This is a genomic window from Sphingobium sp. RC1 (genome assembly GCF_059738765.1).
Window position 1 is genome coordinate 1207425 of record NZ_AP027306.1, and the last position, 452589, is coordinate 1660013.

At 61.4% G+C, this 452589-nt stretch carries 437 protein-coding genes, 16 tRNA genes, 1 other RNA gene and 4 pseudogenes (2 of these 458 running past the window's edge); 238 read left to right on the plus strand and 220 right to left on the minus strand.

Annotated features, from left to right (window positions below):
• From gspD to AC6JBC_RS05935, 12 genes are all read left to right on the plus strand, one after another.
• A protein-coding gene (gene gspD / locus AC6JBC_RS05880; RefSeq protein ID WP_498025889.1) for a type II secretion system secretin GspD crosses the window boundary here: on the plus strand, positions 1-1822 show its 3' portion. Its footprint begins 365 nt before the window's first position; the window shows 1822 of its 2187 coding nt (coding positions 366-2187); its start codon lies beyond the left edge, outside the window; the stop codon is at positions 1820-1822.
• 145 nt (positions 1823-1967) lie between these two features.
• Positions 1968-3413 carry a GspE/PulE family protein gene (locus AC6JBC_RS05885; protein ID WP_498026009.1) on the plus strand — a complete coding sequence of 482 codons (1446 nt, stop codon included), beginning with the start codon at positions 1968-1970 and terminating at the stop codon, positions 3411-3413.
• On the plus strand, positions 3406-4623 hold the full coding sequence (gene gspF / locus AC6JBC_RS05890; protein WP_498025890.1) for a type II secretion system inner membrane protein GspF: 1218 nt from the start codon (positions 3406-3408) through the stop codon (positions 4621-4623). Before AC6JBC_RS05885 ends, gspF begins: the two co-directional genes overlap by 8 nt.
• Positions 4624-4632: 9 nt before the next feature.
• Complete coding sequence (gene gspG, locus AC6JBC_RS05895; RefSeq protein ID WP_464788456.1) at positions 4633-5166, plus strand: type II secretion system major pseudopilin GspG; 534 nt, start codon at positions 4633-4635, stop codon at positions 5164-5166.
• Between the two features lie 94 nt (positions 5167-5260).
• Positions 5261-5668 carry a GspH/FimT family pseudopilin gene (locus AC6JBC_RS05900; RefSeq protein ID WP_498026010.1) on the plus strand — a complete coding sequence of 136 codons (408 nt, stop codon included), beginning with the start codon at positions 5261-5263 and terminating at the stop codon, positions 5666-5668.
• A 112-nt stretch (positions 5669-5780) separates the two neighbouring features.
• Positions 5781-6107 (plus strand): type II secretion system minor pseudopilin GspI, encoded by a 327-nt coding sequence (gene gspI, locus AC6JBC_RS05905; protein ID WP_498026011.1) that lies wholly within the window; start codon positions 5781-5783, stop codon positions 6105-6107.
• Positions 6107-6805 (plus strand): type II secretion system minor pseudopilin GspJ, encoded by a 699-nt coding sequence (gene gspJ / locus AC6JBC_RS05910; RefSeq protein ID WP_498025891.1) that lies wholly within the window; start codon positions 6107-6109, stop codon positions 6803-6805. The genes gspI and gspJ overlap by 1 nt, the downstream gene beginning before the upstream one ends.
• A complete protein-coding gene (gspK, locus tag AC6JBC_RS05915; protein ID WP_498025892.1) occupies positions 6798-7787 on the plus strand; it encodes a type II secretion system minor pseudopilin GspK in 990 nt (329 codons plus the stop codon). The genes gspJ and gspK overlap by 8 nt, the downstream gene beginning before the upstream one ends.
• Entirely contained in the window at positions 7784-8893 is a 1110-nt protein-coding gene (gene gspL, locus AC6JBC_RS05920; RefSeq protein WP_498025893.1) for a type II secretion system protein GspL, read from the plus strand. Before gspK ends, gspL begins: the two co-directional genes overlap by 4 nt.
• Complete coding sequence (locus AC6JBC_RS05925; RefSeq protein ID WP_498025894.1) at positions 8890-9375, plus strand: type II secretion system protein M; 486 nt, start codon at positions 8890-8892, stop codon at positions 9373-9375. The genes gspL and AC6JBC_RS05925 overlap by 4 nt, the downstream gene beginning before the upstream one ends.
• Entirely contained in the window at positions 9372-10094 is a 723-nt protein-coding gene (gene gspN, locus AC6JBC_RS05930) for a type II secretion system protein N (RefSeq protein WP_498025895.1), read from the plus strand. The genes AC6JBC_RS05925 and gspN overlap by 4 nt, the downstream gene beginning before the upstream one ends.
• Positions 10091-10840 (plus strand): prepilin peptidase, encoded by a 750-nt coding sequence (locus tag AC6JBC_RS05935; RefSeq protein ID WP_498025896.1) that lies wholly within the window; start codon positions 10091-10093, stop codon positions 10838-10840. Before gspN ends, AC6JBC_RS05935 begins: the two co-directional genes overlap by 4 nt.
• A 12-nt stretch (positions 10841-10852) precedes the next feature.
• On the opposite strand, the gene AC6JBC_RS05940 is transcribed toward AC6JBC_RS05935, so the two are convergent.
• The 5 genes from AC6JBC_RS05940 to AC6JBC_RS05960 form a co-directional block, all read right to left on the minus strand.
• Positions 10853-11239, minus strand: coding sequence for an energy transducer TonB (locus AC6JBC_RS05940; RefSeq protein WP_498025897.1), 387 nt, complete (start codon positions 11237-11239; stop codon positions 10853-10855).
• 407 nt (positions 11240-11646) lie between these two features.
• The gene (locus AC6JBC_RS05945; protein ID WP_449471718.1) at positions 11647-11937 is read right to left on the minus strand and encodes a YMGG-like glycine zipper-containing protein; all 291 of its coding nucleotides are present in this window, start codon (positions 11935-11937) and stop codon (positions 11647-11649) included.
• Positions 11938-12107: 170 nt separating this feature from the next.
• A tRNA-Glu gene (locus AC6JBC_RS05950) sits at positions 12108-12182 on the minus strand.
• A 287-nt stretch (positions 12183-12469) separates the two neighbouring features.
• Positions 12470-13258: a SapC family protein gene (locus tag AC6JBC_RS05955; RefSeq protein ID WP_498025898.1), complete on the minus strand. Its 789-nt coding sequence runs from the start codon at positions 13256-13258 to the stop codon at positions 12470-12472.
• A 123-nt stretch (positions 13259-13381) separates the two neighbouring features.
• On the minus strand, positions 13382-14821 hold the full coding sequence (locus AC6JBC_RS05960) for an FAD-binding oxidoreductase (RefSeq protein WP_498025899.1): 1440 nt from the start codon (positions 14819-14821) through the stop codon (positions 13382-13384).
• 77 nt (positions 14822-14898) lie between these two features.
• On the opposite strand from AC6JBC_RS05960, the gene AC6JBC_RS05965 reads away from it, so the two are divergent.
• Positions 14899-15333 carry a hypothetical protein gene (locus AC6JBC_RS05965; RefSeq protein WP_498025900.1) on the plus strand — a complete coding sequence of 145 codons (435 nt, stop codon included), beginning with the start codon at positions 14899-14901 and terminating at the stop codon, positions 15331-15333.
• 123 nt (positions 15334-15456) lie between these two features.
• Positions 15457-16803, plus strand: coding sequence for a DEAD/DEAH box helicase (locus tag AC6JBC_RS05970; RefSeq protein WP_498025901.1), 1347 nt, complete (start codon positions 15457-15459; stop codon positions 16801-16803).
• Positions 16804-16849: 46 nt separating this feature from the next.
• On the opposite strand, the gene radC is transcribed toward AC6JBC_RS05970, so the two are convergent.
• On the minus strand, positions 16850-17545 hold the full coding sequence (gene radC / locus AC6JBC_RS05975; RefSeq protein ID WP_498025902.1) for a RadC family protein: 696 nt from the start codon (positions 17543-17545) through the stop codon (positions 16850-16852).
• A 130-nt stretch (positions 17546-17675) separates the two neighbouring features.
• Here radC and AC6JBC_RS05980 point away from each other — a divergent pair, with 130 nt between their 5' ends.
• The 28 genes from AC6JBC_RS05980 (at position 17676) to AC6JBC_RS06115 (ending at position 43510) form a co-directional block, all read left to right on the plus strand.
• Positions 17676-20897: an intermembrane phospholipid transport protein YdbH family protein gene (locus tag AC6JBC_RS05980; RefSeq protein ID WP_498025903.1), complete on the plus strand. Its 3222-nt coding sequence runs from the start codon at positions 17676-17678 to the stop codon at positions 20895-20897.
• A complete protein-coding gene (locus tag AC6JBC_RS05985) occupies positions 20894-21082 on the plus strand; it encodes a YnbE family lipoprotein (RefSeq protein WP_196225806.1) in 189 nt (62 codons plus the stop codon). Before AC6JBC_RS05980 ends, AC6JBC_RS05985 begins: the two co-directional genes overlap by 4 nt.
• A complete protein-coding gene (locus tag AC6JBC_RS05990; RefSeq protein ID WP_464788507.1) occupies positions 21079-21480 on the plus strand; it encodes a DUF1318 domain-containing protein in 402 nt (133 codons plus the stop codon). The genes AC6JBC_RS05985 and AC6JBC_RS05990 overlap by 4 nt, the downstream gene beginning before the upstream one ends.
• 174 nt (positions 21481-21654) lie before the next feature.
• Positions 21655-21978, plus strand: a complete 324-nt coding sequence (locus tag AC6JBC_RS05995) for an AtpZ/AtpI family protein (RefSeq protein WP_464788508.1) — start codon at positions 21655-21657, stop codon at positions 21976-21978.
• Between the two features lie 46 nt (positions 21979-22024).
• Positions 22025-22810 (plus strand): F0F1 ATP synthase subunit A, encoded by a 786-nt coding sequence (locus tag AC6JBC_RS06000; RefSeq protein ID WP_464788509.1) that lies wholly within the window; start codon positions 22025-22027, stop codon positions 22808-22810.
• Between the two features lie 54 nt (positions 22811-22864).
• Positions 22865-23092, plus strand: coding sequence for a F0F1 ATP synthase subunit C (locus tag AC6JBC_RS06005; RefSeq protein ID WP_021240110.1), 228 nt, complete (start codon positions 22865-22867; stop codon positions 23090-23092).
• An 85-nt stretch (positions 23093-23177) separates the two neighbouring features.
• Positions 23178-23672 carry a F0F1 ATP synthase subunit B family protein gene (locus AC6JBC_RS06010; RefSeq protein WP_460986071.1) on the plus strand — a complete coding sequence of 165 codons (495 nt, stop codon included), beginning with the start codon at positions 23178-23180 and terminating at the stop codon, positions 23670-23672.
• Complete coding sequence (locus tag AC6JBC_RS06015; RefSeq protein ID WP_498025904.1) at positions 23665-24279, plus strand: F0F1 ATP synthase subunit B family protein; 615 nt, start codon at positions 23665-23667, stop codon at positions 24277-24279. Before AC6JBC_RS06010 ends, AC6JBC_RS06015 begins: the two co-directional genes overlap by 8 nt.
• 192 nt (positions 24280-24471) lie before the next feature.
• A complete protein-coding gene (locus AC6JBC_RS06020) occupies positions 24472-24675 on the plus strand; it encodes a hypothetical protein (RefSeq protein ID WP_498025905.1) in 204 nt (67 codons plus the stop codon).
• 71 nt (positions 24676-24746) lie between these two features.
• Complete coding sequence (gene uvrC / locus AC6JBC_RS06025) at positions 24747-26663, plus strand: excinuclease ABC subunit UvrC (RefSeq protein WP_498025906.1); 1917 nt, start codon at positions 24747-24749, stop codon at positions 26661-26663.
• Positions 26664-27028: 365 nt separating this feature from the next.
• On the plus strand, positions 27029-28687 hold the full coding sequence (locus tag AC6JBC_RS06030) for a sensor histidine kinase (protein WP_460989566.1): 1659 nt from the start codon (positions 27029-27031) through the stop codon (positions 28685-28687).
• Between the two features lie 129 nt (positions 28688-28816).
• Positions 28817-29599, plus strand: coding sequence for a DUF2569 domain-containing protein (locus AC6JBC_RS06035; RefSeq protein WP_498025907.1), 783 nt, complete (start codon positions 28817-28819; stop codon positions 29597-29599).
• Positions 29600-30293: 694 nt separating this feature from the next.
• Positions 30294-30491 (plus strand): Flp family type IVb pilin, encoded by a 198-nt coding sequence (locus tag AC6JBC_RS06040; protein ID WP_498025908.1) that lies wholly within the window; start codon positions 30294-30296, stop codon positions 30489-30491.
• Between the two features lie 41 nt (positions 30492-30532).
• Positions 30533-30730, plus strand: coding sequence for a Flp family type IVb pilin (locus AC6JBC_RS06045; RefSeq protein ID WP_498025909.1), 198 nt, complete (start codon positions 30533-30535; stop codon positions 30728-30730).
• A gap of 70 nt (positions 30731-30800) precedes the next feature.
• Positions 30801-31727: a Flp pilus assembly protein CpaB gene (gene cpaB, locus AC6JBC_RS06050; RefSeq protein ID WP_498025910.1), complete on the plus strand. Its 927-nt coding sequence runs from the start codon at positions 30801-30803 to the stop codon at positions 31725-31727.
• Positions 31714-33228 carry a type II and III secretion system protein family protein gene (locus AC6JBC_RS06055; RefSeq protein WP_498025911.1) on the plus strand — a complete coding sequence of 505 codons (1515 nt, stop codon included), beginning with the start codon at positions 31714-31716 and terminating at the stop codon, positions 33226-33228. Before cpaB ends, AC6JBC_RS06055 begins: the two co-directional genes overlap by 14 nt.
• Positions 33229-33242: 14 nt before the next feature.
• Entirely contained in the window at positions 33243-33521 is a 279-nt protein-coding gene (locus tag AC6JBC_RS06060) for a hypothetical protein (protein ID WP_464788516.1), read from the plus strand.
• Positions 33522-33541: 20 nt separating this feature from the next.
• On the plus strand, positions 33542-35125 hold the full coding sequence (locus tag AC6JBC_RS06065; protein ID WP_498025912.1) for a pilus assembly protein TadG-related protein: 1584 nt from the start codon (positions 33542-33544) through the stop codon (positions 35123-35125).
• Between the two features lie 58 nt (positions 35126-35183).
• Positions 35184-35675, plus strand: a complete 492-nt coding sequence (locus AC6JBC_RS06070) for a TadE family protein (protein ID WP_498025913.1) — start codon at positions 35184-35186, stop codon at positions 35673-35675.
• A complete protein-coding gene (locus AC6JBC_RS06075; RefSeq protein ID WP_498025914.1) occupies positions 35672-36295 on the plus strand; it encodes a TadE/TadG family type IV pilus assembly protein in 624 nt (207 codons plus the stop codon). The genes AC6JBC_RS06070 and AC6JBC_RS06075 overlap by 4 nt, the downstream gene beginning before the upstream one ends.
• 20 nt (positions 36296-36315) lie before the next feature.
• Positions 36316-37527 (plus strand): CpaE/TadZ family protein, encoded by a 1212-nt coding sequence (locus tag AC6JBC_RS06080; RefSeq protein WP_498026012.1) that lies wholly within the window; start codon positions 36316-36318, stop codon positions 37525-37527.
• The gene (locus tag AC6JBC_RS06085) at positions 37527-38888 is read left to right on the plus strand and encodes a TadA family conjugal transfer-associated ATPase (protein WP_498025915.1); all 1362 of its coding nucleotides are present in this window, start codon (positions 37527-37529) and stop codon (positions 38886-38888) included. The genes AC6JBC_RS06080 and AC6JBC_RS06085 overlap by 1 nt, the downstream gene beginning before the upstream one ends.
• The gene (locus tag AC6JBC_RS06090; protein ID WP_464788522.1) at positions 38885-39889 is read left to right on the plus strand and encodes a type II secretion system F family protein; all 1005 of its coding nucleotides are present in this window, start codon (positions 38885-38887) and stop codon (positions 39887-39889) included. The genes AC6JBC_RS06085 and AC6JBC_RS06090 overlap by 4 nt, the downstream gene beginning before the upstream one ends.
• A gap of 4 nt (positions 39890-39893) precedes the next feature.
• Entirely contained in the window at positions 39894-40865 is a 972-nt protein-coding gene (locus tag AC6JBC_RS06095) for a type II secretion system F family protein (RefSeq protein ID WP_498025916.1), read from the plus strand.
• A 25-nt stretch (positions 40866-40890) separates the two neighbouring features.
• Positions 40891-41721, plus strand: coding sequence for a tetratricopeptide repeat protein (locus AC6JBC_RS06100; RefSeq protein WP_498025917.1), 831 nt, complete (start codon positions 40891-40893; stop codon positions 41719-41721).
• Entirely contained in the window at positions 41718-42545 is an 828-nt protein-coding gene (locus tag AC6JBC_RS06105; RefSeq protein ID WP_498025918.1) for a tetratricopeptide repeat protein, read from the plus strand. Before AC6JBC_RS06100 ends, AC6JBC_RS06105 begins: the two co-directional genes overlap by 4 nt.
• On the plus strand, positions 42542-43066 hold the full coding sequence (locus AC6JBC_RS06110; RefSeq protein WP_498025919.1) for an A24 family peptidase: 525 nt from the start codon (positions 42542-42544) through the stop codon (positions 43064-43066). Before AC6JBC_RS06105 ends, AC6JBC_RS06110 begins: the two co-directional genes overlap by 4 nt.
• Positions 43067-43294: 228 nt before the next feature.
• Positions 43295-43510, plus strand: coding sequence for a hypothetical protein (locus tag AC6JBC_RS06115; protein WP_498025920.1), 216 nt, complete (start codon positions 43295-43297; stop codon positions 43508-43510).
• 578 nt (positions 43511-44088) lie between these two features.
• On the opposite strand, the gene purQ is transcribed toward AC6JBC_RS06115, so the two are convergent.
• Together purQ and purS are read right to left on the minus strand one after the other, a co-directional pair.
• A complete protein-coding gene (gene purQ / locus AC6JBC_RS06120) occupies positions 44089-44763 on the minus strand; it encodes a phosphoribosylformylglycinamidine synthase subunit PurQ (protein ID WP_498025921.1) in 675 nt (224 codons plus the stop codon).
• Positions 44764-44766: 3 nt separating this feature from the next.
• Entirely contained in the window at positions 44767-45000 is a 234-nt protein-coding gene (gene purS / locus AC6JBC_RS06125) for a phosphoribosylformylglycinamidine synthase subunit PurS (protein ID WP_097091917.1), read from the minus strand.
• Positions 45001-45125: 125 nt separating this feature from the next.
• Between purS and AC6JBC_RS06130 the strand changes: the two genes are divergently transcribed.
• A complete protein-coding gene (locus AC6JBC_RS06130) occupies positions 45126-45275 on the plus strand; it encodes a hypothetical protein (RefSeq protein ID WP_176502204.1) in 150 nt (49 codons plus the stop codon).
• Positions 45276-45328: 53 nt separating this feature from the next.
• A complete protein-coding gene (locus AC6JBC_RS06135) occupies positions 45329-46081 on the plus strand; it encodes a sulfite exporter TauE/SafE family protein (RefSeq protein ID WP_498025922.1) in 753 nt (250 codons plus the stop codon).
• 57 nt (positions 46082-46138) lie between these two features.
• Here the strand turns inward: AC6JBC_RS06135 and purC are convergent, their stop codons facing one another.
• The 4 genes from purC to otsB form a co-directional block, all read right to left on the minus strand.
• Entirely contained in the window at positions 46139-46921 is a 783-nt protein-coding gene (gene purC / locus AC6JBC_RS06140; RefSeq protein ID WP_449473245.1) for a phosphoribosylaminoimidazolesuccinocarboxamide synthase, read from the minus strand.
• Between the two features lie 175 nt (positions 46922-47096).
• Positions 47097-48503: an alpha,alpha-trehalose-phosphate synthase (UDP-forming) gene (gene otsA / locus AC6JBC_RS06145; protein WP_498025923.1), complete on the minus strand. Its 1407-nt coding sequence runs from the start codon at positions 48501-48503 to the stop codon at positions 47097-47099.
• Positions 48500-50350: a glycoside hydrolase family 15 protein gene (locus tag AC6JBC_RS06150; protein WP_498025924.1), complete on the minus strand. Its 1851-nt coding sequence runs from the start codon at positions 50348-50350 to the stop codon at positions 48500-48502. The genes otsA and AC6JBC_RS06150 overlap by 4 nt, the downstream gene beginning before the upstream one ends.
• Positions 50351-50377: 27 nt before the next feature.
• Positions 50378-51142, minus strand: a complete 765-nt coding sequence (gene otsB / locus AC6JBC_RS06155) for a trehalose-phosphatase (protein ID WP_498025925.1) — start codon at positions 51140-51142, stop codon at positions 50378-50380.
• A gap of 115 nt (positions 51143-51257) precedes the next feature.
• Here otsB and parC point away from each other — a divergent pair, with 115 nt between their 5' ends.
• The gene (gene parC / locus AC6JBC_RS06160; RefSeq protein WP_498025926.1) at positions 51258-53546 is read left to right on the plus strand and encodes a DNA topoisomerase IV subunit A; all 2289 of its coding nucleotides are present in this window, start codon (positions 51258-51260) and stop codon (positions 53544-53546) included.
• A gap of 85 nt (positions 53547-53631) precedes the next feature.
• Entirely contained in the window at positions 53632-55383 is a 1752-nt protein-coding gene (locus AC6JBC_RS06165) for a putative bifunctional diguanylate cyclase/phosphodiesterase (RefSeq protein ID WP_498025927.1), read from the plus strand.
• Here the strand turns inward: AC6JBC_RS06165 and AC6JBC_RS06170 are convergent.
• From AC6JBC_RS06170 to AC6JBC_RS06185, 4 genes are read right to left on the minus strand one after another with little or no spacing between them, the layout of a single operon-like run.
• Positions 55347-56558, minus strand: coding sequence for a CCA tRNA nucleotidyltransferase (locus tag AC6JBC_RS06170; RefSeq protein ID WP_498025928.1), 1212 nt, complete (start codon positions 56556-56558; stop codon positions 55347-55349). The genes AC6JBC_RS06165 and AC6JBC_RS06170 overlap by 37 nt on opposite strands.
• Positions 56539-57150 (minus strand): CoA pyrophosphatase, encoded by a 612-nt coding sequence (locus AC6JBC_RS06175; protein WP_498025929.1) that lies wholly within the window; start codon positions 57148-57150, stop codon positions 56539-56541. The genes AC6JBC_RS06170 and AC6JBC_RS06175 overlap by 20 nt, the downstream gene beginning before the upstream one ends.
• Complete coding sequence (locus tag AC6JBC_RS06180; RefSeq protein WP_498025930.1) at positions 57147-57713, minus strand: DUF1285 domain-containing protein; 567 nt, start codon at positions 57711-57713, stop codon at positions 57147-57149. The genes AC6JBC_RS06175 and AC6JBC_RS06180 overlap by 4 nt, the downstream gene beginning before the upstream one ends.
• A gap of 43 nt (positions 57714-57756) precedes the next feature.
• On the minus strand, positions 57757-58275 hold the full coding sequence (locus AC6JBC_RS06185) for a GNAT family N-acetyltransferase (protein ID WP_498025931.1): 519 nt from the start codon (positions 58273-58275) through the stop codon (positions 57757-57759).
• A 110-nt stretch (positions 58276-58385) separates the two neighbouring features.
• Between AC6JBC_RS06185 and AC6JBC_RS06190 the strand changes: the two genes are divergently transcribed.
• Positions 58386-58769: a dihydroneopterin aldolase gene (locus AC6JBC_RS06190; RefSeq protein ID WP_196225842.1), complete on the plus strand. Its 384-nt coding sequence runs from the start codon at positions 58386-58388 to the stop codon at positions 58767-58769.
• Positions 58770-58781: 12 nt separating this feature from the next.
• Here AC6JBC_RS06190 and AC6JBC_RS06195 read toward each other — a convergent pair whose 3' ends face one another.
• Positions 58782-59678, minus strand: coding sequence for an isopenicillin N synthase family dioxygenase (locus tag AC6JBC_RS06195; protein WP_498026013.1), 897 nt, complete (start codon positions 59676-59678; stop codon positions 58782-58784).
• A gap of 123 nt (positions 59679-59801) precedes the next feature.
• Here AC6JBC_RS06195 and AC6JBC_RS06200 point away from each other — a divergent pair, with 123 nt between their 5' ends.
• Positions 59802-60209 (plus strand): EVE domain-containing protein, encoded by a 408-nt coding sequence (locus tag AC6JBC_RS06200; RefSeq protein WP_498025932.1) that lies wholly within the window; start codon positions 59802-59804, stop codon positions 60207-60209.
• A gap of 134 nt (positions 60210-60343) precedes the next feature.
• The gene (locus AC6JBC_RS06205) at positions 60344-60628 is read left to right on the plus strand and encodes a hypothetical protein (RefSeq protein WP_498025933.1); all 285 of its coding nucleotides are present in this window, start codon (positions 60344-60346) and stop codon (positions 60626-60628) included.
• 67 nt (positions 60629-60695) lie between these two features.
• Here AC6JBC_RS06205 and AC6JBC_RS06210 read toward each other — a convergent pair whose 3' ends face one another.
• Positions 60696-60998: a glycine zipper 2TM domain-containing protein gene (locus AC6JBC_RS06210; RefSeq protein ID WP_498025934.1), complete on the minus strand. Its 303-nt coding sequence runs from the start codon at positions 60996-60998 to the stop codon at positions 60696-60698.
• A gap of 324 nt (positions 60999-61322) precedes the next feature.
• On the opposite strand from AC6JBC_RS06210, the gene AC6JBC_RS06215 reads away from it, so the two are divergent.
• The 3 genes from AC6JBC_RS06215 to AC6JBC_RS06225 all read left to right on the plus strand — a co-directional run bounded on the left by AC6JBC_RS06215 (position 61323) and on the right by AC6JBC_RS06225 (position 63716).
• On the plus strand, positions 61323-61952 hold the full coding sequence (locus AC6JBC_RS06215; RefSeq protein WP_498025935.1) for a class I SAM-dependent methyltransferase: 630 nt from the start codon (positions 61323-61325) through the stop codon (positions 61950-61952).
• 64 nt (positions 61953-62016) lie between these two features.
• Entirely contained in the window at positions 62017-62949 is a 933-nt protein-coding gene (locus AC6JBC_RS06220; protein ID WP_498025936.1) for an ABC transporter ATP-binding protein, read from the plus strand.
• The gene (locus AC6JBC_RS06225; RefSeq protein ID WP_464788545.1) at positions 62946-63716 is read left to right on the plus strand and encodes an ABC transporter permease; all 771 of its coding nucleotides are present in this window, start codon (positions 62946-62948) and stop codon (positions 63714-63716) included. The genes AC6JBC_RS06220 and AC6JBC_RS06225 overlap by 4 nt, the downstream gene beginning before the upstream one ends.
• Before the next feature lie 34 nt (positions 63717-63750).
• Here the strand turns inward: AC6JBC_RS06225 and AC6JBC_RS06230 are convergent, their stop codons facing one another.
• The 5 genes from AC6JBC_RS06230 to AC6JBC_RS06250 form a co-directional block, all read right to left on the minus strand.
• Positions 63751-64071 carry a hypothetical protein gene (locus tag AC6JBC_RS06230; RefSeq protein ID WP_464802783.1) on the minus strand — a complete coding sequence of 107 codons (321 nt, stop codon included), beginning with the start codon at positions 64069-64071 and terminating at the stop codon, positions 63751-63753.
• A gap of 82 nt (positions 64072-64153) precedes the next feature.
• Positions 64154-65530 carry an MATE family efflux transporter gene (locus AC6JBC_RS06235; protein ID WP_498025937.1) on the minus strand — a complete coding sequence of 459 codons (1377 nt, stop codon included), beginning with the start codon at positions 65528-65530 and terminating at the stop codon, positions 64154-64156.
• 41 nt (positions 65531-65571) lie between these two features.
• Positions 65572-66501: a DUF808 domain-containing protein gene (locus tag AC6JBC_RS06240; RefSeq protein ID WP_464788548.1), complete on the minus strand. Its 930-nt coding sequence runs from the start codon at positions 66499-66501 to the stop codon at positions 65572-65574.
• Between the two features lie 101 nt (positions 66502-66602).
• On the minus strand, positions 66603-66848 hold the full coding sequence (locus AC6JBC_RS06245; RefSeq protein ID WP_464772493.1) for a hypothetical protein: 246 nt from the start codon (positions 66846-66848) through the stop codon (positions 66603-66605).
• The gene (locus tag AC6JBC_RS06250) at positions 66845-67177 is read right to left on the minus strand and encodes a hypothetical protein (protein ID WP_449474644.1); all 333 of its coding nucleotides are present in this window, start codon (positions 67175-67177) and stop codon (positions 66845-66847) included. The genes AC6JBC_RS06245 and AC6JBC_RS06250 overlap by 4 nt, the downstream gene beginning before the upstream one ends.
• A 124-nt stretch (positions 67178-67301) precedes the next feature.
• Here AC6JBC_RS06250 and AC6JBC_RS06255 point away from each other — a divergent pair, with 124 nt between their 5' ends.
• A complete protein-coding gene (locus tag AC6JBC_RS06255; protein ID WP_498025938.1) occupies positions 67302-67607 on the plus strand; it encodes a plasmid stabilization protein in 306 nt (101 codons plus the stop codon).
• Here AC6JBC_RS06255 and AC6JBC_RS06260 read toward each other — a convergent pair.
• Both AC6JBC_RS06260 and ygfZ read right to left on the minus strand, forming a co-directional pair.
• Positions 67604-68368: a glutaminyl-peptide cyclotransferase gene (locus AC6JBC_RS06260; protein ID WP_498025939.1), complete on the minus strand. Its 765-nt coding sequence runs from the start codon at positions 68366-68368 to the stop codon at positions 67604-67606. The two genes, AC6JBC_RS06255 and AC6JBC_RS06260, sit on opposite strands and share 4 nt — an antisense overlap.
• The gene (gene ygfZ / locus AC6JBC_RS06265) at positions 68365-69102 is read right to left on the minus strand and encodes a CAF17-like 4Fe-4S cluster assembly/insertion protein YgfZ (protein WP_498025940.1); all 738 of its coding nucleotides are present in this window, start codon (positions 69100-69102) and stop codon (positions 68365-68367) included. The genes AC6JBC_RS06260 and ygfZ overlap by 4 nt, the downstream gene beginning before the upstream one ends.
• Before the next feature lie 48 nt (positions 69103-69150).
• Between ygfZ and AC6JBC_RS06270 the strand changes: the two genes are divergently transcribed.
• A complete protein-coding gene (locus AC6JBC_RS06270) occupies positions 69151-70482 on the plus strand; it encodes a dihydroorotase (protein ID WP_464802777.1) in 1332 nt (443 codons plus the stop codon).
• Between the two features lie 13 nt (positions 70483-70495).
• Here the strand turns inward: AC6JBC_RS06270 and rarD are convergent, their stop codons facing one another.
• Positions 70496-71365: an EamA family transporter RarD gene (rarD, locus tag AC6JBC_RS06275; protein ID WP_498025941.1), complete on the minus strand. Its 870-nt coding sequence runs from the start codon at positions 71363-71365 to the stop codon at positions 70496-70498.
• Positions 71366-71394: 29 nt separating this feature from the next.
• Positions 71395-71616, minus strand: a complete 222-nt coding sequence (locus AC6JBC_RS06280; RefSeq protein WP_464802775.1) for a hypothetical protein — start codon at positions 71614-71616, stop codon at positions 71395-71397.
• 152 nt (positions 71617-71768) lie between these two features.
• Between AC6JBC_RS06280 and AC6JBC_RS06285 the strand changes: the two genes are divergently transcribed.
• The 6 genes from AC6JBC_RS06285 (at position 71769) to AC6JBC_RS06310 (ending at position 75863) form a co-directional block, all read left to right on the plus strand.
• Entirely contained in the window at positions 71769-72491 is a 723-nt protein-coding gene (locus tag AC6JBC_RS06285) for a hypothetical protein (protein WP_498025942.1), read from the plus strand.
• A 61-nt stretch (positions 72492-72552) separates the two neighbouring features.
• Entirely contained in the window at positions 72553-72936 is a 384-nt protein-coding gene (gene crcB / locus AC6JBC_RS06290) for a fluoride efflux transporter CrcB (RefSeq protein WP_196225860.1), read from the plus strand.
• Complete coding sequence (locus AC6JBC_RS06295) at positions 72933-74264, plus strand: RluA family pseudouridine synthase (RefSeq protein ID WP_498025943.1); 1332 nt, start codon at positions 72933-72935, stop codon at positions 74262-74264. Before crcB ends, AC6JBC_RS06295 begins: the two co-directional genes overlap by 4 nt.
• On the plus strand, positions 74261-74920 hold the full coding sequence (locus AC6JBC_RS06300; protein WP_498025944.1) for an HAD-IA family hydrolase: 660 nt from the start codon (positions 74261-74263) through the stop codon (positions 74918-74920). The genes AC6JBC_RS06295 and AC6JBC_RS06300 overlap by 4 nt, the downstream gene beginning before the upstream one ends.
• Positions 74917-75171: a hypothetical protein gene (locus AC6JBC_RS06305; protein WP_464791976.1), complete on the plus strand. Its 255-nt coding sequence runs from the start codon at positions 74917-74919 to the stop codon at positions 75169-75171. Before AC6JBC_RS06300 ends, AC6JBC_RS06305 begins: the two co-directional genes overlap by 4 nt.
• The gene (locus tag AC6JBC_RS06310; RefSeq protein ID WP_498025945.1) at positions 75168-75863 is read left to right on the plus strand and encodes an ATP12 family chaperone protein; all 696 of its coding nucleotides are present in this window, start codon (positions 75168-75170) and stop codon (positions 75861-75863) included. The genes AC6JBC_RS06305 and AC6JBC_RS06310 overlap by 4 nt, the downstream gene beginning before the upstream one ends.
• 106 nt (positions 75864-75969) lie before the next feature.
• Here the strand turns inward: AC6JBC_RS06310 and AC6JBC_RS06315 are convergent, their stop codons facing one another.
• The 3 genes from AC6JBC_RS06315 to AC6JBC_RS06325 form a co-directional block, all read right to left on the minus strand.
• Positions 75970-76650: a murein L,D-transpeptidase catalytic domain-containing protein gene (locus tag AC6JBC_RS06315; RefSeq protein ID WP_498025946.1), complete on the minus strand. Its 681-nt coding sequence runs from the start codon at positions 76648-76650 to the stop codon at positions 75970-75972.
• Positions 76651-76740: 90 nt separating this feature from the next.
• Positions 76741-77031 (minus strand): hypothetical protein, encoded by a 291-nt coding sequence (locus AC6JBC_RS06320; RefSeq protein ID WP_464788561.1) that lies wholly within the window; start codon positions 77029-77031, stop codon positions 76741-76743.
• Positions 77032-77037: 6 nt separating this feature from the next.
• The gene (locus AC6JBC_RS06325) at positions 77038-78492 is read right to left on the minus strand and encodes a L,D-transpeptidase family protein (protein ID WP_498025947.1); all 1455 of its coding nucleotides are present in this window, start codon (positions 78490-78492) and stop codon (positions 77038-77040) included.
• Between the two features lie 59 nt (positions 78493-78551).
• Between AC6JBC_RS06325 and AC6JBC_RS06330 the strand changes: the two genes are divergently transcribed.
• Positions 78552-79469 carry a histone deacetylase family protein gene (locus AC6JBC_RS06330; RefSeq protein WP_498026014.1) on the plus strand — a complete coding sequence of 306 codons (918 nt, stop codon included), beginning with the start codon at positions 78552-78554 and terminating at the stop codon, positions 79467-79469.
• On the opposite strand, the gene AC6JBC_RS06335 is transcribed toward AC6JBC_RS06330, so the two are convergent.
• From AC6JBC_RS06335 to hisB, 6 genes are all read right to left on the minus strand, one after another.
• The gene (locus AC6JBC_RS06335) at positions 79453-80025 is read right to left on the minus strand and encodes a hypothetical protein (protein ID WP_498025948.1); all 573 of its coding nucleotides are present in this window, start codon (positions 80023-80025) and stop codon (positions 79453-79455) included. The genes AC6JBC_RS06330 and AC6JBC_RS06335 overlap by 17 nt on opposite strands.
• A 74-nt stretch (positions 80026-80099) precedes the next feature.
• Positions 80100-80420, minus strand: coding sequence for a phosphoribosyl-ATP diphosphatase (locus AC6JBC_RS06340; protein ID WP_498025949.1), 321 nt, complete (start codon positions 80418-80420; stop codon positions 80100-80102).
• A 46-nt stretch (positions 80421-80466) separates the two neighbouring features.
• Positions 80467-81231: an imidazole glycerol phosphate synthase subunit HisF gene (gene hisF / locus AC6JBC_RS06345; protein ID WP_498025950.1), complete on the minus strand. Its 765-nt coding sequence runs from the start codon at positions 81229-81231 to the stop codon at positions 80467-80469.
• Positions 81232-81328: 97 nt separating this feature from the next.
• Positions 81329-82066 carry a 1-(5-phosphoribosyl)-5-[(5-phosphoribosylamino)methylideneamino]imidazole-4-carboxamide isomerase gene (gene hisA / locus AC6JBC_RS06350; protein ID WP_196225871.1) on the minus strand — a complete coding sequence of 246 codons (738 nt, stop codon included), beginning with the start codon at positions 82064-82066 and terminating at the stop codon, positions 81329-81331.
• Positions 82067-82186: 120 nt separating this feature from the next.
• Positions 82187-82804, minus strand: coding sequence for an imidazole glycerol phosphate synthase subunit HisH (hisH, locus tag AC6JBC_RS06355; protein ID WP_498025951.1), 618 nt, complete (start codon positions 82802-82804; stop codon positions 82187-82189).
• A complete protein-coding gene (gene hisB, locus AC6JBC_RS06360) occupies positions 82801-83388 on the minus strand; it encodes an imidazoleglycerol-phosphate dehydratase HisB (RefSeq protein WP_196225873.1) in 588 nt (195 codons plus the stop codon). The genes hisH and hisB overlap by 4 nt, the downstream gene beginning before the upstream one ends.
• Positions 83389-83486: 98 nt before the next feature.
• Between hisB and AC6JBC_RS06365 the strand changes: the two genes are divergently transcribed.
• From AC6JBC_RS06365 to AC6JBC_RS06375, 3 genes are all read left to right on the plus strand, one after another.
• Complete coding sequence (locus AC6JBC_RS06365; protein ID WP_449473174.1) at positions 83487-83963, plus strand: SspB family protein; 477 nt, start codon at positions 83487-83489, stop codon at positions 83961-83963.
• A 66-nt stretch (positions 83964-84029) separates the two neighbouring features.
• Positions 84030-85412, plus strand: coding sequence for a class II fumarate hydratase (gene fumC, locus AC6JBC_RS06370; RefSeq protein WP_498025952.1), 1383 nt, complete (start codon positions 84030-84032; stop codon positions 85410-85412).
• A 40-nt stretch (positions 85413-85452) separates the two neighbouring features.
• Entirely contained in the window at positions 85453-85791 is a 339-nt protein-coding gene (locus tag AC6JBC_RS06375; RefSeq protein ID WP_449473171.1) for a hypothetical protein, read from the plus strand.
• On the opposite strand, the gene AC6JBC_RS06380 is transcribed toward AC6JBC_RS06375, so the two are convergent.
• Positions 85788-86387, minus strand: a complete 600-nt coding sequence (locus AC6JBC_RS06380) for a DUF2585 domain-containing protein (protein ID WP_498025953.1) — start codon at positions 86385-86387, stop codon at positions 85788-85790. The two genes, AC6JBC_RS06375 and AC6JBC_RS06380, sit on opposite strands and share 4 nt — an antisense overlap.
• A gap of 27 nt (positions 86388-86414) precedes the next feature.
• Between AC6JBC_RS06380 and gmk the strand changes: the two genes are divergently transcribed.
• Positions 86415-87080, plus strand: coding sequence for a guanylate kinase (gene gmk / locus AC6JBC_RS06385; RefSeq protein ID WP_498025954.1), 666 nt, complete (start codon positions 86415-86417; stop codon positions 87078-87080).
• A 53-nt stretch (positions 87081-87133) separates the two neighbouring features.
• Here the strand turns inward: gmk and AC6JBC_RS06390 are convergent, their stop codons facing one another.
• Positions 87134-88204, minus strand: a complete 1071-nt coding sequence (locus tag AC6JBC_RS06390; RefSeq protein WP_498025955.1) for a class I SAM-dependent methyltransferase — start codon at positions 88202-88204, stop codon at positions 87134-87136.
• Positions 88194-89096 (minus strand): prolipoprotein diacylglyceryl transferase, encoded by a 903-nt coding sequence (gene lgt / locus AC6JBC_RS06395; protein WP_464788570.1) that lies wholly within the window; start codon positions 89094-89096, stop codon positions 88194-88196. Before lgt ends, AC6JBC_RS06390 begins: the two co-directional genes overlap by 11 nt.
• Positions 89097-89251: 155 nt before the next feature.
• Here lgt and AC6JBC_RS06400 point away from each other — a divergent pair, with 155 nt between their 5' ends.
• The gene (locus AC6JBC_RS06400) at positions 89252-89962 is read left to right on the plus strand and encodes a helix-turn-helix domain-containing protein (protein WP_498025956.1); all 711 of its coding nucleotides are present in this window, start codon (positions 89252-89254) and stop codon (positions 89960-89962) included.
• A gap of 238 nt (positions 89963-90200) precedes the next feature.
• Here the strand turns inward: AC6JBC_RS06400 and rplI are convergent, their stop codons facing one another.
• From rplI to AC6JBC_RS06440, 8 genes are all read right to left on the minus strand, one after another.
• On the minus strand, positions 90201-90797 hold the full coding sequence (rplI, locus tag AC6JBC_RS06405) for a 50S ribosomal protein L9 (RefSeq protein WP_449473163.1): 597 nt from the start codon (positions 90795-90797) through the stop codon (positions 90201-90203).
• A 13-nt stretch (positions 90798-90810) separates the two neighbouring features.
• Positions 90811-91035, minus strand: a complete 225-nt coding sequence (gene rpsR / locus AC6JBC_RS06410) for a 30S ribosomal protein S18 (protein WP_004212076.1) — start codon at positions 91033-91035, stop codon at positions 90811-90813.
• Positions 91036-91048: 13 nt separating this feature from the next.
• On the minus strand, positions 91049-91471 hold the full coding sequence (rpsF, locus tag AC6JBC_RS06415) for a 30S ribosomal protein S6 (RefSeq protein ID WP_464788572.1): 423 nt from the start codon (positions 91469-91471) through the stop codon (positions 91049-91051).
• A 228-nt stretch (positions 91472-91699) separates the two neighbouring features.
• Positions 91700-92062: an RcnB family protein gene (locus tag AC6JBC_RS06420; protein ID WP_498025957.1), complete on the minus strand. Its 363-nt coding sequence runs from the start codon at positions 92060-92062 to the stop codon at positions 91700-91702.
• 124 nt (positions 92063-92186) lie between these two features.
• Positions 92187-93392 carry an ABC transporter permease gene (locus AC6JBC_RS06425; RefSeq protein ID WP_498025958.1) on the minus strand — a complete coding sequence of 402 codons (1206 nt, stop codon included), beginning with the start codon at positions 93390-93392 and terminating at the stop codon, positions 92187-92189.
• Positions 93393-93573: 181 nt separating this feature from the next.
• Positions 93574-94275 (minus strand): ABC transporter ATP-binding protein, encoded by a 702-nt coding sequence (locus tag AC6JBC_RS06430; protein WP_498026015.1) that lies wholly within the window; start codon positions 94273-94275, stop codon positions 93574-93576.
• 1 nt (position 94276) lies between these two features.
• Complete coding sequence (locus tag AC6JBC_RS06435) at positions 94277-95710, minus strand: efflux RND transporter periplasmic adaptor subunit (RefSeq protein WP_498025959.1); 1434 nt, start codon at positions 95708-95710, stop codon at positions 94277-94279.
• Positions 95703-97151 (minus strand): efflux transporter outer membrane subunit, encoded by a 1449-nt coding sequence (locus tag AC6JBC_RS06440; protein ID WP_498025960.1) that lies wholly within the window; start codon positions 97149-97151, stop codon positions 95703-95705. The genes AC6JBC_RS06435 and AC6JBC_RS06440 overlap by 8 nt, the downstream gene beginning before the upstream one ends.
• Positions 97152-97322: 171 nt before the next feature.
• On the opposite strand from AC6JBC_RS06440, the gene fabD reads away from it, so the two are divergent.
• From fabD to mltG, 6 genes are all read left to right on the plus strand, one after another.
• The gene (gene fabD, locus AC6JBC_RS06445) at positions 97323-98258 is read left to right on the plus strand and encodes an ACP S-malonyltransferase (RefSeq protein ID WP_498026016.1); all 936 of its coding nucleotides are present in this window, start codon (positions 97323-97325) and stop codon (positions 98256-98258) included.
• A gap of 32 nt (positions 98259-98290) precedes the next feature.
• Complete coding sequence (locus AC6JBC_RS06450) at positions 98291-98716, plus strand: GxxExxY protein (protein WP_498025961.1); 426 nt, start codon at positions 98291-98293, stop codon at positions 98714-98716.
• A gap of 1 nt (position 98717) precedes the next feature.
• Positions 98718-99458 carry a 3-oxoacyl-[acyl-carrier-protein] reductase gene (fabG, locus tag AC6JBC_RS06455; RefSeq protein ID WP_498023434.1) on the plus strand — a complete coding sequence of 247 codons (741 nt, stop codon included), beginning with the start codon at positions 98718-98720 and terminating at the stop codon, positions 99456-99458.
• A gap of 191 nt (positions 99459-99649) precedes the next feature.
• The gene (locus AC6JBC_RS06460; protein WP_006950224.1) at positions 99650-99883 is read left to right on the plus strand and encodes an acyl carrier protein; all 234 of its coding nucleotides are present in this window, start codon (positions 99650-99652) and stop codon (positions 99881-99883) included.
• Between the two features lie 175 nt (positions 99884-100058).
• Positions 100059-101318: a beta-ketoacyl-ACP synthase II gene (fabF, locus tag AC6JBC_RS06465; protein ID WP_498023437.1), complete on the plus strand. Its 1260-nt coding sequence runs from the start codon at positions 100059-100061 to the stop codon at positions 101316-101318.
• 10 nt (positions 101319-101328) lie between these two features.
• Positions 101329-102300, plus strand: coding sequence for an endolytic transglycosylase MltG (gene mltG / locus AC6JBC_RS06470; RefSeq protein WP_498023439.1), 972 nt, complete (start codon positions 101329-101331; stop codon positions 102298-102300).
• Positions 102301-102390: 90 nt separating this feature from the next.
• Here the strand turns inward: mltG and AC6JBC_RS06475 are convergent, their stop codons facing one another.
• Positions 102391-102810 (minus strand): sugar transporter, encoded by a 420-nt coding sequence (locus AC6JBC_RS06475; protein ID WP_498023441.1) that lies wholly within the window; start codon positions 102808-102810, stop codon positions 102391-102393.
• A 95-nt stretch (positions 102811-102905) separates the two neighbouring features.
• On the opposite strand from AC6JBC_RS06475, the gene AC6JBC_RS06480 reads away from it, so the two are divergent.
• The 4 genes from AC6JBC_RS06480 to AC6JBC_RS06495 are packed head-to-tail and all read left to right on the plus strand — an operon-like array spanning position 102906 to position 105620.
• Positions 102906-103445 (plus strand): peroxiredoxin, encoded by a 540-nt coding sequence (locus AC6JBC_RS06480; protein WP_498023443.1) that lies wholly within the window; start codon positions 102906-102908, stop codon positions 103443-103445.
• Positions 103446-103482: 37 nt separating this feature from the next.
• On the plus strand, positions 103483-103974 hold the full coding sequence (locus AC6JBC_RS06485) for a 2'-5' RNA ligase family protein (protein ID WP_498023445.1): 492 nt from the start codon (positions 103483-103485) through the stop codon (positions 103972-103974).
• 58 nt (positions 103975-104032) lie between these two features.
• A complete protein-coding gene (hemB, locus tag AC6JBC_RS06490) occupies positions 104033-105028 on the plus strand; it encodes a porphobilinogen synthase (protein WP_498023447.1) in 996 nt (331 codons plus the stop codon).
• A 4-nt stretch (positions 105029-105032) separates the two neighbouring features.
• A complete protein-coding gene (locus AC6JBC_RS06495; RefSeq protein ID WP_498023449.1) occupies positions 105033-105620 on the plus strand; it encodes a gamma carbonic anhydrase family protein in 588 nt (195 codons plus the stop codon).
• Between the two features lie 23 nt (positions 105621-105643).
• Here AC6JBC_RS06495 and AC6JBC_RS06500 read toward each other — a convergent pair whose 3' ends face one another.
• The 5 genes from AC6JBC_RS06500 to zwf form a co-directional block, all read right to left on the minus strand.
• Positions 105644-106156 (minus strand): hypothetical protein, encoded by a 513-nt coding sequence (locus AC6JBC_RS06500; protein WP_498023451.1) that lies wholly within the window; start codon positions 106154-106156, stop codon positions 105644-105646.
• A 53-nt stretch (positions 106157-106209) separates the two neighbouring features.
• A complete protein-coding gene (gene eda / locus AC6JBC_RS06505) occupies positions 106210-106827 on the minus strand; it encodes a bifunctional 4-hydroxy-2-oxoglutarate aldolase/2-dehydro-3-deoxy-phosphogluconate aldolase (RefSeq protein ID WP_449473134.1) in 618 nt (205 codons plus the stop codon).
• Positions 106827-107792, minus strand: coding sequence for a glucokinase (gene glk / locus AC6JBC_RS06510; RefSeq protein WP_498023454.1), 966 nt, complete (start codon positions 107790-107792; stop codon positions 106827-106829). Before glk ends, eda begins: the two co-directional genes overlap by 1 nt.
• Positions 107793-107901: 109 nt before the next feature.
• Positions 107902-109728, minus strand: coding sequence for a phosphogluconate dehydratase (gene edd, locus AC6JBC_RS06515; protein WP_498023456.1), 1827 nt, complete (start codon positions 109726-109728; stop codon positions 107902-107904).
• Positions 109721-111175 carry a glucose-6-phosphate dehydrogenase gene (gene zwf, locus AC6JBC_RS06520; protein WP_498023458.1) on the minus strand — a complete coding sequence of 485 codons (1455 nt, stop codon included), beginning with the start codon at positions 111173-111175 and terminating at the stop codon, positions 109721-109723. Before zwf ends, edd begins: the two co-directional genes overlap by 8 nt.
• Before the next feature lie 197 nt (positions 111176-111372).
• Between zwf and AC6JBC_RS06525 the strand changes: the two genes are divergently transcribed.
• A tRNA-Leu gene (locus AC6JBC_RS06525) sits at positions 111373-111457 on the plus strand.
• Positions 111458-111818: 361 nt separating this feature from the next.
• Here AC6JBC_RS06525 and AC6JBC_RS06530 read toward each other — a convergent pair.
• The 5 genes from AC6JBC_RS06530 to AC6JBC_RS06550 form a co-directional block, all read right to left on the minus strand.
• Positions 111819-112958 (minus strand): aminotransferase class I/II-fold pyridoxal phosphate-dependent enzyme, encoded by a 1140-nt coding sequence (locus AC6JBC_RS06530; RefSeq protein WP_498023460.1) that lies wholly within the window; start codon positions 112956-112958, stop codon positions 111819-111821.
• Positions 112959-112965: 7 nt separating this feature from the next.
• Positions 112966-113655 (minus strand): 6-phosphogluconolactonase, encoded by a 690-nt coding sequence (gene pgl / locus AC6JBC_RS06535; RefSeq protein ID WP_498023462.1) that lies wholly within the window; start codon positions 113653-113655, stop codon positions 112966-112968.
• The gene (gene galE, locus AC6JBC_RS06540; protein ID WP_498023464.1) at positions 113645-114661 is read right to left on the minus strand and encodes a UDP-glucose 4-epimerase GalE; all 1017 of its coding nucleotides are present in this window, start codon (positions 114659-114661) and stop codon (positions 113645-113647) included. The genes pgl and galE overlap by 11 nt, the downstream gene beginning before the upstream one ends.
• A 232-nt stretch (positions 114662-114893) precedes the next feature.
• Positions 114894-117068 carry a 3-hydroxyacyl-CoA dehydrogenase NAD-binding domain-containing protein gene (locus AC6JBC_RS06545; RefSeq protein ID WP_498023466.1) on the minus strand — a complete coding sequence of 725 codons (2175 nt, stop codon included), beginning with the start codon at positions 117066-117068 and terminating at the stop codon, positions 114894-114896.
• Between the two features lie 99 nt (positions 117069-117167).
• Complete coding sequence (locus AC6JBC_RS06550) at positions 117168-118376, minus strand: acetyl-CoA C-acetyltransferase (RefSeq protein WP_498023468.1); 1209 nt, start codon at positions 118374-118376, stop codon at positions 117168-117170.
• Positions 118377-118526: 150 nt separating this feature from the next.
• Here AC6JBC_RS06550 and AC6JBC_RS06555 point away from each other — a divergent pair, with 150 nt between their 5' ends.
• A complete protein-coding gene (locus AC6JBC_RS06555; RefSeq protein WP_498023470.1) occupies positions 118527-120188 on the plus strand; it encodes an MFS transporter in 1662 nt (553 codons plus the stop codon).
• A 4-nt stretch (positions 120189-120192) separates the two neighbouring features.
• On the opposite strand, the gene AC6JBC_RS06560 is transcribed toward AC6JBC_RS06555, so the two are convergent.
• The gene (locus tag AC6JBC_RS06560) at positions 120193-120774 is read right to left on the minus strand and encodes a nucleotidyltransferase family protein (protein ID WP_498023472.1); all 582 of its coding nucleotides are present in this window, start codon (positions 120772-120774) and stop codon (positions 120193-120195) included.
• Positions 120775-120967: 193 nt separating this feature from the next.
• Between AC6JBC_RS06560 and folE the strand changes: the two genes are divergently transcribed.
• The 4 genes from folE (at position 120968) to AC6JBC_RS06580 (ending at position 124101) form a co-directional block, all read left to right on the plus strand.
• A complete protein-coding gene (gene folE, locus AC6JBC_RS06565) occupies positions 120968-121576 on the plus strand; it encodes a GTP cyclohydrolase I FolE (protein WP_196225909.1) in 609 nt (202 codons plus the stop codon).
• Complete coding sequence (locus tag AC6JBC_RS06570; RefSeq protein WP_498023475.1) at positions 121573-122409, plus strand: SDR family oxidoreductase; 837 nt, start codon at positions 121573-121575, stop codon at positions 122407-122409. The genes folE and AC6JBC_RS06570 overlap by 4 nt, the downstream gene beginning before the upstream one ends.
• A 53-nt stretch (positions 122410-122462) precedes the next feature.
• Positions 122463-123239 (plus strand): enoyl-CoA hydratase-related protein, encoded by a 777-nt coding sequence (locus tag AC6JBC_RS06575; protein ID WP_498023477.1) that lies wholly within the window; start codon positions 122463-122465, stop codon positions 123237-123239.
• A gap of 568 nt (positions 123240-123807) precedes the next feature.
• The gene (locus AC6JBC_RS06580; RefSeq protein WP_464788601.1) at positions 123808-124101 is read left to right on the plus strand and encodes a hypothetical protein; all 294 of its coding nucleotides are present in this window, start codon (positions 123808-123810) and stop codon (positions 124099-124101) included.
• Positions 124102-124121: 20 nt separating this feature from the next.
• Here the strand turns inward: AC6JBC_RS06580 and AC6JBC_RS06585 are convergent.
• The 4 genes from AC6JBC_RS06585 to AC6JBC_RS06600 all read right to left on the minus strand — a co-directional run bounded on the left by AC6JBC_RS06585 (position 124122) and on the right by AC6JBC_RS06600 (position 127613).
• Positions 124122-124197 (minus strand) — tRNA-Thr (locus AC6JBC_RS06585).
• A 30-nt stretch (positions 124198-124227) separates the two neighbouring features.
• Positions 124228-125088, minus strand: coding sequence for a hypothetical protein (locus AC6JBC_RS06590; RefSeq protein WP_498023479.1), 861 nt, complete (start codon positions 125086-125088; stop codon positions 124228-124230).
• Positions 125085-126407, minus strand: a complete 1323-nt coding sequence (locus tag AC6JBC_RS06595) for a replication-associated recombination protein A (RefSeq protein WP_498023481.1) — start codon at positions 126405-126407, stop codon at positions 125085-125087. The genes AC6JBC_RS06590 and AC6JBC_RS06595 overlap by 4 nt, the downstream gene beginning before the upstream one ends.
• Positions 126408-126434: 27 nt before the next feature.
• Positions 126435-127613 (minus strand): glycosyltransferase family 4 protein, encoded by a 1179-nt coding sequence (locus AC6JBC_RS06600; RefSeq protein ID WP_498026017.1) that lies wholly within the window; start codon positions 127611-127613, stop codon positions 126435-126437.
• A 120-nt stretch (positions 127614-127733) separates the two neighbouring features.
• Here AC6JBC_RS06600 and AC6JBC_RS06605 point away from each other — a divergent pair, with 120 nt between their 5' ends.
• From AC6JBC_RS06605 to AC6JBC_RS06615, 3 genes are all read left to right on the plus strand, one after another.
• On the plus strand, positions 127734-127952 hold the full coding sequence (locus AC6JBC_RS06605) for a hypervirulence associated TUDOR domain-containing protein (protein WP_196225914.1): 219 nt from the start codon (positions 127734-127736) through the stop codon (positions 127950-127952).
• Between the two features lie 40 nt (positions 127953-127992).
• Positions 127993-128643: an MOSC domain-containing protein gene (locus tag AC6JBC_RS06610; RefSeq protein WP_498023483.1), complete on the plus strand. Its 651-nt coding sequence runs from the start codon at positions 127993-127995 to the stop codon at positions 128641-128643.
• 67 nt (positions 128644-128710) lie between these two features.
• A complete protein-coding gene (locus AC6JBC_RS06615; protein WP_498023485.1) occupies positions 128711-131104 on the plus strand; it encodes a ribonuclease R family protein in 2394 nt (797 codons plus the stop codon).
• Between the two features lie 118 nt (positions 131105-131222).
• Here the strand turns inward: AC6JBC_RS06615 and AC6JBC_RS06620 are convergent, their stop codons facing one another.
• The gene (locus AC6JBC_RS06620; protein WP_097092817.1) at positions 131223-131678 is read right to left on the minus strand and encodes a universal stress protein; all 456 of its coding nucleotides are present in this window, start codon (positions 131676-131678) and stop codon (positions 131223-131225) included.
• A gap of 208 nt (positions 131679-131886) precedes the next feature.
• Between AC6JBC_RS06620 and AC6JBC_RS06625 the strand changes: the two genes are divergently transcribed.
• The 4 genes from AC6JBC_RS06625 to AC6JBC_RS06640 are packed head-to-tail and all read left to right on the plus strand — an operon-like array spanning position 131887 to position 135747.
• The gene (locus AC6JBC_RS06625) at positions 131887-133167 is read left to right on the plus strand and encodes a pyruvate dehydrogenase complex dihydrolipoamide acetyltransferase (RefSeq protein ID WP_498023488.1); all 1281 of its coding nucleotides are present in this window, start codon (positions 131887-131889) and stop codon (positions 133165-133167) included.
• Positions 133167-133568, plus strand: coding sequence for an acyl-CoA thioesterase (locus AC6JBC_RS06630; RefSeq protein WP_464788607.1), 402 nt, complete (start codon positions 133167-133169; stop codon positions 133566-133568). Before AC6JBC_RS06625 ends, AC6JBC_RS06630 begins: the two co-directional genes overlap by 1 nt.
• Positions 133569-133583: 15 nt before the next feature.
• Positions 133584-134993, plus strand: coding sequence for a dihydrolipoyl dehydrogenase (gene lpdA, locus AC6JBC_RS06635; protein WP_498023490.1), 1410 nt, complete (start codon positions 133584-133586; stop codon positions 134991-134993).
• On the plus strand, positions 134971-135747 hold the full coding sequence (locus tag AC6JBC_RS06640) for a phosphatase PAP2 family protein (RefSeq protein ID WP_498023492.1): 777 nt from the start codon (positions 134971-134973) through the stop codon (positions 135745-135747). The genes lpdA and AC6JBC_RS06640 overlap by 23 nt, the downstream gene beginning before the upstream one ends.
• Here AC6JBC_RS06640 and AC6JBC_RS06645 read toward each other — a convergent pair.
• From AC6JBC_RS06645 to AC6JBC_RS06695, 11 genes are all read right to left on the minus strand, one after another.
• Positions 135709-137157 (minus strand): DUF2142 domain-containing protein, encoded by a 1449-nt coding sequence (locus AC6JBC_RS06645; protein ID WP_498023494.1) that lies wholly within the window; start codon positions 137155-137157, stop codon positions 135709-135711. The two genes, AC6JBC_RS06640 and AC6JBC_RS06645, sit on opposite strands and share 39 nt — an antisense overlap.
• Before the next feature lie 236 nt (positions 137158-137393).
• Entirely contained in the window at positions 137394-138338 is a 945-nt protein-coding gene (locus AC6JBC_RS06650; RefSeq protein WP_498023496.1) for a hemolysin family protein, read from the minus strand.
• A gap of 11 nt (positions 138339-138349) precedes the next feature.
• Positions 138350-138859, minus strand: a complete 510-nt coding sequence (ybeY, locus tag AC6JBC_RS06655) for an rRNA maturation RNase YbeY (RefSeq protein WP_498023498.1) — start codon at positions 138857-138859, stop codon at positions 138350-138352.
• Positions 138860-138881: 22 nt separating this feature from the next.
• Positions 138882-139886, minus strand: coding sequence for a PhoH family protein (locus AC6JBC_RS06660; protein WP_498023500.1), 1005 nt, complete (start codon positions 139884-139886; stop codon positions 138882-138884).
• A 122-nt stretch (positions 139887-140008) separates the two neighbouring features.
• Complete coding sequence (miaB, locus tag AC6JBC_RS06665) at positions 140009-141358, minus strand: tRNA (N6-isopentenyl adenosine(37)-C2)-methylthiotransferase MiaB (RefSeq protein WP_498023502.1); 1350 nt, start codon at positions 141356-141358, stop codon at positions 140009-140011.
• Between the two features lie 9 nt (positions 141359-141367).
• The gene (locus AC6JBC_RS06670; RefSeq protein WP_498023504.1) at positions 141368-142000 is read right to left on the minus strand and encodes a lysophospholipid acyltransferase family protein; all 633 of its coding nucleotides are present in this window, start codon (positions 141998-142000) and stop codon (positions 141368-141370) included.
• A 131-nt stretch (positions 142001-142131) separates the two neighbouring features.
• Complete coding sequence (locus AC6JBC_RS06675) at positions 142132-142554, minus strand: Fur family transcriptional regulator (protein WP_196225926.1); 423 nt, start codon at positions 142552-142554, stop codon at positions 142132-142134.
• A gap of 120 nt (positions 142555-142674) precedes the next feature.
• Positions 142675-143097 (minus strand): Ros/MucR family transcriptional regulator, encoded by a 423-nt coding sequence (locus AC6JBC_RS06680; protein WP_464772441.1) that lies wholly within the window; start codon positions 143095-143097, stop codon positions 142675-142677.
• A 112-nt stretch (positions 143098-143209) separates the two neighbouring features.
• Entirely contained in the window at positions 143210-143689 is a 480-nt protein-coding gene (gene rimI, locus AC6JBC_RS06685; protein WP_464788615.1) for a ribosomal protein S18-alanine N-acetyltransferase, read from the minus strand.
• Complete coding sequence (gene tsaB, locus AC6JBC_RS06690; protein ID WP_498023507.1) at positions 143686-144336, minus strand: tRNA (adenosine(37)-N6)-threonylcarbamoyltransferase complex dimerization subunit type 1 TsaB; 651 nt, start codon at positions 144334-144336, stop codon at positions 143686-143688. Before tsaB ends, rimI begins: the two co-directional genes overlap by 4 nt.
• A 91-nt stretch (positions 144337-144427) precedes the next feature.
• On the minus strand, positions 144428-145003 hold the full coding sequence (locus tag AC6JBC_RS06695) for a NifU family protein (protein WP_449473083.1): 576 nt from the start codon (positions 145001-145003) through the stop codon (positions 144428-144430).
• Positions 145004-145116: 113 nt separating this feature from the next.
• Here AC6JBC_RS06695 and AC6JBC_RS06700 point away from each other — a divergent pair, with 113 nt between their 5' ends.
• From AC6JBC_RS06700 to AC6JBC_RS06715, 4 genes and pseudogenes are all read left to right on the plus strand, one after another.
• Positions 145117-145587 carry a pyridoxamine 5'-phosphate oxidase family protein gene (locus AC6JBC_RS06700; RefSeq protein ID WP_498023509.1) on the plus strand — a complete coding sequence of 157 codons (471 nt, stop codon included), beginning with the start codon at positions 145117-145119 and terminating at the stop codon, positions 145585-145587.
• Positions 145588-145861: 274 nt separating this feature from the next.
• Positions 145862-147238: a DEAD/DEAH box helicase gene (locus AC6JBC_RS06705; RefSeq protein ID WP_498023511.1), complete on the plus strand. Its 1377-nt coding sequence runs from the start codon at positions 145862-145864 to the stop codon at positions 147236-147238.
• A gap of 106 nt (positions 147239-147344) precedes the next feature.
• Positions 147345-150242: a M16 family metallopeptidase gene (locus AC6JBC_RS06710; RefSeq protein WP_498023513.1), complete on the plus strand. Its 2898-nt coding sequence runs from the start codon at positions 147345-147347 to the stop codon at positions 150240-150242.
• Between the two features lie 91 nt (positions 150243-150333).
• Positions 150334-150810, plus strand: a pseudogene (locus tag AC6JBC_RS06715) (methylated-DNA--[protein]-cysteine S-methyltransferase); the annotation flags it as partial.
• Between the two features lie 21 nt (positions 150811-150831).
• Here the strand turns inward: AC6JBC_RS06715 and AC6JBC_RS06720 are convergent.
• The 4 genes from AC6JBC_RS06720 to dapB form a co-directional block, all read right to left on the minus strand.
• Positions 150832-150908, minus strand: a tRNA-Arg gene (locus AC6JBC_RS06720).
• A 73-nt stretch (positions 150909-150981) separates the two neighbouring features.
• Entirely contained in the window at positions 150982-151368 is a 387-nt protein-coding gene (locus tag AC6JBC_RS06725; protein WP_498023515.1) for a hypothetical protein, read from the minus strand.
• A gap of 103 nt (positions 151369-151471) precedes the next feature.
• Positions 151472-152131 carry an endonuclease III gene (gene nth, locus AC6JBC_RS06730; RefSeq protein WP_498023517.1) on the minus strand — a complete coding sequence of 220 codons (660 nt, stop codon included), beginning with the start codon at positions 152129-152131 and terminating at the stop codon, positions 151472-151474.
• 7 nt (positions 152132-152138) lie between these two features.
• Positions 152139-152903 carry a 4-hydroxy-tetrahydrodipicolinate reductase gene (dapB, locus tag AC6JBC_RS06735; protein WP_498023519.1) on the minus strand — a complete coding sequence of 255 codons (765 nt, stop codon included), beginning with the start codon at positions 152901-152903 and terminating at the stop codon, positions 152139-152141.
• Positions 152904-153007: 104 nt separating this feature from the next.
• Between dapB and AC6JBC_RS06740 the strand changes: the two genes are divergently transcribed.
• A complete protein-coding gene (locus tag AC6JBC_RS06740; protein WP_498023521.1) occupies positions 153008-153706 on the plus strand; it encodes an NAD-dependent deacylase in 699 nt (232 codons plus the stop codon).
• A 30-nt stretch (positions 153707-153736) separates the two neighbouring features.
• On the opposite strand, the gene AC6JBC_RS06745 is transcribed toward AC6JBC_RS06740, so the two are convergent.
• From AC6JBC_RS06745 to AC6JBC_RS06760, 4 genes and pseudogenes are all read right to left on the minus strand, one after another.
• Positions 153737-153946, minus strand: a complete 210-nt coding sequence (locus tag AC6JBC_RS06745) for a hypothetical protein (RefSeq protein ID WP_498026081.1) — start codon at positions 153944-153946, stop codon at positions 153737-153739.
• A gap of 72 nt (positions 153947-154018) precedes the next feature.
• Positions 154019-154072, minus strand: a pseudogene (locus tag AC6JBC_RS06750) (hypothetical protein); the annotation flags it as partial.
• Positions 154056-154655: a sigma-70 family RNA polymerase sigma factor gene (locus tag AC6JBC_RS06755; protein ID WP_498023523.1), complete on the minus strand. Its 600-nt coding sequence runs from the start codon at positions 154653-154655 to the stop codon at positions 154056-154058. The pseudogene AC6JBC_RS06750 and the gene AC6JBC_RS06755, both read right to left, overlap by 17 nt.
• A 140-nt stretch (positions 154656-154795) precedes the next feature.
• The gene (locus AC6JBC_RS06760) at positions 154796-154987 is read right to left on the minus strand and encodes a hypothetical protein (RefSeq protein ID WP_498023525.1); all 192 of its coding nucleotides are present in this window, start codon (positions 154985-154987) and stop codon (positions 154796-154798) included.
• A gap of 117 nt (positions 154988-155104) precedes the next feature.
• On the opposite strand from AC6JBC_RS06760, the gene AC6JBC_RS06765 reads away from it, so the two are divergent.
• The 5 genes from AC6JBC_RS06765 (at position 155105) to clpX (ending at position 160134) form a co-directional block, all read left to right on the plus strand.
• Positions 155105-155189, plus strand: a tRNA-Leu gene (locus AC6JBC_RS06765).
• 67 nt (positions 155190-155256) lie between these two features.
• A complete protein-coding gene (gene tig, locus AC6JBC_RS06770; protein ID WP_498023527.1) occupies positions 155257-156858 on the plus strand; it encodes a trigger factor in 1602 nt (533 codons plus the stop codon).
• Positions 156859-157030: 172 nt separating this feature from the next.
• Positions 157031-158008: a glycosyltransferase family 2 protein gene (locus AC6JBC_RS06775; protein WP_498023529.1), complete on the plus strand. Its 978-nt coding sequence runs from the start codon at positions 157031-157033 to the stop codon at positions 158006-158008.
• An 89-nt stretch (positions 158009-158097) separates the two neighbouring features.
• Positions 158098-158733, plus strand: coding sequence for an ATP-dependent Clp endopeptidase proteolytic subunit ClpP (gene clpP, locus AC6JBC_RS06780; protein WP_449473060.1), 636 nt, complete (start codon positions 158098-158100; stop codon positions 158731-158733).
• A gap of 132 nt (positions 158734-158865) precedes the next feature.
• Complete coding sequence (gene clpX / locus AC6JBC_RS06785) at positions 158866-160134, plus strand: ATP-dependent Clp protease ATP-binding subunit ClpX (RefSeq protein ID WP_066523548.1); 1269 nt, start codon at positions 158866-158868, stop codon at positions 160132-160134.
• A gap of 192 nt (positions 160135-160326) precedes the next feature.
• On the opposite strand, the gene AC6JBC_RS06790 is transcribed toward clpX, so the two are convergent.
• The 4 genes from AC6JBC_RS06790 to AC6JBC_RS06805 all read right to left on the minus strand — a co-directional run bounded on the left by AC6JBC_RS06790 (position 160327) and on the right by AC6JBC_RS06805 (position 164165).
• Complete coding sequence (locus AC6JBC_RS06790) at positions 160327-161181, minus strand: trypsin-like peptidase domain-containing protein (RefSeq protein WP_498023532.1); 855 nt, start codon at positions 161179-161181, stop codon at positions 160327-160329.
• 206 nt (positions 161182-161387) lie between these two features.
• Complete coding sequence (gene mtgA / locus AC6JBC_RS06795) at positions 161388-162086, minus strand: monofunctional biosynthetic peptidoglycan transglycosylase (RefSeq protein ID WP_498023534.1); 699 nt, start codon at positions 162084-162086, stop codon at positions 161388-161390.
• Positions 162087-162225: 139 nt separating this feature from the next.
• Positions 162226-163137: an RNA polymerase sigma factor RpoH gene (rpoH, locus tag AC6JBC_RS06800; protein WP_196225951.1), complete on the minus strand. Its 912-nt coding sequence runs from the start codon at positions 163135-163137 to the stop codon at positions 162226-162228.
• A gap of 77 nt (positions 163138-163214) precedes the next feature.
• Positions 163215-164165: an RluA family pseudouridine synthase gene (locus AC6JBC_RS06805; RefSeq protein ID WP_498023536.1), complete on the minus strand. Its 951-nt coding sequence runs from the start codon at positions 164163-164165 to the stop codon at positions 163215-163217.
• Between the two features lie 17 nt (positions 164166-164182).
• On the opposite strand from AC6JBC_RS06805, the gene AC6JBC_RS06810 reads away from it, so the two are divergent.
• Together AC6JBC_RS06810 and AC6JBC_RS06815 are read left to right on the plus strand one after the other, a co-directional pair.
• Entirely contained in the window at positions 164183-164584 is a 402-nt protein-coding gene (locus AC6JBC_RS06810; RefSeq protein ID WP_498023538.1) for a M67 family metallopeptidase, read from the plus strand.
• 91 nt (positions 164585-164675) lie between these two features.
• Complete coding sequence (locus AC6JBC_RS06815; RefSeq protein WP_196225954.1) at positions 164676-165320, plus strand: histidine phosphotransferase family protein; 645 nt, start codon at positions 164676-164678, stop codon at positions 165318-165320.
• 24 nt (positions 165321-165344) lie between these two features.
• On the opposite strand, the gene AC6JBC_RS06820 is transcribed toward AC6JBC_RS06815, so the two are convergent.
• From AC6JBC_RS06820 to map, 4 genes are all read right to left on the minus strand, one after another.
• Entirely contained in the window at positions 165345-166253 is a 909-nt protein-coding gene (locus tag AC6JBC_RS06820) for an FkbM family methyltransferase (protein WP_498023541.1), read from the minus strand.
• A gap of 131 nt (positions 166254-166384) precedes the next feature.
• Positions 166385-167797 (minus strand): type I glutamate--ammonia ligase, encoded by a 1413-nt coding sequence (glnA, locus tag AC6JBC_RS06825; protein ID WP_449474638.1) that lies wholly within the window; start codon positions 167795-167797, stop codon positions 166385-166387.
• Between the two features lie 103 nt (positions 167798-167900).
• Positions 167901-168239 (minus strand): P-II family nitrogen regulator, encoded by a 339-nt coding sequence (locus tag AC6JBC_RS06830; RefSeq protein WP_196225956.1) that lies wholly within the window; start codon positions 168237-168239, stop codon positions 167901-167903.
• A 234-nt stretch (positions 168240-168473) separates the two neighbouring features.
• Entirely contained in the window at positions 168474-169304 is an 831-nt protein-coding gene (map, locus tag AC6JBC_RS06835; RefSeq protein WP_498023543.1) for a type I methionyl aminopeptidase, read from the minus strand.
• 78 nt (positions 169305-169382) lie between these two features.
• Between map and AC6JBC_RS06840 the strand changes: the two genes are divergently transcribed.
• The 3 genes from AC6JBC_RS06840 (at position 169383) to AC6JBC_RS06850 (ending at position 173281) form a co-directional block, all read left to right on the plus strand.
• Positions 169383-170156: a competence/damage-inducible protein A gene (locus tag AC6JBC_RS06840; protein ID WP_498023545.1), complete on the plus strand. Its 774-nt coding sequence runs from the start codon at positions 169383-169385 to the stop codon at positions 170154-170156.
• 269 nt (positions 170157-170425) lie between these two features.
• Positions 170426-171769, plus strand: a complete 1344-nt coding sequence (locus AC6JBC_RS06845; RefSeq protein ID WP_498023547.1) for a UDP-glucose dehydrogenase family protein — start codon at positions 170426-170428, stop codon at positions 171767-171769.
• A 120-nt stretch (positions 171770-171889) separates the two neighbouring features.
• The gene (locus tag AC6JBC_RS06850; protein WP_498023549.1) at positions 171890-173281 is read left to right on the plus strand and encodes a glycoside hydrolase family 16 protein; all 1392 of its coding nucleotides are present in this window, start codon (positions 171890-171892) and stop codon (positions 173279-173281) included.
• Here the strand turns inward: AC6JBC_RS06850 and AC6JBC_RS06855 are convergent.
• The 16 genes from AC6JBC_RS06855 to AC6JBC_RS06930 form a co-directional block, all read right to left on the minus strand.
• Positions 173266-174192, minus strand: a complete 927-nt coding sequence (locus AC6JBC_RS06855; RefSeq protein ID WP_498023551.1) for a glycosyltransferase family 2 protein — start codon at positions 174190-174192, stop codon at positions 173266-173268. The genes AC6JBC_RS06850 and AC6JBC_RS06855 overlap by 16 nt on opposite strands.
• Positions 174189-175274: an acyltransferase family protein gene (locus AC6JBC_RS06860; RefSeq protein ID WP_498023553.1), complete on the minus strand. Its 1086-nt coding sequence runs from the start codon at positions 175272-175274 to the stop codon at positions 174189-174191. The genes AC6JBC_RS06855 and AC6JBC_RS06860 overlap by 4 nt, the downstream gene beginning before the upstream one ends.
• Positions 175271-176398 carry an endo-1,4-beta-xylanase gene (locus AC6JBC_RS06865; RefSeq protein WP_498023555.1) on the minus strand — a complete coding sequence of 376 codons (1128 nt, stop codon included), beginning with the start codon at positions 176396-176398 and terminating at the stop codon, positions 175271-175273. The genes AC6JBC_RS06860 and AC6JBC_RS06865 overlap by 4 nt, the downstream gene beginning before the upstream one ends.
• Entirely contained in the window at positions 176395-177363 is a 969-nt protein-coding gene (locus AC6JBC_RS06870; RefSeq protein WP_498023557.1) for a glycosyltransferase family 2 protein, read from the minus strand. Before AC6JBC_RS06870 ends, AC6JBC_RS06865 begins: the two co-directional genes overlap by 4 nt.
• Positions 177363-178307 (minus strand): glycosyltransferase family 2 protein, encoded by a 945-nt coding sequence (locus tag AC6JBC_RS06875; protein WP_498023559.1) that lies wholly within the window; start codon positions 178305-178307, stop codon positions 177363-177365. The genes AC6JBC_RS06870 and AC6JBC_RS06875 overlap by 1 nt, the downstream gene beginning before the upstream one ends.
• Positions 178304-179233: a glycosyltransferase family 2 protein gene (locus tag AC6JBC_RS06880; protein ID WP_498023561.1), complete on the minus strand. Its 930-nt coding sequence runs from the start codon at positions 179231-179233 to the stop codon at positions 178304-178306. Before AC6JBC_RS06880 ends, AC6JBC_RS06875 begins: the two co-directional genes overlap by 4 nt.
• Positions 179226-180590 carry an O-antigen ligase family protein gene (locus tag AC6JBC_RS06885; protein ID WP_498023563.1) on the minus strand — a complete coding sequence of 455 codons (1365 nt, stop codon included), beginning with the start codon at positions 180588-180590 and terminating at the stop codon, positions 179226-179228. Before AC6JBC_RS06885 ends, AC6JBC_RS06880 begins: the two co-directional genes overlap by 8 nt.
• A gap of 4 nt (positions 180591-180594) precedes the next feature.
• Positions 180595-181842, minus strand: coding sequence for a polysaccharide biosynthesis protein (locus AC6JBC_RS06890; protein ID WP_498023565.1), 1248 nt, complete (start codon positions 181840-181842; stop codon positions 180595-180597).
• A 175-nt stretch (positions 181843-182017) separates the two neighbouring features.
• Entirely contained in the window at positions 182018-182818 is an 801-nt protein-coding gene (locus tag AC6JBC_RS06895; protein WP_498023567.1) for a WecB/TagA/CpsF family glycosyltransferase, read from the minus strand.
• A complete protein-coding gene (locus tag AC6JBC_RS06900; protein ID WP_498023569.1) occupies positions 182815-183723 on the minus strand; it encodes a P-loop NTPase family protein in 909 nt (302 codons plus the stop codon). Before AC6JBC_RS06900 ends, AC6JBC_RS06895 begins: the two co-directional genes overlap by 4 nt.
• The gene (locus AC6JBC_RS06905; RefSeq protein WP_498023571.1) at positions 183720-185078 is read right to left on the minus strand and encodes a GNVR domain-containing protein; all 1359 of its coding nucleotides are present in this window, start codon (positions 185076-185078) and stop codon (positions 183720-183722) included. The genes AC6JBC_RS06900 and AC6JBC_RS06905 overlap by 4 nt, the downstream gene beginning before the upstream one ends.
• Positions 185075-186496 (minus strand): ATP-binding protein, encoded by a 1422-nt coding sequence (locus AC6JBC_RS06910; RefSeq protein WP_498023573.1) that lies wholly within the window; start codon positions 186494-186496, stop codon positions 185075-185077. Before AC6JBC_RS06910 ends, AC6JBC_RS06905 begins: the two co-directional genes overlap by 4 nt.
• The gene (locus AC6JBC_RS06915) at positions 186493-187311 is read right to left on the minus strand and encodes a polysaccharide biosynthesis/export family protein (RefSeq protein WP_498023575.1); all 819 of its coding nucleotides are present in this window, start codon (positions 187309-187311) and stop codon (positions 186493-186495) included. Before AC6JBC_RS06915 ends, AC6JBC_RS06910 begins: the two co-directional genes overlap by 4 nt.
• 25 nt (positions 187312-187336) lie before the next feature.
• Positions 187337-188494 carry a hypothetical protein gene (locus tag AC6JBC_RS06920; protein WP_498023577.1) on the minus strand — a complete coding sequence of 386 codons (1158 nt, stop codon included), beginning with the start codon at positions 188492-188494 and terminating at the stop codon, positions 187337-187339.
• 316 nt (positions 188495-188810) lie between these two features.
• On the minus strand, positions 188811-189002 hold the full coding sequence (locus AC6JBC_RS06925) for a hypothetical protein (protein WP_498023579.1): 192 nt from the start codon (positions 189000-189002) through the stop codon (positions 188811-188813).
• Positions 189003-189150: 148 nt separating this feature from the next.
• A complete protein-coding gene (locus tag AC6JBC_RS06930) occupies positions 189151-190542 on the minus strand; it encodes a sugar transferase (protein ID WP_498023581.1) in 1392 nt (463 codons plus the stop codon).
• Positions 190543-191477: 935 nt separating this feature from the next.
• On the opposite strand from AC6JBC_RS06930, the gene AC6JBC_RS06935 reads away from it, so the two are divergent.
• The 5 genes from AC6JBC_RS06935 (at position 191478) to AC6JBC_RS06955 (ending at position 196589) form a co-directional block, all read left to right on the plus strand.
• On the plus strand, positions 191478-191852 hold the full coding sequence (locus tag AC6JBC_RS06935; RefSeq protein WP_498023583.1) for a response regulator transcription factor: 375 nt from the start codon (positions 191478-191480) through the stop codon (positions 191850-191852).
• Entirely contained in the window at positions 191849-192970 is a 1122-nt protein-coding gene (locus AC6JBC_RS06940; RefSeq protein ID WP_498023585.1) for a YaiO family outer membrane beta-barrel protein, read from the plus strand. The genes AC6JBC_RS06935 and AC6JBC_RS06940 overlap by 4 nt, the downstream gene beginning before the upstream one ends.
• A gap of 2 nt (positions 192971-192972) precedes the next feature.
• The gene (locus AC6JBC_RS06945; RefSeq protein ID WP_498023587.1) at positions 192973-193944 is read left to right on the plus strand and encodes a HEAT repeat domain-containing protein; all 972 of its coding nucleotides are present in this window, start codon (positions 192973-192975) and stop codon (positions 193942-193944) included.
• A complete protein-coding gene (locus AC6JBC_RS06950) occupies positions 193944-195383 on the plus strand; it encodes a glycosyltransferase family 2 protein (RefSeq protein ID WP_498023589.1) in 1440 nt (479 codons plus the stop codon). Before AC6JBC_RS06945 ends, AC6JBC_RS06950 begins: the two co-directional genes overlap by 1 nt.
• 168 nt (positions 195384-195551) lie before the next feature.
• The gene (locus AC6JBC_RS06955) at positions 195552-196589 is read left to right on the plus strand and encodes a rod shape-determining protein (RefSeq protein ID WP_498023591.1); all 1038 of its coding nucleotides are present in this window, start codon (positions 195552-195554) and stop codon (positions 196587-196589) included.
• Between the two features lie 248 nt (positions 196590-196837).
• Here the strand turns inward: AC6JBC_RS06955 and AC6JBC_RS06960 are convergent, their stop codons facing one another.
• Positions 196838-198589 carry a chloride channel protein gene (locus AC6JBC_RS06960; RefSeq protein WP_498023592.1) on the minus strand — a complete coding sequence of 584 codons (1752 nt, stop codon included), beginning with the start codon at positions 198587-198589 and terminating at the stop codon, positions 196838-196840.
• 63 nt (positions 198590-198652) lie between these two features.
• Here AC6JBC_RS06960 and AC6JBC_RS06965 point away from each other — a divergent pair, with 63 nt between their 5' ends.
• Positions 198653-199060, plus strand: a complete 408-nt coding sequence (locus AC6JBC_RS06965; RefSeq protein ID WP_498023593.1) for a MarR family winged helix-turn-helix transcriptional regulator — start codon at positions 198653-198655, stop codon at positions 199058-199060.
• A gap of 231 nt (positions 199061-199291) precedes the next feature.
• Here the strand turns inward: AC6JBC_RS06965 and AC6JBC_RS06970 are convergent.
• The 6 genes from AC6JBC_RS06970 to AC6JBC_RS06995 form a co-directional block, all read right to left on the minus strand.
• Positions 199292-199367: transfer RNA gene (locus AC6JBC_RS06970), tRNA-Lys, on the minus strand.
• Between the two features lie 124 nt (positions 199368-199491).
• Positions 199492-200607 carry a rod shape-determining protein RodA gene (rodA, locus tag AC6JBC_RS06975; protein WP_196225981.1) on the minus strand — a complete coding sequence of 372 codons (1116 nt, stop codon included), beginning with the start codon at positions 200605-200607 and terminating at the stop codon, positions 199492-199494.
• On the minus strand, positions 200607-202670 hold the full coding sequence (mrdA, locus tag AC6JBC_RS06980) for a penicillin-binding protein 2 (protein ID WP_498026018.1): 2064 nt from the start codon (positions 202668-202670) through the stop codon (positions 200607-200609). The genes rodA and mrdA overlap by 1 nt, the downstream gene beginning before the upstream one ends.
• Positions 202667-203194, minus strand: coding sequence for a rod shape-determining protein MreD (gene mreD / locus AC6JBC_RS06985; RefSeq protein ID WP_196225982.1), 528 nt, complete (start codon positions 203192-203194; stop codon positions 202667-202669). Before mreD ends, mrdA begins: the two co-directional genes overlap by 4 nt.
• Positions 203191-204105, minus strand: coding sequence for a rod shape-determining protein MreC (gene mreC, locus AC6JBC_RS06990; RefSeq protein WP_498023594.1), 915 nt, complete (start codon positions 204103-204105; stop codon positions 203191-203193). The genes mreD and mreC overlap by 4 nt, the downstream gene beginning before the upstream one ends.
• An 18-nt stretch (positions 204106-204123) precedes the next feature.
• On the minus strand, positions 204124-205170 hold the full coding sequence (locus tag AC6JBC_RS06995) for a rod shape-determining protein (protein WP_007685698.1): 1047 nt from the start codon (positions 205168-205170) through the stop codon (positions 204124-204126).
• Between the two features lie 159 nt (positions 205171-205329).
• On the opposite strand from AC6JBC_RS06995, the gene mutL reads away from it, so the two are divergent.
• On the plus strand, positions 205330-207108 hold the full coding sequence (mutL, locus tag AC6JBC_RS07000; protein ID WP_498023595.1) for a DNA mismatch repair endonuclease MutL: 1779 nt from the start codon (positions 205330-205332) through the stop codon (positions 207106-207108).
• A gap of 2 nt (positions 207109-207110) precedes the next feature.
• Complete coding sequence (locus AC6JBC_RS07005) at positions 207111-207647, plus strand: hypothetical protein (RefSeq protein WP_498023596.1); 537 nt, start codon at positions 207111-207113, stop codon at positions 207645-207647.
• A gap of 13 nt (positions 207648-207660) precedes the next feature.
• On the opposite strand, the gene AC6JBC_RS07010 is transcribed toward AC6JBC_RS07005, so the two are convergent.
• From AC6JBC_RS07010 to AC6JBC_RS07050, 9 genes are all read right to left on the minus strand, one after another.
• The gene (locus AC6JBC_RS07010) at positions 207661-208122 is read right to left on the minus strand and encodes a MaoC family dehydratase (protein ID WP_498023597.1); all 462 of its coding nucleotides are present in this window, start codon (positions 208120-208122) and stop codon (positions 207661-207663) included.
• Positions 208123-208179: 57 nt separating this feature from the next.
• Positions 208180-208707: a DNA-deoxyinosine glycosylase gene (locus AC6JBC_RS07015; RefSeq protein ID WP_498023598.1), complete on the minus strand. Its 528-nt coding sequence runs from the start codon at positions 208705-208707 to the stop codon at positions 208180-208182.
• Between the two features lie 4 nt (positions 208708-208711).
• Positions 208712-209812: a redox-regulated ATPase YchF gene (gene ychF, locus AC6JBC_RS07020; protein ID WP_464779446.1), complete on the minus strand. Its 1101-nt coding sequence runs from the start codon at positions 209810-209812 to the stop codon at positions 208712-208714.
• 69 nt (positions 209813-209881) lie between these two features.
• Entirely contained in the window at positions 209882-210586 is a 705-nt protein-coding gene (locus AC6JBC_RS07025; RefSeq protein ID WP_498023599.1) for a DUF2490 domain-containing protein, read from the minus strand.
• Between the two features lie 61 nt (positions 210587-210647).
• Entirely contained in the window at positions 210648-212276 is a 1629-nt protein-coding gene (locus tag AC6JBC_RS07030) for an alpha-D-glucose phosphate-specific phosphoglucomutase (RefSeq protein WP_498023600.1), read from the minus strand.
• Positions 212277-212409: 133 nt separating this feature from the next.
• Complete coding sequence (pth, locus tag AC6JBC_RS07035) at positions 212410-212979, minus strand: aminoacyl-tRNA hydrolase (RefSeq protein ID WP_464794885.1); 570 nt, start codon at positions 212977-212979, stop codon at positions 212410-212412.
• A gap of 146 nt (positions 212980-213125) precedes the next feature.
• Positions 213126-213740: a 50S ribosomal protein L25/general stress protein Ctc gene (locus AC6JBC_RS07040; RefSeq protein ID WP_464794884.1), complete on the minus strand. Its 615-nt coding sequence runs from the start codon at positions 213738-213740 to the stop codon at positions 213126-213128.
• 111 nt (positions 213741-213851) lie between these two features.
• Positions 213852-214691: a TraB/GumN family protein gene (locus tag AC6JBC_RS07045; protein ID WP_498026019.1), complete on the minus strand. Its 840-nt coding sequence runs from the start codon at positions 214689-214691 to the stop codon at positions 213852-213854.
• A 35-nt stretch (positions 214692-214726) separates the two neighbouring features.
• Positions 214727-215641, minus strand: a complete 915-nt coding sequence (locus AC6JBC_RS07050) for a TraB/GumN family protein (protein ID WP_498026020.1) — start codon at positions 215639-215641, stop codon at positions 214727-214729.
• Positions 215642-215804: 163 nt separating this feature from the next.
• On the opposite strand from AC6JBC_RS07050, the gene AC6JBC_RS07055 reads away from it, so the two are divergent.
• The 3 genes from AC6JBC_RS07055 (at position 215805) to ppdK (ending at position 221917) form a co-directional block, all read left to right on the plus strand.
• On the plus strand, positions 215805-216677 hold the full coding sequence (locus tag AC6JBC_RS07055; protein ID WP_498023601.1) for a glycine--tRNA ligase subunit alpha: 873 nt from the start codon (positions 215805-215807) through the stop codon (positions 216675-216677).
• Between the two features lie 115 nt (positions 216678-216792).
• Complete coding sequence (gene glyS / locus AC6JBC_RS07060) at positions 216793-219069, plus strand: glycine--tRNA ligase subunit beta (RefSeq protein ID WP_498023602.1); 2277 nt, start codon at positions 216793-216795, stop codon at positions 219067-219069.
• Between the two features lie 148 nt (positions 219070-219217).
• On the plus strand, positions 219218-221917 hold the full coding sequence (ppdK, locus tag AC6JBC_RS07065; RefSeq protein ID WP_498023603.1) for a pyruvate, phosphate dikinase: 2700 nt from the start codon (positions 219218-219220) through the stop codon (positions 221915-221917).
• A gap of 45 nt (positions 221918-221962) precedes the next feature.
• Here ppdK and AC6JBC_RS07070 read toward each other — a convergent pair whose 3' ends face one another.
• Positions 221963-222409 (minus strand): helix-hairpin-helix domain-containing protein, encoded by a 447-nt coding sequence (locus AC6JBC_RS07070; protein ID WP_464788692.1) that lies wholly within the window; start codon positions 222407-222409, stop codon positions 221963-221965.
• Positions 222410-222550: 141 nt separating this feature from the next.
• Between AC6JBC_RS07070 and AC6JBC_RS07075 the strand changes: the two genes are divergently transcribed.
• Positions 222551-222627, plus strand: a tRNA-Arg gene (locus AC6JBC_RS07075).
• Between the two features lie 140 nt (positions 222628-222767).
• On the opposite strand, the gene AC6JBC_RS07080 is transcribed toward AC6JBC_RS07075, so the two are convergent.
• The 6 genes from AC6JBC_RS07080 to AC6JBC_RS07105 all read right to left on the minus strand — a co-directional run bounded on the left by AC6JBC_RS07080 (position 222768) and on the right by AC6JBC_RS07105 (position 228606).
• Positions 222768-224222, minus strand: coding sequence for a cobyric acid synthase (locus AC6JBC_RS07080; protein ID WP_498023604.1), 1455 nt, complete (start codon positions 224220-224222; stop codon positions 222768-222770).
• Positions 224223-224283: 61 nt separating this feature from the next.
• A complete protein-coding gene (locus AC6JBC_RS07085; RefSeq protein ID WP_449472509.1) occupies positions 224284-224505 on the minus strand; it encodes a hypothetical protein in 222 nt (73 codons plus the stop codon).
• Between the two features lie 25 nt (positions 224506-224530).
• The gene (locus tag AC6JBC_RS07090) at positions 224531-225790 is read right to left on the minus strand and encodes an N-succinylarginine dihydrolase (protein WP_498023605.1); all 1260 of its coding nucleotides are present in this window, start codon (positions 225788-225790) and stop codon (positions 224531-224533) included.
• On the minus strand, positions 225787-226803 hold the full coding sequence (locus AC6JBC_RS07095; protein ID WP_498023606.1) for an arginine N-succinyltransferase: 1017 nt from the start codon (positions 226801-226803) through the stop codon (positions 225787-225789). Before AC6JBC_RS07095 ends, AC6JBC_RS07090 begins: the two co-directional genes overlap by 4 nt.
• Positions 226800-228023 carry a hydrolase gene (locus AC6JBC_RS07100; RefSeq protein ID WP_498023607.1) on the minus strand — a complete coding sequence of 408 codons (1224 nt, stop codon included), beginning with the start codon at positions 228021-228023 and terminating at the stop codon, positions 226800-226802. Before AC6JBC_RS07100 ends, AC6JBC_RS07095 begins: the two co-directional genes overlap by 4 nt.
• Positions 228024-228120: 97 nt before the next feature.
• Positions 228121-228606 (minus strand): RNA pyrophosphohydrolase, encoded by a 486-nt coding sequence (locus AC6JBC_RS07105; protein ID WP_464792082.1) that lies wholly within the window; start codon positions 228604-228606, stop codon positions 228121-228123.
• Between the two features lie 180 nt (positions 228607-228786).
• Here AC6JBC_RS07105 and AC6JBC_RS07110 point away from each other — a divergent pair, with 180 nt between their 5' ends.
• Both AC6JBC_RS07110 and AC6JBC_RS07115 read left to right on the plus strand, forming a co-directional pair.
• Entirely contained in the window at positions 228787-230163 is a 1377-nt protein-coding gene (locus AC6JBC_RS07110; RefSeq protein WP_498023608.1) for a cryptochrome/photolyase family protein, read from the plus strand.
• Positions 230164-230199: 36 nt separating this feature from the next.
• Positions 230200-231465: a class I SAM-dependent methyltransferase gene (locus AC6JBC_RS07115; protein WP_498023609.1), complete on the plus strand. Its 1266-nt coding sequence runs from the start codon at positions 230200-230202 to the stop codon at positions 231463-231465.
• 2 nt (positions 231466-231467) lie between these two features.
• Here the strand turns inward: AC6JBC_RS07115 and AC6JBC_RS07120 are convergent, their stop codons facing one another.
• On the minus strand, positions 231468-232178 hold the full coding sequence (locus tag AC6JBC_RS07120; protein WP_498023610.1) for an SDR family NAD(P)-dependent oxidoreductase: 711 nt from the start codon (positions 232176-232178) through the stop codon (positions 231468-231470).
• A 98-nt stretch (positions 232179-232276) separates the two neighbouring features.
• Positions 232277-233755, minus strand: a complete 1479-nt coding sequence (gene purF, locus AC6JBC_RS07125) for an amidophosphoribosyltransferase (protein ID WP_464788701.1) — start codon at positions 233753-233755, stop codon at positions 232277-232279.
• Positions 233756-233937: 182 nt separating this feature from the next.
• On the opposite strand from purF, the gene ccmC reads away from it, so the two are divergent.
• The 7 genes from ccmC (at position 233938) to AC6JBC_RS07160 (ending at position 240851) form a co-directional block, all read left to right on the plus strand.
• Positions 233938-234660, plus strand: coding sequence for a heme ABC transporter permease CcmC (gene ccmC, locus AC6JBC_RS07130; protein ID WP_498023611.1), 723 nt, complete (start codon positions 233938-233940; stop codon positions 234658-234660).
• A 132-nt stretch (positions 234661-234792) separates the two neighbouring features.
• Complete coding sequence (gene ccmE, locus AC6JBC_RS07135) at positions 234793-235239, plus strand: cytochrome c maturation protein CcmE (RefSeq protein ID WP_498023612.1); 447 nt, start codon at positions 234793-234795, stop codon at positions 235237-235239.
• 46 nt (positions 235240-235285) lie between these two features.
• Positions 235286-237217 (plus strand): heme lyase CcmF/NrfE family subunit, encoded by a 1932-nt coding sequence (locus AC6JBC_RS07140; RefSeq protein WP_498026021.1) that lies wholly within the window; start codon positions 235286-235288, stop codon positions 237215-237217.
• Complete coding sequence (locus AC6JBC_RS07145) at positions 237214-237741, plus strand: DsbE family thiol:disulfide interchange protein (protein ID WP_498023613.1); 528 nt, start codon at positions 237214-237216, stop codon at positions 237739-237741. The genes AC6JBC_RS07140 and AC6JBC_RS07145 overlap by 4 nt, the downstream gene beginning before the upstream one ends.
• Positions 237738-238148 (plus strand): cytochrome c-type biogenesis protein, encoded by a 411-nt coding sequence (locus AC6JBC_RS07150; RefSeq protein ID WP_498023614.1) that lies wholly within the window; start codon positions 237738-237740, stop codon positions 238146-238148. The genes AC6JBC_RS07145 and AC6JBC_RS07150 overlap by 4 nt, the downstream gene beginning before the upstream one ends.
• Entirely contained in the window at positions 238145-238789 is a 645-nt protein-coding gene (locus tag AC6JBC_RS07155; protein WP_498023615.1) for a tetratricopeptide repeat protein, read from the plus strand. The genes AC6JBC_RS07150 and AC6JBC_RS07155 overlap by 4 nt, the downstream gene beginning before the upstream one ends.
• A gap of 133 nt (positions 238790-238922) precedes the next feature.
• Entirely contained in the window at positions 238923-240851 is a 1929-nt protein-coding gene (locus AC6JBC_RS07160; protein WP_498023616.1) for a potassium transporter Kup, read from the plus strand.
• Between the two features lie 60 nt (positions 240852-240911).
• Here AC6JBC_RS07160 and AC6JBC_RS07165 read toward each other — a convergent pair whose 3' ends face one another.
• Complete coding sequence (locus AC6JBC_RS07165; protein WP_498023617.1) at positions 240912-241376, minus strand: Hsp20 family protein; 465 nt, start codon at positions 241374-241376, stop codon at positions 240912-240914.
• Between the two features lie 459 nt (positions 241377-241835).
• On the opposite strand from AC6JBC_RS07165, the gene AC6JBC_RS07170 reads away from it, so the two are divergent.
• Both AC6JBC_RS07170 and AC6JBC_RS07175 read left to right on the plus strand, forming a co-directional pair.
• On the plus strand, positions 241836-243086 hold the full coding sequence (locus tag AC6JBC_RS07170) for a lipoprotein-releasing ABC transporter permease subunit (protein WP_498023618.1): 1251 nt from the start codon (positions 241836-241838) through the stop codon (positions 243084-243086).
• Positions 243079-243768 carry an ABC transporter ATP-binding protein gene (locus tag AC6JBC_RS07175; RefSeq protein WP_498023619.1) on the plus strand — a complete coding sequence of 230 codons (690 nt, stop codon included), beginning with the start codon at positions 243079-243081 and terminating at the stop codon, positions 243766-243768. Before AC6JBC_RS07170 ends, AC6JBC_RS07175 begins: the two co-directional genes overlap by 8 nt.
• Here the strand turns inward: AC6JBC_RS07175 and AC6JBC_RS07180 are convergent.
• A complete protein-coding gene (locus tag AC6JBC_RS07180) occupies positions 243754-245562 on the minus strand; it encodes a diguanylate cyclase (RefSeq protein WP_498023620.1) in 1809 nt (602 codons plus the stop codon). The genes AC6JBC_RS07175 and AC6JBC_RS07180 overlap by 15 nt on opposite strands.
• Before the next feature lie 169 nt (positions 245563-245731).
• Here AC6JBC_RS07180 and dnaE point away from each other — a divergent pair, with 169 nt between their 5' ends.
• On the plus strand, positions 245732-249274 hold the full coding sequence (gene dnaE, locus AC6JBC_RS07185) for a DNA polymerase III subunit alpha (RefSeq protein WP_498023621.1): 3543 nt from the start codon (positions 245732-245734) through the stop codon (positions 249272-249274).
• Here the strand turns inward: dnaE and AC6JBC_RS07190 are convergent, their stop codons facing one another.
• Genes AC6JBC_RS07190 through AC6JBC_RS07205 form a run of 4 tightly spaced genes read right to left on the minus strand, consistent with a single transcriptional unit; the run spans position 249275 to position 253409 of the window.
• On the minus strand, positions 249275-250342 hold the full coding sequence (locus AC6JBC_RS07190) for a PA0069 family radical SAM protein (protein ID WP_498023622.1): 1068 nt from the start codon (positions 250340-250342) through the stop codon (positions 249275-249277).
• A gap of 45 nt (positions 250343-250387) precedes the next feature.
• Entirely contained in the window at positions 250388-250915 is a 528-nt protein-coding gene (gene moaB / locus AC6JBC_RS07195) for a molybdenum cofactor biosynthesis protein B (RefSeq protein WP_498023623.1), read from the minus strand.
• Positions 250915-252702 carry a lytic transglycosylase domain-containing protein gene (locus tag AC6JBC_RS07200; protein ID WP_498023624.1) on the minus strand — a complete coding sequence of 596 codons (1788 nt, stop codon included), beginning with the start codon at positions 252700-252702 and terminating at the stop codon, positions 250915-250917. Before AC6JBC_RS07200 ends, moaB begins: the two co-directional genes overlap by 1 nt.
• Positions 252699-253409 (minus strand): uracil-DNA glycosylase family protein, encoded by a 711-nt coding sequence (locus AC6JBC_RS07205; RefSeq protein ID WP_498023625.1) that lies wholly within the window; start codon positions 253407-253409, stop codon positions 252699-252701. Before AC6JBC_RS07205 ends, AC6JBC_RS07200 begins: the two co-directional genes overlap by 4 nt.
• Before the next feature lie 138 nt (positions 253410-253547).
• Here AC6JBC_RS07205 and AC6JBC_RS07210 point away from each other — a divergent pair, with 138 nt between their 5' ends.
• Genes AC6JBC_RS07210 through AC6JBC_RS07245 form a run of 8 tightly spaced genes read left to right on the plus strand, consistent with a single transcriptional unit; the run spans position 253548 to position 263146 of the window.
• Complete coding sequence (locus AC6JBC_RS07210) at positions 253548-255200, plus strand: electron transfer flavoprotein-ubiquinone oxidoreductase (RefSeq protein ID WP_498023626.1); 1653 nt, start codon at positions 253548-253550, stop codon at positions 255198-255200.
• Between the two features lie 16 nt (positions 255201-255216).
• Complete coding sequence (locus tag AC6JBC_RS07215; protein ID WP_498023627.1) at positions 255217-256848, plus strand: tetratricopeptide repeat protein; 1632 nt, start codon at positions 255217-255219, stop codon at positions 256846-256848.
• Positions 256835-257704: a 4-(cytidine 5'-diphospho)-2-C-methyl-D-erythritol kinase gene (locus AC6JBC_RS07220; protein ID WP_498023628.1), complete on the plus strand. Its 870-nt coding sequence runs from the start codon at positions 256835-256837 to the stop codon at positions 257702-257704. Before AC6JBC_RS07215 ends, AC6JBC_RS07220 begins: the two co-directional genes overlap by 14 nt.
• Positions 257701-258417, plus strand: coding sequence for an N-formylglutamate amidohydrolase (locus tag AC6JBC_RS07225; protein ID WP_498023629.1), 717 nt, complete (start codon positions 257701-257703; stop codon positions 258415-258417). The genes AC6JBC_RS07220 and AC6JBC_RS07225 overlap by 4 nt, the downstream gene beginning before the upstream one ends.
• Positions 258418-258461: 44 nt before the next feature.
• On the plus strand, positions 258462-260183 hold the full coding sequence (gene ilvD, locus AC6JBC_RS07230) for a dihydroxy-acid dehydratase (protein ID WP_498023630.1): 1722 nt from the start codon (positions 258462-258464) through the stop codon (positions 260181-260183).
• A complete protein-coding gene (locus AC6JBC_RS07235; RefSeq protein WP_498023631.1) occupies positions 260164-260547 on the plus strand; it encodes a hypothetical protein in 384 nt (127 codons plus the stop codon). The genes ilvD and AC6JBC_RS07235 overlap by 20 nt, the downstream gene beginning before the upstream one ends.
• Positions 260544-261935, plus strand: coding sequence for an NAD(P)H-hydrate dehydratase (locus AC6JBC_RS07240; RefSeq protein WP_498023632.1), 1392 nt, complete (start codon positions 260544-260546; stop codon positions 261933-261935). Before AC6JBC_RS07235 ends, AC6JBC_RS07240 begins: the two co-directional genes overlap by 4 nt.
• Positions 261932-263146 carry a class I SAM-dependent RNA methyltransferase gene (locus AC6JBC_RS07245; protein WP_498023633.1) on the plus strand — a complete coding sequence of 405 codons (1215 nt, stop codon included), beginning with the start codon at positions 261932-261934 and terminating at the stop codon, positions 263144-263146. The genes AC6JBC_RS07240 and AC6JBC_RS07245 overlap by 4 nt, the downstream gene beginning before the upstream one ends.
• Positions 263147-263216: 70 nt before the next feature.
• Here the strand turns inward: AC6JBC_RS07245 and AC6JBC_RS07250 are convergent, their stop codons facing one another.
• The 4 genes from AC6JBC_RS07250 to AC6JBC_RS07265 form a co-directional block, all read right to left on the minus strand.
• The gene (locus AC6JBC_RS07250; RefSeq protein ID WP_498023634.1) at positions 263217-264407 is read right to left on the minus strand and encodes a type III PLP-dependent enzyme; all 1191 of its coding nucleotides are present in this window, start codon (positions 264405-264407) and stop codon (positions 263217-263219) included.
• Positions 264408-264555: 148 nt separating this feature from the next.
• Entirely contained in the window at positions 264556-265728 is a 1173-nt protein-coding gene (locus tag AC6JBC_RS07255) for a carboxynorspermidine decarboxylase (protein WP_498023635.1), read from the minus strand.
• 136 nt (positions 265729-265864) lie between these two features.
• Positions 265865-267070, minus strand: a complete 1206-nt coding sequence (locus AC6JBC_RS07260) for a saccharopine dehydrogenase family protein (protein WP_498023636.1) — start codon at positions 267068-267070, stop codon at positions 265865-265867.
• Between the two features lie 285 nt (positions 267071-267355).
• Entirely contained in the window at positions 267356-267703 is a 348-nt protein-coding gene (locus AC6JBC_RS07265; RefSeq protein WP_498023637.1) for a GFA family protein, read from the minus strand.
• A 112-nt stretch (positions 267704-267815) separates the two neighbouring features.
• Between AC6JBC_RS07265 and AC6JBC_RS07270 the strand changes: the two genes are divergently transcribed.
• The gene (locus AC6JBC_RS07270) at positions 267816-268196 is read left to right on the plus strand and encodes a hypothetical protein (RefSeq protein ID WP_498023638.1); all 381 of its coding nucleotides are present in this window, start codon (positions 267816-267818) and stop codon (positions 268194-268196) included.
• Positions 268197-268224: 28 nt separating this feature from the next.
• Here the strand turns inward: AC6JBC_RS07270 and AC6JBC_RS07275 are convergent, their stop codons facing one another.
• The 4 genes from AC6JBC_RS07275 to murI all read right to left on the minus strand — a co-directional run bounded on the left by AC6JBC_RS07275 (position 268225) and on the right by murI (position 273029).
• The gene (locus AC6JBC_RS07275) at positions 268225-269808 is read right to left on the minus strand and encodes a cisplatin damage response ATP-dependent DNA ligase (protein ID WP_498023639.1); all 1584 of its coding nucleotides are present in this window, start codon (positions 269806-269808) and stop codon (positions 268225-268227) included.
• A complete protein-coding gene (locus AC6JBC_RS07280; protein ID WP_498026022.1) occupies positions 269808-270800 on the minus strand; it encodes a ligase-associated DNA damage response exonuclease in 993 nt (330 codons plus the stop codon). The genes AC6JBC_RS07275 and AC6JBC_RS07280 overlap by 1 nt, the downstream gene beginning before the upstream one ends.
• A 50-nt stretch (positions 270801-270850) precedes the next feature.
• The gene (hemA, locus tag AC6JBC_RS07285; protein WP_498023640.1) at positions 270851-272071 is read right to left on the minus strand and encodes a 5-aminolevulinate synthase; all 1221 of its coding nucleotides are present in this window, start codon (positions 272069-272071) and stop codon (positions 270851-270853) included.
• A 154-nt stretch (positions 272072-272225) separates the two neighbouring features.
• Positions 272226-273029: a glutamate racemase gene (gene murI / locus AC6JBC_RS07290; protein ID WP_498023641.1), complete on the minus strand. Its 804-nt coding sequence runs from the start codon at positions 273027-273029 to the stop codon at positions 272226-272228.
• 132 nt (positions 273030-273161) lie between these two features.
• On the opposite strand from murI, the gene plsY reads away from it, so the two are divergent.
• The 3 genes from plsY (at position 273162) to topA (ending at position 277470) form a co-directional block, all read left to right on the plus strand.
• Positions 273162-273761: a glycerol-3-phosphate 1-O-acyltransferase PlsY gene (plsY, locus tag AC6JBC_RS07295; protein ID WP_498026023.1), complete on the plus strand. Its 600-nt coding sequence runs from the start codon at positions 273162-273164 to the stop codon at positions 273759-273761.
• On the plus strand, positions 273758-274840 hold the full coding sequence (dprA, locus tag AC6JBC_RS07300) for a DNA-processing protein DprA (RefSeq protein ID WP_498023642.1): 1083 nt from the start codon (positions 273758-273760) through the stop codon (positions 274838-274840). Before plsY ends, dprA begins: the two co-directional genes overlap by 4 nt.
• A gap of 74 nt (positions 274841-274914) precedes the next feature.
• Positions 274915-277470: a type I DNA topoisomerase gene (gene topA, locus AC6JBC_RS07305; protein WP_498023643.1), complete on the plus strand. Its 2556-nt coding sequence runs from the start codon at positions 274915-274917 to the stop codon at positions 277468-277470.
• A gap of 87 nt (positions 277471-277557) precedes the next feature.
• On the opposite strand, the gene era is transcribed toward topA, so the two are convergent.
• The 4 genes from era to lepB form a co-directional block, all read right to left on the minus strand.
• Positions 277558-278466, minus strand: a complete 909-nt coding sequence (era, locus tag AC6JBC_RS07310; RefSeq protein WP_498023644.1) for a GTPase Era — start codon at positions 278464-278466, stop codon at positions 277558-277560.
• Positions 278467-278503: 37 nt separating this feature from the next.
• On the minus strand, positions 278504-278788 hold the full coding sequence (locus AC6JBC_RS07315) for a GIY-YIG nuclease family protein (RefSeq protein ID WP_498023645.1): 285 nt from the start codon (positions 278786-278788) through the stop codon (positions 278504-278506).
• Positions 278789-278867: 79 nt separating this feature from the next.
• On the minus strand, positions 278868-279581 hold the full coding sequence (gene rnc, locus AC6JBC_RS07320) for a ribonuclease III (protein WP_498023646.1): 714 nt from the start codon (positions 279579-279581) through the stop codon (positions 278868-278870).
• Positions 279536-280360 carry a signal peptidase I gene (gene lepB / locus AC6JBC_RS07325; RefSeq protein WP_498023647.1) on the minus strand — a complete coding sequence of 275 codons (825 nt, stop codon included), beginning with the start codon at positions 280358-280360 and terminating at the stop codon, positions 279536-279538. Before lepB ends, rnc begins: the two co-directional genes overlap by 46 nt.
• 177 nt (positions 280361-280537) lie before the next feature.
• Here lepB and pgi point away from each other — a divergent pair, with 177 nt between their 5' ends.
• Positions 280538-282043: a glucose-6-phosphate isomerase gene (gene pgi / locus AC6JBC_RS07330; protein ID WP_498023648.1), complete on the plus strand. Its 1506-nt coding sequence runs from the start codon at positions 280538-280540 to the stop codon at positions 282041-282043.
• Positions 282044-282110: 67 nt separating this feature from the next.
• Positions 282111-283457 (plus strand): glutathione-disulfide reductase, encoded by a 1347-nt coding sequence (gene gor / locus AC6JBC_RS07335; RefSeq protein WP_498023649.1) that lies wholly within the window; start codon positions 282111-282113, stop codon positions 283455-283457.
• 1 nt (position 283458) lies between these two features.
• Here gor and AC6JBC_RS07340 read toward each other — a convergent pair whose 3' ends face one another.
• Together AC6JBC_RS07340 and AC6JBC_RS07345 are read right to left on the minus strand one after the other, a co-directional pair.
• Complete coding sequence (locus AC6JBC_RS07340) at positions 283459-284175, minus strand: 2OG-Fe dioxygenase family protein (protein WP_498023650.1); 717 nt, start codon at positions 284173-284175, stop codon at positions 283459-283461.
• A gap of 73 nt (positions 284176-284248) precedes the next feature.
• Entirely contained in the window at positions 284249-285664 is a 1416-nt protein-coding gene (locus AC6JBC_RS07345) for a helix-turn-helix domain-containing protein (protein WP_498023651.1), read from the minus strand.
• A 123-nt stretch (positions 285665-285787) separates the two neighbouring features.
• On the opposite strand from AC6JBC_RS07345, the gene AC6JBC_RS07350 reads away from it, so the two are divergent.
• From AC6JBC_RS07350 to alr, 6 genes are all read left to right on the plus strand, one after another.
• Positions 285788-287320, plus strand: coding sequence for an acyl-CoA carboxylase subunit beta (locus AC6JBC_RS07350; protein WP_498026024.1), 1533 nt, complete (start codon positions 285788-285790; stop codon positions 287318-287320).
• A gap of 111 nt (positions 287321-287431) precedes the next feature.
• The gene (mce, locus tag AC6JBC_RS07355; RefSeq protein ID WP_498023652.1) at positions 287432-287869 is read left to right on the plus strand and encodes a methylmalonyl-CoA epimerase; all 438 of its coding nucleotides are present in this window, start codon (positions 287432-287434) and stop codon (positions 287867-287869) included.
• Positions 287870-288033: 164 nt separating this feature from the next.
• Positions 288034-290187: a methylmalonyl-CoA mutase gene (scpA, locus tag AC6JBC_RS07360; protein WP_498023653.1), complete on the plus strand. Its 2154-nt coding sequence runs from the start codon at positions 288034-288036 to the stop codon at positions 290185-290187.
• Positions 290184-291185: a biotin synthase BioB gene (gene bioB, locus AC6JBC_RS07365; protein ID WP_498023654.1), complete on the plus strand. Its 1002-nt coding sequence runs from the start codon at positions 290184-290186 to the stop codon at positions 291183-291185. Before scpA ends, bioB begins: the two co-directional genes overlap by 4 nt.
• A 176-nt stretch (positions 291186-291361) precedes the next feature.
• Entirely contained in the window at positions 291362-293347 is a 1986-nt protein-coding gene (locus tag AC6JBC_RS07370) for an acetyl-CoA carboxylase biotin carboxylase subunit (RefSeq protein WP_498023655.1), read from the plus strand.
• Positions 293348-293574: 227 nt separating this feature from the next.
• Entirely contained in the window at positions 293575-294621 is a 1047-nt protein-coding gene (alr, locus tag AC6JBC_RS07375; RefSeq protein ID WP_498023656.1) for an alanine racemase, read from the plus strand.
• 47 nt (positions 294622-294668) lie between these two features.
• Here alr and AC6JBC_RS07380 read toward each other — a convergent pair whose 3' ends face one another.
• On the minus strand, positions 294669-295841 hold the full coding sequence (locus AC6JBC_RS07380; protein ID WP_498023657.1) for an acetyl-CoA C-acetyltransferase: 1173 nt from the start codon (positions 295839-295841) through the stop codon (positions 294669-294671).
• A 45-nt stretch (positions 295842-295886) separates the two neighbouring features.
• A complete protein-coding gene (locus AC6JBC_RS07385) occupies positions 295887-296975 on the minus strand; it encodes an alpha/beta fold hydrolase (protein WP_498023658.1) in 1089 nt (362 codons plus the stop codon).
• Between AC6JBC_RS07385 and phaR the strand changes: the two genes are divergently transcribed.
• Together phaR and proS are read left to right on the plus strand one after the other, a co-directional pair.
• Positions 296974-297564 carry a polyhydroxyalkanoate synthesis repressor PhaR gene (gene phaR, locus AC6JBC_RS07390; protein WP_498023659.1) on the plus strand — a complete coding sequence of 197 codons (591 nt, stop codon included), beginning with the start codon at positions 296974-296976 and terminating at the stop codon, positions 297562-297564. The two genes, AC6JBC_RS07385 and phaR, sit on opposite strands and share 2 nt — an antisense overlap.
• 81 nt (positions 297565-297645) lie before the next feature.
• Positions 297646-299172, plus strand: coding sequence for a proline--tRNA ligase (gene proS / locus AC6JBC_RS07395; RefSeq protein WP_498023660.1), 1527 nt, complete (start codon positions 297646-297648; stop codon positions 299170-299172).
• A gap of 147 nt (positions 299173-299319) precedes the next feature.
• Here the strand turns inward: proS and hslU are convergent, their stop codons facing one another.
• Together hslU and hslV are read right to left on the minus strand one after the other, a co-directional pair.
• Complete coding sequence (gene hslU, locus AC6JBC_RS07400) at positions 299320-300621, minus strand: ATP-dependent protease ATPase subunit HslU (protein WP_498023661.1); 1302 nt, start codon at positions 300619-300621, stop codon at positions 299320-299322.
• Positions 300622-300766: 145 nt separating this feature from the next.
• Positions 300767-301333 carry an ATP-dependent protease subunit HslV gene (hslV, locus tag AC6JBC_RS07405; protein WP_498023662.1) on the minus strand — a complete coding sequence of 189 codons (567 nt, stop codon included), beginning with the start codon at positions 301331-301333 and terminating at the stop codon, positions 300767-300769.
• Positions 301334-301508: 175 nt separating this feature from the next.
• On the opposite strand from hslV, the gene AC6JBC_RS07410 reads away from it, so the two are divergent.
• Positions 301509-301697, plus strand: a complete 189-nt coding sequence (locus AC6JBC_RS07410; RefSeq protein ID WP_498023663.1) for a hypothetical protein — start codon at positions 301509-301511, stop codon at positions 301695-301697.
• A 26-nt stretch (positions 301698-301723) separates the two neighbouring features.
• Here AC6JBC_RS07410 and AC6JBC_RS07415 read toward each other — a convergent pair whose 3' ends face one another.
• Complete coding sequence (locus tag AC6JBC_RS07415; protein ID WP_097091531.1) at positions 301724-301849, minus strand: entericidin A/B family lipoprotein; 126 nt, start codon at positions 301847-301849, stop codon at positions 301724-301726.
• Between the two features lie 137 nt (positions 301850-301986).
• Here AC6JBC_RS07415 and AC6JBC_RS07420 point away from each other — a divergent pair.
• The 5 genes from AC6JBC_RS07420 to AC6JBC_RS07440 all read left to right on the plus strand — a co-directional run bounded on the left by AC6JBC_RS07420 (position 301987) and on the right by AC6JBC_RS07440 (position 306996).
• Positions 301987-302061 (plus strand) — tRNA-Val (locus tag AC6JBC_RS07420).
• Between the two features lie 114 nt (positions 302062-302175).
• Positions 302176-304410, plus strand: a complete 2235-nt coding sequence (locus AC6JBC_RS07425) for a S9 family peptidase (protein ID WP_498023664.1) — start codon at positions 302176-302178, stop codon at positions 304408-304410.
• A gap of 98 nt (positions 304411-304508) precedes the next feature.
• Entirely contained in the window at positions 304509-305534 is a 1026-nt protein-coding gene (locus tag AC6JBC_RS07430) for an aspartate-semialdehyde dehydrogenase (protein ID WP_498023665.1), read from the plus strand.
• A gap of 8 nt (positions 305535-305542) precedes the next feature.
• Positions 305543-306232, plus strand: a complete 690-nt coding sequence (locus tag AC6JBC_RS07435) for a DUF2238 domain-containing protein (RefSeq protein WP_498023666.1) — start codon at positions 305543-305545, stop codon at positions 306230-306232.
• A gap of 2 nt (positions 306233-306234) precedes the next feature.
• On the plus strand, positions 306235-306996 hold the full coding sequence (locus AC6JBC_RS07440; protein WP_498023667.1) for an alpha/beta fold hydrolase: 762 nt from the start codon (positions 306235-306237) through the stop codon (positions 306994-306996).
• Positions 306997-307009: 13 nt separating this feature from the next.
• On the opposite strand, the gene AC6JBC_RS07445 is transcribed toward AC6JBC_RS07440, so the two are convergent.
• Together AC6JBC_RS07445 and AC6JBC_RS07450 are read right to left on the minus strand one after the other, a co-directional pair.
• Entirely contained in the window at positions 307010-308464 is a 1455-nt protein-coding gene (locus AC6JBC_RS07445; RefSeq protein ID WP_498023668.1) for an AMP nucleosidase, read from the minus strand.
• Positions 308465-308544: 80 nt separating this feature from the next.
• Positions 308545-309027, minus strand: a complete 483-nt coding sequence (locus AC6JBC_RS07450; RefSeq protein WP_498023669.1) for a peroxiredoxin — start codon at positions 309025-309027, stop codon at positions 308545-308547.
• Between the two features lie 137 nt (positions 309028-309164).
• Here AC6JBC_RS07450 and AC6JBC_RS07455 point away from each other — a divergent pair, with 137 nt between their 5' ends.
• From AC6JBC_RS07455 to trxA, 10 genes are all read left to right on the plus strand, one after another.
• Complete coding sequence (locus tag AC6JBC_RS07455; RefSeq protein WP_464788761.1) at positions 309165-309725, plus strand: YqgE/AlgH family protein; 561 nt, start codon at positions 309165-309167, stop codon at positions 309723-309725.
• A 184-nt stretch (positions 309726-309909) separates the two neighbouring features.
• On the plus strand, positions 309910-310461 hold the full coding sequence (locus AC6JBC_RS07460; RefSeq protein WP_498023670.1) for a hypothetical protein: 552 nt from the start codon (positions 309910-309912) through the stop codon (positions 310459-310461).
• A 120-nt stretch (positions 310462-310581) separates the two neighbouring features.
• Complete coding sequence (gene ahcY, locus AC6JBC_RS07465) at positions 310582-311991, plus strand: adenosylhomocysteinase (protein WP_498023671.1); 1410 nt, start codon at positions 310582-310584, stop codon at positions 311989-311991.
• 261 nt (positions 311992-312252) lie between these two features.
• Positions 312253-314601 carry a PAS domain-containing sensor histidine kinase gene (locus AC6JBC_RS07470; protein WP_498023672.1) on the plus strand — a complete coding sequence of 783 codons (2349 nt, stop codon included), beginning with the start codon at positions 312253-312255 and terminating at the stop codon, positions 314599-314601.
• Positions 314602-314614: 13 nt separating this feature from the next.
• Positions 314615-315052: a tRNA (adenosine(37)-N6)-threonylcarbamoyltransferase complex ATPase subunit type 1 TsaE gene (gene tsaE / locus AC6JBC_RS07475; RefSeq protein ID WP_498026025.1), complete on the plus strand. Its 438-nt coding sequence runs from the start codon at positions 314615-314617 to the stop codon at positions 315050-315052.
• Positions 315049-316035, plus strand: coding sequence for an aminoglycoside phosphotransferase family protein (locus AC6JBC_RS07480; protein ID WP_498026026.1), 987 nt, complete (start codon positions 315049-315051; stop codon positions 316033-316035). Before tsaE ends, AC6JBC_RS07480 begins: the two co-directional genes overlap by 4 nt.
• Positions 316032-316742 carry a nucleotidyltransferase family protein gene (locus tag AC6JBC_RS07485; protein ID WP_498023673.1) on the plus strand — a complete coding sequence of 237 codons (711 nt, stop codon included), beginning with the start codon at positions 316032-316034 and terminating at the stop codon, positions 316740-316742. Before AC6JBC_RS07480 ends, AC6JBC_RS07485 begins: the two co-directional genes overlap by 4 nt.
• A complete protein-coding gene (gene addB, locus AC6JBC_RS07490; RefSeq protein ID WP_498023674.1) occupies positions 316735-319710 on the plus strand; it encodes a double-strand break repair protein AddB in 2976 nt (991 codons plus the stop codon). The genes AC6JBC_RS07485 and addB overlap by 8 nt, the downstream gene beginning before the upstream one ends.
• Entirely contained in the window at positions 319691-323131 is a 3441-nt protein-coding gene (addA, locus tag AC6JBC_RS07495; protein ID WP_498023675.1) for a double-strand break repair helicase AddA, read from the plus strand. Before addB ends, addA begins: the two co-directional genes overlap by 20 nt.
• A 30-nt stretch (positions 323132-323161) precedes the next feature.
• On the plus strand, positions 323162-323482 hold the full coding sequence (trxA, locus tag AC6JBC_RS07500) for a thioredoxin TrxA (protein WP_498023676.1): 321 nt from the start codon (positions 323162-323164) through the stop codon (positions 323480-323482).
• Between the two features lie 101 nt (positions 323483-323583).
• Here trxA and AC6JBC_RS07505 read toward each other — a convergent pair whose 3' ends face one another.
• Both AC6JBC_RS07505 and argJ read right to left on the minus strand, forming a co-directional pair.
• Positions 323584-324381: an inositol monophosphatase family protein gene (locus AC6JBC_RS07505; RefSeq protein ID WP_498023677.1), complete on the minus strand. Its 798-nt coding sequence runs from the start codon at positions 324379-324381 to the stop codon at positions 323584-323586.
• Complete coding sequence (gene argJ / locus AC6JBC_RS07510) at positions 324381-325607, minus strand: bifunctional glutamate N-acetyltransferase/amino-acid acetyltransferase ArgJ (RefSeq protein ID WP_498023678.1); 1227 nt, start codon at positions 325605-325607, stop codon at positions 324381-324383. The genes AC6JBC_RS07505 and argJ overlap by 1 nt, the downstream gene beginning before the upstream one ends.
• Positions 325608-325770: 163 nt before the next feature.
• Here argJ and secA point away from each other — a divergent pair, with 163 nt between their 5' ends.
• Positions 325771-328503, plus strand: coding sequence for a preprotein translocase subunit SecA (gene secA, locus AC6JBC_RS07515; RefSeq protein WP_498023679.1), 2733 nt, complete (start codon positions 325771-325773; stop codon positions 328501-328503).
• 242 nt (positions 328504-328745) lie between these two features.
• Here secA and AC6JBC_RS07520 read toward each other — a convergent pair whose 3' ends face one another.
• Both AC6JBC_RS07520 and AC6JBC_RS07525 read right to left on the minus strand, forming a co-directional pair.
• Complete coding sequence (locus tag AC6JBC_RS07520) at positions 328746-329168, minus strand: DUF983 domain-containing protein (protein ID WP_498023680.1); 423 nt, start codon at positions 329166-329168, stop codon at positions 328746-328748.
• Positions 329169-329460: 292 nt separating this feature from the next.
• Positions 329461-329700, minus strand: coding sequence for a hypothetical protein (locus tag AC6JBC_RS07525; protein ID WP_464794818.1), 240 nt, complete (start codon positions 329698-329700; stop codon positions 329461-329463).
• Between the two features lie 207 nt (positions 329701-329907).
• On the opposite strand from AC6JBC_RS07525, the gene AC6JBC_RS07530 reads away from it, so the two are divergent.
• The 5 genes from AC6JBC_RS07530 to AC6JBC_RS07550 all read left to right on the plus strand — a co-directional run bounded on the left by AC6JBC_RS07530 (position 329908) and on the right by AC6JBC_RS07550 (position 336049).
• The gene (locus AC6JBC_RS07530) at positions 329908-330813 is read left to right on the plus strand and encodes a LysR family transcriptional regulator (protein WP_498023681.1); all 906 of its coding nucleotides are present in this window, start codon (positions 329908-329910) and stop codon (positions 330811-330813) included.
• Between the two features lie 92 nt (positions 330814-330905).
• Positions 330906-331358, plus strand: a complete 453-nt coding sequence (locus AC6JBC_RS07535) for an NAD(P)H-dependent oxidoreductase subunit E (RefSeq protein WP_498023682.1) — start codon at positions 330906-330908, stop codon at positions 331356-331358.
• On the plus strand, positions 331355-332932 hold the full coding sequence (locus AC6JBC_RS07540) for an NADH-ubiquinone oxidoreductase-F iron-sulfur binding region domain-containing protein (RefSeq protein ID WP_498023683.1): 1578 nt from the start codon (positions 331355-331357) through the stop codon (positions 332930-332932). The genes AC6JBC_RS07535 and AC6JBC_RS07540 overlap by 4 nt, the downstream gene beginning before the upstream one ends.
• The gene (fdhF, locus tag AC6JBC_RS07545; RefSeq protein WP_498023684.1) at positions 332929-335775 is read left to right on the plus strand and encodes a formate dehydrogenase subunit alpha; all 2847 of its coding nucleotides are present in this window, start codon (positions 332929-332931) and stop codon (positions 335773-335775) included. The genes AC6JBC_RS07540 and fdhF overlap by 4 nt, the downstream gene beginning before the upstream one ends.
• A 4-nt stretch (positions 335776-335779) precedes the next feature.
• Entirely contained in the window at positions 335780-336049 is a 270-nt protein-coding gene (locus AC6JBC_RS07550) for a formate dehydrogenase subunit delta (protein ID WP_498023685.1), read from the plus strand.
• A gap of 193 nt (positions 336050-336242) precedes the next feature.
• Here the strand turns inward: AC6JBC_RS07550 and AC6JBC_RS07555 are convergent, their stop codons facing one another.
• From AC6JBC_RS07555 to AC6JBC_RS07565, 3 genes are all read right to left on the minus strand, one after another.
• The gene (locus AC6JBC_RS07555; protein ID WP_498023686.1) at positions 336243-336671 is read right to left on the minus strand and encodes a hypothetical protein; all 429 of its coding nucleotides are present in this window, start codon (positions 336669-336671) and stop codon (positions 336243-336245) included.
• Positions 336671-337333 carry a trypsin-like serine peptidase gene (locus AC6JBC_RS07560; RefSeq protein ID WP_498023687.1) on the minus strand — a complete coding sequence of 221 codons (663 nt, stop codon included), beginning with the start codon at positions 337331-337333 and terminating at the stop codon, positions 336671-336673. Before AC6JBC_RS07560 ends, AC6JBC_RS07555 begins: the two co-directional genes overlap by 1 nt.
• Before the next feature lie 12 nt (positions 337334-337345).
• Positions 337346-337435 (minus strand) — tRNA-Ser (locus AC6JBC_RS07565).
• Between the two features lie 150 nt (positions 337436-337585).
• On the opposite strand from AC6JBC_RS07565, the gene AC6JBC_RS07570 reads away from it, so the two are divergent.
• The 10 genes from AC6JBC_RS07570 (at position 337586) to mazG (ending at position 347584) form a co-directional block, all read left to right on the plus strand.
• A complete protein-coding gene (locus AC6JBC_RS07570) occupies positions 337586-338632 on the plus strand; it encodes a lytic murein transglycosylase (RefSeq protein WP_498023688.1) in 1047 nt (348 codons plus the stop codon).
• Positions 338633-338746: 114 nt separating this feature from the next.
• On the plus strand, positions 338747-339910 hold the full coding sequence (locus tag AC6JBC_RS07575; protein WP_498023689.1) for a D-alanyl-D-alanine carboxypeptidase family protein: 1164 nt from the start codon (positions 338747-338749) through the stop codon (positions 339908-339910).
• Positions 339907-340533, plus strand: a complete 627-nt coding sequence (tmk, locus tag AC6JBC_RS07580; protein WP_498023690.1) for a dTMP kinase — start codon at positions 339907-339909, stop codon at positions 340531-340533. The genes AC6JBC_RS07575 and tmk overlap by 4 nt, the downstream gene beginning before the upstream one ends.
• Entirely contained in the window at positions 340530-341501 is a 972-nt protein-coding gene (locus AC6JBC_RS07585; protein WP_498023691.1) for a DNA polymerase III delta subunit-related protein, read from the plus strand. The genes tmk and AC6JBC_RS07585 overlap by 4 nt, the downstream gene beginning before the upstream one ends.
• Before the next feature lie 44 nt (positions 341502-341545).
• Positions 341546-343108 carry a methionine--tRNA ligase gene (metG, locus tag AC6JBC_RS07590; protein WP_498023692.1) on the plus strand — a complete coding sequence of 521 codons (1563 nt, stop codon included), beginning with the start codon at positions 341546-341548 and terminating at the stop codon, positions 343106-343108.
• A gap of 3 nt (positions 343109-343111) precedes the next feature.
• Entirely contained in the window at positions 343112-343900 is a 789-nt protein-coding gene (locus AC6JBC_RS07595) for a TatD family hydrolase (protein WP_498023693.1), read from the plus strand.
• Complete coding sequence (locus tag AC6JBC_RS07600) at positions 343897-344682, plus strand: MBL fold metallo-hydrolase (protein ID WP_498023694.1); 786 nt, start codon at positions 343897-343899, stop codon at positions 344680-344682. Before AC6JBC_RS07595 ends, AC6JBC_RS07600 begins: the two co-directional genes overlap by 4 nt.
• 4 nt (positions 344683-344686) lie before the next feature.
• Positions 344687-345313 carry a retropepsin-like aspartic protease family protein gene (locus AC6JBC_RS07605; protein WP_498023695.1) on the plus strand — a complete coding sequence of 209 codons (627 nt, stop codon included), beginning with the start codon at positions 344687-344689 and terminating at the stop codon, positions 345311-345313.
• Positions 345310-346611, plus strand: a complete 1302-nt coding sequence (locus AC6JBC_RS07610) for an MFS transporter (protein ID WP_498023696.1) — start codon at positions 345310-345312, stop codon at positions 346609-346611. Before AC6JBC_RS07605 ends, AC6JBC_RS07610 begins: the two co-directional genes overlap by 4 nt.
• A gap of 184 nt (positions 346612-346795) precedes the next feature.
• Positions 346796-347584: a nucleoside triphosphate pyrophosphohydrolase gene (mazG, locus tag AC6JBC_RS07615; protein ID WP_498023697.1), complete on the plus strand. Its 789-nt coding sequence runs from the start codon at positions 346796-346798 to the stop codon at positions 347582-347584.
• Positions 347585-347588: 4 nt separating this feature from the next.
• On the opposite strand, the gene hflX is transcribed toward mazG, so the two are convergent.
• The 7 genes from hflX to dusB all read right to left on the minus strand — a co-directional run bounded on the left by hflX (position 347589) and on the right by dusB (position 356895).
• Positions 347589-348920, minus strand: coding sequence for a GTPase HflX (hflX, locus tag AC6JBC_RS07620; RefSeq protein WP_498023698.1), 1332 nt, complete (start codon positions 348918-348920; stop codon positions 347589-347591).
• A 65-nt stretch (positions 348921-348985) separates the two neighbouring features.
• Positions 348986-349477: an RNA chaperone Hfq gene (hfq, locus tag AC6JBC_RS07625; RefSeq protein ID WP_498023699.1), complete on the minus strand. Its 492-nt coding sequence runs from the start codon at positions 349475-349477 to the stop codon at positions 348986-348988.
• A gap of 141 nt (positions 349478-349618) precedes the next feature.
• On the minus strand, positions 349619-350992 hold the full coding sequence (gene ntrX, locus AC6JBC_RS07630) for a nitrogen assimilation response regulator NtrX (RefSeq protein WP_196226096.1): 1374 nt from the start codon (positions 350990-350992) through the stop codon (positions 349619-349621).
• A complete protein-coding gene (locus AC6JBC_RS07635) occupies positions 350982-353234 on the minus strand; it encodes a sensor histidine kinase (protein ID WP_498023700.1) in 2253 nt (750 codons plus the stop codon). The genes ntrX and AC6JBC_RS07635 overlap by 11 nt, the downstream gene beginning before the upstream one ends.
• Before the next feature lie 93 nt (positions 353235-353327).
• Positions 353328-354770, minus strand: coding sequence for a nitrogen regulation protein NR(I) (gene ntrC, locus AC6JBC_RS07640; protein WP_498023701.1), 1443 nt, complete (start codon positions 354768-354770; stop codon positions 353328-353330).
• Positions 354767-355879 carry a two-component system sensor histidine kinase NtrB gene (locus AC6JBC_RS07645; protein WP_498023702.1) on the minus strand — a complete coding sequence of 371 codons (1113 nt, stop codon included), beginning with the start codon at positions 355877-355879 and terminating at the stop codon, positions 354767-354769. Before AC6JBC_RS07645 ends, ntrC begins: the two co-directional genes overlap by 4 nt.
• The gene (dusB, locus tag AC6JBC_RS07650) at positions 355876-356895 is read right to left on the minus strand and encodes a tRNA dihydrouridine synthase DusB (protein ID WP_464788795.1); all 1020 of its coding nucleotides are present in this window, start codon (positions 356893-356895) and stop codon (positions 355876-355878) included. Before dusB ends, AC6JBC_RS07645 begins: the two co-directional genes overlap by 4 nt.
• Before the next feature lie 102 nt (positions 356896-356997).
• On the opposite strand from dusB, the gene AC6JBC_RS07655 reads away from it, so the two are divergent.
• Together AC6JBC_RS07655 and AC6JBC_RS07660 are read left to right on the plus strand one after the other, a co-directional pair.
• The gene (locus tag AC6JBC_RS07655; RefSeq protein WP_498023703.1) at positions 356998-358173 is read left to right on the plus strand and encodes a bifunctional 2-C-methyl-D-erythritol 4-phosphate cytidylyltransferase/2-C-methyl-D-erythritol 2,4-cyclodiphosphate synthase; all 1176 of its coding nucleotides are present in this window, start codon (positions 356998-357000) and stop codon (positions 358171-358173) included.
• A gap of 4 nt (positions 358174-358177) precedes the next feature.
• On the plus strand, positions 358178-358690 hold the full coding sequence (locus tag AC6JBC_RS07660; protein WP_464788797.1) for a CinA family protein: 513 nt from the start codon (positions 358178-358180) through the stop codon (positions 358688-358690).
• On the opposite strand, the gene AC6JBC_RS07665 is transcribed toward AC6JBC_RS07660, so the two are convergent.
• Together AC6JBC_RS07665 and lipA are read right to left on the minus strand one after the other, a co-directional pair.
• A complete protein-coding gene (locus AC6JBC_RS07665; RefSeq protein WP_460988065.1) occupies positions 358642-359112 on the minus strand; it encodes a type II toxin-antitoxin system RatA family toxin in 471 nt (156 codons plus the stop codon). The genes AC6JBC_RS07660 and AC6JBC_RS07665 overlap by 49 nt on opposite strands.
• A gap of 4 nt (positions 359113-359116) precedes the next feature.
• A pseudogene (gene lipA, locus AC6JBC_RS07670) lies at positions 359117-360074 on the minus strand (lipoyl synthase).
• Between the two features lie 44 nt (positions 360075-360118).
• Here lipA and AC6JBC_RS07675 point away from each other — a divergent pair.
• The 3 genes from AC6JBC_RS07675 to AC6JBC_RS07685 are packed head-to-tail and all read left to right on the plus strand — an operon-like array spanning position 360119 to position 361820.
• Positions 360119-360772, plus strand: a complete 654-nt coding sequence (locus AC6JBC_RS07675) for a carbonic anhydrase (RefSeq protein ID WP_196226104.1) — start codon at positions 360119-360121, stop codon at positions 360770-360772.
• The gene (locus AC6JBC_RS07680) at positions 360772-361539 is read left to right on the plus strand and encodes an NYN domain-containing protein (protein ID WP_498023704.1); all 768 of its coding nucleotides are present in this window, start codon (positions 360772-360774) and stop codon (positions 361537-361539) included. Before AC6JBC_RS07675 ends, AC6JBC_RS07680 begins: the two co-directional genes overlap by 1 nt.
• Positions 361540-361541: 2 nt before the next feature.
• A complete protein-coding gene (locus tag AC6JBC_RS07685) occupies positions 361542-361820 on the plus strand; it encodes an acylphosphatase (protein WP_498023705.1) in 279 nt (92 codons plus the stop codon).
• A 226-nt stretch (positions 361821-362046) separates the two neighbouring features.
• Here the strand turns inward: AC6JBC_RS07685 and ettA are convergent, their stop codons facing one another.
• Positions 362047-363732: an energy-dependent translational throttle protein EttA gene (ettA, locus tag AC6JBC_RS07690; RefSeq protein ID WP_464788801.1), complete on the minus strand. Its 1686-nt coding sequence runs from the start codon at positions 363730-363732 to the stop codon at positions 362047-362049.
• Positions 363733-363834: 102 nt separating this feature from the next.
• On the opposite strand from ettA, the gene AC6JBC_RS07695 reads away from it, so the two are divergent.
• From AC6JBC_RS07695 to AC6JBC_RS07705, 3 genes are all read left to right on the plus strand, one after another.
• Positions 363835-365208 carry a M28 family peptidase gene (locus AC6JBC_RS07695; protein ID WP_498023706.1) on the plus strand — a complete coding sequence of 458 codons (1374 nt, stop codon included), beginning with the start codon at positions 363835-363837 and terminating at the stop codon, positions 365206-365208.
• Positions 365209-365363: 155 nt separating this feature from the next.
• The gene (locus AC6JBC_RS07700; RefSeq protein ID WP_066523849.1) at positions 365364-365576 is read left to right on the plus strand and encodes a hypothetical protein; all 213 of its coding nucleotides are present in this window, start codon (positions 365364-365366) and stop codon (positions 365574-365576) included.
• A 294-nt stretch (positions 365577-365870) separates the two neighbouring features.
• A complete protein-coding gene (locus AC6JBC_RS07705; protein WP_498023707.1) occupies positions 365871-366437 on the plus strand; it encodes a hypothetical protein in 567 nt (188 codons plus the stop codon).
• A gap of 117 nt (positions 366438-366554) precedes the next feature.
• Here the strand turns inward: AC6JBC_RS07705 and AC6JBC_RS07710 are convergent.
• The 4 genes from AC6JBC_RS07710 to AC6JBC_RS07725 all read right to left on the minus strand — a co-directional run bounded on the left by AC6JBC_RS07710 (position 366555) and on the right by AC6JBC_RS07725 (position 369798).
• Positions 366555-366631, minus strand: a tRNA-Pro gene (locus AC6JBC_RS07710).
• Positions 366632-366853: 222 nt separating this feature from the next.
• Positions 366854-366929 (minus strand) — tRNA-Ile (locus AC6JBC_RS07715).
• A gap of 25 nt (positions 366930-366954) precedes the next feature.
• Positions 366955-367992: a polysaccharide deacetylase family protein gene (locus tag AC6JBC_RS07720; RefSeq protein ID WP_498023708.1), complete on the minus strand. Its 1038-nt coding sequence runs from the start codon at positions 367990-367992 to the stop codon at positions 366955-366957.
• A 48-nt stretch (positions 367993-368040) separates the two neighbouring features.
• The gene (locus tag AC6JBC_RS07725) at positions 368041-369798 is read right to left on the minus strand and encodes a sensor histidine kinase (protein ID WP_498023709.1); all 1758 of its coding nucleotides are present in this window, start codon (positions 369796-369798) and stop codon (positions 368041-368043) included.
• 200 nt (positions 369799-369998) lie between these two features.
• Between AC6JBC_RS07725 and AC6JBC_RS07730 the strand changes: the two genes are divergently transcribed.
• The gene (locus tag AC6JBC_RS07730; protein WP_449472300.1) at positions 369999-370472 is read left to right on the plus strand and encodes an Lrp/AsnC family transcriptional regulator; all 474 of its coding nucleotides are present in this window, start codon (positions 369999-370001) and stop codon (positions 370470-370472) included.
• A gap of 178 nt (positions 370473-370650) precedes the next feature.
• Here AC6JBC_RS07730 and AC6JBC_RS07735 read toward each other — a convergent pair whose 3' ends face one another.
• Together AC6JBC_RS07735 and AC6JBC_RS07740 are read right to left on the minus strand one after the other, a co-directional pair.
• Positions 370651-371904 (minus strand): tetratricopeptide repeat protein, encoded by a 1254-nt coding sequence (locus AC6JBC_RS07735; protein ID WP_498026027.1) that lies wholly within the window; start codon positions 371902-371904, stop codon positions 370651-370653.
• 127 nt (positions 371905-372031) lie between these two features.
• Positions 372032-373312: a hypothetical protein gene (locus AC6JBC_RS07740; protein ID WP_498023710.1), complete on the minus strand. Its 1281-nt coding sequence runs from the start codon at positions 373310-373312 to the stop codon at positions 372032-372034.
• 228 nt (positions 373313-373540) lie between these two features.
• On the opposite strand from AC6JBC_RS07740, the gene gyrA reads away from it, so the two are divergent.
• The 3 genes from gyrA (at position 373541) to AC6JBC_RS07755 (ending at position 377480) form a co-directional block, all read left to right on the plus strand.
• Positions 373541-376273, plus strand: a complete 2733-nt coding sequence (gene gyrA, locus AC6JBC_RS07745) for a DNA gyrase subunit A (RefSeq protein WP_464794789.1) — start codon at positions 373541-373543, stop codon at positions 376271-376273.
• Positions 376270-376617, plus strand: coding sequence for a DUF952 domain-containing protein (locus AC6JBC_RS07750; RefSeq protein WP_498023711.1), 348 nt, complete (start codon positions 376270-376272; stop codon positions 376615-376617). The genes gyrA and AC6JBC_RS07750 overlap by 4 nt, the downstream gene beginning before the upstream one ends.
• A 197-nt stretch (positions 376618-376814) precedes the next feature.
• Positions 376815-377480, plus strand: a complete 666-nt coding sequence (locus AC6JBC_RS07755; RefSeq protein WP_498023712.1) for a DUF6680 family protein — start codon at positions 376815-376817, stop codon at positions 377478-377480.
• A 3-nt stretch (positions 377481-377483) separates the two neighbouring features.
• On the opposite strand, the gene AC6JBC_RS07760 is transcribed toward AC6JBC_RS07755, so the two are convergent.
• The gene (locus AC6JBC_RS07760; RefSeq protein ID WP_498023713.1) at positions 377484-378602 is read right to left on the minus strand and encodes a glycosyltransferase family protein; all 1119 of its coding nucleotides are present in this window, start codon (positions 378600-378602) and stop codon (positions 377484-377486) included.
• Positions 378603-378654: 52 nt separating this feature from the next.
• Between AC6JBC_RS07760 and AC6JBC_RS07765 the strand changes: the two genes are divergently transcribed.
• The 7 genes from AC6JBC_RS07765 (at position 378655) to AC6JBC_RS07795 (ending at position 385151) form a co-directional block, all read left to right on the plus strand.
• A complete protein-coding gene (locus tag AC6JBC_RS07765) occupies positions 378655-379503 on the plus strand; it encodes a lysophospholipid acyltransferase family protein (RefSeq protein WP_498026028.1) in 849 nt (282 codons plus the stop codon).
• Positions 379504-379620: 117 nt separating this feature from the next.
• Positions 379621-380265: a phosphoribosylanthranilate isomerase gene (locus AC6JBC_RS07770; RefSeq protein WP_498023714.1), complete on the plus strand. Its 645-nt coding sequence runs from the start codon at positions 379621-379623 to the stop codon at positions 380263-380265.
• Positions 380262-381491, plus strand: a complete 1230-nt coding sequence (gene trpB, locus AC6JBC_RS07775; RefSeq protein ID WP_498023715.1) for a tryptophan synthase subunit beta — start codon at positions 380262-380264, stop codon at positions 381489-381491. The genes AC6JBC_RS07770 and trpB overlap by 4 nt, the downstream gene beginning before the upstream one ends.
• A 120-nt stretch (positions 381492-381611) precedes the next feature.
• The gene (trpA, locus tag AC6JBC_RS07780) at positions 381612-382439 is read left to right on the plus strand and encodes a tryptophan synthase subunit alpha (protein ID WP_498023716.1); all 828 of its coding nucleotides are present in this window, start codon (positions 381612-381614) and stop codon (positions 382437-382439) included.
• Positions 382436-383287, plus strand: a complete 852-nt coding sequence (gene accD, locus AC6JBC_RS07785) for an acetyl-CoA carboxylase, carboxyltransferase subunit beta (RefSeq protein ID WP_449472282.1) — start codon at positions 382436-382438, stop codon at positions 383285-383287. Before trpA ends, accD begins: the two co-directional genes overlap by 4 nt.
• A 26-nt stretch (positions 383288-383313) precedes the next feature.
• Positions 383314-384639, plus strand: a complete 1326-nt coding sequence (locus tag AC6JBC_RS07790; RefSeq protein WP_498023717.1) for a bifunctional folylpolyglutamate synthase/dihydrofolate synthase — start codon at positions 383314-383316, stop codon at positions 384637-384639.
• A gap of 71 nt (positions 384640-384710) precedes the next feature.
• Positions 384711-385151, plus strand: coding sequence for a DUF6628 family protein (locus AC6JBC_RS07795; protein ID WP_498023718.1), 441 nt, complete (start codon positions 384711-384713; stop codon positions 385149-385151).
• On the opposite strand, the gene AC6JBC_RS07800 is transcribed toward AC6JBC_RS07795, so the two are convergent.
• The 4 genes from AC6JBC_RS07800 to AC6JBC_RS07815 form a co-directional block, all read right to left on the minus strand.
• Positions 385136-386461 carry an AmpG family muropeptide MFS transporter gene (locus tag AC6JBC_RS07800; RefSeq protein ID WP_498023719.1) on the minus strand — a complete coding sequence of 442 codons (1326 nt, stop codon included), beginning with the start codon at positions 386459-386461 and terminating at the stop codon, positions 385136-385138. The two genes, AC6JBC_RS07795 and AC6JBC_RS07800, sit on opposite strands and share 16 nt — an antisense overlap.
• A gap of 233 nt (positions 386462-386694) precedes the next feature.
• Complete coding sequence (locus AC6JBC_RS07805) at positions 386695-386997, minus strand: hypothetical protein (protein ID WP_498023720.1); 303 nt, start codon at positions 386995-386997, stop codon at positions 386695-386697.
• 257 nt (positions 386998-387254) lie between these two features.
• Positions 387255-387668, minus strand: a complete 414-nt coding sequence (locus tag AC6JBC_RS07810; protein WP_498023721.1) for a hypothetical protein — start codon at positions 387666-387668, stop codon at positions 387255-387257.
• A 320-nt stretch (positions 387669-387988) separates the two neighbouring features.
• Positions 387989-388447, minus strand: a complete 459-nt coding sequence (locus AC6JBC_RS07815; RefSeq protein ID WP_498023722.1) for a response regulator — start codon at positions 388445-388447, stop codon at positions 387989-387991.
• A 161-nt stretch (positions 388448-388608) separates the two neighbouring features.
• Here AC6JBC_RS07815 and AC6JBC_RS07820 point away from each other — a divergent pair, with 161 nt between their 5' ends.
• Together AC6JBC_RS07820 and rsmD are read left to right on the plus strand one after the other, a co-directional pair.
• Complete coding sequence (locus AC6JBC_RS07820; RefSeq protein ID WP_498023723.1) at positions 388609-389526, plus strand: pseudouridine synthase; 918 nt, start codon at positions 388609-388611, stop codon at positions 389524-389526.
• Positions 389527-389585: 59 nt separating this feature from the next.
• The gene (rsmD, locus tag AC6JBC_RS07825; RefSeq protein ID WP_498023724.1) at positions 389586-390125 is read left to right on the plus strand and encodes a 16S rRNA (guanine(966)-N(2))-methyltransferase RsmD; all 540 of its coding nucleotides are present in this window, start codon (positions 389586-389588) and stop codon (positions 390123-390125) included.
• A gap of 116 nt (positions 390126-390241) precedes the next feature.
• On the opposite strand, the gene AC6JBC_RS07830 is transcribed toward rsmD, so the two are convergent.
• A complete protein-coding gene (locus AC6JBC_RS07830; RefSeq protein ID WP_196226192.1) occupies positions 390242-390691 on the minus strand; it encodes a globin domain-containing protein in 450 nt (149 codons plus the stop codon).
• 115 nt (positions 390692-390806) lie between these two features.
• On the opposite strand from AC6JBC_RS07830, the gene AC6JBC_RS07835 reads away from it, so the two are divergent.
• Complete coding sequence (locus AC6JBC_RS07835; RefSeq protein ID WP_498023725.1) at positions 390807-391295, plus strand: Rrf2 family transcriptional regulator; 489 nt, start codon at positions 390807-390809, stop codon at positions 391293-391295.
• Here AC6JBC_RS07835 and AC6JBC_RS07840 read toward each other — a convergent pair.
• On the minus strand, positions 391243-391656 hold the full coding sequence (locus AC6JBC_RS07840) for a Fe-S oxidoreductase (RefSeq protein ID WP_498023726.1): 414 nt from the start codon (positions 391654-391656) through the stop codon (positions 391243-391245). The genes AC6JBC_RS07835 and AC6JBC_RS07840 overlap by 53 nt on opposite strands.
• A 337-nt stretch (positions 391657-391993) precedes the next feature.
• Here AC6JBC_RS07840 and AC6JBC_RS07845 point away from each other — a divergent pair, with 337 nt between their 5' ends.
• Positions 391994-394270: an ATP-dependent helicase gene (locus tag AC6JBC_RS07845; RefSeq protein WP_498023727.1), complete on the plus strand. Its 2277-nt coding sequence runs from the start codon at positions 391994-391996 to the stop codon at positions 394268-394270.
• Between the two features lie 381 nt (positions 394271-394651).
• Here the strand turns inward: AC6JBC_RS07845 and AC6JBC_RS07850 are convergent.
• The 3 genes from AC6JBC_RS07850 to AC6JBC_RS07860 all read right to left on the minus strand — a co-directional run bounded on the left by AC6JBC_RS07850 (position 394652) and on the right by AC6JBC_RS07860 (position 395349).
• Positions 394652-394727, minus strand: a tRNA-Ala gene (locus AC6JBC_RS07850).
• Positions 394728-394849: 122 nt separating this feature from the next.
• A tRNA-Ala gene (locus tag AC6JBC_RS07855) sits at positions 394850-394925 on the minus strand.
• Positions 394926-395013: 88 nt separating this feature from the next.
• Positions 395014-395349, minus strand: a complete 336-nt coding sequence (locus tag AC6JBC_RS07860; RefSeq protein ID WP_449472261.1) for a TIGR02300 family protein — start codon at positions 395347-395349, stop codon at positions 395014-395016.
• A 149-nt stretch (positions 395350-395498) separates the two neighbouring features.
• Here AC6JBC_RS07860 and aroA point away from each other — a divergent pair, with 149 nt between their 5' ends.
• The 7 genes from aroA (at position 395499) to AC6JBC_RS07895 (ending at position 402046) form a co-directional block, all read left to right on the plus strand.
• Positions 395499-396839 (plus strand): 3-phosphoshikimate 1-carboxyvinyltransferase, encoded by a 1341-nt coding sequence (gene aroA, locus AC6JBC_RS07865; RefSeq protein ID WP_498023728.1) that lies wholly within the window; start codon positions 395499-395501, stop codon positions 396837-396839.
• Positions 396836-397087 carry a CBU_0592 family membrane protein gene (locus AC6JBC_RS07870; protein WP_498023729.1) on the plus strand — a complete coding sequence of 84 codons (252 nt, stop codon included), beginning with the start codon at positions 396836-396838 and terminating at the stop codon, positions 397085-397087. Before aroA ends, AC6JBC_RS07870 begins: the two co-directional genes overlap by 4 nt.
• Positions 397084-397719 carry a (d)CMP kinase gene (gene cmk, locus AC6JBC_RS07875; protein ID WP_498023730.1) on the plus strand — a complete coding sequence of 212 codons (636 nt, stop codon included), beginning with the start codon at positions 397084-397086 and terminating at the stop codon, positions 397717-397719. Before AC6JBC_RS07870 ends, cmk begins: the two co-directional genes overlap by 4 nt.
• 171 nt (positions 397720-397890) lie before the next feature.
• Complete coding sequence (gene rpsA, locus AC6JBC_RS07880) at positions 397891-399603, plus strand: 30S ribosomal protein S1 (RefSeq protein ID WP_464788828.1); 1713 nt, start codon at positions 397891-397893, stop codon at positions 399601-399603.
• A 161-nt stretch (positions 399604-399764) separates the two neighbouring features.
• The gene (locus AC6JBC_RS07885) at positions 399765-400052 is read left to right on the plus strand and encodes an integration host factor subunit beta (protein WP_196226199.1); all 288 of its coding nucleotides are present in this window, start codon (positions 399765-399767) and stop codon (positions 400050-400052) included.
• Between the two features lie 51 nt (positions 400053-400103).
• Positions 400104-400189 (plus strand) — tRNA-Leu (locus tag AC6JBC_RS07890).
• A 72-nt stretch (positions 400190-400261) separates the two neighbouring features.
• Positions 400262-402046 carry a cation:proton antiporter domain-containing protein gene (locus tag AC6JBC_RS07895; protein WP_498023731.1) on the plus strand — a complete coding sequence of 595 codons (1785 nt, stop codon included), beginning with the start codon at positions 400262-400264 and terminating at the stop codon, positions 402044-402046.
• On the opposite strand, the gene AC6JBC_RS07900 is transcribed toward AC6JBC_RS07895, so the two are convergent.
• Entirely contained in the window at positions 402043-403572 is a 1530-nt protein-coding gene (locus AC6JBC_RS07900) for a hypothetical protein (protein ID WP_498023732.1), read from the minus strand. The two genes, AC6JBC_RS07895 and AC6JBC_RS07900, sit on opposite strands and share 4 nt — an antisense overlap.
• Positions 403573-403687: 115 nt before the next feature.
• Positions 403688-406342, minus strand: a complete 2655-nt coding sequence (gene alaS / locus AC6JBC_RS07905; RefSeq protein ID WP_498023733.1) for an alanine--tRNA ligase — start codon at positions 406340-406342, stop codon at positions 403688-403690.
• A 152-nt stretch (positions 406343-406494) separates the two neighbouring features.
• Between alaS and AC6JBC_RS07910 the strand changes: the two genes are divergently transcribed.
• Both AC6JBC_RS07910 and AC6JBC_RS07915 read left to right on the plus strand, forming a co-directional pair.
• Positions 406495-408762: an NADP-dependent malic enzyme gene (locus AC6JBC_RS07910; protein ID WP_498023734.1), complete on the plus strand. Its 2268-nt coding sequence runs from the start codon at positions 406495-406497 to the stop codon at positions 408760-408762.
• A 30-nt stretch (positions 408763-408792) separates the two neighbouring features.
• The gene (locus AC6JBC_RS07915) at positions 408793-409470 is read left to right on the plus strand and encodes a L,D-transpeptidase family protein (protein WP_498023735.1); all 678 of its coding nucleotides are present in this window, start codon (positions 408793-408795) and stop codon (positions 409468-409470) included.
• 523 nt (positions 409471-409993) lie between these two features.
• On the opposite strand, the gene hisI is transcribed toward AC6JBC_RS07915, so the two are convergent.
• From hisI to AC6JBC_RS07970, 11 genes are all read right to left on the minus strand, one after another.
• Positions 409994-410365 (minus strand): phosphoribosyl-AMP cyclohydrolase, encoded by a 372-nt coding sequence (gene hisI / locus AC6JBC_RS07920; protein WP_464789148.1) that lies wholly within the window; start codon positions 410363-410365, stop codon positions 409994-409996.
• A 63-nt stretch (positions 410366-410428) separates the two neighbouring features.
• Positions 410429-410505: transfer RNA gene (locus tag AC6JBC_RS07925), tRNA-His, on the minus strand.
• A gap of 255 nt (positions 410506-410760) precedes the next feature.
• Positions 410761-411033, minus strand: coding sequence for an HU family DNA-binding protein (locus AC6JBC_RS07930; protein ID WP_196226204.1), 273 nt, complete (start codon positions 411031-411033; stop codon positions 410761-410763).
• Between the two features lie 179 nt (positions 411034-411212).
• The gene (gene lon / locus AC6JBC_RS07935; protein ID WP_498023736.1) at positions 411213-413609 is read right to left on the minus strand and encodes an endopeptidase La; all 2397 of its coding nucleotides are present in this window, start codon (positions 413607-413609) and stop codon (positions 411213-411215) included.
• 121 nt (positions 413610-413730) lie between these two features.
• Positions 413731-414054, minus strand: coding sequence for a YbaB/EbfC family nucleoid-associated protein (locus AC6JBC_RS07940; protein WP_196226206.1), 324 nt, complete (start codon positions 414052-414054; stop codon positions 413731-413733).
• A complete protein-coding gene (locus AC6JBC_RS07945; RefSeq protein ID WP_498023737.1) occupies positions 414051-415658 on the minus strand; it encodes a DNA polymerase III subunit gamma/tau in 1608 nt (535 codons plus the stop codon). The genes AC6JBC_RS07940 and AC6JBC_RS07945 overlap by 4 nt, the downstream gene beginning before the upstream one ends.
• A 51-nt stretch (positions 415659-415709) precedes the next feature.
• Positions 415710-415807: signal recognition particle sRNA small type (gene ffs, locus AC6JBC_RS07950), an RNA gene on the minus strand.
• Between the two features lie 41 nt (positions 415808-415848).
• The gene (blaSGM, locus tag AC6JBC_RS07955) at positions 415849-416757 is read right to left on the minus strand and encodes an SGM family class A beta-lactamase (protein WP_498026029.1); all 909 of its coding nucleotides are present in this window, start codon (positions 416755-416757) and stop codon (positions 415849-415851) included.
• A gap of 33 nt (positions 416758-416790) precedes the next feature.
• Positions 416791-417126 (minus strand): 2Fe-2S iron-sulfur cluster-binding protein, encoded by a 336-nt coding sequence (locus AC6JBC_RS07960; RefSeq protein WP_196226209.1) that lies wholly within the window; start codon positions 417124-417126, stop codon positions 416791-416793.
• Between the two features lie 17 nt (positions 417127-417143).
• Complete coding sequence (locus AC6JBC_RS07965; protein WP_498023738.1) at positions 417144-418235, minus strand: cysteine desulfurase family protein; 1092 nt, start codon at positions 418233-418235, stop codon at positions 417144-417146.
• Positions 418232-419269: a cysteine desulfurase family protein gene (locus AC6JBC_RS07970; protein WP_498023739.1), complete on the minus strand. Its 1038-nt coding sequence runs from the start codon at positions 419267-419269 to the stop codon at positions 418232-418234. The genes AC6JBC_RS07965 and AC6JBC_RS07970 overlap by 4 nt, the downstream gene beginning before the upstream one ends.
• 146 nt (positions 419270-419415) lie before the next feature.
• Between AC6JBC_RS07970 and AC6JBC_RS07975 the strand changes: the two genes are divergently transcribed.
• Together AC6JBC_RS07975 and AC6JBC_RS07980 are read left to right on the plus strand one after the other, a co-directional pair.
• The gene (locus AC6JBC_RS07975; RefSeq protein ID WP_196226211.1) at positions 419416-420072 is read left to right on the plus strand and encodes an alpha/beta hydrolase; all 657 of its coding nucleotides are present in this window, start codon (positions 419416-419418) and stop codon (positions 420070-420072) included.
• A gap of 139 nt (positions 420073-420211) precedes the next feature.
• On the plus strand, positions 420212-421303 hold the full coding sequence (locus AC6JBC_RS07980) for an HPP family protein (RefSeq protein ID WP_498023740.1): 1092 nt from the start codon (positions 420212-420214) through the stop codon (positions 421301-421303).
• On the opposite strand, the gene AC6JBC_RS07985 is transcribed toward AC6JBC_RS07980, so the two are convergent.
• A complete protein-coding gene (locus AC6JBC_RS07985; RefSeq protein WP_460988024.1) occupies positions 421304-421501 on the minus strand; it encodes a hypothetical protein in 198 nt (65 codons plus the stop codon).
• A 103-nt stretch (positions 421502-421604) separates the two neighbouring features.
• On the opposite strand from AC6JBC_RS07985, the gene rpiB reads away from it, so the two are divergent.
• The 4 genes and pseudogenes from rpiB to AC6JBC_RS08005 all read left to right on the plus strand — a co-directional run.
• Positions 421605-422042: a ribose 5-phosphate isomerase B gene (gene rpiB, locus AC6JBC_RS07990; RefSeq protein ID WP_498023741.1), complete on the plus strand. Its 438-nt coding sequence runs from the start codon at positions 421605-421607 to the stop codon at positions 422040-422042.
• Positions 422043-422054: 12 nt separating this feature from the next.
• A complete protein-coding gene (gene glyA, locus AC6JBC_RS07995) occupies positions 422055-423374 on the plus strand; it encodes a serine hydroxymethyltransferase (RefSeq protein ID WP_498023742.1) in 1320 nt (439 codons plus the stop codon).
• An 88-nt stretch (positions 423375-423462) separates the two neighbouring features.
• Entirely contained in the window at positions 423463-423924 is a 462-nt protein-coding gene (gene nrdR, locus AC6JBC_RS08000; RefSeq protein WP_196226215.1) for a transcriptional regulator NrdR, read from the plus strand.
• A gap of 31 nt (positions 423925-423955) precedes the next feature.
• Positions 423956-424747: pseudogene (locus AC6JBC_RS08005) on the plus strand (RNA methyltransferase); the annotation flags it as partial.
• Here AC6JBC_RS08005 and AC6JBC_RS08010 read toward each other — a convergent pair.
• Positions 424744-425040, minus strand: a complete 297-nt coding sequence (locus AC6JBC_RS08010) for a chorismate mutase (protein ID WP_498026030.1) — start codon at positions 425038-425040, stop codon at positions 424744-424746. The pseudogene AC6JBC_RS08005 and the gene AC6JBC_RS08010 overlap by 4 nt on opposite strands.
• Positions 425041-425272: 232 nt before the next feature.
• Here AC6JBC_RS08010 and rpsD point away from each other — a divergent pair, with 232 nt between their 5' ends.
• On the plus strand, positions 425273-425887 hold the full coding sequence (gene rpsD, locus AC6JBC_RS08015; RefSeq protein ID WP_097091626.1) for a 30S ribosomal protein S4: 615 nt from the start codon (positions 425273-425275) through the stop codon (positions 425885-425887).
• On the opposite strand, the gene AC6JBC_RS08020 is transcribed toward rpsD, so the two are convergent.
• Complete coding sequence (locus AC6JBC_RS08020) at positions 425875-426111, minus strand: hypothetical protein (RefSeq protein ID WP_498026082.1); 237 nt, start codon at positions 426109-426111, stop codon at positions 425875-425877. The two genes, rpsD and AC6JBC_RS08020, sit on opposite strands and share 13 nt — an antisense overlap.
• On the opposite strand from AC6JBC_RS08020, the gene AC6JBC_RS08025 reads away from it, so the two are divergent.
• The 6 genes from AC6JBC_RS08025 (at position 426017) to AC6JBC_RS08050 (ending at position 430989) form a co-directional block, all read left to right on the plus strand.
• Positions 426017-427672, plus strand: a complete 1656-nt coding sequence (locus AC6JBC_RS08025) for a M28 family peptidase (RefSeq protein WP_498023743.1) — start codon at positions 426017-426019, stop codon at positions 427670-427672. The genes AC6JBC_RS08020 and AC6JBC_RS08025 overlap by 95 nt on opposite strands.
• Before the next feature lie 172 nt (positions 427673-427844).
• Positions 427845-428402, plus strand: coding sequence for a PilZ domain-containing protein (locus AC6JBC_RS08030; RefSeq protein ID WP_498023744.1), 558 nt, complete (start codon positions 427845-427847; stop codon positions 428400-428402).
• A gap of 81 nt (positions 428403-428483) precedes the next feature.
• The gene (locus AC6JBC_RS08035) at positions 428484-429470 is read left to right on the plus strand and encodes an agmatine deiminase family protein (protein WP_498023745.1); all 987 of its coding nucleotides are present in this window, start codon (positions 428484-428486) and stop codon (positions 429468-429470) included.
• On the plus strand, positions 429467-429820 hold the full coding sequence (locus tag AC6JBC_RS08040) for a DUF3147 family protein (RefSeq protein WP_498023746.1): 354 nt from the start codon (positions 429467-429469) through the stop codon (positions 429818-429820). Before AC6JBC_RS08035 ends, AC6JBC_RS08040 begins: the two co-directional genes overlap by 4 nt.
• Before the next feature lie 13 nt (positions 429821-429833).
• Positions 429834-430682: an N-carbamoylputrescine amidase gene (gene aguB / locus AC6JBC_RS08045; protein WP_498023747.1), complete on the plus strand. Its 849-nt coding sequence runs from the start codon at positions 429834-429836 to the stop codon at positions 430680-430682.
• A 16-nt stretch (positions 430683-430698) separates the two neighbouring features.
• Entirely contained in the window at positions 430699-430989 is a 291-nt protein-coding gene (locus tag AC6JBC_RS08050; protein WP_498023748.1) for a putative quinol monooxygenase, read from the plus strand.
• Between the two features lie 10 nt (positions 430990-430999).
• Here the strand turns inward: AC6JBC_RS08050 and AC6JBC_RS08055 are convergent, their stop codons facing one another.
• The gene (locus tag AC6JBC_RS08055) at positions 431000-431650 is read right to left on the minus strand and encodes a uracil-DNA glycosylase (protein WP_498023749.1); all 651 of its coding nucleotides are present in this window, start codon (positions 431648-431650) and stop codon (positions 431000-431002) included.
• Positions 431651-431673: 23 nt separating this feature from the next.
• Here AC6JBC_RS08055 and folK point away from each other — a divergent pair, with 23 nt between their 5' ends.
• From folK to AC6JBC_RS08075, 4 genes are all read left to right on the plus strand, one after another.
• Positions 431674-432162 (plus strand): 2-amino-4-hydroxy-6-hydroxymethyldihydropteridine diphosphokinase, encoded by a 489-nt coding sequence (folK, locus tag AC6JBC_RS08060; RefSeq protein ID WP_498023750.1) that lies wholly within the window; start codon positions 431674-431676, stop codon positions 432160-432162.
• A 68-nt stretch (positions 432163-432230) separates the two neighbouring features.
• Positions 432231-432306, plus strand: a tRNA-Lys gene (locus AC6JBC_RS08065).
• A gap of 208 nt (positions 432307-432514) precedes the next feature.
• Entirely contained in the window at positions 432515-433318 is an 804-nt protein-coding gene (locus tag AC6JBC_RS08070) for a hypothetical protein (RefSeq protein ID WP_498023751.1), read from the plus strand.
• Positions 433318-433944 carry a pentapeptide repeat-containing protein gene (locus tag AC6JBC_RS08075; protein WP_498023752.1) on the plus strand — a complete coding sequence of 209 codons (627 nt, stop codon included), beginning with the start codon at positions 433318-433320 and terminating at the stop codon, positions 433942-433944. Before AC6JBC_RS08070 ends, AC6JBC_RS08075 begins: the two co-directional genes overlap by 1 nt.
• A 143-nt stretch (positions 433945-434087) precedes the next feature.
• Here the strand turns inward: AC6JBC_RS08075 and AC6JBC_RS08080 are convergent, their stop codons facing one another.
• Positions 434088-434678: a recombinase family protein gene (locus AC6JBC_RS08080; protein ID WP_498023753.1), complete on the minus strand. Its 591-nt coding sequence runs from the start codon at positions 434676-434678 to the stop codon at positions 434088-434090.
• A gap of 157 nt (positions 434679-434835) precedes the next feature.
• Between AC6JBC_RS08080 and AC6JBC_RS08085 the strand changes: the two genes are divergently transcribed.
• Positions 434836-435003, plus strand: coding sequence for a hypothetical protein (locus AC6JBC_RS08085; RefSeq protein WP_498023754.1), 168 nt, complete (start codon positions 434836-434838; stop codon positions 435001-435003).
• A gap of 929 nt (positions 435004-435932) precedes the next feature.
• Here the strand turns inward: AC6JBC_RS08085 and AC6JBC_RS08090 are convergent.
• The 3 genes from AC6JBC_RS08090 to AC6JBC_RS08100 form a co-directional block, all read right to left on the minus strand.
• The gene (locus AC6JBC_RS08090) at positions 435933-436250 is read right to left on the minus strand and encodes a DUF6968 family protein (RefSeq protein ID WP_498023755.1); all 318 of its coding nucleotides are present in this window, start codon (positions 436248-436250) and stop codon (positions 435933-435935) included.
• Between the two features lie 266 nt (positions 436251-436516).
• Positions 436517-436933, minus strand: a complete 417-nt coding sequence (locus tag AC6JBC_RS08095; protein ID WP_498023756.1) for a hypothetical protein — start codon at positions 436931-436933, stop codon at positions 436517-436519.
• Between the two features lie 444 nt (positions 436934-437377).
• Positions 437378-437671, minus strand: a complete 294-nt coding sequence (locus AC6JBC_RS08100; RefSeq protein WP_498023757.1) for an HU family DNA-binding protein — start codon at positions 437669-437671, stop codon at positions 437378-437380.
• Positions 437672-438078: 407 nt separating this feature from the next.
• Between AC6JBC_RS08100 and AC6JBC_RS08105 the strand changes: the two genes are divergently transcribed.
• Positions 438079-438621: a hypothetical protein gene (locus tag AC6JBC_RS08105; protein ID WP_498023758.1), complete on the plus strand. Its 543-nt coding sequence runs from the start codon at positions 438079-438081 to the stop codon at positions 438619-438621.
• A gap of 11 nt (positions 438622-438632) precedes the next feature.
• Positions 438633-439295, plus strand: a complete 663-nt coding sequence (locus AC6JBC_RS08110) for a hypothetical protein (RefSeq protein WP_498023759.1) — start codon at positions 438633-438635, stop codon at positions 439293-439295.
• 28 nt (positions 439296-439323) lie between these two features.
• Here the strand turns inward: AC6JBC_RS08110 and AC6JBC_RS08115 are convergent, their stop codons facing one another.
• On the minus strand, positions 439324-440685 hold the full coding sequence (locus AC6JBC_RS08115; RefSeq protein WP_498023760.1) for a hypothetical protein: 1362 nt from the start codon (positions 440683-440685) through the stop codon (positions 439324-439326).
• Between the two features lie 478 nt (positions 440686-441163).
• Between AC6JBC_RS08115 and AC6JBC_RS08120 the strand changes: the two genes are divergently transcribed.
• On the plus strand, positions 441164-441460 hold the full coding sequence (locus AC6JBC_RS08120) for a hypothetical protein (protein WP_498023761.1): 297 nt from the start codon (positions 441164-441166) through the stop codon (positions 441458-441460).
• A 170-nt stretch (positions 441461-441630) separates the two neighbouring features.
• Here AC6JBC_RS08120 and AC6JBC_RS08125 read toward each other — a convergent pair whose 3' ends face one another.
• From AC6JBC_RS08125 to AC6JBC_RS08140, 4 genes are all read right to left on the minus strand, one after another.
• Positions 441631-443424 carry a tyrosine-type recombinase/integrase gene (locus AC6JBC_RS08125; protein WP_498023762.1) on the minus strand — a complete coding sequence of 598 codons (1794 nt, stop codon included), beginning with the start codon at positions 443422-443424 and terminating at the stop codon, positions 441631-441633.
• 176 nt (positions 443425-443600) lie between these two features.
• A complete protein-coding gene (gene npdG, locus AC6JBC_RS08130; RefSeq protein WP_498023763.1) occupies positions 443601-444266 on the minus strand; it encodes an NADPH-dependent F420 reductase in 666 nt (221 codons plus the stop codon).
• Between the two features lie 156 nt (positions 444267-444422).
• Positions 444423-445157, minus strand: a complete 735-nt coding sequence (locus AC6JBC_RS08135; RefSeq protein ID WP_498023764.1) for a TetR/AcrR family transcriptional regulator — start codon at positions 445155-445157, stop codon at positions 444423-444425.
• 110 nt (positions 445158-445267) lie between these two features.
• Positions 445268-446467: a serine hydrolase domain-containing protein gene (locus AC6JBC_RS08140; protein WP_498023765.1), complete on the minus strand. Its 1200-nt coding sequence runs from the start codon at positions 446465-446467 to the stop codon at positions 445268-445270.
• 145 nt (positions 446468-446612) lie between these two features.
• Between AC6JBC_RS08140 and AC6JBC_RS08145 the strand changes: the two genes are divergently transcribed.
• From AC6JBC_RS08145 to AC6JBC_RS08155, 3 genes are read left to right on the plus strand one after another with little or no spacing between them, the layout of a single operon-like run.
• Positions 446613-447125, plus strand: a complete 513-nt coding sequence (locus tag AC6JBC_RS08145) for an RNA polymerase sigma factor (RefSeq protein ID WP_498023766.1) — start codon at positions 446613-446615, stop codon at positions 447123-447125.
• 55 nt (positions 447126-447180) lie between these two features.
• Positions 447181-448107 (plus strand): FecR family protein, encoded by a 927-nt coding sequence (locus AC6JBC_RS08150; RefSeq protein WP_498026031.1) that lies wholly within the window; start codon positions 447181-447183, stop codon positions 448105-448107.
• Entirely contained in the window at positions 448091-450520 is a 2430-nt protein-coding gene (locus AC6JBC_RS08155; RefSeq protein WP_498023767.1) for a TonB-dependent receptor, read from the plus strand. The genes AC6JBC_RS08150 and AC6JBC_RS08155 overlap by 17 nt, the downstream gene beginning before the upstream one ends.
• Before the next feature lie 160 nt (positions 450521-450680).
• On the opposite strand, the gene AC6JBC_RS08160 is transcribed toward AC6JBC_RS08155, so the two are convergent.
• Positions 450681-451553: a hypothetical protein gene (locus AC6JBC_RS08160; protein ID WP_498023768.1), complete on the minus strand. Its 873-nt coding sequence runs from the start codon at positions 451551-451553 to the stop codon at positions 450681-450683.
• Positions 451554-451625: 72 nt separating this feature from the next.
• Positions 451626-452589 carry the 3' portion of an Asp-tRNA(Asn)/Glu-tRNA(Gln) amidotransferase subunit GatB gene (gatB, locus tag AC6JBC_RS08165; RefSeq protein WP_498023769.1) on the minus strand. Its footprint extends 539 nt past the window's final position, so 964 of the gene's 1503 nt are visible here — the last part of the coding sequence; the start codon falls outside the window, past its right edge; it ends in the stop codon at positions 451626-451628.

Sequence of the window (452589 nt, forward strand, 5' to 3'; positions counted from 1 at the left end):
GACTGAGGTCTTCCGGCTGCGATCGATCGATGCGGCCAGTGCGCTGGAGACATTGCGGCCACTGGTCAGCAAGGATGGATCGGTGACCGCCAACCGCGCCGGGAACAGCGTGGTCGTTGCCGACTATGCCGACAATATCGGGCGGATCCGACAAGTCCTGGCGCGGATCGATCGCGATACGGCGGCGACGCAGACGGTGATGCTGCGGAATGCCGGCGCGCGAGAAATCGCGACTTCACTTCAGGCGCTGGTGCAGAATGGTGGCGAAGGGACGCAGCGCGCGGCGACTATCGTGCCGATCGACAGCAGCAATTCGGTCGCGATCCGGGGCGATGCCGGGACGGTGACGAGATTGGCGCAGATGGCGCGCGATCTTGATCGGCAGGCGGCAAGCGGGACGGAGATTCGCGTCTATTGGCTGGAACATGCGGATGCCGAAAAGCTGCTGCCTGTGTTGCAGCAATTGGTTGGGCAATCGTCCAACTCTGCCGTGACGGCTTCGGTTCCGGCGGCGGGGAATGGTGCTGCTCCGGTTGCGGCGGCGCCTGCGGTGGTGAGTTCGGCGGGTTCTTCGGGTGGCGGCATTTCGACGCGGGGTCCCGCGATCGTTACCCGCTATGAGGGAGCCAATGCGATCATCGTAGCGGCTAATAGCGACGTGCAGCGCATGCTTGGCGAGACTGTTCGGCAACTCGATACGAGGCGGGAGCAGGTTCTGGTCGAGGCGATCATCGTCGAGATCAGCGATGCCGCCGCCAAGAAGCTGGGCGTGCAGTTCCTGATCGGCAGCACCAAGACGGGTTTTGCTGCTACCAATTATTCCAACGCTTCTCCCAACTTGCTGACACTGGCGGGGGCGATTGGCGCGAACGAGTTGGGCAAGACCACCACGACGGTCGTCAACGGCGGCGTGACCACGACGACCACCTCGACCGAGAATAGCAGCCTGTCGAACACCTTGCAGCAGGCTGCGGTCGATAGCTTGATGAACGCGACGGGCGGCTTTGGCGGGGTTGCGACGCAGATCGGGCGGAACGGGATTTTTGGGGCGATCATCAACGCAGTCAGGTCCGACACCGACAGCAATATCCTGTCTACGCCTTCGGTTATGACGCTGGACAATCAGAAGGCGTCGATATTGGTCGGGCAGCAGGTGCCGATCACGACCGGCGAGGCGCTCAGCCAGAATTTCGACAATCAGTTCCGCACTGTCCAGCGGCAGGATGTCGGCATCAAGCTGGAGGTGAAGCCGCAGATCAATACGGGCGGCGCGATCAAGCTGTTCCTGAGGCAGGAAGTGTCGAGCGTCGCCGGGCCGGTGTCCAACAATAATAGCGACCTCATCATCAACAAGCGTGAGATCGAGACGACGGTCACGGTGGATGATGGCGAGATTTTGGCACTTGGCGGCCTTTTGGACGATAATGAGCGCAAGACGATCGAGCGTATTCCACTGCTGTCGGATATTCCGGGGCTGGGCGAGCTGTTCAAGTCGCGCAGCAAGAGCCGGAGCAAGACCAACCTGATGGTCTTCATCCGGCCCACCATCCTTCGGTCGAAGGAGGATGCGCAGCGCCTGACGCAGCAACGCTATGGCTATGTGCGGGACATGCAGTTGGCGCGGAACCCCGATCAGGAACCGAGCATCGACGAACTGGTGCGCGACTATATGGGCGCGGAACCGCCAGCCGCTGCGATGCAGGCGAGTGATGCGGTGGCGCAGCCAAGTGCTGGCCCGGCGCAGGTGATTGAACCGACGGTTCGGCAATCGAGCGGCGTAGTTCGGCCGGTGGGCGGTGCGGGGAATGGAGATCGGCGGTGAACCGTTTTTCGAAGGGAGGGCTTCGACAGGCTCAGCCCGAACGGAGGTTAGGGTGAGCGAGCCCCACTCCCATCTCGACGTGCCGCACAGCGCGCCCCGCGCGGTAGATATTCCCTATGTCTTTGCGCGCAAGCATGGCGTGGTCATGCTGCCGCTGGACGGAGACCGCCTCACGATTGCAGTTCGGGAGGGGAGCGATCCGCGCATATTGCTGGAAGTGCGGCGCCATCTGGCACGCAGTTTCGATGTGCGGTTCGTTGATGGGCCACAGTTCGACCGGCACCTGTCGGATCACTATGCGATGGAGGGCAGCGCTGCCGCCATGGCCGGGTCGCTGGAGGTGGGCGCCGATGAGCTGGACATTCTTGCCGCAGACATTCCGACTGCCGACGACTTGCTCGACAGCGCCGATGACGCGCCCGCTATCCGGCTGATCAACGGGATCATCGCCGAGGCGGCGCGGCAGGGTGTGTCCGACATTCATATCGAGCCTTATGAAACCGGCCTGATCGTGCGGATGCGGATCGACGGGGTGCTGCGCGAGACCTTGCGCATGCCGCCACATGTCGCGCCGGTGGTGGTGAGCCGCATCAAGGTGATGGCGCGGCTGGACATTGCCGAGCGGCGGGTGCCGCAGGATGGGCGCATCGGGCTGACGCTTGGCGGAAAGTTGCTGGACGTGCGTGTATCGACCTTGCCGAGCCGGGCGGGCGAGCGGGTGGTGCTGCGTATTCTCGATAAGGAGAATGCGGGCATGAACCTCGACCTGCTGGGCATGGCGGGGGCGGCGGACCGGATTTTTCGTGAAGGATTGCATGAACCGAACGGGATTATTCTGGTCACGGGGCCGACCGGGTCGGGGAAGACGACGACGCTTTATGCGGGTCTGAGACAGTTGAACGATGGGACGCGCAATATTCTTACCGTGGAGGACCCGGTTGAATATGCGGTCGAGGGGGTCGGGCAGACGCAGGTTAATGCGAAAGTCGGGCTGACCTTTGCTGCGGGGTTGCGGGCGATCCTGCGGCAGGACCCTGATGTGGTGATGGTCGGCGAAATTCGTGACCGGGAGACGGCGGAGATTGCCGTTCAGGCGTCGCTGACGGGGCATCTGGTACTATCGACCGTGCATACCAATGATGCGGTGGGCGCGATCACGCGGATGCGGGATATGCGGGTGGAGCCGTTCCTGCTCGCCTCGACCCTGCGAGCGGTGATCGCGCAGCGACTGGTGCGGCGGCTTTGTCAGCATTGTCGGGAGCCGGTGCAGGCGGACAAGTCGGCGAGCGCGTTGCTTGGTTTCGATCCGGGAACGATCATTTATCGGGCGCGAGGCTGCGAGGAGTGCAATGGGACTGGTTATAAGGGCCGGATCGGCGTGTTCGAGGCGATCCGGGTGGACGATACGATCCGCCGCCTGATCAATGATGGGGGCGACGAGTCCCTGATCGCGCGGCACGCTTTCCTCAATGCGCCCAATCTGGGATCGGCGGCGCGGGCGCTGGTGCGCGATGGACAGACCACGGCGGAGGAAGCCATCCGCGTGTCGCGGCGCGATGCGGCCGAGGTGGAAACCATCGCCGATGGCTGAATATTATTATCTGGTCATCGATCCAGCGGGCAAGGAGCGCAGCGGCAAGATCAAGGCCGATACGGTCGAGGATGCGCGGGCCAAGCTGGACGCGCGCAAGCTGTTCATCGTGCGGATCGAGCCTGGCGTGGCGGAGAAGGTAGCCAGGCGAGCGGCCTTCTCACTGCGCGCCCCTCGTTTGTCCGCCAAGGAGCTGACGCTTTTTACGCGCCAGCTGTCCACGTTGATCCAGGTGAGCCCGCTGGAAGAATCGCTGCGCACTATCGGGCGGCAGAGCGAGCAGGAGCATGTGCGCGCGATCGTCAGCAAGGTGCATTCAGGCGTGCTTGAAGGGCGGCGGCTGGCCGATGCTCTGGGCGCGGAGCCGAAGAGCTTTCCAGCGCTGTATCGCGCGATGATTTCGGCGGGCGAAAGCTCAGGCAGTTTGCCGACGATCATGGAGCGGCTGTCCGACCTGATGGAGCGGCAGGCGGTGATCCGGTCGAAAGTTTTGACGGCAATCGCTTATCCGAGCGTGCTGGCCGCGTTCGCCGTCTGCGTCGTGGCGGCGCTGATGATTTTTGTCGTTCCCAAGGTTGTGGAGCAGTTCGATACGGTGGGTCAGGACCTGCCGCTGCTGACGCGGATGGTGATGGGGACTTCGGCCTTTCTGGCTGGCTATTGGTGGTTGCTGGCGATCCTGATCGGACTGGGTGCCTTTGGTTTCTGGCGGGCATTGAAGATTGAGGCGTTCCGTTATGGGTTCGATGGGCTGTTGTTGCGGTTGCCGCTGCTGGGACGGTTGATCCGCGACCTTCATGCGGCGCGGATGGCGCGGACTTTGTCCACGATGGTGGCGAGCCGCCTGCCGCTGATGGAAGGCCTGACGCTGACGACGCAGACGGTGCATAACCGAGTGTTGCGGCAGGCTTCCGAGAAGATTGTCGAGGCCATTCGTGGGGGCGGGAGCCTGTCGGCGGCGCTGCGGCGGGCTGGTGTGTTTCCGCCGTTGCTGGTCTATCTGGCGGCGAGTGGCGAAAGTGCGGGGCGGCTGGATACGATGCTGGAGCGGGCGGCCGATTATCTGGAGCAGGAGTTTGACAGCTTCACCTCCGCTGCGCTCGCCATGCTGGAGCCGGTGATCATCATATTGATGGGCGGGATCGTGGCGGTGATCATCTTGTCGATCCTGCTACCCATCCTGCAATTGCAGAGCCTTACGGGGGCTTGAGGAGTGATTATGTCTATTTCCAGAGCCATGCGCTTTTTCCAGAAAGAAGAAAGGCACTTCGACAAGCGCAGTGCGAATGGAGGTCGAAAAGCAGGCGAGGATGGCTTCACCTTTTCGAGGCGTTCCGCCGAACACGGCTTTACGCTGGTCGAGTTGATGGTGGTGATCGTCATCATCGGGCTGTTGGCGACGATCGTGGCGATCAACGTCATTCCGGCGACCGACACGGCGCGGGTGGAGAAGGCCAAGGCGGACATTGCGACGATTGAGCAGGCTCTGGAGCAGTATCGGCTCGATAATCTGAGCTACCCTTCGCAGACGGATGGGTTGCAGGCGCTGATCAATCCGCCCGCATCGCTGGCGCAGCCGCAGCGGTATCGCCGGGGTGGTTACATCAAGAAGCTGCCCGATGATCCGTGGGGCCGGGCCTATCATTATGCGGTGCCGGGGCGGAAGGGCGCGTTCGATATCAGTTCGCTGGGCGCGGATGGCCAGCCGGGCGGCGAGAGCGAGAATGCGGATATTTATTCCAGCGAGCTTTGAGGCGGCGATTCTGAGCGAAGTCGAAGGACTCAACCCGAACGGGGAGAGGTTGGTTCGTCGGCCGATCGCCAATGGCTTTACTCTGATCGAGCTGATGGTCGTGTTGACGATCGTCGGTTTCATTTCGGCTGCGGTGGTGCTTGCCATGCCCGACCCGCGCGGGCGGGTTGTCGATGATGCCGACCGCTTTGCCGCGCGCGTTGCTGCCGCGCGCGACGAAGCGGTCGTTACCGCGCGGCCGATGGGGGTGTGGGTTTCCGCGTCGGGCTATGGCTTTCAGCGGCGCGATGGCGCGCAATGGGTGCCGTTGGAGGACAAGCCGTTTGCGACGGCCAACTGGAAGGCCGGGACGCGGGCGCTGGTTGGCAAGGACGGGCGGCAGCAGATCGGCTTTGATGGGACTGGCCTGCCGACTGACGCCATGACGGTGACTTTGGCGCGGGAGGCTGAGCGGGTTTCCGTAACTGTCGATATGGCGGGGAAGGTCATGGTTGGTGGGTAGCTTTGGCATCTTCGATCGGCCTGGTGAAAAGAAGAGGGGGGCTTCGACAGGCTCAGCCCGAACGGGTGAGAGGGGGGCTCCATCGGGTGAACGAGGCTTTACCTTGCTGGAAATGCTGGTGGCGTTGGCAGTGTTCAGTCTGGCTGCCTTGGCGCTGGTGCGGTTGCAGGGGGTGACGTTGCGGACGGCGGCTGATCTCGACAGCAAGGCGCTGGGGCAGATTGTCGCGCGCAATTTGATGGTGGAGGTGCAGACCGATCCTGCGCCGCCCTCGCTGGGCAGGGAAGAGGGCGATGTCGATAATGGCGGGCGACGCTGGCATTGGGTGAGGGCGGTCAAGGCTACTAACGACAAGCGACTGTTGCAGGTTGATCTGACTGTGAATGGGCAGACGGGGTCTTCGCCGGTCGTGCTGAGCTTTGTGCGGGTGGTGCAGTGATGCGCGCCGTAGCCGGCAGGGATTTCAGTCGCGCATCAGGCTTCTCGATTTCGCTCGAAGCGAACGGAGGGCCGGGCGGGCAGGCGGGCTTTACATTGATAGAGCTGCTGGTGGCGCTGATGATCTTTGCGATGCTGGCGGCGGCGGGCGTGCTCTTGCTGGGGAATAGCGTGTCGGCGCAGGCGCAGGTCAAGGCGCGGCTGAATGACATGGCGGCCGTGCAAAGGGCAGGCGGCGCGCTGGCGGCCGATCTTGGGCAGGCGGTGCCGCGTATCAGCCGCACGGAGATGGGGACGCTGGCGCCCGCATTCTGGTCGCATGGTGAGGGCGAGGCCGTGCCGGTGATGCAGTTCGTGCGGGGCGGTTGGGACAATCTGGGCGATTTGCCCCGGCCTTCCTTACAGAAGGTGGAATATTGGGTGCGGCAAGGGCGGCTGGAGCGGCGCACTTATGCGCAGGTCGATGGCGCGGCCGGGGACGAGCCAGCTACGCTGCTGGACCATGTGGATGATGTCGCGCTGCGCTTTCGCGATGCGCAGGGGGAGTGGCGTGACGAGTGGATACCGACGCAGCCCGACCTGATGCCGCGCGCTGTTGAAATGACGGTGACGCGCATGGGTGAAGCGCCTGTCACCTTGCGCTTTCTGGTCGGGCCGGGGCCTGCGGAGAAGCTGGAAGGGGAGATGGCTGGTGCCTGATCCCGGGGAAAAGGGCGAGCGGGGAGCGGCGTTGCTGACCGTATTGCTGCTGGTCGCGGTGATGGCTGTGGTGGCCTCTACGGCGCTGGAGCGGCTGGCGCTGGCTACCCGGATGACGGGCAATAGCGGCGCGGTGGATCAGGCGCGGGCCTTTGCCAATGCGGGTGTGGAGATGGCGCGGTTGCGGATCGGTGATCTGATCGCCGCCAATCCGGGCAAGACGACGCTGGCGGGAAACTGGATGGGGACGCCGCAGCCGGTCGCTGTTCCCGGTGGTGTCGCGAGTGCTCGGGTGAGTGATGCGGGCAACTGCTTCAACCTCAACAGCGTGGTGGCTGGCGAGAATGAGTCCAATTTGAAGGTTCGGCCGGTTGGCGTGTCGCAATTTCAGGCATTGTTGCAGGCGCTGGGCGTGGATGCGCGGCAGGCGCAGGTGGCGGCGGCATCGCTCGCCGACTGGATCGACAGCGACAGCGTGCCGCAGCCCGGCGGGGCGGAGGATGAGGTCTATGCGCAGGCGGCACGGCCCTATCGCACGGCAAATCGCTTCATGGTGGATGCGAGTGAGCTGCGCGCGGTCCATGGGGTGACGTCCGCCATCTATGATCTGGCGCGGCCGTGGGTTTGCGCGTTGCCGACGGCGGATTTGTCGCCGATCAACGTCAACACGCTGCTGCCGGGGCAGGCGGTGCTGTTCGCCATGCTGTTGCAAGGGCAGGTGAGCGTGGCGCAGGCGCGCCAATATCTGGCGCAGCGGCCCGCCGAGGGTTACGGCAGCACGGTGCAATTTTGGGCGCCGCTGGCCAGCCAGGGCATCAGTCCGCTTGAGGAAGTGGCCAATCAGGTCAAGTTGACGACAGGATTTTTCGGGGTGGAAGTGACGGTGGACGTTGGGGGAACGCAGGTGGTGGAGCGGGCGATGATCGATGCCCGGCAGAGCCCGGCGAGGTTGATCCGCCGTAGCTGGGGGAGCGGCGCGTGAGCGTGCGTGACGGACTGATCGTGGCGCTGCCCGAAGCGGGCGAACCGCTGTGGATGCGCGTTGTCGATGGCGCTGTGGCGCAGGGCGGCAGGGGAGCAAACTGGCTGGCGGCTTGTGGCCTGACGGCGTTGCCTGCCGATGCGGTGGTGATGTTGGTGCCGCCTGCTTCGATGGTGACTTTGCATTGGGCGGACTATCCTGAGCTGGCGCCCCGGCAGGGGCGTGCGGCGGCGCGGTTGTCGGCGCTGGCGGGCGGGATCGTGCCTGCTGATCAGCTGTTTGCGGCGGCGGATGAGAATGATGATCCGGCGCGGCCGCATGTCGTCGCGGTCGCTGCGAGGAGCGACATGCAGCATTGGCTGCTTTGGGCGCAGCATCATGGGTTGGACCCGGACGTCATCGTGCCTGCGCCGTTGTTTTTGCCGGAACCCGTTGAGGGTTTTGTGCGTGGCGCGCTGGATGGCGAGACGGTGTTACGGGGGCGTGACGTTGCTTTTGGCGGCGATCTGGCTTCGGTGCTGGCGGCCGATGCGGCGATTGAGGATGTGCCTGCCGATCTGTTGCAGGCGCGGGCGGTCGAGGCGCTGGAGCGGCCGCCACTGGACCTGCGGCAGAGCGACTTTGCCAAGCGGGTGCGGCGGGTCGCGGACAAGGCGGCGCTTCGGCGGATATTGCTGTGGAGCGGGCTGATCCTGCTTGTCAGCCTGTTCATTTCATTGGCGGTGATGGTCCGGCAAAATGTGGCGGCGCGGGGCCTGGATGCGGAGAGCCTGGCGCTGGCGCGGCAGGTGGTGCCGGGTGCGGGTGACTTGACGCAGGCGGAGGCGGAGATTGAGCGGCAGCTGGCGGCGCGGGGGGCGGGGGCTTATGCCTTTACGGCGCCAGTTGCGGGTTTGCTCAGCGCCTTGCAGGAAGCGCCGGGCGTGTCGATGACGGCGCTGTCGCGTGACCCGGACGGGATGATCCGGGCGACGCTGGCGGCGGCGAAGGTGGAGGAGATCAACGCGGTGCTGCTGGCCTTGCAGAGCGCGGGCTTCACCATCACGGCGACGCCTTCGCAAGACCCGGGCGGGCGGGCGCTGGCCGACATTACGGTGCGATCATGATGGACGCGATGAAGACGATGTGGGGCGAGAGATCGCCGCGCGAGCAATGGATGCTGGGCGTGATGTTCGCGCTGCTGGCGGTGGTGCTGCTGTGGCTGGGCGTGGCGGGGCCGCTGGCTTCGGCGCAGCGGTCGGCGCGTGAAGGGCTGCTCGCCGCGACTGATCGCAATGCGGCGATGCGGGCGAAGGTGAAGTTGCTCAAGACATTGCCGCGAGGGGTTGCGGCGAGTTCCGGGACGGCGATCGATCAAATGGTGAGCCAGAGCGCGGGCGAGGCGGGGCTGACGCTGGAGCGGGCGGAGGCGAAGGGCGCGGCGCGGATCGAGATTGCGATGGCGTCGGTGCGGCCGGTGGCGCTGTTTTCCTGGCTTGCGGCGCTGGAGGCGCAGGGCGTGCGCGTGGAGACGATGAGCGCGCGGCCTGCCCCGACGGCGGGCAGCGTTTCGGTGCAGGCGGTGCTTGTGCGGGGGGCTGGGCAATGACGCGGCTGGGCTGGTCTGGGCGGACGCGAATTGCGATCGTCCTGCTGTTCGTCTTTGGGCTTATCCTGTTCATGCCGATGCGGATTGCGCTGGGGCTGTCCGGGCTGGAGCGACTGGGCATCGCCGCGCGGGAGGTGCGGGGGACGCTGTGGAGCGGGCGGATCGATCAGTTGATGCTTGGCACAATGCCGGTCGGGTCGGTGAATGCCGCTTTATCGCGGGTGTCTTTGCTGATGGGGCGGGCGCGGTTCGACATATGGCGGCGGCAGGGCGCGGCGGATGATCTGAGCGGCGCGCTGACCGTGGGTTTCGGGCGCACGGGCGTTGATGATGTGACGGGGACTGTGCCGCTCGGGCGAAGCTTTGCGCCGCTGCCGATCGCGAGTTTGGCGATGGAGGATGTTACGGCGTATTTTTCCGGCGATCGCTGCGGCCATGCCGAGGGTCGGGTGCGGGCACAGATGGCAGGGCAATTCCCGGGTCTCAATCTGACGCAAGGGCTGTCGGGCGTGGCGAGTTGCGATGGCGAGGCGTTGCTTCTGCCGCTGGTCAGCCAGTCTGGGCTGGAGAAGATCAACCTGCGGATATGGCGATCAGGGCGCTATGTTGCCGAGATGCGGGTGGAGACAGCGGACGCGGCGCTCGGCGATGCGCTGGCGAAGGTTGGCTTTGCCGGGACAAGCGGCGCGCGGGTGCTGAAGGTCGAAGGAACGCTGTGATCGATCCGCTGTGGGCGGGGCTGGGCGCGGTTGCTGGGGCGATCGCGGGCAGCTTTTTGGGGACGCTGATATTGCGCTGGCCCGAGGGTCGCGGCGTCATGCGTGGACGGTCGGCCTGCGATAGCTGCGGGCGGGTGCTGGGCGCAGTCGATCTTGTCCCGATGATAAGCGCGCTACTGTCGCGGGGCAGGTGTCGTACCTGCGGCGGGAAGATCGCACCGTTGCACGGGGGCATGGAGGCGGGCTGCGCAGTGATCGGGGCGCTCGCATCCGGTCTGGCGCCGGGGCTGGTGGGGGCTGGATGGGCTTTGCTTGGATGGCTGCTGCTGACATTGGCGATCCTCGACTGGCGGCATTTTTGGTTGCCGGACGCGCTGACGTTGCCGTTGGCGTTCCTTGGACTGACACTGGGCCTGTGGGTGACGGATGCGGCGCTGTCCGATCGAGTGATCGGGGCGGCAGGAGGATATGGTGTCCTGCTGGCGGTGGCGGTCGGCTATCGGATGGCGCGGGGGAGGGAAGGATTAGGCCTCGGTGACGCGAAGCTGATGGGCGGGCTAGGGGCCTGGTTCGGATGGCAGGCGCTGCCGTTCATCCTGCTGATGGCTGCGGGGATTGGCCTGGTGGCGGTGCTGGCAAGCGTCGCCTTGGGCCGGAAGGTGACGGCAGCGACGCGGGTGCCGCTGGGCACATGTCTGGCGGTCGCGGCGCTCCCGGGCTGGTGGGTGTCGATGCTGGTTGTTTAGTTGCTATCGCTTTTAACGCACACGCCAGCGGTAATCCTCTTCTCGCACCTCGGTAACGGCATATCCTTCGGGATCGCGGGCAGGGCGAAAGCGGTATCGTTCCATGATGACGCGGCAAGTCATCGCGTCAATCTCCCGATAGCCGCTTCCTTCGATGACTTCGCATCTGTCGACCTGTCCCGAAGGACCGATGGCGTATCGCACGCCGATCGTCACGCGGCCTACGCCGCGTAAGGAGCCAGGGAAATCCGAATTGCGAAAGCGGCCGCCGGTTTGGCGCGCCCGCGAGAAATCGCCTCCCTCGCCATCCTCCCGGCCAGTGCCGGTTCCAGTGCCGCCGGACCCGCTGCCAGAGCCGGGAGTAGCGCCACTACCCGCGCCGCCTGCGCCGCTCGTCATGGAGGCTGTCGGCGCGGTGGGCTGGATCGGAGCAGGGGTAGGTATTATGGGCGACGGGGCGACAACGCTGGTAGGGCGCGGCGGTTGATCTCGCACCTTCTCGGCGCGTGGAGGAGATCCGGACGCAGCGCCGCCTTCGCGTATGGGTTCGCGAGCTTTTTTAGGCGGGGGAGGTTTGGGTTGGTCCGGCGCGGGGGGCTTCAGATTGAACAACGCCAAGGGGGTGCTATCTGTCGCCGAGCGTAATAGCGAAGGCGCTCTAAGGCCGATTATCAATGCATAGCCGATGACGGCGTTGACCAAGAGCGCCGCAATAGCGGGGACGATTCTGTCCCGGCCCTGCCATCGCTGCGCCCAAGATGCTGTCATGTCTTTGCATGCCGCGTCCAGGGCGCGGCGATATGGCGTCAGCGGTAAACGCGGTTGCCGTTGCGATCGATATAATATTCGCGGCCGCGACGGTCACGTTCCCAGCGACGTTGTCCATCGGACGTGGCAGCACCTACGACAGCACCACCGGCAGCGCCGATCGCCGCGCCTTCGGCCACGCCAAGCCCGGGCACGATCGCACCTGCTACCGCACCACCGACCGCGCCGATGCCTGCACCCCGCAGTCCATCGCGCGTCGTTTCACGAGAACAGCCGCCAACGCTGGCAGCGGCTGCCAATCCTGCCATCAATAAGAATGTGTTACGCATGGTTCGTCTCCACAATTGCCCAACATCAAACGACAGAGACTCAAGTTAGTTCGATCCATATGTCACAAACCTGCCGAACGGCGCTGAAATTACGAGCGTTCGATGTGCGGGTGACGACCACAACCAGAAATCGCGCGACACATTCGCGGTGCACATTATCTATGAGAGAGTGGTGACCCCTACGGGAATCGAACCCGTGTTTCAGCCGTGAGAGGGCCGCGTCCTAACCGCTAGACGAAGGGGCCTTGGCCGCACAGGCGGCTGGCAGGCGGTGGCGTTTAGGTGGAGAGGAGTTCGCCGTCAAGCGAAACCACTTTCCCTGTTCGGGCCATAAAAAACCACCCCATGTATTACATGGGGTGGCCAAGGTTCAGGGAGGAGACGCCTCCAAAAGGGGGAGGCGCCCATACGACACACCCGAAAGGGGGGCAGGTGCGCCGTATGTTCGAAAGATAAAGGAGGGCGAGCCCAGTTTCAAGGGGCCGACAAAAAGCTTTTCTATCGCATTATTGATGCAGGTTAATTTACAGCGTCAGGCATCGGCGGTCTGGGGCGCCGCCGGGACGGGAAGGGGTCCCTTGCCCTGCGTAATCTGCGACTCGAAAACTTCCCGGATGAGCTGCAGCGAGAAAAGATGCGCGTAGATAAGGGGCAGCATGCCGTTCTGGCTGATCTTTCGCAGCTGGTCGCCACGCATGTCACGCAGCTTTTCCTCGTTCACCATGCGAAAGCCGCGATAGACGAAAGGTTGATCGTTGCCGGGCACCTGGATGGCAACTTCACCGTCCATCAGCAGGTCCAGTTCCTTCAGGTCTTTCATGAACTGGCCAGTCCGCGCGGCAGCCTGTTCGAAATCCTCGCAGAATTTGAGAACGCCCTGAGTGAGTTCGGTGGGCTTGCCATCTTCGAAAAGAGGCTGTCCTTCCTCAAACTCGCCGACCGCTTCGCTGGTCGGATCGAAGCAGAGCGACAGTTCGTCGGTGTCGGGGCGCAGCTTCGCCAGCATCCAGGGATAGCGGCGGACATAGGCGGGGACATAGGCGGGACCGCGCAGCTTGCCTTCATCGTCGAGGAAAGTGTTGACGCCTTCATTCAGGCCCATCAGCGCCAGCGGAACCGCTTCGTCACCGGCGGAGAAGATGATCGGCACGAACCGTTGGGCCGCGACGAATTCATCGACGGTCAGGGGAACGGCATGCTGTTTCGTAAGGAAAGGCGCGGACTCCACCGAGCGGCTGCGATAGCTCGCATGATCGACGCTGCTGAGCGGGAGCAGATCGTTGTAAAACACGGGGAGATTGTTGGCGGGCGCGCTAGCCATGATGCTGTTCCATCCTATCGAAGCAGCGCATGTTGGCTGCGCTGCCTTTCCTAAAAACTGGGTGTGGGCGATAAAGACCTTGTGGGTGGGAGGCAATTGCTTTGTCGAGCCGTTCCGCCGCCTCTAGCCCTCTTCGGGACGGGGGATCAGCTTGTCGGGGTTCATGAGGCCAAGGGGGTCAAGCGCAGCCTTGATCGCGCGCAGGGCATGCAGCCGGGCAGGACTGGCAAGGCGGCCGAGTTCGGCCCGTTTCATCTGGCCGATGCCATGTTCCGCCGAAATGGAGCCGCCCGCCGCGACGACGGCATCATGGACGAAGGCGTTGATCGACTTCCCTTCTGCCGCGATCCAGGCGGGGCCGTCCGCCGTTCCCTTCGGCGCGCGAACATGGAAGTGGACATTGCCATCGCCAAGATGACCGAAGGAGGAGGCGGTGGCTCCCGCGAAGGTGCGTTCGGCCGCCGCGGCCATGTCGATCATGAAGGAGGGCATGCGGGCTACGGGCACGCTGATGTCAAATTGCAGCGCCGGTCCCTGCGCGCGTTCCGCTTCGGAAAGCGATTCGCGCATGCGCCAGAACGCCGCTGCCTGAGCATCATTGGCGGCGATCGTGGCATCAACAGCGAGTCCTTGTTCGAGCGCTTGCGTCAGCGCTCCTTCAAGGCGCTCGGCCGGAGATGGGCCGGACAGGTCGGCATGATCGACTTCGATCAGCACATGCCAGGGCGTGCGCGTCTCGATCGGGCAGCGAGTGCCAGGAATGTGGGACAGGACATGGCTCAGGCCATCGTCGGCGATAATCTCGAACCCCTCGACGCTATCGCCCAATTGCCTTTCGCTCAGGCGGAGCAGGGCGAGCGCGTCGGCGGGCGATCGGACGCCGACCCAGCCGACTGCGCGGATCGCGATCGCAGGGACGAGGCGGAGCGAGGCGGCGGTGATGATGCCGAGCGTTCCTTCCGCGCCGATCAGCAATTGTTTGAGGTCATAGCCGCGATTGTCTTTTTTAAGCGCGTCGAGGCCATGCAGGATGCTGCCGTCGGGGAGGACCGCCTCCAGCCCTTCGACCAGGGCGCGCATCGTCCCATGGCGCAGCACCTGAGTGCCGCCCGCGTTGGTCGATATGAGGCCGCCGATCGTCGCCGATCCCTTCGCGCCGAGGCTGAGCGGGAAGCGGCGACCGGCTTGCTCCGCAGCATCGTGCAGGGTTTCGAGGATGACGCCTGCTTCGCATATTGCGAGATTGTCGTCGGGAGAAAGGGAGCGGATGCGGTTCATCCGGCGCAGAGACAGGATAAGTGCCGACCCGTCATCCGGAGGAGTCGCGCCGCCGACCATCGAGCTATTGCCGCCCTGAGGAACCAGGGGCACGTGAAGATCTGCTGCGAGTGTGACGGTCGCGGCAACTTCGTCCGTATTGGAGGGCTGGAGAATGGCGGCAGCGGCGCCATGAAAACGTCCCCGCCAATCGGTAAGCCAGGGAGCGATGTCGTCCGCGTCGGTCACGACGCCCTTTGGCCCCAGCAAGGCTATGAACCTGTTGATGATGTCTTGCCCTATCATACTGCAATGCTATGCCCCGGAATTCATCGACGGTTCAACCATCGGCCCATAGCGTGCCGCCCCAAAAGGGGTTCGATTTGCTTCATTCCGTCCTGTTGCTCCTTGTCGCGCCCGTGAGCGAGCCCGTGCAATTGGCGCAGATGTCGATCGAGCAACGGATCATCATTCGCGTGCCAATGGCGAAAAAGGGACGATCGCCCGCGCGCATCGCTCCGCAGGCGGGGCGTGCGTGGAAGGAAAAGAAGGGGCCGCGCTGCATCGCCTTGCGGTCGATCCGGTCAGCCAGCGTCATTGTGGATAATGGCGTCGATCTGCTGCTGGCAGATAATCATCGCTATAGGGCTCGGCTGGAGCGGGGGTGTAGTTCGACAGGCTTCTACTCGGGATTTTATGTCGAGCCGGATGAGGATGGGTCACTTTGTTCCGGGCGCGATGAATTGCAGGCGCGCAGTGGGCTTAGTTGCGTGATCGACAGTTTCCGGCGATTGGAAGAGGCGGACGGGGACGATTGACCCGCTGTGGAAACGCGCTCCGGTGCGCGATTTTCTTGACAAGATGCCAATATTTCCGCAAGGCGCGCGCGATTTCCGTGATGCATGAGCGCGTTGCGGAGAGCCTCTGTCCCGGACAATTGAATGACTTTTGCCGATCTCGGCCTTTCCGATGAACTGTTGAAGGCCGTTAACGAGGCCGGATACGATACGCCCACGCCGATTCAGGCGCAGGCTATCCCCCCTGTGTTGATGATGAAGGACATCATCGGCATCGCGCAGACGGGGACGGGCAAGACCGCAAGCTTCGTTTTGCCGATGATCGACATTCTGGCGCATGGCCGGGCTCGTGCGTTGATGCCGCGTTCGCTCATTCTGGAACCGACGCGCGAACTCGCGGCGCAGGTTGCCGAGAATTTCGAGAAGTACGGGAAATATCACAAGCTCAACATGGCGCTGCTGATTGGCGGCGTGCAGATGGGCGATCAGCTCAAAGCCCTGGAAAAGGGCGTCGATGTGCTGATCGCCACGCCGGGCCGACTGATGGACCTGTTCCAGCGCGGCAAGATATTGCTGAACGGCTGTTCGATGCTGGTCATCGATGAAGCTGACCGCATGCTGGACATGGGGTTCATCCCGGACATTGAGGAAATTTGCACCAAATTGCCCTCGCAGCGGCAGACACTGCTGTTTTCAGCGACCATGCCCGCGCCGATCAAGAAGCTGGCGGATCGGTTCCTGAGCAATCCCAAGTCGATTGAAGTGGCGCGGCCCGCCACTGCCTCCACCAACATCACCCAGAGGCTGGTGAAGGTTGATTCGCGTAAGAAGCGCGAAGCGCTACGCGCGATGCTGGAGCATGAGGAAGTGCTGAGCGCGGTGATCTTCTGCAACCGCAAGACCACGGTTCGTGAACTGAACAAGAGCCTGCAGCGCTACGGTTTCAAATCGGGCGAGATTCATGGAGACATCGATCAGTCTTCGCGAATTGCCGAACTGGAGCGGTTCCGGGCGGGGTCGGTGAATATCCTGGTAGCGTCAGATGTCGCGGCGCGCGGGCTGGATATCAAGGGTGTCAGCCACGTCTTCAATTTCGATGCGCCCTGGCATCCGGACGATTATGTTCATCGTATTGGCCGTACCGGGCGTGCGGGGGCATCGGGTGTCGCCTATACCTTTGTGACCCCGGAAGATGCCGAGGCGATCGATAATATTCAGAAGCTGATCGGGCAGAAGATCGAGACGATCGGAGCTCCTGCCGGTGCCTCTGCAAAGGTGGATTCGGCCGACGAGCCGCGCCGGGATAGCGAGCGGAAGGTGGAGCGCAAGCCCGCCAAGCGCAAGGAGGACGAACGGCGCGAAGAGCCTCGTCCTGCCCGCCAGCAAGGTAATGGTTCAAAGTCGCGTCGCGCCGATGTTCGGGACGAAGGTCCGGATGAGGGCTGGAACGGACCTGTGCCTGAATTTCTTTCGGTGGGATTCGAGGGTTAGGACGTCCGTGGAACGTCCTTCCTGCCAGTGGGTAAGAAGGACGGCCCTACAATAGCCCCATCGCGCGCAGGCTACTGTGTCCCTGCGATCCGATGATGATATGATCATGCACCGCAATGTTGAGGCGCTTGCCTGCTTCGGCGATCTGGCGCGTTATCTCGATATCCTGTCGGCTGGGTTCGGGAGAGCCGCTGGGGTGGTTGTGAACCAGAATCAGCGCTGATGAGCCAAGGTCGATGGCGCGGCGTATGACTTCACGTGTGTAGATGGCGGCCTGGTCGATCGAGCCGTCGCCCATATGTTCATCGCGGATCAGCATGTTGCGGCTGTTGAGGTGAAGCACGCGGACGCGCTCCACCGGGAGATAGGCCATGTCGGCCCGCAGATAATCGAGCAGGGCTTGCCAGCTTGCAAGGACCGGACGCTGTGACACCTCATTGCGGAGCATGCGCAGCAGGGTGGAATGCACGATCTTGACAGCGGCAATGCTGGTGTCGCCCATGCCGGGGACGCGCGCGATCGCCTGCCAATCGGCGGTCATCAAGCCACCGATGCCGCCAAATTCACGCAGCAACGCCTTGGCCAGCGGCTTAGTATCGCGGCGGGGAATGGCGAGGGCCAGCAGATATTCGATAAGCTCATGGTCGTGCAGCGCATCACCGCCGCTTTCCGCCAACTTCTGCCGAAGCCGGGCGCGATGTCCCACGCCGTCATGGCTGACCACAACTTCCCTGTCCGCCAATGCCTTATAATCCCCCGTTCAGAGAAATGGACCTATGCGTTGCGCAAATATCGGGCAAGGATATTTAGGGAGCGTCAGACGTTATGCAGGCGTTACGGATCATGTGTGAAAGCCGGGGTTTGCCATAAGCATGGAAGTTGAGGACGGCGAAGAGGGAATTCGCCGCGGCTGGTTACGCTGGCTGGGCGTAGGGACGGGGTCCCTGGCGCTGATCCTTGTTGCGTTGTGGACCCAGAGAGCGCCGATCGCGGAAAATTTCATTGGGCGGGAGATGAACCGGCGCGGCGTCCAGGCGAGCTATGACCTGAAGGACATCGGCCTGCGCACTCAGCGTATCGAGAATATCGTCCTTGGCGATCCAGCGAATCCCGATCTGACTGCCCGGTGGGTGGAAGTGGATCTGGCGTTTACTGGCCTGTCCCCCCATGTCGCGGCCGTGAGGGCCGGGGGCGTGCGGCTGCGCGGTTCCTATCGCGACGGGGTGCTTCGGCTGGGGGAATTGGACAAGTTCCGCGATCCTGCGTCTAAGACGCCGTTCAGTCTGCCGGACATCGCCCTCGCGCTGCGTGATGCGCGCATGCGGCTTGATACCGATGCCGGAGTGGTCGGCATGCAGATCGACGGCAAGGGCAATCTGAGGTCCGGCTTCGACGGCCGCCTTGCCGCTGCCATGCCACGGGCGGCGTTCGCGGGGTGCAGCATGGCCGGTATGACCGCCTTGCTGGATGTCGCCATAAGGAATGAGCGGCCGCATCTGGTTGGACCGGCACAGGCGACGGCTCTTGGATGCAGGAGCAGCGCGACTGGCGCGGCCAAGCCGAGGGCGGACATGGATGTCTGGATCGGCAAGGCGCTGGATCGGTGGAACGGCCGTGTCGTGCTGGGAGCTGAGGCGCTGAAGTCCTCTGGCATGGTGCTGGCGAAGCCCGTCGGACGGATCGACTTTGATGGCAATGCTTCGGCGACGGCTGGCCGTGCGCGGATCGGCGCGGCGGCACTGGGCATGGCGGGGCTCAAGGCAGGTCAGTCGGAGATTGTCGGCGCTTGGAGCGTCGCAAAAGGTAAGTCACAGGCCAGCGGGCGTTTGTCGGCGCATCAACTGAGCCTTCCCGGACGTGATCCTCTGGCGGGGTTGAAGCGGTCTGCGTCGGGCACGCCTCTGGCGCCGCTGGCTGAACGGCTGGCCGATGCGGTGCGCCGTGCGGGGGAGGATAATGTGCTGCGAACCAGCCTTGCCTTCGCGCAAAGCGGCCAGGGTGGAAACGTCGTGCTGACGAACAGTGGATTCGAATCACGCAGCGGCGCGCGCGTGACGATTCCCGGCGATGGCAGGGTGACGATTGCCTGGCCGGGCAAGGCGGGAGCGGCTGTCGACTGGGCGCTGGATGGCGCGCTCACGACGGATGGCGGTGGATTGCCGAAGGCTGCACTGCGGCTGGCACGGCGGCCGGGTGGCGGATTGGGTGGACAGCTTTTTATCGACCCATATGCGGCTCGTAATGCCAGGCTGGCGCTCGAGCCGGTACGTTTCACCGCCGGACCTGGGGGAGATACGCTCTTTTCAACAGCGGCAAGGCTGGACGGCCCGCTGCCCGGCGGACGGCTACGCGGCCTCGTGCTGCCGGTCGTGGGACAGCTGAATGCTGATGGGTCGATAACTATCAACCGGCGCTGCGTGCCGTTGGCGTTGGAGGAGGCGCGTTACGGCAGCTTTTCGGTCGGGCGAACCCGGCAGACGCTGTGCCCAATCGGCGGCGGTGCTCTGGTGGCGACGGGGCCGGGCGGGGTGAGAGCGGGGGCCGAGATCCGCAATCTCGACCTGCGAGGACGTAGCGGCGAGAGTCCGATGCGGCTGTCGGCGGAGCGGGCAAGGGTCGCCATTGGTCAGGAGGGATTTTCGCTATCTCGGGCGGAACTGGCGATCGGGCCTGAAGCATCTCCGGTGCGGCTGGTCGCGCAAACGCTGACCGGCAGGGCTACGGCACAGGGTTTGACGGGAAAGCTGGCAGGGACCAACGCGCGAATCGGTTCCGTTCCGCTGATCGTGGAGGATGGCACGGGCGAATGGAACTTCGCGCGAGGAGCGTTGAAGCTCGCCGCTTCGGTGATGGTGCGTGATGCCCAAACGCCGGGACGGTTTGAGCCGTTGAAGGTACCGGACTTCGCCCTCAGCTTGCGGGACGGTCGAATCCTGGGGACAGGAACGCTGCGGGCGCCGCGCAACGATGCCTTGGTGGCGCGTGCGGATATTTCGCATGATCTGGGCTCCGGCCGGGGCAAGGCCGACCTGACTGTGCCGGGGTTGGTATTCGGTCCCGATTTGCAGCCAGAGGACGTGACCCGCCTGGCGCTGGGGGTAGTCGCCAACGTCAATGCGACGGTAACGGGCGAGGGGCATATCCGGTGGAACGGCGCCGAAGTGACCAGCGATGGCGTGTTCCGCACAGACAACGCCAAGTTGGCGGCGGCGTTCGGCCCGGTAGAGGGAATGTCCGGCGAATTGCACTTTACCGATCTGCTGGGGCTGGTGAGTGCGCCGGGGCAGGAAATGCGGATCAGGATGGTCAATCCCGGTGTTGAAGTCCGCGATGGCCTTGTCCGCTACAGGCTGGAACCTGGGCAGAAGGTCCGCATCGAGGGCGGCGGCTGGCCCTTCTCCGGAGGGCAACTGGTTCTGTTGCCGACGACCATGGACTTCAGTGCCGATGTGGACCGCTATCTGACGTTCCGCGTCATCGGCATAGATGCGGGTGCCTTCATCCAGACGATGGAGCTTGAGAATATATCGGCCACAGGCACGTTCGACGGGATCATGCCGCTGATCTTCAACGCTCAGGGCGGCCGCGTCGCGGGGGGCGTGCTGACCGCAAGGCAGCAGGGCATGCCGCCCCTCATCATGCCCGAAGGGGTGCTCCCCACGGTGCCTTGCGATCCCAACCGCCAATCGGGGACGCTGTCTTATGTTGGGCCGGTTTCGAACGAGCAATTGGGCGTGATGGGCAAGCTGGCCTTCGACGCGCTTAAAAATCTGCAATATAAATGCCTCACCATCCTGATGGACGGAGCGCTTGATGGAGAGATGGTGACCAATGTCGTGTTCAACGGTGTCAACCGGGGGAAGCTGGGCGATGTTCCGGCGGGCATGGCGCGCAACCTCACCGGCTTGCCCTTCATCTTCAATGTGCGCATTGCCGCGCCGTTCCGCGGCCTGCTGGGCACGGCAAAGTCCTTCATCGATCCCACTATGCTTATACAGAACAGCATAGGGGATCAGATGCAGGAGAAGATTCGCCAAGGGATTGCAGTTAACCCTGCGGAAAGCGACACTGTGAGAAACAGGGAACAGAAATGAAGACACAAGCTATCTTTGCGGCGGGTTTCGCCGGTTTGGCCCTGACGGGCTGCATCCAGGTTAAGGCACCGGACAAGCCGATCGAAATCAACCTGAATGTAAAGGTGCAGCAGGAGGTCGTCGTACGCCTTCAGCGTGATGCACAGGATCTTATCCAGAATAACCCGGAGTTGTTCCCGCAATGACACGCAAGCTTTTGATGATCGTCGCAGGTGCCGCCGTCGCGCTGGCCACGGGACTTGTCGCGAGCGCGCCTGCTCGCGCGCAGTCGGGCGCGGTTGCCGCTGCAATGGCGGAGGGCGCCGTGGGCGAGCAGGCCGACGGCTATCTGGGCATCGCTGGATCGGTAAGCGCGGCGGTGCGATCGGAAGTCGAATCGATCAACATCAAGCGGCGCGCGGCCTATACCGACCTTGCCAGCAAGCGAGGCGTCACGGTTCAGGATATGGCGGCAGCCACGGGTTGCCAGACATTGAGCAACCGCGTGAAGCAGGGCCAGGTATATCGCGTGGGCGCGGGACCCTGGCAAACCAAGGGTGCCGGGCCGATCGCCCTGCCGACCTATTGCGCGACCGCAGGGTAATTGCGCGACCGCGGGGCGTTTCGCCGCTGCGGCCAGTGGAAGCGCAATTCTCCTGACCAACTACGGTTGACTATCCCGAAAGCCCTTTCTAAACGGGCCGCGCCTTGACGGGTGCAACCGCACGCGCCATGCCGCCTGACGTTGGCTTATCTGCCTGAACGGAAAGGAACGGCCATGACGCAGGATGTGCCCGGGCAAGACCCGGCAGATGAGGACGAGCGCATCACTTCTCTCGAGGAGCGGATCGCGAAGGCCGAACGAGCCGAAAAGGTCAGACAGGGGACCACGAAGCAACAGGGCGATGATGGATCGCGCCTGGGCAACAGGGTTCTCGCAGAACTGATCGGCGGTCTTGCCGGTGGTGCCGTGGTTGGTGGGACTTTGGACTACTTTCTGCGGACATCCCCATGGCTCCTGCTCGGTTTCCTCGGTCTTGGGATCGTGGTTGCCTTCAGGAACATCATCAGATTGACGACGACGAAGCGTCCCGGCGAATAGGGACGCTTTTATCTTAGTCCGAATAGCAGACGTTACAGGGGTCATTGTGGCACAATCCGGCAAAATCGATCCGATGCACCAGTTTGCGATCGAACCGTTGTTTGGTACGGATCACCTGTCGCTTGGCGGCTTCAACATCGCCTTCACCAACAGCGCGCTCTACATGGTGGCTGCTGCTGTGGTGCTGTGGATCTTCGTGATCGGCGGCATGAAGCGCGAACTGGTGCCTGGTCGCTGGCAGATGGCGGTCGAATATATGACCGGCTTCATCAAAAGCCTGCTGATCGCCAATGTGGGTGAAGGCGGCAAGAAGTATATTCCTTATGTCTTCTCGCTGTTCATGTTCATCCTGCTGGCGAACCTGCTTGGCCTGTTGCCGCTCGGCCTGATTGGCCTGCATCCGTTCACCTTTACCAGCCACTTCACGGCTACCGGCGTTCTCGCGATCCTGAGCTTCTCGATTGTGCTGATCGTTGGCTTCTGGAAGCATGGCCTGCACTTCTTCTCGCTGTTCGTGCCCCATGGTACGCCGCTGCCGATGATCCCGGTGATCTTTCCGATCGAACTGGTATCCTTCATGGTGCGTCCCTTCAGCCTCGGCCTGCGACTGTTCGTAGCGATGACCGCTGGCCACGTGCTGCTGAAGGTGCTGGCCGGTTTCGTTATCAACAGCTCGAACGCGGGCGCCGGATATGGCCTGACGGTCGGTTCCGCTAGCTTCGTCCTGATGATCGGTATCAGCGCTCTGGAAGTGCTGGTGGCGGTGATCCAAGCCTATGTGTTCGCGCTGCTAACTTCGGTCTATCTGAACGACGCCGAGAACCTCCACTAAGTTTCTACTATTTTTCCAACCATTTGTTCGAGTTTAGAAAAGGGAGTTTACGACATGGACGCAGAAGCCGCAAAGCTGCTCGGTGCTGGCCTGGCCGCCATTGGTGCGGGCCTCGCCTCGCTCGGTGTGGGCAACGTGTTCGCATCGTTCCTGGAAGGCGCGCTGCGCAATCCGGGTGCCGCTGACGGCCAGCAGGGCCGCCTGTTCATCGGTTTCGCCGCAGCCGAACTTCTGGGTCTGCTGGCGTTCGTTATCGCCATGATCCTGGTGTTCGTGGCCTGACAACCGCTTGGCGTGCGGGCAGGGCGGCTGTCGCCGTCCCGTCCGCACGCATGAATTGACGGCGCCCTGATCGGACGGACCTAAAATGCCTCAAATCGCGCAAATTGCCGAAACTTATGCATCACAGATTTTCTGGATGTTGCTGACATTCGGCTTTGTCTTCTTCGTCATCGGCCAGGGTATGGTCCCTAAGGTTCAGGCGACGGCCGACGCGCGCGACGCGAAGATCACAGGGGATCTGGACGCAGCCAAGGCTGCCTTCGCCCGCGCCGATGAGGCCGAGGCGGACTATCGTACCCGTGACGCGGAAAGCAGGGCTGCGGCCCAGGCGACGCTGGCCCGGGCGAAAGCGGAAGCTGCGAAGGCTTCCGAAGTGCAGCTTGCTGCCGCCGACGCTGAAATCGCCACGCGGATCGGCGCAGCCGAAGCCCGCATCCAGGCGGCCAGCCAGGCAGCGATGGCAGAGATTGAAACCGTCGCCGCCGAAGCGGCGCGCGACATGGTCGCTCGTATTTCCGGCGTGAATGCGTCAGACGAAGCGGCCCGCAACGCAGTAAAGGCGGCACTGGCCCATGGCTGAGGCAGCAGCACAGCATAGCGAAGGTACGCCTCCGCATCTTGACGACGCAATTCACGCCGAGGGGATGGAGCCGGTAGGCACCGTCGCACATGAGGGCGTGGCGCCGCACACTGATCCGAAGGCCGTCGGCATGGACGCGACTGCTTGGGTCAGCCTGGCGATGGCGGTCTTTATCCTCATCCTCCTGATCAAGAAGGTGCCCGCGCTGATCGGCAATGTGCTTGATGGCCGGATCGCCCAGATCAAGGAACAGTTGGCGGAAGCTGCGAAGCTGCGCGCCGAGGCTGACGCGCTGAAGTCTGAGTATGAAGCAAAGCTGGCCAATGCAGCCGGTGAAGCGGAGGCGATGCGCAAATCGGCCGAGAGCGAAGCGGCAACGCTGCTCGAAGACGCCAAGTCCAATGCGGTGGCGCTGGTCGCCCGTCGCCAAAAGATGGCCGAGGACAAGATCGGTGCAGCGGAACGAACTGCCATTGCGGGCATCCGTACAAAGGCCGTCAACGCTGCCACCAGCGCGGCTGCGACGCTGATCGCGCAGAACCATGACGCGAGTGCGGATCGGCAGTTGGTCGATAGCGCGATCAAGGGTCTCGGCCCCAGCATCTGAATCTGACGATTTCGTCTTGAAAAGGGTCGATGCGGTTGGTCGCACCGACCCTTTTTTATGTCTGGATGTGGATCGGCCTTGTTTGTTCCCAGATAATATTTCGCGCGATGTGCCAACCATAGAAGATCAACCAGCAAGCCCGCTGTTGTCGATGACCATGCGGAATTTGGCGTCGCTCCTCTGGGTTCGGTTATGAGCAGTTTGAATATCGTGCAGAGCGACGATCCCGATGATTCTTTGTCCGTGCGGATGTCGAGCATCTCCGGGTTGCCGAGGATCAAAGTCTCTACGGTTATTTCCGGCCATCCGCGCTCCGGTGTTGGAAAGTGGCCGGATGTCGCGGGCGCCAAACCACGCGTGAACAAGGCCGAAGATGGTCAAGGTGGTTCGCGTTGATTTAGGCTCCAAGGATCAGGAAGCGGCGCCCAGCCATTGCGCTTGTCTGCGTCACCGCTATCTCTGCACCCATGTCGCATCCCCAATCTCCCGACCGTTTTCATGAAGACAAGGCCAGCTTCACTGTACGAGGAGCTGGCACGCCGGATATCGAGGCGGGCATTGACGCGATCCGTACCACGCTGAAGACCCTGCCGACGCGGCCCGGTGTTTACCGGATGCAGGATGCTCGCGGTGACGTTCTCTATGTTGGCAAGGCACGGGCGCTGCGTAATAGAGTGGCGAATTATACGCAGGTGGATCGCCTGCCGAAGCGATTGCAGCGCATGGTGGCGCAAACGCGGTCGATGACGATCGTGACGACTAACAGCGAGGCCGAGGCGCTGCTGCTGGAAGCGCAACTGATCAAACGGTTCCGGCCGCCTTACAATGTGTTGCTGCGGGACGACAAAAGCTTCCCCTTCATCCTGCTGCGGGAGGATCACGATTTTCCGAGGGTCCAGAAACATCGTGGCGCGCGCAAATATAAGGGGCGCTATTATGGTCCTTTCGCCAGCGCGGGGTCGGTGACGCGGACTATCAATGCGCTGCAAAAGCTGTTCCTGCTGCGAAGTTGCACGGACAGCTTCTTTGCCAATCGGTCGCGGCCCTGCCTTCTGTTCCAGATCAAGCGCTGTTCGGCGCCCTGTGTCCAGCGGATCGATGAGGCGGGTTATGCGGAGCTGGTGAAGGATGCGCAGGATTTCCTGGGCGGCAAATCGACCGCTGTGCAGAAGAAGCTGGGCGAGGCGATGCAGCTTGCTTCGGAGGCAATGGATTTCGAGCAGGCAGCGGTGCTCCGGGATAGGCTGAAGGCGCTGACCTTCATTCAGGGTAGTCAGGCGATCAATGCCGAAGGACTGGGCGACGCCGACATATTCGCGCTGGCAGCCAAGGGCGGGGCGATGTGCATTCAGGCCTTTTTCATCCGGGGCGGGCAGAATTGGGGGCACCGCAGCTTCTTCCCCGTTCATACTGCCGAAGTGGCGGAGGATGAGGTGCTGGCGAGCTTTATGGCGCAATTTTACGAGGAAGTGCCGCCGCCTAAATTGATCCTGTCCGATCGCGCGCCGATGGAATGTGAACTGATGGCGCAGGCTCTGACAGAGCGCATCGGGTCCAAGGTGCGGATCGAGGTGCCTCAACGAGGTGACCGAACGCGGCTGATCAAGCAGGCGCAGCGCAATGCGGTGGAGGCGCTCGACCGGCGGCTGGCGGAAACGACGACGCAGGCTAAGATTCTGGAAGAGATGGTCGAGACATTCGGGCTGGATGGTGTTCCTGACCGGATCGAGATTTATGACAACAGCCATATCCAGGGAAGCCATGCGTTGGGCGCGATGGTGGTCGCGGGGCCGGAAGGTTTCCGCAAGAATGCCTATCGCAAGTTCAACATGAAGAACCCCGAAACATCGAACGACGACTTCGCGATGATGCGGGAGATGTTTGAGCGGCGTTTCGGCCGGGCGGCGCGGGAAGATCCCGATCGCGATAGCGGGGAATGGCCGGACCTGGTGCTGATCGATGGCGGCAAGGGGCAGCTGTCGGCGGCGCGGGCGATACTGGAAGATCTGGGGATCGAGGATATCTGCATGATCGGCATCGCGAAGGGTCCGCATCATGGGCGCGATGGACGGGAGGTCTTCCATATGCCCGATGGGCGGGAGATCAGTTTCCCGATCAATCACCCGGTGCTGTTCTACCTGCAGCGGTTACGGGATGAGGCGCATCGTTTTGCGATTGGGGCGCACCGGCAGAAGAGGAGCAAGGCGATTTCGACGAGTTCGCTGGACGAGGTGCCGGGAATTGGTCCGTCGCGGAAGAGGGCGTTGCTGATGCATTTTGGAACGGCGAAGGCGGTGAAAAGTGCGGCGCTGGAAGATTTGCTGAAAGCGCCGGGCGTTTCGAAAGCTGTGGCGCAGCAGATTTTTGATTATTTTCATGGATGAGATGGCGAGAAGAATGCGTTTTTGAAATTATCGTTTCGGTTTCGAAACGATATCACTGGGCATGTGATTGACTTTGCCCCGTATTTTTCCGGTTGCCCTTGCGTAATGAAGGCGGTCCTGCGATGGTCTGGTCAGACGCTGACAATCATGGCGCGGGTTCGGGAGAAGGGGTCGTAAGGAAGATGAGCTTTCGTTCATCGTCGCGGAGTGTTTCCGCTAATTTACTACGTCCGTTGCAATCTATGATTGCTCTTGCCCGGATATATCATTTAGATTCACTTCATCATTATTAAGTGAAATCAACAGATACTTATCCGAAGACATATATCCAGCCATATAGGATAGGCGGGCGGAGTTGTGAGAGCATGATCAGAGGACATGCCGAACTGCTGCGGACCTTGGGCAGGTGGCGTTCGTTCGCTCCGTCCGCGCTTCGGCCATGGCGCATGCTGGACGTCACGCGGCTTGTGCTCGCCAGCGTCTATGGCTTTGTCAGCTTCGCCTTCGCGACGCCCCGGTCCTGGGCCGAGGTAGCGGAGAACGGCATCATCGCCGCCATGCTGCTGCTGGCGGTGGGTGCGTTGATCCTGTCCGGGCGGTCCTGGGTCACGGAATTGCGCATCCGCAAGCCGGTGGTGTGCCTGGACGCTCTGCTGTTCCTGGCGCTGCTGATCGTCACCGATGCATCGACCAGCCCCTATTTTCCCGGCAGCCTGTTCGTCGTGGTCGAGATCGCGCTGATCGTCCGGCGGCGCTTCCACCTGTTTGTGGGGGCGTTTGCAGCGATAACCGCGATGCTGATCATGTGGGTGAATGACGTGGTCGCGGTTCCATCCGAACCGGACGCCGAACGGGTTGCGTTGCGCGTCCTCTACCTTGCGGTGGTGATAACGGTGACGGGCATGCTGCTCGGCCCGCGCCGCGAAAAGCTGTTGCAGCAGGAGCGGGCAAGGAAGCTGACGGAAGGAAGCCTGCAACTGGTGAAGGGCAGCGCTGGCGCTTTCCTGTTGCAGGCGCTGAAGATCGCGACGGGCGGTGAAAATGGCGCGTTGCTGTTCCGTACCGCCAGCACGGAATCCTATCGTTTTGCATCAAGCCGTTCGGACGAGAGCGTGCCGGAGGGCAGGGACGCATTGCTGGCGGTCGAGACGGGGTGGCATGACCGCCGCCGTGGCGCGTCGATCAGCCTTTCGCAGGACGGTGTCAGCCAAATCGAGGCCCTGACGCGGGGAGGCCGGGCCTGGGGGGCTTTGCTGGACGCTGAAACGGTGATGACGCTGCATGTTTCGCTGGGCACGTTTGAGGCGGTGGGCGCGGTTCAGCTGGACGATCCGACGCATGAGGATGTGGCGGCGATCGCGCAGCGGGTGTTCGAAAGCGCGTGCGAGGAACTGATGGTCCGCAACAGCCTGGACCTGGCCCATGTCATCGCAGGCGCGCGGGAGCGTGAGCGGTTGCAGCGGGAATTGCATGACAGCGTGTTGCAGGCGCTGGCCAGCATTCGTTATCAGGCCGCGCCGGTGCTGAACGGGACGGTAGAGGACGCTATTCCCGTGCTGCGCACTATCGATCAGATTGCGAAGGATCAGATCGGCACCATAAGGTGGATCATCAATCCGGTTCGGGATGAGAATGATTTTGCCTATCTGCCCGAAACACTGTCGATGGTCATCCGGTCACTGGCGCAGCAATGGGGCATCCAGTGCGACCTGCGCGTGGAGGAAGGCAATTGCGCCACCAGCGCGATGATCGGCCGGGAACTGAGCTTTGCCGTGCGCGAGATCGTCGCCAATGCGGTGCGCCATGCCGGGGCGCGGGTGATGGAGTTTTCCCTGCAACCAGCGGGCAACCGGATCGCCTTGCATGTGACGGATGACGGGGTGCCCAATCTGGCGAGGCTGGGATCGACCGGCGCGGTGCAGTCGCGATCGTTGATGCGGCGGATACAGGGATTGGGGGGCGAGGTGTATTTGCACAATCTGGGCGGGCGGACGATGATTCAGATTACTGTGCCGCGGAAGTGAGGAGGGTGGGGTTCTCCCGTTGAGGATTTGGGGGCGAACCATTTGGGGTGGTGACGCGTTTTACCGGGGGTTAACCAGAATGATTGATAGTCAGCCATTCTAGTTGGCGGGGCGGAGGTCCGGGTTTCCATGGTGCGATTGGTTCAGGATCATCTTTACCGCAAGAGCGTGGCGCTGGTGCTGTCATTGCAGCTGAACCTGGAGCGCATCATTGCAGCCTGGGTCGTGATTGCGGCATTTGCCTGCGGGGTGCGACTGGCCTTTCCGGCTACACCCTATGCGGGCGTTCCCTGGACGAGCGAAGCCGGGCTGTTGCCCTATCTGCTGGTTGTAGGCGCGCCGGTGGCCACGCTGCTGCTGGGCCTGAAGCTGTTTCCGGCCGGGCGCGTGCATGCGCAGCCGAGCTTTCGGCTGGCGAAGGTCGGCCGGTGGCGCAAGATCGATTGCCTGAAGGCGCGCGAGATGTCCCAGTTCGGGCTGTATGGCGTGATGGCGTCGCTGTTGCTGGGCATCGCGCTCAACGTGCCGGTGCGGACGCTGGAGTTTTTGAGCGCCGTGCCTGCGCTGGGCAGCTATGCGCCGGGCTGGTTCGTCAGCCTGTATGCGGTGATGCTGGCGGATGTGGTGTTGCTGTCCTGCCTATATATGTTCGCCTTTGCCATGGCGTTGCGCATGGTGCCGCTATTCCCCCGCTTTCTGGTGATGGTGTGGGGAGCGGACCTGATGGCGCAATTGGGCATTGCGCAGTTGGTGGCTCGCATCGGCGATGTGCCCCATGCCGTCGAACTGGCGCTGGTCGATTTGCTGAGCGGCAATATCAAGAAGGTGCTGATCAGCGCGGCGCTATGGCTTCCCTATCTGCTGCTGTCGGAGCGGGTGAACGTGACTTTTCGCAACCGGGTGAGTGCCTGAAGAGCGTTCGGATGAAGCCGGAATGATCGCGTGATTCGGCAGAGCTGGGAGCCGAGCTGAGTCGTTTTCTAAATAATGCTGGTGATTCGCGGGCTGTAAGGCGCGGCGGGTTGTTGCTGATTCGCGATGGAGCGTGAGGGGCGACGCCGAGCGGCCGTGTGAGACTGTACCCTTAAAAGGTGACAGGGTGGAAGGATCGGTGGAGCTATTGGCGGCGAGCATGAGGTCCGGCGGATCACCAAGAGCCATGGATATATATCGTTAATTAGACCTTTATACTGTTAAGAAGTAAAAGTATAGATCTTCGCTATTCATGGTTTTATTGTTATTATTGCAAGATATATTAGTAGAAAAGAAAAAATGACGGACAGTAAAGTGGCGAATTTCTGTTGATTTCAAGAGATATATAACCAAGGATATATTTAACAATTCGGCGGAATTACTTTCAATGGCGTGTATGGAAATCAAAAATGGTTAACAAAAAATTGCCGTAACATATTGTAAAATAGAGTATTTTTTTACCATGTTGACTTGCCCCGTCTTTGAGCCAATTTGGGGACAAGTTCTACGGGAACTGCCCAACTGCCTGGCGAGTGGAAAAACACCGCTAGGGTCGCCAGGTGGCAAAGGCCCCTCCGCAGAACTGTGCGAGAGCAGCTGGAAACTGGTTTCCGGTCAAATAGGGGTAAAAGACATGACTTTCTTCAAGAATCTTTGGAATGATGAGGGCGGTGCTTCGGCGGCCGAATATGCGCTGATCTTGGCGATCGTGGGTACTGGCATTGCGCTAGCGGCTGTCGGGCTTGGTCAATCCATTTCCACCGCAATGAATGAAGCGGGCAACTGCATCAAATCGCCGCCGACTTCGAGCACCGGCACTGCAAACTGCTGATATCCAGCAGTTCTTTGAATTGGTTCAACAGGAGAGAAGATATGACTTTCTTCAAAAATCTGTGGGCTGACCAGAGCGGTGCTTCGGCAGCTGAATATGCGCTTATTCTGGCCATCGTTGGTACAGGTATCGCTCTCGCCGCTGTTGGACTCGGTGAGTCGATTTCTACGGCGATGAATGAGGCAAGCAATTGCATTAAGACGCCGCCGACTTCGAGCACTGGTACGGCGAACTGCTGATTTGGACTGAAAGAAGCCGGCGCTTGGTGCGTCGGCTTCTACGGATTTCACAATTCCGGGGGGAGTTTTCGTGGGGCAGCGCAGATCTCTCATCATTCTTGGCTTCGCGATCTTGCTGGGCCTGGCGGCGGTATTCATCGCCAACGGCTATTTGAGCAAGGCTGAGCAGGCGCAGGCCACTCCGCAAGGGGGCATGGTCAAGGTCGTCGTTGCATCGATGCCTTTGGCCTTTGGCACGGCGGTCACTCCGGAAAAAATTAGGGTGGTCGATTGGCCCGCGGCTTCGGTGCCGCCGGGTGCTTTTCGCGATCCCGTGCAGCTCACCTCCCTTGGCAAGCAGCGGGTTGTGCTGCGCCAGATCGAGCCGGGTGAGCCGATCCTGACATCCAAGCTGTCCGCAGAAGGGGGCCGTGCCACCATGTCCGGTGTGCTGCGGCCCGAAATGCGTGCGGTCGCGGTTCGCGTGAGCGACGTGGCGGCGGCGGGCGGCTTCGTGCTGCCGGGTGATACGGTCGATGTCTTCGTCACGCGCACGGCGCAGGACGGCGCGGGCGGCAGCCAGCAGATCACCGACGTGCTGCTGCAGAACACCCGTATCATCGCCATCGACCAGAATGCCAACGACAGTTCGAAAGACCCGGCGGTCGGCAAGACAGCGACGCTGGAGGTCAATCAGGTCGATGCGCAGAAGCTGGTCCTGGGCCAGCAGGTCGGCCAGCTGACGCTGGTGCTGCGCAATGTGACGGACCAGCCCAACCCGGCCGTGCAGACCGTGGGGATCGAGGATTTGCGTGACGGCGCCTATGTCGGCGGTTTCTCCGGCCCGCGCGCCCGGATAGCGGAGGCAGGCTTCGCGCCTGCTCCGATGCCCAGGATGCGTGCGCCCCGGCGCAGCGTTCCGAAGAATGTTTCCGCTCTGCCCGCGACCGCATCGGTCGAAATCGTGCGCGGCACGACCGGCACCAGCTATGAGGTGAAGCGCTATGGTTCGCGGTAAGTCCATGACGGCGCTGGCGCTTGGGATGGCGCTGGCCGCAGGGGCGGCGTCGCCCGCCCCGGCCCAGATCGCTTCGCTGACCGCCAGCAATGTGGATCATGCAGGGCAGCTGGACGTGCCGCTCAACAAGAGCCAGGTGCTGACGGTTGATCGCGCTTTTTCCAAGGCGCTGGTGGGTAATCAGGAGGTTGCGGACATATTGCCGCTGACCAACCGATCGCTCTATGTGCTGGGCAAGAAGGTGGGGACGACGAGCCTGACCCTCTATGACAGCCGCAACATGTTGATCGCGGTGGTCGATGTGGCGGTGGGGCCGGATGTCGTGACGTTGAAGCGGCAGCTGGCGGAGTTGATCCCCGGTGAGCAGATCGGCGCGCGCATTTCCAACGACGCGGTGGTTCTGACGGGCACGGTGTCGAGCGCTTCGGCGGTGGACCGGGCGGTGCAGATCGCCAGGACTTATGCGGGCGGTGACGAGAAGGTCGTCAACATGCTGTCGGTGGGTGCTTCGCAGCAGGTGATGCTGGAGGTGCGCTTTTCGGAAGTGAACCGGCAGGCGGCCAAGCAGATCGGGCTGAATCACAGCTTCACGGGTAACCGGACGGCGGGCAGCATCGGCAATCTGGCCGGGGATTCGATCATCCCGACCAATAATGACCGCATTCCCACCATCAAGCTGGACGGTTTGTCCGATGCGTTCGGTGTGGGGACGTGGGCCTACAAGATCGGCAGCCTGAACCTGTTTTCCGCGCTGGATGCGCTGGAGAGGAAGGGGCTGGTCAAGACGTTGGCGGAACCGACGCTGGTAGCGCTTTCGGGTGAGACGGCGTCGTTCCTGGCGGGCGGCGAGTTTCCGATCCCGGTCGTGCAGAATGGTGGCGGCGGGGGCGGCAATGGCAACAATGGCATTACCGTCGAGTTCAAGCCGTTCGGTGTCAGCCTGGGCTTTACGCCTACGGTGCTGAGCGACGGGATCATCAACCTGGTGGTTGAGCCGGAAGTGAGTTCGATCGATCCTTCGGCTTCGGTGTCGATCAACGGGCTGGTGGTGCCGGGATTGCTGACGCGGCGGGCCAAGACTGTGGTGGAGCTGCGCGATGGGCAATCCTTTGCCATTGCCGGGCTGCTGCGCAACGATTTTCAGGATACGGTGCGGCAGTTGCCGATATTGGGTTCGATCCCGATTATCGGGTCGCTGTTCCGCTCGACGGGCTTTCAGAAGCAGCAGACCGAGCTGGTCATGATCGTGACGCCGCGGCTGGTGAAGCCGATGCGGGCGGAGGATGTGAGCCTGCCGACCGACCGGGTGGGCAATCCGCATGAGCTGGACCTGTTCCTGATGGGGCGGACGGACAAGGCGGTGGGGATCAATCCGCTTAACCCCGATGCGATGCCTCCGGAAAAGCGCCGGGCCGTGCCTGCTCCGGCTGCTCCGGCGGCGGCTGCTCCGGTTCCGGCTCAGGCCCCGGCGGGGGCGAGCCAGAGCGGATATGAACTATGAGCGGGAGTGAGACCATGCGCAGACTGTCCCTGACCGCGATGCTGGCCGTTCCGGCGCTGGCGGGATGCACGGCTAACGACCCGACCTTTGGCGGTGCGGTGCGGAATAACTATGCGCTGCAGGTGATCAATCCGGAGCCACGCTATGAAGGCACGCTCGTCGAAGGGGGCGAGGGCAAGCGCAGCGCGGCGGCGGTGGAACGCTACCGCACCGACAAGGTGAAGAAGCCCGCGACGATCAGTACGACGCAGGGCACCGGTGGTGGGTCCGGCGGTGGCTCGGGCGGCCGGTAAGTAGGGGGAGGCTTTCATCCATGTCTGCCCGTCGGAACAGCCTGCTAAGGTCAACCAGCGGTGCGGTGGCGCCGACGGTGGCCCTTTCGCTTTTCGGTTTGATAGCGGCGGGGGGGATTGCGTTTGATTATGCGCGGATGGCGAGTCTGGATACGGAATTGCAGACGGCGGCTGATCAGGCGGCACTGGCGGCCGTTACCCAGCTGGATGGAAAAGCTGATGCGATCACTCGAGCTACGAAGGCGGCCCAAGAGCTAATCACTAACAATACACGGTTTTCTAATGACGGTAACGATGCTGCCATCGGAGTGCCAACATTAGTTTTCTACAAAAGCTATGATCAGGATGCGGATGATTTTGTCGATGAGATAGATGTTGCGGACGACGATGCTGACGAAGAGGCTCGGGTTGTTCAAGTAACCGTAGCGGGCCGTAAGGCGTTTTTTGCGCTTACGCCTATCGTAGCCGTGTTAAATTCGGGTAATATCGCAGCGTCTGCTGCTGCAGGATTAGGCAGTGCCGTTTGCAAGGTGCCGCCGCTGATGATCTGCAATCCCAAGCCGGGGACGGAATTCAATCCTGTGGATCTCACAACTGGATTCGAGACGCTGCGAGGAGTGGGCATCAAAGTTGTCGGTCAATCAGGTAATTCCTGGGCGCCAGGAAATTTCGGCTTTCTGGATGTAGGGCAGGATGATGTCGGGGCTCCAGATTTACTATCTGCTCTTGCCTATCAAAATCCCATGCTGGATTGTTTAAATGTCGAAACTAATGGTGTGGATCCCGGTGTCACGGCTCCCGCATTTGATGCGATCAACACGCGTTTCGATATTTACAATTTTGGCAGTGGAGGGGGGTCTACTCTAGGTGCATGCTTTAATGGAGCATGTCCGGCCGCAGCCAATGTGGTCAAAGATCTTGTTCGGCCTGAAAATGCGGACAACAGCAAAAATGGATGTAAGCTTCACAATCAAGGTTGGCAGCTGCCGACCAAGCAGTTTTCGCCAAAGGCTTATAATGCCAGCCAAACCGTAACCACATCACTGGATTCAGATGGCTTGATAGATGCCATGGGGCTGCCTAGAGATAATTGTCACTACACCAGCTATGGGCATGCTTGTCCCGGCCTCAATTCGGACGAGCAGCGGATTGGTGACGGTAACTGGGCTAGGCAGGATTATTTCGCAAAATATCATAGCACTACCAAGCCAACCAACTGGCAGACAATGACTCGCTATGAAACGTATCGGTGGGAGCAGCAGCCTGCTACGCCTAGCAACTTGCCTAATGTTGTCAGCGCGGGCGGTTCCTTGCGCCAATATGGTGCCGCTCAATGTTCGACTGGAACATTGGAGTCAGGGCGAGATCGACGCCTCGTCACGGTCGCAGTTGTCGATAACTGTGCAGCGCTTAACGGCAACTCTGTTAAGGCGCAGATCGGCAAATGGGTGGACATGTTTCTCGTGGAACCCGCATTTGATCGCGGTAACGGAGTAAATGGTACGGAAGTATATTTCGAGGTCGTGGCCAACAACACTGTTGCTGGAAATGGGAATACGGGATCGCAGATGATACGTCGCGATGTTCCGTATCTAATCCGGTGATCTTATGAGATTGATCCGGGCATTGGCATCATGCGTAAGGGGGGCTGCTGCTGCCGAAATGGCTTTAGTCACGCCACTCCTTATAACGCTGATGTTCGGTTCATTTGAACTTGGAAACTATTTCCTCAGTGAGCATGTCGTGGTCAAGGCCGTTCGGGATGGCGCGCGCTATGCTTCGCGTCTCAATCTAACCAACTTCACGTGCACCGCACCAACTCCACCGGACACACTCAACCCGATCACCGATACGGCTGTCGAGCAAAAGATTGAAAATCTAGTGCGTACAGGGCTTGTTAGCGTAGCTGACGGGGATGAAGCTCGGTTGCGCGGTTGGGTAGACGGCTCCGCGATCAACGTCGGATATATGTGCAAGCCAGTGGGAGATGTTGATCCGCCATATAGTGGCATTTACACTGGCCTGAATTATGTTCCTGTAGTCCGCGTGGCGGTCCAAGGTCTTGATTATACCTCGTTGTTCAATGATATCGGTTTTACCAGTTCAACGATCTCGCTTAACGCCGAGGCTGAATCAGCGGTGATGGGCATATGAAAAATGTGCTTTCTCGCTTAATTCTTGATCGTCGAGCCTCATCGGCGGCTGAGTTCGCATTGGTATTGCCGCTACTTTTGATATTCCTATTAGGAATTATTGACGTTGGCCGACTGATGTGGACATGGAATATGGCAGAGAAAGCCACGCAGGCTGGTGTTCGCTATGCTGTGGTAACTAGTGTCGTATCCAGCGGATTATTCGATTACCGTTTCACGGTCGATGGTGGGGTTGGCCAAGGAAATGCTGTCCCCACCGCTGTTTTCGACCATCTTATATGCACAGAAGGCAATGACTGTTCGGATTGCGTTGGTAGTGCATGCGATGAGATCGAACCGTCTCTCGATTCGGACGCCTTCACCGGTTTGATCGACAGGATGCATATGATGTATCCTCAAATAAGCGCGGGCAGTGTTGAAGTCGAGTATCAGAACATTGGTCTTGGTTATGCAGGAGACCCAAATGGTTCTGATGTGTCGCCACTGATAACCGTGAGAATCCGCCCTGATAGCTTGTCGTTTAGGCCAATCCTCTTTTCGCTTTTCGGCGGCACCATCTCCCTACCCAGCTTCAGCGCCGCCCTCACCATGGAAGACGGCCAGGGCACGGTAGCAAATTGAGGAACAAGATCTTGGGCATCGTGACGAACACAGCGGAAGCGGCCGAGAGCTGGACACTCAATGTGGGGGATGAGGGGATTCATCTGATCCTTTCGGAGCAGGAGGTGGCGGCTTCCGATATTCTTGGGGATCAGCTGAGCGGGCAGTCCTTGACCTTGTCCATGTTGCCTGCGGGGGCTCCATTGCCGCAGTCGTTGGTGGCGGAGGCGAAGGCCGTCATATTGGAGGTGCTGCCGGACGACGATGCATCGACGCGGCGGCTGGCGGCTTTGCGGGCGGCTAATCCGGCGCTGCTCGTCGTTGCGGCCGTGCGCAATGCGGAGATCCCACTGGTGCGGGCCTTGCTGCGGAGTGGGATCAACGATGTGGTGGCGCTGCCTTTGCAGGCGAGCGAGTTGTCATCGATCATCGACCAGCTGCGGGGTGAAATCGCAGCCAAGGGCGGGCGCGACGTCAAGACGGGCGCGCTGGTGTCGATCATCAAGAGCGTCGGCGGCGTGGGCGCGACGACGATCGCTACACAGGCGGCCAGCCTGCATGCGCGGAACGCCAAACAGACGGGCGAGCGGGTTTGCCTGTTCGATTTCGATGTGCAGTTCGGCAATGCGGGGACGTTCCTGAGCATCTCCTCTCCGCTGACGCTGGCAGACCTGTTGCAGGGTGGTAACCGGGTGGACCGGGAGCTGCTGGGCTCTGTCACCGTCGAGACGCCGACCGGGCTGCATGTCGTGACGGCGCCTACGGAGATCATGCCGCTGGAGGCGGTGAATGCCGATCAGGTGTTCCGCGTCGTTGAACTGGCGCAGCGCACTTTCGATACGATTTATCTGGACCTGCCGGGCAACTGGACGAACTGGTCCATGTCGCTGGTGGCGCGGTCGGAGGTTATTTTCCTGGTGTGCGAGCTGACTATCGCCAGCCTGCGGCAGGCGCGGCGGCAGATCGCCTTGCTGCGGGATCAGGATATCGATCCGTCGCGCATCCATGTGATCGCCAATCGGGTCGAGAAGAAGCTGTTCCGGGCGATCGGGCTGGAGGATGCGGCGGCGGCGCTGGATCATCCGGTGAACCTTAGCATCGCGAACGATTTTCCGCTGGTCAGCTCTGCGCTGGATCAGGGGGTGCTGATCCAGGAATTGAAGGCGCGCAGCCGCATCTGCAAGGACATGCAGGATATCGTCGATTGCACGATGCAGGCGGTCGAAGCGCGGCGTCAGGCGGAGAAAGGGTGATGTGGCAGATCCGGAAAGGCGACAGCCGCTTTGGCGATCCTCGCGATGATGTGGGGCCGACCGATACCGAGCTGGTCCATTGGGAAGAGGACCGGCATACGGAGCTGAAGGTCGCGCTGCACCAGAAGCTGATCGACCTTATCAACCTGTCGGCGCTGGAGAATATGTCGCGCGCGCAGGTGGAAGCGGAGGTGGGGGAGATCGTCCATGAGCAGCTGGCGTTGCAGAAGCATGCGCTGAACCTGGAAGAGCGCAAGCGGCTGGTTTCGGACATATTGGACGAGCTGCTGGGGCTGGGGCCGCTGGAGCCGCTGCTGAAGGACAATAGCGTCACCGACATTTTGGTGAACGGGCACAAGATCGTTTTCGTCGAGCGTGGCGGGCGGCTGGTGGAGACGGCGGCGCGCTTCAAGGATGAGAAGCATCTGCTGCGCATCATCCAGAAGATCGTGGCGGCTGTCGGGCGGCGGGTGGACGAGGCTTCGCCTTTTGTCGATGCGCGTCTGGCGGATGGGTCGCGCGTCAATGCGGTGGTGCCGCCGCTGGCGGTGGATGGGTCGCTGCTGTCCATTCGTAAATTTGCCAAGGTGCCGATCAGCATGGCGCGGCTTTCGGAGCTGGGCAGCGTGCCGGGGCCGATGGCGCAGGTGCTGTCCGCCGTGGTGGCTTCGCGGCGCAATGTGCTGATTTCCGGCGGTACGGGCTCGGGCAAGACGACGCTGCTCAACGCCATGTCGGCGAACATCGACGAGGCCGAACGGATCGTGACGATCGAGGATTCGGCAGAACTTCAATTGCAGCAGCGGCATGTGGTGCGGCTGGAAACCCGGCCGCCGAATATCGAGGGGCGGGGTGAGGTTACGCAGCGCGATCTGGTGAAGAATGCGCTGCGTATGCGGCCCGATCGCATCATCGTGGGCGAAGTGCGCGCCGGGGAGGCATTCGACATGCTCCAGGCGATGAACACCGGCCATGATGGGTCGATGACGACGGTTCACGCGAACACGCCGCGCGATGCTCTGTCCCGTGTCGAGCAGATGATCGGCATGAGCGGCATCGACATTTCGCCGCGATCGGCGCGGGCGCAGATTGCTTCGGCGCTGAACGTCATCGTGCAGGTCGGGCGACTGTCCGACGGGCGGCGGCGCTTGCTGAGCATTTCGGAGATTACCGGCATGGAGGGTGAGGTCATCACCATGCAGGAAATCTTCCGCTTCAAGATGACCGGGCGGGACGAGAATGACATGGTGCGCGGCCATTTCGAGGCGACCGGCATCCGCCCGAAATTCATGAGCGATCTGGCCGATCGGGGCATTCACCTGCCCGCCGATCTTTTCCGTCCTGATGCGGTGGTGCAATGATCAACCCGATCTACATCCGCGCCTTTGTGCTGGTGCTGCTGTTCGCGGCGGTGATCCTGACGATCGAGGGGGTTCATAGCTGGTTCCGGGCGCGCGCAGGGACTGAACGGGTCGTCAACAAGCGGTTGAAGATGATCGCGGCGGGGTTTGAGCGCAGCACGGTCCTGTCCCGGCTGCGGCGCTATGACGACAGCCTGAACTTCAACCATGACAGCGTTTTTGGGCGGATGGCTTTGAGCGTCGTGCGGTCGCTGCATGGCGCGGGGCTGAGCGTGCCTGCGCGGGTCGTGCTGACCTTCATGGCGATTGCGACGGGCGTGCTGTTCCTGATCGTGGTGATCGGCGCGCTGGCGGCGGGATATGGCATGACGGCGGGGATGATCGTGATGGCGGGAGCCTTCGCGGCATCGCTGGGCGTGCTGCTGCCGATCATGGTGCTGAGCCGGTTGAGCCAGCGGCGGCGCAAGAAGATGGAAGAGCAGTTTCCGGTGGCGCTCGATACTTTCGTGCGTGGCCTGCGCGCCGGGCATCCGATCGCGGCGGCGCTGGACCTGCTGACCAAGGAGATGCGCGACCCGATCGGTAGCGAGTTCGGGATCGTCGTCGATGAAGTGACCTATGGCTCCGATCTGCGCGACGCCTTGCAGCGCATGGCCGAGCGGTGGGACATGAACGAGATGCACATGTTCGTGACGTCGCTGTCGGTGCAGGCGGAGACGGGCGGCAATCTGGCCGAGATATTGGAGAATCTGTCGTTGGTGATCCGGGAGCGGGCGAGCCTGTTCATGAAGGTGCGCGCGCTGAGTTCCGAAGGGCGGATGACCGCGGTCATGCTGACGGCGCTGCCGATCCTGGCGTTCGTCGCGCTGTTTCTGCTCAATCCCGGCTTTTACCTGGATATCGCGCAGGACCCGATGTTCATCTTTGGCTTTTCCGGGCTCATCATCCTCTACATCATCGGCTTCGTCACGATACGCCGCATGGTTGATTTGAAAGTCTGACCTGATGCTGGACCTCGCCCTTATCTCGCAATTGCGGCCGGTGTTGCTGGTGCTGCTGTTCGTCGCGATCGTGGCGATCGTCTATGGCGTGACGGAGGCGGTCGCGCGTACGTCCAGGGTGCGCAGTCGGCTGGATGTTGTGAGCGACGTCGGTGGCGCGGTGCAGGGCGGTGGGCAGTCGCTGCGCAATGAGCGCAACAATAGCGAATGGAAGAAGCTGGTCGATCGGATCGAGAAGCTGGGCATTTCGCTGGCCGACACGAAGAATGACAGCCTGCGCAAGCGGTTGATCGCGGCGGGCTATCCCTCGCCCGAGGCGCCGAAGATATTTACGTTCATCCGGTTGGTGCTGACGCTGGCGCTGCCTGCGGTGCTGGTGCTGATGTCGCTGAACAAGCCCGAGCCGCCGAGTCCGATCAAGCTCTATCTCATGGCGACTGCCGTTGCGGTGCTGGGGCTGTATCTGCCGAACCTTTTCATTTCGGCAAAGGCGGCTCGGCGGCAGGAGGCGATCGTCCATGGCTTTCCCGATGCGCTGGACCTGATGCTGGTGTGCGTGGAGGCGGGGCTGGGGCTGGAAGCGGCGATGGACCGGGTGGGGCGCGAACTCGCCATCTCGCATCCGCTCGTGTCGCAGGCGCTGGGTAAGGTCGTGCTGGAACTGCGCGCGGGGCGCAGCCGGGCCGACGCGTTGCGGCGGATGGCGGATGATGTGGATGTGGATGAGATTCGGTCCTTTGCTACCCTGTTGATCCAGTCGGACCAGCTGGGTTCGAGCGTCGGGCAGACGCTGCGGGTTTATGCGGCGGAGATGCGGGAGAAGCGGCGGATGCGGGCGGAGGAGAAGGCACATCGGCTGCCGGTGTTGCTGTCGGTGCCGCTGGTCGCCTGCATGCTGCCGGTGATGATCGGGGTGCTGATGCTGCCCGCTGTGGTGCGGGTGGTGAGGGAAATCCTGCCGGTGCTGAGCCGGTAGCGGAAACCAAGAGGGGGGACGGGGCATGATGAGACAGGCAGTGGCGATATCGCTGATGCTGGCGAGCGCGGCATGCAGTTCGGCCAACCGGGAGGTGGCGATCCGGCCCGTGAATGCCGAGGCGGCGGCGGCGACGGGAAAAGAAGCCATCGCGCGGGGGCAGTTGCTGTTTTCGCGGGGGGAATATGCGCTGGCGCTGGATGCTTACCGGCGGGCGATGCGGCAGGACCCGGCCGATGCGAACGCGCTGAACGGCGTTGCGATCAGCTATGCGGCGATCGGGCGGCATGATCTTGCGCGGGATTATTTCGAGCTGGCCCTGGCACGGGCTCCCATGGACGAGCGCATCCATCGCAACTTCGCGCGCAGCCTGAATGCGCAGGGTTTGCAGGGAGAAGCGAACGCCTTGCTGGCTGAGATCGGGCAGGGCGTGCAAGCTGGTGGTGCGCGCCGCCCGACGCTGGCCCAGATCGCGATGGACGGTGGCAATCGTCCGGCGGCACCTGTGCGGGCGGCCGGGCTGGAGCTGGAGCGGGTTTCGATGGGCGAGGTGCGGCTGCGCACAGTGTCGGCGGGCGTCACACAGGCTGCATTGCCGGGGCGGGCCATCGCGCAACTGAATACCGCGATCGTGACTGTTGCGGACGGAGCTGGCGCGGCGCCAGCCATCTCGCTTTCGCGGTCGTTGGCGGCGCCGATCACGACCCGGCCGACGCCAGTGCAAGTGACGGTGGCAGGGTGTGGTAAGGATGGCTCCGATGCGGGAGCGTCAAGCCCCTGCGCGACGATGGCGGGTGGGGATGAGTCCGACAGCCTGTTCCAGAAGCTATGGGCGTGGAGCGGGGGCCGGGGATGAGCATCCTGCTGCTGCTGGCGGCTTCGGCCATATCCCCCGGCGCTACAGCGGCCGAGACGACGCCCGCAGCGGCTCTGGACTATGGCCGATTGATCGATGATGCGATCGAAGGCGGGCGGATCGTGCAGGCCGAATTAATGCTGAGCCAATGGCGCGACGGGGCGCAGGCGCAGGACAAGCGGGGCATCGACATCGCGGTGGCGCAGATGGCTCTGGCCAAGGGGCAGGATGCCGAGGCGGAGGCGCGTTTTTCCGCGATCGGCCCGGGAGCGACGGCGGATTGCCGGATCGATGAAGGTCTGGGCATCGCAAGGCTGCGGCTGGGCGGGGCGGATCAGGCGGCGGAAGCGCTGCGCCGCGCGGTAGATCAGTGTGCATCGCGCTGGCGGGCGTGGAACGCGCTGGGCGTCGCTTATGACAAGGCAAAGTCCTGGGCGCTGAGTGCCGCCGCCTATGAGCGGGCCTTTCAACTGACCGACAGGCCGGTGCAGGTGCTGAACAATTATGGGCTTTCGCTGATGGCGCAGGGACAGGCGGAGAAGGCGATCGCGATATTCGACAAGGCGCGGGACATGGCGCCCGATGACGCGCGCCTCATCGCCCATAGCGATGCCGCGCAGGTGATGGCCGGGCGCGATATAGAAAGGCGCGCCGCCGATGACGCCAATAGCTGGGCCAGGCGACTGAGCGACGCGGGGCAGGTGGCGTTGCGCATGGGGGATGCGGTGAAGGCGCGGGCCTATCTTAGCCGCGCGGTCACGGAGTCAGAGAGTTTTCAGCCCGAAGCGACTGCGGCTTTAGCCGACATGGGGGCGAGGCCATGACGAAGGACTTTGTCCTGATTGCGCTGTCGTTGGTCCTGCTGGGCGCGGCGATCGAGGATATTGCGCGGTTGCGGATATCCAACATCTTTCCGCTGCTGGTGATGGGGCTGTTCGTGCCCTGGGTAGCGTTGGCCGGATGGGAGAATGACATCTGGCAGAATGGCACGCTGTTTCTAGCGGTGTTTGCGCTCGGATGCCTGATGTTCGCGCTGCGATGGATGGGCGGGGGCGATGTCAAGCTGCTGGCGGCCTGCGCGCTGTGGTTCGATTGGGGCGCGGCGCTGCCCTGGTTTGTTTATGTGACGGTCGGTGGCGGCGTGCTGGCGTTGCTGATCATGGCCGGGCGGCGGATGGTGCCGAAAGCAGTGCGGGATGGGTCTTCACTGTCGATCTTCGCGCCGGGCGGGCCGATCCCTTATGGGGTTGCAATTGCGCTGGGGACCGTGATGGCGCTGTATATGGCGGGGCCTAATCCTAGCGGGGTGGCGCATCTGCCTGCGTTTGTGAGGGGGCTGACGTAGACACTCGCTATGCTCGCGCCCACCCCTAACCCCTCCCGCTTGCGGGAGGGGGGCGGTTTGTATGGAGCGGACCGGCTGTAACGGATTATGCTATCGAATCGCCCTTCGCAAATGATGCGACAAAGTAAAAATATTCTGCTAGGAGGGGTAATCGAGCGAAATCAGCCCGCAAGCCTTCGTATTGACAGAGAGACCATCGCGCTCCCGCTTGCCTGCTGGAGTGTGTCCATGGAAGACCTGAATAATCTACTGGAAAATGAACAAATCGAGCTTTTAAAAGAGCAGGAAGCAACGTGTGTTTTAGCGCGTTCCGCTCATCGATTTCGTGCCAGGAGCTATGCCCGGCGCATTCGTGCGCATGACTATCCTTACAGATCCGGCCCGGTGAATAGTGGAAAAGCTTTTGCCCCATATCCGTTTGGCGGCGAAGGACAACATTCATGAGTCGGGTTGTCAACACGACGGCGAGCGTGGCTGAGATCGAGAAGATTTGCGCCGCGCACAGTTTTCGCATTTCAACGATAGAAACCTTGGCGTCGGGTGGTTCGAGAGTGGTTTTGCTTGACGGAAGGGACGCCGAACAAGTTCGCCTGTTGTTAAAGAATAAAATTCTTACCGGCGAGATTAAGCGCTCGGCCGCTCACGTCTCGCGCCAACCTCCTGCATCCTACAGGTCGCGGTAATGCAGCAGATCATAAACTTACAACGCCGACAACAATTGGCAGAATGTAGTGCGGCGGGTGCAATCTGCGAGATGGACCGGCAGCAACATGATGCCCTCGCTCGTGCTTACGAGAAGATCATCGCGGTCTTGAAACGGGACCGCTTTGAAGCAGGCGGTCGCCGCGTCAGAAGGACCTGAACTGGTCGTAAGGCGACAACCCCAATCTCGTCGTGCCAGCGTAAGTTGGCATCTCGCTCGATGCGTTCTGCCCAGCCTCCTCAGATCCCAGCTTCCGCTGGGATGACGGGTGTTGGGTGTCAGGCACCTGGACGTGGGGGAGGGTAGCGCGCGCCGGAGATCAGGCGCGGGCCAATAGTCCTTCCACCAGACCTTCGAACAGGCGGCGGCCGTCGGTTTTGCCGTGGGCGGGTTCGATGACGCGTTCGGGGTGGGGCATCATGCCCAGGACATTGCCCGCTTCGTTGAGAATACCCGCGATGTTGCGGGCCGAGCCGTTGACGGCTTCGCCATAGCGCAGGGCGACGCGGCCTTCGCCTTCGAGGCGGTCGAGGGTTGCGGTGTCGGCGAAGTAATTGCCGTCATGATGGGCGACGGGATAGGTCACGGTCTCGCCTGCGGCATAGCGGCTGGTGAAGGCGCTCTGGGCGTTTTCGACCGTCAACGCGACATCGCGGCAGACGAAATGGCCGCCTGCGTTGCGCAGCAGTGCGCCCGGAAGCAGGCCGCTTTCGGTCAGCACCTGAAAGCCATTGCAGATACCGAGCACATAGGTGCCGCGTTCGGCCGCCTTCGCGACGGCCTGCATGACGGGCGAGCGTGCCGCCATTGCGCCGGAGCGCAAATAGTCGCCGTAGGAGAAGCCGCCGGGTACGCCGATCAGGTCGATTCCTTCGGGCAATTCGGTGTCGCGATGCCAGACCATGACCGGCTTTTCACCGCTCACCGCCTCGAAAGCCACGGCGAGGTCGCGGTCGCAATTGCTGCCGGGGAAGACGATGACGGCGCTCTTCATGGCTCAGGCCACCTTTTCGATGCGGTAGTTTTCGATCACCGTGTTCGCCAGCAGCTTGCGGCACATGGCGTCGATATCGTCGTCGCTGGTGCCGTCGGCCAGGTCCAGCTCAATGAGCTTGCCCGCGCGCACGTCGTTGACGCCCGAGAAGCCCAGACCGTCGAGTGCGTGGTGGATCGCCTTGCCCTGCGGGTCGAGAACCCCGCCCTTTAGGGTGACGAAGATGCGGGCTTTCATGAGGCCAAAAACTCCGTGGATTGCTATGGCGCACCCCCTAGTCCCCTGCGCCGCCCCAGGCAAGGCATTATCCCTTTATTAGCGAGACGGCGCTATGGTCGGGCACGGGATAGAGGGTTTTGAATATGGCTGGTCTTGCACTAGCGATGTTTGTGGGGCTTTTCGCCTTTGGGCAGCAGATCGTCGGTTATGACGATCCGCATGGCCGTGTTCAGCTGGCGCTGCTGGCTACCTTTGCCTTCGGTGTTCTGATCGGATACCGGGCTAGCGCCTGAGCTTAACTGGAAAAGCTGTTCGCTTCAGCGGTCCTCTGCTTTAGGGCGGGGCGATGAGCGGCGACTATCTCTATTATACATGCGCGATCGTGGCGGTGATCCTTTCTGGCCTCGCCAAGGGTGGCTTTGCCGGGGCGGGAGCGCTGGCCATGCCGATTATGGCGCTGGGCATCGATCCGGTGCGGGCGGCTGCGATCATGCTGCCTATCCTCATATTGCAGGACGCGGTGAGCGTCTGGTCGTTCCGGCATAGTTGGGATGGGCATATATTGAAGGTGATGATGCCGGGCATGGCTGTCGGCGTGGGGCTGGGTTATCTGTTCGCCGCGCGGGTGCCGGAGACGGCGGTGCTGGGTGCGCTGGGCTTTATTTCGACGCTGTTTGGTGCGCAGAGGCTGTGGGTCGAGCGGGGCGGGAAGGTTGTGTTGCCGTCCAGTTCGCCGAACTGGGTCGGGACGTTGCTGGGCGTGGCGAGCGGCTTTACCAGCCAGATCGCGCATGCGGGCGCGCCGCCATTTCAGATGTGGGTGCTGCCCAAGCGACTGGCGCGCGACACGCTGATCGGCACTACGGCGATTGCCTTTGCCATCATGAACTGGATCAAAGTGCCCGCTTATGCAGCGCTGGGGCAGTTTACGCGGGCCAATTTGATGGCGACCGCGATGCTGGCGCCGGTGGCCATTGGGGCGACCTATGCGGGGGTGGTGCTGGCGCGCAAGGTTGATCCGGCGCGGTTCTACACGCTGATCTACGTGTTGATGCTGTTGTTGGGGATGAAGCTGATGGTGGATGCGGTGGTGGGGTGAGGAGAGCAGCGAAGAAGCGGGACCCCGGGTCAAGCCCGGGGTGACGCCTGAAAGCTGTCAGTCCTTGCTGCGCTTCTTGCGGTGGGTGTCGAGGTCTAGGACGGTTGTGTCCGCGCCTTCGGGTAGGAGGCCCAAGCGGCGGGCGACTTCCTGATAGGCTTCGACTTCACCGCCCAGGTCGCGGCGGAAGCGGTCCTTGTCCAGCTTTTCGCCGGTGTTCATGTCCCACAGTCGGCAGCCGTCCGGGCTGATTTCATCGGCCAGGATGACGCGGCTGAAGTCGCCATCCCACAGGCGGCCGAATTCCAGCTTGAAGTCGACAAGGCGGATGCCGATGGCCGCGAACAGGCCGCACATGAAGTCGTTGATGCGGATCGCCATGTCGGCGATGTCGTGCATCTCTTCCTGCGTGGCCCAGCCGAAGCAGGCGATATGCTCTTCGGACACGAGCGGGTCGCCCAGCGCGTCATCCTTGTAGCAATATTCGATGAGCGTGCGGGGCAGCTGCGTGCCTTCCTCGATCCCCAGCTTTTTGCTGAGCGATCCGGCGGCGACGTTGCGGACCACGACCTCAATCGGGACGATCTCGACCTGGCGGACCAGTTGTTCGCGCATGTTGAGGCGGCGGATGAAGTGCGTCGGCACGCCGATCTGGCCGAGCAGGGTGAAGATATGCTCGGAGATGCGGTTGTTGAGCACGCCCTTGCCGGAAATCGTGCCCTTCTTCTGCGCGTTGAAAGCGGTGGCGTCATCCTTGAAATATTGGATGATCGTGCCGGGCTCAGGGCCTTCGTAAAGGATCTTTGCCTTGCCTTCGTAGATCTGGCGGCGACGGGCCATGCGCGTTCCTGTCTTCCCGAGAAAAGAATGTGCCCCGGCAACGCGAATCGAAGAGGATCAGCGGGTGCCGGGGCTGCTGGCTGGCCCATAGACCAAAGCAGACAGGGGTGCAATTAGCGCGCTGATCGGGCGGCGAACTGTCGTGGGTTCAATGGCTTCGTTCGGCGGGGTCTGCTCAGTCCGCAATTTCGACGTCCGCCGTTCTCTCATCGTCGCGATGGACCGCCGTCAGCCGTTCGGTGAAGCAGCGCCGCCACCAGCTGATGTCCTGTTCCTCGACGCAGTCCATCATCGAACGCCAGCGGCGCTTGCGTTCATCGAGCGGCATGGCGAGGGCGCGGGTGATGGCGTCGGACATCTCCTCCGGGCTGTAGGGATTGATGAGGAGCGCGTCCTTAAGCTGGGTCGCGGCGCCAGCGAAGCGGGAGAGGATGAGGACGCCGGGATCCTTCGGGTCCTGCGCGGCGACATATTCCTTGGCGACGAGGTTCATGCCGTCGCGCAGCGGAGTGACGAGGCCGATCCGTGCGGCGCGGTAGATGCCCGCCAGCTTGTCGCGCGGATAGCCCTGGTTCACGTAACGGATCGGCGTCCAGTCCACATCGCTATATTCGCCGTTGATGCGCCCGGCGGTGGCGTCGAGCGTCGATCGGATGTGCTGGTAGCTTTCCACTTCCCCACGTGAGGGCGGCGCGATTTGCGTGAGGACCACCTTGCGATGATGTTCGGGATGGTCCTTGAGGAAGCGGGCATAGCCGCTGAATCTTTCCTCCAGCCCCTTGCTATAGTCGAGCCGGTCAACGCCCACGATCATCGCGCGGTCCTGTAACGATCGGCGGACCTGTTCGAACATGTCTCGCGCGGGTTCGCTGACGGCGGCGTTGGAGAATTCCTGCGCGTTGATGCCGATGGGGCAGGCGATCGCCTGGATCGTGCGGTCGCCCAGCGTGACGAAGTCGCCATCGACCGTCCCGTTCATCTCCCGCTCCACATAATGGCGGAAGGATTCGAGCCATTCTTCGGTATGGAAGCCGATGACGTCATAGGCGAACAGCGTCTGCACCAGCTTGGTATGGTGGGGCAGGGACACGAGCAGGCGGGTGGGCGGCCATGGGATGTGGAGGAAGAATCCCATCCGGTTGTTATGCCCCTTGTCCCGCAGCATCTGGCCGAGCGGGATCATGTGATAATCCTGCACCCAGATGATGTCTTCCGGCTCGATCAACGGGCTGGTCGTGTCGGCGAAGCGGTGGTTGACGCGGTTATAGCCGCCCTCGAAATCGCGGGCATATTCGGCAAGGTCGATACGGAAATGGAAGAGCGGCCACAGCGTCTTGTTGGCGTAACCGTTATAATATTCGTCGACGTCCTGTTCTTCGAGGTCGATGGTCGCCGTCTTGACGCCTTCATCCTCCGAAAAGCCGATATGGCCCGTGAAATTTTCGGTGACCTCGCCTGACCAGCCGACCCAGATGCCACGGCTTTCGCGCAAAGCCTGTGCCAGCGCCACGGCAAGACCGCCCTGATTGCCGGATTTGTTGGGCCTGCTGACCCTATTGGATATGACTATCAGGCGGCTCATCGCATCACGCTCCACGGCTTGCTCAGCAGAACGGCGCAGTTGATGATGCCGACCAATGAGTAGGTCTGGGGGTAATTGCCCCATAATTCCCCTGTCGCCGGATCGATATCCTCCGACAGCAACCCGGCCGCCGTGCGGCGGGACAGCATTTCTTCAAACAATAGCCGCGCTTCTTCCGTGCGGCCGGTGCGGTGCAGGGCCTCTATCAGCCAGAAGGTGCAGACGTTGAAGGCAGTGACGGGCTCGCCGAAATCATCCGGCGTGCTGTAGCGGAGCATGTCGTTGCCCCGGCGCAGGTCCTTTTCCAGCGCCTTCAATGTGCCGACGAACATCGGATTATCGGCGGTCAGGAAGCGCAGGTCTAAAAGTTGAAGCAGCGAGGCGTCGCGGGCATCATCCTCGAAATTCGCGGAGATGGCGTTGCTGCCGCTGCGCCAGGCCGATTGCAGGATGCGTGCCTTCATGATCTCGGCCCGTTCGCGCCAATAAACCTCCCGCTCTGGCAGGTCCAGCGCGGCGGCGGCATGGGCGAGGCGGTCGCAGGCGGCCCAGCACATGACGGCGCTGTAGCTGTGCACATGGGCGCGGGTGCGCAGTTCCCACAGGCCAGCGTCTGGCTGATCATAGACCGACCATGCGCGTTCGCCGACCGCTTCCAAGGATTCGAAGTCGGACATGCCCGCCATGCGGAGCAGGCGTTGATCGATGAAACCCTGAACCGAGGACAGGACGATCTGGCCATAGGCGTCATGCTGAATCTGGGAATAGGCGGCGTTGCCGACGCGAACCGGACCCATGCCGCGATAGCCCGGAAGGTTCTGCGCCTCGCGTTCCTCCAGCGTCGCGTTGCCGCGTACGTCGTAGAGCGGCTGGATATGGCCGCCCTTAGCGCCATCGACGATGTTGCGGAGGTAAACGAGATAGCTTTCCAACACGTCGAGCGCGCCGAGGCGGTTCAGCGCCTCCACCGTATAATAAGCGTCGCGTATCCAGCAGTAGCGATAGTCCCAGTTGCGCCCCGAGTCGGCATGTTCCGGGATGCTGGTGGTCAGCGCGGCGACGATCGCGCCGGTTTCCTCATGCTGGCAGAGCTTCAGCGTGATGGCGGAGCGAATGACCGCTTCCTGCCATTCGGCGGGAATGGCGAGGCCGCGCACCCAGACCTGCCATTCGTGGATGGTGTCGTCGAGCATCCGCTCGACCTCCGGGCGCAGGGCGTCGGAAAAGCTTTCATCCGGGCCGAGGAAGAAGTGCATGTCATGTTCGAGCCGGAACCAGCTTTCCTGGGAAATGAGGCCGATGGGCGCGTTGGTCGACATGCGCATCGCCATATAGGACAGGACGAGCCGAATATGGTTTGAGCCATAGCTGATCGGCACGCTTTCCGAATTCCAGGACGTGGTCGGGCGAAGCCGCACGCGGATGCGGGGGCTGCCTGCCACGGGCCGGACGATCCGGGCGAACGCCACCGGGCGGTACATGCGGCCCATATGGCGATGGCGCGGGCAGAAGTCGTAAAGCTCTATGGCATTGCCGTGATCGTCGGTCAGGCGGGTCACGAGGATGGGCGTGTTGCGGATATAATGTTGTTCGACGCTGACGCAGTTTTCCAGTTCGATCGCCCAGAAGCCGCGCGCGTCGGGTGCATCCCACGCACCGTCGTCGAGAAGGGCGGAAAAGACAGGGTCCCCGTCCACGCGGGGCACGCAGGCCCATATCATCCGCCCTGCGCGATCGATCAGCGCGGATGCCTGGCAATTGCCGATGGGCCAGAGATCGAGAGTGCGTTCGTTTCCGGCGGAATGCGTTGTATTGGTCCTGACTATCGGTCTGCCCCCCTGGCTCATTCAAACGGAGGGGGCGCCAGCCATGGCTCAGCCGGGCCTGACGACCCCCCGCGCGAGATAATGCCTGACGGCGGCAACCTGTTCCAAAGAGAATGCGGCGAGTGTCGTCCGGGGCGGGCCGACCAGAATGCCCGCGCCGCCCAGTTCGGCGGCAGCGGCAAATCCTTCCTCATCCGTGACATCGTCGCCGATGAAGAGCGGGCGCCCGCCCGCCATGGGAGTGCGGGCCATCAGCGTGTGGACCGCGCTGCCCTTGTCCGCGCCGCCGGGGCGCAGTTCGAACAGCATCTTGCCCGGTTGCACGGCTAGGCCAAGTTTGGCGGCAAGGTCGCTGGCCAGTTCGCCTGCCTGCTCGCCCCATTGGGGTGCGCCACGGAAGTGCAGCCCGACGCTGATCGATTTGCGTTCGACCAATATGCCGGGCTTACCCTCCGCAAAGCTGTGGAAGGCCGCTTCGGCATCATCGACCGCCGGGCGGCGAGGGGCGGATTCGACCTGTTCGCCGGGATGAGCAAATTCCAGCCCGTGCGTTCCGGCAAGCAGGAAGTCGGCGAAGCCGAGATCGCGCAAGGTGACGATGGACCGGCCGCTGACGATTGCCAGACGGCCTTGCAGCACATCGCGCAGTTCGCCGAGCAGGGCGAGCAGATCGCCATCCACGACCACGCCGTCAGGTGTGGCGGCGATCGGCGCGAGGGTGCCGTCAAAATCGAGAAACAGCGCCGCGCCGGTTAGCAGCGAGGCAGGCGGCGGCGGGAGGGCGATGACAGGAGGTGGGTTGGAATCGGACACGGGCGCAAATTGGCGCCTGGCGGCGAATGTGCAAGCCCCGGAGGCGAAGGAGGTGAATTTTTCGGGGCTGTAATCCCCGTTTCCGTTTTGTCGTTGCGCTGCTATTCCGATCGCGATGACCGATTTTCGCGACCCGTTCGACGCTATCAAAGATCACCCGTTCGACGAAGCGCTGTCCCAGCGCTACCTCGTCTATGCGCTTTCCACGATCACGGCGCGGTCGCTGCCGGACCTGCGCGATGGATTGAAGCCGGTGCACCGGCGTCTGTTGTGGGCGATGCGGCTGCTCAAGATGGAGCCGGGCGGCGCGCCGCCGGATGTGCTGGTGGCCAATCCGGCGCGCAACACGACGTCTTATAAGAAATGCGCGCGCGTCGTGGGCGATGTGATCGGCAAATATCACCCGCATGGCGATACGTCGGTCTATGACGCCATGGTGCGGTTGGCGCAGGATTTTTCGCTGCGCACGCCTCTGGTCGATGGGCAGGGGAATTTCGGCAATATCGACGGCGATAATGCCGCGGCCATGCGCTATACCGAGGCGCGGCTGACGCAGGCGGCGGCCGACCTGATGGCCGGGCTAGACGAAGGAACGGTCGAGTTCAGGCCCACCTATAATGGCGAGGATGAAGAGCCGGAGGTTTTCCCCGGCCTGTTCCCCAACCTGCTGGCAAATGGCGCGAGCGGCATTGCTGTGGGCATGGCGACGAGCATTCCGCCGCATAATGTGTCCGAGCTGATCGATGCGGCGAGCCTGCTGATCGAAAATCCGGATGCCGAACATGCCGACCTGATGCAGGTCGTGCGCGGGCCGGACTTTCCGACTGGCGGAGTGCTAGTGGATAGCGCTTCCATCATTTCGGAAGCCTATGCGACGGGGCGGGGATCGTTTCGAACGCGGGCGCGCTGGCACAAGGAAGATGGCGGGCGCGGAACCTGGGTGGCGGTGGTCACGCAAATCCCTTTCCAGGTGCAAAAGTCCAAGCTGATCGAGCACATCGCCGCGCTGATCAACGACAAGAAGCTGCCGATATTGGCGGATGTGCGGGATGAGAGCGACGCGGAGATCCGCATTGTCCTTGAACCGCGGGCGCGGACGGTCGATTCCGACGTGCTGATGGACAGCCTGTTCCGGCTGACTGACCTTGAGAACCGCTTTCCGCTGAACCTCAACGTGTTGGACGCGAGCCGGACGCCGCGCGTTCTGGGGCTGAAGCCGGTGTTGATCGAGTGGCTGAAGCATCAGATCGATGTGCTGGTGCGGCGGGCGCAGCATCGGCTGGACAAGATCGCCGCGCGGGTCGAACTGCTCGACGGCTATATCATCGCTTATCTGAACCTCGACCGGGTGATCGAGATCATCCGGACGGAGGATGAGCCCAAGGCGGTGATGATGGAGGAGTTTGGGCTGAACGACCGGCAGGCCGAAGCCATCCTCAACATGCGGCTGCGTTCCTTGCGCAAGCTGGAGGAGATGGAGCTGCGGCGCGAGCATGCGGGGCTGCTCAAGGAACGGGATGAGCTGACCAAGCTGGTCGAAAGCCCCACGCGCCAGCGCAACCGGCTGAAGAAGGATCTGGCGGAACTGCGCAAGCGCTATTCGCCAGAGAGCGATATCGGCAGGCGGCGGACTTTGGTGGAGGAAGCGGCGCCCGCGCGTGAAATTCCGCTGGAGGCGATGATCGAGCGGGAGCCGATCACCGTGATCCTGTCGGAGCGCGGCTGGATACGGGCGATGGGCGGTCATCGCGACCTTTCTTCGGCGGACACATTGAAGTTCAAGGAAGGCGACGGGCCGAAAATCGCTTTCCATGCGCAGACGACCGACAAGCTGCTGCTGGCGACGGCAAGCGGGCGCATATTCACGCTGGGGGCCGACAAGCTGCCGGGCGGGCGGGGATTTGGCGATCCGGTGCGGTCGCTGGTCGATATGGACGATCAGGGCGATATCGTAGCGCTGTTCCCGGCGAAGGCGGGCAGTGAGCTATTGCTGGCGGCGTCGGACGGCAGGGGCTTTGTCGCGGCGGTCGCGGATGTCATTGCCGAGACGCGCAAGGGCAAGCAGGTGGTGAATGTTCGGCCGGGTTCGCGTTTGACGGTGGTTCACGTCATTGGGGCAGAGGCGGACAGCGTCGCCGTGGTCGGTGAGAATCGCAAGCTACTGGTGTTCCCGCTGGTTGAAATGCCGCGCATGTCGCGCGGGCAGGGTGTGCAGATGCAGCGTTATCGCGATGGCGGCCTGTCGGATGCCATCACTTTCCGGATGAGCGAGGGCCTGAGCTGGGCGATGGGCGGAGGAAGCGGGCGTACCCGAACCGAGGCCGACATGACGCCGTGGCGCGTTGCGCGCGGGGCGGCCGGGCGGATGCCGCCGGTCGGCTTCCCGCGAGACAACCGATTTTGACGGACGCGTAACGAGCCGGATATCTTCTTGAAATTACATCGGGTCATTTCCTGAAAATTTACCACTGGTATCTAAATGCCGGGGTATGAAGTCGCTCCCCGTGCGTATTCGGCCAGCTCAAAGGCCGGACGACAACCTCCCCGCGAGGTTCGATCGCACGCATCTGCGCTGCCTGGCCGAAATGGAGCATTGGTTGGAGGCGGTGCCCCACGCCGCAGCCATGTTGTGCTTTAAAGACAATGAGTTTTCACTCGTTGCTGTGAACAGATGTTTCTTCAGCAGCTTCATGGAAAATAGCGACCCTAACGCAGAGCTGCCCTATTGCCAGGATTGGCGCGGGCGTATTCTTGAAGTGGCGCTGTCCGAGAATATTTCCTCGTCATTCGAATTGCGTCGAGACGGACCGTTGGGGCCGGAATATTTTTCCTGCACGGCGGGACTGCTGCCTTCGACAGACGAAAGCGCGCACCTCATTCTCTTCACGGCGATGGATCGGACCAGTGATAGGGTCACCGAACGCAATCTGCGTCGCGAGCTGTTGTCCGACGGGCTGACCGCGCTGCCAAACCGTACGGGTTTTGGCGAAGAGATCGACGACCGGCTGCGCAATTCTCCATGGCCGAGCAATTCGCAGTTTGCAATCATCGCGATCGATCTTAGCCGGTTTAGCCGGGTTAACGAATCGCTGGGGCCGATGGCGGGTGACGAACTGCTGATCACGGTTGCCAAGCGTTTGAAGTCGAGCCTGCGGCAGGGCGATGTGCTGGCGCGGATCGGCGGCAATGATTTTGCGATATTTGCACGATTGAACAATGGTTTGTCGGACTGTCTTCATATCGTGCAGAGGGTAAAGGATGCGCTGAATTCGCCAATCCGCCTCAGTGATCTGCAAATTCGGGTCGATTGCGCGATCGGATGTGCTCTGGCGACAAGCCTGGACGATGACCCCGACGATATAATCCGCAAGGCGCAGGCGGCGGTAAAGATCGCCAAGCGCAGCGGGAAGGTGGAAATCTACCGCAACGGCGTGCTGAAGGAAGCGCAGCGGCGCTTTTCCATCGAAAGCCGTCTGCGCACCGCGTTGACGCAGGGTGAGCTTACCTTGGCATATCAGCCGCTCATCCAGTTGCAGACGGGGGAGATTACCGGATTTGAAGCACTCGCCCGGTGGAATGACCCCGAACTGGGCCATGTTTCCCCGTGCGAGTTCATTGCGGTTGCCGAGGAAAGCGGCCTCATCACGCCGCTCGGCCGTTGGGCGGCTTATGAGGCGGCGCAGGCGCTGAGCCGGTGGGATGCGAAATTCGGACAGGCAATGCCGGTCGGGGTCAATGTGAACCTGTCGCCGATCCAGATGGCGCGGGATGATGTGGCGTCGATGTTCGAAGAAGCGCTGCGCTATTCAGGCGTGTCGGGCAAGCGGCTGACCGTCGAACTGACGGAAAGCGCGATCATCGCCGATCCGGACAAGGCGCGGAAACTGCTGGTCGCGTTGAAGGACCTGCAAATGCCGATCGCCATGGACGATTTCGGCACAGGCTATTCCAACCTTGCTAGCTTGCACAGCCTGCCGATCGACATTTTGAAGATCGACCGCAGCTTTGTGACCAACATGCTGGATGACAAGGACAAGCAGGCGATCGTTCGCACCATCCTGTCGCTGGCCGAATCGCTGAACCTGCACGTCACGGCCGAAGGGGTGGAGACGCAGGAACTGGCCCATGCGCTGCAATCCATGGGATGCAGCCACGGGCAGGGCTTTTATTTCGCGCGCCCCATGCCCGAAAATGACGCGTTCGATTACTGGCGTGCGCGCTGGAATTTCGAAACGGTCTGATCCGCGATCTGATCGACCCGGCTTGCTTCCGGGAAACCTTCTTCCACCCAGATACGCTGCACCTCCCCCAACGCCTTGGCCACTTCGGGGCCGGGCGGCAGGCCGCGCGCGATCAGGGCGCCTCCGCCTATCGGGAGCTGCGGTGGCGTCCAGCCTTCGAGCGAGGCGATGCTGTCGAGGGATGCCATGGGGTCGAGCAGGATGCGATCGATTGCACCTTCGACGCCGATGGTGAAGGCGAGCGCCCTGAGTGATGGTGCCACCGAATGATGCTCCAGCGCGAGGCTGAGACGCTTTCGCGCCTTGTTGGACAGTTTGAGGCGGGCGCCCACGGCATCGGCGGTGCGGGCGTCGGGGGGGAGCAGGGCAGCCAGGCGGCGCAGCGCTGCGGAGGGAATGCCAGCGTCGGCTTCACGCGCGATCAACTGCCCCAGTCGAGCAAGTCCATCCGTCTCGATCTCTGGAAGAACGGGAACGAGGATGCCGCCATCGATCATCAATTGGAGCGAGGCGAAAGGATCGGGGATGGCGAGGAGCTTCATCAGCTCATCAGCGATACGCTCACGCGACAGGGCCATCAGGCTGTTGGCGGCAGTGCGGCAGGCGGCATAAGCCTGCTCATCCGGCGTGTCGCGGCCGAAGCGGGCGAGGAAGCGGAAATAGCGCAGGATGCGCAGATGATCCTCCGCAATCCGCTCGGCCGCGCTGCCGATGAAGCGGACGCGGCCTGCCGCAAGGTCATCAACGCCGCCGAAAAAGTCGGTCACTTCATGGGTGTAGGGGTCGGCATAGAGTGCGTTGATGGTGAAATCGCGCCGTGCCGCATCCTCCCGCCAGTCGGTGGTGTAGGCGATGGTCGCACGGCGGCCGTCCGTGCTGACGTCGCGGCGCAAGGTGGTGATTTCGACCGGCCAGCCCCCGATCACAGCCGTGATCGTGCCATGGTCTATGCCCGTGGGTACGGCCTTGATCCCGGCGGCCTTCAGGCGCTCCATCACCTCTTGCGGCTCCAGCGCCGTGGCTATGTCCAGATCGTTGACGGGAAGGCCCAGCAGTCCGTCGCGCACCGCGCCACCGACATAGCGGGCAAGACCCTGTTCCGCCCCTAGCGCGGCGAGCAGGCCTTCGAGGCCGGGCCGGTGGCGCCAATCGGCGTCAGGCAATAAGGCGTTCAAGATCAAGCCTCCGCGACAGGTTGGCGAGTATGGCGGCGGTGATGCCCCAGATGCGGCGATCGTTCCACATTATTTCATAATAATGTCGTTCAACACCTTGATAATGGGCGGAATGGCTGACCCGGTTTGCGGGATCGAGCGCAAAGGAGAGGGGCAGTTCGAACCAGTCAGCGACCTCGGTTGCCTGCGGCATGAGCGGCAGGTCGGGCGGGATGACGCCCAGCACGGGCACAATGTCGAAGCCGGTGAAGGTGTGGTAGCGGTCGGTCGTGCCGATGACATCCACGATGTCAGGGGGCAGCCCGATTTCTTCGTGCGCCTCCCGCAGCGCTCCGGCGATTTCGCTGGCATCTTCCTGATCGACGCGACCGCCGGGGAAGGCGATCTGCCCCGCATGTTTGCGCAGAGAATCCGCACGCTCGGTGAGGATGAGGCCGGGTTCCGGTCGGTCAGTGATGGCGACGAGCACGGCGGCAGGCGCAAGAACGAGTTCGCCGTCGATGCGGGGATCGCGTGTGTCCGACAGCATGAGCCCGACTTCGCGCGCATGTCCTTCGGCAAGCGCGGCGCGGACGCGGTCAGCCAAGGTCACGCGGAGCCGTCCAATGGGTAGAAAGCCCCATTGCTCCAGAGGCCAACCGGATCGCTTGCTTCGTCCAGCGCGAGGTTCATCAGCTCATAATAGACGCTGCGGTTGACCAGAGCCTCAAGCCCGCCACGCACGTGCAGATAGGGGTGCGGACCATCGGCCGTTTCCCGGATGACGAGCGGGTTTTCGGGGCCTGCGGGGATTAGGTCGCCTGTGTTGAGGCGGAAGGCGATGGCGCGGTCGCGGCCTTCGCCCTCGCTCTTCATCTCGACCGCGAGGAAGGGGGCATCGTCCACCTCGATCGACAGCTTTTCAACTGGTGTTACAAGGACATGGGAGCCGTCCTTTTCACGCCGCAGGATCGTCGAGAAGAGGCGGACCATGGCTTCGCGGCCGATCGGCGAACCCTGATGAAACCATGTGCCGTCGCGGGCGATGCGCATTTCGCTGTCGCCGCAATGATCGGGATCCCACTTTTCGACGGGCGGCAGCCGCTTTTCCTCTGCCAGACGGGCTATGTCGGCCAGGGACAGGTTGGCAAGATCAGGTAGCGGGTCCATCGGCATGGCGTCGAGATAGGGTCGCGCGGCGCCGAAGGCAAAAGGGAAATCACATCGGAGTGGTGATTCGCGGCCCAAGCATCCCTTCGCCGCCGATCGCGGCTCCATCGACCGAAAGAGCGAGCAGTCGGCGCGCCTCATAGGGGCCGGGGCAGGTCCAGCCGCCCGTGGATGCAGCGGAAAAGCCCCAGAAGCGGCCATAATATTCGGGGTCGCCGATCATCATCAGCGGATCGCTATGGTGAGCGCGAGCGGCATTGACGACCGCGTCCATGAGCGCGCGGCCGTGGCCGGTGCGTTGGAGGGTAGGGGATACGGCGACCGGGCCGACCATGATGAGCGGTGTTTGCGTTCCGTCGGCATGGGTGAGCGCGACCGGCCAGCTTTGGAGCGAACCGGCCAGCTCGCCATGTTCATCCATCATCCCGAAGGACAGCTCCGGTATCCAAGGCATGCCGTCGCGGATCAGATAGGCGGTGCGGCCGTGCCTGTCGGGGCCAAAGGCGGCGTCGAGCAGTTGCTCAATCGCCTCTTCCGCCACGATGTTGAGGGGCACAATATGAGACACGTCTTGCCGATCCGCCGTCAATGGCGCATGGACCGCGCCGGAGCGGCGGGATTAGCGCCTGTTCCGCAAAATTAAAGTCTATTTTGGCCATCGCCAGCAGCAGGAAAGCCATGGACCGCGGATTTGACGATTTTCTGACGCTGGAGGTCAATCATCTGGACGTCGATGTCCTGACGGGCATCTATTCCGAAGAAACCCATCTGCCGCAACCGCTGCGCATTTCCATCCGCGCGCAGTTGAAGGTCGCTGACCATTATGAGCTGGATACGCCGCTATCCCGTTCGAAAAATTACATGGACCTGAAGCATGCCGCCACGAGCGCATTGCCGGAAGGACAGCATTTCACGCTGATCGAGGCCGTGGCGGACCATATCATCGACACCATCTTCCTTCAGGATGACAAGGTGCTGCATGTCGAGGTGAAGATCATCAAGCTGGCGTTGAGCGAGAAGGGTGAGGAAATCGGCATCACGCTGGGCCGCTGGCGCAAGTGAGCTGACGGGCGCTTAGCCCTTCACCAGTCCAATCTCGCGCAGGCGCTCGGTCAGATAGTCGTGCGCGGTGATCGGCGGGTCGCGGCGGGGATGGTCCGCATCCACGCATTGCGGCAGCGGTTCGATCAGGAAATCCGGGCGCAGGTGCAGGAAGAAGGGCATGGAGTAGCGGGCGACGTTGCGCCGCTCCGGAGGCGGATTGACGACCCGGTGGCTGGTTGATCGCAGGCGGTAGTTGGTCAGGCGCTGGAGCATGTCGCCGACATTGATTGCCAGCGCGCCGGGTGGCGGTACGACGGGGAGCCAGTGGCCCTGGCGGTCCTTGATCTCGAGACCGCCTTCCTCGGCGCCCAGCAGCAGGGTGATGAGGTTGATATCCTCATGCGCGCCTGCGCGGATGCCGGGCGCTTCTGGCGAGACCGGCGGGTAGTGGAGCAGGCGCAGGATCGAATTGCCGTTTTCGGTGGCGTCGTCGAACCAATATTCGGGCAAGTCGAGATAGACGGCGATCGCGGCGAGAAGCCGGGCGCCTATCCGGTCGAACTCTGCATAAAGACGACTTAAAGTGGATTGAAATTCGGGTATTTCTTCGGGCCACATGTTTGGCGGCATGGTCGCGCCAAGGGGGTGTCCTGCGGGAAGGTCACGGCCGACGTGCCAGAATTCCTTGAGGTCATTCTCGCTTGCGCCCTTGGCGATTTCCCGGCCGAACGCCGTGTAGCCCCGCTGGCCGCCGTTGCTGCTGGCGTCATAGCGACGCTTCACATCTTCGGGCAGGGCGAAGAAGGCGCGGGCGAGCCTCCAGCCATCGTCGATCAGGGCGGCGTCCATGCCGTGGTCCTTCACCATGGCGAAGCCGAATTGCCGGAACGAATCGCCGAGCGCCGTTGCAAAATCTTGCCTTGCCATCGCGGTGAGGGACAGCAGCGGAACCTGTTCCAGCGGTGCGTGCGGCAAGTTTCGGCTTTCCTTCTGTCAATTGGCACCGTCCGATCCTTGATCGGCCCAAGCGGCTGATGCAAGGAGGCGATCATGAACTATTGGCTCATGAAATCGGAACCCGATGCCTTTTCCTATGACGACCTGGTCAGGAAAGGGAAGGCCGAGTGGGATGGCGTTCGCAACCATGCCGCGCAGTTGCATATGAAGGCGATGCGCAAGGGCGACCTGTCCTTCTTTTACCACAGCAATATTGGTGTGGAGGCAGTCGGCATCATGGAGATTGTCGAGGAAGCGGCGCCCGACAGCACCGATGAAAGCGGCAAGTGGATCGCGGTGCATGTCGCGCCGAAGGAAAAGCTGAAAAAGCCCGTCACGCTGAAGGCGATGAAGGCTGATCCGGCGCTGGCCGACATGGTGATGTTGCGGCAGTCGCGCCTGTCCGTGTCCCCCCTGACCGAAGCGCAGTTCCGTCACATCGTTGGGATGTCGGAGGCTTGATGCCTAGCCGGTTGCGCCAGGCGCAACTGGTGATCCGCCTTTTGCGATTGCGCGCATGTGTCTGGCCCATAGGTTCGACACCAACAGAACAGAAATGCAGAGGTGTTTGATCGGCATTCACAAGGAGAAAACCTATGCGAATGCTGTCGAAATTCATTCTTACCGGTGCAGTGGGCACCGTCGCCGCTGCGCTTGCCCCCGCCCACGCGGAAGAAGGCAAGCAGCGCTTCACCCATGAAGGCTATACTTATGTCTATCAGGTGAAGGACACAAAGACGGGTCGGCTCGTGTCAGGCCGTCGCTATCCGGATGCCGTTGCGTTTAACCTGGCGATCAAGAACGGCAAGGTGTCCGGCGTATCTGGCGGTCGGCCGGTTGCGTTTAAGGTCGATGAGGCTCGCGGAGCCGCTTCGGAATAAGCGACCTTTTACGAATATGGAAAGGGCGGCCCCTGATTTGAGGCCGCCCCTTTTGTTTATCGGCAGATTAGCGGCAGCGGCGCTTGCTGTCGATTTCCTTGCCGAGCAGCGCGCCGCCAGCAGCGCCCAGGATCGTGCCGGTAGCGCGATCGCCGCGCGTGTCGATGGCACGGCCTACAAGTGCGCCGCCGACGCCGCCGACAATGAGGCCGGTCGTGCCGTTGGACTTGCGGCAATAAGTGCGGCCATCGCGGCCGCGCCATTCACGATAGCGATAATGCTCCCGCGCGCTGACCCCGTCGGTCGGGATCGCCATGGACACAGGGATGGCCATCGAAAGGGCCGACAGGGCGATAATGGCTTTGCGCATAATTCTCCTCCGAAACAATGATTTGCTGTTCAACCCGCCAATATTGGAGGAGGTTGCATGAACCTGCGGCAACAAACTAATATGTTGATTATAAATGCATATTTTTGACTTTTATGATCTGAAGCAGGATGTTGACCCGATCACCTTCAGGCTGATCTCACATATTTGTTCGGGGAAGCTTGTAGGTCGGGTCCGGCCGGAATCGCGACGGGCGCCGCACAAGTGAAAAATTTGCCATCTACAGACATGTTAAAGCCAATCGACGGCGCGCTTCAGGCTCGCTAAGGGGAGTCGCGATGACATGTTTCCGGTCGCCTTTCGCTCATGCATGACAAGTCCAAACGCGGCCGGGCAGTCGCCATGCCCCGGAGCGAATTCCGGACGCGGGCGACGGAATATCTGGATTTCCTGGCCGCCTGGGTGAAGAAGCCCCGCCAAACCGCTTCGGTGGTGCCGAGCAGTCGCTATCTTGCGCGGTTGATGGTGGCGCATATCGACCCGCTCGATGGCCGGGTGATGGAATTGGGCGGCGGGACTGGCGTGTTCACCCGCGCGATCCTGCAGACGGGCCTGCCGCCCGAAAAGTTGGAGGTGGTCGAGATCAACCCCGCCTTTGCGCGCGGGCTGCGGCGGCACTTCCCGCATGTGTCGGTGCTGGAAACGCCAGCGCAGATCGTATCGACGGCAGCGGCTGGCGAGCCGGGGCAGTATCAGACGGTGATAAGCGGCCTGCCGCTGCTGGCGATGGACCGCCATGTGCATGCCGACATTCTGTCCGAAGCATTTCGCATGCTGCGGCCGGGCGGCAGCTTTATTCAGTTCACCTATTCAACGCGGCCGCCAGTCAGCCGTGACGTCCTGTATGCGCTGGACCTGGAAGTCGCGCGCGTGGGACAGACGGTGCGCAATTTTCCGCCAGCAACAGTGTTCCGCTTCCATCGCCAGGGCGAATAGGCCGGTTGCGCTTGGACCCGGCGCCCCTATCTTGGCGTGCAGATAAAAAGGGGCTTTTGCGCGCATGGCGTCCATCATTACCGTTTCCGGGCTGACGAAAAGCTACGCATCGGGTTTTCAGGCACTTAAGGGCATCAATCTGGAGATTGAGGAGGGCGAGATTTTCGCCCTGCTAGGCCCCAATGGTGCGGGCAAGACGACGATGATCTCCATCATCTGCGGCAATGTGCGGCCCAGCGGTGGGACGGTGACCGTCGCGGGATATGACATCGTGCGCGATTATCGCGGATCGCGCTCTGCGATCGGACTTGTGCCGCAGGAACTGCACACCGATGCGTTCGAACGGGTGATCGATACGGTACGCTTTTCCCGAGGGCTGTTCGGCAAGCCGCGCAATGACGCCCATATTGAAAAGGTGCTGCGCGACCTGTCGCTTTGGGACAAGCGCAACAACAAGATGCTTGAACTGTCCGGCGGCATGAAGCGGCGGGTGATGATCGCCAAGGCGTTGAGCCATGAGCCGCGCGTGCTGTTTCTGGACGAGCCGACCGCTGGCGTGGACGTCGAGCTGCGGCGGGACATGTGGAAGCTGATCGGCGAGCTGCGGCAGACCGGGGTGACCATCATCCTGACCACCCATTATATCGAGGAGGCCGAGGAAATGGCCGACCGGGTGGGCGTGATCAACAATGGAGAGCTGATCCTGGTCGAGGAAAAGACGGCGCTGATGAAGAAGTTGGGCAAGAAGAGCCTGACCGTGGCGCTCAACCAGCCGTTGCATCAGCTTCCGGCAGAACTGAGCCAATGGGATTTGTCGCTCAAGTCCGACGGCCATGAGATCGAATATATTTTCGACACGCGCGCGGAGCGAACCGGCGTGTCGTCATTGCTGCGGACGCTGGGAGACCTAGGCATCGGCTATAAGGACCTCAACACGCAGCAGAGCAGCCTGGAGGATATTTTCGTCAGTCTGGTCCATCAGGAGAAGGCGGCATGAGCGGCTTCAACTATCGGGCGATCTGGTCGATCTACAAATTCGAACTGCACCGGTTCAGCCGCACGTTGCTGACCGGGTTGCTGGTGCCGGTGATCACGACATCGCTGTATTTCGTGGTGTTCGGCGGCGCGATCGGGTCGCGGATGACGCAGATTGACGGCATCGATTATGCCGCGTTCATCGTGCCCGGCCTCATCATGATGTCGATGTTCACTGAAAGCATCTTCAATGCGAGCTTCGGCATCTACATGCCCAAATTCGCGGGCACCATTTACGAGCTGCTTTCCGCCCCGGTATCGGCGACGGAAACGGTGATCGCCTATGTCGGCGCGGCGGCGACCAAGGCGTTGAGCGTGGGCATGATCATATTCGTGACGGCGCACCTGTTCGTTGATGTCCATGTCGAACATCCGATCGCCATGGTGGCATTCATGGTGCTGATCGCGGTCAGTTTCTGTCTGTTCGGATTCATCCTGGGCATCTGGGCGCAGAGTTTTGAGCAGTTGCAGGTTATCCCGCTGCTGCTCATCATGCCCATGACCTTTTTGGGCGGTGCTTTCTATTCGGTGCATATGCTGCCCGAGCCGTGGCGCACGGTGACGCTGTTCAACCCGATCGTCTATCTGGTGTCGGGTTTCCGATGGACCTTTTTCGGCCGGGGCGATGTGGGGATCGAGTTCAGCCTGTTGTTCATCGCCGGGATGCTGGCGGTGTGCCTGGCGGTCATCGGATGGGTTTTCCGCACCGGCTATCGGCTGAAGAAATGAAAGGAGCGGCCTGCCGGGGCCGCTCCGTCGATTCTCAAGCGACTGCGCTCTCGGGCGCAACGGCGAAGAGGGTCACGCCCTTATATTTGTCGTCGGTCTCATTATAGAGGCCGTACATTGCCTCGAACGTTTCATCGAGCACGGTGACGTCGTTGAGCCCCGCCAGCTTGAATGTTCCAAGCTTCAGTTCGCGTGGCGGGCCGCCTTCGCGTTCCACCGTCACGGCGTCGATGAACATCTCATCATGGCGCGTGTAAAGGATGTGAGGCGCCAGCTTGACGACCAATTTATTGTAGGTCGCCATCAGGCATTTCTGAAGCGCGATGGCTTCGAAAATGGTCGTCGGGGCAGTCATGATTTCGTCATTACCGATTCGCAGCCTGTCTTCAATTGCTTTGTGCGCCGCAATATCGGCGTAAAGTGCATCCGGGCGCTTTTCAGGATGAGCTGACCAGGCCCAGCCGTTCCCGCATCGTCCAGCGCAGGAGCAGCAGCAGCGCAACCACACCAAGGCCGCTGGCGAGGCCCAGCCAAATGCCGAGGCCCTTCATCCCGAGCGGGAAAGCGAGGACCGTTCCCACGCCCACGCCGATGATCCAGTAGCCGATCAGCGCGAAGATCATCGGCACCTTCGTATCGTGCAGGCCGCGCAGGACACCGGCGGCGACTGCCTGAGTAGCATCCACCAGTTGAAACAGCGCGGCCACGGCCAGGAAGCTGACGGCCAGCGCCGCCGTTCGAGTGTTTGCGGGATCGTTCAGATCGAGGAAGGCGCCGATCAGCAGGCGGGGCACGGTGATCAGCAGGATGGCGGCGGCGAATGCGAATCCGAAGCCCAGCAGGAGGGCCAGCCAGCCTGCGCGCCCAATTTCGGCAGCATCGCCGCGTCCCTGAGCGAGGCCGACTCGTACCGTGGCGGCCTGACCAATGCCCATGGGCACCATGAAGAGAAGCGCGGCGATCTGAATCGCGACGGCATGCGCGGCGAGGGAATCGCGGCCGATGAGGCCCATGAGCAGGGCCGAGGCGTTGAACACCGTTGTTTCAAAACCGACAGTGATCGCGATCGGCAGGCCCAGCGCCCAGACGGCGCGATGCCGGTCCCTGTCGCCGGTCCAGAAGCGGCCCATCACCCGATAGCGGCGGAAGCGCCGGTCGATCAGGATCACCGCCATAAGGCTCAGGAAAAGGAAACAGGAGGAGAGGGTGCTGGCCAGTCCCGCGCCCAAAAGACCAAGGGCCGGCATGCCCAGCTTACCAAAGATCAGAACCCAGCCCGCCAAGAGGTTGAAGGGTATGGCAAGCAGCATGACGACGACGGCCCAGACCGGCCGCTCCAGCGCCGACATGAAATTGCGCAGCGTCGAGAAGGCGAGGAAAGGAAGCAGCGCCCATTGCAGCCCGCGCATCATAACTCCGGCCTGATGGGCAAGGTCGGGCGGCTGCCCCATGGCCAGAAGGATGGCTTCGCTATGCCAGAGCAGTGCCCAGGCGGGCAGCACGAAGAGAAAGGCGGCGCGGAGTGTCTGCTGGACCGTGCGGCGCACGTCGCGGACGGAATGGCGGCGGCGGCCACGTTCATTGGCGATCAGCGGCGCGGCGGCGGTGACAAGACCCATGCCGAATATGAGCAGAGCCTGGAACAGGTTGATGGCGAGCGCGCCCGCCGCAACGCTTTGCGCGCCCATACGGCCAATCAGCAAAAGGTCGGTCGCGGCTATCCCTGCCCAGGCGACATTGCCCGCGATCATGGGTAGCGCAAGGGCGAGCAGGGCGACGGCCTCGACGCGCCAGGGTGAATGGGTTTGGGACATTTTTAAGTTCTGCATTGGCCGAAGGTCCGGCGTGCCGCGCTTCAGTGCTTTTTGAACAGGTGCAGCACCGCAACGATGATCCCGCCGATCACCAGCCCGACAATGGCGCCGCCGATCGCGTTTACGGTCCAATCGAGGAAGGGACCGATGGCGGGCGCGGTCATCGCCACGCTTTGCGCAACATGGTGGATGGCGCCGGGGATCAGGTCCCAGTGAAACTCGTGCAACCCGTGAACGATCAGGCCGCCTCCGACCCACAACATGGCGGCCGTACCGACCACGGACAGGATCTTCATCAGGATGGGCATGGCATGGACCAGCCCACGTCCCACGGCGCGCGTCGTGGATGAGGAGCGTTCGGCAAGGTGCAGGCCGATGTCGTCCATCTTCACGATGAAACCGACGACGCCATAGACGCCCGCCGTGATGAGGATGGCGACGACGACCAGGATCAGCGCCTGTTCCCATAGCGGTTCCGCCGCAACGGTGCCGAGCGCGATCGCCATGATCTCACCGGAAAGGATGAAGTCGGTTCGGATGGCGCCCGAAACCTTCTGGTCCTCCAGTTCCTGCGAGCTGTGGGTGGTGAGCGCTTCTTCCGCGACGTCATGCCCGCCCTGAACCGCCTCCAGCAGCTTTTCGACGGCCTCAAAGCAGAGGAACGCGCCTCCGAGCATCAGCAATGGGGGTAGAAGCCAGGGCGCAAAAGCGCTCAGCAGCAGGGCGGCGGGCAGGAGGAACAGCAGCTTGTTGCGCAGCGACCCGCGCGCGATCTTCCAGATGATCGGCAGCTCGCGATCCGGCGTCAGCCCCATGACATAGCGGGGCGTCACCGCCGCGTCGTCAATGACGACCCCGGCCGCCTTCGACCCGGCCTTGCCCGCGGCTGCGGCGACATCGTCCAGAGACGTGGCGGTGAGCTTGGCTATTCCCGCTACGTCGTCAAGCAGCGCGATGAGACCCGAAGGCATTTGCTGGATTTCCCCTTTTCGGTCGATGGCGATGTGCCGCCATTACGGCCCCGTCTCATAGAGGCCGGGTCGGTCAGGGGCAACAACCGCGCCAGTCTGAGTCAGGCTATGCCGCGATAGTTGCCGGGAGGGTCGCTTGCCGGGAAGGATTCGTCCACCTGCTCGTCGATCATGTCCCAATCGCTTGGGGCGATATGCTGTTCTGCGGGACCGGCGTCCCGGATGATGCCCGACGATCCGACAGGCGCGCGATCGTCAAGTTCGGCTGGGGCCTTCCGGTCTTTCCAGCTACGCCATGCCACAGCGCCCAGCCCGCCCAGAAATGCCAGCTTCAACAACCCCTTCATGATGATTTCTCCTGCCTGTCATGAACATGGACCCAGTCGGCGCGGTCCTGGGTAACGCCATGCGGATGAAGGGAAAATTCGCCTTCTTCATCGGTGCCGGGTTCGGCGTGATCGCCGCCGGGATGGGTCGTGACGGCCCACCGCTCCCGAAGCGCGGCGTTGATCATCGCGCGCCATTGGGCTTCGTCACCCGCCTCACGCATGGCGGGGTCAGGGTCCTTCATGATGGCGAGGATGCTGGCCGCGTCGGCTACGTGCGCTTGCCACTGATCGGGTTCATGCGCGGCGAGATGGCGGGCCAGCCGTTCGATAAGGGTGCGCTGTTCCATAGCCGGGGAACGCCCGCCCATCAGCTTCCGTTCCGCCAGTTTCGTGACGCAAGCGCAGCGTTGTGAACGCGATTGCCGGATGATCGTTGGATCGCGGTGAGGGGCTGCTGACAGGAGATGGATCATGCCGCGTGGCGACAAGGGCAGTTATACCGACAAGCAAAAGCGCAAGGCCGAGCATATCGAGGACGGCTATGAGGATCGCGGGGTTTCCCACAAGGAGGCGGAACGGCGGGCCTGGGCGACGGTGAACAAGGAATCCGGTGGCGGAAACAAGTCCGGGTCGGGGCGAGGCAAGCCTGACACGCACGTTTCCTCGCGCAAGGGCGGGCGAAAGGGTGGCGCCGCTTCGGCTGGGCGGTCGGCGGCGGATCGATCCGCGGCGGCGAAGAAGGGATGGGAAACGCGGCGCAAGAAGGCAGCTAGTTAGCGCGCGTCCTTGCTTTGCTTTTTGAGGCGTATCTCGAACAGCTTTGGCCAATATTTACCCGTGACGAAGATGCGGTCGCGTTTTTGGTCATAGGCGATGCCGTTGGGCACAGCTTCACTATCAGTGACGCCGCTTTCCCGGATGAGTGGGGCTATGTCGATCCAGTCGATGACGTTGCCGGTCGCGAGATCGATCCGGGCGATGCGGGTGTCGTACCAGATGTTCGCCCACAACTCGCCCTTCACATATTCCAGTTCGTTCAGACGCTCGACCGGACGACCGTTGAACGCCACGTTTAGGCGGCGCGTCTCGCCAAGTGTTTCGGGATCGAGGAAGCGAAGTTGTGAGGTGCCATCGCTCATGATCAGGTTGCGGCCGTCCTGGGTCAGGCCCCAGCCTTCGCCTTCATAGCGAAACTGGGAAAGCGGCGAGAATCCGTTGATTTTCCAGACGAAGCCCTGACGATGGCGCCAGGTTAGGCTGATCAGCCGGTCTTTCCAGTTGACGATGCCTTCGCCGAAATATTGCGGAGCGAGGGTGCGGCTTAAGAGGACCTTGCCGTCCTCGAGCGAAACCTTGCGGATTTCCGATTGGCCTTCCAGGCCGGTGCTTTCGTAGAGGGCGCCGTCGTGGAAGAAGAGGCCCTCGGTAAAGGCTTTGGGATCGTGAGGATAGGCTTTCACCAATGTCCAGGGCGTATCGGCCCATGCGGGCATGGCGATGCTGAAAGCCCCGAGCAGGGCGAGCAGGAAGCGCTTCATTCGGCGGCTTGCTCCGCGATCGCGGCGGCGAGCCACGGGGGCAGGGTCGCGGGATCGATGTCTTCTACGCGACGCAGTTCGATAGACAGGTTGAAGTCGGGCAGGGCGGCGCGTTGGCGCTTCTCGTCGGCGTTGGCCAAGGGTACGGTCACTAGGCGACGGTTCACCTTGCTGCGATAATGCATGCGGGCGGTGTTTTCCTGACCGACATAGCAGCCTTTGTCGAAGTCAACGCCACGCAGCTCGCCTGCATTGGTTTCCAGCCATAGTGTCTGGTCCTGACCCACCTCGCCCGCGCCTTCGAACACGCCGAGCGACAGGCGGTGAGCGCGGAAAGCGGCAGAGGCGTCGCCCGATGCGGGCGGAGCGAGCCAACGATGGCCGAGGTCGGCGAGGCGCGGGTCGAGGGGCTTGTCAGTGGCTGCGAGTGACCAGTGGACCGCGAGCGTCTCCTCCCGCGCAATCGTCACCTTGCGGCGGAGGCGATAGAGGGTGAGCCGCTTGGCCAGCGCGTCGGCCTGCGTCGCCTCGCAATCGATCAGCACATCGTCGCCATCGGCCCATAGAATGAAGTCGTACAGTGCCTTGCCCTGCGGCGTCAGGAGCCCGGTCCAGCGTGGTTCGTCCGCCTTGAGCGTCAGGACGTCGCGGGTCAGCAGGCCTTGCAGAAAGGACCGTGCCTCTTCGCCTGAAATTCTGAGTAGCGCGCGGTCGGTTAGGGTGGTGCCGGTCATCGGCTTTAGGTAGGACAGACGCCGACCATATCCAAGCGGCGAGCAATCATGTCCCAGAATTTCGACCTGATCCTGAAGAACGGCACCGTCCACACGCCCGGCGGGGCGGCGCAGACCGATGTCGGCGTGCGCGGCGGCAAGGTCGTGGCGATCGGGTCTTCGCTAGGCGACGCTGGCGAGGTAATCGACTGCACCGGGCTGGACGTGTTGCCTGGCTGCATCGACAGCCAGGTGCATTTCCGCGAGCCAGGCCTTGAGCATAAGGAAGATCTCGAATCAGGCAGCCGCTCCGCCGTGCTGGGCGGGATCACTTCTGTGTTCGAGATGCCGAACACCAACCCGAATACGGACAGCGCCGAGCGCGTGCATGACAAGCTGGCCCGCGCTCACCATCGCATGTGGTGCGACCATGCTTTTTATGTCGGTGCGACGGCCGACAATGCCGAAGCGCTGAAAGAACTGGAGCGTATTCCCGGTACGGCGGGCGTGAAGATTTTCATGGGCGCGTCGACCGGCAGCCTGCTGGTGGATGATGACGCGGCGCTGTCGCGTGTGTTGGCGAGCGGTACGCGGCGTGTTGCCATCCATGCCGAGGATGAGGCGCGGATGAATGCGCGCAAGGATTTGCGGGTGGAGGGCGATCCTTCCTCCCACCCCGTCTGGCGCGATGATGAAAGCGCGATGATCGCCACGAAGCGGATCATCGGTCTTGCCCGTCAGGCGCGTCGGCGCATCCACATCCTGCATGTGACGACGCCCGCGGAGCTGGAATATATCGCCGGGCATAAGGACATCGCCACCTGCGAAGTGACGCCGCAGCATCTGACGCTGGCGGCGGAGGATGCCTATCCCCGGCTTGGCACCTATGCGCAGATGAACCCGCCGATCCGGTCGGCCTCGCACCGGGACGGCCTGTGGCACTGGCTCAATCAGGGCGTGCCTGATGTGCTGGGCAGCGACCATGCGCCGCATACGATCGAGGAGAAGGCGAAAACCTATCCCGGATCGCCCAGCGGCATGCCGGGCGTCCAGACGCTGGTGCCCTTGCTGCTCAACCATGTGGCGGAGGGGCGTTTGTCGCTGCGGCGGTTTATCGAATTGACCTCGTCAGGTCCGCAGCGGGTGTTCGGGCTTGTCGGCAAGGGGCGGATTGCGCTTGGCTATGATGCCGACTTCACGGTGGTGGACCTCAAGAAACGATGGACGGTGGGCAGCGACTGGCTGTCCTCGCGCTGCAATTGGTCGCCCTTTGAAGGCATGGACCTGACCGGCAAGGCCGTGGGGACGATCGTGCGCGGGAATCGGGTCATGTGGGAAGATACGCTGGCCAATGAAGCGGTGGGCGAAGCCGTGCGCTTCGAGGCGACCGAGTTCGCCTGAGCGCGCTAACTCGCTACGCCGCCGCCAGCCTGTTCTTGCGGGCGGCGGCGAAGCTGTCTGTCGCAAACAGGATGAGGCCCAGCCAGATCAGTGCGAAGCTGATCATCTGGCCCTGTGTCAGTTTCTCGCCATAGAGCAGCACGCCGCACAGGAATTGCAGCGTGGGCGCGAGATATTGGATGAGGCCCAGCGTCGTAAGCGGCAGGCGCTGAGCAGCCATGGCGAACAGGATCAGCGGCACCGTCGTCAGCGCGCCCGAGAAGATCAAAAGGCTGCTGGTATAGCTGTCCCGCCCAAGGCTGATGCCGCCATGGCCCCACAGCCATAGCAGATATGCAAGAGCGAGCGGCGCGAGCAGCAGCGTTTCCGCGCCCAGGCCAACCATCGGCGCAACCGGGGTCAATTTGCGGACAAGGCCGTACAAGGCAAAGCTGACGGCTAGACCGATGCTGATCCACAGGGTGGTGAAGGCCGCCGCCGCCATGATGGCGACACCCACCGCAGCGATCGCGATGGCGATGGTTTGCCCGCGCCGCAGCCGTTCCTTCAGCACCAGGACGCCGAGCGCGACATTGACCAGTGGATTGAGGAAATAGCCAAGGCTGGCAGCGATGACGTGGCCGTTATTGACCGACCATACATAAACCAGCCAGTTGAACCCGATGAACAGCGCGGATGCGGTGAGGGGCAGGACGATCCGCCTGTCGCGCAATGCTGCTCCAAGCGCGCCCAGTTTCCGCCGTGCCGCGAGCACGCCGACGATCAGGATGAGCGACCATATGACCCGCTGCGCCACGACCTCGACCGGGGTCACGGCGTGGAGCAGCTTGAAAAAGATAGGCAGCAGGCCCCAGAGCCCATAGGCCGCCACCGCAGCGAGCAAGCCCGTCCTTAGCTGCTGATCATGCGGGTTCAGAAAATGCCTCCGCCCATGAACAGGCGGAACGCCCCGATCGCCGCGACAATGAGGCACAGGTTGCGGCCGCTGTTACGCGTCGATAATATCCCGATCACGGCGCCAAACAGCGCGATCGGCACCAGCAGCCAGTTGGCGATCCCCAAAAGCGGCAGGAAAGCCGGGATCATCAGCAGGAGGGCGAAAAGGCCGATCAGGACCGAGAGGACGTTTAGCATCGCGATGAGATGGGCCTTGTTCGGCGCGGAGACAAGATGGGCGCGGATGCCATTCGCATCTTAATGGTATGGGAAAATTTAGCGATTTACCAAAATCACTAACGGAAAATTAACTCCTGACATTCACCTCTTGTTTACAAAGGAGTTAAGCCATGCCGCCTTTCCGTTCTGTCTATGCCCTTGCCGTGCTGCTCGCGCTGCCATTGGCGAGTTGCGGGAAGGGGGACAAGGAGGCTGATCTTAACGCCCTCGACGCCCAGCTGACCAATAATGCCGTGGACCCTGCCCTTCAGGAAGCATTGGGTGGGAAGATCACGGTCGATCCCAAATTGACGGGGCAATCCGGACGCCCGGCGATCGCGGGTTTGCCGAAGCTTAGTGGCGATGCGGCCAAGGCACTGGCCGAATCGGTGAAGCTTGCGGGTGGTAAGCTGCTCGCGACCCCTGCTTCAACGGCAGGTGAGGGGAAGGAACCGGCGGCTGCGCTGGCCTCCGCCGCTCAAGGTCAGGACAAGCCGGGCGGCAATGTCTTCTGCCGCAAGCAACTGGCCTACGGCATGCAGTGGGCCAGCCGCCTGCCCGATCCCTTCGGCATTTATCCAGGTGCCAAACTGACGGAGGCGGCGGGCGCGGACAAAAATGGTTGCACGCTGCGCGCGGCCACTTTTGTGACGCCGGTGCCCCGCCAGAACGTCATGGACTATTATTATACGCAGGCGCGGCGTTCCGGCTTTGACGCCGAACACACGGTTATGGGCGGCGATCATGTGCTCGGCGGTACGCGCAAGGATGACGGCGCCGCTTTCCTGCTGGTCTTCACCAATGCATCGGGCGGGCGGACGAATGTCGATATAATCGCCGACAAGGGACGGTAAGCGCGCAGAAAGGCGCGCGCCGCCATTTTCTTTACCGCAATTTGCCTCTAGGGCGGGCGGGATGAACAATATCCTCCTTGTCATGGGCGGCGGCGCGGTTGGCGCGCTGGCACGCTATCAGCTGGGCCGCTTTGCCGGTCACATGCTGCCGGGTGTGCAGTGGCCCTGGGGCACCTTTGCCGCGAACGTGCTGGGCGGTTTTGCCATGGGTCTCCTTGCGGGCTGGCTGGCAAGGTTCGGCAGTGCATCGGGTGAGGCCCTGCGCCTGTTGCTGGCGGTCGGGCTGCTTGGCGGCTTCACGACATTTTCCTCATTCAGTCTGGAGACAGTGCTGATGATCGAGCGCGGGCAGTTGGGCATGGCGATGAGCTATGCCGCCCTGTCAGTCATCGCGGCGGTCGGCGCGCTGGTCCTTGGCCTTGGCATGATGCGGAGCGTGGCATGAAGGGGCGTCCTCCCGGCAAGCCTTCCGGTCCTTCGCGCGGAGGCAAGCCCGGCGGTGGCGCGCCCGGCCGCGCTCGTGGTGGCGCAAAGGCGGCGCGGGCGCGCAAGCCTGATGCGCCGAGGTCACCGGCGAAAACTCCCGCCAGGCCTACAACGCCCAAGGTCGCAGCGCCCAAGGTTGCTGCGCCCAAGGCTGCTGCTGCGGGTAAAGGCGTTTCGCTGGACGTGCGTCAGTTCCGCGTGGGCGCGGACGATGATGGCATCCGGCTGGATCGCTGGTTCCAGCGGCATTTGCCCGACATCGGCTTCAACAGCGTGTCGCGCTGGTCTCGCACGGGTCAGTTGCGAGTTGATGGCGCGCGCGCCGCACCGGGCGATCGCGTGGCCGAGGGGCAGCTCATCCGCGTTCCTCCTGCCGAGCCCAAAGCCGCCGAGACCGCCAAGCCTCGCCGCGTCCGGCCGGAATTGAGCGAAGACGAGATCAGTTTCGCACAGAATATGGTGATCCATCGCGACGCGCAGGCGATCGTCATCAACAAGCCGCCGGGCCTGGCGACGCAGGGCGGCACCAAGACCGATGAGCATGTCGATGGCCTGCTCGACGCTTTGGAATATGAGCTGGATCAGCGGCCCAAGCTGGTCCATCGGCTGGACAAGGACACCTCCGGCGCGTTGCTGGTTGCCCGCACGGCGCGGTCGGCGGCTTATTTCGCGAAGGCTTTTTCCAGCCGCACCGCGCGCAAGGTTTATTGGGCGATCGTCATGGGCGTGCCCTCGATCAATGACGGCATGATCGAGTTGCCCATCGCCAAGCAGCCCGGCACCGGCGGCGAGAAAATGCATGTTGATGAGGAAGAGGGGATGCCCGCCCGCTCGCGCTACCGCGTGATCGAGCGCGCGGGGAACCGGGCCGCCTGGGTCGAACTGCAACCGCATACGGGTCGCACGCACCAGTTGCGCGTGCATATGGCGGCTATCGGGCATCCGATTGTCGGCGACGGCAAATATGGCGGCAAGGAAGCGTTCCTGTCTGGCTCGATCAGCCGGAAGATGCACCTGCACGCCCGCCGCATCCGTGTCGATCATCCCGATGGTGGGCGGGTCGATGTGCGTGCCGATCTGCCCGAGCATTTCGCGGCTAGCCTGATTTCGCTGGGCTTCGACATCAATGCGGGTGACCTGCCGCTGGACGAGGAAATCGCCCGCGCGCCAACCCGCGAGGATGAGAAGAAGGCGGCGCGTGCCCATGCCAAGCAATGGCGCAAGGAGCGTCGTGGGGAACGGCGGTCGCGCGGATCGGGTGGTAGCGGGAGCCCCTGCAAGAAATGAGCAACCGCCTTGCCGTTTTCGATTGCGACGGCACTCTGGTCGATAGCCAGCACAGCATCTGCGCGGCCATGACGCTGGCGTTTGAGGGCGAGAAGCTGGCTGCGCCTGATCGGATGACGATCCTGTCCGTGGTTGGCCTGTCGCTGCCGTTGGCGATCGCGCGATTGCTGCCGGAAGCGGAGGCGGATTTCCATGACCATCTGTCGGAAAGCTACAAGCGCGCTTTCCAGCAGATGCGCCGCGATAATGCGGTGTCGGAGCCGCTATATCCGGGGATAGCCGAGTTGATCCGGGAACTGGATGCCGACGGATGGCTGCTGGGCGTGGCGACTGGCAAGTCGGATCGGGGGCTGAACCTCTGCCTGGCGCATCATGGCATCGATGCGCATTTCGTGACGCTTCAGACCGCCGACCGGCATCCGTCCAAGCCGCATCCGTCCATGCTGCTGACCGCCATGGCGGAAGCGGGCGCGAGTCCGGAAACGACGGTGATGATCGGCGACACCAGCTATGACATCGACATGGCGCTGAGCGCGGGGACGAGGGCGTTGGGGGTCGGTTGGGGCTATCATTTGCCCGCCGATCTCATTGCGGCTGGCGCGCATGCCGTGGCGATGGACAGCGATGAACTCAGGAACCATATCCGCGCAGCATGACCGACTTTCCTCCTCCCCCTCCCGTCGATCCTGAAAAGGTCGCGCGCCAGCGTCACTTCGCGCTTGGCATGTTCCGCCTTTCGGGTGCCCTGCTCGTGATGTTCGGCTTCCTCATCCTGATGGAGCGTTTTAGCTGGGTGCAGGGCAGCAAGGCCAAGGCGATGGGCATGATCTTCGTGCTGGTCGGCCTGTTCCAGTTCATCATAGTGCCGCGCCTGCTGCTGGCCCTGTTCCGGAGGCCGCCGCAGTGAGGCGCTTCTACAAGGATGTCTCGGTGATTTCCGGCGAGGCCGGGCGTGAGATCCAGCTGGACGGGCGCCCGGTGCGAACGCCCGCGCGTGCGGCGCTGGCTCTGCCGACCGCGGGGTTGGCGGAGGCTGTGGCCGAGGAATGGCGCGGGCAGGGTGATATGGTCGATCCGCGCTCGATGCCTTTCACCGGCCTTGCCAACGGGGCCATCGACCAGATCGCGCCCAATCGCGAGAGCTTCGCTTCGGGCATCGCCAATTACGGGACCAGCGATCTGCTCTGTTACCGCGCCGAAGGGCCTGCGGAACTGGTGTCGCGGGAGGCGGCGGCGTGGGACCCGCTGCTGGACTGGGCGCGGCGGCGTTATGACGTCACCTTTCGCGTGACCCAAGGCATTATTCCGGTCGATCAGCTGCCTGAGACTTTGGAGCGGCTGGATGCGGCGGTAAAAGCCTATGATCCCTTCACGCTAGCGGGATTGTCCACGCTCGTGACCCTTTCGGGTTCGCTGGTCTGCGGCCTGGCGATCGTCGAGGGTGGGCATGATGCCGATACGATCTGGACCGCGTCGGAAATAGATGAGGCCTGGGAAGTCGAACAGTGGGGCGAGGATGTCGAAGCCGCCGCCCGATCAGCCAGACGGCGGGATGAGTTCGCGATGGCCCGACGCTTTTGCGAGTTGGTGGCGCGGTAGACCAATCGGCACCAACTCCTCAGCCCGAACGGTGTGAGGAGGCGGTCAATTTAATCCCGCTCTGCTTCAGATGAGCAGTAGCGGCAGCCGGTCGAAGCGCCTGACTTCAAGCCCCCATTGCCGTGAGCTTGTTCGCATAAACCATGCGGCCCGGGCCAAGCAGCCCCAGCAGTTGCGGCAACATATGCTGGGCGACGGCGAAGCAGCCTTCGCTGCGGCCGATCTTGCCCCAAGTCGCGATATGATCTTCGCTCACATAATCGGCGCCGTGGATCACGATGGCGCGTATCTCGGCATTGTTGTTCTGCGAATCGAGGCCTGCCAGTCGCATGGCGCGACCGTGCTGCCCTTCGTAAATTTGTCCGGTCTTGTACGCGCCCGCCGAACTCGCCAGTGAATTGGGCTCGTTAGAGAAAGTCTGGAGCCAACCGGAATGTCCCGGATCGGATCCCCGGCCATGAGCCACCAGATAGGAACTGGAATGACCGCCGATCAGATCGACGATGTGGAAGCGCAACTCACGCGAAGGAGCGTTGAAATCGGCTAGCGCGATCCGGTCGCGCAGTTCGAACATATGCGCATGTTCGTCCAGCGCCGCCTTTGCCCGGTCCAGCAGCCGCGCATAGGGCTGCTGCGCCAAGGGCGTAACCGGATGCGGGGTGACAGGCGGCGGGACTGGCGCGGCAGGCTGTGGCATGGCCGTCACGGCCGCGCGTCCGGCGCTGTCTGCTAGGAATGAAAAGGCAAGTCCGCTTAAAGCGGCCTTCGTAAAACTGCGGCGATCCATGAATCGCAATATAGCAAAGCTCTTCGCCCGCTTAAAGGGCAGAGCGCAGATGGGCGGCCGCCGTTCGTCCGAAGGCGGCCAGCCTTCGGCTTAATTGGTCGAATTGCTTCCCTCGGCCGACTGGTCCAGCCGTGCGGTCATGCCGGTCGCTTCCGCATCGTCCTGAATCTGCTGTTTCTCGGTAATGCTTGGCGGCGGCGCGGGTTCCGGCGCTTGCGCAGCATTGTTGGCTGGCGGCAGCGGAGCTTCCGGTTCCTCGATGATCACATTTTCAACCGGCGGTTCGACCATGTTGTTGGTCGCGGGCGTTTGTTCTTCCTTTTTCCCGCAGGCGGAGAGGGCGAGCGCGCCAGCGAGGACGGCGAGGGCAATCTTGCGCATGGGGTCTTAGTCCTTCGATGCGATGGTGGGTGCCGGGGCGGCAGTGGGATCGAGCCGACGGCTGGATGCCTCGATCTTCTGGGCGAGCAGCTTGTCCCAGCCATAGGGGTCAGACCGGAAGTTCATGGTGCCGTTGCTGCTGGCAAAGGCGGTCCAGTAAAGCAGATACACCGCCACTTCCTTCGGCAATTGCACGCGCTGCGTCTTGCCCGTGTCGATCAGCGATTGCACCTTCCCAGCGAGGTTGGGGTCGCTTTGCAGCATCAATTCCGCGAGCGGAACGGGCTTTTCAAGCCGGATGCATCCATGGCTGGCGAGCCGGTCATAGCTTGAGAATTTTGCGCGGGCAGGCGTGTCGTGCAGATAAACGGCGAAGGGATTGTTGAAGTCGAACTTCAACCGCCCGAGCGCGCTGCCGGGACCCGCTGGCTGAACGATCCGCTCCCCGGTCTCAGGCGTGCCGACGATCTTGTAGCCCTGGCGCAGCAGGGCCGCGCGGCCCTTTGGCCACAATTCCTTCTTCGCGATGGAGGAGGGGACGTTCCATGGCGGATTGACGACGATCGAATGGATGCTGGAGGTCAGCATCGGCGTCGCATTGTCCGGCGATCCGGTGACCGCCCGCATAGAGGTGACGGGCTGATCGCCTTCGAAGACGGTGAGGACGGCGGCGGCGATGTTCACCTGCACGCGGTTGACCGGCAGCTGGCGCGGCATCCAGCGCCAGCGTTCCATATTCGCCATGATGGCAGCGATGCGTTCGTTCACCGGAACATTGAGTTCCTTGAGCGTGCGGGCGTCCAGTAAGCCGGTGGGGTTCAACCCATAGCGGCGCTGCGCCCGCTGAAGCGCGTCGGACAGCTTTTCGCCGGACTGAACAGCCTTGTCCTCGATGGCGAGGCGGTTGCGCACCGCATCGGGCGCGGATTTCGCGCCAAGGACCGGCCAGCCCCCGGCGTCACGGATTTGCTCATAATTGGCAAGGCCCCGGCGCAGTCCCTCATAACCCGAATAGGGCGGCGTGAGGGTGGCCGCCCATTGCGGCAGGCGGTCTTCGGCAATGGCGCGGGCAAGGCCGGGGCGCGGATCCACGGCCGCAGGGCGCAAGGCCCAGATGTCCAGGAAGTCGGCGGTATCGACCCTGCCGGTGCTAAGCGCCTTGGCCCTGTCGAGAACGGCGGTGACCAACGCGTCGCCACTCAGGACGCCGGTCGCCTTGTTGCGCGCCATCAGGCCTTGTTCAGCGCCGCCCTTCAACCAATTGTTGAGCCAAGCCTGCTGCGCGGCCGATGGAGCCGGGATGGGGACGGGCGGCGGCGTCACCATAGCGGGCGGCGCGATGACCGGCGGAGTGGGCGCGGGCAGCGTCGGCACGACCGCAGGCGGCTGCGCGAGCACGGGTGCTGCGGCAAGGCCCATGAGTGAGCTGAGGCTGAAACGGATCAAATTGGGACGGTTCATGCTGGACCAGATAGCGCAAAGCCCTCATCGTTCAAACTCGAGATCGCGGAAAAAAGATGATGCTCCATGTCGTTCACCATCCTGCCTATGTTTCCCCTGCCACAGGCGGCAGCCGCTTTCGTTTTGATAAATATGGGCTGGTTATGGAAGCACTTAGGGTAAGTGGCGCCGCCTTTACCGTCCATGAACCCGCGATCATGCCCCGCCACTGGATCGAGGCCGTGCACGATGCCGCCTATGTAGAGGAAGTTGCCAGCCTGAATGTGCCGCCCGAAAAGGAACGGCGGATCGGTTTTGCGGTGAATGAACGGGTGATGCGGCGGTCCATGCTGTCTCCCGGCGGAACCTGGGCCGCGGCCAAGCTGGCGATGCTTCATGCCTATGCCGCCAACGCGGCCGGGGGCAGTCATCATGCGCTTTACGACAGCGGCGCGGGTTATTGCGTGTTCAATGACCTGGCCATCGCGGCGAATCGACTGATCGGGGAAGGGGACGCGCGGCGGGTGTTGATTCTCGACCTCGACGTGCATCAGGGCGATGGCACCGCGCAGCTGATGGAGGGGCGGGACGATGTTTTCACGCTGTCCGTCCATGCGGAGAGGAATTTCCCCGTGCGCAAGATGCGGTCGTCGTTGGACGTAGCGCTTCCCGACGGGGTGGGTGACGCCGATTATCTTGCGGCGCTCATGGAGGTGCTGCCCCAGACGCTTGATGGCTTTGGCCCCGACCTGATCCTGTATCAAGCCGGGGTCGATCCGCATGCTGACGACAGGCTGGGGCGACTGGCGCTGAGCGATGCGGGGCTGGAAGCGCGGGACCGCACCGTCATGCGGGAAGCGCGTCGCCGTGGCATCCCGCTCGCCAGCACCATGGGCGGGGGTTATGGCGAGGACAGGATGGCAGTGGCAGAACGTCACGCCGCCTGCATGATCCGGCTAGCGGAGGAGGCGGGAACGAGGCTTAGTGCATTGTCGTAGCGTTGACCGATGCGACAGGAGCCGTCACGATCAGCCGAGCCGCGATAAGTCCTGCGACGGCGAGTGCGATGAAGTCGCTGAAGGCAAGGTAGAGACTATATCCCCAATGCGCGTGGTTGAAGACGGCCTGACCTATGTTCAGCCACAACACGGCCACGAGCGCGGAGAGCAGGGCGATGCGCGCGCGGTTGCCGAAGTCCGCAGCCGCGAATCTCAGCGCCATGGCGATGAGTACCCCGGTGATCAGGGCCAGGACGAGCCCGCCGATCAGCGCGGCACTATCCGTCACCGGAAAGCCGCTCTCATTGTAGAAGATCGTCGCGATCGGTCCCTTGCCATATAGGATGGTGCCCTGCGCGGTCGCCGGATCGGGGACGATATAGACTCCGGTTCCGGTCTGGGTCAGAGACTGCGCCAGTGCCGCCTGAAGGTTTGCGCCGGGCGCTTCGCCCGTGCGGTGAAAGGCCAAAGCGCTGAGCGGCGTCTGCCAGAAGAGGAAGCGGATCACGAAAAGAGCGAAGCCGCCCAATATGCCGCCCGCGATCGTCCTTACCATAAGCCGTCATCCTCCCTGTTTGCCTTGAGACAGATCAGGAAACGCCGATGGAAGGATTTCTTTCCGGCAGGCGATCAGTCCTTGGGCCGCGCGGCCTTTTCCGCGATCCCGGATACGCCTTCTCGGCGGTCCAGTTCATCGAGCACGGCGTCCAGCGGAATGTCGAGGTCTGCCAGGAGAACCATCAGGTGGAACAGCAAATCGGAGCTTTCGCCGATCACGCCTTCGCGATCGGATGCCATGGCGGCAATGACGGTCTCGACCGCCTCTTCGCCGACCTTCTGCGCGATCTTGCCCCTGCCTCGCGCGGTCAGTTTTGCGACATAGGATTGGGACGGGTCAGCCTTCCGCCGTTGCCGGATGGTCTGTTCAAGATCGAAGAGTGTCGAGCGCATGCCGTCCATCAAGCCTTCGCCGCCCGGCCCGTCAATGAAAAGTTGCTTATCGCGCGCGGACCGGCACGCCCGCAGCAGCAAGCGCCTGATGCGCTTCGGCTACTGTATGCTGGCCAAAGTGGAAGATGGAGGCGGCGAGCACCGCGCTGGCATGACCCTCGATCACGCCTTCGACCAGATGCTGGAGCGTGCCGACACCGCCGCTGGCGATAACGGGAACGGAAACCGCGTCGGCGATAGTGCGGGTGAGGGCGAGGTCATAGCCCTGTTTCGTGCCGTCGCCGTCCATGGAAGTGACGAGCAGTTCGCCCGCGCCGAGTTGCGCCAACCGTACCGCATGTTCGACCGCGTCGATGCCGGTAGGCTTGCGGCCGCCATGGGTGAAGATTTCCCAGCGGTTGTCGCCGACGCGCCGGGCGTCGACCGATCCGACGATGCACTGACTGCCGAAACGGTCGGCGATGTCGGCCACGACTTCAGGGCGCGCGACTGCCGCGCTGTTGACGGCCACCTTGTCGGCGCCCGCGAGCAGCAGGGCTCGGGCATCTTCCGGGCTGCGCACGCCGCCGCCGACGGTGACAGGCATGAAGCAGACTTCGGCGGTGCGGCGCACCACGTCCAATATGGTGCCTCGCGCTTCATGGGTGGCGGTGATGTCGAGGAAGCAAAGCTCGTCCGCGCCAGCCGCGTCATAAACCCGCGCCTGCTCCACTGGGTCACCCGCGTCGCGCAGGTCAACGAAGTTCACGCCCTTGACCACGCGGCCATTGGCGACGTCCAGGCAGGGGATGACGCGGGTACAGACCGTCATGAGCGGCGCACCCCCCGCCGCTCGGTTCGAGCGCAGTCGAGAACCACGATTGCACCCGTATCTCGACTTCGCTCGATACGAACGGATGCTGACACTATCATGCCGCAGCCTTCGCGATTGCCAGTGCCGCCTTCAGGTCCAGCCGCCCGTCATAAAGCGCGCGGCCAGTGATGACGCCTTCGATGCCTTCGTCTGCGTGCAGGCTGAGCACGCGAATGTCCGCGATCCCCGCCACGCCGCCGCTTGCGATGACCGGAATATCCGTGCCACGCGCCAACTCGACGGTCGCGTCGATGTTGCAGCCCTTGAGCAAGCCGTCCCGGCCTACGTCCGTGAAGAGCAGGCTGGCGACGCCCGCATCCTCGAACCGGCGGGCGAGGTCCGCGACGGGCATGTCGGACTTTTCGGCCCAGCCATCGGTCGCGACGAAGCCGTCTCGTGCGTCCACGGCAACCACGATCCCGCCCGGAAAGTCTCGCGCCGCCGCCTTGACGAACGCTGGGTCCTTCAATGCGGCCGTGCCGATGACGATGCGTGATACGCCAAGGTCGAACCAGCGCTCCACAGCCTCGCGGTTTCGGATGCCGCCGCCGAGCTGAACATGGCCGGGGAAGGCTTCGACGATGCGCTCTACCGCTTCGGCATTGACCGCATGGCCTGCGAAGCTGCCATCAAGATCTACGACATGCAGATGCTCGGCCCCCGCCTCCGCGAAGATCAGCGCCTGTGCGGCGGGGTCGTCGCCATAGACGGTGGCGCGGTTCATGTCGCCCTCTGCCAGGCGGACAACTTGGCCGCCTTTAAGGTCGATGGCGGGGAAGACGATGAGAGACATGGACCTACCGATATATTAGGCCGACCGTGCTCCTGCGCAGGCAGGAGCCCAGATCGGACGCTGGAGCTGGGCTCCTGCCTGCGCAGGAGCACGGAATTTCTTCACTCGCCCGGATTAGCGTCACGGACGCCACTCCAGAAAGCGGGAGAGGAAGGAAAGGCCATAGGTCTGGCTCTTTTCCGGATGGAATTGGCAACCGATGATCGTGTCACGCGCGACGGCAGCGACCAGCGGGCCGCCATGATCGGTGATGGCAGCGACATGGGCAGGGTCGGCGGCTTCGAAATGATAGCTGTGCAGGAAATAGGCTTCGCCCGGCTCCAGCAGAGGCGGCGCGCCGTTCAGCACGACCTTGTTCCAGCCCATGTGCGGCACCTTGATCGCGGGATCGGTCGGCTCGATCAGTCGCACTGTGCCGGGAACCCAGCCCAATCCTTCATGCCGTCCGAACTCTTCGCCCGCGTCTGCCAGCAATTGCATGCCGACGCACACGCCAAGGAAGGGCGTGCCGCGCTGGCCCACCGCCTCGTTCATCGCGCCGATCATGCCGGGAATGGCGGACAGCGCATCCATGCACGCGCGGAAAGCCCCGACGCCGGGCAGGACGATACGGTCAGCCTTCGCCACTACCTCGGGGTCGGTGGTGATGACGGCATCCTCTGCCCCCGCCTTGCGCAGGGCATTATGGACCGAATGGAGGTTGCCTGCGCCGTAATCGATGAGGGCTAGCGCAGTCACAACATCCCCTTGGTGGACGGAATTGCGTCCGCCTTGCGCGGATCGATCTCGACCGCCTGCCGCAGCGCGCGGGCGAGCCCCTTGAAGCAGCTTTCCACGATGTGGTGATTGTTGCTGCCATAGAGATTTTCGACGTGCAGCGTGATCCCGGCAGCCTGCGCGAAGCTGTGGAACCAGTGTTCGATCATCTCGGTATCCCATTCGCCGAGGCGCTGCACCGTGAAGGGCGCGTTGAACACCAGCCAGGGACGGCCTGAAATGTCGAGTGACACGCGCGAAAGCGTCTCGTCCATCGGCGAATAGACGCTGCCGTAACGGGTGATGCCGCGCTTGTCGCCCAAGGCCTTTGCCACAGCCTCGCCAATGGCGATCGCCGTATCCTCGGTCGTGTGATGCTGGTCGACATGCAGGTCGCCGACCGTGCTGACTGTCATGTCGATCAGCGAATGGCGCGACAGCTGCTCGATCATGTGATCGAGAAAGCCGATGCCGGTGGAGACGGTATAGATGCCCGTTCCGTCGAGATTGACGGTCACGTCGATCTGCGTTTCCGCAGTGTTGCGGTGAATTTCGGCGGTGCGCATGGCTGCGCCCTATACCGAAGTGGGGGTGGCATGCAATGTGGCGTTGCATGTGCGGGGCGCACTTGACCCGCCGCGCCGCGCCGTTAGGACAATGGGGGATGAGCGACGACTTGCCTGACAGCCTGATTCCCTACGACGAAATCGTGCAGGAGGCGCTGCGTGCCGTGGTCGGCCGCGTGCTGGGCGAAGTCGAGCATTCTGGCGGTCTGCCGGGTTCGCATCATTTCTACATCACCTTCAAGACGCAGGCTCCCGGAGTCGCGATCCCCAAGCAATTGGTGGAACGGTTCCCGGACGAGATGACGATCGTCCTTCAGAATAAATTCTGGGATCTGAAAGTCAGCAGCGACGGGTTCGAGGTCAGCCTTACATTCAATCAGGTTGCGTCGCATCTTGTAATACCCTTTGCCGCCATCACTGCCTTCGTGGACCCCGCGGTGAATTTCGCGCTCCAGTTCCAGGTGCAGTCGGACGGATTGCCCGAGCCGCACGAGGAAGCAGAGAATGACGCGCCGCTGGTCACGACCGAAGACGGCTCCAACGTCGTGACTGTGGATTTCGGCAAGAAGAAATAAGGGCTGGCGGATAGCCGTCATACCTCCCAGATTGGTTTCCTGACTTTACGTTCCGGGAGCCTTTGCATGGAAAGCCGCACGGAAACCGACAGCATTGGTGCTGTAGAAGTGCCCGCAAGCGCCTATTGGGGCGCGCAGACCCAGCGCAGCATCGAGAATTTTCCCTTCGGAGCGATGGAGCGCATGCCGATCGGGATCGTTCACGCGCTCGCCATCGTCAAACAGGCTGCGGCGCGGGTTAATCGCGCGGAAGGATTGGCGCCGGAACTGGCCGAGGCGATAGAGGCGGCCTCCGCCCGAGTGATCGCGGGCGATCATGACGATCAATTCCCGCTCGTCATCTGGCAGACGGGCAGCGGTACGCAATCCAACATGAATGTGAATGAGGTGGTCGCGGGCATTGCCAATGAAGCGCTGACAGGCAAGCGGGGTGGCAAGTCGCCGGTTCATCCGAACGACCATGTGAATATGGGGCAGTCGTCCAACGATAGCTTTCCCACCGCGCTTCACATCGCCGCCGCCCGCGCCGCTATGGAGCAGTTCTTCCCCGCGCTCGACCGGCTTCACAAGGCGCTGGATGACAAGGCGCAGGCCTGGGGCGGCATCGTGAAGATCGGCCGCACCCATCTTCAGGACGCAACGCCGCTGACGCTGGGGCAGGAATTTTCGGGCTATGCCCATCAGCTGTACCGCTGTCGCAATCGGATCGAGCCTGCCGTGATGCACGGGATGATGTTACTGGCTCAGGGCGGAACGGCCGTGGGCACTGGACTCAACGCGCCCGAGGGCTTTGACGTCGCCATGGCAAGGGAGATTGCGGCGATCACCGGCTTGCCGTTCCGCACGGCGGATAACAAGTTCGAGGCGCTCGCCTCCAACGATCCGCTGGTGCATCTCTCTTCGACCCTCGCCACGCTGGCCGTCGCGCTCACCAAGATCGCCAACGACATCCGCCTGCTTGGCAGCGGGCCGCGTTCCGGGCTCGGCGAATTGGATCTTCCCGCCAATGAACCGGGCAGTTCCATCATGCCTGGCAAGGTCAATCCAACCCAGTGCGAGATGCTGACCATGGTGGCCGCACAGGTAATCGGCAACCATCAGGCCGTGACGGTCGGGGGCCTTCAGGGGCATCTGGAATTGAATGTCTTCAAACCTATGATCGGCGCTGCCGTCCTGCGTTCCATCCATCTGCTGAGCGTCGGCATGGACAGCTTTGCCGAACGCTGTGTCGAGGGGCTGGAAGCGAACGAGAAGCGCATTGCGGAACTGGTCTACAGGTCGCTGATGCTGGTCACCGCCCTCGCGCCCGAGATTGGCTATGACAACGCCGCAAAGATCGCGAAACATGCGCATACGGAAGGGCTCACGCTCAAGGAAGCGGGGCTAGCCCTTGGCCTGATCGATGAGGAAAGTTTTGATCGGCTGGTCCGGCCGGAAAATATGGTGTGAACTGGCGGAACCGCCCGTCCTGCGATACATTGATCGCCATATGAAGAAGATCACTTCCAAACAGCCGCTTGTCACCGTCCGCCCCCCGCGCAAGGCAGGGCTGCTGCGAAAGACGGCACGCCTGGGCGCGGCCGTCGTCGCGGCCCGCGTTGCTGCGGCGACCGGAAAGAAGGGCGTGGTTGGACTCGTCGCGGGCATGGGCGCCAAGCGGTTGATCATGCGCTATCCGCTGGGCGCGCTGTTCGTTACCGGCGCTTATTTGGCGGGCAAGGCTTATGAGACGAAGCGCGAAGTCGATCGCAAGCGCGCGGTCAAGGCGCTGCCTGATCTTAGCAACGAACCGGTGCCGATCACCGAAGCCCGCACGAAAAAGGCCTAAAGGGCTGATTGCCAGCTTTTTACCGCTTCAATCGGCCAGGCCAGCATCAGCACGTTGAGCGTAAGATTGTCGCGGATCGCCACTAGTGCGATGATTTCCAGTGCGATGCCCGCGCATATCGTCACGGCGACCGGCGCGCGGGCCGCGAAAAGGAAGCCGAGCGCCATCATGCCGATATCGCTCATCGAATTCAGGATGCTGTCGCCACTATAGCCCAGCGCGATCGTCGCCGCACGGTAGCGATCTATGATGATCGGCGAGTTCTCCAATATCTCCCAGACCGATTCGACCAGCACCGCCAGCGCAAAGCGTGGGCCAATCGGTTGCCGCCGCATCAACGCCCACGCGCCTGCGTAAAAGAGGAAGCCGTGGATCACATGGCTTAGGCTGTACCAATCGGCGATATGCTGACTGTTACCGCTGTCCAGTGCCCCATGCCAAAGCTCGACATGGCCGCAAGTGCAGATCGGCGGTCGCGCCATCAGGAACAGCAGCGCGCAGGTCAGCAGTACGATGATCCCGGCGGCAACGAAGCCCCGGCGGTTGCGTAGTGCCTTGCGTCTCAACGATCGTCCCCCTTCACGGCCTCTTGCCAAACGCGTTCCACGGCGTCACTAGCGGCCATGGCCGACAGCATCCCTATTGAGGCGCCCGATTTCAAGCGGCGTGGCGTGCTCTTCGTTCTTTCCTCGCCTTCTGGCGCGGGCAAATCCACCATCGCGCGTAAGCTCCTGGCTGCTGAGCCGGACCTTGCCATGTCCGTTTCCGCCACCACGCGGCCGATGCGTCCGGGCGAAGTGGAGGGCAAGGACTATCATTTCGTCGATCTGGAGGAATTCCGCCGGATGACGGCGGAGCATGAATTCCTCGAATGGGCGCACGTCTTTGGCCAGCGCTACGGCACGCCGCGCGCGCCTGTCGAGGCCATGTTGAAGAGCGGCCGCGACGTACTTTTCGACATCGACTGGCAGGGCGCGCAGCAGCTTCACCAGATCGCCGGGGGCGATGTCGTTCGCGTGTTCATCCTTCCTCCCTCGATGGAAGAGCTGGAACGCCGCCTGCGCGGACGTGCGACCGACAGCGAAGAAGTGATCGAAGGCCGCATGTCCCGCGCCGCCAATGAAATCGCGCATTGGGACGGCTATGATTATGTGCTCTGCAATGTCGATGCGGAGGATTGCTTCAGGCGGGTTCAGACGATCCTTCACGCCGAACGCATGAAGCGCAGCCGCCAGACCGGCCTAATCGGCTTCATCCGCCGGTTGAGCCGTTATCATCAGGAAGATTGAGGAAGCGTAGTTTTCTAGCCTCCGTTGGTTTCCAGCGACGGCGTGAGGCTGATCTACCTCTCAAATCCCGCCGGTTCCGCCCAATCCGGATGCACCCAGGCCATCGCCTTGAATAGTGTCCCCATGGCGTCCTCGGCAGTCAGCCGCAGTCGCGCAGCCTCCACCTCCGCCGCCCGCGGGGGAGACGTGCGCGCGAGCTGGTCGGCCCGCGCATCAATGCCTAGCTTTCGCAGCAACTCACCCTGGTCCACCGGCCCAAGCACTCGCAGGCCCGCCTGCCGCGCCATATTGCCGATCATGGTGAAATCGACATGGGTCGTAAGATCGCTTTCGCCCGGTTCCAGGAAAGGGTCCGCAAACTGGTGTTCGCGCACGGCCTGCAACGTGTCGCCGATCGCTGGACCTTCATAGCCATAGTCGATGATGATCGCGGCGCCGCCTTGCCGCGCGATCCGCTGCGCCAGTTCCAGCGCGATGGCGGTCCCAGCCAGCGGTATTTCAATGATCGCTCCGTCGGGAGCGTCCGCCGCGATGGTAGGAATGCCCGATTCGACCCGCCGATAGCCCGACACGGCCTCGAAACGGTTCGAGTCGGCCTCATCAGGGCAGATGACCACCCGCTCGCGCCATTCGTCACCTGAACGGATGATCTGGCGGACGGGCAGAGCGTCGAAAAACTCGTTCGCGACGACGAGCAGCGGCGCATTGTCCGGCAGGGCGGCAACGCTGTCGTGGTGAAAGACGTTCGGGACGAGTGCGCGTTGTCGCTCGCGCAAGGTCGGACTGGTTTCGACGAAATGGGGCTGGGGCGTTAATCCCGCGCTGCCCATGGCGCGCAGCGCATCGGACGCGAGGGTGCCGCGCCCCGGACCAAGCTCAACATAAAGTGCGTTGGGGCGGCTGCCGGATCGCATCCACAGGTCTGCCAGGCACAGGCCGACCAGTTCGCCGAACATCTGGCTGATCTCCGGCGCGGTGGTGAAATCGCCTGCCGCGCCCAGAGGATCGCGCGTGCCGTAATAATGCTGGTTCGCCTCGGCCATATAGTGGGCGACCGAGATCGGCCCCCCGGCATCAATCTGCCGGGCTAGCCGCTGGGCGAGGGTCAGCGGTTCAGCTGACACTCGCGCTCCCCGCGATTGGCTCCACGCGAACGCGGCGGCCCTTTGCGGTTGCTATCAGGTAAAGGCCGCCGAGGATCATCGGGACGCACAGCCACTGGCCCATGTGAAGGCCGGTGCGCGCCGCAAATTCCATCAACTGCGCATCGGCTTCGCGGAAATATTCCACGCCGAAACGGAATATGCCGTAGCCGAGCAGGAAAATCCCGACGAGCATTCCCGGCTTGTAGCGGGCGCGCGTCTTCCAGAAGGCGAAGGCGAGGATGAGGAACAGCACGATACCTTCGAAAAAGGCTTCGTAAAGCTGGCTCGGATGGCGGGGGAAGGGGCCGCCGGTCGGGAAGATGATTGCCCACGGCACGTCCGTTTCCTTGCCCCACAGCTCGCCATTCACGAAGTTGGCGAGGCGGCCGAAAAACAGTCCGAAGGGCACACAGCAGGCGACGAAATCATGGATGCGCAGCCATGACAGCTTTTCTTTCCGCGCCATGTAGAGGATGCCGAGCGACACGCCGATTGCGCCCCCATGGAAGGACATGCCGCCGTTCCACAGTTTGAAGATATCGAGCGGATTGCGCAGGATTTCGGGCTGGTAGAAGAAGACATAGGCCAGCCGCCCGCCGATGATGATGCCGAGCGTTGCGTAGAAGATCATGTCGTCGGCATGCCGCCGCGCCATCGGCGAACCCGGCTGGGCGATCAGCTTCAGCAGATACCAGTAGCCGATCAATATGCCCGCCAGATAGGCGAGGCTGTACCATTTGAGCGTGAAGAAGCCGAGGTCGAGCGCGACCGGGCTTAGCCCTAGCTGATCGAAACGAATGGCGCCCGAAGCCGCGGCGGCAAGGTCTAGGATCAAGTTGTCGGTCCCCTTCGGAAATATGGCCTTCGCCATAGAGCAGGATAGGGTAAGGAGGAAAGGGGGCTGTTATTTTCATCGGGTACGGGATGACAGCTAAACAGAATGAGGCGGAGGAAGATGGCCCGGATCGGTCCAACCCGCTTCAGGCATTAACTTACTGTAAACCCGTTAAATGCGAGTATCATGCCATGGCTATCGATCCGATCATGGAGCAATCCCCCGAGTCCGGCGACAAGCGCGCCGATATTCGTTGGCCCATTCGCCTTGAGGTGGCCGAAGCACTGGGTGAGGCATCGGCGGACGTCGTGGTTCACGATATCTCCACGGCGGGGATGCTGATTGAAACCAGCTCAAAACTGCAGCTTGGCCAGGACGTGCTTTTGTCCCTGCCTGAAGCGGGCTCCGTCTCCGCCCGCGTCGTGTGGCAGGATGAACCGTTATTTGGATGCCGTTTCGATGAGGCGCTTCCCCAAGCCGCTGTCAGTGCGACCCGGCTTCGCAGCACGGTGCGCAGCAATGGCAGGCCGGTCGATCATGCCGCCGATGCGCAAAGCCCCGAAATGTTCCCTGCGCGTCTGCGCCGGTTGCGCCGCGAACGCGGCCTCAGCCGGGAAGCGTTGTCCAGGTTGACCGGTTTCAGCAAGCCATCGCTGTGGGCGTGGGAGGTGGGCAAGACCATGCCCCGGCGCAGGAGCCTGGTTGCCCTCGCCCAGGCATTCGGCCTGACCGAGCAGCAGTTGCTTGTGGGTGAGGCGGTCGCGCCATCGTACGGTCCCGCAGGGGCGGGCAATGCCCGCCTGGGTCGGCAGCTTCATGATGTCATCGACTCAGCGAAGCGGGAAGTCGCGAAACACGCAGGCGTCGATGTCTCGCAGGTACAGATCCGCATCGATTATTGAAGCGCCGTTGAGTGGGTGCGTGGGCCGAATTTTTACTCCGACCCGACCGTTGGCTTAGAGCCTGTCGACTGGCTCTACCTTTGGAAAGAAAAGCGCTTCGACAAGCTCAATCCGAACAGCGCTTTACGTAAAAATAAACACCAAGCTCCGGCAGGATCGCAACATCCAGCATCCGCTAACCAACCAAAAAAAAAGCCGCCCGGTGAGGGGCGGCTTTCTTTTTGTCCGTTGTGGAAACTCAGGCTTCTTCAGCCGGAGCTTCTTCCGCTTCCACGGCGATTTCGCCGGGTTCCGCGTTCGGATCATAATCTTCGGTGAAGCCAGCCTCGTCCTTTTCGAACAGGTCAGCCATCACGTCGACACCCTGCGCCTGCAGATCAGCTTCTTCTGGCGAGCGGGCGACGTTTACCTGAATGGTGACGGCGACTTCGGGGTGCAGCGCGACCTTGACGTCGAACACGCCGAGCGTCTTGATCGGGCGTTCCAGCACGACCATCGCCTTGGTGACGTTGGTGACACCGTCAGCCTGCAGCGCTTCCACGACGTCGCGAACTGCGACCGAGCCGTAGAGGTGGCCAGCGTTCGACGACTGGCGGATCAGGACGATCTGCTTGCCGTTGACGCCTTCGGCAGCCTTTTCAGCGTCGCCACGGCGGGCGGCGTTGTCGGCTTCGATCTTCGCGCGGTTGGCTTCGAAGACCTTCTTGTTGGCGTTGTTGGAACGCAGCGCCTTCTTGTTGGGCAGCAGGAAGTTACGAGCGTAACCGTCCTTCACGGTGACGACGTCACCGATGGCGCCCAGCTTCTCGATCCGTTCGAGGAGAATGATTTCCATGAGTCTTACTCCCTCACTTCACGATGTAGGGCAGCAGGCCCAGGTGACGGGCGCGCTTGATGGCCTGGGCCAGTTCACGCTGCTTCTTGGCGGACACCGCAGTGATGCGGCTGGGGACGATCTTGCCGCGCTCGGACACGAAGCCCTGCAGCAGACGGACGTCCTTGTAATCGATCTTCGGCGCATCCTTGGCGGCGAAGGGGCAGCTCTTGCGGCGGCGGAAAAACGGGCGTGCCATTGTTCAGATCTCCTTATTCGCCAGCCGGGGCGTCTTCGCGGTCGCGGCGCGGGCCACGATCTTCGCGAGGACCGCGGTCACCACGATCGCCGCGCGGACCACGCTCGGCGCGTTCCTGCTTGCGCATCATCACCGACGGGCCGGTTTCCAGCTCATCGACCTTGACGGTCATGTAGCGGATGACGTCTTCGTTGATCTGCGTCTGGCGCTCCAGTTCCGCAACCACACCAGCGGGGGCGTCGATGTTCAGCATCACATAGTGAGCCTTGCGGTTTTTGGCGATCTTGTAGGCGAGGCTGCGCAGGCCCCAGGTCTCGACCTTGGTCACCTTGCCGCTGTTATCCTCGACGATCTTGGTGGCGGTTTCCGCCAGTGCGTCCACCTGCGCCTGTGCCAGATCCTGGCGCGCAAGGAACACATGCTCGTAAAGAGCCATGGGTATTGCCTCATCTGTTGGCCGATCGCTGACGTCCACCCCATGTGGAACGCCCCTCCGGCTGTCGTCTCAAGCACTCATCCGCGTGGCCCCGAGTCACCCCGTGGCCGTGCGAAGCGGCGCCTATGGCCGAAATGCGCCGGGTTGGCAAGGGTGGACGCAAGAGAAAGCGCCCCGGAGGGAGAGAGGTCCCCGGGGCGCTTTCTGGCCGCTCGATTGAGCGAAGCCTTAACGGATCGCGCTGCCGATCACTGCGCCGATGATCCCGCTGGTGATCGCGACGAGCACTGCGTCATTGCCGGAACGGACCCAGTGATAGCCGCGCGGGGGAGCGTTCAGGCGATAGTCGCGATAATTGTTGATCACGCGATAATCGCGGGCGTAGCGGCGGTCGAAGCGCTGGCCCTTGCCCCAGCGGCGATAGTCGTTCTTGCGCACGACCGTCTTGTGCTTCACCACCGTGCGGCCGTGGGGGCCATGCTTGACCACGCGGGTCACTTCGCGATGGGGCGCGGCCTGTGCCTGCGCAGCGACCATCGGGCTTGCCACCATCGTGGTTGCAGCCAGCGTCATCAGCAGTTTCTTGATCATCTCACTTGCTCCTTGCTTTAAATCTGTCGCGCCGTTTGCTCCGGCGTTGAGGACAGGTTTAGGCAAGACTTGTCGCAAGCTTGTGCCGATACGGCGGCTTAACTGTCTGAAATTGTAACAGCCCTCATTCGTGCCGCAACGCGTCGATGGGATTGAGCGCCGCCGCCCGCCGTGCCGGGAAATATCCAAACACGACCCCGATCGCGGCGGAAAAGAGGAAGGCGATCATGTTCACCTTCACATCGAAGATGAAGGGCACCTGCATCAGCGGCGCAATGACGACCGACGCAACCAGGGCAAGCACCAGGCCGATGAGGCCGCCGAGGCAGGACAGCACGATCGCCTCCACCAGAAACTGCATCAGCACCTCGCGCGCGACCGCGCCGATCGCAAGGCGTATGCCGATCTCCCGCGTCCGCTCCGTCACCGAGACCAGCATGATGTTCATGATGCCGATCCCGCCCACCAGCAGCGAAATGGCCGCGACCGCCGCCACGATCTGGGTCAAAATCGTGGTGGTGCCGGTGAGCGTGTCGCTGATCTGCTTGGTGTCGAAAACGTTGAAATTATCCTCGCCGCCCGGCTTTACCTTGCGCCGTTCGCGCATCAGTTCTTCCAGGCTGGCCTGCACCGTGGATGTGTCATAAGCGTCGTCCACCGCGATCATGATCTGGCTGATGTCGCGGTCCCCGGTGAAGCGGCGCTGCACGAACTTGATCGGCATGACGACGACATCGTCCTGATCGCCAAAGCCGCCCTGGCCGCGCGTCGCCAGCGCGCCGATAACTTGGCAGGACACGCCCTTGATGCGCAGGCGCTTGCCGGTCGGATCGCTGCCCTGGAACAGGTTCGTGCGCACCGTATTGCCGATGATGCAGACGGCTTTGCCGGCCTCTTCCTCCTCCGGCATGAATAGCCGACCGGCATCGGCCTTCCAGCTTTGCACCTCGAAATAGGAGGCGGTGGTGCCATAGACGGTGGTCGACCAGTTGCTGCCTTCATAGATGGCGGTGCCGCTGGATTGCACCAGCGGTGCGACCGCACGCACGCCGGTCAGCTGATTTTCGATCGCCGTCAGATCGGCTGGCTTGAAATCGGGAGGCCGGGGGCCACCGCCGCCCCGGCCAAAGCCCTGGCCCGGCCGCAGTTGCAGTACATTGGCGCCCAGCGAGCTGATCTGCTGACGCACGGCAGCCGTCGCGCCATTGCCCAGCGTCACCATGGTAACCACCGCCGCCACGCCGATGATGATCCCCAGCGTCGTCAGGAAGCTGCGCAGCTTGTGCCGGTTGATCGCCCGGAAGGCGAGGGTGATGGTGGTGCCTAGCATCCCATTCTCCTCACCCCTTCAGGGGGCAGGATAGGGAGCCTTGCTGCTTCAGCAGTTAGGCGGACTTGGAGAGGGGGAGGGCACGCGCGATCCCCTCTCATCCAACTTCGCCGAGGCGCCTTCGTCGCAAAGGTTGCGTATTCTTCTCCCCGGAGGGGCGAAGGTTTGAAGGAAGCCCCTCTCACTCCTTCACCCCCGTATCGATCCGCTCCACCAGCCCGTCCTTGAAATGCACGATTGTGCGGGCATAGGCGGCCATGTCAGGCTCATGTGTTACCATCACCACGGTAATGCCGCTGTTCCGGTTGAGGTCGGCCAGCAGTTCCATAATTTCTATCGATCGCTCTGAATCCAAATTGCCTGTAGGCTCGTCTGCCAGCAGCACGGCAGGCTGCGTCACGATTGCGCGCGCGATGGCGACGCGCTGCTGCTGGCCGCCAGACAGTTCGGCGGGTGTATGGTCCCACCATTCCTTCAACCCCACCTTGTCGAGCGCCGCCATGCCCGCGTCATAGCGCGCCTTCTTGTCCTCGCCCCGGTAGAGAAGCGGCAATTCGACATTCTCCAGCGCGCTCGTCCGGGACAAGAGGTTGAAGCCCTGAAAGACAAAACCAAGATAGCGGCGACGAAGCAGTGCCCGCTGGTCACGGTCAAGCGTTTCGACGTGTCGGCCCTTGAACAGAAATTCGCCGCCGCTCGGCACATCGAGGCAACCGATGATGTTCATCGTCGTCGACTTGCCAGACCCCGAAGGCCCCATGACCGCGACGAAATCCCCTTCCTTAATGTCGAGGTCGATGCCCTTAAGCGCCTGAAAGGCGGTAGCGCCCGCACCATAGATCTTGGACACGCCGCGCAAGGAGATGATCGGATCAGCCACTATGTCAGGTTCCGTTCTGCCGCCCGGTGCCGCGTGGCTCGCCGCCGCCTCCGGAGCGGTCCCGCCGCTGGCCGCCACCGTTCGAGCTGTCCTCCGGAGGCTGTTCCTGTCCCGCCGCGAGCTGGCCCGTGATGACCCGCATGCCTGGCTTTAACCCGCCACCAGTGATTGCCGTGCGCGCTCCGTCACTGGCGCCGACGGTCACCTGCAAAGGCTTGGGATCGCCGTCCTCGCCCACGACATAAACGGTCTGGCTGCTGCCGATGCCAAAGCTGACCTGCCGGTTGGCGCCGCCACGGCGGAAGCGTCGAGGGCCGGGTACGATCTGGCTGGTGATGCCGCCGCCCTGACCAGCGCCCGTGTTCGGCTTGAACCGGAGCGCCGCGTTCGGCACCAGCAGGACGTTGCTCAGCTGCTGCGTGACGATGTCGGCGGTCGCCGTCATGCCCGGGCGCAGTGTCTCATCCTTGTTATCGACACCTAGCACGGCCGTGTACGCCACCACAGTCCCGCTGGTGCTTGCCGTCGTACTGCTGCCTGATGAGGAGGATGACGAACTGCTCGAAGCGTTGGAGCCGACATTGACCCGCGTTACCCGAGCGGGAAAGCTCCTACCGGGAAAAGCATCGACGGCGAAAGTTGCCGCCTGTCCTTCTTTCACCTGGCCGACATCGGCTTCGTCCACCGCGACTTCGACCTCCATCTTGGTAAGGTCTTCGGCAATGGTGAACAGCACCGGGGCATTGAAGGACGCAGCAACCGTCTGGCCGGGCTCGATGTCGCGCGACAGGACGACGCCGGTTACCGGCGACACGATCTGTGCAATGGAAAGATTGGTCTGCGCCGTGGCAAGCTGAGCGCGGGACACACTGACCTGCGCCTGCTGCGCGCGCAGATTGCCAACAGCAGACTGATAATCCGCCCGTGCAGCGTCCAGCTCCGTCTTGGCAGGCACGCGCCCGCCCGACAGACGGAAGACGTTCAATTGCCGGTCGAGCGTCGCCTTTGCGAGCGCGACCTGCGCCTGTGCCTGACTGACGCTGGCCTGCGAGGCGGCCACCTGCGCCCGGTTCTGGGTGACGGAATCCACCAAGCGCCGCGTATCAAGCTCGGCCAGCCGCTGTCCCTTCGCGACGCGATCATTCACGTCAACATAGACGCGCGTGATCTTTCCCGACTGTTCAGAGCCCACATCCACCTGATTGATCGGCTTTAGATTGCCGGTTGCCGATACCGTCACCGTCAGGTCGCCGCGTCGCACCTCACGCGTGGCGAAGTTCGGCTTGTCCTCCCCTGAAAAACAGCGGGCTAACAGCAGGACTAAGATCAGCAACGCTAATCCGACAGCGCCGCGTACCACCCATTTGCGCCAAGGGCGTTCAGGGCGCGCGCCGAGAAATTCGTCCAGATCCTTGTCCGTGCTCACATCTTCACTCATTGGGGCGGTTGTCCATATTCTGCCAGCCGCCACCCAACGCATTGTAGAGCTGGGCGATGGCAAGGACCTCATCGGCTTGCGCAGCCGCAAGGCTGTTGCGCGCGTTCAACAGCGTGGTTTCGGTGTTGGAAAGAGTCTGGAAATCTATGAGCCCAGATTGATACTGGCTGCGCGCCAGCAGGGCGGCATTGTTCGACGCGTCGAAGGCGGTGGCGAACTCTGCCTTGCGCTGGCGGGCGCTGTTCAGGGACGCCATGGCATTTTCCACATCTTCCAGCGCGGTCAGCACGCTCTGCTTATACGCGGCAAAGGCGGCATCAGTAGCGGCCCTTTGCGATCGCACCTGCGACGCGAGCCGTCCGCCGTCGAAGATCACCTGTGCGATATTGGCGAACACGCCCCCGGTAATGATGTCGAACAAGCTTTTGATGCTGCTCGCATTAGTGCCGATATTCCCGCTGATCCCAAGGGACGGGTAAAGCTGCGCCTGCGCCACGCCGATCCGCGCAGTCGCCGCCGCCAAATTCCTCTCAGCCGCCCTTACATCGGGCCGCTGGCGCAGCGTATCGGCCGGGATGCCAGTGGCGATCGTGGTGGAAGCAACCGGGATCGGGGCAGGGGCCTCCAGCGCGCGCGTGGCTTCGCCCGGCGCTTGCCCGGTCAGCACGGCGATGCGGTTCAGACTGCCGCGCAGGTTCGCCTCCAACTGCGGGATCGTTGCATTCGTCTGGGCCAACTGGGCACGCGCCTGCTGCTCGTCGAGCGACGAAACCAGCCCCGCCTGAAGCCGCCAGTTTGCGATATTGTAATTGTCCCGCTGGATCGCCTGCGTTTCGCGAGCGATGAGTAGCTGCTCTTGCGCCTGCCGGGCCTGAACATAATTGGTGACCAGTTCGGCGATGATGGTCATGCGCACATTGGCAAGGTCATAGCCCGACGCGGCGAGGTCCGCGCGCGCCGCCTCAGCGGATCGTGACAATTCGCCGAACAGGTCGATCTGCCAGCTCGCATTGGCGCCCAGCGAATAGCTACTGCTCCAGCTGTCCGATCCGGTGGACACGACATTGCCGTCGATCACCCGCGTGCCGCCGCCACGATTGGAATAATTCCGCCCGCCAGAACCCGACGCGTTGACTTGCGGCAGAAACGCCGCCCGCGCCTGCGCCAGCGACTCCCGCGCCTGCCTCAATCGCGCCTGCGCCTGGACGATGTCGAGGTTGCTCGTCACCGCCTGATCGATCAGCCCTGTAAGCGCTGGATCATTGAGGCGCGTCCACCAGCGCGCAAGCTCCGCCTCACTCAACGCCCCACTCGCCGGTGCCGTATAATAGCTGCCAGGTACCCCTAATGCGGCCGGTTGCGGCGCCCGATAGTCAGGCCCCGCCGCGCAAGCCGAGAGCGTCAACGCCGTCCCGCTGATCCAGCCAATGCGATATCGCACCTTTTCCTTGCACTCCGTCGTCGTTAAAGGGACGCCACCTTGGGGGTTGAGGCGGTCCAGTCAGGGAAACTGCCGAAAGGGACCTGATGTCTCAACGGCATTTGTGTCTCAAAGTGTAACGATGTTGAAAAACGGCGCTTTTGCAGGCGTCCTTGCGTCAGAAGGTGAATGATGAGGGCATTTCTTTTTCCGGGGCAGGGTAGCCAGTCGGTTGGCATGGGGAAGGCTTTGGCCGAAGCGAGCCCAGCCGCGAAGGAACTGTTTCAGGAGGTCGATGACGCCCTGTCGCAACATTTGTTCCGCATCATGGTGGAAGGTCCGGAAAGCGACCTCACCCTCACCGAAAATGCGCAGCCAGCGATCATGGCCAATGCTCTCGCAACCTTGCGCGTGATGCAGCGCGAAGGCGGCTTCTCGCTGGCGGAAAAGGGCGATTTCGTCGCGGGGCACAGTCTTGGCGAATATAGCGCGCTCTGCGCCGTCGAAGCGTTCGACATCGGTACGACCTCGCGCCTCCTGAAGCTGCGCGGCCAAGCGATGCAGGCGGCCGTCCCGGTTGGTGAAGGCGCGATGGCGGCCCTGCTCGGCGCCGACATCGAAAAGGCGCAGGCCTTGGCCGATGCAGCGGCGGAAGGCGAAGTTTGCACCGTCGCGAACGACAATGATCCGAGCCAGGTGGTGATTTCCGGCCATCGCGGCGCAATCGAGCGCGCCGTCGCCTTGGTAAAGGATCACGGCATCAAGCGCGGCGTGCTGCTCCCCGTTTCGGCGCCGTTCCACTGCCCGTTGATGCAACCCGCCGCCGAAGCGATGGAAGAGGCGCTGGCCAAGGCAGCGATCAACACACCGCTGCTTCCGGTCTATGCCAACGTCCTCGCTGCTCCCATCGCAGACCCCGAGGACATCAAGCGCCGCCTGGTCGAACAGGTGACCGGCCGCGTCCGCTGGCGCGAATCCGTCGCCGCCATGTGGGACGCAGGCGTCACCGATTTCGTCGAACTAGGCGGCAAAGTGCTCGGCCCCATGGTCAAGCGCATCGCCCCCGACGCCACAGTGCGCAGCGTCGTCACCATGGACGACATCGAAGCCGCCCTCGCTGGATTTTGATTCACGCGGAGGCGCGGAGACGCGGAGGGCTCTTGGTCGAGATCGATCAAATCAGCGGCGATGTTCTGGACGTTGCGCTGCGGATGCATCGCGAACTCGGCCCCGGCCTGCTCGAAAGTGTTTATGAGATGATCATGGCGGCCAAGCTGGCCGCTATGGGTTATCAGGTCGAACGGCAGCGTCCAGTCGACATCGAATATGATGGCTTGAAACTTGATGCTGCGTTTCGGATCGATTTGCTTGTCGGTGGCCGCCTGCTGGTGGAAATCAAATCAACGGAGAGGTTGAGTCCCGTCCATGGCAAGCAATTGCTGACTTATTTGCGACTGACCCGGCAGCCTGTAGGGCTGCTTATCAATTTTGGCGGCGCTACGCTAAGGGAAGGGGTGAAGCGTGTAGTCAATGACTATCGCCCCTCCGCGTCTCCGCGCCTCCGCGTGAACCAAAATGGAGAATGAGATGTTCGATCTGACAGGCATGACCGCGCTGGTTACTGGCGCTTCCGGTGGTATCGGTTCAGCGATTGCCCGCTCGCTCGCGGCGCAGGGTGCGACGCTCGCGCTTTCGGGCAGCAATGAGAAAAAGCTCAAGGCTTTCGCTGCTGAGTTGGGCGGCGACCACAAGACGCTGGTTTGCAACCTGTCCGATCCTGCATCGGTCGATGGCCTCGTCGCTCAGGCCGTGGAAGCGCTGGGCGGCAAGATCGACATCCTCGTCAACAATGCCGGGATCACCCGCGACAACCTGATCCTGCGAATGAAGGACGAGGAGTGGTCGGATGTCATCTCGGTCAATCTGGAAGCCGCCTTCCGCCTTTCCCGTGCCGCTGCCAAGCCGATGATGAAGGCGCGCTTCGGCCGCATCATCTCAATCACCTCGATCGTCGGCGTCACCGGCAATCCCGGTCAGGCCAATTATGCCGCGTCAAAGGCAGGCATCATTGGCATGTCCAAATCGCTCGGCCAGGAACTGGCGAGCCGGGGTATCACCGTCAATTGCGTCGCGCCCGGCTTCATCCGCTCGGCCATGACCGACGCGCTCAATGATGCGCAGAAGGGCGCCATCCTTCAAAAGATCCCCGCAGGCGACCTCGGCACAGGTGAGGATATCGGCGCTGCCGTTGTCTATCTCGCCAGCCGCGAGGCAGGCTACGTCACTGGCCAGACCCTGCATGTTAATGGTGGCATGGCGATGATTTGACGCTCGGTAAGAGGCGGGAAGGGGCAGATCATCCTCGCAACTGGACGGCCTTGTGCCATTCAGGCGCACGGAAGGGCGGGAATCATGCGTTTCGATCTTTTCTTGCCTCTTGCCTCCGTCGGGGCTTGCCTCTAGGGCATGCCTTAACAAATATTCACAACCTCAACGATACCCAGTAAAAAGGACCACTCATGAGTGAGACCGCGGATCGCGTTAAGAAAATCGTCGTCGAACATCTGGGCGTCGAAGCCGAAAAGGTGACCGAGGATGCAAGCTTCATCGATGATCTGGGCGCAGACAGCCTCGACATCGTCGAGCTGGTGATGGCGTTCGAAGAAGAATTCGGCGTGGAAATCCCCGATGACGCAGCTGAGAAGATCGGCACCGTCAAGGACGCCATCGATTATATCGACAGCAAGCAGTAAGAATGTTGCGCGGCTGACCGGGGGGTCGGCTGCCTGACGTTTTTGATGGAAATGGCTCCTCCTGTCCGGCGAATCCGGTCTTGGGGAGCCTTTTCGTATCTGGCCTACCGTTCACAAGCGCTTCCGAAGCAGCTAAGGAGCGGCCCAAACCTATGAAGATTTTCGGAGCAGATATATGCGTCGCGTAGTCGTAACCGGCCTCGGCATGGTGAGCCCGCTTGGCGGGAATGTCGAAACTACCTGGAAGAACATCCTCGCGTCGAAGTCCGGCGCTGCGACGATCGCGCGCTTCGACGCCAGCGAATATAAGTGCCGCATCGCCTGCGAAGTGAAGCCCGCGGACCATGAATATGGCTATGATCCGGGCCTGGATGTCGATCACAAGATCCAGCGGCAGGTCGATCCTTTCATCGTCTATGGCATTTCCGCCGCCAGCCAGGCGCTGCGCGATGCGGGCCTCGATAATATGAGCGAGGAAGAGCGTCTGCGCGCCGGTTGCTCGATCGGGTCGGGGATCGGTGGGCTGCCGGGCATCGAAAGCGAATCGCTGGTGCTGGCCAACAAGGGGCCGAGCCGCGTTAGCCCGCACTTCGTCCACGGCCGCCTCATCAACCTGATTTCCGGTCAGGTCTCGATCAAATATGGCCTGATGGGTCCCAACCATGCGGTCGTCACCGCCTGCTCGACCGGCGCGCATTCGATCGGCGACGCCGCGCGCATGATCGCGATGGATGACGCCGACGTCATGCTGGCGGGCGGCGCGGAAAGCGCGATCTGCCCGATCGGCATTGCCGGTTTTGCCCAGGCCCGCGCCCTTTCGACCGCGTTCAATGACACGCCGGAAAAGGCCAGCCGCCCCTATGACATCAACCGCGACGGCTTCGTCATGGGCGAAGGCGCGGGCGTGGTCGTCCTCGAAGAATATGAGCATGCCAAGAAGCGCGGCGCTCACATCTATGCCGAGGTCATCGGCTATGGCCTGTCCGGCGACGCCTATCACGTCACCGCTCCGCATCCAGAGGGTAGCGGCGGCTACCGTTCGATGGAAATGGCGCTCAGAAAGTCGGGCCTCAGCCTCGCCGACATCGACTATGTGAACGCGCACGGCACCTCGACCCCGCTCGGTGACGAGCTGGAGCTGGGCGCGGTGAAGCGCCTCTTCGGCGACAATATCTCGACCATGTCGATGAGCAGCACCAAGTCGGCCATCGGCCACTTGCTGGGCGGCGCGGGCGCGGTGGAAAGCATCTTCTGCATCCTCGCCATGCGCGACCAGATCGTGCCGCCCACGCTCAACCTTGATGAGCCGAGCGAAAGCTGCGCGGGCGTCGATCTCGTCCCGCATGTGGCGAAGGAGCGGAAGGTCCGCGCGGTACTGAACAACAGCTTCGGCTTTGGCGGCACTAATGCGTCGCTCATCATGAAGGCGATCTGAGGACAAAGCCATGCGGCGGTTCGGGCTGGTTATCCTTGCGATCGGCCTGGCCGTCGCCGCCTTCGTGGCGTTCCGCTTCGTCTATGGCTGGACCGAAGCGGGGCCTGCGCCGCGCGACATCAGCGTCGTCGTGCCCGATGGCGCCACCGTCGCCGATGCCGCCGTTCTCCTGAAGCAGGCGGGGGCGGTGCGTTCCGCCGACGCTTTCCTTACCCGAACCAAGGTGTTCGGGCGTGGAAAGTCGATCAAGGCGGGCGAATTTCTGATTCCCAAGGGCGCCAGCAACGCCGACATTTTCTCCATCCTTCAAGGCGGCAAGACGTTGACCCGCCTCGTCACCATACCGGAGGGCATGCCTTCCATCATGGTCCATGAACGGCTGATGGCGAATGACGAGTTGACCGGGGATGTCTCGGTCCCCGCCGAGGGCAGCGTGCTTCCCGACAGCTATGCCTTCGACAAGGGCGAAAGCCGCGCTGCCGTGCTGAAGCGTATGCAGGACGCGATGACGAGCACTCTCGCCAAGCTATGGGCCGAACGCGCGCCCAACAGCGTGGCGAAATCGCCCAGGGAGGCGCTCATTCTCGCGAGCATCGTCGAAAAGGAAACCGCCGTGCCCGCAGAGCGGCCCACCGTCGCGGGCGTCTATGGCAATCGTCTGAAAGCCGGGATGATGCTTCAGGCCGACCCGACCATCATCTACCCGATCACCAAGGGCAAGCCGCTTGGCCGTCGCATCAAGAAGTCGGAGATCGCTGCGGTCAACGACTATAACACCTATGCGATGACAGGTCTGCCCAAGGGGCCGATCGCCAACCCCGGCAAGCTGTCGATCCTGGCAGTGCTGCATCCCGCCGAAACGAAGGCGCTCTATTTCGTCGCTGACGGAAAGGGCGGCCACATCTTCGCCGACACGCTCCAGCAGCATGATGAGAATGTCCGCAAATGGTTCGAAATCCGCCGGGCGCGCGGAGAGCTTTAAGAGTGTTGTAGATCCTCCCTACGCCAAAGGCGTGGGGAGGGGGACCGCCGCAAAGCGGTGGTGGAGGGGAAATGGCACCCCTCCGCCAACTCACCGCAGCAAACCCCTCGCCCTCAACCGCATCGAATAGAGCAACTGCCCCACCGCAATCGCGAAAATCACCGCCGGAAACACCGCCGCCGATGCGCCCTTCACCGTCCACAAATCGGTGCCCAAAAAACTGTACCCGAACTGCACCACGACAGCGACCACGGACAGCGCGAACAATGCCACTGCCGCCGCCTTCCGGAGTAACAATAGCATGGCTCCCGCCGTGCCTGCGCCCACCGCGACGGCATAGGCCGCCCAAGCCCAATCCGGCATCTCTGCAAAGATGCGAGCGGTGTAGGGATCGCTTTTCGCCAGCGCCGCCAGATCAGCGCCATATTGCATGGCAAAGGCCGCCACTCCGACCAAATTCCAGATCAGCAGGCCGATTGCGATGAATTTGAAGGATCGTGACGCGCGCATATGAGTTTCCCCTCCCTGAAGCCTTTGCCCACGTAGCCGACCATCATATAGATGCGTTTCACCGCGTGAAAGCATGCTGACCGGGAGATGATGAAATGCTCGGACGTTCCGTACCTGATGTTACGCTGAAGACCCGCGTGCGCGATGAAAGCGTTGGCGGCCCCAATCCTTTTCGCTGGCAGGATGTTCAGACGGGCGACCTCTTCAAGGGCAAGCGAGTGGTCGTATTCTCGCTGCCCGGCGCCTTCACCCCGACCTGTTCGACCGAACAATGCCCCGCCTTCGAACGCTTCTACGACGATTTCAAGGCACTGGGAGTTGATGACGTTTACTGCATTTCGGTCAATGACGCCTTTGTCATGTACCAATGGGGCAAGCATCTGGGCGTCAGGAATGTGAAGCTGCTGCCCGACGGATCGGGCGACTTCACGCGCCGCATGGGCATGCTGGTGAAGAAGGACCATCTCGGTTTCGGCGATCGCAGCTGGCGCTACGCCATGGTGGTCGATGACGGTCAGGTGGTCGCATGGTTCGAGGAGCCCGGCATCAACGATATCGGGGAGGATGACGATCCCTATGGCCAATCGAGTCCGGAACCGGTGCTGGAATGGTTGAAGGAACATCCGGCTGACTGAAGGCACGGGCACCGCGCCCATCCTATTGACGGCGCTTATGGGAGCGGAGGACTTCGCCTGGGCGGATGGCCTCCGCCTCGCCCATTTCCCGCCGGAACGCAACAAGGTGCCCGCCCATATTTCGCTCTTTCATCATCTGCCGCCGACGCTGTTGCCGGAATTGAGCGACAGGATGAAAGGGCTTTGCGCCGGGCCATCCCCGCTCGCGATGATAACCGGCGTCATGTTGCTCGGCCGGGGCGTCGCGTTCGACGTGCGCAGTGACGGCCTGCTCGCCATCCGGGACGAACTGGCCGAAGCTTTTCGCGGCTTGCTCACCCCGCAGGATCAGGCGCGTCCCCGCTTGCACATCACCGTCCAGAACAAGGTCGATCCTCCTGTCGCTCGCGCACTAGCTGATCAGTTGAAGGCAGAGTTTCGTCCCCGCCAGCTCCGCATCGCGGGTCTAGCGGCCTGGTATTATCGCAGCGATGGATCGTGGGATCTCGCCAAGAAGGTGAGCTTTCGCTCCACCCGCATCCTTACATAGCTTCGACATGGGCCAGCGGAACCTTGATCGGGCGGTCGGGGCGGCCTAAACCCCGCCGATGACCCACGCTTCTTATCCGGCGCTCCGCCTGCGCCGCACCCGCGCCGCCGCTTGGACCCGCGCGCTGCACGCCGAAAATCGCCTGCACCCGAGCGATCTCATCTGGCCGCTCTTTGTGACCGAAGGGCAGGGGGTGGAAGAGCCGATCGCATCCCTTCCCGGCGTCTCGCGCTGGTCGGTCGATGGCATGGTGGCCCGTGCGCGGGAAGCGCACGGTGCGGGCATTCCCTGCCTCGCCCTTTTCCCCAACACGCAGGCCGATCGCCGCAGCGATGACGGAGAGGAAGCGCTCAACCCCGACAACCTCATGTGCCGCGCCATCCGCGCTATCAAGGATGCGGTGCCGGACATCGGCATCCTGACCGACGTCGCGCTCGATCCCTATACCGCCCATGGTCAGGACGGCCTGCTCGACGAGCAAGGCTATGTCATCAACGACGCCACCATCGACGTCCTGATTGGCCAGTCCCTCAACCAGGCAGCGGCGGGCGCGGACATCATCGCGCCCAGCGACATGATGGACGGCCGCGTCGGCGCGATCCGGGAGGCGCTGGAGGAAGAAGGCCACGCCAATGTCCAGATCATGGCCTATGCCGCCAAATATGCGAGCGCCTTCTACGGCCCGTTCCGCGACGCCGTCGGCTCCAGCGGCCTGCTGAAGGGCGACAAGAAAAGCTATCAGATGGACCCCGCCAACAGCGAAGAAGCGCTGCGCGAAGTCGCGCTAGACCTCGCGGAGGGCGCGGACAGCGTGATGGTGAAGCCGGGCCTGCCCTATCTCGACATCATCGCCCGGGTGAAGGACCGGTTCGAGGTGCCCGTATTCGCCTATCAGGTGTCGGGCGAATATGCGATGATCGAAGCCGCCGTCGCTGCGGGAGTGGGCAACCGCGACGCGCTGGTGCTGGAAACGCTTCTCGCGTTCAAGCGCGCCGGTTGCTCGGGCGTTCTCACCTATCACGCGCTTCACGCCGCGCGGCTGCTGGGAGCCTGACGCCATGCCCGATCATCCACACGCCGCCCATGCCGATCATCCCGGCGCCACCATCCTGACCTTTGGCGGCAAGACCCCTGTCATCCACCCCAGCGCCTTCATCGCGCCGGGCGCGCGCATCATCGGTGATGTGGAGATCGGGCCGGACAGCAGCATCTGGTATAATTGCGTGGTGCGCGGCGACGTCAACGTGATCCGCATCGGCGCGCGCACGAACATTCAGGACGGCAGCGTCATCCACTGCGACGGCCCCGATCCCGCCAAACCGGACGGCTGGCCCACGATCATCGGCGATGATGTCCTGATCGGTCATATGGCGATGATCCACGGCTGCGAACTCAAGGATCGGGCGTTTGTCGGTCTTGGCGCGGTGGTGATGAACGGCTGCGTCATCGAAAGCGACGCGATGCTGGCCGCTGGAGCGCTGTTAGCGCCCAACCGCACGGTCCCGCACCGTCAGCTCTGGACCGGCCGACCGGCCAAATATATTCGTGACCTCACCGACGAAGCGCTCATCAACATGCGCGAAGGCGTTGACCGCTATGTCCACAATGCGAAGGCGCATAAGGGCGCGTTGAAGGCGGAGGGCTAGCTAACTCTTTACGGGCAGGGATATCAAGGCTGAGCCAGCCGCCCCTTAACCGCATCGATCCGGTCATTCTGCGAATCCACGATCGCCAGCGCCACCTTGCGCGCCGCATCGATCTGCTCCACCCCACCCTTGGCTTTGTCCTCCGCCAGCGCATTGCTGCGCTCGACATAAAGCGTGTCGAGGCTAGCCAGCGCCGAGACGCTATCGTTGCGCGCGGCCTCCAGCGCACTGATCGCAAGCTGCGCCGCGACCCAGGATTCGCTGGACACCGCCGCGCCCGCAGCAGCGCGCGTTGCCCGATCCGCGCCGGGCCATGCCTTGTCGAACGTCGCACTGCCCGCCTGTGCCTGCACCGCAAGTCGGTCAACCTGCGCCAGCAAAGCTGGATCAGCCTCAACCAGCGCTGGAGCAGCCGGAGCTTCTCCCACCGGGGCATTCTCCACCGCCCGCTTGGCGAGTGAAGGATAGCCCGTCAGCGTCCCGGCACAGCCAGAAAGGAAAAGGGCGATGGAAGGGAGCAGCCGACGCAGGATCATGGCGATGATCTAAGGCGGGAAATGCCGCTGTGCAATGGTGGCAGCGTGAAACGTCAGCGCGGCAGGGCCGCCGCCTCGCGCGCCAAAGCCTCGATCTTCGCGGCATCGACCGGCCCCTTGGGCACGACCCAGCTACCGCCGACGCATTTCACAAAGGGTTCGGCTAGCCATTTGGGCGCGCTTTCCGCCGTGATGCCGCCCGTCGGGCAAAAGCGCGCGACATGCAGCGGCGCGGCCAGCGCCTTCAAAGCGGGCAGCCCGCCCGAAGTCTCCGCCGGGAAAAATTTGAAATGGGTGAGGCCCAGGTCCAGCCCGCGCATGATGTCGCCTGCCGTGGCCGTTCCCGGAAGAAAAGGCACCCGCGCCGCGATCGCCGCCTTGCCCAGCGGTTCAGTGAGGCCAGGGCTGACGATGAACCGCGCGCCTGCCTCCATTGCCGCGTCCAGTTGCGACGGGTTCAGCACAGTGCCAGCGCCGACGACCGCGCCCTCGACCTTCGCCATCTCGCGGATCACGTCAAGCGCGGCAGGCGTCCGCAGCGTCACTTCCAGCGCGGGTAGGCCGCCCTTCACCAGAGCCTGCGCGATGGGCAGCGCGTCTTCCACCCGATCCACCACCAACACCGGGATGACCGGCGCCAGCTCCATGACCTGTTCAACGCTGAGCGACATTATTTCTTCTCCCGAAAGGCGGCGGCCGCCCCGTAAAGTCCAATCTCTTCATGCACCGCAAGGCGGATGGGCACCGTCGCCATCAGGCTTTCAAACCGCCCCTTGGCGATGAAGCGCCGATGAAAGCCGCTCTGTGGCAGCAAGCCGCGCATCCGTTGCGTCAGTCCGCCTGCCAGCACGACCGCGTTCGGCCCCTGCGCCAGCGCAAGGTCGCCCACGACCGATCCATAACAAAGGCACAAGCGATCGAAGGCCGCGCGAGCGAATTCGTCCGTGCCGTCGATCGCGGCCTGCCACAGTTCTGCATCCTCCATCAGGACGACGCGGTCATGGCCGATCGTTGCCATCGCCTTGTAGATATTGTTGAGCCCCGGCCCCGACACGATCCGCTCGGTCGACACGCGCAGGAACTTGTCGCGCAGATAGGCGAGGATCTTTTCCTCCAGCGTATCAAGCGGGGCGAAGTCGAGATGCCCGCCTTCGGTCGCGATCACATGCGGCTCGCCATCGTCGAATGCGATCATCGCGACGCCAAGGCCTGTTCCTGGCCCCACCACCGTAACGCCGCCGTCGCGGGGAAAAGGCCGGTCCTGCCCGAACAGCAGCGGCAGATTGTCGTCGGGCAGGCGGGCGACGGCATGCGCTACCGCTTCGAAATCATTGACCAGCCGCATCTGCTTCAGGCCCAGTTCTTCATCCAGCGTATCCGGACGAATCATCCAGCTGCTGTTGGTCAGCTTGATAACGTCCCGCCCGATCGCCGTAGCAAAGGCAATGGCCGCCGCCTTGGGCAGGTCGCCGCCCTCATCATGCGCGAATGCGGCCCAGCAGGCCTGCAGGCTGGGAAAGTCGGCAACCTTATATTTTCGCACCTTGCCCAGCGTCGGGACATTGCGCGCGTTCAGCTTGGCCCGTGCGAAGCGGGCATTGGTGCCGCCAATGTCGGCAGCGATGATGTCGGTCATAGGACCTCTCCAATCATATCGTCATCCCAGCGTAAGCTGGGATCTCGTGAGGCCGGGCCGTGCCCTCTCGCCTGAGATGCCAGCATGCGCTGGCATGACGGGTGGGGGATTATAATTCAGCTTCCATCGCAGCCAGGATCGGCGAAGCGCCCTGTTCAGCAAGATCGCTATTATGCCGGAACAGTGCGAACAGCTCGCGCCCCGTGTCATAGGGCGCAGGCGGCGGCACGGGCATCTCCCGCGCCTCCCATTCCTTCGCCTCGACCAGCGCCTCGACCAAGCCCTTTTCCGCGCAGACCCGGACCATGTCACCGTCACGCAGCTTGGCGATCGGTCCACCGCCCAAAGCCTCGGGAGACAGGTGGATCGCCGCAGGCACCTTGCCCGAAGCGCCTGACATACGCCCGTCGGTCAGCAACGCCACGCGGAACCCACGATCCTGCAACACGCCCAACGCCGGGGTCAGTTTGTGCAACTCCGGCATGCCATTGGCGCGCGGCCCCTGGAACCGCATGACGACGACAACGTCGCGCTCCAGCTCGCCCGCCTTGAAAGCGCGCAGCACATCATCCTGATCGTGGAAGATCGCCGCCGGGGCCTCGACCGTCCATCGATCCTTGTCCACCGCGCTCACCTTCATGACGCAACGGCCAAGATTCCCCGCCAGCAGCCGCATGCCGCCATCGGGGCTGAACGCGTTGGAAACCGGGCGCAGGATCGCTTCATCGCGCGATGCCGGGACGTCCCGCCATTGCAGCGCCTCATCCTCCAGCACCGGCTCCTTGCCATAATCGGTCAGGTCCGCGCGCGCGACAGTCATGATGTCCCGATGCAGCAGACCATTGTCCAGCAGTTCGCGGATCACCACCGACATTCCGCCCGCCATATGGAAGTTGTTCACGTCCCCGGCACCATTGGGATAGACCCGCGCCAGCAGAGGCACGACATCCGAAATCTCGGCAAAGTCGGTCCAATCGACATGAATGCCCGCTGCTCGCGCAATGGCGGGGATATGGATCGCATGATTGGTCGATCCGCCCGTCGCCATCAGGCCGATGATCGCGTTGACGATTGCCTTTTCATCAATGCAATGGCCCAGCGGCCGATAATCATCGCCATCCCAGCCGATGCTCGCCAGCCGATGCACTGCTGCCCGCGTCAGCTCGCTGCGCAGCTTCGTGCCCGGATTGACGAAAGATGCGCAGGGCATGTGCAGCCCCATGACTTCCATCATCATCTGGTTCGAATTGGCCGTCCCGTAAAAGGTGCAGGTGCCCGCGCCATGATAGCTGGCGCTTTCGGATTCCAGCAGCTCTTCCTTGCCGACCTTGCCCTCGGCGTACAGCTGCCTGATCCGCACCTTCTCCTTGTTCGCCAGCCCTGAAGGCATCGGCCCGGCAGGCACAAGGATCGTCGGCAGATGCCCAAAACGCAGCGCACCGATCAGCAGCCCCGGCACGATCTTGTCGCAAATGCCCAGCAGCAGCGCGCCTTCGAACATCGCGTGGGACAGGGCAATCGCCGTCGAAAGCGCGATCGTGTCGCGGGAAAAAAGCGACAGGTCCATGCCCGCCTGTCCCTGCGTCACGCCATCGCACATTGCGGGTACGCCGCCTGCTACCTGCGCCGTCGCGCCGACTTCGCGCGCGGCGATCTTGATCGCTTCGGGATAGCGGCCATAGGGCTGATGCGCCGACAGCATGTCATTATAAGCGGTGACGATGCCGATATTCATCGCGCCGCCGGTGCGGATCACCGGCTTGTCCTCGCCGCTCGCCGCAAAGCCATGCGCCAAATTGCCGCAGGACAGTTGCGCGCGGTTGGTCCCGGCATCCCGGCCACGCTCGATCAGGTCGAGATATTGGCGGCGGCGCGGCGCGCTCCGCTTTACGATGCGTTCGGTGACCTTGGCGATCACCGGATGTAGGTCAGTCATGCCAGCTGGCTCCGTCTCGTTCAATCAGGGCAATGGCCGAAGACGGCCCCCAGTTCCCCGAAGCGTAGGGCGAAGGCTTCACCCCTGCTTCCTTCCAGCCGTCGATGATGGAATCGATCCATGTCCACTGCGCTTCGACCTCGTCCCGGCGCACGAACAAAGTCTGGTCACCTGACAGAAGGTCAAGGATAAGCCTTTCATAGGCGATGCGACGGCGCTGCCCTGCAAAGGCGGCGGTCAGCGACACGTCTAACGTCACTTCCTCCAGATGGACGTCGCGCTCCAGCCCCGGCCTTTTGCTCATGATCAGCAGGCGGATATATTCGTCGGGCTGAAGCCGGATGATCAGCGTGTTGGGCTCCAGTCCCCCATTGCGCCCGAAAATCGAGTGGCGCACAGGCTTGAATTGAATCTGGATTTCCGACTGGCGCGTCGGCATCCGCTTGCCTGTGCGCAGGTAGAAGGGAACGCCCTGCCAGCGCCAATTGTCGATATGGGCCTTCAACGCGACGAAGGTTTCCGTGTCGGAAGCCTTGCCCAATTCGTCACTATAGCCGGTGACGATCTCGCCGCCGACCGCGCCTGGCGTATATTGACCGCGCACGCTGTTCATCTTCACCGTCTCCGCCGTCATCGGGCGCAGTGATCGCAGCACCTTCACCTTCTCGTCGCGCACGGCGGTCGGGTCCATGCGGGCAGGGGGCTCCATCGCGATGATCGACAGGATTTGCAGCACATGGTTCTGCACCATGTCGCGCAGCGCGCCGACGCCGTCATAATAGGAAACCCGGCCTTCCAGACCGACCGTCTCGCCCACCGTGATCTGCACATGGTCGATCGCCGTGGCATTCCACAAAGGCTCGAACATCACATTGCCAAAGCGCAGGGCGAGCAGGTTCTGCACCGTCTCCTTGCCCAGATAATGGTCGACCCGGAAAATCTGGCTTTCGTCGAACAAGGCGCCGATGCCGTTATTGACCTCCTTCGAAGAAGCGAGGTCCTTGCCGATCGGCTTTTCCATCGCGATCCGCGTCGTCGGCGTGATCAGCCCCGCCTCGGCCAGTCCCTCGGCGGTGGGCGCGAAGAGGGAAGGGGGCGTCGACAGATAGACTGACAGCCCGCGCTCGGCCCGTCCATCGAGCCGCTTCGCCAGCTTCCTGAATTGCTCCGGCTTCCCCGCTTCGACGGGCTGATAGCCGATCATCGCCTTCAGCCGCGCCGCGACCTCCGCATCATAGCGATCGGCGCCGACGAACTTTTGCAGCGCCTTGTCGATGTCGGCGCGGAACGCTTCGTCGTCCATCTCCGTGCGGCCCGACGCCACGATCATGAAGTCATCGGGCAGCAGACCATCGCTAAGCAGATTATAGAGCGACGGAAAGATCATGCGGTGCGCCAGATCGCCGGTGGCACCGAAAAGCAGGAACGTGGCAGACGGATCGGTCAAAGGATGCCCTTTTCCGTTGGGAGGAATTTTCAGGTCTGCACGAAACGGTCCTATAGCGGTACGGTTTCGTTACGCAAGCAGGCTATCGGCGCAGGGGCGCCCCTGCAACCGCCCGACAGTTTTATCCTGCACCGTGACTGATTTTTGTCTGGACGCTGGCACCTGATTTTGCCATTTGGCGCGGGCAGGCCATGCAAGCGGGCGTGGTGAAACTGGTAGACGCGCCGGACTCAAAATCCGGTTCCGAAAGGAGTGTCGGTTCGATTCCGACCGCCCGCACCATCTTTGTTTGCGCGATGCCGCCCGCCAACCCTTCGCGCGGGTGCAATTTCGCTCCGCTCAGCCGCACCATCCTCCGTCGATAAAAACAAAGACCCGGCAGCATGAAGCCGCCGGGCCAGGGGGGCTTTTACCAGGTAAAAGCCTCGGGTCGCAGGGCTTCCCTAGCGTAAAAAGATGACAATTCCAGTTAATCGGCGGCGGTCGATCCATAATGGATCAAACAGCGGGTGAACATTCACCCAGCCGTATTTGTGAGCAGAGACCCCCACAGCTTCACGTCATGAACAACTTTACGTCATGCCAGCGTCCGCTGGCATGACGTAAACCTCTCAGAACTTCCTCCGCGTCTCCGCGTGAAATCCTAAACCTGCTGCCGCTGAGCCGCAAACCATGGCACCAACCGCCGGATTGCTTCCTCCACCCGATCCGTAGAAACGGCAAAGCTGATGCGAATATGCCGGTGCCCATCCACCGGATCAAAATCGATCCCCGGCGCCGTCGCCACGCCGGTTTCTTCCAGCAGTCTCTGGCAGAAGGACAGGCTGTCCTCCGTCAGATGCCCGACATCGGCATAGATATAGAAAGCCCCATCCGGCGGCGCGATTTCCTTGAGGCCCAGCGCGGGGAGCGCCGCCAACAGCAATTCCCGGTTCCGCCGGTAGTTCGCGACATGCCCCTCCAGCTCATCCAGGCAGTCAAACGCCTTCAACCCCGCATGCTGCGCGAGGGAAGGGGGCGTCAGGAACAAATTCCCCATCCGCGCCCGCGCCGCATCCACCAACGGTTGCGGAAACACGACCCAGCCAAGCCGCCACCCAGCCATCGAAAAATATTTGGAAAAGCTGTTCACCACCACCGTATCGGGCGCGAATTCCAGCATCGAATGTGCCGTCTCCTCATAGGACAGGCCGTGATAAATCTCGTCCGACACGATCCTGATCCCGCGCCGCGCGCAAACCGCCGCGATTCGCGCCATCTCGTCAGCAGGAATGATCGTGCCCGTAGGATTGGCCGGACTCGCGATGATCACGCCGTCGGGTGCAGGCTCCATCGCCTCCAGCGCCGCCGCGCTGATCTGATATCGCTCGGCGGGTCCGCAATCCACCTCGACCGGCTCCAGGTAAAGCGCCTTGAGCGTATTGCGATACGCCACATAGCCCGGCCGCGCCGTCGCCACCCGCGCGCCCGGCGCGAACAGGCAACTGAGCGCCAGCACCAGCCCCGGCGAAGCGCCGCAAGTCAGCAATATCTGCTCCGCCGCCACCGCCACGCCATAGCGTTCCCGATACAGCAGCCCGATCCGCTCCTTCAGCGCCGGGCTTTCCCAATAGCCCATCGGATCGCTGTCCAGCACCTGATGCGCCTCCGCGATCGCAGCGGCAGGCGCGCCGGTCGAAGGCTGCCCGAACTCCATATGCAGGATGGACCGCCCCTCGGCCTCCAGCCGATGCGCCTCCACTCCGATGGCGATGGCGTGAAAAGGATCGATCTGCGCAATCATGCGCGCCTCACTCCGAAATCCAGACCTCGACCGACACGCCATGCTGGCACAGCGCCACCCGGATCGGCAGCTCCTCGACCGGCCCGCCAGCCAGCGCCCGGTCATAGACCGCCTTCTTCGCGGCCCCGCCAATCTGCAAGAAAATATGTCGGCTCTTCACGATCGCCCTGGCGCTCAAAGACATGCGCTGATGCGGCGCGGCAGGCGGCGTCAGCGCAACCGTCAGCGCATGGGTGGAAAGCCCGTCCGCCAATTCCTTCGCCTCCGGAAACAGCGAAGCCGTATGCCCATCCTCGCCCATCCCCAACAGCACGATATCCAGCGGCCAGGGCAACTCCGCCAGCGCCGCCTCGCAAGCCGCCTGCCCGGCATAGGCATCCGCCCCGTCATTCTTCATGCCCACAAACTGCGCCTTCGCCGCCGCGCCCTGCAACAGCGTCTCGCGGACCAGCCGCTCGTTGCTGTCCGCATGATCCGCCGCCACCCATCGCTCATCGACCAGCGTCACGACGACCTTGTCCCACTCCAGCGCAGCACCCGACAGCGCCTCCAGCACCGGCCGGGGAGACCGCCCGCCAGACAGCGCGATCGTCGCCACGCCCCGCGCCGCGATGGCATCGCCCAGCACCACCGCGATCCGCCGCGCCATGTCGGCAGCGGCAAGCGCGCCATCAACGAAAAGATGTTCAGTGGGCATCGCGGTCGCCCCGTATGTCGGTCAGCTTACGCTCCCATGCCAGCGCATGCGCGACGATCTGGTCCAGATCGGCATGGCGCGGCTGCCAGGGGAACTCCGCCATGATCGCACGGTTGTCGGAGATCAGCGAGTCCGGATCACCCGCGCGCCGTCCTTCCATCCGCCGCTCGATCTTGATGTTCGTCACTCGATCGACCGCATCCAGCACTTCCAGCACCGAAAAACCACGCCCATAGCCGCAATTGAGCAGATAATTCTGTTCCGGCTTGGCCATCAGCGCATCCAGCGCCAGCACATGCGCCGCCGCCAGATCGGTGACATGGATATAATCGCGCACGCCGGTCCCATCGGGCGTATCGAAATCCGTCCCGAACACCGACACAAACTCCCGCTTCCCCAGCGCGGCCTCGACCGCCACCTTGATGAGGTGTGTCGCGCCCGCGGTCGACTGCCCCGTCCGCCCCTGCGGATCGGCGCCCGCAACGTTGAAATAACGCAGCGCGCAGAAGTTCATCGGATGCGCCGCGCTCACATCGCGCAGCATATATTCGGTCATCAGCTTGGACATGCCATAGGGATTGATCGGCCGTTGCGGCGTCGTCTCCCTGACCGGGCTTTCCTCTGGAATGCCATAGGTCGCGGCGGTGGAGGAAAAGATGAAATGCGGCACGCCGACCGTCACAGCGCTCTCGATCAGGTCACGGGTCTTGGCGCTGTTATTATGATAATATTTCAGCGGGTTCTCGACCGATTCCGGCACCACGACCGACCCGGCAAAATGCATGATCGCCTTGACGTCATGATCGCGCAGCGCCTTCTGCACCAGCGGGTGGTCGGCAATATCGCCTTCGACGAAAGCCACATCCTCCGGCACTGCCCAGCGAAAACCCGTCACCAGATTGTCGATCACGACGACGCCATACCCCGCATCGCGCAGGGCCAGCACCGCATGGCTTCCAATATAACCGGCACCACCTGTGACCAGAACCGTGGGCTTTTCGCTCATAAAAGGCATGTCTCCCGAAAATGTCGGGCGAGACCTAACGCACTGACCGAATGATTGACAGCCTTCCGTGCTGCGCTGCGAGATCAATCGGACGACCAGCGCGATCAGGTGGCGTGGCTCACTCCAACCTAACCTCCGTATCTCACCTCCGTTCGTCCTGAGCTTGTCGAAGGACTTTTCTTCTTAGAAGCAGAAGGCTTCGACAGGCTCAGCCCGAACGAAGGAGAGAAATTCAAGCCGCAGCCTTCACCCCTTCATCATAGAAAGTCGCCCCACTCGCCGCCATGTCCTGCAACTGCAAAGTCGGCGCAAAGCGATCCCCATGCCGCGCCGCCAGCCGCTCCAGTACCGCCACGACATGCCCAATCCCGACCGTATCCATATGGCTGAACGGCCCACCGGTCCAGGGCGCAAAGCCCCAGCCGAAGATCGCGCCCAGATCGCCATCCTCCACCGTTTCCAGCACGCCTTCCTCATAACAGCGCGCACATTCCACCAGCTGCCGGTAGAGCAGCCGCTCCTTCACTTCCTCCACATCAGGCTGCACCGCCGCACGCGGGAACATCTCTTCCAGCCCCGGCCACAGATGCTTCTTCCCACCCTCGGGATAATCATACCATCCCTTCGCGCTCTTACGGCCCAGCCGCCCCAGCTCGACCATGCGCGCCATCACCGCGTCCGACGGCTGCGCCACATAGGTATCGCCCAATTCCTTCTGCGCCGCGACGACGATCTTGTGGCCTAGCTCGATGGAAACCTCGTCGCCGACCGCCAGCGGCCCCACCGGCATCCCCAATTGCCGCCCGGCATTTTCGATGAGCGCCGGGTTGATCCCCTCGGCCACCATCTCCACGCCTTCCTGCACATAGGTGCCGAAACAGCGCGAGGTATAGAAGCCGCGCGAGTCATTGACGACGATCGGCGTCTTCTTGATCTGGCTGACGAAATCCAGCGCCTTGGCGATTGCGGCCGGGCCGGTTTCCTTGCCCAGAATGATCTCGACCAGCGGCATCTTCTCGACCGGGGAAAAGAAATGGATGCCGATGAAATTGGCAGGCTTGCTCCACGCTTTGGCGAGCTTCGTGATCGGCAAGGTCGATGTGTTGGACCCGAATATAACATCGGAGCCGAGCACCTCTTCGACCTTCTTCGTGACCTCCGCCTTGATCGCGACATCCTCGAACACCGCCTCGATCACGAAGTCGGCTCCGGCAAGCGCCGCATAGTCGGTCGTCGGCGTCACGCGCGCCAGCGTCTCGGCCATCTTCTCCGGCGTCATGCCACGGCCCAGCCGCTTCTTCAGCACATCCTCGACATGCGCCTTGCCCTTTTCCGCATAAGCCAGGTCACGGTCGAACAGCATGACCTCCATGCCCGCCTGCGCCGCCACCGTCGCAATCCCCGCACCCATCATGCCAGCGCCCAGCATGGCGAGCTTCTTCGTCGGCGCCTTTGGCTGGTCCTTCGGCCGCCGCGCACCACGTTCGGCGGCGTTCTTGTTGACGAACAGGCTACGGATCATGTTCGCCGCCTGCGGATCGGCCGCGACCTTTGCGAAATATTTGCTCTCGACCCGGATCGCCTGGTCGAACGGCAGCAGCGCGCCTTCATACATCGCCGACAGCAAAGCGGTGGGCGCATTCATGTTCCGCTGCGTCTGCTTCAACGTCATCGGCACCGCGCCGACCATCGTCTGCACGAAAGCAGGATTGAACGCGCCCGCGCCACCCGGGAACTTGAACCCCTTGACGTCCCACGGTTGCGCGCTGGCGGACGGGTTCGCCTTCACCCACTCTTTCGCCCTCTCGACCGCCGTGCCCTGCGGCACGACTTCATCGACGGCCTTCAGCATCGCCGCTTCGGCCGGGCGGAACAGCTTGCCCTGCAACATGTACATCAGCGCCGCCTGCAACCCGATCAGGCGCGGCAACCGCTGTGATCCGCCACCGCCGGGAAACAGGCCGATCAAGATTTCAGGCAGGCCCAGTTGGGTCTTGGGACTATCGCCCACCACCCGCCGATGACAGGCCAGCGCCAGTTCAAACCCGCCGCCCACGCAGGTGCCCTCGATCGCGCACGCAACCGGCTTGCCGCACGTCTCCAGCCGCCGGAACAGCTGGTTCAGCACGAAAACCTGCTCGAAAATCTCGCCCGGGGCAGGGCGCTTTCCCGCGCCGCTCGCCAGCATCGACCCAAAATATTTGAGGTCCATGCCCGCCATGAACCCGCTGTCCTTGCCTGAAGCAATTACCGCGCCCTTGATCGCTTCGTCAGAACCGATGCGCGTAATCGCCTCATCCAGATCGGCCAGAAATTCCGGCCCGATGACATTCATCGACTGGCCCGGCACATCGATGGTCAGCGTGGCGATGCCGTCCGCATCGATGTCAAAATTGATGGTCTGCACGATCCTGCTCTCCTTTTAGCCCCTCCCCTTCAGGGGAGGGGTTGGGGTGGGGGCCATCCTCCAGAGCCGCGCTCGGATCAGCCCACTACCAACCCGTTTTCAAACCCGCTCGATAATAATCCCGGTTCCCATGCCGGCACCCACGCACAGGTTCACCAGCGCCGTGCCCTTGCCCGACCGCTCCAACTCATCCAGAGCCGTCCCCAGCACCATCGCACCAGTCGCGCCCAGCGGATGGCCCATCGCGATCGCGCCGCCATTCACATTGATCTTGTCATGGTCCAAATCCATCGCCTGCATGTAGCGCAGCACCACGCTCGCAAAGGCTTCGTTCAGTTCCCAAAGGTCGATGTCATGGCTGCTCATCCCCGCCCGGTTGAGCAGCTTGCCCGCAACAAACTCCGGCCCCGTCAGCATGATCAGCGGCTCCGATCCGATCGACGCCATCGCCTTGATCCGGGCGCGCGGCTTCAGGCCATATTTCTCGCCCATCTCCTTGTTGCCGACCAGCACCGCCGCCGCGCCATCGACGATGCCGCTGCTGTTGCCCGCATGATGGACATGGTTCACCCGTTCCAGCTCTGGATATTTGAGCAGTGCGATGGCGTCGAAGCCCGGCATCTCCTCGCCCAGCGCGGCAAAGCTCGGCTTCAGCGCGGCGAGCGACTGCATCGTCGCATCGGGCCGCATATGCTCGTCATGGTCCAGCACCACTTCGCCGATCACGTCACGCACCGGAATGATCGACTTGGCAAAGCGCCCTTCGTCCCAGGCCGCCTTGGCCCTCCGCTGGCTCTCCACCGCATAGGCGTCGGCGTCGTCGCGGCTGATTCCGAACTTGGTCGCGATCACATCGGCGCCGATGCCCTGCGGCGCGAAATAGGTTTTGTAGGCGACCGCCGGGTCCATCGCGATCGCGCCGCCGTCCGCTGACATCGGCACGCGGCTCATCGATTCCACGCCGCCACCAATCGCCAATCCCGCTTCGCCCGAATAGATTTTCGCTGCGGCCATGTTCACCGCTTCCAGCCCCGATGCACAGAAACGGTTGATCTGCACGCCCGGCACCGTCTGCTCATAATCGGCGTTCAGCACGGCGGCGCGGGCGATGTCTCCGCCTTGCTCGCCGATCGGGGTAACGCATCCAAGGATCACATCGTCCACATCCGCCGTGTCAATGGAGTTACGGTCCCGCACCGCCTCCAGCACCTGCGTCGCCAGCTGGACAGGGGTGATCTCATGCAGCGACCCGTCCGGCTTGCCCCGGCCACGGGGCGTCCTTACGGCATCGTAGATAAAGGCTTCCATCGCTCGGTCATTCCTCTCGGCATTGGCGTCAGGCGCGCCGCAAATGTATTTACGTTTACGTAAAGTGCAAGCCTATTCGCTTTAACATTGAACTGCTTCCCTTCCTTCCACGTTTGACGCTCCAATCGTTTTCGGGTTCATGCATTTTTCGTGTCAGAGGCAGATTCTCCTCCAGCGCCATCGCCCTTCGCCATCCCCATCTTCCGCGCGGTATGGTTCGCCAGCCTCGCGTCCAACTTCGGCGGGCTGATTCAGTCGGTCGGCGCGGCATGGATGATGACCTCGCTGTCGGGCTCCCCCATGCTCGTCGCGCTGGTTCCCGCCTCGACGACGTTGCCGATCATGCTGCTCTCGCTCTGGGCAGGCGCGGTCGCCGACAATCTCGACCGCCGCCTCGTCATGCTCGCCTGCCAGCTGTCGATGCTGCTGGTGTCCGCGTCGCTCGCGCTATTCGCGTGGCTCGGGTTGCTCACACCCTGGTCGCTACTGGCCTTCACCTTCCTCGTCGGCTGCGCCACCGCGATCAACGGTCCCGCCTGGCAAGCATCGGTCGGTGACATGGTCCCGCGATCCCAACTGCCCAGCGCTGTCGCCCTCAACAGCATGGGCTTCAACCTCGCGCGCAGTGTCGGCCCCGCACTCGGCGGCATCATCGTCGCAGCGGCAGGCGCCGCGGCCGCCTTCCTCACCAATGCACTCAGCTACATTGCCCTGACCATCGTGCTCCTCCGCTGGCAGCCGGAACGCGGGCCGAAGCTCCTGCCGCGCGAGCGCCTCGGCCTCGCGATGAGGGCAGGCGCGCGATATGTCGCCATGTCGCCCAAGATTCAGCTGGTCCTGATGCGCGCAGGAGCTTTCGGCATCGGCGCGAGCGCGGTGTCCGCCCTCATGCCTCTGGTGGCGCGCGACCTGTTGAAGGGCGACGCCCTTACCTTCGGCATCCTGAGCGGGGCGTTCGGCATAGGCGCAGTCCTGGGCGCGCTCTCATCAGGCAGGCTTCGCCGCCGCTTCGCCATCGAAACCATCGTGCGCTCGGCCGCCCTTGCGTTGGCAATAGGCACCGCGATCACGGCTTCCACCGGCTGGCTGCTTGTGGCCATAGCAGGGCTCCTGCTCTGCGGCGCTGGCTGGGTCATCGCGCTGTCTACCTTCAACGTGTCGGTCCAGATGTCCGCGCCCCGATGGGTGCTGGCGCGGGCCGTCGCCCTTTACCAGATGACGGCATTTGGCGGCATGGCACTGGGCGCCTGGCTGTTCGGTTGGCTGGCGGAACATATGGGCGTGGTGACGTCGCTCCACATCGCCGCCGGGGTGCAGTTCTTGGCGGCGATGGTCGGCCTTTTCCTGCCGCTATCCCAGACCGGCGACGAAAATCTCGACCTTCTGAACCGCTGGCAGGAACCGCAGACCTCGGTTCCCATAGAGCCACGCAGCGGGCCAGTCGTCATCACCATCGAATATCGTATCCCGGCGGGTTCCGTAGTGCCTTTCCTTACCGCGATGAGCGAGCGCCGCCGCATTCGCCGCCGCGACGGCGCGCATGGCTGGTCGCTGCTCAGGGACCTTGCCGACCCCGAATTATGGGTCGAGCGTTATCACGTCTCCACCTGGCTGGACTATGTCCGCCACAACAGCCGCCGGACCATGGCGGATACCGCCAATTCCGACGCTCTTGCGTTGCTGCACAGCGGACCTCATCCGCCAGTCGTTCACCGTATGCTGGAACGGCAGACCGGTTCGCTGCCGATCGGCCGGATGCCCGACGTGCGGGAAATGGACGACCCGATGACCGATCCCACCCGGTCGAGCTGAACGGCTATCCCTGCGGCAGGTCGTCCGGCGTGTCGATATCGACCAGCGAACTGCTCATCGCTTCGATCTGAAGCCCTCGACTCAACAGCGCTCTGGCACCCTGATCACCGCGCAGGGTCAGCAGCTCGGGAAAATGCTTTCGTCCGATGAAGGCGGGCGGCGAGGAAGAAAAGCCGTCCGTACTCGCTACCACCGACCGCACATCCTCCGCCGCCAGGCATATCCGGTTATAATGTGACTGCGGCACATAGGGCATGTCGGCAAGGCAGATGAGAATGCCCCGGCAGCGCCTGATCGGCATGACATGGTTCACGGCCAGCACTATACTGCTCGCCAGCCCCTCTTCAGGCTTGTCATTGACCAGAACGCTGTAACCACGCCTCTCCAGTTTCCGATGAATGGCGGGAGCATCGGCGATGGGACGCGTCACCGCCACCAGTTCGGCGAAGGCGAGGGAGGCGACAGCTTCCAGCGTATGGGCAACGACCGGCTTGCCATTGAGGTCGGCCATCAGCTTGTCCGCCTCGCCAAAGCGCGACGACGTCCCGGCGGCCAGCAACACGGCTGCGATACGTTCAGTCCGCACGCCTCAGCCTTGATGCCATGGGTGGGGGAAGGGCGACGGGACGGCCATGCTTATCGGATCGGCTTCTTGTGATGTGCGTTGATGTGCCACCCGGTATGACCCCTGTCCATAGTCCCGGTAAAGGGGGCTGGCGTTCCGCTGACATAGCCGCCATATGCGCCCTGAACAAAGATAATGAGGAGTAGTGCCGTCCATGGACTATGATCCCGATGCCGAGGCTGTAGGCGAAGCGATTAAGGAAGTTGTACCCGCGAAAGTGGCGGAGGCTATCCGCACCTTGATCCGCTGGTCCGGCGACAATCCTGAACGGGAGGGGTTGCTGGAAACTCCCGAACGCGTCGCGCGTGCGTGGCGGGAATATTGCCGTGGCTATGGCGACGATCCGGCTTTTCATCTGTCGCGCATCTTCCATGAAGTGGGCGGCTATGACGACATCGTGCTGCTGAAGGACATTCCGTTCCAGTCGCATTGCGAACATCATATGGCGCCGATCATCGGCCGCGCGCATATCGCTTATCTGCCCGGCAAATATGTGGTCGGGATTTCAAAGCTGGCGCGCGTTCTGCACGCCTTCGCCAACCGCCTTCAGGTTCAGGAACGCCTGACCGCCGAAGTCGCCAACTGCATCTGGGAACATCTGAAGCCCCAGGGGGTGGCCGTGGTGATCGAGGCGACGCATGGCTGCATGACCGGCCGAGGCGTTCGCACACCCAATGTCCTGATGAAGACCAGTCGCATGCTCGGCGTATTCCGCGAGGACGAAAAAAGTCGCGAGGAAGTGCTGAAGCTCATCGAATCGTGAGCGACGAGGAAGCACCCGCTTACCGGCCCCTTGGCGGTGCGCGCGGGCAGGCCGAAGGACCGCTGCCGCTGGCGAACAAGCGCCTGGCGCTGATCACCGGCGGTCACAGGCGGCTGGGCGGCGTCATTGCCGCCGGGTTCGCACGCGCCGGTTATTCGCTGGCCATTCACGGCAGCCATGACACGCGGCTGGACTCGGCGCTTGCCCTGACCCTCGATGAAAATGGCACGGAATGGGACGGCTTCACCGCCGACTTCTCTGATCCTGAAAGCGCCGAGGAACTCGTCGCCAAGGTCGCCGAACGCTTCGGCCGCCCGCCCGACATATTGGTGAACAGCGCCGCGATCTTCGGCCAGGATCGGCTGGATAATGTCTCCGCCGAGGATCTGATGCGGCATTATGCCGTCAACTGCGCCGCGCCCGCGTTGCTTACAAAATCGTTCGCAACCATCCCGGCAGGGGTGGCGGATCGTTGTATCATCAATATCCTCGATCAGCGGATCGATCATCCGCACGCCGATCAGCTGGCCTATACCTTGTCGAAGTCGGCTCTGGCGGGGCTGACCCGCCTTTCCGCCGCCAGCCTCGCTCCGCATATCCGTGTCAACGCAGTCGCGCCCGGCCTCACCATCGCAACGCCCGATTATGATGAGGCACAGATGGAAAGGCTGCAATCGGCCATGCCGCTCGGCCGCCTGCCGCTGGCGGAGCAGATTGCGGAGGCGGTTCTCTATCTGGCGCAGGCGAGCGCCGTCACCGGGCAGACGCTCTATGTCGATGGTGGCGCGCATATGCGCAGTTACGACCGCGACTTCATGCATATGGGACGGTGATCGGCGGCGGCTGTTGCTGCCCCGCTGCAACGCAGATTTGAAGGAATATGACGATGAGCTTCGAAACGATTTTGGTCGAACAGCGCGAAGCGGTGACGCTGGTCACGCTGAACCGTCCGCAGGCGCTGAACGCACTCAACACGCAAGTTCTGGCGGACCTCAGCGCCGCTTTCGCGGCCTATGACGCCGATCCCTCGCAACTGTGCCTGGTCCTGACCGGCAGCGAAAAGGCCTTCGCCGCAGGTGCGGACATCAAGGAAATGGTCAGCAAGGAAGCCGCCGACTTCTTCCTGGAGGACTTTTTTTCCGGCTGGCAAAAACATGTGGTGGCAACGCGCAAGCCGTGGATCGCCGCTGTCGCGGGCTTCGCGCTGGGCGGCGGGTGCGAACTCGCCATGATGGCCGACTTCATCATCGCGGCGGACACGGCCAAATTCGGTCAGCCGGAAATCAAGCTAGGCGTCGCGCCGGGCATGGGTGGATCGCAGCGCCTTACCAAGGCGGTCGGCAAGGCGAAGGCGATGGAAATGTGCCTCACCAGCCGCATGATGGGCGCGGAGGAAGCCGAGCGTTCGGGCCTCGTTTCGCGCATCGTACCGGCGGCGGAGTTGGTGGATGACGCGCTCAAGACTGCTGCGGCCATTGCTTCCATGCCGCCCATGGCGACCATGGTGAACAAGGAGATGGTGAACCTCGCCTTCGAAACCATGCTGGGTCAGGGGCTACTGACCGAAAGGCGTCTGTTCCAGCTGCTCACCGCCACGGAAGATCGGGTAGAGGGCATGACCGCCTTCGTCGAGAAGCGTCCGGGTGTTTGGAAGGGCCGCTGACCGGCGCGAAAAAATATCCACACTTATCCACAGCTTTAGACAGGGGCTGTCGTTGAACCGTCAGATTCCGCTTTGAACGACTCACATTTGGTGAGACCTTCGGGTTATCGAAACGAAAGAAGAAACGGAGAAATCCGGATCATCAAATCGGCGATCATATCAAAGATTTGACTGACGTTTCGGTCATCAGGCTGAAATTGGGACTGCAAGGTTCGAATGGAAACTGATGGTCTTCTAAGGCCCATGTCATGCACGCGCGAAAGCGAACGTCGGACCTGGAATTTTGAAGACAGCTGCGGAATATGGCGAATAGCCGGACAGCCGGAGCAGACACGATGCCAAACCTTCTCGGTAGAAGCATCGCGCGCCGAGTCCGATGATCGCATCCTGAAAGGGAAGCGGATCCGGGACACGACGGAAGTGGGGACCGACAGCGATGTCGGCCCCCATTTTGCTTTTGGGCTGCCCTGCGCAGCTCCACATTATCCTAAAGTCTATGTCTCTTTATTGCCAATCCATCGGCGCGGCTCTTCTGTACTCTATGAGGAGGATAGAGAGGGATCGCATCATGGATGACCAGCTGAATTCGTCGGTAACGGAGGACAGGCGCAATTTTCTGAAGACCTGCGGCCGGTTCGCTGCAACGGTCCCGCCCGCCATGACCATCCTCTTGTCCACTTCGCTAAGCTCTGAAGCCATTGCCGCATCCAGTGGCGGTGGGGGCGGAGGCGACCGAGGCCCCAGGGACAGCGGCCCCAAGCCCGGCCCCGATTCCACGCCGAAATATGGCTCCCTGGACACTGGGATAAAGACAGTGGAAGTGCGGCGGGATAAACCGGAAAATAAAAAGGCTGGTTTCTAAATCGCTGCCTGCAAGAGCGATGGTGCCGGCTAGAGGGTTCGAACCCCTGACCCCCTGATTACAAATCAGGTGCTCTACCAACTGAGCTAAGCCGGCACGTCCATCGGACGGAAAAGCGCCTTACTATCAGATGACACCGAACGTCCAGCCCTCCGTTGCGGCAATATGCGGATTGAGCGCGGGCGGGGTCCAGATGCTCGGCCTCGGCGCGACGTTGCGCATCCACGCGGCGGTCACGATCGCGTCCGCGCCATGATCATCCGGCGGCAATCCCTCATAGGGCTGAGAGCCGAGCGCGGATAGCGCATCGTCCAAAGCGCCCAGGTCGCGCATCTTCGTCCGCCCCTTGGGCCGCCCCGCCGCCCGCGCCGCGATGCTGGTATAAATCTCCACTACCAGCGACCCGTCGCGCAGTGCGGGGTCGAATGGCCAGACGGGAACATGATCCCGCACATGATGGAGCAGGCGCATCCCCGCAAAGCTCGCCTTCGCCACCTGAGCCGCGCCGATCGCGTCATAGACGGTGGAGGGCTTGCCCCCACCGCCCGCATTATAATGCGCTTCGCACACCCGGTTGTGCATGAAGTCCGCCTTCACCCCGTCCGCCTTGCCGAAGTAGAAATGGCGGCGGTGCGTGACGTGCAGCAGGCTGCCCGCGCCCAGATCGGGATCATCGCACACGCTATCCACATAAGCCCAGAAGTCAGGCCCCGTCACCGGCACCTCATCACCCGGCAGATACGCTTCCCGCGCCACGAAGGGCGGCGCAAAGCTGAAATCGAACCCAAACAGCGTCGGCGCCTCCGCAGCCGCCGCGATCAGCCATTCCGCCACCACCGCGCGGGACCAGAAACCGCCGTCCTTCGGATGGATAAGCCGGGGAACTGCATCACCACGCTCGCACAGCGCGACCGCTATCCCCTTATGCCGCACGCCCTTCGCGCCGGACCAGTCGATCGCGGCATATCGGGCAAAGCGCGGTGTCATTCGCCTCCGCCGCGCTCGGCCCGCAGCTTGTCCCAATAGGCCATGCGCTCGGCTATGCGCGCTTCGAACCCACGATCGGTCGGCGCGAAGAAAGTCTGCGGCTCCATCTCCTCGGGCCAATAATTATCGCCCGAAAAGCCCTCCGCCTGATCATGATCATATTGATAGCCCTTGCCATAGCCGATGGTCTTCATCAGCCGGGTAGGGGCGTTCAGGATATTCTTGGGCGGCATCAGCGACCCGGTATCCCGCGCCGATTTCCACGCGGCCTTCATCGCCGCATAGGCTGCGTTGGATTTGGGCGCCGTCGCGCAATAAAGGCAAGCCTGCACGATCGCCAGCTCCCCCTCTGGGCTTCCCAGAAAGTCATAGCTGTCCTTCGCCGCAAGGCACTGCACCAATGCCTGCGGGTCGGCGAGGCCGATATCCTCACTCGCAAAGCGCACCAGCCGCCGCAGCACATAAAGCGGCTGCTCTCCCGCCGTCAGCATCCGCGCCAGATAGTAGAGCGCGGCCTGCGGGTCCGATCCGCGCAATGCCTTGTGCAGCGCCGAGATCAGGTTGTAATGCCCCTCCCGATCCTTGTCATAAACCGCCATGCGCCGGTGCAGCAAAGCCGACAGCCCAGCCGGATCGAGCGGCTCGCCAAGATCGATCGAATACAGCGTCTCCACCTGATTAAGCAGGAACCGCCCATCACCATCCGCGCTAGCCAGCAAAGCGTCCCGCGCCGCCGCAGTAAGTGGCAAAGGCCGCTGCGTGATCGCCTCCGCCCGCTCCAGCAACAGCTCCAGCGCGGCGGCATCCAGCCGGTGCAGGATCAACACCTGCGCCCGTGACATCAACGCCGCGTTCAATTCGAAACTGGGGTTCTCCGTGGTCGCCCCCACCAGCGTCACGGTCCCATCCTCGACAAAGGGCAGGAAACTGTCCTGCTGCGCCCGGTTGAACCTGTGAATCTCGTCCACGAACAACAAAGTCTTGTCCCCGCGCCGGGCATGCTCCTTGGCCGCCGCAAAGACCTTCTTGAGGTCGGCGACGCCCGAAAACACGGCGGAGATCGGCTCGAACCGCATATCCACCGCGTCGGCCAGCAGCCGCGCGATCGTCGTCTTGCCCGTACCCGGAGGTCCCCACAGGATGATGGACGAAAGCCGCCCAGCCGCCACCATCCGCCCGATCGCGCCTTCCGGCCCGGTCAGATGCTCCTGCCCCACCACATCGGCCAAAGTACGCGGCCGCAGGCGATCGGCCAGCGGCGCATTTTCTCCGGCATCACCCGGCTCGTTCACGGCATCGGAAGCAAAAAGATCGACCATCGCCCCGATATAGGGAAAGTGCGCGGTTTAAGGAACCGGGCTGGAGCGCAACCGCGCGCCCTGCGTCCGCTGGCGGATCACCCGGATATAAGTATCGACAAGCGCCTGGTTCACCTGATCCCACCCATATCGCTCCGCCTCCGCCATTGCGGCAGCCCCGGCATCGGCCCGCGCGTCAGGATGTGTGCAATAGCTCGCCAAGGCATCGGCAAAGGCCCCGATCGCCCCCGGACGGATCAGGCGGCCAGTCACGCCCTCGGTAACCAGGCTTTCGCTACCCGTCGCCCGCGCCGCCACCGTGGGAAGCGCACAAGCCATCGCCTCCAGCGTCACATTGCCGAACGTCTCGGTGATCGAGGGATTGAACAGCATATCCATGCTCGCAACCGCGCGGCCCAGCTCATCACCCTTTTGGAACCCTGTGAAGACAGCGTCGGGCAGCCGGTTCTGAAACCACTCCCGCGCGGGGCCTTCGCCGATGATCAGCACCTTGTGCCGCACATCGCGCATCTTCAGCTGGTCGATCGCATCGGAAAAGACGTCCAGCCCCTTTTCCATCACCAGACGGCCGATGAAGCCGATCACCGGCTCATCATCTTCAATCCCTAGCGACTGCCGCCACGCCATGTCGCGACGTCCCGGATTGAAGATGTCCCGGTCGATCCCCCGCGTCCAGATGCCCACATCATAGCTCATCCGCTGTTCGCGCAGCAGCTGCGCCATGGACTCCGAAGGCGCGACGATAGCATCGCAGCGCCGGTAAAATCGCCGCAGCATCGACTCGATCACCGGCTCCAGAAAGGCCAGCCCGTAATAGCGCGGATAGGTTTCAAACCGCGTATGGACCGAAGCCACTGCGGGAAGCCCGCTGTTCCTCGCCCATGTAACCGCCCGGTGTCCCAGTGGATCAGGGCTCGACACATGGACCAGATTAGGCCGAAACCGCTTCAGGTCGCGCCGAACATGCCCCGACATGCGATAGGGCACGCGATATTCCTTCCGCCCTGGAATCGCCAGGGATGGCGCGCTCACCAGATCGCCGGTCGGCTCGAATGCGGGCGTCGCAGTCGTCGGCGAATAAACGCGTACGGCCGCGCCCTGACGCAACAAATAGCCCACAAAGCGGTTGAGCGCCTGGTTCGCGCCATCGCGCACATAATTGTAATTGCCGCTGAAGAGCGCGACGCGAAGGCCAGTAACGTCCATCTGCCGCGCCTTAACCCAGCCAAACGAAAAACCCAAGGGAACCGCATCCGCAACCGGGATTTTTGTCGTCATGACCGTATCGAAAGGCCGCCATGATGTCGCGGCAGGAGAAGGATGAAGATGTCCGAAGCTTTCCGCAGGGGGATGCGCGTTAAGTGGAATTGGGGGCAAGGCGTAGGCCGTGGGCGCGTGGCCGAACGGTTTGACCGCCATGTGGAAAAGACGATCGAGGGCGCACTGATTCGCCGTAATGGAACGGCGAAGAACCCCGCCTATCTCGTCCAGACCGACAGCGGCAGCGAAGTGTTGAAGCTGGCGTCGGAATTAAGCCGCGCCTGACCCCCTCGCCAACATTCCGCGCCACTGTCATAGGGGCGGAATGGCTGAGCATCTTACAATCGAGGCATTGCTGACCGGCGCGCCCATGCCCTTTCGCGACGGCGATTACAGCGCCATAGCGAAACGGCCTGTGGACGGCGTCGTCCGGATCGGATGGCAGGGGCTTGACGGGGATGCCGTCGCCGACCCTGTCCATCATGGCGGGTGGGACAAGGCGATCCATCTCTACCCCCAGGAACATTATGACTGGTGGCGCGAACGAAAGCCTGATCACCCGTTGCTTCAGGCCCCCGGCGCTTTCGGCGAAAATATAGCCTCCCTTGGCATGACGGAGGAGGAAATCTGCCTCGGCGACCGCTTCTCCCTCGGCAGCGCGCTGGTGGAGGTCAGCCATGGACGCCAACCCTGCTGGAAGCTCGATCACCGCTTCGGTTCGCGCGACATATTGGCTACCATTGTGAAGACCGGCCGCGCAGGCCTCTATTTCCGCGTGCTGCGCGAAGGGGAGGCGGACGCTAAAGGGCGCATGGACCTGCTCGACCGTCCTTTTCCCGAATGGCCCATAGCCCGCGTCTTTCGCCTGCTGATCGGCGGGCGGCACAAGGTCGAACCGAATGCCGTCCGGGCGCTGGCGAGCCTGCCCGTCCTGGCGGAGGTTTGGCGTGACCGCGCCCGTAAGTTGGTGGAATAGCGAGCAGCGCCGCAAATCTCGGCCAAGCCATCTGGTACGCTGCTCGGGCCTTCCCTATAGCTGATCCATGGCATCGGCCCAAAAGCAGAAGAAACCCGAAAAAGTCCGGCCCGCCGGCTTCCCCACTCGCGATCAGGTGATGGACTTCGTCACCTCCTCGGATCAGCCCGCAGGCAAGCGGGAAATCGCCAAAGCCTTCGGCCTCAAAGGGCAGGAAAAGATCGCGCTGAAAGCGTTGCTGAAGGACATGGCCGACGAAGGGCTGCTGGACATTGGCCCCGCGCGCGCCTTCCACAAAATGGGCGGCGTACCAAAGGTCACCGTCCTGCGCATCGTCGATGTCGATGGCACGACCCTCATCGCCACGCCCGAGCGCTGGGAAGCGGAAGGCCAGCCCGCACCCCGGCTTCGCGTAATGGAACGCGGCAAGAGGGGCGCGCTGACCATCGGGGACCGCATCCTTGCCCGTACGGAAGAGGCCGGGCGCGGCTGGGTCGCCCACCCGATGAAGAAGCTCGCCAAGGCAAGCGAGGAACTGCTTGGCGTGGTGGAAGCGGGAGAGGGCGGCAAGCTATGGCTACGCCCCGTAGACAAGCGCATCCGCAAAGATACGCCGATCAGCGACGCGGGCAACGCCAATCCCGGCGATCTTGTGCTGGCCGAGCCCGTTGGCCGCCCGCCGCGCATCAGCGCCCGCGTAACCGACATATTGGGCGACCCCTTCGCTCCCCGCAGCTTCAGCCTCATCGCGATCCACAAATATGGCATTCCGCATGTATTCCCCGAACAGGTGGAAGATGAGGCTGTCGTCGCCTCGGACATCGCCCTGAATGAGGATAAGCGAGAGGACCTGCGCCACCTGCCCATCGTCGCCATCGACCCGGTCGATGCACGCGACCATGACGACGCCGTCTGGGCCGCACCGGACGAAGACCCCGCCAACCCCGGCGGCTATCGCGCCATCGTCGCCATCGCCGACGTCAGCTACTATGTCCGCCCCGGCAGCGCCCTCGACAAGGAAGCCCGAAAGCGCGGCAACAGCGTCTATTTCCCCGACCTCGTCGTCCCCATGCTCCCGCACCAGCTGTCATCCGACATGTGCTCGCTCCGCGCCGGACAAGATCGCGCAGCCATGGCCTGCCACCTCACCATCGACGCATCCGGCAAAGTCACCAATTGGCATTTCACCCGCGCCATCATCCGCGTCGCCGCTGTCCTCGCCTACGAAGACGCCCAGGCCGCAATAGACGGCATAAAGCCCCTCCCCTTCAGGGGAGGGGTTGGGGGTGGGGCCGCGCCCCAGTCGTTGAGTCATGAGGATAGCCCCCACCCCAACCCCTCCCCTGAAGGGGAGGGGCTAGATTTGCTCGAATCCGCCCTGAAACCCCTATGGTCCTGCTGGAAACTTCTCCGCAAGGCCCGCGACAAGCGCGACCCGCTCGCCCTCGACCTCCCCGAACGCCGCGTCGTCCTCGACGAGCATGGCAAGATCGTCAGCGTCGCCGTCCGCGAACGTCTCGACGCGCATATGCTGATCGAAGATTATATGATCGCCGCCAACGTCGCCGCCGCCAAGGCGCTCGAAGGCAAGAAGGCGCCCGTCATGTACCGCGTCCATGAACCGCCCAGCCGGGAAAAGCTGGTCGCGCTCAAGGAGTATCTCGCGACTTTCGACATCGACTTCGCGCTGGGGCAGGTCATCAAGCCTTCGACCTTCAACCATCTGATCAACCGCATTGGCGAAGCGGAGGAAAAGCCGCAGATCATGGAGCAAATCCTGCGCAGCCAGACCCAGGCCTATTACAGCCCCGCGAATATGGGCCATTTCGGCCTGGCGCTCGGTTCCTATGCGCATTTCACCTCGCCCATCCGCCGCTACGCGGACCTATTGGTCCATCGTGCGCTGGTCGGCGGTTACAAGCTCGAACTCCCCTCGCCCAAGGGTGGCGCGCTGCCCGACCGCACGTCGCTCAGCGCCGACGATCATGAAAATATGGGCCGCGTCGGCGAGATGATCAGCCAGCACGAACGCCGCGCGATGGAGGCGGAGCGGGAGACGATCGACCGCTATGTCGCCGCCTATCTCGCCGCTCATGTCGGCGAAATGGTCAACGCCCGCATCACGGGCGTGCAAAATTTCGGCTTCTTCGCGACGGTGGAGGGGCTTGGCGGCGACGGCCTCGTCCCGGTCTCCACCATGGGGGACGAACGCTTCTTCTACGATGAAGCTGGCCGTGCGCTGGAGGGGGTAGAGAGCGGCGACCGCTACACCGTCGGCCAGCATCTCCAGCTACGCCTTGCCGAAGCGGACCCGATCAACGGTTCCCTCCGCTTCGAACTCCCCGACGCCCCACCGCAACGGCCGAGCTTCAAGAAGGACAGGACACGTCCCGGCGCGAAACGCGGCCGCCCCGCAAACATCCGGCACATGGGCGCAAAACGGGGACGGCATAAGCGATAATTTGTCCCCTCCGTCTTCCAACTCGTCATCCTGAACTTGTTTCAGGATCTATCATGCCCACAGGCTAAAGCTCGATCGGCAAAAGAGACAGCTCCTTTGGAGCAACCACAACTGCCCCTCAACTCAGCCGATCGATCGCCTCCGCACTCAACCCGCCCGGAATGACCATGATAGGGCAGGGCAGCTTGCCCGCGTCCGCGCCTGCAAAATGCGATACCAGCGCGCCCGGATGGCCGCTGGCCGCCGCGCCTAGCACCAGCGCCGCAACATCGGGCATCTCGTCCAGCGTCTCACGCACCACCGCGACGGCATCGCCCTGCCGCACGGTGATGCTCGGCCGAATGCCGGATTCCTCCGTCAGCGTACCCGCCGCGCTCGTCACCAGCGCTTCGGCCCGCTGCCGCGCCTCGTCCTCCATCGTCGCCTGCACGCCGCCCCACTGCACGAACTCAGCAGGCGGAACGAGCGCAAGGATACGGATAGACCCCGCCGTCTTGGCCGCACGCCGGGCCGCGAAACGCAGCGCGGTTTCGGCCTCCGGCGATTCGTCCACTACAACCAGATAAGTCCGCATAGCTGTTGCATCCCACGCCAAAATGGCGGCCGATGCCCTCTGCCGCCCTTATGTTTGAACCAATCTGGTAAATTGTGAACCAGTCTGGTGAAATGTGGCGGATTATAGCCCAAGGCGCAAGCCACGCCCTTGACCCTCCCGCCCAAAGGGTCAAAACGGCATCCAACGCTTACCCGCCCGCCCGGGAAAAGAAGAGAGGCCTTCACGCATGAGCAAGAAAATCCAGATGCCCGCCTTGTCTCCCACGATGGAAGAGGGGACGCTGGCTAAATGGCTGGTGAAGGAAGGCGACACCGTATCGTCGGGGGATCTGCTGGCGGAGATCGAAACCGACAAGGCGACCATGGAATTTGAAGCCGTGGACGAGGGCAAGATCGCCAAGATCCTTGTCTCTGAAGGCTCCGAAGGCGTGAAGGTCGGCACCGTCATCGCCATCATCGCCGAAGAAGGCGAAGACCTCGCGCAAGCAGCCGAAGGCGGCTCCGCTCCCGCCCCCAAGCCAGCCGCCGCCGCGCCCAAGGCCGATCCCGTGCCCGCCAAGGCAGAAGCTCCCGCACCCAAATCCGACATGCCCGCCCCCCAATCCGGCGACCGCGTAAAGGCCAGCCCCCTCGCGCGCCGTATCGCCGAGGAAAAAGGCCTAGACCTCGCCAGCCTCACCGGCACCGGCCCCAATGGCCGCATCGTGAAATCCGATCTGGAAGGCGCTTCGGCCAAGGCTCCCACCGCCGCCCCGGCTCCGGCCGCAGCAGCCCCGGCGCCCGCGCTCGCGGCACCCGCACCCGCGCAGGATTTCGGCATCCCGCACGAAGTCATCAAGCTCAGCGGCATGCGCAAGACGATCGCCCGCCGCCTCACCGAATCCAAGCAGCAGGTCCCCCACATCTACCTCACCGTCGACATTCAGCTCGACAAGCTCCTGAAGCTGCGCACCGAACTCAACGCCGGTCTCGCCAGCCGCAACGTGAAGCTGTCCGTCAACGACCTCCTCATCAAGGCGCTGGGCGTCGCCCTCATCCAGGTGCCCGAATGCAACGTTCAGTTTGCGGGCGACCAGATGCTGCAATTCAGCCGCGCCGACATCAGCGTGGCCGTGTCCATCCCCGGCGGCCTCATCACCCCGATCGTGACCGGCGCGGACAGCAAGGGCGTCGCCGCCATCTCCACCGCGATGAAGGATCTCGCCGCCCGCGCGAAGGACGGTAAGCTCAAGCCGGAAGAATATCAGGGCGGCACCGCGTCACTCTCCAACATGGGCATGTTCGGCATCAAGCAGTTCGAAGCCGTCATCAACCCGCCCCAGGCCATGATCATGGCGATCGGCGCAGGCGAAAAGCGGCCCTTCGTCGTCGATGATTCGCTCCAGATCGCGACCGTCATGTCCGCCACCGGCAGCTTCGACCACCGCGCCATCGACGGCGCGGATGGCGCCCGCCTGATGCAGGTCTTCCGCGAACTGGTGGAAAATCCCATCGGCATGCTCGCCTGATGCGCGCTGCCGACGAACTGCCGCCGGAGGAAAGCCCCGCCGTCCGCGTTATCGCCATGCCCGCCGACACCAATCCCTATGGGGATATTTTCGGCGGCTGGCTGATGAGCCTCATGGACTCGGCGGCGGGTTCCGTCGCCGCGCGCCATAGCAAGGGCCGCGCCGTAACAATCGCCGTCGAAGGCATGAGCTTCCTGCGCCCCGTAGTCGTCGGTGACGAAGTTTCGGTCTTCGCAAAGCTCATCTCGGTCGGCCGCACGTCGATGAAGATCGACGTCGAGGCCTGGCGCCGCACCCGCCATGACGACCGCTCCTATCGCGTGACCAAGGCGACCTTCACTTTCGTCGCGATCGGTGAGGATCGCCAGCCCCGCACCGTTCCGCCCATGATTGCGGCTTAACAAGAAAGTTTGACCATGGCTGAGAATTACGACGTCATTGTTCTGGGCTCCGGCCCCGGCGGCTATGTGGCCGCGATCCGCGCGGCGCAGCTTGGGCTCAAGACCGCCATCGTAGAGCGCGAAAATCTCGGCGGCATCTGCCTAAACTGGGGCTGCATCCCGACCAAGGCGCTGCTGCGTTCGGCGGAGATCTTCCACTATATGCAACATGCGGGCGACTATGGCCTGGCCGCCGAAAAGATCAGCGCCGACATCGCCGCCGTCGTCAAACGCTCGCGCGGTGTCGCCAAGCAACTCAATCAGGGCATCACGCACCTGATGAAGAAGAACAAGATCACCGTCCACATGGGCGACGGCAAGCTGACCGGGGCTGGTAAGTCTGGGGGCAAGCTCTCCGTCACCAAGGACGGCAAGACCGAGGAACTGACCGCAAAGAACATCATCCTCGCCACCGGAGCCCGCGCCCGCGATCTGCCCGGCACGCCCACCGATGGCAAGCGGGTGTGGACCTATCGCCATGCCATGACGCCGCCCGAAATGCCGACCAAGCTGCTGGTCATCGGATCGGGCGCGATCGGTATCGAATTCGCCAGCTTCTACAATGACATGGGCGCAGAAGTGACCGTTGTCGAAATGATGGACCGCGTCGTGCCCGTAGAGGATGCGGACGTTTCCGCCTTCCTCGAAAAGGCGCTGAAGAAGCAGGGCATGACCATCATGACCAGCGCTGGCGTCAGCGATATTCAGGTCGGCGCGAACGGCATCAGGGCGAAGCTGAAGGATAAGGCGGGCAAGGAAAGCGCCGCTGAATTTAGCCACATGATCGTCGCCATCGGCATAGTGCCCAACACCGAAAATATCGGCCTCAAGGAACTGGGCGTCGCGATGGACGATCGCGGTTTCCTCAAGACCGACGAGATGTGCCGCACCAATGTCGATGGCCTCTGGGCGATCGGCGACATCACCGCCCCGCCATGGCTCGCGCACAAGGCCAGCCATGAAGGCGTGATCACCGCCGAAGCCATTGCGGGCAAGCATCCACACGCCATGGACTCGCGCAACATTCCGGGCTGCACCTATTGCCACCCGCAGATCGCCAGCGTCGGCCTCACCGAAGCAAAGGCGAAGGAAGCAGGCTATGATGTGAAGGTCGGCATGTTCCCCTTCATCGGCAATGGCAAGGCGATCGCGCTGGGCGAATCCGAAGGCTTCACCAAGACCGTGTTCGACGCCAAAACCGGCGAACTGCTCGGTGCGCACATGGTCGGCGCGGAGGTCACCGAAATGATCCAGGGCTATACCATCGGCAAGACGCTGGAAACGACCGAAGCGGAACTGATGCACACCGTCTTCCCGCATCCGACCATCTCGGAATCGATGCACGAAAGCGTGCTGGCCGCTTATGGGCGCGCGCTTCATATCTGACCGCCATTCATGGCAAAGGGGCGTGGGGATTTTCCTCCTCGCGCTTCTTGGCGTGCTGGCAATCGCGCTGCTCCAGCGGTCCGGCTGGTTCGATCCGCTCAATATCGCTGCGATGAAGGCGGCGGGAGCGGGCAGGGCGGCCGCCCCATGGGTCACGCCAGTCATGGTCGCGGCCTCGGTCATCGGCGACACGGTTGGGCGATTACTCATCATGGCCGTCGTGGCGATCGCTTTGCTCTACCGCCGACAGCGATATGCCGCCCAATGGCTTGCGCTCGTCACGGTCGGCGGCACCTTGCTCAACACCGGCCTCAAGCAGATTTTCGCCGCGCCGCGACCCGATCTTTTGCCGCACATCGACATTGTGCATAGCTACAGCTTCCCCAGCGGCCATTCCGCCGGGACCATGGTCCTGTTCGGCGCGCTCGCAATGCTGACGGGCCTGGAGAGCAGTGCCCGTGCCCGACCATCACCGTTCGCCCTGAGCCTGTCGACCCGAAGGGCGGCGATAGCCAACGGCTCTACTTCCTCCTTTAGAAAGAAAACGGCTTCGACAAGCTCAGCCCGAACGGCGTTGAGTGGGCCATGTCTCGCCGCCGCCCTCATCATCGCCCTCATCGGCATGAGCCGTGTCTGGCTAGGCGTCCACTGGCCGACCGACGTCCTCGCCGGCTGGATCGAAGGCTTGGGCTGGCTATGCCTCTGGCGCTACTGGCTACCAGCGGGGCGAGGGCAGGATCAGCGCGTCGCTTAGCCGTTCATGCGGCGGCATCCCATCGGCAGTGACAAAGCCATGCGCCCAGAAACTGTCATAGGCACTGCCCAGCGCGATCATCAGCAACAGCAGCGCCGATCCGGCAAAGACCGGCCGCGCCGCCCGCAACCCCGTCTCCGGCATCATCGCCAGCAACACCAAAGGCAGCAGCGGCAGGAAATAACGACCCTGCGTCCCCTGCACATAATCCGCGCCCAGCGGTGTGCCCGTCAAATACATGGCCGTTTCGATCAGCAAAGCGGTGCCACAAGCCACAGCCAACCACCACAGCCTTTGAGCAGCACCGACCCGGACGCCCGATCCGCTCAAAACAGCCGCCCCCAGCATGACAGCCGCCAGCAGATAGGCGCCAAGCGGCAGCAATATCGCATTCCACCCGAAGCGCCCGACAATCTGCAAAGCATAAACCGGCGCTCGCTCGATAATGCTGGAGCCCAAAACATGGGCATAGGCCAAGGGATCAGCCAGAATGACCGCCAACTGCGCCCCAAGCGGCGCTGTCATGACATTCTCGCCTGTCTTGCGCGATACGATATGATAAAGCGCCTGACTGCCGCCCGACATCTTCATCCAGCCGATAAAAGCCGCCGCTCCCAGCGCCATCGCGCCCAGCAACAGCCATGGCCGCATGTCCCGCCGATGCTGCGGCCATTGCAGCCCCGCCGCCATCAGGGGCAAATACACTCCCTTCGCCAGCGCGAGGAGAGGCGCGGCAATCAGCAGCCCGGCCGACCGAGCCGGACTGCTACCCATTGCGGCAAGGCGCAAGGACAGCGCCAGTCCCACAAAGCCCATTCCGTTGATGACGGCGTCGGGAGAAAGCGACCCAGTCTGATAACAGAATGTCGGCAACAATGCCGTCCCAAGCAGCGCGCATCGACCAAAGGGCATGAGACTAAAAGCCACCGCCAGCAGGACAAGGCCCCCAAGCGCATTGATTATTCGCCCTGCGTAGAAGCTCCCCATGCGCGGCAGGCCCAGTGCATCACCAATCTTCAATCCGGCCGCTGAAGGCGCATAAAGCGTCGGCGCATAATTGGCGACGTTGGGAAAGTCGGCAAAGGCAGTGCCCGGCCGCCCCGCGTCCGCCCTCCACGCCCGCTCCACCATCCCGGGATCAAAACGCCGCGCCTCACCCGTAACTTCAGTGGGAAAGTCGATCTCGTGCAGATCCAGCGCAGATCGCGACAACTCAGCCCCGATTTCCTCGCCCCGCTGCTCCGTCATGACCCGCCCGTCCGCCAGCAGCAGCGCCTTCATATAATGCTGATTTTCGTCGGGTGCCTGAAAGGGGGGTGTAATCACCGCAAACGACAATGTGACGGCGCAGATCAGCGCCAGCAGCCAGCGCTCCAGTGCCGTCACCGGCACGGCAATGGGCGAAAGCATCGCCCGCTCCGAAGAAATCGATAGTCTTTCGTGCCGCAAGAAGCTGCTCCACCAACTTAACCCTCTCCCCTGGGGGAGAGGGCAGGGAGAGGGGGCGGCGCGACACCCGTCGGACTCACACCCTCACCAAATCGCTCCCAGCCGGAAAGCAACAAGGCGGGCGCAACCCTAACGGTCAGCTCTTAACATTTCCCCAGCATTGCCCGCGCTTTTCCATAGCTACGCAGGCATCCCGATCATTCCGCTTCATTTTCTTTTTCAGCGGGTGGATGAAGCCGCAACCGCGTCACGCGGCGGCCGTCGCTGCTGACCACTTCCAGCTTCCAACCGCTCTGCTCATGATCCAATATCTCACCAGCATTGGGCACCCGTCCGGCGATGACGAACGCCAGACCGCCCAGCGTGTCGACATCTTCCTCGACATCGGCCAGCCGTTCGTCAATTTCCTCGGCGACATCCTCCAGCTCGGCGCGAGCATCCGCTTCCCACAGCCCGCCCTCCAGCGGCACGAGGAGCGCCTCGGGAGCATCGTCATGCTCATCCTCGACATCGCCGACGATTTCCTCGACCAGATCCTCGAAAGTCAGCAGGCCTTCGGTCCCGGAATATTCGTCCAGTACGATGGCCAGATGGGTGCGCTTCGCCCGCATCTCCGCCAGCAGGTCCAGCGCGCCCATGCTTTCGGGGACGTAAAGCGGCTGCCGTATCAGCAGCTCCAGCGTCTCGGGCACAGGTGCCTTGCCCGCCAATATCGCAAAGGCGTCGCGGATGTGGACCATGCCGACGATGGTATCCAGCGTCTCGCGATAGACCGGGATGCGGCTATGTCCCGCTTCGGCGAACAGCGCCGCCAGTTCGGCAAAGCTCGCCCGCTCCTCGATCGCGATGATGTCGGCGCGGGGCACCGCGACGTCATCCACCGTATGCTCGGAAAAATGCAGCAGGTTGCGAACCATCTGCCGCTCTATCGCGGACAGGTCGCCCTTGGCCGGAGCAGGCGCGCCTTCGTCCTGCTCATCCTCGTCATATTCGTCGAGCGCCTCTTCCAGCTCGCGCCGCAGGCTGGGGCTCTCCTCCTCACCGAACAGCAGCGACTTCAGGCCGCTCCATAAACCGCCCTCGTGACTACTACTGTCCGATTCCTTTGAACCGTTGCCGTCCTTCGGACTGCCCTCAGCCATTGTTCTTCCTATTATCCTGTCAGGCGATCCCCATAGGGATCGGAAATGCCAAGGCTCAGCAGGGATTGGGTCTCCAATGCCTCCATCGCCTCCGCCTCGGCATCCTCCATATGATCATATCCCAGCAAATGAAAAGTCCCATGGATGATCAGATGGGTGGCATGCTCGGCAACCGACACGCCTTTTTCCGCCGCTTCGCTGGCGCAGACGCCCTCCGCCAGCACGATATCGCCCAGCAGCACCTCGCCATCGTCGGTGTTGCCGGTGCCTTCCAGCAGATCGGACTGGACCATCGGGAATGACAGGACGTTGGTCGGCCTGTCCTTGTCGCGATAGGCGCGGTTCAGCTGATGCACTTCCTCGTCACTGGTCAGCTTGACGGCGACCTCATACAGCGCCTCGTCCGCTGCGAAGGCCGCATAGGGGCTATGGGTGATCGCCGCCACAACCGCCCGCTGCGCCAGCAATTCCCAATCCTCGCCCGGCCAGCCTTCATCATGAAGGACCGCAACTTCAATCATCTATATGCGCTCCATTGCCCATTCACGCATCCGGCCCCTCATAAGCCTGAACGATCCGCCCCACGACCGGATGGCGCACGACATCGCCGATGCCGAACGGCACCACGGAAATGCCATCCACGCCGTCCAGCCGCGCTACAGCGTCAGCCAGCCCCGAAATCCCCGGCTGCGGCAAGTCCACCTGACGCGGATCGCCGCAGATCACCATCCGGCTACCTTCGCCAAAGCGGGTGAGGAACATCTTCATCTGCGCGATGGTCGTGTTCTGCGCCTCGTCCAGCACGATGAACGCGTTGGCCAGCGTCCGCCCGCGCATGAAGGCCAACGGCGCGATCTCGATCTCCCCACTCGCGATCCGCCGCTCCACCTGCTCGGCGGGCAGGGTGTCATAGAGCGCGTCGTAGATCGGCCGCAGATAGGGATCGACCTTCTCCTTCATGTCACCCGGCAAAAAGCCCAGCCGCTCGCCCGCCTCGACCGCAGGCCGCGACAGGATCAGCCGATCGACGCTGCCGGTGATCAACTGGCTCACCGCCTGCGCAACGGCAAGGTAGGTCTTGCCAGTGCCTGCCGGACCCAGCGCGAAGATGATGTCGTGCCGGGTCAGCGCCTCCATATAGGTGACCTGCGTTGCGGAGCGGGGCACGATCGTCTTCTTGCGCGTGCGGATCATCACCTTGGGTGGTTCGGCGACGTCGTGGCGGATGATGCCGTCCAGCATCGGTTCGGCCGACATGGCGATCACAGCCTCCACCGCGCCGCTGTCAATCTCCTGCCCCGCAACGATCCGGTTGTAGAGCCCAGTCATCACATCCCGCGCCCGCGCCGCAGCCTCTGCCTCACCCTCGATCTGAAGCTTATTCCCCCGCGCCGCGATATAGACGCCTAGCCGGTTCTCTATCGCCACCAAATTCTGGTCATATTGCCCGAACAGAGCACCCAGCAGATGCGGCTTCTCGAAAGTCACTTCCAACCGCGCCCGTTCGGCGACATCCACGCGATGATTTTGGTTCGGTTTCTTGGACATTCAGCAGCCTCCCTTTCCATCCGTCACAACCGCGCTGGCGGTTATCCATCTCCTTGTCTTCGATCCTGGGGGATAGGTTCGGAGATGGGTTCCTGCAGTAGCGGGAACGACGGTTTTTGGGTTCAAGCGGCTTTCCTCCTGCTGAGTTCGCCGGCCAGACTGTTCGGACCGGCACTGATGATATCCACTTCGACCATGTCGCCGATGGTAAGTTCCGGCGCGGTGACATGGACTGACTGTAGCCAGGGCGTCTTCCCGATCAACTGCCCGGCATGGCGTCCCTTGCGCTCCAGCAAAATCTCGGTCGTGCGCCCCACCGTCGCGGCGTTGAAGTCCCCCTGATGCCGGTTGATCACCGCCTGCAATCGCGCCAGCCGATCGTCCATGACCTCGGCCGCAATCTGCCCGCCCATATCCGCCGCCGGAGTTCCCGGCCGGGGGCTGTATTTGAACGAATAGCATTGCGCATAGCGCACCTGCTCGACGATCTTCAGCGTATCCTCGAACTCCGCATCCGTCTCACCCGGAAAGCCGACGATGAAGTCGCCCGACAGCGCGATATCAGGCCGCACCTGCCGCACCCGCTCAATGATCCGCAAATAGCTGTCCACATCATGGCTGCGGTTCATCGCCTTCAATATGCGATCATTGCCCGACTGCACCGGCAGATGCAGGAAAGGCATCAGCTTCGCCTCGTCGCCATGAGCAGCGATCAGCCCATCGCTCATGTCATTGGGATGGCTCGTGGTATAGCGGATGCGCGCCAGCCCGCCGATCTTCGCCAGCTCGCGCACAAGGCCGTCCATGCCCTGCATGCGGCCCTTGTCATCCTCGCCCGCCCATGCATTCACATTCTGCCCCAGCAGCGTGATCTCCCGCACCCCGCCATCGACCAGCGCCTTGGCTTCGTCGATGATAGCGCCCCAAGTCCGGCTGATTTCCGCCCCGCGCGTATAGGGGACGACGCAATAGGTGCAGAATTTGTCGCACCCTTCCATGATCGTCAGGAAGGCGGTCGGCCGCGCCTGCTTCGTCCGCCCCGGCAGGGCAGCAAATTTGGACGCCAGCGGCATGTCGGTATCGACCGCCTCTTCGCCACGCCCCGCCTTCTCAATCAAGTCAGGCAGCCGGTGATAGGCCTGCGGACCCACGACGATATCGACAGTCTTCGCCCGGCGGCTGATCTCGCTCCCTTCCGCCTGAGCCACGCACCCAGCCACTGCGATCATAGGCCGCGTACCATCCTCGCGGTTCAACCGGCCAATATCGGAATAGACCTTATCCACCGCCTTTTCGCGAATGTGGCAGGTGTTGAGGATGACCAGATCCGCCTCGGCTCCATCGACCGCTGCGGTCATGCCCCGTTCGCCCAGCATCTCGGCCATGCGCTCGCCATCATAGACGTTCATCTGGCAGCCGAAGGATTTGACGTGGAATGTCGCTGGAGTCTTTGGGGCGTCGTTACGATTCATGCCGTCCATCTATACAGGGGCCACGACCGGAGTGAAAGGCGGCAGGTGCATCGTAATGCTCGCGGCAATCCTTTCGCGCGCCACTGCCGCTAACTGCTTGCGATCGGGGTAAAGCGCGGGATCGAAAGGCTCCAGAAAACGCAGCGTGACGTTCAGCCTGCCGCGCCGTTCCAGCAGTCGCCGCACATTCTGCCCCGCCGGTTCGTCGCTATGCCACGCAATCTCCGCCGTGTCCGCGCCATAGTCGATATGCACCGGCTGGATCATCACCGCGCGCGGCGGCGGCAGCAGAACCGCCAGTAGCGACGGCTTGAAGGGCAGAAGGCCCTGACCATCGCTGGTCGTGCCCTCTGGGAACAGCGCAACCGGCTGGTGCCCCGCCAGCGCCGCGCGCAGGGCCTCGATCTGTCCGCCCAGCGCGCCTCGCCGGTTTCGCGCGACGAACAGGGTATTATTCTGGGCCGCCAGCCACCCGACGATCGGCCAGCCCGCAATCCCGTCATGCGCGACGAAGGCAGCGCCGGTTGCACCGCCCAGCGCCAATATATCGACCCAGCTGACATGATTGGCGATGATAAAACTGTCGCCGTGAAAGGGATGCCCTTCTACCCGCACCCGCGCACCGACGGCCCTTGCCGCCATTCCCAGAAAGCGGGGAGGCCAGGGAGATCGCGCTCCTGCGGCCCGCCATAGCAGATGCGGGATCAGGCAAAGCAGCAGGCATGCCGCCAGAGCGCTCAGCCGATAGAGAAAGCGCAGCCGCCGCAAGGGTGTCAGTTCTTGCGGTCCAACGATACGCCGTACAATTCCATGCGATGGTCGACCAGGCGGAAGCCGAGTTTCTCGGCGATCTGCTTCTGCAACTGTTCCAGTTCCGGATCGACGAATTCAATGACGTTGCCGGTCTCGACATCGATCAGATGATCGTGATGCGCTTCGGGCGCTGCCTCATAACGGGCGCGTCCATCGCCAAAGTCGTGCCGCTCCAAAATGCCCGCTTCTTCGAACAGGCGAACCGTGCGGTACACGGTCGCAATCGAAATGCCCGGATCGATGGCCGACGACCGCTTGTGCAGTTCCTCCACATCGGGATGGTCCACCGCGTCACTCAGCACCTGAGCGATCACACGGCGCTGTTCGGTGATGCGCAGGCCCTTCTCATGACAAAGGGCTTCTACATCGATCTTGCGGTTCATGCGGGCTCGCTCATTCAGGTGTGTCGGATAATCAGCGGAAATCTAGCGGCATAACCGCCAATATAAAAGGGGCGCATGGCAAATGCGCCCCTCTCATCGCGGATCGCCCGCAGTTGCTGCTTATTTTGCGCGGGTGCGGCGGCGCTTTGTCCCAAGGCCGATCTTTTTCGCCAGCGAACGACGCTGCTCGGCATAATTGGGTGCGACCATCGGATAGTCGGCGGGCAGACCCCACTTTGCGCGATAGTCGTCGGGCGTCATCTGATAATGGGTCATCAGGTGGCGCTTCAGCATCTTCAGCTTCTTGCCGTCTTCCAGGCAGATAATATAGTCGGGCTTGATCGAAGAACGCACCGACACCGCTGGTTCCGGCTTCACTTCCGGGACGGCAGCGGGCTTGGTCAGACCAGAAAGGGCGGCGTGAACGTTCTGGATAAGCGTCGAAACGTCAGACACGGCGACACTGTTGTTTGAAACATGTGCTGCAACAATGTCCGAAGTCAAAGTAATGAGCAGCTCGCTCTGGGCTGATTCGATTTCCATTTCTTTTATCCCGCGAATGCTGAATTGAGTGCGACCCGCCCAGGTGAATTCGTTTCAGGAGCGGTATGTCGGCGTTATACCCGGATACGCCGATTAGCAAGGGCGATCCAGTCTATCCGAGCATTTCTATACGAAAGCTCAGCGCATCGTAAAGTTGTCCGTCGGCACCCCGGTAGTAACCAGGACGCCTATGCACATATTCGAACCCTGCTTTTTCATATAGTTTGATCGCTGTATTTGACGAACGGACTTCGAGATTCATCGACTTGATGCCTCGCCGTCGCGCTGTCTTCAAACTATCGACCAACAGTTCGCGGCCAATTCCCCGTCCGCGCCATGCCGGATGGACGGCCAGCAACAGCAGTTCGCATTCGTCCAGCACCGACCGGACCAGCGCGAAACCCATCGCCGCCGCATCCACCCGCGCGATCGTCAGCCAGGTGCCCGGCATCATCATGACGCCGGACAGCTGTGGCAGCGTCCATGCCTCGCCATAGGCGGGGTCGAATGCCTCTGCCATGACATCCATTGCGTCGGCCAGTGCGTTGCGCTCGCCATCCTCATATATGTCGATTTTCAGGCCGGGGATCATGAACGGCCCTGCTGCGGGGTAGGCTGCATCATGGGCTGCGCGTCGGCATCGCGGCAGTAAATGGGGGAGGGCGGCAGCGATGGCAGGCCCGCGATCAACGGATAATCGGCGGAATTGGGATAGAGGCTGACGGCCGTGCCATGGCCGCGCGCGGTCACCAATGCTTCGGCGCCCGTGCCATATATCATCGGCTGCTCCAGCATCGTGGCAAGCGTCCCAATCGGGGTGGACGCGGGCCGGGTGATAGCGGTCAGGCCATCGGCTTCGAAAGATTGCCAGAACAGTTCGCCATGCCCTCCGGTGATGGTGACCGCGATCGGGCCGCCATCCTGATGCTGATCCTGACCTTGGGCCGCCTTGGCCGCGATCAGCGACAGCGCGCAATAGCCATGTAAAGGCAGCGACCATGCGAGGGCAAGCGCCCTGGCGGCCGCTATGCCGATGCGCACGCCAGTGAAGCTTCCGGGGCCAAGATCGACCGCAATCGCGTTCGCCCGCCCGCCGTCGGGCAGGGCGGCTATCGCGGGCACCAGCGCTTCGGCATGGCCCCGGCCGACGATCTCATGGAAATGGCCGATCGGCCTGCCATCCTCCAGCAGCGCCACGGACAGCGCCTGCGTAGCGGTGTCGATGACGAGAGTGCGCAAGAAAATCCCCTGTGAAAACCGGCGTGGGAGCGGGCGGCCTATGGCAAGCGGTTAGTCGATCGCGATCGTTTTGCCAAACGCCGCCGCTATTTCAGACGGCGCGCACTTCCGTCACTTCCGGGACATAATGTTTGAGCAGTTGCTCGATCCCGTTCTTCAACGTGGCGCTTGAGGACGGGCAACCGGAACAGGCGCCCTGCATCCGCAAATAGACCGTCCCGCGTTCAAAGCCGCGATAGACGATGTCGCCGCCGTCATTGGCGACGGCGGGCCGAACGCGCGTGTCGATAAGGTCGCGGATCTGCGCGACGATCTCCGCGTCGGCGGGATCGTCGGTGAACTGCTCTTCCTCTTCGGGGATGAAGATTTCGCCCGCCGATCCGGGAGTGAACAGCGGCATGTTCGCCGAAAAATGCTCCAGCAGGATCGACAGGATATCGGGCTTCACATCGCTCCACTGCGCCCCCGGCGCGATGGTGACGGAAATGAAGTCGCCGCCGAAAAAAACGCCGGTGACGTCGCCAAGGCCAAAAAGGGCGTCGGCGAGCGGAGAGGCTTCCGCTTCCTCGGGCGTCGCGAAATCCCGTGTACCCATGCCCATGACGACGCGGCCAGGGATGAACTTGACGGTTGCCGGATTTGGCGTTGGTTCGGTCTCGATCAGCATGGCCGCTATGTGGAGAGAAGCTTGCTCAAGATCAAGCGTCCAGACGGGCTTTTGGGGAACTTCGCCAGATGCTGGCGATTAAACTCCTATCAGCATGAGCAGGAGACAAAAGGATGAGCACCGAATCCGATATCCGCCACCGTTTCTGGACCGAATTGTCGCAGAGCCCCTTTTTGATGATCGGCTTGCAGGGATCGCATGAACATAGCCTGCCCATGACGGCGCAGCTGGACCCCGGCGCCAATCATTGTTTCTGGTTCTACACCACCCGCGACAATCGTCTGGCGGCGGGCGGCCCGGCCATGGCGCAGTTTTCGGGGAAGGGTCATTATCTGTTCGCCTGCATCGACGGCACTCTTGTCGAGGAAACCGACCCGGCGGTGATCGACCGCTATTGGACCCACGAAGTCGCAGCCTGGTATCCCGGCGGGCGGCAGGACCCCAATCTGCTCATGCTCCGCTTCAATCTTGGCCATGCGGAAATCTGGCGCGCGGACATGTCGCTGGGCGGCGTCTTCAAACAATTATTCGGCGGCGACGTGCGCGACGAAATGCGCGGCAAACATGTGGAAGTGTCGCTCTGAATTCCCCCCAAGGGCTTCGTTTCGGCGAAGCCCTTGCTTTTTTGCATGAATGAAAGCATATGCGGCGCAACGCAGCGGGCGGCCTTCATGGCCCATCAGCGATTGGCAGCGTGATCGTCCCGGCCCTTGAGGGGTGACGGGGCCGGCCAATGAAAGTCTGCGCCAAGCTTTTGAGGCTTCCCTATTCACGCGGGTCGTTTCGCAACCCGCTTTGCGTCCAGTTGCGATTCGCAACCTATGGGCGCCTGAGCCTTTTTAATTCGAGAGTTCATTCATGCAATTCACCGACCTTGGTCTCGCCGAGCCCATCCTGAAGGCGCTCGCCGCCAAGAATTACGCCAATCCCACACCCATCCAGACGCAGGCCATTCCCGTCCTGCTTCAGGGCAAGGACCTGTGCGGCATCGCCCAGACCGGCACCGGCAAGACCGCCGCCTTCGCGCTGCCCAGCCTCGACCATTTCGCCCGCAACCCTAAGCCCACGCCGCTTCAGGGCTGCCGGATGCTGGTTCTGTCCCCGACCCGCGAACTCGCAGCCCAGATTGCCCAGAGCTTCCGCGACTATGGCCGCTTCCTTAAGCTGTCGGTCGAAGTCGTCTTCGGCGGCGTCCCCATCAATCGCCAGATCCGCGCGCTCGGCCGGGGTGTCGACATCGTCGTCGCCACGCCGGGTCGTCTTCTCGACCTGATCGACCAGCGCGCCTTCACGATCAAGGACACGGAAATATTCGTCCTCGACGAAGCCGACCAGATGATGGACATGGGCTTCATCCATCCCTTGAAGCGCATCGCCAAGCTGCTTCCCAAGGAACGGCAGAACCTGTTCTTCTCCGCCACCATGCCCGGCGAGATCGAAGCGCTCGCCGCGCAGTTCCTGAACAATCCGGTAAAGGTCAGCGTCGCACCGCAGTCCACAACGGCTGAGCGCGTCCGGCAGCAGGCCACCTTCGTCAATCAGGCGGAAAAGCAGGCGCTCCTCACTCTAACGGTTCGCAACGAACCGATCGACCGCGCGCTGATCTTCACCCGCACCAAGCACGGTGCCGACCGCGTCGTCCGCTTCCTCGAAGGCGCTGGCATCCAGGCCGTCGCGATCCATGGCAATAAGAGCCAGGGGCAGCGCACCACGGCCCTCCAGGCATTCCGGCACGGCCATGTTAAGCTGCTCGTCGCAACCGATATCGCTGCGCGCGGCATTGACGTTTCGGGCGTCAGCCACGTCATCAATTTCGAGCTTCCCAATGTGCCCGAACAATATGTCCATCGCATCGGCCGCACCGCGCGAGCAGGCGCGGAAGGTATCGCGATCAGCTTCGTGGCCGATGATGAACGGCCCTATCTCAAGGCGATCGAGCGCACCGCAAAGGTGAAGCTCGAGATCGTGCCCTTGCCTGATAATTTCACCGAAGCCGTCCGCAACCTTCCGAAGGCGGCGCCTCAGCGCAAAGACCGCGAGCAAACGCCGGAACAGAAGACGCGCCGGGCCGATGGCCAGCGCCGCTATCAGGACCAGCAGAAGCAGCAGCGCGGCTCCGCCGAGCGGGCTCACCGCCCCGATGGAGAGGCAAAGCCCGCGAAGAAGAACTTCCGTCGCAACAGGAACGGGGTTGGCGCACACAAGGGTGCTGTGCAGAAGACCGGCGGCCGTTAAGTTTCAGGCAGGGTGGTGCCGGGTGGCGCCATCCTGCCCTCTTTCGTGAAACGCGGTTGCTCTTTGTCAGTAGCCATTCAGAATTTTGGCTCTAGGCTACGGCGCCATGAGCTTTTCCCTCCGGCGTCCCGCCGTTTCGCTGTCCGTCATTGCGTTACTGCTTTCGGGCATTCCTGCTTCCCTGTCAGCCAGAACTGGCCCGGTCCCGGCAAAGTCGGCGTCGGCCACCAATGATACGCAGGCGCAGGTCAGGCCTTGGCTCTATGATAATAGCGACGTGCCTATCGATCCGGCATGGCACTTCGGCACCTTGCCCAATGGCCTGCGTTATGCCGTTCGCCGCAATGGCGTTCCGCCGGGGCAGGTCTCCGTCCGCCTGCGTATGGATGTCGGTGCCCTGATGGAGCAGCCCGATGAACAGGGCTACGCGCACTTCATGGAGCATCTGACCTTTCGCGGATCGCGCCATGTACCTGATGGCGAATCCAAACGAATATGGCAGCGGCTCGGCGTAACTTTCGGCAGCGACAGCAATGCGCAGACGACGCCCACCGGCACCACCTATGCGCTCGACCTTCCTCAGGCGACACCGACCAGCTTTGGCGAGAGCATGAAAATTCTCGCGGGCATGATGGTCGATCCCAATATCGTGGACAGTGCCGTTGAAGCGGAGCGGGCGGTCGTGCTGGCCGAACGGCGAGAAGGGGATGGGCCGCAGATGCGCATCTCCGACGCAAGCCGCCGCCACTTCTTTGCTGGCCAGCTTCTGGCCGAGCGCAGCCCCATTGGCACGGTCGCCAGTCTGAATGCGGCTACTGCCGCGCGGATGGAAGCCTTTCATCGCCGCTGGTATCGCCCAGAAAATGCAGTGATCTCGATAGCGGGCGACATCGATCCCGCTGTAGCCGAGCAGATCATCAAGGATAATTTCGCGTCATGGTCGGTCCCGGGGCAGGGGGCTGCGCTCCCGGATTTCGGTGAGCCGGATGCCAAGGCACCGGCGACCAGCGTCACGGTCGAGCCGGGCGCGCCAACGGGCCTGACCATGGCCTGGCTCCGCCCATGGAAGCCGCATGCCGACACCATCGTCTATAATCAGGACAAGCTGACGGACATGCTGGCGCTGCAAATCATCAGCCGCCGTCTCGAACAAGCGGCCCGCAGCGGAGGCAGCTTCATTCAGGCGAGCGTCGATCAGCAGGATGTCAGCCGATCGGCCGACGGGACCTTCGTCACCTTGGTCCCGACCGGTGAGAATTGGGAGAAGGCGCTGGGTGACGTTCGCGCGATTATCGAGGATGCGAAGGCGACCGCCCCGAGCCAACTCGAAATTGACCGGGAATATGCCCAGATCGACACGGCGCTCGCCATTCAGGTCGAGAATGCCGACACGGAAGCGGGCGCCAAGCAGGCAAGCGATCTGGTGAGCGCCGTCGATATCCGCGAAACCACCGTCAGCCCTCAGGCTGCGCTGGAGATATTCCGATCCGGCAAACCGGCGATGACGCCGCAGAAGATACTGGACTCCACGCGCAGGTTATTTTCTGCCGGTGTGTTCCGAGCTCTCCTGATTACGGGCAAGCCGGTGCCGGGGATCGACGCCCGCCTGTCTGCTGCTCTTGCCGCGCCCGTGAAGGCTGCCACCAACGCCCGGCTGGCGGACAAGGCGATCACGATGGCGGACCTTCCCAAGCTCGGTCCTCCAGGGAAAGTGGTGTCGCGCACACAGGTCGGGTTGCCCGGCATGGAGAGCGTAACCTTTGCCAACGGCGTGAAACTCACCCTATTCGCCAATAATGCTGAAACGGAAAAGGTACGGATCAACGTCCGCTTCGGTCACGGACAGCTGGCATTTTCGCCTACGAAGGCAGCGCCCGGCTGGGCCGCCAATTATGCCTTGGTGGCCAGTGGCATCGGCAAGCTGGGTCAGCGTGAACTGGATGACCTGACGAACGGCCGCCGTATGGGAATGGATTTCTCAATCGACGATGATGCCTTCGAAATGCAGGCCGTCACTCGCCCGGCTGATTACCGGGATCAGTTGCAGCTCTTCGCGACCAAATTGGCCGCGCCTGGCTGGGACCCCGCGCCGATCGCCCGAGTGAAGACAGGCACCGCCGTTGCCTATGACGCGATGGCGCGCGCGCCGGATTCGGTGTTGGCGCGCGATCTCAACTGGCTGCTGCATGACAAGGACGTCCGGTTTCGTACCCCTTCGCGAAACGAGATCGAGGCGCTGACCCCGCAGGCGTTTCGGTCCACCTGGGAGCCGCTGCTGGCCTCTGGACCCATTGAAGTGCAGATCTTTGGGCAGGTGAAGCCCGAAGAGGCTATAGAGGCGGTGGCCGCCACCTTCGGCGCGATGCCCGCAAGAGTCGACGTCCCGGTTCCGCCCGCTAACAAGCTGATGCGCTTCCCCGCCCATGTCGCGACGCCGGTCATTCTGCGGCACAAGGGCGACAAGGAGCAAGCCGCGGCGGTCATGGCCTGGCCAACGTCCGGGGGTTTCGGGCTCATGAAGGAAGCGCGTCAACTCGAAATCCTGACGCAGATATACAATGATCGTCTGTTCGACCGCCTCCGATCGACGGAAGGGGCCGCCTATTCGCCCAGCGTGCAGAATAATTGGCCGTTTTCCTACGAAAGCGGTGGCTATATTCTAGTCACCAGCCAGGTGCGTCCTGAGCGCATCAATTATTTTTACGGCGTCGTTAAGGATACAGCGGCTGACCTCGCCAAAAATCCGGTCAGCGAGGATGAGCTTCAGCGCGCTGTCGCGCCCATGCGCCAGCTGCTGATGCGGGCCAGCACTGGCAATGCCTTCTGGATGAACCAGATGGAAGGCGCGACCCAGAACCCGCAATATGTGCAGGCCATGCAGACCATGGCTCAGGACATGCTGTCGGTGACGCCAGCCCAGCTTCAGGTGCTGGCCGCCAAATATCTGGTTCCGGGGAAGAGCTGGTCAGCTGTGGTGCTGCCGGAGGGGGTGGAGGCTCGCTGACGGCGCGCGGTCTTTTGAAGGCAAGCGGCAGGACGCCAATGTGAAGAGGGCGAGCTATTCTTCAGTCTTTCCGAAGTTGGAAGGATAAGTTGTGACATTCGCCTTTGATATATTCCAGTCTCCGGTGGGCGATCTCACCATGGTTGCCAGCGATATCGGCCTGGCTGCCCTGTTATGGGAAGATGATGATCCCTTGCGCGTACGGGCCAGACCTGGGACGAAGGCCCCGGATCACCCACTGCTCCAGGAAACGTCGAAGCAATTGCGCGCCTATTTTTCAGGCAATCTCACCCGCTTCGACCTTCCGCTCGATTTTCAGGGGACGGATTTTCAGAAGCAGGTCTGGGCGGCCCTGCTTCGCATTCCGTTCGGGCAGGTGCGCAGCTATGGTCAGTTGGCGGCGGATATCGGCCGTCCCTCAGCCTCCCGCGCGGTCGGTGCCGCTAACGGCCGCAATCCGCTCTCCATCATTGCGCCCTGCCACAGGGTGATCGGATCGGCGGGCGCGCTGACCGGCTTTGCTGGCGGGCTGGAGGCCAAGCGCTATCTGCTGGATCATGAGCAGGCTGTGCTGCGAACCGGAGGAGAATGGCGCACCCAAGAGGATTCGAACCTCTGGCCTCTGCCTTCGGAGGGCAGCGCTCTATCCAGCTGAGCTATGGGTGCGTGTCGCTTGGTGCGAAGCGCCGCTTAGCAAAGCGCAACTGCCGACGCCAGCACCAAAATCGCGACGCGCCGACTATTTGATCTTCTTCATGGGCTGGAACTTGCCGAGCCCGCAACTGGCACCGCGCATCAGATCAGGCGAATTGTACAGGACCGTGATGATATCCACGGAGCAGAGCTGCGACAGGCTCGTCTTATACATGAAACGCTTTTCGAAACCTAGGCTTGGGCAGCTGTTCGGAAGTGTGTTCCGGTACACCTTATTGCCGTTCAGAATGAAATCGATCGTCTGATCGTCGCGCACATCGGTCTGGCGGATCGAATTTATCTGGACGCAATCAACGGGCTTGCCGACTGCAACCAGATTGTCGGGCCGCGTCTTGGCCGTTGCCGGGGCAACCAGGGACATGAGCGCCACGGCGACACCCAGACGAAGCGCCGGGGAAACAGGGACGAACATGATTGTCTCTCCTTATTGTCGTCACGGGTAACACGTCATCGAAGGACGCGTTCCGTCTCTCCCCTAGCACAGCTTGGCTGAACCCCATGATAATGGCGCGCGCTCAGGTGATCGGCGTGGCTCCTTTGGGAGCAGGGGTCTTCGGCTTGTAGCGGCACAGGTCGGCGACGATGCAGCGCCAGCATTCCGGCCGCCGCGCCTTGCACACATAACGGCCATGAAGGATGAGCCAGTGGTGCGCATCTCGGCGAAACGGGCCGGGCACGCGCTTCTCCAGCTTTTGTTCGACCGCTAGCGGTGTCTTGCCGGGCGCGAGGCCAGTGCGGTTGCCCACGCGGAAAATATGGGTATCGACCGCGAAAGTCTCATGCCCGAAGGCAGTATTCATCACCACATTCGCCGTTTTCCTGCCCACCCCCGGCAGCGTCGTGAGTATGTCACGATCCTGCGGGACTTCGCCGCCAAAATCGCGCACCAATATTTCGGACAGGGCGATGACGTTCTTCGCCTTGGCATTGAAAAGGCCGATCGTCTTGATGTGCTGCTTCAAGCCCTCTTCGCCAAGCTCCACCATCTCGGCGGGCGTTTCCACCTGCATGAAAAGCGCGCGCGTGGCCTTGTTGACGCCGATGTCTGTTGCCTGAGCGGACAGCACGACCGCGACCAGAAGCTGATAGTCGTTGCCATATTCCAGTTCCGTTCGCGGCGCTGGATTGGCTTCCGCCAGACGGCTGAAGAAGTCGAAGATCTGCGCCTTGTTCATCGTAGGATCAAAGGCCGAGCACTGCCTTCATGTCATAGCGCCCGGCAGGCTGGCCGATCAGCCAGGCCGCACCCTTTACGGCGCCGCGTGCGAATATGACGCGGCTTTCGGCGCGATGGCCGAGTTCAATGCGCTCGCCATCGGTGGCGAAGATGACCTGATGATCGCCCGCAACCGACCCGCCTCGCAATGCCGCGAACCCGATCGCACCCTGCGCCCGCGCTCCGGTAATGCCATCGCGGCCCCTTTCGCTGTTGCTGGAAAGCTCGATGGCTCGGCCACGTGCTGCCGCGTCACCCAACAGAATCGCGGTGCCCGATGGCGCATCAACCTTGTGTCGATGATGCATCTCGACGATTTCGATATCCCAATCGTCTCCAAGGCGGGCGGCAGCCTGCTCGACCAATGCGGATAACAGGTTTACGCCCAGAGAGGTGTTGCCCGTCTGGAGCACGGGGATCATCCGGGCGGCCTCATCGATCAGATTGTGATGCACCTGCTCCAGCCCGGTGGTGCCGATGAGGACCGGCTTCCTGGCCGCAACGCATGCATCAAGATGGGAGGAAAGAGCAGCCGGAACCGAAAAATCGATCAGTACGTCACTCCGTTCTGCGAGCGCCAGCGGATCGGATGTGATCGCGAGTCCCGGCAGAAGCTCTTCACTGCCCTCGCGATCGGTGCCGCCACTGATGGTCAGTCCTGCTTCGATCGCGACCTGGGCGATCGTGCGTCCCATGCGGCCCGCTGCTCCAAAAAGTCCGATCTTCGTCATGATGTCGCTTGTCCCCGGAAATCCGCCCGTCCGATGCCAGAATGACCCCGCCTTGTCATCTGGAAGCTGTAGCTTTTGGATTGAGCAGCAGACATGATGATAAGATGGACGACATCTTCAACATCGTCATTCTGACTGGCGCGGGAATCTCTGCCGAAAGTGGGCTTGCAACATTTCGAGGGCCTGATGGCTTGTGGGAAGGTCATCATGTCGAGGACGTCTGCACGCCAGAGGCGCTTGAGCGCAACGCGGCACTTGTGCATCGCTTCTATGATGAACGGCGCGCGAAGCTGCATGAAGTTGAGCCCCATGCGGCGCATCAGGCTTTGGCAGCCTTGGACGCGCAATGGCCAGGCGAGTTGCTCATCGTCACGCAGAATGTCGATGATCTTCACGAGAGGGCAGGTGCTCGTCGCCTGATACACATGCACGGTGAACTTCGATCGGCCCTCTGCGCCGCTTGTGGCAAGGCTGTGCCTTGGTCTGATCCCTTGCCACCGGGCGCGCAGTGCGAAGCGTGCCGCAGTGCCAGCCTGCGTCCGGACATCGTGTTCTTCGGTGAAATGCCGTACCAGATGGAGGTGATCGACGCAGCGCTCCGCCGGGCCGACCTATTCGTGTCGATCGGCACCTCCGGCGCTGTCTATCCGGCCGCGGGTTTTGTCCAGACGGCGCGGCATGCAGGCGCCCGGACGTTGGAGTTGAATCTGGAACCCTCGGCGGGCAGCTTCTATTTCGAGGAAACTCGCATCGGTCTGGCCAGCGATCTCGTGCCTGATCTGGTACGGGAATTACTGGTCTAGATTGCGCCAGTGATGCCTTGGCGTCACTCGTCAGGCGGAGCGAACGCGGAGCTCTTCGATTCGCGTTTCCTGATGATCGGCCTCATCAACCGTGCGGATCGAGAAGATGGCGGCGATGATAAACAGGATTACGGCAACTCCAACCGCGATCATGATATTGCGCGACAAGCGGCGTTGCTGCTCGCTGGCGATGAACGCGATAGTCGGCAAATCGTTGTCAGCCGATGCGCTCTTCAGCACTTCAGCGGATTCCCATACCGCCTCCGCCCTTGCGTAAGCTATTGCGTGCCGCGGGTCCGCTTCGATCCACGCGGAAAGTTCCGCCGCATCCTGAACAGCCGGGTCGGCGTTAAGCTTGACCAGCAGACGCGCGGCTTTCGCCTCGATTTCTTCCCTGCTGCTTGACCCTCGCCCCAACGCTTGCACGTTCGAAATCCGTTTCCTGACGTTCCGACCATGCCCGCATAACTATCGCGATGGCTTTGGCCAGATGTTTTTCAACCGTAGAAACGGACAAAGACATTTCTGCCGCTATTTCGATCATCGATCTTTCATGGATACGGCGCAGGACAAATACCTTCCGGCATTGCGGCGGAAGCGTTTCGACGATCGCTTCGATCAGTCGCAGGGCTTCGCGAGCATGAAGTTGAGCTTCGACACTGTTTTCGGCTTGCAGCAGTTCCAGATCAGCGATCGTTTCGAAGCTGACCACCTTGTTGCGGCGGGCATTGTCGATGATCAGATTGCGGGCGATCGTGAACAGATAGGCGCGGCCTGTCGTCACATTGTTCCAATTTTCGGTGGCATAGGCACGGGCCATGACCTCGGCGACCATGTCGTCAAGTTCCAGGAAGGAAGGCAAAATCCTCCGAAGCCGACCCCGAAGCGCGGGCTCCTGTGGTAATATAACTGCCTTGAACCAGTCTAATTTGGCGCGAACCCGATGCACGATGACCCCCTTGATGTCAGCCGCGCCTCTCCCGCTTTTCTTCTGTCTGTCGCGGTTCAATCATGCTTGCAGGGGCCTGTCCAGCACAGGAGAGGGAGAAAATTTCTCGCTACTGCAAGAATATGACGCCGCTGATACACTCAATCCGGCGGCAACTCCGGGATGGACCGATCCGGCTGGTCAAAATCAGGCCGCGTCGGAACGAATTCGGGTGGCTCGCCCGCAGGAGTTTCATCAGGGGTAGAGGGGGGAGGCGACTCCGGGGGTGACTGCGGCTGAATCGTGTCGGGCGGGGGTATGCCGATCGGTTCCGGATCAGGCTGAGTGGCCATGTTTTTCTCCTTATCGAAACGTTACGCCTGAGGCCCTGCGTGAGTTCCGGGCAAGTTATCCACAATTGCTTGCCTCCCCGGATGCTTTTCTCTATGCCGCGCCGACCGGCGGCCGATGCGGGCGTGGCGAAACTGGTAGACGCGCCAGATTTAGGTTCTGGTATCGCAAGATGTGGGGGTTCGAGTCCCTTCGCCCGCACCAGTGCGCCCGGCTTGTATCATGTCAGGCGCCACCTGAATTCAGCTGAAGAAAGCGTTTGAGAGAAGAGATGCAGACTGTCGAGACGTTGAACGAGGGCCTGAAGCGCGCCTACACCGTGACCATCACGTCGAAGGACATCGACGCCCGCGTGGAAAAGGAAGTGGCGGCGATCGCACCGCAGGTTCGTATGCCCGGCTTCCGCCCCGGCAAGGTGCCTGCCAACCTCGTCAAGAAAATGCATGGTGAATCGCTGCAGCGCGACGCCCTTAACAATTCGATCCAGGAAGGCATTCAAAAGCTGATCGCGGACAACAAGCTGCGTCCGGCGATGCAGCCTTCCGTGGAGCTGGACGAAGGCTTTGAATTCGGCAAGGACGCCGAGGTTAAGGTCGCGCTGGAAGTGCTTCCTGAAATCGCCGCGCCTAGCATCGAAGGTCTGAAGCTGGAGCGTCTGACCATCGAAGTCGCTGATTCGCAGGTTGATGAAGCCGCTGGCCGCATCGCGACCCAGCAGGGCGCGCTGGAAGAGCATGCCGCTTCGCACAAGGCGAAGGACGGCGACACGCTGACCATCGATTTCGTCGGCAAGATCGACGGCGAACCCTTCGAAGGTGGTTCGGCCGAAGATGTGAAGCTCAAGATCGGCTCTGGCCAGTTCATCCCCGGCTTCGAAGAACAGCTGACCGGCGTCAAGAAGGGCGACGAGAAGACCATCACCGTCCCCTTCCCGGAGGATTATGGCGCGGCCCATCTCGCCGGCAAGGAAGCCACTTTCGACATCACGGTCAAGGCGATCCTGAACGCTGACAAGCCGAAGCTGGACGATGATTTCGCCAAGTCGCTGGGTCTGGAAGGTCTCGACAAGCTCAAGGAACTGCTGAAGGGCCAGATCGAGCAGGAACATAATGGCCTCACCCGCACCCACATGAAGCGCAAGCTGCTCGATCAGCTTGCCGCTGCCCATGATTTCGATGTGCCGCCGAGCATGGTGGAAGCCGAGTTCGAACAGATTTGGGCGCAGCTTCAGCACGAAGCCAGCCATGAGGCGGACCCGGAAGCTGCTCTCAAGGAAATGGAAGCCGAGAAGGAAGACTATCGCGCGATCGCTGTTCGCCGGGTGCGCCTTGGTCTGCTTCTGTCCGAAATCGGTCAGGCAAATGGCGTGGCGGTTTCCGATCAGGAAATGAACCGCCTGATCATGCAGGCCGCTCAGCAGTACGGGCCGCAGGATCGTGAGCGGTTCGTCCAATATGTCCGCCAGGACCCGATGGCAGCCGCCCAGCTTCGCGCGCCGCTTTATGAAGACAAGGTCGTAGACTTCCTGTTCGGTAAGGCCGAAGTCACGGATCGCGCCGTCAGCCGCGAAGAACTGGAAGCAGCGATCGAGGCCGAAGATGGCGACCTGAAGCCGCACGTCCATGGTCCGGGTTGTGGCCATGATCATCATGATCATGACGAAAAGCCCAAGGCGAAGAAGGCTGCTCCCAAGAAGAAGGCTGCGGACGCTGACGAAGCCGCGCCTGCGGCCGAGGAAGCTCCGGCGAAAAAGGCTCCGGCCAAGAAGGCTGCCGCCAAGAAGGACGAGGCCGTGGCTGAAGAAGCTGCCGCTGAGGAAAAGCCCAAGGCCAAGAAGGCTCCGGCCAAGAAGGCTGCTGCCAAGGCTGAATAAGGATAGGGGTTGCCCGGCTGAGCGCTGATGTGCGCCGGGCCACTGCCAAAACACGAAAAGCGTCCGTCTCCAGATGGAAGACGGGCGCTTTTCATTTAGTACTCGGCATGGCAGACGAAATGTTAATCCCGGCACGTCATGCCGCGATAAGTTCGGGTGAGGTTTGGGGCAGATGAAGGAATTTCCGGCAGTGGCAAGCGGGCAGGGGGCGGCAGGTCCGCGCATTGCCGTAATCCTGCCCTGCTATAATGAAGCGGGCGCGATCGTGAAGACGGTGCAGGATTTCCGCCGCGCACTGCCCGCCGCCGACATCTACGTCTTCGATAATAACAGCAGCGACGGCAGCGCTGAACTCGCCGCCGGAGCGGGCGCGATCGTTCGCCGGGTGACGCAGCAGGGCAAGGGCCATGTCGTGCGCCGCATGTTCGCCGATGTGGATGCTGACATCTACGTCATGGCCGACGGTGATGCGACCTATGATGCCGCCGCCGCGCCCAGTCTCGTGGCCGCCATGTTGGAAGATAATCTCGACATGGTCGTCGGCGCGCGTAAGAGCGAGGTGGAAGAAGCCTATCGCCGTGGCCATCGCTTCGGAAATTGGGCGCTCACCAGCCTGCTTAAGAAACTTTTCGGTCGCAGCTTCACCGATATTTTGTCGGGCTATCGCGTCTTTTCCCGCCGCTTCGTCAAGAGCTTCCCTGTCCTGTCCGCAGGTTTCGAAATCGAAACGGAAATCAGCGTTCATGCGCTGGAACTGGCGATGCCCGTTTCCGAAGTCATGACTGTCTATGGCGCTCGGCCGGAAGGTTCGGTCAGCAAACTATCGACCTATCGCGACGGCTGGCGCATCTTGCGAACGATTTTCACGCTCTACCGGATCGAAAAGCCGATCCTCTTCTTCGGCATCATTGCCGCGCTGCTGGCGGCAATCGGGGTCATTCTGGCCACGCCGTTGATCCTCACCTATCTCAATACCGGGCTTGTGCCACGCTTTCCGACCGCGATCCTCGTGACTGGGCTCATGATCCTCGCCACGCTATCAGGCATGTGCGGGCTGATCCTCGACACCGTGGTGCGCGGACGCCGGGAAGTGCGGCGCCTTGCCTATCTGGCATTCCGCGCCCCGTCCGATTTCGAACCGCGCCGCTGAACTCGCGACCGGCGATCACAGGACCCCTTGAACCTGCCCGCTTTTGTGCCGATGTAGAGAGCGGGCAAAAATCACCCTGAAAGAGCAAAATGACCAATATCATGTCTGATCCCATGGCCGCGCTTGTTCCTATCGTCATCGAACAATCCAATCGCGGCGAACGCAGTTTTGACATTTTCTCCCGCCTGCTGCGTGAACGGATCATCTTCGTGACCGGTCAGGTTGAGGATCATATGGCCTCGCTCATCGTCGCTCAGCTCCTGTTCCTCGAGTCGGAAAATCCGAAGAAGGACATCTGGATGTACATCAATTCCCCCGGCGGCGTGGTGACGGCGGGCATGGCGATCCATGACACGATGAAATATATCCGCCCCCAGGTCGGCACCGTCTGCATTGGTCAGGCAGCATCGATGGGCAGCTTCTTGCTGGCAGCAGGTGAGCCGGGCAAGCGCATCGCGCTTTCTAATGCCCGGATCATGGTGCATCAGCCGTCCGGCGGCGCCCAGGGTATGGCTTCGGACATCGAAATCCAGGCGAAGGAAATCCTCCGGATTCGCCGCCGTCTCAATGACCTGTATGTGCAATACACCGGCAAGTCGCTGGACGAGGTCGAACGCGCGATGGACCGCGATACATTCCTTGAGGCGGACGAGGCCAAGGCGTTCGGGCTGGTGGACGAGGTATTTGATCGCCGTCCGGCCGCACCCGAAACGACTGACAGCTAACATGGATCTTAATCGCGCGCGCCGTTTTCTCCCCTTGTGAAATCGGCGTGACGCGGTCTAGGATGATCCTAGGACCAGAATATCCCTCGCCGTCGCGGCTTTTCGCTTGGGGCAGGGAGGAAAGATTGGCGAATGACTAAGCTTACAGGCTCCGATTCCAAAAGCACGCTTTACTGCTCCTTCTGCGGCAAGTCGCAGCATGAGGTGCGTAAGCTGATCGCGGGGCCGACCGTCTTCATCTGCGACGAGTGCGTGGAACTGTGCAACGACATCATCCGCGAGGAGACTAAGGGCGGTCTCGTCGGCAAGAAGGATGGCGGTGTGCCGACCCCGCAGGAAATCTGCGATGTGCTGGACGATTATGTGATCGGCCAGAACCGGGCGAAGCGTGTCCTGTCGGTCGCCGTCCACAACCATTACAAGCGCCTGAACCATGGCACGAAGCCGGGTGAGGTAGAACTCGCCAAGTCGAATATCCTGCTCGTTGGCCCCACCGGCTGCGGCAAGACGTTGCTCGCCCAGACGCTGGCCAAGACGTTCGACGTGCCCTTCACCATGGCCGACGCCACGACCCTGACTGAGGCGGGCTATGTCGGTGAGGATGTTGAAAACATCATCCTCAAGCTGCTCCAGGCGTCCGACTATAATGTCGAAAAGGCGCAGCGCGGCATCGTCTACATCGACGAAATCGACAAGATCAGCCGCAAGGCGGAAAATCCGTCCATCACCCGCGACGTTTCGGGCGAGGGCGTGCAGCAGGCGCTGCTGAAGCTGATGGAAGGCACGACCGCTTCGGTTCCTCCGCAGGGCGGCCGCAAGCATCCGCAGCAGGAGTTCCTTCAGGTCGACACGACCAACATCCTGTTCATCTGCGGCGGCGCCTTTGCTGGGCTCGAGCGGATCATTGGCGATCGTCTGGAAGCCAAGTCGATCGGCTTCGGTGCCCATGTCGCGGCCCCCGAAGAGCGCAAGACCGGCGAACTGCTGCGTCAGTCGGAGCCCGAAGATCTGCTGAAATTCGGCCTTATCCCCGAGTTCGTCGGCCGTCTGCCGGTGATCGCGACACTGGAAGATCTCGACGTGACCGCATTGGTCAAGATTCTGGTCGAACCGAAGAACGCGCTGGTGAAGCAATATGGCAAATTGTTCGACATGGAAAATGTCGAACTGAGCTTCACCGACGACGCCCTTACGGCGATCGCCAAGAAGGCGATCGAACGGAAGACCGGCGCGCGCGGTTTGCGGTCGATCCTGGAATCGATCCTGCTCGACACGATGTTCGATCTGCCGTCAATGGAAGGCGTGGGCGAAGTCGTCGTCGACAAGGATGTAGTGGCTGGAACCAAGGAACCGATCCGGGTCTTCAGCGAAAAGGACAAGCGCGCCGAAGACGCCGCCTGATCGCGGGGTTCTCTTAAGCATTCAAAAGCCTCGCTGGATTATTCCAGCGGGGCTTTTTTGGCGCGTTGGGAAACAGGGCGCCCTCTAGTCGTTTCGGTTATTCGCTGAATGGGCTATCGACTACGACCAGAATCTGACGTCGCTAGAATGAGCATTAGAGCTATTGGATGAACAGGGGCTCTGTTTCGCCTATCATGATTGCTCCCAATGCCATTTGCCCTTCACGCCTCCTGCAATTATCTCATCGATTACCTGCGCCTTCCAAACGATCCCAAGTTGAACGCCTAACGGATCTTCACCGATCCTACCTGAATATATGCCAAGAAAACCTGTGGCCTCGCCGATTATAGAATCGTCTCCAAACGTACCTGAGGGATTTGTTAAGCCCCTCCGGACGTGAAGCACTGGCGAACCAGACATCCCCTTCCGTGTAGCAGTATCGAGCAACAGCTTCGGTAATCCTTCTAGATCGATGTCGGGTTCGGTTGCTATCGATGCCCTCTTCCAGATCGGAAAGTGACCGCCAGACATGTTGAAGGGAAAGCCCAGAACGAATGCATCATCGCCTGCCGAGACATCAAAGCGATCCCAACGATGAAGATTTATCGGTGTAGTCGCGAACCCGTCGATCGAGAGTACTCGCAATGCCTCATCGTCCGGTACGGCACACAGCTGAAGCGCAGCTACATCGACCAATTCACGGTGTATGGGATGCACCAGCCAATTGGGTCCATCGTCAGAAGAAAGTGGCAGGCTCCATCCTCGTCGATACCACCTTCGCGCGCCTTGAGGATCGAGCGCCCAAACCCCAAGATTGAAGTCGATGTTTGTCGGCGTGAACGCCCTATCCGAAAGGGCACAATTCGCCGTGTAGTTCCAGCCTGTGAGATTGTGTACATTCGTTATTAGATACCAAACTCCAACGCTCTCCCAGATAAAGCCAGTGCCGTGAGCTTCAGCTGTTCGCGCGCCGCCCTCATCAGCACGAAACATGGTGATCGGTATCGACTGGTATGACTCATCGCGCGAAATTCGAACCCGCTTCATTCAACTCCACACCCCAACGTTCCATTTGATCAGCACGCCAAAATGCGAGGCAGCTACCATCGGATTTCTGGCGCGGCTTGAATCAATTAGCCGCCACACATTACATAATGCGAGCCCAAGCTGGAAGTTAGGAGGATGCGCGACAGGCATGACACCCTGACGTTTCTATGCGAACGCTTGCTTTCCACCCAAGCACGACGCTTCAGTCACCGAACGCAGCTATCCAAACCATCCCGTTGCACCACGCCAATCCGGCTTGTGATGCTGTTGCCATATCGCCGGGTAAAGCCACGCGGCGCAATCGCGCCCCTTTTCTTGGGCAGTGGCAGTACGGCAGCAAGACGCGCCGCTTCCGCGCGCGACAGCTTGCCCGCCCCATGGTGGAAATAGCGGATGGCACCGGTCTGCACGCCATAAGTCCCAATCCCCGTCTCCGCGACGTTCAGATACACCTCCATGATCCGCCGCTTTCCCCAAATCGCCTCGATCAAGACAGTAAACCAGGCTTCAAACCCCTTGCGGATAAAGCCGCCACCCTGGAACAGGAACACGTTCTTCGCGGTCTGCTGGCTGATAGTTGATCCGCCGCGAATCCTGCCGCCACTGGCATTGTGTCGCAGCGCTTGCGCGATCGCGACCGCGTCGAAACCATGATGACTGCAAAAGCGGCTGTCTTCGCCTGCGATGGCCGCGCGTGCCATGTCCGGATCAATATCGTCCAGACCCACCCAATCTTTGGTGATGCCATTCGGATCGGCCAGCATCGTCAACGTCACGGGGGGCGGTACGAATCGATAGAGCAGCACCAACAGCAATGAGAGAGCGACAAAGCCGCCCAATATCCGGATGACGAAGCCGGCCCAACGGAAGCGGCGGCGAGACGAAGCGGCGATGGTGGCACTCATTTGCCCGTTCGTAACGCGGTTCGTCCAGCATTCAAGGTGGCATGCACCGCCAAGCCAATCCGCCATAAATCGGTCGCTGCTAACGGTCGCAAAAAAAGCCCCGGATCACTCCGGGGCTTTTATCTCATTGTAATGAGCGTCAGGCCAGCGCCAGTCGCATCTTGCCCAGCCTGTCGCCAGCAATCCGCATCATGGCCTTTTGCAGCTTCTCAAAGGCACGCACCTCGATCTGGCGGACACGCTCGCGCGAGACGCCATAAACCTGGCTCAGTTCCTCCAGCGTCTTGGGCTCTTCGGCCAGACGCCGTTCGGCAAGGATATGCTTTTCACGATCGTTCAGATCATCCATCGCCTCGACCAGCATATCGTGGCGCAGCGTCTTTTCCTGCTCATCCGCGACCAGCTCGTCTTGCAACGGGTCGGTGTCGGCGAGCCAATCTTGCCATTGCCCTTCGCCGTCCTCGCGCATTGGCACGTTGAGCGATGTGTCGCCGCCCATCGCCATGCGACGGTTCATGGAGACCACGTCTTCCTCGGTCACGCCCAGGTCGGTAGCGATCTTCTTGACGTCGTCGGGATGCAGGTCGCCATCCTCGAACGCTTCGATATTGTTCTTCATCCGGCGAAGGTTGAAGAACAGCTTCTTTTGCGCTGCGGTGGTGCCCATCTTTACGAGCGACCAACTGCGAAGAATGAATTCCTGGATTGACGCGCGAATCCACCACATGGCGTAAGTAGCCAGGCGGAAACCGCGTTCCGGCTCAAATTTCTTCACGCCCTGCATCAGGCCGATATTGCCTTCGCTGATCAGTTCGCTGACCGGCAGGCCATAGCCGCGGTAACCCATGGCGATCTTCGCCACCAGACGCAGGTGGGACGTCACGAGTTGCGCCGCCGCCTCCGGATCCTGATGTTCCGCGTAACGCTTGGCGAGCATATATTCCTGCTCAGGCGTCAGCAGCGGAAACTTGCGGATTTCCGACAGATAGCGGTTGAGGCTGGCTTCACCGCCCAGCGCTGGAACCGCGGGGACATTGCTTTTTGCAGCCATGTCGCTTCACCTTTCCCTTTCGTGCGCGGCGGGACCCAGAAGAGGCGTCCGATGCGCCGTCGCAAACTTGTCAAAACCTATACGTGGAGCTCGCTTAACAGTTCCTGCATGTCGGCAGGCAGTGCACTGTCAAAGCTGAGTTTTTGCCCCGTCACCGGATGTATGAACCCCAGCTGTTTCGCGTGCAATGCCTGCCTTCTGAAACGCATCGTTTCCAGTATCGTTTTGAAACCTTTTCTCTCTCTACTGTAAACCGGATCGCCGATCAAGGGGTGACCCAGATGCGCCATGTGAACGCGCACCTGATGGGTTCGTCCAGTTTCCAGCCTGCATTCCACCAATGCGGCGCCGGTCAGGCGTTCGATCGTGCGATAATGGGTGACAGCATGCTTGCCACGTCCTTCGCGATGAACCGCCATTTTCTTGCGATCCGAATCCGATCTTCCAATCCATGTGTCGATCGTTCCGGCCGCAGGTTGGGGATGCCCGTAGACGATCGCCGCATATAGCCGGTCGATGCTGTGCGCCTTGAATTGCTGTGCCAGCCCTTCATGCGCCCGGTCGGACTTCGCGACGACCAGCAGCCCGGACGTATCCTTGTCGATCCGATGAACGATACCCGGACGAGCGACGCCGCCGATGCCGGATAATTGCCCGCGACAATGATGCAGCAGGGCATTCACCAACGTCCCGTCCAGATTGCCAGCCGCCGGATGGACCACCAGACCCGCTGGCTTGTCGACGACGATCAGGTCGGCATCCTCATGCACGATGGTCAGCGGAATATCCTGGGCGATCGCCTCGGCATCAGTGGGCGCTGGAATGCTGATCGTAAAAGTCTGACCATCGGCCACCTTCACCGACGGGCTCAGCGTTCGTCCCGCGAGAGTTATTTGACCATCGACGATCAGGCTCTTCAATCGTTCGCGTGAAAGTTCCGGAACCAGTTCGGCAAGCGCCTTGTCCAGGCGAAGGCCATGCTGCGCTTCGCCTATCGTCGTCTCGATGATAGAATCCCCCGAACCCATTGGCTAAGCATGTAAGAATGATGGTCCGCATTTCAAGATTGCTGCTGGAACAGATCATGTCCCACGCGGCGAGCAGCGCTGACGAAGTCTGCGGGTTGTTGCTGGGGCATTCCGGCTGCATCGCGGAAGCGCGTCCGGCAGCAAATGTCGCGACTGATCCGGCTAGGCATTTCGAACTCGATCCCGTGGTTCTCCTCGCTGCTCACAAGGCCGCCAGGGCTGGTGGACCAACCGTGATGGGTCATTACCACTCGCACCCCAGTGGTCGCCCTGAACCATCCGCCACGGATGCGGCCTGCGCGGCCCCCGACGGCAGCCTGTGGCTTATCATAGGTCGTGGGGAAGCACGGCTTTGGATCGCAAGCATGGGGCGGTCGGAAAAGGTGACGTTTTCCGAAGCAATGCTCGACATCATGTGAGGCAAAGGCGGCAGGCCGGGGTTGCATCATCTGGCCCGGCAGCGCATTAGCCTGTCATTCCTTTCAGTTATTCCCGGCGGCAGAACCCTTCATGACCAACCCGACCGACAGCATCGAATTTGCCAGCTTGCTTTGTTCGCGCCTGTGCCATGATCTGTTGAGCCCGGTCGGCGCCCTGAACAACGGTCTGGAGCTGATGGCGGATGAAACCGACCCGGAAATGCGCCAGCGCTGCCTCGATCTTCTGGCCGACAGCGCGAAAACTTCGGCCAACAAGCTGAAATTCTTCCGGCTTGCCTTCGGATCGGCGGGCGGTTTCGGCGACGCTGTGCCCACGCATGAAGCCCGGGTGGCGATTGAGGGCATGTTCGCGGCGGGCCGGGTCAAGGTTGGCTGGCTTGTCGATGACGACATGCTGGACAAGCTGCCGGTCAAGGTGTTGCTGAACCTCGCCCTAATCGCGGGCGACGCGCTGGTGCGCGGTGGCCAACTGGACATCGGCGCTGAAAAGCGGCCTGGCGTTACTGAAATCGTGGTCCGTGCCGAAGGCCCCAAGCTGGTGCTGGACCCCGATCTTCGCGCCGCTCTGGCAGGAACGCTCCCGGAAGACAGTCTTGCGTCCCGCACAGCGGCCGCGTGGATGATCCGCAGCCTGGTGACGAGCGCGGGAGGGGAGGTCGCGTTATCCCCTGCCGGAGAGCCCGTGCTACTCTTCGGCGCGTCTATCCCTGGGTGAGTGTCCTGATGGGGCGCTTTCCCCTCAGGTCATGATGCTCCACGACTGTTCTTCTGGTATGAAGAAGCGGTTCGGCCCTTGGTCCGCATCCGGGCCGAAGGGCTTCAGACGATTGTCGAACGCTTTGTAACCCGCTGCCGCCATTAGCTGCATCACAGCGTCTTCCTGATTGGTCACTTCCACCATCAATTTGGGCCGGTCGCGAGCCAGGCATTCGGTCATGCCGCTCAAAGCCATCAGTTCCGCTCCCTCGATATCGATTTTCAGGAAGTCGGGCTTTATCATTCTTGACGCCACGAAGCTGTCGATGGTGGTCACATTCACTTGCATCTGGTTGTAATGCTGGTTTGAAAAGGCGTTCTGATTATTCCTTTCCAGATTTTCATAATCCTGGATCAGGGACGAGTTCTGACCCGACAGATTTTCGACGTAGAAGGACGCCTGTCCCACGGTATCCCCGACAGCTTCCGGGACGATTTCCACCTGGGGGAATGACGCCACGTTGGCGGTCAGATAGCGGAGATTGTCGCGGCTGGGCTCAAAGACGAAGACCTTGCCCTCAGGGCCGTTCAACTTCGCCAGGTAGATGCTGATATATCCGATGTGGGCGCCAGCTTCGATCACCGTGTCACCGGGCTGGATGAGCCGCGCAAGGCTGGACATCACACCGCTTTCTCGTCCGCGGCCGTGATACCAGTAGCCGCGGTGACGAAACAGATTGAGGCGCAGTTTCGCGCCATCGACCCAATGATGAGAGATGCTTATATCTCGGGACGCGAGCCGCGGCAGGATCGCGAAAGCCGCACGCCGCAAGAAGCGATGGCGATGCAGGCCCATGGATCTAAGCGTGGGGATACCCGCAGATGGTTGCATGTTGGTCACGGTCTGCCTCCATTTTGGGTACGGTGATATCCCACATGGACGGCGCGGCAATCATCAATGAAGGCTTACTCATCATGGCCATCAGGTTGCTCAAATGTTTCTCATCTCGTTGGCCCAAGCAAAAGAAAAAGCCCGGCCACTTGCGTGACCGAGCTTCTTTCTTGACGGCAACCCGAAAAAAATCAGGAGCTGTAGTACATGTCGAATTCGACCGGCGAAGGAGCCATTTCCCAGCGGTACACTTCGGGCCACTTCAGCTCGATATAGGCTTCGATCTGGTCCTTGGTGAACACGTCACCCTTCAGCAGGAACTCATAGTCCGCTTCCAGGCTGTTCAGTGCTTCACGCAGCGAACCGCAAACGGTCGGCACCTGGCTCAGTTCTTCCGGCGGCAGATCATAGAGGTTCTTGTCCATCGCGGAACCCGGATGGATCTTGTTCTCGATGCCGTCCAGACCAGCCATCAGCAGCGCTGCGTAGCAGAGGTAGGGGTTTGCCATCGCGTCGGGGAAGCGGAACTCCACGCGCTTTGCCTTCGAACCCGCGCCGTACGGAATACGGCAGGAGGCCGAGCGGTTGCGCGCCGAATAGGCCAGCAGAACAGGCGCTTCGAAGCCCGGCACCAGGCGCTTGTAGCTGTTGGTGGTCGGGTTGGTGAAAGCGTTCAGTGCCTTGGCGTGCTTGATGACACCGCCGATGAAGTAGAGGCACATGTCGCTGAGGCCGGCATAGCCTTCGCCCGCGAACAGCGGCTTGCCACCGTCCCAGATGGACATGTGCGTGTGCATGCCCGAACCATTATCCTGCGCGATGGGCTTGGGCATGAAGGTTGCGGTCTTGCCATAGGCCTGGGCGACCATCTGCACGACATACTTATAGATCTGCATGCGGTCGGCGGTCTGCACCAGCGTGCCGAAGGTCAGGCCGAGTTCGTGCTGGGCAGCGGCCACTTCATGGTGGTGCTTGTCGCAGGGCAGGCCCATTTCGAGCATGGTGGTGACCATCTCGGCGCGGATGTCGGTGGCCGGATCGACCGGAGCGACGGGGAAGTAGCCACCCTTGGCGCGCGGACGGTGGGCAAGGTTGCCACCTTCATATTCACGGCCGGTATTGGTCGGCAGCTCGATGTCGTCGATCTTGTAGAAGGATTCGTTATAGTCGTTGTTGAAGCGGACGTCGTCGAACATGAAGAATTCGGCTTCCGGGCCGACATAGACGGTGTCGCCGAAACCAGCCGACTTGACGAAGGCTTCTGCGCGCTTGGCGGTCGAGCGCGGGTCACGGGCATAGAGTTCGCCAGTGTCGGGCTCGACGATGTCGCAGAACAGGATCAGCATCGGGGTCGCGCTGAAGGGATCGACATAGACCGCGTCCAGGTCGGGCTTCAGGATCATGTCCGACTCGTTGATTGCCTTCCAGCCTTCGATCGACGAACCGTCGAACATCAGGCCTTCGTTCAGCTCATCTTCGCCCAGGACCGAAGACACCATGGTCAGGTGCTGCCACTTGCCCTTGGGATCGGTGAAGCGCAGATCGACCCACTCGATCTCCTTTTCTTCGATCATCTTCAGGATGTCTTTTGGCGTGTTGGCCATGTGCGCTTGCCCTTCTTTCATGATTGCCCCCCCGAAGGGGTAGTGGATGTTGCAGTTCGTCAGCTCCTTTACGAAGCTGACGCGAAATCAAAATTGATGGAGATCAGATAGCGTCGCTGTCCCGCTCGCCGGTGCGGATGCGAACCGCGCCTTCGATCGCCGAGATGAAAATTTTGCCGTCGCCGATCCGTCCGGTTTGCGCGGCGGCAGAGATCGCCTCCACCACGCGGTCTGCCAAGGCGTCGTCCACGACCACCTCCAGCTTCACCTTGGGTAGGAAGTCGACGACATATTCAGCGCCACGATACAGTTCGGTATGGCCCTTCTGACGGCCAAAGCCCTTGGCCTCCGTAACCGTGATGCCGGACACGCCCACTTCGTGCAGCGCTTCCTTCACCTCGTCGAGCTTGAACGGCTTGATGATCGCCTCGATCTTTTTCATCACTCTAATCCCAACTCAAACGCGCGCGCGATGACGAAGTGATCTTCGCCCTCATCATTTACAAGCGACGATCTTCATGCCCCCGAGACATGCGCCGTGCCTTTCAATAATCAATTACCGTGCCAAACGGCGAATCGCTACGCCACGCTTTCGGCGATGCCGCAATCTTTGTCCATATTGCCTGATTTCAGAGCAATATTGTCCCACCGTGCCTGATTTTTAGGCAGTGTTTTTTCAGCTCAGATAAGGCGGTGCGTCGAGGCCCGCCGGGCTCTTCGTGAAAATCTCGCAGCCATTTTCGGTAATCCCGATGCTATGTTCGAACTGCGCCGACAGCGTGCGATCGCGCGTGACGGCGGTCCATCCGTCTTCCAGCATCTTCACGCCGGGCTTTCCGATGTTGATCATCGGTTCGATGGTGAAGAACATGCCGGGGCGCAGTTCCGGCCCAGCGCCCGGCCGGCCGATATGGACGACTTCGGGACTGTCGTGAAATACGCGGCCCAAACCATGGCCGCAAAAATCGCGGACCACGCCATAGCGATGCTTTTCGGCGTGCTTCTGAATAGCATGGCCGATGTCGCCCAGATGGTGACCGGGCTTTGCCTGTTCTATGCCCAGCATCAGACATTCATAGGTCACTTCGATCAGCCGCCGTGCCTTGATGCTGGTTTCGCCGACTATGAACATCCGGCTCGTATCGCCATGCCACCCATCGACCAGCGGCGTCACGTCGATATTCAGGATATCGCCATCCTTCAGCTTCATGTCGCCGGGGATGCCATGGCAAATGACATTGTTGAGCGAGATGCAGCAGCTATGCGTATAGCCACGATAGCCAAGGGTGGCGGGCACGCCGCCCCCGTCCAGCGTCATGCGCCGGACGATGTCGTCCAGTTCGCCGGTGGTTACGCCCGGCACCACATGCGGCACCAGCGCATCCAGGATTTCGGCAGCCAGCCGTCCCGCCTTGCGCATGCCTTCGAAACCCGCAGCGTCATACAATTTGATCGCGGTTGATCGCGAAATCGGCGCATCGGCCGTCATCGTCATATATTCGGTCATGTCCGGGTTATAGGCGGTGCAGCAGGATATTGCGAGGCCCCGATCGCGTCGGGCTAGGCAGCCGACGCGTCAAACGCTATGGCCAGCCTCATGCCCGTAACCGAACGTATCTGGACCGCCGCGCTGATCGTGATCGGAGACGAGATTCTGTCCGGCCGAACCCAGGACAAGAATATCGCGCAGATCGCGTCCTGGCTGAACGTGCAGGGGATCAGGCTGCGCGAAGTACGCGTGATCGCGGACGACAGCGACTCCATCGTCGAAGCGGTAAATGCGCTTCGGGTGCGCCACGACTATCTGTTCACCACAGGAGGCATCGGGCCGACACACGACGACATCACTGTCGACGCGATCGCCCGCGCCCTTGATGTCGATGTCGAAATTCATCCGCAGGCCCGCGCCATGCTCCAGGGCTATTATGAAACACGGGGCGGGTTGACCGACGCGCGGTTGCGCATGGCCAGGGTGCCCGCCGGTTCAGACCTTATCGAAAACCGGATGTCAGGCGCGCCTGGCATTCGACATGGCAATATCTTTATCATGGCGGGCGTGCCGCACATCACCGCTGGCATGCTCGACATGCTGACCGGGACGTTGGAGGGCGGCCAACCCCTGCTGTCGGCGCAGATTGGCTGCTGGGTCGCGGAAAGCGAGATTGCCGACCTTCTCGCCGTGACGGAGCGTACGCATGAAGGCTGTCAGATCGGCAGCTATCCTTTCTTCCGGGATGGCCGGACGGGGGCAAACTTCGTCATCCGCTCAACTCGGGCCGCAGTGCTGGAGCAGTGCATTGCCGATTTGAGCGCTCGACTGGAGCAAGGCGGCTGGCCGGTCGTCGCTGGCGGCATCTGACACGGTTTCCTACCAGCAACCGGCTGGTTCCACGCCCATATGTGTCTGCTTAGCGGCAGGTTGCGTTGCATCAACTCGGTGCGAGACGCTATGCTGCGCTGCATCAATAGCTGGCTGGTTCCAGCTTTTGGATGTCAGGCTTTACGCTTGGGCATCCGATCCATGGCGAAAGGCTAAGCCCATCAATCCCGCGCTCGCGGGATCGGCTTTTTGCGCCTTTTTCTCCGGATCGCTGCGCAAGGGGAGCCGCTTGTTAAGGAGAATAGGTGATGCGGATCGTGATGACCGGATCGGGCTATGTTGGGCTGGTTTCGGGCGCATGCCTTGCCGACTTTGGGCATGATGTTGTCTGCGTGGACAAGGACGTTGTGAAGATTGAGGTGCTGCGCGACGGCGGCGTACCGATTTACGAGCCGGGACTCGCCGACCTGATCGCGCGCAATGTGAAGGGCGGGCGCCTCACCTTTACCACGGATCTGGCCGCTGCTGTGGCAGAGGCGGACGTCGTGTTCATTGCGGTCGGCACGCCTGCCCGCCGAGGCGATGGCCACGCTGATCTCAGCTACGTCTATGAAGCGGCTCGTGAAATCGCGTCATCATTGCGCGGCTTTACCGTCATCGTCACCAAATCGACTGTCCCTGTCGGAACGGGCGATGAAGTGGACCGCATCATCCGCGAAGCCAACCCGGCTGCGGAGTTTGCCGTCGCCTCCAACCCCGAATTCTTGCGCGAAGGCGCGGCAATCCAGGATTTCAAGCGGCCTGACCGCATCGTCATCGGCATCGAGGATGATCGCGCCCGCCCTGTGATGGAGGAGGTGTACCGCCCGCTCTATCTGAATCAGGCACCAATTCAGTTTACCGGCAGACGCACCAGCGAACTCATCAAATATGCCGCCAATGCCTTCCTCGCGATGAAGATCACCTACATCAACGAAATCGCGGAACTGTGCGAACATGTCGGCGCGGACGTTCAGCAGGTTGCGCGCGGCATCGGCCTCGATAACCGCATCGGCAGCAAGTTCCTCCACGCGGGTCCCGGCTATGGCGGCTCCTGCTTCCCCAAGGATACGCTGGCGCTGGTGAAGACCGCCGAAGACGCGGGCGCGCCGATCCGCCTCATCGAAACAACGGTTGCGATCAACGAAAGCCGCAAGCGCGCCATGGCCCGCAAAGTGGTCGCTGTGTGCAACGGCTCCGTCCGCGGCAAGACGATCGGCGTGCTGGGCCTGACCTTCAAGCCGAACACGGACGACATGCGGGACGCGCCTTCGCTCTCCATCATACAGGCGTTGCAGGATGCGGGCGCACAGGTCCGCGCCTATGATCCGGAAGGAATGGAGGCCGCTCGATCGATGCTGCGCGGCGTCGATTTCTGCGCCAATCCCTATGAGGCCGCCCAAGGCGCTGCGGCCGTCGTGATCGTCACCGAATGGGACGCGCTCCGTGCGCTCGACCTGCCGCGCCTGCGATCCGTGATGAGCGGCGAGGGCCTTGTCGATCTTCGCAACATCTACCGGGCCGCCGACGCGGAAGCGGCGGGGTTCTCCTATGTCAGCGTAGGCCGGGGCGCAGAACCGGAACCCGAAACGCTCATCCAGGCAGCGGAATAAAGCCTAGCTGTATCGGCTCATCGCAAAAGCTCCGGCTTTGCGATGAGCCGTGCTTGACCGGAAGTTTTTGTTAATCTTCGTATAGGACCCTCAAGGGGCTAATAAGCGGGGGTTGCAAAAATGAATATCAAACTGACCGGCTCCATGTGTGGAGCCGGATTATCGCTACTATTCGTCATGGCGGCGGGGGCTGCAACGATGTTATCGAGTGGATCGACATCGACTAACTTGCAGACGGGGTCGAGCACGACTCTACTCAGCAGTGGATCGACATCGACGACAGCTTCGACAACTTCGCTATCGACTGACACCACTTCGACCGTTTCATCCAGTTTCTCCACATTCGATTTCGCCAATGGTACAAAGCTGCCGGACAAATCGACCCTGTCGCTAGGCAATGCGACCGTGCATCCGGGCAGCGGCACCGCCTATGTGCCGGTAACGCTGGATCGTCCGACGCCGAACACCGTCATCGCGCGGGTCATTACCGTGAATGGGTCAGGCACGCTGCGCGCGCTGTCCGGCTATAACTACCAGACGGTAGATACCGTCGTGATCTTCCGCCCCGGCGATCCGCTCGTCCAGACGGTCGGTGTACCGATCACCAGCCTCGCCGAGGGACAGCAATTCCAGCTGAAGCTGCGGGAAGCGCCCTGGGGCGGCCTTCAAGGACAATCGCTGGCAACCATCACCGCGACCAGCACCGTCGCGTCAACACCCAATGCAACCGGCACTTTCCGCCAGCCCCGAACTTTCGCGGCAACAGGCACGCTCCAGTTCGAGCTGAAGAAGGACACGCACAAGCGCTCGCCCGACGGCGGCTGGGATCGCTGGGCCACCTCGCTATCGCATGGGCGTACCCAGATCGCCAATGGAGAGACCGGGCTCTATCTGGATTCGTCGCTATTCCCCGGCATTGAAGGTCCAGTCTACTGGGGCACACAGGGTCTCGTCCTGCACAGCCAGAAGCTGAAGTCCCCCATCTGGTATGAAGGCCAAAACTGGTATTATGGCGCGTCGGTGCTGGATGGCCGCAACTTCACTGGGTCCCAGATCGGCTATGGCCAATATGAATGGGTGGCCCGGATGCCCAACCGTCGCGGCTCATGGCCCGCATTCTGGCTTATCTCCACCAGCGGATGGCCGCCCGAAATCGATATCTATGAAGGCTTTGGCTATCAAAGCTTTTGGGACTTCGATCGTCATATCGCCCACACCATCCATGGCGGCACCGACGGCGTCCGCAGCTTCCAGCGCGGCGTCACGATCCAGGCTGAGCAGGCTTACGGCCTCGATGGCTTCGCCCAAGACTTTCACCGCTTCGCCGTCGATATTCAGCGTGATTATATCACCTGGTTCGTTGATGGCGTTGAAACATACCAGTCGGTCAATCCCTTCCAGGGGCACCGCTGGTATCCGATCATGGACGTCGCGGTGAAGACCAGTGGCGCCTATGATGATGGCTCTGGAGATATGATCATCAAGAGCCTGCGCATCTACAGCGCGCCATAATGGGCGTGGGCGCCGCCTGACAGGGCATAGAGGCGCCCCCAGCATTTGACCCACTGCCCGGCAACGTCCACGCGGCGAACGCCGGGCAGGATCAGTCCTGCAAGGCCGACGGTGCGCAACCCCAGAATGCCGAGTGTCCGCGCTACCAGCACAGCCTGCGCAACGCGCCCCGGCCGCCGCTTCCGCCGCGCCAGTGTCTCGGTAAATCCGATCCGCCACATCCGCTTGAGCACCCAGCTCAGCTTTGCCCGCTCCGGCGGCACCCATTCGCTCACCCGCGCATCGGGTGCCCAGGCGAACCGCGCGCCCGCTTCCCGCAACCGCGCAAGGAAATCCAGATCTTCACCCCCGCTGCGATTGAAGCGCACATCGAACCACGGCCGTGGCAACATTTCCAGCGCCCTGCGGTTCACCAGCAGGTTATTGCTTGCCCACAACATGGCCGTCGCGCCCCATGCACGCTGCTCCGGCCGGAACACCAAAGTCTGTTGCGCCCATCGTGGCGGCCCATTCTTGAAGTGAAAATCAACAGGTCCAGCGACCACATCGGCACCCACCTGCGCCTGGCAGGCAAGCAGCGCATCGAGCCAGCCGGGCTGGGGCCACTCATCATCGTCGATCATCGCAATGAACCGCATAGTGGGATCGGCCATCGCGGCATCACATATCGCATTGCGAACCGAGCAAAGCCCCGGCTCCGCCACCGGCAGCAGAGTAAGGGGTAGGGGATAGCCGCTTCTCTGCAACGCTTCCACGACAGCGGCACCCTCCGCCGCGTCCCCGTCATTGTCGGCGACCAGCACCATGACATCCTGCCGCTGCACCATCTTTGCCAGCGTCTCCAGCAAGTGCCGCAATTCGGCGGGCCGCCGGAACGTCGGAACCGCAATCCAGACAGGCTTGCTCATCATGGTGCCGCTGGTTCCAGTGCGGTGGGACGCTGCGGACGCCCCTTTTGCAGCCATTTGATGAACTGGTGCCCTCGTATCTCGATCAGCAAATAGCTGACCCAGCAGATCAGCCAGGTGACCACCAGCATCCCAAGCACAAACAGCGAGTCCACCCCGACTATCCCATGCCGCTGCGCCACGCCCATCGCGCGCGCGGCGACGTCGCGCACCAGTGGATGCCAAAGATAGATGGAATAGCTGATGAGGCCGAGGTGGAAGCTCAGCCGATTGGCCATTACCGCCCGCGCGGCTGGCCCGTCATAATAGCAGCTCAGCACCAGCGCAGGCATCAGGCACACGACCAGCAAGTCAGCTCCCGGGAACAGCAGCGCCAGCGCGATCAAACCGCAAACCGCTGCAAATCCACCGCTGCGGCCAATCACGGCCTTGCACAGAGGATGGTCCGCAACGCGATATGTCAGCACGCCCAGCGAAAAGCCCGCAAGGCAGCGCAGCAACGTCAGCACGCTGTCACTGTCATTGACGTCAAGTGGCCCGCTGGCCCCCAGTCCCGACGATGCAACGAACAGCAGCACTCCGATGCAGATTGCCGCCTGCGCCCAGGCCCAGCGCGAAAAGGCAAGGATCGCGATCAGCGGATAGATCAGATAGGCGGCGACTTCCGTGCTGACAGACCAGCTATTGCCCGCGATCGGCTCCGTGCCCCAACCCCAGCTCTGCACCATGAAGAGGTTGCTGAGGATATTGGCCGGGTTCAACTCTATCGACTGATTGCCCGACACGTTGAGCAGGATGCGCAGCCCAAAGACCAATGTGACGATCAGGTGCAGCGGCCAGACCCGTGCCACGCGATTGATCAGGAAATCGAAATAGCTCGCTTTGCCCAGATGCTTCACCACCCGGTCATGATAGCCATAGGAAATGACGAAGCCGCTCAGGATGAAGAAGAGATCGACGGCCAGATAGGCCCGCGAGAAAAGCGGGATCGCAAACTGCGAAAAGGTTGGTTGATGCGGGATATGATAAAGCAGGACGGAAACGGCCGCGACCCCGCGCAGGCCGGTGAGCGAGGCGACCCTCATGCCCGGTTCCTCCTTGCAGGGGGCGCGGCATCGAAGGCGCCAGCGATTGCGTCCCAAAATGGCTTCCGGGCCATTTTACCGTCAAAGGGCAGGCCACGGGATAGCTGCCCGTCAGGCCATTTATATTCGGGATATTTGGACAGCCATGAATCTCTGTCCGACACGCCCCAGCACAGGACTGATCCCATCGCCGGATTATCCAGTGCCACATCGAGGAAAGCCTTGGCAAAGGCCGCAACCTCGCGGTCGCGCTTGTCCGGATTAGGTGGCCCGCCACGGTCGGCGATATCCAGTTCAGTGATCGCCAGCTTCAAACCATATCCGCTCAGCGTTGCCAGAAAATCGGCAAATTGCCGCTGATTGAACGGCTCCTTATAGGGTTTCAGATGCCCCTGAATGCCGATCGCATCAACAGGCACGCCCCGGCTCATCAAACGATCGAGCAGCTTCAGCATGGCGGTTCGCCGCCGTTCGCAACGCGGAGAGTCATGCTCCAGCCCATAGTCGCCCAGGAATAGCGTGGCCTCGCCATCGACTTCCCGCGCCCGATGAAAGGCAAGGTCGATATATCGCTCGCCCATGGCCTTCATCCATAGACTCTCGGCGCGCATGCCATCGGCTCGGCCCTGATTGGGCTCAAGTGTTTCATTGACTACGTCCCATTCGGAAATCCGGCCCGCATAGCGCCGCATGGCAACGTCGATATAGCCGGTCATCAACTGTCGTTGCTGCGTATCGCTTGCCTGCTGCACCGCCGGTTCCAGCCAGGGCGGATTGGCCGTGTACCAGACCAATGTGTGTCCGCGCGCCCGCATCCCATGCGCTTGTGCAAAGTCGATAATCTGGTCAGCCCCGCTGAAGTCGTATTTGCCGGGCTTTGGTTCGGTGGTTCCGCGCTTCAGTTCATATTCCTGCACCAGAATGTCGCATTCCCGCGCCACTGTTGCGCGATAAGCACTGTCCTCGCGCAGCAATCGCGATTTCACGGCCGCCCCGAAATAGCGCCCGGAAGCCTTTGCGTGATCGGCCAATCCTTCGCGCGACACGACGCGGGCGGCGCCGGGCGGTATGGGAGAGCAGGCTGCCAGCGTCGCTGCCCCCGCCAGAAAATCCCGCCGCCTCACAGGCTTTGCCTCCGCCCGCTCAACAATCGCGTGACGTCGATCCAGCGGTCACAGATTTTGCGGTAAACGCCGTCCGGCAGAACGATCTGCATCAGCACCGCGCCCGCCAGACGCGGCCCATAGGCGCCATGGAACAATGCCGTCAGATAGTAGCGGATGGCTCGAAGCCGTTTGGTCGGCCAGATGCTCTTTGCAGCATGCCAACCCATATATCCGGAAAAGGCGCGCGCCGAGATATGGGGGCGCAGGTCCGCCAGCCAGGTCAGGCTGCCGACACTCCCCCGGATCTGCGACAGCCTGTCCTCTGCCTGACGGTCTGCCCAGATCGTACCGGGGCGGCTGGCCATCACGAAACGCGCGCCCGCCAGCGACAGGCGCAACGCGAAATCGGTGTCGTCCCCGAACTTCACATCTTCGCGATAACGGACCTTTTCGGCGAGCGAACGGTTGAGCGCCACGCTGCTGGTCTGGATGAAGCCTCTATCGCACATCAGGTAGCGATCGACCGGCTCATTCTGTTGGATCGCGCGCGGGGGCTTGAGGAAATTCCGCCCGCCGCCCCGGTCAGCCAGCACCTGCCCATAGGCGACGACATCGTCACTCTCCTCAAGCAGGGGCAGCAGATCGGCAAGGTGATGCGGCAGGAAACGGTCATCGCAATCCAGAAAGGCGATGTATCGGCCCCGTGCGCGATCGACACCGGCGTTGCGCGCCGCCGACGCTCCCCGGTTCTGCTGGACGACGATGGTCAGGCGTGGGTCCTTGATCGCGCCCAGTGCTAGTTCGGTGCCGTCGGTCGATCCATCGACGACGACAATCACTTCGATCACCGCGATGCTCTGCTCCAATGCGGAAAGCACCGCCGCCACGACGGCTTCGCGGCGTTGATAGGTAGGGATGACAACCGAAAATATCGGTTGGGCGACGGCAGCCTGAAGCTGCGATGGAGGTTGCCAGGCGCTCATCACGACCGCGCTCCGCCATGGGCGGGTTCGCCCTTGCCGAACCGAAGTACGAACAGGTTGACCAGCGAACGGTAGAGCGGCTTGGGAAGGTAGGATCGCAATATCTGTCGCGCGACCACCCGTGGCGGCACCCCACCTGCGAACATGCCGATCACCAGATCGCGTAGCGCAGCGACGGGGCGCACGGGCGCCATGTGATAGGCCAGCACCGTCGCGCGATAGCCGCGCCGTGCCCGATCGGTCAGCATGTGACCGCAGCGATCCAGCCAATCCAGCGAGGTTTCATAACCGCGAACATAGGATGTGCGGCCATCTTCCGTCGCGTCCAGCCAGACCGTCAGCGGCTCGTCGATCATCTTGAAACGCGCCCCTGCGCCCTGCAACCGGACGCAGAAGTCGAGATCCTGTCCCTTCTTCAGCGCCGGATCGAACAGCACCTTGCGGGCCATTTCGCTCGGTACGACCATGGTCGATGTCTGCATGAACTGGTTGGCGCAGAACAGATATTCGCCGACATCCTCGCCGTCCCGAATGCCGCGATCAGGCCTGATCCAGTAACGATCGACGCCCCGGTCCACCTTCATCCTGGAATAGAGGACTGTGCGGCCGTCATCATCCTTTAGCGCCTGCGCCATGATCGACAGTTTGCCCGGCAGGAAGAGGTCGTCCGAATCGAGGAAGGCGATATATCGGCCCCTCGCGGCCTTGATCCCATGATTGCGCGCCGCGCCACCTCCGGCATTATCCTGCCTGATATACCGTACGCGCGGGTCGCCAATGGCGTCGATCACCGGAGCGGGATCGTCGCGCGATCCGTCATCGATCACGACGATTTCAAAATCCTGCCAGTCCTGCGCCTGCACCGACCGGATCGTATCACCCACGATATCGGCCCGATTATAGAGCGGGATGACGACGGAAAAGAAGGGAGCAGCATCGCTCATGCGCCATGCACCTTTCGATATTCTTCGTAACGGAAGCCCGCGATTCCGGCGATCTTGCCGATAGCGCGGTAGAGTTTACCCAGCCGCACGACGCGCTTGCCTCGGTCGAACGTCGTCGCAGCGCCCAGCGTGCCCACCAGAAATCCTGCGGCAATGCGCGGCGCTTCGCCCACCAGAGTGCGCAACCGCCCCCTGTGAAACCGCTCGACCATCATGTCGGTCATCCCCAGCCGATAGCCGCGCATCAGCAGCCATTTGGTAGTGACCCGGCTCGCCGGGATCAGCTCCGTCACAAGGGCCTCCTCTGACCAGGCAAAGCGAAAGCCCTTGCGTGCCATGCGGCTGAACAGCTGCTTGTCCGACCCGCCGGTCAGCGCCATGCGCTCATCGAATGGCCGTTCGCCCATCTGATGCAGCGCCTGCGCAGAGATCAGCACATTGGCGGTACTATCCACCAACGCGACAGGCCCTGACGTCCCGCGCCGCTTGGCCTGCAACAAGGGATGCCGCGCGGCCCAGGGCGCAACCCGCGCGTCCATCTCTCGCACTACCGCGCCGCCCACGACATCCGCATTCCACCGCATCGCCGTATCCACCAGCGCATTGATCCAGCCGGGGGAGGCGGCTTCATCATCGTCCAGCATCGCGATATGCGTCGCGCCCGGCCGAGCCAGCGCCTCTGCCACCAGAGTATTGCGCACCACGGGTATCCCCCGCTCAGCCACCAGCAGCGCCTTGATCGGCCAGCGATAGCCTTGCGAAGCCAGCCGCTCGACCACGCCCATGCCTTCGGCTCGCGCGGCGTCATTGTCCGCGACCAGCACCTCCAGCTTGTGCCTGGTTTCCAGCGCCGCGATCGACTCCAGCGTCCGCTGCAACCCTTGCGGCCGATTGCACGTAGCGATGCAGATAATAGCCCTAGCCATCAACAGCCTCCGGGGAAGAAATGTGCCGCCGCTGCCATTGCGGGCGCGGCTTGGCCTTGAAAGTGGCGTGCGCGGTGGCGACCGCCGCGAGGAAGATCACCCAGACCTGCCGATCCTTGTCGAAGAAGGAGGTCTCGAGCAGATTCTGGTACATGACGAACACCCAGATCGCGAAGGCCGGAACCATCAGATGCTGGTTCTGCTTGGTCGATCCGGTCAGGAACCAGTAAGCGGGCAGGGCAAGAAAGCTCACCAGCAGCATGGCCAGCCCTAAAGGCCCCGTCGTCACCCAAATCTCCAGATATCCGTCATGCGAATGCGCCGTCAGCATCTGGAATTGCTGATTGAGATAATCATGCGCCGGGGAGTTCGCCCCCACCTGCCAGAAGCCGCCAAAGCCCGCGCCCAGAAACGGGTGATCGGCCAGATAATCCAACGCCACGCGCCAGATCGACACGCGCCCGGTAAAGCTCGTCGGATCAGCGAACAGCCGTTCGATCGTCGGCTGATAGGCGATGTAGAGCGCCAGGAACCCCACCATCCCAAACCCGAGCATGATCAGCAGGATCGCCCGCTTCTGCGTATTGTCGCTCAGCGCCCGGTAGATGTTGCTGATCGCCAGCATGCCGATGCACAGCGCCAGTGACGTCTTGCTCTTCGTCCCGATCACGAAGACAAACGCCATGATTGCGAACAGCGCATAATACCATTTGCGGCGATCCACCCACGCATTACCGCACACGATGAAGCACAGCGCCATCACCGCGCCCGCGATATTCTTGTGAAAGAAGAACCCTCGCCACGCGCCGATCAACGCCTTGTCGCTCTCGGTCGGTGGATGCACTGCGGCAGAGGTCAGCGGCATCGAAACCCAACATATGAGCAGCGACGTAATCAACGCCCATCGCAGCGCGGTGAACAGCCGTTCCGGCCCGATCAGCGCCAACGCGCAAAAGGTGATGTAGATCACGATGAACTGCTGCATCACCCGCTTGAAAGACACGAACGGATCGACGCCCCAGCTACAGGTGATCAGGAACCAGACCAGCATGATCGCCAGCGGCCAGAAGGTGAAACGGTATTTCAGCGGATGCTGACGGAATATCTGCACTCCCGTCAGCAACAGCGCAAAGCCGATGAACAGCGCCTGCTTGAACAGGTCCGATCCGTCATTGTCCGCCGCCATCGCCACCAGCTCATCCTGCGTCCGCGACGCGAAAGGCTGCTGGCCGATGAAGACCATCATCAGGAATATGAAGTAGAAAATCTGAGCGACCAGAACCACCCGGCTTTCCCGCGATGCAGCAGGAGCGGGGAGGGGCGACGCAAGGCCAGTGCGGTGCCATGTTGACGCCATGGGTTCAGCCTTCCCCACGCTGACCGGCCCGCCATTTGCGATCGAGCTGCCAGATGCCCAGCATCATCACCAGCTGTGACAGCACGACGCCAGCGATCGAGAAAATAGGCGCAACCGCCAGCGTCAGCAGCGTCACTGCCACAATGCCGACTCCACAACTGCGCAGGCTCTGATGAGCGAGCGGGCGGAACGCCTTGCGCGCCTGCGTCATGACGCTCATCGGCGTCTGCACGCACTGAACCAGCGAAAGCAGGGCGCACAGCCCCACCGCGATTGCAACCAGCTGCCAATCAAGCGTCGGCTTCAGGATTAGTTGGGGAAAGATGAACAGCACGACCGCCGCCAGCACGCACGTGCCCGCCCACAGGAACAGCAACGCACCCATGAAAATGCGCTCGGACGTGATTGCGGCGTGATGATCGCCGCGCGCCACGGCCTTGGTCATGCGCGGCCGCTCCAACTGGGTAAGTGCGGTTATGCATACATTGACCGGCCGGAAGAACAGCATCCCCACCGCGACAGGCGCAAAGGCAGCCGGACCCGCGAGCAGCGTCACGATATAGCTATGCGCGTTGGATGTCGCTTCGGTCGAAAGCACCCCCACCAACGTCCAGCCCGATTGCTCCCGCCACACGGGACGATAGGCGCCCAGAGCACTCGTCGGCCGCATGCTAAAATGCCGCCGCAAATAGGAAAGGCCGAAGGGCAGCAACCCCACAATGCTCGCCACCACCAACATCGCGCCGATGCCGGCCAGGTCCGCACCCGTTCGGGAAGCCACCAGAAGTCCCACGACGATTGTGCCTGCATAGGCAAGATCGGATCGCGCCGCCCGCGCGGGCCTATGATGCGCATAGGCATTGGATCGCCCGAACCACCGCACCAGGGACAAGGTGCCCGCCAGTCCGAACATCGCCGCCGCAGCAGGGGAAGCCGTCGCCCATGCAATCGCCGCGCAGATCAAGCCCTGACTGGCCGCCAACAGCAGGTTCACCGGAAAGAAGAAGTCGAACGACTTGTGGTCGGCGTGGTCGTCCTGATTGACCGCGATCGTATAGGGCGTCGAAACGAGCGCGTTCGACAGGCTGTACCCGAACTGGATGATGACCAGCAGGAAGGCCAGCGTGCCGATCGCCGCCGTGCCCAGATGATGAATGGAAAACAGTTGCACGGCCAGATGACTGACCGACACGATGGCGGACGACAGGCTGGCCAAGCCGAAGCGGCCAAAGATGCTTCCAAGTTTCCGCACGCGCCCTTCGTGTTCCCCCTCCCGCAAGCGGGAGGGGGTTAGGGGGTGGGCCTGCGCGACCGCTGTTCCATCGCTCAGCGCCAGCGACGGAAGAGAGTCCTGCACAAACCCTCCCCCGGCCCCTCCCACGCGCGGGAGGGGGGCTTTCACCGACTGGGATTGAGGCCCGATCCCATCAGCCATGGCGATGCTTCCAGATCAGCCAAAGCGCATGGGGATTGGTGGTGATATAGCGCCAGGCCAACTGCCGGGGCCGCGTGACCATCCGGTGCAGCCACTCAAGGCCCGCATTCTGCATCCACATCGGCGCGCGCGGATAATCCCCCGTCACATAGTTGAACAGGCCACCGCAGGTGACGATCCACCCCGCCTTGATCCGGTGCCGGTTGCGGACGCAAAAGGCCTGCTCTCGCGGCTTTCCCGTACCGACCCACAGCACGTCCGGCGCCGCCGCGTTGATCTCCTCGATCAGCGCATCTTCCTCCTCCGCGCTCCAGAAGCCATTGCGCCGCCCGGCCAGCTTCAGGCCCGGCGTCGCATCGGTGATCCGCCGCGCGCATTCGGCATTCACCTTCTCTTCGCCGCCCAGCAGATAATAGCGGACATCGCCCGCCGCCGCCTGCGGCAGGCTGTCGATGAACATGTCGGTCGTGCTCGACCGGTCGGCGATCGGCGTGTTGCTGAACCAGCGTGACGCCATGACGATGATTTGCCCATCGGCGTGGATCAGGTCCGCCTGAGCCAGATCGGCGCGGAAGTTGGCATCGAGAGCATTCATCGACAGCCCCTGTCCGTTGCAGTCGAACACCAGCAACGGTGCTTCCTTCTGCATTCGGCGCAGCGGCGCTTCACGCACCATCTTGGCAATCAGGGCGTCAAGCGAGAGGGTCGAAACCGGCACGCCGCCGACCAGCACGCTCTTGTCTTGCGGCTCGACAGACGGAAAAGGCTGGGGGAGGGCTCGCTCTGCACTCATGCAATGACCGTCCCGGCGATCGGCACGCCCTGCCGGTCAAGATCATCGATGATGCGGCGCAAGTCGGCGATCGCGGTATCGCCACGCCGCGCTACGATGACCACGGCGTCGAAGCCCGCCAAAATGCTGCCAACCGGTGTCTGCTCGCCCTTGCGCTCGGCAAGGTAGAACAGCATCGATGTTTCCTTAAGGCCCCACCCGTTGGCCGTGTCGGCCAGCGGCCCACGCGTGATCAGGCTCGACGCACTGCCGGAGGCGCGGCCGGCGGTCATCAACCACAATCCCTCGATCGCCGTCTTGGCCGCTGGTAGCAGGGCAGCACTGCCCATCAACTGTTCGGCGAGACCGGCCTTGTTCGCTACCCGGAACAGCCGGTCGAGCGAAGGGTTGCCCATGTCGACGTCAATCAACATCGTCTGCCCGTCCATCTGCGCCAGTACGACGGCAAGGTTGGCGGCCATGACCGCGGCCTCATCCCCCGCATCGACGGACAGCACCGCCAGCCGTAGTGCGGATGGATCGCCCGCCTTCGCGGCTGACCGCATCTTCGCCCGGATCGTCCTGACCTTGGCCGCGTAGGGACTTGCGGGGTCGAAGGCTGCGACAACGGCCGGGTCGATCCGCTCATCACCCGCTGGCAATAGCGAAAAACCGCCTGCCAGCGCCGCCAGCAGATTTGCCGCCTCGGTATCCAGCGCGCCCATCTCAACAGCCGCCTCGTGAAAGGCAAGGCCATGTTCACGCGCATGCATGTCGACCCGGGTGACGTCGGATTCCGCCAGGAACCCGTGATCCACCGCCAGCTTTGCAAAGCTCTGCTTGTCCCGTCCTCTCGGACGTATGGCAGCGGTTCCACCGCCGGGCATCAACTGGGGTGGGGCGCCTGCCGTGGAACGCAGTCTCATGCGGCCTCCTGCCGATTGAGGAACCAGCCGCCCCGGGTCGGGACGGGCAGCAGTTCGGTGATGACTTCAACTTCGGTCGCCTTTGCGACACCAGCGGCGGATCGAACGCGAGGCTTCAATATCTCGGCGATGACGACAGCCGCCACTCCACCGATCAGGCCCAGAGCGACCCCTGCGATCAGCCACAGCATAAGATTGGGCTTGGCTGGCAACAGCGGTACGGACGCCTCATCCAGCAGGCTGGCATTGGGCTGCGAGATCTGGCTTTTCAGCGTGGCCTCGTTGAAGCGCTGCCGAACTGTATCGTAGGTCTGCCGCGCGGCATCCACGTCCCGTTGCATGACCATCAGTTGGTCCTGCACGTCCGACATGCGGATCATGCGGTCTTCCTGACCTGCCATGTTGGACTTAAGGTCGCCTTCACGGCGGTTTGCGGCGACGCTGTTCGCATTCACCGCACCCGCCTGGCTCGACCGCGCCGCCGCCAGCTTGGATTGCAGTTCCGACAATAGTGCGTTCGCCGCGACCATGCTCGGGTGGTTCGGACCCAGTGTCTTCGACAGCTCCGAAACCCGGCCCGATTGGGTCGCGACCTGCTCCTGCAAATTCTGGACGATCAGCGATCCTTCAATGTCCGAAACGGAGCCCGCGCCTGCCTTGGATCGCGCCGCTGCCGCCTCGGCCTGCGCCTGCGTCAGCTGATAGGACATGTTCTTCAGCTTCTCGGCTTCAAGGTCCATGCGGTTGATGCCGATAATGTCATGCGCCCGCTGGAAATCGGACAGCCGCTTCTGCGCCAGTTCGTAGCGGCGGCGCACTTCCTGCGTCTGCTCGTCGAACCATTTGGCGGAACCGCGCGCGGGGGATGCGCGCAGTTCGACCTGCTCGCGCATGTAAATCTGTGCGGCGAGGTTCGCGACCTTGGCCGCTACCGCCGGATCGGCATCCAGATATTGCAGTTGCAGCACATTGCTCTGCCGCCCCGTCGTTACGGTCAGATTGGCCCGCACCCGGTCGGCGGCTTGCTGCAAACGCGCGTCGAGGGGCATGTCCTTGGGCAGGGCATCGACGAAACCGGCTTCCTTGGCCACGGCATTGATCACCTTGGCCGACCGGATGACATCGGTCTGCGTCCCCAGGATACTGTCCACCTCGACCCGGACGCCGGGCTGGTTGTTGGCGTCCGTAGGGTCCGTCTGCGACAGGTCCAGCAGCAGCGAGGATGTCGCCGCATATTGGCGCGGCTGGATGAACGCCAATAGGGCGATGATAAGGAACAGCGCGCCACCCAGCAGCGCCGCCGTCCGCCATCGTGCCTGCACGGCCGACAGCAGATCGATCGGGTTCATGGTCATAGCCCGTCAACTCCTCGCAACATGGCCCGCATCTCTTCGGCGGGGGTGGGGGCAGGGGGCGTCGCGGGGACCGGCTGCTTCGCCATCAACAACAGAAACTGGGGCGCCAGCGTATCCTCGAACATGAACTGCTCGCCGCCGGGCATTGGCGTAAGGGCAGGCTCCAGCCGTCGCATCGCATCAGCCGCCTGACCTTCATTGATCGATCCGCCGCCCAACACTTCATGGCTGAGGCGCACCAGCCGATCGTATGAAATGACCGACATCTGCGAAGCGGCCACGCCTGCCAGCGCGATCATCCGGCGGCTCGCATTGGCTTCCCACAGCACGCGGCGGAACAGCGCATGGGTCGCGCCGCTCATCTCCGCCCAATCTTCCAGCGCGGAAGCGAGGCCCTGCTCCACATCGGCCAGCGTCATGCGCTCGCGTCCTGCGGACTCGGTGACAAGTGCCGCCTGCATGCCGAACAGCCGCGCATGGTAGGGCGATCCCATCGCCGCGCCCGCCAACGCATCGAGCGCGTCGGGATCAAGGCTCAGCCGCGCATTCTCCGCGCAGCTCATCAGCAGCCGTTCCAGCTCCAGCTTGGGGATCGGGGCGACCCGTTGCGGCGCGATATGCCGCCGAAGTGAAGGATGCGCCGCGATCAGCCCGTCCACGTCCCCCGCGATGCCCACCAGCACCACCTGAACCGGTGAATGAATGTCGGTCAGCAGCTTCAGCAGCGTCGCAACATCCGACTTCGCCTCGTCCGAACGGACCCGGTCATACTCATCCAGGATCAAAATCGTACGCTGACGTACGTCCTCCACCAGCAGGTTCGCCAACCGCGTTCCATCAATGGTTTCATTCATTAATTTCCGCGCTTTTTCCTGCCCCCCCGCACTCATCGGTAGCTCGCTGAGGAACGGCCGGAACAACGCATCGAAGTCCGCATCCCCACTCGCCGACCCATAAAGCGCGACGCAACCTGCCTCATCCGCCAGATCGCCAAAAACCCGCGCCAACGAAGTCTTGCCCGACCCCCGCGTTCCAAAAATCACCGCATGCTTCCGCTGGACGACGATCGCCTCGACCAGCTTCTCCAGCTCGCTGTTCCGCCCCGCCAGCCCGTGACGATCCGTCACCGGCATCGCTGTGCTAAAAGCGCTGTAGATGGAATCCCGCCGCAAGCTGATCGGCTTCAGGGGCGCGGCCATCGCCCCCATCGAAAGAGCCCGCGGTGCATCCGCCACCTCATCTGGCGGTTGCCGGAACCCCGGCGCCACGGGCGTGTCGAGCAGCAGCGGCTCAGCCATTGCTGCGCGAGGCCCATCATTGGTAGCCTCGGCGTTTACCGTGCTGCGTCGAAAAGACAGGAACCAGTCCCGCATGCCACTGGACCGATCCTGCGCGAAGCCATGATCGATTGTCGTCAAAACAGCTTCTCCCGGATGATGAGGACGTCCTCAGGCTGAACCGGATCATCCAGGTTCGCCTGTATTTCCTTGCCTCCCCGGCGTACTTTTATGCGCTTGGTAGAACCCGCGAGCGTTGGCCCTCCCGCCAGCGCGAGCGCTTGGCGGAAACTCTGACCCGGCGCGAACGAGAAGGCGCCAGGTTGCTGCACCTGGCCGTAGACATAGACCTTCTCGGCCGGTGGAACGAACAGTATGTCCCCTGGCTTCAGTTGGCGACTGCCCCCGACAGCCATGTCGGCGAGCGAGATGCGGACGGCACCGCTGCCATCGGCCGGCGTCAGGATGACGGCGTTGGCGCCATCCTTCGTTGAGCCACCAGCCTTGGCAAGCATCGACGCGACCGTATAGTTGCGATCCAGCGGATAATTGCCCGCTTGGGGCACATTGCCCAGAACAGTGACGAAGCGGCTGACATAATTGCTCACCTCGACGTTGACCGAAGGATTGGCGAGGAAGCCTCCGCTCGCGTAACTGGCCGCGATTGCCTGAGCCAGTTGCGACGTCGTCTTGCCCCGCGCTTGAATCGGACCGATCAAGGCGAGCGTAACGGTGCCGTCTTCCTTGATGCGGGTCGTGGATGACAGGTCTGGTTGACCGAAGATCGCAATCCTTACTTCGTCGTCCGGCCCCAGTTGATACCCTGCATCAGCTTGGGGCTTAGCGGACGGCGGGGTGGTAGGAACCGTCATTTCGGCCGTCTGCGCGCCACCGGGTGCTGCCACGGCGACTGCAAGGAAGATCGAGAAGCTGGTCAGGAGAGCCTCTGCTTTCACAGTTCATGCTCCTTCATGTTCGAGGTCAAAATCGGATCGCCGTGCCCAGTGTCACCTGGGTTCCGCTATATTCGGCGACATCCGTATCGGTGCGCCGTTTGTAGCGTTGCGCATCGAGCGAGATGTCGACGCGATCCGACAGCTTGCGTTTCAGCATTGCTCCGAACCGCTGGTTGCGGTCGGCGGTTATGGAGAATGGCCGCAAAGCGGCGTCCTGGCGGAACCTGCGCCGCTCCAGTTCGCCGTAGAGTCCGGCAGAGGTGAGTTCCGAAATGGTGAACTCGCCTTCCAGTCGATATCTGGTCCGGATGGCAAAACCACTGGCTATCAGGCTGTCGTTAACAATGCTGCGTTCTGTCGTGGCTGTCAGTTTGAGCCGGGGAACGATGCTGGTCGAGACGCTCACATCCCAACCTAGACCATCATAGCCTCCCACGGCGGGGGAGTCGCTCCTCACATCTAGCCAGCGCACCTCGGCATCAAGTTGCGTGATTGGCGACACTTCACGCTTGAACCGCAGGCCATAACTGTTGGTTCGATTTTCAATGCCAAGCTTGTTCCGATCGCTGTTCACGCGCTCATAAAAGGCGGTCAGCGTACCCAGGCTCGGCATGTTATAGCCGACCCCGGCAACAAATGTGTCGCTTGTCTGATCCGCATAATCGAAAGCGTTATCGTTACGTGTCATGTCGCGACGGTAGGATGCCACCGGGAACAAGCCCGGGCGCTCGCAACTCAGGTCTGCGCCAAAAGCGGTGAACCGCTGCAGATTTTCCGTTTGCTGATTGATGTCGCCATAATCAGCACGCTGTTGCCTGTAAGATGCAACTGGCGCGATGGAACAGGTCGCGCCAAAACGAATGACTGCCTTCGCCTCGGCGTCGAGCCGCAATTTGCTGCGCTGCCCTTCCGAAATAAACCGATCATAGCCGACCCGGCCTCTCAGCAGCAGGTCATGTCGTCCTATCGGCTTCCCATAAGTCAGTTCAGCCCAAGGCGTTACGATGATGTCGTCGGTGGGATTCTCCAGCCGATCATCCACACGATAAACATTGTCGTCATATAGAAGGTCGATGCCAGCCGTCGCATGGAGCCCCATCGTCTTGAGCCGTGAGGCGTCATCGACCGTCGCTGTCTGAGCGCTGACGGGGCAGGGTAGAGCAGTGAGCGCGGCACAGCTCATGGCTGCGGCAACCACCCGAGCGACCGGAGAACGATTATGGTTTGCAGGCGCGTTAAAGCGCCTCCAAAAATGTGGAGTGTAAGTGATAACCAAATGTGCAACCCTTTATTGCATTGCAGCAATCAGGGCATGCTAGGCGCCTTTGCGCGCAAAACGAACCTCTTAACATGCAGCTTGTCGCGACTATGCCACGCTTCGTTTCATCGTGAAAACGAGCGATCATCGGCGCTTTGTTGCGGCTGAGGACTGTTAATCTGCCAGCAAGGTATCAAACCGGACGCTGTTCATCTGGCAGCAAGATTAAGCTGAGTCTTCGTCAGAGCCAATACCAGATGATCGAACAGGTTGCAGCTGCGAAGGTGATGATCCCTGCCCAACGGGACAGAATTTCGACGCCGCGATCGGCGCGATCCGCGAAGGATGAATACACCAGTTTGGGCGCACAATCCTTGTTGCTATCAAAGGAAGAATGTTGCGCAACGGCAACCGGCGCAAGATCGTCTGCCACGTGATTTGTCCGCCCTGTTCGAGATAGCAGACATATCCTATTTTACGCTTAACAAATAGTTCACGTACGCGACGAGCGTCACTCATTCCGTCGCAAATTCAATGAGGTGGTGCAAAAATCATACGTAGAGGGCGATACCGCCTGTCCCTCAGTAAGCGTTGCGATGAATCAGGACGTTGAATGTACCGATCAGGATAGCGATGTCGCGCATCAGGCTCCAGCCATGGAGATATTCGAGGTCGGCTTCAACGCGATTGAAAATGTCCCGGCGCGTCTCGGTAGCGCCACGGAATCCGCGGATTTGAGCAAGGCCCGTGATGCCCGGCTTCAGCGCGTGGCGATGCCAATATTGACGGTCGACTTGCCAGAATAGCTGTTCTTCGGCTGTCGAGCCCAGAGCGTGAGGACGTGGCCCCACCAGGCTCATCTCGCCTAGCAGAACATTGATCAGTTGCGGCAGTTCATCGACGCTGGTTTTGCGGATGAAAGCACCTACTCGAGTGATGCGATCATCATCCCGTCGTGTGGATGAGGCGCCAGCCGCGTCACATTGTTCAATGCGCATGCTTCGGAACTTCAGAATGTGGAACAATCGATTTCCGCGGCCGATACGTTCTTGTTTGAAGAAGATGGGGCCAGCCGAATCGAGCCGGATCGCGATCGCGATCGCAACCAGCAAGGGCGCCAGTGCGATCAGCAGCGGTACAGTGATGGCGATATCCAAAAGCCGCTTTTGCGCGCGGTTCGCGAGGTTCAGAGGACCGCGCGCCACGACGAGAGTGGAAACGCCGCGATATGTTTGCACAGCCAAGGGCGCCATCGAATCCAGTTCCGGCACGATGATCTCGCCCAGGATATTGCCGCCCTTGAGCATTTGAGCCCAATCCGTCTTGCGATCGGCAGGACAGGATATGACCACACGGTCGAAATCGCGCAGCAAGGTGCCTAGCCTATGCAGCATATAAGGATCGTCGAGGTCTGCCTTGATGCCTGCACCTTCCGCATCGACAATTACCATGCCGCTGACATCTTCAGGAATCATGCCCCCATCGATGATCATCAGTTGTGCGAATAGATTGTCGCTGAAATTTCTCCGTACCGTGCGAACGATAATCAGGCGCTGGATAACCAACAGAGTTGCGCTGCAAAGTATGCCCGCCGAAATGCCCAGCCGCGAAAGATGACCGGTCGCCTTCAGCGAGAAAACCGTGAGCAGGAAGATCAGCAGCGTCCCAGCCAGCGCAAACGATGCATTGCGCAAGCTGGGCGTTAACTGAGTCAGGCAGACGGGATTGAATGCCTGATTATGAAAGGCGACGATCCCGTACACGATCATGCCCCCGCCAAGTGGTTGCCATAGCCCCGAGAAGAGCAAGGGCACGCCAGCCGCGCGCAAGCCAAGACCAAAGCCAGTTGCGAGAGCGGCCATGTCTGCTGCTACGAGCAATAGGCACAGCCAAAGCCTTACGTTCCGCTGAACGGCGGATGTTGTAGGCTGGCGACCGGGAAATCCCTCGATCGCCAGATCAATTTTCGACATCTGCAACCCTTTTCGTGTCCTGACGTCAACTACGCTTCATCCCGAAGGGCGAAGGTGTGCATCAGGCATCCGCTGCCTTGTGATTATGTTGCGGAGCAGCAGGACATAATTGTCTCGGGCTGGCAATCATTGCTGGGACGCTCGGATGCTCTTTTCCGATGATCCGTTAGGATGGGGAGGTACGGCGCCCCACATCTGCGACGACCCGAAATTCAATGGCAGAAATGTGCAAGCGAAAATTTACCACACTTACGAAGCGCTTGTTCGAATCAGGCCGCCATTTTCGCGAATCATGCAACGAACCACCACCCTAGAAGAACAAGGGTCCCAGCCAGGGCGATCGGTCCCGCCCAACGCGATAAAAACTGTATGCTCGCCTCGGCGCTTTCATAGGTGAACAGCCCCGCGCGATGATGATGTTCTGCGGGGCGGTTCCGAACGGCCGTATCGTGACGCGGCCCGGACTGAAGTTCTGCCCCGTCGGAAGTCTCATCCTGAGGTTGAGGTGACAGGTCGATCATCTGCAATAGCCCCAATGCGATACGCCTCCCACAAATAGAACTTTTGATGTAAAAAAGAAGCGATTTCTACTCGATTTGTAACTTTTGGTGCGCGAATTCCGCATCATTTTGGGGCGTGCAGCACATTAACTGAGCAATTCGAGATTCGCTGTTAAATGATGGCGCGTCCGACATCCAATTCGTCGGATGTGTCGTTCACTTCGGGAGCACGGCAGACCTTGTCGCGCCGTCTCACTTTCTCGCCCCAGCGCCCAAATCCGCTTTCCACAAGGCATGGCAAGTCTGCCAAAGCGTTTTTCCGGTACAGCGAATTGAACCAAAATGGCGGTTTACCCGTTGTTAAGAAAAGAAATTTTTCGCACTGATCGCATGTAGCTGATATTCAGGGACCGGCAAAAAAAAGGAAAAGGTCAGGTGGCGCATATCCTGGTCGCAGACGATGACGATCTGCTGGGCGAATTGGTTCGGTTCAAGCTTGAAGCGGCGGGTCACGATGTGACAATCAGGCAGGATGGCGCATCTGCGCTGCGGGAAGCGCGAGGAGGCGAATACGACCTCCTCGTACTTGATGCCATGATGCCGGTAATGTCCGGTCCCGATGTACTCCGAGCTCTAGCAGAAGAGCGACCTGGGATGCCGGTTGTCATGCTGACCTCGCGGAAGGCGCAGGCCGACGTATTGGCGGCGCTGACTTCGGGCGCTCGTGACTATTTGACGAAACCGTTCATCCCGGATGAACTTGTCGTACGGGTAAACGCCATCCTTAAATCGGCGAGGCCCGTTCAATGAGCCTGCTCGTTCTGGCGATTGCAGGGGCAGCCGTCGCGGAGGATGGCACGAATGTTCCGCAGCGTGCGGAGTTGATCGCACAAGCACGGGCAGCCTTGGCACGGCAAGATTTCGCTACGGCTATTGGCAGGCTGGAGCAGGCGGATGCCGCCAATCCAAATGATGCGGAAATCTTGCGCATACTTGGCAGTGCTTATGCCTTTGATAAACGCTATCCACAGGCGATTTCGACCCTTCGTCACGCAGAACTGCTGGCACCAGAAGACCTCGACATTCGTGCAGCGTTGACGCGCGCTTATCTGTGGTCTGGCGACCGGGCAGCGGCAGAGCGGGAGCTTGTCGCCCTGGAGCAGCGGTCTCCAGCAAATGCGGATGCTGTTGCCATCAGGCGTCAATTGGACGATCGCGATCTTGCCAGTGCCGCGCCGACGCACTGGGGCTTGGCGGCCACGCAGAGCGTTTCCCGCGTGTCCTTTGCCAATCGGCCCAGCCAGACCTGGTATGGCACGAATATCGCTCTTTTCGGCGCCATTGACTCCAAGACGTCGGCAGCCTTGACTGCGGAAAGAGAAGACCGGCGATCATTTGCTGACACTCGCCTCGAAACCCGCATCGACCGTCGGTTTGGCAACAAGCTTCGGACCTTCCTCGCTTTTGCCGTGACGCCAAATGCGAACTTCCGGGAAAAATGGGGCGTGACAGCCGGAATGGAGGCCGACATTGCCTCATTTGCGACGGTGCTGGCTGATTTGCGGCATGCGGAATATCGCGATGCGTCGGTCACCGTCTTTCAGCCCGGCGTTCGGTTTGCAGCACAAAAGTTGGGACTGGCTGCCACCGTCCGGATGATCAACCTGTGGGATGAAGATGGCACCCACCGGTGGGGCGTGTCCGGCCGAATTGATCGCACCTTCTCGAGCGGGGCAACACTCTATGCCGGAGCTGCCACCTATCCCGATACGGAAGCCGGGATAACCCGGCAGGTTTATTCCCTGTTCGCGGGCGCAACCATGCCGATCGCTGACAAGGCCTCACTTCGGGCAGGGGTCGATTATGACCGCCGTCGCGCTACCTACAGGCGGACAGGTGGGACGCTAGGTCTTCAGGTCAGGTTCTGATCGTGCCGGGCTTCCCCATCGCCGATCATGTTGCCCGGATCGCCATATTCATATCCGTCTACGGGGCGCTGGCGATGGCTGCCTGGCTGCTCTTCCTGGTGATGCGTCGTGATCGAAAGGAGCGTGCCAGCGTCGCGAGGGCGGAACTGACCCGCGCCCTGACGAGGGAAATCATGGGGGCTGGCCAAAATATCGCCGCGTCGCCGGCTTTCCAGCTTGCCCGCCCAGCTGAAAGACTGGCGGCGATCAGCCGAATTGTTCAACTACTCAGGGGTGAAGAGCGAGAGCGACTTGTTGCCCTGGTGGAGGAGCAAGGGTTGCTCAAGCAGGCGTTGCTGGCGGCAAGGCGGCCCCGGCCGAGGCGGCAGATCGATGCCCTGCGACTACTCGGCAGTATAGGAGGAGGGCAGGCGATCGATATGCTCTACCTTGTGCTGCGGGAGGATCCGAAGCTCGATACCCGGTTGGAGGCCGCGTCGCTGCTTGCTCGGTTGGATGCCTTGCCTCCGCCAAACGAATTGATCGACCATCTGGACCTGCGAAGCGCGCAAATCACGCCGTTACATCGAACCTTGTTCAGGTTGATCGCTGCACGCCATCCATCCGAACTGTTCAGCCTGGCTCAGTCCGCCGATTTGCCGCCAGCAGTCCGGGCGCTTGTGATCGACGCCCTTGGGTGGACCGAAGATTTCTCCGCGCTTCCACTATTGGAAGCCGCCGCCGCCGACACCCATGCGCCCGTTCGTCTGGCCGCATTGGATTCGGCAGCGCGATTGGGGCACCCCGGCAGCGCCAAATGGATATTGCCGCTTTTGAACGACCCCGTGCCCCCCGTCCGTGCCAGAGCCATTCGCGCCTGTCAGTTGATGAGGCTGAACAGCAGCCTGCCTGCTATCGCGGAACTGCGCAAAGATCCTTCGCCCTGGGTACGACTTCGCGCACAGCAGGCTCAACAGGTGCTGGGGACTGCCTGATGGGCGTGGCTTCTACATCCTCGACTTTGGAAAGCGTGGGGCTGGGCACCATGGTCGCGATAGGCGTCCTGTGCTTTCTGGTCGTGACCGTCCGCAATCTCGTTTCGACGATCCAGTTGCTGCTTGCTGCACGAGTCTTTGCTACGCGTGTCAGACCTGCTCAGCGATCATATGACCTCTGGTCTCGCTATGCCGACCTTGCCCTCCCCGTGTCCGTCATCGCGCCCTGCTTCAATGAAGAGTTGTCAATCGCAGACAGCGCGCGCGCCTTGCTGGCGCTGGAATATCCGGACCATGAAGTGATACTGGTCAATGACGGGTCCAACGACGCAACGCTGTCTGTCCTGATTAAAGAATTCGATCTCCGCCCGATTGAACGAGAACAATTGGCGGCGCTTCAGAAAACGCGCATTTTAGGGATATATGGTTCCGCTCGCTATCCCAACCTCATCCTGATCGACAAGGAGAATGGGCGGAAGGCGGACGCCGTGAACGCCGGATTGGGCTTTGCCGCCGCGCCGCTGGTTTGCGTCATCGATGCCGATTCCATTATTGAGCCCGATGGCTTGCTGCGCGCTGCCGAGCCTTTCATGACAGATGATGGTTCGTTGATGGCAGTAGGCGGAGCAATTCGCATCGCGAACGGATCAATTGTCGAAGGCGGGCATGTTCGCCAGATCCGGCTGCCGCGTCGCTGGTTGCCGCGCTATCAGATATTGGAATATCTTCGAGCTTTCCTGACGGCCCGCATCGCCAATGCGCGGCTGGATATGCTGATGCTGATTTCCGGAGCCTTCGGCATATTCCGGCGGGCGCCGCTGGTGGAAATAGGCGGGTACCGGCACGACACGGTCGGTGAGGACCTGGAAGTCGTCACCCGTATCCATCGCCGAATGCGGGAGCAGAAGCGGCCTTATCGCATTGCCTTCGTTCCTGAAGTGGTATGCTGGACCGATGCGCCTGAAAGCTGGAGAGGGCTGCGCAACCAGCGAGCCCGGTGGGAGCAGGGCGCGCTGGAGACGATTGTCGAGCATAGGCGCATGCTGTTCAACCCTCGATACGGCCGTATCGGTCTGATCGGAATGCCATTGATCGTGATAGAAGATGTGCTCGGACCGCCGTGCGAACTGTTGGGCTATCTTTTGATCCCCATCCTTTACTTTTTGGGTATCGGATCGGGCACGGTCGTGCTTGCCTTCTTCTCTTTGACGGTGCTGTTCGGAACCGCGCTCAGTCTTGGGACCCTGGCGCTTGAGGAAATGCAGCTCAGACGCACGCCAAGTGCACGCGACCTTTTTATGATCGGCGTCGCTGCCGTTGTTGAAAATCTGGGATATCGCCAGGTGAATTTGGCCTTCCGGACTTATGGCATGTGGCGTTTCTACAGGAAGGACAATCGTTGGGCCGCAGCGGGGAGGTCGGGATTTTCTAGAGGATGAGCGTTGTTCCGGGCGAGGGCGGCTTTTCCGATGCGCTGGGGCCACGATTCGGCCGTTCGGTTGGACCCGGTTACCGGACGGGTCGTCGCAGCGCTCTTCTGCTCGCGTAGTGGCATCGGCAGGGGCAAGACCTGTCTTTCCCTCCCGCAAAAAGATTGCCTCTGTTCGATGAAATTGCCCCGGTTTTTCTCGTCATCTGCCTTCGACATGGCCATCGACCTTGGCACTGTTAACACGGTTATCCATGTCCGCGACCGGGGGATCGTCCTCAATGAGCCGTCGGTCATCGCCATCGAAACCCGGCAAGGGTTCCGTCGCGTAAAGGTGGTGGGCAATGAAGCAAAGCTGATGATGGGGAAGACGCCCGCCAACATCCAGGCGATCCGGCCTTTGCGCGATGGCGTCATCGCGGACATCGACGTCGCCGAACAGATGATCAAGCATTTCATCGACAAGGCGTTGAACGGCAGCCGCTTTGGTCGGCGTCATGAGGTCGTGGTCTGCGTGCCGTCCGGATCGACTATGGTGGAACGACGCGCGCTGCGCGATGCCGCAGCCAATGCCGGGGCCGCCCATGTCCAACTGATCGAGGAACCGATGGCGGCGGCGATCGGGGCGGGATTGCCGGTTACGGAACCGCGCGGCGCGATGGTGGTCGATATCGGCGGCGGAACAACGGAAGTGGCGGTCCTGTCGCTGCGCGGGATTGCCTACAGCAATTCCGCGCGGGTCGGCGGGGACCGCATGGACGATGCGATCGCATCGCATATACGGCGCAACCACAACCTCCTGATCGGCGAAGCAACGTCCGAACGAGTGAAATGTGAACTCGGCGCGGCGACGCTACCCGACGGCGAAGGGCGGCGGATAGTGGTCAAGGGCCGCGATCTGGTAAATGGCCGCCCTGCCGAAATGACGATCAGCGAGGCGGAAATCGTGGATGCGCTTGCAGAACCCGTCGGCCAGATCAAGATGGCGGTCAGGACAGCCCTGGAGAAGACCGCGCCGGAACTGGCAGCGGACATCATCGAGGAAGGCATCACCCTGACGGGCGGCGGCGCGTTGCTGCGGCGACTGGACCAGGCGCTGATGGATGAAACCGGCTTGCCAGTGAAGGTCGCGGAAATGCCGCTGATGTGCGTGGCAATGGGAGCGGGCAAGGCTCTGGAAGATCCCGCTTATCAGGGCGTTCTGGCCATTTCCTGATCGTCAGGGAAATCTAGGAACTGAGGCGCGGAGAAGGTGGCTCAGATGGCTCCGCCCAACAGGGTGGTCCATCGAGCAGTATCGTTTCTGAAGATGTCGTGCCCGGATCGTCACGATGGAGGGCGGCGCGCCCTCCTCGACGCCGATCATGGCCCCAGCTTCCTTCCTTGGGTTTGGGTCAGCGGGCTTCGCGGACGCTCTGACCGTATCGCCTTGATCGTGTAACCGCCGCCGACCGAACGGCTCGGTCATCCCCTCGTCCGGGCCACCTCCGCACCGCGATGGACGGAGCGGAGCTTGAGCAGGTCCTGCCGAGCCACAATGCCGATGACTCTGCGCGATGCGGGCTCGAGGATCGGAATGCGGCCGATGCCTGCATCGACCATCATGTCCGCGATGCGGCTGATCGGATCATCCGGCGTGCCATAGGGCTGCGATGCATCGGACAAGACTTCTGCGAGGGTCGCTTGCACAGGCGCTCCGTCCACCTGCCAGCGCAGCGCATCAGAACGGGAAACAAGGCCTATGAGCCGCCCTTCCTTGTCCACCACCGGGTAACTGCGATGGACGGCCTGCCCCGCAAAGAAGGCAATGACCGCACCAATGGACATTGCCCCCTCCAATGTCTGAGGTTCTTGCGTCATCACTTGCCCGGCCTGAAGGAAGTCGAACGGATCAACCGTATATTCCTGAAGCACATGCCGCCCGCGTCGAGCGATCTTCTCGGTCAGTATCGAGCGCCGCATCAGCAGTACGCTCACCGCATAGGCTCCCACCGACGCCGCAATCGTCAGCGGCAGCATCGCGAAATCCCCGGTTAGCTCCGCCGCGAACAAGGCGGCGGTCAGCGGCGCGCGCATCGCTCCGCTCATCGTCCCGGCCATCCCGGCCATTGCCCAAAGCGCGCTCCCGCCCGGCAGATATTGGCCCAGCAAAAAGCCCAACGCTCCCCCCAGCATCAAGAGGGGCGCCAGCACACCACCGGATGTGCCAGATCCTAGCGCGATCAGCCACACCGCCGCCTTAACCACCAACAGCGCCAGCGCTACCCGCACCGCCAACGACCCGTCCAGAAGGCCCCTGATACTCTCATAACCCGCGCCCAGCACGTGCGCGTCCAACAGCCCCCCGATGCCGACGGCAAGCCCCCCGATCGCTGGCCACCACATCCAGTGGACGGGCAGACGTCCGAACATATCCTCGATCCGATACAGCAGCGCAGATAGCAACGTCGCCTGCACCCCTGCGATTGCCCCCATGCCCAGTGCAATTCCGACCAGCACTGGCGTCAGTTCCACCGCATGATGCACGGGAAAGAGCGGCCCGCTTTCGATCAGCACTGGCCGCCACAGCAGTGAGATCAGCACTGCAATAACCACTGGCACGAAACTGCGCGGCTTCCACTCGAACAGCAGAACCTCAACGGCGAGCAGGATGGCGGCCATTGGCGTGCCGAAGATCGCTGTCATACCCGCCGCGGCGCCCGCGACCAGAAGGGTTTTGCGCTCCGCCGCGCTCAGATGAAAGAGTTGAGCGAATAGAGACCCGATCGCTCCGCCGGTCATGATGATCGGCCCCTCCGCGCCGAACGGTCCACCGCTGCCGATGGAAATAGCAGAGGAGAGGGGCTTCAGCACCGCGACCTTGGGCGACAAGCGGCTTTCGCCATAGAGGATCGCCTCGATCGCTTCTGGAATGCCGTGCCCCCGAATCTTTTCCGACCCATAGCGTGCCATCACGCCTACGATCAGGCTGCCTATGACCGGAACCGCGATGACGCCGATCCCCAGCATGTTGTCCGTGATCGCAGCAGGCGCGGCAGAGAGCCGACCGAACCAGAAGAGATTGGTCGCTACGGCAATCGCCCGAAGCAGCAGCCATGCGCCCAGAGCACCGCCCGTCCCGACGATCAGTGCGGCGGCGGCCAGCATCATCATGCGTAGGTTGGCGCTATGATCGGCAAGAAGGCTTTGCGATGGATAGGAAGTCGATGAGGTCATGCGGGGAGCAACTATATCGCATTACGATATTTATCAATGCCCCTTGGCACGCTATGATGTTGCATGGCCGATGAGTTGACCGACAATGACTATGCGGCCCTTGCCGATTTCCGCTTCTCCCTGCGGCAGTTTCAGGCGTTCAGCGAAAGGGAGGCGGCGCAGTGCGGTCTGACGCCCCAACAGCATCAAGCTCTCCTCGCCATCCGCGCCGCACCACGGGGCAGGGCGACGGTCGGATATGTCGCGGAACGGCTGATCCTCAAACCCCATAGCGCGACCGGCCTTATCGACCGACTGGAGGCGCTGGGCCTCGTGCGGCGGCGTTTGTCGGAGCAGGATCGTCGGCAGGCGCTGCTCGAACTGACTGAGCAAGCGCACGGGACACTCACCACGCTCAGCGCTGCGCATCGGCAGGAAATCGGGCGGCTGCGGCCGCTGTTGATGGAGTTATTGGAAAGAGTTGCGGTCTAAGGAGAAAAGCCCTGCGCGCTTCGCGGAAATTCTACGCGTAACGTGCGACTTCGTCATGTTTTGAGGAGGGTGGGATCGCTGGCCTCAGCCAGCCAGACTAGCCGACGGCCCGCTTCTGCGAAGCGAAATCCGGTCAGCATCCGGGGCGGGGAATCTTCTTACGGTAGGTCCGTTAGAACAATGTACGGCAGTGCCATCACGCGATGAAACGCTGTATTTTCTGGGAGAAAATGGTGGACGCACTAGGGCTCGAACCTAGGACCCGCTGATTAAGAGTCAGCTGCTCTACCAACTGAGCTATGCGTCCACACTCGCTTTCGGATCGCTCCGTTTGGAGCCTCGCCTTGGCGTGGCCGGGCGGTTAGCATTATCCTCCGGCTTTGCAAACAGTAAATCACCGCAGTGCGGAAAATTTTGCATCGTGGCTACTTTCAGCCCCAATTTCCGGGCCGTCTCCCGCCCCGTCGGCTAGACCGGTCAATGGCCATGATGATCCCGATGCAGAGCATGACGGTCAACATGGACGATCCGCCATAGGACATGAAGGGCAGGGGAATGCCGACGACAGGTGCCAGCCCCATCACCATCATGAGGTTGATCGCGACATAGAAAAAGATCGTCGTGGTCAGGCCCGCCGCGACCAACCGCGCATATTTGTCGTTCGCGCGCAGTGATACGCCGATGCCCCACCGGAAGAGCAGCAGGAACGCGCCGATCAGGAATATCCCGCCGACGAGACCCCATTCCTCCGCCATGGTGGCGAAGACGAAGTCGGTATGCCCCTCGGGAAGATAGTCTAGGTGGCTCTGGGTCCCCTTCAGGAAGCCCTTGCCCCAGATGCCGCCCGACCCGATCGCGATCTTTGACTGGCTGATATGGTAGCCCGCGCCCAGCGGATCGCTTTCTGGGTCCATGAAGATGAGCACGCGCTTTTGCTGATAGTCGTGCAGGAAACTGAAGGCGATCGGGATGATCGCAGCCATCACCAGGCCCGATCCCACGAACAGGCGCAGCGGCAATCCAGCCAGGAACATGACTGTCACGCCGCCCGCCGCGATCATTGTCGCTGTCCCCAGGTCCGGTTGTACCAGAACCAACGCCCATGGCACCCCGATGAGGACGAGCGCGGGCCATATTGCCGTCCAGCGGCGGATTTCACCTACCGGGAGCAAAGCATAAAAGCGCGCGACGGCCAGAACGATGATCGGCTTCATGAATTCCGATGGCTGCAACTGCATGAAGCCAAGGTTGATCCATCGCTGACTGCCGCCCGCAACGCCGCCGATCAGTTCGACAAGCACTAGGGAGATCAGAATGGCCCCATAGGCCGGAAAGGCGAAACGCGCGAAAAGCTCCAGCGGCACCCGGCTGATGGTGAAGGCCATCACCGAAAAGATAATGAACCGCACGCCCTGGTTGATCGCCCATGGCGTGATGCTGCCGCCCGCCGCGCTGTAGAGCACGAGCGTGCCAAACCCTGCGATGGCGATCAGGATCGCAAGTACGCGCCAAGGGAATTCCGTCAGCGGTTGAGGGATAATGCCCATCAGTCGGCCACCGTGCCGGGGCCGGGCGGGGGGGGCGTGTCATCTTCGGCGGGCGATGATGCTGCCGGGGCCGCGACATTAGTCGCGTTCGCTTCCTGGGCGGCATTGGCGGCCTCTGGCGACGCCTCGCCCTTTTCGATCGCCTTGGCGAGGCGGAACGCGGCCATCTGCCGGGCCATCCGCTCGGCAGGCGGGCCGCCCCAGCCTTTTTCTAGCGTCTCCAGCTTTTCTATCGCCTTCGCCTGGTCAAAAAGGAAGGACATGGTGTCGCTGGCGATCATCGGCGCGTCCTCTACCCTGTTGGTATGGCCGCCATGTTCGAGGATGCAGGCGATCGCGTAGCGGGGATTGTCGAACGGCGCGAAGCCCTGGAACAGGGCGTGATCGCGTAGCTTGAAGGGTAGGGAAGCGTTGCCGCGCACCCCGCCCGCGCGTTCTGACATGGTGATGCGCCGGACCTGTGCCGTACCGGTCTTTCCGGCCATGAGCACGCCGGGAATGCTCATCCGCGCCGCGCCCCCGGTGCCGCCACCATTGACGACGGCGCTCATGGCATCACGGATGGTGACAAGATGTTGCTCCGCAACGCCGACGGGGGCCGGTTCGGGCCTATGAGCGCCATGGATGAAATTGGGCATCAACTGACGGCCGGTAGCCAGACGTGCCGCCATGACCGCCATTTGGAGCGGATTGATGAGCATATAGCCCTGGCCGATCGTGGCATTCACGGTGTCATAGACCTGCCACTTCTGGCCGTATTTCTTGAGCTTCCATGCCGGGTCGGGAACCGTGCCATAGCTTTGGCTGGGGAAGGGCAGGGAAAATTTCTGACCCATGCCGACCCGGTGCGCCATGCTGGCGATGCGGTCCATCCCGATCCGCTGAGCCATCTGGTAAAAATATATGTCGCAGCTTTGCGCAATGGCGCCTCGCATGTCGAGCGCCCCGTGCCCGCGCTTCTTATGACAGTGGAACAACGTGTTCCCCACTCTGATCGCGCCGGGGCAGTTCACACGGTCGGCAGGAGAGATGCCCGCCTCCAGAAGGGCGAGCGCGACCATCGGCTTTACCGTCGATCCGGGCGGATACAGGCCTTGCAACGTCTTGTTGCGAAGAGGGATATGATCGTCGCTGGACAGCATCTGCCATTCCAGATGGCTGATACCGTCGGAAAAGCTGTTGGGATCGAAACTGGGCATGGAAGCCATGGCCAGCACGTCACCATTCTGGCAATCGATGACCACGACGGATCCACTTTGCGTGGCGAGCCGCCGTCCGGCATATTCCTGCAACCCCGCATCGATCGTCAATTTAATGGATTGACCGGGTGTGTCGGGCCGGGTGGTCAGTTCCCGCACGATCTTGCCGCGCGCCGTAACTTCGACCCGCTTCGCGCCGGGATTCCCCGTCAGTTCCCTGTCGAACGATTTTTCGAGCCCGTCCTTACCCACCTTGAAGCCGGGCGTGATCAGCAGCGGGTCCCTGCGTTCCTCAAAATCCTTGGCCGATGCCGCGCCTACATAGCCCAGCAGATGACCCACGGTCGCACCAGCGGGATAGTAACGCGAAAAGCCCTGGCTGGGCGCAACACCCGGCAGGTCGGGCAGACGAACGCTGACCGCCGCGAACTGATCATAGGTGAGCTTTTCGGCAACCTGCACAGGGCGGAAGCCGGGCGCCTTTTCTAGTTCCGTCTGGATGCGCTCCACCTCATCGGGCGGTAGCGACAGAAGCTGCGTCAGGCTGCGGATCGTGCCTTCCGGATCGGTCACGCGTTCGGGGATCAGATCTACGCGAAAGTCCGTCCGGTTATTGGCCAGCGCGCGGCCGTTCCGGTCCAATATCCAGCCACGACGCGGCGGAATCAGAGTCAGGTTGACCCGATTGCTTTCAGAGAGGAGATTATATTTTTCGTTTTCAGCGACGCTGATCCAGCCCATGCGGCCGATCAGCATAGCGCCTATTCCCGCCTGCAACCCGCCTACCACCATCGCCCGTCGGGTGAAGGTGAAGGACAAGGATGCTTCGTTAACGGTCTTACGCTTGAGCTTGGGCAGCTTCATGCCATCACGCGCCAGCGATCGATCCGGGCGCATTGCCGCACCACGAAGGGGAAGAGCAGGATCGTCCAGAGCATTTGTGGCGCGACCAGTTCCAGCTTGATGTTTCCTCCGCCGGTAATCCGCGCAAAGAACAGGCCCCCGGCGATGCAGAAGATAATGGCTGCCGCCGCGATTAGCCAGTCCTGCCGATAGCTGCGCCACACCATGCGATGTTCAACCGCGTCGATCCCGATCAACATCATGGTCCACAGGAACATCGCCGATCCGATCGGCTGCCCACTCATGATGTCGTCGAACAGGCCGAGTGGAACGCCGATCCAGACGCGCCACAACTCAGGCCGCAGCAACCGCCATGACAGCAATAGCAGCAGGCCGAAGGGCGGCATGACTGGCGCTTGTGCGATTACTGGCAGGACGGTGATGGACGACCCGAGCATGACTGTGATGACTGGCGTCCCTGTCAGCCGAAAATTGGACGGGGTGCGGCCCAGCTTGGGAACATGCTGGAGGTGCGGGTCGATCATGGCGCGCTGGCGTTCGCCGCCGCTTCTGCTGGGGCGGCTTCAGGCATAGTCGGGCTACCGCGCGTCACGACCTCTTCAAAAGAGCGTTCGACTACCACCGCATCTACCTTCGCCGGATTGGCGAGCGGCACACCATAGGCAATCTCGCCTGCTATGCGCACGACAACCGCAACCGGAATATTGGGTTGATATACACCACCGACACCTGATGTGACGAGGATGTCGCCGGGGCTGAACGGATTTCGGCCCGCCGCTAGCGAACGGATTTCGACGGTTCCATCTCCCAGCCCGGTTGAGATGGCTGCCACGCTGTCCGTAGCGCGGCGAACCGGCACGATGTTGCTGCTATCGGTCAGCAGCAGCACGTCAGCCGTGTTGGGCGTCACGCTATGGATGCGGCCCACCAGGCCCTCGGATGCACGCACGGGCATGCCGGGACGGACGCCTTGCCACCGGCCGGCGTTCAGGCGGGCGAAACGGCGAGCGCTGGAGGAAGAGGAGGATATCAGCCGTGCCGTGAGCAGATCGCTCTGATCTTCATCGACCAGTTTCAACAATTTCTTGAGGCGCAGATTTTCCTGCGCGATCGCCTTCGCCTCGATGATGCGGTTGCGATCCGCATCCACCTGATGACGCAAGGCGATATTCTGTGATCCGGCACGCCAATAGGCGGTCAGCACATCGTCCAGCGAACTTGCCCCGCTTACCATGTTGCGCAGGCCGAGCGACGCGGGGCGGGAGATTTCCGCCGTAGCCATACGGATCGCCGCGAACCCTGTGGGGTCGAAAATTGCCACGGCGACCAGCAGCAAGCCAGCAGCTGCACCCGTCACCGCAACAACATAGCTGGCAAACAGGCTGTACTGCGCCTTGCGGTTATGGCCGGGACGTCGGCTGGATGGCCGCGCCATGCTGTGGTCCCCCTGACCTTAAGCGGTCTGCAGCACGCCTCGGAAGATCGGGTCCTCCATCGCACGGCCGGTTCCGATCGCGACGCAAGTTAGCGGATCTTCGGCGATCGTGACGGGCAGGCCAGTCTCGTCGCGCAGTTCATCGTCCAGACCCTTCAGCAGCGCGCCGCCGCCGGTCAGCACGATGCCCTGATCAACGATATCCGCCGCCAGTTCCGGCGCGGTATTTTCAAGAGCGATGCGCACACCTTCGACGATGGTGCTGATCGGTTCGGCCAGCGCGTCGGCGATCTGGCCCTGGTTGATCGAGATTTCCTTGGGCACGCCGTTGACGAGGTCGCGGCCCTTGATGTGAATGGTTTCGCCCACGCCGTCTTCGGGGGGCTGGGCCACGCCGAACTGCTTCTTGATGCGTTCAGCGGTCGCTTCACCGATCAGAAGATTGTGGTGACGGCGCACGAATGAAACGATGGCTTCGTCCATCTTGTCACCGCCGACGCGTACCGAGGTGGTATAGGCGAGGCCCCGCAGCGACAGCACCGCGACTTCGGTCGTGCCACCACCGATGTCCACGACCATCGATCCGATCGGTTCGGTCACCGGCATGTCGGCGCCGATTGCGGCGGCCATCGGTTCCTCGATCAGGAAGACCTGAGAAGCGCCCGCATTGCTCGCCGCATCGCGAATCGCGCGGCGTTCGACGCTGGTCGATCCGGACGGCACGCAGATCACGATTTCCGGGAAGCGCCAGGGGCGGGATTTGCCGCCATGCACCTTCGTGATGAAGTGCTTGATCATCTGTTCAGCGACATCGATGTCCGCGATAACGCCGTCACGCAGGGGACGGATCGCCTCGATCGAATCGGGCGTCTTGCCCATCATCAATTTGGCATCGTCGCCGACAGCCTTGACCCGTTTCACGCCGTTCAGTGTCTCCACCGCCACGACCGATGGCTCATTCAGCACGATTCCGCGGCCCCGCACATAGACGACAGTGTTCGCCGTGCCGAGATCGATAGCCATATCCTGGGAGGAGAGTTTGAAAAGTCGCGAAAAGATCGACATGCTTGTTCCTGTTCAGCCCGCCCGTCCCGGCGACGCGAACCGGGGCGTTCGGAGGTCCCTGCCACGTTCCGCCGCCCCTGTCATCATCCCGTGTGATGAGGCAAAATTTTCGGGGGCAACGGCTCGCGGAAAGCGCTCGCTTGGGCTAGTCACTAATCAATGTCAATACGCCGCCTGCCCGAACATCTGGTCAACCGTATCGCTGCCGGTGAAGTGGTCGAAAGACCCGCCAGCGCGCTCAAGGAAATTGTTGAAAACGCTCTGGATGCCGGGGCAAGCCGCATTTTCATACGGTTAGGCGGTGGCGGGCTCGACCGGATAGAGGTCAGCGACGATGGCTGCGGCATGGCGCCTGACGAGATCGCGCTGGCGCTGGAGCGACATGCGACCTCAAAATTGCCCGACGATGCGATCGAAAATGTTGCGACGTTGGGCTTTCGCGGTGAAGCACTGCCATCCATCGCCAGTGTTGCCCGGCTTTCCATCGACAGTCGCCCTAAGGGACAGGATGGCTGGAACCGCACTGTCGATAATGGCGCGCTGCTGTCCGAAGGTCCCGCCGCCCTGCCGCCGGGCACCCGCGTGACGGTGGAGCAGCTTTTCGCGAGGGTGCCCGCCCGGCGCAAATTCCTCCGGTCAGCCAAGGCGGAATATGCCGCCTGCCTCGATATCGTGCGCCGCCTGGCAATGGCCCATCCGTCTGTTGCCTTCACTATGGAGCATGACGGCCGCCGGGCCGTGGCCGTGCAGGCAGGAGAAGCGCGGGAAGATCGGGTGGCCACGCTCACGGACCGAGCGCTTGCCGAGAATCATGTGATCGTCTCGCTAGAACGGGAAGGCGTTCGCTTGTCAGGCGTTGCCTCGCTCCCGACCTATAATCGCGGTGTGGGCGATCATCAGTTCCTCTTCGTGAACGGCCGCCCGGTTCGCGATCGCCTGCTGATAGGAGCGGTGCGCGGTGCTTATGCCGACATGCTGGCGCGCGACAGGCATCCCGTGGTGGCTCTGTTCCTCGACGTTCCTCCGCTGGAGGTCGACGTCAATGTCCATCCGGCAAAAACCGAGGTCCGCTTCCGCGACCCGGCGATGATCCGCGGCATGATCGTTTCGGGTGTACGGCGGGCACTCGATGCGGAAGGGTTCCGATCCGTGCAGCAGGCCGACCCGGCGAGCCTTTCCGCCTGGCGGGCAGAGCCTGTGTCGCCCACCCCCATCAATGCGCTCCCCATCTTCGAAGCTGCCTCAGCATCCTACACGTCCCCCGCCGCCGCATTCGCCGATCGCCGCCCTTCCTTCTTCGCTCCCCCGCCGCAAGCGCGCGCGGAACCCGCTGCTGCCCCTCCGCCGGAAGGAACCAGCTTCCCGCTTGGCGTGGCGCGTGGGCAGGTGGCGCGCACCTATATTGTCGCAGAGGCTGAGGACGGGCTTGTGATCGTCGACCAGCACGCCGCGCATGAACGCCTGACGCTTGAACGGATGCGCCGCGCGATGGAGGGGCAGGGCGTCGCTGCGCAGGCGCTGCTACTGCCCGAGGTGGTCGAACTGGACGAGCCTGCTTGCGACCGCCTCGAAACGCGCATCGATGAGTTGCGCGACTTCGGCCTCGAACTGGAGCGGTTCGGTCCCTCCGCCATGCTCGTGCGCGCGGTTCCCGCAATGCTGGGGCAGGGCGACGTGCAGGGGCTCGTCACCGACCTCGCCGATGATCTGGCTGCCTATGACGATGCTCTGTCCTTGAAGGAGCGGCTCGATCTGGTCGCGGCGACGATGGCATGCCACGGATCGGTACGCGCCGGTCGTATGCTGAGCGTCACGGAAATGAACGCGCTGCTGCGGGAGATGGAAATCACGCCACGCAGCGGCCAGTGCAACCACGGCCGTCCGACATGGGTGAAGCTGGGTCATGGCGACATCGAGAAGCTGTTCGGGAGGAAATGATCATGCGCATGATCGCCTGCTTGGCTGCCTTGAGCCTGTCCGCGCCCGCCCTTGCCGCAACGCACGGCGGTGACCCATGCCGCAATGCGCCGCTTCCCCCCGAACCATGGACGAGCTGGAACCAGAGTGGCACGGAGGCAGCGGCGGGCGAAGCAGCTTCCGCGCCCCGGCTGATCCTCGGCAAGCCCATCGTCGCAACCTTGCGTCCTTCAGCACAGGTCCAATATGCTGTGAAACCGGCGCGTCGGCAGCCTAAAAGCTATGGCGGCCTATTCAGCCTGGCGATCAAGGCGCCTGCACGGGTGGGCATAGGCCTGTCCGGCCCCGCCTGGGTCGATATTGTCACCGACCACAGCGCAGTCGCGTCTTCCGCCCATGGTCATGGCGCCGCATGTTCGGGCATTGCGAAGATCGTCTGGTTCGATCTGCCGCCCGGCCTGCACCTCGTTCAACTGTCGAACTCGTCAGCCAGTCAGATCCGCCTGATGGCTGCGGATGCCCTGGCCAACCAGCCGCTGCCGCCAAAGCGCGACAGATAGGCTGCCGATCCGTTCAGTTCGGACGCGTGCGAAACATCGTGATCGGCATCAGCGTCATAACAGGTTCGTTATGCTGATTGAAGATGGTCACCTTACTCTTGATGATGCCCATCTCCGGCCTGCTGCGCGAGGCCTTCTTTTCCACGACCTCTGATGCGCCCCGCAGCGTGTCGCCCGGTCTGACCGGCCGCAACCAGCGCAATTCATCTATGCCCATGGCACCCAAGCTCGCATCCTGATGTCCGCCAGCCTGCATTTTCGCGACGAACATCTTCATGAACAGCGCAGTGGTGTGCCATCCGCTGGCCGACAGGCTACCAAAATGCGTTTCTGCCGCAGCTTCGTCTGAAAGGTGAAAGGGCTGGGCGTCAAATTCAGCGGCGAAGGCGATGATCTCGTCCCGGCCGACGGTGATTGAACCGAACTCGAGCTTGCTGCCGACTTCCACATCCTCGAAATAGACAATCTCGCTCATGATCCAGCACCTCTCATGTTGCAGACGATCTAGGTGAGCCTTACGTTTACGTCAATGTCAGGATGGCGCGATCCATTGGCGCAGCGTCCGCCATAGCTCTGCCTTCTTGTCGCGGGATAGCATGGCGTTAGCGCCACTGCTGGATGGCAGGTCGATTAAGGACAGCCCCGTGTCAGCGCCGATCTGACGGCGGCCATGCACAGACGCCGTCTTGCCGTTGAAGGCAATCGCCCGCAGCGCAGGCAGGCGCGCGATAAAGGCACCTAAATCCCGAAGTTCTGCGCCACGGATCGCGCTGTCGAGGCTGCCTTCCCGGTCTGCGCTCTCGATCACATCCCACAAACCAACGCCTCGCCCACGCAAATGCTTCAGCCGCATGGCATAGGGCAGGGCGCGCAAATCCTCGCCCAGCACATCCCCCATCAGCGACCAGAAAGCGTTGCCGCGATGGGCATAATATTCGCCCTGCCTGATCGAGGCATCGCCCGGAAGGCTGCCGAGAATCAGCAATGTCGTGCGTTCATCGACACTAGGCGGAAAAGCGGCCTTGCGCTGGGCCGGGATCTGGCCGGGCCGCAGCGTCACGACGTCAGACGTTGAAGCGGAACAGCATGATGTCGCCGTCCTGCGTCACATAATCCTTGCCTTCGGATCGCCACTTCCCCGCTTCCTTGGCACCGGCTTCGCCATTGAACTGGACATAGTCGGCATAGGCCATGGTTTCGGCGCGGATGAAGCCCTTTTCAAAATCGGTATGGATTGCCCCTGCCGCCTGGGGCGCTTTCGACCCCTTGGTCACGGTCCAGGCGCGTGCTTCCTTCGGACCAACGGTGAAGAAGGTGATGAGGCCAAGCAATTCATAACCCGCGCGGATGATGCGGGCGAGGCCTGCTTCGGTCAGGCCCAGAGCTTCCAGATATTCGGCGCGTTCTTCGACCGGCATGGTGATCAGCTCGGCTTCGATCGCGGCCGATACGATCACTGCCTTTGCGCCCTCTGCCGCCGCCTTCTCGAAAACGCGGGCGGAGTGGGCATTGCCCTCGGCCGCCGCCTCTTCCTCGACATTGCAGACATAGAGGACAGGCTTGGCGGTCAGCAGCTGGGCCTGCTGGAAAATGCGGGCTTCCTCGTCGTCGGCGGGCTGCGTTAGCCTCGCGGGCTTGCCGTCGCGCAGCAGGTCCAGCGCTTTGCCCAGGACGGACGCCGCCACCTTTGCTTCCTTGTCGCCCTGCGCCGCCTTCTTGGCGAAGTTCGGCACGCGCTTTTCCAGGCTTTCCAGGTCCGCCAGCATCAACTCGGTCTCGACCGTCTCCGCATCCGCGATAGGGTCGACCTTCCCCTCGACATGGGTGATGTCACCATCCTCAAAACAGCGCAGCACGTGGACGATGGCGTCCGTCTCGCGGATATTGGCAAGGAACTGGTTGCCAAGCCCTTCGCCCTTGGAAGCGCCGCGCACCAGGCCCGCAATATCGACGAAGGACAGCTGCGTTTCGATGATCTTGGCGCTGCCGCCAATCTTGGCGATGGTCTGAAGCCGGTCGTCGGGCACGGCGACGCGGCCCTCATTGGGCTCGATCGTGCAGAAGGGGTAGTTCGCCGCCTGCGCCGCCTGCGTTTCGGTCAGCGCATTGAACAGGGTGGACTTGCCCACATTGGGAAGCCCGACGATACCGCAACGAAAACCCATGGAACTGCCTTCACGTCAAAATGATGGCCGGGCCGATAGCCTGTTCCGCGTCCGAAGGCCAGCCTGTGCTCAGCGTCGGAAGAAGAGGGTGATCGACGCGACATGGTTCATGCGCTCGTTACCGCCCCGCTGGTTGATGATCTGGTTGAGGTAGCCAATCTCGGCCGTGGACTTGGCCATCAGCTTGACCTCCGCGCCGACAAAGCTCCGCAACTGGTCGAAGCCCGCTCTCTGTCCCCAATCCGTGCTGTTGATCGCGGCAAACCCCTCCGCATAGACCAGCGCGTTGACGGCCTGGCTGCCGGGCTTCAGCGGTTTTTCATAACGGAGCATCTCCCGCAGCCGCCATCCCATGCCGCTGCCGTCAGAACGCCAGCGCTGCTCCAGCCGCGTGCGGGACGAAAGTTCGCCGTCCCACGGCTTGGCAATCGTCCAGCTGATCTGCTGAAAACTACGCTCTTCATTGACATCGCGCCCGCCTTGCGAGGGCAGGACGATATGCAAATAGCCCTGATAGACGGACAGCTGAGGCGACAGCTTCCAACCCACCGCGCCACGCAGGAGAGTCTGGTCGGCCCGTGAGGCGCCATTGCCGAACCGAGGCTGGATCTCGGCGAAATAGATGAGGCCGCCGCTGACCGGCCCCATGGCCGTCAGGTTGAGCCAGACCTGCTCATCTTCGGCTGTAGCGGCATGCGTAGCAGCGCCAGTCAGGAGGGTGCAGACGCCCAAAAATGCGCGGAAAGAACGAGCGATAGTGCGGGAGCGAAACATGGCGCGTCCCTAGTCTTTCGCTCTTGCCGTCCCATGTCCCTCGGATAAGTTTTTATGTCTGTCAGGTGATCACGCTCGGCCGGTCCATGCTGGTAAATCCGGCAATATCCGCGATTTCTTGCGCGGCTCGGACCAGCGGCGCGAGGGCGTCGGCGGTTCCCATGCCAAGGTTGCCGTCACGATCTACATAGCGTTCAATATAGACGCGCAAGGTAGCGCCTTCGGTGCCGGTGCCGGAGAGACGAAAAACGATGCGCGAACCATCCTCGAACAGGATGCGGATGCCCTGATTGTGACTGACGGATTGGTCGGTAGGATCAGTATAGGCGAAATCATCCGCGCTCTTCACCGTGCCGCCGCTATTGGAGGTGCCAGGCAGAGTGAATAGTTTGTCCCGAAGCGCCGCCATTAGCGCGTCCGCGCGATTCTTGGCGATGGCCTCATAATCGTGGCGCGCATAATAGTTGCGGCCGAAAATAGCCCAATGCGCCTGCATAATCTCCGTCACGCTTTGCCTGCGGGCTGCCAGGATGTTGAGCCACAGCAGTACGGCCCAAATGCCGTCCTTCTCACGGACGTGATCAGAGCCGGTTCCCGCGCTTTCCTCGCCGCAGATCGTCGCCATGCCCGCGTCCAGAAGATTGCCGAAGAATTTCCATCCGGTCGGCGTCTCGTAAAGCGGAATGCCCAGCTTTTCCGCCACCCGATCCGCAGCGCCGCTGGTGGGCATCGACCGCGCGATGCCCTTGAGGCCCTTCGCATAGCCGGGCGCGAGATGCGCGTTGGCCGCCAGTACCGCGAGCGAGTCCGATGGCGTCACATAGCAATTGCGGCCGATGATCAGGTTGCGATCGCCATCGCCGTCCGACGCAGCGCCGAAATCGGGCGCGCTTGCGCCCATCATCCGGTCGTACAATTCCCTTGCGTGGACGAGGTTTGGGTCGGGATGATGATGACCAAAGTCGGGCAGGGGAATGCCGTTGCGCACGGTTCCCGACGGCGCCCCCAAACGCCGCTCGAAAATCTCTGTGGCATATGGGCCGGTGACCGCGCTCATCGCGTCGAAGGAGAGGGTAAAGCCTTGGGCGATCATTTCCCGAATGGCTGAAAAGTCGAACAATTGCTCCATCAGTTCGGCATAAGCGGCAACGGGATCGACCACCTCGACCGTCATTCCGTCAAGCTGGACCGTGCCGATGGTGTCGATGTCGATGTCGTCCGCACCGACGATGCGATAGCTGTCGATCTTGAGCGTGCGGGCGTGGATAGCGTTCGTCACTTTCTCCGGCGCGGGGCCTCCATTGCTCACATTATATTTGATACCGAAATCCTCGTCCGGGCCTCCGGGATTATGGCTGGCCGACAGAACCAGACCGCCGAACGCGCCTGACGATCGGATCAGATGCGATGCCGCAGGGGTCGACAATATGCCGCCTTGACCGACCAGCACCCGGCCAAATCCATTTGCCGCGGCCATCTTGAGCACGATCTGGATGACTTCGCGGTTGAGATATCGGCCGTCGCCGCCGACTACCAAGGTCTGTCCTACAAATCCGGTCAGGCTGTCGAACACCGACTGCACGAAGTTGGCGGCATAATGCGGCTGTTGAAAGACGCGCACCTTTTTGCGCAGGCCGGATGTGCCCGGCTTCTGGTCATCGAAAGGCTTAGTCGAGACGGTCAGTATCACCTGTATCCCTTTGGGAAGTGGAGCAGGCGTCTTCTATGGCCCGGCAATGCTGCACTGCGCAATCCATTCCCCTGATTTCACCGCACGGACAGGGCGGCAGGACGAACTTTACTTATTAGCGCGTGCCTGCGGATCAGTCCGCCAGCCGAAGCGCAACCTCATTCATGAAGCGCGCGTCGTCGCCCTTGGCCAGCCATTCGGCTTCCGCGCCGATCGCGCCAAGCATGTCGGCGAGCGCATCCATCTCACTCTTGTGATAATTGCCAAGCACATAGCCATGCACCCGATCCTTGTGCCCCGGATGCCCAATGCCGATACGCACGCGTCGGAAGTCCGGGCCGATATGCGCATCGGTCGACCGCAGACCGTTATGCCCGGCATTGCCACCGCCGCGCTTCACCTTTACCTTCATCGGCGCAAGGTCCAGTTCGTCGTGAAAGACCGTCACATCCTCCGGCGCCAGCTTGTAGAAACGCATCGCGTCCCCGACTGACCGACCGCTTTCGTTCATGAAGGTGGCGGGCTTTAGAAGGATGATCTTCTCAGGTCCAATGCGGCCTTCCTGCACCCAACCCTGAAACTGCTTTTTGGGCGGGGAGAAGCGGTGCATGTCGGCGATGACGTCGGCCGCCATGAAGCCGACATTATGCCGGTGCATCGCATATTGGGTGCCCGGATTGCCCAGCCCGACCCAGATCTGCATCCCACGTCTCCAAACAAAGCGAACCCCCGTTCGCCTGAACCTGCCGAAGGCCCTCTCTTCTCTTTCAAGGAAAAGCAAAGGGCCTCGACAAGCTCAGCCCGAACGGGGGTGAGCAAACCGGTAATCGGTAAGCCGGGGTGAAAGGCTTATTCGCCTTCCGCCGGAGTTTCGTTGTCGCCTTCGGCGCTCTTCATGGCAGAAGGAGCAACGATGGTCGCGACGGTGAAGTCGTTCTCATCATGCGCAGCCTTCGCGCCCTTGGGCAGCTTTACCGAGCCTATGTGGATCGATTCGCCCACGTCGAGACCCGTCAGGTCAACAACGACGTCGTCGGGGATTTCAGCCGCATCGACGATCAGTTCGATCTCATGCGCGACGATGTTGAGCACGCCGCCCTTCTTCAGGCCGGGCGATGCATCTTCATTGTCGAACCGAACCGGCACGTTGACGTGAACGGTGGCATGTTCCGAAACGCGCAGGAAGTCGGCGTGCAGCGGGCGATCGCTCACGGGATGGAAGGCGACGTCCTTCGGCAGGGTGCGAACCTGCTTGCCGCCAACCTCGACCATGACGACCGAGTTGAAGAAGTGGCCGGTGCCGAGCAGCTTGTTGAGGAGCTTTTCCTCGACGTGGATCGACTGCGGTTCTTCGTTGTTACCATAGATGACGGCGGGTACGCGGCCCTCACGGCGGAGAGCGCGGGAGGCTCCCTTGCCTGCCCGATCGCGTGCCTCTGCCGACAGCGTAAGCTGCTCGCTCATTGCGTGTCTCCAAAAGCTGATATGTCAAAACTTCCCGCAACGCCTCCAGGGATGACCATCACGGGAAGGCGGCCCTGTAGCAGAAAGGCGGGCAAAGGCAAGGGCGCGGCGCTATTGCACCCGCGTCACCTTGTAGCCGCGCGCCTCAATCAAGCTGATGAGATTGTCCCGCCCGGCAAGATGTCCCGTGCCCACCGCGATGAAGGGGCGCCCCTTCAACTTCGTGATAGCCGCGCTCCAGTCCCGATTGCGGGCAATCAACACCGCCTTTTCAACCACCGGGTCGGGCTGTTCTCCACCCTGATCCTCCCGCGCGATCGCGGCCATGTCACCCTTCAGCCAGGCATGAAGAATACGCTCATACAGCGCCTTCATCCCCTTGGCCTCCGCCACAGTCTGGGTCAGCAGCTGCCGCTGGGAGGCCTCGGGCAAGGTGTCAAAGGCGCCGAACTGTCGCGCGACTGTCTCCAGTCCGCCAATCGGCTTGCCCGCTTCCTGAAACGCGGCGATCAGGACCGGCTCGACACCCGCGCTGGCGCTCAGGTGCAGCGACTGCTGCGCCGCCGCCGAAAGCAGCATTGCGGCTGCCCAGCTTTCATATCCGGACAGAAGCTGCACATTAGCGCCTCCCTCGTCAGCAATTCGCCGAAGCTCATCCCGCTTGTCCGCAGGCACCCGGGCTTGGAGCGTGGGGAGATCGGGGCTGCGGCCCATCTTCTCGAACAGCGCCCTCGTTCGCATCTGGTCCTGAATTTCCGCGGATTCGAGCACCAGCTGGTCCGAAGCGTCCATCGCCTGCTGGATCTTCTCCGTTCGCCAGCCGACCCCCTTGGGCAGCATATGGATTGTCCCGAACAGCCATCCATCGACCCCATGCCCCTGCACCCGCCACAGGGCAGGCCCGCCGCCCTTCGGAGGAGAAACCGGCTCCGGCCCGCACGCCGCCATCATCAGCAGCGCGCACAGGCCCAGCCATCGCAGCAAGTTCACTCGGCGACCCTGGCCGATGCGACGTTCATTTCCCTCAACTGCTCCTGTACGCTGCCCTTGCCCGCCAGATGCCCCGCGCCGACGGCGATGAACACCGTTCCGGGGCGCGCCAGCCGGTCCTTGATCCATTTGGCCCAATTCATGTTCCGCTGGATCAGCAATATCTGAGCCAGTTCCGGCGTCGCATCGAGTGATTCGTTCATTTCAGCGGCCAGCTTGTCCGGATCGCCCTCCTGCCAGTGCGCGATCAGGCTGGAGAACTCCTTGTCCATGTCCGGCAGGCCCTCAACGGTGGCGTTCAGGAACTTCACCTGGCTGTCCATCGGCAGTCCGGCGAAATAACCCAGTTGCTGCTCCACCGTCTCCAGCGCGCCTATCTTCTTCCCCGCAGCCTTCGCCGCCGCCGTCAGTGTCTTCTCCGCGCCAAGGTCCGCTTGATACCCAAGTTTTTCTAGCGGCTTCACCGCCAGCGCCATGCCAGCCATCCAGGGATTGAACGGCTCGAACATCTGCCATGGCAAGCCGTTCGCCGCCATCGCCGCCTGATATTTGCCCCGCATGTCGGCATTCAGACGATCCGACAGCTTCACCCCGTCATGCGCCAGTGCCGTATGCGCCATGGTCGCCGCCATCGCCTGTGGATCTTCCGGCTCCACGATCTCCAGCACCAGCTCGTCTGACGCGTCGAATGCCTGCCTGATCCCGCCTCTGAACCATTCGGTCCCGGGTTTCAGTACATGGACCGTGCCGAACAGGTAGATGGTGGTATCCTCATCCTTCACCTGCCACAGGGCGGGCGTCACGTAGGCGGTCTTCGCCGCTGGCGGCCGAGCGGCAGCCTGCTGTTCCTGAGTGCAGCCACTTAGCAGCAGCAAGCCTGCAACCATCAAGCGCGAAAGCGACCATTTCATACGGGCTATCGATCCATTGCGAAGAGTTTCGCCATATCCATGCGGGGCAGGCGGCGTTTGAGCAAGCGGATTAACCGCCTTCAAGCCCGCTTTTCCTTGACCCAAAAGCCCTCCTGCGCCAAGGCGCGCGCGATCAAACCGTCATTTTCGCAAGGGACCGTCCGTGGCGACAGGCAAGCCGCTCTCCTTTCAGGACCTGATCCTGACCCTGCACGCTTATTGGGGCCGCCAAGGCTGCGTCATCCTGCAACCCTATGACATGGAAGTCGGCGCGGGCACGTTCCACCCTGCCACCACCTTGCGCAGCCTTGGCCCGGATGCCTGGAATGCCGCCTATGTGCAGCCCAGCCGCCGCCCGACCGACGGCCGCTATGGCGAAAACCCCAACCGGCTTCAGCATTATTACCAATATCAGGTGATCATGAAGCCATCCCCGGCGAACCTTCAGGAGCTGTATCTGGGGTCACTGGTCGAAATCGGTATCGATCCGCTGATCCACGATATCCGCTTCGTCGAGGACGATTGGGAAAGCCCGACGCTCGGCGCCTGGGGCCTGGGCTGGGAAGTCTGGTGCGACGGCATGGAAGTCACCCAGTTCACTTACTTCCAGCAGATGGGCGGCTTCGACTGCAAGCCGGTCGCGGGCGAACTGACTTACGGCCTCGAACGCCTCGCCATGTATATTCAGGGCGTTGACAGCGTCTATGACCTGAAGTTCAACGACGCGGGCGTCACCTATGGCGACGTCTTCCTCGCCAATGAGCAGCAGATGTCGAAATGGAATTTCGAGATCGCCGACACGGATAAGCTGTTCCGCTGGTTCAAGGATGCCGAAGCCGAGTGCAAGGCCTCGCTTGAGGCTGGGGTCCCACTCGCCGCCTATGATCAGGCGATCAAGGCGAGCCATGTGTTCAACCTGCTCCAGGCGCGCGGCGTCATCTCCGTCCAGGAACGCGCCAGCTACATCGGCCGCGTCCGCGACCTCGCGAAAGGCTCCTGCGAAAAGTGGATGGAAGTAAACGGGTGGGCCGCGTGATAGCGCGAAGGGCAGTAACCCGTGCTCCTGCGAAGGCAGGAGCCCAGAGCCCCACGCGCCGCGCCTTAGACCTTGGGCTCCTGCCTTCGCAGGAGCACGCTGAAAGAATCCTCGCATGACCGATTTCCTCCTTGAACTCCGCTGCGAAGAAATCCCAGCCCGGATGCAGCTCAAGGCATCCGAAGACCTGGCCCGCCTTTTCACCGAGGAACTGGGCAAGGCTGGCCTGAAGCCCGAGAGCATCGACAGCTTCGTCACGCCCCGCCGCCTCGCCTTGATCGCGCGCAACCTGCCGTTGCAAACCGCCGCCGTCAGCGAGGAGTTCAAAGGCCCGCGCACCACCGCGCCCGCGCAGGCGTTGGAAGGCTTCCTCCGCAAGACCAGCCTGACTCAAGACCAGCTTGAAGACCGCGACGGCGTCTGGTTTGCCACCGTCAACAAGCCCGGCCGCGCCACCGCTGAAGTGCTGGTGCAAGCCGTCCCGGCCGTCGTCCGCGCCTTCCCCTGGCCCAAGTCCATGCGCTGGGGCACAGCCTCGCAGACCACCGAAAGCCTCCGCTGGGTCCGCCCGCTGCAAGGCATCGTCGCGATCCTCGGCGAAGACCTTGTCGACATCGAGATCGAAGGTACGCGGTCTGGCTACGCCACGCTCGGCCACCGTTTCCACCACCCCGGCGAAATCACCATCGGCGGCGCGCATGACTATGTCGAAAAGCTGCGCGCCTGCCATGTGATCGTCAGCCATCAGGAACGCCAGTCGATCATCGAGGCAAAGGCCAACGAAGCCGCCGCCGCGAAGGGCTATACCGTGATCGAGGACAAGGGCCTCATCGCAGAGAATGCCGGGCTGACAGAATGGCCGGTGCCGCTACTAGGTGATTTCGACCCCGTTTTTCTTGAGGTCCCGCCTGAGGTCATCCAGCTAACTCTCCGAATAAACCAGAAATATTTCGTTCTGCGTGACAGTGCGGGCAAGCTCGCGCCTGCCTTCATCTGCACCGCCAATATCGAGGCGAAGGACGGCGGCGAAGCAATCATTGCAGGCAACCGCAAGGTCCTCGCCGCGCGCCTCTCCGACGCCCGCTTCTTCTGGGAACAGGACCGCAAGACGAAGCTGGAGCACCACGCAAAGAAGCTGGAACGTATCACCTTCCACGAAAAGCTAGGCACAGTCGCCGACAAGGTAGACCGCGTCGCCAAGCTAGCCCGCTGGCTGGTAGAAGAAGGCATCGTGACGTCTTCCCCCCTCCCGCAAGCGGGAGGGGCCGGGGGTGGGCAGGGAGCGACGTCCGAGGAACTCGCAAACCTCGCCGAACAAGCCGCCCGCCTCGCCAAAGCCGACCTCGTCACCGAAATGGTCGGAGAGTTCCCCGAACTCCAAGGGGTCATGGGCGGCTATTACGCCCGCGCCGAAGGTCTGCCCGATGCGGTGGCTGATGCCATTCGCGATCACTATAAGCCAGTTGGGCAGGGGGACTATGTGCCGACCGCACCGGTGACGGTGGCGGTGTCGTTGGCCGATAAACTGGATACTCTTTTCTCTTTCTGGTTCTTGGACGAAAAACCGACCGGTTCAAAAGATCCCTTTGCTCTGCGCAGAGCTGCCTTAGCAATCCTAGCTATAAACCAAGCTAACAAGCTGAGTCTGTCTGCCAAGCGAATGCTAGAGCTTACGCTCGCTACGTGGATGGGAATTTCAAAGCCAAGCGCAAGCTGCTTCAGTGGCGACGGCGGCCGAGAGCTCAAAGTTGGTGATTTACTCGACAGCGGCAACTGGGTGAGGGTGAAAACCCGACTAGAGAATGTTACGTTGGGTGAACTCGAGAATAAGAGTGTGAAGGAAGATGTGCGGTTTAATATTCAACCCGCAGCTATTCTCATGGACATAGGATCCTTCCTCGCAGACCGCCTCAAGGTCCAGCAAAAGGAAGCAGGCGTTCGCCACGACCTGATCGACGCTGTATTCGCGCTCGGCGGCGAGGACGATCTCGTCCGCTTGCTCGCCCGCGTGAACGCGCTCCAATCCTTCGTTGCCACCGATGACGGCACCAACCTTCTCGCCGGATACAAGCGCGCCGCCAACATCCTGAAGAAGGAAGCCGTGGAGACGGCTGAACAGGTTGAGTTGACCTACACCCCCGAACCCGCCGAAGCAGGCCTTATCACCGCCCTAAATGCCGCCGAGCCGCGCGCAAGCGCCGCCATCCAGGCCGAGGATTTCGAAGGTGCCATGGGCGCGCTTGCCAGCCTGCGCGCACCGATCGACGCCTTCTTCGACAAGGTGACTGTGAACGACGTTGACCCGGCCAAACGCCTAGCGCGCCTCGCGCTGCTCGCGCGGGTGCGGGACGCTGTGCACGCGGTCGCTGATTTCTCGAAAATTGCAGGTTAATTTGTAAGAACCGACCGTGAAGCGGCGGGAAGGATAGAGAAGAACAAAGGATCATCGTAAAAGCGGGTGCGTTCATCGCCCCGCCTGTTGTAGGAAAGTTGCTGCAACGCACAAATACACGGCAATCAGTGCAGGGAGAGCCGGGACTATGTTGACAATGGAAGAGGCCAGCATGAGCACGACCGCGACGCGTTATGTCTATCGTTTCGGCGGCGGCGTCGATGATGGTGGCAAGGGTGACAAGAGCCTTCTCGGCGGCAAGGGCGCCAATCTGGACGGCATGGCCGCCATCGGCCTGCCTGTGCCGCCCGGCTTCACCATCACGACCGAGATGTGCACCCGCTATTACGAAGATGGCGGCGTATTCCCGGATAGCCTGAAGACGGAAGTCGGGAACGGCATCGCCCATATCGAGGGTGTGACGGGCAAGAAGTTCGGCGACGCGGCCGACCCGCTGCTCGTATCCGTCCGTTCCGGCGCCCGCATTTCCATGCCCGGCATGATGGACACGGTCCTCAACCTTGGCCTCAATGACGAAACCGTTGTTGGCCTCGCCACCGCGAGCGGCGACGAGCGTTTCGCCTGGGACAGCTATCGCCGCTTCATCCAGATGTATTCCGACGTGGTGCTGGAACTCGACCATGGCGCGTTTGAGGAAGCCCTCGAAATCGCCAAGGAAGATCAGGGCTACACGCTCGATACGCAAATGACCGCCGACGACTGGAAGGCGCTCGTGGCCGAGTATAAGGCCCTCGTTTCAAAGCTCTGGAACAAGCCTTTCCCGCAGGACGTAAACGACCAGCTCTGGGGCGCGATCAGCGCCGTGTTCGGCAGCTGGCAGGCTGACCGCGCCAAGGTCTATCGCCGCCTGAACTCGATCCCGCACGATTGGGGCACCGCCGTCAACGTGCAGGCGATGGTGTTCGGCAATATGGGCGACACGTCCGCGACCGGCGTGGCCTTCACCCGCGACCCGGCGACCGGCGAGAACGCCTATTATGGCGAGTACCTCATCAACGCGCAGGGTGAGGATGTGGTCGCAGGCATCCGTACGCCGCAATATCTGACGCTGGCTGCGCGCGAGCGGGCAGGGGCCAAGCCGCTGTCGATGGAAGAGGCGATGCCGGAAACCTATGCCGAACTGGCGCGGGTGTTCCAGATCCTCGAAACCCATTATCGGGACATGCAGGACATCGAGTTCACGGTGCAGCAGGGCAAGCTTTGGATGCTCCAGACCCGCTCGGGCAAGCGCACCGCGAAGGCCGCGCTCAAGATCGCCGTCGATATGGCGACCGAGGGCCTGATCACCGAACAGGAAGCCGTCGCCCGCGTCGATCCCGCCGCGCTCGACCAGCTTTTGCACCCGACGCTAGACCCCAAGGCGCCCCGCGATGTGCTGACCAAGGGGCTGCCTGCCTCGCCGGGCGCGGCCTCGGGCGCGATCGTGTTCGATGCCGACACCGCCGAACGCCGCAACGAACTGGGCGATTCCGTCATCCTCGTCCGCGTCGAAACCAGCCCTGAAGACATCCACGGCATGCACGCGGCCAAGGGCATCCTGACCGCGCGCGGCGGCATGACGTCACACGCGGCCGTCGTCGCACGCGGCATGGGCCGCCCCTGCGTGTCCGGCGCGGGCAGCCTGTCGATCGACAATGCGGCCAAGACGCTCCGCATCGAAGGCCGCACCCTCAAGGAAGGCGACATCCTCACCATCGACGGCTCGACCGGCGAGGTGATGGCGGGCGAAGTCCCGACCGTGCAGCCCGAACTGGCGGGCGACTTCGGCGTGCTGATGGCCTGGGCCGACAAGGTCCGTCGCTTGCGTGTCCGCGCCAACGCCGAAACCCCGCAGGACTGCCAGGTCGCGCGGGACTTCGGCGCGGAAGGCGTGGGTCTGTGTCGCACCGAACATATGTTCTTCGACGCCGCCCGCATCACCGCCGTTCGCGAGATGATCCTCGCCGACAGCGAAAAGGGCCGCCGCGTCGCCCTCGACAAGCTGCTCCCGGAGCAGCGCGACGACTTTGCGCAGATCTTCATGGTCATGGCGGGCCTGCCCGTCACCATCCGCCTGCTCGACCCGCCGCTCCACGAATTCCTGCCACATGGCGAAGCGGAGTTCGAGGAAGTAGCCAAGGCGGCAGGCGTAGGTGTGGACGCGCTCAAGCGCCGCGCCGCCGAACTGCACGAATTCAACCCGATGCTCGGCCATCGCGGTTGCCGTCTGGGCGTCACTTACCCCGAAATCTACGAGATGCAGGCCCGCGCCATCTTCGAGGCGGCGCTGCTGGTGAAGCAGCGCAGCGGCGAGGCGCCGATCCCCGAAGTCATGATCCCGCTCGTCGCGACGAAGAAGGAGCTGGAACTGATGAAGGCGATCGTCGATCGCGTCGCCAGCGAAGTGTTCGCGGAGCAGGGCGCATCGGTCGAATATCTCGTCGGCACCATGATCGAACTGCCGCGCGCTGCGCTGAAGGCAGGCGAGATTGCCGAGGTGGGCGAATTCTTCTCCTTCGGCACAAATGACCTCACCCAAACCACCATCGGCATCAGCCGCGACGATGCTGGGCGCTTCCTGACGCAATATGTGGACAAGGGCATCTTCGCCCGCGACCCGTTCGTCAGCATCGATGTGGAGGGCGTGGGCCAGCTTATCGAACTGGCGGCTGAACGGGGTCGTGCCACGCGTCCGGGGATCAAACTCGGCATCTGCGGCGAACATGGCGGTGACCCGGCCTCGATCGCCTTCTGCGAGGTTACCGGCCTCGATTATGTCTCGGCCTCGCCCTACCGCGTGCCGATCGCTCGCCTGGCCGCCGCTCAGGCCGCATTGGCAAAGAAGTAAGGCTCCAGCCCCTCCCGCGACCGTGGGAGGGGCGCCCGGATCTTATTACACCTCCAGGTAGCGCCGCTCATGCTCACGCATCTTGCCCGCTTCGAGCAACCGCGCCTGCAAGCGCCATTCCTCCCGTTCGATGGTCCCCGGCTCGCGCCCCAGCCTTGATTCCAGCCCGGCCTGCTCCTCACGATCAATCGATCCGAGCTGCGCATAGCTGTGATAGCCCGCAGCCTCTAACTCAGCAGCGTCGTTTGCCGAAATTCCCCTGATCCGCGTCAGGTCATTTCGTTCGCCGGGAATATCTCCAGCCTCCGCTCTACGGTCGGAAGCCACCGCTGCTAGCCGCGCATCACGCTCCTTGATCGTTTCGCGATGAGCCAGCCGCTCATCGCGCCACAGCCTCTTATATTTTCCACGGCCGCTGATCATCAGGCCGATCACCAATCCAATAAACAGCGCGATAACGAGCAGCGAAATCTCGTTCAAAGTGAAAGCCATGCTTCGCCTCCTTGCCCCTGTTCGCAACGAGCCAGCGCTACAAAAAGTTGCGCTGGCGAAACCGCCCGGCGGACGCTGTAAAAAAACTGAAAAAAGGGGGTTGCTCAATCTCCCGCCCCCCTCTATCTGCCGCTCCACAACGCGCCCGTAGCTCAGCTGGATAGAGCATCAGACTACGAATCTGAGGGTCGGACGTTCGAATCGTTCCGGGCGCACCATTTTCTTTTCACGGAAAATCAGTGACTTATAAGACGCCTCTGCGGGGGCGTTTTAGCTGTTTCTATTTGCCTGATTTCAGATCATGCAGGGACTTTGCAGACCCTGCTATCCATCGCTAATCAAGCGCGATCGCGACCATTCAGCCGCAGTTGGCCATCCTGATCATCGCATCGATATCAACATGTCGTTCCAGTTGTTCTGCAATGTCGTCCAGCGCCCGATCAACCGATGCGGTATAATCCACGCCTTCAGAATGAACGCCGATCGAGTCCATTAATCCGGCGCGGGCGCCTGTGCTGGCAAATAGACCATGGACATAGGTGCCCGATACAAGGCCATCGGCGCTGATCGCGCCATCTACCCGCCCATCGTCCAATCGAGCGAAGGGATGCGCACAGTCCGGCCCATCGGTTGAGCCCAGATGCATTTCATACCCCTGGAAATTCTGTGCCCAGGCCGTGCCCGTCACTCTCTCCAACGATTTTGTCGGAGTCAGTCGCGTTTCGATGTCGAGCAGGCCCAGACCCTCGATGCTGCCGGGTTCACCCTCAATTCCATCCGGATCAGAGATGCACTTGCCAAGCATCTGATAACCACCGCAAATTCCTAATATGGGCTTGCCCTGACGATAATGCGAAAGGATGTCGATGTCCCAACCTTCTGCTCGCATGGCGTGTAGGTCTGCGATCGTCGCCTTGGAACCAGGCAATATGATCAGGCTGGCTTCGGCCGGAATGGGCTGGCCGGGCGGGACCATCACAAGCGCCACGTCGGGTTCCAGCTTGAACGGGTCAAGATCGTCGAAATTCGCGATGCGAGGCAGGATAGGGCAGGCGATGACGATGCGCTTGCTGCGCCCGCCGCTCGCCCGTTCCAGCACGACCGCATCCTCGCTCGGCAGCCGTGCGGTGGCGGTAAGCCATGGCACCACGCCAAAGCCGCGCCATCCCGATAATTGCTCGATCTGTCGATAACCGTCTTCGAACAAGGCCGGGTCGCCCCGGAACTTGTTGATCAGGAACCCCCGTACCATCGCCGCATCCGCCGGATCGATGACAGACTTCGTGCCTGCGATCGCTGCAATCACGCCACCCCGGTCTATGTCGCCGACCAGTATGACCGGCACGTTGGCGGCGCGCGCGAACCCCATGTTCGCAATGTCCCCGGCCCGCAGGTTGATTTCCGCTGGAGAGCCAGCCCCCTCGACCACGACGATATCGCATTGCTGCTGTAGTCGATCGTAGCTTGCCAACACCGCGTCCAATAGTTCGGCCCGAGCCGTCCGGAAGTTACCAGCGTTCAGCGCGCCGCGAACCTTCCCATGGACTACCAACTGCGATGTACGATCCGCCTGCGGCTTCAGCAGCACGGGGTTCATGTCGCTGTGCGGCTCTACGCCAGCGGCCAGAGCCTGTAGAGCCTGCGCCCTGCCAATCTCTCCGCCATCGGTGGTGACGGCTGCGTTATTGGACATATTCTGCGGCTTGAACGGGCGCACGCTGTAACCCCGGCGCACCAGCGCCCGGCACAATCCGGCGACGAGTACCGACTTTCCGACGTCGGATCCTGTTCCCTGAAGCATGATCGCGGCCATGAAGCCGCTCCTGCATGGCTGTCCGTTGCCGGTCAACCGCCGCTTTGCGGAAGGCAATTATTCAGAAGATCAGGCGCCGCCGCATCTCGACGGCGTCGATGATCATTCCGCCTGCCATGAACACCGATCCGGTGCATGCCAAGGCAAGCAATTGTCCGCCGAAACCGGGATATTGCTGGAGATAGACGATCCCGCGTTCGGTGGCGCCCAGCGCAAGCGCATAGATGACCAGGAATGCCTCGAACTTCGTCTTGATCGTGAAGAGGCGCTTGATCCGTTCCATCGTCCCACTCGAGCTGTGACTTGCTCTAGGGAATTAAGTCGCTCGAAAGCTGCAAATGGTCAACAAGCATTAACCATGATTGTTCGATCTGGGCGATCAATCGGGTGTCGGCCAGATCGGCAGGCATGATCCGCTCGGGCCAGTAGCGCTCAACTATGCTCGCGATCTCATCCAACCTGGCCTCGTTCACCAAAAAGCGAGGATCGACATTGGCGGGATCAGCGACGACCCTCAACCTCAGACAGGCCGGGCCGCCCCCATTCGCCATAGATTGTCGCACATTCACGGTGATCAACTCACGAATGGGGCCGTTGCCCGCAACCAGCTTTTCCAGCCAGCTCCAGACACTCGCAACCCCCTTGGCCTCGGCGGGCAGGACTAACGCCATGCCGCCATCCGGCAGCGTCACCAGTTGCGCGTTGAACAGATAGCTTTGGATGGCATCGGCCAGGCTAACGGCCGCCGCTGGCACCTCGATGATCTGGATGGCGGGCAACATCGCGCGCAGTTGATCGTAGAAGCGCTCCTTGTCTGCGAAGGCCTGCTCATGGGTGAAAAGCACGGTCTCGTTGGCGACGGCCACGACGTCATTGTGGAAGGCGCCAGCTGCTATCGCCTCCTCGGACTGCGCGACGAATAATGTGCGTGCCGGATCAAGGCCATGGAGCCGCGCGATGGCTTTGCTAGCCTCCACATGCTGTCGGGCGGGGTAGGGGCCGCCGGATTGGCCATAGACGAATATCTCGACTCCCCGATCCGCATGGCTGTCACACAGTCGCATGTGATTGGCCGCGCCTTCATCGCCATAGGGGGCTGGGATAGGGGGATGAATCGCAAAGGCATCCTTGTCGGAAAAGGCGATGTGCAACTGGGCCAGCGTTTGTTGCCACTCATGGCTTCGGTGCGGCATGGTGACGAGGTTGGCGATCGTCAGGTGCGTGCGTCCGTCGGCCGTATCGGGGCCGGGCGACACGGTCGCCGCGTTCGCCGCCCACATGGATGACGCGGACATCGCCGCCGCCCGGATATGGGGCTCAGCCTCGCCGATATTTGTGCCCAACGCGTTTAGCCAGCGGCCGTCCGGCCGCCACTGTGGCAGGAATATGCCCTGTACCAGTCCCAGGCGCAGGTTCGCGCGCATCTTGTCGATGCCTTCCAGCGCTGCGGCTCGCGGGTATGACGCCGTTCCCGCGTTTCCTGCCGATGCCAGGTTTCCCGGGCTAAGCCCCGCATAATTGTGGCTCGGCCCGATCAAGCCGTCGAAGTTGATTTCCCTGACCGTCATGCGCGGGGGACCGTGGTGAACTGCTGCCCGGGTTCCAGCCCCAGCCGCTCGGCGCTTTGCCGGTCAAGCGACAGGCTATCGCCATCCTCCTTGACCATTGCATATGTGCAACGAAAATCCGCGCGTTCGCCGGTGGCGACCAGCTGTCTTTCTCCTCCGCTGTCGTGAACGGCGTACAGGATCACATCCTGTGCATGGGATATGGTTTGCAGTGCGTCTATCTGTCCCACCATCGTCGGGCCGCCGTCGAATATGTCGATATAGCCCGGGTTCGTGAAACCCTCAGTCTCCAGCATCCGCATGGCAGCGCGGCCATTGGGATGGGGCAGGCCGATCACCGCCTTTGCGCTGTCGCTCAGCATGGCGGTGTAGATAGGCGTCTTGGGCATCAGGTCCGCGATGAACTGATTGCCATGGATCGCATTGAATTCATCCGCTTCCTGAAAGGTCATGCCGAAGAAGCGCCCCGCGAGTCCATCCCAGAAAGGCGAGCCTCCCGCCTCATCGATCACGCCACGCAGTTCGGCGATCACCCGGTCGCCAAAGCGTTCGCGATGATTCCGGATATAAAGATAGCGGCTGCGGGCGAGCAGCAGGCCAAGGCCCTCGGCGCGCTCTCGCGGATGCAGGAAGAGGCCGCCGACCTCCGTGGAACCTTCGAGGTCCGTGACGAGCGACAGCATTTCCGCCCTGAATGTGCGGGACAATTCCCGGCTGTGCTGGGTCAGGACGCCCAGACGATAGGAATAGAAGGGCCAGCTTTGCCCCACCTTGCTGAAAATCTGGCACGTGCCTCGAACTTGTCCCGTGGTGCAGTTTTCAAGCACCATCAGGATAAGCTCATCCTCCACCCCGCCGATCTCCCGAGCGAGCGCCGTCTCAGTCCGGATCAGCTTCTGCTCCAGCGCCCTCCGGTCAGCGGGCAGGTTGGTAAATCCGCCCCCCGTTATTTTCGCTAATTCATACAGGGTTTGCAGATCATCCGCCCGCGCAGTCCGCATGACAAAGCTCAAGCCATCTTCTCCTGTAGAAATTTGCCCTGTGCAATGCGCAGCAAGGTGAGCGCGGAAAGTTGCGCTCGTTCGGCAAGGCTTTCGACGATCAAATATTCCTCGTCGCTATGGATGGCACCGCCCCGAACGCCCATCGTGTCCACTACAGGCACGCCGCACGCCGAAATGTTGTTGCCGTCACAAACGCCTCCCGTGTCCCGCCAGTTCACGGCCAAGCCCAGCTCGGCGCCACATTTCTTTACCAACTGGAAGAGGGCAGCGGCTTTTTCGTTGAGGGGTTTAGGCGGACGGCCGAAACCCCCGTGAACTTTCAAGCTCACATCATGATCGCGAACAACCTCGCGTACCGAATGACTGATGAGCCGCTTCGCGCTTTCCTCAGCCTCCGCAGTCAGAGGCCGGAAATTCACCCGCAGGATCGCACGGTCGGGTACGACATTGTTGGGGGAGCCTCCATCTATCCGCGCGGGATTGCACGTAAAGCCGACGCCGCTCCCCGCTTTAAGTTTGAGGGCGAGATCGGCCGCCGCGAGCAAGGCGTTGCGGCCCTCTTCCGGATTGCGACCGGCATGGGCGCTCCGGCCACTGACTAAGAAGGAGAAATTCCCGCTACCCGGCCGCGCACCCGCCAGCGTGCCATCGGGAAGCGCCGGTTCATAGGTCAGCGCTGTAACTTTTCCCTTCGCGGTCATCATGAGAAGGTCTGCCGAAGAAGGACTGCCAACCTCCTCATCGCTGTTTATGACGACGTCATAACCGATCCGGGCGGCATCAGGAGACCCCTCGAACGCTTCGAGTGCCGATAGCATGACGGCTAGCCCGCCTTTCATGTCGGCTACGCCGGGACCGTTCAGACTACCGGGATCGATCCATCGAAGCGATTGGAAGCCATGATCCGCCGGAAAGACCGTGTCCATATGTCCGGTCAGGAGGAGCCTGATCGCAGCGTCGGGACGCACGGAAAGCAGCAGATGCTGTCCATGTTCGACCAGTTGAACGCGCCCTTCGGAATCAACAGCATCGACTTTTGCGCCTTCGACCAGGCGAATGTCGCCGGGCAGCGTGGAGAAGGCATCTGCCAGCGTGGAAGCAGTCATCGCCAAACCGGGCAGGTTCCGCGATCCGCTATTAATAGCCGCCCATTTCTGCACCTGATGGAGCATCGGAGCGGCTGCGGCGCGATCCAGTATTTCGCGGTCTGACGACGAAAGGCCGTTCATGCGCCGGAGCTTACCAGACCAGGCTGATCGCCTCCAGCCTTGCGATTCCGCTATTTATCCTAGATCGCGCTAGTGGGCTGGAAGGATAGCGATCCCGTCAGATCAGGGCCTTGAATTCCTGCAAAATGTCCCGGTACAGCTTCCGCTTGAACGGAACGATCACATCGGGAAGGGCTTCCGGCTCAATCCATTTCCACTCTGAGAATTCGGCATCATCAGTAGCGATGTTGATATCCTCGTCGCTGCCGAGGAAGCGCGCGAGGAACCATATCTGGCGCTGACCGCGATATTTGCCGCCCCATAACTTTCCGACCAGTTCAGGCGGCAAGTCGTAAAAATGTTCGTCCCGCGCCTTTGCGATGATCTCGACATGATGCTGCCCAATGCCCGTTTCCTCGCCCAGTTCGCGCAGGGCGGCAGTCCTTTCCTCTTCCCCGTGATCGATTCCGCCCTGAGGCATTTGCCAAGCTTCCACTTGGCTATCGATACGCTGACCGACAAAGACCTTGCCATCCATGCTGACGAGCATCACGCCGACGCAGGGCCGATACGCGAGTTCCGAATCATTTGGCGCCGATGCCATGATGTCCCCTGATCATTGTCCTGGCCGCAAGCCATTGGCCCGCTTTGTGCAGTGCAATGATAAAGGGCGAAGCAGCGGCCGTCCATGCGCTAAAACGCAGAGCACCATATCCGGACAGCTTTTTGCGCCGAAATGGGAGAGGGGATTGGAAGCTCGGCCTTGCGATGGCAAAGCTGGCAAATGTCCAATCCCGTGATCCTTTGGTTCCGCCAAGACCTCCGCCTATCTGACCAAGCAGCATTGGCGGCGGCAGTGAAGGAAGGGCCGGTGATCCCGGTCTATATCCTGGACGATACATCCCCAAAGCAATGGAAGATGGGCAGCGCGCAGCGATGGTGGCTTCATCACAGCCTGAAATCGCTGGACGACAGCCTTCGTCGCAAAGGGGCTCGCCTCATCCTGCGCAAAGGGGAGAGCGCCGAGCAGCTAGAGAGGCTCGCCCGCGAAACCGGTGCCAAGCGTGTGCATGCTCTCGCTCATTATGAGCCATGGTGGCGGAATGCCGAAAAGGCAGCAGCGAAGCAGATCGATCTTCAGCTTCACGACGGCATGCTGTTGTTGCCGCCCGGGAGCGTCCGCACGTCGGGCGGCAATATTTATCAGATATACACGCCGTTCGCCCGGGCGACGATGCTTCACATGCCACCGGCCGAACCTGTCGCGACCCCGTCGAGGATCGACGCGCCAGCAAAATGGCCCGCGAGCGATTCGCTGGACGATTGGGACTTGCGCCCTCGTCATCCCGACTGGGCAGCAGCTTTTGCCGAGGATTGGTCGCCTGGTGAAGCTGGGGGGCGCCACCGCGTCGCCTCCTTTCTCGACGAGGCGGATGAATATGATGTGGCGCGCAACCTTCCATCCGTAGAAGGAACTTCGCGGCTTTCTGCTCATCTGCATTTCGGGGAAGTCTCTCCCGCCTATGTCTGGCATCGGGTGAGCGGGGCGGCGGCAGATGCGGCCACCTTTCTCAAGGAACTGATCTGGCGGGACTATGCGCATACGCAGATTTGGTCGTTGCCAACCTATGGGTCAAAAAACGCCCGCTCCGACTTTGATCGGTTTGCTTGGCGCAGCTTGCGCGAAGCAGGCGACGATTTTGCCGCCTGGAAAACAGGACGTACGGGCTACCCGATAGTGGATGCTGGTATGCGCCAGCTTTGGGTGACCGGGTGGATGCACAACCGGGTTCGCATGATCGCGGCCAGCTTCCTCATCAAACATCTTCTGATAGATTGGCGACACGGGGCGCAATGGTTCTGGGACACATTGGTGGACGCGGATTACGCTAACAATAGTGTGAATTGGCAATGGGTGGCGGGCAGTGGCGTTGACGCAAACCTGTTTTCCCGAATCATGGCACCGCTCACCCAGTCTCCAAAATTCGAAGCGGGTGATTATATCAGACAATGGGTGCCCGAATTGGCTCATCTCGATGACACGGCGATTCACGATCCTGAAGCCTATGATGCACGACCGGCCTCATATCCTGCCAAGCGCGTTGGCCATCGCGAGGCACGCGAACGCGCGCTTGCGACCTACCGACAAAGCAGGGCTTAAGGACGGACGCATAGACAAGGGAACGGGGGTGAAGGGATGAACGCGATCAATCCCAGGCATGGCAGACGAGCGCCAACCGTGCGGCGCCCGGCCGGGGAACATAGGCGCGGATGGGGGTCACGCATGGTTTCCCCTCACTTTCACCGCTTGCTGGACCGTATCGATTCGGGTCTTTTGAAAGGAAGGCTTGAAGCCACGCTGCCGGACGGAACCGCTAGAATATTGGGGGCGCGTGGAACGCGACCGGTTTGCGAAGTCCGGCTGGTCCGCTGGCGGGCTTTGTTGCGGCTGGTCGTCGGGGGATCGGCTGGATGGTATCGGGCATGGGCTGCTGGTGAATGGAGTAGTCCGGACCCGGTCCCCTTGTTCGAATTGTTCATGGCGAACGCCGCGACACTGGGCAATGTGGCTCGTCCAAATGGCCCGGCGCGATGGATTGGCCGGTTCGGGCATTGGGTGCGTCGCAACGATCGGAAGGGGTCGCGTCGTAACATCGCCTACCATTATGATCTCGGGAACGACTTCTACCGCCTATGGTTGGACCGGGACATGCATTATTCCAGTGCGTTGTTCCGTGATCCTGATGACCGGATCGAGAGCCTTGAACGAGCGCAGCAGCGCAAGGTGGACGCCATCCTCGACCGGCTCGACCTTAAGGAAGGCAGCACACTGCTTGAGATAGGTTGCGGGTGGGGAGGCTTGGCCGAGCAGGCGCTGCAACGTTGCGCTATCCGCTATGACGGACTAACCCTATCGACCGAGCAGGCCGAATATGCGCGAGAGCGGCTTGGTGCTGGCGCAAACATCCTGCTGACGGATTATCGGGACGCTCAAGGACAGTATGACGCGATCGCAAGCGTCGAAATGGTCGAAGCGGTGGGCCAGGAATATTGGCCTGCTTATGTCGCTGCCATAGAGAGGCTGCTGAAGCCCGGCGGGAAGGCGGCAATCCAATATATCCTCATCGACGACGCCATATTTGAAAAATATGCGCGTGGTGCCGATTTTATCCAGACTTACATTTTCCCCGGTGGAATGCTGCTGTCGGAAAGCCGCTTCAGGGCTTTGGCGGAAGCTAACAGGCTGGAATGGAGGGAGGTGCGCCATTTCGGCGTCCACTATGCGGAAACTCTTCGGCGCTGGCGGGAAAGGTTCGACCGAGCCGTCGACCGCGGTCTTTTACCTGCCAGCTTTGACCAGCATTTCGTCGCGCTCTGGCGCTATTATCTGATGTATTGCGAAGGCGGCTTTCGCGGCGGTACGATCGATGTCGCTCAGGTAACGCTGGTCAAGCCGGGCTGAGATCAATCCAAACGTTGGTGATAGCCGTTCGGCCGATCCGAAAGGATGAGATCAGCTATGGCTTGGCCCACGACCTCTGGGTCTTTCACCGTCGCGGGATCTTCTCCCGGATAGGCTCTGGCGCGCATCGCCGTCCGGGTCGCGCCCGGGTCAACGACATGGGTGCGTATGGCCGAGATATTTTTCACTTCCTCGCCATAGGTGCTTACGAGCGTTTCCAGCGCTGCCTTCGACGCGCCATAGGCACCCCAATAGGCGCGCGGCGCGGTAGCGACCGATGATGTGATAGCGATGACGCGCGCGTCGGAACTTGCGCGGAGCATTCTGTCGAAAGCCGCGATCAAGGCCTGTGGTGCTGCTATGTTCAGCGTCAACAGCCGGGCGAATTCCTTCGCGTCGATCGCGGGCACTGCAGCCAGGCTGCCTAGGGTCGCCGCGTTCAGAACCAGAATATCCAGCGCCTCCCACCGGCCCGAAACCGCCTGAGCAAGTCGACCGATGCTTTCGCCATCGACCAAGTCGAGCGGCGCTATGGTGGCGCTGCCTCCGGCGCTGTGGATATACTCCTCCACCTCTTCAAGGCCACCAGCAGTTCGGGCCGTCAGAATGACGTGAGCGCCAGCAGCGCCAAGCGCCTTGGCAGTCGCAGCGCCGATGCCACGGCTCGCGCCGGTCACCAGGGCAAGCTTACCGGAAAGAGGAAGAGTGGACATGAAGCATCCTGTTCGCCCTTACGGATGGAGAGGGCCGGTTTAGTGGGAAAGGTAGTGGCTGCCCAAGGACGGGCAGCCATCCAGAAATGACCTATCGATCAGACGACCCGTTCAGCCAGCAGCTCAAGCTGGTTTTGCACCACGGCATCGTCCTGATCGGTGAGCGTGGTCGGATAGTCGCCGGTAAAGCAGGCATCGCAATATTGAGGACGGATGTCCGCTCGTTTCGTTTCGCCCAGCGCCTTGTAGAGGCCGTCGATCGAAATGAAGGAAAGGCTGTCGGCATGGATGAAATCCTGCATGCCGCCAATGTCCAGGCGATGAGCTAGCAACTTCGTGCGTTCCGGCGTATCGACGCCGTAGAAGCAGCTATGTTTTGTTGGCGGGCTGGCAATGCGCATATGCACTTCCTTGGCGCCTGCCTCACGCATCATCTGCACGATTTTGAGGCTGGTCGTTCCCCGCACGATCGAATCATCGATAAGAACGACGCGCTTCCCGGCGATTAGTGCGCGATTGGCGTTGTGCTTGAGCTTGACGCCAAGGTGACGAACCTTGTCGCCTGGCTGGATGAAGGTCCGTCCGATATAGTGGGAACGGATGATGCCCAGTTCAAAGGGAAGCCCTGACTGCTGGGCATAACCGATGGCTGCAGGCACGCCACTGTCGGGAACGGGAATAACCAGGTCGGCATCGACAGGATTTTCGATTGCCAGTTGAGCGCCGATCGCCTTGCGAACCGAATAGACGCTCGAACCATCCACGATCGAATCGGGTCGGCTGAAATAGACATGTTCGAAAATGCAGGGGCGCGGATGCACATCGCCGAAGGGGCGATGGCTTCGCATCTCCCCATCATGAGTAACGATGACTAGCTCACCCGGATCGATGGAGCGAATATGGTCGGCGCCTACTACGTCAAAGGCGACGGTTTCCGACGCGAAAATGGTGGCGTCGCCCAGTTTGCCCATGACCAGCGGCCGGATGCCGAGCGGGTCGCGGCACGCGATCATGCCCTCGGGCGTCGTCACGATCAGCGAATAGGCACCCTCTATCTGTTTGAGCGCATCGATGAACTTGTCGAGCAGAGTACGGTAGGTCGAAGTCGCGACCAGATGGATGATCACTTCCGTGTCGGAGGTCGACTGGAAGATTGACCCGCGACGAATTAGCTCGCGGCGGAGCTTCATCGCATTGGAGATATTACCGTTATGCGCGATGGCGAAGCCGCCGGAGTTCAGCTCGGCATAGAGAGGCTGTACGTTGCGGAGGGATGTTTCACCCGTGGTCGAATAACGGACGTGACCGGATGCCGTGTGGCCTGGCAGGCCGCGAATCACTTCGTCGCGGTCGAAATTGCCCGCCACATGCCCCATGGCGCGGTGGGTATGGAAGTCGTGACCGTCCCAGCTGGTGATGCCGGCGGCCTCCTGTCCACGGTGTTGAAGCGCATGAAGGCCAAGCGCGACGATCGCCGAAGCGGTCTCGGCTTGAATGACGCCGAAAATGCCGCATTCTTCACGCAGCTTGTCGTCGTCGAACGGGTTTGTCGTAAACATGGGTGCGAGCGGATCCATAGCCGATGCTGTGCGCCTCAAATGGCTGCTGCGCGCGCATATAGGGGTTCGAACCTGATTTGTCGCCTGTCTGAAACAAAAAAGGCTGTTTGGGCCGCCGTGGCAGCGACATTATGTACTGTGCGTAACAGAAAAAGGGCCACTGGCTTTGCGCGTTCGGCGCAGCTAAAGAGCCTGTCCAAATGCATCGCTTCGCCAATCCTGCTCGTTTCCTGAAGATCGCTCGGCCGCTGACTACTTGGCTGTTCTGGCCAGGTTTGGTTTTGCTTCTGGTGGGCGCAGGCTGCGGGCTGTTCATCACCCCGGCTGACTATCTCCAGGGTGAGACGGTTCGTATACTCTATATCCACGTGCCCGCGGCATGGCTCGGAATGGCCGGATGGACAGGAATTGCGGCCTCGGCGCTGATGCAGTTGGTCTGGCGACATCCGCTCGCTGCTGTCGCGGGGCGCGCGATTGCGGTTCCAGGCGCACTATTTACGGCCATTTGCCTCGTGACAGGGTCCATTTGGGGGCGTCCCACCTGGGGGACATGGTGGGAGTGGGACGGGCGGATGACGTCCATGCTCGTGCTCCTTTTCCTTTATCTTGGATATATCGCGCTGGCGAATGCCAGTGCGCGCCAGGAACAGGGCGGCGTTAGCGCGGCTACAGCCATTTTTGGCTTGGTCGGGGCGGTCAATATCCCGATTATAAACCGCTCCGTCGTGTGGTGGAATAGTCTCCATCAGGGACCCAGCATCACGATGCGCGGATCGAGTATCGACACGTCGATTCTCTGGCCGCTGGGGCTTACCCTTATCGGTTTTTCCCTTTTGTTCGGGGCGATCGTGTTGATGCGGATGCGCACGATATTGGCGCGCAATAAGGTGGAAGCGCGCATGCAGCGGCTGGCGCGGGGATAATGGTATGAACCAATGGGCTTTCGTCGTCGGCGCTTATGCGCTGACCTTTTCGGGCACCTTGGCCCTCTGCCTTGCATGCTGGCGGGCCATGCGTGATGCAGAGTTGGCTGCACAGAGATTGTCAGACCGGCCATGAAAGCGAAGCATCAGCGCCTCATTCTAGCGATCGTCGCATTGTTCGCCTTGATCGGTGCAGGTTTGCTCGCGGCATCGGCATTGCGCGACGAAGCCGCCTATTTCTACGCACCCGCCGACGTTCGCGCCAAAGGGGTCGAACCGGGCAAGTCCATTCGTCTGGGCGGCATGGTGGTGAAAGGCACTCTCAAGCGAGCCGCCGACGGCGTCACCATGTATTTCAACGTGACCGACGGAAAAGCGACCGTTCCTGCCGTTTTCAAGGGCATCGCTCCAGATCTGTTCAAGGAAGGATCGGGCGTGGTCGCGGAAGGATCGTTCGACGGAACGGGCACTTTTATCGCCACCAACCTGCTGGCCAAGCATGATGAACGGTACATGCCTCGGGAACTCGAAGGCATTCAGTATAATGAGACGACGCACGAGATGAAGGCAGGCCAGTGAACGCTGTTAGGGTGGCCATAGGGCGGGAATGCGCGGAGAAGGCGGCATGATCGCCGAAGCGGGTCTGGCCGCGCTATGGCTTGCGGCGGCGCTGGCGTTTCTACAACTGAGCCTAGTGGCTTTCGGGCTGGCAGGAAAAAAGAGCGAATTGCTCCAGGCTGTCCGACCGGTCGCCGTCGCCCAAGGCTCTCTCACCGCCATTGCCTTTGCGGCGCTGATAACGCTCTTCATGCGATCGGACATGTCGGTGCTGTTGGTCGCCACCAACAGCCATTCCATGAAGCCGTGGCTTTACAAGTTCGCGGGAACTTGGGGCAACCACGAAGGCTCCATGCTGCTCTGGGTGACGGTCATGGGCGTCGCTGGGTCTGCCGTTGCCCTGTTTGAACGGGCGCTACGGCGGGATACGCATATGGCGACGCTGGGCGGTCAGGCGGCTATTAGCCTGGGATTTTATGCATTCCTGCTTTTCGCATCCAACCCCTTCGCGCGGGTCACTCCTCCCGCAGCGGATGGTCAAGGGCTCAATCCTCTGTTGCAGGACCCCGGTCTCGCGTTCCACCCGCCGACCCTTTATCTTGGATATGTCGGCCTCTCCGTGGCCTTCTCCTTTGCCATCGGCGCGCTGCTGACGCGGCGGGTTGATGCAGATTTCGCTAAGGCGATGCGTCCTTGGGTGCTGGCAGCCTGGATACTTCTGACTCTCGGAATCACGGCGGGCAGCTATTGGGCCTATTATGAGCTGGGCTGGGGAGGCTGGTGGTTCTGGGATCCTGTGGAAAACGCTTCGTTGATGCCTTGGCTCGCGGCCACGGCCTTGCTGCACAGCGTGACGGTGCTCGCCACGCGCGATGCCTTGCGGGCCTGGACAGTGATGCTGGCCGTCATCGCATTTTCGATGTCGATGGTTGGGACCTTCCTGGTCCGCTCGGGCATATTGACGAGCGTCCACGCCTTCGCCGTTGATCCGGAACGAGGCAGCTTCATCCTGATCCTCCTGGGCCTTTATATCGGAGGCGCGCTAGCGTTGTTCGGATGGCGGGTAGGGGCTGTTCGCGAGGGCGCGCCGTTCGAGCTTGTCAGTCGCGAAACCATGCTGGTGATCAACAACCTGCTGCTGACGGTGATACTGGGCCTCGTGCTGATCGGCACCCTCTATCCGCTGCTGACCGAGGCGTTCGGCCATAAGGTGTCGGTCGGTGCTCCTTATTTTGACAGAATAGCTGGTCCGATTGCGCTTATCCTGATGATCGTCATGGTGGCGGGACCATTGACCCGCTGGCGCCGGGACAAGCTGGCAGAGGTTGCCGGGCGCATGATGATTCCGGCCGTCATCGCCTTGATCGCTCTTGCCGTCATGGCGATGCTCGCCTGGGGACGGATTGGCGTGCTCCCGTTCCTTGGGCTGGTCATCGCCTTGGCCGTTGCAGCGGGCAGCGTCGCCCCGTTGTGGAAGCGCAACTTGCGCCGTACGCCTCTGTTCACCTGGGGGATGGTCATCGCTCACCTCGGATGCGCTGTCAGCCTTGCGGGCATGGCTTGCGATTCTGCGTTTACCGTTGAAAAGCTGGCGGCCGTCCGCCCCGGCGATGTCGTCGAAGCTGCCGATTGGAAACTCCGCCTCGTGCAGATTTCGCCGATCGCCGGAGACAATTGGACAGCGTTACAAGCTGACATGGAGGCGAGCCGGGGGAATGGGGCACCGGTTGCCCTGCATCCACAATCTCGTTTCTTCCCCTCTCCCCCCACGACCACCACTGAAGCGGCCCTGCTGACCCGGTGGAACGGGCAGCTTTATGTGGTGCTGGGCCAAGAAGCGACCGAGGGACGTTGGCAACTGCGGGTCTGGTGGAAACCTTTTGTCACGCTGATCTGGTTTGGCGGCGGGCTGATTGCCCTTGGTGGCGCATTGGCATTGGTAGGGCGCGAGCGGCGCGGATGGCTTCTTAAATGGCGCAGCAGGACGCTTGCGACATGAAGAAGCTCTTGATCTGGCTACCCCTTGTCTTCTTTGCAGGATTTTTCATCCTGTTTGCGAGTGGCTTGCTGAAACCGGACGACCGGGTCATCACCTCCAAGCTCGTCGGCAAGGCATTGCCAGAATTCGCCTTGCCAGCAGCGGCGAGCGATCGCCCCGCCTTGGCCAGCGCGGAACTGGCAACGGGCAAACCCCGGCTGTTGAACATCTTCGCCAGTTGGTGCGTGCCGTGCGCTGCGGAAGCTCCGCAGCTTATGGCGCTGAAGCAAGCAGGTGTGGAAATTGACGGGGTCGCGATCCGTGACGCCCGGTCTGATGTCGACCGCTTTCTTCAGCGCTATGGCAATCCGTACAGCCGTATCGGCCTTGATGCGCGCAGCAGCGTGCAGATCGCGATTGGCTCCTCCGGCGTACCGGAAAGCTTTATCATCGATGGAAAGGGCCGCATCGCCTACCAGCATGTCGGTGACATAAGGGTGGATGACATCCCGATGATTCTCCGGCGTTTGGAGGCTGCGCGATGACACGGCTGCTGACATTGCTTGCGTTGCTGATGAGTTCGCCGGTGCTGGCGCAGTCGGCGCTTCCTCCGGCTCCCTATGCAGACCGGCAAATCGATGATCCAGCGCTCGAGCGGAAGGCGAAGGCGTTGATGGAAACAATTCGCTGCCTCACTTGTCAGAGCCAATCTATTGCAGACAGCAATGCCAGTCTGGCAGGTGATATGCGTTCCCAGATCAGGGAGCGGATCATGGCGGGGGAACAACCCGAGCATATCCGAAGCTGGCTCATTGAACGTTATGGCGATTGGGTAAGTTATGAGCCTACGGCGGACCCGGTTCTTTGGCCGCTTTGGGGCGCGCCATTATTGCTGATCGGCCTTGGGCTGTTGCTTGTGCGCGGACGGATCAAGCGGGGAGGGCCGCAATGACAGGATGGGTCATAGCGGCTGCGTTCGCTATTTGCCTGATGACGCTTCTGGTAGCCGTCGGCCGTATTCCACGCGTTTCCTGGGAGCTGACGGCCGCTGCTCTCCTGCTCGGCCTTGCCGGTTACGCGTGGCAGGGAAATCCTGGCTTGGCGGGAGCGCCCAGAAGTGCTGCTGCTTCAAACGGCAAGCAGTTTGATGAGCAAGTCGCCCAACTGCGCCGCGGCATGGCGGAGCGCTATGGTCCAGCAGGGCAATGGTTGATGCTTTCAGACGGCCTTGGCAGACAGGGCAAGACGAAAGAATCGGCGAATGTGCTACTTGCGGGGATCAAGCAATCGCCGGGTGATCCCAACCTGTGGCTGGGTCTGGGCAACGCGCTTGTGGCACATGCTGGAAGTGTGGTGTCGCCGAGCGCTGACTTTGCTTACCGGCGCGCCATGTCGCTTGACCCCCAAGCTCCTGCTCCGCCCTATTTCTACGGTCTGGCTCTCGTTCGCGCGGGCGAGTTGCAGGCCGCCCGCGATCTTTGGGCACCTTTGGCCGCAAGGGCGCCTGAAGGCTCGAAAATCAGGGCGGAACTGGAGCTTAACATTGAGCGTATCGACGCGATGCTGGCTGACAGTGCGCCTGCCGTTCAATGACATGGCTCGTCAATTGCGCTGTTCAGGGAGGCGTGATAGGGCGCGCGCCATCCTTGTGAGTTAAGCGGGATTGTCCCCGTGCGCATGCCTTGGCTTGAGTGTCGTATGATCATGACCGTCTGGCGTTTCCTTCATGGCTGATCAATTGGCGAGCGCCGTCGCGAACGCGCAGGACGACGAGTCTGAAGGACATAGCCACGCGGGCCAGAAAGCGACGGCCAAGCTTGTCGTCGGGGCGATCGGCATCGTGTTCGGCGACATCGGCACCAGCCCGCTCTACGCTTTTCGTGAAACTTTCGCGGGCCATCATCATCTGGCACTCGATCCCGACCACATTCTTGGCGTCATCAGCTTGATGTTCTGGTCGATGATGTTGGTCGTGACGCTGAAATATGTTTCGATCATCATGCGCGCCGACAACAAGGGCGAGGGTGGCAGCCTAGCGCTGCTCGCACTGATCAACGGACAGACAAAGACTCAGCGATGGTCGCGCGGCATCGTTCTTTTGGGGGTGTTCGCGACCTCGCTTTTCTACGGCGATTCCATGATCACTCCTGCGGTGTCAGTGTTGTCGGCTGTGGAAGGTCTGGCCGTTTACAATTCTGAACTGGCGCCCGCGATTCTACCTGCCGCAGTAATCATATTGGTGGGCCTGTTTTGGATCCAGGGCTTCGGGACTAACCGGGTTGCTGCCCTATTCGGCCCAATCATGCTGGTGTATTTCGTCACGATCGCGGCCCTGGGCATCATCAGCATAATCAAGACGCCTGGCATTCTCCTGGCGTTCAATCCCTATTGGGCGTTCATGTTCTTCATGACCGATCCGTTGCCGGCTTTCCTTGCCTTGGGCGCAGTCGTCCTCGCGGTGACCGGGGCGGAAGCGCTGTATGCCGATATGGGGCATTTCGGGCGCAGCCCGATCCGCGTGTCCTGGCTTTGCTTCGTCCTCCCGGCGTTGATGATGAACTATATGGGGCAGGGGGCTCTGTTGTTCCGCGAAGGCGCGGCTGCGCTCCACAGCCCCTTCTATCATCTGGCACCCCAATGGGCGCAGTTGCCTCTGATCGGCCTCGCGACTCTGGCAGCGATAATTGCCAGCCAGGCAGTCATTTCCGGCGCATTTTCAGTGACGCAGCAGGCGATCCAACTGGGCTTCATGCCCCGCTTGCGGATTGCGCATACCAGTGCCTCGACCGCGGGGCAGATATATATCCCCCTCATCAATTGGGGATTGATGGTGATGGTTATCCTGCTGGTACTAGTGTTCCAGACATCGTCCAATCTAACTGCCGCCTATGGCATCGCCGTCACAGGAGCGATGTTCATCGACAATCTGCTGCTGACCGTGCTGCTCTACAGGCTGTGGAAGTGGCGCTGGTATTATTCCGCACCCTTGCTTGCGGTATTTTTCATTGTGGACGGCGCATATCTCGCGGCCAATTTTACCAAGGTGCCGGATGGCGGCTGGTTCCCGCTGCTGATCGGTTTCGTCGTATTCACGCTGCTGACCACATGGTCGCGGGGGCGTCGGTTGGTGCAGGATCGTTTGCGCGAAGGCGCGATGCCGATCCCTGTGTTCGTGGCCTCGGCCGCCAACAGCGCTGTGCGCGTTCCCGGGACGGCCGTGTTCATGACATCCACGCCAAACGGCGTTCCCCATGCCTTGCTCCACAACCTGAAACACAACAAGGTGTTGCATGAGCGGGTCATCCTGCTGACGGTGAAGATCAAGGACGTTCCAGTCGTTGAGGATGATGGCCGATGCAGGCTGGAGGATCTCGGAAAAGGATTCTTCCGCCTCGTGCTGGAATATGGTTTCATGCAGGAACCGGATGTTCCTGCGGCCCTCAAGAATGTCACCGGGTGTGGTCAGGCATTCAGGATGATGGAAACCAGTTTCTTCCTGGCACGCCAAACGCTGTTGCCTTCTGCCAATCCAGGAATGCCGCTGTGGCGAGAGAAAATCTTCGCCTGGATGCTGCGAAATGCAGAAAGCGCGATGGAATTTTTCCGCCTGCCCACTAACCGCGTGGTCGAATTGGGTAGCCAGGTAGAGATTTGAGATGCAAAAAGGGCGCGACCTTCAGGCCGCGCCCCATGAACATCGGTTGGGCAAAGTCGATCAGGCCGCGTTGCGATCCTTGTTGATATCGACCAGCTGCCCGCCATTTACAGCGATCTTCTTTGGCTTCATCGCTTCAGGGATTTCGCGAACGAGTTCGATCGTCAGCAGCCCGTCTGCAAGATCGGCCTTTTCCACCCGCACGAAGTCGGCCAGCTCGAAACGCCGCTCAAAGCTGCGATTGGCGATGCCGACATGCAGGAATTTGGAGCGATCAGAGTTCGGGCTATCTTCCTTGCGTCCGACAACCTGCAACAGATTTTGCTGAGCAGTGATGTCTATTTCGTCAGGTCGAAAGCCGGCAACCGCCAAAGTGACCCGATAGCGGTCCTCCGAAAGACGCTCGATATTGAAAGGGGGATAATTGTCGCCCTGCTGCAACCGGGCATTGTTTTCGATCAGATCAAAAAGTCGGTCAAAACCCACAGTGGAGCGGCGATAGGGGGTAAGGTCAAAACCACGCATGTCATAATCTCCATCAGAGCAAAATGATCATACCGGACCCATGCTGGCGTCCGGCGATACGATGCGCGGCCCCATCAGGCGGCCGTGCGTCGTTGATATGGTTGAACGAAATCGGGTTTCAAGGGGCCTGTTTCGGCCGGAATCAAAAGTGCCCGGATCGTGTTTCCACGATCCGGGCACTAATGGACGATTGCTCGTCTCCCCCTTGGTCTGCCTCAACCACTTCTCAGCCCCCTAAGCTTGAAGCGGGAAGCAGTATCCCTGAACCACGGCCATTAACCTGTGCTTCGATGACTTTGCTATGGCTCGGAAGGCCCGCTGTCACGGGCTATTTCCGTACGGAAAGATTTTAGCTTCACGCCTGTGGCTGAGGTGCAACAATCTGCGATGCTTGCCGTTAGTGGAGACCCTGCTAGACGGGCAGTAATTAACATCACGCAAAGGGCCGTTCGCGCCACCATGATCTTGTCACGCTACGAACGCATGATTGCCAAGCGCTATCTGCTGCCTGGGAAGGGGGAAGGATTCATTTTCCTCGTCGCCGGGATAAGCCTCGCCGCCGTGATGTTGGGGGTGGCCGCGCTCATCATCGTGATGAGTGTGATGAATGGGTTCCGGGCTGAGTTGTTCGACAAAATTGTGGGACTGAATGGCCATGCGGTAGTGCAGGGCTATGGCGGACGGTTGCCCGATTGGCGATCCATATTGAAAGAAGCAAAGGCGACGCCCGGCGTTACCAGTGCAACGCCGCTTATCGAACAGCCGCTGCTCGGCAGCTTTCAGGGACGGGTTGAAGCGGTTCTCATCCGCGGCATGACCGTCAAGGACATCCGGAACAATGCGACACTGAAGGCGAAGGTGCTGGCGGGGAGCATGGATAACCTCACCGCCAACGCAGGCAAGGTCGGCATAGGATCGCGACTGGCGGAAAATCTGGGCCTTCAGCTTGGCGACAGCATCACCATAATCAATCCCGCAGGGCGCTCGACGCCGTTCGGCACTGTGCCGCGCCAGATTTCCTATCAGGTGGCGGCGATCTTTGAGGTGGGTGTCTACGACTACGACAAGGCGTTCGTCGTGATGCCTGTGGAAGATGCGCAGACTCTATTGTTGCTCGGCGACGTGGTCGGCATGATCGAGATCGAGACTGTGGACGCCGATCGGGTGGGAACAATCCTGCAACAACTGGCCGGAAAGGTCGCGGGTCGGGCTGTCGTGACCGATTGGCGTCAGATGAACGCCTCCCTTTTTGAAGCGCTGGCCGTTGAACGGGTTGCGATGTTCGTGGTGCTTTCGATCATCGTGCTGGTCGCGGTTTTCAACATCCTTTCCTCGCTGATCATGCTGGTGCGAGCGAAAACGCGTGATATCGCTATCCTGCGAACAATGGGTGCAAGCCGGGTTGGACTCGTCAAGATATTCATGACTGTGGGCGTGACCATCGGATCGTTGGGCATGGTGGCCGGGATGGTGCTGGGCTTCACCTTCCTTTTTTTCCGGCAGAGTGTTGTGAACGCGATCCAGTTCCTGACCGGGCAGAATTTGTGGGATCCCTCGATCCGTTTTCTGACCGAACTGCCGGCCAAGCCAGACCCTATCGAAATCACGATCATCTGCCTGATGGCGTTGATTTTCAGTTTTCTTGCTACGCTTTATCCGGCCTTCAAGGCTGCCAATACCGATCCCGTTCAGGTGCTGCGCTATGAATGACATATTGAAGGTTGCGGGCCTGAAGCGCAGCTTCACTCAAGGAGGCGTCACGATCGAGGTCCTGCGCGGCGTCGACCTGACCGTCGGGGAGGGAGAGATCGTGGCGCTGCTGGGGCCGTCAGGGTCCGGGAAATCGACCCTGTTGCAGGCAGTCGGTCTGTTGGAAGGCGGATTCGACGGGTCCATCCGCATCGACGGCGAGGAAGCTGCGCGTCTCGATAATGACGGGAGGACGCGCTTGCGCAGGAATGCATTGGGTTTCGTCTATCAATTCCACCATCTGCTGCCGGATTTCAACGCGGCCGAAAATGTCATCCTCCCCCAGGTTATCCGCGACAAGGAATTTAATGCGGCACGTGAACGTGCTGAGTCGCTCCTGACATCCTTGGGCCTTGGTCATCGTCTGGATCATCGGCCGAGCCAACTTTCCGGCGGTGAGCAGCAACGCGTGGCGGTGGCGCGGGCACTCGCCAACCGTCCTGCCTTGATCCTGGCCGATGAACCCACGGGGAATCTGGATGAACGGACAGCCGATATCGTGCTAGCCGAGTTTCTTCGCCTTGTGCGCGAGGAAGGCTCGGCCGCTCTGGTCGCGACCCATAATGAAAGGCTCGCCGAAAAGATGGATCGCGTCGTCCGTCTTCATGAAGGATTGCTGGAAGAAGCCTCAGGCCTGAACTGAGGCATCTTCACGGACAGTGGCGACCACGATCTGGTCTCGTCCTTGCGCCTTTGCGCGAAGGAGCGCGGCGTCGGCAGTTTGGACGAGTTGCGCAGGTTTGCCATGATCCGGATAGGCGGCGAGACCGAATGAAGCCGTTATGGGGCCAAGCTCTTGATGGCCATGCTGCACGCGCAGATTTTGAATCCTTGCTTGGACTTGCCGCGCACGATCGATCGCTTGATCCAGCGAAAATCCGGGCATCAACAGCACGAACTCTTCGCCCCCCAAGCGGAAGGCGAAACCGTCTTCACGGAGCGAGTCATCGAGCACACCGCCCACAGCCCGCAACACAGCGTCTCCGGCATCATGGCCATGTGCGTCGTTAAAGCGTTTGAAATGATCGATGTCGATCATGAGGCACGCCAGAGGAGAGCGATCGCGCGTGCTGACTGCCACTGCGTCTTCAATTGCGGTGTCGAACCGCCGCCTGTTGGCGAGGCCGGTCAATGCATCAACCATCGCCATTTCGCGCAGCGCATCGCGCAGGCGGAGATTTGCCAGCGCCAGCCCGATATTTTCGGCCAGCATCTCCAGATATTTCTCGGTCCTCTCGATCTGATCGGCTGCCAGGCCACCGGGCTCTTCGAAATAAAGGAGACCAATGGTCTCACCTTGCGCAGCCAGCGGGATGCAGATGGTCGAAGCCGAACATTGCCCGCCCAGATGTTCGCAAGGAATGTCGATGATGTTTCCCGAAGGCCGGTGCGTCTGGCCGCGACGCAATCCCCAACAGCTTGAAGGGGGAAATTCCTCGTTTGACCATAGTGGCGACAACCAGTCACAGGCCTGGCGCATCGCATTCCGGCGTGCGTCGTGGATGTACAGCCTGCCCGCAAAGCCGGGTGCAATCTCCGGAGCGAACCGTCGGACGACGTCGATGAGATCGGAGCTGTTGTCACAACCCTGAAGGCGCTGCGTCATGCGGGAAAGGAGGTCCTGCATGATCCGGTCAGCGTCGCGTTCTTTCTCCAGCCGTTGCCGCTCCAGGCCATTTTCGCGGAAGATCCGGATCGCCTGAGCCATATCCCCTATTTCATCGACGTGCGAAAATTCCGGCGGGATTGCTGCAAAATCCTGTGCGGCCAAGCGGGTGACTACATCGCTCAGACGAACGACGGGGTGCAGGATGCGCTGTTTGAGAATGAAATAGAGAACACAGAGAAAAAGGAGCGCCGTGGCGCCGAGCATGATTTCGGACATGCTCCGCCATTGCCGCGCCGTAGTAGTGGCACGTGCGATCGTCGCTTCGGTACGTTGATCGAGCATGTACTGGAATTTGCCGATCTGGGCGCCGATGCGGTCGAGTTCGCGGCCATATTCGTCGCCGAACAATATCGTCCGGGCAGTGTCGGGGTTGCCGGCCTTCACGGCGCGTAAGGCCGCTTCCTGCTCATCGGAGAGAGCGTCGGTCCAATGGAGGGCGTCGCGAAGAGCACGAAGTTCGGCCTCCGTCGCACCCACGTCACGCAACCTGCTGATACGCTTTTCCACCGAGCTCATCGCCGCTTTCTCGCGCCGATAGGCAATGACGTGAGTGGGATCGCCGGTAATCGAGAATGCCCGCGCCTGCTCCGTCTGTCGGTAGCTGTCTTCGAGCAACGCGGCCGTAAGCTGATCAAAAACTGCGCGCTGCTCGACTGCGGCGCGTTCCGCCTTTTCAGCGCCTGATGCCATGAGCATCGTCGTGCCGGAAGCGAGCGTCAGGAGTACGGTGGCGCCATAAGCCCAGTTGGTGATCGTGGATAAACGCATATGCGTTAAACTAGGCGTGAGAAGTTGGAGAATGCTTAATCAAGGGGCAAGCGGCCTGTAGCTAGCGCCACATCGGTGCAGCTTGCGAGCCGACGGACGCCGCCGTTTATCCACAGCATTTCTCAAGAAGGACTGGCGCCCGAGGTGGTAGCGGCGCTATCAATGCAAAATGCCTCATGCCGGTTTTGTACCCCTTCGCATCTTTTCCTCTTTCACCATGCTGGAAGGCGCAATCGAGCCGAAGAAGATCGCGAAGCAAGCGCGAACGCTGGGCTTTCCGGCAGCAGCGATCACTGACCGCAATGGCCTTTATGGGTCGATGGCTTTTTCAGATGCCTGCAAGGGCGAGGGCGTTCAGCCGATAATCGGAGCCATTCTGGGCATATTGCGGCCCGGGCGCCCTGCCAATGCAGCTGCCGTGCATGATTGGCTGGCGCTTTATGCCCAGGATGAAGCGGGATACGATAATCTGTGCGCGCTGGTTTCGATGGCTCATCTCGACCGTCCGGTCGAAGAAGTCCCCCACGTTACCCTGGATTCGCTGGTCGGCAGGACGGAGGGGCTTATCGCTTTGACCGCTGGGGCGGAGGGAGCGCTTGCTCGATTGTTCGCGGAGGACCAGCCCGACGCCGCCTTTGCCTATGCTGACCGGCTTCAGACCCTCTTTCCGGATCGGCTGTATGTCGAAATTTGCCGGAGGCTTGATCCCATCGAAGGCAGGGCGGAAGCTGAATTGCTCGAACTTGCCTATTCGCGTGATCTGCCGCTGATCGCTACCAATCCGACCTGCTTTGCCGAGCCTCACTTTCACGAGGCGCATGATGTGATGCTCTGCATCGCCGACGGGGCCTATGTCGAAACTCCCGACCGGCGGACTAGTTCGCCCGACGCATGGATGAAACCGGCCGCAGAAATGAAGCGGCTGTTCGAGGATTTGCCGGAGGCGCTAGCCAACACACTTATAGTCGCCCAACGTTGCGCGGTCGCTGCGCCAAAGCGCAAGCCTATCCTGCCGAGCCTCGCTGGCGACATCGAAGGCGAAGCGCGGATGTTGCGCGAGCAGGCAACAGAAGGACTGGCGTGGCGGCTGGAAAAGGCGGGGATCGAGGGAGATGAGGCCCGTCAGCCCTATTTCGACCGGCTGAAGTTCGAAACTGACATCATTATTCAGATGGGTTTCCCCGGCTACTTCCTGATCGTTGCCGACTTCATCAAATGGGCGAAGGAGCAGGATATTCCCGTGGGTCCGGGCCGTGGCTCGGGCGCAGGCTCAGTGGTCGCCTGGGCGCTCACCATCACGGATCTTGATCCGCTGCAACTCGGGCTGCTGTTCGAACGCTTCCTCAATCCCGAGCGCGTTTCGATGCCCGACTTCGACATCGATTTTTGCGAAACGCGGCGCGGTGAAGTGATCCGCTATGTTCAGCAGAAATATGGCTCCGATCATGTCGCGCAGATCATCACATTCGGTAAGTTGAAAGCGCGCGCGGTGCTGAAAGATACCGGACGCGTTCTGCAGATGAGCTATGGGCATGTGGACCGGCTTGCCAAGCTGGTACCCAATCATCCGACAGACCCCTGGACGCTGGAACGATCCTTGAACGGCGTGGCAGAGTTCAAGGCCGAATATGACAATGACAATCAAGTCAAACGACTGATCGACTATGCGATGAAGCTGGAGGGCTTCCCCCGGCATAGTTCGACTCATGCAGCGGGCGTCGTCATTGGCGACCGGCCGCTGTCACAGCTTGTGCCGCTCTATCGCGATCCGCGGTCGGACATGCCGGTCACCCAGTTCGACATGAAATATGTCGAAGGCGCGGGATTGGTGAAGTTCGATTTCCTGGGTCTCAAAACGCTGTCTGTTCTGCAAAAGGCGGTCCAGTTGCTGGCTGGGCGGGGCGTCGAGATCGATTTGAGCATCCTCAGTTGGGACGATCCGGCCGTTTATGACCTCCTTCAGCGGGGCGACACGGTCGGCGTGTTCCAGCTGGAATCGGAGGGCATGCGCAAGACACTGGCCGCCGTTCGGCCCACCAATTTCGGCGACATCATTGCGCTCGTTTCGCTCTATCGGCCCGGTCCGATGGATAATATTCCTATGTTCGGGCGCCGTAAAAACGGCCAGGAAGATATTGAATATCCTCATATTCTCCTGAAGCCTATCCTCGAAGAGACCTACGGCATCTTCGTCTATCAGGAACAGGTGATGCAGGCCGCCCAGATACTGGCGGGCTATTCCCTGGGGGATGCTGACCTTCTTCGTCGGGCCATGGGCAAGAAGATCAAAGCGGAAATGGATGCTCAGAGAGCGCGGTTCGTGGAAGGTTGCGGCGGGAGCGACATTCCGGCCGCCAAAGCCAATGAGCTGTTCGATTTGATCGACAAGTTCGCGGGCTATGGCTTCAACAAGTCCCACGCCGCCGCCTATGCGCTGCTTGCCTATCAGACGGCGTGGTTGAAAGCGCATTACCCGGCGGAATTCTATGCCGCCTCAATGGCGTTCGATATCCATCTCACGGATAAGCTGACCATCTTTGTCGATGATATGCGACGCATGGGCCTCAACTGCCTTGCGCCCGATATCAATCGCAGCCTTGCCGACTTCTCCGTTGAACCGATCCAGCATGAGGGTGAGGATGCGCGCCTTGGTTTCGCGGTGCGCTATGCCCTGGGGGGGCTTAAGGGCGTCGGTGAAAAGGCGATGGAGCAGTTGGTCGCCGAGCGGGATGCGGGCGGGTCATTCAAGTCCCTTGATGACTTTGCAGACCGAATAGAGCCGCGATTGTTGAACCGCCGTCAACTTGAAAGCCTCGCGGCGTCAGGCGCATTCGACGAAATCCATCCCGACCGGGCTGGAGTGCATGCAGCGGCAGACACTATCCTGAGCGTTGCCGCCAGTGCTGCTGAAGCGCGCGAAAGCGGGCAGGGCGGCTTGTTTGGCGACGTCGAGACGCCGCATGCAGACGTCCGCATTCCGCCCCATCAGACCTGGTCCACTGCGGACAGGATGGCGCAGGAAAAGGAAGCTTTTGGCTTCTATTTCTCGGCGCACCCTGTTGATCGATATCGTCATCTGGCTGAGGCGCGCGGCGCGAAAAGCTACGGAGCGATCTGTGCCGAACAGGTGGCGGAGGGCGGGCGCGTCAATGCGGTCATGGCCGCGATGGTGGAAGAGGTGCGCTGGCGCGAAACGCGACGCGGGGCGCGATATGCGGCGGCTACATTCTCCGACAGTAGCGGGCAATTCCAGGCGAGTTGCTTCGATGAAGATGCATGCAAGGCTATCGAGGCTATGGCGCGAGACGGTGATTGCGCCCTGTTGATGGTAGAGCTGGATCGCATGCCGGGCGAGGAAACACCTCGCGTGACGATCCGAGGCGTGGAGCAATTCAATCAACTCGCCAGTGCATCGCGGATGGAATTGGTGGTGGATGTGCAGGATGTCGCAGCCGTTGACGTGTTGGCGGAACTGCTGCTGCGAAACAGGGGCGGGCGCAGCGAAGTTTTCCTGCGTACCCCGTTGGCAAGCGGCAAGGCTGCGCGGATGTTCGTTGGGGATGATTTCCTCATCGGGGCGGATCAGGTAGACGCGATCGCGTTCATTCCGGGCTTGTCCATTCAAAGCTTCGAACGGATGGAGCCGAAAGCGGATGGGTATCGGGCACGGACTCGGCGCTCCGGCTTCAGGCTGGTTGCGGCAACGGCCTGATCAAAGGAGTTGAAGCTGTGGACCTGCGGGCGGACGGAACAGGTCGGTCCTGAGTGTCAGCCTCTCGCCTGAAAAGCCGACGCGCTTTCGCGCTTTGATGAAACGGGTGCGTATCAGGTCGGCCCAAACCCCTTGGCCGCGCATTCTGGTCCCGAAATCAGGATCATTATCGCGGCCCCCTCTTATTTCACGAATGATTCCCATGACTTTTGCGGCTCTGTCGGGATAGTGTTCCTGAAGCCAGGCGCGGAATAGGGGTGCCACCTCGTAGGGGAGCCGAACCGGGATGAAGGTAGCGTCGCGAGCCCCAGCGGCGGCGACCGTCTCGATTATGGCCTCTATCTCATGGTCCGTGATGGCGGGGATGATGGGAGAGACGCTGGCGACGACCGGCACGCCTGCTTGCGCCAGCTGACGGATAGCCTCCACCCGCCGGAGTGGGTGGGCCGCGCGAGGTTCGAGAGTACGCGCGACCTTTGGGTCAAGGGTCGTTACGGAGATCATCACGGCGACGAGCCGGTCGCGCGCCATCTCCTTCAGAAGATCGAGGTCGCGAAGAACCCGGTCGGACTTTGTCGTGATGAAGAGTGGGTGTCGGCATTCAGCTAATATCTCAATAGATTGGCGGGTGATCTTCCAATCCCGTTCGATCGGTTGATAGGGATCGGTGTTGGTCCCCATGGCGATAGGGGAGACTATGTAGGACGGCTTGGACAGTTCGGCGCGGAGCAGGGCGGGCGCATCTGGCTTGGCGAAGAGGCGCGTTTCGAAATCCAGGCCGGGTGACAGATCGTGATAGGCGTGGGTTGGCCGGGCGAAACAGTAAATGCATCCATGCTCGCATCCTCGATAAGCGTTGATCGATTGGCTAAAGGAGAGATCAGGCGACTTGTTGCGGCTGATGATAGTGCGGGGATGTTCGACGGTGACCTGTGTGCGACGGCGCGGTGCGGCGCCATCTATGGCATCAAGCGTATCGAGCCAGTCGCCGTCAGCGATCTGTTCCGCGATATTGAAGCGGTGGCTAGCGACATTCAACGTCGCGCCTCGACCCTTTTCAGCAACCATGCTCCATTAGAACATAATGGGAACATTGTGGCAAGGGCCAGTGGGTCAGCGCTCCATCAGGCGGGGCATCAGTTCGACGAAATTGCAGGGGCGATAACGGCTGTCGAGCTGGGTGGAAAGAATGCCGTCCCAGGCGTCCTTCACCGCGCCGGTAGAACCCGGCAGCGCGAAGATATAAGTTCCGCGCGAAACGCATGCGGTGGCCCGCGACTGTATCGTCGAGGTTCCGATTGTCTGGAAGCTGAGCCATCGGAATAGTTCGCCGAAGCCGGGTATTTCCTTGTCCTGGACCTGGGCGATCGCTTCCGGGGTCACATCGCGGCCGGTGACGCCCGTGCCTCCCGTAGAGATGATGCAATCAATCTGAGGATCGTCAATCCAGCTGTGCAGGCGGGCAACGATGGCGGCTCGATCATCTTTTTCGATATAGCGCGCAGCCAATATGTGACCCGCAGCCTTTATTCGCTCGATCAAGGTATCGCCGGATCGATCGTCTGCAAGGCCTCTGCTGTCGGACACAGTCAGGACCGCAATTCGTACCGGCAGAAATGCCCGGTCCTCATCGATTGGCATTAGTCAGAGCCGCCCGCGATGCTGGGTGCGGAAAGGTTGCTGTTCTGGCTCAGCCTGACCATGCGCGTCCCCTTGGAGGTGGGGAAGGTGGGCCACATGCCCTGCGCCATACCGGTAAGGCAATCAGCGCTGCCCTTCGCCTGGATTTGGTACATCCAGTAGTTGCGCATGACGATGTTCACATAAGCGCGGGTTTCATAATAGGGCAGCGACTCCATGAACAGGAGAGGGTCGCCATTGTCCTTGACCTCGCTGTTCCACCGTTCGACGGGCAGCGGACCTGCGTTATAGGCGGCCATGACCTTGGGCAGAAGCCCGCCGGTGGCGCTCATGTTGCGAAGATTTTCCAGATAACGCTGGCCATATTCCATGTTGGTCGATGGCACGAACAACTGGGCAGGGGAGGAAAGGCCCATGTCGCTGCCGGTGCCCGGCAGGACCTGCATCAGGCCTCGGGCACCTGCACTGCTAACGACGTCGCTACGGAAGCCTGATTCCTGAAGCGTGTGGGCATAGATCAAGGCGGGATCGACGCGCCATCCGCCATCCGGACGCCAGTCGGGCGTCGGGAAGCGGGCGAAGCTGCCAGGCTGTTTACCCGCCGGACCATTATGCGCGAGCCAAAGCTGGGTGGCGGGGAGGCTGAGAGCGTTTGCCAGTTTCAGCAGCGCGTCATATTGGGCCGCGCCGCCGATCCGCGCCTGGTGGCGGATGAACTGGTCTGCCCTCGCGATCTGCCCGATGGACGCAAGAGCAATGGCCGCTCGGACATTCGGGCTGTCCTTGAGCTGCTGCCAATCGGCTGCGCCAAAGTGGGGCGCCACTCTGGCGCCGCCAACGGGCATGCCCAGTGTCTCGCGGGCAAGCAGGCCATAGAAGGTTTCATCGGAACGAGCTGCGGTCTTCAGAAGGCTTTCGACCTTTTCGGCCTGACCGCAGACCATATAGGCGCGGGAAGCCCAATAGGCTCCCGCTGCCCGCATGTCGGCATTTCCAGCGAGAGCCGCAACATTGGCGAACGCAGGCGCGGCTGTGGCGCAATCATGCTGCCGCCAAGATGCGAGGCCCAGCGTCCAATGTGCTTGGACCGTCCAGTCGCTGCCCGAACGGGTTTCGATCGCTCGGTTGGCCATGCGGCGTGCGTCGGCGTCGTTATTCTCGATATAATAGGACCAGGCGACACGCTGGCGCACTTCCGTCACGCCTTCAGGGGTGAGGCCGATTTCTCCGGACGCCAGCAGCGTTTCCGCTCCGACGGGATCATCATTCTTGATGAAAGGCGTGATCTGGCCAACCAGCGCCTGGGCCAGCAGGTCAGTCTTCGTCGTGGCGACATATTCGCGTCGGGGTGCGGAACCCAACCATACCATCTTTTGGATTTGCGGGAGGGTTGGCAGGATCGTCGCGCCGCGCTTTTGCGCGAGCCGCGAAAGTTGATCCGCGTTGGGAAGCCAAGCTGCTTTGTTCACCAGGTCGAGCACTTCGAACAACTCCACGCGTGGAGAGTCCTTCGCCACATAGAGGTCGGAGAGGGCAACGAAACGCATCGGATCCTGCGGATCCAAAGCTAGAATCATGACTTTTGCGTCAGCCCAACTCTGACCCGCCAGTGCGGCGTAAATGGCCGAGTAACGCCCCTTGTCGGCGTCATTGATGGACAAGGCGGAGTTGAAGTCGGACCTGAACGCTGCGGTCGACGGCGCGTTATCCGCTTTTGCGGGCATGGCTGCGGCGGCACTCATGGCGGCCAGAGCCAGGCAGGAAGATCGGGTGAGCGCGCGAATCACTGATGCATATCCTCGACCAGGCGTTGTAATGTGCGCCAACATTCCGCTTTCGCCGCAGGCTGCCCGAGCAGCAGCCGCGGGTGGAAAGTGGCTAAAGCAGGCACAATGCCGCCATCATGGTTAAAAAAGTGTAAACTTTCCATCCCTTGCTTGTCTTGTACGGGAAGGAATGTGCGGATCGTCCGGTCGCCCAGAAGCAGGAGCTTGCCGGGAACAGCGAGGGAAACATGGGTGCGCATGCGATCGGCCGCAGCATTCAGATCCGCCGCCTCCACCATGCCGCCGGGTGGGCGCGCGCAAAAGAGGGAAGCGATGTAGACCGTCTCACGCGACAAGCCGATGGTGGAGAGCATGGCATCGAACAAGCGTCCGGCGCGGTCGGCAAGTAATGTGCCTGCGTCCATGTCGGCCGGATCGGGCATGTCCGTGATCACCATCAGCGGAGATCCAGCCTGACCCTGCGGCAATATGGGCGTTCCTGCCCAGCGGCGCTCGGGTTGCCCGGCATCCTCAGCGAGCCAGGTCGTAAAATCCTGAAGCGATACGGGCTTCTTCACTGTGGCGGGAGAGGAGGTGGACGATGGCCGGGTGGCAGCTGGAGTTGGACGCAGCCAATTGACCGGCGTTTCCGTCGTCGCGCCATCAACGCCCGCCATGTCCCACCATGCCAGATAGGCGCTGGCAGCATCGGCCAAGTCTTCCGTCATTCCCCGCATCGTTCTTCTAGGGCCAGAGGTTGACGCCGGGGTCAAGAATCTTCATCGGCAACCAGTGGTAAATCGTTTGAGTAATGCGGCGGCCGGACAGGAGAGGGAAACTATCCGGCCCGTCTCGATGGAGGGATTATGAGCGAACGGGAATCGATGCCCTATGACATCGTCATCGTCGGCGGGGGACCGGCGGGGCTGTCCGCGGCGATCAGGCTGAAGCAGTTGGCCAATGAAGCCGGTCAGGAACTGGCGGTGTGCGTTCTGGAAAAAGGGTCCGAGATCGGCGCCCATATTCTGTCGGGCGCTGTGATCGATCCCAAGGCGCTCGACGAACTGCTGCCGGACTGGCGCCACATGGGCTGCTCGCTTGCCGAGGTTCCTGTACGCGATAACCAGCACTGGTTCCTGACCAAGCGCGGTAAATTGCCTGTGCCCCACATCGCCACGCCGCGCTGGATGCACAACAAGGGGACCTATACGGGGTCGCTGGGCAATCTGTGCCGCTGGCTTGCCGAGCAGGCCGAAGGACTGGGTGTCGAAATATTCCCTGGCTTTGCCGCCGCCGAAATTCTCTACAATGAAGATGGTAGCGTAAAAGGCGTTGCCACCGGCGACATGGGCATCGACCGGGAAGGCAATCGCAAGGGCGATTATCAGCCGGGGCTGGAACTGCACGCCAAATATACCTTCTTTGCTGAAGGCGCGCGCGGCCACCTGACCAAGATCCTCAAGCGCCAGTTCGAACTGGACAAGGATTGCGAGCCGCAGGTTTACGGCCTGGGCATGAAGGAATTGTGGGATATTGACCCCGCCAAGCACAAGCCGGGCCTGGTCATCCACACGCAGGCTTGGCCGCTAACTGACGCCTACGGTGGCGGCTTCCTTTATCATCAGGCCAACGGGCAGGTTGCGATCGGCTTCGTGGTCGGCCTCGGATACCGCAATCCTTACCTCTATCCCTTCGAGGAGTTCCAGCGCTGGAAGCAGCATCCGGCGATCCGCCAGTATCTGGAGGGCGGGCGCCGCGTGTCCTACGGCGCGCGTGTGATCAATGAAGGTGGCTGGCAGTCGGTGCCGAAACTGGTGTTCCCCGGCGGTGCGCTGATTGGTTGCTCGGCAGGCTTCGTCAACGTACCGCGCATCAAGGGCACGCATACGGCAATGAAGTCCGGCATGCTGGCAGCCGAGGCGGCATTTGAGGCGATTCAGAACGAACGCTCGCGCGATGTCCTGCATGACTATGATGATCGCCTGCGGTCCAGCTGGATCGCTGACGAGCTGAAGCTGGTCAAGAATGCCGAGCCGCTGCTGGCCAAGTTCGGTAATACGATCGGCACGTTGCTGGCGGGCGTCGATATGTGGATGCGCACGCTGAAGATCGGCCTGCCCTTCACGATGAAGCACAAGCCGGACAATGAAAAGATCTGGCCCAAGGAGATCGGGCACAAGATCGACTATCCCAAACCCGATGGGGTGATCAGCTTCGACCGACTGTCCTCTGTGTTCCTGTCGAACACCAATCATGAGGAGGACCAGCCGGTTCACCTTCAGTTGAAGGACCCGTCCATTCCGATCAATTACAACCTCCCCATGTATGACGAACCGGCGCAGCGCTACTGCCCGGCGGGGGTCTACGAGGTGGTTGGACAGGATGAGGGCAATCCCCGGTTCCAGATCAACGCCCAGAACTGCGTCCACTGCAAGACGTGCGACATCAAGGACCCGAAGCAGAACATCAACTGGGTTGTGCCCGAAGGCGGCGGGGGGCCGAACTATCCCAACATGTAGGCGCCTGCTCTCTGCGATGTTGCTGCCGATGGTGCTGGCTTCCCCTGCTGGCGCATCGGTGGATCGGTCGAGCGCGCTGCATGCTTATGCGCGAGGCAGGTTGGCCGACAGCGATGGAGCGGCCCGCATTGCGCTTAACAGCTATCGCGATGCACTGGCCGGGGATTCGGACAGTGTGGAGGTGGCGCGGCGTTCCTATCTGCATGCTTTGATGAGCGGCGACATGGCTCTGGCCATGCGATCGGCAAGGCTGCTCGACGCGAAAGGGCTGATGCCGAGGGACGGGACGCTTCTGTTCCTTGGCGAAGCTTTGGCCCGAAGGGATTGGAAGGCGGCCGGTCGGATCACAGATCGGGTCGCGGCTGAAGGCAATTTCGGGTTTCTGGCACCGATAATCCGCAGCTGGATTGCGGTGGGCGAAGGCCGTGTTGCGCCGCCCGAGATCGATCCGGCGGATCGCTACGCCTCCCTCGCGCGGCGGTACATTGATGAGCATATCGCGCTCCAGGCGCTTGGCCGTGGAGACGTTGCGGGCGCTGGGCTGGCGATCAATCGCGCGCTGGGGCTGCGCACGGTCGAACTCGTCGAAATGCGGCTGACCTTCGCGGGGCAGCTTGCGGCTCGGGGCGCAATAACGGAGGCGATGGCTTTGCTTCCTGATGGGCGGGTCGACTATGCTCTGGCGCGGAAGGATATCGCGCGCAAACGCGGAGTCGGGGAAGCGGGGCGACCACTGACGCCAGCGCAGGGGTTTGCCCGGCTGCTTGTGCGTTTGGCTGCCGACATTTCATCGGATGAGAGCACGCGTATGCTGGCGATCAGGCTGGCTCGCATCGCCAGCTTCGCCAATCCCGGCGGCGCTGATGGCAGACTGGCCTTGGCGCAATTGCTGACCGAAGCTGGGCGCGGGGAACAGGCTGTGTCTGAACTGAATCAGATCGCGCCAGAGGGTTGGTTTGGGGCGCTTAGGCAGGCGGCGATGGTCAACGCCTTGACGGCGGCCAATGATAGTGCCGGGGCCATATCGCTCGCCCGCTCTCTGGCTGAGGCGCAGGGTGCGGATGTGGATCATATGGTGAAGCTGGGGCAGTTGCTGGCCCAAGCGAAGGATTTCACCGGGGCTGCTGACGCTTTCCGGATGGCCGAACGGCGCTACGGCGCGGACAATGTGCCTTGGGCTCTCTTGCTGATACAGGGCAGCGCGCTTGAGCAGGCGGGCCGCTGGGACGAAGCGCGTGGAGCCCTGGAGCGCGCTGCGACGATCGCGCCCAATGAACCGGCGGTGCTGAACTATTTGGGCTACGCTCAGGTCGAGCGGCGGCAGAATGTTCCGGCTGCGCTTGAACTTCTGAAGAAGGCGAGCGCCCTGAAACCAGACGACCCGTCCATAACTGATTCTCTTGGATGGGCGCATTTCGTGACCGGAGATGTGGAAACGGCGGTGCCGGTGCTGGAGCGTGCGGCCGAGGGCGCTCCGGCTGATGTTACCATCAACGAGCATTTGGGCGACGCACTATGGGTTGCCGGACGCCGTTATGAAGCGCGCTACGCCTGGCGGGCTGCGGCTCTCTTCGCGGAAGGAGAAGTGGCGGCGCGACTTCATGCGAAGGCGAAAACCGGGATGACGTCAGAATATGTCGCGCCCTGAAGCTGCAATGTTGGTGGAAACCGCCTTCGCAAAGGTGAATCTCGCCCTGCACGTGCGCGATCGGCGGCCTGATGGCTATCATGCGCTGGAAAGCCTGTTTGTTTTTGCGAAGGACGGAGACATCCTCAGCGGAAGTCTAGACCATGGAGGGGACATCAGCCTGACGCTGGATGGGCCGTTCGGCAAGGCATTGGGCTCGGGCACAGATAATCTTGTCATGAGAGCCGCCCGGGCGTTGCAGGACCATTTGGGTGAAGCGCGCGGCGCGGCGTTGAAGCTGACGAAGAACCTTCCGGTAGCATCGGGCATTGGCGGTGGCTCCGCCGATGCGGCGGCGACGTTGCGACTGCTGAACCGGTTGTGGGATGCACGGCTCCCCAGCGCTGAACTGGAGCGCATCGGCCTGTCGCTTGGTTCGGATGTGCCGGCCTGCGTCAGCAGCGTTACGCAGATGGTGCGCGGCCGGGGTGAAGCGCTCGAGGCGCTGGATGTGCAAGGCTGGGAGGGGACCGCGATGCTCCTGGTCAATCCAGGTGTCGGCGTCTCCACGGCCGATGTCTTCAGCCGATGGGACCAGCTGGATCGAGGCCGCTTAACCGCTGCGACCCTCGACGATGTGATCGCAAGGGGGCGCAATGACCTGGAACCGGCGGCGATCGTGGTAGCGCCTGTCATTGCCGACGTGCTTTCCCTGCTACGGGAGCAAGCGGGCGTCAGGCTGGCTCGGATGTCAGGGTCTGGCGCAACTTGCTTTGCGTTGTTCGATGATCCGCGCGAGCGAGCAGTGGCTGCGCGGGCAATATCAGCGATGCAACCCGGCTGGTGGGTAATGGAAACGGAGATCGGCGGAGCGTGAGCGAGGCATTTACACAGGTGGAAGGCGGCCCCCTCGACCTGCTTATCATCGCGGATCATGCGTCGGCTCATGTGCCTGCCGACATCGATCTGGATATCGATCCTGCCCTGCTGAGCAACCACATCGCCATAGACATCGGAGCGGCCGAGGTCAGCCGGTTACTGGCGGAGCAGTTGGGATGCACCGCGATATTGGGTGGTATTTCCAGGCTTGTGATCGACCTTAATCGTGAGGATGACGCGCCGGGCCTGCTGCCTGTCATGAGCGACGGTCATGTCATTCCGGGCAATCGCCATGCAGACCTTTCTGATCGCATGATCCGCTTTCATCATCCCTATCATCATCAGATCGGCCGACTGCTCGACGGAATGACGTCGCCCTTCATCCTGTCAGTGCACAGCTTCACCCCGCAGCTGGCAAGTGACCCCGAGGCAGAACGGCCATGGGACATTGGCGTGCTTTACAATGAAGATGACCGTGCGGCCCGCATCGCCATTCCGATGCTGGAGGAGGCTGGCCTGATGGTCGGCGATCAGCTACCCTATTCGGGGCGGCTGCTGAACGCGACCATGAACCGCCATGCCGAAGCCAATGGCATACCCTATCTTGGCATCGAGATGCGGCAGGATCTGGTGAGCGACGGCAACGGGCAAAGCCGCTTCGCCAGCATAATTGGCCCCATCGTGCTACAATGCCGCAATAGCCTTGCGTGACTCGCCCCTTTTTGGAAAGGAGGCGCGCAAGAAGGGTAGGTTTTATGTCTCATACATTCGACAAGTCGAAACTGCCGAGCCGCCACGTCTCGGTTGGTCCGGAGCGCGCTCCGCATCGTAGCTATTATTATGCGATGGGCCTGACCGAAGAAGAGATTGGCCGTCCCTTCGTAGGCATTGCATCAGCGGGCAACGACAGCGCCCCATGTAACACGACGCTCGATATGCAGGCGGACTTCTGCCGTCAGGGCGTGAATGAAGCTGGCGGTATGCCGCGCCGGTTCAACACCATCACCGTCACCGACGGCATCGCGATGGGCCATCAGGGCATGAAAAGCTCGCTGGCGAGCCGCGAAGTCATCGCGGATTCGGTAGAGCTTTCGGTGCGTGGTCACTGCTATGACGCGCTCGTTACTTTCGCCGGATGCGACAAGTCGTTGCCGGGTATGATGATGGCGATGCTGCGCCTGAATGTGCCGTCGATCTTCGTTTATGGCGGGTCGATCCTGCCGGGCCGTTTTGAAAATCGCGACGTCACCGTCGTCGATGTGTTCGAGGTGGTCGGCAAATATGCGGCGGGCGCCTGCCCGTTGAAGGATGTGATCGCGCTCGAAAAGGTCGCTTGCCCCGGACACGGCGCTTGCGGTGGCCAATATACCGCGAACACGATGGCCTGCGTGGGTGAGGCGATCGGCCTCTCGCTGCCGAACAGCAACATGGCGCCCGCTCCTTACAAAAGCCGCGAAGAGGTCGCCGTTGCCGCTGGCCGTCAGGTCATGGAGTTGCTGGCGAAGAATATCCGTCCGCGTGATATCTGCACTCGCGAAGCATTCGAGAATGCGGCCCGGATCGTTGCTGCGACGGGGGGCTCGACCAACGGAGCGCTGCACTTGCCCGCTATGGCGAACGAATGCGGCATCGATTTCGACCTGTTCGACGTGGCCGAAATCTTCAAGTCGACGCCTTACATCGCTGACCTCAAGCCCGGCGGCAAATATGTCGCCAAGGACATGTATGATGCTGGCGGCGTCTACATGTTGATGAAGACATTGTTCGACAACGGCTTGCTGCATGGCGATTGCATGACCGTCACCGGCAAGACCATCGCCGAGAATATCGAGGAAGTGACCTGGAATCCTGACCAGAAGGTCATCTATGACGTCAAGTCGCCGATCACGCCGACCGGCGGCGTCGTGGGTCTGAAGGGTTCGCTTGCTCCCAATGGCGCGATCGTGAAGGTGGCGGGCATGCACCGCCTCCAGTTCGAAGGGCCTGCTCGCGTTTTCGATTGTGAGGAAGACGCTTTTGCGGCGGTGGAAGCGCGCGACATCGCGGAAGGATCGGTTATCGTCATCCGCTACGAAGGCCCTAAGGGCGGCCCCGGCATGCGCGAGATGCTGTCGACCACGGCCGCGCTCTACGGCCAGGGCATGGGCGAAAAGGTGGCATTGATCACCGATGGCCGCTTCTCCGGCGCGACGCGCGGCTTCTGCATTGGCCATGTGGGACCGGAGGCTGCGGAGGGCGGTCCGATCGCGCTGGTCGAGAATGGCGATCTCATCGCTATCGACGCCGAAGCAGGCACGATCGACCTTAAGGTTTCCGAGTCCGTGCTGGCCGAGCGGCAAAAGAACTGGAAGGCTCGCCAGAATGATTATCAGTCAGGTGCTCTCTGGCGTTATGCACAGAATGTGGGACCGGCTTACAAGGGGGCAGTGACGCATCCCGGAGCAAAGACCGAAACCCATGTCTATGCGGATATCTGAACAGATCGCCGGGGCGGGGCTCATGTGTCTCGCTCTGGCAGGCTGTGATCAGGGCGAGGGGGCGCAGAACCCCTTTGCGAACTCTGCATCGGAAAAGAGGGCTCTTGCGGACTGCGCGATCGGTGCCGACGCCAAATGGGCGCGTAATTGCGTGGTCGAGCAGGACGGAGAACTTCTAACCATTCGCCACCCCGATGGTGGGTTCCGCCGTTTTCATATTTTGGAGGACCGGCGGGGTTTGGCATCGGCTGATGGAGCGCAGCCCGCGAAGATCGCTATAATTAGCGCTGCTGTTATCGAAGTAAGCGCGGGTGAGGATCATTATCGGCTGCCCGCGACTATACCTCCGGCGGCTGTGCCATGACGGGGGCGCCTATCCTGACCGCCGCCCAGATACGGCAGGCCGAACAGGCCGTGTTCGCGAGTGGTATCCCAGAATATGAACTCATGGAGCGCGCGGGGGCTGCGGCGGCAGAGGTCATTTGGCGCGCCGGCGGTCGGCGGGACCTTCTGGTGCTGTGCGGTCCAGGCAATAATGGCGGCGATGGCTTTGTCGTTGCCCGTTTGCTGCGGGCGCGGGGTGTGCCCGTCCGTGTCGCGGCATTGGGGGAAAGCCGCACGGATTCGAGCCGCCGTGCACGGGTAGCATGGAATGGGCCGATCGAGTCCCTCAATGACGCGGGTTCTGCAACCCAGGTGGTTGATGCTTTATTCGGCACGGGGCTTTCGCGTGGGCTGGATACTGTTGTTGCCGAACGGCTGAACAGCCTCACGGATCGAGCGGGCCTCAGCTACAACATTGACCTGCCCAGCGGGGTCGATACGAACAGTGGTGCGCTGCTGTCCCCGGTGCCGCAATTCGACGTCTGTATTGCACTGGGGGCGCTCAAGCCTGCTCATGTGCTGCATCCTGCGGCCGGTGCGTTCAAGCGGCTGATTTGTGCGGACATTGGCGTGAGGGGTAGCGGAGTCGTTCATAAGCTTGCTCCGCCTCGCCTGACAGCGCCGAGAGCAACGGATCATAAATATAGCCGGGGACTGGTGGCTATAGTGGGTGGCAGCATGGCGGGGGCAGGGCGGCTTGCTGCCGAGGCTGCGGCGCGCTCCGGCGCAGGCATGGTTCGACATGTGGTCATGGACACAGGTTCCTCCGCTGCGGACGCCATCGTGACGTTGCGGGCTGATGAGCCCGATCAGGTAAAGGCGCAACTTCAGGACGAGAGGTTTGCGGCGGTGCTGGTCGGGCCTGGCCTGGGCCATGATGAGCATGCAGCCGATCGTTTGAAAGCGGTGCTGCAATGCGGTCATCCACTGGTGCTCGACGCTGACGCCCTAACATTGTTGGCAACGGGGCAGGTGGGGTCAGTTCCGCCTTCGTCGATCCTAACGCCACATGAGGGGGAGTTCGTGCGGCTGTTTGGCGATCTGCCCGGCAGCAAGATTGATCGAGCGGCTAAAGCAGCCCAGCGAACGGGGGCCATAGTGATCCTCAAAGGATCGGATAGCATCATCGCGGCACCCGATGGCCGCGTTGCTGTAGCAACCGGCGCGTCATCCTGGCTATCGACTGCCGGGACGGGGGATGTTCTGGCGGGCCTGGCTGCCGGACGACTGGCGGTTGGGGGTGACCCGTTTCGCGCGGCGAGCGAAGCCGTGTGGCTTCATGGCGAGGCAGCGAGACGTGCAGGAGCGGCGTTTGTCGCGGATGATTTGATCACCCGGTTGCCAGCGGCTATCGCCTCCCGCCTGTGACTGACATCGACAATGATCTTGTAATTCGCATTGCCGCAAAGGGCGATGGTGTAACCGCCGATGGGAGGCACGTGCCGCTCGCGGCGCCGGGAGACAGGCTGGCGGCCGATGGCAGTCTTTCAACTGGTCCTCATCATGTTGAAGCGCACTGTATTCATTTCCCCGCCTGTGGTGGGTGTGAACTGCAGCATGTCGATGAACAAAGCCTCGCGGAGTTCGTCACGGGGCGCGTGACCGGAGCCTTGATGGGGCAGGGCCTTACGTTGGTGGCTGGATCATTGCAGCCGCCTCATTTGTCGCCGCCCAGGACACGGCGCCGCACATCCTTACGGGCCGTTCGGGAGGGGCGGCGGATCGCTATCGGTTTTGCTGAATCGGGTAGCCACAAGCTGATCGATCTTGCGATGTGCGAGATATTGGAACCTCGCCTTTTTGCCCTGATCGAGCCGCTGAGAGCGTTGCTGCCCCTGATCCTGCCGGATAGGCGGGCCGCGCATGTTCGCATGTCCCTCATCGATCAGGGCGTGGACTTGCTTCTGGAGAATGTTCAGGTTTCCGGCTTGGCAGCGGATGAGGCGTTGCGTGACTTTGCCGCGGGTCACAGTCTGGCGCGATTGACGATCGATGAAGGCGATGGCCAGCAAACGCGCTGGGAGCCTGAGCCGGGTACGATGACATTTGGTGGCGTTGCCGTAGCCTTCCCTCCCTTCGCGTTTCTTCAGGCCACGCCGGATGGGGAATCTGCTCTGCTGGAGATCGTGAGACAGGCCCTGCCTGCAAGCGGTGCGGTTGCTGACCTCTTTAGCGGGCTCGGGACATTCGCCCTCGGGGTCGGTAAGGAGCGTCCGGTTTACGCTGCTGAGGGTGCGCGCGATCTGGTGCTTTCGCTCAAGCTGGCTGCCAATCGCGCTCAACGGCGCATGGTTGCCGACCATCGCGATCTGTTCAGGCGTCCGCTGGTTCCCGAAGAATTGAACCGGTTTGCAGCGGTGGTGATCGATCCGCCCCGGGCGGGCGCGCGGGAGCAGGTGATACAGTTGGCGGCGTCAACCGTGCCGGTGATCGCCTATGTTTCGTGCAACCCGGCGAGCTTTGCCCGCGATGCGGCGCATCTTGTGGCGAGCGGATATGTTTTGGACAAGGTGAAGCCGGTTGGCCAGTTCCGATGGTCGACCCATGTCGAACTGGCGGCGGTCTTTCGCCGCTCGTAAAAAAATGTTCCCTCGCCACATATTTGCGGCGAGGGAACAGGCACCCTCTCCAAAGGGGAGCTTGAGCCTTTTAGCCCAGCTTGATGACAGTTGCGCGACGGCGTGCCGGAACCGGATCGGCGTAGAGGCTCGCCATCGGTTCGTCCTCAACTTCAATGACCGCTTCCGAGGTGAAACCGTTGAAGCCGGTGCGCATCGCCGCGCCATATGCGCCGAGCATGCCGATTTCGATATAATCGCCCGCCACCACATCGTCGGGTAGCATGAATGGACCCACCATGTGATCCATGTCGTCGCATGTCGGGCCGTAGAAGGAGAAGCCGATCAAATCCGCCTCGCTCTCTTCCTCACGCAGCAGGGCGACTGGGAAACGCCAGCCGATATGCGCCGCGTCGAACAGCGCGCCATAGGCACCGTCGTTGATGTAGAGTTCGGTGCCGCGACGACGTTCTACCCGAACGATGATGGAGCTATATTCCGCAGACAGCGCGCGGCCAGGCTCGCACCACAGTTCAGCGGAATAGCTGATCGGCAGGCTCTCAAAGCCGCGATAGATGGCGTCGAAATAGGCTTCCAGCGCTGGCGGTTCCATGCCCGGATAAACGGACGGAAAGCCGCCACCTACGTCGATGATGTCGACCGTAACCGCCGCATCGACGATCGCCGCGCGGACGCGTTCGATGGCGTCGCTATAGGCTTGCGGGCTCATGGCCTGACTTCCGACATGGAAGCAGATGCCAAGCGCGTCAGCCGCCTGACGGGTGGCCATCAGCAGTTCGCGGGTTTCGCCGAGCTCCGCGCCGAACTTGGACGCGAGGCTCAGTTCGGAATGTTCGGACGAGACGCGCAGGCGGACGCACAGTTCAAGGTCCGTGGCGTTGTCGGTGGCGCGCACAATCTTTTCCAGCTCGTCGATCGTGTCGAGCGAGAAGGTGCGCACGCCATGGACGTGATAAGCCTCCACAATGGCTTCTTCAGCCTTCACGGGGTGCATGAAGCATAGCTTCGCTTGCGGCAGCGTTTCCGCGACGAGGCGAACCTCGGCGATGGACGCCACGTCATAATGCGTGATCCCGCTGTCCCAAAGCGTCCGGATCAAATCCGGCGATGGATTAGCCTTTACAGCGTAGAGCGAGCGCCCCGGAAACTTCTCAGCGAAGAACCGAGCGGCGCGGGCCGCAGCCTGCGGGCGGATCAGCGTTACCGGTGCTGCCGGTTTGAGGGCGGTCGCTACCCCCAGCGCGCTATGGTGCTTGTGCAACTCAAGGGACCTCCAGTGTAGTTCATGGCAATCAAGCTGCCTTGCGGTGGAAGTCCCATGGGGCAGCGGAAGGGCGATATATGCTTAGGGGTCCCCCCTGTAAAGCGCGCACGTAAATTTTGTTGCGCGCGCCGCTATGAAATGTGCGTCAGGAGAGACGGGTCTTGAAATCCTCGTAGGAAAACCCGCGGATTTGCTGGAGTTCGTCGGTCTTTGAGTTCCACAGCCAGATGCTCGGCAGTGGCACGCCGTTGAAAGTGTTGGTCTTCACCATCGAATAATGCGCCTGATCCAAAAAGGCGATGCGGCGTCCCGGAGTCGCGCCGCCGGGGACTCGATAGTCCCCGATGATGTCGCCCGCCAGACAGGAAGGGCCTCCGAGTCGCGTGGCGGGGCCTTCCGTCTCTTCATGCAGCATGGCGGGGCGATAGGGCGCCTCTATGACGTCAGGCATGTGACAGGTGGCGGAAATGTCGGTGATGGCGACGGGCATGCCGTTGTCGATGACGTCCAGGATTTCGCCGATCAGGATACCGGCGTCGAGGGCCATTGCTTCGCCCGGCTCGATATAGAGTTCGAGGCCGGTCTGCGCTTTGATCCGCTGAAGGAAGGCGATCAGATCGTCGATCTGATAGTCGGCGCGGGTGACATGATGGCCGCCGCCGAAATTCAGCCATTTGAGGCCATCGACATGCGGCATGACGCGGGATTCGATGGCCGCCCATGTGCGTTGGAGGGGCAGGAAATCCTGCTCGCAGAGATTGTGGACATGGAGGCCATCGACGCCTTCGAGATGTTCCGGGCGAAGCTGGTCGATCGGAAAACCGAGGCGGCTGTGCGGTTGCGACGGGTCATATTTGGGCACTTCTCCCTCCGCGTGGAGGGGGTTTATGCGCAGTCCGATGTCGAAGTTCACACCGTTCATTCGAGCATCATCGATGACGGGGCGAAGGCGCGTGATCTGGCCGGGGCTGTTGAAGATTACATGGTCGGAGATTTTGAGGATCGCTGCCAGATCGTCCGGTTTGTAGGCGGCGCAGTAAGTCGCGACTTCGCCGCCATACTCCTCGCGGCCGAGGCGGGCTTCGTAGATGCCGGACGCGCAGACGCCGTCGAGATATTCGGCGACCACGGGGCCGAGGGACCACATGGAGAAGGCTTTTAGCGCGCCGAGGACCTTGATGCCTGCGCGGTCGCGTATGTCGGCGAGTATCGACAGGTTCCGGCGGATCGCGGCCTCGTCCACCACGAAGGCGGGCGAGGGGACGCGGTTCAGGTCGAAATGCGCGAAGGCGGCGGGGTCGCCGGCTTTGGTTTCCATGGGCATACTCCAATTCCCTCTCCCCTTCAGGGGAGAGGGCTAGGGAGAGGGGATTGAGGCGAGATCGGTCGAATTCCCCTCTCCCGCCTTCGCTACGCTCGGCACCCTCTCCCCTGAAGGGGAGAGGGAGTTTGGCTCAAAAATCCAGCGGCGCGGCCAGTTCCTTCACCTGCCAGGGCAGGCCGTGCTGGTTCAGCATGTCCATGAAGGGATCGGGATCGAACTGTTCGATGTTGAACACGCCTTCTCCCTTCCATGCGCCAGTGAGCATGAGTGCCGCGCCGATCATGGCCGGAACGCCCGTCGTGTAGCTGACCGCCTGATTGCCCGTTTCGGCATAGGCGTCCTCATGGTCGCAGACGTTGAGGACATAGACGGTCTTTTCAACGCCATCCTTCAGACCGGTGGCGATGTCGCCGATATTGGTCTTGCCCTTGGTCGTGGAGCCCAGGCTCGACGGTTCGGGGAGGACGGCCTTGAGGAACTGGAGCGGGATGATTTCCTGGCCGTTGTAGATGACCGGATCGATGCGGGTCATGCCGACATTCTGGAGCACTTCGAGGTGCTTCAGATAGGCGTCGCCGAAGGTCATCCAGAAGCGGATGCGCTTGATTTCGGGATAGTGCTTCGCGAGCGATTCCAGTTCCTCATGATACATGAGGTACATGTTCTTTTCGCCGACAGCCTCGAAATTGAAGACCTGCTTATGCTTCAATGCGGGACCTTCGACCCACTTGCCGCCTTCCCAATGGCGCGAGGGGGCGGTGACTTCGCGGATGTTGATTTCCGGGTTGAAGTTGGTGGCGAAATGCTGGCCATGGTCGCCGCCATTGCAGTCGAGAATGTCGAGCGTGTCGATGCGATCGAGCAGATGCTTCTTGATGTAGGACGCAAAGACGCTGGTGACGCCGGGGTCGAAACCCGAACCCAGCAGCGCCATGATGCCCGCTTCCTTGAAACGCTCCTGATAGGCCCACTGCCAGCTATATTCGAACTTGGGCGTGTCGCGCGGCTCGTAGTTGGCGGTGTCGAGATAGTCGGTCCTGGTTGCCAGGCAGGCGTCCATGATTGCCAGATCCTGATAGGGCAGGGCCAGGTTCACCACCAGCTTGGGCTGGACCTTTTCGATGAGGGCGATGGTTTCCGCGACATTGTCGGCATCGACCTGCGCCACGTCGATGGTGACGCCGGTGCGAGCCTTTACCGATTCGGCGACCTTTTCGCAGGAGATGATGCGGCGGCTGGCGAGCGTGATATGGCTGAAAATGTCACTGTTCATCGCCATCTTGTGAACCGCGACAGACCCGACGCCGCCCGCGCCAATGACCAGAACCTTGCTCAATTCAACTGCTCCATGCGTGAAGCGCGCCCGACGCGCGAAAGCGCCCATATAGGGACTGCGCGTGACAGCGCAAAGTCAGTCTGTGAAAGGTGGGTGTGGCGCATCTTCTCTGCGTTCTCTGCGTTCTCTGCGCCTCTGCGCGAAAAATATCAATTCGCGCAGAGGCGCATAGAGGAAGGAGGAGCGTGCATCATTTTCCCTCCGCGTCTCCGCGTCTCCGCGTGAACAGATTTTTCTCACGCGGAGGCGCGGAGACGCGGAGGGATATTGGGGTGATGATGCGGCTTAAAAACTAGCGCCGTCCACTTTCTTGATCTTGAGCATGTCGATATCGACCTCCGGCACACAGCGCAGGTTGATCGCGCGCATCGGGCCGTTGGGGGAGTCACCTTCCGCGAAGGATTGCGTGCCGCAGACGTTGCAGAAGCGGTGCGTGATGGCGTGCTTGTAGAATTGGTAGTCGGTGAGCTTGTCCGCGCCGCTGTCGAGCGTGAACTGGTCGGCGGGGACGAAGGTCAGCAGGAAGCCCTTGCGGCTGCAATGGGAGCAGTTGCAGGACATGGCTTCGGTGGGTGCGTCGGCTGCTACGGTGAAGGTGACTGCGCCGCAGTGGCAGCTTCCGGTGTAGGGCATGGGGGAGTCCTTTCGCGGAGAACTTAGGCCGGTATTCAGCCAAAGGAAACTAAAGTGGTCTTGGCGGCGCTGCAAACGGATGATAACTCAAACTTTTACCTTGGGGGCAGGGATGGCATTGAATAACACGGCATTAGCATTGCTTGGAACCTTTCTGCTCTCGACGGTTGCATTTGCACAGATCGCCAACGCCCGGACCGTCCAAACATCTGCCGAGACAGGCCTGGCATCCGTGGAGTCCTCGGGGGGTGCCGCTCCGGTGCGTGATTTCGCCGTGGTGGCAGATGAATGCTTCCAATTTGCGGATGACCGTTCGGAATTGGCTGCGGCAGAGATGCCGGATTACGATGGTGACAGCCTCGGCGGCGCGATAGGCGCTGGCTTAAGCATGGGCATCGAGCGGAAGAGATTGCGGAAGCTGATATACAGATCGTGTATGGAAGGGAACGGTTATCCAAAGGCAAAATTGCTCAAGTCCAAGCCCAAGCCTTGACACGATGTCGCTCAATCCAATTGTAGTTTTAACTCACTAACTTCCTCAACCCAGCCACCGTATCCGCTTCCCCCGCAGGCTTATCTCGTCTGATCCGCGCGATCCTCGGGAAGCGCATTGCCAGCCCTGATTTATGCCGCTTGCTCTCATGGATGCTGTCGAAGGCCACTTCCAGCACCAGCGACTTTTCCACCTCTCGCACTGGCCCGAAGCGGTTGACCGTGTTGGTGCGCACGAAGCGGTCCAGCCATTTCAGTTCCTCGTCGGTGAAGCCGCTATAGGCTTTGCCAACGGGGAGGAGTTCGCCTTCCTCCGTCCAGCAACCGAAGGTGTAGTCGGAATAGAAGGATGAGCGTTTGCCGTGGCCGCGCTGGGCGTACATCATGACGCAGTCGGCGGTCAGGGGATCGCGTTTCCATTTGTACCAGAGGGCGGCTTTTCGACCGGCGACATAGGGGCTGTCGCGGCGTTTGAGCATGACGCCTTCGATGGCGGCGTCGCGGGCGCCTGCGCGGATTTCGGCCAGGCTTTCGAAGTCTGGGGCTTCGATGAGGGCGGAGATGTCGAAGCGGTCAGGGTTCAGGGTCGGGACCATGGCTTCGAGGCGCGGGCGGCGTTGATCCCAGGGGAGCGCGCGGAGGTCTTCGTCGGCGTGGAGGAGTATGTCGTAGAGGCGGACGAAAGCGGGATAGTCGCTCATCATCTTTGCGGTCACGGCTTTGCGGCCGAGGCGTTGTTGGAGGGCATTGAAGCTGGCGGCTTCTCCTCCCTGAAACTCGCCTTTGACGAGCAGTTCGCCGTCGAGGACTGCGTAGGCGGAGAAGGCCTCCGCGATTTCCGGGAAGCTGCCGGTGATGTCGTCTCCGGCGCGGCTGTAGAGGCGGGTTTGCTCGCCCGTGCCCACGATCTGGATGCGGATGCCGTCCCATTTCCATTCGGCGGCATATTGGGTGAGATCGACGCTGTCGGCTTCCAGTGGGTGGGCGAGCATGAAGGGACGGAAGAAGGGCGTGCCTGCCGGGTCGGGGCGGCCGGACCTGCCTTCCGCCCAATCGAACAGGGCGGTGTAGGGTGGAGAGAGGGCGTGCCAGCATTCCTCCACATCATCGACGTCGAGGTTGAAGGCCTGGGCGAAGCCGGTCTTGGCGAGGCGGGCGGAGATGCCGACGCGCAGGCCTCCGGTCGCAAGCTTGAGCAGGGCGAAGCGGCCGGAGGCGTCGAGATGGTCCATCATCTGCGCGAGGGTGCTGGGGGCTGCGGCGCGGCTGACGCTGTGCAGGCGGTCGATGATGGCGGAGAGGGTGAGAGAGCCGTCGTCTATCTCGGCGGGCTGGTCTTCGCGCTTGGGCCAGAGGAGGGCGACGGTTTCGGCGAGGTCGCCGACATAGTCGCGGCTCATTTCGTAGAGGACGGGATCGGTGCGGGCGCGGATCATTTCGCCTATGGCTGATGCTTTGACTGCCTTTATGTCGAGATTGCCGGTTAGGGCGGCTAGCGCCCAACCGCGATCGGGGTCCGGAGCTTCGCGCATGTAGCGGGCGATGAGGTCCAGCTTGCCGTTGCGGGAGCGGGTGTAGACGAGGCCGTCGAGGAGTTGGGAGAAGGCGCGCATCACCCCTCATCCTCATCTTCGCGGCCGACCAGTTCGAGCGCTCGGGCGCGCATCTGGTGGGTCATGCACCAGTGGAGCAGGGCTTCTTCGCGGCCGTGGGTGATCCAGGTTTCGGTGGGTGCGACTTCGCGGATCGTGCTGGTAAGTTCGTCCCAATCGGCATGGTCGGAGATGACGAGCGGCAGTTCGACATTCTTCTGCCGGGCGCGCTGGCGGACGCGCATCCAGCCTGACGCCATGGCGGTGATGGGATCGGGCAGGCGGCGGCTCCAGCGGTCGTTGAGGGCGGACGGGGGGGAGACGATGATGTGACCCCGCATCTCCTTTGCAGGGACGCCAGTTGCGGGGCGGAGTTCGCCAAGATCGATGCCGAAGTCGCGGTAAAGGGCGCACATGCGTTCGAGCGCGCCGTGGATGTAGATGGCGTCATGATGGCCGCGCGCCCGGACTTCGCAGATGAGGCGTTGGGCTTTCCCGAGGGCGTAAGCGCCGACGAGGACGCAGCGGTCCGGGTGCGCGTGGAGCGCGGCGAGCAGGCGGTCGACTTCGCTGCCGGTGTCCGGGTGGCGGAAGACGGGGAGGCTGAAGGTCGCTTCGGTGACGAAGATGTCGCAGGGGACTGGCTCGAACGGCTTACAGGTGGGGTCGGGACGGCGCTTGTAATCGCCAGTCACGACTACCCGCTCGCCTGCATGTTCAAGAAGGATCTGGGCTGAGCCCAGGACATGGCCAGCGGGGATGTAGGAGATATCGACGCCGCCCATGCGGACTTGCTCGCCATAGCTGACCGCCGTGCCGCTGGCCGTGCCATAACGCAGGGCCATGATGGCGAGGGTTTCTTGCGTCGCCCAGACATGGCCATGGCCGCCGCGCGCGTGGTCGGCATGACCGTGGGTGACGAGCGCGCGTTCGGCTGGCTGTGATGGATCGATCCAGGCGTCAGCGGGGCGGACGTATATTCCGGTGGGGTGTGGTTCGATCCAATGGGGCATATCCATCCAAGAAGATGGGAAATGCCCCTATTGTTCCGCAAGAGGTCCGGTTAGGCGGCCTTCTTGAGTTCCAGCTCCAGCCGATCCCAGATTTCGACCAGCGCCTGAACCAGGTCCTGCATCATCTCCACCGTATGCGCGGGGCCGGGCGTGAAGCGCAGTCGCTCGGTTCCGCGCGGGACGGTGGGGTAATTGATGGGCTGCACATAGGCGCCATATTCGGCGAGCAGGATGTCGCTGATCCGCTTGGCCTTGACTGGGTCGCCGACCATCAGCGGGACGATGTGGGTGACGGACAGCATGACCGGCAAGCCCGATTCCGCCATCAAACGCTTGAGCGTAGCAGCAGCGACCTGCTGGCCTTCGCGCTCTTCGTTCGACTGCTTGAGGTGGCGGACGCTCGCGAGGACGCCCGCGACAAGGACGGGCGAGAGCGACGTCGTGAAGATGAAACCTGGTGCGTAGCTGCGGATCACATCGACGATCATTTGATCGGCCGTGATATAGCCGCCCATGACGCCGAAAGCCTTGCCCAGCGTACCTTCGATGATCGTCAGGCGATGCGCGACATCGTCACGTTCGGAAATGCCACCGCCATGCGCTCCATACATGCCGACCGCATGGACTTCGTCCAGATAGGTGAGGGCGTTGAATTCATCGGCCAGGTCGCAGATCGCGGCGATGGGGGCGACGTCGCCGTCCATCGAATAGACGCTTTCAAAAGCGATCAGCTTAGGCGCGTCTGGATCTTCTGCGGCGAGCAACTCGCGCAGATGATCGACGTCATTGTGGCGGAATACGCGCTTTTCACAGCCGGAATTGCGGATGCCCGCGATCATCGACGCGTGGTTCAGCTCGTCGGAAAACACGATGCAACCGGGCAGCAGCTTGGCGAGAGTGGAGAGCGCCGCTTCGTTCGACACATAGCCGGACGTGAAGAGCAGGGCTGCTTCCTTGCCATGCAGATCGGCCAGTTCGGCTTCCAGATCGACATGATAATGGGTGTTGCCACCGATGTTGCGGGTGCCGCCGGAGCCTGCGCCGACATCGTGCAGCGCCTCTTCCATCGCGGCGACGACCTTGGGGTGTTGCCCCATCGCGAGATAGTCGTTGGAACACCAGACGGTGATGGGTTTCGGGCCGTTATGGCCATGGAAGCAGCGGGCGTTAGGGAAGGCACCCTTGTTCCGCAGAATATCGATGAACACGCGGTAGCGGCCTTCGCTGTGAAGCCGGTCGATCGCCTGCGCGAAGATATGCTTGTAGTTCACGTAACGCCCTAGTCCCTTAGTGGCCCGCATTCCCCTCTTGCGGGCGTTTACCTGCTGCCGCGCTTCATTACCAGCGATAACCGTTCGCAGCGTTAGGGAGAAATACCTATCACGATGATAGAGGAAATTGGGAGTGGACCAAAGGTCTCACCCCTCAAAGCGCTTCCATCTGGGTAAGGCCGAAGTCGGCGAGTGCGGGAGCGAGCGCCGCGACGTTATTGTCGAGGCGCGTGAACACGGCTTTTCCGGATGGGGGAGAGGCTGGCCAATCCTGTCCTTGTGTCAGGTAGGCGATGCGGCGCGCGATGCCCTCCCCGCCGTGGACGAAGGTGAGGGGCCTGGGTGCGGCGGCCGCCAGTTCTGCCTCCACCAGCGGGAAGTGGGTGCAGGCGAGGACGACCGTGTCCATAAGGTCGCCGCCGGGCTGATCGAGAAGGCCAGCAAGAGCGTCGCGGGCGATCGCGGGGTTCAATGGCTCGCCGCGCAGTTTGGCTTCGGCCAACTGCACAAGGGCGGCGGAACCGTGGCGCAAGACGGTGCAGTCTGCTCCGAACTCGGCGGTGAGCCGGTCCACATAGGGCTGGCGCACGGTGGCGTCGGTGCCTAGCACGCCGAACACGCGGCTTTTAGACAGAAGCGCGGCGGGTTTGATCGCGGGGACCGTACCGACGACAGGGATGTCGAGCGCGGCGCGGACAGCGGACAGCGCGATAGTCGATGCGGTGTTGCAGGCGATTACGGCCAGGCGCGGGCGGAAGCGTTCGACCAGGCGGCCGAGCAGCGCGGGCACGCGGGCGGCAATCTCCGCCTCGCTCTTTGTCCCATAGGGGAAGCCTGCGCTGTCGGCAGCATAGACGATAGGGGCGTTGGGCAACGCTGCCCGTGCTGGCGCGAGGATGGAGAGCCCGCCGACGCCGGAATCGAAGAAAAGCAGGGGGGCTGATGGGGCGACCTTCATTATGGCGCACATGTCGCGGGTGAGGATGAGGCTGTCAATATTTCGGAGCAACCGTCGGCGTCAGAGAAAATGCAAAGCTTGCCCCCGGCAGCGGCAACGCTATGGTCGCGCCGCAATCATTTCGGCGAGATCATGAACCCTCCCTGGCTACTTCCCGCATTCGTCCTGCTGATATCCTATCTGCTGGGGTCCATACCCTTTGGTCTGCTATTGACGCGCATCACGGGTGCCGGGGATTTGCGGCAGATCGGGTCGGGCAATATCGGCGCGACCAATGTGCTGCGAACGGGGCGCAAGGGGCTTGCGGCGGCGACCTTGCTGCTTGACCTGCTGAAGGGGGCGGCAGCCGTACTGATCGGCGCGGCGTTGATCGACAATGGCGGGCCGATGGCGGGGGCGATGGCCTTTATCGGGCATTGCTATCCTGTGTGGCTGCGTTTTGCGGGCGGCAAGGGCGTGGCGACGATGATGGGCGTGGTGACCGCGCTGCACTGGCCTGCGGGAATAGTGTTTGCGCTTGTATGGCTGGGGGCGCTGTTCGGGACGAAATGGTCATCAGTCGGAGGCATGGCGGCGGGGATCAGCGCCCCGGTCGCGTTGTGGTTCATGGGGCGGTTTGATCTGGTTCCTGTAGCGTTGGCGATGACGCTGATCCTATTGTGGCGGCACCGGGCCAATATCGCACGGCTTGCGAAGGGGACCGAGCCCAAGATCGGGGCTGCCAAAGAGTGAGCGAGCAGGAGCGGTTCGATCGCCTCCGCCTGATCCGTTCGCCCCGCATTGGGCCGGTTACTTTCCGGCAGTTGATGGCGCGCTTCGGAAAGGCGGGAGATGCTTTGCGGGCGGTGCCGGAGCTTGCCGCGCGGGGCGGTGGGAAGGCGGCTGTGGCGGACGCAGGCGCCGTCGAGCAGGAGATTGCTCGCAGCCGGGCGCTAGGTGCACGCTACCTGCTGATGGGGGATCAGGACTATCCCTTTCTGCTGGAGCAGATGGATGGTTCGCCGCCTGCGTTGATCGTGCGCGGCGATGTTGGCTTAACCGGGCGGCAGTGTGTGGCGATGGTGGGTGCGCGAAATGCCTCCGCCGCCGCCTGCCGTTTCGCGCGGACTCTCGCGCAAGAATTGGGACAGCAAGGCGCGGTGGTGGTGTCGGGCCTTGCGAGGGGTATCGATACGGCCGCGCATCAAGGGTCGGTGGGAACCGGAACGATCGCGGTTATCGCCTGCGGCATCGATGTCGTGTTTCCGCCGGAAAATGGCGACTTGCAGCAGCAGGTGGCGAGTGAGGGTTTGCTGGTTACAGAGCATCCTCCCGGTACGCAGCCGCTCGCGCGTCACTTTCCGGCGCGGAATCGCATCATCGCTGGACTGGCCGCAGGGACGGTGGTCGTGGAAGCGGCGCCGAAGTCGGGCTCCCTCATCACCGCGCGTCTGGCTGTCGAGGCCGGACGAGAGGTCATGGCGGTGCCGGGATCGCCAGCCGATCCACGGGCGCAGGGTTGCAATCACCTGATCCGCGAAGGCGCGACGCTGGTGCAGAATGGCGCGGACGTGATCGAAGCAATTGGAGGCATCGACGCGCGCATGGTGCGGCAGGGGCGGGTCGACTTCAGTGGCGCGCCGGTCTCGTCGGATGTGGCGGGGCAGGAGCGGGAGGTCGTTCTGGGTCTGCTGGGTCATGCGCCGGTGCCTGTGGACGAGGTCATTCGTCTATCCAGCCTTTCCCCAGCCATCGTTCAGACCGTGCTGCTGGAGTTGGAACTGGCAGGGCGGCTGGAACGTCATGCGGGCGGCAAGGTAAGCCTGTCGTGACGCTCTTGACGCGGGGTGCCACCGCCTTCCAGACTCGCGCGTGTACGTGAGAGCACTCAAAAACCGGGGCATTAATGCAGCTTGTCATCGTTGAATCGCCAGCCAAGGCGAAGACCATCGAGAAATATCTGGGCGGCGATTTCCACGTCCTCGCCAGCTATGGCCATATCCGCGATCTGCCGCCTAAGGACGGGTCAGTGGACCCAGACAATGGCTTTGCGATGTCGTGGGAAAATTATGGGGACAAGGGCAAGCAACTGAAGGCCATTGCCGATGAGGCGAAGAAGGCGACGCGCTTGATCCTGGCGACTGACCCTGATCGCGAAGGTGAGGCAATCAGCTGGCATGTGCAGGAAGTGCTGCGCGCGAAGAAGGCGCTGCCCGCGACCGTGGACCGGGTGACCTTCAACGCGATCACCAAGGCCGCAGTGCTGGACGCGATGGCGAAGCCACGGGCGCTGGATGAGGATTTGATCGACGCCTATCGGGCGCGGCGGGCGCTTGACTATCTGGTGGGCTTTACCCTCTCGCCGGTGCTGTGGCGCAAGCTGCCCGGCGCCAAGTCGGCGGGGCGCGTGCAATCGGTCGCGCTGCGGCTGGTGGTCGATCGCGAGCGTGAGATTGAGAGCTTCATCGCTCAGGAATATTGGTCGGTCGCGGCCGAGATGGAGCAGGTCGGTCAGGGCTTTACCGCGCGTCTGGTGCGTTGGAAGGGCGAGAAGATTGACCGCCTGACCATCGGCAAGGAAGGCGACGCCATGGCCGCGAAGGCGGACGTCGAGGCCGGACGCTTCACCGTCGAGAAGGTCGAAACGAAACCCGTTTCGCGTAATCCTCCCGCGCCGTTCACGACGTCGACATTGCAGCAGGAGGCCGCGCGCAAGCTTGGCTTCTCGGCCAGCCACACGATGCGGATCGCGCAGCAGCTCTATGAGGACGGCGCGATTACTTACATGCGTACCGACGGCGTGCAGATGGACGGCAGCGCCATCTCCGCCGCGCGCAAGGCGATCGCAGAGCGTTATGACGGCGGATATTTGCCGGAGAAGCCGCGCCAATATCAGACAAAAGCCAAAAATGCGCAGGAAGCGCACGAAGCCATTCGTCCGACCGAGTTCGGCCGCGACAAGGTGGGTTCGGGCGATCATGCGCGGCTCTATGACCTGATCTTCAAGCGGGCGCTGGCGAGCCAGATGGCTTCCGCGCGGCTGGAGCGGACGGTGATCGATCTGGTCGATGGCACGGGGCAGCACGCGCTGCGCGCGACAGGTCAGGTGGTGATCTTTCCGGGCTTCCTCGCGCTCTACGAAGAAGGGCGCGATGATGCTGAGGATGACGACAGCAAGCTGCTGCCGCGTCTCGTGGCGGGCGACGCGCCTGCCAAGAAGAAGGTGACGGCCGAGCAGCATTTCACTCAGCCGCCGCCGCGTTATTCGGAAGCGTCGCTGGTCAAGAAGCTGGAGGAACTGGGCATCGGGCGGCCTTCCACCTATGCCTCGACGTTGCAGGTGCTGAAGGACCGCGACTATGTGCGGGTCGAGAAGAACCGCTTCTTCGCCGAGGAAAGCGGACGGCTGGTGACGGCGTTCCTGGAGCGCTTCTTTGAGCGTTATGTCAGCTACGACTTCACGGCGGGGCTTGAGGACGAGCTGGACGAAATTTCTGGCGGCCGCGCCCAATGGCAGGCCGTTTTGGAAGCCTTCTGGCGTGACTTCAAGCCCAAGACCGCCGAGGTCATGGAGCAGAAGCCGTCGGACATAACGGCGGAACTGGACAAATTCCTGGAGCCGATGTTGTTCCCGCCAAAGGCTGACGGCAGCAACCCGCGTGCCTGCCCGATGTGCGGCGACGGACAGCTGGCATTGCGTGGCGGCCGGTTCGGCGCGTTCATCGCCTGCTCCAACTATCCGGAGTGCAAATTTACGCGCAAGTTCGGGCAACCGGGCGGCAGTGATGGCGGTGATGACAAGGGGCCGGAGGTGCTGGGGCAGCATCCCGAAACCGGGCAGGACATCGTGCGCAAGTCCGGGCGCTTTGGTCCCTATATCGAAATGGGCGAGGGCAAGGAGGCCAAGCGCGGTTCGATTCCCAAGGACTTGCCGGATGGAGAAATGACGCTGGATTGGGCGGTGAAGCTATTGAGCCTGCCGCGTGAGGTCGGGCTGCATCCGGAAACGGGCAAGCCGATCGTAGCGAATATCGGACGCTTTGGACCTTATCTACTGCATGACGGCAAATATGGGCGACTGTCATCCACCGCCGAGATTTTTGAGGTCGGGATGAACAGCGCCGTCGCCAAGCTGGCCGATGCGGCGAACAAGGGTGGACGTGGTGGCGCGTCGCGTGAGCCGCTTAAGGTGCTGGGCAAGCATCCGCGTACCGAGGCCGAAATCAAGCTGATGGCGGGGCGCTATGGCCCTTATGTCACCGACGGCACGACCAATGCGACCTTGCCCAAGACGATCGAGCAGAACGCATTGACGCTGGAGGAAGCGGCACAGTTGATCGATGCGCGGGCGGCTGCGGCGCCTGCGAAGAAGGGGAAAAAGAAGGCGGCGCCCAAGAAGGCTGCGGCTAAAAAACCAGCTGCGAAGAAGGCACCGGCTAAGAAGAAGGCGGCGGCGGAGTAGAGCTTTTGTGCTCCTGCGCAGGCAGGAGCCCAGTTCTGACGATTGGACGGGGCTCCTGCCTGCGCAGGAGCACATTGCATTATCCGGTTATTCCACCCAATCCAACCCGATGTCGCGGTAGATGAAGCGGTCGTCTTCCCAATCTTCCTTCACCTTGACGTGAAGGTAGAGGTGAACCTTGACGCCCATCAGCTGCGCCAGCTCGGCGCGAGCCTTTGAACCGATTTCCTTGAGGCGCTGACCGCCCTTGCCCAGCACGATGGCACGCTGGCTGGAACGGCCGACAAGGATCTGCTGATGGATTTCGACCGAGCCATCCTCGCGTTCCTTATACTGTTCCGTATCGACCGCGGCCGCGTAAGGCAGTTCGGCGTGGAGCTGATGATAAAGCTGCTCGCGCGTGATTTCGGCGGCCAGCATGCGGTCGGTTGCGTCGGAGACCTGATCTTCCGGAAAGTGCCAGGGGCCTTCGGGCATGGCATTTGCGAAAGCCGTCTTGAGCTCGGGCAGGCCATCGCCGGTCGCGGCGCTGATGAAGAATGTCTCTTCGAAGCCAATTCGTTCGTACAGCTTCTGGGTGTGGACCAGCAGCTTCTCCTTTATGGCGATATCGACCTTGTTGAGGATCAGCCATTTGCGTTCGGGCCGGTGTGTCAGCGCTTCGATGATCGGCTCCATCTTTGAGCCGAGGCCCGCTTTCCCATCGACAATCAATGCGATCAGGTCAGCGCCTTGCGCGCCGCCCCATGCGGCCTGAACCATCGCGCGATCAAGGCGGCGCTTTGGTGCGAAGATGCCGGGTGTGTCGACCAGGACAATCTGCGTGTCGGCTTCGATGGCGACGCCCATGACGCGGGTGCGGGTCGTCTGCGCCTTGGGGCTGGTGATCGCGACCTTTTGGCCGACCAGGGCGTTGACGAGCGTGGATTTACCAGCGTTGGGGGCGCCGACTATGGCGATGACGCCGCAGCGTTGGGATTCAAGATCAATCGTCAAACAAAAACTCCGTTCGCCCTGAGCTTGTCGAAGGGCTCTACTTTAATTTTGGGCGCGCCAATGTGGAGACTAGTCTCCAATCTTCTCGGATCAGAGCGAGCTTTTTGGCTCTGCTCCAACCCTTGATTTGGCGTTCGGCTTCTAGCGCCTCCATACGTGTTCCGAACTCCTGCGACCAGACCAGTTTTACCGGGTGACGGTTTTGCGTGTGGCCAGGGATCGCGCCGACTTCATGCTGAGCGATCCGGGTTTGCAAATGATCCGTGTGGCCGGTGTAAAAGCTGCGATCGCTGCAATGGAGCATGTAGGTGTAGAAGGGCATGGTGGCTCGAAGAAGGGAAGTGAAGCCCTTCGACAAGCTCAGGGCGAGCGGGGATAAGTAGCACGTTGGAAGACGGGGTTCAGCCGTTTAGCTTATCCAACAATGCCTTCGCCGCAGCCGTCTCCGCCTCTTGCTTGCTTCCCCCCGTTGCGCTCGCTTCACCTGCGCCCTTGATGCTCACCGTCACCGTGAAGCGCAGCGCATGGTGTGGCCCGGATCGATCGGTCATCGCATATTCCGGGGGCTTGCGGCGGTTGGCGGCGGCCCATTCCTGAAGGGTGGACTTGGGATGCTTGGGCGCGCTTTCCTGCGTGTCCACACGGTCGGCCCAGAGACGACGCACTAGCCCGCGAGCATCGTCAATGCCTGCTTCCAGATAAAGCGCGCCAATCAGTGCCTCCATGACGTCACCCAGCACATTGTCGCTGTCGGCCGCGCCGTCGTCGCGGGCTTGTTTGCCCAGGATGAGATGCTTGGGCACGCCTGCCGCGCGTGCTACTTCGGCGCAGGTTTCACCCGACACCAGCGCGTTGAAGCGGCGCGACAGCTTGCCTTCGGGTTCTCCGGCGAAACGCTCATAAACCCATTCGGACACGATCAGGCCAAGCACCCGATCACCGAGAAATTCCAGCCGCTCATAATTGACGGCATTCGCGCTGCCGTGGGTAAGCGCCTGACGGAACGGCGCTTCGTCCTTCGGCGCTCGTCCGATCAGCCCGGCGAGCCAGCCAGACGTGTCGGCCTTTGTCAAAAGCCTTCCCCGATGCGGTTCCAGCGCGCTGCGGTGAACCATGTCCAGGGTAGCAACCAATTGGCGCTGCCATCAGTGGAGAAGACGGAAATCATCGCCTTTCCAACCAGATTTTCCTCCGGCACCAGCCCGATGCCGCCGCCTTCAACCGCCGGGAAGCGGCTGTCCGCGCTGCGATCACGATTGTCGCCCATCATGAACAGATGGCCTTCAGGCACCAGCACCGTGTCGCGGTCATCGGCCGCGCCGTCGGGGACGAGGTCGAGGACGTTGTAGCTTTTGCCGCCCGGCAACGTTTCACGATATTGCGGATAACGGCACTGACGCCCGCCACCCGCTGCATCTTCCTCAAACTTCGGGCGGTAACAGGGGGACGGGCTGCCCTCCTTGGCTGCGGCATCGACCATGTTAGGTGAGACGGGGATGACGAGATCGGCGACCCTCTGTTTCCGAATGGCCTGACCGTTGAGGTAAACCGTGCCCCCGCGTACCGAAATCATGTCGCCGGGCAGGCCGATCACCCGCTTGATATAATCATTCTTCTGGCTCGGCGGCGCCTTGAAAACCACCACATCGCCGCGCTTGGGCATGGATGCGAGAATGCGGCCAGGGATCAGCGGCAGGTTGAAGGGCAGCGAGTAGCGCGAATAGCCATAGGGCCATTTGGCGACGAGTAGATAGTCACCGATCAGCAGGCGGGGCTGCATCGATTCAGACGGTATATTGAACGGAGAGACTATGAAGCTGCGCAGGACAAAGACGAACACCGCCAGCTTAGCGAGAAACCAAAGGAAGTCCCGCGTTTCGGATTTTGCGCTCATGCTGTGTTGTCTAGTCCTTCAATCCGCCTTGAATACAGGCCGCTGCGGCTTTTGCTGCGTTGGAAACCTGCCGTCAAGCGCGCCGGACGGTGCATTGGCCGTTACGCTTGGGTAAGAAGGGGAAGAATCGGCAGGCGCAGCGTCGATACGATCAACGAAAAAAGAGGAATAGCTTCCATGTCCAGCCCTGCACTGGAGGCCATAAAGGCCATCCCGCAGCCCGAACTCAAGTCTGTCTTCGCAGCAGACCCGAACCGGCTGAGCAAATTCACCCTTACGCAGGGGCCTATCCGTTTCGACTGGTCGAAAACGCATCTGACCAGCGATCTGCTCGACGGTTTCCTGAAACTGGCGGAGGAGATGGACTTCGCCAAATGGCGCGACGCCTTTTTCGCGGGCGAGCCGATCAACAATAGCGAGGGCCGGGCGGCCGAGCATCCCGCCGAGCGTGGCGAGGGCAATGCGCAGAGCGTTTCGCGCGCCAAGATGCTGCACGCCCGGATGCGCGCCCTGATCGACGCGATCGAGGGAGAGGCGCTGGGGCCGATCCGCCATATCCTGCACATCGGCATCGGCGGATCCGCGTTGGGGCCTGACCTGATCGTGGACGCGCTGGGCGGCGATGGTGCGCGCTATGATGTAGCAATCGTGTCCAATGTTGACGGGACCGCGCTGGAGCGGGCAATCTCGCGCTTCGATCCGGAAGCAACGCTGATCGCTATTGCGTCCAAAACCTTCACCACCACCGAAACCATGTTAAACGCCGCAAGCGCGATCAACTGGCTTGTCGAGGCGGGGGTGGACGATCCTTATGGCAAGGTGATTGCGCTGACCGCCAATCCCGACAAGGCGATCGAATGGGGCGTGGACGAAACGCGTATTCTGCCATTTTCCGAGACGGTGGGGGGGCGCTATTCACTCTGGTCGTCCATCGGCTTCCCGGCTGCGCTGGCGCTTGGCTGGGACGCGTTTGAAAGCCTGTTGGAAGGTGCGGCGGCCATGGATCGACATTTCCGGCTGTCCGATCCTGCTCATAACGCTCCCCTGATCGCGGCTTTTGTGGACCAATATTATTCCCGCTTCATGGAATGCCAGACGCGCGCGCTGTTCGCCTATGACGAGCGGCTGCGGCTGCTGCCATCCTATCTCCAGCAGCTGGAGATGGAGAGCAATGGCAAGAGCGTGACACGCGATGGCGAGCCTGTCGATGGGCCGACAGCGCCGATTACATGGGGTGGCGTCGGCACTGACGCTCAGCATGCTGTGTTCCAGCTGCTGCATCAGGGTACGATCGTGGCGCCGGTCGAGTTCGTCGCGTCGATCGAGCCGGGTCATGCGCTGGACCCGGCGCATCATCGTGCTTTGCTGGTCAATTGCTTTGCGCAGGGCGCGGCCCTGATGCGGGGCAAGGACAATCTCGGCGATCCGGCGCGTGCTTATCCGGGCAACCGGCCTTCCACCACGATCCTGCTGGAAGACGTGACGCCCGACGCTTTGGGCGCGCTGATCGCCTTTTATGAGCATCGGACCTTCGCCAATGCCGTGCTGATGGGGATCAATCCGTTCGATCAGTTCGGCGTCGAACTGGGCAAGGAGATCGCCAAGTCGATCGAAGCGGAAGGCGCAAAGGGCTTTGATCCTTCGACCATGGCGCTGATCGAGCTGGCGTTGGGCGGTGCTTAGCGTCCTAAGATGATTGTAACTCCGCTGGAGAGCCGCCATATCCGGCCGCAATCCAGCGGAGATCAGCATGAGCGACTATGATTTCGACCTTTTCGTCATCGGCGCAGGTTCGGGCGGCGTTCGGGCATCGCGCGTGGCGGGGGCGCATGGTGCAAAGGTCGCGGTCGCCGAGGAATATCGGGTCGGCGGCACCTGCGTCATTCGCGGCTGCGTGCCCAAGAAGCTGCTGATCTACGGCGCCCATTTCGCCGAGGATCTGAAGGATGCGCGCCGTTTTGGCTGGCACGTCCCCGACTGCGATTTTGAATGGAAAGTGCTGCGCGACAATGTTCTGGCCGACGTTGACCGGCTGGAAGGGCTCTACAAGAACACGCTGGAAAGCCATAAGGTCGAGCTGATCCCGGAGCGAGCCAAGATCACCGGACCACATTCGGTTAAGCTCGGCAGCGGGCGCGAAGTCACGGCGAAATATATATTGATCGCGACCGGCGCCTGGCCTTTGATCCCGGAGATGGAGGGGGCCGAACATGGCATCACTTCCAACGAAGCTTTTCACCTGGACGATGCGCCCAACCGCATGGTGATCGTGGGCGGTGGATATATCGCCAATGAATTTGCGGGGATCTTCCACCAGCTTGGCAGCCATGTGACGATCGTCAATCGGTCTTCGACGCTGCTGCGCGGCTATGACGAGCAGATCCGTGACCGGCTGCTGCAAATATCCACGATGAAGGGCATCCAGTTCCGCTTCAATGCGGAGATGGATCGGATCGAGAAAAATGACGATGGCGCGCTGTGCATGCATTTCAGCAACGGTGATCCCATCCCCTGCGACACGGTGATGTTTGCAACGGGACGCCAGCCGCATGTCGAGGGGCTTGGCCTTGAAAATGCTGGCGTGGAACTGGACGACAAGGGCGCGATCAAGGTCGATGAATATAGCCGCACGAGTTGCGAGAGCATCTATGCGGTCGGCGATGTTACGAACCGTTTGCAATTGACGCCGGTGGCTATCCGGGAAGGTCATGCTTTCGCCGACACGGTGTTTGGCGACAATCCCAGGACGGTGGATTATGACTGCGTTCCGTCCGCCGTATTCAGCCATCCGCCCCTGGCTGGCGTAGGATTGACCGAAGCGCAGGCGAAGAACAAGCTGGGCACGGTCAAGGTTTATACGTCGGACTTCCGCCCGATGAAGAACGTTCTTGCCGGTCGGGACGAACGTGCGCTGTACAAAATGGTGGTGGATGCGACCACAAACCGCGTGGTCGGGTTGCATATGATCGGGCCGGATGCGCCGGAGATTCTACAGGCTGCGGCGGTGGCGGTGAAAGCGGGACTGACCAAGCAGCAGTTTGACGATACCGTTGCGCTCCACCCCAGCATGGCCGAAGAACTGGTGCTGCTGAAATAGGTCAGCGGGCCGCCGCGAAGGTTACGACCAGTGCGTCGCGCCACGCGGCTTGCCGTGGATCGATGGGACGGATTTCGGTGACGCCGTGCAGGATGCGGCGGTCGTCGATCAGCACCGTGTCCCCAGGCCGGGCGAGGGTGAACTCCCCCAGCGCCGTACCATCGGGCGCGCCGATGCGGGTCACGCCTTCGTCCACATTGCGCCGCTCGATCAGCATCACGAGGACCCAGTCCACTCCGTCGCGGTGCAATCCTTCAGGCGTGGGGCGACCGATATGATCCTCGCGCGTTTCGATGCGGAACTGGTGCATTTCGACGTGCCACTCCCGTGCGCCATCGGTTCCAAAGTTCGCCGCGCAAAAAGCGAAGATTGCCTGCATGACCGGATTGTCGATCGTCTCCTGATGGACGGGCTCGAACCAGCGCTGCACGTCGCCGTTCAGCGGGTTATAGTCGCGGCTCTGGAAATGTGGCTGGTGGGGCTTGCGCGTAAAATGTCCCTGTTCACAGCGAAATGCGGCATGCCGCCGCCGCCGATAACGTCCCCCGTCCGCCATATAGAAGTCCGGACCAAGGTCGTTCCAGCTATCGGCGAATTGCGCCCAGCATCCCGCATCGGCTTCCAGCATCGCCAGCATGTAAGGTCCGGCGATGCGGGCAAAGCCATCGCGCGTTAGGTCTGCCTGCAATTCGGCGCCGTGAAAAAGGCCGTGGTCCATAAGTCCGATCTTAAGCAGCCGGAAAAAGCCCGCAAAGGGCCAGTTGCCGCAAGCTGGGTGCTGGCGAGGCGGATCAGCCGATCCAGTAAGGAACGATCTGCCGGTTGTCGGGATCGACGCGGATTGGCCGGTCGGCGGGCGGGAAGGCGCGCTGGTCGCAACTTTGGCGCGGGCAGAGGCGGCAGGTTATTCCGATCGGCGTCGCGGCCCCCTCCATCTCCAGCTGTAGCCCGTCAGCATAGACGAAATTCGCCGCATGGGCGACTTCACACCCCAGGACTACGGCGTAGCGGCGCGGGGTGCGCGAATAGCTGCCCGAAGGCTTTACCAAACCCTTGGCCATGGACACGTAACGCACGCCGTCAGGCGTTTCGCCGAGCTGAACATTGATGCGGTCGGGTATGGCGACGGCTTCATGCACGTTCCACAAGGGGCAGGCGCCACCGAAACGGGCGAATTGTAGGCGGGTGGCGCTGTGCCGCTTGGTGATGTTGCCCGCCATGTCGACGCGGCAGAAGAAGAAGGGGATGCCCCGCAGGCCGGGCCGCTGAAGGGTTGAGAGGCGATGGCAGGCCTGTTCGAAACTCACCCCGAAGCGGCGGCTGAGGCGATCTATGTCATGGCGCACTTCCCGTGCGGCTTGCCGGAATTGGGCATAGGGCATCAGCAGCGCGCCAGCGGCATAATTGCCCAAGCCGATGGCGAGGAGGCGGTCGGCGCCTTCCACCGGCAAGGCGGCCCGGTTCACGACGTCGGCAATCACGGCCTGTCCCTCCAGCATCATCAGCTGGTGAGATAGCATGAACTTGCGGCTTTCCGTGGGGAGAGCCGCGTTCACGAACAGGCGGCGATCGTTCGATGAATAGGCGCGCAGGGCTGAATCGGGCGTGTCCGCGATCAATGTTTCAATGCCGTGGCGGCGGGCGAGAGCCTCTACCAGCATGCCTTCGTCCAGAACTTGCCCGGCCGTGAAGCTGGATGCCATGTCCTCCGCCAGGCAATCCAGCGCATGGACATAATTGCCAGACTCATGGAACCAGTCGCGAGCAGCTTCCCAAGGGAGGCGGGCCTGCACTTCATGATCGTTGGCTATCGCCTCCTCGATCATGTTGATGCGCTCATTCGCGCGCATATGGGCGTTGTAGAGGTCGATGTAGCGGGCTGCGAACTCCGGGAACTGGAGGTGCAGCTTCTCAATCCTTTCCGGCTCCATCAACGGGCCGGACAGCTCCGGATGGGCCAGTGCGTAGGTGAAGGCGCCGAGCAACTGCTCTTCCTCGCGGCTGTCGAAACTGGCCCAATCAGTGGGGAAGGCGCTGGCGACGGCCGCCTTCACCTTGGCAGTGAGGGGACGGTCGTCATTTTCCAGCTGGCTGAGATAAGAGACCGAAATCCCCAACGCCTGCGCCATGGTGGCCTGATCCATCCGGTGGTCCAAGCGAAGCTGCCGCAGACGCGGACCAGCGAAAATACGATTGCCTCTTGCCATGCCCCGCCCATAATTTGCGAAATCGTGATTTGCAAATTGGCAAATTTGCATTTGCGAAAATTGCGAAAGAAGGGAAAGGGGGCAGATGTAGCCGACCGTGTCGTCACCGGAGAGATATTCTATATGTCGAAGCTCGCCATTATCGAACAGCTGGAAGCCAAGCGTGAGGCCGCGCGCCTGGGCGGTGGCCAGCGCCGTATCGACGCGCAGCATGCCAAGGGCAAGCTGACCGCGCGGGAGCGTCTGGACGTCCTGCTGGATGAGGACAGCTTCGAAGAAGTCGACATGTATGTCGAGCATAACTGCGTCGACTTCGGCATGAACGAACAGCATATCCCGGGCGACGGCGTCGTCGTCGGGTCCGGAACGATCAACGGCCGCCTCGTTTTCGTCTTCAGCCAGGACTTCACCGTCTATGGCGGCGCTGTGTCGGAACGCCACGCGATGAAAATCTGCAAGATCATGGACATGGCGCTGAAGGTCGGCGCGCCCGTGATCGGCCTCAACGACTCCGGCGGCGCGCGCATTCAGGAAGGCGTTGCTTCGCTGGCGGGATATGCGGAGATTTTCCAGCGTAACGTGCTGGCGTCCGGCGTGGTGCCGCAGATCAGCGTGATCATGGGGCCGTGCGCGGGCGGCGCGGTCTATTCGCCCGCGATGACCGACTTCATCTTCATGGTGAAGGATTCGAGCTTCATGTTCGTCACGGGGCCGGACGTGGTGAAGACCGTCACCAATGAGATCGTGACCCAGGAAGAACTGGGCGGCGCGGTGACGCATACGACCAAGTCCGGCGTCGCCGACGTGGCGTTCGAAAATGATATCGAGGCGCTGCTGGCGACACGCGATTTCGTGGACTTCCTACCCGCATCGAACAGGGAGCCGGTGCCCGAGCGGCCGAGCGCTGATCCGTGGGACCGGATGGAAGAGAGCCTGGACACGCTGATCCCGGCCAATGCGAACCAGCCCTATGATATGCATGAGCTGATCCGCAAGGTCGTGGACGAGGGCGACTTTTTCGAGGTTCAGCCTGCTCATGCGGGCAACATCCTCTGCGGTTTCGGCCGGATCGAGGGCAAGACCGTGGGCATCATCGCAAACCAGCCGATGGTACTTGCCGGTGTGCTCGACATTAATTCATCGAAGAAGGCGGGGCGTTTCGTCCGCTTCTGCGACGCGTTCGAAATTCCGATCGTCACCTTTGTCGATGTGCCGGGCTTCCTCCCGGGCACCGCGCAGGAACATTCGGGCATCATCAAGCACGGTGCGAAGCTACTGTTCGCTTATGCGGAAGCGACCGTGCCGAAGATCACCGTCATCACGCGCAAGGCCTATGGCGGCGCCTATGACGTTATGTCGTCCAAGCATCTGCGCGGCGACTTGAATTATGCATGGCCGACCGCCGAAATCGCCGTGATGGGCGCGAAGGGGGCGGTCGAGATCATCTTCCGCGGCAAGACGCCCGAAGAGATCGCGGACAAGACCAAGGAATATGAAGATCGCTTCGCCAACCCATTCGTGGCGGCGAGCAAGGGCTTTATCGACGAGGTGATCCAGCCGCATTCGACCCGCAAGCGGATCGCTCTGGGCCTGCGCAAGCTGGCCAACAAGAGCCTGGAGAATCCGTGGAAGAAGCACGATAATATTCCGCTTTGATGTCCCAAAGGCCGTCATCCCAGCGAAAGCTGGGATCTCGGGCGGTTATGTGAAACGTAAAGGCATGGGACCCCAGCTTTCGCTGGGGTGACGAGAATAGATGGAAGTGAAATGAAACTCGGCCGCTTGAACCATATCGGCGTTGCAACGCCTTCGCTGGAAGCGTCGCTTGCCTATTATCGCGACGTCATGGGCGCGACACTGACGCATGAGCCGTTCGACCTGCCCGCGCAGGGGGTGAAGGTGTGCTTCGTCGATACGCCGGGTGAGAACGGGAGCGAAGGCACGCAGATCGAGCTGATCGAGCCTTTGGGCGAGAACTCACCCATTCACGGCTTCATCGCCAAGAACCCGGCGGGTGGGCAGCATCATATGTGCTATGAAGTGCCCGACATTATGCAAGCCAAGGCCTGGTTCGAGGGGCTCGGCAAGAAGGTGCTGGGCGAACCGCGCATCGGTGCGCATGGGACGCTGATCTTCTTCGTGCACCCCAAGGACATGAACGGGGTACTGACCGAGATCATGGAGACGCCGAAGGGCAGCCACTAATTCGCCGCGCCCCTTCAGGGGAGAGGCGGCGAGACTTTGGGCTGCGAAGCAGGCCTTAGTCGCAGCGGAGAGGGGCTTTCCCCCTCTCCAACTCCGGCTAGTCAGCCAAGCTGACGAGCCTGCGTATCCTCTCCCCTGAAGGGGCGAGGAAAGGAATGGGAACGATGACCGACAAGCCGACGCTGGACCAATGGGCCGCCGCATCCTCCAAGGAGGTGAAGGGCAAGGATTTGAACTGGGAGACCCCGGAAGGGATCACCGTCAAGCCGCTCTATACCGCCGAGGACGTAACTGTCGATCCCGGACTGCCGGGCTTTGCTCCTTTCACGCGTGGCGTGCGTGCATCCATGTATGCGGGCCGTCCCTGGACCATCCGGCAATATGCGGGTTTTTCCACTGCCGAGGAATCCAACGCTTTCTACCGCCGCAATCTGGCGGCGGGGCAGAAGGGGCTGTCGGTCGCTTTCGATCTTGCCACCCATCGCGGCTATGACAGCGACCATCCGCGCGTGGTGGGTGACGTCGGCAAGGCAGGCGTGGCGATCGACAGTGTCGAGGACATGAAGATCCTGTTCGACGGCATCCCGCTCGACAAGATGTCGGTTTCCATGACGATGAATGGTGCGGTGATCCCGATCCTCGCTTTCTTCATCGTCGCGGGCGAGGAACAGGGGGTCGAGCGCAAGCTGCTGGACGGGACCATTCAGAATGACATTCTGAAGGAGTTCATGGTCCGTAACACCTATATCTACCCGCCTGAACCCAGCATGCGGATCATCTCCGACATTTTCGGCTATACCAGCCGCGAGATGCCGAAGTTCAACAGCATCTCCATTTCCGGCTATCATATGCAGGAAGCCGGGGCGACGCAGGTGCAGGAACTGGCCTTCACCATCGCGGACGGCGCGGAATATGTGCGCTATGGCGTGGAGAGCGGCCTCGACATCGACAAATTTGCCGGGCGTTTGAGCTTCTTCTTCGCCATCGGCATGAACTTCTTCATGGAAATCGCCAAGCTGCGCGCCGCGCGCGTGCTGTGGCATCGCGTCATGACGCATCTTGGCGCGAAGGATGAGCGTAGCAAGATGCTGCGCACCCATTGCCAGACATCGGGCGTGTCGCTGACCGAGCAGGACCCCTATAACAACGTCATGCGCACCACCATCGAAGCGATGGCGGCGATGCTGGGCGGCACGCAGTCGCTGCACACCAACGCGCTGGACGAAGCGATCGCGTTGCCGACCGACTTTTCGGCCCGCATCGCGCGCAACACGCAGATCGTCATCCAGGAAGAGACCGGCATGTGCAATGTCGTCGATCCTCTGGGTGGCAGCTATTATATCGAAGCGCTGACCCAGCAACTGGTCGATGCGGCGCAGGAAATCATCGACCGTGTGGAAGCCGAAGGCGGGATGGCGAAGGCCGTTGCCGCAGGCTGGCCCAAGGCGATGATCGAAACCGCCGCTGCTGCCCGCCAGGCGCGCGTTGACCGGGGTGAGGACGTCATCGTCGGCGTCAACAAATATCGCCTCGCCAACGAAGATCTGCTGGAAACGCTGGAGGTCGATAACAGCAAGGTTCGCGAAGCGCAGATCGCTCGCATCAACCGGGTGAAGGCGGAACGTGACGAGGCCGCCTGTCAGGCCGCGCTGGAAGCCCTGCGTGCTGCGGCGGCTGGGCCGCAGTCGATCGAAAACAACCTGCTCGCCCATGCGGTCGAAGCCGCGCGGGCGCGTGCCACGCTGGGCGAAATCTCCTCCGCCATGGAGGACAGCTTCGATCGCTATGGCACCGTGCCGACGCCGGTGAAGGGCGTCTATGCAAAGCCCTATGCGCAGGACAGCCGGTGGAAACAGGTTCTTGACGGCGTGCAGGCCGTCGAGCGGCGCCTCGGTCGCAAACCGAAACTCCTCATCGCCAAGATGGGACAGGACGGCCACGACCGGGGCGCCAACGTCATTGCATCCGCTTTCGGGGATATGGGTTTTGACATCGTGTCCGGCCCGCTGTTCCAGACGCCAGAGGAAACGGTGGTTCTTGCGCTGGACAGCGGCGTGGACGTGGTGGGCGCTTCGTCGCTGGCTGCGGGGCACAAGACGCTGATCCCCGAGCTCATCCGGCAGTTGCGCGAAAAGGGTCGCAACGACATCAAGGTGATCGCAGGCGGCGTCATTCCGCCACAGGATTACGACTATCTCCGTGACGCGGGCGTGCAGGGGATTTATGGACCGGGCTCTAATGTCGTTGAATGCGCGGCTGATGTGCTGCGCCTCCTCGGCCACAATATGCCCCCGGCGGGGCTGGAGGAAGCCGCTTGACCCAGACTAGCCCGCGCACCGACTGGACCCGCGACGAGATTGCCGCGCTGTTCGACCTGCCCTTCAACGACCTGATGTTCGAGGCGCAATCGATCCATCGCGCGAACCATCCGCGCAATGAAGTGCAGCTGTCGACCCTGCTGTCGATCAAGACCGGTGGCTGCCCAGAAGATTGCGGCTATTGCAGCCAGTCGACCGAGGCGGACAGCGGCCTGAAGGCCACCAAGCTGATGGACGTGCAGGCCGTGCTTCAGTCGGCGGCGCAGGCGAAAGACCATGGTTCGGGCCGTTTCTGCATGGGCGCGGCGTGGCGCAATCCCAAGGAACGGGACATGCCCAAGCTCATCGAAATGGTGAAGGGCGTTCGCCAGATGGGTATGGAAACCTGCATGACGCTAGGCATGCTGTCGTCCGATCAAGCGAAGCAACTCGCGGATGCTGGGCTCGATTATTACAACCATAACATCGACACCTCGCCGGAAAATTACGCCAACGTCATCACCACCCGGACCTTCGAGGATCGGATCGAGACGCTGGAAAATGTGCGCGATGCGGGCATCAATGTGTGCTGCGGCGGGATCGTCGGCATGGGTGAGACGCGGAGCGACCGGATCGGTTTCCTCCATGCGCTGGGCACCATGCCGCATCCCGAAAGCGTGCCGATCAACGCGCTGGTGCCGGTGGCCGGGACCGTGCTGGGCGATATGTTGAAGGACACGCCGCTCGCCAAGATCGACGAGGTGGAGTTTGTTCGCACCGTCGCTGTGGCACGGATCGTCATGCCGCAATCGATGGTGCGGCTCTCCGCTGGGCGTGAGAGCATGAGCGAGGCGTGTCAGGCGCTTTGCTTCATGGCGGGCGCGAACAGCATCTTCACCGGCGATAAGCTGCTGACTGCGGCCAATGCCGGGGATGACAAGGATAGTGCGCTGCTGGGGAAGCTCGGGCTGGCGCCGATGATGGCGCAACCGCACGGGCACCTGGAAGCGGCGGAGTGAACGAGACACCTGCCAATTCGTCACCCCGGACTTGATCCGGGGTCCCGCTTTCCGTTGCTGCTATGGCAATGAAAGGCAGCGGGATGCCGGATCAAGTCCGGCATGACGAGGAGCGGCGACCTTCAATTGGCTCACCCGGAAGGGTGAGAGAAATAGGACTGGGACAAGGATAGATAATGGCAATCACCAAGATCCTGATCGCGAACCGTGGCGAAATTGCATGCCGCGTCATCCGCACCGCGCGGAAGATGGGCATCAAGACCGTAGCGGTCTATTCGGATGCGGACGCTCGCAGCCCCCATGTGCTGATGGCGGATGAGGCCGTGCATCTCGGCCCGCCGCCCGCCGCGCAGTCTTACCTCCTCGCCGACAAGATCATCGAGGCGTGCAAGGCGACCAGCGCCGATGCCGTGCATCCCGGCTATGGCTTCCTGTCGGAACGTGAGAGCTTCCGCAAAGCGCTCGACGCAGAGGGTATCATCTTCGTCGGTCCTCCCGCCAACGCCATCGCCGCGATGGGCGACAAGATCGAGTCCAAGAAGCTCGCCAAGGCGGCTGGCGTCAATGTTGTCCCCGGCTATGTCGGCGTGATCGAGGACACCGAACATGCCGTCCGCATCTCCAACGAGATCGGCTATCCGGTGATGATGAAGGCTTCGGCCGGCGGCGGCGGCAAGGGCATGCGCCTTGCCTATTCCGAGCAGGATGTCCGCGAAGGCTTTGAGGCGACCAAGCGCGAGGGTCTCAACAGCTTCGGCGACGACCGCGTGTTCATCGAGAAGTTCATCGAAAGCCCGCGCCACATCGAAATTCAGGTCCTGGGCGACCAGCACGGCAATATCGTTTATCTGAACGAGCGCGAATGTTCGATCCAGCGCCGCCATCAGAAGGTGGTCGAGGAAGCGCCTTCGCCTTTCGTCAGCCCCGAAATGCGCAAGAAGATGGGTGAGCAGTGCGTCGCCCTGGCGCGCGCGGTCGGCTATTTCAGCGCGGGCACGGTCGAGTTGATCGTGTCGGGCGCGGACAAGACCGGCGAGGGTTTCTACTTCCTGGAAATGAACACCCGTTTGCAGGTGGAACATCCGGTGACCGAAGAAATCACCGGCGTCGATCTGGTCGAACAGATGATCCGCGTTGCCAATGGCGAGGAACTGTCGTTCGCGCAGGACGATGTGAAGATCAACGGCTGGTCGATCGAAAACCGCGTCTATGCCGAAGACCCCTATCGCGGCTTCCTGCCCTCGACGGGCCGCCTGATCCGTTACAATCCGCCTGAAACCGGCGACGGTGTTCGCGTCGATGACGGCGTGGTCGAAGGCGGCGAAGTATCGATGTTCTACGATCCAATGATCGCCAAGCTCATCACCTGGGCGCCGACCCGCCTGGAAGCGATCGACAAGCAAATTGCCGCGCTCGACCAGTTCGAGATTGATGGACCGGGCCACAATATCGATTTCGTGTCGGCGCTGATGCAGCATGAGCGTTTCCGTTCGGGCAACATCACCACCGGCTTCATCGCGGAGGAATATCCGGATGGCTTTACCGGCGCTCCGGCTTCCGAAACGCTGCTGAAGAAGCTTTCGGCGATTGGCGCGTTCGCAGCGATGGCGCAGGCCGATCGTGCCCGCCGCATCGATGGACAGCTTGGCAAGAAGTTGCGCGCTCCCACCAGCTGGCAGGTGAAGATTGGCGAGGCGGTCCATGACGTGGTCATCAACGGGGATGACGTCACCGTGGATGGCGAAGCGATCGATATGGCGCTGGAATATACACCGGGTGATCGCCTGATTGAGGCGGAGTTTGGCGAGGAACTGCTGGCGGTTAAGATCGCGCCGGTTCGCGCCGGATTCGTGCTGACGGCGCATGGGGCCAGCCACAAGCTGCGCATTTTGCCCGCCCATGCCGCCCCCCATGCCAAACATATGATCGAAAAGATCCCGCCGGACCTGTCGCGCTTCCTGATCTGCCCGATGCCGGGCCTGCTGGTCGCGTTGAACGTGAACGAAGGCGACAAGGTCGAGGCCGGTCAGCCGCTCGCCGTGATCGAGGCGATGAAGATGGAAAATATCCTGCGCGCTGCCAAGGCGGGCGTGGTGAAGAGCGTGTCGGCCGCGCAAGGCGAAAGCCTGCCGGTGGACGCGATCATTCTGGAACTGGAATAGGAATTGGAGTTGGGCGCGGTGGGAATTCCCGTCCGCGCCCAAATTTGATGGATACCGAAACCCCGTGCGGCGTAGCCGGTAGGGGCTGCGTCAGGTTCGGTTTTTCGGGGACGGACGGGCTGTCCGCGATTGCATTACGGTCACGTCGGCAATTGCTGAGCCCGGAGCAAGAAGCCGCGCCCGGGAAATCCTCGACGCCTGTACTGGATGCCGCTATCGCAACGGCGATGACCGCATTTATCGCTCCGCTGCGTCTTTGCCTCGATGGCGGCGCACTTGTGAATAACTGGCGCTGGTTGCAACGGCATAGCGGCGGCGCAGCATGTGGCGCCGCTATCAAGGCGAATGGATACGGCACTGGCGCGGTCGAGGTGATGCGCCGCCTGATCGCTGCGGGCTGCCGGGACTTTTTCGTATCCAACTGGGCTGAAGCGGCTTTGCTGGAGCCGATGCTGCAGGATGGGATCAACCTGTCCGTATTCCACGGCGTGCGCGGCGAGGATATGCAAACGGCGATCGCGTCACGCGCGCGGCCCGTTCTCTGCACGGCGGATCAGATCGCGCGGTGGAAGGCGGCCGGTGGAGGTGCCTGCGACGTCATGGTTGATACGGGCATGAACCGGCTCGGACTGGATTGGCGGAGTGACGTCGCCGCCGCTTTGGACGGGTTGACGGTCGATACGCTGCTCAGTCACCTGGCGTCGGCCGATGAGGATACAGGGCTAAGCAAACTGCAACTTGATCGCTTCGGCGCCCTAACTGGTGAAGCTACCGCGCGCCGTTACAGCCTGGCGAACAGCGCGGGCATTTGCCTGGGGCAAGCCTTTGCGTTTGACCTGACGCGGCCAGGGCTGGCGCTTTATGGCGGCATTCCCAGAACCGAAGCCGTCGGAAACATCGCGCAAGTCGTCTTTCCGCAGGCGCAGGTGCTGCAAAGGCGCCATGTGCCCGCAGGCGATGGGATAGGCTATAACGCGGTTCATATCGCCGAGCGTGACATGGAAATAGCTGTGTTGAACATCGGCTATGCGGACGGCTATTTGCGCTGCTTTTCCGGTCGAGGGATGGTTAGCGCGGGCGACGTTCAACTGCCGGTCGTGGGACGGGTTTCGATGGACCTCGTTGCGGTGGATGTATCTACTATTCCTTCGGTGTCCGAAGGAGATTGGCTCGACATCGCATATGACTTGCCTGCGACCGCTATGCTATCCGGCCTATCGCAATATGAACTGCTGACCAGCCTTGGTCCCCGTTACGATCGGATCTGGGAATAAGGACGTCGGGTAGGCCGCCGAACTCGATCCGGCGGCCCAATTACCAACTATCTTTCGATGCACATGGCAACGCCCATGCCACCACCGATGCAGAGGGTTGCAAGGCCCTTCTTCGCATCGCGCTTCTGCATTTCGTAAAGCAGCGTGGTCAGCACGCGCGCTCCCGACGCTCCGATCGGATGGCCGATGGCGATCGCGCCGCCGTTCACGTTGACCTTTTCCGGGTCCCATCCCAGTTCCTGACCAACCGCCAGCGCCTGGGCCGCGAAAGCCTCGTTCGCTTCGATCAGGTCAAGGTCAGCCAGCGACCAACCCGCCTTGGCAAGCGCATTGCGCGAAGCGGGGGCGGGACCGATGCCCATGATCGAAGGGTCAACCCCACAGGTGGCAAAGCCGGCAATACGCCCAAGAACAGTAGCGCCCCGCTGGGCGGCATCGGCTGCGGTCATGAGGACCAGTGCAGCAGCGCCGTCATTAATGCCACTGGCATTGCCTGCGGTTACGCTGCCGTCCTTCTTGAACGCGGGGCGCAGGCCCTGCATCGCTGCCAGCGTAGCGCCAGCGCGAATATATTCGTCGGCATCAACGATGGTATCGCCCTTGCGACCCTTCACTGTCACCGGGACGATCTCGTCCCTGAACCGGCCCGAAGCCCGCGCGGCTTCCGCCTTGTTCTGGCTTGCCACGGCGAATTCATCCTGCGCTTCGCGGCTGATCTGATAGCGCTCCGCCAGATTTTCGGCGGTCACGCCCATGTGGTAGTTGTTGAACGCATCGGTCAGGCCATCATGCGTCATCGTGTCGATGAATGAGACCGGACCCATCTTCGCCCCGCCGCGCAGATATTGCGCATGGGGGGCGAGCGACATGCTTTCCTGACCGCCCGCGATCATGATGCGGGCATCACCCGCCTTGATCGCCTGCGCCGCGAGCGCGACCGCGCGAAGGCCCGATCCGCACAGTTGGTTGATCCCGATGGCGGTGCGTTCCACCGGAATTCCGGCGTTGACGGCGGCCTGACGTGCGGGGTTCTGCCCCTGCGCCGCGCTCAGGACCTGGCCCAATATGACCTCGTCGACCTCCTCAGCCGCAACCCCGGCCTGATCAAGCGCCGCGATGATGGCGGTGCGTCCCAACTCATGCGCAGGCGTGGACCCGAATGCGCCCATGAAACTACCGACGGCGGTACGCTTTGCAGCGGTTATGACGATGTCTGACAAAGTCCTGTCCTCGATCAAGGGTTTCAGTTCGCGGTTGCAATATCATCAACCTCGATGGGTTGAAAGCCATAGGGACAGCGGGTCCCAGAGCAGCTGGCGGGCGTTGCTTCCGACGATCATCCCGACATGGCCGAGTTGCAATGTAAAGCCATCGGCCAGTTCCGGCGCGGCGCTGGCCGGGACGATCCGGTCGGTGGCGGATCGGACGGAGAATGTCGGGCAGCGAAGGCTTTCAGGATCGACCGTCTTGCCATCGACTCGCCATTGCCGGTGGCCAGTGACATTGCGTTCGTAGAAGTTCTCGAACAGCTCCTGGCCTGCCGCGAAGGTCAGGGGGGATCCGCCGTTCGCCCAATCCTCCACGGCCAGGAAAGCGCGCTCCGCTTCAGAGCCTGGCTCCATTCCGGCGAACGCCGCATATTTCCGGATGGTGCGGGCCGGGTCCATCGCCCAGAAGCCTGATTGCAGCACCTCCATCGGCACATAGCCGAGTTGCTCGCTGGTGGCCTTCGCGCCACGCCAGAGTGACGCGATAAGGTTGCGGTCGGCATCGGGAAAGCCATTAAATTGCCACGGCGCCGCGATGGTGGCGACGGCCTTCACCTCAGCAACGGCCGCCGCGCCCAGCGCAAGGCTGCCCCCCAGGCAATAGCCCACGAGAATGGGCGGGTGGGGGAGAGCTTCCAGCAGAGTAAGAAGGCGCTTCGTCACATGATGCTCAAGGTCAAGGTGCGCGTCCTCGGGACGGGGGCTGCCCCAATCGACGAGATAGGCGTCATGTCCTGCTGCGGCCATGTGGCGCAGCATGGATCGCCCTTCTGACAGGTCCAGAACCTGTGGCGGGTTGATAAGTGAAGGGATGAAGACGACGGGCGCACGGCCATTTTCCCTGCCGTATCGCAGCAATCTGGCGCTTCCGGCCGCAGCAAAGACGGCGGGCGCCGGTGGCGGAGACGGCCGGGTGGCGTCCTGATATTTACGCAGACCTTGGAAAGCTGCCCGTCGCAGATCAGGGTCATGCTCCGTTTCCCGCCATAAAATGTCGAGAAAGAGGGGCAATGGCCGAGGGCCATGTTGCGGTGCGGCAACGCCTTGTGCTAATGCGGAATGTACAGGTGTGGGAGAGGAATCCATGGCCAAAACCAAGACCGCCAATGAATCAGAGCCGGTCATCATCAAGAAATATGCGAACAGGCGTCTCTATAACACGGAAACGTCCAGTTACATCACTCTTGATCTGCTGTCGCAAATGACTCGTGAGGGGCGCGAGTTCGTGGTCGTGGATGCCAAGACCGGGGAGGACATTACGCATAATGTCCTCACGCAAATCATCATGGAGGAAGAGCAGCGGGGCAAGAACATGCTGCCCGTCAACTTCCTGCGCCAGCTGATCGCCATGTATGGCGATTCCATGCAGTCGATGGTGCCGCAATATCTGGAAGAGTCGATGAATGCGTTCCGCAAGAACCAGATGCAGTTCCAGGAAGCGATGAAGGGCGCCTTTGGCGGTGGCCCGCTGGCAGAGATCGCCAAGCGCAACATGCAGATGTTCGAAGCTGCGGCCAATGCCTTCGGCAACGTGCCCGGAATGCCCACGATGCCGGGGATGCCGGGCGCATCGGCGCCTGCGCAGCCTGCCTCCGAAAGCAGCAAGGACGACGAGATCGCGAATTTGAAGGCGCAGCTTTCTGCCCTGAATGCGAAGATCGACAAGCTGGGCTGAGCCCGCGCGTTCGGGGTCGACGGGACGGCGCGCTTCGCCTATGGCGCGCCATCCTTTAAGTCGAAGAACAAGGCCGGACCCGTGAAGCACGCCCTTTCCGTTACCCGCGAACAGGATTTCGCCGCCTGGTATCAGGCCGTCGTTAGCGAAGCCGACATGGCCGAGGAAAGCGGCGTTCGCGGTTGTATGGTCATTCGGCCATGGGGCTACGGCATCTGGGAACGGATGCAGAAGTTGCTGGACGAGCGGATCAAGGCAACCGGCCACGAAAACTGTTATTTCCCCCTCTTCATCCCGCTTTCCTATTTCGAAAAGGAGGCGGAGCATGTGGACGGCTTTGCCAAGGAAATGGCGGTCGTCACGCATCACCGGCTGATCCAGAAGGACGGCAAGCTGGTGCCCGACCCCGAGGCGAAGCTGGAAGAACCGCTGGTGGTTCGTCCGACTTCGGAAACGGTGATAGGCGCGGCTTTTTCCCGCTGGGTGCAGAGCTGGCGCGACCTGCCGGTGTTGATCAATCAATGGGCCAACGTCGTCCGCTGGGAAATGCGCACGCGCATGTTCCTGCGCACTGCCGAGTTCCTCTGGCAGGAAGGGCATACGGCTCACGCCACCGTAGATGAGGCGATGGAAGAGACGATGAAGATGCTGGAGGTCTATCGCAGCTTCGCCGAAGAGTGCGTCGCGCTGCCGGTGGTCGCTGGCGAGAAGCCGGAGAATGAACGCTTCCCCGGTGCTGTCGCGACCTATTCGATCGAAGCGATGATGCAGGACGGTAAGGCGCTTCAGGCCGGCACGTCGCATTTCCTCGGCACGACTTTTTCGCGGGCGCAGAACATAAAGTTCCAGAATGCCGAAGGGCAACAGGAGCTGGCCCAGACGACCAGTTGGGGCATGTCGACCCGCATGATCGGCGGGCTGATCATGGTGCATGGCGATGATGACGGCCTGCGCGTGCCGCCCCGCCTTGCGCCCTATCAGATCGTGGTAGTGCCGATGCTGCGCGATAATGACGAGGATGCCGCGATCCTGAATTATTGCGCCGATCTGGTCGCCGAGTTGAACAAGCAGGACGTATTCCGCGAGCCCGTCCGCGCGCTTCTGGACAAACGACCCGCCAAAGCCGCCAACAAGCGGTGGGGCTGGGTAAAGAAGGGTGCGCCGATCGTGATCGAGGTGGGCGGCCGCGACGTTGCGGGTGGGAACGTATCGGTTCTGCGCCGCGATCGCCTTTATCGTGATGATGGGAAGCTCGACAGCCAGATCGTCGCAAAGGGTAATTTCCTGACCGCTGCGACCGGCATGCTGGAGGAGATTCAGCAGGCTCTGTTCGCCGATGCGCAGGCTCGGCTGCATGGGAACATCGACAAGTCGATTACGTCGCTGGATGCGCTCAAAGCCTATTTTGCCGCGAGCAAGAAGCAGGGCTGGGCGCTGGTGCAATGGTCCAAGCCCACGGGTCCGGCGCTCGACAAGGTGATCGAGTGGCTGAAGGGTGAGAAGCTGACCCTGCGCAACGTGCCGCTGGATGCGGACGCTGCTGATGGTGCATGCATCTTCACCAGCGAGAAAGCTGTCGAGCGCGTGCTGGTTGGGCGCAGTTACTGAACCTAAAAACGCCCCTCCCTTTCAAGGGAGGGGATGGGGGTGGGTGCGCCGCGCTAGCGGCGCCCGCGCTCCGACGATAGGTAGACGGGCTCGCTTCGCTCGCGACCCACCCCAACCCCTCCCTTGAAAGGGAGGGGCTAGAGAGAACTACAGCACGTACTTGCTGAGGTCGGTGTTCCGCGCCACCTCACTAAGCTGCTTCTCGACATAAGCCGCATCGACCACCAGCGTTTCGCCCTGACGATCCTCCGCTTCGAAGCTCACATCCTCCAGCAGCTTTTCCATGACGGTCTGGAGGCGGCGGGCGCCGATATTCTCGATTTCGCCATTCACCTCGGCAGCGATCTTCGCGACCGCGCGAATGCCGTCGGGCGTCAGGTCGATCGTAACGCCTTCGGTCGCCAACAGTGCGCGATATTGCGCAACAAGGCTCGCCTTGGTGTCGGACAGGATCGAGACGAAATCATCCTCCGTCAGCGCCTTCAACTCGACACGGATCGGCAGGCGCCCTTGAAGCTCCGGCAGCAAATCGCTGGGCTTCGCGACGTGGAAAGCACCCGATGCAATGAACAGGATGTGATCCGTCTTTAGCGGGCCATATTTGGTCGATACCGTCGTTCCTTCGATCAGCGGCAACAGGTCGCGTTGTACGCCTTCGCGGCTGACGGAACCGCCGCGCACATCGCTGACGGCGATCTTGTCGATCTCATCGAGGAAGACGATGCCATTCTGCTCAGCGCTCGCGATGGCGACGCGGGCGACATCGTCCTGATCCAGCCGCTTGTCCTGCTCTTCTTCGACCAGCTTGTCCCAGGCCTCGGCTACGCGCAGCTTGCGGCGCTTCTTCTGGGTCTGGCCGAACGCCTTTGACATCATGTCGGACAGGTTGATCATGCCGACTTGGCCGCCCATGCCCGGTATTTCCATCGGCATGGAGGGGCTGTCGGCGACTTCCACCTCAACCTCGACATCGTTCATCTGGTCGTTTTCGATCCGCTGGCGGAAGGAGAGGCGGGTCGCCTCGCTCGCTTCCTTGCCGGTGAGGGCATCGAGCAGCCGGTTCATCGCGGCGTCCGACGCGGCCTCACGCACGGCTTCGCGGCGCCGGTCCTTTTCCAGGCGCACCGCTTCCTCGACCAGATCGCGCACGATCTGCTCCACATCGCGGCCAACATAGCCGACTTCGGTGAACTTCGTCGCCTCAACCTTCACGAAGGGCGCGTCTGCGAGCTTGGCAAGGCGGCGGCTAATCTCGGTCTTGCCGCAGCCGGTGGGGCCAATCATCAGGATATTCTTCGGCGTCACCTCATCGCGCAGGTCGGGCGAGAGGCGCTGTCGGCGCCAGCGGTTGCGCAGCGCCACGGCAACCGCGCGCTTGGCGTCGGCCTGACCGATGATGTGCGCGTCGAGAGCAGAAACAATGGCCTTGGGTGTCAGATTGTCGTTCATTTCGGGCTCCCCCCTCCCTTTCTAGGGAGGGGCAGGGGTGGGTGCGATTGCGCCAGCAATCGCTGGCAACTTATCGGGGTAGGCCAGGACGCGCGTTCCGCGACCCACCCCAACCCCTCCCTTGGAAGGGAGGGGCTTTGATAGACTAGGTCACGCTCGCCAATTCTTCGATCACGAGTTGATCATTGGTATAGACACAGATTTCCGCCGCCACGGCCATCGCCTTACGCGCAAGCGTCTCTGCATCTTCCTCATACTCAACAAGCGCGCGGGCTGCTGCGAGCGCGAAATTGCCGCCTGATCCGATAGCCGCCACGCCGCCGACCGGCTCCAGCACATCGCCATTGCCCGTCAGGATCAGCGTCACTTCCTTGTCGGCGACGATCATCATTGCTTCCAGATTGCGGAGATATTTGTCGGTGCGCCAGTCCTTGGCCAACTCCACGGCGGCGCGCATCAACTGCCCATTGTGCCGTTCCAGCTTCGCTTCAAGTCGCTCGAACAGGGTGAAAGCGTCAGCCGTCGCTCCAGCGAAACCGCCGATGACTGAGCCATCATGCAAGCGGCGAACCTTCCGGGCATTGGGCTTCATCACCGTCTGGCCCATGGAAACCTGGCCGTCACCGGCCACGATCACCTTCCCATTTTTTCGTACGGACATGATGGTGGTGCCGTGCCAGACGGGCATGGCGGAGGAGCGTTGGTCGTTCATGGCGCGGCATATGGGTGCGAATGGGCTACCGCGCAAGCATAGTAGCGGAGGGCGTTGGATCGTGTCATTTTCTGGACGGATTTATGACAATCCATTCAGGAACCGATCCCGGTCAATTGACTTTGTGCAGAGCAGCAAAGATCATGTCCAGACGGTGAATGGGAGGAAATTTCACATGTCTCTGAAAGCCAGAGCGCGAGAGAAGGTCGAGCGGGCAGGGATTTCCAACTATACCTTTGACCATGACGTCCTTGTGATGTGCGGTGTCCGCTACACTATCGCGGCATGCAACTGCGGCCAGCCGGATTGCGACGGCGTGAAGGTGGAAAGAAGCGCGGCCATGACTAACCGCATCCTTCAATAATCGGTGAAGAAAGGGCTGACCTATCCTTACATCGCCCTTTCGCCGGCCCGGCCGACCGATTCAATGTCCCGGCCAACGCCCTTGACCGTGTTGCAGGCCGCCAAGCTGGTGAGAAGAAGCCCAGTGATCATGAGGGCAATGGTCTGACGCATCGATAGTCACTCCCTTTATCGTTCCTGCCACTAAACTTTCATGCCTAAAAGGCAATGAGTGCAATTTGCAACTCCCCATCCAAGCTCGTCTTGACAGGAGCCGTAGCCGATGCCAATGGCCGCATCCTCCTTTCAGGGGGCGCGTAGCTCAGCGGTAGAGCACACCCTTCACACGGGTGGGGTCACAGGTTCAATCCCTGTCGCGCCCACCATGATCTCCTCGGTCATGGTGAGAAAGATTATGTCCCTACATTGATCTTTTCGTCCGCTCCGCGTTAACTCGCGGCGATACATCCGGCTGTCTTGGCCGAGGCGAAAGGATAAGGATGTCCTCATTGTTGAAGGGCAGCGCAGCCGCTCTGGCACTGCTGGCAAGTGCTGCCATCCCGGTTTCGGCACAGCAGCAACTGACGCTGGAGCGCATCTTCGCCAATCCCGACCTGTCGGGGCCTCAGCCGCGCGCGCTGAAACTCTCGCCAGATGGCAAGCTTGTTACGCTGCTCAAGCCCCGCGCGGACGAGAAAGAACGGCTGGACCTTTGGGCCATCGACAGCGCGACTGGGGCTGAGCGCATGCTGGTGGATTCTAGGAAGACCGGCAGCGGCGCCGAGCTTTCAGAAGCGGAAAAGATGCAGCGCGAACGGGACCGGTCGGTTGCAGGCAGCACCGGGATCGCCAGCTATGACTGGGCTCCCAATGGCAAGAACATCCTCGTCCCTGTGGATGGCGATCTTTACCTTGCATCGCTTGATGGCCAGGTGTCGCGCTTGACCAACACTGCGAGCAGCGAACTGAATGGCGTGGTCAGTCCCAGGGGCGGCTTTGTCTCCTTCGTGCGCGACGGCAACCTCTTCGTGCAGCCGATCGGTGGGCGAGAGCGGCAGGTGACGCAGGGGGCGAGCGAGACGGTCAGTTGGGGCGTGGCCGAGTTCGTGGCGCAGGAGGAAATGGACCGGCGCACAGGCTATTGGTGGTCGCCCGACGACCAGTTGATCGCGGTTGCTCGCGTGGATGAAGGGCCGGTCGGTATCGTTACCCGCACGGCGATCGGCGGCGAAGGCACGAAGGTCTATCAGCAACGCTATCCTGTTGCGGGCACGCCCAACGCGCTGGTCGACCTTTATGTCATGCGGCCGGATGGCAGTGGCCAGGTGAAGGTCGACCTTGGCGATGACGGCGACATCTATCTGGCGCGGGTCGATTGGTCCAAGGACGGCCGAACGCTCTATGTCCAGCGCCAGACCCGTGATCAGAAGCGGCTCGATCTGCTGGCGGTCGATCCTGCGACGGGCAAGTCCAGGATCGTCCTCACCGAAAGAGCGAAAAGCTGGATCAACCTCAGCAATAATTTCAAGCCGCTGAATGACGGCAGCTTTCTGTGGTGGTCGGAGAAGACGGGGCACGGCCATCTCTATCATGTTCGCGGCGGCAAGTGGGTCGCGCTGACCAGTGGCACATGGGAAGTGCGGGACGTGGTGGCGGTCGATGAGCGTCAGGGCATCGTCTATTTCACCGGCAATCGCGAAACGCCTTTGGAGCAGCAGCTTTACGCAGGCTCCCTGTCGGGCAAGGGGCCGTTGCGGCAGTTGACGAGCAATGGCTGGTGGAACGATGGGGTGATGGACAGCGGCGCAACGCATCTGGTGATCTCTCGCAGCAATACGGACCAGCCCAGGCAAGTCTATCTGGCGGATGACAGCGGCAAGCGACTTCGGTGGCTCTCGGAAAATGCCATAACCGGGGATCACCCCTATGCCCCCTACCTCGCCAGCCACGCGAAAACCCGCTTCAGCACGATCAAGACGGCGGATGGGTCAACGCTCTATACGCGGATCATGACTCCGCCGCTGGAGCCGGGCAAGCAATACCCGGTCTTCATGCTGCATTATGGCGGGCCGGGCGCGGGAAGGGTCGTCACTAACCAATGGGGATCGCCCGTCTATCAATATCTGGTGGATCGCGGCTGGATTGTCTTTGCAATCGATAACAGGGGCACGCCGGATCGCGGCAAGGCGTTCGAGGATCAATTATATCGTGCAATGGGCACGGTAGAAGTCGACGACCAGCTAAAGGGCGTCGAGTGGCTGAAAGCGCAGCCCTATGTCGATCCGCATCGGATCGCGACCTATGGTTGGTCCTATGGCGGCTATATGTCGATCAAGCTGCTGGAAAAGGCGCCAGGCCTGTTCTCCGCCGCGATCGCGGGCGCTCCCGTTACCCGCTGGGAGCTTTATGACACGCATTATACTGAGCGCTATCTGGGCAAGCCGCAGGACCGGCCAAGCGCCTATCCGGCGTCCGGAGCGATAGACGATGCCGTCAGGATCAAGGACCCGATGCTGCTGATCCACGGCATGTCCGATGACAATGTCGTGTTCGACAACGCCACCGCCTTGATGGCCAGGATGCAGAGCGCCGCCGTACCGTTCGAGATGATGGTCTATCCTGGCCAGACACATCGGGTGGGCGGCCCCGGTGTCAGCATCCACCTGTGGCGCACGATCGAGGATTTCCTTCGCCGCAACGGAACCGCGCCCGAGGAGCCGCAGCCGGGTAAATAAGGGCTATCGGGCCGCAAAGCCGCTTCATGCTGGACAATTGCCGGGACAACGCTATGGCGCGCCCTTGCGCAATTTTGCATGGAGTGGAGTCTCTAGTCATGGGTTACAAGGTCGTCGTCGTCGGTGCCACGGGCAATGTGGGCCGCGAAATGCTGACCATTCTCGCCGAGCGCGAGTTCCCGATTGACGAGATCGCGGCGGTCGCATCGCCCCGGTCGCAGGGCACCGAAATCGATTTCGGTGACACCGGCAAGACGCTCAAAGTCAAAAATATCGAGCATTTCGACTTTACGGGCTGGGACATCGCCCTGTTCGCCGCTGGCTCCGGCCCGACGGCTGAATATGCGCCCAAGGCTGCTGCGGCTGGCTGCGTGGTGATCGACAATTCGTCGCTCTACCGCATGGACCCCGATGTCCCGCTGATCGTCCCCGAAGTGAACCCGGACGCGATCGATGGCTACAAGAAGAAGAACATCATCGCGAACCCGAACTGCTCGACCGCGCAGATGGTCGTTGCGCTCAAGCCCCTCCATGACGCCGCGAAGATCAAGCGCGTCGTCGTGGCCACCTACCAGTCCGTTTCCGGCGCTGGCAAAGAGGGCATGGACGAGCTGTTCGAACAGTCGCGCAACATCTTCGTGGGCGATCCGGCCGAGGCGAAGAAGTTCACCAAGCAGATCGCCTTCAACGTGATCCCGCATATCGACGTTTTCCTGGACGATGGTTCGACCAAGGAAGAATGGAAGATGGTGGCGGAAACCAAGAAGATTCTCGATCCCAAGGTGAAGGTGACCGCGACCTGCGTGCGCGTGCCCGTGTTCGTCGGTCACTCCGAAGCGCTGAACATCGAGTTCGAGAACGAGATTTCGGCCAAGGAAGCTCAGGACATCCTGCGTGAAGCGCCGGGCGTGATGCTCGTCGACAAACGGGAGGATGGCGGATACGTCACCCCCGTCGAGTGCGTGGGTGATTATGCCACCTTCATCAGCCGCGTCCGCGAGGACTCGACCATCGAAAATGGCCTGAACCTCTGGTGCGTCAGCGACAATCTGCGCAAGGGCGCGGCGCTGAACGCCGTGCAGATCGCCGAACTGCTGGGCCGCCGTCACCTGAAGAAGGGCTGAGGCCATCTATGATCTCCGGCGCTGCCGCTGTTTGGAAAAGCCTTCCGATAGCGCAGCGCCGGATGATCCTGCTGCTGATCGGCGCCATCGCCGCTGCCCAGATCAATCAGCCATTTCCCCAACTCGCGCCGTTACAGCATGGGCCGACAATCGCCCTCGCATTGGCTGCGCCGTGGCTCCTGCGCCGCTGGCCTCTGAATAATGGCGCAGTGGGCTGCATCACCCTATTCCTGCTCCTGCATACGTTGGGCGGACGCTACATCTATTCCTATGTGCCCTATGACGATTGGGCGCGCTCGATGACTGGCCATGACCTTTCGAGCACCTTCGGGTGGCAGCGCAATGGCTATGACCGGCTCGTTCATTTCGCCTTTGGCCTGCTTCTGACGCACCCGCTGGCGCAGATCGCGCGGCGGCGGGGCGGCGTGACATTGGGTTGGAGCCTGGCCTTCGGCTTCGTCACGATCGGCTTCATCAGCGCCCTTTATGAAAGTTTCGAATGGCTGCTGACGTTGATGGCGGAAGGAGAAACCGCTGACTGGTATAATGGTCAGCAAGGCGACGTCTGGGACCCGCAGAAGGACATGGCGGCCGCTCAGGTAGGTGCACTAATCGCCCTGCTGATCCTTGGCCTACGCCGCCATCGACAAGGCGATGCCAAGGCCATATCGAGCAGCGTCGACACAGTGAGGGAGTGATCATGACCGGCCTTGAGCTAGAGAAAGTGGAAGTCGAGGGGCTGGGCGGTCTTCCCATTGCGGTCCATATCGCTGGGGAGGGACGCGACCTCGTCCTCATCCATGGCTATTTCTCCAACGCCTGGACCAATTGGATCCGTTACGGCCATGCCGCGCGGCTTGTGGAGGCTGGCTTCCGGCTGATCATGCCGGACCTGCGCGGGCATGGGGAAAGCGGCAAACCGCATGATCCCGCCGCCTATCCGCCCGATGCCCTGACGGACGACAATCTGGCTGTCATCGACCAGCTGGGCCTCACCGATTATGATCTGGGCGGCTATTCGCTGGGCGCGCGGACGACGGTGCGGATGCTGGCGCGCGGCGCAGCCCCGCGCCGGGTGATCCTTGCTGGCATGGGACTGCGCGGCCTTGTCAATACGCTCGACAAGGGCGGCTACTATCGCAACGTCCTCACCAACCTCGGCACGTTCGAGCGCGGCACGTCGGAATGGATGACGGAAGCCTTCCTGAAGACGACGAAGGGCGATCCGGTCGCGCTTCTGCACATCCTGAACACGTTCGTGGACACGTCGGCCGAAACGATCGCGACCTTCATGCAGCCGACCGAAGTCATCTGCGGCGTCGATGACCACGATAATGGCGTGGCGCAGGAGCTTGTCGATACGCTGCCAAACGGCCACTATGTCGAGATTCCCGGCAATCACATGGCTGCGGTCACGAAGAAGGAATTGGGCGAGGCCATGGTGGAGTTTTTGACCAGCTGACCCCGCCAATCCATCACCGAAATGGTGGCTCGTTGAACGCCCGCAGCTTTCGGCTGTGTAGCTTGGGGCCTTCCTGCCGCAGCAGTTCGCACGTCATCAGGCCGATCCGCAGATGCCCGGCAATCGCTTCCTCATAAAAGCGGTTCGCCTGCCCCGGCAGCTTCAGTTCGCCATGGATCGGCTTGTCCGAAACGCAGAGCAATGTTCCGTAGGGCACGCGGAAACGATAGCCCTGCGCCGCGATGGTAGCGGACTCCATGTCGATCCCCACCGCGCGCGACAGGCTGAAGCGCAACGCTGAACTGGAATAGCGTAGCTCCCAATTGCGATCGTCGGTCGTCACCACGGTCCCGGTGCGCAGCCTGCGCTTGAAATCCTCCTCGCTGCTGCCGCCCAGAACTGCCTCGGCGGACTTTGCTAGGGCGACCTGAACTTCCGCAATAGCTGGCACCGGAATTTCCGGCGGCAGCATATCATCCAGCACCTTGTCGTCGCGCAGATAGGCGTGGGCGAGCACATAGTCGCCGATCCGCTGGCTGGGTCGCAGGCCGCCGCAATGACCGATCATCAGCCAGGCTTCCGGCCGCAGCACCGCCAGATGATCGCAGATGGTCTTCGCATTCGCCGGGCCGACACCGATATTGACCAGCGTGATGCCGCTGCGATTGGGCGCGATCAGATGATAGGCGGGCATCTGATGCTTGCGCCATGCACTGTCGGCGATCATGCGCGCGGGATCGGCCGTCTCCCGCGTCACATAGACGCCGCCTGCGCCGGACAAAGCCGTGTAGGGCGAACCGTCTCTTTGCAGTTCCGCGCAGGCCCAGGCCACAAACTCATCGACATAGCGATGATAGTTGGTGAAGAGGATGTATCGCTGAATATGCTCGGCTGGCGTGCCGGTATAATGTTTCAGTCGGGCCAGCGAGAAATCGGTGCGCAGCCCGTCGAACAGCGCCAGCGGCCTTTGCCCCTCTGCATCCGGCATGAACAGGCCATCGGCGATCTCGTCCCCGATCTCCGCCAACTCGGTTGCGGGAAAATGGCGCGCCAGTTCGGTGGGAGGAGTGCCGTCAAGAGCGCTGATGTCCAGCCCATCCAGCACATAGGGAAAGGGGATCTGCTGATCGCTGACCGCCGTTTCGACCTCCACTCCATAATCCCGGACGAGCAAGTCAATCTGCTCGGCCAGATAATCGCCGAACATTTCCGGCCGGGTGACCGTGGTTGTATAAAGGCCGGGCTTGGACAGACGGGCGAAGGATCGCCCGGGTGGCGGGGCATCGGTTTCGGCATGATGGATGACGCGCAGTTCGGGATAACAGAAGCGGCGATCGGACTTTGCCTCTGGCGGCGGCACGCTGCCATCGCGGGCATATGCCTGCATGGCCTCGCGCAGATTTCCGATAGAGGTCTGGTAAATCCTGTCCAGTTGCGCGACCGCCGCGCTGCCGATGCTTTTCGTCATCGAACATTGCTACCGCAGATATGTGACGGAAGGAAGGCGGGGTAGCCGCGCAACGGGGTTATCGTCGCACGGCAATCGCCTCAGAGCTGCCCCAGCAGATGGTCCGCCGACGAAAGCTTGAATTCACCCGGTGCCTCGACATTCAGTTCGGTGACCACGCCATCCTTTACGATCATGGAAAAGCGCTGGCCACGTGTGCCCATGCCAAACTTGCTGCCGTCCATCGTCAGGCCCGCAGCCTTGACGAAGTCGCCATTGCCGTCCGCCAGCATGGTGACCTTATCGTCTGCCCCGGCTGATTTGCCCCATGCGCCCATGACGAACGCATCATTGACGGCGGTGCAGGCAATCTCGTCCACGCCCTTTTCCTTCAGCGCGTCGGCCTTCTCCACAAAGCCGGGAAGGTGCTTGGCCGAGCAGGTCGGCGTAAAGGCGCCGGGCACGGAGAAGAGCGCCACCGTCCGCCCCTTGAAAAATTCGTCGGAGGAAATCTGCTCCGGCCCATTTTCCGTCATCTTGGCAAAGGTGGTAGCGGGGATGCGATCCCCTTTCGCGATGGTCATATTCTGTCTCCTGCCGTTGATGAGGCGGGAGGTCGGCGCTTGGCGGCCCTGTGTCAAGGCGGGCTTACGTGCCGCATCGCCCCTGGTGAACGACAGCCCGCCATTGGCAAAGCCGCTGGGCAGCGTATATTCATCTTATGGATCAGCTTCGCTCCTATGCCGGTCAGTTCCTGCTCGCTTTGCCGGGCATGGAAGACATGCGCTTCGATCATTCCGTGATCGCCATTTGCGTCCATGATGAAAATGGCGCTCTCGGCATCGCGGTCAGCGATGAAATCGAGGGCGTCGGGCTGCATGAACTGCTCGAAAGTTTTGACATCAACCCCGCCAATGTCCCCGACATACCCGTGCTTCGCGGCGGGCCGGTCGAACCGCGCCGGGGCTTCGTGCTGCATTCCCTCGACTGGAAAGGGCATGACATGGTGGAGGTCGGGGAAGACTGGGGGCTTTCCGGCTCGCTGGAGATATTGAAGGCGATCGCGGAAGGCACTGGTCCCAGTCGCTATATCGTCGCGCTCGGCTATGCCGGTTGGGGCGCAGGACAACTCGATCAGGAGATGACCGGCGAAAGCTGGTTCCCGGCGGGATGCAGCGCGGATCTATTGTTCGACGTTCCGGCGGAAAAAAAGTGGGCGGCGGCCTATGCCGCTGCCGGAGTCGATGCGTCTCATCTGGTGAGCGGCGCTGGCTCCGCCTGATCACGTCGCGTAATTTGCGAAATATTTTCCCGGTTCAGCTGCGCAACGATGGCGCGAAACAGAGCTTGTTTCCGCATCGTAACTGAACATTTCCGGGTAAATTCCCGCTAACTGCCTTCATTTACAACGCGGCAAGCGCGCGGGCGCACCTTCCTCCTCGGGAAATTGCTCGGGGGTTAAAATCATGAAGAAGTTTGTCGCGGCTATGATTGCCGCAGCGATGCCGCTCGCGCCCGCCAGCGCCGCGCCTTGCTGGAAAAAGGTTGCGGTAGAGGCGGCGCAAATCCGGGATTTTGAGATGATGCTGATGGTGTCGGCACTGCGATGCCGCTCCACGGGCAGCAACTTTCTGGCCGACTATAACCGCTTCATCAGGGAAAAGCGTGACGCGCTGACGCAGGTCAATGACGAGCTGCGCGAACATTTCCGTTCCGTCGCAGGACCGGTTGGCGCGCTGGGCGCTTACGACAATTACGTAACCAGCCTCGCCAACGTTTATGGCGCCGGGGCCGAAGGGCTCGCCTGCCGCGACCTCCAGTCGATCACGGATGCGGCTAACGCGCTACCCGCGACCCGGGCGGCGCTGCTTGAACTGTCGGATGCTGCCGGTACTACCCCGCATCTTTCGGGCGCCCGCTGCGACGTCGTTATGGCGATTGCGGGTCAGGAAGCGGAGCCATCTGCCGATCTGGGTGAAACGAGGGTCGCGGTCGCCTCCCGACCTGGTGAAGAGTGACATAAAGAAAACTTTATATTGAGTTGCCATCATCGGCGGCGATTGGTAAAGCGCAGGCCATCGCCGCCGTTTCGCCATGCGATCGGCTCCGGCACATTCTAAACCGATGGAGACACGCTCGTGGCCACAGCACCCGCCACCCAGGCGCAGGACTATGTGATCGCCGACATCAACCTTGCCGCGTTCGGCCGCAAGGAAATCGAGATCGCCGAAACCGAAATGCCCGGCCTGATGGCCCTGCGCGCCGAATTCGGTGCTGCAAAGCCGCTGAAGGGCGCGCGCATCACCGGATCGCTGCACATGACGATCCAGACCGCCGTGCTGATCGAGACGCTGGCTGAACTGGGCGCGGAAATCCGCTGGGCTTCGTGCAACATCTTCTCGACCCAGGACCACGCCGCTGCCGCAATCGCCGCGCGCGGCATCCCCGTCTTCGCCGTCAAGGGCGAAACGCTGGAGGAATATTGGGACTATGTCATCCGCATCTTCGATTGGGGTGACACGCCGTGCAACATGATCCTGGACGATGGCGGCGACGCCACCATGTTCGCGCTGTGGGGCGCGCGCGTCGAGGCCGGGGAAGAGCTGTTCACGCCGAGCAATGAGGAAGAGGAAATCTTCGTCGCCACGCTGAAGCGCTTCCTGGCCGATCGTCCGGGCTACCTGACCAAGACCGTCGCCGCGATCAAGGGCGTGTCGGAAGAGACCACCACCGGCGTCCACCGCCTTTATGAGCTGGCGAAGAAGGGCAAGCTTCCCTTCCCGGCGATCAACGTCAACGACAGCGTCACCAAGTCGAAGTTCGACAACCTCTACGGCTGCAAGGAATCGCTGGTCGATGCCATCCGTCGCGCCACCGACGTCATGCTGGCCGGCAAGGTCGCCTGCGTCGCGGGTTTCGGCGACGTCGGCAAGGGTTCGGCCGCATCGCTCCGCAACGGTGGCGCTCGCGTTCTGGTGACCGAAGTCGATCCCATCTGCGCGCTTCAGGCCGCGATGGAAGGCTATGAAGTCGTGACGATGGAAGAAGCGGCGACCCGCGCCGACATCTTCGTCACCGCGACGGGCAACGAAGCCGTCATCACCGTCGATCACATGCGCGCCATGAAGAACATGGCGATCGTGTCCAACATCGGCCACTTCGACAGCGAGATCGAGATTGCCGGCCTGTCCAACATGAAGTGGACCGAGATCAAGCCGCAGGTGGACGAAGTCGAGTTCCCCGATGGCAAGAAGATCATCGTCCTCGCCAAGGGCCGCCTGGTGAACCTGGGCTGCGCCACCGGCCACCCCAGCTTCGTCATGTCGTCCAGCTTCACCAACCAGGTGCTGGCGCAGATCGAACTGTGGACCAAGTCGGACGAGTATAAGAACGAAGTTTATGTCCTGCCCAAGCATCTGGACGAGAAGGTCGCCGCGCTTCACCTCGAAAAACTGGGTGTGAAGCTTTCCAAGCTGACCCCCAAGCAGGCTGCCTATATCGGCGTGACGCCGGATGGCCCGTTCAAGCCGGACCATTACCGCTACTAAGCAAACCCGAAAGGGGGAGGCGAAAGTCTCCCCTTTTTTTATGCTTAGCCTCTCGTCATCCCAGCGAAAGCTAGGATCTGTTGCCAACGGCGTCCGGCTGAGATTCCAGCGTTCGTTGGTACGAAGAAGATGGGGGCGTCTCTGTCTTGAAGGAACCGCGCATTTCTTCAAACTCCCCGCTTCACGCTGCTCCCGACTTGGGTTAGTCCCCTGATAATCATGCAAAGGGGTGGCAGTCGCGATGAGGGGTGAACAGGCGCAATGACGTCATTGACCCCATTTGCCGCAGTCATCTTGGGGATCGTGCTGGCCGCGTGGCTGGCCGCCGCGGTGTGGGCGCTTTCGACCGGACAGCGCATGCGGCGCGAAGGCACGCAGGTGCAGGGCAAATTCGATCGCCTGTCCAGCCTGCTCGCCTCGGCACCCGCTGCACCGATTATCATTCACGCCGATGGCCGGATCGAGGCTGCCGATCGGCTCGCCAAATGGCTTGGCAAGGACCGTGTACCCGCTTTCGTATCCGAACTTACCGCGCCCGACGGCGGTCTGGAACCGGAGGACGCAGCGGCCCTCGCGCAGGAAATAGCGGCGGCCCAGCGCGCCGGACGCAGCTTCGCCCTGCCTGTGCGAGGAGAGGGGTCGTCCCGGCTCCTGCTGGTGCGCGGCGCGCCTGCCGGGCCAGTACTCGCTGAAAGCGGCGGCGTGGTCCTGTGGATATTCGACGCGACCGACAGCCAGTCCGAAATCCAGGCGCTGAAGAGCAAGGTCGAGCAACTGCGTGAGGCCCTGGAAGCGCTCGCTGGCCTTGTGGAAGCCGCGCCGTTTCCGATGTGGCATCGCACCGCCGACATGCGCCTCAGCCTCGTCAACGCTGCCTATGTCAGCGCGGTGGACGGGGCTAATGCGGCAGATGTCATCGCGCACGGCACGGAACTGGTCGAGGCGGTGGGCGGCCTAGGCCCTCAGTCATCAGCAGAGCAGGCGCTCGCGGAGGATCGAGTGGTCGAGCGCATGGTGCCAGCGACAATCGATGGCGAACGCCGAACGATGCGGGTCGTCGATGTCCCCCTTGGCGAAGCTGGCGTCGCCGGTTTCGCGATGGACCAGAATGAGCTTGAACAGGCCCGCGTCGAGCATCGCCGCCTTGAGGCGGCTCAGCGCGACCTGCTCGACCGCCTCTCTGCTGGCGTGGCCCGCTTTGGCCCGGATCGCACCCTGCGTTTCTGGAACCAGCCCTTCATGAGCCTGTTCGGGCTTGATCAGGAACATCTGGCCGACCAGCCCGTGTTCGAACGCGTCCTCGACCGCATGCGCGAGGCCCGCCGCCTGCCCGAACATCGCGACTTTCCGGCGTGGCGCGCAGAACGTCGCGATTGGTTCCTCTCACCCGACCCGCGCGAGGAAAACTGGCTGCTCGCCGATGGCACGCATCTGCGCGTCTATGGTCAGCCATTGCCCGACGGCGGCCTGCTCCTGATCTTTGAAGATCGCACGGAGCAGGTCCAGCTTTCCAGCGCGCGCGACACGCTTCTGCGAGTCCGCACGGCCACATTCGACAATCTGTTCGAGTCGATCGGCGTATTTTCTTCCGATGGTCGCCTGTCGCTGTGGAACAGCCGTTTCCGCTCGATCTGGGAAATCTCGGAAGATTTGCTGGCGCAGCACCCGCGCATCGACGAACTTCTCCGCGCCGTCCAATCCCGCCTCGCCAAGCCGCAGCAGGCCAATCTCGTCCGCGAACTGGTCCGCGCAGCGACCGTGGAACGCAAGCAGCGCGTCGGCCATGTCGGTTTCGCGGACGGCCGCATCTTCGAATTTGCCGCCATCCCTCTGCCCGATGGGAACGCACTTTTCACGATGCTGGACGTGACCGACAGCCGCCGTGTCGAACAGGTGCTGCGCGACCGCAACGAAGCGCTGGAGCAGGCCGATCGGGTCAAGACCGCCTTCGTCACCAATATGAGCTACGAATTGCGCACGCCGCTCACCACCATCGCGGGCTTCGCCGAGATGATGAGCGCGGGCTATGCCGGGGAATTGAGCGTTTCCGCCAAGGAATATGTCGATGGCATTCTCCAGAGTACCAGTCGCCTGTCGATGTTGATCGACAATGTGCTGGACCTGACACAGGGAGAAGCCGGGACGCTCCCGATCGACCGCGCCCCTGTCGACCTCGCCGCCCTGGCAAAGGAAAGCATCGAACGGATCAAGGTCGAGGCAACGGCCAAGGGCATCGACCTTGCGATCTCCCTGCATGAAACGCTGGGGAAGGTGGAAGGCGACAGCCGCCGGATCGGCCAGGCGCTCGATCATCTGCTGGAGAACGCCGTCTGCTACAGCGGACGCGGCGCGCGCGTATTGCTGCATGGCGACGGCAGCAGCGACTCCGCGCGGCTCGTCGTGTCTGACAACGGTCCAGGCATCAGCGCAAAGCGCCGCGCCACGATCTTCGACGCAGCCGCTCGCGCGGAACAGGCACGAAGCGGCGAAAAGGCCGGGATCGGCCTGCCGCTCGCCAAGCAATTCGCCGAGGCCCATGGCGGCACCCTCCAGCTCGTGTCAGAGCCGGGGCAGGGCACCATGGCCGTGATCGAGCTACCCCGTGGCTGAGCAGAGCCTGACCATGCCCGACGAAGCGGCGATGCTGGCCCTCGGCCGCCGTCTGGCTGACGTGGCGCGCATCGGTGACGTCATTGCGCTGGAAGGCGGCCTTGGTGCGGGAAAGACAACGCTCGCGCGCGGCATATTGGAGGGGCTTGGCCTTGCAGGCGAGGCGCCAAGCCCCAGCTTCGCGATCGTCCAGCCCTATGATGTGCCGGAGGTGAAGCTCCCCGTCGCCCATGTCGACCTCTACCGCCTTGATAATGCGGAGGAGGCGCAGGAACTGGCTCTGGACGAATATCTGATGGACAGTCTACTGATTGTCGAATGGCCCGACCGCCTGGGTCCGGATGCATGGCCGCATGCGCTGCGGCTACACATCGACATCGAACCCGACGGCGCTCGGCGCTTGACAGTGCGCGTGCCGGACGCTTGGACAGAGCGATGGTCGCAGATATGATCCCGCCCGCTTCCGCTCCCGCCTTTCTCTCAGCTGCGGGGTGGGGGCATGCCGCTATCGTCCCGCTGGCCGGTGATGCGTCGTTCCGTCGCTACTTTCGCGTGGTCGATGGCGCGCGCCGTGCCGTGCTGATGGATGCGCCGCCGCCACATGAGGACCCGCGCCCCTTTATCGCCATTGCCGAACATCTGACGGGACAGGGTTTTGCTGCCCCGGCGATCCTTGCCCGCGACCTGGAACAAGGTCTGGTACTCATTGAGGATTTCGGCGACTTGCGAGTCAAGGAACATCTGGACGATGTCCCCGCCGACGAGGAAGGCGTTTATAGCCGCGCAGTCGAGCTGCTCGCTGATCTTCATCGCCAGCCTGCCGCCGACCTGCCGCCCTATGACCGCGCGGTCTATCAACGCGAAGCAGGCCTGCTCACCGAATGGTATTGCCCCGCGATCGGCCTCCCTGTCGATACAGATGCCTATACGCGGGCCTGGGATGCCGTGCTCTCGATCGTGGAGCAATCCGCCAGCCCCGTCGTCACAGTGCTGCGCGACTATCATGCCGAAAATATCATGCTGATCGATCGACCTGAAGTTCGGGGGCTTGGCCTTCTCGACTTTCAGGACGCTCTTGCCGGGCATCCCGCTTATGATCTCGTGTCGCTGCTTCAGGACGCTCGACGCGATGTGCCGCCGGAGGTGGAGGCCGCGATGATCAGCCACTACAAAGCCATCGCAAATCCCCCAGCCGACTTCGATGCTGCCTATGCTGTGCTGGGCGCGCAGCGGAATGCGAAGATCATCGGCATCTTCACGCGCCTGTGGAAGCGGGACGGAAAGCCGCGCTACCTGACCTTCCTGCCGCGCATGTGGGACTTGCTGGAGCGCGACCTGGCGCATCCCGCGCTCGCGCCGGTAGCGGACTGGTTCGCCGCCAACATCCCAGCGGAAAAGCGCCACCTTGCGCTTCAGGATAACGTCCCCGCATGATCGACACGGCAATGCTGATGGCGGCGGGCCTTGGGAAGCGGATGCGCCCGCTCACCGCCACGCGTCCAAAGCCACTGGTCAAGGTAGCTGGCAAGCCGCTGATGGACCATGCGCTGGACCGGCTGTCCGCTGGCGGCATCCGCAAGGTGGTGGTCAATGTTCATTACCTCGCCGACACGGTCGAGGCGCATCTCAACGCCCATTCCAACGGCATGCAGGTGCTGATCTCGGACGAGCGTCCCAAGCTGCTGGAAACGGGCGGGGGTTTGATCCATGCCCGTGCCCTGCTGGGCGACAATCCCTTCTTCTGCGCGAACAGCGACAATCTCTGGATCGACGGGCCGCAGGAAACGCTGAGTATGATGCAGCGCCTGTGGGACCCCGATCGCATGGACGCGCTGCTGTTGCTGGTGCCGCTCGCCCGCGCCCATTGCCACACGGGACCGGGCGACTTTCACATGGACGCCTCTGGACGGGTGAGCCGCCGCAAGACGAGCCATGTCGCGCCCTTCGTCTTTACAGGCGTGCAGATCCTTTCGCCCAGCCTGCTGGTCGATCCGCCATCCGACGTCTTTTCGACCAATATCTTCTGGAACCGCGCTATCGAAGCGGGGCGCCTCTACGGCGTTTCCCATCATGGCCTCTGGTTCGACGTCGGCACGCCGCGCGCCATTCCCTTTGTGGAGTCGATGCTCGCTCATGGGTGATCGCACCCGACCCGCCTTGTTCAATATCCCAGCTCACCGCGCCTTTTCCGACGCCTTGGCAGCGGGCATATTTGCGCAGCATGGTGCTGACCCGATGGCACTTGCGCAGGGCATGATCCTGCTGCCCACCAACCGCGCGATCCGCGCTGTCAGCGATGCTTTTGTTCGCCGATCGGCTGGAGGCCTGCTTCTTCCCCGATTGGTCGCGATCGGCGATCCTGATCTTGGCGAACAGGCAGGCGGCGCGCTCGATCCTCTGGCGGAGGGGGAGGCCATTTCCCCGGCCATCCCGCCCATGCGCCGCCAGATGATCCTGGCCCGCATGGTTCAGCAGGCATCCGGCCAGCCAATGGACGCCGCGCAGGCGATCAAGCTCGGCCAGGCGCTCGGCACAGTGCTCGACCAGATGCAGGTGGAACGGGTGCCCATCACCGCGCTTTCCGAACTCACGCTGTCGGATGAACTGTCGGGCCATTGGCAAAGATCGCTCGATCTATTCTCCATCCTCATTCGCCGCTGGCCCGAGGAATTGGCACGGCTTGGCCTCATTGACTTGGCCGACCGACGCAATCGCCTGTTCGATCGCCTCGCCGCACGTTGGGCCGCAGAGCCACCATCCGGCTTCGTGATCGCCGCTGGCATAGCCACGACCGCTCCGGCGGTTGCGGGTCTGCTTCGAAGGATTTCTGTCCTGCCGCGCGGCAGCGTCGTTTTCGCTGGCCTCGACCATGAAATGGACGAAGCCGCATGGGACGCCATCGGTCCATTCGCGCCGGACCCCGTTACCGGCCGTGCGCCTCCTGCGCATGAAACCCATCCCCAATATACCCTGAAGCGCTTGCTCAATGGAATGAGCGCCACGCGCGATGACGTAGCGCTGTGGCGCTGGGGCAGCGAGCATGATGCGCGCGCCGTCCGCAGCCGCAACATATCCAACGCGATGCTCCCTCCGCGCCTCACCAGCCGCTGGCGCGATCTGAAAACCGCCGACCGCTCACTCACAGGGGTAGAGGCTCTGGAAGTCGCCACGCCCGGCGAGGAAGCGCAGGCCATCGCCATCGCCCTGCGTGAGGCAGTGGAAACACAGGGCCGCACCGCCGCGCTGGTCACGCCTGACCGGCAGCTCGCTACGCGCGTGTCGGCGCATCTGGCGCGCTGGGGAATATCAGCCGACGATTCCGCTGGTCTCCCGCTGTCCCGCTTGCCGCCGGGCACTTTGCTTATCGCGTTGGCCCAGGCGGTGGCCGAACGCTTCGCGCCCGTGGCGCTGCTCACTTTGCTCAAGCATCCGCTGGTCATGCGCGGCGAAGAACGCCTTCCGTGGCTGGAAGGCGTGCGCGGCCTCGACCTGCTGCTTCGCGGCCCGCGTCCTCCTGCTGGCCTTCAAGGGGTAGACTTGCTCCTCGCCGAACGGGAAGGAGAGGATCGCCAGCAAGCCTTGCGAGCCCAAACGCGGCAATGGTGGTCACAGGCACGCGCGTTGCTCGACCCGCTGGAGCAAGCCTGCGCCGCCGCCCCCACATTCGCCGCTCAACTGGCGGCGGTTCGCGAACAAGCCGGAGTATTGACCGGCGATGCCATATGGTCCGGTGTCCAGGGCCACGCCGCCGCCGATCTGTTCGCCGAGATGGAACAGGCGGCCCCCGAAGGCCCTCAACAATCTGACATCCGCTCCCTCCCGACCCTGCTCGACAATATGTTGGGTGGCGTTTCGGTGCGCCCGGTTCAGGGCGGCCATCCGCGCATCTCGATATTGGGTCTGATCGAGGCCCAGCTGGTTCAGACTGATCTAATGATCCTCGGCGGCCTCAACGAGGGCACATGGCCCGGCCTGCCATCACCCGACCCCTGGCTTGCCCCCCGTATCCGGCGCGACCTTGGCCTGCCCGGCCTCGAAACCCGCATCGGCCGCGCCGCTCATGACTTTGCCAGCGCACTGGGCGCTCCCCACGTCCTCATCACCCGCTCCAGAAGGGGTTCGGGAGGCCCCGCCATAGCCTCCCGCTTCTGGCTGCGCCTCAAGGCCATGGCTGGTCCACAATGGAAGATCGCCGATCGTTACGCTGCGCTGGCACAGGCACTCGATCGCCCAGCGCGGCACCAGCCAAGCCGCCGTCCCGCGCCAGTGCCACCCGCCTCCGTCCGCCCGAAGCTGATTCCCGTCACGGATGTCGACCGGCTGAAGGCTGATCCCTTTGCCTTCTATGCCAAGCGGATATTGCGCCTTAACCGCCTTGATCCGGTTGATGCCGACGCGGGTCCCGCATGGCGCGGCACGGCGGTCCACGAAATCCTCCAGCGCTGGGCAGAGGCCGGGCAACGCGATCCCGCCGATCTGGAAGCCCGCGCCCGCGCCATGTTCGACCGGCCCGATGTCCACCCGTTGCTGAAGGCGCTCTGGCAACCAAGGTTGATCGAGGCTATCCGCTGGATCGCTGCTGAGGTGACCGCCGATCAGGCAGCGGGCCGCTCCATCCTTGGGGTGGAAACGGACGGCCGCGCGGAGATCGCCGGAGTGACCCTCACCGGCAAGGCGGATCGCATCGACCGCATGCCCGACGGCTCGCTCGCCATCGTGGACTATAAAACCGGCAAGCCCCCCAGCGCGAAGCAGGTGAAGGCGGGCTATTCACTTCAATTGGGCTTGCTGGGCCTCATCGCCGAACAGGGTGGCTTCCCTGCCATCGATGGCGCCGGAACCGCAGGATGTTTCGAATATTGGTCGCTGGCCAAGAAGAACGACGCCTTCGGCTATCGTGAAAGCCCCGTCGATCCCATGGGGAAGCGAGACAAGATCGTGACGACGTCCTTCACATCGCTCGTCCACGAATGGTTCGAGAAGATCGCGGGGGATTATCTGACCGGCAACGCCCCCTTCGACGCGCAAGTAAACCCCGAAGTCGCCAGCTACGGCGACTATGACCAGCTGATGCGGCTGGAGGAATGGTATGGCCGCGACGATGGCTAGGAGGACCTCTGCCCTTCAGCCGCTGGCCGGAGCGCAGGCGCGTGCCGCTTCGCCCGACGCGCATGTATGGCTGTCGGCCTCTGCGGGCACAGGCAAGACGCATGTGCTGACCGCGCGCGTGTTCCGCCTGCTGCTGCAGGGCGTGCGGCCTGAAAACATCCTCTGCCTCACCTTCACCAAAGCGGGCGCGGCGGAGATGGCCGACCGCATCCATGACCGGCTGGCCGCCTGGGTCCAGATGGAAGAAGGCGAACTGTTCGAAGATCTGGAGGCGCTGCACGAGGACAGCGGCCCGGAGGCGCGAGACCGCGCTCGCCGCCTTTTCGCTGAGGTGCTGGAATCAACTGGCGGCGGCCTTCGCATTCAGACCATCCATGGCTTTTGCCAGCAGCTGCTGACCGCCTTTCCTCTCGAAGCCGATCTGCCCCCCGGCTTCCGCCCCCTCGATCAGCGCGAGCAGTCGGCGCTCGCCCGCCAGACGCTGGCCGATCTTGCCGTCACCGCGCAGGATCAGCGGGACGACAGGCTGATGGAAGCGCTTCAGGCGATCAGCCTCCGTCTGGGCGAAGGCGGCGCTGAACAATTCCTGCTGCGTTGCGCTTCCCATCTTCCCGCACTGGAGCAACTACCAGACGACATCGCCACGTGGCTCTATCGCGAACTGGGCCTACCGGAAGGCGACGTCCTTGCGCACCTCGCAAGCCAATGTGAAGACGCGCAGTTCGACATGCGATCTCTCGCCTGGATCGCTCAGGCAAATGCCGATTGGGGCACCGGCCGCGCTCTGGAACGCTGTGATCGCATAGCCCGATGGCGCGCGCTCAGCGCATTGGACCGGGCGGAAACCCTCGCAGACCTTCACGCCGCATGGGCAAAGGCGGACGGCGACCTGATCTCGGCCAAGGGATGGGTTCCGCCAGTCGATGGCTATGGAGAGGCAAGCGCGCGCCTCCATTCCCGTTGCGCCGAGCTGTTGAGCCTCAAGGCGCTCGCCGCCTATGCCGATCTGCTCGCCGAAGGACTGCATGCAGGCCGCGCCTATGCCCGCGCCTATCATGAGGCGAAGCAGCTTGCGGGCGCCGTGGACTTCAACGACCTGATCGCCCGCACTGCGGATCTCCTGTCCCAGCCCGGCATCGCCGACTGGATCCGCTACAAACTGGACCAGCGCATCGACCATATCATGGTGGATGAGGCGCAGGACACGAACGTCAGCCAGTGGCAGATCGTCGGCGCGCTCGCTGCCGAATTCTTCGCAGGAGAGGGGGCCAAGGGTGATCGCATCCGCACCATCTTCACCGTCGGTGACTTCAAGCAGGCGATCTTCGGCTTTCAGGGCACCAGCCCCCAGGCCTTCGCTGCCGCGCAGATACTGTTCCAGCGTCATGCGGAAGATGCCGACCATATCTTCCACGACCTGTCGCTTGAACGCAGCTTCCGCTCCACGCCCGCCGTCCTCGACGTGGTCGATCACACGATCGCGACCTTAAGCGCCGAGCGGCTAGGCCTGCCTTCGGGCGCAGTCCAGCACATCAGCGCCAACCGCTTCCCCGGTGAGGTCCTGCTGTGGAAACCCACCATCGCAGGCTTGTCCGACGACGCAGAAGGCGAGGAAGACTGGGCCGCCGATCAGGAACGTCTCCTTGCCCAGAATATCGCCCGCCAGATCCGCCAATGGATCGACGACGGCATGATGCTCGAAAGCCGGGGTCGCCCGGTGACGGCAGGCGACATCATGATCCTCGTCCGCCGCCGCAGCGAACTCGCCCGGCTGATCGTCGCGCGTCTCTATGAGGAGGGGGTGGCCGTCGCGGGGATCGATCGCCTCCGCCTGAACGCACCGCTTGCCGTGCGCGACCTGCTCGCCGCGCTCCGTTTCGCGGTGCAGCCGGAGGATGATCTCAACCTGGCCTCCCTGCTGGTATCGCCGCTGATCGGCTGGACGCAGGATGACCTGATGGCCCGCGCCATGAACCGTCGCGTCAGTCTGTGGCAGCATCTTACCCGCACGCTGGATGAAGGCACGCTCGCCCCGCTTCGCACATTATTGACACGCGCGGACCTCACCACGCCTTACCGCTATCTCGAATCGATCCTGTCTGGCCCTATGGAGGGCCGCCGCCGACTCATCGAACGTCTGGGGATTGAAGCCGCCGATCCGATCGAGGAACTGCTTAATGCCGCGCTTGCCTTCGAAACGGACGATCACCCATCCTTGCAGCGCTTCGTGGACTGGTTCGACCGGGGCGAAGTGGAGATCGTCCGCGATGCAGCCGCGCAGGGCGATTCGCTTCGCCTTCTTACCGTGCACGGCGCGAAGGGGTTGCAGGCGCCGGTCGTCATCCTGGCTGATGCCTGCCTCGATCCCGATGCCGGAACACGCAGCGATTCCCTGGAATGGAACGGCCTGCCTATCCTGGCCCCGCGCAAAACCGAACGCCTTGGTCCTATCGGGGAAGTTCTGGAAGACGCGCGCGCCGCCGAGCGGGAGGAGCATTGGCGGCTGCTCTACGTCGCTCTGACCCGCGCAGAGGAAAGGCTGGTCGTCACCGGCTCGCTCGGCCCCCGCGCGCGCGGCCTGCCGCAACCCGAAAGCTGGTTCACCGCCGTTGAAAACGCCCTGATCGCCCTTGGCACGGAGTGGGAGGACGATCATCTGTGGGGCGCCCGGCGTCGCTGGCTCGGCGCGGAAACCCTGCCTCCACGCGCGCTTGAAAAGAGCGCCGCGATGGAAAGGGTGGCGCATCCCGAACCCGCTTGGCTCCGTCAGCCCGCACCAGAGGAAGCCCGTCCACCCCGGCCCCTCGCGCCCTCTGCTCCGGTAGAGGACGACGTGCCTTATCCGCCGCCTACCCCGGCGATGAAGGCGGCAAGCGATCGGGGGCGCTGGCTTCACGCTTTGTTCGAACGTTTGCCCGATGTTCCACCCGAACAGCGCCGCGAACGCGCCGGTCGCTGGCTGGAGCAGCAGGGCGCGGCAGATGCATCATTGCGCCATGACGTCATCTCGCAGGCCCTTCGCGTGATCGAGGACAGCGACTTCGCACCGCTTTTTGCGCCCGGCGCTCTCGCTGAAGCACCTGTCGCGGCGGTCGTCGGCGACATGGTGATTTCCGGCACCGTCGATCGTCTATGCATCGGCCCCGATCGCGTGCAGGTCGTGGATTTCAAGACCGGCCGCGTGGCGCCGCTCGGCGTGGATGAAGTGCCCAGCGCCCATGTCCGGCAAATGGCCGCCTATGCCGCCGCGCTTCAGGTGATCTTCCCGGATCGGAGAATTGAGGCGGCATTGCTCTACACCAGCGCCCCGCGCCTCATCACCCTTCCGGCTGATCTTCTGGCCGCGCACAAGCCGGGCTTTCCTCCCGCGCAGGAGAATTTGCCGCCGTCACCCGTTGAGACGGACGCGTCACCGTCCTAGATATCCGCCCAACTGAAGGAGAAATATAATATGGCTACCAAGGCAGTCACCGACACCAGCTTCCAGGCGGATGTGATCGACGCAGACAAGCCAGTGCTTGTCGATTTCTGGGCGGAATGGTGCGGCCCCTGCAAGATGATCGGCCCGGCCTTGGAAGAAATCTCCGAGGAACTGGCTGACAAAGTCATCATCGCCAAGATCAACATCGACGAAAATCCCGACGCGCCCGGCAAATATGGCGTGCGCGGCATTCCGACGATGATCCTGTTCAAAAATGGCGAAGCTGCAGCCACGAAGGTCGGCGCAGCGCCCAAGAGCGCGCTCAAGAGCTGGATCGAAAGCGTCCTCTAATCCGCCCATGACTCTCTCTCCCCTTTAGGGGTCGATGAGAGGCACGTGACTCTCATCGAGGTTGGGGAGAGGGGAAAGCGCAACCTCTCCACCAACACATCTCAACGGAACAACGCCTCCACAGCCGCCTCCCACAACCGCGGCGACGAAGCCCCCAACAACCCCCGCCGCAAATCGCCCACCACATAAGGCGACCCATCCAACCGCTGACAACACCCGCCAGCCTCGTTCAGAAAAAGCGTCCCAGCGGCATGGTCCCACGGCAATGTCCGCGCAAAGACCGAAACATCATTCTGCCCCAGCACCAGCCGGGGATATTGCTCCGCCGCACAGCGCGGAATGTCCACAAGCGCAAAGCGGCCTTCCGCCCGCCGCTGAATATCGGCGCGCTCGTCCGGCGTCATGAAATAAACCGCCAGCGCCGCAATCGGCAGCGGATCGCCGCTTTCCCGCGCCCGGACCTGCTCGCCATCGATATAACTGCCAGCGCCCAATGTAGCGTGACACAAACGCCCGGACAGCGGGTCCAATATCCATCCGGCGAGCGTCGTCCCCGCGTCGGCTAATGCGATCATGATACCGAAAGGCGGCCGCCCAGCCGCGAAATTGCCTGTCCCGTCGATCGGATCGATGATCCAGTTAAGCCCGTCGCCTGCTCGCTCCAATATTGCCGGGTCCGCCGCGCAGGCCTCTTCGCCGATAACTCCAGCTTCCGGCAGTATGCGGCTCAGCCCTTCGGCCAGCCTGATCTCGCTTTCCTTGTCGGCTATGGTGACCAGGTCGTCCGCAGCCTTCTCGCTGATTTCCTCGATCCGCAGATTCTGGTAGCGCGGCATCACGATGTCCCGCGCTACCTCGCGCATCAACGCGACGACATCGTTATGCAGCTCCATCGGCATCAGCTACGGTAATCCGCGTTGATCGAGATATATCCCTGCGTCAGATCGCAGGTCCAGACCGTCGCACAGCCCTCGCCAAGGCCAACGTCCACGCCGATCTCAATATCCTGCCCCTTAAGGTGCGCGGCAACCGGCGCTTCGTCATATCCATCTACGGCAAGCCCACCCGCGGCGACCTGCGTCGCGCCGAACCTGATCGACAGCTTGTCCCGATCCGCCGGCTCACCCGCTTTGCCCACGGCCATGACGACGCGGCCCCAATTGGCGTCCTCGCCCGCGATCGCCGTCTTTACGAGCGGCGAATTGGCGATGGACAACGCAATCCGGTGCGCGCTCACGTCGCTCTCCGCGCCTTCGACGCTGATCTCGATGAACTTCGACGCGCCCTCGCCATCGCGCACCACCAGATGCGCCAGTTGCAGGCAAAGGTCGCTCAGCGCCGCCTGAAAGGCATCCGCTCCCGCATCATCCATCGACGTCAACGGGGCGTTGCCCGCCTTGCCCGTCGCAAAAGCCAGCACCGTATCACTGGTCGACGTATCACTATCGACCGTGATGCAGGAGAATGTCCGCCGGTTCGTCGCCGACAGCATCTGCTGCAACAGCTTCGGCTCGACCGCCGCGTCGGTAAAGATATAGCCGAGCATCGTCGCCATATCCGGCGCGATCATGCCCGATCCCTTGATGATCCCCACCAATTCGACGCGCGTCCCGCCAATCATGGCGCTCGTGCGCGCACCCTTGGCATAGGTGTCGGTCGTCCCGATCGTATTCGCCGCCTCTTCCCACTCGCAAGGCACGGCGGAGAAAGCCGCCTCCAGCCCCGCCTCGGCCTTGTCCACGGGCAAGGGAACACCGATCACCCCAGTCGAAGACATGAACACGTCCGAAGGCAGGCACCCCAGATGATTGGCCACCTTAGCCGCGATCGCTTCGACAGCCGCCCGCCCGCGATGCCCGGTAAAGGCATTGGCATTGCCCGCATTCACCACCAGCGCCCGCGCCGACCCGAGCGGAATGGCGTCCCGGCACCATTCGACCTCGGGGGAGGGGCACTTGCTCTGCGTCGTGACGCCAGCAACCGCCGTCCCCTCGGCCAGCTCGACATAGGTCAGATCGCACCGATCCCAATTCTTGTATTGCGCTCTGGCAATGCGCGCCGTGACGCCCGAAATGGCGGGAAGTTCGGGAAAGGCTGCGGGGGCGAGGGGAGAACGCTGTGTCATGAGCGCGGATTAGCGCATATCATCCATCCGTCAATCATTGCCTCGATCGAAGCGGTCAGGCCGCTCATCAATTGACTATCCCACAGCCAAACCCTAAATCGCCGCGCATATCCGTGTGCGTTGCCTTAAAAGGGTGCGCGCTCCCCTTTTGTCAGGAACTTGCATGTTCGGCGCACTCGCCAAGTCCATCTTCGGATCGTCCAACGAACGTTACGTAAAGTCGCTGGGCAAGATCGTCGAACGCATCGCATCTTTCGAACCCGCCATTTCGGCGATGAGCGATGAGGAACTGACGGCCCAGACCGCACGCTTCCGCGAACGCCTGGCGCAGGGCGAAACCCTCGACGACCTGCTACCCGAAGCCTTCGCAACAGTCCGCGAAGCTGCCAAGCGCACGCTTCACCAGCGTCATTATGATGTCCAGATGGTCGGCGGCATCGTCCTCCATCGCGGCGAGATCGCCGAAATGCGCACGGGTGAGGGCAAGACGCTGGTCGCGACGCTCGCCACCTACCTAAATGCGCTGGAGGGGAAGGGCGTCCACGTCGTCACCGTCAACGACTATCTCGCCAGCCGCGACTGCGACTGGATGGGCCAGGTCTATCGTTTCCTCGGCCTCACCACGGGCGTGATCGTCCCGAACCTTAGCGAAGATCAGCGTCGCGAAGCCTATAACGCCGACATCACCTACGCGACGAACAACGAACTCGGCTTCGACTATCTGCGCGACAATATGAAATATGACCGCGCGTCGATGGTGCAACGGCCCTTCAATTTCGCGATCGTCGATGAGGTGGACTCGATCCTGATCGACGAAGCCCGCACGCCGCTGATTATCTCCGGTCCGACCGACGACAAGTCGGAACTCTATGTCTCGGTCGATGCTATCGTGAAGAAGCTGGACGAAGCCGATTATGAGAAGGACGAGAAGCAGCGCACCGTCACCCTGACGGAGGACGGCACGGAAAAGATCGAGCGTCTGCTGGAAGATGCTGGCCTGCTGGAGGGCGCGAACCTCTACGATTTCGAGAACACCGCCGTCGTTCACCACGTCAACCAGGCCCTGCGCGCGGTCGTGATGTTCCGCCGGGACATCGATTACATCGTGAAAGATGGCAAGGTCATCATCATCGATGAATTCACCGGCCGTATGATGGATGGCCGTCGCTGGTCGGACGGCTTGCACCAGGCGGTGGAAGCCAAGGAAGGCGTTCAGATCGAGCCGGAAAACCAGACGCTCGCCTCCATCACTTTCCAGAATTTTTTCCGCATGTATCCCAAGCTCGGTGGCATGACCGGCACGGCCGCAACCGAAGCGACCGAATTCTATGAAATATACAAGATGAACGTCGTCACCATCCCGACCAATCGGCCGGTGCAGCGTGTCGACGAAGAAGACAGCTTCTACAAGAATTTGGAAGACAAGTTCCGCGGTATCGCAAAGACCATCAAGGTCCATGCGGAGCAGGGCCAGCCCGTCCTCGTCGGCACGGTGTCGATCGAAAAGTCGGAAATGCTGTCCGAATTCCTCAATCAGGAAGGCGTCAAGCACGCCGTCCTCAACGCCCGCTTCCACGAAAGCGAAGCCCATATCGTCGCCCAGGCCGGCCGTAAGGGCGCCGTCACGATCGCGACCAACATGGCCGGGCGCGGCACCGACATCAAATTGGGCGGTAACCTCGAAATGCGTGTCGAGGACGAGCTGCGCGACATGCCGGAAGGCCCGGAACGCGAAGCCGCGATCGCCCGCATCGATGCCGAAATCGAGGCTGAAAAGGCCGAAGTGCTTGCGGCCGGTGGCCTCTTCGTCCTTGCGACCGAACGCCACGAAAGCCGCCGCATCGACAACCAGCTGCGCGGCCGTTCAGGGCGTCAGGGCGACCCTGGCCTCTCGCGCTTCTACCTCAGCCTCGACGATGATCTGATGCGCATCTTCGGCCCGGACACGATGTTCGCCAAGATGATCCGCTCGAACCTTGAGGATGGCGAGGCGCTGCCTCCGTCCAAGTGGCTCAGCAAGGCGATCGAGACCGCGCAGAGGAAGGTCGAGGCGCGCAACTACGACATCCGCAAGCAGGTCGTCGAATATGACGACGTCATGAACGACCAGCGCAAGGTCATTTATGAACAGCGCGCCGACATCATGGACGCCGATACGGTTGATGACGTGGTCACCGACATGCGGCATGAGACCGTCAACGACCTGGTCGGCGCCTCCTGCCCGCCGGGCACCTACCCCGAACAGTGGGACATCGACCGGCTGAAGGCCCGCACTGCCGAAATCCTTGGGCTGGAGCCTGATTTCGACGCATGGCTGGCCGAGGATCATGTCGATCCTGAAATGATCGAGGAACGCGTCAAGGCGCTGGCCGACGAATCGGTCGCAGAAAAGGTTGGCGGGATCGATCCGGAAAACTGGCACATGATCGAAAAGTCGATCCTGCTCCAAAGCCTCGACCATCACTGGAAAGAGCATCTGTCGACCCTCGACGCGCTCCGTCAGGTCGTTCACCTGCGCGCCTATGCGCAAAAAACGCCGATCAACGAATATAAGCAGGAAGCCTTCGCCCTGTTCGAACGCATGCTGAGCAACATCCGCGAGGATGTGACCGGCTCGATCGCGCGCGTGCAGTTCAGGATGGAAGAGCCGCTGCCCGAGTTCGACCTGCCCGTGCTTCCCGACTTCATCACCACGCACATCGACCCCTTCTCGGGCGAAGATAATAGCGGTGACATCGACGCGGGTCAGTTGGGCAGCATCACGACCACGCTGCCGCGCCCTCCGGTCGGCAACGCTCAGCCCGGTGAGTTCACCAATCGGGATATCAGCCGCAACGCGCCATGCCCGTGCGGCTCCGGTCAAAAATACAAGCACTGCCACGGCGCGCTCGCTTGAGCGCAAACGGCTAGAGCATCGTGCGCAAAAGTGGGAACCGGTTTTGCGCTTAAAACGATGCGATAACAAAAAAACTAGAGCGCGCGACCTGCGTTCGATTAAACGCAGCGCGCTCTAGCGGCAGTTCTGAGGGCTTATTGAATCCCCGTCATGTCAGAAAACTGGCGCGGCGGGGTTCATATCTGAAACGAGGCTGGCGCGTAGAGGCCATTCTGGAGGGCGATCCATATCGCCCCCATCCCTCAATCCCGCTTGTCCGGCCCATCCCCGTGCAGCTTGGCCCATAAGTCCGCCGTCCCCGCTTCCTGCGCCTTCGTCACATATTGGGCGGCGACCAGCCAGCCCTTGATCGGGCGTAACGGCAACACTGTCGTCAATATGAGCACCGGGATACCGACGGCGATGTGCACCCATAGAGGCGGCCGCGCCAATATCTCCATCATCACGATAAAGATGACGCCAGGAACGCAGGCGAACAACTGCACGAACACCGCTGGGCCATCCGCCGGATCCGCAAAGGAATAATCCAGTCCGCAAATCTCACACCGATCGCGGACGGTAAGAAACCCTTTGAAAATATGCCCTTCGCCGCACCGGGGGCAACGGCCCAGAGCGCCCGTTTCGATCAGCGAACGCCGCGGCAACTTATCCGACGGTTGAACCATGTCCTGCTTTCCCCTGTGCTGATTCCGGGCCTTTGCTTCCACAAGTCCATGTGATGATAGGGGAGCCTAATTCAATTAGCCTTTTTGTCCCACCTGCATATTCCTTTGCTGCAAAGGACGACGTCCGCATTGACGCTACGGCATGGCGGCTGGAAAGTTATCACTGGATTGCAGTCGTCAACAATGTCTGTTAAACGCGCCGCGATTTGGATGCCCGACAGCATACAAGTCGCGCCCCCGGCATCCCTTGCTCGGGGGCGCTTTCATTTTTATCTGCTGCAATCCCCCTAGGTTATTGATGCGCAGGCTTTCCGCCTACGGGGTCGCTTGGCACGTCAAAATTTTCCATGGCGTCATGCAGGACCTGATCGGGACAGGAAGCGGCCAGCGCCCGCACCTTGTACCGCAACGCCAATTCCCGATGCGCCGCGACCTCTTCGGCGGGAGCGTGCCGTGCCAAGGCATCGTTGACCTTGGCAGCTTCTTCCCGTGCGCGCCGGAACAAATAAGGTGCATCCGTTTGCCCAGACATTGCAACCTCCAGATGGTGAGGTGGAAGTGATAGCATGCTGGTTCACAATACTCCTTAACGCGGGTTAAGGCGAGCCGCAGCTACGATCATCTGCAAAAGCGATCGACAGCGTCGATCACGCAGCTGAATTCTCGTCCCGCTTCCCCTTCAAACGGCGGCCATAGTTTCACTCTATGAACTTTCGCCTGATCCAGTGTAGATGACAGCATGCAGACGCGCCTTGTCGAATATTTCCTGGCGTTGGAGCGCGAAGGTCATTTCGCGCGCGCCGCGTCCTATTGCAATGTCTCGCAACCCACCCTGTCCGTGGGCATCGCGTCACTGGAAGCGCAGCTGGGAAAGCGGCTGATCCGGCGCGATCGCAAATATGTGGGGTTGACGGCTGAGGGCGAGGCCATCCTGCCATGGGCACGGCAATTGATCGCCGCTGCCGAAGCCCTTGGTCATGCGGCGGAAACGGCCCGTGGTCCGCTGAAGGGCGAGCTAAGGCTGGGCGCAATCCCCGCCGCCATGCCGGTGATTGGCCATCTCACCGAAGCAATGCTGGAGCGCCACGGGGGCCTTAACATCTCCGTCCGCGCGCTCACTTCGCGGCAGATCGAGCGGGGGCTCGCTGCGTTCGAACTGGACGCCGGCATCACCTATCTCGATTTCGAGCCACCGGCTCACGCCCTGTCAGTGCCCCTTTATACGGAGCGGGCGATCCTCATCGGTGCGGTGGGCTGCGCTTCGATACCCGATCCGCTCGATTGGGCCGATCTTGCGGATCTGCCGCTGTGCCTGTTGCATCAGGGTATGCAGAACAGGCGTATCCTGGACGCGCGTCTGGCCGAACGCGGGCTTGCCCTGCGCCCGGTGGTCACGGCTGACAGCTATGTCGCACTGCTTGGCCTTGTGCAGCAGGGGCGGCTCTGTTCCATCATTCCGGAAAATCACGCCACCTTGCTGGAAGGGCTGACTTGGGCGCGTACCTATCCGCTGCCCGCCACGGCGGAAGGCAGTCGGGTGGGCGTCATAGTGTCTGATCGCGCACCGATGGGGCCGCTGGCTCAAGCTGTCCTCAGCGTCGCGCGTGACCTGCGCTTGCCCAACGGATATCGCGCCGCTTCATAGAATATCCCTATCATCCATTAAGGGCTTCAATTTGACCCGAGCCGGGTGGCCCTGCACGATGGCGTCTGATCGAAGGGTGCAGGCAGGGTAGGATGGAAGCATTTATCGAAAGCTGGACCGCGCGTCATGGCGCCACGCGCGACCAGTTGCTGCCCCTTCTGCATGCCGTGCAGAAAGAGGCGGGCTATATCGATGATGCGCAGGTGCCGCTCATTGCGCAGGCGTTGAACCTCACCCGCGCGGACGTGCATGGCGTCATCACCTTCTACCATGATTTTCGCCGTGTTCCGCCCGGCCGCCACATTGTGAAGCTTTGCCGCGCGGAAAGCTGCCAATCACGCGGCGGCGCGGCGGTAGAACGTCAGGCGGCGCAAATTCTGGGCGTTACCATGGGCGAAACCCGGGCTGACGGACAGCTAAGTCTGGAGCCTGTCTATTGCCTGGGCCTTTGTGCGATCGGCCCGAACGCGCTGGTGGACGGTCGACCGGTTGCAGCGATCGATGCCAAAGCCCTGGAGCGGATCGCGGCGGAGATGGCGGCATGAGCCGGGTCTTCATCAGCCGAGATATGGCCTCCGTCGCGCTCGGTGCCGATGAAGTCGCGCGCGGCTTCGCGCAGGCAGGGTGCGAAGTGGTGCGCACGGGATCGCGCGGCTTGTTTTCCATCGAGCCGTTGGTCGAAGTGGAGACGGCTGCAGGCCGCATCGGCTACGGGCCGGTCGGGCTGCAGGATGTCGCGGCGGTGCTGGACGGCACGCATCCTGCCATGCTGGGCAAGGTGGACGAGTTGCCCTTCTTCGCTGGTCAGCAGCGCTTTACCTTCGCGCGGTGCGGCATCATCGATCCGCTCAGCCTTACCGATTATGCGGCCCATGATGGCTGGAAAGGGCTGGAAAAGGCTCGCGCCATGCCTCCCCAGCAAGTGGTCGATGCGGTCAAGGCGTCGGGGCTACGCGGACGCGGCGGCGCCGGTTTCCCGACCGGGATCAAATGGCAGACGGTACTGGATGCGCCGGGCGCGCCCAAGTTCATCGTCTGCAATGCCGATGAAGGCGACAGCGGCACCTTCGCCGATCGGATGCTTATGGAGGGTGATCCCTTCTGTCTGATCGAAGGTATGGCGATCGCCGCCCATGCCGTCGGCGCGGTCCATGGCTATATCTATATCCGCAGCGAATATCCCTACAGCATCGCCACCATGCGCGCGGCGATCGATGCCAGCGCGCATCTCATCGCGCCCTTCGCACTGGAGGTGCGCGAGGGCGCGGGCGCCTATGTCTGCGGCGAGGAAACGGCGCTGCTCGACAGTATCGAGGGTAAACGCGGGCAGGTGCGGGCAAAGCCGCCGCTCCCGGCCTTGCAGGGGCTGTTTGGTCAGCCGACCGTCATCAACAATGTGCTGTCGCTGGCTGCGGTGCCCTTCATCCTGGCGGAAGGGCCGGATGCCTATGCGGCGGTTGGCTTTGGCCGTTCGCGCGGAACGATGCCGGTGCAGCTCGCGGGCAATGTTAAGCATGGCGGCCTTTATGAGATCGGCTTTGGCATAACACTGGGAGAGCTGGTGAACCAGATCGGCGGCGGCACGGCGAGCGGTCGCCCCGTTCGCGCGGTCCAGGTGGGTGGCCCCCTCGGCGCCTACTTCCCGCCATCCATGTTCCATCTGCCGTTCGATTATGAAGCATTCGCGCAAGCTGGCGGGCTGATCGGCCATGCGGGCATCACCGTCTTCGATGACAACGTCGATATGGCGCATATGGCGCGCTTTGCCATGGAGTTCTGTTCGGTCGAAAGTTGCGGCAAATGCACGCCCTGCCGGATCGGGTCGACGCGGGGGGTGGAGATCATGGATCGGCTATTGACCCGCAGGGCGGAGGGGCCGCCCCCCCCGAACCCATCAATTTCGCCAGGACTGGACAAGGCGCTCTATTCACGAGCGCCCGGCGCCATGCAACGCGGCGTGGATGAGGATCTGCAACTGCTGCGCGACCTGGCCGACGCGATGAAATATGGCTCGCTCTGCGCGCTGGGTGGGTTCACGCCCTATCCGGTGCTGAGCGCGCTCGACCATTTCCCTGAAGACTTTGGCGCGCCAGCGTCTGCAAAGGAAGCTGCGGAATGACCTTCACCCGCGAAGCCGATCATGGCACCCCGCCAGCCCTCACCACCGGCAAGCCCATCACGCTCACCATTGACGGCCAAAGCGTCACCATGGCTGAGGGCACGAGCATCATGCGCGCCGCTTCGCTAACCGGCTGCTCCATTCCCAAACTGTGCGCGACCGACAATCTGGAGAGTTTCGGCTCCTGCCGCCTATGCCTGGTCGAGGTGGAAGGGCGCAGCGGCTATCCCGCGTCCTGCACCACGCCCATCGCCGAGGGCATGGTGGTTCGCACCCAAAGCGACCGGCTGAAGCAGCTCCGCCGGGGGGTGATGGAGCTTTACATCTCCGACCATCCGCTCGACTGCCTGACCTGCGCCGCCAATGGCGACTGCGAATTGCAGGATCAAGCCGGTGCGGTGGGGCTGCGCGAGGTCCGCTATGGCTATGACGGCGCAACCAATATGGGGCAGGCCAAGGACCAGTCGAACCCTTATTTCGACTTCGATCCCAGCAAATGCATAGTCTGCTCCCGCTGCGTGCGCGCCTGTGAAGAGGTGCAGGGCACCTTCGCGCTGACTATCGAGGATAAGGGCTTTGGATCAAAAGTCTCGCCGTCGCAGGGCGAGGATTTCCTTGGTTCCGAATGTGTGTCTTGCGGCGCCTGTGTGCAGGCTTGTCCTACCGCCTCGCTGATCGAAAAGAAAGTGGTCGAGGTCGGCACGCCCGACCGCGCCATCGTCACCACCTGCGCCTATTGCGGCGTCGGCTGCACCTTCCGCGCGGAAATGCGGGGCGAGGAGTTGGTGCGCATGGTGCCGTGGAAAGAGGGCAAGGCCAATCGCGGCCATAGCTGCGTCAAGGGCCGGTTCGCCTGGGGCTATGCCCAGCATCAGGACCGGATACTCAACCCCATGATCCGCGCGTCCGTGGACCAGCCTTGGCGCGAGGTGTCGTGGGACGAAGCAATAGCCCATACGGCAGCGGAGTTCCGTCGCATCCAGGCCAAATATGGTACGCGCTCCATCGGCGGAATCACGTCAAGCCGCTGCACCAATGAGGAAACATTCCTCGTCCAAAAGCTCGTCCGCCAGGGTTTCGGCAACAATAATGTCGATACCTGCGCCCGCGTCTGCCACTCGCCGACCGGCTATGGGCTCAGCACGACCTTCGGCACTTCTGCCGGGACGCAGGATTTCGACAGCGTGATGCAATCCGACGTAATCCTCGTCATCGGCGCCAACCCGACCGATGGCCATCCGGTATTTGCCTCGCGCATGAAGAAGCGGTTGCGGCAGGGCGCCAAGCTGATCGTCATCGACCCGCGTCGCATCGACATGGTGAAGTCGCCCCATGTCGAGGCGGAACATCATCTGCCGCTGCGCCCGGGCACCAACGTCGCCATGCTGACGGCTCTCGCTCATGTCGTCGTGACCGAGAAGCTGTACGATGAACCCTTCATTCGCGCGCGCTGCGATTGGGACGAATTTGCCGAATGGGCCGAGTTCGTGTCACAGCCAGCCCGCTCTCCCGAAGCGATCGAGCCGCTGACCGGGGTAAAGGCGGAGGATGTACGCGCCGCCGCTCGCCTTTACGCTACCGGCGGCAACGGCGCGATCTATTACGGCCTCGGCGTCACGGAACATAGCCAGGGCAGTTCGACCGTCATGGCAATCGCCAATCTCGCCATGGCGACCGGCAATGTCGGGCGCGAGGGCGTGGGCGTGAACCCACTGCGCGGGCAGAATAATGTGCAGGGCGCCTGTGACATGGGCAGCTTCCCGCACGAATTTTCCGGTTATCGCCACGTTTCCGACGACGCCACGCGCGCGCTGTTCGAACAAAGCTGGGGCGTGGCGCTGGACCCGGAACCGGGCCTTCGCATCCCCAACATGCTGGATGCGGCGACCGACGGCAGCTTCAAGGGCATTTTCATCCAGGGCGAGGACATTCTCCAATCCGACCCCAATACGCATCATGTCGCGGCCGGGCTGGCGGCGATGGAGTGCGTCGTGGTGCAGGACCTCTTCCTCAACGAGACCGCCAATTACGCGCATATATTCCTGCCCGGCTCCACCTTTCTGGAAAAGGACGGGACCTTCACCAACGCCGAACGGCGCATTCAGCGCGTGCGCAAGGTGATGACGCCACTCAACGGCTATGAAGATTGGGAGATCGTGCAACTGGTCGCGAACGCCATGGGGCTGGGCTGGACCTACAGCCACCCGTCGGAGATCATGGACGAAATCGCCGCGCTCACCCCGACCTTCGCGGGCGTGCATTACGACCGCCTGGACGCGGAAGGATCGCTGCAATGGCCCGCGAACGACCGGGCTCCCCACGGCACGCCGACCATGCATATCGACGGTTTCGTGCGCGGCAGGGGCAAGTTTGTCGTCACCGACTATGTGCCGACCGATGAAAAGACCGGCCCGCGCTTCCCGCTACTGCTGACCACCGGGCGCATCCTTAGCCAATATAATGTCGGCGCGCAGACCCGGCGCACCGCCAATGCTGCCTGGCATCCCGAAGACCGACTGGAAATCCATCCCAGCGACGCGGAAAACAGGGGCCTTAAGGACGGTGATTGGGTAACGCTCCGCAGCAGGGCAGGGGAGACGACCCTGCGCGCGCTGGTGACCGAACGCGTCGCGCCGGGCGTTGTCTACACGACCTTCCACCACCCCGAAACGCAGGCGAACGTGATTACCACCGACTATTCGGACTGGGCCACCAATTGCCCGGAATATAAGGTGACGGCGGTGCAGGTGTCCGCGTCAAACGGTCCCAGCGACTGGCAGAAAAGCTATGACGCGCAAGCCCGGCATAGTCGGCGCATCGACATGATCCACGCAGCGGAATGACGGCATGACTGAAGGCCACTCGATGATGTCCAATCAGGACCGGCTGGTCTATATGGCCAACCAGATCGCCAGAAACTTCATGACCATGGGCGAAGAAAAAGCGGCACAGGCAGTCGCCGATCACATCGCCAAATTCTGGGAACCGCGAATGCGGGCGCAGATATTCGCTCTGCACGAGAAGGGGGGCGAGGTATTCGTGCCGGTTGCTGCGAGGGCGATCATTCTCTTGCGCGTCGGAGAGTTTAATGAATCGGACGAGGCCAGGAGCGCCTAAAAGGGGCAGTCGCGACCAGTATGTTCACTGTAACCGATAGCTGAGAAAGTGCGCGGCTGCTGCGTTTCGCCTTCACGTGCTGCGCCCATTCTTCTCCGATGATGTTTATGCCATTCGTATGTGTGCGATATGCAAAATTTGACGGGCTTATGAAGAGCGCTGGCAGGAGTGGGAGAATGAACCGGCGAGGTCGTTACAGCGTACACGCTGCACAAAACGCATTCAGACCAATTTTTGCAACAAGCGAGAACAATAATGCGATTACGGGCACTACCGCAGCAGCAGCAAGACCCACGGTGCTAGCCACAACGGCCGCCACCATGCTAACTAATCCCACCTTGCCTTGATTATTCCAGATTTGAGCGGCCTGAGCACGCTCTTCTGCGTATTTCTCATCCCCACAAACGAATGCGGTGAACTCTTTCTTAACGTTCACGTAAAAGCTCTGAATGGGGCCGCCCACACCGAAGCCAACGGTGTTATTTGATCCGGTTCTCGAAAGCCAAAGTTCGCCGATTTCTTCTTCAGATTTTCCGGAGCTGATCAATTGCCTAATAGCGTCGGCTTGGGGCTTCGGCAGTCCTTCGAACCACCCGTGCGTCGTGAGGTCGATAGACAGCATTACAGTAGCCCTGCGATATATTCTGCAGAAACAGCGTGGGTTGTTTGATGCAATGTCTGCGGGTCGATACCGCCAAGAGATATGCCGCTTGGGCCGCCCGGTGCATAGCCTCCAACGATCATCGCGCAAACATTCCGACCGTCTGCCGTGAATACTGGACCACCGGACTGACCTGGACGAGTTTGAGTATTCAGCACGACGTGCTTGATCTTTAAATTGTCATCTCCGAGCAGAATGCGAGCGCCCACCATACTGGACTGCTGAGTAAGAACTAGCCGACCGTGATCGGCATGAGGGTAGCCAAGACTCTGTACCGGAGCGCCGGGCGAGATCATGTCTGAACTACCCAGTCCATATCCGAATGACACCTGATTCGTTGAATCAATAAATTCCAGAATGACGATGTCATGCACCGGGCTGTAGCTAACAATCTTCAACGACGTGCCACTTACCTGCTGATCCGTTGTATCCTGATAATCTGCCAAAGAGTCAGCGCGACCGAATATCGCCAAGAGCCCTTCATCATTCGGGCCTGTTACATGAGCGGCAGTAGCAAATTGACGGGAGCCGACAGCAAAACAAGTTCCTAGTGGTTGGATCGCCCCTCCATTAGTAACTCTGCCGAGTGGCAAGACAACCCTACCAATATGCAAGTCCATCATGCATCCCTTTATTGGCGGACAGGGTGGGATTCGAACCCACGGTGAGCGTAAACCCACGGCGGTTTTCAAGACCGCTGCCTTAAACCACTCGGCCACCTGTCCGTCCGCTCGCTTCCTAGCGAAGCTTTGCGTCATGCCAAGCGTAAAATGACCAAAATCCGCTTTCGGGGCGTTCTTGTGAGAACGGAAGCGACAAGGGGGATTTCGCCGCCTGCCGTCGCTGTGCCACAAAGGGCTGAGGGAGATTCTCTAATGCGTTCAACCATTCACTCGCTTCTACTGCGTCTTGCCGTCGTCACGGCGGGCAGCTTGATGGCGGGGGCTGGCATGACGCAGGACATGGCTCAGGACGCCGGTTTCCGCAGCTATCTGGAAACGCTTCGGCCAAAGGCGCAGGCGATGGGCATACGCTCTTCCACGCTGGATTCCGTCTTCCCAACGCTCACGCCGAACTCACGGGTTGTCCAACTGGATCAGAACCAGCCGGGGGGAGGGGCCTATTCACCCATTCCCAATTTCGAACCCTACAGGCGTCAGCATGTCGATGCCGCGCGCATCAGCCGTGGCCGCACCGCCTATCAGGCAAACCGTGCCCGGCTTGCCCGGATAGAGGCGGAAACCGGCGTGCCTGAGGAAATCATGGTCGCGATCTACGGCCATGAAACCAATTACGGTTCCTATACCGGCGACTTCGACCTCATCCGTTCGCTTGCGACGCTGTCCTATGAAGGCCGCCGCCGCACCCTGTTCGAACCGGAATTGCTGGCGACGCTCAAGATGCTGGACAATGGCGTGCCCCGCAGCCGACTGGTCGGCAGTTGGGCCGGAGCGACGGGCTATCCGCAGTTTCTTCCCAGCGTCTATCTGCGTCTGGGCAAGGATGGCGACGGCGATGGCCGCGTCGATATCTGGAACAGCGAAGCCGACGCGCTGGCCTCCATCGCCAACTATTTCGTCAACGCCGGTTGGCGGCGCGGCCAGCCCTGGGGCGTAGCCGTTTCGGTGCCCGACGGGTTCAACCGGGCTAGCGTTGCCGCCCGAACCGCGCCCGCCCGCTGCCTGCGCGTATTCAATCGGCACAGCCGCTGGCTGACGATGGCCGAATGGCGCAGCCGGGGTATCGTCCCGGCGGGCGGCAGCTGGCCAGCGGACACGGTGCTGGCAACGCTGCTCGAACCCGATGGTCCGGGCAAGACCGCCTATCTGCTCACCAGCAATTACCGGGCGATCCTCGACTATAATTGCTCGAATTTCTACGCCCTGTCCGTCGGGCTGCTCGCCGACGCAGTCCGGCAATAAGGGCGCTGCCGCGTCGGCTGTTGCGCCAGCCCTCTTGAGAATGTGTCTGTCATGGCTAATGACAGGGGCAGGGCATTCTCATCACCCGAATCCATCAGTGCGAAGGCAGTCCTCATGAACAAGTCACTAGCCGCCATCCTCTTCGTCGGATTGCTGGCGCAGCCTCTCACGGCTGCCGCGCCACCTTACACAAGTGAGGCGCCCATCGCTTACATGAAGGACCTGTCGTCGGGCGCCGTACTGTATGACAAGAGCGGCGAAACGCGCATCCCCCCTGCTTCGATGGCGAAGATGATGACGGCTCACGTCGCCTTCCGCCTGATCCAGAAGGGCGATCTGAAGCTCGACACGAAATTCACCGTCCGCCCCGAAACCTGGAAGCAGTGGCACGGCCCGGCGGCCGGGTCGACCATGTTCCTGTCGGCGGGCGAGCAGGTGTCGGTCGAAAATCTCCTCCACGGCATCGTCACCCTGTCCGGCAATGACGCCTGCGTGGTTTTGGCCGAAGGGATCGCCGGAACGGAGCAGGCTTTCGTCGCGCAGATGAATGACGAAGCCAAGCGCCTCGGCCTCAAGAACAGCCATTTCGGCACCAGCAATGGCTGGCCGGATGAAGGCGTCACCTATGTGACCGCGCAGGACCTCGCACGTCTCGCCGAAGCGACGATCGAGGAAACGCCTGACCTTTACAAGCGCTTCTACGCCACCCGCTCCTTCACCTGGGGCAAGACCATGGGCGGCTCCGACATCGCGCAAGCAAACCGTAACCCGATTCTCGGCAAGATCGCCGGTGCCGACGGCCTCAAGACCGGCCATACGGAGGAAGCGGGCTTCGGCTTTACCGGCTCGGCAGAACAGGATGGCCGCCGCATCGTCATGGTCGTTGCTGGCCTGCCGACCTACAATGGCCGCGTTTCGGAATCCGTCCGCTTCATGGACTGGGGTTTCAAGGCGTGGAAAGCGCAGCCGCTTTTCAAAAAGGGCCAGACCGTCGAAACCGCTGAAGTTCAGCTGGGTAGCGCCACCAGCGTGCCGCTCGTCGCGCCGCAGGACATGGCCGTAACTTTGCCCCGCACCGCGTCGGGCAACATCTCGGTCAAGGTCGCCTATACCGGCCCGATCAAGGCGCCCATCGCCAAGGGGCAGAAGATCGCCGAGCTGATCGTCTCCACCCCCGACACCCCGCCGCAGGTCCTGCCACTGGTGGCAGGTGAAGAAGTATCCGAAGCAGGCATCTTCGGTCGCCTTTGGAACGGCCTGAAGTCCTTCTTCGGGTGACACGCGGCCGGTTCATCACTCTGGAGGGCGGGGAGGGCGCGGGTAAATCGACGCAACTCCGCGCCCTCGCCGCCGCCTTGCGCGCGAAGGGCTTGGAAGTCGTCGAAACCCGCGAACCCGGCGGCAGCGAAGGCGCGGAAGCTATCCGCGCACTGCTGCTCACCGGCACCGCCGACCGCTGGAGTCCGCGCGCCGAAGCGCTCCTCTTCGCCGCCGCCCGTGCCGATCATATCGAAAAGACCATCCGCCCCGCCCTCGATCGCGGCGCCTGGGTCCTGTCCGACCGCTTTCTCGACAGCAGTCGCGCCTATCAGGGGATGGGTGACCTAACCGACGCCGACATAATGACCCTCCACCGCATCGGCAGCGTCGACTTCCTCCCCGACCGCACCTTCTTCCTGACGCTCCCCGAAGACGAGGCACAGCAGCGCGCTCGGGTTCGCGACGGAGACGCCGCCGACCGCATCGGCGGCCGCGATGCAGCCTTCCACGCCAATGTCGCATCCGCCTTCGCCCACTTCGCCGAGCAAGACCCCGCCCGCATCCGTACCATAGACGCATCGGGCCACCCCGAAGCCGTAACCTCGCGCCTCCTCGCAGCGCTCGACGATCTGCTGCCATGACCACCATTCTAGGCCATGACATCCAGGCCGACATGCTGCTAGCCGCCGCCCGCAGTGGCCGCATGCATCATGGCTGGATATTCGCTGGCCCGCGCGGCATCGGCAAGGCTAGCTTTGCCCGTGCGCTCGCCCTTCGTCTCCTCGCCGAAGCCGCTGGCCCCGCGCCCGACGGCGAAGGCCTGTCAGTCCCAACCGATCACCCCATCCGCAAGCTGATCGAAGCCGAGGCCCATCCCGACTACGCCGAACTCTACTGCCTGGAAAAGGAAACCGGCACCGCCCGCAACATCTCCGTCGATCAGGTGCGCGGCCTCCAGCGCCTCGTCCAGTCCGCGCCGTCCCTGTCGCCACGCCGTATCGTCGTCATCGACAGCGCCGACGACCTCGAGCGGGGCGCCGCCAACGCGCTCCTCAAGACGCTGGAAGAGCCACCAACGGACATGCTCTTCTTCCTCGTCAGCCACGCGCCCGGCCGCCTCTTGCCCACCATCCGCTCGCGCTGCCGCACCCTCCGCTTCGACCCGCTCGATGACGAAGCCATGCGCGCCATCCTGCGCCGAGAGCAGCCCGACCTGCCACCCGCAGACATAGAGGCGCTCGCCGCCCTGGGAGAGGGCGCCCCGGGGAAGGCCCTGCGCTACGCGGGCCTAGACGTAACCGACCTGGACCGCATGCTCTACGCGATCGCAGCGGATGGCGACCCCGGCAACCGCCACCGCCTCATCCTCGCAAAGCAGCTCTCGGGAAAAGCAGCGCGCCCGCGCTATGAAGCCTTCCTCGAGCGCGTCCCCGCCTTCATCGCCGACGCCGCCCGCCACCGCAGCGGCCCGGCGCTCGGCACAGCGCTGGACCACTGGGAAGCCGCGCGCCAACTCGCCAGCGGCGCCATCATCCTCTCGCTCGACCCCGCAGCCGTCGCTTTCGAACTCGCGGGCCATGTCGCCGCACTCGCTCCGAATCAGCCTTGAAAAGCAGGCTTTGCGCGCGCCTTAACAGCCGCTAGGGAAGGCGCATGTCGCAGCCCTACACCATCACCACCGCCATCAGCTATCCCAACGGCCGCCCCCATATCGGCCACGCCTATGAGGTGATCGCCACCGACGCGATCGCCCGGTTCCAGCGAATGATGGGCCGCGACGTCTTCTTTCAAACGGGGACTGACGAGCATGGCCTGAAAATGGATCAGGCGGCCCGCACGCGCGGCATCGAACCGCGTGCGCTGGCTGACGAAATGTCCGGATATTTCAAAGATATGAACGACAGGCTGAACATCAGCTATGATCGGTTCATCCGCACCAGCGAGCCTGACCATCACCGCGCATCACAAGCCATTTGGCAAGCGATGGAGGCCAATGGCGACCTTTATCTGGGCCGCTATGAAGGCTGGTACTCCGTCCGTGACGAAGCCTTTTACGACGAAAAGGAACTGGTCGAAGGGGAAGGGGACGAAAAGCTCTCGCCCCAGGGCACGCCGGTCGAATGGACGGTCGAGGAAAGCTGGTTCTTCCGCCTGTCCGCCTATCAGCAAAAGCTGCTCGACCTCTACAACAGCCAGCCCGACTTCATTCAGCCGGACAGCCGCCGCAACGAAATCATGCGCTTCGTGGAGGGCGGCCTGTCAGACCTCAGCGTCTCGCGCACCAGCTTCGACTGGGGCGTCAAGGTTCCCGGAAGCGACGGCCATGTCATGTATGTCTGGGTCGATGCGCTCACCAATTATTTGACCGGCTGCGGCTATCCCGACGACGCCGAACGCATGGCGCGCTACTGGTCCGAAGGCGGCGACATAACGCACATTATCGGTAAAGATATCGTCCGTTTTCATACCGTTTATTGGCCAGCATTCCTGATGAGTGCGAAGCTTCCCCTGCCCAAGCACATCTTCGGCCACGGCTTCCTCCTCAACCGGGGAGAGAAGATGTCGAAGTCAGTCGGCAACGTCGCCGATCCGATGGAATTGGCCGAGCGCTTCGGCGTGGACCAGCTCCGCTATTTCCTCCTGTCCGAAGTCACTTTCGGCAACGACGGCAGCTACAGTGCTGAGGCGATCGTCGCCCGTTCGAACAGCGATCTTGCCAACAGCTTCGGCAATCTGGCGCAGCGGACCCTGAGCTTCATCGCCAAGAATCTTGAAGGCCGCCTGCCTGAACCCGCGCCGCAGGATGTGGACAGCGATCTGCTGAAAACCATCAGCGACGCCGCCCAGACGTTCCAGACCGCCATGGCCGATCTCGCGCCCTCGACCGCGATCGAAGCATGGATGCGCGCCGTATTCGCCTGCAACGCCTATATCGACGCGCAGGCGCCCTGGGCCTTGCGCAAGACCGACCCGGCGCGGATGGAAGCTGTGTTGGCGACGCTGTACGAAGCCATCGCCAACCTTGCCATCATCATCCAGCCCGTGATCCCCGCCAGCGCCACCGCGCTGCTCGACCAGATGGGCGTTCCACAGACGAGCCGGACCTTCGAAGCGATCGGCAGCAGCGCCTACGCCGATCTCCGCGCCAGCGGCTTCACCCTCAGCGCGCCCAAGCCACTCTTCCCACGCCTCGAACTCACCGAAGCGGACACCTGATCCATGTTGATCGACAGCCATTGCCACTTGAATTACAAAGGCTTGGTCGAAGATCAGCAGAATGTGCTTGAACGCGCGCGCTCCGCTGGCATCGACCTGATGCTCAACATCGCGACCCGCGAAAGCGAATGGGACGCCGTTCTCGCGACAGCCGAACAGCAACCCGATGTCTACGCCACCGTCGGCATCCACCCCCATGAGGCCGACGAACATCCCCACATCGACACGGCCAAGCTGATCGAACGCGCCGCCCACCCTCGCGTGGTCGGCATCGGGGAAACCGGCCTCGACTATTATTATGATCATAGCGACCGCGCCCGGCAGCAAAGCAGCTTCCGCGCCCATATCGCCGCATCCCGCGCCACTGGCCTGCCGCTGATCGTCCACACCCGCGATGCGGAGGAGGATACGCTCGCCATCCTGTGCGAGGAAATGGGGCAGGGCGCCTATCCCGGCGTCATCCACTGCTTCACCGCCAGCGGAGCCTTTGCCGATGCCGCGTTGGACCTCGGCTTCTACATCAGCATTTCGGGCATCGTGACCTTCAAAAGCGCAAAGGATCTTCAGGAAACCGCTGCCCGTCTGCCGCTCGACCGACTGCTGGTTGAAACGGACTCCCCCTTCCTCGCGCCCGTCCCCCACCGTGGCAAGTCCTGCGAACCAGCCTTCGTCGCCGACACCGCGCGCTTCCTGGCAAACCTGCGCGGCGAGGGCGTGGAGCAACTGGCCGCCGCAACCTCAGCAAACTTTCGCACCTTGTTCAGCAAGACCGGAGCAGCGCAAAAGGCATGAGCCTTAAGCTCACCATCCTGGGCTGTGGCACCTCTTCGGGCGTCCCCCGGATCGGCAATGACTGGGGCAGCTGCGATCCGAAAGAGCCGAAGAACCGGCGGACACGAGCCTCGATCCTGGTGGAAAGCCCCACAACGCGCCTCCTTATCGATACGTCCCCCGACATGCGCGTCCAACTGCTGGCCGCCGATGTCATCCATATCGACGCCATTCTCTGGACCCACGATCATGCCGATCACTGTCATGGCATCGATGACGTACGCCAGCTTTACCACCATCGCCGCACGCCCGTCCCGGGCTATGCCCGCCGCCAGACGCTCAAACTCCTGAAGGAGCGCTTCGCCTACGCCTTTGAAGGACGGCAGGGCTATCATCCGACCATAGAGCCGCATGTGCTGCCCGATGGCCTGCGCATCGGTGACATCGACATCGCCTGCACAGACCAACCACATGGCGAGATTTACTCGACCGGCTTTCGCTTCACATCGGATGGTAGTTCGATAGGCTATGCCACTGATTTTCATGATCTTACGGCCGACATGATCAGTCTTTACGACGGGTTGGACGTCTGGGTTGTCGATGCCCTCCGCGAAAAGCCGCATCCGACCCATCCACACCTGGCCCTTACCCTCGACGGCATCTCGGCCACCCGTCCGCGCCGCGCCGTCCTTACGCATATGGATCAGAGCATGGACTATGCGGCTCTGTTGAAAACGCTGCCGGATGGCGTGGAGCCCGGCTATGATGGCATGTGCATCGAACTGAACGGGGATGGGGGCTGACGGCATGAATGGGGATCAGGCGGCTTCCAGCATCTGGTATGTGCTCGCGCTTGTTCTCGTCGGCTCGGCCCTGCTGGCTCGCCGCATGCCCATGGCTGGCATGCTCCGCCTCGCACTGGTCTGGGTCGCCATATTCGCTGCCCTGCTGGGATTGTTCAAAATTGGTGAGAAAGCCGGACTTTTCTCCACCCGAATGGCTGTGGAAGGGGCAGGGCCAGTCTCGAAAGAAGCTCCGCCAACACCGCCTCCCGCCCGCGCCGAAGGTCAGGCGCTTCGCATTCCCATGGCACCTGATGGCCATTTCTGGGTCGAAGGAACAGTCAACGGCACTGCCACCCGCTTCCTCATAGACAGCGGCGCCAGCATAACAGCGCTTTCCGTCCCCTCCGCGCGTGAGGCCGGGCTCAATTTTGACCTGAGCGCTCCGGGCGTGTCGATGATGACCGCGAACGGCCAGATTGACGCCAAGCGTTCCTCCATCTCCACTTTGGCCATCGGCCCGATCCGGTCGAGCGACCTGCCCATCGTCATATCGCCCGCTTTTGGTGAGGTGAACGTCATAGGGATGAACATGCTGTCCCGGCTCAAAAGCTGGGGCGTCGAAAATGGCGAGATGGTGCTCAATCCATGACGGCAACCTTGGCGCTGCGCGCACCGACCCAGCGCGAAAGGCTAAAGGCAATCGTCGGCGGTTCCACCGGCAATCTGGTGGAATGGTATGACTGGTACGCCTATGCCGCCTTCACACTCTATTTCGCGCCGCATTTCTTCCCTAGCGAAGATCGCACGGCACAGCTTTTGAGCGCCGCCGGGATATTCGCGGTGGGCTTCCTGATGCGCCCTGTCGGCGCCTGGTTGATGGGCATTTATTCCGACCGGCATGGACGCAAAAGCGGGCTTACCTTGTCCGTTGCTCTCATGTGCGCGGGTTCGCTGCTCATTGCGGTGACGCCCGGCTATGATGTGATCGGGGTAGGAGCGCCCCTGCTGCTCGTCCTTGCCCGCCTGATGCAGGGTCTTTCGATCGGCGGCGAATATGGGGCCAGCGCAACCTATCTGTCTGAAATGGCGGGACGTGATCGGCGCGGTTTCTTTTCAAGCTTTCAATATGTTACGTTAATCGCCGGACAACTTGTGGCAATTTGCGTGCTGCTTGTTCTTCAGGGTGTGCTGACCACTGCGCAGCTTGACGACTGGGGGTGGCGGATACCTTTCCTGATTGGCGGCGCCCTTGCCGTGATCGTCTTCTGGCTCCGCCGTGGACTCAGTGAAACGCAAAGCTTCCATGCGGCGAGAGCCGAAGGAGCACCGCGATCCGGCTTTGTCGAACTCGTGACAAAGCATCCTCGCGAAACGCTGACCGTGATGCTGCTCACCGCGGGCGGTACGATCGCCTTCTATGCCTATTCGATCTATATGCAGAAATTCCTGGTGAACACGTCGGGCCTCAGCCGGGAAACAGCGTCACAGATCAATGGGATAACCTTGTTCTTTTTCATGGCTCTGCAGCCGATCGCGGGCGCGCTCTCAGACCGGATCGGGCGTAAGCCGTTGATGATCGGATTCGGCGTACTGGGCCTGCTGTTCACCTATCCGATATTTGCGACGCTCGCCGTAACTCGCGATCCACTCGTTGCGGGCCTGCTGGTGATGGCGGGCCTGATCATCGTCACCGGCTACACATCGATCAACGCCGTCGTGAAGGCGGAGCTTTTCCCGGCCCATATCCGCGCCCTAGGCGTCGCGCTGCCATATGCCTTGGCGAACACATTGTTCGGCGGCACGGCCGAATTCGTCGCGCTCTATTTCAAGCAGATCGGCATCGAACAGGCATTTTACATCTATGTAAGCGTCATGATCGCCATATCGCTGATCATCTACATCAAAATGCCCGACACCCGTCGCCACAGCCAAATCCGGGAGGACTGAAACGGGGAAATGCCGAACCGATCGGCGATCCTTCATTACCTCTCTTCGCCACGCCGCAAAGGGTCACCTCAATCGATATTTAACATAATATATATTATCGCACAAGCATCAGTCCAGAATGGATGGCCTTCCCCCAACCAAAACTCTATCTTCTCGCCACTTCCTTCTCGATTTCAGGACCCCCATGTCATCCAGCACCAAAGCGAGCCCCGCCGACATCATGCCGCTCGCCAACGTTATGGCCCGGCTCCGCGATCCTGACACCGGATGTCCTTGGGACATCCAACAGGATTTTGCCAGCATCGCTCCCTACACGATCGAGGAAGCCTATGAAGTCGCCGACGCGATCGAACGTAACGACATGTCCGCGCTCTGCGACGAACTCGGCGACCTCCTGCTACAGGTAGCCTTCCACAGCCGGATGGCCGAACAAGCCGGACACTTCAATCTTCAGGACGTCATCGACGGCGTCACCGACAAGATGATCCGCCGCCATCCGCACATCTTCGGCGAAGGTGCCGAACGCGAACATGGCCATGCCCAATGGGAAGCGATCAAAGCAGCCGAACGCGCTGCCAGGGAACCCGACAGCAGCGCTCTCGCTGGCGTTGCCAACGCGCTCCCCGCACTACTCCGCGCCGAAAAGCTCCAGAAGCGCGCCGCCCGCACCGGCTTCGACTGGCCCGACACCCAAGGTGTAGTCGCGAAGATTGAAGAGGAATTGCAGGAAGTTCACGACGCCACATCGCCCGAAGAACATCAGGAGGAGGTCGGCGACCTGCTGTTCGCCGTGGTCAACCTGGCCCGGCATCTGAGGGTCGATCCGGAAGCCGCGCTACGGGCCGCCAACGCGAAATTCGAAGCCCGCTTCCGCGTCATGGAACAGACCGCGGGCAATGGATTTCAGAGCCTCGACCTCGATGGAAAGGAAGCTCTCTGGCAGCAGGCCAAACGCGAATTGGCCTGCCGGTAACCGATCAAGAAGCCGCGCGTTTGCTGAAACGAGCAAGGGCGGAGTCAGACAGCCGAACCTTGACCACAAGCTCGCTATCCACCGTTTCGCTTTCTATCACTTCACCATGCTCGTGCAGCCAGGCAACGGCAGCGCCATCCGCCAACGGCACCCGAAGTTGATGGATTTGCGCCCCAGCAGTCAGTCTGGCGCTTATGCATCGTTGCAGATCATCCACGCCATCTCCGGTCAGGGCGGAAAGGATCACGACATCCCCGCGCCGCTCCACGATTTCCCGAAGTTGCGCAGCTTCTTCCTCACCCAGCAGATCAAGTTTATTCCACGCCTCGATAATCGGAGGGGCGTCGTCCCCTGCTCCGCCCTCAAGAGCGCCCTCACCCGCAACACCAAGCTCACTCAGCACATCCAGCACATCATCGCGCTGCGCCTCGCTATCAGGATGGGCGATGTCGCGGACATGTATAATGAGGTCAGCAGACAGAACTTCTTCCAGCGTGGCGCGAAACGCCGCGATCAGTTGCGTGGGAAGATCCGACACAAAACCGACCGTGTCCGACAGGATCGCCTTGTCCAATCCCGGTAATGCGATCTGGCGCATGGTCGGGTCCAGCGTCGCAAACAGCAAATCTTCCGCCATGACATCGGCGCCCGTCATGCGGTTGAAAAGCGTGGACTTTCCAGCATTGGTATAGCCGACGAGCGCGATCACCGGCCAAGGAGCTCTTTGCCGCCGCGCCCGATGCAAGCTGCGCGTACGGGTCACCTGGTCAAGTTCACGCCTGATCTTCGCCATGCGATCCCGGATCATCCGCCGGTCGGCCTCGATCTGCGTTTCGCCGGGACCACCCAGGAACCCAAAGCCGCCGCGCTGCCGTTCAAGGTGGGTCCAGCTGCGCACCAGCCTGCCCGCCTGATAATCAAGATGGGCCAGTTCGACCTGAAGGCGTCCTTCATTGGTGGCCGCGCGTTCGCCGAAGATTTCGAGGATCAACCCCGTTCGGTCGATCACCTTGGCTTCAGTAGCCTTTTCAAGATTGCTCTGTTGAACCGGGCTCAAAGCGTTGTCGATAATGACCAGTTCGGCTTCTTCCATCCGCGCCAGGGTCGCGATCTGATCGACCTGGCCACTTCCGAACAGCGTTGCGGGCTTCCGATCACGCACGCGAAACGCCTGCGCCGCGCGTACGTCGATCCCTATCGCCAGAGCGAGGCCCTTCGCCTCCTCCAGCCGGGCATCACTGTCGCGCCGTTCCACTCCATGAGTGTCAGCGCGCACGACCACGGCCCGCGCGCCGCGCGATACTTCGTCGGCAGAGTCCCGGTTGAAGACGGCCATAAGCGCCTAACGCATCAGGCGCCGACCCGCCTCATCAGAAGGCGGGCCGTACCGAAATAGATTGATCAATCCTCGCCCTCGCCTTCGCCGCTCAGGTCGAGCACATGGAGAGGTTGGACAGTGGAGATGGCGTGCTTGTAGACAAGCTGCACCATGCCGTCGCGTTCCAGCAACATGCAGAAAAGATCGAATGCAGCGATCTCGCCCTGCAACATCACGCCGTTGACCAGGAACATGGTGACGGGGCTACCGGACTTGCGGACGGCGCTCAGGAATATTTCCTGAAGCAGCTTGGGCTTTGAATTGCCGTCGCTCGCCTTGCGAAGGTCCGTCAGGTCCATCGACTGAGCAGGCATCACCGTGGAAATCGCGTGCTTGTAGACAAGCTGCGATTGCCCGTCGCGCCGCAACAAAACGGAAAAGTTGTCGAACCAGGTGATGATCCCTTGCAGCTTCACGCCTTTTACCAGGAACATGGTCACAGGCGTCTTGCTCTTGCGAAGGTTGTTCAGGAATATGTCCTGAAGATTATTGAGTTTTTCTGCCATGGTCTTCACCTTATTGGCGGGACGTTACCCGCTCTTGCACCCCTGGGCAGGGTGTCTTGCCCGCCCCCGCTCACCGGGGGCAATCAGAAAGCTACCGCAATTGCGAAGGGGCGTCCATGCCCCAGATGGGCTATGGCTCATCCCCTTGCATCAATTGTCTTTTCCATCCGTTATCCCAAGCAGCTTGAGCTTGCGGTGCAATGCAGATCGTTCCATGCCGATGAAAGTGGCCGTTCGGGATATGTTGCCGGAAAATCGCCTGATCTGAATGCGCAGATATTCGCGTTCAAAACTTTCCCGCGCTTCCCGCAACGGCGCCCCCATGATCGCGGACTGACCCATCCCTTCACCGGCGCCATTACTGGAAAGCTCGCTAGGCAGCATGTCCAGCTCGATCCGCCCTATCCGCTCGCCCGGAGCAAGGATCATTGTCCGCTCGATGACGTTGCGCAGCTGGCGAACGTTGCCGGGCCATTCGTTCGCCTGAAGCGCGGCCATGGCATCACTGGCGATCTCGGGCGACGGCACCCGCCGTTCGGCCGCGAAACGTGCGAGATAATGCTCGACCAGCGGAGGAATGTCATCTCGCCGTTCCGACAAGGAAGGGATGACGAGGGGAACAACGTTCAGACGATAGAACAAGTCTTCCCGGAACCGCCGCTCCTCGATTTCTGCTGCCAGGTCCCGCGCCGTCGAAGAGATGACGCGTACGTCCACCTTCACCTGCCGTTGCCCGCCCACGCGCGTGAAGCTCTGATCCGTCAGAACCCGCAATATCTTGCCCTGCGTCGTGACGGGCATGTCTGCGATCTCGTCAAGGTAAAGCGTGCCGCCATGCGCCTGCTCAAGATAGCCGGGACGCACAAGGCCGCTGGGGTCTTCGACGCCAAACAGTTCCTCTTCGACCCGGTCGGGGTCCATTCGCGCCGCCGCGACGATGATGAAGGGCGCATCGGCCCTCCCGCTCCAGCTGTGAAGCATGCGCGCCGCCACTTCTTTGCCCACGCCCGCAGGACCCGAAATCAGCACACGGCTGCCCGTTCCGGCGACCTTCTTTATCGTCGCCCGCACCGCATTGATTGCGGCCGAAGTGCCCGTCAGTTCGTCATCCTGCCCAAACCGGGCACGCAGGACCTGATTTTCTCGCCGCAATCTTTCGGTCTCGGTGGCGCGCGCAACCAGATGTAGCAACCGGTCGGCTTCGAATGGCTTTTCTATAAAGTCCGCCGCGCCCTTACGGATCGCGGCCACGGCCGTGTCGATATTGCCATGCCCCGAAATCATGAGCACCGGAATGGTCGCATCACGCTGTTTGATCACGTCCAGCAATTCCAGACCATCCAGGGTCGACCCCTGAAGCCAGACGTCCAGCAGGACCAGCGAAGGACGTCTGGTATCCAGCGCCTCTATCGCGCTGTCGCTGTTGGCAGCAGTGCGAGTGGTAAAGCCCTCATCCTCAAGCACGCCCGCGACCAGATCACGGATGTCCTCTTCATCATCGACTACCAGAATATCAAGCGCCATTGGCTGTCACTTTTCCCTTGGGCAATGCTACGACCTGCCCTTCTTCCAATTTCTCAAGAGCAGCAGTGGGGAAGCGCAACGTAACGCTCGTCCCTCCGCCTTCCGCATCTTCCAGGCGGATTTCGCCCATATGTTCCTCGACGATCTTCTTGACGATGGCGAGCCCCAAGCCGGTCCCCTTGCTGCGGGTTGTCATATAGGGTTCCAACACCCTCTCCCGCTCCGGCGGAAGTCCGATTCCGTCATCGCTGACTTTGATAAGCAGATTGCCGTCCTCCTGACCGACCGTCATGCGAACATGACCACGGGCTCCGCCCTCGGCAGGTTCGGGCTTGGGCTCGATAGCCTCCACGGCATTTTTGACGATATTGGTCAGTGCTTGCCCCAGCTGTCGTCGGTCGCAGACGAGTTCCATATCATGCGGCCCACCACGGAATTCAAATTTGACGTCGGGATGCGCCACTTCGTGCAGGAACAGGGCATGACGGGCTATATCAGCAACAGCCTCGCGGCGGAACACCGGTTTGGGCATCCGCGCGAACGAGGAGAATTCATCCACGATACGCCGCAGATCGCCTACCTGTCTGACGATGGTCCCTGTCAGGCGTGTGAAGGTCGCCTTGTCGCTCGTCACTTCCTCGGCATAGCGGCGCTGCAAGCGCTCCGCCGCGAGCTGGATGGGCGTCAGCGGGTTCTTGATCTCATGCGCAATCCGACGAGCCACGTCGGACCATGCGGCGCGCCGCTGATCGGACAACTGCTGCGTAATGTCGTCGAACGTCAGGATATGGCGCGATGCGTCTTCGGACACTTTGACTGCCAGGGTCCGTACTTCGCCATGCGCGCGCGTCTGCACGATCCCCGCCCCCTCCTCCGAAGCGATAAGGGCCGCCAGTTCCGGCGAAACGGCGCTCAACGGGCGCCCTACCGGATCATCGCCGTCCTTCACCAGAATGGCGGCGGCCGAACTGTTGAGAAGCAGGATCACCCCTTCCCTGTCCACCGACAATACGCCTGCGGAAACGCCTGAGAGGATGGCCTCGATGAAGGCGCGACGTTCATCCAACTGGCTGTTCGCGGCTACAAGCGCGCCTGTCTGCGCCTCCAGCCTCTGGGTCATCCTGTTGAAGGCAGATGCGAGCGTTCCGATTTCATCGCGGGACTGCGGGCTGGTGACGCGAGCGGACAAGTCACCTGCCGTCACTCGCCGGGCCGCGGTCACCAATTCATTCACCGGGCGAACCATCCAATCCGCAACCGCCAATGCGATATAGACCGCTATGCCGACCAGCAGAAGCGATCCTACGAACAGAGCGACGTTAAATCGCAGCTGAAGAGCGCGTGATTGGGCCGCGAAGATATCATAGTCGGACAGGACCTTCTGCGCGCGCTCCACATTGCTGAACGCAGTCGAACCGGAATCCCGAGTGGCATAAAGATAGATTTTCGCGCCGGGGTAGAGCAGCGTCACCGCCTGAATCTGGTTTGGCTTCGCTGCAACAACAACATTCTCGCCTGCTTCCAATCTCTTGACGACATCGGGTGACAGCATTTCTGAAGCAGGTCGGCTATCCGGGTCGACCGTCGCAGCGGTGCGAGCCACGCCATCCTTGCCCACCTCTATGATTGCCGAGCGATTGAGTTTTCGCGTGACGACCTGGTAGATATAGCCTTCGGCGAAGCGCGGGCTCGATACTTTCGACTGGCCGAGATAATCCCGCAAGTCGCTCGCCATGGTCACCGTTTCGTCGCCCACCTCGCGAAGATTTTGCTCATAATAGCCGCGAGCGAGATCGCTGGCATTTTGCAACATCCCGCGTGCGCTGTCAGAAAACCAGAATTGCACGCCATATTGGAACAACAGCGAGGCGAAGATGACGACCAGCAACATCGGGACGCTGGCCACGATCGAGAAGATGGCCACCAGCCTGACGTGAAGTTGCCCGTCACTGCCTATCGCGGACTGTGCGGCGCGGCGCTTCGCGACCCGGCGTCCAAGCAACACGAGCAGCGCGATCGCCGGAACCAGATTTCCCACCAGCAGCAACGCGACGATCGGCGGCGTAAGCAGCGTGTATGACTGCCCCTGGCCCGATAACAGGAAATAGGTGATGCCCGCCGTTCCAAGGAACAGCATCAGCGTGACCGCCTCCACCAGCGGAGCGAGATGACGTCGAAGGAAGGGCGGAAAATATCTCTTCCATGCCCGACCTCGCGTGGAGAGAGTCACTGCACCTTCCATAGTGGCTTTCTTACAACAACGCCGTGCCTGATCAAACACAGTATTTGGGACACATTGTCCCTTGGCCGAACACCTGTGTCGTTTCGTCCCGGCTTAGTCCGAAACGCGCAGTTGCAGCGGGTCCAAACCATAGTCGGTCAACTTCTTGCGCAACGTGTTACGGTTGATCCCCAGCAACCCCGCGGCCCGGATCTGGTTACCATCCGCGCTCGCCAGCGTTTCCTGCAACAGGATCGGTTCGACGACGGCCAGCATATCATCATGCAGATTGCGGTTGGGCTGTCCGATGCCGATCCCCAACTGCCGCTTCGCCCATTCGCGCACGGCCAGGACCAGTTGATCGGCGGGTGCGGCATAATCCGGAGGCACCAGGTCCAGCGGCAAGCTGTTGCGCAACACCTCCCCCGCGATCACGGTCTCACGGCTCAGCACCGCCAGCCTCTGCATCAGGTTCTGAAGCTCACGGACATTACCCGGCCAATGATAGGCCATCAGCAATTGCGCGGCATCATCCGACAACGTCTTTCGGGGTAGCCCCTCCTGCGCGGCGCGTTCCAGGAAATGCCTTGCGAGCAGGATCACGTCCTCCCGCCGTTCGCGCAAGGCAGGCAAGGGGATGGGCACGACATTCAGCCGGTAATAAAGATCTTCCCGGAACCTGTTTTCCTCGATCAGCTTGGGAAGGTCCTTGTTCGTGGCTGCAACGATGCGGACATTCACCCGCACCGGCTTCGACCCACCGACCGTCGTCACCTCACCTGATTGCAAGACCCGGAGCAGGCGCGTCTGCGCCTCCATCGGCATGTCGCCGATCTCGTCGAGGAACAGGGTTCCGCCCTGCGCCTGCTCAAACTTCCCGGCAGTGCGGACATTGGCTCCCGTAAACGCGCCCTTTTCATAGCCGAACAGTTCGGCCTCGATCAGTTCGCGTGGGATTGCGGCCATGTTGATGGCGACAAATGGCTTGGTACGGCGCTGCCCCAGCCCATGGATCGCTTCGGCGACAAGTTCTTTCCCCGTACCCGACTCACCCAGCACCAGGATGCTGAGATCATTGGACAATACCCGCGCGATCGTCCGGTAAACCTCCTGCATGGCGGGAGATCGCCCGACGAGAGGCAGTCCGTCGTGGGGAAGGCCATCCTCCTGATTGCCCTCCTCGGCCTTGTTCATGCCGAGGGCGTCACCGACCGCCCGCGCCAATTCATTTAGGTCGAACGGCTTGGGGAGATATTCGAAGGCCCCCTTCTCCGTGGCGCGAATAGCGGTGTTCAATGTGTTCTGCGCCGACAATATGATCACGCTAAGGTCTGGCCTGCGCCCCAGGATTTCCGCGACGCCGTCCAGACCATCGCCATCCGGCAGCATGACGTCAGTTATGAGCACATCTGGTGCGAAACTGTCGATCAGGGCGCTACGCTCCCGAATGGACGACGCGGTCTTTACCTTATGCCCCTGCCGCCGCAGCGCTTCCCCGACCACCATGCAAATGGCGGGATCGTCATCGACGACCAATATCGACCCCGTGGTCGTCATGACCCCATCCCCATGGGAAGCAGGATTCGGAACGTCGATTCGCCCGCGTCTGGATCGCGTGAATATTGGACAAACCCATTCATGTCCCGCACCAGCTTGTCCACCAATGCCAGCCCCAGCCCCTGCCCATCGCGCTTGCCCGTGATGAAGGGGTTGAAGAGGTGATCCAATATATGTTCGGGCACTCCCGGACCATTGTCGATGACCAGTATCTCGATCGGCAATACCGCGCTGCCCTTTCCATCGCCCAGCACGACCGACACGCCATGGCGAAACGCGGTTTCAACGCGGATGCAGGGTTCTTCGACTTCCTCCAGCGCCTCAGCAGCATTTTTCAGCAGGTTGAGCATGATCTGCACAAGCGCATCGCCATTGATGACCGCAAATGGCAATGACGGATCATAACGCTTTATAATTCTTATATTTCTTGCAAAACCGGCAGCGGCGATGTTGGCCGCCCGATCAATCATGGGATAGATGTTGCCCGGTCGGCATTCCAGCCTGTGATCGGTCGTGAAATCCTGCATACGATCGATCAGGGCGGCGATCCGATCGACCTCGTTGCAGATCAACTGGGTCAGCACGGCGTCGCGTCCATCGTTGCCGGACTCCAAAAGCTGTGCTGCGCCACGGATGCCTGATAGCGGATTCTTGATCTCATGCGCCAATATGGCTGCGGCGCCCATGGCCGATCGCGCGCCGCCCGCAGTGCCACGATGGCCAATCTGCCGCGCATGGCTTTGAGCGTGGATCGACACCACCCGCCACCCTTCATGGTCGACAATCGGTGCGATCATCAGATCGACTTCCATCTCCGCCGTTCGCCCCGCATGCACCTTGACGTCATAAGCGGCTATCGGCTTGCTGCTATGCCAAATGTCGAAGCGAGAACTCGCGTCCGCCATCCGAACCGTGCGCGTGACATCGCTTCCCACGATCGCAGATCGCGCCATGTTGAGCAAAGTTTCCGCCCGGACATTCGCATCGGCAATGCTGTTGTCCGGCGCCACGATCAACGTCGCCACGGGGAGTGCGATCATCAATTCCGACGGTGATGGTCCGTCCTGCTGCATCCGGGGCGGCGGGACGGTCGTCAGTGGCATGGTCATGCCGCCTTGCGGGTCTCGATCGCTCCGTCCGGGGCAATCAGCGGCTCGTAAAAGCGCGCCAGCATATCCAGCACCACGTCGCCATCCGGCTCCTGATTCACAGCGTTACGAAACTCCGCCGATCCGGTAAGACCCTTGGTATACCAACCGATATGCTTGCGAGCCATGTTGACGCCGGTAAGGCCGTCATAATGCTCGATCATCGCACGATAATGCTCTGTTATCAGCTGATATTGCTCAGCGAGCGAAGGATCGGGAAGACGCTGCCCCGTGCGGAACCAGTGCATCACCTGTCCGATCAGCCAGGGCCGCCCATAGGCGCCACGGCCGATCATGACGCCGTCCGCCCCGCTTTGCTCCAGCGCCGTTTCCGCATCTTCGATCGAGCAGATGTCGCCATTGACAATCACGGGCAACGACACGGCGTCCTTCACATTCCGTACGAACGCCCAATCGGCGCTACCCTTGTACATCTGGCAGCGCGTCCGCCCATGTACAGTGATCATCTTCGCACCCAGATCCTGCGCAATCCGCGCCAGTTCAGGGGCATTGAGGCTGGCATGATCCCACCCCATCCGCATCTTGACGGTCACGGGCACATCGACGGCCTTCACCGTCGCCTCGATCAGCGCGGCGGCCAGAGGCAGGTCGCGCATCAGAGCGCTGCCCGCATCGCCGTTCACAACCTTCTTGACCGGACAGCCCATGTTGATGTCGATGATCGCCGCGCCGCGATCCGCATTCAGCTTCGCGGCTTCGGCCATCTCCTGTGGTGAGCAGCCCGCAAGCTGCATGGACACTGGCTCCTCTACCGGATGCCAGGCCGCCTTCTGCAAAGACTGCCGGGTTTCGCGGATCATCGCCGCGCTCGCGATCATCTCCGTCACGTTCAGCCCCGATCCGTAACGGCGCACCAGCGTGCGGAACGGCATATCCGTGACGCCAGTCATCGGCGCCAGGATCACGGGCATGTCGATCGTCACCGGACCAACGGAGATGGGGGAAATTATGCGCATCACCAGCTTTGCCTAAAAAACAGGCAGCCCTTAGCGGAAAAGCGGCGATGCGGCAAGCAAGCCGTCTGGCGGAGCGATCCACCGTTCGCTACACGCGCTGCGATGACAGGGAGCAATCAGAGGGTCGCCGCGCTGGTACTTGCAGCTGGCCAAGGCAGTCGCGCCGGGGGCGATGTACCCAAGCAATTTCGTCACATTGGGGGCAAGGCCATCATCGCCCACTCCATTCAAGCGCTGGCGGCTCATCCGCTAGTCGGTGCGGTCTACCTGGTCATCGGCGCCGGGCAGGAGGAAACAGTCCGGTCGCTGATTGACGAAGACCAGGTCACGTCGATCGTCCAGGGTGCGGACAGCCGCCGCGGATCCGTTCATGCGGGGCTTGAGGCTATCGCTGCCGCCGGTGGTGCCGACAGGGTGTTGATCCACGATGCTGCCCGCCCTTTCCTGTCCGCTTCCATGATCGATCAACTGCTGGCCGCGCTCGACTTCGCGCCGGGCGCGATCCCTGCCCTCCCCGTCGCCGACACATTGGTAAGGTCAGCGGGCGACCTCACAGCCGACATTGTCGATCGATCGGCGCTCTTCCGGGTGCAAACCCCACAAGCATTTCACTTCGACGCCATCCTCACCGCGCATCGCAATTGGGACGATAAGCGCGAAGCCACCGATGATGCCCAGATGCTCCGTCAGGCGGGCCATGACGTCATTCTGGTTCCCGGCGACGAAAGGTTGGAGAAATTGACCTACCCTCAAGATTTCATCCGGGCCGAAGCGCTGCTGGCATCACAGCGAACGACCCGCGTCGGCATGGGCTATGATGTCCACCGGCTCGCTGCGGATGAGGAGCTTTGGCTTTGCGGCGTTCAGGTTCCCCATGAAAAGGGACTCGCGGGGCATAGCGATGCGGATGTCGCAATTCACGCGATCGTCGATGCCATGCTCGGTGCTCTTGCCGAAGGGGACATAGGCAGTCACTTCCCCCCATCCGATCCGCAATGGCGCGGCGCGGCGTCCTCCCGATTCCTCGAATATGCGCGAGATCGGGTGACGTCCCGTGGTGGCCGCATCGATCATATCGACGTCACGATCATCTGTGAGGCTCCGAAGATCGGCCCTCACCGCGATGCCATGCGCCAGCGCATCAGCGAGTTGCTAGCCATCCCGCTCGATCGGGTCAGCGTGAAGGCCACCACCACCGAACGCCTGGGCTTTGCCGGACGCCGCGAAGGCATTGCTGCACAAGCCGTTGCAACCATCTCCCTCCCCGCGCTATTCTAACCCCATGCCAGATCGCATCCTCCCCACCTCGCTGGTGGACCTCGCCGAGCGCGTCATCATCGCCAATCGTCGCGCTGGCCGCACCATCGCTGTTGCGGAAAGCTGTACTGGCGGTCTTGTGTCCGCTGCCCTCACCGAAATCGCCGGGTCTTCGGAGGTTTTTGAAGCAGGATTCATCACTTATTCGAATGACATGAAGAATGAGCTGCTGAAGGTCTCTCAGGACGTTCTGGAAACCTTCGGAGCCGTTTCCATCGCCACCGCGTGGGCAATGGCGCAGGGCGCTCTCACCAAAAGCCACGCCAATGTAGCCGTTGCCATTACGGGCATCGCTGGCCCCGGCGGCGGATCAGAGCAAAAGCCGGTGGGCACCGTCGTTTTTGCCCGCGCCGAACGCGGCGGCAACCCGGACAAGGTCGTCGCTGACATGCGCCATTTTGAGGATAGCGGCCGGGGCGGCGTGCGCCTTCAGGCGGCGCTTTGCGCGCTGGAGCTTCTGCTGCCCGAATCGCCGTAAAGTTCGGCCGCGCGGGTTTCGAACGCGCCGATCATCTTGCGCAGCGCCTTGTCGAACATCTGCCCGGCGATCATCTCGAACAGACGATTCTTGAACTCGAATTCGACCTCGAAATCGACAAGCACGCCACCCTTCCCGTCATCGCGGAACCGCCACTGGTTGTGCAGATGCTTGAGCGGGCCTTCCAGATAGTCGACGCGCACGAAGTCAGGCCGATGCTTGTGCACGCGCGACGTGAAGCTTTCCTTGATACCTTTAAAGCCGACGATCATGTCGGCAACCATCTCCGAATCACTGTCCTGGCGAACGCGGATCGCGCTGATCCATGGCAGGAATTCAGGATAGGACGCCACATTCGAAACAAGGTCGAACATCTGGTCAGGCGTGTAGGGAAGCGGCCTTGTTTCGTGATGTTTCGGCATGTTTTCAGCGCGCTGCCCGTGCCAGCTGAGCCTCACGCGCCGCCCGCATCTCGGCGAAATCCTTGCCCGCATGATAGCTGGAACGGGTCAACGGGCTCGATGCCACTTGCAAAAATCCCTTGGCACGCGCGATCCCAGCATAGGCATTGAACGCCGCAGGGGTCACGAACTCCATCACCTTGGCATGCTTCGGCGTAGGCTGCAGATATTGCCCCATGGTCAGGAAATCGATGTCGGCCGAACGCATGTCGTCCATCACCTGATGGACCTCCAGGCGCTCTTCACCCAGGCCGAGCATGATCCCCGACTTGGTGAAGATCGACGGGTCCAGCTTCTTCACCGACTCCAGCAACCGCAGCGACGCATAATAACGCGCACCGGGGCGAATCGTCGGATACAGGCGGGGCACCGTCTCAAGGTTATGATTATAGACGTCCGGTCGCGCAGCCACGATCATCTCGACTGCGCGTTCATGCTTGTTCCGGAAGTCCGGGGTCAAAATCTCGATCGTCGTGTCCGGAGTCGTCCGCCGCAACGCTTCGATCACCTTCACGAACTGCGACGCGCCGCCATCGGGCAGATCGTCGCGATCGACGGAGGTGATGACGATATGCTCCAGCCCCATTTCCGCGCAAGCGTCGGCCAGATTCTGCGGCTCGTTCGGATCGACCTTGCGCGGCATGCCGGTTTTGACGTTGCAGAAGGCGCAGGCCCGCGTGCACACGTCACCCAGGATCATCACCGTCGCATGCTTCTTGGTCCAGCATTCCCCGATGTTCGGGCAAGCCGCCTCTTCGCAAACCGTGGCCAGCCCCTTTTCCCGCATCAGCTTCCGGGTTTCATTATAGCCCGGACTCGTCGGCGCCTTCACCCTGATCCAATCGGGCTTGCGCGCACGTTGCGGAGTGGCTTGCACAGGTAGCGGAGCGGTGTCTGTCATGCGCCATCAAATAGCGATGCATGCCCACTCTTGCCAGCCCCCAGATTGTTGGGCAGAGACTTGGGCATGACCGACTTTTCCGACATGCTCGAAGGCTATCGCCGCTTCCGCAACACCGGCTGGACTCAACAACGTGGCCGATGGGATGAATTGAGCGAAGGGCAAAGCCCGCGCGTCATGGTCATCGCCTGCTCCGACAGCCGAGTCGATCCCGCGCAGATCTTCGACACCAGCCCCGGCGAGATCTTCGTAGTCCGCAATGTGGCCGCGCTTGTGCCCCCATTTGAAACTAATCCGGGCCATCATGGCGTTTCGGCCGCGCTGGAGTTTGCCGTTCAGGTGCTCAAGGTCGGCGAGATCGTCGTCATGGGCCATGGCAAATGCGGCGGCTGCAAGGCGGCCCTCAGCCAGGAACTGAAGGATGCCCCTCCCGGAGAAGGCGGCTTTATCCATAACTGGATAGACATGCTTGATGGCGCACGGGAAAAGGTCGTCGAACGCTTCGGCGATGATCACGGCCGCGACGCGCACCGTGCCATGGAGCAGGAAGGGGTCAAGGTCAGCCTTGCCAACTTGCGCACCTTCCCGTGCGTCCGCACCAAGGAACGTAATGGAGAATTGAAGTTGGTCGGCGCATTCTTCGCGATTGCAGACGGGCAACTGCATCTGCTGGATGAAGCGACTGGAGAATTCCATCCGGCGGCGCTGGAATCGGCCTGATGCCCTCGGCGATCCCCAGCGGCAATGTCGCCCTGTTGATCGACGCAGACAATGCCTCCGCCGACCATTTCGATCCGGTGCTGACCGTTCTCGCAGAGCTGGGAACAGTCAATATCCGCCGCGCCTATGGCAATTGGAGCAAGCCCTCGCTCAAGGGCTGGGCGCGGCAGGCCGTGACCCAGGCCATCGAAACGCAGCAGCAATTCGACCTCACCAAGGGGAAGAATGCCACCGACATGAAGATGACGATCGACGCCATGGACCTGATGGCGGGCGGCCGGGTCACAGGCTTCGGCCTCATGTCGAGCGACAGCGATTTCACGCCGTTGGTGACGCGTATCCGTCAGGAAGGGATCGACGTCTATGGCTTCGGTTCGGACAAGACACCCGAAGGCTTCCGCCGGGCCTGTACCCGCTTCATTGACGTAGCCGCGCTCGCCCGCTCGCTGGCGGAACCGGCCTCCGAAGCGATGCCAGAGCCGATGCCGCTCGACGTCTCGACCAAAGCCGCCGCGCCAGCCAGGAATGAATATAAGAAGGTGGATGATGAAGTCATCCGCCTCCTGATAGAAGCCTATGATGCGGCCAAGCGCGATGAGAAAGGCTTCGCCGCGCTAGGGCCAGTGGGCCAACGCGTTGGCAATCGCTCCAGCTTCGATGTGCGCAATTACGGTTTCAAGCGCCTGTCAGACCTGGTGCAGGCCATCCCCAATTTCATCACCGAGACGCGGGAAAACGGCCAGACCTGGATCAAACGGGTGCACTGACGATGATCGTCGCTCGGCACCTCATGATACTGGGCCGCGTGCAGGGCGTATTCTATCGCAATTGGGCAAAACAGACGGCTACCGAGTTGGGCTTGACCGGATGGGTCCGCAATCGTCTGGACGGCAGCGTCGAAGCGGTGATCGAGGGCGCCAATGAGGCCGTGGAACGCTTCACGGCTCTGGCCGCTGAAGGTCCTCCAGCAGCTCAGGTGGCGCGCGTCGATAAGGCTGACATGCCTGTCGAAGGCTTGAGGTCTTTCGAGAAGAAGCCGACCTGCTAGGGCCGCCCCTTCCCGCCCCAGCGTGACATCTCACCGGCGAACCGCTTCTGATCAGCAGCACAAAAAAATGGCCGACCCAATCGGGCCGGCCTGAAAGTTTTAGGAGAGGATGCCTGAAAGGCCTCTCCGATATGTGGTTCGCACCGTCATTGTGCAAGTGCGAAGGGCGAGGATGTCGTTGCGCTAATTGCAATCATCCCTCACCGCACGCGCCGCACAACTTCCATCAGCGCGTGAGTTTCTTGTAAGCCAGGCTCGTCGGCCGATCGGCGGCATCGCCCAGCCTCCGCCGCTTATCCTCTTCATACATTTCAAAGTTGCCCTCAAACCACTCGACATGGCTGTTGCCTTCGAACGCAAGAATGTGGGTGGCAAGACGATCGAGGAAGAAGCGATCGTGGCTGATCACCACGGCGCAACCCGCGAAGTTTTCGATCGCTTCTTCCAGCGCGGCCAGCGTTTCGACGTCAAGGTCGTTAGTCGGTTCGTCGAGCAGCAGCACGTTGCCGCCCTTCTTCAGCATCTTGGCCATGTGCACGCGGTTGCGCTCACCGCCAGACAGCTTGCCGACATTCTTCTGCTGGTCCTGCCCCTTGAAGTTGAAGGCGCCGACATAGGCCCGCGTCGACATGTCGTGACCGTTGACCTTCACATAATCGAGGCCGTCCGACACCTCTTCCCAGACATTCTTGGATGGGTCCAGATGATCACGGCTTTGGTCGACATAGCCCAGGCGCACGGTCGAACCGATGTCGACCTCACCCGAATCCGGCGTCTCCTGACCAGTGAGGATGCGGAACAGCGTGGACTTACCCGCGCCGTTCGGCCCGATCACGCCGACAATCCCGCCGGGCGGCAGAGTGAAGGACAGGTCCTCGAACAGCAGCTTGTCGCCATAGGCTTTCGAGATGTTCTTCGCCTCGATGACCTTGCCACCCAGCCGTTCGGGCACCTGGATAACGATCTGCGCCTTGCCGGGGGTGCGGCTTTCCTGGCTTGCGACCAGCTGTTCGAACTTGGCGATACGCGCTTTCGACTTGGTCTGGCGTCCCTTCGGTCCCTGCCGAATCCACTCCAACTCGTCCTTGATCGCCTTCTGCCGACCCGATTCCTCGCGGGATTCCTGTTCCAGACGCTTCGACTTCTTTTCGAGGTAGGTCGAATAATTGCCCTCGTATGGGAAATATTTTCCGCGATCGAGTTCCAGGATCCAACCCACGACATTGTCCAGGAAGTAGCGATCGTGGGTGATCATCAGCACCGCACCCGCATATTCCTTCAGGTGATTTTCCAGCCACTCCACGCTCTCCGCGTCCAGATGGTTGGTCGGTTCGTCGAGCAGCAGGATGTCCGGCTTCTGGATCAGCAGGCGAGTCAACGCGATACGGCGCTTTTCACCGCCGGAAAGGCTTTCAACCGACCAGTCGGACGGCGGGCAGCGCAGGGCCTCCATCGCGATCTCAAGCTGATTGTCGAGCGTCCAGCCATCGACAGCGTCGATCTGCTCCTGCAACTCGCCCATCTCGGCCATCAGAGCGTCGAAATCAGCGTCTTCCGGCGGATCGGCCATGATCATGCTGATCTCGTTGAACCGGTCGAGCTTGTCCGCGACTTCCCGCGCGCCGTCCTTCACATTCTCAAGCACATTCTTGGCAGGATCGAGCTGCGGCTCCTGCGCCAGATACCCCACGGTGATGTTCTCGCCGGGCCATGCCTCACCGCTGTAATCGGTGTCGATGCCCGCCATGATCTTGATCAGCGTCGATTTACCGACGCCGTTGGGACCGACGATGCCGATCTTGGCACCGCGATAAAATTGCAGGTTGATACCATTCAGCACCGGCTTTGGCGCGCCGGGGAAGGTCTTGGTCATGTTCTTCATGACGAAGGCGTATTGCGAGGAGGCGGACATGGCTTGAAGACGCTCCGAAGGACGAATGAGGTAAAATCGCGCCGGAGTTAGCGAAGCCCGGCGCCATTGGCAAATGCGGGATGGCTGGCTAAGCCTTCACCCATGCAGAAAATCCGATCGGGCACCTTCGCCGCGCTCCTTCTCGGCAGCATCGCATCCCCCCTTCCCCTCGCCGCGGCGCCTGCGGATACGACGGCGATTCGAGAGGCCGCGTTGCAGGACAACATAGCTTGGGACTTCATCGAAGGGCTGACGACGGAAGTCGGCCCCCGCCCAGCCGGAACGCCTCAGGAAGCCCGCGCCCGCGAGTGGGCCGTGGCGAAGCTCAAGTTGCTCGGCTTCTCCAATGTGCGATCCGAACCTTATAAAATGCCAGTCTGGGTCCGCGGCCATGACGAGGCGCGCATCCTCTCCCCCTTCCCGCAAAATCTGACGGCGGCGGCGCTGGGAAATAGCGCGTCCACGTCTGCCAATGGCATCGAAGGCGAAGTCATATATTTCCCCACCCTTTCAGACCTGCAAGCAGCACCCGACGGCAGTCTGAAAGGCAAGATCGCCTTCGTCAGCCACGCCATGGCGGCAACGCAGGATGGCAGTTCCTATAGCCATTTCGGCGCTACACGCCGTCAGGGTCCAAGCATCGCATCGAAAAAGGGGGCGACCGCCATCGTGATACGGTCGATCGGCACGGACAACCACCGCCTCCCCCATAGCGGCGTGCAGATGTGGGCCGATGGCGTAAAGCCGATCCCCGCAGCCGCGCTCAGCACCGTGGACGCAGACCAACTGACGCGCACCCTCTCCAGAGGACAGCCGGTTCGCCTGCATCTAACTCTCACATCCAAAATGCTGAAGGACCAGCCGTCGGGCAATGTCATTGCCGAACTGCCGGGCACGGACCCGACGGCCGGGATCGTCCTTGCCGCCTGTCATATCGACAGCTGGGATCAGGGCACCGGAGCGATAGACGACGCCTCTGGGTGCGGGATCATCACCGCCGCTGCGCTTCATGCCGCAAAGGCTGGTCCGCTCCGTCGAACGATCCGCATATTGATGGCGGGGGCAGAGGAAGTGGGCGGCGACGGGGGCCGCGCTTATTTCACGGCACATGGTGGCGAACGGCATGCCATGGCCATGGAGTCCGACTTCGGCGCCGACCGGGTCTGGCGCGTCGATTTCAAACTACCCGCAGGGCATGAGGCACTTTCGGATCGAATTGCCAGCACCCTCTCCCCGCTCGGGATCGCGCCCAGTCGTCTAGCGGCAGGCGGCGGATCGGACATCGAACCGCTCGTCAAAGCGGGCGTCCCCGTCATTGATTTGCAGCAGGACGGCACCCGCTATTTTGACATTCACCACACCGCGGACGACACGTTAGACAAGGTCGATCGCGCTCAACTGCAACAAAATGTCAGCGCCTGGGCGGTTACGCTTTTTGCAATCGCCGATGCGGCGGAATCACTGGCGGTTAAGTGAACTTCTGTAGTAGACAACACTCCGTCGCGTGATTCCGTCGCTTCACCGACGCAGAAAAGCATTGATTTGTGCAGCGCACACGTTAATGCGGGTCGCTCGCGTCGAGCGTGTTAAAAATATGCCGACGCGGCAATATGCTATGGGAGCCGTACACAATGAAGAAGATCGCTGTTGTTTTCGCTTCGGCCGGCCTGATGGCCCTCGCCGCTTGCGGTGAGAAGCCGGCCAACGAGACCGCGAACGCTTCGAACGCTGTCGTCGAAAACGTTGTTGAGAACGCTGCTAACGCAGCCGACAACGCTGCGAATGCCGCTAACGCTGCTGACAACGCTGCGAACGCTGCTTCGAACGCTGCAAACGCCGAATAATCTTCGCGTCAGCAAGGTTTTTAAGAGGGCGGGCCGTCTAACGGTCCGCCCTTTTTCTATGGGCGTGATCTGTTGGGGCGTATGGGTCCCGGTCCAAAGGTCTTAAAGCAAACCGCTTGAGGCCGAATAATGAGTCAGGCTTACCTTGGGAAACGGGGACTGCGGGAGCGTTGGGTAACTTCGGTCATTCGCGTTCGCGGGCGCTCGCTTGCTTTTTTCTTCCTAAGGCTTGGCGGGACGGGAAGCCATGTCCATGTTGCGCGCCTGAAACGAGTTAGTCCCGAAGGATAGCCGATGTCGCTGCTCGAAACGCTTAAGCTTCCCGATATTCTGAAGGCGACAGCAGCGCAGGCTTTCGCACTAGCAGTTGCCTGCTTCATCTTCCTCTATCTGGCGAGGAGCGGGTTTCTCCCGCCGCTCGAACCGTGGATGATCCTTTTAACGACGTTCGTGGGCGTATTTGCGGGCGTCCTTTGGGTCGCTTTCGTAGTACGCGATACTTGGAAGTTGATCGATATATCTGCCTATTGGCGGCGTTGGCAGCATGCCCGAGCGCGGAGAAAATCTGTAGCTGCCTACATTCCCTTTATGAATGAGGATGAGCGGCGCATCGTCGGCTATCTACTTGAGCACAGCCAGAAGAGCTTCGATTGTGCATTAGACGGCGGCTACGCAGCTACGCTCATAGCGCGAGGGATCATTGTTAGAGCAGCCCGTCCGGGCCAAGTTTTCGATCAAGAGCACGTGCCTATGGCCATCGAAGACGACGTTTGGGAGGTACTAATGGAACATAGCCACCTGTTTCCACAGCACTATGAGGGCGAGACCCATCCTTGGCGGGTGCATTGGATGGCGCGGTAAGTGGCCCTTTTGCTAACGTTCCGGGTCCCTTTGTTTCGCCTCGGCCCGTAGCCCCTCCAAATCTGCCCACCAGTTAGCAAAATTTCGCATAATTTATTGTTATATGGATTTTCATGATGGTCGGGGAGACAGGATTCGAACCTGCGACCCTCTGCTCCCAAAGCAGATGCGCTACCAGGCTGCGCTACTCCCCGACGTAAGGCGCCTTAGCGGCGAATAACGCGTCCCGTCAATCGGCCATCACCGGAACAGCAGCCACAATATGATGATTACCGGTATCGGAATGCCGATCAGCCACAGCAATATACCCTTGCCCATGATAATTCGCCTCCATCCATCTGCCCTAAGGCTGAAATGGATGAGTGGGCGCCGATGTTCCGGCCCCGTTCGGATCTGCATAGAGGGATAGGAGATAGTGGTGGGCCCGGCAGGACTCGAACCCGCAACCTAGCCGTTATGAGCGGCCAGCTCTAACCGTTGAGCTACAGGCCCCACCTGCCCGACCGGATAAGCAGCATCACGCCGCTTGGCAAGCCTGTCTCGGCACCGGCACCGCTGCCAATAATTGATCCAGCGACGCGGCACGGACATTCCGCCGTGCAAGGTGATCCAGAACCGTGTCCCACCATCTGTAAAAGGCAGCCTGATCTGCCGCATCACGGACATAGGGCGTGTGGCCCGGCTCCAGCGTCGGCGAATGAAAACTGAAGTTTAGCACTGCCGCGCCCTCTTCGATCAGGGCGTCGATCGCCCTTGTCGCGTCACGCACCGGCACGCCCTCCGGCGTCAATGGAATGCGGCTGAACATGCCTGATCTCGCCAATCCCGATGCCAGGGGGCTGACATTGCGCATATTCTCATAAAGCCGCTCGCCCCCACGCCGCAGCAGCCCGGTGAAGGCGGTCGAAAGCGGCAGTTCCACAAGCGATCGTTCCGGCCCAGCCCAATAGGGATTGATCGGCAGGCCGCGAAAATCGGGTCCATGCTGGCCGCTATAGTCAAACCGGCTTCGCACGGAGCTATCCAGACGAAATCCCGCCTGCTCCAACAAACGCGCGCTATTATGACCCACGCCATAACGCCCCGCGCGATAGGCGGCAGGACGTTGCCCGAAACGCTCGGCAATGCGCTGACACAGCGTTTCCAGCTTGGCCCGTTCCAGCGCTTCGGGAAGGAAGCCGGCATAGCTGTTCGCCTCCGTCACATCCTCCGCATGCGGCGGGTTGACCCAGGGATGCAGATGCGCGCCCACATCGGCCGCGCCGTCCGCGACCCATTGCGCTATCATGCCCGCAGCAGCATCGCTATCGATCACCGGATAATCGGCGACATAGATCGGCTTCACTCCGGCCGCCTGAAAATAGGCTTGGCCGCGCGCCATCCCGGCCAGCGCGGTCACGTCATGACCATCACGGCTGAATGGTGCGTTCCAGTCAAACTCCTCTTCGGTATCCACGAACAGCATGAACCGCGTCCCGAAATCGGGGGATAGCGCGATCATGTCGTCCGGCATCGGAGCGCGCAGCAGACTGCCGTCATGGGGCGAAGCGTTCATGCCATTTCCCTAGCCCCTCAATGGTTGCGATAGGGTTTCGCGCAGGGATCAGAGGCTCCCGGCTGCGTCCTCTGCCGATGTTATGGCGGGCATCGAAAGCAGGAATCGGTCAGCTTCGATCTGCAACGCGCCACCGCATCCCGCCGCAAGGCTCCGGATCAGCCGTAGTGAAAAGCCAAGGCCCAGCAGCGGCCCGTCGGCCCAGTCGCCATCGGCGGTATAGCCCGGATCAAGCAGGCGCTCATCCTCCATCCCGTCAAGGCTTGCCGGTCTGTCGACTGCCAGCATCACGCACCCATGCCCGCCATCCGGCTGGAACCAGCACGCCCCGCTCAGCGCTTCGCCGGGCGCTGCCACGGAAACGACCGTCCGCATCAGATGCTGCACCATGCGTTCACCCTGCACCGGGTCGATCCGCACCATCGGCAGCGCTCGCGCCAAATTGATGTCGATCTGCACGCCATTGCCTTCGCCCTGTTCGCGGAACCGGGCGGAAACCTGCGCGATCAGCAGCGCCGGATCGACGGCGCTCGGCGCCTCCGCCCCTTCACCTCGCGATACGCGGGCGGCCAGGTCAAGGTCATCGAACGCCGCCAGCAAATGCCGGGCGTCCAGCGCGATCTTTCCCGCCATCTCGCGATATTCAGGCCCACTCGGCCCGAACAGCTCCTGCTCGATAATGTCCGCAAAGCCCAGGATAGCGTTCAGTGGCGTACGCAGCTCATGCACCAACTGACGCAGCGAGTCCGCCGAAAGCCCTGCGACAGACACAGGTTCGGCCTGTGGCGGGGCGGCGACTTCGTGCAGATAGGGGCGGCGCGCCTGACCGCGATAGCCCTGAAAACGGCCTGATCTTGGATCAAAGAATGGCGTTGCGGAGAGGCGCCATTCCCCGGCCATCGCGCCGCCGACGACAGTATAGCGTCCATTCTGAAACCCGCTCCGCCGCATAAACGCGCCCGCGACGCTGCCGTCCGGCCCGCTCGCTCCGGCAACGGCCACTTCACCCAGCGATAGCCCCACGAGCGCCGCGCGCGGCCCCTGATCGACCCAGATGATCATGCCCGTGGCGTCAGTCTCGAACGCAAAGGCGTTGACGACCTCCGCCTGCCCGGTGTCAGCCCGCGGAACGACCACATCGGGCACCCGCCGCGCACTGGTGAAGCGTTCGATCCGGTCCACAAGGTTGCGAATCTGATCATCGCCCACCGCAACGTCATCCGCCGGTTCATCGGCAGGCTCCTCGACCGCTGCTTCCTCTACGTCCGCCGATGGAGGCAACTGCTCGGCAGGCGCCATCATCGCGGGCGTCAGCAGCATGTCGTCCGCCCGCTCGCCGGGCTCCACCGTCAAGTCGCTCGTCAATACAAGGTCGGCTGCGCCAAACGCTTCCAGCGCCTGCTGCGTCCCGGCTCCCAGATCGCGTCGTCCGCGCAGCACACCGCGCGCGGTCGGGGTAAGGCGAGGCAGTAGGGCGATCCACGCGTCATCCGGCAGCCGCGCGCGCGACATCGCCGCCGCCGCGATCGCCGGACGATCATTAGCGAAAAATTCCACCAGCGCGGGCGAACGAAGGCGGCCGCCCAGTTCGACCACTGTCGCGATCCGCTGCGTTTCCGACAATTGGGATTGCAGCGCCGCAAGCCGATCAAGCAGCGCGGCACGTTCCTCATCCGGCAAGGTGCCGCGATCCGCGCGGTCATTCTGCGCGAGCAGGTCGACGCACTGACGCCACAGCGTCACTGCGCCCAGGCCGCTTCTATTCTCTGCGGCCAGAACCGTCTGCATCAGATCGTTGAAGCGCACTCTATTCCCCTTGAGGACTTCCAGCGATGTGCAGAACTTCATCGTGGAAGGAAATCATGCCGCAGGAATAAGCCTTCCCGCCGGTTAGGGAAAGGGGGCGGACGTGGCGATTTCGGATCGTCGCATAGTGGGACAATTGCATTGCCCTGAAATATTATTATGGTGTTGGGCACGAAATGAGAAAGGAAATAATCAGGCGAATGGCTGGCCCGAACATCGACGACATCGATCTGCACATCCTGGGCGAGCTGCAACAGGACGGCCGGATGACTAATGTGGAACTGGCTCGAAAGGTCGGATTGACCGCCCCGCCCTGCCTGCGCCGCGTCCGCGCGCTTGAGGAAAGCGGCGCGATCAATTCCTACCACGCCGTCGTCAACCCGGCCATGCTGGGCTACACCATCACCGTCTTCGCAATGGTCAGCCTGAAGAGCCAGGCGGAAGCTGACCTGAAAGCCTTTGAGGATCATGTCGCGACCCTCCCCGAGGTGCGCGAATGCTACATGCTCAATGGTGAGATCGACTTCATCCTGAAGGTCGTGGCCAAGGACCTCCAAAGCTTTCAGCAGTTTCTCACCTCGAAACTGACGCCCGCGCCAAATGTGGTGAGCGTCAAGACCTCGCTCACCATCCGCATGGCGAAGAACCTGCCGGGCGTCCCCCTGCCGCTTTGACCAGCAAAACGACGGCGATCGCTCGCCGCCCTTAGAGCATCGTGCGCAAAAGTGGGAACCGGTTTTGCGCACGATGCGATAACAAAAAACTAGAGCGCGCGACCTGCGTCCGATTAAACGCAGCTCGCTCTAGGCCAGCAGCGCTTCCGTGTCGCGCGCTCGCCCCTGGATCAATCGCTTAGCTCGCTGGCGGAACCGCCACTGGCCGAAACGCCGTCTTACGGCTCTGCTGATCGACCCAAACGCTCCAGAATCCAGCGACGTTGGCCCAATTGCCCGTAACCTGGGCAAGCGCCGACTTGGCCCCCGCAAGATCGCCTGAACGCGCGAGAGCTATGCCAAGCCGCGCATTGCCCTTCCCCTGATCCACTCCACCCTTCGACAGGGCCAGTCGATACATCTCGACCGCCTGCGGAAACTGGCTGAGTGAAAAATAGCTGTCGGCCACCGCCAACGCCGCCGACCCATCCTTCGCCCCTGCGGCCTTCTTCGCCGCAGCGGGCAGCGCCGCAATTTCCTTGGCGGCCTTTGGCGTCACGCTCTTCATCAGGCTGGCGGTCACGGCCTGTGTTTGCGTCAGCTTGCCCGCCGAACGCCCCGCTTCGATGATCGCCTTTGCCTCAGCATAATTGCCCGCCTTTTCGGCAAGCTGCGCATAGGCCTGATAATCCCGTTCACTCGCCATCGCGCCGTTCGCCGCCTGCAAGCGATACAGATCCAACTGCGGCTGCGCGTCTGTGCCGGGCGCGGTCAGATAGTTGGCAAGCGCCGATCGCCATTCCGGCGCCGAACCATAATGCGTCAGTCGCTCGCGATAGAGCGAACCAACCTCCGCCCAATCCCCGGCTGCATAGGCAAGCGAAATCGCCCGGTCATACCAGGCTGCCGGAACAGCTTGCCCTGACGCTCGCTGCCGGGCCAGCGCATCCCGCACGAAGGGGCGCGCTTCCTTGGCCTTGTTCTTGCGGAGGTAGATATCGGCGCGCAGCATCGTCGCGTCGATCCCGTCATAGCCCAGCGTCTTGGCATAATCGAGTTGCGCGAACGCATCGTCATAATTGCCAACCACATAGGACAGATAGCCCGCGACGTAGCGCAATCGCGGCGCATCCTTCTTGGGCACGGAACTGGTCTTGAACATGTCCGTCAACGCGACCCGCTGCGCCTGGAAATTCTGCCTGAGCACGGCCAGCTCGAACCGCAGCCCTGCCGCTGCATAGGCCTCATAATCGCTCGTGGGCGTCAGGCCGCTGATCTGCGCCTGCGCCGCATTGACGTCGCCTGCCTTGATCGCGCTGTCGGCTGCTTGAGCGGCTGCACGAAACCCTTCGCTCATGACGATGGTCGTCCCGCTGGCCGAAGCCTTTTTCGCCGCCGCCGGCATTGCAAAAGCCGCGACGGCGGTGATCGCAAGAAGCCCTGATTTCAGCATGGATTGTCGCAGCGCGATCATGTCGGCCGTCCCCTTTATGTCATGCGCCATTGGGCGCAGGTCCCTGTTATGTCGATGATAGGAAAAAAGGTGCGCCCATCACCCGATCGGCGCACCCTGTTTCAAATCAGGCCTTGGTGGCGAGATAGGCCAGCCAGAGATCGGCGATCTTCTTGCGCGTCCCGGCCTGAACCGACTGGAACGCCGCCTTGGCCGAAGCGACATCGCCGCCAAGTGCCTTGGCGATGCCCATGCGCGTATTCACTTCGTCCGCATCGACGCCGCCCTTCTGCTTGGCCAGGTCGAACATCGCAGCCGCCTTGGCATAATCGCCATAGCCGAGGTAGGCGTCCGCCGTGGCCGCCGCGATCTTGCCAGTGGCAGCCTTCCGGGCATCGGCCTCCGCAGAACCCAGCGATGCCTTGTCGCCCGCAATTTTCGGCGTTGCGGTCTGGTACAGGTCCGCACCGGCGGTGCCCTTCAGCACGCCCTTCGCCCGGCCCTGATCGATCGCCGACTTTACCTCGCCATAAATGCCGGTCTTCGACGCCATTTCGCCATATTCAAGGAAGTCGCCTGCGACGACCAGGCCGCCCGATGCCGCCATCAAGCGGAGAACGTCCAGATTCTCACGCGTCGTGATGTTTGGATTGGATTGCTGGAACAGGCGGATGAGCGTGCGAAGATTTTCGCCATTGGGGGCCGCCTGATAGGCCAGTGTTGCCCATTCGGTCACTTCGGGCAGGCGCGCAGCCGCCGCCCGGCTCACGCCGATCTGATACCATTGGGCTGGCACCTGACCGCCCGCCGCCTTGGTGGCGTCGGCTGCGGCCTTCAGGGCAGCAAGGCCCTTCTGATTGAAACCGCGAGCAGGTTCAGCGGAAGGATTGGCTGTGCCTGCCTTCCCGAAATAGGCTTGCGCAAGTGTGGCGTTGACCGCTTCAGGCTTGTAGCCCGCCTGAGCTGCCGCCTGCGCGCGCTGGATCGCCAGATCATAATTCTTCGCCTGCATCGCCTGATCGGCGGCAACAGCATTGAATTGCCCGACCTGGTCCGCCGGGGTGAGGCCGCTGTCCAGCATCTGCGTAAGCGCCTCGCTCTGCATCGCGCTGTCCTTGGCGGCGATGGACGTGTTCAGCTTGATCGCGCCGATTTGATATTTGTCGTCGTTCGACTTGGCCTTGCTGTCCGCATCGGCCAGCGCCGCCTTGGCTGCGGCAAAATCATTCTTCGCCGCCGCCGCCTGCGCCGTTTGTAGCGCCTTGATCACGTCGGGAGAGACATTGAGCTTGGGCGCTCCGCCCTTCTTGCCTTCTTTCTTGGCCGCCATCGCGGGCGCGGAAATGGCGCCTCCGGTCAGCGCCAGGGCCAGCGCGAGCGCCACGGGGGGTACAAAACGCATGATCATCTTCTCCTCTGTGCGCCTTGGGGGAAAAGGCGCCCCTTGATTAAGCGCCGTTTAGGGGGCGGCGCGTGAATGACATTTGAACATCGTATATGCAGCAGTTTTCCGCCTGTCAGCCCTTTCTTACAGCTTGATCTGACGCGAGCGCGCGTGCGCGCGAGGGGTGACAGATTTGTTTCGCTCCGCTAGTGCATGAGCAACGAAACAGTTCCATCCAAAAAGAGAATCGCATTGACCGACGAGACTGCCCTCGCCGACCCCTCGGACATCAGCCCCATCTCCATCGTCGATGAGATGAAGGCCAGCTATCTCGACTATGCCATGTCGGTCATCGTCGCCCGCGCCCTGCCGGATGTCCGCGACGGATTGAAGCCGGTGCACCGCCGCATTCTCTTCTCGGCCCATGAATCGGGCTTTCAACATAACAAACCCTACCGCAAGTCGGCCCGCATCGTCGGTGACGTGATCGGTAAATATCACCCGCATGGCGACAGCGCGATCTATGACGCCTTGGCGCGCATGACGCAGGACTGGTCCATGCGCGTGCCGCTGATCGATGGTCAGGGGAACTTCGGTTCCATGGACCCCGATCCGCCAGCGGCCATGCGTTACACCGAAGCGCGCCTTGCCAAGGTCACGACAGCCCTGCTGGAAGATCTCGACAAGGACACCGTCGATTTCCAGCCGAACTACGACGCTTCGGAGAGCGAGCCGCAGGTCCTGCCCGCCCGCTTCCCCAACCTGCTCGTCAATGGCGCGGGCGGCATCGCGGTCGGCATGGCGACCAACATTCCGCCGCACAATCTCGGCGAAGTGATCCGCGCCTGCCTCGCCTATATCGATAATCCGGCGATCACGATCGATGAACTGATCCAGATCGTTCCCGCCCCCGATTTCCCGACCGCTCCACTGATCCTTGGCCAATCCGGCGCCCGCAACGCCTATCATACCGGCCGTGGCTCCATCATGATGCGCTCACGTCATGTGATCGAGGAAGGGCGCGGCGACCGTCGCTCCATCGTGCTGACCGCCATTCCCTATCAGGTCGGCAAGAACGGCCTGGTCGAAAAGATCGCCGAAGCCGCAAAGGACAAGCGGATCGAGGGCATCAGCGATATTCGCGACGAATCGAACCGTCTGGGCGTCCGCATCGTCATGGACCTGAAGCGCGACGCCACGCCCGAAGTCGTGCTCAACCAGCTGTGGCGCAACACCCCCGCCCAGTCGAGCTTCCCGGCCAACATGCTCGCCATTCGCGGCGGCCGTCCGGAACTGCTCAACATCCGGGACATTATCGAAGCGTTCGTTCGCTTCCGCGAAGAGGTCATCACCCGCCGTACGAAGTACGAACTCAACAAGGCTCGCGATCGCGCGCATATCTTGCTGGGTCTCGTCATCGCGGTCACCAACCTCGACGAAGTCGTCCGCATCATCCGTGGATCGGCTAGCCCCGCCGAAGCTCGCGAAACCCTGCTGGCCCGCGACTGGCCGGTGGCGGAAATCGCGCCTTATCTGAAGCTGGTCGAAGCGATCGAAACTGAAGCGGGCGGCGAAACATACCGGCTCTCGGACATTCAGGTCCGCGCCATCCTTGACCTGCGCCTCCATCGCCTGACCGCGCTCGGTCGCGACGAAATCGGCAATGAACTCGCCGAACTGGCCGCAGCCATCGCCGAATATCTCGCCATCCTCGGCGACCGTCAGAAGCTCTATGCCGTGATGCGCGAAGAGTTTGAGGCGATCGAACGCGATTTCGCCACCCCGCGCATCTCGGAAATCACCGCTGCCGCCGACGGCATCGAGGATGAAGACCTGATCGAGCGCGAGGAGATGGTCGTCACCGTCACCGTGCAGGGCTATATCAAGCGCACCCCGCTCGAAAGCTTCCGCGCCCAGGCGCGCGGCGGCAAGGGCCGCTCCGGCATGGCGACCAAGGATGAGGACGCGATCACCGAACTGTTCGTAACCTCCACGCACACGCCGGTTCTCTTCTTCTCGACGGCCGGCAAGGTCTATCGCATGAAGGTCTGGCGCCTTCCCGAAGGTGGCCCGGCGACCCGTGGCCGTCCGATGGTGAACCTGCTGCCGCTCGGCCCCGGCGAGACGATCCAAACCGTCCTGCCGCTGCCCGAGGATGAGGACAGCTGGAAGGACCTGCACGTCATGTTTGCGACCGCGAACGGCACCGTCCGCCGCAATAGCATGGATGCCTTCGCCAACGTGCCGAGCAACGGCAAGATCGCAATGCGCTTCGATGAAGGCAGCGAAGACTGCCTGATCGGCGTTGCGCTGCTCAGCGAAGAAGATGACGTCCTCCTCGCCACCCGCCAGGGCAAGGCAATCCGCTTCAAGGCGACCGACGTCCGCGAATTCCAGAGCCGCACCTCAACGGGTGTGCGCGGCATGACGCTCAAGAAGGATGACGAGGTCATTTCACTCTCCATCCTCCACCGCTCCGGCGCCAATCAGGAAGAGCGCGACGATTATCTCCGCTTCGCCCCTTGGAAGCCCGAAAAGGAAGGCTCGCCGCAGATGAGCGAAGAGCGCTTCGCCGATCTACAGGCGAAGGAACAGTTCATCCTCACCGTCTGCTCCAACGGCTATGGCAAGCTGTCATCGGCGTACGACTATCGCCGCACCGGCCGCGGCGGTCAGGGCATCACCAACATCGACAATATCGGCCGCAACGGCCCGGTTGTCGCCAGCTTCCCGGCGCGCCATGGCGATCATCTGATGCTCGTCACCGATCAGGCAAAGCTGATCCGCATGGGCCTCGACACCCTGCGCGTCATAGGCCGCAACTCGGCAGGCGTGCGCCTCTTCAACGTGTCGGATGACGAACATGTCGTCAGCGCCGCGAAGATCGAGGAAAGCGACGAGGAAACCGAAGTCAGCACTCCCGCAGGCCTCGAAACCTCGCCCGAAGTCAGCCCCGAAACCGACCCGGACCTCACCGAAGAGTGACCGAGCTCTTCGCCTACAAGATCCTGACCAAGGATCAGTATGACCAGCTAAAGACCGACGGCGTGTTCAAGGGCGCGCCCGTCGATCTCGCCGACGGCTACATCCACATGTCCACCCGCGAACAGGCCGCCGAAACCGCCGCCAAACACTTCGGAGGCCAGGACAATCTGGTAATGCTAATGATCGACCTCGCCCCCTTCGGCGAGGCGATAAAATGGGAAGAGTCACGCGGCGGTGCGCTCTTCCCGCATCTGTACGGCGACCTGCCGCTCAGCGCGGTCGTGGGGAAGGTGGTTTTGCGGTTGGATGAGCAGCGAAAGCATCTGTTTCCGGCGGGCTTCTAACCCCGTTCGTTTCGAGCGAAGTCGAGAAACGGTCGGAGAAGCGCAGCTCCTCTCCCTTCCGTCATTCTCGCGAAAGCGGGAATCCATCTCCTGACGCTGCCTCACTGCTCGACCTCTTGGCCGATCACCCGTGAGATGTTGATTTTGGTAGAATTGGACATGTAAGCAGGTATTTACAGTGTGCTTAGGGAGACAAAATGGCGACGCCTGCAGCAGTAGCTGAGTGGACATTCAAGATTAGTGACGTAGCAATTATTCTTGCTACGCTCCTTGGTCCGGTTCTCGCAGTTCAAGCGCAGAAATGGCTTGAGCGTGATCGTGCTGTTCAAGATCGACGCAATCATATCTTCCGAGTACTGATGGCCACTCGTGCCGCACGCTTGTCTCCAGGTCATGTTGAGGCTTTGAACGCTATTCCGGTTGAATTTTACGGACGCGGGAAAAGGCTGAAACCGATTGTCGATGATTGGCACGCGTACCTCGACACGCTCGACAACAAAGCGAGCTTGGACGGTCAAGTACTTGCCTTGGCAAGACAAAATGCTTTCCTCGACATGTTGCATAAAATGTCGACATACCTTGGATATAGCTTCAACAGATCCGAACTCGAGAAGGACGTTTATTACCCAACAGGACACAGAGTGATCGAGGATGATCAAGAACTCATTCGGCGTGGGTTTGCTGCCGTCCTCAAAGGCGAATTAGCTATTCCGATGGCGGTGAAAGAATTTCCTGCTACTGCTGATGACGAATCCCTCGCCAATCAAGCTATGCTTCAAAGGCTCCTAACCGAGTGGCTAGAAGGGCAGCGCGTGGTAAAGGTTGAACAGACCCACGACGATAATCACCACGGCCGAGCATAGGCTCTATTCAACTCTCTCCATCCGCACGACCTTTCCACCCTTCACCCAATAATCAAACCCGCCCCACCTGATCCGCCGCGAGCAAACCGCCGCCAACTGCATCCCCCAATGCACCCAGCACACCGCAAACGGCGCCAGCATATCCCACCATAACGATCGCCGAGCCGCCCGAGCCTGCTCCGGCTCCACCACCCCCGCGATGATCCGTCGGCGCACCAACGCCCGACCAGCCGCCGTAGCATAACCCACGGCCACAGCACTCCAACCACCCCAACCAAAAGCCCAAACCCAGCCCAAAGCCTGAACCGCCACCACAAAAGTCGCGACCGCCCACATCCCCACGCTGTTCGTCCAGATATGCCGATACTGCCGCACCCCAAACCCAAACGCCCCCCGTCCCTCCAGCGGTGAAGCCACCAGCAAATCCCGCACCGGCCGCAACCGCAGCTTCGCGCGCCATCCGGCCAACCCAATCGCCATGTCGTCGGACAACCGCCCCGCCAGCGCCGCATCCAGATCAAGCCGCTCCGCTACCTCTCGCGTCAGGGCCATAGCCCCGCCCCAGGGCATGGTCGCACTCGCAGCCCGAGGCAAAGTCGCCAGTTGCATCTCCACCGCCCCCACCAGCGCGGCCACCGCACTCCGCTCAGGCAACAGCAACCGATAGCCAGTCACAATATCAGCCTTCCCCCGCACCAGAGGAAAGAGCAACCGCCCCACCAACCGCGCCGGCGGCTCAATATCCGCGTCCACGAACACCAGATAGCGATCCTCCGGCCGCAAAGCCCGCAAAGCCGCCCGCAACTTATGAACCTTCTGCCCCTCATCCACCGCTACACCCGCGCGGACGATCTGCACCCAATCCCCCTCACGCGCCGCCAAAGCCTCAGCCGCCGCGCACCCGCCGCTCGAAGCAATCACCAACCGAAACCGAGCCGTCTGCGCCTTCAACCGCGCAATCAATTCCGCGCCGCCATCCCAATCATCCCGCACCGACAGCAGCACGACCACGCCGTCGGGCGCTTCCTCCTGACGATCCACAGGCAGATGCCGCCAATAGTTCAACACTCCCGCAAGCGAGAGCCCCTGCAGCACCACCCACAGCCAAAAGGCCCAACTCATAGAAACCCAAGCCCTTTACCGCCCCGACCGCTGCTGTATGACGCTTGGCAAGATGCTCTCCAACCCTTTTCTCTTCACCCTCCTGCGCCTGCTCCCCGCATCCGTCGCCTCATGGCTGGGTGGCTGGCTGTCGGCAAACGTCGCACGCAGGGCCATGAAGCTGCGGGACCAACGCGCCCGCGCCAACCTCGCCATCCTGCGCCCGGACCTGGAAGAAACCACGCGCGAGGAAATGCTTACCCGCCGCTGGTTCAATCTCGGCCGCACGATGGCGGAACTCGCCAATATCGACCGCCTCGTGAACAACCGCCATGTCAGCATCACGAACGAACCGGCCTATCGGGAAGCATTGGCCTCGCCCCGCCCCATGATCTTTCTGACCACCCATATCGGCAACTGGGATTTACTCGCCGCCCATTTGAAAGCGTCAACCGATCGTCCCGGCCTCGGCGTCTACGACCCTCCCTCCGATCCTGCTCAGGCCAAGATGCTGAAACGGGCACGGGAAAGCTATATGGGGGAAGCCATCACCGGCAGCGGCGCCGCCCGATCGATCCTGCGTCACCTTGCGGAAAAGGAAAGGGCGATGCTCTACATCCTGGTTGACGAACGGAGGGATCGACAGGTCTGGTTTCCCCGCTTCGGCAGAGATGTGGAACCGTCGGGAAATCTTTCCATCGCGCTACGCCTCGCTCGGCGCAGCAACGCCCGCTTCCTGCCTTTCACCCTGGCAAGGACCCAGGGCGCTCATTTCCGTCTCGATTGGCACCCGCCGCTTGATCCTCTGATCATGGACGAAGCAGATCTGCTGGATCAGGTCGATGCCTTCCTCGGCAAAGCCTGCGTCGACCATGCGGACCAATGGCTCGCCCTGCATGACATGGATCTGACGACGCCTTGAGCTGTTCCGTGCTCCTGCGCAGGCAGGAGCCCAGTTCAGAGGGTGGGACTAGACTCCTGCCTGCGCAGGAGCACGGAGCATATGGTTCTTGGTGATCTCACCCGCTAAAGCCCCCAAATGTCCCGACTCGACATCAAGATTTGCGGCCTTTCGACGCCCGACACTGTCGGCGCAGCGATCCGCGCAGGCGCGACCCGCCTCGGCTTCGTCCATTTCGCTAAAAGCCCCCGCCATGTCGAAGCGGACCAACTACGCGCCCTCGCTGCAACAGTCCCCGCCGAGATCGAGCGCGTCGCCGTACTAGTCGATCCAACCGACGAAACCCTCGCCGAACTCACGGCAACAAATGTCCTCACTGCCCTGCAACTCCACGGCAAGGAAAGCCCCGAACGCACCGCCGCCATCGCTAAGCGCTTCGACCTCCCAGTCTGGAAAGCCATTTCCGTAAAAACCCGTGCCGACATCGACGCAGCAAAAGCCTATATCGGCGCGGCCGATCTCCTCCTTTTCGACGCGAAGACGCCGGACGGCGCAGCGCTCCCCGGCGGGATGGGCCTGCGCTTCGACTGGACGCTCCTGCGCGGCGTACCCATATCCATGCCCTGGGGTCTTTCAGGAGGCCTCGGCATCGACAATGTCGCCGAAGCGATCCGCATCACTGGCGCCCCGATGATCGACGTTTCTTCCGGCGTGGAAAGCGCGCCGGGCATCAAGAGTGTGGACAAGATCATGGCCTTCTGCAAAGCGGCACAGCAATCATGACAATCAACAACTCCCTCCGCTCGCAACCGGATGCCTCCGGCCATTTCGGCTCCTTCGGTGGCCGCTATGTTGCGGAAACGCTGATGCCGCTCATCCTGGAGCTGGAGAAGGTCTATAAGGAAGCGAGGCAAGACCCCGCTTTCGAAGAAGAGTTCGAAGAACTGCTGCGCAACTATGTCGGCCGTCCCAACCCGCTTTACTATGCCAGCCGTCTGACCGAAGCACTGCGGGCCGATGCGCCCGAGGGTAAAGGCGCGAAAATCTATCTGAAGCGCGAAGAGCTTAACCACACCGGCGCGCACAAGATCAACAATTGCATCGGCCAGGCGCTGCTAGCCCGTCGCATGGGCAAGAAGAAGGTCATCGCCGAAACCGGCGCGGGCCAGCATGGCGTCGCCACCGCCACCGTCGCCGCACTGTTCGGCATGGAATGCAAGATTTTCATGGGTGCCAAGGACGTGGAGCGGCAAAAGCCCAACGTCTTCCGCATGAAGCTGCTGGGCGCGGAAGTCATCCCCGTCGTCTCCGGCTCGCAGACGCTCAAGGACGCGATGAACGATGCCCTGCGTCACTGGGTTTCGAACGTCAACGATACCTTCTACATCATCGGCACGGCGGCAGGTCCGCACCCCTATCCTGAACTGGTCCGCGACTTCCAGTCGGTCATCGGCCGCGAAGCGCGCGAGCAGATTCTCGAAATCGAAGGCCGCCTGCCCGACATGTTGATTGCTCCGGTCGGTGGCGGCTCCAACGCCATCGGCCTCTTCCATCCGTTCCTCGATGATGTGGACGTCAAGATGATCGGTGTGGAAGCCGCAGGCGAAGGCCTCACCGGCAAACATGCCGCGTCCCTCGCAGGCGGCGCGTCTGGCATCCTGCACGGCAACCGAACCTATCTGCTCCAGGACGAAGACGGCCAGATAACAGAAGCGCACAGCATTTCCGCAGGCCTCGACTATCCCGGCATCGGCCCTGAACATAGCTGGCTGCACGAGATCGGCCGAGTCCAGTACATGCCGATCACCGATGATGAAGCACTCGCCAGCTTCCAGAAGCTCGCCGCTCTCGAAGGCATCATCCCGGCACTGGAGTCCGCCCACGCCATCGCCAGCGCGGAAAAGGTCGCGCCAACGATGGACGCGGACCAGATCATCATCGTCAACCTCTCGGGCCGGGGCGATAAGGACATCTTCACCGTCGCCGACGCGCTGGGAGTGGAGATGTGATTCACCTCTCGATGCCGTCCTACCTATCCCCCGTTCGCCCTGAGCTTGTCGAAGGGCATTCCTTTCTTGAAGAGAAGAGCAGGGCTTCGACAAGCTCAGCCCGAACGGAAGTTAGTTCTAATGACTGACCGCCTCGCCACTCGCTTCGCCGCCTGCAAGGAAGCAGGCCGCGCCGCCCTCATCACCTTCGTGACCGCAGGCGACCCGACCGTTGCCGCGACCCCGGCGATCCTTGACGCGCTCGTCGCGGGCGGCGCGGACATCATCGAACTCGGCATGCCCTTCACTGATCCGATGGCGGACGGCCCCGCGATCGAACTCGCCAATCTGCGCAGCCTCGGGTCCGGCACGAAGACCAAAGACATTTTCCACCTCGCGACCACCTTCCGCGCCCGCCACCCGCATATACCGCTGATCCTCATGGGCTATGCCAATCCCATGCTGATCCGGGGCTCCGAATGGTTCGCAGATCAGTGCCGCGAAGCAGGCGTGGATGGCGTGATCTGTGTCGATGTTCCGCCTGAAGAGGACGCGGAGATCGGCCCGGCCCTGCGCGCGGCAGGCGTTCACCTGATCCGCCTTGCCACGCCGACCACCGACGCGGCCCGCCTGCCCGCCGTACTCAACGGCGCCAGCGGCTTCCTCTACCACGTCGCCGTCGCGGGCGTGACCGGCAAGCAGCAGGCTGCGCAGGCCGCTGTCGAGCAGGCGGTGGAGAAGTTGAAGGCCGCGACCGACCTCCCCATCGCGGTCGGTTTCGGCGTGCGCTCCGCCGAACAGGCCGCCGCCATCGGTCGCGTTGCTGACGGCGTCGTCGTCGGATCAGCCATTGTCGACATCGTCGGCTCGCACGGCGATACCGCCGCCCCCTTCGTTCAAGAGTTCGTCGCCACATTGAGCGGCGCGCTCAAAGCCAACAGCCCCCATTTCCGGGAGACCGCCGCATGAGCTGGATCAACCGCGTCCGCAAGGCCGTTCCCTTCCTCGCAAAAAAGGAAACCACCGCCGAGACGCTGTGGCACAAATGCCCATCCTGCACCGAGATGATCTTCATCAAGGAGTGGGAGGATAATCTCTCCGTCTGCCCCCGCTGCGACCATCACGGCCGCATCGGCCCGTCTGAACGGTTCGAGCAGATTCTCGATGCAGGCTTCATCCTGCTGCCCACTCCACCGGTGCAGGAAGACCCGCTCAAATTCCGGGACTCGAAGCGCTATCCCGATCGCATAAAGGCCGCTCGCGCGCAGACCGGCGACCAGGACGCCCTGATCAACGCGCGCGGCGCCATCGACGATGTGCCGCTGGTCATGGGCGTGCAGAATTTCGCCTTCATGGGCGGTTCCATGGGTATGGGCGTTGGCGCGGCCTTCATCCAGGGCGTGAATGAGGCCATCGGCCACAAATGCCCCTATGTCATCTTCACGGCAGCAGGCGGCGCGCGCATGCAGGAGGGCATATTGTCCCTCATGCAGATGCCGCGCTCCACCGTCGCCATTCAGAAGCTGCACGCGGCGGGCCTGCCCTATATCGTCGTCCTCACTGATCCGACGACCGGCGGCGTCACGGCGAGCTACGCCATGCTGGGCGACGTCCAGATCGCCGAGCCCAATGCCCTCATCGGCTTCGCAGGCCAGCGCGTCATCGAAAGCACGATCCGCGAAAAGCTGCCCGACGGTTTCCAGCGCGCCGAATATCTGCTGGAACATGGCATGCTCGACATGGTCGTGCATCGCAGTGAATTGCGCGACACGCTGGCCCGAGTGATCGGCTATCTAGCCCCTCGCGCCGCCGCCTGACGCGATCGCGCGAGGAACATAGGGCCATGCCCGACCACGCCATTTCGGACGACCCGGCGGTCCAATCGCAGCTGGACCGCCTTGCCACCCTGTCGCCGGGCGCGGACATATTGGGTCTCGAACGCATTACCAGCCTGCTTGACCGGCTCGGCAATCCACACCGCGCGCTGCCGCCCATCTTCCATGTCGCTGGCACCAATGGCAAAGGATCGACCTGCGCCTTCTTGCGCGCCGCGCTCGAAGCGGATGGCCGGAGCGTCCACGTCTTCACCTCGCCCCATCTCGTCCGCTTCAACGAACGCATCCGCATCAACGGCCAGCTGATCAGCGACGAAGCGCTCGCCCACTATCTCTCCCGCGTCCTGGACGTAGCCGAAGGCATCGGCGCCAGCTTCTTCGAAGTCACCACCGCCGCGGCCTTCCTTGCCTTCGCCGAACATCCCGCCGACGCCTGCATCCTCGAAGTAGGACTAGGCGGCCGTCTCGACGCCACCAATGTGATCGAAAACCCCGCCGTCTGCGGCATCGCCCAGCTCGGGATCGACCATCAGGCCTTCCTCGGCAACACGCTGCGCGCCATAGCGGCGGAGAAGGCGGGCATCGCCAAGCCCGGCGCCGCCCTCGTAACCCAGCGCTACTCCGAATCGCTCGCTCCCGCGATGCGCGAAGCCGCGAGCCGCGCCCGCACCGACTGGCTCCCCATGGGCCAAAGCTGGGACGCCGCCAGCTACCGCGACCGCCTGCATTATCGCGACGAACAAGGCCGCATCGAAACCCCGCTCCCCCGCCTCCCCGGCGCGCATCAGGTGCAGAACGCCGCCCTCGCCTTCGCCATGCTGCGCCATCAAACTGCCCTGCCCGTCAGCGAAGCCGCGCTCAAAGCCGCGCCCCTCTGGGCGCACTGGCCCGCCCGGCTCCAACGCCTGGACCACGGCCCTCTGCTAGCCCCGCTCCCTCCCGAAAGCGAAGCCTGGCTCGACGGCGGCCACAACGCCGGAGCCGGAGAAGCGATCAGCGCCTTCTTTACCTCAGATCGCCTCGCCGGACGCAAACTGCACCTCATCATCGGCATGCTCGCCAACAAGGAAGTGGATGCCTTCCTCGCCCCCCTCGCCGGACGCATAGCCCACATCCACGCGCTGCCCGTCCCCGGCCACGAGCATCATCCCGCCAGCCGCTTCGCCGCCATCGCGGAGCGCTGGGGCATCGACTGCACAGCGCATGCAAATCCCACCGCTGCCATCAACGCGGTCGCCGCGTCATCCAAAACCGAAGCCCCGCTCCTGTTCATCGCCGGGTCGCTATACCTCGCAGGCGAAATTTTGCGTCTGAACGAGCAATATCCCGACTGAATCTACTTGCGATTGACTCGCAATAGCGTACCTTGCTCTCCGTAACGCAACGGATAATAAGGTGCACGCATATGGCCCATGGAGAGATCACCCCCCTCGACCTGCCCGGCGCATTGCCTACCGGCTACGGCAACCGCCTGTTCCTCTACGCCATGCGCCGCATGGCCAGCGCCGGGGTCGATGATGCCCATGCAGCTAACGCCATGCTCGGCGCGTTCGGGCGCAGCTACCGCCGCCCGCTAGTCCTCATGCGCGCCATGATGCTCGAACTTGCCCGCTGCGCCACCCGCCGGATACTCGTGGCGCCCTGCTGCTGCGCCCGCATGACCGCGGACGAAGCATCCCTCATGCATTCCATCAGCACAGCGCTACAGGACCCGCCTTCATCCTATGAGCAACTCGCCTCGCTGCTCGGCACGGACGACGTCCTCGGCGCCCTGACCTGCCTGCAAGCCGTCGCGCAGGCGCACAGCGACCTCGGCCGCCCCCTCGACCTTTATGCCGGAGCCTGACCACCCTCGTCCGTCGCGGCGCTGCCAACACTCGCATCCACCAGTCCGCTGCGCATCATCAGCCAGAACAGGATGATGCCCGGCAGCGCCAGCACGGTCGTCAACAGGTAGAAATCGACATAGCCAAACCGCTCGATCAACGCGCCCGCCGACGTCCCGGTCAGGAAGCGCCCGACAATGCTCGCCGCCGCCGAAATCATCGCATATTGCGCGGCGGTGAAACGCAGGTCGCACAGCGCGGAGAAATAGGCGACCACCGCAACGCCGCCGATCCCGCTAGCGAAATTCTCGAACCCGATGGCACCCGCCATGCCCACATTGCTCTTGCCGGTCGCCGCCAGCAGGGCAAAGCTGAAGTTCGACACCGCCATCAGCATCAGGCTGATCAGCACCGACCGCTTCAACCCCAACCGCGCATACAGCACCCCGCCAACGAAAATCCCGGCCAGCAATGCCCAGAAACCCACGCCCACATCGTAGATCGCGATCTCCTCATTGCTGTACCCCAGATCGTTGAACAGCAGCCGGAACGTCAGGTTCGCCAGCGTATCGCCAATCTTGTGGACGATGATGAACAGCAGGACGAGCAGCGCGCCCTTGCGCTTGAAGAAATCAACGAACGGCCCGATTATCGCCTGCACCAGTTCCCCGCCCGTCTTCCGGGAAGCAATCTCCCGATGCCGTTCAGGCTCGCCCACGATCAACGCCGCCAGCATCGCAGGCAGCGCGAACAGCGAACAGACCAGATAGGCTAGCGTCCAATCCCAATATTGCGCCACCACCAGCGCCAGAGCACCCGCCGCCGCCGCGCCAATGCGCCACCCATATTGCGACATGCCCGCGCCAACGCCCAATTGCTCGGGCCGTAATATCTCGATCCGATACCCATCGATGATGATGTCGAACGTCGCCCCCGCAATCCCGAGCAGGATCGCGGCCCGCACCGTCCCCATCAGGTCGTTCGCCGGATCGACCACGGCCAGATTGACCACCGCCGCCATCACCAGCAGTCCCGCCACCAGCATCCACGACACGCGCTGGCCCAACCGATGCAACAGGGGCAACTTCACCCCCTCGATCACCCAGGCCCACAGCCATTTGAGATTATAGGCGAGCAACACCAGGCTGAACGCCGTAACGCTCTTCTTGTCGATCCCGTCCTGCGCCAGCCGCGACGCCAGGTTCGCGCCGATCATGGCAAAGGGAAAACCGGACGAAATCCCCAGGAACAGCGCAGCCAGCGGCGCCTTCTCCACATAGGGCTTCACCGCATCCAGCCAGCCTCGGGTGCCCACGGCAATGTCAGTCATGAAAAAGGCGCGCCCCCAAAATACGTATCGCGCCACCATATGGCCAATCATCGGAGAAACAAGCAGAACTCGCCGCGATGGCAGTCGGTCGACCTAAGAACAACCCTCTAGCCGAGCGAAGGGACGCGCGCTCTTCCCTCCCCTCCCGCTTGCGGGAGGGACACGGTATTTTGGGTGGGTTGCGGATTGTCTGGTTTCGGGACAGTTTTTCAATTGTCTGACGCTAACCGTCTTCAAAATGGAGGGTGCGAAATCGCTTTTTCGTACTCAGCGACCAAGCGGTTAAATTCCCGCCGTTGTCTCAGTACTTGAGCTTTGCGCCGATAAACAATCACAAGCAAAGCAACGGCGGATGTCGTGCAAATCAAAGCTAACGCAGGTGCACCGTCTCGAATGGCGAGTGCAGTGTAGCTGGTGAGAATGACCGCGAAGACCCACGCCGCGATCATAAAGAAATTGGTCAAACGCCAATAGATAGGGGCTTCGGGTCTCCCGCTTCTTGGATCGAAAGTGACTTTCTGAGTGAAGCTCCACATGGTTCAATCCTGCCACAGTTTGGCAGGGTAATGCTAGCTGACTTCTTTTGGGAAAGTCCGCTAACGGGAGTCGATAGCACGGCCGAGGATGGCAACAAATGGTCGCCTGCCGCTGGGCAGCTTCCGAAACGTGAACCCGACTAGCAGGTTATCGGCGGCGCAAAGTGATTCGCGGGCCGCGAACGAAGATGCTGGGTGGATGGCGGACTGGCCGGTTTCAATCCGTCATGAGGAAAAAGCGGACATTGACTTGAAGATCAAGGCTGAACTTTTGAAACAAGCTTGGCTTCAAAAAGAGCCTCTAAAAATTCCGTGACGGTGGATGCCCCATCAATGGGAGTGAAGCGGATACTCAGCATGTTTTGTGTCGTATCAGGAAGTATCTCACCAGCCCAGCCGCTCGCTTTTGCAACCTCAAGGGCCAATGGAGCCTGCGCGGGCGTACCGTTAAACCTGACAGACTGCGCATCTGTTTTGTCGATTGCGCCGACCGCCTTATCGAAACGACGCTTCCTAGAAGATCGAACTATCTTGCCTACAGTGAGAGCGCAAAGGATCGCGACAATCGCTACCAAAAGAAACTGATCTGCTCCGAAAACGTGCGAGCCAGTGATCGCAAGCGTAACCCAAAACAATACCCCGCCCAGTACAATCGCTATCCGCTTAATCATTGGCGTCATCCACTCGCATCAACCGGCATCGCGTCCGTCCCCAGCATCATCCACGGCTTTGCTATGATGCACAACGGTTAGGCATATTTGCGAGCGTCCGGTTTGAGGATAAGCTCAGATGCAAATAAATGGCGTCAAATGGTCGTTAGCCGTCGTTCCCAATCCCGTCATGCCAGCGCAAGCTGGCATCTCGGTCGACGGCGCCAGACCAAGCCTCACAAGATCTCAGCTTCCGCTGGGATGACGAAAGTCCACCAGATGCAGGTAACAACCCCACGTCGCGGAAGTCAGGTCAGACCAACAACCCAACCACACCAGCCTCACCCCACCCGATCAAACAAATGCAACCCCCGCGGCACGCGCGGCAAGTCCCCACCACGCAGCACCGCCTCAATTACCCCGATCGAAGCCAGCAGATCACGCGGCAAATAAGGCTTTGCCAGACACCCTACCGCCATCTCATGCGCATCAATCGGACAGGCCCCACTGACGAACAGCACCGCCAGCCCCTTTGCGTAGGCATGACGCGCCACATCGATACCCGTCTTGTCGCCATGCAGGGTGATATCGGCGATCACCAGATCGACCTCATCCTGCTCAATGACGCTGATCGCATGGTCATAATCCTCGACCGTCGCGGCCACGCGGTAGCCAGCTTGTTCCAGCACATGCTCGTTGTCGAAGGCGACCAAAGGCTCGTCTTCCACCACCAGCACGCTGCTGATGGCCTGTGCCCGCTGCCGTGGCTTCGAGTCCCCTTTGACTAGCCCGAAAAACATTTGCCGATCCGCCCCATATGCGCCATGCACCCGATCAAACGCGCGACCCCTTAAGTGAGTTGCGGCCGATCCTGCGCACTCGGCGACAGGACGGCACTATTCGTCATTTTCCCGGCATCTCCGATATGGGAATGCCGCCGCTTCGTTAAAAGGAACCGAGCGTGGAGCCGCCGAAAAAATCAGCACCGCCGCGCAGAACAGGACCGGGCGGCCCCCGGCGTCCCACCGACGGCAAGCCCGCCGGTTCGTCGCGCCCGGCTCGCCCGCCTTTCAAGAAAAGAAACGCTGCTCCAGCCAAACCGGCAAATCCCCATCCGGCACGCATGGCCGCTGTCGCCAGCGGCACGAACGAACCGCAACGTATCGCCAAACTGCTCGCCCGCGCCGGGGTCGCCTCGCGCCGGGAAGTTGAACGGATGATCGAGGAAGGCCGGGTCACTCTCGATGGCCAACTGATCTCGACGCCCGCGACCCTGTTGACCTCGCTCAACGGCGTGGCGGTGGATGGCAACCCGGTGGCGCAACCGGCTCCCGCCCGTCTCTTCCTCTTTCACAAGCCTTCAGGCTATTTGACCACCGAGCGCGACCCGCGCGGCCGTCCTACCATCTACGACCGCTTGCCCGCCGACCTGCCCCGCCTCATGCCGATCGGTCGTCTGGACATGACCACGGAGGGGCTGCTGCTCCTCACGACCGATGGCGAATTCAAACGGCAGATGGAATTGCCCGCGACCGGCGTGCCGCGCACCTATCGCGCCCGCGCCTTTGGTGAAATCAGCCAGGCCCAGCTTGAAGATCTGTTTATGGGCATAGAGATTGACGGCATCCGCTATGGCCAGATCGAGGCCAATTTGGAACGCCGCACCGGCCGCAACCAGTGGATCGAAATGACCCTGACGGAGGGCAAGAACCGCGAAGTGCGTCGTGTTCTGGAGCATCTCGGCCTACAGGTAAGCCGCCTCATCCGCACCAGCTATGGCCCTTTCCACCTCGGCGAACTCGCTTCGGGCGCGGTGGAAGAAGTGCGCCAGCACGACCTCATCGTCTTCCGCAAGAGCTTGAAGACGCCCAAATCCTGAAGCTAAACCCGTTCGCCCTGCGCTTGTCTCAGGGCTTTCCTTCTGCACGGACGCCAATCATGAGAATCATCGCAGGCCAATGGCGCGGCCGCCCGCTGGCAGCTCCCAAGGGCGACGCCACTCGCCCCACGGCCGATCGTACGCGCGAAACGCTCTTTTCCATGCTGGTGAGCCGCATCGGATCATTTGAAGGGCTGACCGTCGGCGATTTCTTTGCAGGATCGGGCGCTTTGGGCTTTGAAGCCCTGTCCCGTGGCGCTGCTAGCTGCCTCTTCGTTGAACAGGATCAGGCCGCTTTGAATGTGATCCGCGCCAATGGTGACAAGCTCGGCATCCGGCCCGACATCCGCCAGAGCAGCGTGCTGTCGCTCGGCCCCGCGTCGAAACCGCTGGACCTCATTTTCATGGACCCGCCTTATAATAGCGGCGCAGGCGTCGTCGCTCTCGACAAGTTGAGCCGTCTGGGCTGGACCGGCCCCGCGACGTGGATCAGCATCGAAACCGATCGCCGCGAAGATGTGGAGGTCAAGGGCTTCACCATCGACGCAACCCGCGACGTCGGCAAAGCCCGTCTGACCCTGTTGAGAATGGCTGCCTAACACTATCGTCCGACCCGAAAAAACGCAGACGGGAGGGACAAAAGCTCTCCTCCCGCAAGCGGGCGGGGCCGGGGGTGGGCCTGCGAGCGGGCGGGCCATTCACCCCCACCCATCAATCAAGCCGCTTCAGCATCCTCATAAGCCTGCGCTTCCTTGCCAATCAGTATCTCGGCGAGGAACCAATAGGCCTTGCCCCACGCTTCCAACACAGCGTCCGTGGCGACATCCGCGCCCAGAACATCGCGGATCGCGGGCAGCAGCGCCTCGGCAACCTTGGGATAATGTTCAGCCTTCACGCCGGTTTCGACGTGCCGCTGCACCATGCGCTCGACCGCGCCGGTCAAAGCCTGCAACTTGTCGATATTCTCGGCATAGCCCAGGATCGCCGCAGCCAGACGCTTGGGCTGCTCACCGCTGTCCTGCGCCGCCTGGTCGAACATGTCCTTGATCGATGCATCCTGGAACAGGCGCGCATACATGGCGGTCGTGATTTCCACCCCATGGCTCCGCAGCGCGGGAGCGGTTGCTTTGACGATCGCGATGGTTTCAGCGCTGAGCTGGCTCATACATGCACCCCTTTGAACTAGAGACTCGGTAAAGACGCCTTTACGGTACATCTTTAAACATGTAAATAATCTACATGTTTGATCTGCAAACCTCGTTCAATTAACGCATTCCCTCATGCAATTGACCCGCCACACCGACTACGCCCTGCGCATCCTCATCCATCTGGCCGTTACGCCGACAGGCCGCGCAACCATCCCCGAGGTCGCCGACGCTTACGCTCTTTCGCGCAACCATCTAATGAAAGTCGTCCACCACCTCGGCCAAGGCGGCTTCATCCTAACCCAGCGCGGCAGAGGCGGCGGCTTCACCCTCGCCCGGGCTCCTGAAGCCATCAGGCTGGGCGATGTGGTTCGTCACACCGAAACAGACATGAACCTGGCAGACTGCGCAGGCTGCGGCCTCCGCGCGGCTTGTGGCCTATCGGGCATTTTGAAGGCTGCCACTACAGCTTTTCTCGCTGTGCTCGACCAGCACAGCCTTGCGGACGCCGCCAAAGACAGAACCGGGCTGGCGGCGCTTATTGCCGCCCTGCCCGGCACCGTTTCTCCGGTCAGCGATGCCTGCGCGCCATCTTCTTCGAACGCGGTGCCTCGCCTGGATTGATGCAGCTATCCTGTACCGTGCGACTGCATAGCGGATAGTCTTTACCGCCCGCAGGCGGAAGGGTCATGTTCCCGCCAACGGTAACCGGATTCGCCGAACTACCGACAGGCGCGGCAGGGTCTTTAGGCATGCCCGGCGTTGCGGGCATCATACCGGTGTCAGCTGGAACCTCTCCAGTCGGCTGACCAGCATTGGGATCTGCCGCTGTAGCAGGGTTCGCAGGCGTAGCAGGATCCGTCGGCATGCCATTAGTGGCTGGGGGTTGGGCCGTATTGGCCGACACGCCCTGAGCGATCGCAATGCCAGTAGCGCCGGTGGTAAAGGCCAGCATGGCGGCACTCGCAAGCATGATCGATTTCATGGGTAATCCTTTCCTGTTCATCACCCCGTTCTGCCTCTTGGCGGGTAGAGAACCAGATCGGTGACGCACGCGTTCCAATGTCGGCGGCGAACTGTGGCTCTGCTGCTACCAGGCGAATGATCGCTGTCTCAACAAAGCGTTCAAGTTCTGAATTGCGCGCCTCTTTCCCTCACTGGAACTGCTTGGCCTTGACCTAACGACACGACGAGAGGGGATATCGAAGGTGAACATCGTGGTCGTCCCCCTTGCATTATTCCCCTTTTGTTCTCATACATTGCGATCAATCGCACGTGGCCAAGCCCTTGCTCCCTCTATCCATGCTCCCTAGTTATTGACCATGACTCTTCCCGTTCCCTCGCCTGATGATCCGCCCTATCTTCAGGGCCTCAATGAGCCCCAACGGGAAGCCGTCCTCACTGCGGAGGGACCGGTCCTGGTGCTGGCGGGTGCCGGAACGGGCAAGACGGCTGCGCTGACCGCAAGACTGGCGCATCTTATAGCTACGCGCCGTGCCTATCCGTCGGAAATCCTGGCGGTCACATTCACCAACAAGGCTGCGCGCGAAATGCGCGAGCGTGTTGGACGGATGATCGGTCCGGCCGTGGAAGGCATGCCGTGGCTCGGCACATTTCACGCCATTGCAGCTAAAATGCTCCGTAGGCATGCCGAATTGGTCGGCTTGCAATCCAACTTCACCATTCTTGATACAGACGATCAGCTTCGACTGATGAAGCAGCTGATCCAGGCTGAAGGGATTGATGAAAAGCGCTGGCCCGCGCGGCAGCTCGGTGGCTTAATCGATCAGTGGAAGAATAAGGGGCTGACGCCTGACGAAATCAGCGCGGGAGATAGCGAATCTTACGGGAACGGGCGCGGGCAGAAACTATATGCTGCCTATCAGGCCCGCCTTCGCGATGTAAATGCTTGCGACTTCGGCGACCTGCTGCTCCATGTGCTCACCATATTGAAGCGTCACCGGGATGTCCTCGAAAGCTATCAACAGCGGTTCCGCTATATTATGGTGGACGAGTATCAGGACACGAACAGCAGCCAGTATCTCTGGCTCCGCCTGCTCGCTCAGCAGCGCAAAAATATTTGCTGCGTGGGTGATGATGACCAGTCCATCTATTCGTGGCGCGGGGCGGAAGTCGCCAACATCCTGCGATTTGAAAAGGACTTCCCGGGCGCCAAGATTGTCCGCTTGGAGCAGAATTACCGATCCACGCCTCATATCCTGGGCGCCGCATCCGGTTTGATCGCCGAAAATGGCAACAGGCTAGGCAAGACGCTCTGGACCGACATCGATATCGGGGAGAAAGTCCGCGTTATCGGCGTTTGGGATGGGCCAGAAGAGGCTCGCCGCGTCGGCGACGAAATCGAGGCGATCGAACGCTCCGGTCGATCGTTGGAAGAGGTAGCCATCCTTGTCCGCGCACAGCACCAGACCCGCGAATTTGAAGATCGATTCATTCAGATCGGTCTTGCATATAGGATTGTGGGCGGCTTTCGGTTCTACGAGCGTGCTGAGATCCGCGACGCGCTTGCCTATCTTCGGCTGGTCAACCAACCGGCCGACGACCTGGCATTTGAGCGGATCGTCAATGTTCCCAAGCGCGGCTTGGGTGACAAAGCCGTGGAGAAACTTCACCGGCTTGCTCGGGCCGAGGCTATACCTTTAGCGCTCGCTGCTGCACGAATTCTCGATACCGACGAAATGACTCCGCAAGCGCGCCGCAGTCTTGGCGCCTTTATCGGGGATTTGGCCCGCTGGCGCGCCCGTGCGACCCAGCTTCCCCATGCCGAACTCGCGCGCCAGATACTGGATGAAAGCGGTTACACGGCCATGCTTCAAGCAGAACGGACAGCCGAAAGCGCAGGCCGCCTCGAAAACCTGAATGAACTTACCCGCGCCATGGAGGAATATGAAACGCTGGGTGCGTTCCTTGAACATGTGTCGCTAGTCATGGACAATGACGCGCAAGCCGAGCAACGGAAGGTCACGATCATGACCATCCATGCGGCCAAAGGGCTCGAATTCGACACCGTTTTCCTGGTCGGCTGGGAAGAAGGGATTTTTCCTTCGCAACGGGCCTTGGATGAAGGCGGTCTCAACAGTCTGGAGGAGGAACGTCGGCTCGCCTATGTGGCGATTACCCGCGCCAGGAAGCTATGCGTCATCCTTCATGCCGCCAACCGGAGAATATATGGCCAGTGGACCAGTTCCATCCCGTCACGGTTCGTGGGCGAGTTACCTCCGGAACATGTCGAGGAGGAAAGCAGCATGGCGGGCGGCGCATCCCTATGGCGTGCCAACTGGTCCGAGCGCGCTGATCCCTTTTCCAACGTACAACGAAGTAGCGGGCGTGGCCCAGGCTGGCAGCGGGCGCAACAAAGTGGCCAGTTCTCCCGTGAGCCCGTGCGGATCGTGGAAGCTCGCGCGTCGGCGGTATCCCTAGGCAACAAGGGGCGAGATGATATGCACCTGGGGTTGCGCGTATTTCATCAGAAATTTGGTTACGGCACGATTGCGGAGATCGAAGGCAACAAGCTCGAGATCGATTTTGAAACGGCTGGCCGTAAGCGTGTGATGGATAGCTTCGTGCAGCCAGCTTGAACTTGACCAAATCAGTTCCCGTGCGGCTTATACGCGTCAACTATCCGCTTGGTCGGCGCTTTTGAACTGTCTCGTAGTTTCGCTGGAGTAGCGTCACTATCCCTGCGCCCTCCGCCGCCACCGCCGGTCGAAGCACGATGGCCGAGGGCTATATAGTATGTCGTTAGAGCGGAGAAAACGCTCGCAGGATTGAAGCAAACGTCGTCGAACTTCTGTCGCTCGCAATGATGTGGGTCTCTTCGCCCATCACTTCCTCGCTGCCTACCGGAGATTGGCATATTGGAATGTGATGTACGTCTATGCCGAAGATTTATGGTAACTGGCGTGGCGCGCGGAGAAGCAATTTTCTGACGACCAGTGGTAGTCTATCGCGAAGGAAGATGGTGGAGCCTAGCGGGATCGAACCGCTGACCTCCTGCATGCCATGCAGGCGCTCTCCCAGCTGAGCTAAGGCCCCATCGTTGCGCGGCATCCTACCGCATTCCAATGGATTGGGCCATGTCCGGCGTGGAGCCATCGGCCCGTATAGGATGCCAAGCACCCTCTTGATAGCTTCCGGGCTATACAGGCTTGGACCACTGGTGGAGCCTAGCGGGATCGAACCGCTGACCTCCTGCATGCCATGCAGGCGCTCTCCCAGCTGAGCTAAGGCCCCGTTACCAGTGTCAGCGCCGCTTGGGACCGGCGCTTCGGAGGTCGCTGCCATTAGGAGGCAGCAACTTCCTTGGCAAGCACAAAATTACTTAATTGTCGTCGTCGCCGTCGTCGGCGGCGGCATCCACGCCGAGGTCGTCGTCACCGCCCAGGTCAACGTCATTGTCCGGCGAATCGCCATCATCATCGACGTCCAGATCAAGATCCAGATCGTCATCTGCAGTCTCCAACTCCCCGTCGGCGGTTTCGATAACCTTCTTCGGCGCTTCCTCGTACGGCAGCGGCTGCTTCGACTTCAGGACCGGCTCGGGTTCCCAAGCGGTGTTGCAGTTGATGCAGGAGACCGGGTCGTCCTTGCCCAGGTCATAGAAGCGCGTGGCGCATTTCGGGCAGGTACGCTTCGTGCCCCATTCAGCCTTGACCATGTCCGGCCTTGTCCTTCTTACGAGTGCTTCAACGAATATCACGCGGCGCGACCATGTCGCCCGCGAAGCGACGGGCGCCTTGCCATAGCGGAACCGCGCTGTCAAAAGCCGGGCGAAATTTTTCAGTTTCCTGACAAACGGATTGACCCGTGACCACTTCTTTCGATCAGCCTGTTCCCATGACCTTCTCCAGTGCTCCTCCCCTTGCGGGCAGTGTAAGGGTGCCGGGTGACAAAAGCATTTCGCATCGTTCACTCATGCTCTCTGCACTGGCCGTTGGGGAAAGCCGTGTCGAAGGCCTGTTGGAGGGAGAGGATGTGCTGGCCACTGCCGCAGCAATGCGTGCGATGGGCGCGCAGATCCAACAGGACGATGATGGCATCTGGCACATTCGGGGCGTGGGCGTGGGCGGATTGCTGCAACCCCAAACAGCTTTGGACATGGGCAACAGTGGCACGTCGACCCGCCTCCTCATGGGCCTGGTCGCAAGTCATGGCATCACCGCGACTTTCATCGGAGACGCATCGCTGAGCAAGCGCCCGATGCAACGCGTCACCGAGCCGCTGTCCCATATGGGCGCCAGCTTCACCACCAGCCCTGGACAACGGCTGCCGCTCACCATGCGGGGCGCCTGCCCGGCCGTGGCGCTTGATTATCGCCTTCCGGTCGCATCAGCGCAGGTAAAGTCCGCGATCTTGCTGGCGGGTCTGAACACCCCCGGGGTCACGCGCGTCGTCGAGCCGGTTCCGACTCGCGATCACAGCGAGCGGATGCTCAAGGGCTTTGGTGCTGACCTGGACGTAGAAATCGATGCTGATGGAACACGGATCATCACATTAAAAGGCGAGGCCGAACTTCGTCCCCAAGCCATCACCGTCCCCGGCGACCCCTCATCGGCAGCCTTCCCCATGGTCGCCGCGCTGCTTGTTCCCGGCTCGAAGATTACCATTGAAAATGTCGGCCTGAATGGCACTCGGGCAGGATTGATCGATCTGCTGCGCGAGATGGGGGGCGATATCGTCATTGAGAACCCGCGCGACGTCGGTGGGGAGCCGGTGGGGGACATCGTCGTCACTGCCTCCCACCTGACGGGCGTCGAGCCAGACCCCGCCCGCGCGCCCTCCATGATCGATGAATATCCCGTCGCCTTCATCGCGGCCGCGTTCGCCGAAGGGCGCAGCACCTTCCGAGGCCTTGAAGAATTGCGGGTCAAGGAATCTGATCGTATCGCCACCATGGCGGCGGGCCTTCGCGCCATCGGCGTGACAGTGAACGAACTCGAGGACGGCATCGTCATCGAGGGAACCGGAGGTACGCTCCTGCCCGGCGGCGGCCCCATCGCGACGAAGCTGGATCATCGTATCGCCATGAGCTTTGCGGTGGCCGGTCTCGTGTCCAAAAGCGGCGTCACCATCGACGACATGCGCCCGGTCGCAACCAGCTTCCCCGGCTTTACCACGCTCTTTCAAACGCTCGGCGCGATGGCGTGAATTTCGATTTTCCCAACGTGGTTGGCCTTGTTGGCAGCGGCCTCATGGTTATTGCTTACGCCTACAGCAATATGGCGAAGGTGCTGAACTTCACGCTATTCAACTTTCTCAACCTGATCGGTTCGTTGCTGCTCATCTACTCACTGACGGTTCATTTCAATGTTGCATCGATGGCGCTGGAGGTCGTCTGGGCCTTTATAGCCATCATTGGTCTCGCCAAGACGTTGCGGAAAGGCAAAGCAGAATGATCATCGCCGTCGACGGTCCCGCAGCATCGGGCAAAGGTACGATCGCCAAGGCGCTCGGAAGTCATTACGGGCTGCCTGTCCTGGACACCGGCCTGCTCTATCGTGCGGTTGGGCTTGCTGTGGTGAAAGCCGGGGGCGATCCGGACCACGAATCCGATGCGGTTTCCGCTTGCGATTTTGACGATGCAGTCCTGTGCGACCCTGCGCTGCGGAGCGAGGCCGTTGGCTCACTCGCTTCCCGCGTTTCCATCCACCCGAGCGTTCGCCAAGCGCTTGTCCAGCGACAGCGCGATTTTGCCACCCGGCCGGGTGGCGCAATACTTGACGGCCGCGATATCGGTACGGTGATCGCGCCTGATGCGGATGCGAAAGTCTTTGTCACGGCGAGCGTTCACGTGCGCGCCAAGCGTCGCTATGATGATGCGCTTTCCCATGGCGGACGCCCGGACATGGACAGCTTGATCGCAGATATCCAGGCACGCGACACTCGCGACATGAGCCGGGATCATGCGCCGCTGCGAATGGCTGATGGCGCAGACTTGCTCGACACCAGCAATTTGACTATAGACGCCGCCGTCCAGCAGGCGATTGCTCTGGTGGACGCCCAGTTGGAACGTCGGCAACATGCCTGACGCGATGACGGCGCTTGGGATTCCCGGGCGCCCTTTTCGCTTATCCAAAGAGCGTCTCACCCGACATGGCCGAACGGATGTTCGCGCGGCAATCCGGCCGTGCGGACGGTTTGGCCTGAAAGACCACCGGATACAACCGGTAGGCCAGCAATGACGAGTGAAGGAACTACCATGGCCTCTACGGCATTCCCCTCGCGCGACGATTTCGCCGCGCTTCTCAATGATTCTCTCGGTGGCGAGGACGGCGGCTTCGAAGGCCGCGTCGTAAAGGGCACCGTTACCGGCATCGAAAACGACATGGCGCTGATCGACGTCGGCCTGAAGTCGGAAGGCCGCGTGCCGCTGCGCGAATTCGCTGCGCCGGGCCAGAAGGCTGACCTGAAGGTCGGCGACGAAGTCGAAGTCTATGTCGACCGCGTCGAAAACGCCCATGGCGAAGCCATGCTGTCGCGCGACCGCGCTCGCCGCGAAGCCGCCTGGGACAAGCTGGAATCCGAATTCACCGAAAATGCTCGCGTCGAAGGCGTCATCTTCGGCCGCGTCAAGGGCGGCTTCACCGTCGACCTCGACGGCGCCGTGGCGTTCCTCCCCGGCAGCCAAGTCGACATCCGCCCCGTGCGCGACGTCACCCCGCTGATGGACATTCCGCAGCCCTTCCAGATCCTGAAGATGGATCGCCGTCGCGGCAACATCGTCGTGTCGCGCCGCGCCATCCTGGAAGAAACCCGCGCCGAACAGCGCTCGGGCCTCATCCAGACGCTGGCCGAAGGTCAGATCATCGAGGGCGTCGTCAAGAACATCACCGACTATGGTGCGTTCGTTGACCTGGGCGGCATCGACGGCCTGCTGCACGTCACCGACCTGTCGTACAAGCGCATCAACCACCCGAACGAGATGATCAACATCGGCGACACCGTCCGTGTTCAGATCATCCGCATCAACCGCGACACCCAGCGCATCAGCCTCGGCATGAAGCAGCTGGAAAGCGATCCGTGGGAAGGCGCCGCCGCCAAGTATCCGGTCGGCGCGAAGCTGTCGGGCCGCGTCACGAACATCACCGAATATGGTGCGTTCGTCGAACTGGAAGCCGGCATCGAAGGCCTGGTCCACGTTTCGGAAATGTCCTGGACCAAGAAGAACGTCCACCCCGGCAAGATCGTTTCGACCAGCCAGGAAGTCGAAGTTCTGGTGCTCGAAGTCGATCCCGAAAAGCGCCGCATCTCGCTCGGCCTCAAGCAGGCCCAGAACAACCCCTGGGACAGCTTCGCCGAACGTCACCCGATCGGTTCGACCGTCGAGGGCGAAGTCAAGAACGCGACCGAATTCGGCCTGTTCATCGGCCTGGACGGCGACGTGGACGGCATGGTCCACATGTCGGACATCGCATGGGGCATTTCGGGCGAAGACGCGCTGGCTCTGCACCGCAAGGGCGAGACGGTTTCGGCGGTCGTTCTCGACATCGACGTCGAGAAGGAGCGCATCAGCCTCGGCATGAAGCAGCTTGAGCGTGGTGGTCCGGCCGCTGGTGGCACCGCTGCCGCTGCTGCTGGCCTCAACAAGAACTCGATCGTCACCGTGACGGTTCTGGAAGTTCGTGACGGCGGTCTGGAAGTCCAGGCTGGCGAAGACGGCGCCGCCGGCTTCATCAAACGCAGCGACCTTGGCCGCGACCGCGACGAGCAGCGTTCGGAACGCTTCCAGGTCGGTCAGAAATTCGACGCCATGGTCACCGGTTTCGACCGTGCCAAGAAGCCGACTTTCTCGGTCAAGGCAATGCAGATCGCTGAAGAAAAGCAGGCCGTGGCTCAGTATGGCTCGTCCGACAGCGGTGCATCGCTCGGCGACATCTTGGGCGAAGCGCTGAAGGCCAAGAACGAAGGCTAATCCCTTCGGATACAACTAAAGTAATAGGCCCGTCGGAACTCCTTCCGGCGGGCTTTTTATATCCCAAAATGAGAAAACAACTACCGACATTGGATAATTGTCATGTGGGTAGGGACTCACTATGACTAAACTGGGAACCAGAAGGGGGAGCTGGAGGACCAATGATACGCTCGGAATTAATTCAGACTCTGGCAGAGGAAAATCCAGACCTTGGCCTTCAAGAGGTCGAGAGGATTGTAGACCTCTTCTTCAAAGAGATTGTTGACCGCCTGTCGGGTGGCGGCCGGGTAGAATTGCGTGGTTTCGGCGCCTTTACCACTCGTGCGCGAGACGCGCGGACTGGGCGTAATCCGCGTACAGGGGAACAGGTCCCTGTTTCGGCCAAGCGGGTGCCCTACTTCAAGCCGGGCAAGGAAATGCGCGAACGGCTGAACAGCAAGGCGCAGTGAACTCCAGCACATCTTGACCTACGCGTTCGGAAAGGTCAGTGGAAGCGCCACGCGGACGTGGCGAAATCGGTAGACGCAGCGGACTTAAAATCCGCCTCCCCCTGGGAATGCGGGTTCAAGTCCCGCCGTCCGCACCAAGGGTATCACGCATCGGACGTGAATTTGCCGCAAGGCTGGATATTCTGCCGCGCTTACCGCAATGATGGCGTATGGCCGGTGCAATCAATCCACAAAGTTTCAGCGATTCCCTCGTCATTCTGGGGGCCGCCGGGCTGGTGATCCCCGGCTTCGCACGCTTGAGGATCAGTCCCGTCATTGGCTTCATTCTGGTCGGGCTAGCTGTCGGCCCATCGGGCCTTGGCGCGCTGGTCGCTGAATATCCGTGGCTTTATCATGTCACCATTTCAAACAGAGGAGCGATTGAACCATTCGCTGAGCTTGGTGTCATATTACTTCTCTTCTCGATCGGGCTTGAGCTCAGCTTTCGCCGCCTCTGGACAATGCGCGCCCAAGTGTTCGGGGTCGGTGCCGCCGAACTAATCGGCGGCGCGTCGCTGATTGCTTTGGGCCTCTACTTTCTGGGACAACCAACCGCAGGCGCTGTCGGATTGGGTCTTGCCCTGGCCCTTTCCTCAACGGCCGTGGTGCTCCCTATGGTGGGCACGCAAAGCGCCGTGGGGCGGGCCGCGTTCGCGATGCTATTGTTTGAGGATCTGGCGCTTGTCCCCATAATATTCATGCTCGGCGCGCTCGCGCCGTCGGTAGCCTCCAGTCCTGACGGTGCCTGGGGCGAACTGGCCGATACGTTGCTAAAAGGCGGCATCACGATCGCGGTGATGCTAGTACTTGGCCGCATTTTTCTGTCACACATTTTCAGCCAGGCCGCGCGGACCAAAAGCCCTGAAGTTTTCCTTGCGGCCAGTCTGCTGGTGGTCATCGTTTCAAGTATCGCGACTTCGCTCGCAGGCCTTTCGCCAATTGTCGGCGCACTGCTGGCAGGCCTGCTCATCGCAGAGACCGAATATCATGGTGAGGTCGAAGTGATGACAGCGCCGTTTAAGGGGCTGGCGCTTGGCGTTTTCCTCATCACTGTGGGCATGAGCCTGGACGTCCGGGTGATCCTGGCGAATTGGCCGAGCCTTGTTCTTGCGGTCGTTGGAGTCGTCCTGGTCAAAACATTGGTCACCGCCGCGCTCCTCTATTTTTCAGGCGCGCGAAAGGGTGTAGCTCTGGAAGTTGGCGTGCTGATGGCCAGTCCTTCTGAAACGACCCTCATCGTGCTTTCGACAGCAGCAGCAGCCAAGCTCATCCTCCCATCGACCGCCGCCTTTTGGCAGATCGTCACGGCCATCGGCCTGACGATCACGCCACTTCTCGCACGCATCGGTCATGACATCGCGCGCAGGCTGGAAATGGCGCTGGGCGAGGAAGCGCCAGACCTACAGCAAGAAAGCACCGAGGCGGCAGCTGTCGTAATCGGGTTCGGGCGCGTCGGGCGAATGGTGTGCGATCTGCTTCGCCTCCATAACCAGCGCTTCACCGTTGTCGAATCCGACCCGGACGTAGTGGCGGAGGGGCGTCGTGGAGGCTATCCGATCCTTTTCGGTGATGTGGCGCGCGTCGAAATGCTCGACAAGCTCCGTTTGGGCCATGCACGAGCGTTGATCCTTACCATGGACGATCCCGTGCTTTCGGTGCGTGTCACGAAACGGGTGCGTGGATGGGTGCCGGATTTGCCGATCATCGCCCGTGCGCGCGATACTGATCATGCGGCACAACTCTATCAGGCTGGCGCAAGCGATGCGGTTCCCGAGACGCTTGAAAGCTCGCTACAACTCGCAGAAACGGCGCTCATCGACCTAGGCGTGGCGATGGGGCCGGTTATTGCCTCGATCCATCAAACGCGTGAGGACTTGCGCATGGGCATTAAAGATGCGGCGCAGATGGATACCGCTCCGAAACTGAGGCGGCTCCGCCCTGACGAGGTCGGCTAAGGTGCAATAGCTACAGCATTGTCAGACCCCGTGCTAGGCATGCCGCTCCCATCCCATTTGGGTTCCTTGTCCATCCGTTCCAATACTGTGCTTGCGGTCTCAGCAAGGCTGCCGCCATGGGGGTTATAAGCCACGGGCAGTAAATTGCGTCGCGCCTCCTTGCGGTCACCGATGCGCAATTGCTGCATCGCCAGAGTCATACGCAGGCCGAGATCAAAGGGCGCCAGTTCAGACGCGCGCTCCAGTCCTTGAAGCGCGAGCGAAGATGGCGTTTTCCCCTGCCGGGCGAAGCTGTCATAATAATAGAAGAGCGGCAGCGGATGGTCATTTTCGATGCGATTGAGTGCAATGAAAGTGGCGCGTGCTTGCTTATAGCCCTCGTCCTGATCCGGGGCATCTTGGGCCATGCGATAGAGGGACAGGCCCTTCTGGACATAGGCGTTGACCTGCTTCGGGTCGTCAGCGAGGGCGGCATCTGCTGCGGCGATCGCTTCCTTGTCGTTCCCAGCGTCATGTTCGGCCTCCGCCAACGCGGATAGGACCGCTGGATCTTTGGGGAAGCGCGAAGCTATGGCGCGCGCGTCCGTCAGAACGGCCTTGGCCCCTTCGTCGTCGACCCCGCGCCTGGAACGAATGATGACCGGCATCATTGCGTTTGCTCCCGCACTTACCCCTTGCACGACAACGGGGCCGGTTTTGATCATGCTGGCTGGCAGCTTGAGCATGGTCATGCGGGATTTGAGCAGATAGCGGTCTAACTCGTGTTCGAGCTGGCCGAAATCTCCAAACGCTTCGATCGCAGCAGACCGCGGGTCCTTACCCTGGGACATAAGGGTGAGGTAGCGTGAAAGCTGGCCTTTCCTGTCGGGGCTGAAAGTCAGGTAATGATAAAGGAGCCAGCTCTTGCCGTAGAAGGCATCATACCCCTTGCCTCGGCGCTTTTCATAGGCGGCAGGATCAAGCAGATCGTTCGCGGTCACGTCGATCGCCATATAAAGCTCATAAGCGCGATGCTGCGCGGGCCGCCCGAGTTCAACCCCGCCATCGTTGGGAAAAGCGGCTGACGAAAAGAACTCCGCCGCACCTTCCGACATCCAGCGCGGCATCGGGAAGTTGCTCGATCCGATCAGAAAATAATGTGCATATTCATGGAGCAGCGTGATCATCGACGTGTCGATTTGACCGTGCGTCGCTCTGACCCGGGGAACGATCGCGACCGATCCTCCAGCACGAGGTATGTAAAATCCGCCGATATATTGCGAATTGGCCCCATACAGCTTTCGGACCTGGGCTTCACTGCTCACTACATAGATAGTCAGTCGATTGGAGGGGCTAGGACGGAGGTTCGGCGTTCCCGTGACCGCCGCCATGGCCGCATGGTAGCTTTCAAGCTGCTGCGAGAAGAGGCGAGCGTCAGTTGCCCGGGCTTCGGCATAGACAACGAAATGGTCGCTCGACGCTTCCAGCCATTCAGCACGCGCTGCAGCGGGCACCAGTAGTAAACAGATAGCAACAAGAAACCGCATGATCCCCCCGATCATTGTCTCTCATCAGACTAGCGGTGATGACAGCAGAAACAAGATGGCGAAAGCGCAGCTTAAGCATCGCCTCCTTGCCAGCGGTCTTCGAAACCTGGAATTTTTATGCCGGGACGCTGGCCAAGGCCGTCTTGACCGCGTCAATCGCGGCGCCCGCCTTTTCTGCTTCCGGACCACCGCCCTGAGCCATGTCCGGACGGCCGCCGCCGCCCTTCCCGCCTAGCGCCTCGACACCCGCACGGACAAGATCGACGGCGCTGATCGTGCCGGTAAGGTCATCCGTCACGCCTACCGCGATGCTGACGCGGCCGTCCACCACGGCGAGCACGGCGGACACGCCGCTGCCCAGCGCGGCCTTGTTCTGGTCAACGATCCCGCGCAGTTCCTTGGGATCAAGCCCTTCGATGACCTGGCCGATGAAGTCGATCTGGCCAACCTTCTCGGGGCCGACTGCCTGAGCGCTGCTACCCCCGCCGAGGGCCAGAGCCTTCTTCGCTTCGGCCAATTCGCGTTCGAGCTTACGGCTCTGTTCCACCAGAGCGGCGATGCGCGCGGGCACCTCTTCAGGTGTGGTCTTGAGCGCAGCGGCCGATTGACGCAGGCGATCTTCTCGGTCGGTCAACCACAGGCGGGCCGCCTCTCCAGTCAGTGCCTCAATGCGGCGAACTCCCGAAGATACCGCGCTTTCGGAGATGATCTTGAAAATCGCAATGTCACCTGTAGCGCGGACGTGAGTGCCGCCGCACAACTCAACCGAATAGCTGTTCGCGTCGCCCTTACCCATGGAAAGAACGCGGACCTCGTCGCCATATTTTTCGCCAAACAGAGCCATAGCGCCCGCCGCGATAGCGTCATCGGGCGTCATGAGGCGCGTCGTGACGCTCGCATTGTGGCGGACCTGTTCGTTCACCAGGCTTTCAATCGAGGCGATCTGGCTGTGGGTCAGCGCTTCGGGATGCGAGAAGTCGAAGCGGAGACGATCGGGCGCCACCAGGCTCCCCTTCTGCGTCACATGAGCGCCCAGAGTATTCCGGAGCGCCGCATGGAGCAGGTGGGTAGCGCTATGATTCGCCCGGATGCGATCCCGGCGGTCGGTATCGACCGTGAGATGCACCGTATCGCCAACCTTGATGCTGCCCGTCCCGATTTTTGCTCGATGCGCGTGCAGGCGACCAAGTGGCTTTGCGGTATCTTCTACATCAGCCACAAGACCCGACAGCGACGTAATCGTGCCCGCGTCCCCCATCTGGCCGCCGCTTTCGCCATAGAAAGGCGTCTGATTTGTGACGATTGTGACCGTATCACCGGCTGCTGCGCTGTCGAAGTTCACACCGTCCTTGACGATCGCCAGCACCTCGCCCTCGCCCTCGGTCGAGCTGTAGCCGATGAACTCGGTATTGCCCGTTTTCTCAGCAATATCGAACCAGATTTCGTCAGACGCCTTTTCACCCGAGCCCTTCCATGCGGCGCGAGCGGCGGTCTTCTGCTCCGCCATGGCGGCGTCGAAGCCCTGGCGATCAACGCCCAGGCCGCGTGAACGCAGCGCATCTTCAGTCAGGTCATAGGGGAAGCCAAAGGTGTCGTAGAGCTTGAACGCGGTTTCGCCGGGCAACGTGCCGCCTTCGGAAAGGTCGACCGTCGCTTCGTCGAGCAGCTTGAGGCCCTTTTCCAAAGTCTGGCGGAAGCGGGTTTCCTCACGCAGCAGCGTTTCCTCGATCAGCGGTTGGGCGCGGACCAGTTCCTGATAAGCGCCGCCCATTTCGGATACGAGGCTGGGCACCAGTCGGTGCATCAACGGATCCTTTGCGCCGATAATGTGTGCGTGGCGCATGGCGCGGCGCATGATGCGGCGAAGGACATAGCCGCGGCCTTCATTCGCGGGCAGCACGCCGTCCGCGATCAGGAAGCTGGTGGAGCGTAGATGGTCCGCGATGACGCGGTGGCTGGCTTGATGCTCGCCATCGATGGCGGTCTTGGTCAGCGCGCCCGATTCCTCGATCAGCGCCTTGAACGTGTCGGTGTCGTAGTTGTTATGGACGCCTTGCAGCACAGCGGCGATGCGCTCCAGACCCATGCCGGTGTCGATGCTGGGCTTGGGCAATTCGCCGACGATCTCGTTCGCTTCCTGCTCATATTGCATGAAGACGAGGTTCCAGATTTCGACGAAGCGGTCGCCATCCTCTTCTGGCGATCCCGGAGGGCCGCCCCAGATATGATCGCCATGATCGTAGAAGATTTCCGAACAGGGGCCGCAGGGGCCGCTGTCACCCATCGCCCAAAAATTATCCTTGGTCGGGATGCGGATGATCTTGTGATCAGGCAGCCCCGCTATCTTCTTCCATAGGTCGAAGGCTTCATCGTCGGTGTGATAGACGGTGGCGGTCAGCTTGTCCGCCGGGATGCCCCATTCCTTGGTCAGCAATGTCCAGGCATGAGTGATCGCCTGTTCCTTGAAATAGTCGCCAAAGCTGAAATTGCCCAGCATTTCAAAGAAGGTATGATGGCGCGCGGTATAGCCGACATTGTCTAGATCGTTGTGCTTACCACCTGCACGAACCGACTTCTGGCTGCTGGTAGCAGTCGTGTAGGGCCGCGATTCCAGGCCCGTAAAGACATTCTTGAACGGCACCATGCCCGCGTTAACGAACATCAGCGTCGGGTCGTTATGCGGCACCAGAGGCGCTGAAGGAACGATGGTGTGGCCGTTCGCCCCGAAATAGTCGAGGAAGGAGCGGCGAATGTCGTTGGTCGATGTCATGCGCGCGATTTAGTGGGAAGCGCCCCGGCGCACAAGCGGGGCTTTTCATCGCAGCGGTCAAGTGGGGTCTCTTATCCGACAAGACACGCAAATCGGCCATTTACGGGCGCGTCGGCATTGCCCCTATCCCAAATCAATAATAAGGCCGGGTCATGGACGACAACACCCGCCGCGCAGCCCTGGATTATCACCGCTTTCCGCAGCCGGGGAAGCTACGGATAGAGCCTACCAAGCGCATGGTGAACCAGCGCGACCTGGCGCTGGCCTATTCGCCCGGCGTGGCCGCTCCCTGCCTGGAAATCGCCGAAGATCCCAAGAAGGCGATGGACTATACGGCGCGCGGCAATCTGGTCGCGGTTATCTCCAACGGCACGGCCGTGCTGGGGCTGGGTGCCATCGGTGCCCTTGCCTCCAAGCCGGTGATGGAGGGCAAGGCTGTCCTCTTCAAGAAGTTCGCCGATATCGATGTGTTCGATATCGAGGTGGACACGACCGATCCGGAAAAGTTCATCGAAGCCGTGGCGCTACTAGAGCCGACATTCGGCGGCATCAATCTGGAAGATATCAAGGCGCCGGAATGTTTCGCCATCGAGGCGGAGCTCAAGAAGCGGATGAAGATTCCGGTCTTCCACGACGATCAACATGGGACAGCGATCGTCGTGGCGGCCGCCGTGCGAAACGCGCTGGTCTTGCAGGGCAAGACATTGGCGGAAGCGCGACTGGTCACATCGGGGGCCGGAGCGGCGGCGTTGGCCTGCGTCGATCTGCTGGTGTCGATGGGCCTTCGGCAAGAGCATGTGACGCTGACCGACAAGGATGGCGTCATCCATTCAGGCCGCGAGGGCATGTTGCCCAACATGGCCCGTTACGCGCGCGCGACCAACGCGCGGACTTTGCCCGAAGTGCTGCCGGGGGCCAATATTTTCCTGGGCCTGTCGGCGCCGGGGGTGCTGAAGCCTGAATGGCTTCCCCTGCTCGCGCCCAATCCACTGATCTTCGCGCTGGCGAATCCGGAGCCGGAGATCCGGCCCGAGGTAGCGCGCGAGGCACGACCCGACGCCATCGTCGCAACCGGGCGTTCCGACTATCCCAATCAGGTCAATAACGTCCTGTGCTTCCCCTATATGTTCCGGGGGGCGCTGGACGCCCGCGCGACCGAGATTAACGAGGCCATGAAGGCAGCAGCGGCGGAAGCGATCGCCGCGCTCGCCCGGTTGCCAGCGCATGACAGCGTCGCGCAGGCCTATGGTGGGCGACGGCTGGCGTTCGGCCCGGACTATATCATTCCGACGCCGTTCGACCCACGCCTGATCGCAGAGATTGCGCCTGCGGTCGCCAAGGCGGCGATGGACAGCGGGGTGGCGAAGCGATCACTGGATATCGAAGCCTATCGCCGGTCACTGGCCCAACAGAACACGCGGTCAGCGCAGCTGATGCTGCCGGTGTTCGAGGCCGCACGGGGCACCTGCCGCCGCATCGCCTACGGCGAAGGCGAGGATGAGCGCGTGCTTCGCGCGATCCAGGACGGGTTGGACGAGGGGATCGTTCGTCCCGTCATCGTCGCCCGGCGGCGGATATTGAAGGATAAGCTGCCCAGCCTTGGCCTACGGTTCGAGCTGGATCGCGATGTGGAAGTTGTCGATCCAGAAACCGATCATGAACTGCTCGGGCAGCTGGTGGATGCCTATCGCGCCATCGCAGCGCGCAAAGGCGTCCCTACAGCCGAGCTGTTGCGTCATGTTTACCGACGCCCGACGGTCACGGCCGCGATGCTGCTGCGCACCGGGCGCGTCGATGCGGCGCTGGTCGGCGGCAACAGCGAATATTGGGGTCAGGTGGAACATGTCCTGCGGATCATCGAGCGTCGGCCGGGACATAGCCGCGTCTATGCGCTGTCGGGGCTGATCCTGGACGCAGGTGCGCTGTTCATCACCGATACGCATATGGTCCCCGATCCTACACCCGAGCAGGTGGCTGAGATGGCTATAGCGGGTGCGACCGAGCTACGGCACTTCGGGCTTTCGCCGCGCGTGGCGCTCCTTTCGCATTCGAATTTTGGAGCCTCGCACAGCCCTAGCGCGCGGAAGATGCGGACGGCGTTGCAACTGGTGCGCGCGCAGGCGCCGGACCTGCTCGTCGATGGTGAAATGCATGCGGATGCTGCGCTCAGCCAGTCGCTGCGGGAACGATTGGTCCCAGATACTCGCTTTGAAGGACCCGCCAATCTGCTGGTGATGCCGAACCTCGATTCGGCGAATATCACCCTCACCGCGCTATCCGCCTCCTCCAGTTCGCCGACCGTGGGGCCGATGCTGATGGGGCTGGCGCAACCCATTCACGTGCTGACGCCGGGCGTCACCGCTCGCGGTGTCCTGAACCTGACCGCAATCGCGGCGGCCGAGGTGGATCGGGAAGGCTGAGCTTAACCTTTTGCATGCAATAGAACGGACATGGCGCGATTGATCCGGAATGTAGCGAAAGCGGCGGGACCGAAGCTGATCATAGGCGGCGTGCTTGGTGCTGCCGGTTTGCTGGTGAGTATATATGTGGATCGCGGGCGCGATCTTGAGTCTTCGCCGCAGAAGGCCGCCTCACCTGAAAGCACCCCTGCCAAGGCACCAATCGAGCGAAGCCGGTCACAGCCGCTGCCCGTCAGTCCCCATGCGCTGATGGTCAAAAGCGTGTTGCCGATCGAGGGGCCGTTCCGTCATGGCGACTATATCTGGGATGAGAGCCAAGCGCCTGCGACGGGACCGGTCATCATCACGGTAGACCTGAAGGCTCAAACCCTGTCAGCTTTTCGCGCTGGCCATGAAATCGGCGCGGCAGTGATCCTCTATGGCGCCGATGACAAGCCCAGCCCCTTGGGCGCCTTCCCCATTACGCAGAAGGACGCGGACCATGTGTCCAGCCTTTATGATGCGCCGATGCCCTTCATGCTGCGACTGACGAATGATGGGGTGGCGATCCATGGCAGCGACGTCAAATGGGGCAGCGCCACCCACGGTTGCATCGGCGTGCCGACCGCCTTCGCGCGCAAGCTGTTTTCCGCGGTGAAGCTGGGGGACCTCGTGATCATCACGCAGGGCAAAATGCTGGACACCAGCCAGGTTCGAGACGCGGGCTGAACCGCGTCAATCCTGTTCACAAAGCGGATTGCCATCGCGCCCGGTGGCGCGCAGCGCAGAGCTGGCGTCGCTCGATGCGCGGGGGAAGCTGACGCCTTCGAGTGAGCCCCGTCCTTCGCAAAGATGAGCGCATTTTAGGTCGAGAACACCGGGGAAGGCGATCTGATCGCCATCATATTGCGCGACGATGATGCACCCCCCGTCACGATCGAAGTTGAGTATTAGCTTGTCTCCGGCTCGCTTTGCGGAACCCCGCCCCTGACAGCGTTGATCCTCGCCGAAAATGGCTTCGGCGCCGAAGCGGAAATCGCCGGATCTACCGGGGATGATGCACAGGCTGTCACTGCCCGCCTCATGACGTCGCTGGAAAAGCCCGACGGGAGACGATCTGGAGGTGTCCGCGATGACGCCGCTTTCGATGGCTGCGCGTTCGAGCCCGGACGTCGAGGCGGTATTGCCTGCCGAACTCGCGGAGCGCCCGCCGTCCCCCTGGCACCCGACCAGTAGCGGCAGGAAGGCCAGGCTATTCCACCGTATCGACAGCGGTCAGTCCTTCCGGGCCTACGTGGCGAAAGAAGCAGGAACGCGCGCCTGTGTGGCATGTTGGACCTGCCGGAACCGCCTTCACCCAAACTGCGTCCTGGTCGCAATCGATCCGGATGTCGCGTACCTCCAGCATGTGGCCTGATGTCTCGCCCTTTTTCCAGAGCGACTGGCGGCTGCGCGACCAGAAATGCGCCAATCCGGTCTCGACGGTCAGCGTCAACGCCTCCGCATTCATATGGGCGACCATCAGCACTTCGCCACTGCCAGCGTCGGTCACGACTGCTGTGATCAGTCCGTCACGATCATATTTGGGATTGAGGGTCAGGCCCTTGTCACGCGCATCGTCCATAGTCGGGCTATAGTCCGGTGGAGGGCTCATGCGAAGCCCATCGCGTCAGAAAAAGGAGGGAAATGGGGCGATCGAGGGGATCCGAACCCCCGACCTCTGGTACCACAAACCAGCGCTCTAACCAACTGAGCTACGATCGCCACAGGGCCGTTCGGCCCAAGAGAGATGCGGCACATATGCGGCGATTGGATAGTCGTCAAGCTGGCAAATGCGTGTGCACGATGGAAAAAGAAACGGGGCGCCGACCGATTGGCCCGCGCCCCTCTTCCCTCTGTTCAGTACATGGTCGCAGCGAGGCATTTCCCCCTATTGCAACACAACTCTCCTAAAACCATCAGGCCGCGATGCCCAACGTCCTTTATCTGAATCGGCGCCTGAAAAGGCGCCATATCCCTTTAGTTTACCGAGTCCTTCAGGCCCTTGCCAGCCTTGAACTTTGGCTGAGCTGAAGCCTTGATCGTCATCGTTTCGCCGGTGCGCGGGTTGCGGCCAGTGGATGCCTTGCGCTGGGAAACGGAAAAAGTGCCGAAGCCGACGAGGCGAACTTCATCGCCCTTCTTCAGCGCGGAAGAAATTGAATCGAACACGCCTTCGACCGCCTTGCTGGCGTCGCTTTTGCTAAGGCCGCTGCTTTCCGCAACAGCACTGATAAGATCCTGCTTGTTCATACCTTTGGAACCCCCTTCTAAATGTGTGAATACCTAAGGAATCGCGGATTAGGCGGGGCAATAAGGCGCAGCTTTGAACAACTGTCAAAGGGAAATCGACAAAGCTGCCACCGTCAGTGAGATTTTCAGCCTTGGGGCGAAATCTCACTGAAAGTAGCGGCTAATCTGCCTAACCAAAATTAGTGACGAAGCGTGGCATCGTTATCCCGGCCGGCGGCCGGGCTCGGCTGAGCCGCCAGATCATCTTCTTCCGTCCAGGCAATCGCTTCAGGCACAGAAACCAGCGCACGGGAAAGGACCTCGTCCACATGGGACACGGGCACGATTTCCAGCCCTTCCCGAATATTCGCCGGGATTTCAGCCAGATCCTTTTCATTTTCCGCCGGGATCAACACCGTCTTGATACCGCCGCGCAACGCCGCCAGCAGCTTTTCCTTCAGCCCGCCGATCGGAAGCACGCGGCCACGAAGCGTCACTTCACCCGTCATCGCAACATCCTTGTGAACAGGGATGCCGGTCAATGTCGAGACGATGCTCGTCACCATGCCGATGCCTGCGGAAGGGCCGTCCTTTGGCACAGCACCTTCGGGAAGGTGGATGTGAATGTCCTTCCGGGTGAAGAGGCTGGGCTTGATACCATAGCCCGGTGAGCGCGCTTTCACGTAAGAAAAGGCGGCCTGCACGGATTCGGTCATCACTTCGCCAAGCTTGCCGGTCGTCCGGATCGCGCCCTTTCCGGGGACGGTCACCGCTTCGATGGTCAGCAGCTCGCCGCCCACTTCGGTCCAGGCGAGCCCGGTGACGGCACCGATCTGGTTCTCCTCCTCACCGACGCCGTGGCGGAACTTCCGTACGCCGGCATATTCGGCAAGATTTTCCGGCGTGATCGTCACCTTCTCGAAAACGCCTTCCAAAATCTTGCGGAGCGCTTTGCGGGCAATCCGTGCCACTTCACGTTCAAGCGTGCGGACGCCCGCCTCTCGCGTATAGTAGCGGATAAGATCACGGATCGCGGCTTCGGTGACTTCCACCTCGCCTTCCTTGAGGCCGTGGGCATCGATCTGCTTTTGCAACAAGTGGCGCTGCGCAATCTCGACCTTCTCATCCTCGGTATAGCCTTCGAGCCGGATGATCTCCATCCGGTCCAGCAGTGGCTGAGGCAGGTTCAGCGAGTTGGCGGTCGTGACGAACATCACGTCCGAAAGATCGACATCGATCTCGAGATAATGGTCCTGAAACTTGCTGTTCTGCTCCGGATCCAGCACCTCCAGCAGCGCCGAAGCCGGATCGCCCCGGAAATCCTGGCCCAGCTTGTCGATCTCATCCAGCAGGAAGAGCGGGTTCATCGTGCCCGCCTTCTTGAGGTTGGTCACGATCTTGCCGGGCAGAGACCCGATATAGGTGCGGCGATGGCCACGAATTTCGGCTTCGTCGCGCACGCCGCCAAGCGACTGGCGCACGAAGTCGCGGCCCGTCGCCTTGGCGATCGAACGGCCGAGCGAGGTCTTGCCAACGCCCGGAGGGCCAACGAGGCACAGAATAGGACCCTTCAGCTTATTAGTGCGGGCCTGCACCGCAAGATATTCGATGATCCGGTCCTTGACCTTCTCCAGCGCGAAATGATCCTCGTCCAGTATGGCTTGCGCGCGCTTCAGGTCGGTCTTGACCTTGCCCTTCTTGCCCCATGGCAGGCCCAGGAGCACGTCGAGATAATTACGCACGACCGTGGCTTCGGCCGACATGGGCTGCATGCCCTTGAGCTTTTTGAACTCGGCTGTCGCCTTTGCGCGCGCTTCCTTGCTGAGCTTTGTCTTGGCGATCTTCTCGGCCAGTTCGGCGAGTTCATCGCCCTCTTCGCCCTCGCCATTACCCAACTCGCGCTGGATCGCCTTCAACTGTTCGTTCAGATAATATTCGCGCTGAGTCTTTTCCATCTGCCGCTTTACGCGACCGCGAATCTTCTTTTCGACCTGAAGAACGCCAAGCTCGCCTTCCATGAAGGCGAAGACCATCTCCAGACGCTTTACGGGATCAGCCTCTACCAGCAGCGACTGCTTGTCGGCGACCTTCACGTTGATGTTGGCGGCAACGGCGTCGGCCAGACGGCCTGCATCCTCGATCTCACGCAGCTGAACGGGCGTTTCGGCAGGCAGCTTCTTATTGAGCTTTGCGTAGTTTTCGAATTGCTCGGCGACGGAGCGCATCAGCGCCTCGGCTTCAGGCCCTTCGGCTGCGATCTCATCGACCGGATCGACTTCGGCGATCAGATGGTTATCGGCCGAGCTGATCGACTGCAGTTGCGCGCGATGCTTTCCTTCGACCAACACCCGGACGGTGCCGTCCGGCAGCTTCAGCAACTGCAACACGATCGCGACGACGCCGGTGTCGTACAGCGAGTCACGGTTCGGGTCATCCTCGGCCGGGTCAAGCTGCGACACGAGGAAGATTTCCTTATTTCCTTCCATCGCCGATTCAAGGGCAGAGACGCTCTTGTCGCGACCGACGAAAAGCGGGACGATCATCTGCGGAAAAACCACGATGTCGCGCAACGGAAGGAGGGGATATTGCGTAGTCATTCAATCTCCGGCGGGCCGCACGATTATTTGCTCTGCCATGCGGTTCATGGCTTTATGGGGACCATCAGGGCATCATTCAATTGGTGCCGTCCTTTTGAACGGACTGTTATCCGAGTGCCGATCAGAAAGGCAGCTTGAACCCCGGCGGAAGCGGGAGGCCGCTCGTCATCTTCGACATTTCCGCAGAACTTACCTCGTCCGCTTTTTTGCGAGCGTCGTTGAAAGCTGCTGCCACGAGATCCTCAAGCATCTGCTTTTCGCTAGGCGCGAGCAGACTGTCGTCGATCGATACGCCCACGATCCGGCCCTTGGCCGAAGCGCGGACCTTTACCAGACCGCCGCCTGCGGCTCCCTCAACCTCGATCTTGTCGAGATTGTCCTGAGCGCGTTGCAGTTCTTCCTGCACGCGGCTGGCCATGCCCAATATTTCGTTCAGATCCTTCATCGCTCTGCGCTCCATGCTTCGGTCCGATCAAGATCGGCTTCGGGGAAGGCCGCAAGCACGGCCTTCACCACCGGGGTATTGAATATTTCGGCACGTTCCTGTGCCTGACTTGCCTGCTGCTGCTCCAGCAATGACGGAGCGGCACCGCCTTCACTGCGCCTGATCTGCCACGGGGAACCCGTCGCCCTCTGCAATTCCATCGAGAGCGTACGGCAGAAATCACCGTCGGCCCACTCCTGCGTTAGTTGTAATTCCAATTCAGGTGGATCGAACCGGACGATGCGCACGCAATCATGAAGGAAGTCAGCGAGCCGCCCCTTCTTTTGTTCCCAAAGCAGATCGACGAGGGCCTTCGCATCCTGGGGCAGCGATGCGGTAGGAGCAGAGGCGGATGAGGCCGAAACCGAAGCCGTTTGCGCAGCCGGAACGGAGCCTTCGCGCAGGAGCCGCGCGATCTCGCCGGGGTCGGGCATGGTCGCGGCGTGCATGACACGGAGCAGGGCCATCTCGCAGGATTCGATCGGGAATGCGGCGCCTGCAACCTCGTCATGGCCCTTTAGGAGCAACTGCCAGAGACGATGAAGCGGCGCGAAGCCGATTTGCGAGGCCCAGGTGGCGAGCGCCTCTCGTTCCTCCGCGGACTGGCCGGGATTGGCGATGTCCCGCCCTGCCTTCGCCAGCGTCACGGCATGTACCAGTTCAAGCAGGCCCCGAACCAGCGACAGCGGCTCCACACCGAGCGCATATTGCTCGCGCACCGCAGCCAGCAGCGCAGCGGTATCGCCTTCCAGCAACAGGCTGAGCAGGCGGCGAACGGCGCCACGATCCGACAGGCCGAGCATATCGCGGACCTGAGCGGCGGTGACGAGCGGGGCGCCCTCCCCCATTTCCGCATGGGCGATTGCCTGGTCGAGGATGGAAAGGCCGTCGCGGGCGGAGCCTTCTGCTGCCTGAGCGATCAGCGCGAGGGCATCGTCTTCGGCGGCAACCTGTTCCGTCTCGACCACATGCGCAAAGTGGGCCGCGAGCAGTTCAGCGGGAATGCGGCGCAGGTCGAAACGCTGGCAACGGGAAAGGACGGTGACGGGAACCTTGTTCACCTCGGTCGTGGCGAACAAGAATTTTACATGCGCGGGCGGCTCTTCGAGCGTCTTGAGAAGCGCGTTGAACGCGTTCTTCGAAAGCATGTGAACTTCGTCGATAATGTAAATTTTGTAGCGTGCGGAAACTGCGGCATAGCGCACCGCCTCGATAATCTCGCGTACATCGTCGACACCAGTGTGGCTGGCGGCGTCCATTTCGACCACGTCGATGTGGCGGCCCTCTGCAATTGCCTGGCAGGGTTCGCACACGCCGCAGGGATCGATCGTGGGGCCGCCCTGCCCGTCCGGTCCCACGCAGTTCAACGCCTTTGCGATCAGGCGGGCCGTTGATGTTTTCCCGACACCTCGCACCCCGGTCATCAAGAATGCGTGGGCCAACCTGCCCCGCCGGATGGCGTTACCCAGCGTCTGGACCATGGCATCCTGCCCGATCAGTTCGCGAAAGCTGCGCGGCCGGTATTTGCGCGCAAGCACGCGATAAGGCTGAGATGAATCGGACATGGTAACAATCTAGCGGCTTGAGGAGCGGCTGTCGAAGCCGGAAAGCCGAATAAAGGTGGGAGCCGGAACGACCCGCGGCGAAATCGTTGTGGCTGCTTCCGTCAGGACCTGACCAGGTTGGCGACGACCACGTCCGCCCGACTCCCGGCGCGGCATATGGCGAAAGGCTGTGACGATGGCAAGGGCCGGGTTATTCAAGCCCGGTTCGCTGCGCCTTTGCGACGAAATCAAGTGCGGCGCGGGCCGCTTCGGCGACGGCTGCCTCGGCCGCCTTGGCATCGGTGGTCGGCCGATCGAGATAGACGGCCAGCACATATTCCTCGCCAGATGGCGCCTTCACTAATGCCACGTCATTATAGGCGGTGCCGCAGCTTCCCGTCTTGCTGCCCGAGGTCCAGCCTTTAGGCAGGCCCGCCTTGATCCGCTTATCGCCCGTTGTGCTGGCGTTGAGCCATGTTCTCAGGCGATCAGCGCTCTCGCTCTTCATGTCGCGGAAGATCAGGCGAGCCATGAGGTTTGCCATGGCGGAAGGACTGGTGGTGTCACGGGGATCACCTTCGACATTTTCGTTCAGTGCCGGTTCGATCCTGTCGAACCTCGTCACCGTATCGCCATGCGCGCGGGCGAAGGCCGTCAATCCTTCCGTGCCGCCGATCATTGGCAGCAGCAGATTTGCGGCACTATTGTCGCTAACCTCCACTGCCGCCTCGGCCAGTTCCGCCATAGACAGGCGACCGCGTTTCCGGTTTGCCTTCACCACCGGCGCATAGTCGAGAATGTCCGCGTCAGTGAACGCCACCTGCCCTTCCAGCCCGAACCGCCCTGCGTCGGCGCCCATGAGCACGGCCGCTGCGAGAGGCGCCTTGAAGGTCGAGCACATGGCAAAGCGTTCGTCCCGGTTGAAGCCCAGCAGCAGTCCGCCCTTGCTGTCGACCAGCGCGACGCCGAGACGGCCGCCGGTCTCTTTTTCGATCTCGCGCGGGTTGCGCACCGATTTCATTGCCGATTCGCTGACCATGTAACGGGGCGCAGGCGGCAAGAGGGATTGGCGTGCGCCGTCCTGTTGCGCCATGACTGGGCCAGAGAGCGACAACATCATCCCCGCCGCGACACCGATGCAAAGGCGCATGAACTACATGCCCTGCATATTGTAGGATTCGCCGGGGATGCGGACGGTGAGGCCGTCGAGCTTCTCTTCCAATATGATCTGGCATGACAGGCGGCTGGTTCGTGTGGCTGCTGCGGCGAGGTCCAGCATATCCTCCTCCGCCTCGCTGGCGGGCGGCAGTTTGGAAAAATCCTCTGATTCAACAATCACATGGCAAGTGGAACACGCCATCTGTCCCTCGCACGTTCCCTCCAGCGGCTGACCTGCCGCCTGAGCTACCTCCAAAAGCACCGAGCCTGCGGCGGCATCGACCTCCTGACGATTTTCGCCATCCGCGCTGACGAACGTGACCCTGATCATGATTGCGACTCCCTTGGCTACGGCGCCGCTTGTACGGCTGCCGCGTCGTTTATTATCTTTGCGGCGCTCTCCAGTTCGGCCGGTGTCGTGTAGCGGCCAAAGCCGATCCGCACCGATCCGCGCGCCTCTCGTTCCGACAATCCGATGGCGCGCAGCACATGGCTTGGCCGCCCAGAGCCACTCGCGCAAGCACTTCCCAGCGAAAATGCGACATTGCGGCAATCCGATAACAGCCGCGCTCCATCGATCCCGGCCCGGCGAATATTGAGATTGCCGCGATAGCGCGCATCCGCGCCGCCGTTGAGGCTCCACGTGTCAAACAGGTCGCGCGCCTGTCGCCATAGCGCCTCTACATGCGCGTGGTCCTGTTTTGCCCGCTCCCGCATCAGCCGGGCGGCGACGCCGAAACCGGCGCACAAGGCAGGCGATAGCGTGCCTGATCGCAGGCCCGCCTCTTGCCCGCCGCCGTACATGACAGGCTCCAACTTCACCTCGTCCCGTATCCAGAGGGCACCCACGCCCTTTGGCCCATGGATCTTGTGGGCGCTTATGGCGATCAAGTCACAGCTGTCGGGGATAGGGACGCGGCCATAGCCTTGCACCGCATCGCAGAGGAACAGCGCGCCTGCGCGGTGAGCAAGGGCGGCGAGTTTGTCCACGGGCTGGATGACGCCGATCTCATTGTTCACGAGCATGGCAGCGACGAGTCCCACGCCGGGTTTGATCGCGGCTTCCGCTGCGTCCAGATCGACGAGGCCGTCGCTGCTGACTGGCAGGATTGTGACACGTCGCCCCCTGGTTCCCAGTGCGGACACCGTATCAAGAACGGCCGCATGCTCGGTCGCCAGCGTCACTATGTCGCCAGCGGGCGCCCCGAGAATGGCGAGGTTCAGCGCTTCGGTCGCGCCTGATGTGAAGATCAGTCGGCCTCCGTGGGGCAAGAGCCTGATGACCTCTTCGCGCGCCAGCTCGACCTGCGCCGCAGCGGCTCGCCCCAATCGGTGGGCGCTGTGGGGGTTGGCGAACTGGTCGCGGAGAAGTGGGACCATGGCGTCAAAGGCCTCTGGCGCGAGCGGCGTCGTAGCCTGATAGTCCAGATAGATGGTCATGGCCGCCTGCTTGCCATCCTTGTCCATTGGTCCAGGAAGCGATCGATGTCGGCATCGCTGGTCGATGGACCGAAGCTAACCCGTATGACTTCACCAGCCGCAGCCTCGTCCCAGCCCATGGCGTGGAGAACGTGGCTGGTCTTGAGCGAACCGGATGAGCAAGCGCTACCCGCCGAAACAGAAATTCCGGCAAGGTCGAACTGAATGAGCTGGGCGCGGGCCGAAACACCGGGCATGCGGTAGCTGGCAATCGCGGGGCTGCGCGGCGCCGCGCGCGCGACGATTTCACCGCCCCTTTCCTCGATGGCTTGGTCCAGACGCTCCCGGAGCCGCGCAGCCACTGGCAGCCAGTCCAGGCGATCTTCCAGAGCAGCCGCCATGGCAAGAACGCCGGGGAGGTTTTCAGTGCCGGGCCGATAGCCCTGCTCCTGACCACCGCTGGGTTGCAGTAGCCCCAAATCCCGGACGAGAAGAGCGCCTACACCGGGCGGCCCTCCGAATTTATGGGCACTGATCGCGATCATGTCCGCGTCAGGCAGGGGGAGTTTGCCCGCGCTCTGGGCGCAGTCAGCAAAGAGGATCGATCCTTGACGATCCAATGTGTCGAGCGGCTGGATGACGCCGGTTTCATTATTCACATGCTGGATGGCGATGAGCGTTTCGGGGCCAAATGCTGTTGAAGCGAGCGCCACAGCGCCTTCTGCGGTGACTTTCAGCCGTTCGACCTCGGGCGTCACGCGGAGAACCGAATCATGTTCTACTGGAGATGTGAAAATATGGGCGGCCTTTGCTCGCGTCAGGCCAATGACGATCGCCTCGCTCGCGCCCGAGGTGAACAGGACATGTCCCTTCCATCCCAAGGCAGCAGCGATCCGCGCCCTGGCATCCTCCAGGGCAGCACGGGCCGCGCGTCCTTCCGCATGCGGGCTGGATGGGTTTGCCCATAGTTCCATTGCCTCCCGCATGGCAGCTTTCGCCTGCGGCAGCATGGGGGTTGTCGCGGCGTGGTCCAGATAAAGGCGATCAAGGGCCACGAGGCGATGTTACTCATTGATTGCGGAAATGGCGGCGGCTTCTATATAGGCGGTCTGCCGCGCAACGCCAGCACTGGCTTTCGCGCGCCCGCATCCAACCGCCGGCCTCCTTTCCCCGGGTGGCGGCCAGAACCATAACAGGTGCCATGCCCGACGTTATTTTCCCCGGACCCGAAGGCCGTCTTGAAGGCCGTTTCAGCCCTCCGCCCCGCCCCCGCGCTCCGGTCGCGATGATCCTGCATCCCCATCCGCAGGGTGGCGGCACGATGAACGACCGCATCACACAGGCACTCTACAAGACCTTCGTGAAGCGCGGCTTTGCCGTGCTGCGTTTCAACTTCCGGGGCGTGGGCCGCAGCCAGGGCACGTTCGACAATGGCATCGGCGAGCTGAGCGACGCCGCCGCCGCGCTGGACTGGGTACAGAGCTTCCACCCGGAGGCGCAGACCACCTGGATCGCCGGTTTCTCCTTTGGGGCATGGATCGGCATGCAGCTGCTGATGCGCCGTCCGGAAATCCGGGGCTTCATCTCGGTCGCTCCGCCCGCGAACATGTATGACTTCTCGTTCCTTGCCCCCTGCCCTGCTTCGGGAATTATCGTGCAGGGAACGGCGGATGAGGTCGTGACCGCCAACGCGGTGCAGAAGCTGGTCGACAAGCTGCGCACGCAGAAGGGCATCACCATCCATCATGACGAAATCCGTGGCGCGAACCACTTTTTCGAACATGAGCTGGATCAGTTGATGAAGTCGGTCGATAATTATCTCGACATGCGCCTGTCGCCTGACTCGCCGATCCGCTGAGACGTTTCACTGATTATGAAGGGGGGCCGCGTGCGATGCGGCCCTTCTTTGTTTCGGCAGCGGCACGTTTCCAGCCAAATCAGCTATCAAGAAAATATATCTTGGCCTGCGCGGTCGCCGCGATTAGCGGCGGCGGGCCATGAGTGACGAGAAGAACAACGACGTTCGCCTGATATGGAGCCGCTATTACAGCGCCTTCATACCTGCGCCGCCCGGGCCGGGCTTCTTCGACCGATTGAAAGCGGCGAGCGGCGCAATCGGCGGTATCGCAATCACAGGATTGCTTTGCGGCCTGATGCTGGGGAACGGCATAGCGCATCCGTTGCTGGTTGCTCCGATGGGCGCTTCGGCGGTGCTGTTGTTCGCCGTGCCGGCAAGTCCGCTTGCACAGCCATGGTCCGTTTTCGGCGGCAATGTGGTATCGGCGCTGGTTGGGATTACCGTCGCGCGACTAATCCCTGACCTTACGATAGCTGCTGCTTTGGCGGTGGGTTGCGCCATTGGGGGCATGTCCCTGCTGCGCTGCCTCCATCCACCGGGCGGCGCGGTTGCGCTTTCGGTCGTGCTGGGCGCGGCCAATGGTGCACCGAGCTATATGTTCGCTTTTATCCCGGTGGGGCTGAACACTGCGCTGCTGGTGACGGTGGCGATCATCTTTCACCGGATCGCGGGGCACAGCTATCCTCATGTCGCCCCCAAAGCTACGAGCGCGCATGGGACGAGCGATCCGGCGCCCTTGCTACGGACGCCGCCCTCCGAACAGGATGTGGAGGAAGCGTTGCAGGCCTATGGCGATGTTCTGGACGTCAACGCCGCCGACTTGCAGGTCGTGCTCCACGATGCGGAGGTCCGCGCCGCTGAACGCAGCCATGCCACGCTGACGTGCGGCGAGATCATGTCGCGCGACATCCTGTCCATTTACGAAGGCCAATCCGTGGCCGAAGCGGCCGACCTGCTGCATGCCCGGCGTCTATTGTCGCTGCCGGTGCTGGATGACGCTGGGCGCGTTCAAGGTCTGGTCGGTCCACTCGATCTTTCGCGGGCAGGTGAGACGGCCCGCGACATTGCGTCGGAGCCGCTGCTCGTGTCGGAACATACGCCGGTTTCGCAATTGTTGCGTCCACTGACGAGTGGACTGACGCATGAAGCGATCGTCGTGGATGGCGCGGGACGGCTGCGTGGGATGGTGACCCAAACCGATCTTCTGGCGGCTATGGCGCTGCGCGCCTGATCAGTCGCGATGGCGTTCCAGCATCGGTACATCGGGGCCGGGGATAGCGGAAATCGCTACATTGGCGAACATGACCAGTCCGGCTATGATCATCAGGACGCCACGCTTGCGATCGCCCTTCTTCACGATCGCGTAGATGCCGCCGCCCGTGAGAAACAGTCCCGCGAGCATGAGAATGGATAATATTGTCGATGCCATGAAACAGGCCATAAGCGGCCAGCTGGACTGTGGCAATTGGCAGCCTCTGCCCCTAAGAGGCGCGGGACACGAATCACCTTTTGCGTGACAGGACAATTTCGCCGTGAAAATCGCCCTAGCTTCCGATCATGCCGCCGTTGATCTGAAGGCCGAACTCGCCGATTGGCTGCGTAATGAAGGTCATGAGGTGAATGACCTCGGCCCAGCGACAGCCGACCGCGTCGATTACCCCGATTTTGGCTACAAGCTAGCCAGCGCCGTCGCATCGGGCGCGGCCGAGCGCGGCATAGTATTGTGCGGTTCTGGCATCGGCATTTCCATCGCGGTCAACCGCAATCCGGCGTGCCGCTGTGCGCTGGTATCGGAACCATTGTCGGCAGCGCTATCCCGCGAACATAATGACGCAAACGTCCTTGCCCTGGGTGCCCGCTTGACCGGCGTGGACATGGCAAAGGCCTGCGTCACCGCCTTTCTTTCCACCGAATTCGGTGGTGGCCGCCATTATGGCCGTGTCGAAAAACTCTCTCAGCCCGCGCTTTAAGGAGCCAGCCCTATGAGCACCGCAACCCTCGCCCAGCCCGACCTGTCCGATATCCGCGCGGAAGGCTATTTCACGCGCAATCTGGCGGATGCCGATCCCGCGGTCTTCGCGGGCGTCACCAAGGAACTGAAGCGCGAGCAGAATCAGATCGAGCTGATCGCTTCGGAAAATATCGTCTCGAAGGCGGTGCTGGAGGCTCAGGGGAGTGTCTTCACCAACAAATATGCCGAGGGCTATCCGGGCAAGCGCTATTATCAGGGCTGCGCGCCTTCCGATGAGGTCGAGCAACTGGCGATCGACCGGGCCAAGCAGATCTTTAACTGCGGCTTCGTCAATGTGCAGCCCCATTCGGGCGCTCAGGCGAACGGCGCGGTGATGCTGGCGCTGACCAAGCCGGGCGATACGATCATGGGCCTGTCGCTCGACGCTGGCGGCCACCTGACGCATGGTGCAAAGCCCGCACTGTCGGGCAAGTGGTACAATGCCGTGCAGTACGGCGTGCGCGAGGATACGCACGTCATCGACTATGACGCTCTGGAAGCGCAGGCAATCGAAGCCAAGCCAACGCTCATCATCGCGGGCGGATCGGCTTATCCGCGTCACCTCGACTTCGCCCGCTTCCGCGCGATCGCGGACAAGGTCGGCGCGCTGCTGATGGTGGATATGGCGCACTTTGCAGGACTCGTCGCCGGTGGCGCGCACCCGACGCCCTTCGGTTTCGCCGACGTGGTGACGACGACCACGCACAAGACTCTTCGCGGTCCACGCGGCGGCATGATCCTGACCAATGACGAAGCCATTGCGAAGAAGATCAATTCGGCAGTGTTCCCCGGCCTTCAGGGTGGCCCGCTGATGCATGTCATCGCTGCCAAGGCGGTGGCATTCGGCGAAGCGCTGCGGCCCGAGTTCAAGACCTATGCCCAGGCGATCGTCACCAATGCCAAGGCGCTTGCCGGCAAGCTGGAACAGCGAGGCCTGGCCGTCGTTTCGGGCGGCACGGACACGCATCTGGCGCTGATCGACCTGCGACCCTACGGCATTTCGGGCAAGGATGCCGACGAGGCGCTGGAGCGCAGCTTCATCACCTGCAACAAGAATGGCGTCCCGGGCGACCCCCTGCCCCCGACCAAGACCAGCGGCATCCGCGTGGGTTCGCCCGCCGGTACGACACGCGGCTTTGGCGTGGCTGAGTTCGAGGCGATTGGCGACATGATCGCCGATGTCCTGGAAGGTCTGCGCGACAAGGGCGAGCATGGCGACGCGGCGGTCGAAGCCAGTGTCCGGGAACGCGTGTCAGCCCTCTGCGCCCGCTTCCCAATCTACGAAGGCTGATCGCTTCGTTCTGTCAGGGGTGGTCGAGGCGCGGCGGCTGTGCCATCTCGTGTCTCGACTCATCCGAACGAACGGAGCTTATTACTGAATGCGTTGCCCCTTCTGTGCTCACGACGACAGTCAGGTAAAGGACAGCCGCCCCACCGAAGATGGCGCCGCCATTCGCCGCAGACGGCAGTGCGAAGCCTGTGGCGCGCGCTTCACCACGTTCGAGCGCATCCAGTTGCGCGACATCTGGGTGGTGAAAAGCGAGGGACGTAAGGAAGCGTTCGACCGCGACAAGCTGGCGCGCTCCATCGACATCGCCTGTCGCAAGCGGCAAATCGATCCGAGCAGGCTGGAAAAGCTCATATCCGGTATTCAGCGGCAGCTGGAAACCAGCGGCGACGGGGAAGTGCCTGCGCGCGCGATCGGCGAGATGGTGATGGAAGGCCTCAAACGGCTCGACAGCGTCGCCTATATTCGCTTCGCCAGCGTGTATAAGGACTTCACCGATGCTCAGGATTTCGAGGATTTCGCGGGCTCGGTGAAAGAGGTTGGGAGTGAGTGAGGGCGGCTACACCAACTCCCCATTCGCCACTTCGCAAAGAACCTTCGATACCGAGTTGCGATAAGCTCGGCCACTTTTCAGAGCAAACGGGATAATGTCAGAGCCTTCAGCCCCCCGCCCCGTCATCGTCCTCGTGCGCCCGCAACTCGGCGAGAATATCGGCAAGGCCGCGCGGGCCATGCTGAACTTCGGGCTGACCGACATGCGGCTCGTAAGCCCGCGCGATGGGTGGCCTAACCCTGATGCTGGCCCGTCGGCGGCGGGAGCCGATGTCGTGCTCGAGAAGGCAGAGGTTTTTGAAAGCCTTGCCGACGCCGTCGCGGATTGCTCGCACGTTTATGCGACCACGGTGCGCAAGCGGGGCGTGACCAAGCCGGTGGTGACGCCGGAAGAAGCGGCACGCGAAATTCACGAGGCTATGGGAAGGGCCGCCTATGTTTTCGGGCCGGAGCGGTCAGGGCTTGAAACGGAAGATGTAGCGCTCGCGCGCAAGATCCTGACTGTGCCGATCAATCCTGAATTCGGATCATTGAATCTGGCGCAGGCGGTCATCCTGTGCGCCTATGAATGGTCGAAACAGGCCCAGTTGGAACAGCCGACGGTCGTCGACCTTGGCGAACCGGCGCAACAGATGGAACTGGAAGGGATGATAAACCAGTTCGAAACTTTGCTGGAAGGCGCGGGCTATTTCTTCCCGCCCGATCGGGCACCCGCGACCAAGCGGACGTTGCGGAACCTGCTGACGAAGCCCGGCTGGAACCATTTGGAGGTGCGGACGCTGCGCGGCGTGCTTTCCGCCCTGAGCAGTCCGCGATCGCGCTAGGCTTTGAGGCGATCGAATTCCTTCATTTCATAGGCGATCGAAGCTTCAACCAACTGGTCCCACAAAGCGGCGAGAATGTCATCGGGGACGCCTAGACGAGCAGCTTCAGTCCGAACATTGTCGATGACCTCCGCCTTACGCGCTTCGTCGCGCACGGCGCTTCTTTCCGGCTTGATACGGGCGGCCGCGCGCATGTGGGCGAAGCGTCGAGCGAGCAGCGCAACGAGCTGACGGTCGATTTCATCCACGCCGGTCCGGACTTGCGCCATGCTGGTGTAGTTTTCGGGGTCCATGGCGACGCTGACTAGGCGCGCCGAGGGCGGCTGTCGAGGGTTGACATGCCACTTTGCCTTCTTCATAGGCGCGCCTTCGTGATTGGCCCCGCACCCCGGTGAAGCGGCGGCCCTGCCCCTTTATGGCAAGCAGGCGAGGACCGGGAATAAATTTCACCCTCCCCGAAAAGTGGGAACCGGTTTTCGGATCAGGAGGGTGAGCAAACGTTGTTAGCGATTGTAAGGAATTATCATGTCGAAGCGTTCCAGCGCGAAGTACAAACTCGACCGCCGCATGGGCGAGAATATCTGGGGTCGCCCGAAGAGCCCGGTCAACAAGCGTGAATATGGTCCCGGCCAGCACGGTCAGCGCCGCAAGGGCAAGATGTCCGACTATGGCATCCAGCTGAAGGCGAAGCAGAAGCTGAAGGGCTATTACGGCGACATCACCGAAAAGCAGTTCAAGAAGAACTACACCGAAGCCGCCCGCATGAAGGGCGACACCGGCCAGAACCTGATCGGTTTGCTGGAGCGCCGCCTGGACGCCGTCGTCTATCGCGCCAAGTTCACGCCCACCATCTGGTCGGCGCGTCAGCTGGTTTCGCACGGTCACGTCTATGTGAACGGCGTGAAGTGCAACATCGCAAGCCGTCTGGTGAAGCCGGGCGACGAAATCACCCTGGGCAAGAAGGCGCAGGAAATGGCGCTGGTTCTGGAAGCACAGAGCCTGCCCGAGCGCGACATCCCTGACTATGTGTCGCCCGATGGTGCCGCCAAGGTTACTTATGTCCGCGTACCGACGCTGGACGAAGTACCCTACCCGGTGAAGATGGAACCGAATCTGGTCGTCGAATTCTATTCGCGCTGATCAGTCAGGTCATGATTTACGGAAAGGCGGTCCTTCGGGGCCGCCTTTTTTGTTTGTTCGACAAGCCTTGTACCGTGTGAGGGCTGCTGGCAGAAATACTGCGTCCTTCCCCTTTTCAAGGCTGTTGCGATGCGTCCGTTTATTTCAATTTCGCTGATGGCCTTGGTTGCTGGCAGTGCCGCGGCGGCTGCGCCGTCGGACATAAGTCCGTCGATCGAAACCATGAAGGAGGTGGTGAAAGAAATTTCATCGGATGCTTATGAGGGGCGGGCGCCGGGGACCGCGGGTGAGGAGAAGACGCTTTCCTATTTGGTGCGGCGGTTTGAGGCGATCGGGCTGAAGCCGGGCAACAAGGGCAGCTGGTTCCAGGATGTCCCGCTGGTAGAGATCGCGGCGAAGAATGTTTCGCCGCTGCGTTTCACTGGCGGCAAGGTGCCCGTGTCGGCCGATTATGGATCGCAGATGGTGATCGCCACATACCGCACGGCTGCGCCGCATATCGAGGTCAAGGATAGCCCGGTCGTCTTCGTCGGCTATGGGATCAAAGCGCCTGAAAAGAAATGGAACGACTATGCCGGAGTGGATGTCCGAGGCAAGACGGTCATCATTCTGGTCAACGATCCGGATTATCAAAGCCCTACCTTAAGTGGCCCGTTCAAGGGGCGCGCCATGACCTACTATGGCCGTTGGACCTACAAGTTCGAAGAGGCCGCGCGTCAGGGTGCGGCGGCCGCGATCATCGTCCATGACACTATGCCCGCCGCCTACGGCTGGAACGTCGTTCAATCGAGCTGGACAGGGGCACAGCATGTCGCGGACAGCGCGGACGGCAATGCGAAGCAATCGGCGGCTATCGGCTGGATGCAGAAGGACAAGGCTGCGGCGCTGATGGCGAGCGCGGGCCTTGATCTGAATAGACTGAGTGCGGCGGCGAAGAAGCGCGGGTTCAAGGCGGTGCCGCTGAAGGGCATCAAGGCGAGCGTCTCCTTTGACAATGCCATCCGCAAGCACATGTCCAAGAATCTCGTGGCCCTGCTGCCGGGCAAGGTCCGGCCTGATGAATATGTGCTCTATGCGGCTCATTGGGACCATCTGGGTCGTTGCGAAGCCGCGCCCGATGGCGACGACATCTGCAACGGCGCCATCGACAATGCGACCGGGACGGCAGCGCTGGTTGCGCTGGCGGAGGCGAATGTGAAAGCGGGGCCGAGCGTACGTAGTCAGGTGTTCCTGGCGGTGACAGCCGAGGAGTCGGGGCTTCTGGGATCAGCCTATTATGGGAACCACGCCGTCTTTCCGCTGAAGCAGACCGTTGGCGGCATCAACATGGACGCGCTCAGCATGGCAGGGCTGGCGAAAAACGTCGTGGTGATCGGCAAGGGCAAATCGCAGTTGGACGCCTATCTGGATCGTGCCCTGGCCGCGCAGAAGCGTGTAGCCAGCCTGGAGCCCACCCCGGAAAAAGGATTCTATTATCGATCCGATCATTTCAGTTTCGCCAAACATGGCGTGCCCATGCTCTATTTCGAAGGGGGGCAGGATCTGGCGAAGGGCGGAATTGACGCGGGCGCCGCAGCGGCCAAGGATTATGAGGAACATCGTTACCACAGCCCAAAGGACGAATATGATCCAAAATGGGACTGGAGCGGCGTAAAGGCTGACCTCAAACTTTATTACGAGGTCGGTAGGGCACTGGCGAACACCACCGAGTGGCCGAACTGGGTGGCAGGCGACGAATTCCGTACTATCCGGGACAAAAGTCGGGTCAGCAATCAACATCATTAAGCGCGACCGAAGCGCTATTTTGCGTCCGATCCGACGCAGAACATCGATCTGCGCGCATGCACCATCATCCAGAAAAGTTAGCCAGTTAATTGTTTCCCTTACGGAAACTTGATCCCTATGACCAAAGGGTCCGAAGAATCGGAGCCGTAACGATAAAAAATGGGGATGGGTCGTGGAAGTCAATAAGTCAGTCACAATCTTGCATGTCGGCAAGTTGGTGACGGCGCACAAGGAATGCCTGTGCGTCGTCCATTCGCTGTCACCGCGTGAAGCACTCGTGCGCACCAGCCTGCCGATGATGGCGGGCGAAAGCGTCACACTGGGACTGCGAAACGGTTTTTCCGTTTCAGCCATCGTCGGCATGAACATGGGCGACCATGTGTCTTTGCTATTCGAAGAGCATATCGCCATTTCGACCATCATCGCGGAACAGAGGCAGGGTCGCAGTGAACGGGAAGCAGTTCGGCTGAACATCGTCATGCCTATTACCGTATCCGCTATCACAGGCACGCATTCCTGTATGATGCAGGACATTTCGCTGTTCGGGATCAAGGTCCTCGACGAGGCAGGCCAGCTTCGGGAAAACATGAAGGTGCAGGTCATCGTGGAAGGGCTTGGCAAACGGGATGCCATGGTCCGTTGGCGTCAGGATACATATGCGGGATTGAGTTTCGAGGTAGCTCTTGGATTCAAGTTGCTCGACCAGTGGGCCGCGCAGATAATGGGCTGACGCCGTTGAATTTGGCGCTGTCACACTGACCGCAATCCTGTAGAGCGCAGGGGACAACGCCATCTCAGCAGGAGAAAGCCGATGACATTCCATATGCCTGCCGAATGGGCGCCGCATGAATGGACCTGGATCGGCTTTCCCACTTATCCGGAGGAATGGCCGGACGCGTTTGAAGATGCGCGGGTGCAGATAGCTGCCTTTGCCAAGGCGCTTCATGCCGATGGCAGGGGCGAAGAAGTGCGGCTGGTCTGCGCCAATGAGGGCGACGCGGCAGTGGCGCGATCGCTGGCTGGACCGGATGTGACAATCGTAGTGCAGAAGCTGGGCGACGTATGGCTGCGGGACACGGCGCCGATCGCGGTGATGCGCGGAAGCGAGCGGGCTCTGGTCGATTTCGGCTTCAATGGGTGGGGCGGCAAATATCAGATGCCGGGCGATGAGGATATTGGAGCGCGTCTGGCGGGGACCACCGGATTGCCGACATCCTCGCAGCATTGGATATTCGAAGGTGGCGCCGTCGATACGGATGGCACTGGCCTATTCGTGACGACCGAGCAATGCCTGCTCAATCCCAACCGCAACCCTGACCTGGATCGCGGAAAGATCGAGACGCTGCTGGCGGGATCGCTGGGGCTGTCCAACATGTTGTGGCTGGGCGACGGGCTGCTGAACGACCATACGGACGGCCATGTTGATAATCTGGCGCGCTTTGTCGCTCCGGGGGTGCTGGCATTGCCCGAAGCAAGCACGGATGATGATCCGAACGCCGCCATCTATGCCGATGCGCGCGCCCGCGCCAAGGCGTTTGGGGTCGAGGTGGCGTCCATCCCCTCCCCCGGCCGCGTGCTGGTGGATGGCGAAGTGATCCCCGCCAGTTACATGAATTTCTATATCGGCAACGCTGCCGTCATCGTGCCCGTCTATGGCCAGCCCAATGATCAGGCGGCGCTGGACGCGATCAAGCCGTTCTTCCCCGGTCGGGAGATCATCGGGCTCCGCAGCGACGCCATCCTGTCGGGCGGCGGCAGTTTCCATTGTTGCAGCCAGCAGATGCCGTCCGCGCGATGAGCGGGATGCTGGCGATACGCGCGCTACTGTCGGGCGTCATCATCGCCATCGTTTCTGTCGTATCCCGGCGCTATCCGGCGCTGGGCGCGTTGATCGCGTCCCTGCCCCTGATTTCGGTGCTGGGGATGATATGGCTGTGGAATGACAAGCCCGATGCCGAGAATATGGCGAAGCATGCAGAGGCGACCTTTTACTATGTCCTGCCGTCCCTGCCCATGTTCCTGCTGATTCCCGCGCTGCTGCGGCGGGGTATTTCCTTTCCCCCAGCATTGATCGCCGGTTGCGCAATGACGATCCTTCTCTATCTCGCAACCGTCGCCATCACCGCCCGATTGGGCATTCGCCTCTAGGACCATCGAGGATATGATCAAAGTCACCGTTGCCGCCCTTCAGCTCGCCTTTTCAAAGGATCTGGATGACAATGTCGCCATGGTGTCGGACCATGTGGTGAAGGCAGCGGCACGGGGCGCGAAGATCGTCCTGCCGCCCGAATTGTTCGAAGGGCATTATTTCTGCAAGGTCGAGGATGAGGCCCTGTTCGCCAACGCCATGCCGATCGGCGAACATCCCGCCGTGGCCGAGATGCGCAAGGTGGCAAAGGCGGAGCGCGTCTATATTCCCACCAGCTTTTTCGAACGCGACGGCCAGCATCATTATAATTCGCTCGCCATGATCGACGATGAAGGCGAGATCATGGGCGTCTATCGCAAGAGCCACATTCCAGACGGGCCGGGTTATGAGGAAAAATATTATTTCCGCCCCGGCAACAGCGGGTTCAAGGTTTGGGAGACACGCTACGGCACGATCGGCGTCGGCATCTGCTGGGACCAATGGTATCCGGAAGCGGCGCGGGTCATGGCGCTGATGGGGGCCGAACTGCTCTTCTATCCGACCGCGATCGGATCTGAACCCTATGATGCGGATCTGGACACGAGCCGCATGTGGCGCCGGGCCATGATAGGCCATGCCGTCAGCAATTGCATGCCGGTCATCGCGGCGAACCGGATTGGCGACGAGGACGGCCAGAAATTCTACGGCCACAGCTTCATCAGCGATGAGTGGGGCGATTTCGCAGCGGAAGCCGACGCAAAGGACAATGGCGCACTGGTCGCCACGATCGATCTGGCCCAGGCGCGCAAGCATCGGGCAGGCATGGGCTTCTTCCGCGACCGGCGGCCGGAGCTTTATTCCCGGATCGCACAAGACATCTGATTGGGAGAATAACGCCATGACGGTAGCACGCCATTATGTGATGCACGCAAAGGAAGGATCGGACGCGGCGCTGGAAAGTGCCCTTCGCGCACTTGCTGCCGCCGTCCGCCCGCTTCCCGGTTGCGAGGGTGTTGAGATGCTGCGCGACCTGGGGAATGAGCGCCGCTTCGTTTTTATCGAGCGCTGGGCTGATGTCGAAGCGCACAAGGCGGCGGGACCGATGCTGGACAAGGGGTTGTTCGGGCCGATGATGGCGGCGTTGGATGGACCACCGGAAGGTGCTTATCTCGACTATCTGATAAGCTGAGCGGTCTGCGTCAGAGCAGCGTCACTGCCCGTTCGAAAACGGCCGCAAACATCTCATTCGTCAGGCGGCCGGTCATTATGTTTCTTTGGGAGCAGTGATAGCTGTCGATGACGATCTTGCCGCTTGGCATGCGATGTTCCGCCATATGGGCAAAGCGGGACTTTGGAAGCTTGCCGCCCAGCACCTTCACGACCGATTGATGCGCGATTTCGCCAAGCGCGATGAATATCCGTGCGTTGGGCAGCGCTTCCACGGCGGACTTCAGGAATATACGGCAATTATGTGCTTCCTGCGACACGGGCTTATTCTGCGGCGGGAGGCATTTCACGGCGTTGAGGATGATGGCGTCGTGCAGGACGAGTTGGTCATCGGATCGTGCCTCATAGGTGCCCTGGGCCAGACCGACATTCAGCAGCGTCGTGAAGAGAAGATCGCCAGCGAAATCGCCAGTGAACGCCCGGCCGGTGCGATTGGCCCCCTGCTTGCCCGGAGCCAGGCCGACAACGACGATGCGGCCAAGCGGATCGCCAAAGGCGGGCACAGGAGCGTTCCACCAGTCTGGATGCTGGGTCCGGCATTCCTCACGCAAAGCGACGAGGCGCGGGCAGAGCGGACAATCGAGCGGAGCTTCCGCATGAGCTATGAGGCTTTGCAGCGTCATGCGTAGCGGTTAGGCGCAGTGCGATGGTCAAGACAAGCACTCTTCATCTTTACGCGCTTGCACTAGGGTCGAACCGGCCGCTGTCGGGGAAGCGGACGCCGAGGATATTGGTGCAGGAAGCTGCGGCGGACTTGCGGCGGGTTGGCCGGGTGCTTGCGATGGCGCCAACATTGACGTCATCGCCGATCGGGCCTTCGCTGCGAGAATATGCGAACAGCGCCTTGTTGATCGAGAGCGATCTGCCACCAAAGGCAATGTTGAGCGCGCTCAAGATGATTGAAGCGGGACTTGGTCGGCGCCGCCATCGCCGCTGGGGCGCGCGCAGCATCGATATCGACATCATTCTCTGGTCCGGCGGGCGCTGGGAGAGCAGGACGCTGGACATTCCGCACCCCGCATTTCGGGCGCGCGATTTCGTGCTGTCACCGCTTTGCGCGATCGCACCGGGCTGGCGCGATCCGGTTTCCGGCCTGTCCATCCGGCAGCTGCGGGCAAGGTTGCGAAAAGCATAAGTTTTGCTGCCTCCTAGAGGTTGACCAGTCGCATAACGGCCTCTAGTGCGTGCGGACCTCGCACGAGAGGGCCCTTAGCTCAGTCGGTAGAGCAACTGACTTTTAATCAGTAGGTCGCTGGTTCGAATCCAGCAGGGCTCACCAAACCAGCAGTTTCAATGGTTTAGGTCATTTTTTGAGGCACTTGTCTCACAGTTTGTATCACAGTTTTCATGACCTTGGACGGCATCGTACGCGCCCCCTCCAACGGTAAAGGGACGTAGCCCCTTCCCTGTCCTGTTAATCCCCGGCATGAAGGAATCGAGTCGGGAGCAATAAGGCTATAAGCGAGGCAGCGGGGGCAATTTGGCCGATGAAAAACAACCGAACGCGGGTCCTTGCGCAGGTCCTATCTGTCGATGCTTGGCACAAGCCGTTTCGGCTCGATTCAAACACAGCGGCTGTACACGTCGAACTTAGTTTTCATGAAGGCCGAATTGGGGGAGATGATCCGTCATTCCCCTTCACATTTCGAATTCGATTAAAAAAGGCCCTACTTTCGATTCGGCTAGACGCTCCCCTGACCATAGTCCGGGATTCTGTTGCTCGCCCCCTGCAAAGGTACGACGCTGAACACACTCGCGTCGTATCGATTAAAGATGCGACGAAAACTAATGGAAATTTGAAGGCGTCCCTTAACCCTCCATCGGTCGGCCTAACTGCCGAGACCGGCGGGTCAAATGAGGTGACAAAAGAAGAGTATGTGAAGTTAGTACAAGAGATTCCTCCGATTAGTGTGGCTCCCCGACCATCAGGAAGACATGAATACCGATGGGAAATGGAACCAAAGCATAAAGCCTACCTCGACGGTCAGCCTTGGGACCCAGTAAACCAACCAAGGCTTTCCGTTAGGTTGCCATCTGACAAAATGAAGATTGATCCTGCTATTAAGGTATTTGTATCCTGCGCGTTGGAAGACATTGAGATCGATGAACTGGTTCCAAAGGACACAGGATTTATCGACGCAATGAAAAATGGAATATTTAATAAGATCAATCAAGCAGCAGCAATTCAGCAATTGAAGATAACCCTTAAAGAAGCAGAGCTAGAAGTATCATCGCTTGATGACCGATTTTCTCACCTAATTATTGCTGACGTTCTTGCGGTAGAAGAGTGATGATCACACAGGATCAATGGAGCATCATTAACAGACTACTAAATTCCGATAGTACTAGCCTTAAAGAATTAGCACAACTATCAGGCCGAGACATTTTCACGTTTTATAACGGTGCATCGCTGGTGGGCTTGGACCTCACCGGGCAAGACCTGATAGGCCTCAATTTCGACAAAGCGGATTTACGCTCAACGAAATTGGACGATATCAAGTTCGACGCTGGAGCATTCAATGGTAGCATTTTAGATCAGGAACAAAATTGGCTTTCAGATGAATTCGAGTTTTATCTTGAGGACCTGCGCTCGTTTCCCAAGGAAAGAATGCTGATCTTTATCAAGATTAGGCCGGGCATTATCGATCATGTTCTCAAATCTGCCGGTGTAACGTTCGCGCTATTTAGTACTGGCGCAAACGTAAGTGAAAATGCCCTTCGGAAGGCCCGCAAAGGAAGCGTAGTCTCAATAGAGACTGCCTTGAGCGTGTTAAATTCACTTTCCTCCCTTTCGGAAGAAATGGCAAGGAACGGCATGCCTCATTTCCGGGACGCGATGCGCCAACCTCTAGTACAATTCGTGTCGGGGGGGGAACAGCGGCAGCTTCAGTGGCGTATCTCGCCAACGATTAATTGAACTATTTGAAATGCAGGATGAGATACGAGAGCTTGCTTCCACTAATAGAGGAGACATGTCTAGTTGGCGGAATACGCCGGAGTCTGTGGCTTGGCTACATCCGTATTATAAGATGTTATTCGACGATGATAGTGGTCAGATTTTCAGGATGATAGATTGAATCCCGAACAATAACGCTTAACCGTAGCCTCCGACAAACCAAACTGCCGGGCAGTGCCCTTGATGCTGGCTCCATTTTCCTTGCGCCATTGAACAACATGAGCAGCATCAGCAGCAAAAGGGCGACCCAGGCTGACCTTGCCCCTATGGGTACGCCCTGTAGCAGCAAGAGCAGCCCGAGCAGCCTCTCTGCCAGCATCACAGCGCTCCTTAATCCGGTTACGCTCCATGTCTGCGATCTGCGCCAGAACAGCGACAATGAGTTCCCCTACGCCCTTTGCAATGGGACCAAGGCCAAGGACTTCAACCGTTACCCCCTTGTCGATCAGCTTCCTAACGGTCGCCTGCACATCAAGGGCATCGCGACCTAAGCGATCTATAGCAGCGACATGAAGGGTATCGCCTTCACGAATATAGTTGAGAAGGGCAGCGAAGCCGGGACGGTCGGCAGCTAGGACCGCGCCCGATACCCCCTCATCAATAAACTCTTTATCGAAAGGTCCGACGAGGGAAGCGCGCTGGCCCTCTATGGACTGGTCGCCGGTTGATACGCGATAATATGCCAGCTTGCTCATTAAGGTGCCTCGACTCGCTCACAAGATACCTTATTATTATGACCTATAGTTCATATGGCAATAGGGTATCTTATAAGCCCATGAACAAGCGCATTAAGAAGGGGGCTTAGCGGTTAGAAGATATGAGCTACGGAATGCGTTAGGTATAAGCCTGCACATGGATGAACATGAGAAGCACGCCGCATCTATCCGCCAGCAACATGGCAAAAAGGGTATGGATTACATTTCCGGAAACAGGCGAGACGCAATCATGCAGCGTGACGCTGATATGATCGCCTATTGGGAGGCAGTACTGAAAGCCTACCAGCGCCAAGCAAAACGATGATCAGCAGCGCTCTATTATAGAGAAGCGTCGGCAGGGCATCTCCCTTGGAGCCTTGGCGAAGGAATATGCTGTTAGTCGGGCTGCAATCCAAAGGGTGGAAAAGCGGGTAGTATAACGCCGAAACAATAAGGGGGTGGAATAAGCTCCCCTCCAAAGAGAGAGGTCTTAGATAATAGTCGAAGGTAGGAAATCCGGTGGAATCCCTCACGGTCCATCTGATGTCGAAAGCTCACATCGCCATCTTCCTAATTCAACGCGCGGGCGAGGAAGCTGCCAGGCTGCAAGCGACCATTTCTGGATGCAAAGCGTACTTCGGTCACTCGCCATCATTGTCATACGTGAACATCAGTCTCTGACAGGCTGCCAACCGTTAGCCGAAACGACACCATATCCCCGCTCGAACTGCCGGTTGCGTCGGCACCAATTAGCCCGCCCGCCCATCCCGTCCCCGAAGCACGGTCGTGCTTCGTAGGTGCACACGGCTCTGCGCTCATATGGATGACAAGAGAGTTCTCTTACTCTGACACGCCATTTCCGCCCCGCGTCTGATGCAGCGATTACGCCTGCCGCCCCTACTAGCTCAACATCATCCCAAAAGGCGAGCGCGGCTTCGATGCGCTCTACTGTCCGCTTATCGGGTTTAGCGGATGCCAGTGCAGAACTTGCGGTGAGACCTGCCACAGTCACCATTACGAACCAGATTGGTTTTAGTTTTCGTTTCACCATTGCGCCACGTTAGCCCAACATGGCGGTTTGTGCAGCATTTCCACAGCTTGATACAAAGTTCCTTTGGTCTGCTTTCTGAGAGGCCACCATCCACCCTCTCCGTCGTTCCCAGCCTGCGAGGCACCCCCCGCCGCCGCCGATAACCTGCCGGTCCGATTCGGGCTTGGAAAGCAGCCCAGCGGCAGGCGACCATTTGCAGCCGTTCATAAGCGGTTATCAGGGTCCCAATCTCTGATGCCACTAGCGATCGGTAAGCCTAAACTCTGATCATCGAGCCATTGCACCTCCCTACGATCATTGTTCCGCGCTGCGAGGAGATCGGTGTGGGCTGCTTGCATAGCGAGTAGAAGCGCCTGGACCTCATCAACACCGCCATGTCTCTTAGTCCGAGTTCCATCTGGCCAGTCGATCTCATACCGACAGAAGAAACTGCCTTGGTCTTCCTCAGGCCGGAAGAAACGGCAGTCTACCTCCCGCCGATCCACATGGAATGTTCGTCGCACAAATAGATCGTTAGCCACTCGCTATTCCCTTTTCGGAGCAGCGTAGGACGGAGATCGGCGGGCGGCAACACACCGACGACGTCTGCTTTTCTTGATCAGGACGAGCAAACCAGCCATTCTGCTTTCCACCCGCCACCGTCAAAGGTGGGCAGCGAATCATACCATGCTGCCCTTAACCTGCTGTTCCGGTTGAAGGGGAGCAAGCTGCCCAGCGGCAAGCGACCAGAGTCAGACGCTCGTCCTTGCATTGGTATTTTCCGCGAGCGGACATTCGCGAGCATCGATTAGTCGTTATCCAGGTGGGCGCTTTGGAATGTTCTTCCTATCGCTGGTGCCTCAAGAGCCCATTCAGAAAAAACGCATGAGTATGATCGCGCTACATCGGCCATAAACTCAACCCACGCGATGTGCTGGTTTTTAGTCAGGCAAACCCCTTCTGGTCGCGTCGTTCCTATGACGCACCAGTAGCCTTTCTCGCTTCGTGCCGACACTTCTGTGGCGTAATTTTCAGATAGTTGCTCTGCTAAACCGTCTACATCCTCGCGATTATTGCCGAAGTGCGTGAAGTCGAGCGCGAAGATTGTTTCTTCGTTGGCACCAGAGCATTCTATCTCGCCCCACATCAACGCTGCCGCCGCGATACGACGACGTTTGATCCGCTCATAATAGTCGTCCCAAACCATTTGCGGATCATCAGGCATTGCCTATCAATTGCATAATGATGTTTGTTTGCCAATGCTTGGGTTGGGCATCAATCGCGGGCCACCCAAGTTGCACAAACGGCAGATTTAGCCCCAATCCATCAGAGATGAGCCATGCGGAGAAGGTCCGCTGTTGTTGCTGTCAATCCCGGAAGCAGCCTGTCCCCAATCCACCCCATCCAAGCCATAAAACAGCCCTTCACAGTGCGCAGAAGGTCAATAGGTCTGACCTTGCGAACCAGAACGCCCATTTGAGGCGATTTGAGGGGTTGCCAGGCGTCGATACAGGACTTTAGGCTACTACCCTACCTCTCGCTCCACAACGATGCTCTACGGGCTTTTAAATCGCCAATCAGCAGTCAAACCAAATACCGAGAGCTAAAAGCTGAATAACTTAATAGTAAGGTCGCTTGCAATCCTTTGTAACGTGTTGCCAGCTTCTGTCTATTTTTTGGGGTTCAAGCGTTCGAGTATGCTTTTGCTCGCTTTGAAATGCACTCTTTTTGTTGCCTCAACGTCAACCGCCTCCCGTGTCATCGGATTGCGCCCTGTGCGAGCGTTATATTCTCTTACAGACCAACTGCCTAAGCCGCGTAGCTCGATACGCTCGCCCTTTTCGAGTTGCCTCGTAAGTTCCTCGAAGAAAAGCACGACAGACTGCTCAATTTCCCGAAACGTCAGGTGGGGAAACTCTTCCGATAGCCTATGTATCAGTTCAGAACGGAGCATCTTCCTCATCTTTCGGGGCGTTATCAGACGTTTAAATATCCACAAAGGTATTAACTGTTTCTGACGCCGTTTCTTACCTTTGCATGATCAAGGTTAAGCTCAACTCGCATCAGCGGGATCATCACCAGCCTTGCGGCGCTGGTGAAGGCTGTACGGGTTCGGAAGAGGTAGAAGAACAAATAGGGGATTTACGGCAACACCCTGTTTTGCCATGACGATAGGGCAGTTTGAGACAAGCAAGCTGCGGGGCGTGGTAACCTCTTGGTCATTCGGTCCGGTCGAGTTTCTCGGCCGGTCGGCTGTCGCATATGTCCAAGGCTCTGCCCAAAAGCGGCAGCGGTCTTGACCGAGTGCAGGGCTTACCAACGACCGGCTCTTCGCCGGTCTGCGCCTCCATTTCGAACGGGGGCAAATGAATGAGAGACTTAAAATCCCAAGCGGCTTCGGGATCGGCGCTGCTGTTATTCCTGCTTTCGGGTTGCAACGGACCTGCGGAGGTGGATGCCGCGCGGGACGGTGCTCATTTTAATTCGGCAATGGCGGAGGCGGCTTCGAACGCGGCGGATGCTGCCCTGAATAGCGCAATAGCAGAAGTCGATGACGCTTCCTCAAGCGAGGCGGAGTTGAGTAGTTCTGACTTGGCCCGTGTGTGCCGCGCTGCCGTCGCCCACATGATGGGGAAAAGCCCTTCCATTATGAAGGTGAAGAGCAACAGCGGCGGCGTGGTGCGCATCCAATACCGACGCCCGGATGATGGAACGGTCTGGAAGGACGATTGCCGCCTAGAGGGGCAGCGGGTGATGTGGCGCTCTGTAGATGCAGTTGGCGCATCCGGTCCTGGGCGCTGGCGCAACCACCCCGACGATGAGGTGATTACCTACAGCATTGACGGGAAGACCATCAGGATCGGTCAGAAATGGTCTGATGGCAGCTACGATGCTGAAAATTACATCATTTAGGAGGGGCACCAATGGAGCTAGTTATCTTCGGCGCGCTCGTCCTCTTCGGCATCATGGTTGCCGTTCAAGTTAGCGCAGACAGAACGAAACGGGAGGACAGGCAGAAGCGCCTTGCCGAACGGCGCGAAACCCTTGTTCGCCAAAAGGAACTGTTGTCGAAATTCATTAAAGCTGAAACTGCTGAATGGCTCCATGTCACGCCCGCTAAGGTAAATGGGCGGAATGCGGTGATAGGTTTGTCCGAAGGCGGAGAAATCAACCTAAAAACCTATGTCGAGATGAACGGGCTGTACATTGTGAAAGCTCACAAGTCGCTTTCCAGCCAACACATTATATCTTTTGATGTTGAAGCCCCGGATCGTACAAAGCTGGTAACGCACAAAGAGAAGGTGCCCGTTGCCACAAAGAAGAAGCGGTCGTCAGTGGGACGCGCAATAGTTGGCGGTGTAGCACTTGGGCCACTTGGTGCAGTAGTCGGGGCAGCTTCGGGGCTAAACGGCAAGGAGCAGGTGACCTATCATGAGGTGAAGCGACAAGAAACTGTGAAGGTCAAAGGTGATCCTCTTTTGGTACTCGGCGTTCGTGAACTCGATGAGCCGAAGCTAGTCATCTGCTTTGAACCTGCGAAGCTGGCGGAAGAATGGTGGTATCGAATTCAAAGCCTTCGAGCCTAAGCCGCGAGGGCGGTGAAACGCCGCCCTCCTATTTCACCGTCAAGACCGGCCTTACCCCGATATGCTTTTGGAACATGTCTGAAAGCACCTGCTCGGCGATGGCCTGCTTGCTTATTGGCACGATTATGCTGTCATGGACGGGCAGCGCCGGGATGCCGTGGACCATCGCCAGTTCGTGGACCGCGCCAATGACGGCTTCGCTTTCCATGAACTGAAAGTCACCCCACCTCCATCGGCTGGTTTCCCAATCATCCAAAATGGGGAAGTGGGCGGCGATCTTTGGCCCTACCTGCGCCATGGGGTAGAACTTCTGCAAGCAGGTCCCGCCGCAAGTCGCCTTACAAAGACCTCCACCAATCGTTGGAAGCTTCCGGACACCGCACTTCTTTTTGGTGTATGTTTCCTTGGCTGTGTCGGACCATTGATAGCGGGGCCTGCTATTGTGCCCCAAGGTCATCGCTATCCAGGATTTCACCACAAACCGGGGGTACGGCATTCCTTCGTAGGGATCAGCGGTAGACAAGGGAACGCCCTTTAAAGCGTGCAAGATTGTAAGGTGGCTGGCCCGCACATCGATCTCTACGACAGCTTCGCCGTTGATCGCGATGTTTGCGCGCTCTTCCTTCTTCATCTGTTGATAGCCGCCGATGGCATAGAGCCGCCCGCCCTTATTCCAATTGAATGAAGGCGTATCCCCGAGGCTGTAAATCCGCCGGAATGCATACAGGGAGTAAGCAGGCGTTATATCCTGCGTAGAAAAGAAGGCGTTGATTTCGTTGACCTGTTTAGCCGCGTTTTGAACAGCGGGAAGAGTAGGATCGAGTTTCATCCTCTTTGATGGTGTCTCCATCGGGACTCCGGTGATAGGATGCTTTTTCTTTTTCTTCTCACTTTTCAGGATGATAGGTTCATCAATGGCGGCTGGCCTTGGCTTACCCTCAAAATGATGGTCCCATTCTACCGGCTTGATCCCATGGGATTCCCAAAGGACATGGAGCTTATCGGTTGCTTTGAACCGGCTGGCCTTGGCAGGTTCAGAACTAAACCCCGGAATAGGAGCGAAGCCCTCTTCAACCTCAATTAAGTCGAGGTTTTTCATTCCATCAACGGCATTCCTGAATGATCTATATCCAATCAGTTCCCTGGTGAATGATCCCGAAGCCATGGATCGATATGCACGGATGCCAGCGCCTTCTCTCACCGCCCTTAGCAATCCCACATTCAGGTTGCACAGGGCATCCAACAGCTTGTTCCTATTGGCTTTTAACCCGGATTTTATCGATTGATTGGCAATTTCATTCAACAATGAAGTAGATTTGCTACTTATTGGTTTGAAATTTGGTTCAATAAAAATATCTTCGTACAAATCCATAAATAAATCTTCTTTCATATTTCATATTTCATATTAATTTCCTTTCATTTTCATTCTTTATTCCATTTCTCTTTAAAGAGAGAGAAAGAAAGAGGAGAGAAGAGGAGGAGGAGGAGGAGGAGGAGGAGGAGGAGGAGGAGGAGAGAGAAAGGGTATACATGTAACGTTTCCATTCATATGCCGGATATGACGGTAAAGTGAATGAAATTAGACGTTAAACCTCATTTAATAAAATTAACTAATAATCATAATAATAACTCCTTTTAATATAGATGGTGACATTAAACCGGAATAGAGACGCCAATGTGAGTGAACTCTATAACCGGATCATCGATTTTCATTTAGGGATGGCGCGGGCCTCTTCAAGATACCTCTATGATCCTCTAGGAAGCCCACCAGACACTGAAATCATCTTTTAGGTAGGCAGGTGGCGGAGCGCCACGGACGACGCCCCGCAGCCTCTTAAATCGACTCTTTAGTTGAGAAGCCCATTAAGATGCAGGCAATTGCAGATGTCTTGCCAACCGTAATAACCGAACGAGTCCATTACAGTGGAATTTTGAAAACGATCATCCCAATAAGCGTCGCGCTCTCCATCATTCAAATGGGCAATGGGAATGCGGTAGAAGACAACATCACCGCAGCTGTACGTGATGACCTGTTCATCGGCATGATAATGCCAGCCGCCAAAATTACGGCGTTCAATTTCAGAAATGGTATTCATAATATCCTCTTTATCGTCGTCGAAATAAAGAGGCTTGGCTCCGGAGCGTTCGCCTCGGAGGCCTATTAGGGCCACAAAATCGCCCTCGTCTACAGTTAGTTATTTGACGTACTCTGCTATCAGGAGAATCGCGCCATCGCTCTGAAATTAAAGGAAAGAAAATTTTCAAAAATAGGATTTTTCGGGCTTCGTCCGAGTTTTTCAGAGCTTTTGTTATTTTCCTAACCGCAGCGCTCAGCTTAACCGCCACCATCAACGGCTGGGGGTATCAGCAATCCCTTATAGCGACAGCTTCTTACCGCCGGATATGTCTCTTCGATAGGAATTTCACCCACGTATCGTGCATCCAATTCATTTTTCGAATGACCCATAATCTCATTCACGATATTGGGGTGGAGCCTATAATCCGCGCTGCCGAGCAGCGCCTTGAATGCGCCACGAAACGAATGGAAGGTCACTTCCTGCCTTGCTTCGGTGATGAGCCTCCCTTTCAGCATTTTAGGAATCACCGTTCGGTTGAAGGCGCGCATGATCTTTGCATTTGACCACGCCTTGTCATCATTCCTTGTTGTGCCCTTCCCTTTTGGGCTTATCCAATCGGGGAATAGTCGGTCGGCACCTGTTTTCGCCACGCTCTCCACATAATCTTTGAAGCCAAGCTCAAAGAGCGCGTCCAAGATGGGCACCTTGCGGGAGTACCCGCCTTTGGTCCGTCGATATTGATTGTCTCGTATGAGAATATAAGGGTGCGGATCATCGAGCATAACCTCCGCAAGCATCAAGCCGCCTAGTTCGCTCGCTCGGCACCCCGTCAGCGCCGCCATAACCGGTGCCCAATACTCCACGCCTTTCAGCCGGTGCGTACCCGGTGCATGCGTCTGCGAAGATGATAAGCATCCTGTGAACCAAGGATGCTGGAAAACCAGGTTCATCTCGGCGACCGTAAATCGCCGCTTACTAGGCATAACCGCTTTATTCGGTGCCGCGACATACGCCTCTGCCTTGATACCGCTGGCCGGGTTCACGCCTGCAAATCTTCCGGTATCGATGGCGTGGTTTATTGCGGAACGAAGCAACCCAATACGCTTCTTAACCGTAGCAAGGCTTGCAGGGCGAACTACACTACCCTCTGTTTTACCGCCGACCTTTTGCTTCGCTAGATATTCCGCATATGCTTGGAAGTCGCTCCTAGTAAGGGCGTCCAGCCGCTTGGTGCCGCCGCAGACCTTTTCAAAAAGCTGTAAGGAGGACTTAACTTCTCCCTCGGTCCGGGTCGGCAGCTTCTTGTTTGCTAGATATTGGTCAACGATATCCCGTAAGGTGGGAGCGCTCTTTTTTGTGCTGGCGGCTGGCGGCGGCGAGAAGGTAGGTCCTAGCTTCCCTTCCATGATGCCGTCGATCTCGGCTCGACCCTGTTGGATGCCAGCCCGAACCGCGCTGACTACAGCACCAAAAGATACCGACCCGGCAGGCGCGTCCCATCCTTCCTTATCGATAAGCCAACTTGCAATTTCGGCTGGGCCCTCACCTTCGCCGCTATATGCGCCGCGCGTGCCTATCCGAGCTTCATCCGCTTCTGCATCCCGCTCAAGGTCGTAGACAAGACGCTCGTAAACAGCGGCACCGACCGCCCCGGCGTCAGCTTTGACATGAGCCAACGCAAACGGATGGGCAGTCAATTTCCTATATCGCGCTGTGATGTCCTCAAGGTCGCTGGCTGTGACCGTCCGAAGCGGAACCGAGCCAAGCGAATGAGGATCAGAGGTGAGCGGGATAGTGTGACTGGAAGGCATATTGGAGTGCCGGGCAGCCTTCCCGACAGAAGCCAATCGGCGCTCAAAATCAGTATGCACGGCGACGGCAGCAACATGCATCTCACCCTGATTTTTCGTTCTTAGGGAAACCCGAAAAAGCGACTTCGAACCGAACAAGGTCGCAAAGTGTGCAGGCTCTCGCTTCACCCTCTCGGGGACGCGCCGCTCGTACTGGAAAACGCCGTTACGCTCCCGCACGTATTTCACCGCTGCTGCCAAGATGGCTTCCTTACCTGCCGATTGTCTCACACTTTGTCTCACACTAAAATCACAAAAAATCTCTGTTTTCCAAGACATTTTGATTTCGTTAGCAGATTTTCAGCGTGAGAAATAGTCCAGCAGGGCTCACCATATTTCGCCATCGTCGGCTTGACATGGCGAGCCGCGCTTTCTCTTTAAACGCCTGTAATCCGGATACCGGAGCCCGGTATTTTATATTTACGGTTGAGCGCGATGAGGACGGAGGTCAGTCCTTCCGCCACGACGGAGTTGCAGAGAGGCCCGGCGTTCCAGGCGCGCAGGCCGATTTCCTGCGCCAGTGCCACTACCTGATCTGCGGCATCGGGGTCGTCAGCGCAAACCAGAACGTCGCATTCCACATTTTCGTCCAGCTTGGTGAGATGATGGGCGCTGATATTCTGGAAGGCGGACACGACGCGAACGCCCTCGCCCAGCATCTTCTGCACGGCCTCCACCGCCGATCCGCCATTGGGAAGCTGTACGCGGCTTACCTTGGGCGGCATCAGGGGTACGGTGACGTCGATGAGGATCTTGCCCGACAGGGCCGTTGCGACCTCTTGCACGGTGGACTGTTGGGCGGCGTAGGGGACGGCTAGAACAACGATCTCACCCTGCGCGGCGGCCTCTGCATTGGGGGCGCCGGTGACGCGGTTGCCGCCAAGCACCTCGTTCATCTGCGCGGCGGCTTCAATTGCTCGTTCGGCCGTGCGGCTGCCGATGATGACCCTGTGCCCCTTGTGCGCCCAGCGCAGCGCGAGCCCGCCGCCTTCCTTGCCGGTTCCGCCGAGCACGGCGATCATCGCCAGTTGTTCATTCTGCATCAGATATACTCTCCAAATATTCGTGGCGCGGTTTTGGACGCCATTTGATCTTTTTGGGTCCCATCCTTGGGCAAGGCTCGCAAGTCCACGGTCCAGTAGCGTAGGGAAGGTTTGGCCGAAAGTTGCTGTCTATGCCCCGTGAACGGAAGCAGAAGCCTAAGCTGCGATCGCCTTTGCGCTATGGGGCACAGGGATCGCATCCGCGCCGCGTTCAGCGATGTCCTTGAGAAGCGTCTCTACATCCTTGCGGGCATTGCCCTTCAGCGCGCCTGAGAGGCAGCCCAGATAGCTGCTGACGAGCCGGACGATGATTTCATCGTCAGCGATGCGGCCCTGCGCCCATTGGTTGATCGTCGCGAATTCGAACCGCACCAGATCATCGACAAGCTTATCCACATCAACCCATGGCTGAAGCTGCTTCTTCACCTCAAGCGCTGCGATCCAGCTGCGATTATGATGGACGGCGGGGGCGTGGATGGCGGTCCAGATATCGTGATCGACATCGGAGCTGAAATAGAGCGACATGACCGCCTTGACGTAATTTCGCAGTTTGGCGTTACGTCGAAGGATGGAAATCATGCGTTCGATATTATGCTCCATCGTGCCAGGCTCGCTGACATAGGAGAGATTGCTCACATATTCGTCGAAATATTCCTGGATCGCCGCCGCGATCATCCGTTCTCGGGTCTGAAACGCATTATAGAGTGTTCGCTTGGCAACGCCCGCGCGGTGCCCGATCTCGTTCATGCTGAAGGCGGCGATGCCCCGTTCAGCGATTACTTTTCGCGTTTCGTCCAGAATGCGCTTGCGCCGTTCGATGATGGCGGGGCTGGAATAGGTTTGCGGACGATCACCTACATCCTTCAGCATCGGCTTACCCTTGGCGGTCAATCTCGTGCCTCATTCTGTGCATTTCATCCCCCGCTGCCTAGCATAGCGGGAATGCATGAAGGTGCAAATTTCGGTTTGCGTGGATGCGAGATGAAGCGGGTCTCATCTGCTCAGGCCCTGCTTGTCGCAATCGCTGCCCGCACGCCATCGCGCAGTTCCCGGCGGATCGGATAGTTGTTCGACGGCAGATGCTGCGTCATCAGCAACCCAATGATTTTTTCCCTCGGGTCGATGAAGAAGAAGGTGGAGAACAGGCCCCCCCAAAAATATTCGCCGGTCACAAGGTCGGCGGCCAAGCCCAGCCCGAAGCCTACCCCGGCATAATCCGCCTCGCTGAACAGGGACAAGGAATGGCGGGCAAGATCACCCCCGCCCGGAAGATGATTTACGTGCATGGCCGCAACGGTCTGCGGTTTGAGCAAGCGCGTCCCGTCCAGTTCACCGCCCCGCAAAAGCATCCGGGCAAAGCGATGATAGTCGTTCGCGGTCGATATGAGACCACCTCCGCCGGAGCGCAGCTTCAAACTTCGCCGCCAACCGCTGCGCGCGCCACGGTCGTAGAGCGACAGGTCGCCATCGGGACGCAGCTGCCACGCGTCGGTCATCCGCTCTATCTTGTCGCCGGGCAGCTCGAAAAACGTGTCGGTCATCCCGAGTGGACGGAAGACGCGATGTGTGAAGAAGCTGTCCAAATCAAGGCTGCTCAACCGTTCGACCACCACGCCCAGAACGTCGGTCGCAACCGAGTAATTCCAGCGTTCACCGGGAGAAAATTCCAGAGGCAGTTGGGACAATGCCGCGATGAACTCGTCAGAGCTGCGCTTTTGCTGAAACTCGTCAAGCCCGAGCCGACGATATTCGGCATCGATCGCGGTCTGCCGCTGGAGGCCATAGGTCAGCCCAGACGTATGGCAAAGCAGATCGATCATTCGCATCGGCTGCTTTAAGGGCGCCCGATCCAGTCCCACGGAGAGACTGGCAAATTCCGGCAGGACATCCGTCACGGGATCGTCCAGCGCGACCAACCCCTGTTCGACCAGCATCATGAAAGCGACCGATGTGACCGGCTTCGTCATCGACGCGATCCGGAACAGCGAGTCCTTCTCAAGCACTTCCTGGCTGGCGCGTGCGACGCCACTGACATGCGACAGCAAAACGCGCTCATCGCGCGAGACAAGCAGACGCAAATGAGGCAGCTTGCCGGTCGCCACATATTTTTCGTGCAGCGATGTGGCGAGCAGCTCCAATTCCTTCGGGTTCATGCCCGTCGCTGTCGCTGCCGCTACGTCAACCTGCGTGGTCGCCTGCATCCTGCCTCCGCTCACTCACCCGATTTGCGCTAGAGCAGTGGCGCTTTGAGAACAATCCCGGCGGGGGCTATTCGCTTGTCCATTGCCAAAGACCTGTGGAGCCATCTATTTCGGGCGGCCTCACCTGCACTGGACCCACAACGGCATGGCCAGCGGCCTATCTGCGATATTTCTGGCGAACCGCGCAGCGCTGCTGCGCTTCCTGCGCGCGCGTGGCGCGGGGGATGATGCAGAAGACCTGCTTCAGGACATGTGGATGAAGCTGGAAGCGAGGGACGTTGGTCCGGTCGCTGACCCCCTGCCCTATCTGTATCGCGCGGCCAACAATCTGATGCTGGACCGCTATCGTTCCAGCACGCGCCGGGGTAAGCGGGAGCAGGATTGGGCGGAGAGCGCTGGTGGCGTCATGGCCGATCCGGGCGGGGACATGGCCGTGGACGATCGGCTGATCCTGGCGCAGATCGTGGAGAACGCGCAGGAGGTGCTGCGCGACCTGGGGCCACGGGTCGAACTGGTGTTTCGTCGATTTCGGATCGAAGGCGTCGGACAGCGGGGGATCGCCGAGGAATTGGGGGTCAGCCTAACCACCGTGGAGAAGGATTTACAGAAGGCCTATCGCGCGTTGACCGTCCTCAAACAGAAGCTGGATACGGAATGACCTGCGCGGCGCCGTCTCGCCCGGTAAGGGGCACTATATGACCGGGGCGAATGCCATGCTTCACGAGGAGGCGCTCGGATGGACCATCCGAACGCGCGATCCCGATTTTGTGGAATGGGAAGCCTTCACCGTCTGGCTGGAGGCTGATCCGGCGCATGCGGCCGCCTATGATGCGGTAATGTCGGCTGATGCCGAACTCGATGCCATCATGTTGGCCCCCGAAGCCACGCGTGGCGCCGCAAATGATCCGGGGACACCCAGATCGCGCCCCGGACGCTGGATTGCGGGAGGCGCGATAGCCGCCGCAATCGTGGCGGCCGTCTCCATCGGCAACTGGACGAGGAGCGACATCTATACCGTGACCACCCGTCCGGGTGAGGTCCGCAACATCGTCCTGGACGACGGCACGCGCATAGATTTGAACGGTGGATCGACGTTGCGCCTCGATCACAAGAATGATCGCTTCGCCGCACTCGATGGGGGCGAGGCGGCCTTTACCGTCCACCATGACAGCGGTGATCCGTTCCGGGTAACCGTGGGCAAAGCCGTGTTCGAGGATGCGGGCACCATCTTCAACATCGTCCATAGCGGCAATGCGACACGGATCGGCGTTGCGGAGGGCAAGGTCATCTTCGATCCCCAAGGACAGGCCATTGCCCTGCCCGCAGGCCGAGGGTTGTCCAGGGACCCAACCGGCATCCACCTTATGACCATCGCGCCCGATGGCGTGGCAAGCTGGCGCGAGGGGCGGCTAAGTTACGACAATATGCCGGTGGCGCAGATCAGCGCGGACATCGCTCGATCGTTGGGAGTGAAGCTGGATACGACGCCTGCGGCAAGCGGCACGCGGTTTACGGGCACTATCCGGCTGGACCGGAACCTGCCGCGCTTTTTCGCAGCCGCCGCCCCGCTAATGGGTCTTTCGGCCGTGCGGCAAGGTGACGGATGGCTGCTGAAGGAAAAGGATGGCTCGATCCGCTGACGTCCTTATCGTCACTGCCTTAGCCGTTGCAGCCACATCCCCGGCGAACGCTGCGGACAGGCAGATGATCAGCATCGCCCCAACCCGGCTGGGCGAGGCTGTAGTTGCGCTTGGCCGTCAGACGGGCGCCTCCATCGGCATGTCGGACCAGTCGCTCGCAGGGCTTGCCACGCCTGCGATCAAGGGCCGTTTGTCGGTTGAAACGGCGCTGCGCCGACTGCTGCGCGGGACCAATGCTCGTGCCGAGCGGATAAACGCCAGCACATGGCGCATCGTCCGCGCGCCTGTGACGCCCGCGCCTGCCGTTGTCGCTCGCGCCAGGTCAGCAATTCCCGAGCCTCCACCGCCCGCCGAGATCGTCGTCACCGCCTCCAAGCGCGACGTCCCGTTACCGCGCTATCCCGGCGTCGTGGAAGCCCTGGACTATGCCCCGCTCACCAGCGCAGAAGCTGCTGCTGGCACCGCAACTCTGCTGAGCCGTGTGGCCAGCCTGAGTTCCACCCATGCAGGTCCGGGCCGTAACAAGCTGTTCCTGCGCGCGATCGCCGATTCTGCGATCGCTGGTCCGACGCAGGCGACCACCGGGCAATATCTGGGCGACATGCGCCTCAACTATGCGGCACCCGATCCCGACCTGCGCCTCTATGACATGCAGGGCGTCGAAGTGCTGGAAGGGCCGCAGGGCACGCTGTATGGCGCTGGGTCGCTGGGCGGGATCATCCGTCTGGTGCCCAATCCGCCCAATCTGGCGCGGATCGGCGGGCAGATGTCCACCGGTCTGAGCTTCACTCAGCATGGCGATCCCGGTGGTGATGTTTCCGCGACGTTGAACGTCCCGATCGTCCCTGAACGGCTGGCGCTGCGCCTTGTCGGCTACGGCGTTCGGGAGGGCGGCTATATCGATGACCTCCAGCGCCGACGCAATGACGTCAATCGGACGGATATATATGGTGGCCGCGCCGCCCTGCGTTATGCGCCCAATGAGGATTGGGTGATTGATCTCACGGGCCTCTACCAGCGGATCGACGGGGATGATGCGCAATATGCGGATCGGACGGCGGGTCCCCTCGCCCGGAGGTCCAGCTTGGCGCAACCCTCGTCCTCCGACTATGCGCTCGGCAATGTACGTATCGAGAGGCAATGGGATGACCTGCGCTTCGTGTCATCGACCGGCTATGTCCGTAACAGTCTGACCGAAAGCTATGACGCGACGCAGGCCTCCACGCCGCCTGCGCTCTTCACCCAGCATAATCGGGTTTCCATCTTTTCGACAGAGAACCGCCTGACCCGGGACCGGGAAAATGGTCTCGGCTGGATCGTCGGCCTCTCCTATCTGGAAAGCATATCGCGGTTGAGCCGGTCGCTGGCTTCCTTCGGCCCCGGCTTCGTGGAGGATGAGATCATTCCCGGCGTCCCGCTTTACGGCAGCGGCACTCCGGCAGTTGCGACGGGGGTGCGCAATCGCATCCGGGAAGCGACGATATTTGGCGAAACGTCCTTTGAACCCGTGGCCGGACTGGTCGCCACTCTGGGCGGTCGGTTGACGAACAGCAGCCTGTCAGGCGAAGCGGTCGATCCTGTCGCCCTGCTGGCGAGGGCCGAGATCGCGCGAGCAGAAGCGGAGGCGAAGCGGCATGAGACGATCTTCCTTCCGTCCATTTCCCTGCTGAGCGACGCGATTTCGGGCCTGACACTCTATGCCCGCTATCAGCAGGGCTTTCGGCCGGGTGGTCTGGCGGTGGATGACCAGCATGTGAGGCGGTTCAGCAATGATCGGGCATCGACGCTGGAGTTCGGCTTTCGCAAGAGCGTTTCCGGCGGCGATCTGGTCGCGATCAGCGGGAATTTCGCCTATACGGACTGGCGCGATATTCAGGCGGATGTGATCGACAGGATCGGTCTGCCAGCTACGGCCAATATCGGTGACGGGCGTATCTTCACCGTCGAGGGCCGCATCGTTGTGCGGCCGCTCCCGACGCTGAGCATCGATGGCAGTTTCATTTATAATGACAGTCGGCTCAAAAGGGCCGCGCCCTATGTGCAAGCGCTGGTGGCCGCAGACAAGTCGATGACTTTGCCCAATGTCGCCAACCTCGGCGCCCGGATCGCGATCGATTATCGCGCCCGGTTGAGCGGCGACATGACCCTGCACCTGAACGGATCCGCCAGATATGTCGGCAAATCGCGGCTGGGCGTTGGCCCCGTCCTTGGGCGCGACCAGGGCGATTATGTCGATACGGCGATGAGCGCGAGCGTTTCGCGGGGGCCACTGCAACTCTCGCTGTCGCTCAGCAATCTGTTTGACAGCCGAGGCAACCGCTTTTCGCTGGGCACGCCATTCAATCTGCGCGGCGATTATGTGACGCCGATGCGTCCACGGACGATAAGGATGGGAATGGATTTCGCTTTTTGACGCCAGCGTTTACGGCAAAGATCCTATGGTGACGTTATGCCAATGAACGCTGGCGGGCGCGCCCCCTCCTTGCCCGCCAGACCTGCCATGAGGCCGTCTTGCCCCCCGGACAGCCTTGTGGACGGGACGCCGCTTGCTCCTCAGGCGGCGTCCCATTCGTTCACGGGTGGACGGCGAAATCGAAAATCCGTGCCGAGCCGGTGCCGTTGCCCCACATGCCGGGGCCAGCGCCCGCGCTGACCGAATAGAGGAAGCCATATTCGCCCGTCGGCAGGTCCGATGACGGCGTCACCTTGAACACTCCGGGCGTCACCTGTTCATAGTCGAAGGGGATGCGGTCCTTGTCCATCACCCCTGCCTTCGCGCCTGCCAGATTCATGCTGCCCACGCGTGTTTCGCGACGATCTTTCTTCACCTCGAACCGGATAAGGCTGAATTCATTGGGAGAGGTGATGGCACTTGCCGGACCCGACAGCCACAATGAACCGCCGCCGGATTGGGAAAGGCCGCGCGTCGCCTCATCGAAATAGAAATAGAAGGTCGGACGCGCCCGCCCCGTCCGGACCCTTGCCGTGATGTTCGGGATGACCGCCTTGATGCTGAGCGAAGCGATGCCGCCGGTAAAGGCATAGCCCAATATGCCTCCGGTCTTGCTCTGGTTCGACGTCGTGGGATCGATCCGAGACATGCGCGCGTCGGTTGCCAGATAGACGCCGGATGGGTGCGGGACCAGTGGGTCAGGCGAGTCAGCGGAGAAAACGGCCTTGGACGAAACCGCGCCCTCAGCGCCGGATTGGATCATGGCGGCAATGACCGGGCCGGGCACGCCGCGCTTTTTCAGGGCGATCAGATCGTCGGTCGACAGAGCGTAATGACCGGCGGACGCCCTGATCTTGGCGATCACGGCGTCATCGCCCAACCCCGCCTGAACAAGTGAAACGACCATGTCGTTGGTCAGCGTTTCGGCCTGCACACTCAGCGGCGCGCAGGCCCCCAACAGCGCAAGTCCCGCGATCAGCCCGCGTAGCTTCATGTCTTACCCCCTGTGGATGGAAGCGCCCCCGCTTCCGCTTTCCATTCAGGGGTTTAGACAGCGGACTTCGATTTACGCAAGCGCCTTGCGGACGAGGTCATTGACGACCTGGGGATTGGCCTTGCCCTGCATGGCTTTCATCGTCTGGCCGACGAAGAAGCCGAACAAGGCTTCCTTGCCCGCCCTATATTGTTCAACCTTGTCGCCATTGTCGGCAAGGACCTTGGCCACGGCAGCTTCGATCGCGCCCGTGTCGCTGGTCTGCTTCAGCCCCTTTTCCTCAACGATCTTCGGCGCGCGATCTCCGGTTTCGAGCATGATCTCGAACACCTGCTTGGCGATGGTGCCGCTGATAGTGCCATCGGCGACCAGTGCGAGCAGTTCCGCGCCCTCTTCGGGGCCGACCGGACTGTCCTCAAGGCTCTTCCCGAGGCGATTGAGAGCGCCGTACAGTTCGGACAGCAGCCAGTTGGCCGAAGCCTTGGCGACCTCGCCCTCGCTCTTCTTCTGGATGCGCGCAGCTTCGGCCAGCAAAGCTTCGAACCAGCGCGCCGTGTCGGCGTCGGCGGTCAGCGTGGCGGCATTATAGGCCGAAAGACCCAGTTGCTCCTCGTAACGGCTGCGCTTGGCGTCTGGCAGTTCGGGCAACGACTGGCGGCATTCCTCCAGGAAGGCGTCTTCCAGTTCCAGCGGCAGAAGGTCCGGATCGGGGAAGTAGCGATAGTCGTGCGCATCTTCCTTGGACCGCATGGACCGCGTTTCATTCTTGTCCGGATCGTAGAGGCGCGTTTCCTGAACGACCTTGCCGCCTGCTTCCAGCACATCGACCTGACGGCTGGCCTCATATTCCACCACTGCCATGACGAAGCGGACGGAGTTGACGTTCTTCGTTTCGGTTCGCGTGCCGAACTCATGGCCCGGCTTACGCACCGACACGTTCACGTCGGCACGCATCGAACCCTGATCCATATTGCCGTCGCATGAGCCGACATAGCGCAGGATCGTGCGGAGCTTAGACAAATAGGCGCCAGCTTCG

Bases quoted from the DNA above. Each gene is read 5' to 3' on its own strand.
- AC6JBC_RS05885 (WP_498026009.1), top strand. From the start codon at position 1,968: ATGCTGCCGCTGGACGGAGACCGCCTCACGATTGCAGTTCGGGAGGGG.
- gspF (WP_498025890.1), top strand. From the start codon at position 3,406: ATGGCTGAATATTATTATCTGGTCATCGATCCAGCGGGCAAGGAGCGC.
- gspG (WP_464788456.1), top strand. From the start codon at position 4,633: ATGTCTATTTCCAGAGCCATGCGCTTTTTCCAGAAAGAAGAAAGGCAC.
- AC6JBC_RS05900 (WP_498026010.1), top strand. From the start codon at position 5,261: ATGGTCGTGTTGACGATCGTCGGTTTCATTTCGGCTGCGGTGGTGCTT.
- gspI (WP_498026011.1), top strand. From the start codon at position 5,781: ATGCTGGTGGCGTTGGCAGTGTTCAGTCTGGCTGCCTTGGCGCTGGTG.
- gspJ (WP_498025891.1), top strand. From the start codon at position 6,107: ATGCGCGCCGTAGCCGGCAGGGATTTCAGTCGCGCATCAGGCTTCTCG.
- AC6JBC_RS05925 (WP_498025894.1), top strand. From the start codon at position 8,890: ATGATGGACGCGATGAAGACGATGTGGGGCGAGAGATCGCCGCGCGAG.
- gspN (WP_498025895.1), top strand. From the start codon at position 9,372: ATGACGCGGCTGGGCTGGTCTGGGCGGACGCGAATTGCGATCGTCCTG.
- AC6JBC_RS05940 (WP_498025897.1), bottom strand. From the start codon at position 11,239: ATGACGAGCGGCGCAGGCGGCGCGGGTAGTGGCGCTACTCCCGGCTCT.
- AC6JBC_RS05945 (WP_449471718.1), bottom strand. From the start codon at position 11,937: ATGCGTAACACATTCTTATTGATGGCAGGATTGGCAGCCGCTGCCAGC.
- AC6JBC_RS05955 (WP_498025898.1), bottom strand. From the start codon at position 13,258: ATGGCTAGCGCGCCCGCCAACAATCTCCCCGTGTTTTACAACGATCTG.
- AC6JBC_RS05960 (WP_498025899.1), bottom strand. From the start codon at position 14,821: ATGATAGGGCAAGACATCATCAACAGGTTCATAGCCTTGCTGGGGCCA.
- AC6JBC_RS05970 (WP_498025901.1), top strand. From the start codon at position 15,457: ATGACTTTTGCCGATCTCGGCCTTTCCGATGAACTGTTGAAGGCCGTT.
- AC6JBC_RS05980 (WP_498025903.1), top strand. From the start codon at position 17,676: ATGGAAGTTGAGGACGGCGAAGAGGGAATTCGCCGCGGCTGGTTACGC.
- AC6JBC_RS05985 (WP_196225806.1), top strand. From the start codon at position 20,894: ATGAAGACACAAGCTATCTTTGCGGCGGGTTTCGCCGGTTTGGCCCTG.
- AC6JBC_RS05990 (WP_464788507.1), top strand. From the start codon at position 21,079: ATGACACGCAAGCTTTTGATGATCGTCGCAGGTGCCGCCGTCGCGCTG.
- AC6JBC_RS05995 (WP_464788508.1), top strand. From the start codon at position 21,655: ATGACGCAGGATGTGCCCGGGCAAGACCCGGCAGATGAGGACGAGCGC.
- AC6JBC_RS06005 (WP_021240110.1), top strand. From the start codon at position 22,865: ATGGACGCAGAAGCCGCAAAGCTGCTCGGTGCTGGCCTGGCCGCCATT.
- AC6JBC_RS06010 (WP_460986071.1), top strand. From the start codon at position 23,178: ATGCCTCAAATCGCGCAAATTGCCGAAACTTATGCATCACAGATTTTC.
- AC6JBC_RS06015 (WP_498025904.1), top strand. From the start codon at position 23,665: ATGGCTGAGGCAGCAGCACAGCATAGCGAAGGTACGCCTCCGCATCTT.
- AC6JBC_RS06020 (WP_498025905.1), top strand. From the start codon at position 24,472: ATGAGCAGTTTGAATATCGTGCAGAGCGACGATCCCGATGATTCTTTG.
- uvrC (WP_498025906.1), top strand. From the start codon at position 24,747: ATGTCGCATCCCCAATCTCCCGACCGTTTTCATGAAGACAAGGCCAGC.
- AC6JBC_RS06030 (WP_460989566.1), top strand. From the start codon at position 27,029: ATGATCAGAGGACATGCCGAACTGCTGCGGACCTTGGGCAGGTGGCGT.
- AC6JBC_RS06035 (WP_498025907.1), top strand. From the start codon at position 28,817: ATGGTGCGATTGGTTCAGGATCATCTTTACCGCAAGAGCGTGGCGCTG.
- AC6JBC_RS06040 (WP_498025908.1), top strand. From the start codon at position 30,294: ATGACTTTCTTCAAGAATCTTTGGAATGATGAGGGCGGTGCTTCGGCG.
- AC6JBC_RS06045 (WP_498025909.1), top strand. From the start codon at position 30,533: ATGACTTTCTTCAAAAATCTGTGGGCTGACCAGAGCGGTGCTTCGGCA.
- AC6JBC_RS06055 (WP_498025911.1), top strand. From the start codon at position 31,714: ATGGTTCGCGGTAAGTCCATGACGGCGCTGGCGCTTGGGATGGCGCTG.
- AC6JBC_RS06060 (WP_464788516.1), top strand. From the start codon at position 33,243: ATGCGCAGACTGTCCCTGACCGCGATGCTGGCCGTTCCGGCGCTGGCG.
- AC6JBC_RS06065 (WP_498025912.1), top strand. From the start codon at position 33,542: ATGTCTGCCCGTCGGAACAGCCTGCTAAGGTCAACCAGCGGTGCGGTG.
- AC6JBC_RS06070 (WP_498025913.1), top strand. From the start codon at position 35,184: ATGGCTTTAGTCACGCCACTCCTTATAACGCTGATGTTCGGTTCATTT.
- AC6JBC_RS06075 (WP_498025914.1), top strand. From the start codon at position 35,672: ATGAAAAATGTGCTTTCTCGCTTAATTCTTGATCGTCGAGCCTCATCG.
- AC6JBC_RS06085 (WP_498025915.1), top strand. From the start codon at position 37,527: ATGTGGCAGATCCGGAAAGGCGACAGCCGCTTTGGCGATCCTCGCGAT.
- AC6JBC_RS06090 (WP_464788522.1), top strand. From the start codon at position 38,885: ATGATCAACCCGATCTACATCCGCGCCTTTGTGCTGGTGCTGCTGTTC.
- AC6JBC_RS06095 (WP_498025916.1), top strand. From the start codon at position 39,894: ATGCTGGACCTCGCCCTTATCTCGCAATTGCGGCCGGTGTTGCTGGTG.
- AC6JBC_RS06100 (WP_498025917.1), top strand. From the start codon at position 40,891: ATGATGAGACAGGCAGTGGCGATATCGCTGATGCTGGCGAGCGCGGCA.
- AC6JBC_RS06105 (WP_498025918.1), top strand. From the start codon at position 41,718: ATGAGCATCCTGCTGCTGCTGGCGGCTTCGGCCATATCCCCCGGCGCT.
- AC6JBC_RS06110 (WP_498025919.1), top strand. From the start codon at position 42,542: ATGACGAAGGACTTTGTCCTGATTGCGCTGTCGTTGGTCCTGCTGGGC.
- AC6JBC_RS06115 (WP_498025920.1), top strand. From the start codon at position 43,295: ATGGAAGACCTGAATAATCTACTGGAAAATGAACAAATCGAGCTTTTA.
- purQ (WP_498025921.1), bottom strand. From the start codon at position 44,763: ATGAAGAGCGCCGTCATCGTCTTCCCCGGCAGCAATTGCGACCGCGAC.
- purS (WP_097091917.1), bottom strand. From the start codon at position 45,000: ATGAAAGCCCGCATCTTCGTCACCCTAAAGGGCGGGGTTCTCGACCCG.
- AC6JBC_RS06130 (WP_176502204.1), top strand. From the start codon at position 45,126: ATGGCTGGTCTTGCACTAGCGATGTTTGTGGGGCTTTTCGCCTTTGGG.
- AC6JBC_RS06135 (WP_498025922.1), top strand. From the start codon at position 45,329: ATGAGCGGCGACTATCTCTATTATACATGCGCGATCGTGGCGGTGATC.
- purC (WP_449473245.1), bottom strand. From the start codon at position 46,921: ATGGCCCGTCGCCGCCAGATCTACGAAGGCAAGGCAAAGATCCTTTAC.
- otsA (WP_498025923.1), bottom strand. From the start codon at position 48,503: ATGAGCCGCCTGATAGTCATATCCAATAGGGTCAGCAGGCCCAACAAA.
- AC6JBC_RS06150 (WP_498025924.1), bottom strand. From the start codon at position 50,350: ATGAGCCAGGGGGGCAGACCGATAGTCAGGACCAATACAACGCATTCC.
- parC (WP_498025926.1), top strand. From the start codon at position 51,258: ATGACCGATTTTCGCGACCCGTTCGACGCTATCAAAGATCACCCGTTC.
- AC6JBC_RS06165 (WP_498025927.1), top strand. From the start codon at position 53,632: ATGAAGTCGCTCCCCGTGCGTATTCGGCCAGCTCAAAGGCCGGACGAC.
- AC6JBC_RS06180 (WP_498025930.1), bottom strand. From the start codon at position 57,713: ATGCCGATGGACCCGCTACCTGATCTTGCCAACCTGTCCCTGGCCGAC.
- AC6JBC_RS06190 (WP_196225842.1), top strand. From the start codon at position 58,386: ATGGACCGCGGATTTGACGATTTTCTGACGCTGGAGGTCAATCATCTG.
- AC6JBC_RS06195 (WP_498026013.1), bottom strand. From the start codon at position 59,678: ATGGCAAGGCAAGATTTTGCAACGGCGCTCGGCGATTCGTTCCGGCAA.
- AC6JBC_RS06200 (WP_498025932.1), top strand. From the start codon at position 59,802: ATGAACTATTGGCTCATGAAATCGGAACCCGATGCCTTTTCCTATGAC.
- AC6JBC_RS06205 (WP_498025933.1), top strand. From the start codon at position 60,344: ATGCGAATGCTGTCGAAATTCATTCTTACCGGTGCAGTGGGCACCGTC.
- AC6JBC_RS06210 (WP_498025934.1), bottom strand. From the start codon at position 60,998: ATGCGCAAAGCCATTATCGCCCTGTCGGCCCTTTCGATGGCCATCCCT.
- AC6JBC_RS06215 (WP_498025935.1), top strand. From the start codon at position 61,323: ATGCATGACAAGTCCAAACGCGGCCGGGCAGTCGCCATGCCCCGGAGC.
- AC6JBC_RS06220 (WP_498025936.1), top strand. From the start codon at position 62,017: ATGGCGTCCATCATTACCGTTTCCGGGCTGACGAAAAGCTACGCATCG.
- AC6JBC_RS06225 (WP_464788545.1), top strand. From the start codon at position 62,946: ATGAGCGGCTTCAACTATCGGGCGATCTGGTCGATCTACAAATTCGAA.
- AC6JBC_RS06230 (WP_464802783.1), bottom strand. From the start codon at position 64,071: ATGACTGCCCCGACGACCATTTTCGAAGCCATCGCGCTTCAGAAATGC.
- AC6JBC_RS06235 (WP_498025937.1), bottom strand. From the start codon at position 65,530: ATGTCCCAAACCCATTCACCCTGGCGCGTCGAGGCCGTCGCCCTGCTC.
- AC6JBC_RS06240 (WP_464788548.1), bottom strand. From the start codon at position 66,501: ATGCCTTCGGGTCTCATCGCGCTGCTTGACGACGTAGCGGGAATAGCC.
- AC6JBC_RS06245 (WP_464772493.1), bottom strand. From the start codon at position 66,848: ATGAAGGGGTTGTTGAAGCTGGCATTTCTGGGCGGGCTGGGCGCTGTG.
- AC6JBC_RS06250 (WP_449474644.1), bottom strand. From the start codon at position 67,177: ATGGAACAGCGCACCCTTATCGAACGGCTGGCCCGCCATCTCGCCGCG.
- AC6JBC_RS06255 (WP_498025938.1), top strand. From the start codon at position 67,302: ATGCCGCGTGGCGACAAGGGCAGTTATACCGACAAGCAAAAGCGCAAG.
- AC6JBC_RS06260 (WP_498025939.1), bottom strand. From the start codon at position 68,368: ATGAAGCGCTTCCTGCTCGCCCTGCTCGGGGCTTTCAGCATCGCCATG.
- ygfZ (WP_498025940.1), bottom strand. From the start codon at position 69,102: ATGACCGGCACCACCCTAACCGACCGCGCGCTACTCAGAATTTCAGGC.
- AC6JBC_RS06270 (WP_464802777.1), top strand. From the start codon at position 69,151: ATGTCCCAGAATTTCGACCTGATCCTGAAGAACGGCACCGTCCACACG.
- AC6JBC_RS06280 (WP_464802775.1), bottom strand. From the start codon at position 71,616: ATGCTAAACGTCCTCTCGGTCCTGATCGGCCTTTTCGCCCTCCTGCTG.
- AC6JBC_RS06285 (WP_498025942.1), top strand. From the start codon at position 71,769: ATGCCGCCTTTCCGTTCTGTCTATGCCCTTGCCGTGCTGCTCGCGCTG.
- crcB (WP_196225860.1), top strand. From the start codon at position 72,553: ATGAACAATATCCTCCTTGTCATGGGCGGCGGCGCGGTTGGCGCGCTG.
- AC6JBC_RS06295 (WP_498025943.1), top strand. From the start codon at position 72,933: ATGAAGGGGCGTCCTCCCGGCAAGCCTTCCGGTCCTTCGCGCGGAGGC.
- AC6JBC_RS06300 (WP_498025944.1), top strand. From the start codon at position 74,261: ATGAGCAACCGCCTTGCCGTTTTCGATTGCGACGGCACTCTGGTCGAT.
- AC6JBC_RS06305 (WP_464791976.1), top strand. From the start codon at position 74,917: ATGACCGACTTTCCTCCTCCCCCTCCCGTCGATCCTGAAAAGGTCGCG.
- AC6JBC_RS06315 (WP_498025946.1), bottom strand. From the start codon at position 76,650: ATGGATCGCCGCAGTTTTACGAAGGCCGCTTTAAGCGGACTTGCCTTT.
- AC6JBC_RS06320 (WP_464788561.1), bottom strand. From the start codon at position 77,031: ATGCGCAAGATTGCCCTCGCCGTCCTCGCTGGCGCGCTCGCCCTCTCC.
- AC6JBC_RS06325 (WP_498025947.1), bottom strand. From the start codon at position 78,492: ATGAACCGTCCCAATTTGATCCGTTTCAGCCTCAGCTCACTCATGGGC.
- AC6JBC_RS06330 (WP_498026014.1), top strand. From the start codon at position 78,552: ATGCTCCATGTCGTTCACCATCCTGCCTATGTTTCCCCTGCCACAGGC.
- AC6JBC_RS06335 (WP_498025948.1), bottom strand. From the start codon at position 80,025: ATGGTAAGGACGATCGCGGGCGGCATATTGGGCGGCTTCGCTCTTTTC.
- AC6JBC_RS06340 (WP_498025949.1), bottom strand. From the start codon at position 80,420: ATGCGCTCGACACTCTTCGATCTTGAACAGACCATCCGGCAACGGCGG.
- hisF (WP_498025950.1), bottom strand. From the start codon at position 81,231: ATGACGGTCTGTACCCGCGTCATCCCCTGCCTGGACGTCGCCAATGGC.
- hisA (WP_196225871.1), bottom strand. From the start codon at position 82,066: ATGTCTCTCATCGTCTTCCCCGCCATCGACCTTAAAGGCGGCCAAGTT.
- hisB (WP_196225873.1), bottom strand. From the start codon at position 83,388: ATGCGCACCGCCGAAATTCACCGCAACACTGCGGAAACGCAGATCGAC.
- AC6JBC_RS06365 (WP_449473174.1), top strand. From the start codon at position 83,487: ATGAGCGACGACTTGCCTGACAGCCTGATTCCCTACGACGAAATCGTG.
- fumC (WP_498025952.1), top strand. From the start codon at position 84,030: ATGGAAAGCCGCACGGAAACCGACAGCATTGGTGCTGTAGAAGTGCCC.
- AC6JBC_RS06375 (WP_449473171.1), top strand. From the start codon at position 85,453: ATGAAGAAGATCACTTCCAAACAGCCGCTTGTCACCGTCCGCCCCCCG.
- gmk (WP_498025954.1), top strand. From the start codon at position 86,415: ATGGCCGACAGCATCCCTATTGAGGCGCCCGATTTCAAGCGGCGTGGC.
- lgt (WP_464788570.1), bottom strand. From the start codon at position 89,096: ATGGCGAAGGCCATATTTCCGAAGGGGACCGACAACTTGATCCTAGAC.
- AC6JBC_RS06400 (WP_498025956.1), top strand. From the start codon at position 89,252: ATGGCTATCGATCCGATCATGGAGCAATCCCCCGAGTCCGGCGACAAG.
- rplI (WP_449473163.1), bottom strand. From the start codon at position 90,797: ATGGAAATCATTCTCCTCGAACGGATCGAGAAGCTGGGCGCCATCGGT.
- rpsR (WP_004212076.1), bottom strand. From the start codon at position 91,035: ATGGCACGCCCGTTTTTCCGCCGCCGCAAGAGCTGCCCCTTCGCCGCC.
- rpsF (WP_464788572.1), bottom strand. From the start codon at position 91,471: ATGGCTCTTTACGAGCATGTGTTCCTTGCGCGCCAGGATCTGGCACAG.
- AC6JBC_RS06420 (WP_498025957.1), bottom strand. From the start codon at position 92,062: ATGATCAAGAAACTGCTGATGACGCTGGCTGCAACCACGATGGTGGCA.
- AC6JBC_RS06425 (WP_498025958.1), bottom strand. From the start codon at position 93,392: ATGCTAGGCACCACCATCACCCTCGCCTTCCGGGCGATCAACCGGCAC.
- AC6JBC_RS06435 (WP_498025959.1), bottom strand. From the start codon at position 95,710: ATGAGTGAAGATGTGAGCACGGACAAGGATCTGGACGAATTTCTCGGC.
- fabD (WP_498026016.1), top strand. From the start codon at position 97,323: ATGAGGGCATTTCTTTTTCCGGGGCAGGGTAGCCAGTCGGTTGGCATG.
- fabG (WP_498023434.1), top strand. From the start codon at position 98,718: ATGTTCGATCTGACAGGCATGACCGCGCTGGTTACTGGCGCTTCCGGT.
- AC6JBC_RS06460 (WP_006950224.1), top strand. From the start codon at position 99,650: ATGAGTGAGACCGCGGATCGCGTTAAGAAAATCGTCGTCGAACATCTG.
- fabF (WP_498023437.1), top strand. From the start codon at position 100,059: ATGCGTCGCGTAGTCGTAACCGGCCTCGGCATGGTGAGCCCGCTTGGC.
- mltG (WP_498023439.1), top strand. From the start codon at position 101,329: ATGCGGCGGTTCGGGCTGGTTATCCTTGCGATCGGCCTGGCCGTCGCC.
- AC6JBC_RS06475 (WP_498023441.1), bottom strand. From the start codon at position 102,810: ATGCGCGCGTCACGATCCTTCAAATTCATCGCAATCGGCCTGCTGATC.
- AC6JBC_RS06480 (WP_498023443.1), top strand. From the start codon at position 102,906: ATGCTCGGACGTTCCGTACCTGATGTTACGCTGAAGACCCGCGTGCGC.
- AC6JBC_RS06485 (WP_498023445.1), top strand. From the start codon at position 103,483: ATGGGAGCGGAGGACTTCGCCTGGGCGGATGGCCTCCGCCTCGCCCAT.
- hemB (WP_498023447.1), top strand. From the start codon at position 104,033: ATGACCCACGCTTCTTATCCGGCGCTCCGCCTGCGCCGCACCCGCGCC.
- AC6JBC_RS06495 (WP_498023449.1), top strand. From the start codon at position 105,033: ATGCCCGATCATCCACACGCCGCCCATGCCGATCATCCCGGCGCCACC.
- AC6JBC_RS06500 (WP_498023451.1), bottom strand. From the start codon at position 106,156: ATGATCCTGCGTCGGCTGCTCCCTTCCATCGCCCTTTTCCTTTCTGGC.
- eda (WP_449473134.1), bottom strand. From the start codon at position 106,827: ATGTCGCTCAGCGTTGAACAGGTCATGGAGCTGGCGCCGGTCATCCCG.
- glk (WP_498023454.1), bottom strand. From the start codon at position 107,792: ATGACCGACATCATCGCTGCCGACATTGGCGGCACCAATGCCCGCTTC.
- edd (WP_498023456.1), bottom strand. From the start codon at position 109,728: ATGACTGACCTACATCCGGTGATCGCCAAGGTCACCGAACGCATCGTA.
- AC6JBC_RS06530 (WP_498023460.1), bottom strand. From the start codon at position 112,958: ATGATTGCGCAGATCGATCCTTTTCACGCCATCGCCATCGGAGTGGAG.
- pgl (WP_498023462.1), bottom strand. From the start codon at position 113,655: ATGCCCACTGAACATCTTTTCGTTGATGGCGCGCTTGCCGCTGCCGAC.
- galE (WP_498023464.1), bottom strand. From the start codon at position 114,661: ATGAGCGAAAAGCCCACGGTTCTGGTCACAGGTGGTGCCGGTTATATT.
- AC6JBC_RS06550 (WP_498023468.1), bottom strand. From the start codon at position 118,376: ATGGAAGCCTTTATCTACGATGCCGTAAGGACGCCCCGTGGCCGGGGC.
- folE (WP_196225909.1), top strand. From the start codon at position 120,968: ATGGACTATGATCCCGATGCCGAGGCTGTAGGCGAAGCGATTAAGGAA.
- AC6JBC_RS06575 (WP_498023477.1), top strand. From the start codon at position 122,463: ATGAGCTTCGAAACGATTTTGGTCGAACAGCGCGAAGCGGTGACGCTG.
- AC6JBC_RS06580 (WP_464788601.1), top strand. From the start codon at position 123,808: ATGGATGACCAGCTGAATTCGTCGGTAACGGAGGACAGGCGCAATTTT.
- AC6JBC_RS06590 (WP_498023479.1), bottom strand. From the start codon at position 125,088: ATGACACCGCGCTTTGCCCGATATGCCGCGATCGACTGGTCCGGCGCG.
- AC6JBC_RS06595 (WP_498023481.1), bottom strand. From the start codon at position 126,407: ATGGTCGATCTTTTTGCTTCCGATGCCGTGAACGAGCCGGGTGATGCC.
- AC6JBC_RS06600 (WP_498026017.1), bottom strand. From the start codon at position 127,613: ATGGACGTTACTGGCCTTCGCGTCGCGCTCTTCAGCGGCAATTACAAT.
- AC6JBC_RS06605 (WP_196225914.1), top strand. From the start codon at position 127,734: ATGTCCGAAGCTTTCCGCAGGGGGATGCGCGTTAAGTGGAATTGGGGG.
- AC6JBC_RS06610 (WP_498023483.1), top strand. From the start codon at position 127,993: ATGGCTGAGCATCTTACAATCGAGGCATTGCTGACCGGCGCGCCCATG.
- AC6JBC_RS06615 (WP_498023485.1), top strand. From the start codon at position 128,711: ATGGCATCGGCCCAAAAGCAGAAGAAACCCGAAAAAGTCCGGCCCGCC.
- AC6JBC_RS06620 (WP_097092817.1), bottom strand. From the start codon at position 131,678: ATGCGGACTTATCTGGTTGTAGTGGACGAATCGCCGGAGGCCGAAACC.
- AC6JBC_RS06625 (WP_498023488.1), top strand. From the start codon at position 131,887: ATGAGCAAGAAAATCCAGATGCCCGCCTTGTCTCCCACGATGGAAGAG.
- AC6JBC_RS06630 (WP_464788607.1), top strand. From the start codon at position 133,167: ATGCGCGCTGCCGACGAACTGCCGCCGGAGGAAAGCCCCGCCGTCCGC.
- lpdA (WP_498023490.1), top strand. From the start codon at position 133,584: ATGGCTGAGAATTACGACGTCATTGTTCTGGGCTCCGGCCCCGGCGGC.
- AC6JBC_RS06640 (WP_498023492.1), top strand. From the start codon at position 134,971: ATGGGCGCGCGCTTCATATCTGACCGCCATTCATGGCAAAGGGGCGTG.
- AC6JBC_RS06645 (WP_498023494.1), bottom strand. From the start codon at position 137,157: ATGCTTTCGCCCATTGCCGTGCCGGTGACGGCACTGGAGCGCTGGCTG.
- AC6JBC_RS06650 (WP_498023496.1), bottom strand. From the start codon at position 138,338: ATGGCTGAGGGCAGTCCGAAGGACGGCAACGGTTCAAAGGAATCGGAC.
- ybeY (WP_498023498.1), bottom strand. From the start codon at position 138,859: ATGATTGAAGTTGCGGTCCTTCATGATGAAGGCTGGCCGGGCGAGGAT.
- AC6JBC_RS06660 (WP_498023500.1), bottom strand. From the start codon at position 139,886: ATGTCCAAGAAACCGAACCAAAATCATCGCGTGGATGTCGCCGAACGG.
- miaB (WP_498023502.1), bottom strand. From the start codon at position 141,358: ATGAATCGTAACGACGCCCCAAAGACTCCAGCGACATTCCACGTCAAA.
- AC6JBC_RS06670 (WP_498023504.1), bottom strand. From the start codon at position 142,000: ATGGCGGCAAGGGCCGTCGGTGCGCGGGTGCGGGTAGAAGGGCATCCC.
- AC6JBC_RS06675 (WP_196225926.1), bottom strand. From the start codon at position 142,554: ATGAACCGCAAGATCGATGTAGAAGCCCTTTGTCATGAGAAGGGCCTG.
- AC6JBC_RS06680 (WP_464772441.1), bottom strand. From the start codon at position 143,097: ATGGAAATCGAATCAGCCCAGAGCGAGCTGCTCATTACTTTGACTTCG.
- rimI (WP_464788615.1), bottom strand. From the start codon at position 143,689: ATGATCCCCGGCCTGAAAATCGACATATATGAGGATGGCGAGCGCAAC.
- AC6JBC_RS06695 (WP_449473083.1), bottom strand. From the start codon at position 145,003: ATGCTGATCGAGACCGAACCAACGCCAAATCCGGCAACCGTCAAGTTC.
- AC6JBC_RS06700 (WP_498023509.1), top strand. From the start codon at position 145,117: ATGAGCACCGAATCCGATATCCGCCACCGTTTCTGGACCGAATTGTCG.
- AC6JBC_RS06705 (WP_498023511.1), top strand. From the start codon at position 145,862: ATGCAATTCACCGACCTTGGTCTCGCCGAGCCCATCCTGAAGGCGCTC.
- AC6JBC_RS06710 (WP_498023513.1), top strand. From the start codon at position 147,345: ATGAGCTTTTCCCTCCGGCGTCCCGCCGTTTCGCTGTCCGTCATTGCG.
- AC6JBC_RS06725 (WP_498023515.1), bottom strand. From the start codon at position 151,368: ATGTTCGTCCCTGTTTCCCCGGCGCTTCGTCTGGGTGTCGCCGTGGCG.
- nth (WP_498023517.1), bottom strand. From the start codon at position 152,131: ATGAACAAGGCGCAGATCTTCGACTTCTTCAGCCGTCTGGCGGAAGCC.
- dapB (WP_498023519.1), bottom strand. From the start codon at position 152,903: ATGACGAAGATCGGACTTTTTGGAGCAGCGGGCCGCATGGGACGCACG.
- AC6JBC_RS06740 (WP_498023521.1), top strand. From the start codon at position 153,008: ATGGACGACATCTTCAACATCGTCATTCTGACTGGCGCGGGAATCTCT.
- AC6JBC_RS06760 (WP_498023525.1), bottom strand. From the start codon at position 154,987: ATGGCCACTCAGCCTGATCCGGAACCGATCGGCATACCCCCGCCCGAC.
- tig (WP_498023527.1), top strand. From the start codon at position 155,257: ATGCAGACTGTCGAGACGTTGAACGAGGGCCTGAAGCGCGCCTACACC.
- AC6JBC_RS06775 (WP_498023529.1), top strand. From the start codon at position 157,031: ATGAAGGAATTTCCGGCAGTGGCAAGCGGGCAGGGGGCGGCAGGTCCG.
- clpP (WP_449473060.1), top strand. From the start codon at position 158,098: ATGACCAATATCATGTCTGATCCCATGGCCGCGCTTGTTCCTATCGTC.
- clpX (WP_066523548.1), top strand. From the start codon at position 158,866: ATGACTAAGCTTACAGGCTCCGATTCCAAAAGCACGCTTTACTGCTCC.
- AC6JBC_RS06790 (WP_498023532.1), bottom strand. From the start codon at position 161,181: ATGAAGCGGGTTCGAATTTCGCGCGATGAGTCATACCAGTCGATACCG.
- mtgA (WP_498023534.1), bottom strand. From the start codon at position 162,086: ATGAGTGCCACCATCGCCGCTTCGTCTCGCCGCCGCTTCCGTTGGGCC.
- rpoH (WP_196225951.1), bottom strand. From the start codon at position 163,137: ATGGCTGCAAAAAGCAATGTCCCCGCGGTTCCAGCGCTGGGCGGTGAA.
- AC6JBC_RS06805 (WP_498023536.1), bottom strand. From the start codon at position 164,165: ATGGGTTCGGGGGATTCTATCATCGAGACGACGATAGGCGAAGCGCAG.
- AC6JBC_RS06810 (WP_498023538.1), top strand. From the start codon at position 164,183: ATGATGGTCCGCATTTCAAGATTGCTGCTGGAACAGATCATGTCCCAC.
- AC6JBC_RS06815 (WP_196225954.1), top strand. From the start codon at position 164,676: ATGACCAACCCGACCGACAGCATCGAATTTGCCAGCTTGCTTTGTTCG.
- glnA (WP_449474638.1), bottom strand. From the start codon at position 167,797: ATGGCCAACACGCCAAAAGACATCCTGAAGATGATCGAAGAAAAGGAG.
- AC6JBC_RS06830 (WP_196225956.1), bottom strand. From the start codon at position 168,239: ATGAAAAAGATCGAGGCGATCATCAAGCCGTTCAAGCTCGACGAGGTG.
- map (WP_498023543.1), bottom strand. From the start codon at position 169,304: ATGACCGAATATATGACGATGACGGCCGATGCGCCGATTTCGCGATCA.
- AC6JBC_RS06840 (WP_498023545.1), top strand. From the start codon at position 169,383: ATGGCCAGCCTCATGCCCGTAACCGAACGTATCTGGACCGCCGCGCTG.
- AC6JBC_RS06845 (WP_498023547.1), top strand. From the start codon at position 170,426: ATGCGGATCGTGATGACCGGATCGGGCTATGTTGGGCTGGTTTCGGGC.
- AC6JBC_RS06850 (WP_498023549.1), top strand. From the start codon at position 171,890: ATGAATATCAAACTGACCGGCTCCATGTGTGGAGCCGGATTATCGCTA.
- AC6JBC_RS06855 (WP_498023551.1), bottom strand. From the start codon at position 174,192: ATGATGAGCAAGCCTGTCTGGATTGCGGTTCCGACGTTCCGGCGGCCC.
- AC6JBC_RS06860 (WP_498023553.1), bottom strand. From the start codon at position 175,274: ATGAGGGTCGCCTCGCTCACCGGCCTGCGCGGGGTCGCGGCCGTTTCC.
- AC6JBC_RS06870 (WP_498023557.1), bottom strand. From the start codon at position 177,363: ATGAGCGCCTGGCAACCTCCATCGCAGCTTCAGGCTGCCGTCGCCCAA.
- AC6JBC_RS06875 (WP_498023559.1), bottom strand. From the start codon at position 178,307: ATGAGCGATGCTGCTCCCTTCTTTTCCGTCGTCATCCCGCTCTATAAT.
- AC6JBC_RS06880 (WP_498023561.1), bottom strand. From the start codon at position 179,233: ATGGCTAGGGCTATTATCTGCATCGCTACGTGCAATCGGCCGCAAGGG.
- AC6JBC_RS06885 (WP_498023563.1), bottom strand. From the start codon at position 180,590: ATGGCGTCAACATGGCACCGCACTGGCCTTGCGTCGCCCCTCCCCGCT.
- AC6JBC_RS06895 (WP_498023567.1), bottom strand. From the start codon at position 182,818: ATGAGTGCAGAGCGAGCCCTCCCCCAGCCTTTTCCGTCTGTCGAGCCG.
- AC6JBC_RS06900 (WP_498023569.1), bottom strand. From the start codon at position 183,723: ATGAGACTGCGTTCCACGGCAGGCGCCCCACCCCAGTTGATGCCCGGC.
- AC6JBC_RS06905 (WP_498023571.1), bottom strand. From the start codon at position 185,078: ATGACCATGAACCCGATCGATCTGCTGTCGGCCGTGCAGGCACGATGG.
- AC6JBC_RS06920 (WP_498023577.1), bottom strand. From the start codon at position 188,494: ATGAGCTGTGCCGCGCTCACTGCTCTACCCTGCCCCGTCAGCGCTCAG.
- AC6JBC_RS06930 (WP_498023581.1), bottom strand. From the start codon at position 190,542: ATGTCGAAAATTGATCTGGCGATCGAGGGATTTCCCGGTCGCCAGCCT.
- AC6JBC_RS06940 (WP_498023585.1), top strand. From the start codon at position 191,849: ATGAGCCTGCTCGTTCTGGCGATTGCAGGGGCAGCCGTCGCGGAGGAT.
- AC6JBC_RS06950 (WP_498023589.1), top strand. From the start codon at position 193,944: ATGGGCGTGGCTTCTACATCCTCGACTTTGGAAAGCGTGGGGCTGGGC.
- AC6JBC_RS06955 (WP_498023591.1), top strand. From the start codon at position 195,552: ATGAAATTGCCCCGGTTTTTCTCGTCATCTGCCTTCGACATGGCCATC.
- AC6JBC_RS06960 (WP_498023592.1), bottom strand. From the start codon at position 198,589: ATGACCTCATCGACTTCCTATCCATCGCAAAGCCTTCTTGCCGATCAT.
- AC6JBC_RS06965 (WP_498023593.1), top strand. From the start codon at position 198,653: ATGGCCGATGAGTTGACCGACAATGACTATGCGGCCCTTGCCGATTTC.
- rodA (WP_196225981.1), bottom strand. From the start codon at position 200,607: ATGGGCATTATCCCTCAACCGCTGACGGAATTCCCTTGGCGCGTACTT.
- mrdA (WP_498026018.1), bottom strand. From the start codon at position 202,670: ATGAAGCTGCCCAAGCTCAAGCGTAAGACCGTTAACGAAGCATCCTTG.
- mreD (WP_196225982.1), bottom strand. From the start codon at position 203,194: ATGATCGACCCGCACCTCCAGCATGTTCCCAAGCTGGGCCGCACCCCG.
- mreC (WP_498023594.1), bottom strand. From the start codon at position 204,105: ATGGCGCGGCCATCCAGCCGACGTCCCGGCCATAACCGCAAGGCGCAG.
- AC6JBC_RS06995 (WP_007685698.1), bottom strand. From the start codon at position 205,170: ATGTCGATCTTTTCGCGACTTTTCAAACTCTCCTCCCAGGATATGGCT.
- mutL (WP_498023595.1), top strand. From the start codon at position 205,330: ATGTCAATACGCCGCCTGCCCGAACATCTGGTCAACCGTATCGCTGCC.
- AC6JBC_RS07005 (WP_498023596.1), top strand. From the start codon at position 207,111: ATGCGCATGATCGCCTGCTTGGCTGCCTTGAGCCTGTCCGCGCCCGCC.
- AC6JBC_RS07010 (WP_498023597.1), bottom strand. From the start codon at position 208,122: ATGAGCGAGATTGTCTATTTCGAGGATGTGGAAGTCGGCAGCAAGCTC.
- ychF (WP_464779446.1), bottom strand. From the start codon at position 209,812: ATGGGTTTTCGTTGCGGTATCGTCGGGCTTCCCAATGTGGGCAAGTCC.
- AC6JBC_RS07025 (WP_498023599.1), bottom strand. From the start codon at position 210,586: ATGTTTCGCTCCCGCACTATCGCTCGTTCTTTCCGCGCATTTTTGGGC.
- pth (WP_464794885.1), bottom strand. From the start codon at position 212,979: ATGCAGATCTGGGTCGGGCTGGGCAATCCGGGCACCCAATATGCGATG.
- AC6JBC_RS07040 (WP_464794884.1), bottom strand. From the start codon at position 213,740: ATGAGCGAGCAGCTTACGCTGTCGGCAGAGGCACGCGATCGGGCAGGC.
- AC6JBC_RS07045 (WP_498026019.1), bottom strand. From the start codon at position 214,691: ATGATGGCGGCGTGCGGGCCGGAGCCGGTTTCTCCTCCGAAGGGCGGC.
- AC6JBC_RS07050 (WP_498026020.1), bottom strand. From the start codon at position 215,641: ATGAAATGGTCGCTTTCGCGCTTGATGGTTGCAGGCTTGCTGCTGCTA.
- glyS (WP_498023602.1), top strand. From the start codon at position 216,793: ATGACCGATTTCCTCCTTGAACTCCGCTGCGAAGAAATCCCAGCCCGG.
- ppdK (WP_498023603.1), top strand. From the start codon at position 219,218: ATGTTGACAATGGAAGAGGCCAGCATGAGCACGACCGCGACGCGTTAT.
- AC6JBC_RS07070 (WP_464788692.1), bottom strand. From the start codon at position 222,409: ATGGCTTTCACTTTGAACGAGATTTCGCTGCTCGTTATCGCGCTGTTT.
- AC6JBC_RS07080 (WP_498023604.1), bottom strand. From the start codon at position 224,222: ATGGCCGCGATCATGCTTCAGGGAACAGGATCCGACGTCGGAAAGTCG.
- AC6JBC_RS07085 (WP_449472509.1), bottom strand. From the start codon at position 224,505: ATGGAACGGATCAAGCGCCTCTTCACGATCAAGACGAAGTTCGAGGCA.
- AC6JBC_RS07090 (WP_498023605.1), bottom strand. From the start codon at position 225,790: ATGACGGTCAGGGAAATCAACTTCGACGGCTTGATCGGGCCGAGCCAC.
- AC6JBC_RS07100 (WP_498023607.1), bottom strand. From the start codon at position 228,023: ATGAACGGCCTTTCGTCGTCAGACCGCGAAATACTGGATCGCGCCGCA.
- AC6JBC_RS07105 (WP_464792082.1), bottom strand. From the start codon at position 228,606: ATGGCATCGGCGCCAAATGATTCGGAACTCGCGTATCGGCCCTGCGTC.
- AC6JBC_RS07110 (WP_498023608.1), top strand. From the start codon at position 228,787: ATGTCCAATCCCGTGATCCTTTGGTTCCGCCAAGACCTCCGCCTATCT.
- AC6JBC_RS07115 (WP_498023609.1), top strand. From the start codon at position 230,200: ATGAACGCGATCAATCCCAGGCATGGCAGACGAGCGCCAACCGTGCGG.
- AC6JBC_RS07120 (WP_498023610.1), bottom strand. From the start codon at position 232,178: ATGTCCACTCTTCCTCTTTCCGGTAAGCTTGCCCTGGTGACCGGCGCG.
- purF (WP_464788701.1), bottom strand. From the start codon at position 233,755: ATGGATCCGCTCGCACCCATGTTTACGACAAACCCGTTCGACGACGAC.
- ccmC (WP_498023611.1), top strand. From the start codon at position 233,938: ATGCATCGCTTCGCCAATCCTGCTCGTTTCCTGAAGATCGCTCGGCCG.
- ccmE (WP_498023612.1), top strand. From the start codon at position 234,793: ATGAAAGCGAAGCATCAGCGCCTCATTCTAGCGATCGTCGCATTGTTC.
- AC6JBC_RS07140 (WP_498026021.1), top strand. From the start codon at position 235,286: ATGATCGCCGAAGCGGGTCTGGCCGCGCTATGGCTTGCGGCGGCGCTG.
- AC6JBC_RS07145 (WP_498023613.1), top strand. From the start codon at position 237,214: ATGAAGAAGCTCTTGATCTGGCTACCCCTTGTCTTCTTTGCAGGATTT.
- AC6JBC_RS07150 (WP_498023614.1), top strand. From the start codon at position 237,738: ATGACACGGCTGCTGACATTGCTTGCGTTGCTGATGAGTTCGCCGGTG.
- AC6JBC_RS07155 (WP_498023615.1), top strand. From the start codon at position 238,145: ATGACAGGATGGGTCATAGCGGCTGCGTTCGCTATTTGCCTGATGACG.
- AC6JBC_RS07160 (WP_498023616.1), top strand. From the start codon at position 238,923: ATGGCTGATCAATTGGCGAGCGCCGTCGCGAACGCGCAGGACGACGAG.
- AC6JBC_RS07165 (WP_498023617.1), bottom strand. From the start codon at position 241,376: ATGCGTGGTTTTGACCTTACCCCCTATCGCCGCTCCACTGTGGGTTTT.
- AC6JBC_RS07170 (WP_498023618.1), top strand. From the start codon at position 241,836: ATGATCTTGTCACGCTACGAACGCATGATTGCCAAGCGCTATCTGCTG.
- AC6JBC_RS07175 (WP_498023619.1), top strand. From the start codon at position 243,079: ATGAATGACATATTGAAGGTTGCGGGCCTGAAGCGCAGCTTCACTCAA.
- AC6JBC_RS07180 (WP_498023620.1), bottom strand. From the start codon at position 245,562: ATGCGTTTATCCACGATCACCAACTGGGCTTATGGCGCCACCGTACTC.
- dnaE (WP_498023621.1), top strand. From the start codon at position 245,732: ATGCCTCATGCCGGTTTTGTACCCCTTCGCATCTTTTCCTCTTTCACC.
- AC6JBC_RS07190 (WP_498023622.1), bottom strand. From the start codon at position 250,342: ATGGTTGCTGAAAAGGGTCGAGGCGCGACGTTGAATGTCGCTAGCCAC.
- moaB (WP_498023623.1), bottom strand. From the start codon at position 250,915: ATGCCAATCGATGAGGACCGGGCATTTCTGCCGGTACGAATTGCGGTC.
- AC6JBC_RS07205 (WP_498023625.1), bottom strand. From the start codon at position 253,409: ATGACGGAAGACTTGGCCGATGCTGCCAGCGCCTATCTGGCATGGTGG.
- AC6JBC_RS07210 (WP_498023626.1), top strand. From the start codon at position 253,548: ATGAGCGAACGGGAATCGATGCCCTATGACATCGTCATCGTCGGCGGG.
- AC6JBC_RS07215 (WP_498023627.1), top strand. From the start codon at position 255,217: ATGTTGCTGCCGATGGTGCTGGCTTCCCCTGCTGGCGCATCGGTGGAT.
- AC6JBC_RS07220 (WP_498023628.1), top strand. From the start codon at position 256,835: ATGTCGCGCCCTGAAGCTGCAATGTTGGTGGAAACCGCCTTCGCAAAG.
- ilvD (WP_498023630.1), top strand. From the start codon at position 258,462: ATGTCTCATACATTCGACAAGTCGAAACTGCCGAGCCGCCACGTCTCG.
- AC6JBC_RS07235 (WP_498023631.1), top strand. From the start codon at position 260,164: ATGTCTATGCGGATATCTGAACAGATCGCCGGGGCGGGGCTCATGTGT.
- AC6JBC_RS07240 (WP_498023632.1), top strand. From the start codon at position 260,544: ATGACGGGGGCGCCTATCCTGACCGCCGCCCAGATACGGCAGGCCGAA.
- AC6JBC_RS07255 (WP_498023635.1), bottom strand. From the start codon at position 265,728: ATGGAAACCAAAGCCGGCGACCCCGCCGCCTTCGCGCATTTCGACCTG.
- AC6JBC_RS07265 (WP_498023637.1), bottom strand. From the start codon at position 267,703: ATGCCCTACACCGGAAGCTGCCACTGCGGCGCAGTCACCTTCACCGTA.
- AC6JBC_RS07270 (WP_498023638.1), top strand. From the start codon at position 267,816: ATGGCATTGAATAACACGGCATTAGCATTGCTTGGAACCTTTCTGCTC.
- AC6JBC_RS07275 (WP_498023639.1), bottom strand. From the start codon at position 269,808: ATGCGCGCCTTCTCCCAACTCCTCGACGGCCTCGTCTACACCCGCTCC.
- AC6JBC_RS07280 (WP_498026022.1), bottom strand. From the start codon at position 270,800: ATGCCCCATTGGATCGAACCACACCCCACCGGAATATACGTCCGCCCC.
- murI (WP_498023641.1), bottom strand. From the start codon at position 273,029: ATGAAGGTCGCCCCATCAGCCCCCCTGCTTTTCTTCGATTCCGGCGTC.
- plsY (WP_498026023.1), top strand. From the start codon at position 273,162: ATGAACCCTCCCTGGCTACTTCCCGCATTCGTCCTGCTGATATCCTAT.
- topA (WP_498023643.1), top strand. From the start codon at position 274,915: ATGCAGCTTGTCATCGTTGAATCGCCAGCCAAGGCGAAGACCATCGAG.
- AC6JBC_RS07315 (WP_498023645.1), bottom strand. From the start codon at position 278,788: ATGCCCTTCTACACCTACATGCTCCATTGCAGCGATCGCAGCTTTTAC.
- rnc (WP_498023646.1), bottom strand. From the start codon at position 279,581: ATGGTTCACCGCAGCGCGCTGGAACCGCATCGGGGAAGGCTTTTGACA.
- lepB (WP_498023647.1), bottom strand. From the start codon at position 280,360: ATGAGCGCAAAATCCGAAACGCGGGACTTCCTTTGGTTTCTCGCTAAG.
- pgi (WP_498023648.1), top strand. From the start codon at position 280,538: ATGTCCAGCCCTGCACTGGAGGCCATAAAGGCCATCCCGCAGCCCGAA.
- gor (WP_498023649.1), top strand. From the start codon at position 282,111: ATGAGCGACTATGATTTCGACCTTTTCGTCATCGGCGCAGGTTCGGGC.
- AC6JBC_RS07340 (WP_498023650.1), bottom strand. From the start codon at position 284,175: ATGGACCACGGCCTTTTTCACGGCGCCGAATTGCAGGCAGACCTAACG.
- AC6JBC_RS07345 (WP_498023651.1), bottom strand. From the start codon at position 285,664: ATGGCAAGAGGCAATCGTATTTTCGCTGGTCCGCGTCTGCGGCAGCTT.
- AC6JBC_RS07350 (WP_498026024.1), top strand. From the start codon at position 285,788: ATGTCGAAGCTCGCCATTATCGAACAGCTGGAAGCCAAGCGTGAGGCC.
- mce (WP_498023652.1), top strand. From the start codon at position 287,432: ATGAAACTCGGCCGCTTGAACCATATCGGCGTTGCAACGCCTTCGCTG.
- scpA (WP_498023653.1), top strand. From the start codon at position 288,034: ATGACCGACAAGCCGACGCTGGACCAATGGGCCGCCGCATCCTCCAAG.
- AC6JBC_RS07370 (WP_498023655.1), top strand. From the start codon at position 291,362: ATGGCAATCACCAAGATCCTGATCGCGAACCGTGGCGAAATTGCATGC.
- alr (WP_498023656.1), top strand. From the start codon at position 293,575: ATGACCGCATTTATCGCTCCGCTGCGTCTTTGCCTCGATGGCGGCGCA.
- phaR (WP_498023659.1), top strand. From the start codon at position 296,974: ATGGCCAAAACCAAGACCGCCAATGAATCAGAGCCGGTCATCATCAAG.
- AC6JBC_RS07385 (WP_498023658.1), bottom strand. From the start codon at position 296,975: ATGGATTCCTCTCCCACACCTGTACATTCCGCATTAGCACAAGGCGTT.
- hslU (WP_498023661.1), bottom strand. From the start codon at position 300,621: ATGAACGACAATCTGACACCCAAGGCCATTGTTTCTGCTCTCGACGCG.
- hslV (WP_498023662.1), bottom strand. From the start codon at position 301,333: ATGAACGACCAACGCTCCTCCGCCATGCCCGTCTGGCACGGCACCACC.
- AC6JBC_RS07410 (WP_498023663.1), top strand. From the start codon at position 301,509: ATGTCTCTGAAAGCCAGAGCGCGAGAGAAGGTCGAGCGGGCAGGGATT.
- AC6JBC_RS07415 (WP_097091531.1), bottom strand. From the start codon at position 301,849: ATGCGTCAGACCATTGCCCTCATGATCACTGGGCTTCTTCTCACCAGC.
- AC6JBC_RS07425 (WP_498023664.1), top strand. From the start codon at position 302,176: ATGTCCTCATTGTTGAAGGGCAGCGCAGCCGCTCTGGCACTGCTGGCA.
- AC6JBC_RS07430 (WP_498023665.1), top strand. From the start codon at position 304,509: ATGGGTTACAAGGTCGTCGTCGTCGGTGCCACGGGCAATGTGGGCCGC.
- AC6JBC_RS07435 (WP_498023666.1), top strand. From the start codon at position 305,543: ATGATCTCCGGCGCTGCCGCTGTTTGGAAAAGCCTTCCGATAGCGCAG.
- AC6JBC_RS07440 (WP_498023667.1), top strand. From the start codon at position 306,235: ATGACCGGCCTTGAGCTAGAGAAAGTGGAAGTCGAGGGGCTGGGCGGT.
- AC6JBC_RS07445 (WP_498023668.1), bottom strand. From the start codon at position 308,464: ATGACGAAAAGCATCGGCAGCGCGGCGGTCGCGCAACTGGACAGGATT.
- AC6JBC_RS07450 (WP_498023669.1), bottom strand. From the start codon at position 309,027: ATGACCATCGCGAAAGGGGATCGCATCCCCGCTACCACCTTTGCCAAG.
- AC6JBC_RS07455 (WP_464788761.1), top strand. From the start codon at position 309,165: ATGGATCAGCTTCGCTCCTATGCCGGTCAGTTCCTGCTCGCTTTGCCG.
- AC6JBC_RS07460 (WP_498023670.1), top strand. From the start codon at position 309,910: ATGAAGAAGTTTGTCGCGGCTATGATTGCCGCAGCGATGCCGCTCGCG.
- AC6JBC_RS07470 (WP_498023672.1), top strand. From the start codon at position 312,253: ATGACGTCATTGACCCCATTTGCCGCAGTCATCTTGGGGATCGTGCTG.
- tsaE (WP_498026025.1), top strand. From the start codon at position 314,615: ATGCCCGACGAAGCGGCGATGCTGGCCCTCGGCCGCCGTCTGGCTGAC.
- AC6JBC_RS07480 (WP_498026026.1), top strand. From the start codon at position 315,049: ATGATCCCGCCCGCTTCCGCTCCCGCCTTTCTCTCAGCTGCGGGGTGG.
- AC6JBC_RS07485 (WP_498023673.1), top strand. From the start codon at position 316,032: ATGATCGACACGGCAATGCTGATGGCGGCGGGCCTTGGGAAGCGGATG.
- addB (WP_498023674.1), top strand. From the start codon at position 316,735: ATGGGTGATCGCACCCGACCCGCCTTGTTCAATATCCCAGCTCACCGC.
- addA (WP_498023675.1), top strand. From the start codon at position 319,691: ATGGCCGCGACGATGGCTAGGAGGACCTCTGCCCTTCAGCCGCTGGCC.
- trxA (WP_498023676.1), top strand. From the start codon at position 323,162: ATGGCTACCAAGGCAGTCACCGACACCAGCTTCCAGGCGGATGTGATC.
- AC6JBC_RS07505 (WP_498023677.1), bottom strand. From the start codon at position 324,381: ATGCCGATGGAGCTGCATAACGATGTCGTCGCGTTGATGCGCGAGGTA.
- argJ (WP_498023678.1), bottom strand. From the start codon at position 325,607: ATGACACAGCGTTCTCCCCTCGCCCCCGCAGCCTTTCCCGAACTTCCC.
- secA (WP_498023679.1), top strand. From the start codon at position 325,771: ATGTTCGGCGCACTCGCCAAGTCCATCTTCGGATCGTCCAACGAACGT.
- AC6JBC_RS07520 (WP_498023680.1), bottom strand. From the start codon at position 329,168: ATGGTTCAACCGTCGGATAAGTTGCCGCGGCGTTCGCTGATCGAAACG.
- AC6JBC_RS07525 (WP_464794818.1), bottom strand. From the start codon at position 329,700: ATGTCTGGGCAAACGGATGCACCTTATTTGTTCCGGCGCGCACGGGAA.
- AC6JBC_RS07530 (WP_498023681.1), top strand. From the start codon at position 329,908: ATGCAGACGCGCCTTGTCGAATATTTCCTGGCGTTGGAGCGCGAAGGT.
- AC6JBC_RS07535 (WP_498023682.1), top strand. From the start codon at position 330,906: ATGGAAGCATTTATCGAAAGCTGGACCGCGCGTCATGGCGCCACGCGC.
- AC6JBC_RS07540 (WP_498023683.1), top strand. From the start codon at position 331,355: ATGAGCCGGGTCTTCATCAGCCGAGATATGGCCTCCGTCGCGCTCGGT.
- fdhF (WP_498023684.1), top strand. From the start codon at position 332,929: ATGACCTTCACCCGCGAAGCCGATCATGGCACCCCGCCAGCCCTCACC.
- AC6JBC_RS07550 (WP_498023685.1), top strand. From the start codon at position 335,780: ATGACTGAAGGCCACTCGATGATGTCCAATCAGGACCGGCTGGTCTAT.
- AC6JBC_RS07555 (WP_498023686.1), bottom strand. From the start codon at position 336,671: ATGCTGTCTATCGACCTCACGACGCACGGGTGGTTCGAAGGACTGCCG.
- AC6JBC_RS07560 (WP_498023687.1), bottom strand. From the start codon at position 337,333: ATGATGGACTTGCATATTGGTAGGGTTGTCTTGCCACTCGGCAGAGTT.
- AC6JBC_RS07570 (WP_498023688.1), top strand. From the start codon at position 337,586: ATGCGTTCAACCATTCACTCGCTTCTACTGCGTCTTGCCGTCGTCACG.
- AC6JBC_RS07575 (WP_498023689.1), top strand. From the start codon at position 338,747: ATGAACAAGTCACTAGCCGCCATCCTCTTCGTCGGATTGCTGGCGCAG.
- AC6JBC_RS07585 (WP_498023691.1), top strand. From the start codon at position 340,530: ATGACCACCATTCTAGGCCATGACATCCAGGCCGACATGCTGCTAGCC.
- metG (WP_498023692.1), top strand. From the start codon at position 341,546: ATGTCGCAGCCCTACACCATCACCACCGCCATCAGCTATCCCAACGGC.
- AC6JBC_RS07595 (WP_498023693.1), top strand. From the start codon at position 343,112: ATGTTGATCGACAGCCATTGCCACTTGAATTACAAAGGCTTGGTCGAA.
- AC6JBC_RS07600 (WP_498023694.1), top strand. From the start codon at position 343,897: ATGAGCCTTAAGCTCACCATCCTGGGCTGTGGCACCTCTTCGGGCGTC.
- AC6JBC_RS07605 (WP_498023695.1), top strand. From the start codon at position 344,687: ATGAATGGGGATCAGGCGGCTTCCAGCATCTGGTATGTGCTCGCGCTT.
- AC6JBC_RS07610 (WP_498023696.1), top strand. From the start codon at position 345,310: ATGACGGCAACCTTGGCGCTGCGCGCACCGACCCAGCGCGAAAGGCTA.
- mazG (WP_498023697.1), top strand. From the start codon at position 346,796: ATGTCATCCAGCACCAAAGCGAGCCCCGCCGACATCATGCCGCTCGCC.
- hflX (WP_498023698.1), bottom strand. From the start codon at position 348,920: ATGGCCGTCTTCAACCGGGACTCTGCCGACGAAGTATCGCGCGGCGCG.
- ntrX (WP_196226096.1), bottom strand. From the start codon at position 350,992: ATGGCGCTTGATATTCTGGTAGTCGATGATGAAGAGGACATCCGTGAT.
- AC6JBC_RS07635 (WP_498023700.1), bottom strand. From the start codon at position 353,234: ATGGAAGGTGCAGTGACTCTCTCCACGCGAGGTCGGGCATGGAAGAGA.
- ntrC (WP_498023701.1), bottom strand. From the start codon at position 354,770: ATGACGACCACGGGGTCGATATTGGTCGTCGATGACGATCCCGCCATT.
- AC6JBC_RS07645 (WP_498023702.1), bottom strand. From the start codon at position 355,879: ATGACCATGCCACTGACGACCGTCCCGCCGCCCCGGATGCAGCAGGAC.
- dusB (WP_464788795.1), bottom strand. From the start codon at position 356,895: ATGCGCATAATTTCCCCCATCTCCGTTGGTCCGGTGACGATCGACATG.
- AC6JBC_RS07655 (WP_498023703.1), top strand. From the start codon at position 356,998: ATGACAGGGAGCAATCAGAGGGTCGCCGCGCTGGTACTTGCAGCTGGC.
- AC6JBC_RS07660 (WP_464788797.1), top strand. From the start codon at position 358,178: ATGCCAGATCGCATCCTCCCCACCTCGCTGGTGGACCTCGCCGAGCGC.
- AC6JBC_RS07665 (WP_460988065.1), bottom strand. From the start codon at position 359,112: ATGCCGAAACATCACGAAACAAGGCCGCTTCCCTACACGCCTGACCAG.
- AC6JBC_RS07675 (WP_196226104.1), top strand. From the start codon at position 360,119: ATGACCGACTTTTCCGACATGCTCGAAGGCTATCGCCGCTTCCGCAAC.
- AC6JBC_RS07680 (WP_498023704.1), top strand. From the start codon at position 360,772: ATGCCCTCGGCGATCCCCAGCGGCAATGTCGCCCTGTTGATCGACGCA.
- AC6JBC_RS07685 (WP_498023705.1), top strand. From the start codon at position 361,542: ATGATCGTCGCTCGGCACCTCATGATACTGGGCCGCGTGCAGGGCGTA.
- ettA (WP_464788801.1), bottom strand. From the start codon at position 363,732: ATGTCCGCCTCCTCGCAATACGCCTTCGTCATGAAGAACATGACCAAG.
- AC6JBC_RS07695 (WP_498023706.1), top strand. From the start codon at position 363,835: ATGCAGAAAATCCGATCGGGCACCTTCGCCGCGCTCCTTCTCGGCAGC.
- AC6JBC_RS07700 (WP_066523849.1), top strand. From the start codon at position 365,364: ATGAAGAAGATCGCTGTTGTTTTCGCTTCGGCCGGCCTGATGGCCCTC.
- AC6JBC_RS07705 (WP_498023707.1), top strand. From the start codon at position 365,871: ATGTCGCTGCTCGAAACGCTTAAGCTTCCCGATATTCTGAAGGCGACA.
- AC6JBC_RS07720 (WP_498023708.1), bottom strand. From the start codon at position 367,992: ATGAACGCTTCGCCCCATGACGGCAGTCTGCTGCGCGCTCCGATGCCG.
- AC6JBC_RS07730 (WP_449472300.1), top strand. From the start codon at position 369,999: ATGGCTGGCCCGAACATCGACGACATCGATCTGCACATCCTGGGCGAG.
- AC6JBC_RS07735 (WP_498026027.1), bottom strand. From the start codon at position 371,904: ATGCTGAAATCAGGGCTTCTTGCGATCACCGCCGTCGCGGCTTTTGCA.
- AC6JBC_RS07740 (WP_498023710.1), bottom strand. From the start codon at position 373,312: ATGATCATGCGTTTTGTACCCCCCGTGGCGCTCGCGCTGGCCCTGGCG.
- AC6JBC_RS07755 (WP_498023712.1), top strand. From the start codon at position 376,815: ATGGCGACGCCTGCAGCAGTAGCTGAGTGGACATTCAAGATTAGTGAC.
- AC6JBC_RS07760 (WP_498023713.1), bottom strand. From the start codon at position 378,602: ATGAGTTGGGCCTTTTGGCTGTGGGTGGTGCTGCAGGGGCTCTCGCTT.
- AC6JBC_RS07765 (WP_498026028.1), top strand. From the start codon at position 378,655: ATGCTCTCCAACCCTTTTCTCTTCACCCTCCTGCGCCTGCTCCCCGCA.
- AC6JBC_RS07770 (WP_498023714.1), top strand. From the start codon at position 379,621: ATGTCCCGACTCGACATCAAGATTTGCGGCCTTTCGACGCCCGACACT.
- trpB (WP_498023715.1), top strand. From the start codon at position 380,262: ATGACAATCAACAACTCCCTCCGCTCGCAACCGGATGCCTCCGGCCAT.
- trpA (WP_498023716.1), top strand. From the start codon at position 381,612: ATGACTGACCGCCTCGCCACTCGCTTCGCCGCCTGCAAGGAAGCAGGC.
- accD (WP_449472282.1), top strand. From the start codon at position 382,436: ATGAGCTGGATCAACCGCGTCCGCAAGGCCGTTCCCTTCCTCGCAAAA.
- AC6JBC_RS07790 (WP_498023717.1), top strand. From the start codon at position 383,314: ATGCCCGACCACGCCATTTCGGACGACCCGGCGGTCCAATCGCAGCTG.
- AC6JBC_RS07795 (WP_498023718.1), top strand. From the start codon at position 384,711: ATGGCCCATGGAGAGATCACCCCCCTCGACCTGCCCGGCGCATTGCCT.
- AC6JBC_RS07800 (WP_498023719.1), bottom strand. From the start codon at position 386,461: ATGACTGACATTGCCGTGGGCACCCGAGGCTGGCTGGATGCGGTGAAG.
- AC6JBC_RS07805 (WP_498023720.1), bottom strand. From the start codon at position 386,997: ATGTGGAGCTTCACTCAGAAAGTCACTTTCGATCCAAGAAGCGGGAGA.
- AC6JBC_RS07810 (WP_498023721.1), bottom strand. From the start codon at position 387,668: ATGATTAAGCGGATAGCGATTGTACTGGGCGGGGTATTGTTTTGGGTT.
- AC6JBC_RS07815 (WP_498023722.1), bottom strand. From the start codon at position 388,447: ATGTTTTTCGGGCTAGTCAAAGGGGACTCGAAGCCACGGCAGCGGGCA.
- rsmD (WP_498023724.1), top strand. From the start codon at position 389,586: ATGAGAATCATCGCAGGCCAATGGCGCGGCCGCCCGCTGGCAGCTCCC.
- AC6JBC_RS07830 (WP_196226192.1), bottom strand. From the start codon at position 390,691: ATGAGCCAGCTCAGCGCTGAAACCATCGCGATCGTCAAAGCAACCGCT.
- AC6JBC_RS07835 (WP_498023725.1), top strand. From the start codon at position 390,807: ATGCAATTGACCCGCCACACCGACTACGCCCTGCGCATCCTCATCCAT.
- AC6JBC_RS07840 (WP_498023726.1), bottom strand. From the start codon at position 391,656: ATGAAATCGATCATGCTTGCGAGTGCCGCCATGCTGGCCTTTACCACC.
- AC6JBC_RS07845 (WP_498023727.1), top strand. From the start codon at position 391,994: ATGACTCTTCCCGTTCCCTCGCCTGATGATCCGCCCTATCTTCAGGGC.
- AC6JBC_RS07860 (WP_449472261.1), bottom strand. From the start codon at position 395,349: ATGGTCAAGGCTGAATGGGGCACGAAGCGTACCTGCCCGAAATGCGCC.
- cmk (WP_498023730.1), top strand. From the start codon at position 397,084: ATGATCATCGCCGTCGACGGTCCCGCAGCATCGGGCAAAGGTACGATC.
- rpsA (WP_464788828.1), top strand. From the start codon at position 397,891: ATGGCCTCTACGGCATTCCCCTCGCGCGACGATTTCGCCGCGCTTCTC.
- AC6JBC_RS07885 (WP_196226199.1), top strand. From the start codon at position 399,765: ATGATACGCTCGGAATTAATTCAGACTCTGGCAGAGGAAAATCCAGAC.
- AC6JBC_RS07895 (WP_498023731.1), top strand. From the start codon at position 400,262: ATGGCCGGTGCAATCAATCCACAAAGTTTCAGCGATTCCCTCGTCATT.
- AC6JBC_RS07900 (WP_498023732.1), bottom strand. From the start codon at position 403,572: ATGCGGTTTCTTGTTGCTATCTGTTTACTACTGGTGCCCGCTGCAGCG.
- alaS (WP_498023733.1), bottom strand. From the start codon at position 406,342: ATGACATCGACCAACGACATTCGCCGCTCCTTCCTCGACTATTTCGGG.
- AC6JBC_RS07910 (WP_498023734.1), top strand. From the start codon at position 406,495: ATGGACGACAACACCCGCCGCGCAGCCCTGGATTATCACCGCTTTCCG.
- AC6JBC_RS07915 (WP_498023735.1), top strand. From the start codon at position 408,793: ATGGCGCGATTGATCCGGAATGTAGCGAAAGCGGCGGGACCGAAGCTG.
- hisI (WP_464789148.1), bottom strand. From the start codon at position 410,365: ATGGACGATGCGCGTGACAAGGGCCTGACCCTCAATCCCAAATATGAT.
- AC6JBC_RS07930 (WP_196226204.1), bottom strand. From the start codon at position 411,033: ATGAACAAGCAGGATCTTATCAGTGCTGTTGCGGAAAGCAGCGGCCTT.
- lon (WP_498023736.1), bottom strand. From the start codon at position 413,609: ATGACTACGCAATATCCCCTCCTTCCGTTGCGCGACATCGTGGTTTTT.
- AC6JBC_RS07940 (WP_196226206.1), bottom strand. From the start codon at position 414,054: ATGAAGGATCTGAACGAAATATTGGGCATGGCCAGCCGCGTGCAGGAA.
- AC6JBC_RS07945 (WP_498023737.1), bottom strand. From the start codon at position 415,658: ATGTCCGATTCATCTCAGCCTTATCGCGTGCTTGCGCGCAAATACCGG.
- blaSGM (WP_498026029.1), bottom strand. From the start codon at position 416,757: ATGATGTTGTCGCTCTCTGGCCCAGTCATGGCGCAACAGGACGGCGCA.
- AC6JBC_RS07960 (WP_196226209.1), bottom strand. From the start codon at position 417,126: ATGATCAGGGTCACGTTCGTCAGCGCGGATGGCGAAAATCGTCAGGAG.
- AC6JBC_RS07965 (WP_498023738.1), bottom strand. From the start codon at position 418,235: ATGACCATCTATCTGGACTATCAGGCTACGACGCCGCTCGCGCCAGAG.
- AC6JBC_RS07975 (WP_196226211.1), top strand. From the start codon at position 419,416: ATGCCCGACGTTATTTTCCCCGGACCCGAAGGCCGTCTTGAAGGCCGT.
- AC6JBC_RS07980 (WP_498023740.1), top strand. From the start codon at position 420,212: ATGAGTGACGAGAAGAACAACGACGTTCGCCTGATATGGAGCCGCTAT.
- AC6JBC_RS07985 (WP_460988024.1), bottom strand. From the start codon at position 421,501: ATGGCATCGACAATATTATCCATTCTCATGCTCGCGGGACTGTTTCTC.
- glyA (WP_498023742.1), top strand. From the start codon at position 422,055: ATGAGCACCGCAACCCTCGCCCAGCCCGACCTGTCCGATATCCGCGCG.
- nrdR (WP_196226215.1), top strand. From the start codon at position 423,463: ATGCGTTGCCCCTTCTGTGCTCACGACGACAGTCAGGTAAAGGACAGC.
- AC6JBC_RS08010 (WP_498026030.1), bottom strand. From the start codon at position 425,040: ATGGACCCCGAAAACTACACCAGCATGGCGCAAGTCCGGACCGGCGTG.
- rpsD (WP_097091626.1), top strand. From the start codon at position 425,273: ATGTCGAAGCGTTCCAGCGCGAAGTACAAACTCGACCGCCGCATGGGC.
- AC6JBC_RS08025 (WP_498023743.1), top strand. From the start codon at position 426,017: ATGCGTCCGTTTATTTCAATTTCGCTGATGGCCTTGGTTGCTGGCAGT.
- AC6JBC_RS08020 (WP_498026082.1), bottom strand. From the start codon at position 426,111: ATGGTTTCGATCGACGGACTTATGTCCGACGGCGCAGCCGCCGCGGCA.
- AC6JBC_RS08035 (WP_498023745.1), top strand. From the start codon at position 428,484: ATGACATTCCATATGCCTGCCGAATGGGCGCCGCATGAATGGACCTGG.
- AC6JBC_RS08040 (WP_498023746.1), top strand. From the start codon at position 429,467: ATGAGCGGGATGCTGGCGATACGCGCGCTACTGTCGGGCGTCATCATC.
- aguB (WP_498023747.1), top strand. From the start codon at position 429,834: ATGATCAAAGTCACCGTTGCCGCCCTTCAGCTCGCCTTTTCAAAGGAT.
- AC6JBC_RS08050 (WP_498023748.1), top strand. From the start codon at position 430,699: ATGACGGTAGCACGCCATTATGTGATGCACGCAAAGGAAGGATCGGAC.
- AC6JBC_RS08055 (WP_498023749.1), bottom strand. From the start codon at position 431,650: ATGACGCTGCAAAGCCTCATAGCTCATGCGGAAGCTCCGCTCGATTGT.
- folK (WP_498023750.1), top strand. From the start codon at position 431,674: ATGGTCAAGACAAGCACTCTTCATCTTTACGCGCTTGCACTAGGGTCG.
- AC6JBC_RS08070 (WP_498023751.1), top strand. From the start codon at position 432,515: ATGAAAAACAACCGAACGCGGGTCCTTGCGCAGGTCCTATCTGTCGAT.
- AC6JBC_RS08075 (WP_498023752.1), top strand. From the start codon at position 433,318: ATGATCACACAGGATCAATGGAGCATCATTAACAGACTACTAAATTCC.
- AC6JBC_RS08080 (WP_498023753.1), bottom strand. From the start codon at position 434,678: ATGAGCAAGCTGGCATATTATCGCGTATCAACCGGCGACCAGTCCATA.
- AC6JBC_RS08085 (WP_498023754.1), top strand. From the start codon at position 434,836: ATGGATGAACATGAGAAGCACGCCGCATCTATCCGCCAGCAACATGGC.
- AC6JBC_RS08095 (WP_498023756.1), bottom strand. From the start codon at position 436,933: ATGCCTGATGATCCGCAAATGGTTTGGGACGACTATTATGAGCGGATC.
- AC6JBC_RS08100 (WP_498023757.1), bottom strand. From the start codon at position 437,671: ATGAGGAAGATGCTCCGTTCTGAACTGATACATAGGCTATCGGAAGAG.
- AC6JBC_RS08105 (WP_498023758.1), top strand. From the start codon at position 438,079: ATGAGAGACTTAAAATCCCAAGCGGCTTCGGGATCGGCGCTGCTGTTA.
- AC6JBC_RS08110 (WP_498023759.1), top strand. From the start codon at position 438,633: ATGGAGCTAGTTATCTTCGGCGCGCTCGTCCTCTTCGGCATCATGGTT.
- AC6JBC_RS08115 (WP_498023760.1), bottom strand. From the start codon at position 440,685: ATGAAAGAAGATTTATTTATGGATTTGTACGAAGATATTTTTATTGAA.
- AC6JBC_RS08120 (WP_498023761.1), top strand. From the start codon at position 441,164: ATGCAGGCAATTGCAGATGTCTTGCCAACCGTAATAACCGAACGAGTC.
- npdG (WP_498023763.1), bottom strand. From the start codon at position 444,266: ATGCAGAATGAACAACTGGCGATGATCGCCGTGCTCGGCGGAACCGGC.
- AC6JBC_RS08140 (WP_498023765.1), bottom strand. From the start codon at position 446,467: ATGCAGGCGACCACGCAGGTTGACGTAGCGGCAGCGACAGCGACGGGC.
- AC6JBC_RS08145 (WP_498023766.1), top strand. From the start codon at position 446,613: ATGGCCAGCGGCCTATCTGCGATATTTCTGGCGAACCGCGCAGCGCTG.
- AC6JBC_RS08150 (WP_498026031.1), top strand. From the start codon at position 447,181: ATGCTTCACGAGGAGGCGCTCGGATGGACCATCCGAACGCGCGATCCC.
- AC6JBC_RS08155 (WP_498023767.1), top strand. From the start codon at position 448,091: ATGGCTCGATCCGCTGACGTCCTTATCGTCACTGCCTTAGCCGTTGCA.
- AC6JBC_RS08160 (WP_498023768.1), bottom strand. From the start codon at position 451,553: ATGAAGCTACGCGGGCTGATCGCGGGACTTGCGCTGTTGGGGGCCTGC.